Genomic DNA, 370,128 nt, shown 5'->3' on the forward strand with positions numbered 1-370,128 from the left:
CGATCGTTTACAACATTTCTTCTCAATTAATTCTTGTGATATATTTCGAATAAATGAAAAGTCATCTCGAACGATATGAAGATCAGCTAATATTTCGCGTGACTTCTCAACAAGCCTTACGATATATACATTGTTTTTCTTCAATCGCATTTTTTTACGAACAAGTAATTCTACCGTCACGTCATATCCTTTTTTCAAAAGCGTATAAATCCTTCTTGCAATTGCCGCATTTTCCGTTTGAATATCGATTGATAGACGACGATTTGAAAAAGAAAGCGATCCGTTCATTCGAAGTAACGCTGATAATTCTGCTTTCTCACAGCATTCCTTCATCTCCAGATTCGTCAACTCTTTCTTTGTTTCTGATGCAAATGACACAGTCAACACCTCCTTATACGATTATTGTGGAACAAAAATCTTGTCCTATATGAAATGAGGAGCGTTACCTCAAACGAGGCAACGCACATCTACAACAGTGAATATAAAATAGAAGCTAGTTTTAATGTATCGTGTCTTACAACACGGTCATCATACTTCGCTAATTGATCTTGAATCACATTAATATTATTTTCAGTAAAACGCTCTTCATCTACTACAACTGGCGCCGACATTTCTTCCTCATATAACTGACGTAATTCACAAGGAATATCACGGTTATTTACAATTGCAGTATCGATAAATGGTTCACCTAAATGATCATGTAACGCCTGCACATGGTCAAACGCAGTATATCCCATCGTTTCACCAGCTTGCGTCATAACATTACACACATATACCTTCTTTGCTTTTGCAGCAAGAACAGCGTCCCCAATTTTGTTAACAACTAAATTCGGTAATATACTCGTATACAAACTTCCTGGACCGAAAACAAGTAAATCAGCTCGTTTAATTTCAGTCAACGTTTCATGTAACGGCTCTACATCTTCTGGAGTTAAAAAGACACGGTTAATTTTCTTTCCGAAATAAGGAATCTTTGATTCACCTGTTACAATTTCTCCGTCTTCTAGTTCCGCATGTAGTACTGCACTTTGATTCGCTGCTGGCAATACACGTCCTCTAACATTTAAAACTTTACTCGTTTCTGTAATAGCATGGAAGAAGTCTCCTGTAATCGAGGTCATACCTGCCAATAATAAATTTCCTAACGCATGACCTTTCAGCCCATCTCCCGTTGTGAAACGATGCTGAAATAAAGCTTCCACCAGTGGCTCTACATCTGATAACGCAACAAGTACGTTACGAATGTCACCTGGAGGTGGAATTTCTAGCTCATCACGTAATCTACCTGAACTGCCACCATCATCAGCGATTGTAACAACTGCTGTAATATCAACAGGATATTGCTTTAATCCTCTTAATAAAACAGAGAGTCCAGTTCCGCCTCCCATAATGACAATTTTAGGCTTTCTCTCTTTTTTCATCCCTTAATGGCCCTTTCTCTTCTCCACATCACGATGAGATACATGAACACTATACTCTGGTTTCAAATGTTTCCCAAGGTATTCTGTAAGCGTAACAGAACGATGCTGTCCACCTGTACATCCAATTGCAATTACAAGTTGACTTTTGCCTTCTCTTTTATAATGAGGCAGCATGAAAGTAATCAGATCCGTCAACTTTTCTAAAAACTTATGCGTCTCATTAAATTTCAGCACATACGATGAAACTTCTTCATCTAGTCCTGTTAATGGCTTCATATGTGGAATGTAATATGGATTTGGTAAAAAACGAACATCAAATACTAAATCTGCATCAATTGGAATACCGTACTTAAATCCAAATGACATAACATTTACACGAAATGCTTGCTCAGTTTCAGTTGAAAATAGGTGAACAATTTTTTCACGTAATTCTTTCGGTTTTAAATCAGATGTATCAAGCACAATATTCGCGCGTGCCTTCATATCTGTTAATAAATTACGCTCTGCTTCGATTCCCTTTAACGGCAGACCAGTTGGTGCAAGTGGATGCGAGCGTCTCGTTTCTTTATAACGAGTTACAAGTGTGCTATCTTTCGCATCTAAGAATAAAATATGAGGAATAATCCATGTACGTTCTGATAAATCATCAAGCGCTTCCCATAAATGTTCGAAAAACTCTCGGCCACGTAAATCAATACCAAGTGCTACTTTATTCATTTTTCCTTTTGAATCCGCCATAAGCTCAATAAACTTTGGCAATAACATCGGTGGTAAATTATCCACACAGAAATATCCTAAATCTTCAAAACTTTGTAAAGCTACTGTCTTTCCAGCTCCAGACATTCCTGTAATAATTACCATTTTTATATCATTATTCTCTGTCATCGTATCCTCTCCTTGACGGTTTAACTCGGATCTAATCGATATGAAAGCAACTCAAAATCTGGGGTATATACAAATGTACCGTAGATTATTCCATTTCCTTTAATTAAATAATCAATAATGTGATAATCTCCTGGTGCCATTGCTAAATCATCAATTTTATCAAATGTATGCCAACCAATGATGCCTTCTTCGCTCTCTAGTTTGTTTTCTCCTGCAAAATCTGTCGCTAAAAAGGAGAACATCATCCATTCAGAAACAACTTTATCACCTTCTTGGATGACAAAGGTGAAGACCCCCTTTAACGCTGGGTTCTTTAAATAAATACCTGTTTCTTCACGATACTCGCGAACAACGGAATCCCTTACAGTCTCACCACGCTCCATTTTCCCGCCTGGTGCAACCCACCAATTCCGGCGAGGTTTTTGGAGTAAGAGTACTTCATTATCTCTAATTAACACACAGTTTGTCACTCTTTGCATGTTTCTTCACCTCAGCTACTTGCAGCAAATTTCTCACTGCATACTCATTTCATTATACTATCAAAAACAGTTTGCTACAACGAAGGAGCCAGTCCCCCTTCCGCTAAGCACTGCTACTCAACAATTTTAAAAAAGCTTTTTATAACAAGCAATGTAAATGCCTGGACTTTCCGTGAATAGCATGAAAAATCCCCTTAACGACTTTTATCGCCAAGGGGACTCCAGCCCTTACTTCTTACCGAAATAAGTAACAATCGCAAATCCTAAAATAAAGGTAATAATTGAACTTATAATTGAAAATCCTCCAGTTGGAATACCAGGGAACACAATTACAATCGAACCGATAACTAGTCCAATAATTGCCGCAAATGTCATACTTTTATAACGATCTAATAAGAAACTAATTCCTTTACTACTTACAACAAACCCTACCATAACACCAGCACCAATAACTGCGATTAAAGGTAAGTTGAGTGTAGTTAAAGCATTAATTGCTGTTGGATACACACCAATAATTAATAAAATAAATGATCCGCTAATTCCAGGAAGTAACATAGCCATACTAGCCATCCATCCTGCGAAAAATAAACCAATTGCATTTAAAATTGTTAACGTCGTAATTGGATCTGCTGTCTTATCTGGTTTAAAGAAAGCTGTGATCGCAACAAGAATTGCTGCAACGATTAATAAAACAATGTGCTTACCTTTAAACGACGACTTTGCATCAGCTTCTCTCATTAACATCGGTAATATACTAATAATTAAACCGAGAAAGAAAAATTGAGTCGGTTCATAATGATTTGCAAGTAAATATTTAATAACATGACTTAACGTTAAAAACGCTGCTGCCACACCAGCTGCAAGTGGAATTAAAAATCCTAAATGTTTTTTCCATTCACGACTAAAGAATCCGCTAATTGCCGCAAGCAATTGTTCATAAATCCCTAACACAACAGCGATTGTACCGCCGCTCACACCAGGAATTAAATCACTAACGCCCATACAAAATCCACGATATATATTACGCCATTCCATACTGAATAAATTCCTCATTTCTTATAGTGATTTTTTCCGTAAAGTCCAGTATATCAATAAGAAAGCTTATAATCCCAATATTTTTTGACAAAACTTTGACATTTCCACACAAAAAAAGAAGAAAGCTCCTATCGGTAGCTTTCTTCTCAAAAGGTATGTTATCCCTTATTTTTCTGATACAGTTTTTAGTTCTTCTAATAATTCTTCTACGTAATGTTGTGCACTTTGTGCTGCAATACTACCGTCACCTGTTGCAGTTACAATTTGACGTAGCATTTTTTCACGAACATCACCTGCTGCGAAAATACCAGGAACTTTCGTTTCCATACGCTCGTTTGTTTCAAGGTAACCATTTTCATTTGTAATACCTAGTTCAACAAATGGTTTTGATAGTGGTAACATACCGATGTATACGAATACGCCGTCAGTTTTGACTTCTTTCTCTTCTCCACTGTTTACATCTACAAGTGTTACACTTCCTACTTTACCATTTGCTTCGTTAATTTCTTTTATCGTGTGGTTCCAAATAAAGTCTACTTTTTCGTTTTGGAAAGCACGATCTTGTAAAATTTTCTGTGCGCGAAGCGTGTCACGACGGTGAACGATCGTTACTTTTGATGCGAAGCGTGTTAAGAACACACCCTCTTCAACAGCAGAATCTCCGCCGCCAATAACTACAAGTTCTTTACCTTTAAAGAATGCGCCATCACATACCGCACAATATGATACACCGCGGCCGCCAAGTTCTGTTTCACCTGGTACACCGATTTTTTTATACTCTGCACCACTGGCAACGATAATTGCACGTGCTTTATATTCTTTTTTACCAGCAATAATTGTTTTGTATTCTTTACCATCGATGACTTCTTTCACATCACCGTATGCATATTCAGCACCAAATTTCTTCGCATGCTCGAACATTTTATTTGATAAGTCTGGTCCTAAAATAGACTCATAACCTGGGTAGTTTTCTACATCTTCTGTATTTGCCATTTGCCCGCCTGGAATACCACGCTCAAGCATTAATGTGCTTAAATTCGCACGAGATGTATATACTGCAGCTGTCATACCAGCTGGTCCTGCACCAATAATAATGACATCATAAATTTTTTCTTCTGACACACTATTCACTCCTATCCATTCCTACACAATTAAGTTACCCTCATTATACTGTTCGCATCATTTTTTTCCCAATGATTTGCTTATCTATGTGTGCGTACGCTTAACAGCTTGCACATACTTTCGAACAGTCGCTACAGATACATTATACACATCTCCGAGCTCCGACTGTGTCATCTTATTTCCTTGTTCACTGCGTACGATATATTCAACCGCAGCTGACCAGCCGTATACATTTGTAAAAACTGCCCCAGATGTATATAAACGTATGAACGTACAAAACCAAAATTGTAAACACTCTTCGATTAATTCATCATCTTTTTTCGTATAATTGTATAAAGCATCCGCGATTCGCGCGCACTGTTCAAATTGCTGTAAATCAGCTGGAATACTCTTATGGCTATTCAGTAAAAAGAAATACTTTGCAAGTTGCGATACGATTGGAACACCATTCTTCGCCTGCGTTACATCAAAGAAGAATCCAACCTTCTCCGGCGTTGATAATTCATTCATTAAATATAAAGCTAGCATTTGTTCCTCTAGCGTCGCACTTTGCTGGAATGATTTTCGTAATTCTTCAAATAACACATTTTGTCCTTCATCCGCTAAATTCAATGCATTCCACGGTTCTTTTCCCTTTTTATCAGGGTGCAATTCTACAACATGTTGCCACATTTTTTCAGCTACTTGCTGATCTTTCACCATATACGCAGAATATGCAAACCAATAATAGAAACTAACGTCTCCTTCGTATCCTTGACGCTTTAATAATTTGAACCATTTATATGCAGGCTCGAAATGACCAATTGTTGCAAGTGTCGTTCCAAGTTTCAAACGATGTTCAAACGAAATCGGATATACCGAAACTAACTGAGCAGCTAACACCTCTACTTGTTTATGCTCTCCAATTGAATATAGAAAAATAAGCGTATTACAAAGCGCATGTATATTACCAGGATTTTTATCTAAAATCATTTCAGTTAATTTCAGCGCCTTATCTACATTACCAGATTGAAAATGCGCAATGGCTAAATTATTATGCCCCGACCAAAATTCCGGATAGTCTTTCGTAACAATTTCTAATGTAGCAATTGCTTCTTCCAATTGTCCGTTACGAATATAACGATTGGCTTCTTCCTGCATAACAATTAAATCATCTTCATCCTCAATCTCTTCCGCACCCATCGCTTCTTCTTCCATAATTTCAAGTAATTCTAATGTATCTTCAACAAATTCCTTCTCTTCTGCAACTTCTAAATAGCGATCCGCATACTTCTTCGCCTGCTGAAATAGCCCCATATACGCATAATTATTTGCAATAAAATAATAACATTGTTCAAGTTCTGGATTAGATCTAACAAGCTTAAAGAAGGTTTGATTCGACTCTTGATATTCACCAGCCTCAGATAATACTGTTGCTAATTGACATAAAATAAACGGCTCCTTCTCGCTTTGTGCCGCTCTTCGAAAATATTTAATTGCATCTTGCAATTTTTGTCCTTTGTAAGCCCTCATCCCTTTTTTATAAAAGAAGTCCGCTAATTGATTAAAAGAGATAACTTGTCCGTTCTCCTTATATATTCTTTGATTTTTCCCCATATATCCTCCAGTTTTTTGTTTTCTTCGTTCACACATTCTTCTATTTATAAGTATAAACGATTCCGTAAAAAACAAAACAGTATATTATACTCAATTATTTCCTTTTTATTCATTAAAAAAGAAGAGAAATGTTACATTTTTAGCATCAACCTTCTCTAGCATCTATTTCTTCTTTTGTATAAATAACACGCATTGGATTTCCACCTACGAAAGCACCGCTCGGTACATCTTTATGAACGAGTGTGCCAGCTGAAACAATCGCACCATCTCCAATTTTCACACCTGGTAATATAGTCGTATTTGCTCCAATCATCACTTCATTTCCTATAACGATCTCTCCAAGTCGATATTCTCGAATTAAATATTCATGTGCTAAAAGCGTTGTATTATAGCCTATAATCGAATTTTCTCCCACAGTTATCTTTTCCGGGAACATAATGTCTGGCATTACCATAAGCGCAAACGATGTTTTCTTTCCTACTTTCATCCGCAAAAATGTGCGGTATAACCAATTCTTGACCGATAAAAAAGGTGTATAACGTGCAATTTGGATAATAATAAAATTCTTCATTACCTTCCAAAAAGACACTGTTTTATACACGTTCCATAATGAATTTTCTCCTGAAACAGGATAGCGCGTTGTCCGTCGCACTTCACTCGCTCCTCTACTTATCTTTACGAACGATTCATGTCGGACAAAATCGGCAATAAATCACTCATTTTATCTAGCATAAAGTCTGGCTTGTAAGCCTCTAAATACGCTCTACCTTTCAATGTCCATGAAACCGCAGCTGTTTTCGTACCCGCATTTTGTCCGCCAACAATATCATGATGATTATCCCCAACCATCAATGCTTCTTCTGGTTTCGCATTTAATAACTGAAGCGCTTTTTGAAGTGGCTCTGGATGTGGTTTCACATGCTCGACATCATCAATTGTCACAACAACATCAAAAAACTCATCAAGCTTCGATAACTTTAATCCCATCTCAACAGTTTGTCGTGCTTTCGTTGTAACAATACCAACTTTATAACCTTGCTTCTTCAACTCTTGAACTGTTTCATATACAGTTTCATATTCTTCTACTAATTCATCATGATGATCATGGTTAAATTGACGATAGCTCGTAATTAACTCTTCAACCTTACTTTCATCAATCTTGCTGAAAGTATCATGTAAAGATGGACCGATAAATGGCAATACATCCTCACGCTTATATTGATTTGGATAATATGTATGTAAAGTATGTAAAAAAGAAGAAATAATAAGTTCATTTGTATTAATTAATGTTCCATCTAAATCAAATAACACTGTATTTATTTTCATTGCCTTAGTCCTTTCTCTTTCCTGAATATGAAAGAAGCAGCATCTTATAATAAGATGCTACTTTTCTCTAATTTTCTAAATATCTTTTATCAGCTTGCCCCATTTTTCGTCTCACAATAATGAAAATAATAGAAATAACAACAAGTCCAATTGACATTACTTGTGCAATACGAAGTGGCCCTAGCATTAAACTATCTGTACGTAACCCTTCTACGAAGAAGCGTCCTACTGAATACCAAATTAAATATGTGAAGAATAATTCCCCGCGGCGTAAATTTACTTTTCTTAATGCAAGTAATAGAATTACTCCCGCAAAATTCCATAACGATTCATATAAAAACGTCGGGTGGTAGTACACACCATCAATGTACATTTGATTAATAATGAAATCCGGTAAATGAAGGCCTTCTAAAAACTGTCTCGTTACTTCATCACCATGCGCCTCTTGGTTCATAAAGTTTCCCCATCGGCCAATTGCTTGTCCTAGTAAAATACTTGGTGCAGCAATATCCGCCAACTTCCAGAATGAAACCCCGCGACGTTTCGCAAAAAGAATCCCTGTAATAACAGCTCCGATTAAACCACCATGAATCGCCAAACCACCTTGACGAATATTAATAATTTGACTCGGGTTTTGCGCGTAATATTCCCATTCAAAAATAACATAGTACATTCTCGCAAATAGAATAGCGATCGGTACTGCAATTAATACAAGGTCAACAAATGTATCTTTTGGAATACCTAGCCTTTCTCCTTCGCGAGTTGCTAGCCAAAGACCTAATAGCACACCTGTACCGATAATAATCCCGTACCAATAAACAGGAAACGGTCCAAGTTGGATAGCTACGCGGTCAAGCTGTGGTACAGAACCTAACAGCATATGTATGACCTCCCTCTCCAATGTTTACTCCTGATTTCCTAACTCAATCGCACTCATTAATCGTTCTGAGAACTGCTGTGCCGCATTGACTCCCATACGTTTTAAACGGAAGTTCATCGCTGCCACTTCAATAATAACAGCTAAGTTTCGACCAGGACGAACTGGAAGTGTAATCTTCGTAAGTTCTGTATCAATAATCTTCATCTTCTCTTCATCAAGACCTAAGCGATCATAATTTTTCTTTTGATCCCAAATTTCAAGATTAATAACAAGTGTAATACGCTTATAATTTCGCACTGCCCCTGCACCGAATAACGTCATAACGTTAATAATGCCTAGACCACGAATTTCTAATAAATGCTCAATTAAATCTGGTGAGCTTCCGACTAACATGTCTTCATCTTCTTGGCGAATTTCTACACTATCATCCGCAACAAGGCGATGACCACGTTTTACAAGCTCAAGAGCTGTCTCACTTTTACCGACACCACTTTGTCCTGTAATTAAAACACCAACGCCGTAAATATCTACTAACACACCATGAACAGCTGTTGTTGGTGCTAACTTACCTTCTAAATAATTTGTTAAACGACTTGATAATCTCGTTGTCGTTTGAGAAGAGCGTAATAAAGGCATGCCTGATTCACGTGATGCTTGCAGCAACTCATCTGGTACATCTTGATTACGAGTTACAATAATACATGGCGTCTCCTCAGTACAAAGCGCTTTCATTCTCTCTTGTTTTTGCTCTGACGTTAACGTGTCAAAGAACGTTAGCTCCGTCTTCCCAAGAAGCTGCACGCGATCAGCTGGATAATATGTAAAAAATCCTGCCATTTCAATTCCAGGTCGTGATAAATCACTTGTATCAATCGGACGATGAATTCCTTCTTCACCACTTATTAACTCCAATTGAAATTGTTCAATTAAATCTTTTGTCCTTACTTTCGGCATATGTATAAACCTCCACTCCGCTGCGGGTTCAGTCTCATTTGATGTAAAATTCCATTCTACCGGATATTGTACCATTTTTTTCTGGAAACAAGAAATACGGTTTCTAATAAATAGAAAAAAACATTTCATACATATCATGAAATGTTTTTCTTTTTGTCATTTTCTCTTTTTTTCATATAAAGGTTCCACAATTGCCTTTTCAATAATCATATTAAAAATTGAAATACAAATTGCCGCAACGATTGCTACACCGAAACCTGATATATTAAATGCGTCTCCTAATAATGAATCTGCTATTTTTAACGTAATCGCATTAATAACAATTAAGAAGAAACCGAAAGTTACAACAGTAATTGGTAGCGTAATTAAAATTAAAAACGGTTTTACAAACACATTTAAAACAGCCAAAATAATACTCGCAATAATTGCAGTTTGTATATTTGCTACGTAAAACGCGTCTGGTGCAATCCCTTTTAAAAGTCCCGATACAGCGATTAACACAACGCTATTTACAAGAAGTGATACAATCCATCTCATTTTCTTACACATCCTTTTAAACATATATATTTCATCATACGCTAATAGACAATAAACGCAAGTATCATACGGACACTTATATCAACTTATTCTACTCTTCATGCTTGTATACCTACTAACAATTCTTTGCGAAATAAGGCCCACACCATCTATGCTCATGCGTTTTCAAAAAGGTCCAAGTGAAATCTTTATCTACAATATAGATATCCCCTTTATACATATTATCCGTCTCACACAATATATCATCCATATGTAATAAACTCGCATCCTTTATTAACAGTACCTCATCACAGTGTTGATAGAAGATGTAGCACTCCTTTTTCACTTCATTATGAAACGCGTTTTCCGCTTCTTCTCCCTCTAAACACTTCTTTTTCTTCATCATTTAAATGATTTGCCAAATAATCCTCACAGCGCTTCTGAAAATATACACCCCAATTTTGAAACTCTCTTACCTTCATATTTTTCTTTCTTAAAACATCTATAAACTCCATGTTCTCCCCCTATGCACAAAAAACCGAGTGTCATTGCCACTCGGTTTTTCGTAATCCCCTTATTGTGATAACTCTACTTCTTTTATTCTCTCTTTCATTCTTGCTTTATCACGATTTAAAATCTCTTTTAAATACTTACCTGTATATGAGCGCTCTTCTTTCACTACTTGCTCTGGCGTTCCAGAAGCAACAATTTGTCCACCTTTGTCTCCGCCCTCTGGTCCAAGGTCAACGATATAATCCGCTGTTTTAATTACATCTAAATTATGTTCAATTACAAGTACTGTCTCACCGCTCTCAACAAGACGTTGCAGCACTTCTAGAAGACGTGCGATATCATGCGCATGTAAACCAGTCGTTGGCTCATCTAAAATATATAGTGTACGTCCTGTAGAACGACGGTGTAATTCAGAAGCTAGCTTCACGCGCTGTGCTTCACCACCAGATAACGTCGTTGCTGGCTGGCCTAATTTCATATAACCAAGTCCAACGTCTACAAGTGTTTGAAGTTTACGCTTAATTTTTGGGATATTAGCGAAGAACTCTACTCCGTCTTCAATCGTCATCCCCAACACTTCAGAAATATTTTTATCTTTATATTTCACTTCTAACGTTTCACGGTTGTAACGTTTACCGTGACAAACTTCACACGGAACGTATACGTCTGGTAAGAAGTGCATTTCGATTTTTATAATTCCATCACCACGGCACGCTTCACAACGTCCACCTTTTACGTTAAAGCTGAAACGCCCTTTTTGATATCCGCGCACTTTCGCTTCATTCGTTTGGGCAAACACATCACGAATATCATCGAATACACCTGTATATGTTGCTGGATTAGAACGTGGTGTACGCCCGATTGGCGATTGATCAATATCGATTACTTTATCTAAATGCTCAAGACCTTTAATTTCTTTATGAGTACCTGGCTTCGCTTTCGCTTTATATAACTTTTGCGCTAACGATTTATATAGTACTTCATTAATCATCGTACTTTTACCTGATCCAGATACACCCGTTACCGCTACAAACGTACCAAGCGGGAATGACATTTTCGCGTTCTTTAAATTATTCTCTTTTGCACCAACAATCTCCACTTTACGTCCATCACCTTTACGTCTTTCAAGTGGAACTGGAATAAACTCTTTACCGCTTAAATACTTCCCTGTTAGTGAATTCTCATCTTGCATCACTTCAGCTGGTGTACCCGCTGATACGACTTGTCCACCGTGAATACCTGCGCCAGGCCCGATATCAAGTAAATAATCAGCAGCCATCATCGTATCTTCATCATGTTCAACAACGATTAACGTATTACCTAAATCACGCATTTCTTGCAATGTACGAATAAGACGATCGTTATCGCGCTGATGCAAACCGATAGAAGGCTCATCAAGAATGTAAAGCACCCCAGTAAGACGAGAACCAATTTGCGTTGCTAAACGAATACGTTGCGCCTCACCACCTGATAAAGTTCCTGCGGCACGACTTAACGTTAAATAATCTAAACCAACGTTCACTAAGAACCCAACGCGCTCCTGAATTTCTCTTAAAATTAAATGAGCAATTTTTTGTTGTTTCTCTGTTAGCTCCACACTTGAGAAGAATTCCTGTACTTCTTGAACAGAATATTTCGTTACATCAGCAATCGTTTTTCCGCCGACGAAAACAGCTAAACTCTCAGGCTTTAAACGTCCACCTTTACACTTCGGACAAGCTTGCTCTGCCATATACTTTTCCATTTGCTCACGAACATAATCAGAACTCGTTTCACGATAACGACGTTCAATATTTGGAATAACACCTTCAAATAAAATCTCATTTTCCTTTACTTGACCAAATTCATTTACATAGCGGAAATAAACTTTCTCTTCACCGCTCCCGTACAATACTTTATCAAATAAATCTTTCGGTATATCTTTCACAGGCACATCCATATCAACGCCGTAATGATTACATACAGATTGTAAAAGCTGTGGGTAATATTGTGAGCTTGTCGGTTCCCAAGGCGCAATCGCATGTTCCTTTAACGATAAATCCCAGTTCGGGATAACAAGCTCTAAATCTACCTCTAGCTTTGAACCAAGTCCATCACAAGAAGGACATGCTCCGAACGGACTATTGAATGAGAACATACGCGGCTCTAATTCTCCAATTGAAAAACCACAATGCGGGCAAGCATGATGTTCACTAAATAGAAGTTCCTCTTCTCCCATTACATCGATTAACACACGGCCTCCGCCAAGCTTCAATGCACTTTCAAGTGAATCCGCAAGGCGGCTTGCCATCCCTTCTTTTACAACAATACGGTCAATGACAACTTCAATGGAATGCTTCTTATTTTTATCTAACGCAATATCTTCAGATACATCAAGCATTTCACCATCAACACGTACACGAACATATCCTTGCTTCTTAATATCTTCAAGTACTTTCACATGTGCACCTTTACGCCCAGAAACGATAGGAGCTAACACTTGTAATTTCGTACGTTCAGGATATTCAAGAACACGGTCTACCATCTGCTCTACTGTTTGTGATGTAATTTCAATTCCATGATTCGGACAAATTGGCGTACCAATTCGCGCAAATAATAAACGTAAATAATCATAAATCTCCGTTACCGTTCCAACAGTTGAACGTGGATTACGACTCGTCGTTTTTTGATCGATTGAAATCGCTGGTGACAATCCTTCAATCGTGTCCACATCCGGTTTATCCATTTGTCCTAAAAACTGGCGCGCATACGCAGATAACGATTCTACGTATCTGCGCTGCCCTTCTGCATAAATCGTATCAAATGCTAATGATGATTTCCCCGAACCAGACAATCCCGTTACAACGACAAGCTGATTTCTCGGAATGGTTACATCAATATTTTTTAAGTTATGTGCTCTAGCACCTTTTACAACGATAAAATCCTTGCTCTTACTCACTTTTTTCACCCTTCCGCTTTTAATTCTAATAGTAAATCTCTTAGTTCAGCTGCACGCTCGAAGTCTAACGCTTTTGCTGCTTCTTTCATCTCTGCTTCCATCTTCGCAATTGTCTTTTCACGCTCTTTTTTCGTCATCTTCTTAGCTGGCGTTGCTTCATACGTTTCCGTTTCTTCAGCAGCTGTCGTTGCACGAATTACATCACGCACACCTTTTTGAATCGTTTTCGGCGTAATACCATGCTCTTCATTGTAAGCTTCTTGTATACTACGACGACGCTTCGTTTCTTCAATCGCAATTCCCATCGATCTCGTTATACGATCTGCGTACATAATAACGCGGCCGTTTTCATTACGTGCTGCACGGCCAATTGTTTGAATTAATGAACGTTCTGAACGTAAGAACCCTTCCTTATCCGCATCTAATATCGCTACAAGCGATACTTCTGGAATATCTAATCCTTCTCGCAATAAGTTAATACCAACAAGAACATCAAACTTACCAAGGCGAAGATCTCGTATAATTTCAATACGTTCTAACGTTTTCACTTCAGAATGCAGGTAATTCACCTTAATTCCTACATCTTTTAAGTAGTCTGTTAAATCCTCTGACATCTTCTTCGTTAAAGTTGTAATTAATACACGTTCATTTTTTGCAATGCGATCTTGAATCTCTCCTAATAGATCGTCAATCTGCCCTTCAATTGGTCGTATATCAATTGGCGGATCTAAAAGCCCTGTTGGGCGAATAATTTGTTCTATTACTTCTGGCGACTGCTCTAATTCATACGGCCCTGGTGTTGCTGAAACGTAAATAACTTGATTCGTTTTCTCTTCAAACTCATCAAATGTGAGCGGTCTATTATCTAAAGCTGATGGCAGACGGAATCCATGATCCACAAGCACTTGCTTACGCGCTTGGTCCCCGTTATACATCGCTCTTACTTGCGGCACTGATACGTGCGACTCATCCATAACGATTAAGAAATCTTCCGGGAAATAGTCTAATAGCGTATACGGCGTTGCACCCGCCGGACGAAGTGTTAAATGGCGGGAATAGTTTTCAATTCCTGAACAAAAGCCCATCTCGCGCATCATTTCTAAATCATAACGTGTACGCTGTTCTATACGCTGCGCTTCTAACAACTTACCGTTATCATTTAATTCCTTTAAACGCTCTTCTAATTCTTTTTCGATATTTTCAATAGCGACCTTCATCTTTTCTTCACGTGTAACGAAGTGAGATGCTGGGAAAATTGCTACATGATCACGTTCTGCTAATACTTCTCCCGTTAACGCATTTACTTCGCGAATACGATCAATTTCATCGCCGAAAAACTCAATTCGAATACAATGCTCGTCAAGTGATGCCGGGAAGATTTCAACTACATCTCCGCGCACACGGAATGTACCACGCTTGAAATCAATATCATTACGTCCATACTGCACATCAACAAGTTCACGAAGCAATTGATTGCGGTCCTTTTCCATACCAACTCGAAGTGAAACAACTAACTCGCGGTATTCTTCTGGAGAACCTAAACCATATATACACGAAACACTCGCAACGATAATTACATCATCCCGTTCAAATAATGCAGACGTTGCCGAGTGACGCAATTTATCAATTTCATCATTAATCTGCGCATCTTTTTCAATAAACGTATCTGTTTGTGGTACATACGCTTCTGGCTGATAATAATCGTAGTAACTAACAAAATATTCAACTGCATTATTCGGGAAAAAGTCTTTCAACTCACTATATAACTGCCCTGCTAACGTTTTATTATGAGCCATGACAAGTGTTGGCTTTTGCACTTCTTTAATGACATTTGAAATCGTAAATGTCTTACCCGTTCCTGTTGCTCCAAGCAACACTTGCTTTTTCTTTCCACTATTAATTCCCTCTACAAGCTTCTCTATAGCTACCGGCTGATCACCTTGCGGGGAATACGCTGAGACAATTTCAAATTGACGTTCCAAGAAAATCCGACCTCCTCATAAAAATCTGTATTATTATTTTACCACGAATGCCTATAAAAAACCTAAAAAAACGAACAGATATTCGGTAAAGTTTTCGACAATATATACATAGAAAAAGGAAGGAGTCAAAACTTCCTTCCTCTACTAACTCTACTTTTTAGGTACATATAATAAATCATATCCATTGCGCCCATCTTCATTCGTACAATCTATTAGCCTATAAGTGGTTCCTGATTCGTGCTGGTCTTTAACAATACTTTTACAACGATCTTTATATAACCCTTTATTATCACCGGCAAATTGGTCTTTTCTATTGTCTGATACATAAAGTATATCGTTCTTATTACGCTCTAACGTTTGAAAAATCAGGTCACCTTCATGGGTATACTGTACAATTCTTATTTTATCAACTTTCCCTTGATCAATATTCAAAACGAACCTTTCAAATTTATCTAGATTGAACGTTCCTGTTCTCTTTACAATGACATCATTCTGCTTATCAATTTCAATGTTAGGTTGTGAGCATGCTACTAAACTAAAGAGAAATAGACATATAAAACCAGTTCTTTTTCCTATTGCCATCCTCTCCTATAAAAATTATTTGTATACCCAAAAGCTACTTTCAACTATGAAAGTAGCTTCTCTTTCCCTTTCTCCTTCTTCGGAAAAAGAACATATGAAAATGAAATAACTGTATCCACTAAAAGTATAATCGCCCAAACTTGGCTAACCCGACTCGCTGCTTTATTTAAAACAATTCCCGTTTCTAACCAATTACGCCATTGTTCAACCGGGGCAAGACCGTACAGAAAGAAAAAGAAAATATGCACAACAACAAACAAACTAAGGTGCAATACCCAATTTTTTATTTCCTGCTTCGCATAAGCCATACCTGTTAATTCTACCTGTTCTTCTATAATAGGCGCCGGCTCATCCCTCCATTTCGCAACTAGCTTTTGCGCAAATATATCAAGCTTCTTCAAATCCTTTTTCCCGTAAAAGACTGCATACAATAAAATGATTACAGTAATGATTTGAAAGTTAGAGAACTTTCCTGTTTGATAGTAATCCACTACTCCTAAAGTTAAAATAAACACTTCATTTATGAGTAGTACAATCCCCATAATAAAACTCGCCTTTTTCAAACGAAATCCGTAACGGAGTAAAAAGAAACCGATAGCCGCTAACCAAAATACAATCTCTGCCCCAATTAAAAAATACCAACGATATTCTGCAAGTATACTCATTTATCCTTCTCCTTTTCATCATATATACGAAAAGCTTCATCCATATATAATAAAAGTTCTTCTTCAATTGGATACATGCTCATTTTCTGTGAATCTTCCTTCGATTTTCTAACTTCCCATAACTTATCTAAAAATGCTTCATCACCATTGGCCATTTCTAAACACTTCTGCATTAATCTCTTCGTTGCCCCTTGTACCTCATCATTTGCAGCTTCTTTACCATCTTTCATAAAAGTACGAAATTGCTTTAATAAATCTACCCACTCTAAAACATTCGGATCTTCTTCACTCATATTTGGCAAATTATGAAGCAATTTTTGTTCTTCCTTTGAAAACACTTCATTTTGAAATATTTCACGTATACGAGAAGACTGTTTCGAAAGCTGAATCAGTTCAAACATAACTTTCCAATCAAGTTCACCCTCCACATCTACCGAATAAACAACTGCTTGTAAAACACGCTCCATTCGATTAAATTTCTCTTGTTCTTCCTGTACAAACCGAAGTTGTTTTTCAAGCGAATTTTTTAAATCGAGCTCACCTTTTACTAACATATTCGCAGTTTCTTTTAATGAAAATCCCATTTCCTTTAAAAACAAAATTTGTTGCAAACGAATAACGTCCGCTTCACTATATAACCGATGTCCACCCTCTGTTTTACCACTCGGCTTTAATAAATCTATTTGATCATAATAACGTAATGTGCGTACTGTTATCCCTGTTTCTCTCGTCAATTGTTGAATTGAAATCACTACCATCACCTCTTCTCCTTCATTATAAAAGATGACGTTACGTAACTTTCAAGTGTTTTGTAAAAAAAATACAAAAGGCTGTTTATACACTTCGTATAAACAGCCTTTACGGAAATAACCCCTTTTGCACAGCACGACCACAAAATAAAATAAGTGCCCCAACAACAACACTCGTTGCTGTTTTATGATAATGAGCTGAAACTAATAAATAATACGATAAACCTACAGTACCAAGCATAATACAAATACTCGGCACTGGATTATGAGAGAAGTTCTGCACTCCCCAAAACAAAGCAAAAATAGCCGTAGCGACACATAATACCGGTAATCCCATCCCAGTTCCCCTTTTTCTATCTATTCCTTGTTGCTAACACGCTCGTCGATGCCATACTTATTAATAGACCAAAAATAGCAATATATAATAACTCATTTACATGTACTACTGGCCTGTCTAAATACTTATTTACACAAAGATACATAATGAACAAGAAAACGAAGCTTGTCATACTAATCGTAAAATATGACTTCATCTTGTTCACAACTCGCTCATCAATCGACGGTATTCCCTCTTCTTTCAAACGCTTCTGTTCTCTATATTCCGCAATGCCATATAAAATGACTAGTGCTACATTCGATATGAAAATAGTTCTCCACGAAATACTTAACATCATTAAGCTCACGTTTAAAACAAGCCCCGCTAAAAACAAACTTCCTATGAATCGTATAACCTCTTGCTTACTCATACACGATCAACCTCTTTACCATTTCTATATCTCCATTTCGGCCAATAGTTCACAAAGAAATAAACAAACTGCCCTAGTACAAATAACACAAACGGCATACCAGCACTTCCATAAACGATTAAATTGTACAAACTCCATATGGCTAAACTAATCGCTAAAAACAATCCTAAATATTTAAACGCTTTATCTGACTGAAATCTCTCAAACTCCTCCTGCATTTTTCATTCCTCCTATCGCTATGCTCGTTTTCCTATCATCACTCCTATGATGAGACTACCTGCAAATAAGGAACTACATATTATAAATATCTCTTGCACAGGTATAACAGCCCTGCCTATTGCTTTACTCGCAGCAATATAAACAATAAGCAAAAGAAATGCGAATACAAATGAGACGTTTACATGCTTCTTTATATTTTCATTTACTCGCTCATCTATATCGGGAAGTTCCTCTTCTTTGTACTTACGCTTTTTGTAATTTGTATAAAACACTAAAAATACAATCGCTAAAATGTTACTAACTACGAGCGGTAAAATTGGTATAGCCGGATTCATAATATGAACTATAATGTCTCCCAAAAACAATCCAAAAGTCGCACCGATCAATAACTTTTTCGTATCGTTCATTTTTCCTCCCCTTACTCTAGCGTAAATATTTCTTCCACCTTCACTCCAAAATATTTGGCGATTTTTAAGGATAACTCTAGACTCGGATTGTAATGATGGTTTTCAATCGCCACAATTGTCTGCCGCGTCACCTGCATCGCTTTTGCCATTTCAACTTGCGTTATATGATGCTGCTTTCTTAATTCTTTAATTTTATTTTTTACACCCATAGGCTCCACCTTCAAAAGTAAAGATATCTTTACTTGAATTATAAATATTTTCCAGTTGCAAGTAAAGATATCTTTACAAATTTTAGAAAAACATTTCACTGAACATCTTTTCTAACAAAGTACAGGGGGAATTAAATTTATATTAGCGATTTCCTAAATATATCAGCGCAACTGAAATTATATCAGCGATTTTCCAAATATATCGACTTACCGACAAATACCAAAATCCGTAGCAAAATAAGCATAAGAAAAAGCTGTCCCCAAATACCTTCGGGAACAGCTTTCTCCTTTACTACATAAGCCCTAACACATATACAAGAACGTATCCAAGAACCGATAAGCAAACCGAACCGATCAGCCCTGCGACGAATGCTTTGCTTCCTAACTTCCGGAACGTTTTAAACTCTACATTTAAACCAAGCCCCGCCATCGCCATTGCGATAAGCATGTAAGCGATGACTACAATATATCCCGCAACAACTTCTGGAATCACGCCAAGAGAATGCACCGCACTCATCGCTAAAAATCCGAAAATGAACCACGGAATTGGAAGGTCGCGCCATGATCTTTTTTCCTTGCTTCCCCCACTCTTACCAAACCATAATCCAATTAAAATCGCTACTGGTACAAGCATTGCAACGCGCGTTAACTTCACGATAACTGCGATGTCTACAGCCGCGCTTCCTCCTGGCGCCGCAGCTGCGATGACATGAGCAATTTCATGCAGCGTGGCCCCTGAGAATACACCGTAACCGTATGGAGATAGGCCAAGTACTGGATATAATAACGTATAAATAAGTGTAAATATCGTACCTAAAATTGCAATGATTGCAGCCCCAACTGCCGTTTCATCATCTTTTGCTTTCACTTGCGGCGCAATTGCCACGACCGCTGCCGCGCCGCAAATTGCTGTCCCGCATGCTGTTAAAATCCCAAGTTTCTTTTCTACCTTAAATACTTTCGTTAGTCCATATACAACGAAAATCGTAAATGCAATAACAACCGCAGCGATAACCAATACTTTCGGTCCCGCCTTCGCAATATCAACAAGATTTAATCGCATTCCAAGTAGGATGATCCCAAAGCGCAGCAACTTCTTACTCGCAAAATTCGTCCCTGCAATCGCATCATGAGGGACTCCAATTGCCGCACGCCAAACCATCCCAATTAGAATAGCAATTACTAATTGTCCCATAATATTTAAAAATGGAAGCTCCGCTAAATATTTCGCCACGATTGCGATTAATAATGTAATCCCAATCCCTTGCGAAAATCCAAAACGCTTCTTCTTTTGTATAACAAGTGTTTGTTCCACTTTGAACCACTCCAATAATCATATTGGAACATGCATGTTCTTTCTACTTACATTATAAGAGAGTTTCTATAATAAGTTTAATACCAATACCAAATCTCTATCATCAGAAATACTTATGATAAGATGATAGAAAAAGAAAGGAGCAGATGATATGAACGTAGACATTTTAAAAATTTTTGTTACGGTTGTTGAACAGAAACACTTCTCTCGTGCAGCAGAATTATTAAACCTTTCACAGCCTGGCGTAAGTATGCACATTCGCAACTTAGAAAACGAATTTGGAACTACACTCATTCAGCGATCCCCGAAGCACGTTCAAGTGACCGAGGCCGGAAACATATTATATATACACGCAAAGCAAATGCTCTCTCTTTACGAAGATGCCAAACAAGAAATTAACGAACTACATAACGTTGTAACAGGAACGCTTCGCATCGGTGCTAGTTTTACAATTGGCGAATACTTACTTCCAAAAATACTCGCTAACTATGCGAATGAAAATCCGCACGTCGAAGTCCATACTTTTATTTCAAATACAGAAGACGTCTTGCAAAGTCTTCGATCTAATCAAATTGATATCGGCTTAGTGGAGGGGCAAGTCGTATACGCCGACGTTGACGTTGAAACATTTATGCAAGATGAAATGAAACTCGTCGTCCCGCCAAATCATCCACTGCTCGACACAAAGGAAGTGAATGAAAGGACACTCCAAGATCAAGTGTGGGTATTAAGAGAAAGTGGTTCTGGAACACGTGCTTATAGCGATCGCTTTATTCATCAACACCATTTAAAAATGAAACGATTCTTTACCTTTAGTAGTATCCAAAGCGTAAAGGAAGCTGTCGCTGCCGGGCTTGGCATCGCTATCCTTTCTGATTGGACTGTACGGAAAGAGCTACTGGCAAAAGAACTATTCCACGTCGAAGTTCCAAATGAACAACTCATCCGTCCATTCTCCATCGTGCGCGGCAAATATTTTATTCCGTCTAAAGCTATTCAAGTGTTTTTAAATCATGTAGATTACTTTGCGAAAAAACAGAGTTGACCTTCACATTAGTGTGAAGGTTTACAATACATGTAAAAGGAGTGAAACGCATTGCGAATTGGGGAGTTATCAAAAGAAACTGGCGTAAGCGAAAGGTCACTAAGACATTACGAAGAAAAGGGATTGCTCCCTTCGAAGCGCCTCGCAAATGGCTATCGTGATTTTGACGAAAGTGCCATCGAAAAAGTGGAGCTTATTCAAATGTACTTACAAATTGGCTTAAATTTAGAAGAGACGGCAAGGATGCTGCGCTGCCTTGAAATTGAACCGCACTTATACGACAATCCGTGCAGCAGCATCCTTACGCTTTATGAAGATAAACTTAATGAAGTAACAAAGCAAATCTCATTGCTTTCCAATATTCAAACGAATTTGCAAAAACACGTTTCACTCCTAAAACAAGCAAAAGAAAAGGGATGATGACATGTTTGTTATACACGGCAGTTCAAGACAAAATGGAAATACGGAAGCTTTAACACATATGATGATAGAGGGCATTGAAACAGAACAAATTTACTTGCGAGACCATACAATCCATCCTATTACAGACCAACGTCATGATGCAGAAGGATTCCAACCTGTAGATGATGACTACGAGCAGTTAACGAAACGCATGTTAGAGCACGACACAATTATCTTTGCTACACCGCTATACTGGTACGGAATGAGCGGACATATGAAAAACTTCATCGATCGCTGGTCACAAAGTTTACGCGATACATCACTTCATTTCAAAGAGAAAATGAAAGATAAAAAAATGTATGTTGTCATCGTTGGCGGAGATAACCCGAAACTGAAAGCATTACCGCTTATCTCCCAGTTTCAATATATCTTTAATTTTGTTGGTTCATCATTTGAGGGATATGTTATTGGGGATGCGAATGGATTAGATGAAATCCAAAATGATGCTGAGGCGCTGGCGAAGGCACAAATTTATAATAAAGAATTCAAAAATCACAAGCTGAAATAAGTTTGACAAACTATTTTGTATACGCATACAATAAAGGTAATATTATGAAAGGAAGGTACTTTGACCAATGAAGTTCTAATTCTCTTATTTATTTCATCCATCACAAATAGTGAACAAAAAATGATGAAAACTAGCAGGGGATTAGTCTGTCCATTTGTCGATACTTTCTTTCGAAACGATCATGTAAAAAAAATCGTTTATTTATGTACGATTTTTACATGCAAGGGCGACGTTTATCCTCTCTAGTGAAACTAGGGAGGTTTTTTTATGACTATTTTATTCGCACGTAATATTGAAAAGAGCTTTGGTGATCGCACACTATTTACGTTACCGTCACTGGAAATACAAGCACAGGATCGCATAGGAATTGTCGGAGTCAACGGTGCTGGTAAATCTACGTTATTACAAATATTAAGTAAAGAAATAGAAGCTGACACTGGCATAGTAACTCATCATAGTTCTATCAGCATCATTCCTCAACTTAGCGAGGAACTACCGGAAACCGCTTCTTCTCTCGCAAAAGGAAAATGGAGTATTTCAAACGTTACAGATGCAATGAGCGGTGGTGAACGAATGCGGCTAAAGATTGCCCATGCTCTCGAACAAGATGCAGGCATTTTATTCGCTGATGAACCGACAAGCCACTTAGATATGTTCGGTACAGAACAATTAGAAAAGGCACTTTTATCTTATAAAGGGGCACTTGTTTTAATATCGCACGATCGTGATTTTTTAGATAATATATGTACCAAAATTATTGAAATTGAAGACGGCATGATTCAAGAATATAAAGGAAACTATTCCAACTATCGAAAGCAAAAAGAACGTGAACGAATACAAAAACAAGCAGAATATGAGCAATATATACAAGAAAAAAATCGTTTAGAGCAATCAATTTCACAAAAAAAGCAACGTGCTTCTAGCATGACAAAAATCCCAACACGGTTCAGTTCATCGGAATCTAAACTGTATAAATTAAGTGGGGCTCATGGCCAAGAACAGGTTAGCAAAGCAGCAAAAGCATTAGAGACACGTCTTGAAAAACTAGAAAAGAAAGAAAAGCCAAAGGAGCTTTCTCAAGCCCAGTTTGACGTACAATACCATACACCCATTCATAGTAAAGTGGCAGTACAGTTCAATAAAGCAACAAAGAAAATAGGCGACCGCACACTATTTAAAAATATGAATGGAACTATTGCTCCTGGTGCAAAACTAGCTATTTTAGGTGCAAACGGAAGCGGGAAAACAACTTTGTTCAACATGCTTCTCGCAAACGAGCGTGGCATGCAGCTTTCGAAAAGTTGTAAGATTGGATACTTTGAACAAACATTATCTATTTTAAAAACAGATAAAACCATTTTAGAAAACGTTCTAGAGGAAACAAATTATACTGAATCGTTCGTTCGCACAATACTTGCACGGCTCCTATTTCGCCGTGAAGACGTTCATAAGCCTGTACACGTTCTAAGCGGTGGCGAGCGAATGAAGGTTGCACTCGCAAAAGTATTTTTAGGAAACTATAATATGCTTCTGCTCGATGAACCGACAAACTATTTAGACTTAGCGACGCAAGAAGAATTAGAAAGCATGCTACAAGAATATCCTGGCACTATACTTTTCATTAGCCACGACCGTGCCTTCATTCGTTCTGTTGCAGACCATATTCTACAAGTAGATGAAAGTGAACCAAGGGTATTCCACGGTAATTACGAGCAATACACAAACAGAACAGCCGATGCTTCTGTAAACGTTACTGCACAAGAATTGTTACGATTACAAACAAAATTAACAGAAATCATCGGCCGAATTTCCATACCAAATCATCACGATGACATCACATCTCTCGAACAAGAATACGAAACATTATTAGTTCAAATCCGAAAATGTAAAGAAGCGCTCTAATGTCTTCCCTATATATCGACAAGGCCTTCCACATTTCCCAAGAAATATAGAAGCTTCGACATGATAACAAAACAGCCGTGCATCAGCACGGCTTTTCATTTTAGATACGGACAGCAGTCCCGCTCACTGCAACCATTAGCATCCCTTCGCGAACTACTTCGTAATCCACGTCGATACCAACAATTGCATTCGCATTTTTTTGTCTTGCGAAAGTTTTCATTTCTTCCATTGCGATGTCGCGTGCTTCTTTTAATTTACTTTCATAAGCGCCAGCACGACCGCCGACAACGTCACGAACAGAGGCAAAAAGGTCACGAACGATATTCGCGCCCATAATCGCTTCTCCATTGACGATATCGATGTACTCAATAATTTCTTTTCCTTGAATTGTAGACGTTGTAGTTACAATCATACTTTATTACCTCCCATATGAGATTTTTCACCTACTTATGGTGCACTAATTCCATACAAATTATATTTACGAACTAAACTGAGCTTCGTATAACCTACTGTATCCTCCGCCTTGTTCAATTAATTCATCATGTGAACCTTGTTCTGCAATACCATCTTTATTTACAACGACGATGCGATCTGCATTTTTAATCGTTGCCAGTCTATGAGCGATAACTAACGTCGTACGGCCGACAGATAGTTCAGCAAGTGATTTTTGAATCGCAAGTTCCGTCTCTGTATCTAATGCGGAAGTCGCTTCATCTAATATTAAAATTGGCGGGTTTTTCAAGAACATACGAGCAATTGCTAGACGTTGTTTCTGTCCGCCTGAAAGTTTCACGCCGCGCTCACCGATAACGGTATCTAAACCGTCTGGTTGTGAGTAAATTAAGTCTTCTAATTGCGCACGTTTTACTGCCTGCCAAATATCAGCCTCTGATGCTTTTAAATTTCCGTAAGCAATGTTTTCACGAATTGTTCCTGAGAATAAGAACACATCTTGCTGCACAATTCCAATTTGCTTACGAAGTGAAGATAACGTCATGTCTTTCGTATCAATACCATCAATTTGAATTGATCCAGATGATTGTTCATAAAAGCGTGGCAATAAGCTACATAACGTCGTTTTTCCAGCTCCAGATGGCCCAACGAACGCAACTGTTTCACCTGCATGTATTTTCAAACTAATATCATTTAAAATCGGTTCTTTGTTTTCATATCCGAATGTAATGTTGTTATATTGAATATCACCATGTACATGCTTCACTTCCATCGCATCTTTAGAGTCCACAATATCTGGCTCTGTTTCAAGAAGCTCTACATACCTTTTAAAACCAGCAATCCCTTTCGGATAGCTTTCAATTACCGCATTAATTTTTTCAATTGGGCGGAAGAAAATATTCGTTAATAGAACGAATCCGATAAATCCACCGTACGTTAATTCTCCTTGCAGAACAAACCACGTACCGCATATTAAGACGAAGAGCGTTACGAGACGCATAAGCATATAACTAATTGACGAATTTAGCGCCATAATTTTATACGCCATTAATTTCGTTGTACGGAAACGAGCGTTGTTAACAGCAAATTGCTCTTTCTCAAACTTTTCATTTCCGAATGCTTGTACAACGCGAATACCACCAACGTTGTTCTCAATACATGCATTGAAATCAGCAACATCTGAGAATAAACGTCTAAATGTACCTGTCATTTTTTTATTGAAGTAAAGTGCCAACCATAATAAAAATGGAATAACGAAGAACGTTAATAGCGCTAACTTCCAGTTGATCATCATCATAAATGAAAATGCCCCAACTAAAGTCATAACGGCAATAAATAAATCTTCTGGCCCGTGGTGAGCAATTTCCCCAATTTCCATTAAATCGTTTGTAAGGCGTGAAATTAAATGACCTGTTTTATTATTATCAAAAAATCTGAATGATAGCTTTTGAATATGATCAAATAATTTCTGTCTCATATCTGTTTCAATGTTAACACCAAGCATATGTCCCCAATATGTAACGACATATTGTAAGCCTGCATTTAACATATAAACTGCGAGTAAACCGAAACAAGCCCATAAAATAAGCGTCCAGTTTTGCCCTGGCAATAACTTATCAATAAATTGATTTACGATAAGCGGAAAGCCGAGTTCTAATAATCCTGCGACGACCGCACAAGAAAAGTCGAGTATAAATAAACCTTTATACGGTTTATAGTAAGAAAAAAATTTACGTAGCATATCTTCCCTCCATTTTCCAAAATTAAAAAGACTCTCTAAATGATAACCATTATCAAATAATTATTCAAGTGATTCGACTATGAAACTAAAATGAGGTTTGCGATAGTTGTCGTTTTTTGCTAGAAAGTCGATATATTTGAATAATCGCTGATATATTTCGAGTTGCGCTGATATATTTGCAAAATCGCCGATATATTTCGAGTTGCGCTGATATATTCGGAAAATCGCCGATATAAATTTCATTTACTAACTACCTTCCCCCGCCCCAAAAAACAAAAAAGGCATCACCACAAGATGATACCTTTTCTTCTATTACATCGCTTCCGAATCCCACTCATGCTCCTGCTGAACAAACACAATACCTAATTCGTGATGTCCACCAGCGTATAATGCCGTTTGAGCAAGGCGAAGTTCTCCATTTGTATCTAATACTTCTAATTTACAAAATGCTCCTGTCGTCTTCGTTTGAAGCGCATCATAAAATTCCTCAGCACTTCTTGGAATGACTCCATTTACTTTCGTAATCATTTCTCCAGGCAGTAAATTCAGCTCTGCTCCAATTGTATTTGGAATTGTATCTAGTACAACGAGTCCATCATTACGTGCAGCGAAGTACGCTGGTCTTGTTTCATCCGCAATTTTCTCTTGCATGGAAATTGTAAAACGTCCAAGCATTGCAACGCCCATTGCAATAATGGCAAGTACGTGCCACCAATAACTCGCGATTCCTAAAACAAGCACAAGTCCTGCTAATCCGTACACACGTCTTCCTGTAAATAATAAAGCTTCCGTCGGCTCATAACTTCTAATCCTTCTCATAAATCCAATTAAAAATGGAACGAGGAATAGAGAATATGTATGTGAACCGATTGAAACGACAGGCCACCATGAAATAAACTGCGTTACTGCGTCACCTGGTACAAGAATAAAAATAGGAACGATCCATAAACGCTTTGATTCGTGTAAACCAATCTTTAATCCGCGCTTCCCCTTCCTAATCTTCGGCGTCGAATATCCTACTGCATTTTTAGAAATCAACAACCCCTCTACAACGAGCATGATGCCTAGCAAAATAGCAAGGGATACGATTGTATTCTCTTCACCTTCTCCAAGCTGTAAGAAAGAAACTGGTAGCTTAGAAGATAATAGAACACATACAATCGCGATACTAAACGTATAAGCCGCTGATAAATATCGATACATAGCAGTTAATCCAAATAGTAACGTCCAAAGTAAAATGGCCCATAAGCTCGCCTTAGAAACAACAAGTCCGAGCCCAATCGTAATGATAGATACGATTAATCCGTATTTAACTCCCGCCAATAAAGATGTTCGCAGTTCAAACCAAATATCATAAACTTTAAAAGAAAAATCTTTTCGTTCTCGTAACATACGTAAGTATCCAACGAAGATACTACTTATTAAAAATACATAGACAGCAGGGTGTAAGAAAAAACGTCCAACTGCCCGCATTATTTCAAAAATCCATGCCTCCACGAACCCATTCACCACCATTTATATCATTCTTTCTTTTTATATTATCATAACTGGACAAACGTTTGTTTAACACAAAAAAATACAGGCAGCAAACCGCCTGTATTTCTTTTTACTTCGCCATTAATTTTAATGCTGACTGTAATTGTAGATCATTTTCTCCAGAACGGATTTTTTCAATAATTTTCGTTTGAATCGCCTCAGCTGTCTTTTTATCGAGCTGTCCTGTCGCTTCCATCTTATTCGCATTTTGGAATGCTTTCAGTGCTGATTCTGTCTCTTTACTAAAGTAGCCATCTTCACGTCCTGGTACATATCCTAAACTCTTAAGCATTTCTTGGGCATGTTTTACTTGTACATCATTTGCATTGTATGAGAGTGTCTTTTCAATTTGAATTGGTGTCGCATGATAATAATCTGGTTGTTTCACTTCTACAGTTGGCTTGATTCCTTTTTTATGAATCCAGTTTCCATCCGGTGTTAACCATTTGAACATCGTTAATTTGATATTGCTGCCATCTTTAAATGGAACAGCTTGCTGAACAGTACCTTTGCCAAACGTTTTTTCACCAATTAAATCGTATCCTTCTCCCTCTTTTAGCGCACCCGCTAAAATCTCTGAAGCAGAAGCACTTCCATTATCAATTAATACTGAAATTGGATATGGCTTTCTCTCTTTTAGTTCCGTAGAGAATTTCTTCTTCTCACCATTTCTTTGCTCTACTTGTAGCATCGGCTTTTTATCCGTCATAATTTCTCCTAGTATCTCTTCTACACTATTTAAGTAGCCACCTGGATTACCACGTACGTCAATAACTAAGCCTTTTATGTTTTTCTTCTCTAACTCTTTTAACTGATCCTTAAATTCTTTCGCTGTATTTTCAGCAAAAGAAGTGATTTGCATATAACCAATATCTTTTCCACTCTCTTGTTTCACAGAACTAAACACTGTGAAGATTGGAATTTTTTCACGCTTAATTTTAAATACAATCGGATCAGCTACTCCTGCACGCTTAATTTCAATCGCAACAGTCGTTCCTTTTTTACCACGAATCTTTAATACTGCTTCTTCACGTGATAAATCTTTCACACTATTTCCATCTACAGATAAAATTTGGTCATTCGGTTTAATTCCAATCTTTTCTGCTGGTGAGCCTTTAATTGGAGATACGATAATAAGCTTACCGTCCGTTTTGTTCACCTCAGCCCCAATCCCTTCTAACTCGGGATCAAGCGATTCACTAAACTGTTTAGCCGTTTCTTTATCCATATACGTGGAATAAGGGTCCTTCAGCGTAGACAACATGCCTTGTATTGCACCTTCGACTAATTTTTCATCTTTCACGTCTTCCACATAACGTGAATCAATTAGTGCATACGCCTCATTAATTTTTGCCAAATTCCCTTGCGCAGTGCTAGCGTTTCCATTCGAAATTGTTTGCGTTACTTCTGCTGGGTTAACCCCAAATAAAGACATACCCGCAAACATTCCGCCAGCACCAATTAAAAATGCAACAACCATTCCAATAATTGCAACTCTACGTTTCAATGCGGAATTCCCCTTTCCAAAACACACAGGTGGTGTAGCAAAAGGCATCACACAGTGTGTGATGCCTTTACCTATTTCTACTATATGATAAGCTTGTACGAATTATGTTTGCAACTTTTTATACTTTTAAGAAGCGACGAATTGACATTACACTTCCCCACATACCGATTAAAGCCCCGATTAACACTAGTAAACCAGCTAATTGGAATACGAATGGGCTGTATGGTAGAAGTTCGAAAATTGTTCCGCCAAGTTTTTCGTTAAACACACCTTGCAACGAATTATACGTAACTAGAATTAAGCCAATTGGAATAATTGATCCTAATACTCCTAGGAATAATCCCTCTAATAAGAACGGCCAACGAATAAACCAGTTTGTTGCACCTACAAGTTTCATAATTTCGATTTCTGTACTACGAGCATAAATTGTAATTTTAATTGTATTAGAGATTAAGAACATCGCTGTGAATAAAAGACCAGCAATTAACACAATCCCGATGTTACGACCAGTTTTTACAGTATCAAATAATCGTTCAACTTGCCCTTTTCCGTACTGAACATTACTTACAAACTGCATTTTTTCAATCTTTTTCGCAATTGTTGCTGTATCTGTTGGTTCTTTTGCTTTTACAACGAATACGTTTTTAAGTGGGTTATCTTGTTCAAATAACTCAAATGTCTTTCCGCTATCGCCTAAGCTTTTAATTAAACGTTTTAACTCTTCTTCTTTAGAAGAATATTTAATAGAGTCTACTTTTGCAATCTTACTCATATCATCTTCTAATTTCTTTTGATCAGCTTCTTTTGCTGCTGGATCAATGTGTACACGAATTTCTACATCTTGCTCTACTTTCGTCGCAAAATGGTTCATATTCATAATCGCTGTTAAAAAGACACCTACAAGTAATAATGTAACTGTTACTGCACTAACAGAAGCAAACGTCATCCATCCGTTACGTGATAGATTCTTTACACCTTCTCGCAAATGTCGACTAAGGGTCTTAGCCTTCATATCCGTATCCTCCCTCCATCTCATCTCGAACAATTTTTCCGCCTTCAATCGCGATTACACGATGACGGATTGTATTTACGATATCTGCGTTATGTGTCGCCATAACGATCGTTGTACCACGCTCATTAATGCGCGTGAAAATCTTCATAATATCAAGAGCTGTTTCAATATCTAAGTTACCTGTTGGCTCATCGGCAATTACAACCTTTGGTCTATTAACAATTGCTCTCGCAATCGCAACACGTTGCTGCTCCCCGCCTGAAAGTTCGCTTGGAAGTGCGTCTGCACGATCTTCAAGACCTACAAGACCTAACACTTCTGTTACACGCTCACGAATTGCATCTGGCTCTTCTTCAATTACTTCTAAGGCAAACGCAACATTCTCATATACCGTTAATTTAGGTAGTAATTTAAAGTCTTGGAAAATCACGCCTAATTGACGACGGAAATATGGAACGTCTCTTTCTGCTAATGACTCGATAGTAAGACCATTTACATTAATTGATCCTGTAGACGGCTTCTCTTCACGATACATCATTTTAATAAATGTAGATTTTCCGGCTCCACTCGGTCCAACTACGTATACAAACTCGCCTTGTTTAATGTTAACTGTGAGACCAGCAATGGCTTTCATACCATTCGGGTACTCCTTATAAACATTCGTCATTTTTATCATTATTTATCACCCAATACTTAATGATTTTTTTCGAAATACTTTTCTGTACATTTGAAAATAAAAGCTAAACCTTTATTTTCTTTTAAACCACTCTTGTTGAAGGTAGTCTACTTATACTCTTTTTCTAAGCAATACTACTCTATGTAATATATTTCAGCAAAATTCTACAAACCTCATTGTAACATCAAACGGTTTCCAGTTTGGATACATTTTTGTTACAGTTATGTTACATTCCAAAAAAAGGGAAACGAGTTGATTATATGAATCAACTCGTCCATTTTACCCCTTTTTATTTATGTTCAGCTAACCACTCAGCTACTTTTTTCGCATCTTCACCTTGAATAAGTCCTGGCGACATTGAACCGCGACCTTTTTTAATAATTTCTTCGATATCTGCAGCGTCGTACTTCCCGCCTACTTTTCTTAAATCAGGTCCAGTTGCTCCTGATAAATCTGTTGCGTGACACCCAGCACAACTTCTTTGGAAAATTTGTTCTGCACTGTCTGTACTTGCAGACTGGTTCGAAGGCTTACTCTCTTCTTTATTTCCACACGCTCCTAAAGCAAAAACGACTGATGTTCCTAGCGCAATAGCCAATAATTTCTTTTTCACTTCTATCGCTCCCCATTGTTGATATTCTTTTCATTCCTAACACACTCATTTTCATTATAAGCATTATCTTTATATAGAAAAACTAAGGTATATTTCATATTCTTCAAAAATAAAGTGAGAACCCTAATGATATAAAGCTTTTATAAGTTGTTTCAATTCTGTGAACAACTTATAAACTTCTATAAAGGATTCTTTTTGAACGGGAATTTAGAAAAATTCTGTAGAAAGCCTTACTCTATTGCCAATCTGTTTTACTATTTTCTACTTTTTACAAAACAATATACAACATTGTATGCTACATATAATCCCATCAAAAAGAGAAGTTGTCGTTTCCAACTTCTCTTCCTCTGTACTTCATCCATATAAATAAAATAGCACTCTTTATGTCCTCTATAGCCTCAACGTGCGCCAACAATTTTGTTGGCTTTTTTTCACTTAGCTTATTAGATGCGAGAACGTAAGTAAGCATCAATAAATGGATCAATTTCTCCATCCATAACTGCTTGCACATTACCAACCTCTGTATTTGTACGGTGGTCTTTCACAAGAGAATATGGGTGGAATACGTAAGAACGGATTTGGCTACCCCATCCGATTTCTTTTTGTTCTCCGCGAATTTCATCTAACTCCGCTTGTTGCTCTTCTAATTTCTTTTGATATAATTTCGCTTTTAACATCTTCATCGCATGCTCACGGTTTTTAATTTGAGAACGCTCTGACTGACACGTTACAACCGTATTTGTCGGTGTATGCGTAATACGAACTGCTGAATCTGTCGTATTAACGTGCTGTCCACCCGCTCCACTTGCACGATACGTATCAATTTTCAAGTCTTCTGTACGCACTTCAATTTCAACTTCATCATTGAACTCAGGTACAACTTCACAAGATACGAACGATGTATGACGACGGCCTGAAGAATCGAATGGTGAAATACGTACAAGACGATGTACACCTTTCTCAGCTTTTAAGTAACCGTAAGCGTTATGACCTTTAATTAATAAAGTAACGCTCTTAATACCAGCTTCATCACCTGGTAAGTAGTCAACAGTTTCTACTTTAAACCCACGTTTTTCAGCCCAACGTGTGTACATACGTAGTAACATAGAGCCCCAGTCTTGTGACTCTGTTCCACCAGCACCTGGGTGTAATTCTAAAATGGCGTTATTTTTATCATAAGGATCGCTAAGTAGTAACTGCAGCTCATACTCATTCATTTCTTGAATTAAGCCTTTTACTTCTGATTCAAGTTCCTCATGTAAATCTTCATCATACTCTTCTTTTAAAAGCTCATGCGTAATTTCTAGGTTTTCGAACGTCTCATCTAGCTGACGGAACTTTCCAACCATATCTTTCAGTGCATTTGCTTCGTTAATTACAGCTTGTGCGCCTTGTTGGTCATCCCAAAATCCTGCGCCCATCATTTTCTCTTCTAATTCTGCAATTTGTTTCTCCTTAGTAGGGAGGTCAAAGAGACCCCCTAAAAGCCGCTAATCTCTTAGCCATTTTCTCTAATTCCTGTCTAATTTCTACTAATTCCATTTCCTTCACCTCTATGTAATTGCTGTTACTTTCGTATGAAAACAAGGGAAACTCTCTCCACTTATGACGGAGAGAGTTTAATCCTTCTTAATTATACATTTTTGATGTAAAAGTTTGCAAAGCAGCCTGGGCTACCGCCCTATATTACTTCCCAATGCCACAGCAGTTTTTATATTTTTTACCGCTACCACATTTACATAAATCGTTGCGGCCCACTTGGTCACCTTTTACAACTGGTTTTTTCTTCGCCTCTTCGCCATCGCTAGATGGGTGAACAGCTTCACCTTGAACAACTTCTTGACGCTCTAAGTTTTGTTCAATTTCAGCTTTCATAATGTAACGAGAAATTTCCTCTTCAATAGAAGCAATCATTGATTCGAACATTGCGAACCCTTCCATTTGATACTCACGAAGTGGATCAATTTGACCGTAAGCACGTAAATGAATACCTTCACGAAGGTGATCCATCGCATCGATATGCTCTGTCCATTTCGTATCTACAACACGGAATACAACAACTTTTTCGAACTCACGCATTTGCTCTTCTGGCATAAGCTTTTCTTTTTCGTTGTAACGCTCTATTAATTTCGCGATAATTGGCTCGCTCATTTCCTCTGGAGCAAGGCGACGTAATTCTTCTTCTTTCACATCTCCTTCTTGCAGAAGGTTCGTATTTAAGTAGTCAACAAGACCTTTAATGTTCCAATCTTCTTCAATTTCCTCTTGTGTATGAAGTGCAACCGCACGCTCTACTGTAGATTTCATCATACCTTCAATAATACCGCGTAAGTTCTCAGACTCCATTACCTCTTGACGCTGTTTGTAAATAACTTCACGTTGCTGACGAAGTACATCATCATATTGTAGTAACTGCTTACGTGCATCATAGTTATTTCCTTCTACACGTTTTTGCGCAGATTCTACTGCACGAGAAACCATTTTACTTTCGATTGGCTGAGAATCATCCATACCAAGGCGATCCATCATCGCTTTCATATTATCAGAACCGAAGCGACGCATTAGTTCATCTTCCATTGATAAGTAGAACTGCGTAACACCTGGGTCCCCTTGACGACCAGCACGACCACGTAACTGGTTATCAATACGACGACTTTCGTGACGCTCTGTACCGATAACGGCTAAACCAACGTTTTTCACATCGTCTCCAAGCTTAATATCTGTACCACGACCTGCCATGTTCGTCGCAATCGTTACAGCGCCTTTTATACCTGCTTCTGCAATGATATCCGCTTCACGCGCATGGTTTTTCGCATTTAAGATGTTATGACGTACACCTTTACGTGTTAACATTTTTGAAATAAGTTCTGACGTTTCGATCGCAACTGTACCGACAAGAACTGGTTGCCCTTGTTTATGACGATTTACAATATCCTCAACAACAGCATTAAATTTACCTTCCATTGATTTGAAGATTAAATCTGCACGGTCATCACGAATAATCGGTTTGTTCGTTGGAATTACGATAACGTTCATATTATAAATGTTACGGAATTCCTCTTCCTCTGTTTTCGCTGTACCAGTCATACCAGATAACTTTTCGTACATACGGAAGTAGTTCTGGAATGTAATTGTCGCAAGCGTCATACTTTCATTTTGAATTTCTACGCCTTCTTTTGCCTCGATAGCTTGGTGTAACCCTTCGCTATAACGACGACCTTTCATAAGACGACCAGTAAATTGGTCTACAATTACGATTTCGCCTTCTTGTACAACATAATCTGTATCACGATGCATAACAACGTGCGCACGAAGTGCCTGATTAATATGGTGAAGAAGCGCTACATGTTTTAAATCAAATAAGTTTTCAATATGGAAAGCTTTCTCCGCTTTCGTAATACCATCTTCTGTTAACATTACATTTTTCGTCTTCACATCAAATGAATAATCTTTTTCATTTTCTAACGTACGAACGAATGCATTTGCAAACATGTACAGCTCTGTTGATTTTTGAGCTTGTCCAGAAATAATAAGTGGCGTACGCGCTTCATCGACTAAGATAGAATCGACTTCATCGATAATAGCAAAGTGCAGTGGGCGTTGAACGCACTGCTCTTTATATAAAACCATGTTGTCACGTAAGTAATCGAATCCAAGCTCATTATTTGTGCTATACGTAATATCAGCAGCATAAGCCTCTTGTTTCTCTTCGCGTGACATACTGTTTAAATTAATTCCTACTGTTAATCCTAGGAACTCATGAAGTTGTCCCATTTCGCTCGCATCACGTTGCGCTAAGTATTCATTGACTGTAACAACGTGAACACCTTTTCCTGTTAAAGCATTTAAATATACAGGTAATGTAGATGTTAACGTTTTACCTTCACCCGTTTTCATCTCAGAGATATTCCCTTCATGTAAGGCAATACCACCCATTAACTGTACACCATACGGACGCATTCCAAGAACACGAGTCGCAGCTTCACGAACAACCGCAAAAGCTTCAGGTAGTAGATCATCTACTGTTTCACCTTTTGTTAGACGTTCTTTAAATTCAAGCGTCTTCCCTTTTAATTGTTCATCAGTTAATGGCTTAATAGATGGCTCTAATGCATCAATTTGCTCAACTGTCTTCTGCATACGTTTAATTTGGCGTTGATTTACATCAAATACCTTTTTTAAAATACCGATCATAGGAAATACGCTCCTCTTTTTTATTAAAATAAAACTTCCGATTGTTTTTCTTTTTCTCTATTACAATCAGTCGTTATAAAAATCAAATGTATGTTATGCCAATTTTTCTCCTAATTAAAAAAACTAAAATGTATATACCTAATGATAATTGTAACACTTGTCTTATAACTATGACAACAATCGTCAAAATGTCGGGCCTTATATTCAAAAAAAGTTTTTATTTTATTTGTTACGTTCCTTTTCTCTGTCTCGCTATTTCAATTTCACGTTACAAATTTCGTATTAAATCTAAGTCCTATTCTTTCAAGTTTCCTTTTAAAGAACATGACTACCAGAAATTCCTTAATAAAATCTAAATCGACAATTACAAAAAGCCGGAAATTTCGCAGGTGCAGCATCCATGGATACTTACACCTGCAAAAAAACTCCGACTTTAAAAAATATTGTTATGTTGCAAGATCTACAAACACCATTAAAATATAGCTGTACCAATCATAAATTTTATTAATTTATCGGTATTTCTAATTCATGATACTTCCCTTTCTGATCCTTCATAAAAGAAATGAATTTCACTTTAGTTGATTCATTTGAAAAGTTTTTATAATTTTTATAAGGATCATCTCCTATAAAATAATTTGTCCCTATATATCCTCGCACTGTTTTACCAGCAGGTATTACAGGCTCAAACTGATATTTTTCAGGTAATTCCATTGAATATGGAATTACATTATAAAACTCTCCTATTTTAGAATAAAACATTGTATTAGAAATAGATTTATTACTAAGCAAATTAATATCCCGATTCGTTGTATTTGTAATATCTAAAGGTAATACATACGTCACTACTTCACGGTCTTCATAAGGATCATAAACTTTTGTAGGATCAAGAGGATTAAGTGCATGAAAAGTAACTCCTTGCCCATCTTCAAAAGTTCTATTAGATAAAAACTCATCTTTTACCACTTTATAAGATTCATTATTAAGATTTAATGTTTTAAATCTTAATAAACTAGCAAATATACATAGCAACAGACACAATCCAACGCTTATTAAGACATATTTTCTTGTCACTCTTAATCTACCAACTTTCCATTATTAACATGTACAATACGATCTACCATTTCATTATCTAGAACATGCACATCATGACTGGCTACAACAATAGTCGTTCCTTTAGACTTTTCTACTTTCAAAATATCCAAAACATCTTTTATCCCATCACTATCTAAAGCATTCGTTGGCTCGTCTAATAACAATAGTGTTGGTTGCTCCATTAAAGCTTGCGCTATCCCTAAACGTTGTTTCATACCTAAAGAGTATCTTTTATACTTTCTCTTATCTGTTTTATCAAGTCCAACCCTTTGAATAATATTATAAATTTCCTCATCAGATATTTTATTGTTAATCGATGATAAAAACTTCAAGTTCTGAAAACCAGTATACCCTGGAATAAAACTTGGATATTCAATCAATATCCCCATAGAATCAGGGAATTGCTTTTGTTTTCCAATCATTTCATTATCTATATAAACAACTCCAGAATTTAAACGCATTAATCCTGATATAGCACGTAAAATCATTGTTTTACCAGAACCATTATGCCCCTTCAAAACTAAAAACTCTCCTTTTTTTACTGACAAACTAATATTATCTAACACAATATTTCCCTTTAATCTTTTCGTCATACATTCACATTTAATATAATTGTCCATAAATTATTCACCTATCACATCTAGTTTTTTAAAACAAAAACTACCTAATAAAATCATTACAACAACAATTACTACTCCTATTAGAAGTAAATCATTCCATTGAATAGATTGATTATTACCTAAAGTCAATTGAATTGAACTGTGATCAACAAAATACCAACGATTTGGCATAACAAAAGATCCTAAAAAATAAATACTATGAAAGAAAATAGACAAAAATAGGTACAACAACATTAGTACAAAAACAATAGTTATTGGTATATAGAACGTTAAAAGCTCAAAAATTAAAGCTAATAAAAAGCTGATAATGATTTGAATTAGCATAGTACCTAATATCTTATAAGGAAATTGACTATATAAAGAACTCTCGCCATAAGGAAGCAAATAGTACACCGTAAACCAAATAAAATACATAACAACCCAAATACAAACTATGTAAAAAAACAAAGATAGCATTTTCGTTAACCACAGAAAATGCTTCTTCTTAACACGAGGAAATAAATAAACACCATTCTGTTGAATATCTGAAAGGGCAAACTTCCCTACTAGCAACAAAGGAACGATTTGAAAGAATATCCAATAAAAAGGGATAGAAAATCGCCCCTCCTTATAAAAATAAGATAAATCCACAAAGTCGACTCCATGAAAAAATCGATAAAAGGTAACATCTACTAATACAGTTTCTTTACCATTACTAAGAGGCTGATTGTATAAAAAAGTAACTACAATCATAGCGTAAATTAAGAATAAAAAAGCCATTATCTTGATGGAATCTCGAAACCTTACATGTAAATCTCTTTTTAACAAATAATATAAAATCATAATGTAAACTAGATCACCTCTGTCTCATCATTCATAGAAATATAACTTTTTTTAGATAAAATCCATACACTTATAAAAAAGATAGAAAAACATCCAAATAAGCGTATAAGTAAACCAGTAGCATCTTCAAACACATTTATATAAAAAGCATTTGTAAATAAAAATCCATGTAATATAAATCTATCTAATAAAACAGCAGTAATCATACATATTATTACAAGTAAACTAGGTAAAAATAATTGCAAGAAAGCACTTATCATGCATATAAAAATATTCGCAAATAGTTGAATGCAAAATAATAATGGATAATTTACATCAACACTAGTTACAGCCATCATATTCGACATCAAAAACAACTGTAAAATCATACTCCCAGCAAAAAAGCAAACAAAAACAATTAGTTTCAAATAATAGATAGAAACTAATTTCAATGCATTATTCACTCGATACACTACATAAATACTAAAAAAATTTGACATAGAATATACAGAAAAAACGATAGTTAAAGGAATAAATATGGTCGACAAATTATAAAACGATATAACCTTATACAAGGTTTCCAATTCGTTCATTTTCTCTTTTACAATTCCAGGTTCAAAATAATTGAACAAACAACCTATGATAATGACATTAAGTAAAAAAAGAATACTTAACCAAATATATTTCATCCTTATAGTTTCTTTCATTACATTATAAAAGAACATGCTTCCTACTCCCCCGTAAATAAAGAACTACAGAACAAAACCAAATACATAACAATACACTAAGAAAAATTTTTAATTCAAAAAAGCCGAGATCTTTAATTAAATAATCTTTAGGATTGAGAATTCCCTTTCCAATACCAAGCCAAAAAATATGTAAAATAAATGGCACTAAATAAATAAAATAAACTCGTTTTATAAAAAACGAAACTGATAAAGCCAAACTTGACAAAACCGCACCGTATAAACCATTTAAAAATACATACATAAGAAAATATAAAGTAGGATACTCATAATAAACCGTATGAAATTGAGCTGTTGGTGAAACAGTAGCAGCCATATAATTTAATACCGGATGCGGAGCAACTGTTGGATAAGTCATTGCATATAAATAAAAGTTAAATAGTAAAGGGACACTTATAATAAAGAAAGATACAATAAAATTAATAAAATAAAGTAGCTTAAAATAATAACCCGTTCCCATTTTAGAAATAACAGGATAAATAAATCCATAATTTTTATCGATTCTATAAATCCCTGCTACAGCCATTGCAGAGATTATAGGAAATATAAGTAGATAAAACTCACTATAAAATGGTAATCTAGTAAAATATAAAATATTAGATAAATATGGTGATACCTTTATAATCCCAGTATCATTAAATCCTTTAGTTGTTACTAGCATAGAAATATATTGAGCAGTAATAATTACTAACATAATAAATAAAGACAACCAAAACATTTTACCTTTTAAAATCCTTCTTAAAAAGTAACTCATCTACAGCTCCTCCATAAACCATTAATGAAATTCAAATCTTTTTTAATATGAACAGTTGATCCGCAACACCATAACATTTATTTTCTTTATTTAACCAGATGTAACGAAAAGAAACATTTGCTCTCTCTCCTTCAAATTTAGGAAACTCAACTTCATACTGATAAACATCATTTGTACCTTTTCTTTTTACACTCTTAACTTCTTGTTTCCACCGAATTATTTTTCCATCAATTTGTTCAATCCGTCCCAAAAGATACGTTGGTTTTTTCTTATTCGTAACACCTGTCAAAAAAACATAATAATTTTCTGGTATAACTCCTGACTTTATTTTTTTATTTGAAAGATTATCTTTTATTGCAATATCATTTCTATCTATTTGCCCTTGAAAGAAATCATCACCAGTTTCATTTTCCAAAAATACTTGTTCAAAAACAGTATTTTTATTAATTTCTTTCAACTGAATACTTTTCAAATTATCTTTTTCCGTTAAAGTATCTTCAATATTTACAATAGGTTCATCTACTTTCTTATGGCAAGAGGCTAATAAACAAATAATCAATATAAAACAACAGAATAAAATATATTTTGAAATAATCTTCATTGCAGCCCCTCCTATTCAAAAAATGAAATAGTAGAAAAAGTCGTATAATCCAGATGATGAACTAGACGACTTTTTCTAACGTTACACAATAAATAATTTTAATTTATAATTTCTAAATCAATATTCAGTATAAGGTCCAATAGGTCTTACACTATCAGGGCTCCAAGCAGTAGGATAAGCATTATTTTCTCTAGAATAACCACCGAATCTCACAGGTACATTTTTTCCATAGTTTTCATATGCGTAATTTTGGAAAAGATACGTTTTACCTGGTCGCACCGTTCCTTCATGCTTACCTGACTCACCTGAAACATTTACCCAATCTCTATCACCTTTACCTTTATTTTTATCTGCTTCTGTCCAAACGTTGAAAGAACCACCGCCCTTTTCACTACTCTTCACACGCATATACATAGAAGTAGGTGTCTCTTTAGGACGTGCATTAGTATAATCATATGCATTCCAAAGTCTAAAGGTAAATTCTACATGATCATCCCTTGTATCAGCATTAGCTGGTTCGGTTAAAACGAAAGTACTAGCTAAAATACCTAAAGATAAAACAGATCCAAGCATAAAACGACTTTTTTTCTTAATGCTCACTAAAAGCACCTCCGATAATTTGTAGCATTATATTGATTTTATTTTTTCACTGGAGTAATAGAATCCATATAATACGATATTATAGTAACAACACCTCAACATACCTTCAATTGATTTCAGAATATTTAATATTACTTTTACACTTGCGAACATTTTGTTAAATTTTCAAAAACAATAATATACTCCTAGCAAAGAATTACTTGTAAAGATAGCTACATTCCTATGCTTGTTCCAAATAATAACGAGTAACTCACTTCTCTAAGTTTTGAATTTTCTCATGCGATTTTAACGAAATAATGCCTAAAATCACTTCTTAATGAAATCGGCTACTTACAAAGTTTTTTAACCTTGCTGCGAAAAATAAAAATACAAAAAAAGCGCAGCCATTTCGGCTGCGCTTTTGAATTATTATTTAGTTTCAATTAAACCATATTTCCCATCTTTACGGCCATATACAACGTTAGTTTCATTTGTATCAGCATTTGTGAAGACGAAGAAATTATGTCCTAGCATATCCATTTGTAGGATTGCCTCTTCAACGTCCATCGGTTTTAAATCGAATCGTTTTGTACGTACAAGTTCTAGTTCATCCTCTTCTACCTCATCCAGAACAGCTACTGCTTCTGGAAGGATAAAGTTCGTTTTCATAGAACCTTTCTCACGTAACTTACGATTTACTTTTGTTTTATGTTTACGAATTTGTCGCTCAAGTTTATCAACTACTAAATCGATAGCAGCGTACATATCGCTATTAGTTTCTTCTGCACGAAGTAATAAATCAGTAAATGGAATTGTTACCTCGACACGTTGCTTGTCAGAGTATACTTTTAAATTAACTTTAATCTCTGGGAATGTATCAAAATAACGCTCTAACTTACTTAGTTTTTTCTCTACATATTCCTTTAATGCTGGAGTTACTTCAATATTTTCACCACGAATGTTGAATTTCATAGATGAATTCCTCCTTTCAAGCCTATGTACTATAATTTCGACACCGGCTAAAAAACTCCTTCTAACTTTTTTAAAAAATTAGTGGAATTGCGATTTTTTTATCGTTTTTTGTTGAAATGAAAAGATGCATCGTTTCTATCTTTATTTTATCCTATTAACATCGTGAATAACGAATATAACTGTGGACAATTCGTTACAGAAAAGAAACAACTTTTTGACAACTCCATTCATAACAAAAACCCCTTGCAAAAAAACAAGAGGTTCTACCATATATATAACGTTGCCACAAGCGCAGCTTTCTCTTCCCAAAAACAATATACCTACAGTTTTACAACATTAGCTGCTTGCGGTCCACGTGCTCCCTCTACAATATCAAACTCAACTTGTTGCCCTTCTTCTAATGACTTATATCCATCTTGTTGAATAGCAGAAAAATGAACAAACACATCATCACCGTCTTCACGCTCAATAAACCCAAATCCCTTTTCTGCATTGAACCATTTTACTCTTCCTTGCATGTTCATTCCATTCCCTTCACTCTAAAAATCAGGGCATTTGCCCCATAATTTCACTATAACGAATGACAACATACGAAGTCAAAGAAGACTTATCGTCTTTTTATTATCTCTTTCGACAGTTACAGATTAACTTCTACAGAGCGTCAAACTAGAAACTTCGCTTGCTCCTTTATCATAGAAAAGACTTCCAATTTGTCTCACTGTAATTCCTGTCGTATATACATCATCAACAAGTAAAATGTGTTGACCATGAAACATCTCTTCTCTCTGAAAATAAAAAGGATTACTTCCCGAAAGCCTTTCTTTACGCGATTTCTTACTTTGCTTTTTTGTGTCCTTCCTTCTTAATGATGAATAAAAATTTTTGACAGGCAAACATGCTGCTAATAACTCTGCTTGATTAAAACCTCGTTCATATTCCCGTTCCCTACTAAGCGGAACAGCAATAACGGTTGAAACGTCCGTAAAATACTTTTGAAATAACTCCCGAAAAGATTGATAAAAAATACGAACTAACTCCGCATCACCTCGAAACTTAAACTGCGCTAGTATACCTTTCATATCATCATTGTACACGTACAACGAACGATTTTTAAAAGGACGATATCCTTCCTCATTCCTCCATCTTACACAGTCCATGCAAATATCATTTTCTTTATATCGGGTAGGTAAGTCATCTAAAGGACGACCACAATCCATGCAAATTCCTCCTATAATATAGGAAAGTTTTTGCTCACATCTATCACATACATATTTTTGGGGGGACTTTACAAAGAAGGTGTACCAACTAACTGTTTCCACCATATACTCATCACAAAGTAAACAATGCATTAATCGATCAATCCTTGTTCTTTCGCATTTTTGTTCATACTTTGAATATGTTTTTTCGCACGTACCATTGCCTCTGTCTTACCGTAATGAAAATACATAACCTCACCATATGGCTCTTCAAAACTACGCCCCGCTCGGCCTGCAATTTGTACGAGCGCACTCTCTGAAAAAATTTCTTCTTCAGCTCCTAACACAGCCACTTGTAAGTTCTTCACAGTTACTCCTCTTTCTAAAATTGTCGTTGTAACTAATAACGGAATGTCTCCCTTTCTGAAAGATGCTACTTTTTCTTTTCTCATCGAATCTTCTGCATGCACGCCATCGATTCTATTATCCAACTCTTTCAACAACTGACTTATTTCTTCTATATATCGCACATGAGGAACAAATAAAAAAATAGGATACTTTTTGTTTAAGTTCATTTTTAACCATTGTAGTAACACGCGAGGAATTTTTCTATGATGGAGGCTTTTCTTCCAATTTCCGCACCAACTAAATAGAGGAACTGGTAACGGGTGACGATGGTATCGTCCTGACACAATAACACCTTTTTGTTTCCCCTTTCTGAAATTACGCTTCCACTTTTCATCAGGGGTTGCAGTTAAATAAATACGCGCTGCTTTCTCTTTCATTGCTTGCCTAACTGCATACTGTAACATTTGATCTGCATGATACGGGAAGGCATCAATCTCATCTACAATCATCACATGAAACGCTCTATAGTAACGTAACAGTTGGTGAGTCGTTGCAACGACTAACGCTGCATCTTTTTTATGATCTACACTCCCTCCGTATAAAGCAGCTACAGTTATACTTGGAAACACTTCTTGTAATCTCGGCGCTAATTCCAGTACAACGTCAGTCCTTGGCGTTGCGATACAAACCCTTTCTCCTTTTTGGAGCGCCTCTTCTATACCGTAAAATAACATTTCTGTTTTTCCAGCCCCGCACACAGCCCAAATAAAAAAAGATTCTTTCTGCTTAATCGCTTCTATAACTCCTTGCGCCGCCAACTCCTGACCAATCGATAAAGCCCCATTCCACTGTAATGGATTTAGCTCCCTGTCTCCGTTTCTTTCATGAATCCCGCGAACAAGTACAGTACATTCGCTAACTCTCCCCATCGTGATACACTTCCGGCAATACGCGCATGCTTTACCGCACCTTTTACATAAAAATGATGCAAATAGCCGCTTCTCTATATTTCCGCAGCGCTGACATATATATTTAGAAGTATTCTTTGTTATACCTTGTACACATACAACCTCTCCCTTCTTTTTCAAATCACTTAATTCTCTCCGTAAATCTGAAGAGAGTTCTTCTAATAGCAACTGTTTTCCAGCAAGCATTAGCACTCACCTCCAGCACTACTATAAGCCTTTCTTATAATCTCGTAAAAACGCAAAAAAGCCGATAACCTACTTATAAAATAGTAAGCTATCGACTTTATACACATGTTTTATTCGATTATAAATCCTAGAATCTACCGTATCCTAAGAAATGTTTTTGGTTGTAGCTACTGCTTAAGCTAGAGTAAGCAATCCCTTTGTCACCAGCATGAATCATTTGGCCATTGCCAACGTAAATACCAATGTGAGATGGACCTGGTTTATAAGTACCTTGGAAGAATACTAAATCTCCAGGTTGTGGGCTACTTACTTTAGAAACTGAATTCCAGTAACCTGCAACGTCTTGACGACCTACACCGAATACGTAAGAAATGAATCCACTACAGTCAAAACCACCGTTTGATGGAGATGCACTTCCCCAAACATATGGTAAGCCTAAGTATTGTTGCGCTTTACCAATTACGCCAGGAGCTGGAGCTGGGCCTGGTGTCGGTTCTGGTTTTTTATCTTCTTTTTTAGGTGCTTCTTTTTTAGGCTCTTCCTTTTTAGGTTCTTCTTTTTGAGCTTGTCCACCGTTGTTTGCTGGTGCCGCTGGCTGAGCAGGTGCCACTTGTGCTGGTTGAACTTGCGCATCTTTAGCAGCTTGCTCTGCTTGTTTTTGAGCAGCAGCTTCTTGTGCAGCTTTTTCTTGCGCTTCTTGTTCAGCAATACGTTGTAATTGTAATGCTTGTTTTTCAAGATCTTTCAATTGACTTTCCGTACTTGTCATTGAAGTTACAACTGTATCCATTTTACCGCTTAAATCGTTTACTGCCGCTGCTTTTTTCTCTTTTTCAGCGTCAAGTTCTTTCTTAGCAGTTTCAATTTGAGCTTGTGCTTCTTTTAATTCTTTTTGCTTTGTTTTTACCGTTTCAACATCTTTTTTCACGTTCGCTTGATCTTCTTGTTGTGTTTTCATGATATCTTCGTCAGACTCAAGAATTTTAGAAACAGAAGTTAAACGATCAACTAAATCTGCAACGTTTTTAGAGTTTACAAGAACTTCTGTTACAACGTTCGTGTTTGGTTGCTCTTGAAGTGCAACTAAACGTTTTCTTAATAACTCTTCACGTTTTGCAATTTTCGTTTGTAATTCTGCAATATCTTTATTTTTCTTTTCGATTAATTGCTCAGTGTCCGCAACTTTTTTCGTTGTTTCATCAAGCTTTGCAGCATTCTCTTGAACAGACTTATCTAAACCTTGAATTGTTTTGTTTAAGTCATTCATTTGTTTTTGTAATTCATCACGTTCTTGTTGTTGTTTATGTAAAGTGTCATTTTGTGTATTAATTTGTGATTTCACGTCAGAAATTTTATCTTCAGCAAATACATTTGGTGTTAGTCCTGAAAACATTAACCCTGCCACTAATGCGCAAGATGCCATTTTTAGCTTTTTCATTTTATTTTTTACACCGCTTTCTTTTTTCTTTTTCCGTATATAACCTATAAAATTTATACCATAATTCGGGATTTTTTTTGCTAATGTTACGCTTTTGTAAAACAAATGTAATATTATATGTAACACTATCGCAAAATATGCATATTTTTGTACGTATGTGTAGAATTTTAAATACTTTTTTGTAAGCAAAGAAAAAAACGCAAGGTTTCCCTTACGTTTTATTAAATATACTAATACGGATGAAATCAAAACGTTATTTCATCCATTTCTCAGCCCAATTTTGGACTTCATCCATAACACTTTCTAACGCTTTTCCCTTGTCCGTTAAGCCGTACTCGATTCGAACTGGTACTTCTGGATAAACATTACGAACTACAATGCCTTCGCTTTCCAATTCCTTTAAACGCTCTGATAACATACGATCGCTCATATTCGGTATAATATCTGCGATTTCTCTAAAACGTTTTGACTCTTCCAGCAAAGATTTAATAATTAAGCCAGTCCATTTCTTACTAAGCAAAGTAAAAGCTGACTCAAACTTTGGACATAAACAAGAATTATGCTCCATATGTTTCACCTCTCTTCTATTATAATATAGTTTCTTGTAAAAAGTAAGTTATAAAACTTTCTTCATTATTTTATTTTACGTACATTTTACCATTTCCAAATATTAACTTGTCAACTTCACGTAAAATATCCGTAAAAAAACCCTCTTCCGAAAGAGAGCTTTTTATATCTTTATTACTTCGTATACCATCCAAGACCTAGTGCACCTTCACCTAAATGCGTTCCAATTACAGCACCGAAATAACCTGTACGGATTGTAACATGAGGATATTTTGCTTCTAATTCTGCCTTCCATTCATTCGCTTCCTCTTCACGTTGTGCATGAATGATAACTGCTTCCATAGGTACACCTTTACTTGCTTGCTCATCAAAAATCTCAATGATACGTTTTAACGCTTTTTTACGCGTACGAATCTTTTCAAACGGGATAATGATTTTGTCCCTAAAATATAAAACCGGCTTTACTTGTAACAGACTACCGATGAAAGCTTGCGCACTATTTAATCGGCCTCCACGTTGTAAATGGTGTAAATCATCTACTACAAAATAAGCGTCCATCGTTTTCTTCATTTCATCAAAACGGGCGATAATCTCTTTTGGATCCTTCCCTTCGCTTGCTAGCTTTGCACCTTCACGCACGTAGAATCCTTGTACTTCACAACTAATTTCAGAGTCGTACGTATATACATCAATACCCTCTACCATTTGACCAGCTGTCGTTGAAGTTTGATATGTACCACTAATCCCACTTGAAAGATGAATGCTAATAACTGCATCATAATCCTTAGATAATTCTTCATATAGCTCAACAAACTTTCCGATTGCTGGTTGAGAAGTTTTTGGAAGTTCTTCTTGCTCACGTACTTTTACATAAAAATCATCTGCTGAAATTTCAGCTTCTTCTTGATAAGATTCCGTTCCAAACACAACGTTTAATGGAATCATATATATATTGAGTTCATCACGAATATGCTTCGGTATATATGCTGTACTATCAGTAACAATAGCTGTTTTCATTTTCGTACCTGCCTTATAAAAAAGTTTTTATTTCCTAATTTTACACGAAAACTAAAAATGGTGCATCCATACATGAAAATGCGGGTTTGAAATTATACTCATCATCTCGACAAATTACAACAAAAAGGTAAAACACTCACCAAAAATTTCAGCTTATTTATAAAAAATGTTTGAATATAAAAACGCCCGCTTTTAAAATGTAAAGTACTAGTCATTTTGATGGATAGGAGCGTATACAAGTGTTATTACAATATTTAACAATAAAAGACTACGGTGAACACGAAATTGTTATTCAAAAATCAAGATTCATCTGTTATGTTAGTCGTGCTACAACCGAAGAAGAGGCTCAAGAATTCATACAAAAAATCAAAAAACAAAACTGGAATGCAACACATAATTGTTCTGCTTATTTAATCGGCGAACAAGATCAAATTCAAAAAGCAAATGATGATGGTGAACCTAGCGGTACAGCTGGCGTACCTATGTTAGAGGTACTAAAAAAACGCGGTTTAAAAGATACCGTCGTTGTCGTTACCCGCTATTTTGGTGGCATCAAACTGGGCGCTGGTGGATTAATTCGCGCATATGGAAAATGTACAAGCGAAGGCATTAATCATGTCGGTGTTGTCGAGCGAAAATTAATGCGTGTTATGCAGACCGAAATTGATTACACATTACTTGGCAAAATTGAAAATGAATTACGCAATTCAAAATATGCCATTAAAGATATACATTACCTCGAAAATGTCACATTTGATACGTATGTAGAAGAGGATGGAAAACAAGCATTCACGGATTGGATGATTGAATTAACAAATGGGAAATGTACAATTACAGAAGGAGATATGTTGTACTTAGAACAAGATGTTATCTAAGAATAACTACTGTATCGCCTTTAAAGATTAATGTAGTGAATTACTTTCCTACAAATGAACTAAGGAGATTATATATGGAAGAACGTTATTATCATCTCCAAAATAGCAGAATAAAAAAGAAACGAAGAAGAAAGTTTTTCTACTTCCTTATTTTCTTATTTTTATTTGGCAGTGTAGGACTTTATATATTAAATTCCTACTCTTCTCTCATGGGGATGTATAGTGGTTTTACTCGTGAAAAATCGGATTTGAGAACCGAAGATGTAGAAATTACAAAGGAGCCTTTTACACTCCTTATTATGGGTATAGAAGATTATGCAACAGACGGCCAAAACGGTCGTACAGATTCATTAATGTTTGCGACAGTCAATCCGAAAACGCAAAAGATTTCGCTTATGAGTATTCCTCGGGATAGTCGCGTTCCAATTGTCGGAAAGAATAAAGAGGACAAAATTAACGCTGCGCATGCTTACGGCGGAGAAGAAATGGCAATCAAAACTGTCGAAGGTTTTCTAAAAGTGCCTGTCGACCATTATCTTAAAATTGATTTCCAAGGCTTTAAAGGTATTGTTGATGCTGTTGGCGGTGTGACTGTTGATGTCCCCTTCGACTTTTGGGAGCGTTCAGACGTGGATTACTACAAAAAAATCGAATTTAAGCAAGGACAACAAGAATTAAATGGTGAAGAAGCACTCGCTTACGTTCGTATGCGAAAGCAAGATCCGAATGGTGACTATGGTCGTGCCGCTAGACAAAGACAATTACTAGCTGCTGTTGTTCAAAAACTAAATTCCACCTCTACCGTATTTAAAATTAAAGATTTGACAGCAGTCGTTGGAAAATATATAAAAACTGACATTCCTATTTCTGATGGCCTTGCTCTTTACAAGAAACTTTCTGGGTTTGATCCTTCCACAATACAAACACTCAAACTTGAAGGAGAAGACAAAAAAATAGGTGGTATTTATTACTTCCTTCCAGATCCAAACGGTGTTGAGGCAGTACGTAACGAAATTAAAAAAGAACTAGGAGAAAAGGTAACCACGCAAGAAAATTCAACAACAAAAACGGAATCCACTCCTTCTTCAAATTCGAACTCTAACGAGAAAGCGAAGAAAGAAACGAATCAGAACAAAACACCAACTGATCCCCCTCCTTCTACGAATGCTCATGCAGAGTGGATTATGAGAAATCAGCAATAAAACAGCCAAATCGCATACGATTTGGCTGTTTTTTTATTTATTAAAATGTTTTAAGATTGCTTCTACAATACGCTCTGATGCACGGCCATCACCGTACGGATTAGATGCTTTTGACATCTTATCATGAGCTTCTTTGTCTGATAACAACTCATCAGCAAGACTAAAGATTGTCTCTTCGTCTGTTCCCGCTAATTTCAACGTACCTGCTTCAATACCTTCTGGACGCTCTGTTGTATCACGAAGAACAAGAACCGGTACACCTAATGACGGAGCTTCCTCTTGTACACCACCAGAATCAGTTAGCATTAAGTATGAACGAGCTGCAACATTGTGGAAATCAATTACATCTAGCGGCTCAATTAAATGAATGCGACCATGATCGCCTAAAATATCATTTGCAGTTTCACGAACAACAGGGTTCATATGAACAGGATACACAACTTGTACGTCTTCATGCTTATCAACAAGACGCTTAATTGCACGGAACATATTACGCATTGGCTCTCCTAGGTTTTCACGACGGTGAGCTGTCATAAGTACAAGACGATCACTTCCAAGTTTCTCTAGTACAGGATGACTATATGTTTCTTTTACAGTCGTTTTTAGTGCGTCAATCGCTGTATTTCCTGTTATGAAAATACGTGATTCATCTTTATTTTCTTTCTGTAAGTTCGTTGCTGATTTTGCTGTAGGTGAGAAATGAAGATCTGCCATTACGCCTGTTAATTGACGATTCATCTCTTCTGGGTATGGAGAATATTTATCCCATGTACGAAGTCCTGCCTCGACATGACCTACTGGAATTTGATTATAGAAAGCAGCTAAGCTTGCAATAAACGTTGTCGTCGTATCACCATGTACAAGTACGATATCCGGCTTCGCTTCTTTCATTACTTTATCCAAACCTTCTAAACCACGCGTTGTAATATCGATTAAAGTTTGGCGATCCTTCATAATATTCAAATCGAAATCTGGTGTAATTCCAAAGATACTTAATACTTGGTCTAACATTTGACGATGTTGTGCTGTTACAGTCACAATTGATTCAATTTTCTCTGGATGCTTTTGCAACTCTAATACAAGAGGTGCCATTTTAATTGCTTCTGGACGTGTCCCGAAAATTGTCATTACTTTTAAACGTTCAGTCATTTCATTGCCTCTTTTCTTTCACTAGTTACAAATCCTATTATGACATATAAGAATATACATGAATACATACCTTTTTAACGAATAACGGAAAAATCCCTCTTATGAATACTTTCTCTTCCAACAGAATAATAATCTATTCCTTGTTTCTTAACATCCTCATTAGTATAACAATTTCTTCCATCAAATAAAATAGGTTCTCTCATAAGTTGTACGTACTTTCCTAACGGATACGTTCGGATAGCCTCCCATTCTGTCACGATAAAAGCCGCACTCGCTCCTCTAATCGATTCATCTATACATTCGCTATATTGTATAGTCTCCCCAAAGATATTTTTCATATTTTGAATCGCCTTCGGGTCATATAGTACTATGTCTGCACCTATATTCATTAATTCTTGTATCATAATAAGGGACGGTGCATCTCTTATATCATCTGTATTCGGTTTAAATGCTGCTCCCAGCACTGCAATTCGCTTCTTGTTCATATTTATTACTTTCTTCGCTTTCTCAATCAATAATAGCTGTTGTTTATTATTTACTTCAATGACGGCTTTTAACAAACGAAAATCATGTGCCACATTCCCTGCAATTTGCACAAGCGCTTTCGTATCTTTCGGAAAACACGATCCCCCGTAACCAATGCCCGCATTTAAAAAAGACGACCCAATTCTCTTATCCATTCCCATTCCTTTTGCAACATCTAATACATTAGCTCCTACCTTCTCACATATATTTGAAATTTCATTGATAAAACTAATTTTTGTCGCTAAAAAGGCATTCGATGCGTATTTAATCATCTCTGCACTTTTTATATCTGTAACATACGTTTGCAAATGTAATTTACTATATAAATTCTCAACTTTTCGCGCCGCTTCCTCATTATCAGCTCCAATTACAATACGATCTCCCTGAAAAAAATCGTAAATCCCTGAACCCTCCCGTAAAAATTCGGGATTCGATACAATATGTAATTCATGCCTATTTTGTAATGTCTCCTCAATCCATCCTCTCATAGCACCATTCGTCCCTACAGGAACAGTACTTTTTGTAACAACAATAATGTCTTTAGTCGCATATGCTCCAATATCAAAACATGCATTTTGAATATATGTTAAATCTGCTGTCCCATCTAATAACGATGGCGTTCCAACTGTAATAAATATAAATTCTGCATCATGAAATGCTTCTTCTTTACTTGTTGTAAAAGTTAAACGATTATTCTCACACGCATCATGTATTAATTCATATAAGCCAGCTTCATAAATAGGCAGATCCCCTTGTTTTATCCGTTCCATTTTCTCATCATTTATATCAAAACATGTAACCGAATGTCCCAATACTGCCAATCCTACTCCTGTAATCAATCCAACGTATCCGGTACCTATTATCGTAATTTTCATTTCCTTTTCGCACAGGAATATACAATAGAAAATATACGAATACATAGAATTTCCCCTGTGCTTCCCCCTCTCACATTAAAAATGAGAAAACTCTTTTACTTCTTTATTATATGAATTGCTTTCTTCATTCTTTTTTAAGTTTTTGTAAAATTAAATATTGTCCATAAAACCAATAGAAATTTTACCGAGATTAAAGCTGCACATTCAGGCTTGAAAAATTCCCACATTTTAACACGGAACTTACTCATTTCTACGTGTAACACTTATAATATTGAAATAAAATTATTCGCTATTAAAGAGAAAGAGAAAATGTCATATTCCAAAGCCCAATACGATTAACCTTCTCAAACGATTCAACATTCTGTATACCATTGTCATATATTCTATCTGCTTCCATTTACCATAAAACGAAAAAAAGATTGAATTCTAATCTTTTTGTGATACCATATGTTATGAGCCTGTAAATAAACATCATAATTTTCAGATAAATATATTAAAAAAAATTACGTTAGACTATAAAAGGGTGGGGTATTAATGGACTCACAAGTGATTTATGCCATTTTGGCATCTTTCATCACTGTACTCGTCGTTACTCCTTTAGTTATTAAGTTAGCTTTTAAAATAGGAGCAACAGATAAGCCAAACGCGCGTAAAGTGCACCAAAAGATTATGCCTCGTCTTGGCGGGTTAGCAATATTTATTGGTGTGGCTGTTGGATTTGTTGTCGGTGGCTTATACGAACAAAGAATGTTATCGATAACGCTAGGTGCGATTATCATTGTAATCATCGGTATTTTAGATGATATGTACGAGTTATCTGCGAAGGTAAAATTCGGTGGACAACTATTAGTTGCCATTATGATTGTAAAAAGTGGATTATTAGTGCAAGTATTATATATTCCAATCCTCGGGGATACTGAACTTGGATGGCTTGCTTACCCAATTACAGTATTTTGGATTGTAGGTATTACAAATGCAATCAACTTAATTGACGGCTTAGATGGATTATCCGCTGGTATTTCATCTATCGTACTGGCAACGCTAGCATACATGGCCTTCACTAGCCCATGGGGTACTGGAACGGCTATCATTTTACCTCTAGCACTAATTGCACTTGCAAGTACAATTGGATTTTTATTCTACAACTTCCATCCAGCAAAAATTTTCATGGGAGATACAGGCGCACTATTTTTAGGATACTGTATTTCTGTTATATCGTTACTTGGATTATACAAAAGTGTAACGTTATTCAGCTTTATCGTTCCAGTTATTATTTTAGGCGTACCTGTATTTGATACGACATTTGCAATTATCCGCCGTATCGTAAATAAAAAACCTATTTCAGCACCAGATAAATCGCATTTACATCACCGTCTACTTGCAATGGGCTTCTCTCATCGTAAAACGGTACTAATTATATACGCATTCGGTATTTTCTTTAGTGTAAATGCAATCATTTTCTCTAGTGCGACATTATGGTTATCCATTATTCTTCTTTTCGTTTTAATCTTCTTTACAGAGATTATTGCTGAAGTAATCGGGCTTGTACACGAACGTTACAAACCAATTATTTCCTTTTATAAAAAAGTGAAAAAACGCGAAGACTAATTGTAGTATAGCCTTTACTATTATGAAATATTCAAATAGCATCCTCTTTCTTATAAGAGGATGCTATTTTTTTACTCCCCATTTCATATTTCCAAAATATAGCTTGTTTGAGAGTTCCACTATTGGAGAAAGATATACATAATAAGAAAAGGATTATATTTTCTTTTTTACATCTTGATTGTCAAACTGAGGGTGAATGTTATGATCAAGCGAGTATTTCAATACATTATTTTATTTTTAACGATTACTATGTACGCGTCATCTCATGCAGGAGCAACTACCATTCCCCCTGCTGAACATCATCCAAATACCGAAACTACCTCTTCTACCCAAAAAATCGCGTACTTAACATTTGATGACGGACCAAACAAATATACTACGCAAATTTTAAACATCTTAAAAGAAAAGAACGGAAAAGCAACTTTCTTTGTTATTGGTGGAAAAGTACCACATTATAAAAAGACAATGCAACGATTAATTAAAGATGGACATTATATCGGACTTCACAGTATGTCCCATGATGTAAAACGCCTTTACACTGGTGACCCATCTACTTTAATTACAGAAATGGAACAAGCACAAAGCATCGTTCAGCAAGTTACAAAATTAAATTCACATCTCGTTCGTGTCCCGTATGGTAGCATGCCTTACTTAAAAAAGAATTACCGTGATGCACTTGTATCAGCCCAGTATAAAATGTGGGATTGGACAATCGATACATACGACTGGAAAAGCTATGATAATCCTTCTGCCATACTAGAAAGGGTACGTAATCAGAGCGATGAACAAGTCGAAGTAATTTTAATGCATGATTCGAGTGTAACCGTACAAATACTGCCACAAGTAATTGATTACTTACAGTCACAAGGATACAAACTTCTTCCCTATAATCCATCTTCTCATCTCGAAGTAAACTTTTGGAAAGACACAAGATTGTAACAGCTTTAGTGCCTATGTGCTAAAGCTGTTTTATTTTTCTCTTCCCACCCTTCCCATTTTTGTGTAAAATTTTAAATAGTGATGAAGTTTCGAGGTGAATAGAAATGAAACGAATAGATCTCATTTTTAACGCAATACAAAAAGGCAATTATACAGAAGGTGTAACTGCATCAGAACTCGCTACCCTGTTGCAGCTAGATCGAGCCAATGTAAGTAGCGACTTAAACAAACTCGTAAAAGATAAACGTTTATTAAAAACAAATACGCGTCCTGTTCGTTTTTATATAGAAACGAACACTTCGTTGGAAACGCATTCAAAAGGAGTAACTTCATTAGATACATTTGCAGTTGAAAATACGAGCCTTAAAATCGCAATCGAAAAAGCGAAAGCTTCTATTCTCTATCCTCCAAACGGTATGCATACTTTACTGCTCGGAGAAACCGGCGTCGGAAAATCCATGTTTGCTTCTTTAATGCACGAATATGCAATTGAAGTTGAACAGCTTCCTAAAAATGCACCATTTATCGTCTTTAACTGTGCTGATTATGCAAATAACCCACAGCTACTACTCGGGCAATTATTTGGGATTAAAAAAGGAGCGTATACAGGGGCAAGTGATCAAAAAGGGTTAATTGAAAAAGCACATGAAGGGATCCTTTTCTTAGATGAGGTACATCGCCTTCCTCCAGAGGGACAAGAAATGCTTTTCACCTTTATTGACCGCGGAGTATATCGCCGCCTTGGAGAAACAGAAAACGAACGTAAAGCACAAGTATTGATCATTACTGCAACAACAGAAGAACCAAATTCATTTTTATTAAAAACATTTACAAGACGTATACCGATGACTGTCACGCTGCCACCACTTCGTGAGCGTACACATAAAGAACGTTTTGCTTTACTGCAACTATTTTTCACAAATGAAGCAATTCGCTTGCGAAAAGAAATTCACGTTAGTCCGAATGCAATGCGTGCTTTCGTCTTTTACAATTGTCCCAATAACATCGGCCAATTAAAAACGGATGTACAAATTGCCTGTGCGAAAGCCTATTCTGACTTCGTGACAAAGAAACGTGATTCTGTCTATGTTTCAAGCACAGACTTACCTTGGTATATGAAAGAAGGACTATTCATTGAAAGAAAGAGCCGTCATCTATACCAAATACCGAATGAAACATTTATATTTACAGGTGATGAAGGTTGGAGTAATCATAAAATAGAAAATGAAAAACAGTCTTCTATTTACGATTATATTGACTATAAATATGAAGAACTTCAAGCTCGTGGTATTGAAGAGGAAGAATTAGAATTACTAATAGAAAATGATATTCAAAGCTTTTTCGTACAATATTTTAACCAAATGTCAAAAAAGACAAGTCATGAAAATGTTTTTAAAATTGTAGATCGTAATATCGTTTCCGTTTGTGAAAAAATTGCTGAACTTGCTGAAAAACATTTATCCAAGACGTTCGATGAAAAAGTATTTCTCGCTTTAAGTTTACATGTACAGACAACTCTACAACGTTTACAGGCTGGAAAACAAATTCATCACCCGCAATTAAATCAAATTCGTACGAAATATAAAGAAGCTTTTTCCGTAGCTATGCAATGCATTCAACTACTGGAAGACGAATTACAAATAACAATGCCTATCGATGAAGCAGGCTTTTTAACAATGTTCTTCGTTGTTGATCCAATTCCTGCCTCACAAACAGAAGTAAAAGTATTAATATTAGCGCACGGCAACGGCATAGCAACAGAAATGGCAAACGTCGCAAATGAACTGCTCGGCATTGACGACGTAACCGGTATCGATATGCCGTTACATGAATCGCCGAAAGATTTCTTAGAGCGTGTGAAAGTGTATATGAAAACACTCCAAAATGTAAACGGGCTTCTCTTACTCGTTGATATGGGATCTCTCGCTTATATTGGTGATATATTAGAAACTGAGTTCAAAATTCCAGTGCGTGTTCTTTCCATGACAAGCACTCCACATGCACTAGAAGCAGCTCGAAAAGCTCAGCTTGGCTACTCGTTAGATGCATTATATGAAACAGTGAAGAACTTAACACCGTTTTACTTAAACGTACAAGAAGAAAAGAAAAAGCCACTATCTCCAATGAAATCTGTTATTTTGACAGCTTGTTTAACTGGGGAAGGCAGTGCTTTAGCTATTCAAAAAATGTTGGAGAACTATTTGCGATTTGACAAAGACTTAATTGAAATCATTCCGATTAGTATCGTCCATGAAAAAGATTTAACGAAAATGATTGAGAACATAAAAAAAGAGCGGAACATTATTTGTATCGTCACGAATTTCGATGTACAAGTGCCATGCTTAACATATCATTTCCAAGACATTGTAAACTACACAGCGATTCAGCCAATTCAAGAATTAATTACGTACGAAGAAACATATGCAAAAATGGCTGATATTCTTGAACAACAAATGCAGCGTAACGACGGAGCATTACTTATTAAAACGATCCGTTACGCATTGAATACAATTCAAGAATTAATTTCCTTACAGCTAACTCCTGACAGTTTAATGGGTGTTATTCTGCATATGAGCTGTATGGTTGACCGTCTTCAAAAGGGAGAAAGCCTCCTCCCTCATCCAGATAAAGAGAAACGAAGACAAGATGAATACTGGATGTATATGAAAGTAAAAAAAGCATTGCAGCCAATTGAAAATACATTTGAAATACAAATACCTGATGACGAAGTGTTTTATGTTATGGACTTCTTCATTAAAAATCAGCCTGTAAAAAATTAATCGTGGCAATTTTTTAGTATATCGACTGTAACTCGGATTATATCAGCGATTTTTCAAATATATCGGCGCAACTCGGATTATATCAGCGATTTTTCAAATATATCGGCGCAACTCAGATTATATCAGCGATTTTCAATATATATCGATTTACCAACAATAATCGACAATATTAGCAACTTATAGAAAAAGGCTGTTCCAAAATATGGACAGCCTTTTTTCTACTTCTTTACCTTCCTGATTCTCCCCCTGATTTCACCCTTCTTATTGGGCTTCGTATACACATTTACATATGCATTCGCCTGAATGATTTCTTGCAGTAAGCTATCAAACGCTCGCCCCTGTAAAGGCCCTTCAAAATCCCCCACATTAACTACACCAGTGACGACTCCTTCATTAACACTAATACCTTGCTTTAATGGACCAAATAAACTTAAAACAATTGGACCAATTTGATTTGCTTTCCCTAAATGAATTTGGCATGATGTAACTTTTTCGATGTTTTTCAATATGATCCGGTACTGCAACTTCTTTAAATCCTCACTAAATATAAACTCTGCTACGCCATAAGCTTCTGTATTTACAGGAGGTATTTCCCTCTTACCTGTTAACCTCGCAAAGAAATGTGTTGTCATACGGGCATTCTCCTTATATAAATTTCCCAGCACTACTTCTACTACTTTATGGTTTATACATAATCATTTATGACTTTTTCAAGTGTTAATTACGAAGAAAAGATTCACATAATCTTTACATTAGAATCATTCCTTTTGCTTTACTACCTCTTGTATAATGCACTTAGAAAAACATTCTAGGAGGTCATTTTGAAAAAAAACAAATACATTTTTCATACATTATTAGAGATTTTTCTCGTTTCATTTAAATTAGGAATTACTTCATTTGGTGGCCCTGTAGCCCATCTTGGGTATTTCCACCACGAATATGTGCAAAAAAGAAAATGGATGGATGAACGGAGCTATGGAGATTTAGTAGCACTATGTCAATTCCTCCCTGGTCCTGCTAGCAGCCAAGTCGGTATGGGCGTTGGATTATTAAGAGGCGGGGTATTCGGAGCTATTATTTCATGGATTGGATTCACTTTACCGTCTGTGCTTGTTTTAGTTTTCTTCGCCTCATTCCTTAATCAGTTCGACCTTGGAAGTACTGGCTGGATTCATGGACTAAAACTTGTAGCAGTCGCTATTGTCGCTCATGCAATATGGGGAATGGCACAAAAATTAACGCCAGACCGAAATCGTGCGACGATTGCAATTGCAACTGCCGCAATCGCCTTATTATGGCCAAGTAGCTGGACCCAAGTCATTCTCATTATCATATCTGGCTTTATCGGCTGGTTTTTATATCGCAACCAACCAATTAGTCAATCTCAACATATAAAAGTACCTATTTCAAAAAAGATAGCAGTTTCTTGTCTCGTCTTATTCTTCGGACTATTACTACTGCTACCAATATTAAGACCGTTCTCTTATTACATCGCTTTATTTGATAGTTTCTATCGCTCTGGCGCACTTGTATTTGGAGGCGGACACGTCGTCCTCCCCCTTCTTGAAGGTGAGTTCGTACAAAACGGAATGATGACAAAAGAACAGTTTCTAGCTGGATACGGATTAACACAAGCAATGCCAGGACCACTGTTTACATTCGCTTCTTATATAGGAGCAGTGTTAAACGGAACGCTTGGAGTAATACTCGCAACAATTGCGATCTTTCTTCCTGCTTTCTTACTCGTTATTGGTGTTTTACCCTTTTGGGACAATGTGAGAAAAATATCTTTCATACAAGGCGCACTACTTGGAGTCAATGCGGCCGTTGTCGGTATTTTAATTGCCGCTTTTTATGATCCGATTTGGACAAGCACAATTATGAATGCTGTAGATTTTGTTTTTGCATCTCTTCTATTTTGCTTGCTCGCTTTTTGGAAAACACCACCTTGGGTTATCGTTATACTTGGAGCCTTTGGCGGATATATTCTATCCATTTTGTAAATAAAAAAAGACGGCATAATGTAGCCGTCTTTTTTCTATTAAAACTTTACAAGCTCTATTCCTTCAGGCAACTCACTCTCTGTTAAAATACGCAATTCTTTCACGCGATCCATTACGTAAGAAGAACGCTTCACAAGCTCTGGGTCAATATAAGCTGGATGAACCATAATTTCTACCGTTTGTTCACCTTGTACTCTTTCTTTTAACTTCACGAAGTAATCTTCCGTCACACCATCTGCGTAAAAATCACTATAAAACACGTCAGAAAATGGACGCACCGCTCGCTCTTCTTCACAACGACGAATTGGAACATTATATGTAGCAGCTAACCTTTCCAGAACATCGTGCAAAATCGGTAATCCGTGCACATGGTGATGACTATCTAAATGAGTTGGCGTTAATCCGTAAGATAAGAATTTCTCAATTTGGGCAGTCCATTCTCGCTCGACTTCCTCTGGATTTACGTTCCCTTCCCATACGATGCTTTGTTTATGAAACAATCCATCGCTACTTACAAGTGATGGTACGTCTCCAAGAAGCGGCTTACCTGCTGTTAATACGAGATGTACGCCTACTCCTAATGTTTTATACTCTTTTGCTAAGCGTACCGCATGCTCTGTTCCTGGCATATTCATCATCATCGTCGTTGAATTTACAAGTCCATTTATATGTCCATCAATAATGCCGTAATTTGTACCTTCTGTAAGACCGAAATCATCTGCATTTACAATTAATTTAATCATCGTAATACCTCCTAATAAAGTGAAACTTTAATCAGTGGGGGGTCTTCACCCCCCACTGATTATTAGTTGAACCAATCGGACTTTTATGGGCAGCCCGACCCCCACCTAATTTCTTTGCTTTCGCTGAATTTTGAGGTAGGGGTCTTACTGCCCATTAAAGTGGGATAGAATAAAAAAAGCGGGCTAAATAGCGCCGCTTTTATTTCTCTACCTTTTTGAAGAACTGCGGAAGATATTCTTTATGCGCTTCCAACATTTCATCTAAAATTTGTTTTGCCACTTTATCTGATGGTACAAGTGGATTAATTGTCATAGCAAGCAGCGCTTTATGATAATCCCCTGTAACAGCAGCTTCAATTGTTGTGCGCTCAAATGATTTAATTTGTTGTACTAAACCGCGAACTGGTACTGGAAGATCTCCAACTGCAATTGGTTTTGGACCTTCTTTCGTAATAATACAGTTCACTTCAACAGCCGAATCATGTGGCAAGCTTGCAATTGTTCCGTTGTTTCGTGTATTAACAGGCTGGATATCACCTTTATTATTATAAATAGACGTAATTAAGCTACATGCTGCGTCACTATAATAAGCGCCTCCACGTTTTTCTAATTGTGGTGGTTTAATATCTAAATTCGGGTCTTTATATAACTCGAATAAATCATCTTCTAATTGTTTTACTACTTCTGCACGTGTACCTTTTTCAACCGAAGCTTCTTTCTCTTCTTCTAGCATTTCACGTGTTTTGTAGTAGTAACGATGGTATGGACATGGAATTGCACGAAGGCCGCGAATAAAGTCTGGCTCCCAGTTAAGCGCAGCGATATTTTCCATCGTAATTTGCTTTTCTGGATCTGTTACAAGTTCTAACACACGATCCATTACACTTACGCCATCTAAGTATACGTCTAATCCATATACCATGTGATTTAAACCTGCAAAATCAACGTGAACACGACTTGCATCTACTTCAAGCAATTTTGCAAGACCCATGCGGATTCCGATTGGAACGTTACATAGACCAACTACTCTTTCAATATTTGTATAACGAAGAACAGCTTCTGTTACCATACCAGCTGGATTTGCAAAGTTAATTAACCATGCATTCGGACAAAGCTCCTCCATGTCCTTACAAATATCTAAAATAACAGGAATCGTTCTCAATGCTTTGAATAAACCACCAGGACCATTCGTTTCCTGACCGATTACATCATATTTTAACGGGATTGCTTCATCTTTTGCGCGAGCTTCTAATAAACCTACGCGAAGCTGCGTCGTTACGAAGTCAGCATCTTTTAATGCTTCGCGACGATCAAGCGTTAAATGTACCTCAATTGGTAAACCAGATTTTTTTACCATACGTTTCGCTAAGTTACCAACGATTTCTAGCTTTTCTTTTCCTGCCTCAATATCTACTAACCAAATTTCACGAACAGGAAGCTCATCATAACGTTTAATAAATCCTTCAATTAACTCTGGTGTATAACTAGATCCACCGCCGATTGTAGCAATTTTAATTCCAGTCATGCTTTATTCCCCTTTCGCTTCTAACTTTTTATAAAGGTCAATAAACTCTGCTGCTAATTCTTTTACTGTAATCGCATTCATTAAATGATCTTGTGCGTGAATTAAAAGAACGCTAATCTCTGTTTTTTCTCCTCTTGCTTCTGATTGTATGAGCTCTGTCTGGAAATGATGCGCCTCATTAATCGCTTCTTTCGCCTTTGCCATCGCTTCATCAGCTTCTGCCATTTTCCCCTGTTTGGCAAATTGAAGTGCCTCCATCGCAAAGCTTCGTGCATTACCACTATTTAAAATTAATTGGAATGGAATTTGTTCTGCTGTAGTCATCATAATTACCGCCCTCTCTATTATCGTTCAACCGACTTACATACCCCTTCAGTTTGAACATTTCTATTAAAGTATTAATTTATGAATGATAGTTTGGTGTTCTTGTAGATGGGTTTCATCTTTTTGAACATGATATAAAGGTGATTGTTCTCACAGATAGTGTTATCTGTGAGAACAATTACTGTGTTACATAGGTACAGAGTTGTTATTTCCTTGTGCTGCTGCTTTTTCAGTACGAACAACAGAACGATCGCATAATACAACGAATGGATAATAGATTACCATCGCAATTACAAAGTTGAATAACTGTAGAATTGCGCCTGAAAGATGCCCACCTGTTACAAGATAACCACTAATAATTGGTGGTGTTGCCCATGGAATCATCGCAACTGTTTTTGGTACCCAACCAATAGATATAGCTGTATAAGAAGTAATTACTAATACAATTGGTGTTATGATAAACGGTAAGAATAAAACTGGATTTAAAATAATTGGCGTACCAAAGATTACTGGTTCGTTAATATTAAATGCACCTGGTCCAATTGATAAGCGAGATACACCGCGTAATTGTGCACTTTTTGCTACAAGTAATACAACTACTAAGAACGCTAATGTTGCACCAGAACCACCCAGATATACGAAAGTATCAAAGAATGGTTTTGTAACAATGTTTGGAACATCAAATGCAGATGTACCACCTTGGAATAACTTCATATTTTTCTCTAATGCCGGTAAGTATAATGGCTCAATAATACCACCAACGATATTCGGACCATGTAAACCGAAGAACCAAAGAAGATGAACAAGGAGTACAATGACAATTGCACTTGGTAATGTCCCTGCTAAACTTTGCAGTGGTGATTGAATCGTATTAAAGATAAATTCATGAACACTTGTACCAGCTAATTTCACTGCTAATTGAATACCTGCAACTACTGTTAAAATAACAAATGCTGGAACTATAGCTGCAAAAGATCTTAAAACTGCTGGTGGTACTCCATCAGGCATTTTAAAAGTAATGTTTCTTTGTACGAAGAAACGGAATACTTCAGTAACAAGGAGTGCCACAATAATTGCTACGAATAACCCTTGTGCACCCGTCCAAACTAAGTTCAATCCGCCTTCTTTCGGTGTTGTTGGCGTAAGAATAATTAACGCACCAAATGAAATAATACCTGCTGACAAACCATCAACGCCGTAAGATTTTGCTAAGTTATAACTTGTTGTAAATGCTATGATCAGTGCTAGAATCGCAAAAGAACCAGTCCACATTCCACCGCCAACTTGTTTCCACGTTTCACCAAACAAACCTTTCATGAAATCTTGGAAAGCTTCAGATGGAAAACCATTAATTAGTGATGCCAGTGCACCAACTAAAATAAGTGGCATAACTGCAATAAATCCGTCACGGATCGCAGCTAAGTGACGTTGCGATCCGATTTTACCAGCGACAGGAACAATATATTTCTCCATAAATGCAATAAACTTTTGCATTTTGCTTCCCCCCTAATTATTTTTTTAGTGTTAATGCGTGATCTAAAACTGCCTCTCCATTCATCATGCCGTAGTGCATTGGATTGATAACGTCGATTCCAACGTTCTTCTCATCAGCAAGCGTTTTCATTGAAGAAAGCATGTAACGAACTTGTGGTCCTAATAATAATACATCCGCTTGATCGATATTTGTTTTTACTGCATCCCCAGATACAGCCCAAATCTTTCCTTCTAAACCGCGAGCTTTTGCAGCCGCTTCCATTTTTGTAACTAGTAAACTTGTAGACATCCCTGCTGAGCAACATAATAAAATATTCATTTGAAAATCCCCCTTGTGTAGTATAAAAAATTTATATTTTATTTATTTTTCTTTACGCTATTTATTAATGCAATTAGCGTGCCAACTTTTTAAAACCACTAAATTCAGCACTTTTTCGACCATTTTCTTTGTGTGTTAACGCTTTCAATTAGTGTGTCGACCAAAAAACACACAGTGTGTTATAAAACAACACGCTTTTAACACATAACTGTATGAAAATAGATTAGTGTTTAGTTGTCTAGTTGTGTTTAAAACAAAAAAACACTAAAAAAATTTTTTTAGCGTGAAAATCTATTAAAAAAACTCCTCTATCTATTGTCCAAGCAAACTCTACTAAATCACATAGAATAGAGTAAAGTAACACAATTCGAAAGGGGATTCCTATGCCAAAACATAGAAAACAAAGCAAAATAAAGATTTATAGAATAACAAGCTATAAAAAAGACAAACGTTCTGAATTAGACTCTAACAAATTTGAACTAGAACAGCAGGAAATAGAAAATAAGCAGGACAAGCACGGTAAACAAGGCAAACAGGATAAACAGGACAAGCAAGCACAAACGGAAAATGTAGTCATAGTACCCACGGATTCACACAACCTAGATATATGGGATGAAATTTCTTTAAAAGAAATACAAGCTGGTGAACATACAAGTTTATTGAATGAAAAAAGCAATTATCAAAATATTCATTTGCTACAAGTAAGCGATATCCGTTTATATTTGGACAAGCAACTACAATTCAGTTCCGTCGATGAGCAAATTTATCATGAAGCACTTGTACATCCAATTATGTCAAAAGTAATTGATCCAAAACGTGTTCTCATATTAGGTGGTGGCGATGGTCTTGCCCTGCGAGAAGTTTTGAAATATGAAACTGTGCTACATGTAGACCTTGTTGATTTAGATGAGGCAATGATTAATATGGCACGTAATGTTCCAGAAATAGTATCTTTAAACAACAATGCATTTTTGGATAGTCGCGTGAATGTGCACGTATGTGATGCGAAAGAATTTCTAAATTCTCCTTCATCCTTATACGATGTAATTATTATTGATTTTCCTGATCCAGCAACAGAAATTTTAAGTACTTTATATACAAGCGAACTTTTTGCTCGGATAGCTACATTCTTAACAGAAGATGGTGCATTCGTCTGCCAATCTAATTCACCTGCTGATGCACCTCTTGTATATTGGAGTATCGGTAATACAATTGAACATGCGGGATTAACTGTGAAAAGTTATCATACAATCGTTCCTTCTTTCGGAACTGACTGGGGATTTCATATTGCCGCTAATTCTGCCTATGTACTCGATCAAATTGAGCAATTATATGTAGTGCCAACACCTCGAACATTACCTTCTCTTCTTTCTCCTTTATTTCAATTTAGAGAAGAACATTTAGAACAACGTAATCTCGCTCTTTTAAACTCAGAATCGAATCTTGTCCTACATCAATGTTACAAACAGGAAATGGAATTTTAACAACATTATAGTAAGGAGCGTTACCTTATGGAATATTCTACTTTCGGTAAGCATATAATAGTAGATTTATGGGGAGTGGATTTTTCCCTATTAGATGATATTTACTTTTTAGAACATCATTTAGTTCACGCTGCTGATCAATCTGGTGCCCACGTTTTAAACGTAAGTACAAAAGAATTTGATCCACATGGTGTTACTGTTTTAGTTTTACTATCAGAAAGCCACCTCTCTATTCACACTTATCCAGAAAAAAACTTTGCCGCCATTGATTGTTATACGTGCGGTACAACCGTTGAACCGCAAATAGCGATTGATTATATCGTAAGTATATTGAAACCAAATGAGATGCATATAAAAAAACTGATTCGTGGTATAGGAGAAATTGTTACTGTCGATTAAATATCACTCTTACTCATTTGTAAAAAGGAGGATTGTAAATACCATCAGTGGAACACATATTCCACTGATGGTTCAGACACATACATAATTTTTTCACCTTAATTGATGATTTATTTTTTTTATTTTTCGCTTCCAATATAGGGTCATTATGAACCAAATTATGAAGTAAATAAAAATAAAGATTCCTATACAAACAAGAATCGGACCGAAACGATTCGGAACCCACCCAATCAAAATTGCTGTAGGCAAAAATGTTCCTAGCAAAACGATAAAGTGAATACTTGTCTGTTTTAATATACTCCATTCTTCCTTTTCAAAAACAAATGAAGCAAAAGAGAAGATAAGTCCTATTATATTTGCTGTTACTAAATATGCGATTAATGTTTTTGTTTCCACTGTCTCCATTCCATTTACATAACCAATCCATAAAAATAATAGACTATATACCATCGCTATCCCTAAACCAAAAGCGATTTTATTTATAACCCTATCAAACATCTTTTAACCCCCTCCTATATTTAAAGCTTCTTTAATGAGCGGTACATATTTTCTCGAAACGTATTCTTTCATTCCGTTAGAAAAATGGGCACACATACTGCCACTAAAAGACATTTCAAAACTTTTGACATGCCCTAAATTTGCAAGTATCGACTTAGAAAATCTAGCAAATCGTTTTCCAGCTAACTGTTCTTCTAATTCATATAGGCGAGCCTTGACCTCAAGACTCCCTTTCTTTGTTTGCGCCATAACTTTTCTCTCTTCTGTATAGAACCAATAAATATCATTTAAATTCAATAAATAATACTGCTGATTTAACACACCAACAATTTGATTTACAGTTCCCCCTTCTATTATTTTTAAAAGTTGCTGAATTTCATCTGTCACTTCTTTTGTTTTTATAATAATTTCTACTTCGTCTTGTGATGGGTCCAATTCGATGCGAACTTTCATCTACTTCCCACCCCCTTTACAACTTTATTTTTACATAAACTTGGAAATAATAAATAAAATTATGTGTAAGTGGTTCTCTCTTCGCCATAACAGTATCTTTACGAAACATAAAAAAACCTTGCATACGCAAGGTTCATTCAGCCGCTGACATCTTCCTATATAATTCTACAAATTCACTCGCTAATTCCTTCACTGTAATAGCATTCATTAAATGATCTTGTGCGTGCACCATGAGAAGGGTAACTTCGGTCTTTTCACCACCAGCTTCTTTCTGTATGAGGTCCGTTTGTACACGGTGCGCCTCTTTTAATTCTTCTAACGCTTCTTGTAATTTCGCTTCTGCTTCTGTAAATTCTCCACGCTTTGCGCAATCAATTGCTTCCATTGAACAACTTCTCGCATTTCCCCCATGCAAGATTAAGTGAAAGGCCTTCGTTTCTATCGTATCCATTTTAGTTCTTTACTCCCCCTTTTCTTCCGCCACTTTTTGTTTATCCCATATTTTTAAGAACGGTAAATAAATGAAGAATGCAAGCGCAAAGTTAACAAGTTGTAAAACAACACCTGAAATTTTCCCGCCCGATCCTAAATATCCACTAAATAGAATTGGTGTCGTCCAAGGAACAGCAGCACCGCTCGGACGAGCAACTAATCCCCATTCCATTGCAAAGTAAGAAACAATTGTTAACACAACTGGAACTAATATAAATGGAATTAATAAAATTGGATTCATGACAATCGGCATCCCAAAAGTTACCATCTCATTAATATTAAATATACCAGGCGCAATTGACAATCTACCTATACTTTTTAATTGCTGACTTCGGGCAAATAATAACATTCCTACAACTAAAGCAAGCGTTGCACCAGATCCACCCATATAAATCCATAAATCAAAAAACTGTGCAGTAATCGTATTTGGTATATCTTGCCCTGCTTGGTAAGCAATTCGGTTTTGATCCATTAACGACAACCAAACGGGACTCATTACACCACCAACAATAGTAGCTCCATGAATTCCACATGACCAAAGAACATGAACGAGAATAACAGCTATTATTGCGCCCCAAAGACTAGCACCAAGTACACTAAGTGGTTCCTGTAAAATTTGCCCCACAATATTATGGATACTGCCAAAAGAAGTATTTTCTATAATTAAGCGTACAATCCAAATAACCGTTACAACAATAAATCCTGGAACAAGCGCGGCAAATGAACGTGTCACAGCTGGCGGAACTGTCTCTGGCATCTTTATAATTATCTTTTTTTGTACAATAAACCGATAAAGTTCAGTAGATATAAGTGCAATAATCATTGCTACAAATAACCCTTGGCTTCCCATTAATACAGCTGGGATAGCACCTTCTACAAGTACACTCTCTTTTGTACTTGGTATAATATATGCAACTTGAAATGGCGTCGCAAGTAAAAACGTCACAAGGGACAATGCTCCGGATGCTAAAGCATCCACTTTATAATATTCCCCCAGTCTGTAAGCGATTCCAAAAACAGCTATTAAAGCCATTATATTAAAAGTCGCACTAACTGGATACCCTAAAGCCCTCTGCCAATTCTCCCCAAACAAACCTGCCATAAAATCATTATAGCCTGGTATTGGTAATGCACTAATAATAAGGAAAAATGATCCAATGATTAAAAAAGGCATCGTCAACACAAGTCCATCACGAATCGCTAGCAAGTGCCTCTGCTCTGCAACCTTCCCTGCTACCGGCATTACATATTTCTCTAAAAACCGTATCATCTATCCCACTCTCCTCATGGTTTCATTGACAAAGCTGCTTGCAGGATTGCTTCCCCATTACAAAGCCCGTAATGGACGGACTGAATGACATCAACAGGTATCCCTTTCCCTTTACATAACTCTTTCATTTTCGGTAATAAATAGCGTACTTGTGGTCCAAGTAAAAGTACATCAGCTTCATCTATGTGACTATTTACTTCAGAACCTGATACTGCCCAAATCTTTACCTCTACCCCTCTTGCCTCTGCTGCTTTCTCCATTTTCGTAACAATTAAACTGGAAGACATTCCCGCTGCACAGCAAAGTAAAATATTCATCCCTTTTCCCTCCCCCTTTTTCCAAACCTAAGTCACGGTGCATCCTTTGCCACCACTAGGTTACAAATATATATGTCTAGATTTCCTACTGTATGCCGAGCTTAAAAACAAAAATTTCTCGGTTTTCACGCTATTCCATCTATCATTATTCTCCTAGTAAAGAAGACGCTAACTCGCTATAATAATTCAGTATGATTTTTTAATTGATAGGAGGATATATTTATGAAGGCATATCGCTTTCCACTTATTTTATTATCTTCTATCCTAATTGGTGGTTTCATTGGTTATTTCATGGGTGCCGATGCAGTTGCTTTAAAGCCGCTTGGTGACATTTTCTTAAACTTAATGTTTACGATTGTTGTACCGTTAGTGTTTTTTAGCATCGCGTCATCTATTGCTAATATGGATGGATTAAAACGTTTCGGTAAAATTATGTCTAGTATGGCTGGGACTTTCTTATTTACAAGTATTTTAGCTGCTATTTTTATGATTATTGTCGTGAAAGTATTCCCGCCAGCACAAGGTGTTGTATTAGAATTAACCCAACCTGACAAAGCTGAGAAAGCAGTTAGTGTTGCAGATCAAATTGTCGGTATTCTAACAGTATCTGACTTTTCGAAGTTACTATCTCGTGAAAATATGTTAGCTCTTATTTTCTTCTCTATTTTAATGGGGATTGCAACTTCAGCAGTTGGTGAAAAAGGAAAACCATTCGCTACATTCTTACAAGCTGGTGCAGAAATTTCAATGAAAGTCGTATCTTTCATTATGTACTACGCTCCAATCGGACTTGCTGCTTACTTCGCAGCATTAGTTGGTGAATTCGGACCACAGCTTCTTGGAACTTACTTCCGAGCAGCAATGGTATACTATCCAGCGTCTCTTATTTACTTCTTTGTATTCTTTACGTTCTATGCATACCTTGCAGGTCGCAAGCAAGGTGTACAAGTATTTTGGAAGAACATGGTCTCTCCTACAGTTACATCTCTTGCAACTTGTAGTAGTGCCGCAAGTATTCCAGCGAACTTAGAAGCAACGAAGAAAATGGGTATCTCTTCTGACGTTCGTGAAACAGTTGTCCTTCTTGGATCTACACTTCATAAAGACGGCTCTGTTTTAGGCGGCGTATTAAAAATTGCTTTCTTATTCGGTATTTTCAACATGGAATTCGAAGGACCGAAAACATTAGCAATCGCACTTGTTGTTTCTCTATTAGTAGGAACAGTAATGGGTGCTATTCCAGGCGGCGGTATGATTGGTGAAATGTTAATCGTTTCTTTATATGGCTTCCCGCCAGAAGCATTGCCAATTATCGCAGCAATCAGTACAATCATCGATCCTCCTGCAACGATGTTAAACGTAACAGCAGATAACGCTTGTGCCGTAATGACAGCTCGCCTTGTAGAAGGTAAGAACTGGATCAAAAACAAATTTGCTTAATAGATAGAAAGAGGATGCTCGGTGTGAGCATCCTCTTTTTGTCCTTATTTGTTGATAAGTCGATATTCCTTGTCGAAACGTCGATATATTGAAAAAATCGTTGATATATTTGAAGTTATGAACGATATATCCGAAAAATCGTTGATATAATCTATTCCGCCACAAATTTGTTAAAATCTTCACAAATATTCCACATCCATTATTCATTCTCCGTACTATAATCATGTATGGAAAAGGAGATGGACCTAATGACACAAAGCGCACCTGAATTTAAAGTTCTGCAAAGCATTGCATTCCTTGCTGTCGTTTTGCAAAGTTCCTTATTATATACAATGAATCAAGGAAATGTCTTACTTGAGCAATCCCTCATTATGGGCATGCTATTTAACCTTGCAAAATTTTCAGCACCTGCATTCATATTTATCGTCGGCTTCCACTTAATTCGTCACTATACAAAGCAATTAGTATACAAAGAATATATTTCTGAAAAAGCCGCACATTTACTCATTCCTTATCTCTTCTGGTCTATTCTTTACTTATTAACAACAAACGATATGATCACATTACAAGGCGGAATAAAAAGTTTATTACTCGGAACAGCCGCACCCCATCTTTGGTATGTGATTATGATGTTTCAAATTCACCTACTGTTCCCTTTGCTGTGCACACTATTTTATTGGTTTCAAAAACGAACAGAAAATAAAAAAGACATATATAAATATATGACCGTCTTTGCTTGCCTATATTTCCTCTTAATGTGGTATTCTTCGCACTACATTTTTAATGGAGAGAAATTGACTAGCTCAACCATTTTACATTATACAGACCGTTCCTTCTTCTTCTACTCATTCTATTTCGTCATGGGAGGAATCGCTGCTGTAGCACTAAAAGCGTGGCGTACATTTGTCATAAAACATATTCCGCTTATTACAATCTTATTTTTTATCTTATTTTTATTCATCAATTATGAGTTATTTAGTTTTTACGGAGCAAACTCTATTCATTTAACCGTTTCGACTTATTTAAAGCCATCTATGTTTTTATATATCGTATGCGAAATTATCATACTTTACGTGCTATCTATTACAATCGTACAACGACGCGGTTTCTTATATAAAGCTTTACGATTTATCGGGAATTACACGTATGGTGCTTATTTAGCTCACTTTTTCTTTTTGCAACTATGTACAAAGTTTCTTTCTTTATTCATACTGCAAGAAAACACAATATTGTATAGCTTATTATTATTTACAATAACAGCCATAATCTCGATTTCAACAATGGTCATATGCAGTACACTACCATTTCATACATGGATTACAGGACCTTCTCCTAGGGCAAATATGAAATGGGCTAAGATTGCACTTCGGAAAAATCACGAAAAGGTATTCAAACCATATCTTTGATATAATAAAGTGAAACTTTAATCAGTGGAGGGGTTCTTCATCCCCCACTGATTATTAGCCTTCACCAATCAGGCATTTACGGGCAGTTGATTCTTCACCTAACTTCTTTTCTTTTGCTGAATGTTGAGGTAGGGGTCTTACTGCCCGTTAATGCGGGATAGAATTCCATACAAGAAAAGAAAGTAGGATACACCTATGATTAATCAAATTGGACAAATTATGTTATATGTAAATAATCAAGATGAAGCCATGCAATTTTGGACTGAGACAGTAGGATTCCAAATTATTGCGGAAGAAAATAACGGACAAGGTTTTCGCTGGATTGAAATTGCACCGTCAAAAGAAGCAGGAACAAGCATCGTCCTTCACGATAAAGAGTTAATTGCAAAGATGCAACCTGAATTAAACTTAGGTACTCCTTCACTTATGTTCTTCTCTAACAACTTAGATCAACTATATAAAGATCTTTCTGAGAAAAACGTTACTGTTGGACAAGTTGTAGATTTACCTACTGGCAGAGCTTTTAACTTTGCTGATAATGAAAACAATTACTTTGCGGTAATGGAACGCAAATAAAAAAGAAGCTATCCGAAAAAACCGGATAGCTTCTTGTATTTTAGGAAACTTGTTCTGCATTCGTTTCCCTATGTTGTATATGGCTCGTAATCCAAGCAATTCCCCCCGCAACAACGAGATAGCATAACAATATTAAAATTTGCATTTGTAATTGCGACCAATCTCCTAAAGAAATCACATCTTGCAATCCTCTAAGAGAATGGGACATTGGGAGAAATTGTCCAATCTTGCTAAGAACAGCTATATTTAATTCTCCTGGGAAAGTCCCACCGCTCGTCGCTAATTGCAAGACGAGAAGCGTTACCGCTAAAAACTTTCCAACAAGACCAAATACCGTTACTAACATAAGAATAAACGTCATGAACGTAAAGGAAATAACGATACTTGATAAAACAAAGAGTGGTACACTTGCAACTTCTAATTTCATAACTCCTAGCACAACCACATCCACAAGTAGTGCTTGAATAAGTCCAATTACATATACTAACCCTAATTTATTAATAAAATGTACCGTTCCGCTTACTTTCATATTTTGTCTACGGCCAAGCGGTAAAATATTTGATGCCATAATTCCGCCAACATAAAATGCAAGCGATAAGAAATATGGTGCAATACCTGAACCGTAATTAGGCACGTCAGAAACTGTTGACTTCACTAATTGAACTGGCTCTGAGAACATCGTATTGCGTGCATCATCATTGCGAACATCCGCTATCTTCTCTGCGCCCTCTCCCAATTTCGTAGAAAGTTCTTTCGCACCATCGTCAAGTTTAACAAGTCCGTTCGTTAACTGATCAGCACCATGATTCAGCTCTGTTCCCCCGCTCGCAAGTTGATTTACACCTTCTTGTAATGATGTAAATCCAGTTCCCCATTTCGTAAATCCATCAGCTAAATTCGCCGCACCATCTGCTATCTTTTTCGTTCCAACAGTAGCCTCATTTAACTTAACTCCGAATGTATTCATACCTTCTTCCATCATATGCTGACCATCCGCAAGCTTCTTTGCACCTTGCGTCAATTGTTGCTGGCTATTATTTAAGCTGTTTGTTGCTTTAGCTAATCCATTAGAAGTAGCAACGATTTTTTGAAAAGCAGGGTCTTGCTGCACTTCTGGATGACTTTTCACGTACTCTTCTAATTGCTGTTTTACACTATTTGCTGCATTGTCCGCTTTCACTTGCCCTTCAGCAAGTTTCTCACTTCCGTTCACCCATTCATTTGTACCAGCACTTAATTCACTAACCCCTGATTGTAAAGTTTTTTCACCTTGTGCTAGTAACTCCATACCGGTATGAAGTGAGGTTGCTCCTTGACTGAGCTCATTGGCTCCGCCAGTTAGAGCTGATTGGCTAGAAGCAAGTTTTTCACTTCCCTCTTTCACTTTTGATGTCCCGTCACTTAAACGATGAATACCATCTGCAAGCTGATTTGCCCCATTTCTTGCATCTGTCGTTCCTTCATGTAACTTTCCAGCACCATCACTTGCATCACGCAACCCTTGTGCTAATTCTTGAAACTTTGAAAAGACACCTTCTGTATAAGATTTCGTAATACTATTTGAAATTTTTGTTTTCATATTTTCAACAGCTGTCGTTCCAATTTGCGCTGCTACAAAGTTTTTACCCGGATTTACTTTGTACTGCAATTGTGCTGGTTCTGGTTTCTCATTCATAAGTGTACTTACCTTTTTAGAGAAATCGGCTGGAATCGTAACAACCATATAGTACTTATCTTCTTTTAGCCCTTCCTCAGCATTTTTTTCTGATACAAAATGAAAAGCTAGTTCCTTATTCTCTTTTAAATTTTTTACAAAATCGTCTCCTGCATGAATTGTTTTCTCATCCATTGCAGCACCTTTATCTAAATTTACAATCGCAACAGGTAATTTATCTAATTTTCCGTATGGATCCCAATATCCAGCTAAAAAGAACCCTGAATAAATTAAAGGAACGATTAACAAAAAAATTAAAGCGATACGCCCATGTTTATGGTGCCACATCGCTTTCCAATCTTTAAATACAAGTTGAATTCCTTTCATGAAACATACTCCTTCTCCGAATTTCACACCATTAGAATGGTTTAACAGATTTACTATACACGTCCATTTCCATACTGTATAATACATCTTTAATTATCAATCCATTCCTTTTGGTCTATAGAAAGGAGAATCAAAATGGAACTTCTTCAACTAAAATACTTTCAAACAGTTGCACGATTAGAGCATATGACAAAAGCCGCTGAAGAATTGCATATCGCACAGCCTTCGCTCAGCAAAACAATCGCTAGACTAGAAAAAGACTTAGGCGTCCCGTTATTTGATCGCCAAGGTCGACAAATTACATTAAACTCTTTCGGGAAAGTATTTTTAAAACGAGTAGAGCGCATTTTTCATGAAGTAAGTGAAGGCGAACGAGAAATTAAAGATTTAGCTGACTTACAACAAAGCTCTATTACGTTGGCTGTTTCTATTCCAAGAATATTACCCGAACTAATTGGTTCTTTTTTACTAGAACATCCTAACGTTCGATTCCAACAATTTCTCGCATCTACTCCTTCTATGAAACGACAACTAGATAATATAGAAATTGACTTTTGCATTTCTTCTGTGCCAATTGAAGGCGAAGAGATTATTTGGGAACCACTTATTACAGAAGAAATTTTCTTAGTCGTCCCTTCAGGGCACCGTTTATCAGAACGTGAAAGTGTATATTTGCATGAAGTAAAAGACGAACCGTTCATTAGTATGAACACTGGTTACGGATTTCGGCACTTAACAGATGAATTTTGTAAAGAAGCTGGCTTCACTCCACATATTGCTTTTGAAGTAGATGAACCAACCGTGATTAGCGACCTCATTAAGCAAGGCCTCGGCATCGCCTTTGTCCCAAGTTTAACTTTATTAAAAAACTCTACTTTAGCATTAAATAAGTTACGTATTATTGAACCAAATTGTGAGCGAACGATTGGGTTAAGCTGGTCAAAAAAACGTTACTTATCGAAAACTGCTCAGAAATTCCGTGAATTCGTAATTGATTACTTCTCCAATATTAGGACTTAAAATGATATCAAACAATAAAAGATGCCATCCCCATAGGGTGGCACCTTTTATTGTTCACTCTTCTCTAATTCTATTTCAGCTAAAAGCGGCAAAACATTATCAAAAATATGCGTATTGTTATTTTCACCTGTTACATATCCACCGTAATATCTACTAAATACGTTGTCATTTCGGAATGTGGCCATATGATCATATAATTCCTTTGCGAACTTTGTATCACCTGTTTGTAGTACGTACAAAATCGTGAGTCCGTAAGCGGCTGGCGATTCATAATTCACAGTTTGTTTTCCCGTTTCTAAATTGTAACGACCGTATAGCTTTCCATCCTCCTGGAATTTCTTCTTTATAAATTCCAAATAAGCATCTGATGAAAGACCACCTAAACTACGATGATATGCAACGTATGATTGGTCAATAAGATTCACTTCTTTGTCGTACGTAAATGTACCATCTGCTTTATACTCTTTCGGGAATGCCCATCCATGCCTTGGATAATCCGCTAAAAATTGAACGACTTCCTCATATTGCTGAGCAGAAACTTTTCCATACTTTTTCATATAGGAAAATGCGCGCGGATTTATATATGACGTTGTTGCAAAATCATTTTGTTTCCTTGCATCTGCATCATAATAATCAACATAATAATTACCTTTCTTATTATAACGAATTACAGCATCACTCAATTGATCTGCCAAGTTTTTATAGCGCTCTTCCTTGTACATTTCATAAGCGCGATATAACTGTTCTATAATACGAAGATCATCGATAAGTGCATTTGTAGCTGACTGCATTTCTCCCTTTTCAGAGATTTTCCATAAAACAATTTGGTTCTTATGTACAAAGTTATTTTGAATAACTTTAACTTGTTCATCGAATAACGCTTGATCGTCTTTATCGAGTGTATATTGCAGCCATAGTCCTGCTGATTCCGATAAAGCTTCACGGCCTTTCGCTTCACCAGTACCTGCTTTTGTATCCTCTAAACGATATGTAGCAAGCGTCCCATTTTCATTCACCATATGTCTTAAAATAAAATGTTCCGTACGGTTTCCTTGCAAAGCTGACCAAAATACAATTCCACCTAAAGCGATTAAGAGAACAACTCCAACCCCTATATATAAACGTTTCCTCAATCTATTCACCTCCCTAATAAGGCTAGCCTTAATTTTACCAGAACATACGTAAGATTAAAAAAGACAATCTATTAGATTGTCTCCCGTTCCTCTATCCCTCACAAGCCTCTTTAGAAGGTCTATATAGCGATTCCACAAGTCGATCATATTCACGACGCGTAATCTCTTTATTATACAGCTTCAATAATAAATCTCTATGCTCTTTTGAAAATGCCATCTTTTTAATGACTTCAGGATACATAAAACATCCTCTCCATTTCACATAAACTTCTTCACTCCGAAAACAGAACTTATGTTCGCATAAAAGATTATAAAATATTCCTTACTAAAAAACAAACAAAATATTAACTTCTTTCTATTTAGAATATTCAAACATAATATTATCATATCCACTTTTTAAATACATATATATTTTTGGAAGTTTTTTCGAATAAATCTTCCAATTCAATCAGAAAATAATGGCAAAAAAGAAGAGGAGTTTACATATGGATACGGTAACATTAGCAAGAGCATTTTTCGGTTCTTCACTAGCATTCCACATTATCTTCGCAACACTTGGTGTCGGACTTTCATTAATGATTTTTATAAGTGAAATACTCTATCACTGGAAGAAAGATTCCGACTATGCCATTATGGCGAAAAGATGGACAAAGGCTTTTGCCATCCTTCTCGGTGTAGCAATTCCAACTGGAACAATCGTTGGTGTGCAAATCTCACTGCTTTGGCCTGGTTTTGCCAAAATTGTTGGGCAGGTTATTTCTGTTCCCTTTCAAATTGAGATTTTCGCCTTCTTTTTAGAGGCTTTGTTCATGTCCATTTATGTATATGCAGCTGACAAACTACCTCCATTCATGAGATTAATCTCGCTATTCTTCGTCATGATTGGTGCCACGGCATCCGCCGTGCTTATTACATCGGCAAATACATGGATGAATACACCCGCGGGCTTTTCAATGGGACCAGATGGATCAGTTTTTAACGTTGATCCGTGGAAAGCTTTCTTTAATCCGAGTTTTGGCACGAGCGCATTCCACGTTGTGATTACAGCCTACGCAACTGGAGCTGCCGTCATTGCCTCTATCGCCGGATTTAAATTATTAAAGAAGAATGTAAGTGAACGTGAAGTGGCATATCATAAAAAAGGACTACTGTTAGGACTCGTCGTGACATTTATTACAGGCGCTACGATGTGGCTTTCGGGACACGAATCGGCAATTGCTTTACATAAGCATTCCCCTGAAAAACTGGCATCTGCTGAAGCTTTATTTGAAACGACATCACATGCACCGTTATCAATTGGCGGCGTTGTAGATCCTAACACACTTGAACTAAACTATGCACTAGAAATTCCGAACATGCTTAGCCTACTAGTAGGACTAGACCCTAACACTGTCGTAAAAGGACTAAAGGAATTTCCACAAGAAACATGGCCACCATTTTACACGCATACACTGTTCAATTTAATGGTTGGCACTGCTGCCTTTACCTTTGCAGTTGCAGCAATTGCCCTCTTATATTGGTACTTTGTTTACCGAAAAAAAGAAACAGAGCTACCGAAGTGGCTTCTTTGGGGAGCTGCCGCATGTGGACCAGTTATGATGCTCGGCATTGAATTTGGGTGGATTTTCAGCTGTAGCGGTCGTCAGCCATGGACCATTTATGGTATGCAACGTACAGTCGACGCTTCTACACGCGCTGATTTTGTCGGTCCTTTATTTATTCTATTCATCATTTTATATATTGGACTCGGTATTTTAACAGTTTTTGTACTACGGACATTCTTTAAGAAACATCCGCTTACAAATGATTTACATCACGAAGGAGGCGATTCTCGTGCATGAGGAAAGTATTGCAATCATCATCTTATGGGCTCTTATTTTCGTATACAGTATATTAGGGTCCATCGATTTTGGAGCAGGTTTTTGGGGCATGGTATACGCAAAACATCCAACGCTAGCTGCCAAGCTTGCCAACCGATACTTATCACCGACTTGGGAAGTAACAAATACATTTCTCGTCTTTGTCGTTGTCGCTTTTCTTGGCTTCTTTCCGAAAGCCGCTTTTACCCTAGCAACGGTAATGTTCGTACCCGTTATGTTAATTCTAGTACTCGTGGCAATTCGCAGTACATTTATGGTATTTGCTTATTCTCTGCCGAAGTACCAACACCTTCTTCGTATTATTTCAGGTATTACAGGACTCTTAATTCCAGCCCTATTAATTACCGTTTTACCTGTTACAGAAGGTGCCTATATTACAATGTCTGAAGGAAAAGAAGTACTCCTATATGGAAAACTTCTTTCTAGTCCTGTTATTTATTGTTATATGCTCTTCGGACTAACTTCGGAACTATTTCTTTCCTCTCTCTTTCTTGCTGATTTTGCGAGAGAACAAGGTTCAGAAGATGCATATAGAATTTATAGAAGAAACGCGATTATCCTTGGTCCTGCAACGCTCGTTACGGCGATTATTGCCCTCGTTGTAATGGATCCGGAAACACACTGGCTTATGCAAGGGCTAATAAAGCAATTCACATGGTTTACAGTTTCTATCGTTTTATTCATTATCGGATACTCTTCTCTTTGGTGGACAAACAAGAAGTATGACACACTAGGATACCCTCGCATTGCCGTTTTAGCAGTCGTCGCTCAATATGCATTTGCAAGTTATGCTTACGGCGTTGCGCATTTACCGTATATTATTTATCCTGATGTAACTGTATTTACAAGCTTTACAACGGTCGAAACATTCTATGCATTGCTTATTCTATATGCAATTGGGATTGCAATTTTATTACCAGGATTTATTTTCTTCTGGAATTTATTCTTGAAGGATCGAACTTTTTTGAAGGAAAAATAATATTGTAGGGCCTGTTCCAAAAGGTATTTTGGGATGGGCTCCTTTTGTCATGTTTTGTCGATAAGTCGATATAATTTAAAAATCGCTGATATATTTTGAGTTGCGCCGATATATTTCAATAATCGCTGATATATCTCCATAATCACCTATATAAATTTTATTTACTATCTTACTGCCCCATTAATTTCTAGACTCCTCTCACAATAGTTATTTCACTAAGAGAGATACTTGTCCCATAACTTGAAAAACACATATTCATTGCACTCCGTTATACGTCTAGTTCTTCTTATTTTTTGCTGAATATACTACCAATACAAACCTTAAGACAAGCTACATTACTTTAAGGAAAAGTAGAAAGGTAGGTAAAATATGAGCATTGAAATATGGATTACTATTATTGTATTCTTCTTAACAATGATTGTTATCTTTTGGCGACCTCGTGGTTTAAATGAGGCGTGGCCGGCAGCAATTGGCGCTGGCATTATCCTGATTACTGGACTTGTATCAAAACCAGACGTCATGGACATTATTAGTAAAATTGGCGGTGCCTCTATAACGATATTAGCGACCATCGTTATGGCGGTTATATTAGAAAGCTTCGGCTTCTTCCACTGGTCTGCGGCGAAACTTGCAAACTTAGCAAAAGGTTCCGGTCGCCGTTTATACTGGTATATTCAATTATTATGTTTTCTTATGACTCTTTTATTTAATAACGACGGTAGTATTTTAATTACAACGCCAATTTTAATTCTTCTCCTAAAAAATCTTCAATTAAAACCGCATCAACAAATCCCTTATTTATTAAGCGGTGCTTTAATCGCTACTGCATCTAGTGCACCAATTGGTGTAAGTAATATCGTAAACTTAATCGCATTAAATATCGTGAATATGACTCTTTATATGCATACTGCTATGATGTTTGTACCTGCAACATTAGGACTATTGTTTATGTCATGGCTTATGTATACGGTTTTGAAGAAAAAACTTCCGAAAAAATTGCCTGTTTCTTCATATGATATTGAAGAAATATTCTTCACGAAAAACTTTCATCCGTTAAAAGGAAAAAATTCAGTTGATACGAAACAAAAACGGACAAGGTTCATGCTAAAAGTATTAGGCTTCGTCTTCCTTATGCGCTGTCTTCTATTCGTTGCATCCTTCTTATCCATCCCAATCGAGATTGTTGCCGTACTCGGTTCACTCGTTCTTCTCATTTGGAGATGGTACTACTTACGAACGAACCCTGTCGACATTTTGAAAAAGACACCTTGGCACATTTTGATTTTTGCTTTCTCTATGTATGTCATTATTTACGGGCTCCACAACGCAGGATTAACAGCAGCGCTTGTCCAATGGCTTGAACCAGTTGTAAGTCAACATCTGCTTTATGCTAGCTTTGCAATGGGTGGACTCGTTTCTCTCCTCTCCAATGTCTTCAATAATCACCCTGCACTTATGATTGGTACCATTACGTTAACAGAAATGGGATTAGATCCAGTCACATTAAAAACTATCTATCTCGCAAATATCATTGGTAGTGACATCGGTTCACTATTATTACCAATCGGTACGCTAGCTTCTCTCATTTGGATGTATATCCTGAAACAAAACAAAATTAAAGTAAAATGGAAAGACTATTTAAGTGTATCCCTTATCGTTATTCCACTCACAACAGTCGTTACATTATTCCTCTTATTCTACTGGGTACATCTCTTCTTCGCCTTATAAAGTGAAACTTTAATCAGTGGGGGTTTTGTTCATCCCCCACTGATTATTAGCCCTAACCAATCGGGCTTTTACGGGCAGTTGCCCCCCCACCTAACTTCTTTGCTTCCGCTGAATTTTGAGGTGGGGGTCTTACTGCCCGGCAAATAGCGGGATAAACAACAGAAGCCCGCTTTGCTACCGTCTTAGCAAAGCGGGCTTCTTCTATATTTAAATTAGGTACTACAGTGTGATCAATCAAGTAAAGAGGTGTAACGTGTTATTGGTATAAATGACTACCTGTTTCTTTAAATTCTTTCGCTTTTTCTTTCATTCCTTTTTCAATTGCTTCTGTCGTTTCTAAATCATTTTCTTTTGCATATTCCCGAATATCATGTGAAATTTTCATACTACAAAACTTCGGTCCACACATGGAACAGAAATGAGCCGTTTTCGCACCTTCTGCTGGCAACGTTTCATCGTGATACTCCATCGCGCGTTCAGGATCTAAAGATAAATTAAATTGATCGCGCCAACGGAATTCAAAGCGAGCTTTTGAAAGTGCATCATCACGCTGATGAGCCGTTTTATGCCCTTTCGCCAGATCAGCTGCATGTGCAGCGATTTTGTACGTAATAACACCTTCGCGTACATCATCTTTATTCGGTAAACCTAAATGTTCTTTCGGCGTTACATAACAAAGCATCGCTGTTCCAAACCAGCCAATCATCGCAGCTCCAATTGCGGATGTAATATGGTCATAACCTGGTGCAATATCTGTCGTTAAAGGCCCAAGTGTATAGAATGGTGCGCCCTGGCAAATATCAAGCTCTTTCTCCATATTTTCTTTAATTAAATGCATCGGTACATGCCCAGGTCCTTCAATCATCACTTGCACATCGTGTTTCCAAGCAATCTTCGTTAATTCACCAAGTGTTTCAAGCTCAGAGAACTGTGCTTCGTCATTTGCATCTGCAATCGAACCTGGACGTAATCCATCTCCAAGAGAGAACGAAACATCGTACTGCTTCATAATTTCACAAATCTCTTCAAAATGAGTGTATAGGAAATTTTCTTTATGATGGAATAAACACCACTGTGCCATAATCGAACCACCGCGTGAAACGATACCTGTCGTACGTTTCGCCGTAATTGGAATATAACGAAGTAATACACCAGCGTGAATTGTAAAGTAATCTACGCCTTGCTCCGCTTGCTCAATTAACGTATCACGATACACTTCCCACGTTAAATCTTCTGCAATTCCGTTTACTTTTTCCAATGCTTGATAGATTGGTACAGTTCCAACTGGTACAGGTGCGTTACGAATAATCCACTCGCGCGTCGTATGAATGTTTTTACCTGTAGATAAATCCATAATCGTATCTGCACCCCAGCGAGTAGCCCACGTCATCTTCTCTACTTCTTCTGCAATAGAAGAAGATACAGCAGAGTTTCCGATATTCGCATTAACCTTCACATGGAAATTACGTCCAATAATCATCGGTTCTGCTTCAGGATGGTTAATATTCGCTGGTAAAATAGCGCGCCCTTCCGCGATTTCCTTACGAACAAACTCTGGCTCTACTCCTTCACGAATCGCAACATATTCCATCTCAGACGTAATGATGCCATTACGTGCATAATGCATTTGCGTAACATTTGCACCTTGCTTCGCTCTAAGTGGTTTACGATCCATTTGCGGGAAAACAGGTGTATGTTTCGAAGCCACTTTCACACCGTCATCCTCTGGTTTCACTTCGCGCCCTTCGTATGCTTCTACATCTCCGCGCTCTAGAATCCAAGAGTGGCGCGGCGCCTGCAACCCCTTTTCCAGCTCCACTTTATACGCAGGATCTGTATAAGGTCCGCTCGTATCATATACACGAATTGGCGGATTCGGAACGCCGTTTGTATCGCTTTGTTCAATCTCACGCATCGGCACTTTCATACCTTCTCGTGGTCCATCCACATACACTTTCTTGCTTCCTGGTAAACTCGATTTCAATTCAATTTGCTCAGCTGAAACAGACTGTTTCATAACCTTTGTTGCCCCCCTGTACGTGACAAGGACGAGATATGGCCAGCGTATGCCAAAATAAAAAGAGCCAGGTCCATAAAAAAATAAGGACCTGGCTCATAAAGACATCATTATGTAAAGCCGTTAACTTCCCTACGCTGGTACGAGCCAGATCAGGTCCAAAGGGTTAAGAAGTTCACGCACTTCTCTCTCAGCCTACGCATACGTTAGGCACCCCTAGTTTATCACTGATTTAATTTTCAATACTTTCTCATCATACACGATAATCTGAAAAATGCAAAGTTTATTTCTTTCGCTCTTTACGGAATCATCCAAGTTAAATAATAGGCCTGAACATAAGTCATAATCCCCACAATTATTACGAAGAACAAACTATGCTTCACTGTAAAGCGGAATAAATCTGATTCTTTTCCAGCAAGTCCAACTGCTGCACAAGCAATTGCAATCGATTGTGGAGAAATCATTTTACCTGTTACACCGCCCGTTGTATTTGCTGCAACGAGGAGTACTTCAGATACACCGACTTGCTGTGCTGTAATTGCTTGTAAATTTGAGAACAGTGCATTCGCTGACGTATCAGACCCTGTTAAGAACACACCAATCCATCCTAAGAATGGTGAGAAGAACGGGAATAGTCCGCCAGTTCCTGCTAACGCTAATGCTAGTGTAGAAGATAATCCAGAATAGTTTGCGATAAATGCAAATCCTAATACAAATCCAATAGATAGAATTGGCATTTTCAATTCACTTAAAGTTTCTTTAAATGTTACTGCTGCATCTTTTACACTCATTTTCAAAATCAGCATGGAAATGAGACAAGCAATTAAAATTGCTGTTCCAGTTGCTGATAATACATCGAGCTTCAAAATTGCCTCGTACGGCGTCGGTTTATTTACAATAGGCTCTGCTTTCATTACTAAATTGTGCAAACCTGGAATTTCAAACTTAAACACAAGACTTTCTAACGCGCCTCCTGGAGCAAATAATGCTTTAAAGAAACTTTGACTCCAAATGACTACCATAACCGTTAATACGATAAATGGAGACCATGCCTTTACTACTTTTCCTAACGTTAATTTCGGCATCGATGCCGCTGTTGTCGCAGCTGCTTCTCTATTTGCTTGCCCCGACTGATAAATTTCTTTCGGTTGCCATACTTTTAAGAAAAGCGCTAAACTAACTAAACTTACAAGTGCTGACGTAATATCCGGAAGTTCTGGCCCTAAGAATGTCGCTGTAATGAACTGCGTAATGGCAAATGAGCTACCCGCTACAAATAAAGCAGGCCATGTTTGTCTTACCCCTTTTAACCCGTCCATTAAAAATACGATAAAGAACGGAACAAATAATGATAAGAACGGTAATTGATGTCCAGCCATTTGTCCAATTTTATGTGGATCAATACCAGTTACTTGTCCAGCAACTGTAATCGGAATACCCATCGCTCCGAACGCTACTGGCGCGGTATTTGCGATTAAACAAAGACCAGCCGCATATAAAGGATTTAACCCAAGACCTGCAAGAAGCGCTGCTGTAATCGCTACTGGTGCACCAAATCCTGCTGCTCCTTCTAAAAATGCTCCGAATGAAAAACCGATTAAAATAACGAGTAAACGATGGTCATTCGTAATGGACAATACAGATGCACGAATGACATCAAATTGACCTGTTTTCACAGAGATTTTATATAAAAATACCGACATAATGATAATCCAAGCAATTGGCCATAGTCCGTATAAGAAACCATATCCGGTCGCTGCCATCGCCATTGTGAACGGCATCTTATAAGCGAATAACGCCACTAAAATTGTCAGTACAACTGTAATAAATCCTGCCACATACCCCTTCATGCGGAAAACTGCTAAAGCTAAGAAAAAAAAGATAATCGGAATAAGTGCGACCGCTGCCGAAATCCAAATGTTTCCGAACGGATCATAAACTTGTGTCCATGTGTTCATTATTCTCTCCCCCTAAAAAATCCCCTTTTAAATAGAATAACCTCATCAATAGACTATCAGGTCATCATACCTTTCAGCCTAAAAATAAAAAACGTTTAAGAAAACGTTTTCAAAAGATTTCTTTTATACTGTACCATAACAATTTCCTTTTAAAAAGATTTTTTTGAAAATTTTATTATTTAACGAAAAAATCTTACAAAATCGTCATGTTCTTGTAATGTTCATCGATAGAAAGCTTGCCAAAACTATTGCATAATAATAGTATAACAACGGACATTATTTATGAGGTGATATATATGAACGGAAACAAAATATTAGCAGCTTTATCATACTTTAGTGTATTATTTGCCCCTATCTTATTCCCTATTATTGTGTGGATTGTGGGCGATGCGGAAACGAAACCACATGCAAAACGTGCTCTATGGACACACATTATCCCAACGATTGCTTCATTTATTGGGGCCATTGTTTTAGGAATTATGGGTATCGGATCTGAACAGCCAGATGTAACATTCGGAATTGGATCAATCATCGTTTTATGCATCTGTGGAATCATTAGCTTATACTACTTTATTTGGAACATTGTAAAAGGGATTAAAGTATTAAAAGCTTAATTTTAAACAAACGTTTGATTAAAAAAAGACACTTGCAATTGCAAGTGTCTTTTATCTTCTGCGCTTCTTCTTTTTTCTCATCATTTTCTTACGACGCGTATTCACTTTATCCGCTATAATGTGAAGCGTGCTTGCCACAACAATTCCCATTACGAACGTTACAATTTCAACCTCATGTTCCTTCGCCATTTCTATTAAATTCCCGTCAAGCGCGATTACATTTAATAGGAATAAAAACGGAGAAAACACAATTAACATGTATGCAATACGAATCACATCACCAAGTATAATTGTGTGTGTAAAGAAGGAGCGATGCGGCATCACCTTCTTATACGGATACCAAAATATACGCAGGAATCCCCATTTATTATACGCATTACTATACGTATCTAAATCCGGTGTTAAAAATGTAGTACCTACTAAAAAGCCAATTGCAAAAGTTAATAAAAAATCAAAATTTGTTAGTCCATACGAAAAGAGCATAAACAAAACAACCGGAAGGGATATTAAGTTTATTTTCGTATGCGTTCTTCCTGATGGCATAATGCACTTCCTCGCTTACGTTCGCCCTGTCACCATGTGACAGTTCTTACCTATTGATCTAATTTCTGATCGATAAAGGATGTGTCTATATCCGAACCAAACCATTCTGCCAACTTCACTCGCGCCTTATCTTTTACAGCATCATCGACGTATAGCGACGCTTGTAATAATGCAGCCATTAACGCCCCTAAATCATCCGTATAACCAATTCCAGCAACGAAATCTGGAATCGCATCAATCGGTGCAATAAAATAAGCAAGTGCTCCAATTACAATAATTTTCACTCGTTTTGGAACATCTGGTTTCTGCAAAACGTAAAACAACAGTAAACTTGCATAAATAACTGACTGCCCTGCCTGCTTTGCGACATGTTTTACTTTCTTCCAAAATGCTTCAACTGAAAATTTTTGCTCCATGTAAAGGCCTCCCTATTTTTTAAAAGAAATAAGCTACAATATGTTTTCAGTAAAAGTTCATCAAAATTACACATAATCTATCAATGAACTTTCATTGTAACAAACAAACTCAAAAAGAACAAGTGTTCGTTAATTTTTACATATTTCCCTTCATATAATAGGTTTCTAGATAACCACTTACCCATTGTCATTTCTTATTTCTCAACAAGAGATTTTTCACTTTCACTTAACATTCTGCTCTACCTTTGTTATATTTTCTAGTTGACGGACATATAAACGAATGTTAAAGTTTTCTCTGGTAGTGACAAATCTCATACAAAAAATGTAAAATGTTATAGTGTTTCTCAGAAATGAATTTTGTTGTATAATACAGAAATGACGTTATGCTTATGAGTAACACAAGAAACTAAAAGGGTATGCATAGTTATAGTCGTATATGGGTGAATATAGAACCTCTAATTATGGCCAAGAAAACTATGTATTTTTTATTTTAGCATTTTTCGCTCCAAAATCGACCAAGCCTGATAGAGAAAGGGTGGAAATGAATGAAAGAAACCTTGAAATCACAATTTCAAAATGTGCGTTTCACTGCATTCGTAGCTTTAGCCTTATGGTTGAAGACATATCTTATTACACGCACAAGCTTTGATTTAAAACTTGAATCTTTCATGCAAGAATTCATTTTATTCCTGAGCCCATTAGCAGCATCATTACTGCTTGTTGGTCTTGCATTATTTGCAAAAGGGAAAAAACGTAACTATATAGCACTTGGAATTAATTTTGTCTTAACAATCGTTCTTGTTGGTAACGTAATGTTCTACGGATTCTACAATGACTTTGTTACTTTACCAGTACTAGGACAAACATCTAACTTCGGAAGTTTAGGTTCTAGTGTAAAAGAATTGTTTAACTACAAAATTATCCTCGCATTTGCTGATATTATCGTATTCTTCATTTTATTGAAGAAGATGAAGAATTTTGCACCGACAGAACGTGTAGCACGCCCAATGCGTTCCCTATACTTCGTGTCAACAATTGCTATTTTCTTCGCAAACTTAGGATTGGCAGAAGCTGAGCGTCCAGAACTATTAACACGTTCATTCGACCGCGTTATGCTTGTTAAAAACTTAGGTTTATATGTACACCAAGTGTATGATCTTGGCTTACAAGCAAAATCAAGTTCACAAAAGGCATTTGCTGACGGTAGTAAGTTACAGGAAACAGAGAACTACGTAAAAACAACGCAAAGCAAACCAGATCCAAATATGTTTGGTACTGCAAAAGGGAAGAACGTAATCGTTGTCTCTCTTGAGTCATTACAAACATTCTTAATTGGTGCAACAGTTAACGGACAAGAAGTTACACCATTCTTAAACCAATTTACGAAAGAAAGTTATTACTTTGATAACTTCTTCCATCAAACTGGGCAAGGAAAAACATCTGATGCTGAATTCTTAGTAGATACTTCCATGTATCCACTAGACCGTGGTGCTGTATTCTTCACACACGGTAACAACGAATACACAGCAACTCCAGAAATTTTACGTCAGCAAGGATACTACACTGCAGTATTCCACGCAAACAACGCAACATTCTGGAACCGTAACATTATGTATCCGGCACTTGGTTATGATCGTTACTACAACGAGCTTGACTATAAGATTACGCCAGAAACGAAATTAAACTGGGGATTAAAAGATATCGAGTACTTTGATCAATCTATCGATATGTTAAAACAAGTGAAGCAACCGTTCTATACTCGCTTCCTTACTTTAACAAACCATTACCCATTCACTTATGATGACAATACAAAATTAATTGATGAATACAATTCTGGCGATGGCGTATTTGACCGTTACATGGTAACAGCTCGCTACTTAGACGAAGCAATGAAACACTTTATTGAACGTCTAAAAGCAGAAGGTATTTACGACAACTCAGTTATCGTATTCTACGGTGACCACTACGGTATTTCTGAAAACCATAACCGTGCAATGGCACAGTTCTTAGGAAAAGAAGAAATTACTGCGTTTGACCATATGAACTTACAAAAAACACCGATGTTTATTCACGTTCCAGGTCAAAAGGAAGGTAAAACAATTTCAAAACCAACTGGTGAAATTGACATTAAACCAACTATTCTAAACTTACTTGGTGTAGATTCTACGAATGACGTTCGATTCGGTCATGACGTATTCTCACCTGATAATAAAGGATTCGTTGTTCTTCGTGATGGTAGCTTCGTTACAGATAAGTACATGTACACGAACAGTACATTCTACGACCGTGCTACTGGCGAAGTTGTACAACTACCAAAAGAAGAATCTCAACCACTTATTGATCGCGCCCAAAATGAATTGAGCATGTCTGACAAAATCATTGAGGGTGACTTACTTCGCTTCTCTGAAAGCAACAAGATCAAAACTGGTGAAGTAAAGACAGCTATTAAAGAAGAAAAGAAGAGCGCTGAGTAATCTCAGCCTCTTTTTTTATATTCCTCCATACAATTACTTATATTCATTAACTTTAACATTACATAACCTTTACCAAATATTCACATAGAATTAATGAAGTATCTCTATAATAAAATATGTAAACGAGGTTCTATATATTTCTTATCTCTCATCTGTAATAAGATCCCTTAAAGAAATATGTGAATCGTTTATTTCTACTTTCTTATAATTGTCTTTCAATATGTTTTGTTTCCATACACAAAACATTCAATAAGACGATGTCCCTATGAAAGATAGCTACCCTCCTTGTGCAGCATTCCATAAGAATGTTGCTTTTTTTTATTTAAAAGCAGGATTCTTATTTCTTATTTTCGAATTTGTATATACGAAATGCTGTAAATCACTACCACTTCTCTACCATTTACAAATACATATACGTCATATGTAAAGAATTACTCACATAAAAATTACTGTAGTGATTTTTATTCCAAATGAATGAAAACTTCACTTTACTTATGCACTTACGAAAGGATGGGACGAAAATTGGCATATGAAAGATTTGTACTTTGGAATGATGCAGTTATTGATACAACGAAACAAAAAACGTACATAGACCTTGAGGAAAGAGGCTTGCAGTTTGGGGATGGTGTCTACGAGGTTATTCGTCTATATAAAGGGAACTTTCACTTATTAGATCCGCATATCACAAGATTATATCGCTCCATGGAAGAAATAGAATTAACACTCCCTTTCTCAAAAGCGGAACTGATTACCCTACTTTATAAACTAATCGAAAATAATAATTTCCACGAAGATGGAACGATTTATTTGCAAGTATCTCGTGGTGTACAAGCTCGTACCCATACGTTCTCATATGACGTCCCTCCAACAATCTATGCCTATATTACAAAGAAAGAAAGACCAGCGTTATGGATTGAATATGGTGTACGTGCCATATCAGAACCGGATACGCGCTGGCTACGCTGTGATATTAAATCATTAAACTTATTACCGAATATATTAGCTACTACGAAAGCGGAACGAAAAGGTTGTAAAGAGGCCCTTTTCGTACGAAATGGTACTGTAACTGAGGGCAGCCACTCTAACTTCTTTCTCATTAAAAACGGAACTCTTTACACACATCCAGCTAATCACCTTATTTTAAATGGCATTATTCGTCAATATGTTCTTTCTTTAGCGAAAACCCTTCGTATTCCAGTACAAGAAGAGCTTTTCAGCGTTCGTGATGTTTATCAAGCGGATGAATGCTTTTTTACAGGAACGACGATTGAAATTTTGCCGATGACTCATCTTGATGGAACCGCAATCCGAGATGGTCAAGTTGGCCCTATCACGAAAATGCTGCAACGATCATTTTCTCAGAGTTTGTTACAATCCAATATGTCATCTTCTTAAACACGAATAATTTCTATCCTTTCTACATTCAATATATGTATTTAAATGGAAATCAAGGTATAGATTTATGCCTTGATTTTTTCTTGTAATCTTTTTGTCATATTCAGATTCCCGCATAAGTCTTGACAGTAATCGACATGCTCTTTAGAATTTTTAACAGTTGGTAAATATTTCTTCACTACATTACAGACAGAAAGGAATCGACAAATTATGAAAAAATACCTTGCCGGTCTTGCGGCAGTGTCTGTAGCAGGAGGAGCAGCACCTACACTTGATAGTGTTCAAGCTGCCCCTGAACAAAATACACAAAAAGCTGCTACAACTGTCCAAGCTTCTGCATCAAACAGCTCATCTTATACGGTAAACGCTAGCGTATTACATGTTCGTGCAGGATCAAGTACTTCTCACGACATCATCTCGCGCGTTTATAACGGTCAATCACTAAACGTGATTGGCGAAGAAAATGGTTGGTACAAAATTAACATGAATGGCCAAACAGGCTTTGTTAGTGGCGAATTTGTATCAAAAAATGGTGCGAGCAATTCAAATGTAAGTACAACAGGTGGAAAAAATAAAGTTACTGCTGATGTATTACGTGTACGTACCGCTCCTAACACTTCTAGTTCTGTTTCAGGACGTGTATATGAAGGACAAACATTAAACGTAATTGGTCAAGAAAATGGTTGGGTAAAAATCAATCATAATGGACAAGTTGGCTATGTAAGTGGCGAATTCGTATCTGGTGTTTCTTCTAATGCAGGTTCTTCAAACAACAATACGAATAATAACAACCAAGAATCTGTAAAACCAACAAGCGGAAACTATACAGTAAATGTATCTTCCCTTCGTGTTCGTACAGGTCCTAGCACTTCTCACACAACTGTAGGTTCTGTTACAAAAGGACAAGTCGTACAAGTTGTTGGTGAAGTTCAAGATTGGTTCAAAATCAATTATGCAGGCCAAACAGCTTACGTAAGTAAAGACTACGTAACAAAAGGCGGTTCTAGTGATAACGTTACACAAGGAAACAACCAAGATAACAAACAAGAACAAAATAATAATGTAACTGTCCAAACTGGCGGTACTTACGTTGTTAACGCAACATCTCTACGCGTACGTACAGGCCCTGCTACTTACCATAGCGTAATTGGTGGCGTATTAAATGGTACGACATTAAACGTAATTGGCTCTGAAGGTAGCTGGTTTAAAGTTAACTATCAAGGAAAAACAGGCTACGTTAGTAGCGAATTCATGAAATTCGTTAAAGGTGGCACTACTACTCCTGAGCAACCAAAACAACCTGAACAACCTAATCAAGGTGCAATTGGTGACTACTACATTAATGCTTCTGCCTTAAATGTACGTAGTGGTGAAGGTACAAATTATAGAATCATAGGCGCACTTCCACAAGGACAGAAGGTTCAAGTAATCTCTGAAAACTCTGGATGGAGCAAAATTAACTACAACGGCCAAACTGGTTATATCGGCACACGTTACCTTTCTAAAACACCAGTTGGTGGCGCAGTAGATAATAAGCCTAACAACAACCAAAATAACAATCAAAACAACAACAATAATAATAACAATACAAGCAATAATAACGGTGACAGTTCTTCCGTACTTGCATATGCAAAATCAATGCAAGGTGTACCTTACGTTTGGGGCGGAACTTCTGCTACTGGTGTTGACTGCAGTGGTTACATCTACCACGTATTTAAGAAATTTGGTCATAACATTAGCCGTCAAAGTGTTGCAGGATATTGGGGTAGCCTACCACAAACTTCAAATCCACAACCAGGTGACTTAATTTATTTCCAAAACACTTATAAATCAGGTCCTTCTCATATGGGTATTTACCTTGGGGGCGGATCATTTATCCAAGCTGGAGATAAAGGTGTAGCAATCGCTTCATTAAGCAATTCTTATTGGAGTAAGCACTTCTTAGGTTATACGAAAGCACCTTAAGTTATATTTTTAGAGCCTTCTAGATTACTAGAAGGCTCTTTTTAATGTGTATAACCTATTTCCTTAAAAAAATAATGTATCTATTTTCCTATTTCATACACTATATTCTACAATAATGATCCATAACGTTATCATAATGTATATTTTTACATAAAAAACATAACCTATTTCATGTCTAATCATTTCATATGTGTTTTTTTGAAGAATTTTCTTTTTATTTAAACTTTTCGTTAGACGTTTGACCTCTGATGTCCATTATGATAAGTTACTTAAGATGTTATATTTGCAGAAGTATAGACAACTGTTTTATACATTTTTTTACTATGAGGAAGGAGCATACACTGCATGAATCTTTTATGGGGAATTGGCGGCGTGATTGGAGTATTAGCAATCGCTTTCTTACTATCTTCCAACCACAAAGCTATTAATTGGCGCACAATTTTAATCGCGCTAGCATTACAAATGTCATTTTCATTTATCGTATTACGATGGGATGCTGGAAAAGCAGGTTTAAAACACGCTGCAGATGGCGTTCAAGGATTAATTAATTTTTCTTACGAGGGAATTAAGTTCGTTGCTGGGGATTTAGTCAACGCAAAAGGCCCTTGGGGATTTGTTTTCTTCATTCAAGCACTACTTCCAATCGTATTTATTAGTTCATTAGTTGCAATCTTATATCATTTCGGTATTATGCAGAAATTTGTCAGTGTCGTTGGTGGCGCATTAAGCAAACTTCTTGGAACTTCTAAAGCAGAAAGTTTAAACTCTGTAACGACTGTATTTTTAGGACAAACTGAAGCTCCAATCTTAATCAAGCCTTACTTAGCACGTTTAACAAATAGTGAATTCTTCGCTATTATGGTAAGCGGTATGACAGCTGTTGCCGGATCAGTTCTTGTCGGCTATGCAGCAATGGGTATTCCGTTAGAACACTTATTAGCAGCAGCAATTATGGCAGCTCCATCAAGTCTATTAATTGCGAAACTAATTATGCCAGAAACAGAACAAGTAGATAATAACGTTGAACTTTCTACAGAGCGTGAAGATGCAAACGTTATTGACGCAGCAGCACGTGGTGCATCAGAAGGTATGCAACTTGTTATTAACGTAGCAGCAATGTTAATGGCTTTCATCGCATTAATTGCTTTATTAAACGGTTTATTAGGATTAATTGGCTCTCTGTTCCATATTAAACTTAGCCTTGATTTAATCTTCGGTTACTTACTATCACCATTTGCAATCTTAATCGGGGTTTCTCCTGGTGAAGCTGTACAAGCAGCAAGCTTTATCGGTCAAAAACTTGCAATCAACGAATTCGTTGCATACGCAAACTTAGGACCACATATGGCAGAGTTCTCTGCAAAAACAAATCTAATTTTAACATTCGCAATCTGTGGATTCGCAAACTTCTCTTCTATCGCAATTCAATTAGGTGTAACAGGAACATTAGCTCCTACTCGCCGTAAACAAATTGCACAATTAGGGATTAAAGCAGTTATCGCTGGTACATTAGCTAACTTCTTAAACGCAGCAGTTGCAGGTATGATGTTCCTATAAAATAAAGCAAGTCCCCTCTTTCTAAAGAGGGGACTTTTTATTTTCTTAGTATATATTAAATACTTTATGCCGAAATATAAAAACATTATGATACAATAATTATCAAGTCTGTTTATTTTTTCTTACAAAAGAGGGATACTACTTATTGTTGCTCTCTCAAAAAGAATATAGTCATCCGGTCTATTTCTTAATAATTGCGCATACTACAAGTATCCTTGTATGAATTATCTTTAAGGAGGAAAGTTTTGTGAAAGATAACTTCTATAAAGTCCTCTCTATGTGGATTTTACAAATTTTATTTTATTTTACAACTGTACATGTAACGCAATATGAGCATGCTCTCATTTTTACAATTATATATGTAATTGTTAATGTACTATTTCTATTTTTGCCTGATAAAACTGCATTTGTTTTCTTCATATTAGGAACCATTATTTCGGTATTCTACCTATTCTACCAAGCATGGCTTTACTTATGGAGTACATCAGAACAATGGGAATACATTATTACTCACTTCCTAATGGCAGCAAATTTCTTCATTGTATATATCTCCACTCATCTATTAAAGAAGGTTATTCATGAAAATAAAGAATTAACCGAACGTGTGAGAACGTTAGAACAATACATCGGAGAATCGAAATTATTAACAAGACAAGAATTTGAGAGACGACAAGCATTATTAATCAATGCAATGAATCGTCGTAATGAAACAGGCGTTATGATTTATTTTGATTTCACTTCCTTTAGTAAATATACAAAGGAAAGTGTTATGGACCGTGTAGCTTCCTTATTAGTTGAAACCGTAAGAGCTGACTTTGACCTTGTTGCTGAGTATGATAACAACACATTAGTCATTTTATTACAAAATACAAATGAAGCGGGTGCCGATATTGTAATGAACCGTCTACAGCCTAAAATGGAAAAATGGCTTGCAGATGAGGCTATTCAAGACATCAAGATTAAACGAGAACAAATCGCTACAAAAGGACCGAAGTTATTATGATGACACTCGTTATACTTCTTTTATTCCTTCTATTTTGCGTACTCGTTTTTTGGATCAGCATCACATTTTCAATTAAGTATGTACTTATTTTTACAGCCTTTCTATTCTCTGGCTTACTCGTTTACTATTCTTTCTTAACACTCGCAGGTTTAGTTCACCGAAGTAGGAAACAAAAAGATCGTACGCTAGAACATTACCCAAGCGTCGATATTTTAATACCAGCTCACAATGAAGGCGTCGTGATTAAGGATACTTTAGAGGCGATGGCAAAGATTGAATATCCAGGCAAACTAACTGTTTATTTATTAAACGATAACTCGCAAGATGAGACACCTGAAATTGGTGACGATTTTGACAAAGCTTATGCTCATATTCGTCACATTCGTGTTCCACCTGGTGAACCAAAAGGAAAATCACGTGTATTAAACTATGGCCTTAGTATTTCAGATGGTGAATACTTCTGTGTTTATGATGCAGATAACCAGCCTGAACCACATGCACTGCGAATGCTTGTAGAACACGCTGAAACAACCGAGGATGCTGTTGGAGCTGTTGGGCATGTTCGTACTGTAAATGAAAAAAGAAACTGGCTAACACGAATGATTTCGTTAGAATTTCAAATCTTCCAGCTCCTTATGCAATCCGGACGCTGGTTACTATTCCAAACAGGTTCACTAACAGGAACAAACATGCTTCTTCGTCGCGCTGCATTAGAAGAGCTTGGCGGCTATGACCCTTATGCAATTGCTGAAGATGCTGAATTAACATTACGAATTACACAAAAAGGTTATCTCCTGCCAATCGTTCCAGAGTCAATTACATGGGAACAAGAACCTGAGCATTTAAAAATCCTTATTAAGCAGCGTACACGTTGGCTTCAAGGGAACTTGTACATTTTAGAAAAAATGTTTTCTTCATTAAGTTTCTTTAAAGGAAAACTACTCGTCCATTCTTTACAACAAGTTTTAGTGTATGTTGTATTTTGGTTATTCTTAATCATTTCGAACGTTTGGTTTGTAATTGGGTTACTCGGGATATTCCAAATTCAATATAGCATTCCACTACTATTTATGTGGTATGTCGCATATGTTACATATGTTTCTCAATTATTTAGTGCCCAGAGTGTGGAACGAACCTTTACACCAACTAATATTTTTATTAGTGTTATCATGTACTTTACGTACGCACAGCTCTTTACGTACTTATTCATTCGTAGCTTAATTTTATACTTACGTGCAAAAAGCAAGAAACAAGTCATTGGCTGGGATAAAACTGTTCGATTCAAAAAAGATAAATAATAAAAATAAGCACAGAGCGCCGTATGCTCTGTGCTTATTTATTGCCGTATAAATTATATATCAGACAATACCCCTTAGCTGAAAGTAATTTCACGTCCATCCCCCAACGAACGATCGACCTTCATTTATATACGAAAAAGTGATTGCTATTTTTGTAGAACCAATTGCTTCTCTTGCTGCTCTTTGCGCGTTTCAGTCTTAGGTTCCGTGCTTTCTTGGACACTACGATGTGCCACACGTTTCAAACAAATATGCTTCCACTTTCTTTCGTAACGTTTCATTATTCTAGATGTCCCCCTTGAATGCGCTTTAAAACTATTTGAAATCGCTTACAGGAAATAATATAGCACATATATATAAACGTGACAACACATTTCCGACAATTTTTTGTCAAAAATACGAATAGAATTTGCAAAACATCGAACATTGTCGAAATATATCGATTTTCATTCATATAAAAGGCATACTACTAATATAGTAAAGTATTTTATTTCCCTTACTTGCAGTTTAAGTTCCTTCTATATAAAAAAAGAGCTGATACATAATCAACTCTTTTTCCTTCTATTATTTATGACGCTTCATACGCCCTTCTTTTTGTAACTCTTTAAATAATGCTGCCATCATAAAGAAAATAACGAAGACGAATGGGAATGCTGCAATGATAGCTGCCGTTTGTAAGGCTTCTAATCCACCTACATATAATAAGATAGAAGCTAGAGCAGCTAAAACGATACCCCAGATCATTTTAATACGATTTGGTGGATTTAAACTACCATGTGTCGTTAACATCCCTAAAACGAATGTCGCTGAATCTGCAGATGTAATAAAGAATGTAGAAATAAGAAGAATAGCTAGAACAGATAACGCTGATCCAAAGCTTCCCATCTGATCAAACATGGCGAATAATCCTACTTCTGTTCCCATCTCTTTAATTTTTTCAAAGATATGTGCATCACCAAACAGTTCCATATGAATACCAGTCCCGCCGAAGACTGAGAACCAAAGAGCACCAATTATTGTCGGTACGAGTAACACACCGATAACAAATTCACGAATGGTACGCCCTCGTGAAACACGAGCAATAAATGTACCTACGAATGGTGACCATGCAATCCACCATGCCCAATAGAAAATTGTCCATGATTGAATCCATTGATTTCCGCCTTCATCTAATGGACTTAATCGGAAACTCATACTTGGCAATTCCTGAATATAAGAACCGATTGTCGAAGTGAAGTAATTCATAATAAAGTTTGTTGGACCTGCAAACAATACAATAATCATAAGTGCAAACGCAAAAATAATGTTTGTATTACTTAAATATTTAATTCCTTTATCAAGACCTGTTTGCGCAGATAACATAAATAACACTGTTACGATTGCAATAATGACTAACTGCGTCGTTAATGAGTTCGGGATAGATGTTAAATAACTAACACCACCGGCAATTTGTTTTGCGCCAAGACCTAATGATGTTGCCACACCAAACACAGTCGCGAAAACAGCTAACACATCAAATAAATGAGCAATACGTCCATGGTCCCCGCCTTTAAATAACGGCCCTACTGTCGCACTAATTGTACTTGCTTTTCCTTTTCTAAAAGTAAAGTAAGCAATACAAAGCGCTACAAATGCATATAGTCCCCACGGATGTAATCCCCAATGGAAAAATGAAAAACGCAGCGCAAGACGCGCACTTTCCTCAGTTGCACCTTCTCCAAACGGAGGCGCGTATAAATGGTTTAATGGTTCGGCAACGCCCCAGAAGACTAAGCCGATACCCATACCAGCACTAAATAACATAGCAAACCATGTCATATAACTATAATCAGGCTCGTCATCATCTTTCCCTAAACGAATAGAACCGTATTTCGAAACAATTAAAAAGATAGACACACCTAAAATAATAGAAACAGAAATAATATAAAACCATCCAAACTTACTAACTAATGCAGTTTGAATTGCGGTTGTTACATTTCCTAAGCTACCTTTTCCGATAATAGATTCGGGAATAATCCCCCAAATTGTAAATGCAATACATAATGTTAATGAAACGATGAATGTTTTTGTCAGTTTCCTCATCAAATCCCCCTTCGTAGGTTTTACCTTTATAAATAACATTAATTCCGATATGTAAAATCGGATAGAAAACTATAATTTTGCGGTGATTTTTTTACTTTCACCTTCACCAACTAGAATTCTGATGGACAGCCTTACCTTCCGTATAATCTTTTCACTCTGCAAGAGCTATAAGATCGAAATACTGCTGTCAAATTGTGCGAGAAAAATGCGGATGGGAATGTATTTTCCCAAAAAAGGATGTGTTACAGATGTAAAAAAGGGCATTTTTCTTCCTTGCAACCCTTTCTCTTTGTAACAATTATGCGGTTTTTTTGCTAGTATATAGCACGTGTTTATAGTTTCACAAACGAAATGTTTATGTTTATATAACTATATTACCCATAAAACGGTAAAATACTCAAGGAATGTAATCGTTTAGTAAACATCATGTAACACTCCTGTAATATTTTTATTTACGTCGAAAACAATACGTTGTATTAAATATTTTGAATATAAGTAGAAACCTACTAATTATATAGAATGAAAAACGCTTTCCTATATTTTTTGTTATATTACAGCATGTTAACGACTTATTACGAATGGTTTGTAATTGTGTGTTTTCCCGAAATCCGAAAAAATCTGTTGCTATAATGAGGACACGAAAACAAACGCAATGGAGGCTATCATGAAAAAATTAATTGGTATAGCAACAGCAGCAGTTTTTGGTCTTGGGATTTTCACATCATCTGCTAATGCAGAAACTGTTGTAACAACAGACGTACTAAATGTACGCGAAAACCCTACTACTGAATCAAAAGTTGTCGGTAAATTACTAAACGGTAATAAAATAGATGTTCAAAATACAGAGAACGGATGGTCAAAAATCACTTTAGATGGTAAAGACGCATTCGTAAGTGCAGAGTTCACTAAAAGCATCTACTACGTAACAGCTAACGTATTAAACGTACGTGCTGAAGCGAACACAAACTCAGAAATTCTTGGGACGCTTAAGAAAGATGATATGATTGAAACAACGAACCAAGTACAAAATGAGTGGTTACAATTCGAATATAACGGAAAAACAGCTTATGTTCACGTTCCTTTCTTAACAGGTACAGCACCTGTTATTGAGAAACAAGAACAACCTGCTCCTGCTAAAGCGCAAGCACCAGCTCAAGCACCTGCAAAACAAGCTGCTAAGCCTGCTGTAAAGGCTGCTGAAACTAGCACACCTTCTGGTGGTCGTGAGTTAACAGTTGTAGCTACAGCATATACAGCTCATCCGAGCGAAAACGGTGGCACATATGGCGGCCGTGTATTAACTGCAATGGGTCATGACTTAACAGCGAACCCAAACATGAAAATGATCGCTGTTGACCCGAAAGTAATCCCATTAGGATCTAAAGTATGGGTAGAAGGTTACGGAGAAGCTATCGCTGGAGATACTGGCGGTGCAATTAAAGGTAACCGTATCGACATCCTACTTGGATCAGATAGTGCTGCTCAAAAATGGGGCCGCAAAACTGTTAAAGTGAAAATTTTAAAATAACCAATGACTGCTAAGGCCACTTCTCTTTGTTGAGAGCTGGCTTTTATTTTTTTATAATAGTTATAAGGAGGCTATACTCATGAATGTACAAGCAAAAGTAGACTGGATCGGTACACCAAAACCGTATATATATAAAGATGAAGTAACATATGACGCTACTTCTATTGATTTTTCACTCGCTGGCGACGACAATCGCTATAAATTAATTGTGCTCAAGTCTGAAGAAAATACACATTACAAATTTGTCCAATATGGAATCAAACCCGGCTCACAAAAACCGTTCCCTATCGATATTCCATTTGAACAAAATATGTTACCAATGATTGAACAAATATTACGTGATCCATATGTACAAGCGATATTAAAAGAGACGCGCTCATAATTGTAAAAAAAATATCCACGGTTTGACACGAAATATTGAGTTAGCTACAAAATAAAAGAGGCTGTTCAAATATTGAACAACCTCTCTCATATTAACGAGTTGGACCAGATACTTCCTCTGACTTAAGCGTATTATTCGCTCCAAGAGAATGGTACAATATCTTTCCATTTCCATTCACAGTAACGATATGATCATTATTAAAGCTTTTGAACTTCACAGAGCCATCACCGTAACGAATATGATACTCTTCATATGTCGTTACTTTATATTTCGTAGCACTTTGACGCTCTACATTACGAATTTCCATTGTTAATAAATCTTCTGTAATTCCTTTTTTGTGTAAATACTGTATATAATCACGGTCTTCCTTGTACGATTTCCCGCTCTTATCATAATTATTTTCAATTAGGCTAAAATCATTTAATGAAATCGCACGCACATTATCATAAAGATGATTTCGTACAAAGTCGCCGACAGCCGAACTTGATGTTTCTTTCGGGAATTTTAAGTAATACGTGCTCTGGTCTCCGATTTTAACACTTTCAGATTTCATCACACCAAAATCAGTAGTTTTCTCTAAATGTACTTCTACTGTTTCATCTGTGGATACAGGACCAAGCTTATAACTTCCATAGCTTAATTTTCCACGTTTTTTTCCATTCACAAATACAGTTGCATCATTATCATCAGAAGAAATGGTTACATACTTTCCTTCTAATGATAATGTCACATCCACTTTCGCCTCTTTTTCATCTGCCAAGTCCACTTCTTTTTCTGTTTCTAACTCAGTTAGTTCCGTCTTCGCTTTTGCCTTTACAACGTAAGAACCAGGGAAATATGGACCAACTTCTTTTGAAGTTTTATCACTCGATAACTCTGTCTCTTTCTTATCATTCACATATATTTCAGCGCTTTTCGCAGTTGTGCTTACATTCATATAATAAGATTTCATATTAAATTTATATTTCGGATATAAGAACCATTCTTTCCCGTCTTCTATAATTTGACCATCTTTAAATGATGCTTTATCACTTGCTAGTTTTTGATCTACTGTCTCTCTTTGTAAATAAGATAGCAGTTCTTTATTATAAGAAGGATTTTCTTTTAAATAACGGATATATCCTTTAATATCGTCAACTTTCACTTTCAAACTCGGATCATCTACTTTTACAAACTCATCAATTGCATTCGCATCTTTCTTTTGGAATGCTTCAATCATAGCATTGACCTGCTTTTCTTTTGAAAACTTACTTGCCCCAAATTTATACGCACCAAACAATATAGCAAAGATAACAACAAAGCCTATAAGTAACAGTATATTTTTCTTACTTTTCACTGGCTTTATTTCTCGTTGTACTTCTGAACGAGAAGAAGCTGCCTGATCAGCAATTACATCTACCTTACTTCCACACTCGGAACAAAAGTTCAAATGATCCGCAACTTGTTTATTACATTTCCCACAAAACTTCAAATGGCTCTCCCCCTTATTTTTTTCCTAACTTCATACCTGCGAATGTTAATGCGTACGAAAGAAGAAAACTCCCTACCATTAAATACAGCGTGCTACTTTGAATAGAGAACAATGGTCCGGAAATCCCAGCAAATTCTTTCATAACTTCTTTACTCCCTGAGGACTCAATATGAATTTTGGCCAACCCATTTACACAAAGCATCATCACAGTATACACCGCACTAAACACAGCAATAGTTACGTACATATTTTTCATTGGATATTGAGCCAATTTCACCCCCGCTCTAAATAGTAAAATGCATGGTAGTACAATTAATAACCCCCACCAGTGCATGTAGGAATTGAAATCATCAATTTCTTTTACTCGTTTAAGATTCGCTCCATTAGCGATTTCCAGATCTTTTAATGACGTACCATTTATTGATATTCCTGACGTATAAGATAGATGCAATGGACCTTTTTCCATTGAGTATCTTCTCATTTCTCTATCCATATCTCCCCATTCAATTGCTGTTGGAGCAAAGTGAGCCATATTCCACATGTATGGTGTTGCTTCTAATGAAATGAATGTTTTATATGTTTTCTCTGGAAAATCAATTGGTCCCACTGACTTTGAACTGCTAAATAAAATTGTAATAAGTATAATACCAAATGTAATAAGCAATCCTTTTAATACAGTTACCACACTATAATAAATAGATGTTGCATATGGAATACTTCGACTTATAGAAGATAATAGACGGTGTGGCCCGGCTTGAATACACATACCAATAAAGGTAAATAATAAACCAAATATAATGCCATACAATAAACTACTAACATGTGAATAACCAATACTGATTGTCATCGTTTTATAGAATTGAGAAATTGTCGTAGAAGAACCTGCAATAAAGCTAACAATACACAAGAAAATTCCATATACGATACCGATAACACTCGATGTTAGTAACTTCTCACGCCAAATAGCAGAAGGGTTACTTTTCTCTACAAAGAATCCAATTCCACCTAATATAAGTGCCGGAATTGCTAACAAGATGAACAATGGGAAATGAAGGATAAATGACATCGTATATGCCCCGCTCCCACTAACTTCAAGGCCTATTAAATGATACATTAAAATTAATGGTGCTATGCCAATGAAAGATTGATTAACAGTAGTCTCATTTAGCATACCGTCCATCTTTGTGAGCATCGTTCTCACTAGATCGTTAATCGCCGCATCGACAACTAAGCTACCAATCCAACCGGCTATAAACATACATATGATTGCAAGCCCACCACCAAGTAAACCTTTTTTCAAAGTGCTTCCAGAGGGACTTACATGCAATTGTAAACTTTCGTCTGGTAATCTCGTTTTCATTTCTTTTTTTATAATACCTAATAAGGAATCCCCACATTTCTCACAATATGTAGCGGTCCCTTTACTTTCCACTCCACAAGTTCGGCAATACTTTGAGTCTTTCGGTGCTAACGTAACTTCACTTTCTACACTACCTGTACTTGATCCATCATGTGTACAATAATTCGCTACATCCGATTGTTCTAAACCACAAGTTTTACAATACATGTTCCTCACTCCTTACTTTGCTTCATACCACAAACTGGACAGAATGTAGCCTCTGTTGCAATTTGTTCACCACATGAAGTACATGATTCATTTTCATCATTTTTTGATTGAAGGAGTAACTCATTTTCTTTCCCACACTGTCCACAAAACTTATCATTTACTGATAATGGGCCGCCACAGCTACATTGCCCTTTCTGTCCTTGATTCTGTAAATTAGCTATTTGCTTACGCGTATTATAAATAGCTACATCCAGCTCTTGTACTGGTTCTATAATATTTTTTAACACATCTACTCGAACTTCATCATTGCGGAGTTGCATATAGGCCGTTTGACCAAGTTCCAGCAAAATTTCCGTTTTCGCCTGTAGTTTCTCTTGCGTAATTTTCTTTAATTGCGCAACCTCTTGGGCTACTTGTAATTTCATCTTCCCTTGCTCTATTCCCTCTTGCAATTTGTTCATACCACTACCAAACTTCGATTGTAAATCTGACAAAACTTAATCCCTCCATAAATATATAGTAATATACGAAATTAACATTTTATATATTACCATGATTTTCAAGTAATGTAATCTAAATTTCATTTTTTCTGTTTTGAGCATTTTTTGTTTATAATGGTAAAGGAAAGAAATATGTGTACGGAGGAATATTATGCTGCAACACTCAATTACGAAAGATGAAATTATGATGATTGCGAATGAGTTCGTTCAAGGACTAGATCCACAGCAAACAGCTGATCAGGAACATGTCGCTACAGCTCGGCACCTATATCGTAGTGGTGTTGTCTACAACGTTGACTTTGATGGCTATACGCTATCAGGAACTGTAGATGCTGAAGGCAGCGTATATAGCGTCCATATCCCGATTCGTAACGTAGCTGAAAGCTATTGCGATTGCTTCGCACCAACGCAATGTGAGCATATGCTCGCTGTGTTACTATCGGCAGCGTCTAGTTTCGGGCAAGTAGGAGATGTATTAAATTTATTTAAAAATAATACGAAACCTTCTCTTCCTCCTATTCGAACTGCAAGACAAGTATTGCAATCATCAGCTTTTGAAGAAACGGATTATAAAAGTTGGCAATCCTATTTTGATAACGAATATGAATCATTTAAAAAAGAACAAGCTCGGCTTACTTATAAACAAATGTATTTTCTTATGAGTATTTTTACGGACTTCTATACGAAACTTGAGCGGAAGGCTCCGCGTATCGTTGTGATACATGAATTGTTCAGGTTACATGCAGCGCTTTATTGCTTTCAAAAATTATTAGAAGAAATTCAGGACTTTGAAGCAAATAAAACGTATTCTTATCATCAGCCTGTTAACGTCGTTCGCCTATTTGTAGATAAGGTGGAATCCATCGTTCGGGACTTACAATCAGAATCGATTCCTTCAGAGTCTAAATCAATTCTGCAAGAAACAGCTCGTCTCGTTCACGAAGTATTCTTCTCCACCGACGCCTATACGCAAGAGAGGTTCTTTATTTATCGTCACATATGGAGTGAACTGTTACACAATAACGAGCAACTACAAGAAGAAGAAAAACGAATTGGTACGAAAATGAATCCACTTTCCAAAGCATTAGCATCTTCTCATCTACTCTTTTTAAATGACGAAGATCGATTAGCGATGGACTTACTAAAAAAACAGCCTGCTTCTGTTGTAAGTCTTTACTTCTATTGGTTAGAAGAGTTATTAAATGCAATGAAATGGAATCGTGCGAAAAACTGGCTTTCCTTTACGTATAAACAAGTGAAGAAAACGATACATGAGCACGAAAATACAATTTTCATAAAAGATATCGTTCGCTTATTCGTCATCATGTATGAAACGTATGCAACTCATACAAATGAACAAGCTGGATTCGAAATGATTTTGCAAGAGCTATTACCATATAGTTTCGCAAACTATGAACAATACGTACTGGCGAAAAAGCAGTATCGCACATGGGCAGAACTTCAGCTCTTACACGGTTTTGAAGCAATTGAACTTTTGAAAGAACCGCTGAAAGATATTGAGAAGGAAGCACCAGAAGCAGCCCTTCCTCTTTATCACCTTGCTGCTACCGAAGCTATTGAAGAGCGAAATCGCAAATCATATAGACGTGCAGTTCGTTACTTAAAGAAATTACGTACATTATATAAACGATTAAAGCGTACCGATGAATGGGATGCTTTCATTATTCACATCGCAAACTTACATTCACGTCTGCGTGCACTACAAGAGGAATTACGGAAAGGAAAATTAATCGATGATCAATCAAACTGAAGTAACAATTAGGCTCCAGCACGTTAGTCAAGGTTGGTTCCTTTGGGGAGAAGATGATAGCGGTACTCCATTATCCGTAACAAGTTGGAAACGAAATGCATTTACATGGCACTCCACTTCCTTCTACGGCACGTTTCTAAAAGATGCAAGCTTTGAAGGAAGACAAGGGGTTATGCTAACAAACGCACAAGCATTTGAATACATCGCGAATAAACCGATGAACTCCTTTGCCCGTATTCAAATGAACGGCCCTATTACAGCACTTACGGAAGATGCGAACGAATTGTGGGATGCCTTCACAAGCGGTAGCTTCGTACCTGATATGGAGCGCTGGCCTAAACAACCATCTTGGAAAGTTCAAAATACTCCAATCGAAGATGAAACATTGGCATCTCTTTTCTCGTCTGCAGTAAATGAAAGCATATTACAAGATAACCGTTCAAATGACGGATGGGAAGATGCAAAGAGACTTTATGAACATTACGACTTTACGAAAAGACAATTAGACGCAGCACTACATGAAGAAGATTGGCTTCGAAAAATTGGTTACATTGAAGATGACCTTCCCTTTACAATCGGACTACGACTACAAGAGCCGCAAGAAGAATTTGAAATGTGGAAGCTTGAAACAATTGTTACACCAAAGCGCGGGGCACATCGCATATATGTATATGAAAGTATCGATTCTTTACCAAAACGATGGCACGATTATGAAGAACGTATTCTTGAAACACAAGAAGGATTCAGTAAGCTCGTACCGTGGTTAAAAGAAGGGGATACATTCCGAAGTGAACTCTTTGAAACAGAAGCGTGGAACTTCTTAACAGAAGCAAGTAACGAATTACTCGCCGCAGGTATTACAATCTTATTACCATCGTGGTGGCAAAATTTAAAAGCGACAAAACCAAAGTTACGTGTGCAACTGAAGCAAAATGCGACGCAAACGCAATCTTTCTTCGGTATGAATACACTCGTTAATTTTGACTGGCGCATTTCAACGAACGGCATTGATTTATCAGAAAGCGAATTTTTCGAACTCGTTGAACAAAACAAGCGGTTATTCAATATAAATGGTCAATGGATGAGACTGGACCCAGCCTTTATTGAAGAAGTACGAAAGCTCATGAATCGTGCTGATAAGTATGGACTTGAAATGAAAGATGTCCTTCAGCAACATTTATCCAACACGGCTGAAACAGAAATTGTAGAAGAAGATAGTCCATTTAACGATATTGAAATTGAACTGGATGGATATTATGAAGAGCTATTCCAAAAACTATTGCACATTGGAGATATTCCGAAAGTAGATGTCCCTTCTTCACTAAACGCTACACTCCGCCCGTATCAACAACATGGCATTGAGTGGTTATTATATTTAAGAAAGCTTGGATTCGGCGCATTGTTAGCTGACGACATGGGGCTTGGAAAGAGTATTCAAACGATCACTTACTTACTATATATAAAAGAAAACAATCTCCAAACAGGTCCTGCTTTAATCGTGGCTCCGACATCTGTTCTTGGAAATTGGCAAAAAGAATTTGAGCGTTTCGCACCGAATTTACGTGTTCAGTTACATTATGGAAGTAACCGAGCTAAAGGGGAATCCTTTAAAGATTTCCTTCAATCAGCAGATGTTGTATTAACGTCTTATGCATTAGCTCAGCTTGATGAGGCAGAACTTAGTACGTTATGCTGGGATGCTGTTATTTTGGATGAAGCACAAAATATTAAAAACCCACATACGAAACAGTCTAAAGCAGTGCGAAACTTACAAGCAAATCACAAAATCGCATTAACTGGAACACCGATGGAAAACCGCCTTGCCGAGCTTTGGTCTATTTTCGACTTCATTAATCATGGATATCTTGGCAGCTTAGGACAATTCCAGCGCCGCTTCGTCTCACCAATTGAAAAGGACCGTGACGAAGGAAAAATCCAACAAGTTCAACGTTTTATCTCGCCGTTTTTACTGCGTCGTACGAAGAAAGATCAAACAGTCGCATTAAACTTACCAGATAAACAAGAACAGAAAGTTTACTGTCCACTAACTGGTGAACAAGCTTCCTTATATGAACAACTTGTTCAAGATACGTTGCAAAATGTAGAAGGATTAAGCGGAATTGAACGACGCGGATTTATATTACTCATGCTGAACAAACTTAAACAAATTTGTAATCATCCCGCTCTTTATTTAAAAGAAACGGAACCGAAAAACATTATCGAACGTTCCATGAAAACGAGCACGCTCATGGAACTCATTGAAAATATAAAAGATCAAAATGAAAGTTGTTTAATCTTCACGCAATACATCGGTATGGGGAACATGCTAAAAGATGTGTTAGAAAAACATTTCGGTCAGCGCGTCCTCTTCTTAAACGGTAGTGTACCGAAGAAAGAACGTGACAAAATGATCGAACAGTTCCAAAACGGAACCTATGACATCTTCATCTTATCGTTAAAAGCAGGTGGTACAGGGTTAAACTTAACAGCTGCCAACCATGTCATTCACTACGATCGTTGGTGGAATCCAGCGGTAGAAAATCAAGCAACAGATCGTGCATATCGCATTGGTCAAAAGCGTTTCGTTCACGTTCATAAACTGATTACAACGGGGACACTTGAAGAGAAAATCGATGAAATGTTAGAAAGAAAACAGTCATTAAACAACGCCGTCATTACAAGCGATAGTTGGATGACCGAACTATCTACAGATGAGCTAAAAGAATTACTTGGTGTATAAAGTGAAACTTTAATCAGTGGGGGTCTTACTGCCCATTAAAGCGGGATAAACAAAAGGAGCTAATCTTTTCGAGATTAGCTCCTTTTTCTATTCCAAAACCAATTACTTATTATAATCCCTGTTAATCCGCCGCACGTATCTAGCAATGAATCTTGCCACATCGGTGTACGATCTCCCGTAAACCATTGATGAATTTCATCAAACGTTGCATATCCCGCAACGAAAAGGAGAGCGTATAGGAAACATCGTTTTCTCGAACAACCCGATCGATGAAATGCATAATACGTCAATGAACCGAGCATAAAGAACACCATAAAATGAGCACCTTTACGAAGGAAAAACTCAATAAATCCGCCTACACCTTTATTTGCAATGCTAACAGGTGTACCACCACCGTAATCGATAGATACCCATGAAAAATGCTCTTTCACAAACTCCACATTTACATATTGTTCAATATCCGAACGCATATCCTGCTTTTTATATGGTTGTGCCGAGGAATAGAAAATCAGCCCCATCCATAGTAAAACAGGAATCCAAAATAACCATTTACGATTCATTCTTCCGAAACCCCTCTCTTAGTCTTTTAAGCGTACCAAAAAAAAGAATAAATTTCACGCCAAAACATGACATTTGCATCCTATTTATATAGTGAAAGGGGGTGATAAACATGGCAGTCGAAACAATCGTAATGGATTTAACTTTACGTCTCGTCTTAAACAATGGATTAGATAAGAATGGAAAAACAGTTTTTAAGAACAAACAATTTAAGCGCGTAAAAACAAACGCAAACTTAGAGAAAGTACAAAACGTAGCACGTGCTCTTGCTTCTTTACAAGCATCACCACTTCACGCTGTACAACTTGTTAGCACATCAGATCTTTCTAACCTTTAAGGTGGCAATGTAATCAGTGGGGATGTCCCCACTGATTACAAGATAAATAAAAAGGAGGAAACAACGTATGCAAGTACTAGAATTAATTTTCGCGAAAGAAGATGGAAAAACAGTTGTCTTTTCTATCGAGAAGCCGATCACACCTATTGATGCACAAGTCGTAAATCAAGTAATGGATACGATCCTTGCCTCATCTGTATTTTCATCAATTAATGAAAATACCCGAAAAAAAGGAGCTCGTCTCGTAGAAAGGACTGTATCTGAAGTTCCCATTACCTTATAGACAAAAAGACGAATCTGCATCATTTTGCAGATTCGTCTTTTTTCTTCGGCATTTCAATTGGAATAAAGATTTTTGAAAAACCGACGCATACATATTTATAGTGTTCTCCGCCGATATCAAATTCCGTCTTATATGTTGAGAAGAATATATAATCATCTCGCTTCGTATAATGATCGATTAACAATCCAACTTGCGGCTCAACATATTTTTTCGCCAACTTCTTACCAGCCGATGCTAAATCACCAAGGAGCCCCTCTTCATTTTCCTTTTGAACTTCGTCTAGCTTCTTACTTACATCATTACGTTTCATAAACTGCTTCGCTGCCCAATCCGTATATTCACCTTTACTCGGATTACTATTTGCTAAATATACTAGAAGAACAACAACTAGAGCCATAATAATATACCTTTTCTTCATACTATCTCACCGCCTACTCTTTTCTATTTTCATATATATGTACAAGCGATGCAAATTAGAAAGACTATCATCTATTGATTGTAAACGAATAGCTAAAATTTACAATATGAAATAAAAGATTAACAATCAATTTACTTAATTCGTATATAATTATATTGAGATTATTATCATTTATAAAGGGGGAATTAAATTTATGAATGACGAAAATGCTATTATTATTTCTAATTCAACAATGATGTTAGAACCTTGCAAGCACCCTTCTTATTACACAAAAGTGATCGACAGTAGTGGGAACCATCTTTACTCCTGTCAAACCGCTCTCCAGCTCATAAAAAAATCTTGTTTAACCAATGTTCACTCTACTTATCAAGGCAGACGGAAAGCAGTTCAAACAAACTTTCATTTCAAACAAAATGTCCCGATTCCAATTAATCATCGAGAATATATTTGTGCTTTCCCAACAGAGTCTCCTTCTTCTCCAAACTGTATATGGCTGTTTTATAACCATATAGATGACATAGAGTTTTTCAAAAAAAGTAAAAAAGCTACCATTCATTTTTCAAATGGCACAACTACAACTATACATATCAGTCCCCATAAGTTAAAACAACAATTATTAAAAGCTGGATATGTATTATCACGTATGAACATGCAAGATTCACTACAATTTAAAAACCTCTTATTACATTTACTACCTTAACAAAATAAGTAGAATGGAAAGCAATATCCCTTGCCTTCCATTCTTATAATACTATTTATCCTCTTAAGCTATTTCGCATTTTCTCAAGTGCTCGCCGGTACACCCACCTCACTTGATAATAGGTCATCTCTGTCTCTAAAGCGATTTCCCCCATCGTCTTTCCTACAAAAAAACGTTCAAAAATAATATACTTCTCCTTCTCATCTAATACACTCATAAAATCCTTCACTTTCATTTCAATATCTTCAAAACGAAAGATATCCTCATACTCTCCTACACATACACACTTTTCTTGCACTGTGAATTCTTTTTTCAACCTCTCTAATATATAACCACGTACCGTTACAACTGCATATGCAGGAAAACTCCCTTTCTCCGCATCATACCTTTCATACGCATGCCAAAGGCCAATTAAACCACATTGATAATACTCTTCATAATCTTGATAAATCCCTAACTTCTTTATTTGATTTACAATCATTCCTTCATACAACACAACTGCCTCTTTAAAATTCGCTGGCTTCACACAGTACCCACTTCTAAAAGGTATACCTCTTTGTTATTCCGCCGGTACCTCCACAATATAAAAATAAAGAGGGGAATTCACTGTGAGTAATTTTAAATAGTATCGCTGAAATTTAAAATTACACTAGGTTGTATTTGAAATTTCAACGGCGATATTTGAAGTATGGTTAAAAATAAAAAAGGTGACTCTTGGAAGAGCCACCTTTTCAAAATAATATGTTATGCGCCAAAACCAGAAAACATACCGCCTAACATACTAAACCCAACTGTAAAGATAAAGAATATGCAAATTAAAATTGTTGCCTGCTTTTTACTTAAACCAGCAACGATATGCAAGCCTAGGCCAGTTAAAATTAAGCTCCAAATGTTGAAAACTTCAAATGCAGAACCAATGCCATATGCAATTGTTCCTTGCTCAAATAAAGGTCCTAAACTTGTATATTTATCAATGCCGTTTCCACCAAGTATATAACCTAAAACTACATTAATAAGACTACCAAGATAAAAAACAACATTAGCATAAATATAAATAGATAATATCTTCATATATGGAGTATCATTGCTCATAAACATCATAATCACTTTATAAAATCCTGCTACTACGAAAAGACCAATAGCTGTTCCAATTAGCCCCCCAAAAGCTCCAATACCAAGTGTAGTTCCTTTCATTATCCCTGTCGTATCTTCTTTAAGTAGCTTTGCCATATCCGGATTATTAATTAACCCTAAGTAAGCTGCCACTGTTGAAAAGATAGTCCCCATTACAAGAAATAAGAAAAAACCTCCCCAAACCGGACTTTTCGTCTTCATTCTCTCAAACTGTTCACCTGGAGAAGTAATCATTCCAAATAATGATGGCTTTTTTGAACCTACATCTTGCGTATTAATATTTGCTTCCATTATAACGCCTCCTTCTATGTATATAACCCGTTCTAACGGGCGGTTCACTTCCTCACATAGAGGCTACGAACCGCCCACTAGAACGGTAATGTTTAGTTCTACTACACTAGTAATTACTCATAACGTAATGCTTCAATTGGATCTAATTTCGCAGCTTTATTTGCTGGAATTAATCCGAAAATAATGCCGAGTGTCATCGAGAATAATACGCCGCCAACGACAACTTCCCATGAAACAAGAGGTGGCCATTTTGCAAACGTGGAAACGATATATGCTCCGCCATATCCAAGACCAATTCCAATTAAACCACCTAGAAGTGTTAACATAACTGCTTCAATTAAAAACTGTAATAAAATTTTACTACGTGTTGCTCCAAGTGCTTTACGTATCCCAATTTCGCGCGTACGCTCCGTTACAGATACGAGCATAATGTTCATAACGCCAATACCACCAACGACTAATGAAATACCCGCGATACCACCGATAATCATCGTCATAATATTAGTTACTTTAGAAACATTTTCTTGGAATTCTTTTAAATTCACCAGTTCATATTTACCTGGAATTTCACTTGGCTTACGACTATTTAATACATCCACAGCCTGTTTCCCAGCTGCTTCTAAATCATCTACATTTTTAGCTTGAATTGCGATATTTTGAATATTATCTGTTCCGAATAAAACAGGCCATAACGTAAGAGGGATTAATGCTTCTTCCATTTCAAATCCCATAAACTCATTATCAGATGTATACACACCGACAATTTGCATTGGCTGCCCCTTCATCTCAATAATTTGTCCAACTGGGTTTACGTCCTTAAATAACGTTTCTTCTGTTTTTGTACTAATCATCATAACGTTATTTGCATGAGTAATATCTGATTCACTTAAAGTACGTCCCTTTACGACCTTTACTTTATTAACGGCAAAATATTCATTATCAAGACCAATAACATTCAGATTTGCCTTTTTATCATTTACATCAAGTATCTCCATTCCCTGATTTGTTGTAATAACGTGGGATACATCCTTCACTTGTTTTACTTCCATAATATCTTCTTCCGTTAACTTCGGTATTTCATGCCCGCCCATATTAAACTCATCATTAATATCTGCTTTAAATTGAATTGGCATAAGATTATTACCGCCAGAACCTGCGAATTTCGACTTCAGCATCGCTTCTCCGCCTTGCCCAATTGCAACGACAGTAATAATAGAACCAACGCCGATAATAATACCGAGCATCGTAAGAGCTGAACGCAGTTTATGAGCTAAAATAGAAGAGAGGGCAATTTTTATACTATCTAGTAAACTCATACCGCACACCTTCTATCTTCTGTAATTTTCCCGTCTCGCAGTACAATGCGTCGGGAAGAATACGCTGCTACTTCCTCTTCATGCGTAACCATAACAATTGTTGTACCTTCCGCATTAAGCTTCGTGAAAATATCCATAACTTGCTCACCAGACTTCGTATCAAGTGCACCAGTCGGCTCATCGGCCATAATGAACGTTGGATTATTCGCAATCGCTCTTGCAATTGCGACACGCTGCTTCTGTCCACCTGACAATTCGTTCGGTAAATGATGCACGCGGTCTGCTAATCCGACTTTACCAAGCGCCTCTAAGGCACGCTTGCGACGTTCTGCTTTCTTTATGCCACCATATACGAGCGGAAGCTCAACATTTTCGACTGCTGAAAGACGCGGAAGCAAATTAAAGTGCTGAAACACAAAACCGATATATTCATTACGAATTAAAGCAAGCTTTGACTCGTCTGCTGTTAAGATATTCACATCATTCAGCATATATTCGCCTTCTGTTGGACGATCTAAACAACCGATAATATTCATAAGCGTTGATTTACCAGAACCAGACGGTCCCATAATCGAAACGAACTCGCCGCTCTGAATCGTTAAACTAATACCGTGCAAAATCGGCACTGCCAATTTTCCTTGATAATACGTTTTAGCAATATGGTTTAACGTAATCATTTCTCTTTCACTTCCATTCCGTCATACACATCGTCGGAAGGATTTTTAACCACCTTTTGCCCCACTGTTACGCCTTCAGTAATCTCTGTCCAGTCTCCATCAGTAGAACCTTTTTTCACATTTTGTTTACGAAGCTTTCCTTTATCCTCAACATAAACAAATGCATCACCGTCTTTTTCTACAATGCTCTTAGTCGGAACAGCAACCATCTTCTTATTCTCTAAATTTACTTGCAGAGAAACGTGATAACCTGGGGATAAACCATCTTGACTATCAAGACTTGCTTTATATGTATATTGAGACATATTTTGAGTCGCTTCACCCATACCGCCAGCTTGCGCCATCTCTGCACTTGTTGGGAATTCACTTACTTCTGTAATCTTACCTGTCCACTTCTTCTTATTATTTGCTTTCGCAGTTACAGTAAATGTTTGATCCTTTTGAATTTGTGATTTTTGAAGCTCCGTTAACGTACCTTGAATTTGGAATGGATCTTTAGAAGCCACTTGTAAAAATGCTTTCCCTTGACCACCTAACGCTTGAGATGAACTTTGCGCCGCATCCTTATCTAACTTTTGAACAACGCCAGCAAAGTTACTATAAATCGTAAGCTCTTTTTGCTTTTTACTTAATTCTTCTTTCTGCAACTTCCCTTTTTCTTTCTCAAGATCCGTTGTTTTTTGCGCTATCTCCAACTCACTTACTTGCTCTTCCATCGGATCTGTTACTTCTTTCCCAGCTCCGCTATCTTTCGCTTTCTTAATTTCTTTCTTCAGCGAATCAATCTTCTTTTTCCCTTGATCATAACGCATATCTGCCATCTTCTGATCCAGCTCAGCTTGCTTCATTTGAAGATTAATCTCTTCATTATCATAAGAGAATAACTTCGCACCTTTCTCTACCTCTTGTCCTTCTTTTACCTCAATATCTTTCACTTTTCCTTTGGCCGGATCCGCATAAAAACTTTCAATATTCCCAGGCTTCACCTGACCAGAAATTAACTTCGTATTATTCAGCTTTCGCTCTGTTACCTTCTCGAAACTTACAGCATCAGCCGATGTTGATGCCCCCTTCTTCTTCCCTTGCATTACAAAAATATTAATTGCTGCTACAATAACAATTAGTGCAATAACCCCGATAATAATCCATTTCTTCTTCTTGTTTGGAGTACGAACCGTATTTGGTACCATATTCTCTCTCCTTTTTATAACTTAATAGTTTAATATAAAATTGTATAAAACTTTCTGAAAATGAATTACATATTATTACATTCTTTTTACAAAGTTTTACACATCCATTTATATTGTAACAAAAATTCCAATGATTAGAAATATGACATTATGTCTTTTAAGATAGATTTAAGGAAAGATTATAGTAATATAAGAAAAGCTATCGTTTATTAATAAACTTCTCACAAAGATAAATTATTAAAATTATTTTCCTAATTGCATCACTATCATTTTTGTCATATATATTTGACTTTTCATTTATTCAATTATAAAATGTCACATATACATGACATTCTGGTACACAAGGTACAACTATTAATAGGAGGTTTATATTTGAATAACGTTAAACAATATCGAAAATCTGAAGGTCTATCGCAGCTAGAATTAGCTAAAAGAGTTAAAGTGGCGAGACAGACAATAAACTTAATTGAAAACAATAAATATAATCCCTCTTTAGCCTTATGTATCGAATTAGCAAAAGCACTAAAAACAGATTTAAACAGTCTATTTTGGGAGGGAGATTAAATGATGAAAATTGAATGGAAAGAAAGAGTTTATAATAGTTTTGTTGGAACAATGAGTGAGCGAGATGAATATCAAAAACAAGAAATCAATAAAGAATTATCTGTGGCTGGAATTGGTTTATGGTGGCTAAATATGTTGGTCATGCTTATTATGTTACTTGTTGATACTATGAACCACACAATATCTACAGGGACTATATTAATTTTTCTATCTAATATGATTTACGCTAATTATTTAGCCTTTAAATTTAAGAAAAAAGGTTTAAGTGATACTGAATGCGCAACAAAAGAAGAATACTTACAACACAAGAAAAAATTAAGAAAAGCTGGCTTAAAAGCAGGTTTGCTTTGGGGCTTTCAAATGTTTGTTTTTATGAATTATATCCTTCCCTATGTAGGTTCGGAGGAAATCTCTATTTCTTTATTTAAAGTTGTAATTTTCATCTGTGGCGGCGGATTTTTTGGTCTAACTATGTACGTAATTGGTTTATTAAATCTAAAAAAATTATATTAATTAATAAAAATCATTTACATATTAAACTGCAATTTTACATACTGATTTTCCTCGTATAAAAATATAAAAGCTATCCAGTATATAAACTGGATAGCTTTTTAAAATGAAATATTATGCTACTTTAGAAGCTTTTCTCTCATGTCCTATTTGAACAATCAATAAGAATATTGTTGATAAAATACCACCTGCTAACAGTAACATGAAGCAACCATCCCAGCCAGAACGATCAACAATAATACCAATTGCGGCGTTTGCTATGAAACTTCCTCCAACATAACCGAACAGACCACACATACCAACTGTCGTACCTACTGCAAATTTCGGTACTAATTCCATTGCACTTAAACCGATTAAGAATTGTGGTACATAAATTAAACAACCAATAATAGAAACTGCAATACTCACAACTATAATATTAGTTGCTTGCCAATACACGATTGTTCCAACAACAACCCCAGCCATACTTATAACACATAACGGCATACGTTTCCCTTTGAATAATTTATCACTTAAAAAACCGACAATTAAAGAACTTGGAATCGCTGCTGTTTCAAATATTGAATACGCAAAATGCGCCTCTGTTTTTGTAAAACCTTTAACTGTTGTTAAATAAATTGGTACCCAGTTAATAACACCGAAACGAATTAAGTAAACAAATGCATTCGCAATACATAAGAACCATACAAATTTATTTTTCACTACATACTTCATTAAGATTTCTTTTGGTGACATCTTGTTAGCGTTATCTACTTTTTCAAGCTCTTCATAGTCATTACGATATTCATCAATTGGCGGAAGACCTTCTGATTCTGGTGTATCTTTCGCATTAATCCAAACAAGAACTGCAATTACCATTGCGATAATCGCTGGGAAAATAAATACGCCACCTTGCCAATGACTTTCCCCAAAAATACCTACACCAATTCCAATGAATGGCGGAACAAGTAGTGCTCCAACGTTATGTGAAATATTCCAAAGACCTGTTTTCGTACCGCGTTCTTTCTTTGAAAACCATTTCGTCATAACGATACTACAAGGTGGTGCACCCATACCTTGTACAATACCGTTTAGAACAAGTAGTGTTAAAATCATCCCAAAGGAAGATGCATAGCCGAAACAAATATTAACAAGTCCAGATAAAAATAAACCTACTGCAATAAATCGTTGAGCAAATGCCTTATCAGATAAATTACCCATAAAGAATTTACTAAGTCCGTAAACAACAGCCATTACTGCACCCAATAACCCAATTTGTGTAGTGCTAAATCCGAACTCATCAACTAAATATGTAGTAGATAAATTAAAATTACTACGAACTAAATAATAAGCAGCATATCCAACTGAAATTCCGATTAACACACGAATACGTAGTAATCGATATACACGGTCGATCATATCCGCAGGCAATCTTTCAATTGCAGGTGCTGGCTTGAGCCATTTAAACATATTCTTTCGTCTCCTTTTCTCACTTCTGAGAGAGACGTTGTCTATTCCATATCTCGATTATTCCACTATTTGATATATGTTGGTTCGTTCTTCTAACCGGCTGTCCTTCTATTTCTTTCTCGTTCTTCGCAAACATCGTTGGCACGCCAAACGAAACCTTTTCTAAAATGTGACCCGCTTCTTCTGATAAACAATAATCAATAAATAAATCCGCAATAATACCATTCGGTGCACGTTTTAGTTTCGAAATCGCATTAACAGATAGACCTGTTTGCTCAGGTACGATACTTACAACTGGAAAGCCTTGTTTTTGAAGCATTCTCTGATCTCCCATGAAATTGATGCCTATCATATACTCACCGCTCGCAACAAGCTCTACTGGCATGTAACCATTCACTGTTACTTCACCAACTTGCCCTGCAAAGTTCTTAACATATTCTTTCGCTTCCTCTTCACCTACAGTATCAATAAGTGATTGAAAAAACGTATAGGCTGTTCCTGAAACATTTGGATCTGGCATAACAATCTTTCCCTTATATACCGGATTTAATAAATCTTGCCACCTTGATGGATAAGGAAGTCCGAGCGGTGCTAATTCTTCGTTCCACCGCTCTTTATTGATCGCAATTGCCAGCTTCTCTACTTCATAACCGTACCAATAACCATCTTTATCTTTCACAGTTTTTGAGATACGGTTCGCATGCTGACTCGTAACAGGAATAGATAGATTTTTTTGCTTCATCATTTGATGCGCGTCTACCGTACCGCCAATAATAATATCCGCTTTCGGATTTCCAGCTTCCTCTTCTACCCTCCGAAGAAGCTCTTCTGTCGAAAGACGAATAAATTCATACGTACAGCCGCGTGGTTTACAAAATGATGAAAGCAACGCTTCTCCAACTTCCTCGCGAGCCGCTACATACGCAACAAGATGACGATCATTCAAAATAGGGAGACCACTTTTATTATATTTAATAGAGGTCGTATCTCGAGAGCAACTAGACATCGCTCCTCCAATTACTAGCAAAAAGAAGAAAAAGGCTATCTTTCTCATGACACATTCTCCTTTACAAATACATTTGCGAGGGAGCTTTTCATATACATGACATTCCCATTATTATCACCGAGATATTGCACAACAAAATACGATGGATACACAGAAATAGTAAGAATGTCTTCACGCTCATTCTTTATACGCTTACCAGTTTTATAAGCGGTAACATAAGCGATCGGTTCATTCTGTGATTGTAATAACTTCTGGATTTCTCCGTAATCTGTAATTTGCTTTGCATACCGAATCGAATCAAGTATGTGCGTAACATTCACCGCACGTTCTACATCACCTTGGCGTACTATGACATCCTGTGCTGACGCAAAAAAATCATGAATACGTTCTGGTGTGTAATACAGGCTTAACAAATACGTTTGCAATGCTGAAATCATTGGATCCGTACCATTCTTTCCGTACATATCAGCCCCGTACTGGAACAAGTCACCTACTGCAAAAGTACGTTTCTGTCCATTCAAGTACGTTACTTCTCCAGTAAATACTTGTTCTTGATTCTTAGCTTCACTCGGATTGATTTGAATTCGGTCAAAGAATGAAACAATCGTATGCAAACGAACTTCATCCGTTATAACAATTTCTCCCCACTTTTCATGCCTAACCTTCATTTCAGTAGGCAGGGATTCATTCACTCTTTGTAAAACAGCTTGTTTGTCATTCACAATTGTGATCCGATTATATATTTGCTTCTCCATCACATAAAACAAAATAAGAGAAACAATGATACAAAAGACAAATATAAGAATTTGAAATGATAGCCTTTTCATTTCTGCCTACCTCCAAGATAAAAAAACGTTGTTTCGAAAATACCGCATAATTGTTTCATAAATGTATCATTTAACCGCTTTCAAGTTTTTTATGTCTTCCATCCGTCTCGGAAGTAAGAATGTAATAAATATGGTAGTACCAATCTCTTCACTACTCTCAATCCGCATGCTTCCGCCCTGCTTATTCATAATCTCCTGACAAATATACAAACCGTAACCATTCCCGTAACTAGAAGAAAGTACCTTCCCTTCTGGCGATTCATTCCACTCTGCCAGCACACCTTCATCTATACCAATGCCATCATCATGAACAAAAACTTTTGCCTCACGTTCATTTACAATGACATTCATACGAATTTGCGTAGCGTCGCTATATTTTATCGCATTATCAAGCACATTTAAGAAGATCTGTTTCGTCTTATCGAAATCGGCAACAACATGTACATCTGTTAACTCATTGATAACTTCAATCTCAAATTTCTGCAGACGAGGTTTCACAATTGAAACTGCTTCTTCGGCTAATTCCTTTATATTCACAACTGTAGGTGATATTTCAAACGTACTTGTCCCGTACTTTGAAGACTTAAGTAATTCCTCTACAAGTGATAATAAACGCTCACTTTCTACAGCTACATAGCGCAAGCTCTCCTGTACATCTTCCTTCGCCTTTAACTTCGGAATTAAATCCACATAGCCAATAATCGCCGTTAGCGGTGTTTTGAGCTCATGCGTAATACGGTCTAAGAAATCTTTCTTCTTCTCTTTCTCTTCCTTCAATTGCTTAATATGTAGTTCAATCCCATCAGCCATCGCATTAAAAGACGCTGAAAGCTGCGCAATTTCTACATATTCATTTAACTCAATCTTACTTTTATAATCACCATTCGCAAGCCGGTGCGCCATTTGTCTTAACTGATCAATCGGCTTATGAAGAGACTTTGCCAAACGAATTGCAAAGAAAATACCTGCAGCTACAAGACAAAGAGACGTCATTAAAAACGTCCAGCCGACATTTGTTAAAACTTCCTTCTCACCAGTTAACTCATTTATAAAACGAACACTTCCAATGACATCGTTTCCATAATAAACCGGGCTTGAAAACAAAAGAATTGGAGCTGGGTCTCCCTCTTCAAACACATAAGATTTCTTCCCCTTCAAGGAACTCTCAATATCAATATTCCGATGAAGAAGTGCTCCCTTTTGCGTATCCGCAACAACATCTCCATTCTTCCCAATCATCTGTACACGGACATCCATGCGCTTCGCTAAATAAGAAGCGATTAAAAGTGAATTCGGACCGAGCGTCTCTACCTCTGCTTCCTTCTCTAAATAATTCATCGTATAAATTTGTGCTTCTACACTTAACTTTTCTAAAGAATTTGCTGCGTTATGATACATATTCTTTTCTAACGTAATATAAACAACTGCGTACAAAAGAACAAAAATCGGGATTAGCAGTCCCACTATTCCAAACACCATATTTCTTTTTAAAGACATACCATCACCACTTAACAATCTAGTTTATAGCCAACGCCATAAATCGTCTTAATATATTCCCCGCTATTCCCGAGCTTCTTCCGCAATCTTTGTACCATAATATCAACCGCTCTCGTATTTCCGATATACTCAAACCCCCATACTTTCTCAAGTAGCTCATCTCTCATAAATACACGCTGCGGATTGGAAACAAACAACTGACATAAATTAAACTCTCTGTACGTTAACTGAACCTCTTGTCCACTCACATGCACTTTTCTTTCCTTAGGACAGATCGTTATCTCTCCCGCCTCGATTACTTCATGGCTTACCGTTACCTCTTTCTTCTTCACGCGCCGCGTCATATTCTTGACCCGAAGAATAAGCTCCGCATAATTAAATGGCTTCGTCACATAATCATCTGCACCAAGCTGCAAGCCAAGCAATTTATCATTCATCTGACTCTTCGCAGTTAACATGAGCACTGGAATATCCCGATCCTTCTCCCGGAACAAACGAAGCAATTCATACCCATCTGTATCTGGAAGCATAACATCCAAAATCAAAACATCTGGCCCTTCATTCCATCTCTCTAAAGCTTCTCTCCCGTCAGCCGCCGTAAGCACTTCATATCCTTCCATCTCAAGCTGCATCCGAATCAAATTACGAATACTCGACTCATCATCCACTACAAGTATTTTCATTGTTCTCCTCCTTCCATCCTGTATTATAGTACAGTTTAGTATAGCAAAAATCTTATAAAAAAAGAGAGGGTATTGTCGAACATATGTTGAACGACAATACCCTCTCCTTCACTTATTAGTTTTACTTATCATACCCATTAGGTTTCTTCTGATGCCAATTCCAAGCATGCTCAATGATTGTCTTCACATTTGCATACTGAGGATCCCAACCTAACTTCTCTTTCGCTTTCTGAGAAGAAGCAACTAAACGTGCGGGATCTCCCGCACGACGCGGCGCTACTTCAGCAGGAATTTCATGATTTGTAACTTCACGAACTGCATCAACGATTTCTTTTACACTGAAACCATTACCATTTCCTAAGTTATAGAAATCACTCTCTCCGCCGTTCTGCAAGTCTTTAAGACCTAAGAAGTGAGCTGCCACTAAATCTTCAACATGGATATAATCACGGATACAAGTACCATCTGGTGTATGATAGTCATCACCAAACATCATAATCTTCTCACGTTGCCCTAACGCCACTTGCAGCACAAGAGGAATTAAATGCGTCTCTGGACGGTGATCTTCCCCAATAATACCATTTGGAGTTGCACCAGCCACATTAAAGTATCTGAAAATCTTATAACGTAAATTAGAAGCTTGGCTATACCAATGAAGCATCTTCTCGATTGCTAACTTCGTCTCTCCATACGTATTCGTTGGATTTGTCATCGTTTCCTCAGTAATAAGGTCTACATCTACCTCACCATACGTCGCCGCAGTAGAAGAGAAAATAAACTTATCTACCTTAAACTCATCCATTACCTCTAATAAGCAAAGTGCACCATACACGTTATTATTATAATATTGCAGAGGCTTCTCCATACTAACTCCAACTAAAGAATCAGCTGCGAAATGCATAACCGCCTCAATATTTTCTTGTGTAAACACATCTCTTAAAAATGCTTTATCACGAAGGTCGCCATTATAAAACTTCGCACCTTCCGTAATTGCATCCTCATGACCCGTTTGTAAGTTATCTACTACTACTACAGATAAACCTTCGTCTACTAACCTTTTCACAGCGTGAGAACCGATATAACCAGCTCCGCCGCAGATTAGGATTGAATTCATTGTCTTCCTCCTACTATATATTAGGATTTCTTATTCACTCTCTTATTATAAAAGGTATACGATCGCTCGTATACCTTTTGTGTACCTTTATTACTTAGCAACGAAATAATCCGTTACATATTGTGCCCAAACTTCGTGGCCTTTAGCATTTTGTCTAAAGAAGTTGGATTATTACTTCGTCACTTCAAGATGCGCTCTTAATTTATTCGTTAAATCTTGTTTTGCTGCATCTGGAACATAGTAGTACCAAATGCCATCAGCAGCCTTGTGACCGTCACCTGGGATTTGGATATCCTCACTATTTTTCAAGCAATCTTTATAATTCTTTTGCATATCAAACATTTGATCTTGCGTTAAGTTAGTTTTCACATTCTTTTGAATTGCTGCTAATACATCTCCATAACCTGTTAAAGAAGAGAAGCTTGCACCTTTTTTGATAACACCTTGCATCACTTGACGCTGGCGCATCTGACGACCAAAGTCACCACGTGGATCTTGTTTACGCATACGTGTGAATGCTAGAGCTTGGTCACCTGTTAAATGAATATTTCCTTTCGCAAAATGATGTCCATCCTGCGTAAATTCTAAATCATTATTTACATCTACCCCACCAACAGCATCAACGATATCTTTAAAGCCTTCCATGTTCACTTCAATATAATAATTAATAGGAACATTCAAGAAGTTTTCTACTGTCGCTACAGACATATCTACTCCACCGAATGCATAAGCATGATTGATTTTATCGCTTTTGCCTTTTCCAACAATTTCTGTATAAGTATCACGAGGAATACTTACTGTTTTCATAGAGTTATTTTTAGGATTTAATGTAATCACCATTAAAGAATCCGAACGCCCCTTATCATCACCGCGCTCATCTGCCCCTAATAATAAAATTGACACTGGTTCACTCTTGCTAACTTTTTCTCCAACTTTATTGTTGTTTTGATCACGTTTTAAAGGTTGATGAACTTCCTTTAATGTATTAGATACAGAAGAATATACATTATAGGCATAAATTCCTCCACCTATGATTAGTACTCCGAGAATACCGAGTACCCAAAATAAAATTTTCTTTTTCATACCTTTACCCTCTTTATTAAAATTTAAAATAATATATCTATTTTTATACTCCTCACTATATTACATTATTCTTGATTAAAAATAAAAGATAAATTAAACAAAGCAATTAGTATTTGCCAACAAAACAAGGAAAACTCCATCAATTAAATGATGAAGTTTTTTATTAGCTTCTACATTCATATGAATGTAACTTCTTTATAAAATAATAAGATTCAATCTTTTTATTTCTAATTCTTTTAAAGTTCGGCCATCCTCTCGCATTAATATGGATTTCTTCTATAATTATAAAATCCCTTGTTTCATGCATACCAAACACGAGTGATTTAATATTCGGATAATTAACCCTATACATCGTACCTTTTTCACTACTTTTCTTTGATGTACCAAATATCTTTTGAAATATCTTTGCAACTAACAGCTACATAGTCATCGCTCCAAACAAAATTACCGGATTTAAAAATTGCAATCATCCTTGGATTATTTTGATATAAAAACATATCGCCATCTTTAAACTTTCCATTCTCATAATCATGTAAAACCTCGTATAGCTTCACATTCATCATCTCTTTTTCTCTATTTTAATAAAATCATTTTATATTCCTTTTACTAAAAAGTTGTGATTTTCTTATGAAATCGCTGCGAAATTTTGTAATTTTTTTAAAATCTTTTCCTTATATGCTTAACAATTTAATTTATAAATTCTTACCTTTGCTTTATTCTTTCATCAAACTATAAATACCTGCAAATTTATATAAATTCCCTTCTTATTATTCCAATTTCTCCATAACTTATTTAATAAAAACTCTTACTCATATTCTAAAGTTTTCCTACTACTAAACTTATTTGTTAAACAAATCATATATTACTACTTGCAAATAAAATAGGTGGACACAAGGCTAAAAATTCAACCCGGTATCCACCCATCTGTATCAAAAACATTTTACGTTTACTATTCTTTTTTATCTCCAAGGGCGAACGTTATTTCTGTCTCACAAGCAATTTCACCATCTACAGTAGCAACTGCTTTTCCTTTTCCAATTGCTCCACGTACACGCGTCATTTCAACTTCTAAACGAAGTTGGTCACCTGGACGGACTTGTCGTTTAAAGCGGCAATTATCAATGCCTGCGAAGAATGCTAAGCGACCACGATTCTCTTCTTTCTTCAACATAGCAACAGCGCCAACTTGTGCTAACGCCTCTACAATTAAAACACCTGGCATTACAGGATAATCTGGAAAATGCCCATTAAAAAATTCTTCATTAGCTGTAACATTCTTTATCCCAATAGCACGCTTTCCTTCTTCTACTTCTAAAACTTTATCCACTAGTAGAAATGGATAGCGATGAGGAATTATTTCTTTAATTTGTTGAATATCTAGCATACACTTCTCTCCTTACACAAGATTGGTCATACCACCAGAAGTTATACTATCATTATCCCATTTTAAATCTCATTTGTCATTATAAAAAAGGATTTCAAAATTTCTCTTCTAAATAAAAAAATGTATACACTCTTTTCAATATGTATTATCACTGACACGGAGGTTGAAAAGAGTGTATACCCAAGTTAGGGAAAGGCAAATTATATCAAATATATTAAGCCTTAATGTCGTATTCAAGATTCATTATATATGACAAAAATAAGAAATTAAAACCTAATTTTCGACCTTTTTCGTATTAATTTCCTAATATTACTCATGATTTCTCTATTTTCCTTACATTCTCTTAAATGTGATATTTAGAAATATCAATTTTAATAAAAAATTATTAAAATAAAAGCAAAAACGCTTGTAATAGAATTTACATAACTATATCATAATAAAATGAATATGAGATTTTAACCTGATTATTCAAATACCTTTATTTTTAGAAAGGGATCAAAAAATGGCAAAAGGTATACATACTATAGAGTTAAATACTTCACCAGATCAAATTTGGAAATTTATTAGTGATATAAACAATTGGGCTCCACTAGTAACAGGCTATGTTAAACATAAAATTATTGATGACAAACATTCGACTTGGCGTTTGCACGGTGATTTAGGGTTTATTAAACGAGACGTTAGTCTAAATGTTGAAATTATTGAGTGGAAAATGCCTCATAAAATTAGCTTTACGATGGCTTCTCCAACAAAAAAATTAATTGGTAGCGGCTCTTTTCATGCTGAATCACTCTCTCCTTCTACTACGAAAATAACAAGTCAGTTAGAATTGCGAACAACTGGTAAAGGAGCCTTTGTTTTTAACGGTGCCATAAAACCATTTGTTCCTAAAGTGACAAAGCAACTTTCTAAAAAAGTGGCAGATAAATTAATGAAACAGTTATAAAAAAACATCTCAGAAATTTATTGTACAATAAATTTCCAAGATGTTTTTTATGAAAGTTAATTATTAACCATATCTTTTTTTAATAATTTCTCCATATAGCTTAATAATTCATTCTTTAACCCATCATGCTGTAATGCCATTTCAATTGTTGTTTGAATGAATCCAAGCTTCTCTCCAACGTCGTATCGCTTTCCTTCAAAATCATAAGCAAATACTCTTTGTATCTCATTTAAGCGCTGAATAGCATCCGTCAACTGAATCTCGCCACCTGCTCCTGTTTGTTGATTCTCTAAGAACGTAAAAATCTCAGGTGTTAATACATAGCGCCCCATAATTGCTAAGTTAGATGGTGCTGTTCCTTGATCTGGTTTCTCTACAAACCTGCTAACCTGATAACTACGACCTTTTTGTACTAGTGGATCAATAATACCATAGCGATGTGTCTCCGTTTCCGGAACAGTTTGAACACCGATTACCGATGATTGTGTTGCCGCATATTGATCCATTAATTGGCGTAAGCATGGCGTTTCAGCTTGTACAATATCATCACCAAGTAAAACAGCAAATGGCTCATTACCAATAAACTTACGAGCACACCATACAGCATGACCTAAACCTTTCGGTTCTTTTTGACGAATATAGTGGATATTAATTTTAGAAGACTCTTGCACCTTCTTAAGGATTTCATGTTTACCCTTTTCTAGTAAGTTCTGTTCCAACTCAAAAGAATGATCAAAGTGATCTTCGATAGCACGCTTTCCTTTTCCAGTTACAATAATAATATCTTCAATTCCGGATTCAATCGCTTCTTCTACAATGTATTGAATTGTTGGTTTATCAACAATTGGTAACATTTCCTTTGGCATTGCTTTAGTTGCTGGTAGAAAACGAGTTCCTAACCCAGCTGCTGGGATAATAGCCTTTTTTACTGTTTTCATCAATAAACCACCTTAACTTATATAATTCAAAGAAATTTTATTTTATCCTCATGACCTATTTAAACGGTCTGAAATAACTAAACTATTTAAGCGATTTAAAAATTCCTTATAATATCCCGATTCGTAGTGCGAAAATGATTTACCAAACGGGTATGTTGCATCTCCAATATAACTCGTATCTGTTAAGTCAATAACCTTGGCTTTTGGTATAAGATGCATAATATAATTATCCAATTTATCCCAAAAATTATTATTTCTAGAAATCAATTGTGGATCTGAGAATGATTTAACCTCTCTATTTTCATCAAAATAAGTAGGCGTAAATCTACCTTTATTTAAAATAATCTTATTCTCTGGTAATATGCTTTTTAGTTTTTGGATAAAATCCCCAACAGCAACTTTCCAAATCTCAAAATACTCATCATTATTTGTATGATCTATTATTTTACTATTCTTTAAATTTTTTATATATTTGCTATCCTCTAATATATAACTACAACTAATATATCTGTCACCATCAATTTTTAATATAGATTTAGATGCATCAGAATAAAGATCTAAAATTAAATATTCGGCCCCTGATTCTTTTAACTTATTAAAGAAACTTTTATCAAAGTCAACTTCAACAAATTTTCTATCACTTTCTTTAATGTTCTCTAATTCTTTAATATCTAATGAAACTGGTTTTGAGACAAGACTAATTAATGACGAATGAAATTGTGTATAAACGCATTCATATATTTTTTTATAATCTGGATTAAAATATTGACTTGAATTAAATGCATTTCGACTAAAGCAGGTTCCCAACACAGCTACTCTGATGGCACATCTATTCTTCCCATCTATAGCATATAAAGAGAGCTGGGAAGATCCATTTATAAATAATTTCCCTTTCATATTTTTATCTTTATAGCATATATCAAAATATGAAAACTTCTTCTTATATTGTTTGGAAATATTCAGTTGCAAATCACTTTTATTATTACCTGACTTTAATCTTATAAAAAAGTCCCATACTTCTTTATCTCTTAAAATATGTTTATTAGATAAACTTTTTTTATTAATTCGAGCTATATATCTATCTCCACTTCCCTCTACATCATATATAAATTCCTCATAATATTCATATCCATTTCCCATTTTCTCTCTTCTTTTAATAACCAAATTTAAATCATCTATTTTTTGATCATTAAAAATTTCTAGTCCTATATCAATTTTTATAGATTCATTATCTTCTATAATATCTATAGCTCGAACTTTATGAAGCATATTTGATTGATAAATAGCTAATCGATTATCCCCTGTAACATAAGGTTTAATATAGAAAAGATCATTTGTCTTAAGTTGCATATATCTAAATGCTTGTTTTTTTACTACACTATCAATTTCTAGAGGTAAATTATAGCATTCATTTCCGTCCTTACTACATATATTCACAAAAACATCCCAACATGTTTCTTTATCTTGGTTAATACATGGAATCTCCCCTGCTATATCCATTGTTATATCTATTGATTCCTTTATTATCGGTATGTATGTAGTACTTATACTCGTACCATGAAAAGCCATGTCAACTTGATTTCTTCTTTTAAAAATAAGCTTTATTTTTTTTCCCTTTAGATATTTATTATCCTTTCCAGTTAACAAAATATTTAATAAAATCTTACCATTCAAATACTCTATTTTTTTAACAAATGGTGCTAATTCTAGCCCTCTTGTATAAAATGCTAAAACTCCATCTTTCGCTATATATGGAATTAACTTAAAAATACTATTTTCACCATAAAAGTATTCAAACTGTTCCTCAATGTTTTCTCTAACCTTAACCAAATATTCATTTTCCCCAGAAATCATATATATTAACCATACAGCATCATTGTTTAATCCTTGCTTTTCTAAAATAGATTTCAAATTAATATCAATTTGAAATTTCCCCCCTTGTAGTACTTCCCCTAGTTTCACTTCCAAAGGGAACTCAAAATCACGATGATTATTTTTCTTACGTAAAATTAGCCTCCCGCTCCCGGCAGTAGAAGTTCCTATAATCTTCATATCCCCTTTTTTAAGGTTATATCCCAACTTCTCTATCCTAACATCCATTTATAAACCTCACTCTTTCTCATTAATTATTAGTACACATTTTATAAATAATAAAAATTGCCACTATTTATTTTCAAGCTATATGCAAGAGCCTTTAAAGGTCTATTGATTTCTAAAATGAGATTTACCTAAACACTCTAGGTAAATCTCAAAATTATTTTACTTATTCTTTTGACATAATTGTTAACGTTTGAATCTCTTGATGGGTTTTATCGGAGCGTGCTATAACATAAAAACGTTTTGTTTCAAATAAATAATTTTTTTCAAAATCATTATTTATACTTTCCTTGCCCAGAATTTCTTGTAACTTACTGATAGACATTGAGATATCCTGAAAGCTCATTTCTACTACCTTAGACCCTGAAATAACAAACTTGACTTTTCCATCCCTATACTCTGTTTTACCTACTATCGTTTTTGATGAAGTTAAGTTATTAGGATATACGGCTTCAAGCTCACTTAAACTTTTCCCAACATATGTATTCACTGATTTTACAGATAATCCATACACTCGATTTAATAATGTTATTATATTATCTAATTTAGTATCTTCTATCATCTTATCATTGGATAAAAATGGTTTAACATATTCTCCATTTATCCAACCCTTTTCCCCATTTGGCAAAACTATTTGTATCCATCCATTATTAGTTTCATGATTATTCGGTACTTTATATATTTCCCCAAATTGAGTCAATGCTAAACGTTCGCTACTCATACTTGGCTCTTTTCGGATACTAATATCATTACTATTCACCATATATTTTTTATCAATTGGAAGCTCTGCTTTAACCTTTTTCTCTTTAGTAGCATTTTCACTTTGAACGAAACCTTCCTTATTTTTAGTTCCATTCATTATTGAAAGAGTTCCTTTGTAATTTAAACCCGTTACTATTGCAGATGCTAAAATGATAAATATGGTCCCAAATAATATAATACCTTTCTTTTTTGATTTTGACTTCCGTATTTCTCCTCTAGGGGGCACCACTGGGTGTTCCTGCAATAAACCATGTTGACATTGTACTGCTTGTTCTTCGCGTAACTTGTTTTTTTCTTCAACACTCATTTGGTTATAATTTTTCAAAAAATTATTATAGCAATCTATTACCTCATTTACATTACCATAGTCTTTTATTTTCCCATAATGTAACCAAATTGCTTTAGTACAAAAATTCTTTACTTGTGTAAGAGAATGACTAATGAAAAATATCGTCTTTCCCTGATCCTTAAATTCATTCATTTTATCTAAACATTTTTTAGTAAAAGTTTGATCTCCAACAGATAAAGCCTCATCTATTACCAAAATATCGGGATTAATATGAACTGAAATCGCAAATCCAATTCTTGACTTCATCCCACTTGAGTAAGTCTTCACTGGTTGATACATAAATTTTCCTATATCAGCAAACTCAATAACTTTTGGTGTAATCTCTTTAATTTGTTCTTTCGTAAGCCCCATCATTAAGGCTTTTAACTCAATATTTTCAATTCCGGTTAATTGGTTATTTAAACCAGAAGAAATTGCAATCAAGGATGCAGAACCATTAATTGTAACTTTCCCCTTATTTGGAATAGTAACACCCGCAATTAAATTTGATAATGTACTCTTACCTGAACCATTTAAGCCAACAATTCCAACTATTTCTCCTTCTGGCACTTCAAAACTAACATTATTTAAAGCATAATGATAATCACCATTATCATTTCTAAAAAATAAATCCTTTAGTTTATCTGAAGATTTATTATACATTTTATACTTTTTTGTAACATGTTCAAACTTCACTTTATAACTCATTGGATTATTCACCTTTTATAAGTAATCAACAAATTGCTTGCGGAATCTAATGTGGAACATTGCCCCAATCACAAACAAAATAATTGTTACTCCCCAAAAATATAATGTATACAATGAACCTATAAAATTAATACTTCCGTGTAATAATGAAGATCTGTACCCCTCAACTACATAGTAAAACGGATTTATCTTCATTAAAAATGCAAATATACTATTCATATGCTCACTCGGTTTCCACAAAACTGGTGTCAAATAAAATAACATTCTTGTAATCGATTGAATAAATAAATGTACATCTCTTGAGATTGTAGAGATAGTAGAGGTAATAAAAGCTAAAGCAATTAAAAAACTGAATGTAGAAAGTATACAATAAACCAATCCAACAATACTAAGAATACTTATACCTTTAATACATATAACAATAAGTATTAAAACCGCTAGTAACACTAAATGCGTATATAATTGCGATAAAATAATATAAGTAGGTATTACACTCAACGGAAAATTCATTTTAGAAACTGTATTTAGTTTGGCATAAATAGAATTCGATCCTTGAATAATTGAGCCATTTATAAAAAACCATGGAATAATACCACAGATCATCCAAACGAAGAACGGAACTCCTTCTACAGGAGCCCCACCTCGAATTCCTAGACCAAATACCAGCCAATATACAAAAATTTGAATTAAAGGGTTTAAAAACACCCATATAACCCCTAATGTACTAGCAGCGTATTGTTGCTTAATTTCATATATAGAAAGCCTTCCCATTAAATATAAGTTATCTAATTGTTCCTTAATAACACTTTTTATAGCTTTCATACAAAAACCTCATCTGATTTTAACATTTCATGAATATTCCCGAAATTAATAATTTTCATTTCACCTTTTTTATTTAAAGGTATACAATTTCGTGCATCGAATAAAATTGGTTGGCGCATTTTCGAAACAAATTGACTGTAATCTATATTTTTAAACTCGTTATGGTCAGCCAATACTAATATTAAATCTGCACCTTCTACAGCTTCTTCTGCAGTCTTCAAATTAAATAACTCACTCTTAACGTAAGGATCATGAATCGTCACATTATATCCTTTTTGATATAACTGATCAATGATCTCTAAAGCTGGACTTTCTCTCATATCATCTGTATTTCCTTTATAAGTAATCCCAAATACAGCAATCTTAGGAGAATCAATTCCTTGCAGCAATTGTTCAATATTTTCGCAAACGTACAATGGCATAGAGATGTTCACATCACGAGACATCTGAATAATATTCGCTATTTCTGGCGTTTTAGCTACAATAAAATGCGGATCGACTGCTAAGCAATGTCCTCCTACCCCGGGACCTGGTTGATGTAAGTTTACACGCGGATGCTTATTAGCCATTTCAATAACATCTAAGACATTTATTTTTAATTCTTTACATATTTTTGCTAATTCATTTGATAATGCAATATTTACATCCCGGAATGTATTCTCCATCAACTTGGACATTTCTGCTGTTTTAGCATCAGTTTGAATGATTTCACCCTTAACAAATAAACTATACACTTGTGCTGCCATTTCAGAACATGTTGGGGTTACCCCCCCTACAATCCTATTATTAAAAATAATTTCATCCATAATCTTTCCTGGTAAAACTCGCTCTGGGCAATGTACTAAAAAAACATCTTTTCCTACTACAAAACCAGCAGCTTCTATTAAAGGTTTAACAAAGTCTTCTACACTCCGAGGCGCAATTGTTGATTCTATAATTATTATATTCCCTTCCTTAACATTAGGAATAACCTCTTTAATAGCTGTTAAAACACCTGTTAAATCACATGATTTATATTCATCATCTTTATTTGGTGTAGGAACGGCAATAATAAAAACATCTGCTTCGACCACTTCAAGGGAAGCAGTTAATTTTCCTTCCCTTACTGTCTCCTGGACAACTTCTCTAAGCCCCGGTTCTTCAATATGGATTTCTCCCTCATTTAACTTCTCTACAACATGTTGATTGATATCTACCCCTACTACTTCAGCCCCATGTTTCGCAAACATGGCAGCTGTTGGGAGACCAATGTATCCTAAACCTACTACACAAATTTTCACTAAATTTCTCATCTCCACACAGTTTATTAATAAAGAAATCTATTTCTCCAAAACAAATTCATATAAAAACAATTTAATACCTCAATCCACAATGAAGATTATCTAATAATTATTTCATTTATATACATTAGATAAATTTGCTATTCTAGATTTCTTTCACACCAATAAATAAAAATACTCCAAAACACATTAAATTATTTCTCTACAAATTTATTGTTTTTAAGAAGTCTTTTCTTTAATTACTTTATATATTCTCTCAGCATTCTTAGTATCTTTATATTTAAAAATCCTTTTAGAATTCGCTAAATATCTCTTACTGATTTTTAAATTATCCTCCATAACTTTATTTATTTGCTTAATTAACGCTTGCTCTTTAGACACAATATAACCTAAGTCACTATATCTAATTTCTTCGCAAGGAGCATGATGATTATTATGCGGATCAAACTGATACATTATAACTGGTTTTTCCATATATAAGAAGTCTGATGACACTGATGAATAATCAGTGATTAATAGTGCACTTTCTTTTAATAATTCCGATACAGTCGCATTACTTTTTACAAGAAATTCTATTTTAGGATGATTCACTACAAATTCATCCATAAATTTTTGCATTTGACTATGTATATAAAATTTAACTTCTATGTTTTTCTTTTCTACTAAATTTAGAAAGTCTTTGTTCTCGATTAAACTTTTATACACTTTATAATAATCGGACTGTAAAAACTGTGCTTTATTTACATTTAATAAGTGTCTACGCCATGTGGGCATAATGAGAATTTGTTTTTTCGTTTTTCTCTCGTGAAGATTATCAAACCTAGCTAATCCAGTTACAGCCACATCCTTGTCAGGATACCCTAATGTCTTCATAATAATCCGCTTTTCATACTCTGAACTTGAGATAATTAAATCTTGCTTATATCTCTCCTTACTTAGATACGGAGCAATATTATGAATGATTACACCATGTTGCAAACAAATATGATTTTTTTTAGAAACTATATTTCCAAACCATTTAATAAATTGTTGTTTCGGCCTAGGATATGAACATTCTTCAAATACCCAAGCACTTATATATGTACTTGCTGCTAGCATATAAACCTTATGCTTAAAAGAAGAATGATATATAACATTACCATATTGCTCAACTTTATCTAAATGAGGTGAATCTTCATTAATTACATAATATATTCTTTCTGATGGATATTTTTCGCGACAATACTTGAAGAAGAAGAACCCATTATCTTCAGCCTGATCCTCACGCTCCCCAACTAACCAAATTTCTTTTCCTGCAAAGCGCATCTTTACAAATAAACTCAATAAAAGAATAAGTACTTTATACAATGAATTTTTAATATATCCAAATATCCTCTGAATCCCTCGAATTGGTTTTGTAATTTTCCAAGATAAAGATTCTTCTAAGAGATATGGATTTTTTTCAAAATATGTTTCATACTTTTGTGATTGATTATACCAGTACCTCTTACTCCTAAATATCACCATGTATTTCATTGCTTCATCATATAAACCTAAAGTTATAAGATTTAAAAATTCCTTATATCCTTCATTCCCCTTATAAATACGTTCATCCGAGATAGATAAGAGATCCTTCAACACATTCAATAATGTCTCTTGATGACCTTTTTCTACTTCATTTAAAAAGGTGTTTTTATCCATTAAATTTAATATTTGTTTAAAAAGTATAATTTTTAAATCTTGATTAAACCCTTCTCCATAATCACTTATCAAAGAATCAAAAATATACTGAATGTCTTTTATTGAATTTTTTATATACTCTTCATTAAATGGTGTTTTATTTTTATATTTTATATCAGTTGCAAAATCATAATTTAGGCCTGACAAATATAACTTGATATCCAAATATTTAATGTTCGATTCATTTAATTGAGAGATAAAATTAAATTCCTTCGTTAACAGAACTTCTTTCTTTATTATCTTTAATGCTGTAATTGTAGCAAAATTACTCTGCATTATATTTTTTTTATTTATAATTTTTTTCTCGTTTTTTTCTTCTAAACAAGCAGATATAAAATCTAAATCTCTCTTTTTTGCACCATTATATAAACGTTCGTATACATTTGGTCTAAACTTTGTATAAAAATCAAAGAAAGTAATATACTCCCCTCTTAATCCTTCTACATCAATCTTTCCTTCTTTTAATACTATATTCAGCTTACAGCTTTCTTTTAATTTTTCTACAAATCTAACCATTTCTAAAGAAACATTTTCATAATTATAAAAAATAAGCAATTCAAACTCATTAGCATCGATAGTCTGTTTTTGTAACAATTCAAAGGCCTGTTTAATTACGCCTTCATCATGAGCCCGTAATTGTGTTACTACGCTTAGTTTCATTCAAAAATCTCCCTTTGATAATATCTTTTAATTTAAAATTCCTATTTCTAAGAAATTTAGTAATCCTCCAAGAAAAGCTATTACGGATAGCTGTTTGTTTCCTATATCTTTGTTGTAATTCAGTTCCTTGTTTTAACCACCATCTTCTTGAAATTAACATGCTATTATATGCCAATGCTTCATTTATATAATTTTTTTCAATTAGACTTAAGAAGGGTTCTTCCCAAACTAAATATTTCTTTACTATTTCAATATCATAACCATCTACTACTCTTTTCACTAAATTAATTAATCTCTTCTTCTCTTCAATTGATAGTTTATTAAAATCCGGATCACAAATTTTCCAAAGAATTGACCTTAACGCATTTACCTGAAAATAACTATATTCCTTATCATTTAATTTTGGTTTAATTGCATCTACAGACTGTACATCATTCTCAACAGAAGAAAGAATATCTTGCTGCGTCAACGATAGATTACGATCATCATCACGTGCCCTATAGCTATAAACATTTTTGGGAATATAACTAAACTTTTTAGCTTTTGTAAATAACTGAACATCATAAAATTTATCTTCCCCATTTCTCATTCCCTCGATGAAAGAAATTTTATGTTGTCTAACAAATGCTGTCCTTACTAACTTTAAAGTAATAGCTGTTTTCACCTGTAAAAAGAATGGTGATACCTCTATGTTAGTATTCATATATGGTTTTTGTAAAAGATAGTGTTTAAAAGTTGAATGTTGAAATATTGATCCATCACTATCATTAAAACTTTCCATTTTTCCCATAACAAAGTCTGATTTATACTCCTCGGCAATATTAAATAAAGTTTCATATGCATCCGCTGGTATATAATCATCTGGATCCATAAATATTAGATATTTTCCTTTCGCAATATCAATACCAATGTTTCTTGGTTTACCAGGTGCACCACAATTTTTTTCCAAGTGTATAGCTTTAAAATTATTATAGTTCTCAGCATATTGATCTAAAATTTTTCCCGTATTATCTGTAGAACAATCATTCACCATAATAACTTCCAAATTCTCTACACCAATTGTTTGATTCACTAAAGAATTTAAACACTCCTCTATATACATCTCTACATTGTATATAGGCAAAATCACCGAAATTAGTGGCTTTTTCAACTCTCTACACTCCCTTTATACTTTCGAATAACATTTGACAATGTAACTCTTTTGGCTTAATAACGTACTTATTTATTTGCTCCAAATTAAGACTTTGCAATGAACTTTCAAAATCATTTAGTAAAAGATATATATCTTTTTCAGTTTCTACTCTTTTTCCAAACAATTCTGTCCTATGATTAATCGGGCCTTCATTATAGTGTTTAGAATAAAATTCATCATAATCAAACTGAAAAAAAATAACAGGCTTATTCATATAAGCAAAATCAAATGAAACTGTAGAATAATCTGTAATTAGTAAACGATGTCGTTTTAATAGACTTTGCACTGTTTCTTCACCTTGTTTCATGACCTTGATTCGTTCATGAAATACAGGTGTTTCTGCACCAAATTTTTGAGTCTGATAATGCGGAAAGAAAGTCAATTTCATGTCTTTCTCTTCTAACATCTGATGAAGCTCTTTACTTTTTAAAAATGACATATATGTCTGCCAGTACTTAGATTCCATTAATTGGTCTTTCGTTTTAATCCAACTTCTCCAAGTTGGCATAAGTAAAATTTCATTCCCTTTACTTTCATCCTTTAAGGCATCCCAACGTGCAAGCCCTGTTACGATTACCTCATCTTCCTCATATCCAAATTCTTTGATGATATGCTCCTTTTCAAACTGTGAGGACACAACAAATAGAGAATAGCCCATTCGATTTTTATTTAACACATGATTTACGCGACTTACACCTATAACCCCATGTTGAATAAAAATCTTCTTATTTTGCTGCCATTCGGGATAGTACTTTAAAATGTGTTTATAGTCATCTGTATACATATTGGCTGTTTCTGAATAACTGTTAATTGTTTTATTACAAATCAACAAATAGAATGTATGTTTAAAACTTCCGTATTGAATTACATTACCTAATCCTTCAATATTTTTATAATCATTACTTTTCTTATTAATAATATAAAAAACTGGAACATCCGGGTGTTTCTTTCGAATATACGTAAATAAGTGATAGGAATTATCTTGTGCTGTATCTTCTCTTTCACCAATTAACCATATATTCTTTCTACGAAAATATGATCCAAATAATTTATAGAATATAATTGCAAGTAATGCTTTATAATTTTTTCTTTTAAATAACCCTAAATCATAACGAATTGCTCGCTTAACTTCACTATATGTATTCATCATTCTCTTCACATAGTTAGACTTACAAATTTGAATTGTAGCTTCACTATTTTTATATAGTACCTTAATATCCAATGAATTTTCATTTTGATACTTTGTATTATTGCGTAACTGTGCTAACAGAACCCTTAGCGGTTCTTCAATAACAGTTTTCCCTATGCTGAGGCGTATTGATATTTTCCATTCTCCCTCTTCTAACAAATCTCTTACATTGACTTCTATTGTTTCAAATCCCGCATCATTATAGTCAATGGTATTGTTAGAAAATAAGTATGATATATCCGTACGTAAGGAGTTTTTTAGTTGAATTGTTTTAGTGGTTCCATCTTTATAAAATACTAATTCTTTTTTTATTTTTTTAGTTGATACATTTTCAACGAATGCATATCCACTAATTGTAAGAATCTCTTTACGAAGTTTTATTCCTTCTATTTTATGAACTACAGTTAAATTATTAACTTGTAATAATTCTTTATATCGAGGGAAAAATTGATAATAAAAATAATAATATTTTCCATTCTCATATACATGTTCTTTTGAAATTAATTCATTCTGAAAGATATTTAATAATTTCTCTAAACCTTTATAATCATTTTCTTTTATCATTTCAGTTATTAATTTGTCCCGTACATTAAAATCTTCTACATGCTTAAAACTAATTAGGCTTGATAGAAACTTATTTCCAAGTCGAATGACTTCTAAAAGCTTTTCATTTGAAAAATCTTTTCCCTTTAAAACAATAGAATCCACAAAGAATTTCCACTGTCTTGCCTCTATAGTATGGATTAATGCAAGCCTTTTTCTCTCTATATACATGGCTGTTAATTTCATTTGTAATATAACTAACTGATTAAAAAACATAATCGTTGCATTTTTAGATAGGTTATTATTATCGTTATCTACTATCCTATAATAAAGCAAGGGTATCTCGCGTACGATTACCCTTTCTGCAACCAACAAACATTGTTGGGTAAATAGCAAGTCTTCCCCTACCCAAAGATCTTCATCAAAATGAATATTATTAAGGACACACATTTCTCTTTTAAATATCTTATTACTCGTGGATGGAGTGAGATGTAATTCTAAGTTCTCCGCAATATTTCTAATCAATGGGAATTCCTTATTAAATAATTTTTTCATATATGAAAGTGGCCAATTTTTATATTCATTAAAACAAATAATATTGGCAATAACCATATCTGCATTATTTTCGCTCGCAACCTCATACATTTTCTCGTATCCAGCTAAATGCACATAATCATCTGCATCTAAAAATGTAACGTATTCCCCGTTTGCTTTTTGTAATCCGGCATTACGAGCGGCACTCACACCAGCATTCTGTTGTCTATAAACTTTCAAATTATTATGTTGCTTTTCATACTGCTCCAATACTTTCATACTATTATCGGTTGAGCCATCATCAACAACAATAATTTCAATCCCCTTTAATGTTTGTTCAACAACAGATTGTAAACACTGAGCTAAATATTGCTCTTTGTTATAATTTGTAATTACTACACTTAGCTTTACTTTCTTCAAGAAACCCTCATTCCCATCTTTTAGTTCATATGGTAACGTAGAAATCAAAAATATTTTCCCCTATATTATTCCAAATCCTTATATATTTTTATAAAGAGTTCTTTTTCATTTTCCCAATTATAATTATTACGGGCAATGAAGCTATTTTCTCTCATTTTCTCTCTCTCTTCTGGATGTTCTAGTATGTAGTTTACTCCTTCAGCAATGGAAGCCGGATTATGAGAATCTATACAAATCCCAACATATTCATTTTCCACCACACGTTGTATCTCTGGAAAACTACAAGCAACAACTGGAACCCCGCTCATCATATATTCAAATAGTTTATTAGATGAAGCTGAATAATGGTTAAAACAAACGTTATTTAAAACTTGAAAACCTAAATAAGCGTTCTTCGTATAGTGTAATAATTCATTCACAGGTACTTTCGGAATGAATTTTACTTTATTTTCTAAACCTAAATCCAATACCATCTTCTGTAACTCAGGTTTAATACGTCCATCACCAATAAATACAAGTGTGCCCTTTTTAAACATTGGAACTGCTTGTACTAGCTTTTCTAAACCTCTACCCACTTGAATTCCGCCTTGATATAATAAGATAGGCTCTTCCTGTGAAATCTCTAACACTTCATGCAAATTAATCGAATTACTGTCCTCTGGTTGTGTTACAAAAGGATAATTATGAATGACCTTAGGGTAGAAGCCATATAAATCTTCCGCATATTTTGCACGAGTATGATTTTCCATAATCATCACATCTGTATATTTCAGGAAGAATTTCTCCATAATCCCATAAATTTTACTATTGTATCCAGTGCGGCTAGTCTGTACCTCATGTGAATCATAGATTAATTTCTTCTTTCTAAATACTTTCGCACAAAGCCATCCTTGTGGTAGTGTATTTAAATCATTGGAATGATAGAAATCATATTCTTTTTTCAGACCAACCTTAACCATTTGAATCAATATATAAGAGCGTACAATTAATGTCCGTAGCTTTCTCATAGAAAATAATGCACCAAATAACAATATCAAACATGTTATCATTGGGAATTTCCACAAACAAAGTGCTGCAATTACTCCAAATAAAAACATTGTAACTATATTTTTCGTTATTAATTGCTTTACTCGTTTTGCTGCACCCAAGACTTTTTGTAAAAGAGATAGTCGATTATTTACACGTGTTACTGTAAATCCTTCTTTTCGTATCTCCCATTTAGGTAAATCATTTTGTTTCCAATCATGAATACAAATCAAGTCTACTTCATAATCCTCTTCAGCTAAAGCCGTGCATTCTCTTAATACACGAGCGTCATTTGTGAAGTGGTTCCATACGAACATACATACTTTCTTCTGTGGCATCATTTTCCTCCATTAAACTTGTTAATACTTTAATATTATTTTTCCACCTCAAATATTGGAAAGCAAATTCATGCCCATTGTTTCCCATTTTTCTACGCAATATCTCATTTTCAGCTAGTTTGATAATGTGCTCTCCTAATTCTTTAACTGTTCGATCATTTGAAATCAAACCACATTGAGCTTCATTAATAACTTTCTCAGCATATCCAGACACATCTCCAATAATAGGCTTTTTCATACACATATAATCAATAACCTTCCCTGGCAAAACGGTTTGAAATACTTTTTCATCTACTAAACTAACATATGCAATATGTGCCTTTGCAACTTCTTTTAGGGTTTTATTACGACTTTTCGCTTTAATAATTTCTATATTAGAAAGTTTTTTTTCTTTAATAACCTCAGCCACCTGATAACTTTTAAACCCATAACCAATTATTTTAAATTTAATATTTTCCTTTTCTCGTAGATATTCAGCCACCTCGATCAACTTTAATACATCTTGAGCTAACCCTATATTTCCTGTATAAATTACTTCAACTATTTTAGTACTTGAATCAGTTATAGCTTGTTTAGTTTCTATCATATGTAATTCTTCTTCTGTTAAAGAGTTTGGCATAAATGATACTTTTTCACGTCTAACCCCTTTTAACTCCAGGTATGGAATAAACCCTGCACTATTTACAATAATTTGATCAGCTACACGATATAACATCTTTTCTAAAGCATATGCTATCGATAATACAAATCGATTTGCAAAAACTCCAACTCCTAACAATGATTCCGGCCATAAATCACGTACATCTAATAATAATTCAGCTTTCAACTTTTTTTTAGCAAAAAAGCCTGCTATACCAATAAAAATAGGTGGAGTTGAAACGAATACATAATCATATTTTTTATCCATACGGAATATAGCCATAATAAAAAGCATTGTGATTTCTAAATACAAAAATAATCTTCTTAGCATATTATTTGTGTATTTTTTCACTCTTGGTTTTACTCTTATAACATCTTCACTATTTATCGATTCTTCATCCCAAAATTCCTTCTTTTTATATAAATTCTCATTTGGATATCTTGGATCAGTAGTCAAGATTGTAACATCGTATCCTCTTTCACTTAATTCCAAATAAATATTCTTTATTCTATTTGCCGCACTTCCAATTTCCGGATAAAAATTTTGTGCTATTACTAACACCTTCTTCATTTATCTATGTCCCTTCTTCCTCCCATATCAAATAATACCCCATTCTATTTCACCTAATCACTGTCTATTTTTACTATTTTTTAACAAAATTCGCTTTAAATTTACAAAGTTCGCTTTAAATTTACAAATACAAGGATATCACTAAATCTGACAAAATTGAACCTTTCTAATTGATAATTTAACTTTTCACCCCTAATATAAATACAATGGAATATATAAATATAAGCAAAACGTAAATTTATCAATATTTACTACTAATTGATCCAATACAAATAAACCTTAAACAGTAGATAATAAAGCCAACTGTTTAAGGTTTACAGTATTTCACAACATATTAGTTTAATATTTATCGCAAAGCACGACGTGGTAATTTATCAATATTCTCTAACATGATACCTGTACCAACCGCAACGCAGTGCATTGGGTTTTCAGCAATTAATACTGGTACCTTTAGTTCTTCTGCTAGAAGCATGTCGATACCGTGTAGTAAAGCTCCACCGCCTGTTAGAATAACACCACGATCGATAATGTCCGCAGATAATTCTGGTGGCGTGCGCTCTAGTACGCCTTTTGCAGCTTGTACAATAACAGCTGCATTTTCTTTTAATGCTTCTGTAATTTCTTCAGAGCATACTGTAATTGTGCGTGGTAAACCTGTTACCATGTCACGCCCGCGAATTTCAAGTTCTTCGCTACGTGCACCTGGGAATACTGTACCAACTTTAATTTTAATATCTTCTGAAGTACGTTCTCCGATTAATAGCTTATACTTACGTTTAATGTAGTTTAAGATCTCCATATCAAACTTATCGCCAGCCATTTTGATAGAGGAAGAGGTAACAATATCACCCATAGATAGTACAGCGATATCCGTTGTACCTCCACCAATATCAACAACCATGTTACCACTTGGTTGGAAGATTTCCATACCAGCACCAACTGCGGCTACTTTTGGTTCTTCTTCTAAAAATACTGTTTTACCACCTGAACGTTCAGCAGCCTCACGAATTGCTTTTTGTTCTACTGATGTGATATTTGTTGGACAACAAATTAAAATGCGAGGTTTTGAAAAGAAGCTCTTTACGTCCAATTTGTTAATGAAATACTTTAACATTGCTTCTGTAATTTCGAAATCTGCGATTACACCATCTTTTAGTGGACGAATGGCTACAATATTACCAGGCGTACGTCCCACCATACTTCTTGCTTCTTCACCTACTGCTAATACTTTACCTGTGTTACGATCAATAGCAACAACAGATGGCTCATTTAATACAATACCTTTACCTTTAACATGGATTAATACGTTAGCCGTACCTAGGTCAATTCCGATATCTCGCGCAAACATTCCCGTTTTTTCCTCCTCGATATTCAAAATCAGGTTACACCCGAATTCTTTTACACCTAATTTCTGATTTTATCATAAATTTAACAGAAACGTAATATTCGCAAAAAGAATTCTTCTGAAAAATATTACCGAATTGAAATGGAATGTTCACGATTGTACCTTTATTGACGTACCGGCTTTTCTACATCTTCTTTTCTATACTTTTGTTTCGTTGCTTCTCCGCCTCTTAAATGACGAATAGACTTATGATAATCAAGAATTTCTTTCACTTCATTTGCGAGCTCTGGATTAATTTCTGGTAGACGTTCTGTTAAATCTTTATGGACTGTACTCTTTGATACCCCAAATTCCTTTGCAATGACACGCACTGTCTTTCTTGTCTCCACGATATACTTACCAATCTTGATAGTTCTCTCTTTGATGTAATCGTGCACACCACTCGCCTCCCTAAATTGGATGTGAGAAGTGTGAAATGAGCTTCGCTGCATACGACTTAGAAGTAAGTGTGAGTGCTGTTTGTAAGCGTTAAACATTTTTGGATTTATAATGAAATGATTCACGATTTCTCACCTCAAACACTCTCTTTGCTTTGGTTTATACCATTGTATTGCCCGTGCTACTGATATATGCTACATGTTCAATATTTTTACAGAGAAGATGCTACAAATTTAGTATTTTATCTATACGTAACCCAATATCAGCACAAAACACCTTAAGATAAAAAAATAAGAGCATGTGGTATTTAATTGAAATCAAATACCACATACTCTTTATCTCGATTATTTATCTTGTTTACCATAGTTCCCTTTTACTATTTCAGTGAATGCTTTTATATCTAAATCTGCCTTAATAACAAAACGATTAACTTTTAATATATCACTTTCTTTAGTAGCATAATCAGATGTGTTTACAAATGCCATCTGGAATTTAGAATCCTTTAATTCTTTAACCATCTTATCATTGTATTTTCCAAACGGATAAGAAAGGTAATCTGTCTTTAAAGCGTCTTTACTCTTTAAAATGTCACTTTTAATTTCCGCACTATTCTTATTAAGTACCACAGCTTCTCCTTTTTCTAATTTATGCAGAGAATCAGTATGGCTACCAAATTCAAAAACATCTCGCATTTTATCCATTTCAGATTTACTTAGAGCTTGAATTTTCTTAGGATCAAATTTCTCTTCTTGCTTGTTAATTCTTGATGTAACAACAAAGGAAATCGCATGCATTTTATATTTTTTTAAGATAGGATATGCATAAATATAATTTGACTTTGATGCATCATCAAAAGTAATTAAAACACTTTTTTCTGGAAGATTCTTTTTATTTTTTATAAATCCCTCTAATTCTTTTGCAGTAATTGCTCTATAATTATTATCCGCTAAATATTTTATTTGTTTCTCAAATTGCTCCACCGCTAAAACTGTTCCTTTATTTTTAAAAGCTTCACTATTTTCTTTTTCAGTTCCCTTTAGTAAATGATGATATAATAAAACGGGCACTTTCTCTTGCTTACCTGTAGCATTCATTTTATTAAAAATAAAAAATCCAATCCCAGCAATTAGCGCTACTACAACCGCTATTAAAATAAATAATTTTTTCGAACTTTTGCTTTCTCTTGCTTTCAATTTAAAACTTCCCCCTCAACCACAACAAAAAAACACAGTATTTTAGAGCCCTACTGTATTCAAATATCGTTTTCTTATGTAAAAAAATCACAATTAGTATTATACGACCTAGCTTTAAAAATTCCAATAGGTGTACCAAAAGAAAAAGACACTCTTTCTTAGAGTGTCATTCTTCTCGTTCTAACTCTTCTTCTAACAATTGATGGTGGGGAACCTCTTTCTTACCGGCAATGTAATAATATAAAGTAAATAAAACAAACAATAAAATAATAGCAGTCGACAGAACAAACAAAAATGACACAGTATCCCCTCCCTTTTGTAATATATATTCGAGAATCTCGTCATTTTTCCTTGTTATTGCAACTTTTTTCTCGAAATTGAGTATTTTTATATGGAAATAAAAAAATCAGCTCTCCTAGTGAGAACTGATTTTTTCACTTTCTTATTCTTGCGAAGAAGAATCGTTAGATGATTCTGTAGAACCATTTGTTGATTTTTCTTCTTTCTTCGGTTCTTCTTTTTTGTCACTAGTTGAACCGCTAGTTGACTTCTCTTCTTTTTGAGACTTGTCTTCTGTTTTACTTTCTGGTTTCGTGCTCGTTGACTTTTCTTCTTTTTGAGATTTGTCATCAGCTTTTTTACCAGAAGCGTTCGTTGCCTTTGTAGCACCTGCATCAGCTTTAATTTCTGCTACTGACTTATTTAAGTAGCGCTCAGGGTTCACAGCCACATTGTCTTTACGTACTTCAAAGTGAACGTGAGAACCTGCTTCTTTATTCATTGCACTTAGACCGGATTTTCCTAATACTTCACCTTGTACAACTCGTGCACCTTTTTCTACTTTTACACTGCCTAAGCTTTGATAAGAAGCTGCTACACCATTTCCGCTATCAACTGTTACAACATAACCAAGAAGTGAATCTTTTTCAGCTTTCGTTACTGTACCACTTAAAGCAGCTGTAACATTGAATTCTTTTCCATTCTTCGCAGCAATGTCAATTCCTTTGTTCGGGGAATATGTGTTGTTATAAAAGACAAGTGCTTTTTCTTGTTCCGCCTCAGTTGCTGCATCTTCATAGAACTTCTTCTGTACAACTACTTCCGCATTAGCAGGAGCTGGCATTTTCACTACTTCTGAAGACTTCGTTACTGGTACTGCTGGATCTTCCGTTTGTGTATACGGCGTTGCTTGATCTTGGTTCGGAGTCTTCTTCGGATTAGCTCCTTGGAACCATAGTGCAACCATTAAAATTACCGCTGCACAAGCAATGTATAGTGCCGGAAATACCCATCTTTTTTGAAATAAATGTACTACCTTTTGCGACTTTTTATTATTTCTTCCTCGCATTCCATCATCACCTCAGCAATCATTTTGAACAATATTCACGCATCCTATACAACCTATAACTAATTACTTTTCGACAAAATCTGTAAAAATATGTATAGGAATTGTAAAATTTCCGAGGAAATGATTGAAAAAAGAAAAAACTGAGCGTTTTGGCTCAGTTTTTAGTCCATTTGTTTCTTTTTGTAAACCACCATACAAAGAATAATGGAAAGGACACACCAAATTATAATATTTATTAAATCACCACTAACAGTTGAAAAACCTTTTCCAGCCAGCATCTTTGGCATTGCATCTGCAAGATGTTTCGTTGGAATAAAATTGATTGCCTTTTTCAAAAAATCACTTTTAATAAATTCTCCTAACATCGGAGCTAGAAGAAAAATAATTAGAACTGGCATACCTATTACCGATGTTGATGCCATTGTTTTAGATATTAATCCAATTGCCGTACCTAGCATAAGGAAGAAAAGTATACTAACAAGTAAAAATAGAACGATTAAAACCATATTTCCCTTTAACACACCTAAAATAGCAAAGTTACTAATACAAATTACAAATGTAATAAGAGCCGTTAATGCACTTTTTCCTAGTAATACTTCTAAAGATGATGCTGGTGATAACATCATCACACGTAGCGTATGCTTTTCTTTTTCTTCCGCAATTAAAGACGCTTGAACAAAACTTCCTACCATCGTTAAAGCCATTAAAGTTAACATACTAGCTATTTGATCTTTCGGCCCATCCATCTGTTGATAAACAAAGGAAAATATAATTGGCATTGCTGCCATTAAGAGCATAGATGAATTTGCTTTAATATCTTGTACCTCTTTGCGAAAAATAGCTGAAAATCTTCTCATTGAAAATGTCATTATAATCCCCTCCCAGTAACTTCAATAAAGATATCGCCTAGCGTTGGTTCGTGTGAATGAATGGATAGTAATTCGCCCTTTTTCATCCATTCTGAAATGCGTTTTGCACCTAATTCATCTTTTTGCACCACTTCTTTTTGCTTATCTTTTAATACGACTTGGATTTGGTCTTTTGCATATTGTAAGCGTAGGTTTTCTGGTGTATCAAGTGCTACAATTTCTCCACCGCATAGAAAGGCGATGCGATTACAGAGCGTCTCTGCTTCTTCCATATTGTGCGTCGTTAAGAAAATTGTCGTTCCTTCTTTATTTAAGTCTTTTAAGATTTTATGAATGTTTTGTACGTTAACTGGATCGAGTGCAGATGTTGGTTCGTCTAAGAAGAGGATATCTGGTTTATGAAGGATTGCTCTTGCTAATGTGACGCGCTGCTTCATTCCTTTTGATAGTTTCTTTACTAATGTTTTTTTATCATCTAATAGATTCACTTGCGCTAGTACTTCTTCGATTCGTTCTTTTTTGCAATCGTATAAGTCACAAAATAATAGTAAGTTATCATAAATGCTAAGTCTTTCATATAAGCCACTATTATCTGTTAAAATACCAATTCGTTTGTAATCGATGCTGCTTGGGTCTGTAATATCTTTTCCTAATACTCTTACCGTTCCGACACTATGAAGTAATTGAGAAGTTAATATTTTTACTGTTGTCGTTTTTCCAGATCCACTCGGTCCAAGGAATCCAAAAATTTCTCCTTGCTTCACCTCAATATTTACATTTCGAAGTGCCGTTTTTTCATTGAAACTTTTCATTACATCTTTCATTTCAATTGCTAATGTCATCTCGTCATCCCCTTTATTTTTTCTTTTATAGATGAAAGTCGCTTTAGCGCTTTTCGTTTATTTGTTTCGCTTTTCTTGACTCAATCATATGAAAAACAAAGAGGTTACGCAGTAAAATACCGGTAAAAGGAGTATTTTTACCGGTGAATGAATCGTATTTTGAGCTTATTGGAGCACTTTTTATAGCCCAATCACGCTTTTTAATTCATCCATTCGTCCTTTTGAAAGCGGGATTGAACTTTTTCTTTCATCGTCTAAAATTAAGCTGAAACTGTTACGAGTCCAAGTAATCACTTCTCGCACCCTTTGTAAATTCACAAGGTAAGAGCGATGACATCTAAAGAAACCAAAACCTGTTAATCTCGCTTCTAGTTCACTTAATGTTAATGCGCATACGAAATCACCTTCACGAACGTGAATATGTGTTACTCCGTTTTGTGTTTCAATGAAATGGATTTCCATTGGATCTAATAAAATGATTTTATCGTTTACTTTCGCTGGTATTCTTTCTAACTTCATTTGCGGAATCATTTGAACGACTTTTTCTTCATCGACTTCTTCTGCTTCCTCTTGTTCAATTTCTACTTTTTTCACACCATCATTGTTTAATATGTATACATCTTCTGTTAACGAAAGGGCGTCCGATAGGAAAGATGATGTAATAAAAATCGCCTTTCCTTGCTCTTTCATTTTCATAATTGCTTTTCGAATCATAATCGTACTCTCTGTATCTACATTTTGCTCTGGTTCTTCCAAAATGACTAAATCCGGATTATGAATCATCACTCGCCCAATATGAAGACGACGTTTCTCTGAAAATGATAGTTTTTCTATTTTAACGTTTAATTTATCTAAAAGGCCGACATATTGTACAACTTCTTCTATACTCATATTCGATTCATACAGCCCTATTAAAAAATTAAAGTATTCCTTCACCTTCAAACGATCATATGCTTCATCTTTCAAAAAACAAAAGCCGATGCGAGAATAATTTCTCTTTCCAATCGCTTCACCTTCAAATAGCACATTGCCAGTTGAAGCTTCTTCCTCACCAATAATAATGCGGTGTAACACTTTAGCTGTATGGTTATTACATTGCAAAACAACACATTGCCCCTTCTCAACCTCTAGCTCAATTACCGGTAACTGGTTCGTCTTCCCTAACTGTTTCAACCCCAATAACACCATTTCGTCTCCCCCGAATGCTTTTTATCATATTATACCAAACAATTAATGGAAATTTTTGATATTTTATGAAGTGTCATAAAAAAGAAGGACCGTCCCAACATACCTCTTAGGACGGTCCCTTTTACTCTACTTCTTCACCATCAACTTACCTTCATAATCGTTCATCGTCTTTATTTCAACACCTTTATAGTAATGAGCGACGATATCTGTATATTTCTTGCCTTCTGCTGCCATGCCGTTCGCTCCGTATTGGCTCATACCAACGCCGTGGCCGAAGCCTTTCGTCGTAACGATGATTTTATCCCCTTGTTGTTTCCACGTGAAGTCGGAAGAACGTAAGTCTAACTTTTCACGAACTTCCTTTCCTGTTAATGTTTTCCCTTGAAATGCTACATCCTTTACGCGCTTTCCTTCCGTAAGATCTTTAATATTTCCAACTTTTCCGTCTGCTAGCACTTTCACGCCGAGACGTTTTTGAAAGTCAGCTACGGTAAAGGTTTGCTCGCTCGTAAATTTCGGAGAGGCTTGATCCCACGGGCTATCTACACTCTTTAAGTACGGATAATCATTTCCCCAGTAATCGGCTGCATTTTCTGTCCGGCCATTACTCGTTGAGAAGAATGATGCTGAGATTGGCTTTCCGTCATACGTTAAAACTTGTCCTGCGGTTTTCGAAACAGCTTCTTCGATTTTCTTCAAATTATTTTCGTAGTTATTGCCCCATTGTTTTTTCAATTCTTCTTTGCTTTTGTACACTTGATCTTTCACCGTATCTGTCACGTCCGCATTGTTTTTCTTACCTCCGCTTAGCATACGCTGCACGACAAATGTTCTCGCTGCTAATGCCTGCGCCTTTAGCGCCTCTATTTCAAAACTGGCATTCATCTCAGAAGCTACTACACCGGTCACATACTCCTCCATAGGTAATGACTCTACCTTTTTCTGTTTCTCGCGATATACAGCAACTTGAACCGCTGTATCCACTTTCCCTGGAGCTGGTATACTTTCTATCGCTGGAGGAGTTTTAGAAGCTGCTTTTTCCTCTACTTTTGCTTTCGCAAACGGAATCACAAGAACAGCAGGTACAATGATAACGAGCGCTATGAGAAGCGCTACTGTAATAAAAAGTGGCTTTGAAAATTTCATCTTATTTCCCCCAATATGAAAAAGCTTTACTCCATTCATTCTTATGGAACAACTCTTTCTTTTAGAACATACTTAAGGGGAACCATATAAAACAAAAATTTTCTAAATATTTTTACTGGTACGTGCATAAGTATAGAATTTCTTGACTATAACAGTAATAAGCCCAAAAAAATAGCCTCTATGTCAAAAGACATAGAGACTATTTCAATTAAGCGTGAAGATCAGAAACTTCTTGTTCTTTCACTTCTTCTACTTTTTCGTTTACACGTTCAATAGTTGCACCTAATGCAGCTAATTTCTTATGGAAGTTTACATAGCCACGGTCAAGATGTTTTAACTCAGTTACACGAGTGTAACCTTCTGATACTAAGCCAGCTAAGATTAATGCAGCTGCAGCACGTAAATCAGTTGCTGCTACTTCAGCACCTTGTAAGCTGTTTGGACCGTTCATAATAACAGAACGACCTTCGATTTTAATATCAGCATTCATACGACGGAATTCTTCAACGTGCATAAAGCGGTTTTCAAATACCGTTTCTGTAATCATACTTGTTCCATCAGCTTGTAGTAATAATGCCATCATTTGTGATTGCATGTCTGTTGGGAAACCTGGGTGAGGCATAGTTTTAATATCAACCGCTTTTAACTTATCTGGGCCGATAACACGTACACCTTCATTTTCCTCAATAATTTTAACACCCATTTCTTCCATCTTCGCTGTAATTGAGCGTAAATGTTCAGGCACAGCATTTTCAATTAAGATGTCTCCACCAGTAATTGCCGCTGCAACCATGAATGTTCCCGCTTCAATACGGTCAGGAATAATAGAGTGGTTTGCACCATATAATTTATCAACGCCTTCGATACGAATCGTTCCAGTTCCAGCTCCGCGTACTTTCGCTCCCATCGCATTTAAGAAGTTAGCTAAGTCAACGATTTCTGGTTCTTTCGCTGCGTTTTCAAGGATTGTTGTCCCTTTTGCTAATGTAGCTGCAGACATAATGTTTTCTGTCGCGCCCACGCTTGGGAAGTCTAAATAAATTTTAGCTCCTTTTAGTTCTCCCTCAACGTATGCCTCAACAAAACCGTTACCAACCTGTACTTTTGCTCCCATTGCTTCGAAGCCTTTTAAATGTTGGTCAATTGGACGTGAACCAATTGCACATCCACCAGGAAGTGCAATACGAGCACGACCGTTACGTGCTAATAAAGGTCCCATTACTTGAACAGATGCACGCATTTTACGTACATATTCAAATGGTGCTTCAATGTTTAGCTCTTTAGAAGCATCGATTGTTACTTGGTTATTTTCAAATACGACTTCAGCATTTAAATGACGTAATACCTCATTAATTGTGTATACATCAGACAAAACTGGTACTTCAGATAGTACATTCTTTCCATCACTCGCTAATAGGGCTGCAGCGATTATAGGTAATACAGCATTTTTTGCGCCCTCAACACGCACTGTGCCGTTTAACCGCTTTCCGCCACGGACGATGATCTTTTCCAAATTATTCCCCTCCGTGTCCTTTTTTCAGTATCTATTCACTCAATACTCAGAAGTTATGATCGGTGTGCCAACCACAATTGTATCTTTGTTGTCTGTAGAACGTATTGCTATTTGCACATTTATTTTCTCTCTATTTGTTGAAAGAGCGTCATCCCACTTTTTATTGTATGCGGAGACTGACACAAATGCTCTTTCTTCTATCTGTTCGATCGCTCTTGCTGAAAGATCTTTCAAAACCTGATTGGTTTTATTTTGCAAAACACCTTCAATCTTATCATTCAGTACACCTTGAACACAAGTGTAAATTATAGGTTTTTCACTAAAAATTTTATTCGTTTTCTGAATATACTTCGGGTCCCATTTTGCCCCGCTTACTTCAAAGATAATGAAAGTGTTTTCTTTAGTATTTTCCTTACTCCAAGTTACTACTACTCGTTCTTCATAGGAAGAAAATTTTTTATAGGATGTAGCTTTATATCCATCTGGAGATTGCTCTAATTCCCACTTTTGAATATTCGCCTTATCCTTCACATCGTTTAACAACTTTTGAAACGTATGTATATTAGAAATTGTTTTTGTTTCTCGTGCTAACCATGACCATTTCTCTACTTTAGCATCATTTTTCTCTACAGCTGCGATCATGTTCTCCATCTTCTGTTCATCGCTTATCGGTTTCATCTCTCTATATCCAACCAAAAATAAAACAACACTAAGTGCAACAATAAGAATGGCTTTAAGCTTCAATTTCATCCCCTCCTATCCCCATTGTTAACGGAGATTTGAGGTTCTATACACTTACTTTACTAAATACGTTAAACTCTTTGAATAGCCTAAATAATCAAGGAAAAAGTTACTTACAGATGTCCCAATTGCAATTGTAATTAAGATGAGTAATACTCTCGTCTGCATCACCTTTCCAGGCTTCATTAAACGCTCAATGTGAATACCTTGTAAGGCCCACCACGTAATGGTAATAAACAATAAATGCGAAACGATGGCAATCAGTGCTTGTTGCCCTAAAAGATGTGCCAAAAAACCGACTCCTTTTTACCCAGCTACTACTTACGAAATACTATAAAAACGATACCATAATAAGTAGGAGCCACACTTTTTCAAATACAAATAAGCATCTTACATTTTACATCGTAATTTTCTCTTTAAAAGCGTATACTTATATGCATTTTCAATCGTAGTTCACACAAAATAAAAAGCGCAGAGTAACGACTCCACACCTTTTATTTTCACTATTGTACCACGTTCCCTAAGAAGAAGAAATCTTTCATTAATGGAAAATATTCATAAAAGAAATTGTACCCAACCATCGGCATAATCCCTAGTATTACAATTGAAATTGCGCAAAGGCTCATCACAACCTTTATATTGAGTGGCAAACGAATTTTCTCTTCTACTTCTCCTGTACGGAAAAACATTTGCTGTAAAATACGGAAATAATATACGAATGAAATGACTGTCGTCCCCATCATAATAGAAGCTAGTACGTAATGAGCTGGCTCTACATGAAGGGCCCCTAAAAAGATGTTAATTTTCCCAATGAAACCAGCTGTTCCTGGTATCCCCGCTAGCGATAAAATAAAAATCGTCATCACGATCGCTGTAAATGGCGACCTTTTATATAATCCAGTGAAAATGGTCATATTTTCTTTGTCGCTTTGTAAGATTAAGCCGTGGATAATTGCAAACGCGCCTATATTCATAAGCATATATGCAAGCATGTAAAACCACATGCTATCCATCGTAAATGGCGATAATGCTACAAGCGGTACGAGTAAATATCCTGCATGCGCGATGCCTGAATAAGCAAATAAGCGTTTTACGTTATATTGCTTTAATGCGACTACATTTCCAATAATCATCGTAATACTAGCTAGCACAGCGATGTATATGCTCATACGTCCGTATAAAGATTGCATGTCTCCTTGCACCGATACACTTGCAAAAACCATGAGGAACAGACGGATAATGAGTAAGAACCCAGCAATTTTAGAAATCGTTCCAAGAAAAGCAGTAACAGGTGTAGCCGCTCCCTCATACACATCAGGCGCCCACATATGAAACGGCACTGTAGCAATTTTGAATGAGAGCCCAACGAGTAATAGTAGAAATGCAAGAGCTAGCAATAATTGAATGCCACCAGCCAGTTCCCCAGCAAATACCTTTTGTATATCCACAATATTAGTTGATCCTGTAATGCCGTATAAATAACTCATTCCAAAGAGCGTAATTGCCGTTCCAATTCCTCCATTAATGACATATTTCATTGCTGCCTCATTTGATGCACGGTTCTTTTTTCGTATTCCTACTAAAATGTAGGAAGAAAGTGAAAGCAATTCTAAACCGACGAAAAGTGTAATGAAATCAACGCTAGAAGCCATAAACATCGCCCCAAGGAGCGCCATTAAAAATAAGTAATAATATTCTCCCTTATCTTCAATTGGATTTTTCTTATCATCGCTCATTGCGATGCATAAAATGAGGGCAGCACCGCCTAACAACAACGTTTTAAATCCTTTTGAAAATCCATCTAACACAAACGATCCATTTAAAATATCTCCTGCTGATTCGCTATATAGCGTAATTAGTGACACGATTGCTAATACGACCGCCGCGATGGCACCAAGCGCTACGTATCTATGGTTCAGCTTAAAAAACAAATCACATATGGAAAGAAGGATGGCAGCTCCGAGAATAATGAATTCTGGCACCATGAGATGCCATGATAAGCTAAGTAACGTATTCATATCCATCCTACTTCACCCCCAGTGTTTTCAATGTATTTTGAAGCGGATCCCCTAGTATTTCTGGCATTACTCCAATTGCAATAATGCAGAAGATAAGTAGCAAAATCGGGACATACTCCCATCCGTGTATATCAGCTTTCGCTTCCCACTCTTTCTCACCGAATGTTACTTGCAGTGTTGCTCTTAATACATATACAGCGGTTAAAATGATGCCAAGTACTCCGGCCGCAGCAATAACTGGCTCTCCTTGGAATAAACCGAGAAAGGCAAGAAATTCGCTAACAAATCCGGACATCCCCGGCAATCCAAGCGATGCCATTCCTCCCGCTAAGAAGAATCCGCTAAGTACCGGTACACTTTTTGCAAGTCCGCCAAGTGCTGTAATATCCGACGTTCCAAAGCGCTGTTCTATAACACCAAGTAAAAAAAAGAGTAAAGCTGCAATTAAACCGTGCGAAACAACTTGGAATAGAGCGCCTTGTGTACCTGGTGCATTTAACGCCCCAAGGCCCATTAATACAATACCCATATGTGAAATACTAGAGTAAGCAAGCACCTTCCGGAAGTCCGTTTGAATGAGCGCCAAGAAGGCTCCGTACAATAAATTGATGACTCCTAAAATCGCAATGAGCGTTGCAACCTCGCGAAAGTATTCCGGGAATAGTCCCTGTCCGAAGCGGATTATACCGTATGCTCCAATCTTCAGTAAAACACCTGCATGAAGCATAACAACAGCCGGATGTGATTCAATATGTACATTGACCATCCAGCGATGTAACGGGAAAACGGGTAGTTTAATTGCAAAAGCGATCATTATGCTAAGAAACAAGCCGAACTGTAAGCTACTTGAGACAGCCATTCCTCCCCCAGTACCTACACTCGTTAATATTTCTTTAAGCTCTGTAATATTGGTTGTACCTGTTTTCGCAAATAAAACCGAGAAAACGATAAGCAAAATAGCGGAGCCAATACCGTTATATATTAAATAACTATAAGCAGCCTTTTCACTCGACAATTTCCCCCACTTCCCAATTAATAAAAACATCGGTGGCAATGTAATTTCAAAGAAGATAAAGAACAACATTAAATTTTGAGCAGCGAAGACACCGAGCATCCCTATTTCTAACATGAGTAACAGCATATAAAATGCTTTCAAATTCCTTTTAATCGTAAATGCTGCAATTGCTGCAAGCATCGCTAGAAGGGCCGTCAGTACCATCATAACGAGCGATAAACCATCAATACCAAGCTCGTAATAAATGGAAAACCAACTTTTATCCACCGCTGCAAAATCCCCAAATTTAATCCATTTCACTTTTTCATCAAATAGAGACAAACTCTTTCCGGAAGCATATGTACAAGCGAGGACGATAGCCATTCCGAATGGAAGCACCGTTCCAAATAAACCGAGCGCTCGCACTGTACGTGATTCTTTTTTCGGTGTTAATGTAAGTAAGAGAATTCCTAAAAGCGGGGAAAAAATGAAGAACGTTAATAACAAATCATTCATCGTAAATCCCCTCCCGTATAGAGCAAAATAATGAAGAGTACTGCAAGTGAAACAGCTGTTACAGTCCCGTACACTTGTACATTTCCGCTTTGGAGTCTAGAGCCAATTGCACTTATCCCTTTCACTAAACTCCCTATTAAAACAGCAATTCCTTCGACTACATACAATTCAAATAGGCGAAGCACATGAGCGAGTCCTTTCGTAATAGGAAGCACCGTCATATTATATAGTTCATCCACATAATATTTTTCTTTCAAAAGTTTATAAAGAGGCGAGTCCTCGCCACCAGCCCAATCTCTAGCAATAGATTTCTTGCCATATATGCCATATGCAAGAGCAATCCCTGTCAAAGAAACGAGCGTCGCAACAATCATAATCCAAACTGGCCCGTGCGCCTCTCGCACTTTAAACGCTACATCTTTCGTAAGCCAATCTCCGAGAAACGTTCCAAACCACGGTGTATTTATATAGCCTGCCACGACTGCAAGAACGCCAAGGACAATCATCGGATACGTCATGATGCGGGGCGATTCATGCACATCTTCCTTCGTCTTCGCTTTCCCCATAAAGACAAGAAAGTATAGGCGGAACATGTAGAATGCTGTTAGGAATGCTGCAAGTATCGCTAAGACGAATAAAACGTAATTGCCGTTCATCCAAGCTGCCGCTAAAATTTCATCTTTACTAAAGAAACCGGAAAGGAGTGGCACACCACTAATTGCAAGTGTACCGATTAAAAATAGTGCACCTGTTACTTTCATCTTCTTCTGTAAACCGCCCATTTTATTAATATTTTGCGTATGCACTGCATGAATGACACTTCCTGCTGCCAAAAATAGTAGCGCTTTAAAAAAGGCATGTGTCGTTAAATGGAACACACCTGCTACATAACCAGCAGATCCTAGTGCAAGCATCATATACCCGAGCTGGCTAACTGTAGAATAAGCAAGTACTCTCTTTATATCCGTTTGTACAAGACCGATGGAAGCTGCAAAGATTGCAGTGAAGGCTCCAACAATTGCTACCGTCTGCATCGCCACCGCACTTGCTGAAAATAACGGAAACATCGTTGCCACTAAATATACGCCAGCTGCGACCATCGTCGCCGCATGAATAAGTGCCGAAACAGGCGTCGGTCCTTCCATCGCATCCGGTAACCACGTATGAAGCGGGAACTGACCTGATTTCCCCATTGCACCAATAAAAATTAATATCGCTGTTATTGTAATCATCGTAGAGGTAAGATCCCCAGTATGAATCGCTCTAAAAATTGCGTCATATTCAAAACTACCTGCATGCCAGAAAATTAAGATCATCCCAATAAATAAACCGACATCGCCAATACGTGTCATAATAAAAGCTTTTTTCGCAGCAGCCTTCGCTTCTTCTTTAAAGAAATAAAAACCGATGAGTAAGAACGAACCAAGGCCGACTAACTCCCAAAATATATAAAGCTGTAATAAATTCGGTGATATAACAAGCCCGAGCATCGCAAATGTAAAGAGCCCTAAATAAGCATAAAAGGTTGGTAATCTTTCCTCACCTTTCATATAACCTTTCGAATACACATGTACAAGTAAACTCACAAGGGTAACGATAAACAGCATTAAAGCCCCTAATGCTGTCACTTCAAAGCCAAATGATATATCAATATCTCCAGCTCTAAGCCATACCCACTTATGCTTCACTGGTACTGTCGTAAATCTTTCTATTAATACAAGTACCGCAAATATAAAGGAGAGAAAGACGAAGAAAATACTAAGTACACTGCTTCCTTCTCTAATTTTCTTCCCGAATATAATTAATAACAAAAACGAAACAAGCGGGAAAAGCGGTATGAGCCATGCATAATCGATCATTGTTTCCTTCCCCCTTTTCGGTCACAATGTTACCCTTTAAGCGTATCCATTTCATCTACATGAACTGTCGTACGATTACGATATAAAGCAATTAAAATGGCGAGTCCTACCGCCGCCTCCGCTGCTGCTACGGCCATCGTAAACAGAGAGAAAATTTGCCCTGTTAAATTTGGGAACAAACCTAATTTACTAAACGCTACTAAATTTAAATTGGCTGCGTTCAGCATTAATTCAATACAAACTAATACAATTACTGTATTGCGCTTCGTTAAAGCTCCAAACAAACCGATGCAAAATAAAATAATCGCAAGCGTTAAATACGCAGAAGCAGGAACGCTACTCATTGGAATCCTCCTCTTTCTCATCCTTCTTCGCAAGAATAATTGCGCCAACAAGTGCTACAAGTAAAATAACTGAGGTTAGCTCAAATGGAATAATATATTTTGAATAGAGAAGTGTACCGATTTGAAGTGTGTTTTTTTCATGGAGAGGTAAACTTCCTTGTGTGCTTTCATTTGCAAAATCAATATTGTTAACAGCGAAATACATAACTGCCCCAAATGCTACAACCGCAAAGAAGATAATCCATTTTCGAAGAGTAAGACGTGATTCATTTTCTGCGTTATGTTTCGTTAACATAATGCCAAAAATCATAATAATTGTGATCGCACCCGAGTAAAGTAAAATTTGTGCAACCCCGATAAATTCAGCTGATAAAAGAAAGTACAAACCTGCAATGCTGAGAAATGTTAGAACGAGAGCTAGCATCATATGCATGACCTTCGTTACATTCAACATAAGAACACCGCCGATAATTGCAGACAAGGATAGTATAAAGAATGCTATAAACTCGCCATTCATGCTTTATTCTCCTTCCTGACGTTTTCGTCGTTTTCATCAAGCCACTGCAAATTTTTGAATAAGTCATCCCGTGAATATTCCGCGAGTTCAAAGTTATTTGTCATAACGATCGCTTCTGTCGGACAAACTTCTGTACATAAATCACAAAGAATACAAATTTCAAAATTAATATCGTACGTGTCGATAATTTTTCCTTTTTTCGTAGGATCCGGATGTTTTTTCCCCGTTAACTGAATACAGTCTGTCGGACAAATATTGGAGCACTGGTTACAAACAATACACTTTTCTGGATAAAATTTTTGAATCCCTCGAAACCGGTCTGGCAATGGCAACGGTTGATTCGGATAATCATACGTCACTTTCTTTTTACTCAAATTGCTTAATGTATATTTTAGTCCTTTAAATAGTCCTTTCATCTCTTACTGGCACCCCCCTCATAGATTAGAAGAATAACTCCTTAATCAATGCCGTTAAGAAAATATTTGCAAGTGCAATTGGCAATAATACTTTCCAGCCAAACTCCATTAACTGGTCACCTCTTATACGTGGAAACGTAACGCGGAACCAAATTAATAGAAAGACTACACTGCTAAACTTTAAAGCAAACCATACGGCACCTGGGATGAATCCAAGGAACATAACTGGATTCCATCCGCCTAAAAAGAGCACAGTAATTAAGGATGCCATCCCGAAGAAATATACGTACTCTGAAAGCATGAAAAACGCCCAGCGAAACCCTGAGTATTCCGTATGATATCCAGAAACAAGTTCCGATTCTGCTTCTGGTAAATCAAACGGCGTCCTATTTAACTCTGCTACCGCCGCGATTAAAAATACGACGAAACCGATTGGTTGCACGAAAATGTACCAAACATTTTCCTGCGCTGCTACGATTTCATTTAAATTTAGGCTACCAGCTAACAAAACGATCCCAATTACACTCATTACGAGCGGAATTTCATAAGAAATCATTTGCGCCGCCGCACGCATCCCCCCTAAAAGGGAATATTTATTATTCGATGCCCATCCTCCGGTTACGACGCCAATCGTCGTAATGCCAGAAACAGCAATGTAATACAGTAAGCCTACGCCAATATCTGCGAACTGAAATTTATCAGTAAACGGGATGACTGCAAGCACCATAAATGCTGGTGCGAACGCAATGACAGGTGCTAATATAAACAACGGTTTATCTGCCGCCTTCGGAATACTATCTTCTTTCAATAATAGTTTTAAAACATCGGCTACCGTTTGCAACAGACCAAACCGGCCCCCGACTTGGTTTGGCCCAATCCGCCCTTGCATAAAACCCATCACTTTCCGTTCTGCCAAAATACCATATGTAACGAAGCCAAGGACTGCAAATAATAGCAGCACCGCTAATCCGAAAAAAATGAAGAAATTCGTCCAGCTAGAAGGTGATTGTAAGAGCGTTTCAATCATCAGCCATCAACCTCCCCAAGTACAATATCCACTCCGCCTAAAATCGTAATTAAATTGGCGATGTTTTCACCTTTCAATAACTTCGGTAAAATTTGCAAATTGTAAAAAGACGGTCTGCGAAACTTCAAGCGGTATGGCTCTTTCTTTCCGTCACTAGCAATATAGCAACCAATCTCTCCTCGCGGCGACTCTATACGGACGAATGCTTCCCCTTTAGGAGCCTTAATAATCTTCGGTACTTTCGCAAGTACTGCTCCTTCTTTCGGGAATTGCTGGACAGCTTGCTCGACAATTTTTAACGACTCCTCAATTTCCTTCATGCGGCAAACGTAGCGATCCCAAGCATCCCCCACACTCCCAACAGGAATATCGAAATCAAAACGGTCGTAAATGGAGTACGGTTCATCCTTGCGAAGATCCCAATTTACTCCGGTGCACCTCAAATTCGCTCCGCTTAAAGAATACGAAATTGCATCTTCTTCGCTATATATGCCAACGCCTTTTACACGATTTAAGAAAATCTCATTGCCACTAACGAGATCATGATAACCCGCCAATTGCTCTCTCATATACGGAACAAATTCTTCCACTTTTTCAATCCAACCGTCCGGCGCATCCCACTTTACACCGCCGACTCTCATATAGTTAAAAGTAAGCCGGGCACCGCATAATTCGTTTAATAAATTAATAATCATCTCTCGCTCACGGAACGCGTATAAAAACGGGCTGACCGCTCCTATATCGAGAAGATTTGTCCCCCACCAAACGAGATGACTCGCAATCCTTCCAAGTTCCATTGCAAGTACTCGCAAGTATTCAGCTCGCTCTGGGATTTCAAGCCCCATCATCGTCTCTACAGCGTGGCAAATGACGTAATTATTCGTCATAGCCGATAAATAGTCCATCCGATCTGTATAAGGGATAATTTGCGTATACTGTAAGCTCTCTGCGATCTTTTCGGTCCCGCGATGCAAATATCCAATAACCGGTGTAGCTTCTTTAATAATTTCCCCGTCAATTTTAATAACAAGCCTGAACACACCGTGTGTACTCGGATGCTGAGGACCTACATTCAAAAGCATTTCTTCCGTACGGATCATTTAGCTACACCTCCACATCATACGGTTCATAATCTTTTCTAAGCGGATGTCCTATCCAATCATCGGGCATTAAAATACGCGATAAATTCGGATGTCCCTTAAATACAATGCCGAGCAAATCATACGCTTCCCGCTCTGGCCAGTCTGCCCCTTTCCAAAGCGCTGTCACCGATTCTACTTGCGGCGCTTCCCTATCCAGCTTCACCTTTACCGCTACTGACTGTTTCTTTCCATATGAAAATAAATGAACATACACTTCCATATGTGTCACAAAATCCGTCGCATGTAACTCTGACATATAATCAAATGCAAGTACCTCATGGGATCGCAGTAACTTCATTACTTCATAATATTTTGATGGCTCCACTACAAGAGTTGGTACATCTTTGGAAAGTTTATTAATGTAGCAATCTACTAAAGCATCCTCTCCTACTTTTCCCTTAATAACTTCAACATACTGATTTAAATACGGTTGATTCACGGATGGCTCTTCCTGCTTCGCTTCCTCTTCCTTCTTATCTTCAGCACCCTTCGTCTTCGCCCTTGCAGCCGCTACCGCTTTTGCCTTCGCTGCTGCAATTGCCTTCGCCTTTTCATCTCCCGAATCCCCATCACCTTGCGAAGCTTTCTGCTTTGCTAGCGCCGCTGCTTTTGCCTTTGCGGCCGCAACAGCCTTCGCTTTCGCCTTGGCCTTTTCCTCTTCCGTCACTTCTTCTGTTCCTTCTCTTTTTTGCTTCGCTAACGCCGCCGCTTTCACTTTTGCGGCCGCTGCTGCCTTCGCTTTCGCCTTGGCCTTTTCCTCTTCCGTCACTTCTTCTGTTCCTTCTCTTTTTTGCTTCGCTAACGCCGCTGCTTTCGCTTTTGCGGCTGCTGCTGCCTTCGCCTTTGCTTTGGCCTTTTCTTCTTCTGTTACCTCTTCTGTTTCTTCCCTTTTTTGCTTCGCTAACGCCGCTGCTTTTGCGGCCGCTGCTGCACGACGTTTCGCTTCTTCCAAATTCATTCCATCATTTTTTGGTAGCGCTTTCTCTTTTTCTTGATTTTCTTCTTCAAGTTTACTTATTTCTACATCATGTTTCGCAACGAGACGCTTTCTCGCCTCTTCTTTCGCACGCCTAGCCGCTTCTCTTTTCAAATCCTCTAAATCTTTGTTTGGATCACTCATTTATTCGTCACCTGCTTCCCAGTCTTTGCCTCGTAACGAATTTTTTCTTTTAATTTATTAATGCCATAAATTAAAGCAGCGGGATTTGGTGGGCAACCAGGGATATACACGTCAACTGGTACAATTTGATCTACACCTTTTACAACAGCATATGAATTTACATACGGGCCCCCTGCTGTCGCACAAGATCCCATTGCAATAACCCATTTTGGTTCCGGCATTTGATCATATAAGCGCCGAACAATAGGAGCCATCTTCTTCGTTACCGTTCCCGATACAATCATAACGTCCGATTGCCTTGGTGAAGTCCGAAAAAATGACCCAAATCGATCTAAATCATAATGTGATGAACCTACTCCCATCATTTCAATTGCGCAACATGCCAGTCCGAATGTCATTGGCCATAAAGAATTACTTCGCGCCCATCCCTTCAACTGTTCCAATGTAGAAAAAAAGATATTTCGTTCTAATTCCGCTCGCTCATTTGGATGTAATTCCTCAAAATTTATAACCATTGTAACACCTTCTTTTTCCAAGCATACGCTAACCCAACTAGCAACATTACAACAAAGATGAACATTTCAATCAATGCAAATAAACCGAGCTTGTCATATGCAACAGCCCATGGATATAAAAATAAAGTTTCTACATCAAAGATGACAAACAATAAAGCAAAAATATAGTAACGAGCATGAAACCGAATATTTGCATCATGAAAAGGCTCAATCCCACTCTCATACGTCGTCGCTTTCGCTGCACTTGGTTTATTTGGGCGCAGCATCCTTCCTAATGTAAGAGCCACTACCGGAAGCAATATGCCTAATAGCAAGAAAATCAAAACGATCATATAACTATTTTCATATACACTTGCCATTGTGAAACCCTCCCCCCTAAATTAAGAACAAGTTCACTTAGTAAACAATATGTCCTAGTTGCAGTAATTATTATTTTTAAATTTTTCTAAATAATGCAACTATTTTAATCATTATAGCAAACTTCAAATTCCTATGTCGATATGTTGGGGACAGAAACGAGAATTATTAAAATCTATTTTTATAACTGGCTATACCTGTGCAAAATAAGTATAGAAACTATAAAAAATAAAAAGAGGAATTTATATGTATATACCGTGGGTGAGATAAATGAAAAAACAAACACATGTAAGCATTCTTATAAGCATTATATTGTTATCTATAATGATTCATTACGTGACAATGCCTTTTCTATATGAATACTCATTTCCTTTTCAAATATTAATTGGTATGAGTACATTATTCATTGATATTATCGCTTGTAGTTATATACTTTATTTTTCAAACTTGAAAGAAGGGTTACCTCGTTTATTTTGGACCATTTTATGTGTTGGAACCCTCTCTTATTTCATTGGTGATATCGTAGTTGCCTATCAACGTTTAATTTTAAAGGACTACTATACATTCGTTGATCCGTCTGATTTTTTTTATCTACTTTTTTTAATTAGCTTTGCATTTGCCTTTCTATATGAAATCATTTATAACCGAGATTTATTAGAAAAGCTTTTTATGATATGTGATATTTGCATTATTGTTACAGCACAGTTCACTTTAAGTTACTACTTACTTATTGAACGAACCATTCACGTTTCTTCAACATCCTATATCGACATATTTGTTCAACTTACCTATCCAATGACCGATTTACTCTTTTTTCTCATAGGAATTAACCTTTTATTCAAACCACTTTCCTTATTACCGAAAAAAGTTGGTGCGCTCCTTGGTAGTGCTTTAATTTTGTATGCGACTACAGATGCGATTTATGCTTATATCAAATACTTCACACCCGAATATTCTATGTTTACAATTACTCCTCTCTATCAAGTAACTTTAGTGCTAGTAGCAATCGCCTGTATTCTTCATACAAAAGAACCTGAAAGACAAGAACAAGTGCTATTAACACCTAAACTTGGGGAATCGATCAGATTATCATTACCTTATATTTCTGTCGTAATGCTTATTGTTTTCATATTAGTCGAATATGTTTTCGCGCCTATTGTAGTAATTGGGCTTATGATAACTTTCTCCTTCGTTCTCATACGCCATAGTTTAGTTCGAAAACAAAATAAAATATTATTATTAGCCCAAATGCAATTCAACTCAGAACTCGAAAAACAAATTGAACTGCGTACAGAAGATTTAGTAGAACAAAAAAATGAACTATATCATAACCAACAAATGTTTAAATCTTTATACGAGCATCATCCAGATCCAATCTTCACATTAGATTTATACGGTAATTTTCTTAAAGTGAATAACGCTGGTACGACTTTACTCGGTTATCAAACGAATGAATTATTAAATCAGCCTTACTATTCACTTACGTATGAAGAAGATTTGGAAGAAATCATTAATGCCTTTCATCGCGTAAAAAAGGGGAAATCTATTTCTTTAGAAATACGGGCATATCATAAAAATAGAGATATTTACTACTTGCATGTGACAGCTGTTCCTATCTTTTTAAAGGATCATATTTCTGGAGTGTATTTAATGATTAAAGATATTACGGAAAGCAAACAACAACAAGAACAAATTAACTTTCTAGCATATCATGATACACTAACAGAGCTTGCAAATCGACGTGCATTTCATCAATATGTAGAACAAGCAATTGCGCGATCCAAAATATCAAAAATGCCTTTTGCTGTTATGTTTCTTGACCTAGATCGCTTTAAAGTTATTAACGATACCCTCGGTCATAGGGTAGGAGACCTTCTATTAATTGCAGTAGCAAAAAGACTCGAAAGTATAGCGACAACAAATATGAAGCTTGCCCGATTAGCTGGAGATGAGTTCACAATCCTTATCGAAAATTATAAAAAGAGGCCAGATGTAAAAAAAATAGCTGATACAATTGTAGCAGCCATGAACGAACCATTCGAAATTGAAAATCAACATTTACAAATCTCACCGAGCATCGGGATAGCCATATACCCTGAAGCAGGTGAAGATCCATTATCGATTTTACAGCATGCTGATATGGCCATGTACGAAGCAAAAAATAAAGGGAAAAATGGTAGCTCTCTGTACACGAAAGAATTGTATAAAAAAATGGAACGAAAAGCTCGAATTGAAAAAGATTTACCACTCGCTTTAGTAAACGAAGAATTTTATCTTGTCTATCAACCACAAATTGATATTACTACGAAAAAGATCATTGGTGCTGAAGCATTACTACGCTGGAAACACCCACTCCTTGGTGACATTCCGCCATGTGAGTTCATTCCAATTGTAGAGGAGACTCCTCAAGTCATTCCACTTGGTCATTGGGTATTAAATGAATCTTGTCGTCAGCTAAAAATATGGCATACTTTTGGCTACAAAGATTTAAAAATAAGTGTTAACTTATCAGCTAAAGAGTTCCAGCAAAATAATTTAATCGAGAACATTTTACAAATAATAACAGACGTTAAAGTCGATCCAAAAGATGTAACACTTGAATTAACAGAACGAATTGCAATGATCGATGAAAAGGAAACGTTATCCAAGCTAAAACAATTAAAGGAATATGGTATTCAAACGTCCATCGATGACTTCGGAACCGGCTATTCTTCTCTTGCTTATTTATCCATTTTCCCTATTGATACATTAAAAGTACCGAGAGAATTTACACAACTCGCCGATCATCGCCCTGAAGAAAGGGCCATCGTTTCCACTATCCTTTCTCTTGCAAATACGTTAAACCTATCTGTCGTTGCTGAAGGAATTGAAACAGAAAAACAACTTAAATTTCTACAAAAGAATAACTGTAAATATATGCAAGGTTACTATTTCAGTAAACCACTTACTAGTCATCAATTTATAAAATTTCTACAAAAAACCCCCAGTATGAATCAATAACTCATACTGGGGGGGTTATAAAACGAATCATCAATGTGGGATGCCCCACTTTATAGTGTCGGAATTGTTTTCTCGTAATATTCCTCTGCAATCTCTTCATAAAAGGCTGCTGACGTCGTATAAAAATATGGAATTAGCCATAAGAATCCAATCCCGAGTGTAATACAACTTAATATAAACCAACCAATAAAGCTCAAACATAAAATGAAATACTCCATCTTATGCCCATCCATCATACGACGGCTTTCTGTAATCGCTTGATTTATAGAATACTCAGGGTGATCATTTATTATAAAGTACGTCATCGCATAAGAAAATGATTTAATAATGCCTGGAATAATGAACAGTAACGTCCATAAGAAAAGATAAAGATTTACTAATAAATATAATAAAAATGACTTTAAAAATCTCTTTCCCTCTGAAAACCAAATGAACACATTACCGATACTAGCTTGCTTTTCACGAAGGATATTTAAAGCAAGATAATATCCACCTAAAGTTAAAGGCCCAGTAACAAAAAATGTAATGATATTTATTGAAATTGAATTTTTCGTTTCTTTCCAATCAAAAATTGAAGAAAATACCCACTCAATACTAAAACTAAAGGTCGTAAGAAGAATCGAAATCAGTAATGTTGCCCCGACAGCTAAGCCCCATTTCCCTTCTAATGAATCCAGTGCTTCTCCTTTTAAATCACTAATCATGTTTAGCCTCGCCTCCTATACACAATAATTCTATTAGTATAGCATACTCCTACTGCAATTCACCCTTTGAAATGTAGCGATAAAAATGCGCTGTCGTTGTACTCACATACGGACTAAGCCATAGAAAACCTATTCCAAGTGTAAAAATCGCTAAAATAGCCCACCCTATAAAGCTTAACCATAAAAGAAATAGATCTAATTTATGCCCCTTCATCAGATTCTTACTTTCTTTCATTGCTTGCGAAACACTATACTCTGGATTTTCAACCATAACATAGTACGTCATTGCATAAGAAAAGTACATCACAATCATCCCAACGATTGAAATAGCTAATAGTACAAAGAAAGCAATAGCAAACGACGTATTTCCTTCTTCACCCAAAAATGCAAATAAGGCTACTAGCAACATCGGAATCCATGTACCTGTATATAATAAAATCGCAAGCATTGCCCACATTGTTTTCATCATTCTTTTAAAGCCACGAAATCCTTCGAATAAGTGATCTACTTTAGCACCTTCTCGTTTACTAATCTGTAAAAATACATTTGTATAACCGTATGATGTAATCCCATACGATGCGTTACTCAAAATTATCATAATGCAATAAAAAATCCCGAATGTAACACCTGCTCCGATTGACATTGTTTCCTCTTCAAGTGAACCTGTTAAACCAGCAAATGAGAAAAATATAATAATTCCTGGAATTAAAAGTATAAGCATTGCAGCCATTGAAACAACATAACTTAAAATAAAATATAAAATCGTTGATCCAACACCTAGTCCCCATTTTCCTTTTAAAGAGTGCAATGCTTCTCGTTTCATTTCACCGATCATTTCTTCATCCCCTTTATAAATTGTTGTACATTCTCTACTTATACGAGCACTGATGTAATTATACCATTTTTGTAAAATTATCCATAAAATCTATAAAAAAATTCGTAAAGGCAAAGCCTTTACGAATTTTTTATTTCATATCGGAAACGTTTAAACGGTTCACAGCACGTTGTAATGCCATTTCTGCACGTTTAAAGTCAACATGTGCTTGTTTATCTTGCAAACGTTGCTCCGCACGACGCTTCGCTTCATTTGCACGATGGATATCGATATGGTTTGCTTCTTCAGCAGATGATGATAATACAGTTACTTTATCTGGACGAACTTCGATAAAGCCACCACTTACTGCTACATAATCAGTGTGTCCACCATTTTTCAGACGAACTGCACTAATTTTTAATGGTGCAACAGTTGGAATGTGACCTGGTAAAATCCCCATTTCCCCACTCTCTGCTTTTACACTTACCATTTCTACTTCTTTTTCGTAAACCGGTCCATCAGGAGTTACAATACTGACTGGAAATGTCTTCATACTTCGTCCCTCCTAAGGCCTTACGCCATCATTTTCTTCGCGTTTTCAATAACTTCTTCAATGCCACCAACTAAGCGGAATGCATCTTCTGGAAGGTCATCATATTTTCCTTCTAGAATTTCTTTGAAACCACGAACTGTGTCTTTTACAGGTACGTAAGAACCTTTTTGACCTGTAAACTGCTCCGCTACGTGGAAGTTTTGAGATAAGAAGAATTGAATACGACGAGCACGATGTACAACTAACTTATCTTCTTCAGATAACTCATCCATACCTAAGATAGCAATGATATCTTGAAGCTCTTTGTAACGTTGTAAAGTTTGCTGTACTTGACGAGCCACTTCATAATGCTCTTCTCCTACGATTTCTGGAGAAAGTGCACGAGATGTAGATGCTAATGGATCTACGGCTGGGTAAATACCCATTTGTGTTAAACGACGCTCTAAGTTTGTTGTTGCATCTAAGTGAGCGAACGTTGTAGCTGGTGCTGGGTCAGTATAGTCATCGGCTGGTACATATACCGCTTGGATAGACGTGATAGACCCTTTATTTGTAGATGTAATACGCTCTTGTAATTGACCCATTTCTGTTGCAAGTGTTGGTTGGTAACCTACCGCAGATGGCATACGGCCAAGAAGGGCAGATACTTCAGAACCTGCTTGCGTGAAACGGAAGATATTATCGATGAACAGAAGTACGTCTTGTCCTTGCTCATCACGGAAATATTCAGCCATTGTTAAGCCTGTTAATGCAACACGTTGACGTGCTCCAGGTGGCTCGTTCATTTGTCCGAATACCATCGCAGTTTTCTTAATTACGCCAGAATCGCTCATTTCGTGGTATAAGTCATTACCCTCACGAGTACGCTCACCTACACCAGCGAATACAGAGATACCACCGTGCTCTTGTGCGATGTTGTTGATTAACTCCTGAATTAATACTGTTTTACCTACACCGGCACCACCGAATAGACCGATCTTACCACCCTTAATGTAAGGAGCAAGTAAGTCTACTACTTTAATACCAGTTTCAAGAATTTCTACTTTAGTAGATAATTCTTCGAATGCAGGTGCTTGACGGTGAATTGGATCACGGCGTACATCCGAAGGAACCTCACCATCTAAGTCAATAGCATCACCTAATACGTTAAATACGCGACCAAGTGTTGCATCACCAACTGGTACAGAGATTGCTTTACCAGTATCTTCTACTTCTGTGCCACGAACAAGTCCATCTGTGGAAGACATCGCAACTGTACGAACTGTATCATCACCTAAATGAAGTGCAACTTCAAATGTTAAGTTAAGTTCACCGTTTTCGTTGCTCTGTTTTACCGTAAGGGCGTTGTAGATTTCTGGTAGCTTTCCGCCATCAAACTTAACGTCTACAACCGGACCCATGATTTGCGTAACGCGCCCTTTATTCATCGGGTTCCCTCCTAGCTTTCTTTTAATTAGCCAACTTTCTACGAGCAGCTATCTTTTCATTTTTTATTAGTTTATAGCTTACGCGACTCTGTTGAATGAGCCGCTTCCGCTTTTTATTGAATCTAGTTCCAGCGGCTAGAACAGTCGGTCATTTCGCGCCTTCCTACGAGGCAAAAAACGCCTCTTTGTCAGGAGCTCCAATGCCCTCCTGTTCTGGACGAGCCGCTTCCGCTTTTTATTGAATCTAGCTCCGGCGGTTAGAATGTTTGGTGGCTTCGCTTTTTCCTGCGAGGCACAAATCGCCTCTACGTCAAAAGCTTCATCCCCCTCTCATTCTGAACGAACCGCCTACGCTTTTTATTACTACTCTAACGCTGCTGCTCCACCAACGATTTCCGTAATTTCTTGCGTAATCGCTGCCTGACGCGCACGGTTGAATGAAAGTGTAAGTGAATCGATAACTTCCATTGCGTTGTCTGTAGCACTCTTCATTGCTGTCATACGCGCTGCGTGCTCACTTGCTTTACCGTCTAGTAATGCACCGTACACTAAGCTTTCTGCGTATTGTGGCAATAGTACTTTTAAAATTTCTTCTTCAGAAGGTTCGAATTCATAAGCTGTCGTCGGTTTATCAGACGCCACATCAGTAAGCGGTAAAATTTTATTTTCCGTTACTTCTTGTGAAATTTTACTTACGTAATGGTTGTAGTAAATATACAGCTCATCATAAGCACCATCTGCGAACATCGCAATTGCTCGAGAAGCAAGATCTTTAATATCAGTAAATGATGGGTGGTCAGATAATCCAACTACTTCATCAATGATGTTAAAACCGCGACGTTTTAAATAATCACGTCCTAGTCGTCCAAGCACAATAATTGAATATTGGTTTGAATCCATATTATGACGTTCACGAATTACGTTACTTACTGTACGTAATACGTTACTGTTATAACCACCTGCTAGTCCGCGATCAGATGTAATAACGATGTATCCTGTACGCTTTACAGGACGCGCATTTAGCATTGGATGATTAATTCCTTTACTTCCTTGCGCAATGCTCGCTACTACTTCTTGAATCTTTTCCATATACGGAACGAAAGATTTAGCATTTTGCTCTGCACGGTTTAACTTAGATGCAGATACCATCTCCATCGCTTTCGTAATTTGACTCGTTTTCTTTGTCGAGTTAATCTTCGCTTTTATATCGCGTAAAGATGCCACAGGTTTTCACCACCTTTTTTCCGGAAGTTGGCACGATTAGTAAGAATTCTCTTCCTAATCTACGTTGCAAGATATTCTTGCTCATGATTGAAGGAAAAGAATAGGTGCACCTACTCTTTTCCTTTACATAACCGTCAGCAATCTCAGAAATTGAGATGCCTTATATATACTATCTAGCTCCAGCGGCTTGAATGCTCGGTGGCTTCACTTCTTCCTACGAGGCAAACACCGCCTCTTCGTCAGAAGTTCCATCCCCCTCACATTCAGAACGAGCCGCTTCCGCTTTTATTAATCTAGTTCCGCCTCCTAGCCCCTTTCGTCTAAGAACCTTCCCCACCAGAAGGTAAAAAGCACCTTCTGTGGGAAAGAACCTTAGCCGATGGGGCTGAACAGTCGGCTTCACTTTTTATTATTATTCAGAAGCTACGAATACTTTTTTAAATCCGTTAATTGCTGCTGCAAATTTGTCGTCATCCGCAAGTTTCTTAGTTGTGCGGATTTCTTCTAATAAGTCAGTCGCATTAGAATCTAACCAAGCATGGAATTCTTCTTCGAAACGAGTGATATCTACTACTGGGATATCATCTAGGAATCCACGTGTTAAAGCGTAAAGAATGATAACTTGTTTCTCTACACGTAACGGTTTGTGTAATCCTTGTTTTAATACCTCAACAGTACGAGCACCACGGTTTAGTTTCGCTTGAGTTGCTTTATCTAGGTCAGAACCGAACTGAGCGAACGCTTCTAACTCACGGTAAGATGCAAGGTCAAGACGAAGTGTACCTGATACTTTACTCATTGCTTTAATCTGAGCAGATCCACCTACACGAGATACAGAAGTACCCGCATCGATCGCTGGACGTACGCCAGAGAAGAATAGGTCAGATTGTAAGAAGATTTGTCCATCCGTAATTGAGATTACGTTTGTTGGGATGTAAGCTGATACGTCCCCTGCTTGTGTTTCGATGAAAGGTAGTGCAGTTAAAGAACCGCCGCCTTTTGCATCACTTAATTTTGCTGCACGCTCTAATAAGCGAGAATGTAAGTAGAATACATCCCCTGGGTAAGCTTCACGACCTGGAGGACGACGTAATAGTAATGACAGCTCACGGTAAGCTGCTGCTTGTTTTGATAAGTCATCATATACTACTAATACGTGTTTACCATTGTACATGAACTCTTCACCCATTGTTACACCAGCGTAAGGAGCTAGGTATAATAATGGAGCTGGTTGAGAAGCAGATGCAGTTACAACGATTGTGTACTCTAATGCACCATGCTTACGTAGTGTTTCTACTACGTTACGTACAGTTGATTCTTTTTGTCCGATAGCTACGTAAATACAAATCATATCTTCATCTTTTTGGTTAATGATTGTATCTAGTGCAACTGCTGTTTTACCTGTTTGACGGTCACCGATGATTAACTCACGTTGACCACGGCCAATTGGTACAAGAGCGTCAATCGCTTTAATACCTGTTTGAAGTGGCTCATGAACAGATTTACGATCCATTACACCTGGTGCTGGACTTTCGATTGGACGAGTGTTTGTTGTATTGATTGGGCCTAAACCATCAACTGGTTGACCTAATGGGTTTACAACACGACCAATTAGTTCTTTTCCTACTGGTACTTGCATGATGCGACCAGTACGACGAACTTCGTCACCTTCACGGATTTCTGTGTAAGGTCCTAAAATGATAATACCTACGTTGTTTTCCTCTAAATTTTGTGCTAGTCCCATAACGCCGTTAGAGAACTCTACAAGTTCACCAGCCATAACGTTATCAAGACCATGAGCACGCGCGATACCGTCACCAACTTGGATAACTGTACCAACATCACTAACTTCGATTTCAGACTGATAGTTCTCGATTTGTTGCTTTATCAGTGCGCTAATTTCTTCAGCTCTGATGCTCATGTGCTTCACCCCTATCTATTCTTCATTAATTCACGCTGAATACGTGCTAATTTTCCTTGTAAACTTCCGTCATAAATGCGATTTCCAATACGTACTTTAATGCCGCCTAGTAAATCTTCATCTACAACATTTTTTACGCGAATTGCATCTTTTCCTGTTCTCTTTGCAAATGCTTCTGCAATGTTAAGCTTCTCTTCTTCTGATAGAAGACGAGTAGAATATACAGTTGCGTCCGCTACGTTACGTTCTTCATTAGCAAGAACAACGTATTCATCTGCAATTTCAGGTAAGATATCAATGCGTTTGTTATCAATTAAAATATATAACGTATTTAAAATAGATTCAGAAACAGATCCGAATACGTTTGCAAGAAACGTTTTCTTTTGTTCCTTTGAAATGTTCGGTTGCGTTAAAAAGCTATGTAGTTCTCCGTTCTTTACATAAACGTTTTGTACAAGGCGTAATTCCTCTTCAAACATTTCTAATACGTGTTTTTCTTTAGCAATTTTAAAAAGAGCGACAGCATAACGTTTTGCTACAATCCCATTGCTCATCGCGCTTCTCCTACTTCTTTAATATAATCGCGAATTAACTTCACTTGATCTTCTTCTTTTAATTCTTTTTCAATTACTTTAGAAGCAATTTGAACAGATAAAGAAGCAACTTGTTCTTGTAAAGCAGCAATCGCTTGCTCTTTTTCGCGTTGAATTTCTTGTACAGCAGATGCTTTAATTGATTCTGCTTCTTCTTTCGCAGCAGCAACAATTGCATCCTTTTGATCATCGGCTTGCTTTTTCGCTCTTTCGATTAACTCTTGTGCTTCAACACGTGATTGTTTTAACATCTCACGTTGTTCTTCTACTAATTTCTTCGCTTCAGCATTATTCTTTTCTGCAGCGTCGATTTCATTATTAACGTGCTCTTCACGTTCTTTCATAATTCCCATCAAAGGACCCCACGCGAATTTGCGTAGCATTACTAATAAAACTAAGAACACAAATAGTGTATAAGCAATCGTTCCAAATGGAATGGCAGCTCCTAATAATAAAGTTGGCACAAGGATTCACTCCCTTCGAGATTTCTAAATTGACTATATGAAAAAAAAAGACATATATTTTGTTCATAAAGCAATGGCGAAGAAAGTTCGGAAAAACACTCTTCGCCATCTATGTAAGGGGAGTCTCCCTTATTTGTTCATTACGATGAATGCAATAACTACACCGATAATTGGAAGTGCCTCAACTAATGCAACCCCGATGAACATAATTGTTTGAAGTGCGCCTTTTAGTTCTGGTTGACGAGCAACACCTTCGATTGTACGTGATACGATAAGACCGTTACCAATACCTGCACCTAATGCTGATAAACCAATTGCAATTGCAGCTGCGATTACACCTAAACTCATTTAATTTGTCCTCCTTTTTATTATAAAAAAATAAATTTTTTCTTACTTAAATTATATTAATGGTCATGACTTACTTTATGAGCCATATAAACCATCGTTAACATTACGAAAATAAATGCCTGGATTGAACCAACGAATACACTGAATCCCATCCATGCTAACATCGGTACAAGTGCACCTAATGCTCCAAGGAATGATGCTCCGCCTAATTTAGCAAGTAATCCTAATAGAATCTCACCTGCATAAATGTTACCGAATAAACGAAGACCTAACGTTAATGTGTTAGCAAATTCCTCAATAACCTTTAATGGGAATAAGAATTTCATAGGTTGGAAATAACCTTTAATGTATTCTTTCGTACCCTTCATCTTAATTCCATAGTAATGGGTGAGGGTAACTACCATCACGGCTAATGTTAATGTAACTGCTGGATCAGACGTTGGTGATCTCCACCATGCAATATGTTCACCAGCCTCAGTTGCTGAGTACATGAATGGTAAACCGAGCATATTTGATACGAAGATAAACATAATAAGCGTAACGCCAAGCGTTAAGAAGCGCCCACCTGTTTTCCAATCCATTGTGCTATTAATAATTCCTCTCACGAAGTCCAGAACCCACTCAAAGAAATTTTGCATTCCTGTTGGGCGAAGAGCTAAGCTTCGAGTTCCAATAACAGCGATTAAGAAAACAATAACTGCTGCTACAGTAACCATCATAACTGATGACAAATCGAACGTTAAACCTAGAAATTCAACTAATTTACCGTGTTCCACTAGTAATTCACCTCTCTTCCCTGCTCTTATACTCTAAATAAAGAAAATCTATGATCATGACAAGGTATCCTGTCAGCAATCCTACACCTAAGCCCCACATCGCAATTAACTCTTGATATTTGGCTGCAAATAAAATTAATAACCCAATCGTGGCGAATCTTGAATATGTACTTACCGCTGTCGCCTTAAACTTCACGTTTTCTCCATTTGTCACGCGATCCAACAGCTTGTCTGTCCTACGTGCAATGATGCGCAAACTAAGAAAACTGAAAATCGTCCCGATAATCAGTCCAAGAAATACATCCTTGTAAGAGGTGAATCCCCATCCTAGCACTAGAAGCGCAAGCAAGTAGTACATATATTTCTTTTGTCTTTGGACAAGTCCATGTACGTCTATCATCATTGCTCTCCCGAATAGTAATGTCGAATGAGTCGAATCATTGCGTATACCCCTGTTCCTAATCCGAGTAATAACCCTATAATAAGAAACAATGGAAACGTTCCAACCTTATTATCAATCCACTGCCCACCAAAGATCCCAACAAGAATAGAACCGACTAACTGAGCAAGAATACCTGACATTAAAGCATAAGCTTTTATATGGCTGCGATCGTTTTTTTGCAAGGATTCATCCCTCCAATATGTAACCCTCATTCACGATGTGTTAATAATAACTCATTTTTTTGCATAAATCCTATACAAAATAAAAAGTTTACATTTTCGTCACGGAATAGATGTATTTTTGTCACTGAAAGCCCTACCATCTATCCCCGTTGTTAGCATACAATAGGGTATTAACAGTGTCAACGAGAAATCGTAAAAAATCAAAAAATTTGAGTATTAGTCATTTCCTCCCAAAAATGAAAACGTTCCCCTTCTAAATACTGGTTAGAGATATGCAATTTCTAACAGTTTTCTCTTTATAATAGAAGGAAATGTTCACAAGTTTGTCACTATTATATTTTTACGATATAACGCTTTCCTTCCATAATATAGTGCTCTTTAGACGTAAGACTTCTATATTATATGTGATGTGTATGCAACTTATGTTGTATATACTATGTATATTTATCCTCTCCCCTCCCCTACTTGCTTACATCAAAAAAAGACGAGCTGAGGAATCCTCCTGCTCGTCAGTTGTCTTACTTCGTTCCGAATAAACGGTCACCAGCATCACCAAGACCTGGTACTACATATCCGTGGTCATTTAATTTCTCATCTAATGCTGCTACATAAATATCAACATCAGGATGTTCTTCTTGTACTACTTTTACTCCTTCTGGAGCTGCAACGATACACATTAATTTAATTTGTTTTGCACCGCGCTTTTTCAGAGAGTTAATTGCTTCAGCTGCAGAACCACCTGTTGCTAGCATCGGATCTAGTACGATAAAGTCACGCTCTTCTACATCCGTTGGAAGTTTCACATAGTATTCTACCGGTTGCAATGTTTTAGGGTCGCGGTATAAGCCAACGTGTCCTACTTTTGCTGCTGGAATTAATTTCAGAATTCCATCAACCATTCCTAAACCTGCACGTAAAATCGGAATTAAACCAAGTTTTTTACCAGCGATCACTTTTGTTGTCGCTTTGCTTACAGGAGTCTCAATTTCAATGTCTTTAAGTGGAAGGTCGCGAGTAATTTCAAAAGCCATTAAGCTTGCTACTTCGTCCACTAATTCACGAAAATCTTTCGTACCTGTATTCTTGTCGCGAATATATGTAATCTTATGTTGAATTAACGGGTGATCAAATACATACAGTTTTCCCATGTGAATCTCTCCTTTAGATGATATTCATGCGTTTGCACGCTTTTTTACACTATTTACGATTGTAAAGAAAACGCTACTAATATTCAAGGGCAAATTTGGAAAAGTCATGATTTCCGATGAATCTATCTAGTATCTTTACCAATTATGGGAGCTGTATCCTTCATTATATCGCCAAAATTTATTCATCATTTGTATACATACTTAAAGAACAATCTATGTCCACAAAAAAGACTGCTAAAACAATTATGTCTCAGCAGCCTTCTTCAATCTATTATAGATCTGTGTACATTGGGAATTTGCTCGTTAACGCTTCTACACGCTTACGCGCTTCTTCTAATGCAGCTTCATTTTCATGATTTTTTAATGTGTAAGCAATAAGTGACGCAATTTCATCCATTTCTTCTAAACCGAAACCACGGGATGTTACAGCTGCTGTACCGATACGTACACCACTCGTTACAAATGGGCTTGCTGTTTCAAATGGAATTGTATTTTTGTTCACTGTAATACCAACTTCGTCTAATACGTGCTCTGCTACTTTACCTGTGATTTCTAGGTTACGAACATCAATTAGGATTAAGTGATTGTCTGTTCCACCCGAAACAAGTGTAAGTCCTTCTTTTTGAAGGCCTTCAGCTAAGCGGTTCGCATTGTTAATGATATTTTGTGCATATGTTTTGAAATCATCTTGAAGTGCCTCACCAAACGCAACAGCTTTTGCAGCGATTACGTGCATAAGTGGACCACCTTGAATACCAGGGAAGATTGATTTATCAATTTGTTTTGCAAATTGCTCTTCACATAAAATCATACCACCACGTGGACCACGTAATGTTTTATGTGTTGTTGTTGTAACGAAATGTGCATGTGGCACTGGATTTGGATGTAAACCAGCCGCTACTAAACCTGCGATATGTGCCATATCAACCATTAAGTATGCGCCCACTTCATCTGCAATCTCACGGAATCGTTTGAAATCGATAACACGAGGGTACGCACTTGCACCTGCAACGATTAATTTTGGTTTATGTTCTTTCGCTTTTGCTAATACATCATCGTAATTAATACGGTGAGATTCAGCATCCACGCCATATTCTACGAAATTATATTGTACTCCACTGAAGTTAACAGGGCTTCCGTGTGTTAAGTGACCACCATGAGATAAATTCATACCAAGTACTGTATCGCCTTGCTCTAAAATCGTGAAGTATACTGCCATGTTCGCTTGTGCACCAGAATGCGGTTGAACATTTACGTGCTCTGCACCGAAAATTTCTTTTACGCGATCACGTGCGATATCTTCTACTACGTCTACATGTTCACAACCACCATAGTAACGTTTCCCAGGATATCCTTCAGCATACTTATTCGTTAAAACAGAACCTTGCGCCTCCATTACTGCTTCACTTACGAAGTTTTCCGAAGCAATTAACTCAATCTTCGAACGCTGTCTTCCTAGTTCTGCCTCAATTGCAGCAAATACCTTTTCATCTTGACGTTTTAAATGATCCACCAAAATCCCCCTTTTCTGAACGAATTACATCGATTCCCAACAGTTTTTTCTTATTTATTCAGAAAAAACGAAAATTCAGGTTGTAATTCTTTCGAACCTTCATGTTTTCAACTACATTCTAACATGACTTTCTATATCATAAAAGAAAAAAAAGACCGAAAATCGGTCTTTTCTTTCTTCTATAATAAAGTCAGACAACATACCTTATTCATAACTTTAACGGCAAGTGATAGTCTCTTCCTTCGCCGCATAAACAGCACGTGCTCCACCAATTAGCTTTCCACGTGTTGTTGCCATCGTTACATGTGCACTTCCAATTTCCTTCACACTAGTACGAACCGGAACAGCTACGTGCTTTAAATGCATACCGATAAATGTATCACCAATATCCATTCCCGCATCTGCTTTAATAAACTCAATTACTACCGGATGTTTCAAATTGTGATAAGCATATGTTGCTAATGCACCACCTGCTGATCTAACAGGCGTAACTGTTACAATTTCAAATTGATATTTCATCGCCAACTCTTTCTCAACTACTAAAGCACGGTTTAAATGCTCACAACATTGAAACGCCAACTCAATACCTGTTTGTTCTTGAAATTGTTTTAACTCAGAAAAAATCGCCTCTGCTACTTCCATCGTTCCTGATGTCCCAATTCTTTCTCCTAGCACTTCGCTCGTACTACACCCCACTACAAAAATTTGACCACTTTGTAATGAAGCTTGTTCTTGGAAATCAGAAAGCGAAATTTGTAGCTGTTCTCTTACCTTTACGATTTCTGTCATTACGCCTCTTCCTTTCACAGGTTGGTTCACCAAATTATATTTCCTACTGCTTCTAGTTAGAATCTATTACTTTGCTTCGTATGTTTTAATTTTTCCTACGCGGTTTTCGTGACGGCCGCCTTCAAATTCAGTTGTTAACCAAATTTTTGCGATGTCGCGTGCTAGACCAGCACCAATTACACGCTCGCCCATTGCTAACATGTTTGTATCGTTATGCTCTCTCGTTGCTCTCGCACTGAAAGTATCATGAACTAACGCACAACGAATACCATTTACTTTGTTTGCAGCAATTGACATACCGATGCCTGTCCCACAAACTAAAATACCACGATCTACTTCGCCATTTGCTACCATTTCCGCTGCTGGAAACGCAAAATCAGGGTAATCAACAGAACCAGCTTCACATTCACAACCTAAATCAATATATTCAATATTTAACTCTTCTAATAAACTTACAAGTTCTTTACGGATATTCATACCGCCGTGATCAGATGCTACTACTACTTTCATTTTTACCCCTCCAAAGTTTCAATCCATTATCTTCATTCTCACTTAATCCTTTAATGGGACGAAGTGATCTCCAATATCGTATTATACACGAAACATCAACCTTCTGAATGTTTTTTCAGTAAAGTTTGTACAAGTTTTTCCATCTCTTCTAATGTTTCTTTATAAATAGAGAGAGATCCGCCGAACGGATCTGAAATATCCTTACTCATCCCCTCAGTTACTCCATATAATGTATCTACTTTCCCTTCAACACTTGGATAATGCCCAAGGATAATTTCCTTATGTTTTTCCGTCATTGTTACTACAATATCTGCCCAATCAATTAAGGCTTCGTTTACCTGCTGCGAAGCATGATCGATTGCAATTCCCTTTTCAGCTAAAGCTTCCTTTGCATGTACCGACGCATCACTTCCAGGATAGGCGAAAACACCAGCAGATTGCACTTCAAACTTACCTTCTCCATAATGGCGCAGTAACGCCTCAGCCATCGGACTACGGCATGTATTTCCAGTGCAAACAAATAATACTCGTTTCATCTAAACCCACCCCTTTTCTCTATTTCCTTCCTTTTATCATAGCGTACATTACAATAGAACAAAAGAAATGTGAATATACGAAAGGCGCATTTCTCTTATATTTTTTCTAAGAAAAATGCGCCTTATCCACATATATGTGAAACCCTATTTCCAAGTGCCCAAAGTATTTTACCATATATAAGGAACAGACTACAAAACAAAATAAGGAATCCATTTCATACGAAACGGATTCCTTTCATGTGATAATTATTTCATTGTAACTTTCATTACTTCTGTTGAACCTTTTGTAGCAGTTACACCTACAGTTGTCTTAATAGACTCAGCTGCATCTGTGTTTGTAATAACGATTGGAGTAATTGTGCTTTTCGCTTTTTCACGAATTAATTCTAAGTCGAATGAGATTAATTTATCTCCAGCTTTTACAGCTTGTCCTTCAGAAACGTGAGCTTCAAAACCTTCGCCTTCCATTTTTACAGTTTCTAATCCAACGTGGATTAAAATTTCTGTACCGTTTTTCGCTTTAATTCCAATTGCATGTTTCGTGTGGAATAATTGTACGATTTCGCCATCAACTGGAGATACAACTACACCTTCAGTAGGATCGATTGCAACACCGTCACCCATCATACGACCAGCGAATACTGGATCTGGTACTTCTTCAATATTTTTCACCGCTCCAGTTAATGGAGCTACGATTGTTTCTTCATTTGTTTTTGAACCAAGACCGAATAATTTTTTAAACATAGGATAGTCCTCCTTATAATTTACCTAAAAGTTTATAGGGCAATCTCTATTAAAGATCAGAATAAACGTAAGACTTCATACTTCGAATATTATACTGTAAAAACGCTTTCGAAATAAATTACGTCATTACTACTAGACTCTTATTGTAGCGTCTCACAAAATTCCAGTCAATTCTGATTGTCTGAATAACAATAAGAAGTTAACTTCTACTTATATTTTCTCTTTTTTTACCTAACTTGTCTAGAGGTCTTTACTACATTTTATTTTTTGTTGTTAATTTGTAAAATTTTTTTCAAACTTTTTTCGAAATCCGCTTGACTAAAGTAAGTAACTATTTTATTATTACTTACGTAAGGTAAGTTAATAACTTTTAGGAGGTTTTCAAAAATGATGGATTTCGGTCTTCTTATTATTCGTCTTATTATAGGTATTACATTCATGGGTCATGGTGCTCAAAAATTATTTGGTTGGTTCGGCGGTTACGGTTTAAAAGGAACAGGCGGCTGGATGGAATCAATCGGTTTACGCCCTGGTGTATTTATGGCATTTATGGCTGGCGCAACTGAACTATTAGGTGGTTTCTTATTCGCATCAGGTATTTTCACTGCAATCGGTTCATTATTTATCGTTGGAACAATGTTAATGGCGATCTTCACTGTTCATGGAAAAAATGGTTACTGGGTAACTCAAAATGGATATGAATATAACTTAATGTTAATCGCTGTTGCTATTGGTGTAGCTTTAATCGGACCTGGCGCATACGTTTTACTATAATTTTTATCTTGAATTCAAGATTATTTAGATGGAACTTACTTCATTGTGGTTGAAGTAAGTTCTTTTTATGTAATAAAAATATTATTTTCAGCAGGAGTTTTCCACTAACATCTTGTAAACAAACAATAAGTCGTCATATTTAGAAAGGGGATTTCAATCATGTTATCCATTAATCCAAATGAACAATCGGAAAAAGAGAATTACAAATTACTTACAGGAAGTATTATTCCACGCCCTGTCGCATTCGTTACTTCTGTAACAAAAGACGGCGTATTAAACGGAGCACCATATAGTTATTTCAATATTGTTGCTGCTAATCCGCCACTTATCTCAGTTTCTGTACAACGAAAAGCTGGAGAAAGAAAAGACACTTCTCGAAACGCAATTGAAAAAGGAGAATTTGTCGTACATATCTCTGATGAATCATATGTAGCGGCAATTAACGAAACAGCAGCAAATCTCCCTCCAAATGAAAGTGAAATTGAATTAGCAAAATTAACACCAATTGAAAGTGATGTCATCTCCGTTCCAGGTGTAAAAGAAGCAAATATTCGAATGGAATGCGTGCTAGAACGCGCAATCCCCCTTGGCGGAACAGAAGACTCACCAGCTTGCGATCTACTAATTGGACGCGTCGTTCGTTTCCACGTCGCAGAACACCTATACGAAAATGGACGCATTCATGCAGAAGGACTAAAACCAGTAAGCCGCCTAGCAGGACACAACTACGCAAAACTAGGAGAACAATTTGAATTAGTGAGGCCAATCTAAAAGCGGAAGCGGCTCACTCAGAATCGCAGGGCATTGGAGCTCTCGACCTTGAAGCGTTCTTTGCTTCGAGCGAGAGAGCGAAGCCACCGACCATTCTAGCCGCTGGAGCTGGATATGTTTAAAAGTGGAAGGGGCCCATTTAGCTCTGACCAGCTAAGGTTCTCTCGCACAAAAGGTGCTTTTTACCTTTCGTGCGGGAGGTTCTTAGATGCGAAGAGCTGGCCACTGGAGCTGGATAACACTTAAAAGCGGAAGCGTCCCCTCAGAATAGAAGTAACAATAATATAAAAGGGTGTACCAAATTAATTTGGTACACCCTTTTCATAGAAGAAGAAAAATAATTTTTCATTATTGGTCATCGACCTCTTTTCCCATTATTGGTCATCGGTAAAAAGTAACAGTGTGATTGGTTATTGGATGATTGGTTGTCCTTTGGCCATCACAAATCTCATTTTTACAAAAGTGGTCTTCTTCTATGCCTTGAAGCGGAGTCTCACCACTTCAAGGTTTAAAAGTATTTTTCACCATCAAAGTCTAGTTCAATGGCGTAGTTTTTCGCATTAATTAAGTTAGATAACCTATTAGCTTGTCTCTCTAACTCTAAACCTTTTACACGATATACTTCAGGATCAAACATGGCTACTTTTACAAGCGATGATGTTTCACCGTAAGAATATACATGTTCTTCTTTCTTACTCACCCCAAACTCTTTACACTTTCGAGCTTTTGCACGTAACTGCGTTGCAAGTTCTATCGCTTCAACAATCGTTACATTCTCTCCGTTGAAATTCACTTCATTTCGGATATTTGCTTCATACATTAATTTATCTAAAAGACGAAAATCAGCGCGAACTTCATCTAGTTCCTGTTCAACTTGTACCAATGTACGCGTCTGTTTTGGAAGTGTATCACCTTTTTCAATTTCAACAAATCCAATTTGGTTCATCTCTTCTTCTAATTCATGTATTCTTTTCGATAATACACTTTTTAATTTTACAGCTTCTGCCAAAGAAATGTTAGACATAGTATCCCCCTTATATCTCTTCTTTCTGCTCCTCTAAAGTAGGTACTTTCTCTTTTTTCGGTTTCCCAAGCTTAATTACGAAGAAGTAAAGGGAAAGCAATGTAATAAGAAAAACAATTAAAAACGGGTATGGAGAATAAAAAGCACGCGCCGCCTCCGTTTTTCCCGCAACAAACTTCAATGACTCAATATCTAAAAACTCAGCAAACATTTGTACACCGAGCATACTAAACCAAAAAACAAAAAAACTAATAATAATACCAAAAACTTGCTTCAATCTCGTCATCCATCTCATCCTTTCTATATGTGGAATTTTTTAGCGTAATCAGTATAGTACAAACAAAACTATGCACAGAAAGGAACTATCTTACCATTCACGAATTAATTTAATCCAACCTAAAATTGAAATTTGTAAAATAACGCCCTCCCCCTAAAATTATATAGGAAAAAGGAGATATAATCCAAATCCAACCAAAATGATACCACCTACTATCTCGCCATATGTACCGAGCATATCTTTCGCATGTCTCCCAATGAATAAACCAATCCACGCTAATAACATACTAACAAATCCAAAAAGTAATATCGTAATGATCGTCTGTGCCCCGTAAATACCAAGACTAAGACCTACTGAAAAACTGTCTATACTAACCCCAAATGCAAATACAAATAAACTAATTCCAATAGGGGCCGTTCGAGTCTCTTCATTTTCCAAGATAGATGAATATACAATATAAAATCCTAATCCGATTAATAAAATAGCACCTGCAAAATGTGCAATGTCTCCATACTGCTCTGATAAAAAACGACCTAATACCATCCCTATAAATGGCATGATAATATGAAATATCCCTATCGTCACACCGATATACAGGATTTGTCTTATCTTTAAGGTCATCATTCCCATACCAAGACTTACCGAGAACGCATCCATCCCTAAGGCGAACGCCATAATTATTAAAGGTATTATCTGTTCAAACGTCATTCATGTCCCTCCTCGGACGTGCTACTTCAAAATATGCTTATCCGAGGAGAAATATTCTGTTTGCTAATCGTACCTTATCATTCAGTAATAATTTGATGTCCTGCCGCTTTTGTTAAACGATTCATAATGGCATTCCCTATTCCTTCATTCGGGAATGATTCACTAAAAATAACATCCACTTCACTTGCATCAAATGTTCTAAGTACATCATATAATTTAGTCGCAACGCTAGCTAAATCACTTCGAACACCACAAGATAATACAACATCCGCGCTATATACATGCTGATACTCTTCTGTCGTTAATACACCGACTTTGAATCCTTCTTCCTTTTTCTTATCCACAATAAGCTGAATAAATTCACGTGAACCTTCAACAATACTAAGTGGAGCTTTCGGTGCATAATGTGTATATTTCATTCCAGGTGATTTAGGTTTTTCCTTCTCATCCTTTAGAGCCGGATCTAAAGAAACCGTGCCAATCACCGCTTCCAATTGTTCTTTCGTAATTCCACCTGGGCGTAATATCGTTGGAACAGCGCTCGTACAATCAATTACAGTCGATTCAACACCGACTCCTGTTGCACCACCATCTACAATACCTGCGATCTTCTCATTTAAATCTTCATATACATGAGACGCTAACGTCGGACTTGGACGACCTGAACGATTTGCACTAGGTGCTGCAACAGGTACATTTGCCTCTTCAATAAGAGCAAGAGCTACCGGATGATCAGGCATTCTTACTCCAACCGTATTAAGTCCTGCCGTTACCTTCTCTGAAATCCCTTCTTTTCTAGGTAAAATAATTGTTAAAGGGCCCGGCCAAAAATGCTCCATTAACTGTTCTGCAACTGGCGGAATTTCCTTCACAATACCATCTAACTGCGATTTTGTACCGATGTGGACAATAAGTGGATTATCACTCGGTCTTCCTTTCGCCTCAAAAATTTTCGCAATCGCTTCATCATTCATCGCGTTTGCACCTAGTCCATATACCGTTTCTGTAGGGAAGGCAATCGCCTCATTTTCCCTTAATAATTTTGCTGCTTCTTGTAACTGTGGATAATATTTTTTTCTTTCCACAACATTATCCACAACCCACATATTTGTATGCATTTTTTCCCACGTCCTTTTCTACCCTGAAATACTTGTCTATTTTTAGTTTACTATGAGATTTATCCAAAAGACAAACAAGGTTTATCCACAAAATGTGGATAAACCTAATTAATCCGTGGATAACTTTGTGAATAGCTGACAATTTAGTATTATTGCATTTGGCTCTTTTATATTTTTACAAAAGTGTTCTAACTGTCGAATTCCCTCTGGTACGTTCTCTTTCTCTATCGTAACAAAGTCAAAAAACTGAAAGATCGTTATAGATTGTGGATGATTTGTTAGTAAGTACAATTGTCGAATATTTTTTTCTTTCATATACTGCAAAAACATTTCAAAAAAATATAAGAAAGTCTGTTTATCCACATTAGGTGTGAATAAACAAGAACGAATAAGTGCGTTTTCTTCACTTTGTTCATATCCAATGACCGCCCGTATTTCTTCCGCCTCTTCCAAAATCATAAACTGTGCGTACAACTCATTTATTTTATCATCTTTTTTATTAGCTTGTCCGAAAAAAGAATGCAATCTTTCCACATCTGCCTTCGTCGCAAAATATACCTTCTTCATAATAAATCCCTCCTCTTTTTTATATATGAGAAGGGATTTACGAATAGTACTATTTAGAGAATAAAGATGTAAAAGCTTCTACAATAAATAACTTAACTTCCGGCTTTTCTTCTTCCTCCTCTACTTTTACATACTCATTTCGCTTTTCTTGTTTTTGTTCCACAGGTTTCTCCACTTTTTCCACAGTTTTTGTTTCCTCTTTACTTACAGGTTGTTCTTCTACTTTCGTTTCATTTTTTACTACTTTCTTTTCAGAAGCTGTTACTTTTTTTGCGACTTCCTGCTTTACAACTTTCTTTTCCTTCACCTCATCCCCTTTTTTCTCTTCTGCATTTACTACTTCTTCATCATCTATTTGTTTCACTTGCTCCTCTTCAGGAGATTCAGCCTTCACAACATGTTCTTCTTTCCTTACAGCTGTACCACTTGAAAAATCTAAGAAACACATCGGTGGAAATAGTACACACCACCAGTTTGCCCCTTCACCTTCCCCAATTGTAATTAAGACTGCTTCATATTCTCCTGCCGGATAAATAAAATTCCCATATACCTTTGTAGGAAACTTTACATTTTTACTGAAATTCACTTGAAATGAATCTTTACTTCCTTCTTTTTTCAACGTATTTGCTACTGTTTTTTCGATTTCTGGAATATGACTTTGAATGACTTTGCGTGCCTCTTCAAATGAAGTTAAATCAGCTACCCATCCATCAATTTGTGCTTTTACTTCATCACGCACTTTGCGCTTTAACGCTTGGTCTTTATCTGAATCACTATTTGCTAAAATCCGTAATCGAACGGCCTCTTTCGGAATAACTGAAGGCCCTTTCGCATCAGCTTTCATATATCCAAACTGCACAAGTAACTGTGCACCAATTAATAATAGAAGAAGATAAGCAATAACTTGTTTTTTCATTTCCTCCACCGTCCCTTCTACAAACAGTGTGGACAGACTTTCATCTTTCTAAACTATTAAATTCAAAATCTATATGAATTTTTCCACAAAAAAATAGAGTAAGGTGTAAACCTTACTCTATCTCCGCAAATACCATACGATCTTTTCCATTAATATCAAAAACAACCTCAACATGAGCATGTGGAAATGCTTGTTGTAACAGCCCTTTCACGTCCTCACCTTGCCCTACTCCAATTTCAAATGCGACAATTGCTTTCTTCTGCAACACATTCGGCAACTCTTCCATAAAGCGGCGATAGAAATCTAATCCGTCTTCACCACCAACAAGCGCTCTCTTTGGCTCATGCTCTTTCACCACGGGAGAAAGACCACGCCAATCTTCTTCCGGTATATATGGAGGATTTGAAACAACAACATCTAACTTTTGACCCGTTTCATAAAATGGTGATAATAAATCACCATGATAGAACGTTACTTCTGCGCCCAAAGTTTTCGCATTTTCTTTTGCAACTTCAATCGACTCCTGCGCAATATCTACCGTATACACATGAAGATTTTTATTTTCTAAAGCAAGTGTAATCGAAATTGCTCCGCTACCTGTACCAATATCTGCTACATGTATTTTCTCATCACCAAAATGACGCTCAATTCTTTCTAACACTCCTACTATAAGCTCTTCTGTTTCTGGTCTTGGTATTAATACTTCTTCATTCACAAAGAACGATCTTCCATAAAACATTTCATGACCAATCATATATTGAATAGGAATACCTTCTACATGCTTGTGGATAAACTCTGTAAAACTTTTTTCTTGTTCCGCAGTTATTTCTTCACGCATGTTCATCAATAATCCTGTTCTATTCGTCTTTAATACATGACAAAGGACAATTTCTCCCGCATTTTCATCTCGTCCATTCTCCTGTAAAAAAGAAGAAGCCCATTTCAGGGCTTCATAGACACGCATTACTCAGCTGCCTCCATCCTTTGAGCCTGATCTTCCATTACTAAGGCATTGATGAAATCATCTAACTTACCTTGTAAGATTTGATCTAACTTTTGAATCGTTAAACCGATTCGATGGTCTGTAACACGGTTTTGCGGGAAGTTATACGTACGAATACGCTCTGAACGATCACCCGTACCAACAGCTTGTTTACGGTTTTGATCATACTCAGCTTGCGCTTCTTGTCTAAACTTATCATAAACACGTGCGCGTAATACTTTCATCGCTTTTTCTTTATTCTTAATTTGTGATTTCTCATCCTGACATGATACAACTACACCAGTCGGTAAATGCGTTAAACGTACCGCTGACATCGTTGTATTAACGCTCTGTCCACCAGGTCCACTAGAAGCGAATGTATCAACACGAACATCTTTCTCATGAATATCAATTTCTACTTCTTCTGCCTCTGGTAATACAGCTACAGTTGCTGTAGATGTATGAATACGTCCACCAGATTCCGTTTCAGGAACACGTTGTACACGGTGAGCGCCATTCTCGAATTTCAGCTTCGCGAAAGCACCTTTACCGTTAATCATAAAGATAATCTCTTTATATCCACCTAACTCTGTATAGCTAGCCTCGATAATCTCCGTTTTCCAACCTTGCACCTCAGCGTAACGGCTATACATACGGTATAAGTCACCAGCAAATAAAGCAGCCTCGTCACCACCAGCAGCTCCACGAACCTCAACGATAACGTTCTTATCATCGTTAGGGTCTTTTGGTACAAGTAAAATTTTCAGACGCTCTGATAATGTTTTTTCTTGTGATTCTAGCTCAGAAACCTCTTCTTTTACCATTTCACGCATTTCTGCGTCTAACTTATCTTCTAACATTGCTTTCGCATCTTTTAATTGCTCACGAACATCCTTATACTCACGATACACCTCTACCGTTTCCTGTATATCAGACTGTTCCTTTGAATATTCACGAAGCTTATTTGAATCACTAATAATTGCTGGGTCGCTTAGCAATTCATTTAACTTCTCATAACGATTTTCTACAGCTTGCAAACGATCTAACACATCATTCACCTCTACATCCTAGTATCTAATACAAATAGTATATGGTACTTACTCAAAAAAACGCAAATTATATTTAAAAGCACAAGCGGCTCGTTCAGAATCGCAGGCTATTTGGAACTCTCGATCTTGAAGCGCTCTTTGCTTCGAGCGAGAGAGTGAAATGGCCGGAGATTCTAGCCGCTGGAGCTAGATAATATATTTAAAAGTGGCGGTGGCTCGTTCAGCTCTGACCAGCTAAGGTTCTTTCGACCTAAAGGTGCTTTTTACCTTTCGGGCGGAAGGTTCTTAGATGCGAAGAGCTAGCCACCAGAACTAGATATCATAACTTAAGGCGTAGGCAGCTCACACCACTCACACCCTCTATTCTGAAAAAAACCCGCCTTGCACAGCGAGTTTACTTATCTTTGTTTGTAGGAACTGCATGACAATGACGACAGCGTGGTTCATACGATTCTGAAGCACCAACTAAAATAATCGGATCATCAAATGCCGCTGGTTCTCCATCAATTAATCGTTGTGTACGACTTGCCGGAGATCCACATGCAGAACATACTGCTTGTAGTTTTGTTACATGTTCAGCAATCGCCATCAGCTGAGGAACTTGTCCAAATGGTAGACCACGGAAATCTTGGTCTAAACCAGCTACAATGACACGATAGCCACGATTTGCCAATACTTGCACCACTTCCACAATGTCCCCATCAAAGAATTGCACCTCATCGATTGCAATTACATCCATTTCTTCAGTGATATGTTCAAATATATCTTTTGAAGCTGAAACAGGAACTGCTTTTACCTTTAATCCGTTATGTGATACAACGTCTTCTTCACTATAGCGATTATCAATACATGGTTTAAATACAATTGCATGTTGTTTCGCAAATTGCGTACGACGCACACGGCGGATAAGCTCTTCTGATTTACCAGAAAACATACTACCGCAAATCACTTCAATCCAACCGTTCTGATTTATTAAGTACATGAAGCTCTCCTTTCATCTACTTTTTAATTAAAAGTAGGGTAAAGGTATAATATTTTCGCAAAAAAAACAGACAAGCGAATAGATACACTTGCCTGTTTTATGTTTTTATTACTTAAGACCGTATTTCTTATTGAAGCGGTCAACGCGTCCGTCTGCAGTAGCAAACTTCTGACGTCCAGTGTAGAATGGGTGAGAATCAGAACTGATCTCAACTTTTAGTAATGGATAAGTGTTACCATCTTCCCACTCAACAGTTTCGTTAGATCCTCTAGTAGATCCGCTTAAGAATTTGAAGCCTGTGTTTGTGTCCATGAATACAACTTTCTTGTAATCTGGGTGAATTCCTGCTTTCATTCTTTTCATCTCCTTCCGCCCTGAATCATTTTCGAAACAGAGTTTTTCATCTTCAGCTGCATACACAACTATATTGATGAAACACATATGATGAAATTATAACAAGGCTAACTTCATTTTGCAACTACCTGTTTTTGTCTTTTTAAATTAAAAGTGGAGACGGCTCGTTCAGCTCTGACTGGCTAAGGTTCTCTCGCACAAAAGGTGCTTTTTACCTTTAGTGCGGGAGGTTCTTAGACACGAAGAGCTAGCCGTCGGAACTAGATACAATTTAAAAGCAGAAGCGGCTCGCTCAGAATCGCAGGCTATTTAGAACTCTCGACCTTGAAGCGCTTTTTGCTTCGAGCGAGAGAGTGAAATGACCGGAGATTCTAGCCGCTGGAGCTGGATAACACCTTAAAGTGGAGGGGGCTCGCTCAGCTCTGACCAGCTAAGGTTCTTCCGCTCTAAAGGTGCTTTTTACCTTTCGGGCGGAAGGTTCTTAGATGCGAAGAGCTAGCTACCGGAACTGGATATCATTTAAAAGCGCAAGCGGCTCGTTCAGAATGGTAGGGGGATGAAGCTGGATATTATTTTAAAATGGAGGCCGCTCATCCAACTAGAACCAACTAATGCCCTTCCACTCATCTCTCTTTAAGATCACCTAAAAAACATAAAAAACTCGCTTACCATAAAATAAGCGAGTCCCAATCTTTTCCCTTTACTTCGTTGTTACATATCTTTTCGAATCTGCAACAATGTTTTGTAAAAATTCTTCATTTGTCTTTGTTTGACGAAGTTTACGTAAGAAACCTTCAACAAAGTCTGGTGTATCACGCATTGTTTTACGAATACCCCATAGCTTGTCTAAATGTTCTTTCGGAATTAATAGATCCTCTTTACGTGTACCAGAACGGCGAATATCAATTGCCGGGAAGATACGACGCTCAGCTAATGAACGATCTAAATGAAGTTCCATATTTCCAGTTCCTTTAAATTCTTCGTAAATTACATCGTCCATACGAGATCCTGTATCAACAAGAGCTGTTGCTAAAATTGTTAAGCTACCGCCTTCTTCGATATTACGTGCAGCTCCAAAGAAACGCTTCGGTCTATGGAAGGCAGCTGGGTCGATACCACCCGATAATGTTCTACCACTTGGCGGAATAACAAGGTTGTAAGCTCGCGCTAAACGGGTAATACTATCCATTAAAATGATAACATCTTTTTTGTGCTCTACAAGACGCATTGCACGTTCTAACACAAGTTCTGCTACTTTAATATGATTTTCTGGTACTTCATCAAAAGTAGAGCTTACAACATCTCCTTTAACAGAACGTTCAATATCTGTTACTTCCTCTGGACGCTCATCAATTAAAAGGACAATTAATTCAGCTTCCGGATGATTTGTTGTAACACTGTGTGCGATTTCTTTTAATAGACTAGTTTTACCAGCCTTTGGAGGCGCGACAATTAAACCACGTTGTCCAAATCCAACTGGTGCAATTAAATCCATGATGCGTGTCGGTAACTTTTTCGGTTCCGTTTCCAATTTCATTTGGCGATCTGGGTATAATGGTGTTAATGCAGGGAAATGCACACGCTCTTTTGCTGACTCTGGATCATCTCCGTTTACAGCTTCAACTTGTAATAACCCAAAGTAGCGTTCATTTTCTTTCGGAGGTCGTACTTTACCAGAAACCTTATCTCCATTACGTAAATCGAAACGACGAATTTGCGAAGCTGAGATATAAATATCTTCTGAGCTTGGAGAGTAGTTGATAGGACGTAGGAATCCAAATCCTTCTGATTGAATAATTTCTAATACGCCTTCCATGAAGAAGAAACCTTCTTTTTCTGCTCGAGCTTTTAAAATGGCGAAGATTAACTCTTTTTTCGTTAATTTGCTATAATACGAAATTTTAAATTCTTTCGCAAGCTCGTATAACTCTTTTAATTTCATGTTTTCTAATGCTGCAATTGACAAATTCATTCAGACACCACACTTTAACGTTATTCTCTTTTCACATGGGTAAAGGGAAAAAATACGGAAGGCAAATAATTAATAATGAAAGGCAATAAGTTCAAGTAGGGTAATATTCACTATTGTAACCCTTTTATCTAGTTTTAATCAATACGTTGAAACACAAATACAAGAAGCGAAGACAAGAAAATTTGTCTTCGCTTTTTATTTAATCCAGCTCCAACAGCTAGAATGGTCGGTGGCTTCACTTCTTCCTACGAGGCAAAAAGCGCCTCTTCGTCAGAAGCTCCATCCCCCTCCCATTCTGAACGAGCTGCTTACGCTTTTTATTTAATAACCAAGTTCGGTTTTTTATTTAAGCTGTGACGTCCGTCTACGAAGCGTACTGTGCCTGATTTTGCGCGCATAACAAGGGATTGTGTTGTTCCTACGCTACCTTTAAATTGAACGCCGCGTAATAGTTCTCCGTCTGTTACACCTGTTGCTGCGAAGATTGCATCGTCACCTTTTACTAAGTCCTCCATGCGAAGGATGCGGTTGATGTCGTCTATGCCCATCTTTTTGCAACGCGCCAATTCAGCGTCGTTTTGTGGTAATAATTTCCCGTGAATTTCTCCACCTAAACATTTTAATGCAACTGCTGCTAACACACCCTCAGGCGCGCCACCAGAGCCGAATAAAATATCTACACCTGTACGATCAAATGCGGTGTTGATTGCGCCAGCTACGTCTCCATCATTAATCAATTTAATGCGAGCACCAGCTTTACGAATTTCTTCAATAATTGCTTGATGACGTGGACGGTTTAAAACTGTCGCTACAACATCTTCAATATCTTTGTTTTTCGCTTTCGCAACTGCACGTAAGTTATCGATAATAGGCGCATCAATATCGACCGCCCCAACTGCTTCTGGGCCAACCGCGATTTTATCCATGTACATGTCAGGAGCATGTAACAAATTACCATGATCTGCAATTGCAATAACAGCAAGAGCATTCCATCCACCAGCTGCTACAATGTTTGTCCCTTCTAAAGGATCAACTGCAACGTCTACACGCGGACCATATCCTGTACCTAATTTTTCTCCGATATATAGCATTGGTGCTTCATCCATTTCACCTTCACCAATTACAACTGTACCTTTCATCGGAATTGTATCAAATACATCACGCATAGCTGATGTTGCTGCACCGTCTGCCTCATCCTTTTTCCCGCGTCCCATCCAACGCGCTGATGATAAAGCTGCAGCCTCTGTTACACGTACTAACTCCATAGATAAACTTCTTTCCACGATAATCCCTCTCCTTTAAGTCTTTATATTTCTGCCGTATTTTGTGAACCGTGTTTTTCTATAAAGTGTACTTCCGCAAGTAGTGATGCTTCGCTTCCCCCTTGCGGAAGTATCACTTATGCGTTCTTCATTTCTTCAATTTCTTGCTTTGTCATTTGTTCTCGCCAAATGTTTGCACCAAGCCCTTTAAGCTTGTCTACTATATTTTCATAGCCACGATCAATATGCTCAAGTCCGGTTACTTCTGTAATTCCATCCGCCATCAATCCTGCAATAACAAGGGCTGCTCCAGCTCGCAAATCACTCGCTTTCACTTTTGCACCTTGTAATAAAACAGGACCAGTTACGATAGCTGACCGACCTTCTACTTTAATTTGCGCATTCATGCGACGTAATTCATCAATATGTTTAAAACGTGCGCCATAAATCGTATCCGTTACAACACCCGTTCCATGCGCCTTTGTTAAAAGTGTTGTAAATGGCTGTTGTAAATCTGTTGGGAAACCTGGATATACAAGCGTTTTTATATCAACTACTTTTAATCTTCTATCACCGTTCACTGTAATCTGGTCATCATTCGTTTCAACTTGGACACCAGCTTCTCTTAATTTTGCAGTAACTGACTCCAAATGCTGAGGAATAACATTATCAACTGTTACTTCTCCTCCTGACGCAGCACCTAAGATCATATACGTACCCGCTTCAATACGATCTGGAATGATCGTATGATGACAACCGTGCAATGAATCCACACCATCAATTCGGATTACATCTGTACCAGCACCTTTAATGCGTGCTCCCATGCTAGTTAACAGTGTAGCTACATCAATAATCTCTGGTTCTTTCGCTGCGTTTTCAATAACAGTTCTACCTTTAGCTCGTACAGCTGCTAGCATAATATTAATCGTAGCTCCTACACTAACAACATCTAAATAAATACGTGCCCCTCGTAGTTCATCTGCTCTTAAATAGATAGCACCTTGTTCATTCGTAACATGTGCACCTAACGCTTCAAATCCTTTAATGTGCTGATCAATCGGCCTCGGTCCTAAGTGACATCCACCTGGAAGCCCAATAACAGCTTTTTTAAAACGGCCAAGCATCGCACCCATTAAATAATAAGAAGCACGCAATTTTTTCACTTTTCCATTTGGTAAAGGCATTGCAACCATGTTAGAAGGATCGACTACCATCTCTTCCTCCTGTCCATAAGTCACTCTCCCTCCAATTTCCTCTAGTAAGTCTCCTAACATTTTCACGTCCGAAATATTAGGGACACCACCAATAGTTACTGGAGTATCTGCTAAAATTGTCGCTGGAATTAGTGCAACGGCGCTGTTCTTTGCACCACTCACGCGAATTGTTCCATTTAAAGCTCTTCCGCCTTCAATTAGCAATTTTTCCATATTGAGCTCCCTTCTTGTGAATGTATTTACTTTCTATATTTTTATAGAAAGCTCCCCCTTAAGAATCTCAATTACTTTTCCATCCCAAAACTCAATAAATAGGAAACCATTATCTTCATTTCTCCTGTCATACAAAAAGATAAAGATTAACTATTTATCGAATTTACTTTATCAATTTAGATACGTTATCACATTTATTAATAGGACTATGCACATTATTTTCTATTTCAAAAACAAAATGATAAAATCTTTAGACTTGTTCACGCTTTCATTATACAACGAAAGGAAACCGTCTAAAAGAGTAGACGGTTTCCAAAACGGAATTTTATTCTTACGCTTTACCGTTAGAACCGAATTCGCGAATTTTACCAATAACAGTTGCTTTGATAGCGTCGCGGCCAGGTCCGATAAATTTACGAGGATCGTAAACTTCTTGGTCTTTGTTTAATACTTCACGAACAGCTTTTGTAAACTCAATTTGGTTCTCAGTGTTTACGTTGATTTTTGAAGTACCTAAAGAGATAGCTTTTTCGATATCAGCAGTTGGGATACCAGTACCACCGTGTAATACTAAAGGTACGCCAGTGAAGTCACGAACTTGTTCCATTTCAGCGAATCCTAAGTTAGGCTCACCTTTGTAAGGACCGTGTACAGAACCTAAAGCTGGAGCTAGGCAATCGATACCTGTTGCTTCAACAAGGTGCTTACACTCAGCTGGGTCAGCGTAAATTACGCCTTCAGCGATTACGTCGTCTTCTTGTCCGCCAACTGTTCCAAGCTCAGCTTCAACAGATACGTTACGAGCGTGTGCGTATTCTACTACTTTTTTAGTAGTTTCTACGTTTTCTTCGAATGGGTGGTGAGAAGCGTCGATCATTACAGATGTGAAACCTGCATCGATTGCTTCTTTACATTTTTCGAAGCTTGAACCATGGTCAAGGTGAATCGCTACAGGAACAGTGATGTTCATTTCTTCGATTAAAGCTTTAACCATAGCTACAACTGTTTTGAAACCAGTCATATGACGAGCTGCACCCTCAGATACACCTAGGATTACAGGAGATTTTTCTTCTTCCGCAGCAGCTAAGATAGCTTGAGTCCACTCTAAGTTGTTCATGTTGAATTGACCAACTGCGTATTTTCCTTCTAGTGCTTTGTTTAGCATTTCTTTCATAGAAACTAAAGGCATGGTGAATCCTCCTAAAAAACGTTTTTTGTATCCGATAAGTTCTTATCGCTGGTAGTATGACCAGAATAAGGTAAAATATGTATATCTACATACCGGACTTTTTTCTACACTCAATAGGATAACAACTTGTACTCAAAAACTCAACCGTATTCACCTGCACAATAGTCCATGTAAACGCTTTTTTCCGTATTTTTTATAAAAAATTCATTTTTAAGCCTCTACAGCGAGCTCATTTCTCACCGCTTGACGAATTTCATCAATATCAAATGGTTTAGCAAAATGCATTAAAGCACCTAAATCTTTTGCTTCTTGGATCATATCAAGCTCTCCGTAAGCAGTCATTAAAATCACTTTAATACTCTCGTCAATTTCTTTTACATGCTTTAAAATCTCTATACCATCCATACCTGGAATTTTCATATCTAACACAACTAAATCTGGATTATCTTTTTTCACGATATCTAAAGCTTGAAATCCATTCGCTGCTTGGAATGTCTGATAACCTTCTTTTTGGAACACTTCATGTAATAACACACGAATGCCATATTGATCATCAACGATTAAAATTTTCCCTTCCATAACTCCCAACCTTTCTGTGTAAGTACAAGATTTAAAGCTTCTTATATCTTAACGATTAATTTTCGCTATTCTTTACCAAATTCCTTCCTATTTCTTTCTTATTTTACCGTTTCCTATTTTGTTATGCCACCTTCGATTTCACCTTTCTAAAAAAATAAACTATAATGAAAGCCGGTAAACACGTACGAAGGGAGTAACATTATGTTAAAAATTTTTTCAACCCAATTAAGCGGTTATTTCTCCAGAGTTTCTCAAAAAGAGGAAATGAATATAGAAGATAGCGCCCGTCTACTTGCTCAAGCATTAGTTGGCGAAGGTTTCATTTATTTACATGGTACAAATGAAATGGAGGGCGTTGTTGCTGAAGCGCTATTCGGTACTGAACCAATGAAACAAGCAAAACGATTATTTGAAAATGGTAAGGAAGTAGAAGTAACTTCTGCAGATCGTGTACTTCTTATTAGCCGTTTTTCAACAGATGAAGAAGTTGTAGCAATAGCAAAAAAACTTCAAGCAGATGGACACTCTATTGTCGGCATTTCTGCTATTCAAGAAGGCAATGAATCACTAGAACAATATACAGATGTACATATTGATACAAAACTGTTAAAAGGGCTTATTCCAGACGATGAAGGTAATCGCTACGGATTCCCAAGCTTAATGATAGCTTTATTTGCATATCACGGAATCAAATTTACAATCGATGAAATGTTAAATGAATATTAAAAAAAGCGCCCTATTTCAAGGCGCTTTTTTATTACTTGCTCTCTTTATTCGTAATAGACGCTCTTACGAAGTCATGGAACAATGGTTGTGGACGGTTTGGACGAGAAACAAGTTCTGGGTGGAACTGTGCCGCTACGAACCAAGGGTGATCTTTTAATTCAACGATTTCAACTAAACGGCCGTCTGGGCTTGTACCAGAGAATACAAATCCTGCTTTTTCCATATCCGGACGGAATTGATTGTTGAACTCATAACGATGACGATGACGCTCATATACAACCGGCTCATTGTAAGCGTTGTAAGCATTTGTTTCTTCAGCAAGCTTACATGGGTATAGACCAAGACGAAGTGTACCACCTAAGTCTTCTACATCTTTTTGTTCTGGTAATAAGTCGATGATTGCATAAGGTGTGTCAGGATTGATTTCAGAAGAGTTAGCTCCTTCTAATCCTAATACGTTACGTGCGAATTCGATTGATGCAAGTTGCATACCTAAGCAAATTCCTAGGAATGGAACTTTGTTTTCACGAGCATATTGAATTGCAACGATTTTACCTTCTACACCACGATCACCGAAGCCACCTGGTACAAGGATACCATCTGTGTCTCCTACTAATTCTTGTACGTTCTCTGCTGTTACGTGCTCAGCATTTACCCATTTCACTTCTACATCTGTGTCGAAAGAGTAACCCGCATGACGAAGTGCTTCTACAACAGAAATGTATGCATCTTGAAGCTCTACGTATTTACCAACAAGAGCGATTTTTGTTTTCTTAGAAAGGTTACGCACTTTTTCAACTAGCGCAGTCCACTCTGTCATATCTGCAGCTGGATTGTCTAATTTTAAGTGATCGCAAACGATTTGGTCCATATTTTGCTCTTGAAGAGATAATGGAACTGCATATAAAGTATCTGCATCGCGTGCTTCAATAACTGCTTTTGTATCAATGTCACAGAATAATGCAAGCTTGTCTTTCATATCTTGAGAAACAGGCATTTCTGTACGAACAACGATAATATTTGGTTGAATACCTAAACTGCGAAGCTCTTTAACACTATGTTGCGTTGGTTTTGTTTTCATTTCACCCGCTGCTTTTAAGTACGGGATTAACGTACAGTGAATGTACATTACATTGTCACGACCGATGTCGCTCTTAATTTGACGGATTGCTTCTAAGAATGGTAGAGACTCGATGTCACCAACAGTTCCACCGATTTCTGTAATAACAACGTCCGCGTTTGTTTCGCGACCAGAACGGTATACGCGCTCTTTAATTTCGTTAGTAATGTGAGGAATAACTTGAACTGTTCCTCCTAGGTATTCACCACGACGCTCTTTTTGAAGAACTGAAGAGTAAATTTTACCTGTTGTTACGTTGCTGTATTTGTTTAAGTTGATGTCGATGAAACGCTCATAGTGACCAAGGTCTAAGTCAGTTTCTGCACCATCATCTGTTACGAATACCTCACCGTGTTGGTATGGGCTCATAGTCCCTGGGTCTACGTTAATGTATGGATCAAACTTTTGAATTGTTACGTTTAAACCACGATTTTTTAAAAGTCTTCCAAGAGATGCTGCTGTAATACCTTTTCCTAGAGACGATACTACACCGCCTGTTACAAAAATATACTTAGTCATGAAAAAGCTCCCTTCTATTTTGCTGTTATATAATCACCGTTGCAAAGCGCAACGTATGTAGATAACACTGTATCCATCTTATTGTTAGACTCTTTTTATTTTCTAAACAAAAAACAAAAAAGAAAATTGCTCCCCTCATCACATAAAGTAATAAGTAGGGAGCAATTTTCTTTTATATTTACACTTTAAAAGTATTATCGTCCTTTTTTAAAGAGCCCAAAAATGATTCTACATGGACGATAATGAAAAGTCAAGAACTACAGTTCTTCCTCTTCTTCTTCTTCAGTTTCATCATACTCAAGTTCTTCTTCAGCGAAGTCATCTTCATCGTCATCTAAATCATCAAGATCATCGTCGTCTCCGTCTTCGTCTTCAAGAACCTTGTCCAAATCTTCTACATCATCATCTTCGTCTTCATTTCCGTCTACATCATCAAAGTCATCTTCATCTTCTTCAATGTAGTCATCAAAACCGTCTTCTTCAACTTTACGTTTCTTCTTCGGTTTTGGTTGAGGCAAGATTTCTTCATCAATTTGCTCATATGGGTACCAGCTACGTAATCCCCAACGATTTTCTCCTAAATTAATGAAACGTCCATCGATGTTTAAGTCTGTATAAAATTGTGCGATTTTCGCATTAACTTGCTCTTGAGATAGTCCCAGCACTTGAGCGATTTCTTGAACCAACTCGTTGAATGTCGTTGCTTGTTTTTTATCCCCTAAAACGCTATGTACAACTTCAATCATTGAACATTCTTTTAGCTCTTCTGGTGAATATTGCTTAAAATCCACTTATGCGGCACTTCCTTTCATCAAATATAACCTTATATATAACGGCCTGCTTAAAAAAATCCATACTATTCATTATAAACAAAAGTCGCACAAATATGCTACAAAAAAAACGGGAAACTTTTATAGGGTAGTAAAATTATAATTTGTGCATTCCTTATTTCGGAAGCATATGGGCCCCTTGTAATACATACCTAATTTGCATGTCTGTATATTCTTCGAGCGTATATAGCTTTTGCAGCGCCCAACGTCGAAATCCCCACATCTGTCCTTGTATAAAAATATTATGCGCAAGAAGCTGTATTTCTTTTTTATTTAATGTAAATGTTCCGTTTTCCGTACACTGTTCCAAAATATTCTCAAACATTCCTACCATTTGAAACTCCTTTTCTAATACGTACGGGAGTGATTCTTTCGGTAAAAAGCGTACCTCTTGATACATTATTAATACTTCTTCCTGCAATTCGTCCATCACTTTAAAATAATTCGTTATTGCTATCTTTAAACTTTCTACACTTCCTTTTTCCGTACAAACTACTTCCTCTAATCTTTCTTTTACATGTTCATAAATACTATCACAAACTAAATACAAAACATCATCTTTTGTACGAATGTATTCATAAAGCGTTCCAATACTAAATCCAGCTGCCTTTGCAATCTCTCTCGTTGTTGTACGCGGAAATCCTTTTTGTTTAAACAGTTGCACTGCACCTTTAATCATTTGTTCACGCCTTAACGCGACTAATTTTTCATCTTTCACTGATGCATGCACATTATGTTTAACCATCCCCTTCACCTCTCTATTATTTTTTGGAAGGAAAAAGCGTAGGAAAATACCTACGCCTTTGATCCTACTTCGTTAACATACGAGAAATTACGAGCCTTTGAATCTCTTGTGTTCCTTCATATATCTGTGTAATCTTTGCATCTCGCATGTATCGCTCTACTGGATAATCTTTCGTATAACCGTAACCACCAAATACTTGTACCGCTTCCGTCGTCACCTTCATCGCTGCATCACCTGCAAATACTTTTGACATCGCTGACTCTTTCCCATACGGAAGCCCTTCCGATTCCAGCCAAGCTGCTTGATATGTTAGAAGACGCGCCGCCTCCACATCCGTTGCCATATCTGCAAGTTTAAAGCCAATCCCTTGCTGCGCCGCAATCGGCTTCCCAAACTGATGACGCTCTCTTGCATATTCTACGGAAGCATCTAAAGCCCCTTGTGCAATACCAACCGCTTGCGCCGCAATACCGTTACGGCCACCATCTAATGTTTGCATCGCTATCTTAAACCCTTGTCCTTCTTCCCCTAGTAAATTCTCTACAGGAATACGGCAATCTTCGAACATAATTTCAGTTGTTGGTGAAGAGCGAATCCCTAATTTACTCTCCTTCTTCCCAACTGAAAATCCTGGTGTATCACTTTCCACTATAAATGCACTCGTGCCACGCTGCTTCGATTCAGGATCAGTTAATGCGAAAACAACATAAATATCAGCAATGCCACCATTAGTGATAAATATTTTTGATCCATTTAATACATAATGGTCTCCATCTCTTTTGGCGATCGTCTTCATTCCACCAGCATCCGATCCAGACCCTGGCTCCGTTAAGCCGTACGCACCAATCTTCTTTCCTTCAGCCATCGGTCGTAAAAATGTTTGCTTTTGCTCTTCTGTTCCAAATTTAAAAATTGGCCAACCAGCAAGTGAAGTATGTGCAGACAATGTTACACCTGTAGAAGCACATACGCGTGATAATTCTTCAATAGCAATTACATACGCCAAGTAATCGCTTCCAATTCCGCCGTATTCTTCAGGCCACGGAATTCCGGTTAAACCAAGCTCTGCCATTTGATCAAATAGCGCTCGATCAAACCTCTCTTCTTCATCACGTTCAGCTGCTGTCGGTGCTACTTCATTCTTAGCAAAGTCCCGAACCATTTTTCTTATCATTTCATGTTCTTCTGATAGTTTAAAATGCATGCCCGTCTCCCCCTTGTGCTTTTATAAAGCCCGGCTAATAACAAGTTTCTGTATTTCACTCGTCCCTTCATATATTTGCGTGATTTTCGCATCACGGAAAAATCTTTCTACTGGATAATCTTTCGTATAACCGTAGCCACCAAATACTTGCACTGCTTCAATCGCAACTTCAACAGCCGTTTTAGAAGCGAATAATTTCGCAATAGATGCTTCTTTACCACATGGTAATCCTTGCGCTCTTAGCGATGCCGCCCTATATACGAGTAATCGCGCCGCTTCTACGCTAGTTGCCATATCTGCAAGTTTGAAGCCAATCCCTTGCTGCGCCGCAATTGGCTTTCCGAATTGCTCACGTTCTTTCGCATAATCAATCGCACATGCAAGCGCCGCTTCAGCAATACCTAATGCTTGCGCCCCAATTCCAATTCGTCCAACATCTAAATTCGCCATCGCTACCTTAAATCCTTGTCCTTCTTCACCAAGTAAATTCTCAGCCGGTACCCTCATATCCTCGAACGTAAGTTGTACAGTGCGAGAACCGAGCAGTCCCATTTTATGCTCATCTTTACCGATAATTAAGCCTGGTGTATCTTTCTCTACTATGAATGCAGAAATCCCACTCTTTCCTGCCTCTGGATTTGTAGAAGCGAATACAATATATGTACTTGCTTCACCACCATTTGTAATGAACACCTTCGATCCATTAATAATGTAATGATCGCCTTTCTTCACAGCCCTTGATTTCAAACTTCCTGCATCCGATCCTGCATTTGGTTCTGTTAATGCAAATGCACCTAAATATTCACCAGTCGCAAGTTTAGAAACATATTTCTGCTTCTGTTCTTCTGTTCCGAAATATAAAATCGGGTTCATTCCAACTGACGTATGTACAGCTAAAATTACACCAACTGTTGCGCTTACCTTTGAAATTTCTTCAATTGCTAAAATGTAAGAAATAAAATCCATTTCTGCACCACCGTATTTTGCAGGCGCTGGAATTCCCATTAATCCAAGCTCCCCCATCTTCTGCAAAATCTCTTTTGGGAACACCCCTTGTTCCATACTAGGAACAAAGGGAGCAATTTCCTTCTGTGCAAAATCTCGAACCATTTTCCTCATCATTTGCTGCTCTTCATTAAAACGAAAGTTCATATACTCCGCCTCCATTTGCTATATAACCTTTTAACAATTTGGTAAGACCACTATTTTGTAACAAAGGGGGATTTATTCGTAAACGTAGAAACCACGACCTGTTTTACGTCCTAACCATCCTGCATTTACGTACTTACGTAGCAATGGACATGGGCGATATTTACTATCGCCTAAACCTTCATGCAACACTTCCATAATGTATAAACACGTGTCTAAACCGATAAAATCAGCGAGCGTTAGAGGACCCATCGGGTGATTCATACCAAGTTTCATTACTTCATCAATTGCTTCTTTCGTCGCTACACCTTCATATAACGTATAGATTGCTTCGTTAATCATCGGTAATAAAATACGGTTCGATACAAATCCTGGGAAATCATTTACTTCAACTGGTACTTTGCCAATTTTCTTCGTAATATCCTCAATTGTTTCGTATACCGCATCATCTGTAGCCAAACCACGAATAATTTCAACAAGTTTCATAACCGGAACCGGATTCATAAAGTGCATACCGATTACTTTTTCCGGACGTTTCGTTACCGCGGCAATTTCTGTAATTGGCAAAGATGACGTATTTGTCGCTAAAATTGCGTGTTCTGGAGCAATTTCATCTAAATTTGCAAAGATTTTCTTTTTAATATCCATTTTCTCGACAGCTGCTTCGATAATAAGATCCGCTTCCTTCACACAATCTAAATCAAGCGTTACTGCAAGACGGTTTAATGTCGCTTCCTTTTCTTCTTCCTTCATGCGCCCCTTTTCTACTTGGCGTGCTAAGTTTTTCGTAATGATCGCCAATCCTCTATCTAATTGCTCTTGTTTTAAATCTTGTACCTTCACGTCATATCCTGCCATTGCACATACTTGTGCGATTCCTGATCCCATTTGTCCTGCACCAATTACAACAATTTTTTGTACACTCATTTCTTCTTCCCCCTTAATTTTCAATAAACTATATACCGTCTAATCTTAATTAGTGAACTTCAATCATCACTGCATCACCTTGACCACCACCGCTACAAATCGAAGCAATTCCAATTCCGCCGCCGCGTTGCTTCAGTGCATGGATTAGTGTAACGATAATGCGCGCTCCGCTTGCTCCAATCGGATGCCCCATCGCCACTGCGCCGCCATTTACATTCAATTTTTCTGGGTCAATTCCCGCAATCTCTGTACTTGCAATTGCTACTGCTGCAAATGCTTCATTAATCTCGAATAAATCGATGTCTTCAATTGTCTTGCCTGTTTTTTCAAGCAATGCGTTAATTGCATAACCTGGCGTTCTCGGGAAATCTTTAGACTCCACTGCAATTGCTGTATGTGCCAAAATTGTCGCTAACGGCTTTCTTCCTTCTTGCTTCGCTCTGTCTTCGCTCATTAATACAAGTGCAGCACCACCATCGTTTAAGCCTGGTGCATTACCAGCTGTCACTGTCGCTGTTTTATCAAATACAGGTTTTAATTTTGCTAACTTTTCAATTGTTGTATCCGCGCGTGGCGCCTCATCCTTTGCAACGACAATAGGATCGCCTTTTCTTTGCGGAATCGTTACTGGCACGATTTCCTCTTCAAAACGTCCTTCATTATGTGCTGAAACCGCACGCTGGTGGCTACGATATGCCCATTCATCTTGCGCTTCGCGAGAAATTCCATCTTCCTTCGCAACTTCTCCGCCATAAACACCCATGTGTATACCTGAAAATGCGCATGTTAAACCGTCAGCAATGTTTAAATCAACGACTTCGTTGTTGCCCATTCTGTATCCCCATCTTGCTCCTCGTAAAATATAAGGACTGTTACTCATCGACTCCATACCACCAGCTACAATCAATGATTGATCGCCAGTACGAATAATTTGATCCGCTAACGTAACCGCACGAAGCCCCGATGCACAAACTTTATTCACTGTTTCCGTCTGCACTTCCCAAGGGATTCCAGCAGCCCTCGCCGCTTGGCGCGATGGAATTTGCCCCTGCCCACCTTGAATAACCGTTCCGAATATAACTTCCTCAACATCACTAGCAGAAACATTTGCTCTTTCAAGCGCCGCTTTAATTGCAATCCCTCCAAGTTCTGTTGCTTTTACATCTTTTAAAGATCCTCCAAATTTCCCAACCGGTGTTCTTGCTGCACTTAAAATAACTGTTTTACTCATTCCTCTTTCCCCCATTTCCTTTTATCACTGAGCGGGCGCTCGGTGTTCCTACGTTGAGAAGAGGTGCAATCATTGCACCTCTTTCTAAAGTTGTATGCATTCCTACAAACTAGATTGCTTCTTTCTTCTGTCCAATCACTGAGCGTTCTAAAATCTCTGTTACATCGAGAGTTTGAACTTTCTCTTCAACTTCTTTCGCTTTCGTCCCATCACTAATCATCGTTAAGCAATACGGACATCCTGTACCGATAATGGATGGCTGTACAGCTAATGCTTGTTCTGTACGAGCAACGTTAATGCGTGAACCTGTTGTTTCCTCCATCCACATTAAGCCACCACCTGCTCCACAGCACATTCCCGTTTCACGGTTACGTGCCATTTCTACAAGATTCACACCAGGAATCGCTTTCAAAATGTCACGCGGGGCTTCGTATACTTCGTTGTATCTTCCTAAGTAGCAGGAATCATGGTACGTAACTGTTTCCTCAATAGCGTGAACCGGTTTTAAGCGTCCTTCTTTCACCCACTGAGCTAACAGTTCTGTATGATGATAGACTTCTGCTTGCAAGCCAAAGTCCGGATACTCATTTTTAAATGTGTTATAAGCATGAGGGTCAATCGTAACGATTTTCTTCACTCCTGCTTTTTCAAATTCCTCGATATTTTTTGTCGCCATCTCTTGGAAGACAAATTCATTTCCAAGGCGGCGCGGTGTATCTCCAGAGTTCTTTTCCTTATTACCAAGTATCGCAAATGAAATGCCTGCTTCGTTCATCAACTTCGCAAACGATATCGCAATCTTCTGACTACGATTATCATATGATCCCATTGAACCAACCCAGAATAAATATTCGAACTCCTCGCCAGCTTTCGATTTTTCTTTTACAGTTGGAACCGTTACTTCATCATCACCTTGGCGCCAAGTTTCACGCTCTTTACGGTTTAGACCCCACGGATTCCCTTGACGCTCGATGTTTGTCATCGCACGTTGCGCTTCCGCATCCATCTTTCCTTCTGTTAAAACGAGATAGCGGCGTAAATCAATAATTTTATCAACGTGCTCATTCATAACCGGACACTGATCCTCACAGTTACGACACGTTGTACAAGCCCAAATCTCTTCTTCTGTAATAATATCTCCGATTAAACTCGGATCGTAAGCGAGTGTTGTAGCTGCAGATTCTTGTTGTCCTTTCCCAGCTGCCATCATCGCTAACTGATTTCCTTGTGTATTATTAAAAGCAACTACTGGAACCCACGGTGCTTTTGATGTCACTGCAGCTCCTTTATCAGTTAAATGATCACGAAGTTTTAAAATTAAATCCATCGGCGATAACATTTTACCTGTTCCTGTTGCCGGACACATATTTGTACAACGACCACACTCTACGCAAGCGTATAAGTCAATAAGCTGATTTTGTCTAAAATCTTCGATTTTACCAACACCAAATGTTTCTTGTGTTTCATCTTCAAAGTCAATCTTTTCAAGTTTCCCTGGATTTGAAAGACGGCCGAAGAAAACGTTAGCTGGTCCCGCAATTAAATGCGCGTGTTTCGATTGTGGAACATAAACTAAAAATGTTAACAAAATTAGTAAATGCACCCACCAAGAGAAATAGAACACAGAAATGGCTACGGTTTCATTTATCCCTGAGAAAACGTAAGCGATTGCAGAAGCGATTGGCTCACTCCATGAAAGCTCCTCGCCATGCCATATAATTCCCATCCCATTACCGAGTAGCACAGAAATCATTAAGCCACCGATAAAGATAAGAACAAGTCCTGATTTGAAATTACGTTTTAAACGAACTAGCTTCTCAACATAACGTCGATGAAAAGCCCAAAAGACTGCAATTAAAATAACAAGTGTGACAATTTCCTGGAAGAATGTAAATGCAGGGTATAGTGGTCCAAGTGGAAGATGTGATCCTGGTGCGAGTCCTTTCCAAACGAAGTCAATTGCTCCAAATTGGACAAGAATAAATCCGTAAAAGAACATAACGTGAATAATGCCGCTCTTTTTATCTTTCAGCAGCTTTTTCTGACCGAAAACATTGACCTTAAGGAGATCCCAACGCTCTTTAAAACGACGGTCAAATTCAATCTTTTTTCCTAACTGTATGTAGGCCATCCTCGTTCGTATAAGATACACAAACAAATATCCCGCATAAGCAATAACAGCAATGGCAGCCAGCCAATTCATGATCAGTAAGCTATTCATTTTTATGCTACCCCTCTCTTTGTAAGCCCTCTTTCTTTTTTAGAATCTTCAAAAACATATAATTTTCTGAATTTTATCCCCTACCTTCATTATATAATGAGTGAGCATTCAGTCAACAGTTTTTTGTTATACAACAACATATTTTTTAATAAAGCTGTTTATTTCGGTGAAACTATAAAGTGAAACTTTAATCATTAGAAGTTACTTACTCCCTACTAATTATTAGCCCACAAATAACCGGATAAAATGAATGTTTGATTTATAAAAAACAAATGGTGAAAAGACCGTGAAGGAGGGAATTTACTCATGTTCTTCTTACCTCTCTTATTAATAGGTATTGCTCTCTGGATTGTAATCGATCTTTCTTATGGGAGAATTGTTCATTTAAGGCGTGTCCGTTCTCGTTCTTTCCCTTTACGTCAAAGTGATTTTCACCTTTATACATACGGAAAAGATTTGTATGACACTCTATTTACTGATATAAAACAGGCGAAACACCATGTGCATGTTTTGTTTTTCATTGTAAAAAACGATAAAATCAGCCGAGAATTTTTAAAGTTACTTATTGATAAGGCAAAGGAAGGAATTGAAGTAAGACTTTTACTCGATAGATTGGGAAGCCATCATTTATCAAACGAGGCCGTTCGCTCCCTGCAAAAACATGGTGTCTCTTTTTCATTTTGTCACAAAGTAAAGTTTCCTTTTCCTTTCTTTTCTGCAAATCAAAGAAACCATAGAAAAATTACAGTTATCGACGGGAAAATTGGTTACATTGGGGGATTTAATATTGGTGAAGAGTATTTGGGACATAATGAGCGGTTAGGATTATGGAGGGACTATCATTTACGTCTTACAGGCGAAGGAGTACAAGATTTACAAAAGCAATTTTTACATGACTGGTTTGATGATACAAACCAAAATTTATTGGACGCTTCTCTTTATTTTCCGAAACAGCAACCCGGTACTATCGAACATCAATTTATTCCAACTGATGGTGCCTATTTACAACATACTTTTTTACATTTAATTGAAGGTGCAAAAAAGGAACTCTTTATCGGTACACCCTATTTCATTCCTGGAAGAAAAATTATGAACGCATTATTAGAAGCTCGAAAACGCGGGGTTCAAATCACGATTCTCGTTCCAGAAAAAGCGGATCACCCCCTTGTTCGAGAAGCAAAATTCCCATATTGCCGAAAGTTAATACAAGCTGGCTGTAATATTTACGCATTTCAACAAGGTTTTTTTCACGCTAAAGTTATTATAGTTGATGACTATATCTGTGATATCGGAACTGCAAACTTTGATATGAGAAGTTTATATATTAACCATGAAATCAACTGCCTTTTATATGATGAACATTTTATACAAACAGTAAAAAATAAATTCCACGAAGATCTAGAAAATGCGTCATTACTTTCCTTGAAAGATGTTAGTCCGAATTCTCTCATTAATAGAGGCAAAGAATGGATAGGAACAATACTTGCTTTCTTCCTATAGGAAAGATAATGCATAAAGGAGATGTATTCATTATGATTATGCGTTTCGGATATGTCTCACATGCAATGGCACTCTGGGACTGTTCTCCGGCTAAAACGATGACATTTACAAGCTTTCAAAAGCTTAGTAAACAAGAACGAGAAGATAAATTATACGATGTTACGCGGCAGAATCTTGAGCATACAATACGTATTCTTCATTACAATATAGCGCATGAAATTCCATTATATCGCTTATCTTCTTCCATCGTCCCACTTGCAACACATCCCGAAGTCGAGTTTGATTACATCGGATTGTTCACACCGCTTTGGCGTACAATTGGGGCATTAATTAAAGAACATAATTTACGAGTAAGTTTTCACCCAAATCAATTTACGCTATTTACAAGTGATAAGCCACACATTACAACTAACGCTATTACAGATATGACCTATCATTATAAAGTATTAGATGCAATAGGCATTGCAGATTCTTCTTATATTAACATCCATGTAGGTGGGGCCTACGGAAATAAAGAAAAGGCGGTTGAGCGTTTCCATGAAAACATAAAAAAACTTCCTGCACATATAAAGAGGCAAATGACACTTGAAAATGATGATAAAACATATACAACTGCTGAAACTTTATCTATTTGCCAAAAAGAAAAGATCCCATTCGTATTTGATTATCACCATCACATGGCAAATCTTTGCGAGGAACCGTTAGAAGAGTTACTTCCTGCAATTTTTGAAACTTGGTCACATACAAATATTGTTCCTAAAGTTCACATTTCCTCTCCTAAATCAAAAAAAGAATTTAGGGCTCACGCGGAATATATTGATTTAGAGTTTATTAAACCTTTCTTACACGTTGCAAAAAAAATCAATCATAATTTCGATATTATGATTGAAAGTAAGCAGAAAGATTTAGCGATGCTGCAATTCATACATGAATTATCCTCTATAAGAGGGGTAAAAAGAATAAGTAGCTCAACATTACAATGGTAAATTGTAATGTTGAGCTATTTTTTTCAAAAAAAGTAATTTTTTTAGTAAAAAACACCCTGTTTTATATGCTATGATTGGAATTAGCATTTTCCACCTGTGATTCAACTTTATTGAAACGGAGTCATAATATGATTAATCAAAAAAAATACGTACACTTTGTCATAATGTACATAATTATATTTTCTCTTTGGATATTTCTTATCCCTAAGGACTTAAATATAAAAGAAATTGGAATTCTCTTCTTATTTTGTTTCGCTACACTCTTTTCTTGCTATTGCCTATATAAAGCAATTAAGAAAATGAAGCGCGGTGACAAATTATTTTGGGTTTTGGTACTATGCACTTGCCTATGTGGATTGACAATGGAGATAACTCTATTTCTTCATTCACTTTCTATATATGACCAAGTCATATTCTCATATAAGGCATTGCCCTTTTTTATCGTACAATATATTTTGCTCTTTTCTGGCTTTGCTATAAAGTTCATAAAACATTACTCTATTAGAGGACTAGCTCAATTTTCATTCGATAGCATCTTTATCGTTATTATGAATATTTATTTTACCTTAACTTTTATTTTGGACATTTCAAGCTTTCGTATGTTAACAACAGATACCTGGGTTTTAATTGGATATTTTATTGCACAATCATTAGTCATTTACGCCGTAATTAGTCTATATAGAAGAGAAGAATATTCTTCTAGTAGAATTTCATTAATTATCGGCTTTACTATTATACTCGTGTACGGATATATACACCTGTTTCAATTAAACGCAGGGATAAAACCTTCTTCTGAAGTCTCTTACTTAATACATACTGCTTCGATTTTATTAATTGGTTTGTCATCCATACTATATATTTTAGATAAACCAATACAGCATGAAACGAAAACAAAATATTATCGCTTTGATTATGTGCGCTTTATATTACCTTATTTTAGTATAATCATTACTTTTTCTTTTATTATCTTTCAACCTTGGGATGATAAGTTCATGTTGATCGGTCTAGTATTATCTCTTATCTTATTATTCTTACGACAACTTTATATGTGGAAAGATAATCAGGCACTAATCGATACATACGAGCAGTTGACTACACAACTAGAAGATAAAGTAGAAGAAGGTGCATCTGCTTTATCAAAAAGTGAACAACGTTATAAATCTTTATTTGAAGATCACCCGGATGCTGTTTTCTCTTTAAATATGTATGGTATTTTCCAACAGTCTAATACAGCTTGCGAAAGCTTATTTACTGCCTACTATTGTGAAGTAGAAAGCTATTCCCTTTTACACTTTATTGACTCAAAAGACCATGATTTACTAAAGAAAGCTTTACAACTAACGAAAGAAGGTAGACCACAAACTTTAGAAGTTCGCACAAAGGAAAAAGAAGGTTACTACTATTACCTTCACATTACACTCATCCCTACTTTCATAAACAAGGAAGTTGTCGGGATGTTCGGTATAGCACGTGATATTACAACTTTATATGAAAAACAAAAACAAGTAGAACATTTAGCCTTTCATGATGCACTTACCGGATTACCAAATCGCCGTAAGTTTGAAAAGGATTTAAAAAACATTTTAAATACTGCTCAGGCTAGCGCAAATGATGTTGCCGTCATGTTTCTTGATTTAGATCGATTCAAAAAAATTAACGATAGACTCGGTCATGGTGTCGGAGACTTATTATTAATTGAAGTCGCAAAGAGATTACGCGGTTGCTTACGTTCAAAGGATGTCGTTGCTCGCCAAGGCGGAGATGAGTTTACAATTCTATTACCAGATATGTACTCAGAAAAAAGTGCGGCCTTTATAGCTGAACAAATTTTAAATATTTTAAACAAACCATTCTTCATTAAAGCTGAAGAACTGTCTATTACGCCAAGTATCGGAATTGCAATGTACCCTGATTGTGGAACTGACGCAACAGAATTAATGAAAAATGCTGATATGGCTATGTATCGCGCAAAAGCAAATGGAAAAAATCGATTTGTTTTCTTCTCAAAAGAAATGAGTATCGCTCAAAATGAGAGTAACTTCTTAGAAGGAGAACTTTCAAAAGCATTACAACAAAATGAATTTTTCCTTGAATACCAGCCACAAGTAAGCACAAAAACAAAACAAGTTATTGGTTTTGAAGCATTAATTCGTTGGAAACATCCAAAGCTCGGTATCGTATCCCCAGCCCAATTTATCCCTCTAGCAGAGGAAACTGGATTCATTATTGAACTTGGAAATTGGATTTTACGTACTGCTTGCTTAGAAGCGAAAAGATGGCATAATCAAGGTTTCTCTCACTTAAAAGTCGGTGTAAATTTATCTGTAGTTCAATTTAATCATGCAGATTTAATCCCAACTATTTCAAAAGTTTTAGAAGAAACAGAGTTAAAACCAGAAGCACTAGATATCGAAATTACAGAAAGTATCGCCATTAACCAAAATCAATCTGTAGTTGCAAAACTAGAACAACTTCAAAATCTCGGTATTCAAATTTCAATTGATGACTTTGGAACTGGTTATAGTTCTTTAGCTTATTTAACAAAATATCCAATTAATACATTAAAAATTGCTCGAGAATTTATTTGCGGAATTACAACTAGTCCTTTAGAGGAAGCGATTATTTCTTCCATTATTACACTATCAAAAGAACTAAATTTAGAAGTTATCGCAGAAGGTGTAGAAACCGAAGAACAATGGAAATTTTTATATGAGCAAAACTGTGACCACATTCAAGGATTCTTTATTAGCAAGCCCGTTTCTAGTAAAGACGTTTGGAGGTTACTCCACAAAAAAACAACCGTCTAAGTAAGACGGTTGTTTTTTTAATATTCAAAAGGTAGGTCCGAAGCTAATTGTACCTCTTGATCATTATGAGAAATTACTTGGCTTTTCTCTAAAGCTGTATCTGTTAATGAAATACCCCATGCCATTGCTAACGTTAATAAACTACCAATAAGTAATTTTTTCATATTCCATCACCCACATTTTTTCTTTTAATATATCATGAAAATTTATCCATGCCGTATGCAATTATGCATATCCATTTTTTAGGGTTATTCATTGATTGATTTTATTTACGATTGCCTCTTTATATGCATGCATTTCTAATATATCAAAAAAGAAACTTGCTTTCTTATATGTGTCTTCAATCTCTGCCTCATCATACTCCAACCTTTCTAGACATTCACCTCTTTGATAGTACAGCTGCCCAATTAATGCCATACTATTAATTCGGCAAGATATTTCAATCGCCTTATTCACTTGATATAAGGCTTGTTCATATTGATTATCTAAGTATAATGCTTTTGCATGATTATATCTTACCTTCACGTCGAATTCTTCATTATCATGCAATGACTCTAATTGTTTCAATATACCTTCAAATAACTCAATACTCTTCTTAAAATAGCCATTTTCAGCATAAATATTTGCGATTGCATTTTCTATATAGAGGTTTTGGTATACATCTATTCCAGCTAATTGTTGGTTTAACAATTTTTTCAATTCTAAAATACAATATTCGTAATCAATTTTCTTCAACATGTAAGCTGCTACATGATATTGCCATTGAAGAAACTGCTGGAATTCGGGATGATATTCTTCCTTTTTCAGCTCATTCCATACCCTATTATAAATCTCTTTATATTTTTTTTGCTTACATAGCGTAATGACTTGATCTTTAAACTGCTTTTTTCTCTCAATATCTGAATAAATGAGTACCTCATAAAAATGAATAATGGGAACTTGTAACTTTGCTGCAATACCTTGCAATATATCCATACTTGGGTATACTGCGCCTGATTCAATTCGGCTCACTTCCGATTGATGACATATGTTCTCGGATAACTGTTTTTGTGTTAATCCCCGCATTACCCTAATTTTCTTAATTTCACTTCCTAATTTTTCTGCGTGCATACTTACTCACCATCCCATTATAACAATATAATTTGTTAAGTTGTCATACCACTACAATAATGTGAGTTCGACAATTTTTGACATGAAATAATGCATAATATATATAAAATTCGGCAAATTCTTCATACAATTCGTCTCACATATAATAGATTAGTGGTTTTATAAATAAATTATAGAAGATTCGTCCGTGCCTTCGTTACATTCGGTCTTCTTTTTCCTTTATTAGCAGTAGCAGAAGTTATTCACACCCAAGAATTAGACAGAAATGAAGTAAAATTTGAAATTACTTAGCCTAATTTAACGCTTAAAAAATTACACAACCTCAAAATGATACGAAAAAAACATACTGAAAAAGTATTTAAAAGGTGAGATAAATGAGGCAGAAGCTCAACAAAAGTGAATGACAACTGAAATGAATATAGATTCCCAACCTACAAATAAAGCAACAAAAGAAAATCAAACCGAAGCTCGCCTTGCACAAACATATAAAAACTATAAAGTATATGGCCAAGATCTCATTGTAAAAGTAGATAAAAATGGAGTAATCACAACTATTAGTGGTAAAGTTGTCCAAAACTTAGATCAACAACCTAATCTTACTATAACAAATTTTTTGTCGAAAAATGAAGTAAAATCTAAATTACGCGATATACTTCAAATCCTGAGCGATGCGACTGTGACGAAACTCTCTATTGAAATACTTGTTTATAAGAAAAAAGAAGTTTACCATTCATAGGTAAACTTCTTTTCATATCCATCCCTTTTCTTCCGCAATTGTAATTGCCTCAATTCTATTTTTCGCATCAAGCTTCGTTAATACTTCAGAAATATAATTACGTACTGTACCTGGCGAAAGATAAAGTGCCTTGGCGATTTCATTTGCCGTCTTTCCCTCTTTCGCAAGTAGCAATACTTCTTTTTCGCGATCTGATAACGGATTTTGCTCCTGCCATAAGCCGAACATTAAATCTTGAGAAATCTCTCGTTTACCTTTCATTACGTTGCGAATCGATGCAGCTAAATCCTCGCTTGGGCTATCTTTTAATAAATATCCGTGCACACCAGCTTTCATTGCTCGTTCAAAATATCCAGGGCGCGCAAATGTTGTTAAAATCATTACTTTACATGCCGATTTTTCTTTCTTCAACGTTTCTGCAACATCTAATCCGCTTTGAATTGGCATTTCAATATCCATAATGCTTATGTCGGGTTTTAATGATTCAATTAGTTTTAATGCCTCTTCTCCGTTCGCTGCTTGCCCAATTACTTCAATATCATCTTCTAGATCGAGTAGGGCTCCTAACGCACCACGAAGCATTCGCTGATCTTCTGCAATAATAATTCGAATCATGCCTTCACCTCATCTTTTCCTGTTCTAATAACGACTGGAACTTTTACTGTTAATAGTGTTCCTGGATTAATCGTACCCAGTTCAACAAATCCATCAATAAGAGCGATTCGCTCCTTCATACCACGAATACCATTCCCATCGTGATTTTGATCCGCTAAACCAATTCCGTTATCTTCTACTGTCAAAATCAATTCACCTTGTAATTCTCGTACAGAAACTATGCACCGCGTCGCCTTACTATGCTTTACAACATTCGTAACAGCTTCACGTAAACACATTCCTAAAATATTTTGTTCAATGGGTGATAGCGAACTTGCACTCGTTTCTTGTTTGATCTCTAATTCAATATTAGCAGCTTGTAAGATCGCTTTTATTTGCTCAAACTCTTCTTCTACCGTAATCATGCGCATATCAGAAATTAATTCCCTTAGCTGTTTTAAAGCAGTTCGAGATGTTTGTGTAATCTCCTTCGCTTCCGCACTTGCGCGCTCTGGATTTTTTACAATTAACTTCTCTACGAGCTGACTTTTTAACGTAATAAGAGATAGCGTATGCCCGAGCGTGTCATGAAGGTCCCTTGCAATACGCTGCCTCTCTTCACGTTTTACTAAGTCCTTAATTTGCTCGTTCGCTTCGTTTAATTGATTTCTTAACATCTTTTTCTGGTTAAAATTGCGCATACCAAATGGTGTAAGAAGCATTAAAATAAACATCGGAACGATATTTACTAAACTTGTCGGTGTTAGTTGATTCATATTTATAAATACAAATACTCCAAGCATTACAACTAACAAACATAGTAATATCCGAAATACTTTCTTACTTGGTGCAAATCCCATTGCACTTGCTGTGAAAAAGCCAAAGAATATCATGAAGGGATTATAAAATAAAGCAAATAAAAGCGTAAGTATCATTTGAATACAAGCCCACAAAATGAACGTCTTCTGAACAAAATAAAGTTGACGGTATGTGATCATGAAAACTATCAACATACCGCTTCCTATTACAAGCTTCCATCCCGATACTTGTGTTAAATTATAAATTGGAAATAACAAATAAACGAGCCACATATACGGAAAGAATCCCATATGTTTCGGAAAAATCTCAATCCTCTTCTTCTCTGTCATTTATACCGCTTCCTGTCTTTTTCTTATATATATTGATACTACAACAAATATAAGGAAATAGCCTCCTAATACCGCGATATTTTCCCAACCAATTGATTTTCCAGCTACAATATCCCATGCACCACTTCCGAAGTGATATGTTGGTGTCCATTCACCGATAGATCTTAATATTTTCGGGAATACTTCGATTGGCATCCATAGACCGCCAATTACAGCTAAACTCATATTTAAAATATTCGCTAAACCCGCTGCTGCATCCGCCTTCTTAATAGAACCTATTACTGTTCCTAATGCTAAAAATGGTGTTACACCTAACAATAACCATAATCCAGCACCAATCCATTGCCCTACCGTTAACTCAACATGATTAATTAATATTCCTGCAATAAAAATAACTAAGATTGAAAAAGCATTTACTACTGTTTGAGCGATGATCTTTGCTGTTATATACGCTCCCTCTGGAAGTGGTGTAATTTTCAACAAATGTGTCCACCCTTGCCCTTTTTCCTGAGAAATCCTTACACCGAAACTAAAAAGTGCTGTCCCTACAATACTAAACGTCGCCATTGAGATTAAATAATGCGCTTTCCACGCATCTCCGTTTTGTGGCACTTGAATAACATTAGTGAAAATGTAGTAAAACATAACTGGCATTAATAATGAGAAAAAGATAAATAATTTATTGCGGAACGTACGTAAAATTTCTATTTTGCATTGTATCCATAAAGCTTTCATGCGATTTCCCCCTTCTGATTTGCGACAAACTGTTCAAATGCTTCATCAAGACTTCCACGTTCAACTGAAATATTTGTTACAGGTAAGTTCTTTTCATAAATTGCTTTTAAGGTTGCATCCGTATCTTCAGTTATTAAAGTGAAGTGACCTTCGTTTGATTGTACTTCTGTTACGCTTGGTAACTCTTTTAATAATTTTGCAGGAATACGTTCCTTCGAATAAAATGTAATTGTTTTTCGTGAAATCGTCGCTTTCATCTCATCTGGTGTACCATCTGCGATAATCTTTCCATTTGCAAACAATAAAATACGATTCGCCAATGCATCCGCTTCTTCTAAATAGTGCGTCGTTAAAATAATTGTTTTCCCTTCACTTGCTAACTTTCGAATCGTTTCCCAAAACGTTCTTCGAGACGTAATATCCATTCCAACCGTCGGTTCATCTAAAAATAGCAAATCTGGATTTCCTGCAAGTGCGAGTGCAAAATTTAACCTTCTCTTTTGACCTCCTGATAATTTCTCACATCTTTGCTTTCGCTCCGATTCTAAATTTGATAACTGTAGTAACGTTTCTTTCGCTACCGGATTCGTATAATAACTACGGAATAACTCAATTGCCTCTTCCACTGTAATGCTATCAATGACACTTACTTCTTGTAACATCGCGCCGAGTCTATTACGAACATCTCTATGCTTTGGACTCTTTCCAAATATAGAAACCGTTCCTTCCGTCGGATCTTTTAATCCAAGCATCATCGACATCGTCGTCGTTTTCCCTGCACCATTCGGTCCAAGCAATGCTACGATTTCTCCTTTATTCACATGAAATGAAACGTTATTTACTGCTTTTTTATGTTTAAATGTTTTAGAAACACTATTTACTTCAATAATCTTTTCCATCTCTCCACCCCCGCTGTTTCTTATATTTACATTGTATTCCTTGGAAAACTTAGGAAACAGTATGATGCGTCATGACATCGATATGACAATTGTCATGTATTCTTTATGAGAGGAATCAATCCGCCATACTGCAAGCGAGTAGCAGGACGAAAATAAACATGATACAATCGGGTAAGATATATATTCGAGGAAGGACAGTGGTTTTCATGATTATTCGTAATGAACAAGATTTAGAAGGCTTACGAAAAATCGGCCGCATCGTTGCGCTTGCACGTGAAGAAATGAAAAAAGAAGCGAAGCCAGGCATGACAACGAAAGAGCTTGATTTGATCGGTAAAAAAGTATTAGATGAGCATGGTGCTATTTCTGCACCTGAAAAAGAATATGATTTCCCTGGCGTAACTTGCATCAGTGTAAACGAAGAAGTTGCTCACGGTATTCCAGGTGATCGTGTATTAAAAGAAGGCGACCTTGTAAATGTCGACGTATCTGCAGCACTTGATGGTTATTATGCAGATACAGGTATTTCATTTGTACTTGGAGAAGATGAAGCAAAAGAAAAGCTTTGCCAAGCAGCTGTTGATGCCTTTTGGGCAGCAATGAAAAAGGTGAAAGCTGGTTCAAAACAAAACCAAATTGGTCGTGCCGTTTCAAACTTTGCACATAAAAATGGATACAATGTTATTCAAAACTTAACTGGTCACGGTATTGGTCTTAGCTTACATGAAGCACCAAACCACATTTTAAGCTATTTTGATCCAATGGATAATGCGCTTCTAAAAGACGGTCTTGTTATCGCTGTAGAGCCATTCATTTCTATGAAAGCTGATCATATTATCGAACGCGGCGATGATGGTTGGACATTCGTTACACCTGATAAAAGCCTTGTTGCACAATGTGAACATACAGTTGTCGTAACACGCGGCGAACCGATAATTTTAACAGAAATATAAAATTAAAAATGACCGTTTTTTAGAATTTTTCTACTAAAACGGTCATTTTTAATTTTTGGAAAATATTTGTTAAACCGCTGTTGAACTCTTTATCATTTAAGTATATAATCTTTAGCGAAGGTTATTCATAATCATCTTTAAGAGAAGATAACACTATTATCAAAAGGGATACCTTCTTTTTTCTTATGTAAAACAGCTTCAAAAATGACCGCAGTAATGATTTAGCCGAATATTATAAATAACTTATATTCCACTAAATCCGAAAAGGAACTGTACCATCTTAACTTCGGTCCACAAATTGTACAACTCTCTCTAGGCAGAAAGTTAATTTTCATAAATGTAATAAGTGACATTCTTAAGATACAATTATCTCAATTTCAGGTTACATAAATGAATATTTTCAAAGTGCATATTGTCTTCACCCTAACCAAAATCAACCCTATTCAGATTTTTTCCACATAATTTTAAAGCAAAAAACAAACTTTTAACTTGGGATACATTACTTTGGTTAGCATGTATCGTAAAACCTACCTTTATGACTATCCAGTTCATAACACATTCACAAGAAAATGCTCTTGTATATAAAGGTCTGATATCGTTCCTTTTATCAGCATAATTTCGACATTTTTTGTCGAATTATGTATATTCCAGATTTTTACGTTACTTTATATATGCCTTTAATTAAACATCTATTCTGTCAGAGAACGTACATAGAAACGGAGGGATAGTAGCAACAAAGACTTTATAACAATTAACTTTTTTTATATTCCATTTGTTCATGTGGAATATATTCCTCAGTGAACAAATGAATGTTCAAAGGAGGCAAAATGAAAAAACTTTTCAATATATGTTTAATTGTATTTGTACTATTTTCACAGTTTATTAGTTTCCCGTACAATCAGGCAAAAGCTGAGACTTTAAAGGAAACTTCATTATTTGACACTGTTGAGATGAAAGATGCAACGGATCATATTATTGACGAAGCAAAAAATCCTAACAACTTAATAAAGATAGGATCAACCATTCAAGTAGAATATGCTTGGTCAATAAAAGATCAACAAGTTGTACATGCAAACGATACAACAGTAATTCAAATACCACTTGCATTAAAAGTATCTAAAGATTTACAAGGAGATTTAGTAACAGATCAAAAAAATATTGGTCAATATTTTATAACAGCTAAAGATAATAAATTAAAACTAATATTTAATGATCAAGTAGAAAATTCGAAAGATACTAAGGGAAAAATTAAAATTGATACTGTGTTTAACCCAACTTTAAAAACTGAAGAGAAATCAGTTCAAATCGCTTTTCCTTTAGGCACACTGGTTCAGCCTATAACAGTTCCTATTCAAGTAGAAGATTCTAAAGAAGATGGCACCAAACAGGATACTAATAAACAAGTGCCAGATCAAGTAGCTAAATCTGCTACTGATAATCCGGAGCAAGATTCAGCAACTAAACCTGTTACTGATAATCCGGAACAACATTCAGCAACTAAACCTGCTGCTGACAATCCGGAACAAAACCCAGCAGCTAAACCTGCTACTGACAATCCGGAACAAAACCCAGCAGCTAAACCTGCTACTGACAATCCGGAACAAAACCCAGCAGCTAAACCTGCTACTAACAATCCGGAACAAAATCCAGCAACTAAACCTGCTGCTGATAACCAAGAACAAAATCTAGCAAGCGATCCTGCTGAGAGTACAAATTCAGGTCCAAAGCAAATAACAACAAACATTTTAACGGGTGTAAAGTTGACGGATAAAGACGGAAAACCATTTACAGAGGATAACCGTCCAAGTACAGATTCCCCTGCCAATATTGAGTTTACATGGGAACTTTTAAAATCGATGAATGTTAAAAGTGGAGATTACTATATTTTTGATCTTCCTAAACACTTTAAGATTTACAATACAATTAACAGTCCTTTATACGATAGTGAAAACAATCCAATTGGTAACTTTACTGTTACAAAAGATGGAAAAGTCACGATGACATTTAACGATTATGTTGAAGAACATCCAGATGTTGTTGGTAACCTACAATTAAAGACAGAATTTAATAAAGCTGAAATTAAAGGTACAACAACACAAGAAATTCCTTTCCCAATTAAAGATAACGATGTTTCTATTACAGTTGACTTTAAGCCTAATGTAAAAACAGCCACGAACAAAAAGGGGTTACCTGATAGACCAATTAATACAAATGAAATTAATTGGACAGTAGAGATGAATAAAACGAAAGACACCCTTAAAAACGCCGTTTTTAAAGATAACATCCCACAAGGTACAAGCTTAAATAAAGATTCTATTAAAGTTTATTATTTAGAAGTCGATGTTAACGGGAACGCAACACGTGGTAAAGAAGCCGATCCAGAAGATTACAAAATTATTTCATCAGATGGTTCAAAATTGGAGATTGCTTTTAAGGAGAATATCAGTAAAGCATACCAAATCGAATATGCCACAAAAATTACTGATGAAAATGTAAAAGACTTCCGAAATAACGTTACGATAACGAGTGATAATCAAAAACAACAAAACGCAAGCTCTACTGTAACGGTTTCTCGTGGTACACATTTAAACAAAACAAGTAAATATGATCCAAAGACGCAAACGATTGAATGGACAATTACTTACAACGGTGATCAAAAAAATATCAAAAAAACTGATGCACTTTTAAAAGATATTTTTGACGATACACATGAACTAGATACAAATTCTATCGTTGTGAAAAACGCTTCCTACGATGATAATGGAAGGCTTGTAACAGGAGATACTGTTAATAATTACACTGTAAGTAACAAGAAGAATGGATTCGATTTACAGTTTAATGAGGATATTAATAGTGCTTATGTAATTACCTATAAAACAAAGCCAACTGATAATGTCATAAAAGATGGAAAAGTAAAAAATACAGTTACAGCTGATAATGGTTCAAGTAAAGAAAATGAGGTTGGCTTCAAGCAGCAAAATATTATTAAATCTAATAATAAAGCTGAAACAAACTATAAAGACAAAACAACAACCTGGACAATTACGGTAAATAATAACAACTATCCATTAAACAACGCGATCATTACGGATACCTTTGACCATGGTGGATTACAATTAAAAGATAAAAAACTAGAAATTAAAGACGGAGATTATACCCTTCAAGCTGGGACTGATTATGTTTTAGATGTAACAGATAAAGGTTTCAAAATTACCCTTATAGGTACATATCAGTCTAATATGACAAAGACATTAGTCGTAAAATATACGACAGACTTTGACTATACAAAATTAGAAAGTGGTAAAACTTCGTTTAAAAATACAGGTAACCTATCTTGGATAGATGCAGGGTCCAATCCACAATCAAATAAAGTTGAAGCGGACTTTGATCCTGATACTTTCACAAAGGCGAATGGATATAAATACGGTTCTTATAACGCCCAAACGAAAGAAATCACTTGGATAATAGGTTTTAATTATAATAATGTTGAGATTAAAGATCCATATGTTATAGACGTAATACAAGATAAACAAAAGTTAGTACCAGGATCCATTGAAGTGCGCGATATGATTTTAAATGGAAGTCCTGACAATGCACAACCTGGTAATGCTGTACCAACTGAGAAATATGAACTTGAAGAACCTACAGAGAAAAATAAAAACACCCTAAAGGTTCATTTCAAACAATCAATTAATTCACCTTACTATATTATCTTTAAAACAAGCCTCGATGGTGAACTTATCCAAGGCATCTACAAAAACGAGGCAGAGTTAAAAGATGGCTCTAAAATTGTAAACACGCTTAAAGGTGATGCTCAAGTAAATAAAGGTGGCAGCTTCGTTACTAAAAAAGCTGTGCAAGATGACAACTATATTAATTGGAGTATTGCAATTAATGAAAGCCAATCGACCATTGCAGACGCAGTTGTAACAGACGATCCAACAGACAATCAAGTACTTGTGGAAGATTCATTCCACTTATATCCTACAACTGTCGATTACTATGGAAATGTAACAAAAGATACAGCAAATGAATTAAAACAAGGAACAGACTATAAACTCAAAATAACAACAGACAATAATACCGGAAAGCAACATTTTGAAATTGCTTTCTTGAAGAAAATTGATCGAGCTTATATTTTAGAATATCGTTCATTTATTAATGCAGACGATAAAGAAAAAGTAAGTAATAAAGCAAAAATCACAGGCAATAAGTTAACAGTAACAAATACAGAAACTACCGAAACGATTGAAGTACGAATGTCTTCCGGTTCCGGCGGAGGATCTGCTACTACAGGTCGTGGAAACCTTGAAATTATAAAGGTAGATAACGACAATAAGAACACTCCATTAGCTGGAGCAGAATTCACTTTATACGATCGTACAGGTAAAACTGTTATCCGTAAAATTACAACAGACAAAGATGGTATCGCTAAATTTAATAACTTAAAACGCGATAAATATTTATTAAAAGAAACAAAGGCTCCTGAAGGCTATGTAATTAGCTGGGAGTTAAAACAAGGGAAAATTGTTGAACTTGGTACACAAGAGACTACAACATATAAACTTGTAAATAAGAAGTTTGTCGGGAAAGTAGTTTTAACAAAGTCTGATGACCTGAACAAAAACGTAACACTACAAGGTGCCGTTTTCACACTACTTGATAAAGACAAAAAAATAATTTCAGAACATGAAAAATTAACAACAAATGATAAAGGACAAATTACTGTAGATAATTTAAAACCAGGAACTTACTACTTAAAAGAAACAAAGGCTCCTGAGCATTATAAATTAGATGATCGACTGATTGAGGTTAAAATCGCGGAAGATCAAACAACAGTAATAAACCGCACTGCAACAAACAGCTTGATTCCAGGCGCGGCCATTTTAACAAAAGTCGATAAAGATGGAAAAACTTTAGCTGGTGCGGAGTTCAGTGTAAGAGACCGGAATAACATAAAAATTCCTGGTTATGAAAAGTTAACGACAAATGATCAAGGACAAATCGAAGCAAAAGATTTACGCCCTGGAGACTATCAATTTGTCGAAGAAAAAGCACCGAAAGATTACGACATAGATAAAAAACCGATTGAGTTTACAATTGTAAAAAGTCAAAAGAAAGCAGTTACTGTTACTGCGACAAATCACCTCATTAAAGGTGGCGTCACTTTAACAAAAACTGATGATATCGATGGTACAGCTCTTGCAGGTGCGGTATTTAAAATTGTCGATGCTAATGATGAAAAGAAAGTCATTCGCGAAAATGTAACAACTGGTGCGGATGGTAAAGTAACTGTTAAAGACTTAGAGCCTGGTACGTATAAATTTATTGAAACAGAAGCTCCTAAGGATTATGTGTTAAATACAAATCCTATCGAGTTTACAATCGATAAAAGCCAACAGTCATTTGCTACTGTTACGGCAACTAACAGTTTAAAAACAGGAGAAGTTGAATTATTAAAAGTTGATGAATTCGGTGATAAAAAACCTCTAAAAGGTGCCGTATTTAAAATTGTTGATGTAAATAATAATGATGTTCGTACTGACCTAACTACAGATGCTGATGGAAAAACAAAAGCTGATAAGCTACGTCCTGGTACGTATAAATTTATTGAAACAGCTGCTCCTGAACATTACGTTTTACGAGCAGAACCTATTGAATTTACAATCGATAGAAGTCAGAAAGAAACTCTACTTGTGAAAGCTGAAAATGCTTTAAAACCAGGAGATGTTGAATTAACGAAAGTTGATGATATTGATGGTACAGCTCTTGAAGGTGCGGTATTTAAAATTGTCGATGCTAATGATGAAAAGAAAGTCATTCGCGAAAATATAAAAACTGGTGCGGATGGTAAAGCTATCGCTACTGGCTTACGCCCTGGCGATTATAAATTTATCGAAGTAACAGCACCGAAGTATTACGATAAAAATACAAATCCAATCAAGTTCACAATTACAGAAAGTCAAACAACGTCGGCTACTGTTACTGCTAAAAACAGCTTAACAAAAGGCGGTATTGAATTAACAAAAGTGAATGCTGCAGATGAAAAGGAAACACTTGAAGGTGCGGTATTTAAAATCGTTAATAGAGATACAAATGAAGATGTTCGTACGGAACTTGTTACGAATAGTAAAGGAATGCTAATTGTTGACGACTTACGTCCTGGTAACTATAAACTTATCGAAACAAAGGCTCCAACTTATTACGATGTAAATGTAGAACCTATTGAATTTACAATCGAAAAAGGACAACAAAAACTTCTTCCACTTACATTTAAAAATAGTTTAACGAAAGGAAAAGTTAAACTTATTAAAGAAGATGATGTGGAGAGTAGTATCGCTCTTGCCGGCGCAGTGTTCACATTACAAGACGCAACAGGCAAAGAAATTGCGAAAGATTTAAAAACAGATGATTACGGAGTAATAGTTATTCCTGATTTAGCACCAGGAGATTATCAATTTATTGAAACCTCAGCTCCTGAACATTATAAATTAGATCAAACGCCTATTAAGTTCACGATTAAAAAAGGTAGCAAGGATGACCTTCCAGTCCCTGTCACTGTAACAAATAGTTTACTTACAGGTGGCGTTACTTTAACAAAAGTTGATGACATTGATGGCGTTACTCTTGAAGGCGCAGAATTTATAATTGTTGATGCTCATGATACGACAAAGGTAGTTCGTAAAGGATTAACTACCGATGAACATGGTAAAGTTTCTGCTTCTGACTTACGCCCAGGTGACTATCAATTTATTGAAGTAAAAGCTCCAAAAGACTATGACTTAAGGAAAGATCCTATTCCGTTCACTATCGGAAAAAGTCAAAAAGAAAATATTAACGTTACCGCTACTAACAGCTTAAAGAAAGGTGCAGTCACATTAACGAAAATTGATGACATCGATCGTACAATGTTGAAAGGTGCAATCTTTAAAATTGTTGATATGAATGGTAACGAAGTTCGCACAAACCTTGGTACAGATAAAAATGGAAAAATTTCCGTTTCTGATTTACGTCCTGGAGACTATCAGTTCATTGAAACAAAGGCTCCTGAGCACTATGTATTAGACGAAACACCGATTCCATTTACAATTGAAAGAAGTCAAACGAAAGAGATCAATGTTACAGGGAAAAATACCTTGAAAAAAGGTAGCGTTGAATTAATAAAAATTGACGATATTGATACTGATACGAAGCTCGCTAATGCTGTATTTAATTTATTAGATGCAGACGGAGAAGTAGTTGAAGAAGGCTTAAAAACAAATGATGAGGGAAAAATCATTGTTGAAAACCTACGTCCTGGCACGTATCAATTCGTTGAGACAATAGCTCCTGAACATTACGATTTAAATAAAAAACCGATCAAATTTACAATTAAGAAAAGCCAAACTGAAACGCTTCATGTTACGGCTAAAAACGCTCTAACAAAAGGTAGCGTTGAACTTTCTAAAGTAGATGACATCGATGATACTAAACTTGAAGGTGCTGTATTTAACATTGTTGATATGAACGGTACTGTAATTCATAAAGATCTTGTTACAAATAATAAAGGAAAAATCGAAATCGATGACCTACGTCCAGGTAATTATCAATTCATCGAAACGAAAGCTCCTAAGCATTACGTTTTAGATGAAACACCGATCCCTTTCACTATTGAAAAAGGACAAAAGAAAGCTATTTCTTTAACTGCTAAAAATAGCTTACAACAAGGTAGTATTGAACTACTTAAAGTAGATGATCTAAACGATCAAATGAAACTTTCTGATGCGGTATTTAATTTACTAGACCAAAACGGGAAAGTGCTTAGAACAGATTTAAAAACAAATAATGAAGGAAAAATCGTTGTTGAAAATTTACGTCCTGGTACGTATAAATTTGTCGAAACAACAGCTCCGAAACATTATGATTTAGACAAAAAACCAATTGTAGTTACAGTTGAAAAAAGCCAAAAAGATATTGCTACTGTTACTATGAAAAATAGTTTAACAAAAGGCGGCGTTGAACTTTCTAAAGTGGATGACGTCGACGGTGCTACTCTTGAAGGCGCAGTATTTAACATTGTTGATATGAAGGGTACTGTAATTCGCGAGAATCTTACTACAAATTCACAAGGTAAAATTAGCGTTCCTGACCTACGTCCAGGTGATTATCAATTCATCGAGACAAAGGCTCCGAAACATTACGATTTAAATAAAGAACCGATTCCTTTCACTATTGAAAAAGGACAAACCGAACCGATTTCTGTTACTGCTAAAAATAGTTTAACAAAAGGTGCGGTAGAACTTTCTAAAATGGATGATATCGACGGTACGGCTCTTGAAGGTGCAGTATTTAAAATTGTTGATATGAACGGCAATGACGTTCGCACTGGCATTACGACAGATGCGAAAGGTAAAGTTTCTATTCCCGATTTACATCCTGGAGACTATCAATTTATTGAAACAACGGCTCCTAAGCACTATAAACTAGATGCTACACCAATTAAATTTACAATTGAGAAAAGCCAAGCAGAGAAATTACAAGTCACTGCTAAGAACAGCTTAATTGAAGGTGCGGTAGAGTTAATTAAAGTGGATGATATAAATCCAGATACAAAACTTTCTGATGCAGTATTTAACATCATTGATGCGAAAGGGAAAATTGTTCGCACAAATTTAACTACTAATAAAGACGGGAAAGTTTCTGCTTCTAATTTAAGACCAGGAGATTATCAATTCGTAGAAACGAAAGCTCCGAAAGATTATGATTTAAATAATACACCGATTCCTTTCACTATCGAAAAAAGCCAAACAACTCACGTTTCTGTTACTGCTAAAAACGGCTTGACTAAGGGTGGCGTTGAATTAACGAAAGTTGACTCTTTAGATGCGAAAGAAACGCTAGAAGGTGCGGTATTTAAAATTACTGATATGAACGGTAATGATATTCGTACGAATTTAGTTACCAATAAAGACGGAAAAATCATCGCTAAAGACTTACAACCTGGAGACTATCAATTTATTGAAACGAAAGCTCCAAAACATTATGACTTAAATGAAGATCCTATTAAGTTCACAATTGAAAGAAGTCAAACAAAGCATGTCTTCGTTACAGCTACTAACAGCTTAACGAAAGGTAGTGTGGAGTTAATTAAAGTCGATGATGTTGAAAAAAACACAACACTCGAGGGTGCGGTATTTAAAATTGTTAATAAGGATGGACACGACGTCCGTACTGATTTAACTACTGATAAAAACGGCCGTTTAGTTGTGGATGAATTACCACCAGGAGACTATGAGTTTATCGAAACAAAAGCTCCTACTCATTATGACTTAAACGAAACACCTATTAAGTTCACAGTTAAAAAAGGACAAGAAAAAATTGCTTCTGTTACCGCTAAGAATAGCTTAACGAAAGGCGCTGTGGAATTAACGAAAGTTGATGACGTCGACGGCGCTACTCTTGAAGGCGCAGTATTTAAAATCATTGATATGAATGGCAATGACGTTCGTTCTGATTTAACTACTAATAAAGATGGAAAAATTTCTGTTTCTGATTTACGTCCGGGAGACTATCAGTTTATTGAAACGAAGGCTCCTACTCATTACGACTTAAATCAAAACCCTATCAACTTTACTGTTGAAAAGAGTCAAACCACTACTGCTTCTGTTACCGCTAAGAATAGCTTAACGAAGGGCGCTGTGGAATTAACGAAAGTCGATGACATCGACGGCTCTACTCTTGAAGGAGCTATCTTTAAAATCGTTGATATGAACGGCAATGACGTTCGCACTGATTTAACTACTGATAAAGATGGCAAAATCTCTGTTTCTGATTTACGTCCAGGAGACTATCAGTTTATTGAAACGAAAGCTCCTACTGGATACGATTTAAACGCTAAGCCAATTCCTTTCACTATTACGAAAGGACAATCTCAAGTTACTTCTGTGACTGCTTTAAATAGTTTAACAACAGGTTCAATAGAATTAACTAAAGTTGATATGGATCACAATGGAACACTTGAGGGTGCCATTTTCAATATTTTAGATCAAGATGGAAAAGTAGTACGAGAAGGCTTAAAAACAGATGGTCATGGTAAATTAATCATAAATGATTTGAAACCTGGCAATTATCAACTAGTGGAAACAAAAGCTCCTGAAGGCTATCAATTAGATGCATCACCAATAAGCTTTACAATTGAAAAAGCCCAAGCTGCACCACTACAAATTACAGTTTCAAATAAAAAGATTGAATCTTCATCAGGTGGAGATAATGAATCAATTACTCCTCCGAATAAAGAAGAGAAACCAGGTAAGGAAACTTCCGAAGAACTAGAAAAAGAAAATCCTGAAACACCTGGTACAGAAACTTCTGAAGAACTAGAAAAAGGAAATCCTGAAGCACACGGTAAAGGAACTTCCGAAGAACTAGAAAAAGGTAACCCTGAAACACAAATAAACAAACAGCAAGATGACCGAAATACGGGTAAAGAACTTCCAAATACAGGTCACAAAAAAGATTCTACTCAAACAGTAGGTATCTTACTTCTACTAGCTGGTTTGTTAAGTATTTTAGTTACAAAACGAAAAAAATATTATTAATAGTTTTTCACACCCAATCAAGTGAACATTTGATTGGGTGTTTTTTTATACAAAAAAGGACGATACATAGAGTATCGTCCTTTTAACGGGGTGAGGCTGTCCAAAAGTACGGAAAACCTTTGAACAGCCTCGTATTTTCATATGGATGCCTTACATATATCACTGATGATAATTATGAAATGCGGAAACATATTTATCATCACATGATTCAAACACGAGAAAAGAAACCCTACAGTGGATTCTTTTCTCTACATAATCTAAAGTTTGGGTACACTAGATTCATGCAATGTAGGAGCTTTCCAAATAGAAAGCGAACCTTCGTTTAAAATGATAGCATACATATCTCCGTCAAAAATATGCAAATGTGCATATAGCGTTTTTTATTTCTCAATGTCAGAATATTGAAAAACAATAAAGATAAGGGTAAAATGAAGTCGTTATCCGTCTTCTTTTGTCAGTCAGAGAGAATAGGAGAATAGGAGAGGAAAAAATGAAAAAATCTTTGAAACAAAAAATAGTAAGCTCTTTGCTTGCTGTATCACTCGCTGTTAGCATAGCTCCAGTCGGACAAGCCAAAGCTGATTCCACGTCAGAAATCACACAAACTTCACCTATCACAAAACAAGTTGATGCAAGCCGCGCTATCGAACACATCCGTTTCTTATCCGAAACAATTGGTCCTCGCCCTGGTGGAACAAAATCAGAAGAATGGGCTTCTCGCTACGTTGGTATGCAGCTTAAATCAATGGGCTATGAAGTAGAATATCAACCATTCCAAGTGCCGGATCAATACGTTGGATTTATTGAATCACCATTATCCACAAAGCGTAATTGGCAAGCTGGTGCTGCTCCTAACGCACTAATTTCTACAGAGGCTGTTACGGCTCCTCTTATCTTTGTTCAAGGTGGGACAAAATTAGAGGATATCCCAAATGAAGTAAATGGAAAAATTGTTCTATTCGAAAGAGGAACAACAGTAGCTGACTATAATAAACAAGTTGAAAATGCCGTTAGCAAAGGAGCAAAAGGTGTTCTTTTATACAGTTTAATTGGTGGACGTGGAAACTACGGACAAACTTTCAATCCCCGCCTAACGAAAAAGCAATCTATCCCTGTCTTTGGTCTTGCTTATGCGCAAGGAAATGCATTTAAAGAAGAAATCGCTAAAAAAGGGACAACAATTCTTTCCCTAAAAGCGAGACATGAATCTAATTTAACGTCATTAAACGTCATTGCTAAAAAGAAGCCAAAAAATAGTACAGGTAATGAAAAAGCTGTCGTTGTAAGTTCACACTACGATAGTGTCGTTGGAGCACCTGGAGCAAATGACAATGCTTCTGGTACAGGGTTAGTATTAGAGTTAGCACGCGCTTTTCAAAATGTAGAAACTGATAAAGAAATTCGTTTTATTGCTTTCGGTTCTGAAGAGACTGGCCTACTTGGTTCCGATCATTACGTTAATAGTCTATCCCAAAAAGAACGTGACCGGATTTTAGGTGTCTTTAACGCAGACATGGTTGCAACAAATTACGATAAGGCGAAGAATTTATATGCTATGACGCCTAACGGTTCTCCAAATCTTGTAACAGACGCAGCCTTACAAGCAGGTAAACAATTAAATAATGACCTCGTTCTGCAAGGGAAATTTGGCTCTAGTGATCACGTACCGTTTGCTGAAGTTGGTATTCCTGCGGCTCTATTTATCTGGATGGGTGTCGATAGTTGGAATCCATTAATCTACCATATCGAAAAGGTATATCACACACCTCAAGATAACGTATTTGAGAATATTTCACCTGAACGTATGAAAATGGCATTAGAGGTTATTGGAACAGGAGTTTATAATACACTTCAAAAACCTGTCGCTCAAACTGAACAAAAAGCTGCTTAGTCATTTAAAAGACCACCGATTTTTATCAGTGGTCTTTTATTGAGAAAAAATATATATGCATAAAAGCATATTTTCTCCTACTCATTATCGTATACAATATTAACTGTAACAAAAATGATTACAACAATTAAGGAGGCTTTTCTACTATGAAAAAAATGATTTTAGCCGGTGCATTAACTTTAGCAGGAATTACTGGTGCTACCGCGTTTATTCCTGAAACAAAGGCCGCTGCCGCTACTCAAGAACAAAGCTTTACAAAATTTTATTCTTTGCAAACTGGAAGTAGTTCTGAACAAGAACCTGTTTTCCTTCAAAAGGGACAAGAGTTAACAATTCAACCTAACAGCAAAACCCCTAGTTACAGTGTTTATGACTCAAATCATAACCTTATTGGACGTTATTCTGATGGCTATGGCCGAATTTTCACTGCAAAAGCAGATGGGAATATGTACGTTCAATTTCATGCACCTTATGTTTACTATAGTCCTGTTAGCTTTTCGGTTACGTATACAATCCGATAAAATAAAGGGCCCTTCCCAAGGGCCTTTATTTTGTTTCCCAATTCACTTTTACAAAACCATCTTTCACCATTAAACCACTTATACTAAATACATACTTTTCATTCGCTTTCAATGTAGCTTTAAAAGTACCTTTTTTCGATTCACAGATCTCTTTTAACTCTCTTATACCTTCTCCTTGCCTTTCATACAAGCTAAAGCATAAATTCCCACGTTTTGCATCCGTCTCATAAGAAAATGTTACTTCTGTATCTTTTGCATACTCAAGTTCAATATCTTTCTCAGCAATATCCCATGATGAGAATTTTGCCTCGTAACTTGTCTCTCCTTGCTTCTCATTTTCTAAATATACATCTCCTGCTCTCCAGGTATCATCTAACGTCTGTGCAAAAGTAAAGCCACTAAGTAATACAAACATTGTACTTGCCAATATCGCAACTAATGTTACCTTCTGCTTTTTAACAAAATTCATCCTATATTCTCCTTCAACTTTCTTTTTACTTCTTCTCACCATATATAATAAAAATCCAATAAAGAATGGTAATATAACTGCTAAAACACTCCACCCTTTACTCATTTGATGTGCTTTCGCATCTGTATATACCCATGATGCAACACATATTAACAGTGCTATAAAAGCTAAAAGCATTGTCACTCCAGCTACTTCAAATATTACAAACGGGTTAGCGAACTCTATCATGTAATTTATACTCCTTCTTTAAAAACGACTGTATGACAACATATATAGGAATGTATAGGTGCATCATAATAACTATCGTTATAATGACAGATATTTTATGCTCCAAATGACTAACAAACTGCTCTAGGGTGACTGTTAATACAATCATCCAAATAGCATGAATGAAAACAACCCATCTCTTCTCTAATTTCCGAGCATTTCGCATGCCCTGCTTCGTATTATTTATTAGCTCTTCGCTAGGAAGCATCTCTTCCGCTAAACTACTTTTTATCTTTTGATCAAATTTGTCTTCCTTCATAAACGAACCCCTCCAAATGTTCTCGCATTTGCTTCTTCGCATAATTAAGGCGGTATTTCACCGTACCAATTGGTATATTTAATATTTCACTCATTTCCTTGTAAGAATATTGTTCATAGTAGTAGAGTACGAGCACTGTTTTATATTTTTCATTTAATAACTGTATAACTTCTCGTATCATTTCTGCTTCGACTTTTTGAATAAATTCTTCTGATATATTCACATCGTCTGCATGCTCAATTTCTCCGCCATCTTCTTTATGAAATAAATCCAATACACGATCTTTCCATCTTTTCTTTTTGCGATAAAAATCATAAAATGTACGAACACAAATTGTAGTAATCCACTTTTTATAATTCTCCACGTAAGAAAGTTGGTGCCGCGATGAAAAAACTTTTATCCACGTCTCTTGAAAAATATCTTCCGCGTCTTCTTTCGTCTTCGCTAACTTATAGCATAAGGAATATATTTGCTGCTTATATATATCAATTAATTCTTCTACCTTTTCTTCCATCGGAAACCTCCAGTCATTTATATAAGACGACGCAAATTCTCCTTTTGTTTGATAAAATTTTATTTTTTTATTATTTCCATACAAAAAGGCAATCACAACATCGTGTGATTGCCTTTTACTGAAAGCGAAAAATCGGCTCCGCTTTTCTTTATGTCTAGCTCTGCCTCCTAGCCCCTTCCGTCTAAGAACCTTCCCCACGAGAAGATAAAATGCATCTTCTGTGGGAAAGAACCTTAGCCTTCGGGACTAAACAGTCGACTCCGCTTTTCTTAATTGTCCAGCTCCAGCGGCTAGAATACTCGGTGGCTTCGCGCCTTCCTCCGAGGCAAAGTACGCCTCTCTGTCAGGAGCTCCATCCCCCTCCTATTCTGAACGAGCCGCTTCCGCTTTTCTTAATTACATTTTTTCTGGTGCAGATACTCCTACAATTGCTAATGCGTTTTGAAGTGTAGTGCGTACTGCTTTCATTAACTCGTAGCGAGCTTTACTTAATTCTAAGTTATCTTGGTTTAATACTTTTTCTGCATTGTAGAAGCTGTGTAATGTTGCTGCTAATTCAAATGCATAGTTTGTAATGCGGTGTGGTAGACGTTTTTGTGCTGCATCCGCAACTACTGCTGGGAATTCACCAAGTTTTTTCAGTAACTCCACTTCTTTCTCAGAAGTAACAAGTTTGTAGTTCACGTCTCCGCCTGTAGCTAATCCTAATTCTTCACCTTGACGAAGGATACTGCATACACGAGCATGTGCATATTGTGCATAGTATACTGGGTTTTCGTTAGATTTTGATACAGCTAAGTCCATATCGAAATCTAAATGAGAATCACCGCTACGCATTGCAAAGAAGTAACGCATTGCGTCCACGCCTACTTCTTCCATAAGCTCACGAAGTGTAACTGCTTTACCTGTACGCTTACTCATTTTCATTTTCTCACCATTTTGATACAGTTGTACCATTTGGATGATTTCTACTTCTAATGTTTCTTTATCGTAACCTAGCGCTTGAATAGCAGCTTTCATACGTGGAATGTAACCGTGGTGGTCAGCACCCCAAATGTTGATTAACTTATCGAAACCACGCTCTAATTTATCACGGTGATACGCGATATCTGGCGTTAAGTATGTGTAAGAACCGTCGTTTTTAATTAATACACGGTTTTTATCATCACCGTAAGTCATTGAGCGGAACCAAGTTGCACCGTCTTCTTCAAAAATCTCGTCGCGCTCTTTTAATACAGCAAGAGCTTGATCGATTTTTCCGTTTTTGTATAATGATGTTTCTGAGAACCATACATCAAATTTAACACGGAAACTTTCTAAGTCTTTTTGAAGTTTTGCTAACTCATATTTTAAACCGTACTCACGGTAGAATTCATAACTTTCTTTTTCATCAGCTTTCGCATAACGATCCCCAAACTCTTCAGCTAAACGCTTACCAATTGCAATGATGTCCGCACCATGGTATCCGTCTTCTGGCATTTCTTTCTCTAAGCCTAAAGCTTGCATGTAACGAGCTTCAACAGAAAGAGCTAAGTTATGGATTTGGTTACCAGCATCATTAATGTAGTACTCACGAGATACATCATATCCTGCTTTTGCTAATAGGTTACATAACGTGTCACCTACTGCTGCACCACGTGCATGTCCTAAGTGAAGGTCACCTGTTGGATTCGCAGATACGAACTCAACTTGTACTTTTTCACCTTTACCAGTATTCGTTTCACCGTAAGCTTCACCAGCATTAACGATCGTTGGGATTAAGTCTGTTAAGTAGCTATTATCCATGTAGAAGTTAATGAAACCAGGACCTGCGATTTCAATCTTTTCAATAGAAGCTTTTGCTTTATCGAAGTTTGCAACTAATTCTTCTGCAATCATACGAGGTGCTTTTTTCGCAACACGTGCAAGTTGCATTGCCATATTTGTAGAGAAGTCACCATTTGTTTTATCTTTTGGAGATTCTAATACTACATTTGGAATCTGTTCTTCTGTCGCTAATTCTGCCTTTAATACAGCAGCTTGAATTTCTTCTTTAATTAATCCTTTTACTTGTTCTAAAGAATTCATTATTTTGCCTCCTTCAAATTAATCGTAATTGTATATCTGCCAGCTTCTTGTTCACTTAGAAGCAATGCGTACGTTAAGAAGAGTTGTCCTTTTTTCTTTTCATCCGACCATTTAAAAAGAACGTTATCAGTCTTTGTTTGCAATGCAAACGTACCAAGTTCACTCGTGTACGTACCAGTTGTCCATTCACCTTTCACATGCGTTTGACGCATCGAAACAGCACCTGAACGCATAATGAGAACTTGTTCATCTTGGATTTTAATAATTGTTTTCACTTCGCCTTGTTCGTTCGGCTCTTGGAATGTTACGTATGTACCTTGACCTTTTACATAGTATTGACCATTTGCTTCAAAAGCAACGGTTTCCTTCCTCGCCCCTTCACGGATTTCTGTTACGAAATGAACGTGTACCGGCAAGCCTGCAAGTTGTTTCTCCACGTCTTGCACACCTTTCAAATGTTATAGATATTAAATACTACTTATAATAAATCACTTTTCCTATCATATCAAAAAAAACCTCTGTCTGTCTGCTGAAAAATCAGGAAAACTCCATTTCAAAACATAATTCACTCTCACTTTATTTCATATGATAAAATGTTTTTTAAATCTAAATATTCTTTCATTTAAAGGGGTGAATGAAGTGCTACCAACAAAATTGAAAAAAGGTGATGAAATTAGAGTTATTTCACCATCTTGTAGTTTAAGTATTGTCTCAACTGAAAACAGGAAGCTTGCTGTAAAAAGGTTAACCGAAATGGGCTTTCACGTTACATTTTCAACATATGCTGATGAGATAGACAGATTTGCTTCCTCTTCTATTTCTTCACGCGTTCAAGACCTTCACGAAGCATTTAAAGATCCGAATGTAAAAGCCATTTTGACGACACTTGGAGGATACAATTCTAATGGCTTATTAAAACATCTCGATTACGATTTAATTCGAGAAAACCCGAAATTTTTCTGTGGCTATTCGGATATCACTGCACTAAATAATGCAATTTACGCTAAAACAGGACTTGTTACATATTCAGGTCCCCATTTCTCTTCATTTGGAATGGAGAAAGGGCTCGAGTATACAACAGATTACTTTTTAAAATGCGTAACTTCTAATGAGCCGATTGAAGTCCTACCATCTGAAACATGGAGTGATGATTCTTGGTACATTGATCAGGAAAATCGAGAGTTTATTAAGAATGAAGGATACGTTTCGATTCACGAAGGAGAAGCTTCGGGAGATATTATCGGTGGTAATATGAGCACATTGAACTTACTGCAAGGTACACCATATATGCCAAACTTAAAGGATAAAATTTTATTTCTTGAAGAGGATAGTTTAACTGGGAGAGCTACTCTTAAAACTTTTGATCGATATTTACATTCTCTTATGCAGCAGCAAGATTTTGAACATGTAAAAGGCATCGTTATAGGAAAGATGCAAAAAGGCGCAGAATGTACGATAGAAGACGTGCAAGAAATGATTGCTTCAAAGCCTGAGCTTGCACATATCCCTATCATTGCAAACGCAAGTTTCGGTCATACAACCCCGATTTTCACTTTCCCAATTGGCGGACGTGCAACAATCATTTCTAACAAAGAAAAAACATCTATCACTATTTTAACGCACTAAAAAAGGAGCGAATGAGTCGCTCCTTTTATCGTTTTTCTATTTTTTCCAACGCTTTTTGCGGAATTGATTCTTTCGGGATTTCAGCCCATCCTTTTCCTTGCATACCTTTTGCATAAATTTTTATAAAAGCACCCGTATGCAATTCACGGTTCATCATTCTTTTAATAACCTGTAACTTTCCGTCTTCTGTATACCCTTTAAAAGTATACAAGTATTCTCCGTCTTTTTTCTCACCTTTATCTATAACCGCATAATAATCTTGTATTTCTTTATTTGAAAAGAAGTTGTCTACAAAAGCATGTACACCTTCTGTTTTTGTGTTCAAATAATACGCTGTTCCACCTAGAATAATGGCGAATACAGCTAAAACTTTAATTACCAATTTCATACATGAACCTCCTGTTTGCACTTCTTTTTCCCTAGTCATATATCTATACTTGTATTATACGAAAAATGGCATACTATACTCTATCTAAAAGTCTTACACTTTCCTTACATTATTGTAAGGGATTTTTTCTTGCAGCAAGTTCCCAAGAAAAATTTTTTCCGTTTCATACACTTTTATATTATTATTGAATGATACGAATTTTTATTACAAAAATCAAAGGAGACAGTTTTCAAATGGCTATCTTGCAAGGTTTAGCACTATTACTTGTTGTACTTTGTCTATTTACACTTTTTAGTTACCGTGCTCCTTACGGCATGAAAGCAATGGGTGCTTTAGCTAATGCAGCAATCGCAAGTTTTCTTATTGAAGCATTTCATCGTTATATAGGTGGAGAAATGTTTCATAATGACTTTTTACAATCAGTAGGAGAAGCTTCCGGTAGTATGAGCGGTGTCGCAGCAGCGATTTTAGTCGCATTAGCAATCGGTGTTTCCCCCGTATATGCTGTTTTAATCGGTATCGCTACTAGTGGATTTGGTATTTTACCAGGATTTTTCGCTGGATACGTTTGTGCCTTCGTCGTGAAATTTCTCGAAAAGAAATTACCGGCTGGTGTAGAGTTTTTAGCAATTTTATTTATCGCTGCACCAATCTCACGCGGAATGGCAATGCTTATGGATCCGCTCGTTAACGCAACGCTCGGTAAAATCGGTTCTATGATTTCAGTTGCAACTACAGAAAGCCCTATTATCATGGGTATTATGCTTGGTGGATTAATAACAGTTATTTCTACCTCTCCACTGAGTTCTATGGCACTAACTGCAATGCTCGGATTAACAGGTTTACCAATGGCAATTGGTAGTCTTGCCGTAGCAGCTTCAGCCCCGATGAACTTTATTTTCTTTAAGCGACTAAAAATTTGCTCGAAGAAAGACACAATCGCTGTAGCAATCGAGCCTTTAACACAAGCCGATGTTGTTTCAGCAAATCCAATTCCTATTTATGCGACAAACTTCGTTGGCGGTGCACTTGCTGGTATTATTACATCACTATTCCAGCTCGTTAATAACGCACCAGGAACAGCATCACCAATCCCAGGACTTCTTGTTTTATTCGGATTTAATGACGTTGTAAAAGTAACGATTGCTGCTGTATTATGTGGAATCGTTACCACGATTGTTGGATACATCGGATCAATCGTGTTCCGTAAATATCCAATTCGTTCTGCTGATGAAATTCGCGGCATTACTTCGGAAGAGAAGGTTGCATAAGAAAAAGAGCTATTCCCGTTGTTTGGGAATAGCTCCTTTTTGTGTTGCGTGATGGTAAATGAAATTATATCGGCGATTTTTCAAATATATCGACCGTAACTCGAATTATATCAGCGATTTTTCAAATATATCGACTTACCGACACATATCGACAAAATAAGGGCCCCCTATTCATATAGGGGCCCTTGTTTTATCCAGCTACAGCAGCTAGAATCTCCGGCCATTTCACACTCTCGGTCGAGCGTTCCAATGACCTGCGATTCTGAACGAGCCGATTCCGCTTTTACTTCACCCAACCGAGCAGCATTTCCCGCACGAATTTGCTTGCTGCGACTGGTGTTTGATCACTATGGTCGTAGACAGGAGCTACTTCTACTAAGTCTGCTCCAACTACATTTATATTTGAATTTGCAATTGCTACGATGGAATCTAATAATTCTTTAGATGTGATACCACCAGCTTCTAACGTTCCTGTTCCTGGAGCGTGAGCTGGGTCTAATACATCAATGTCGATTGTGACATAGACTGGGCGTCCTGCAAGTTTCGGTAATACTTCTTTTAACGGTTCTAATACGTCAAATTTATATAAGTTCATACCTACTTCTTTCGCCCATTCAAATTCTTCCTTCATTCCAGAACGAATCCCGAAAGAATATACGTTTTCCGGACCAATTAAATCACACACTTTACGAATTGGTGTAGAGTGGGATAAAGGCTCCCCTTCATACGATTCACGTAAATCAGTATGAGCATCCATATGGATGATTGCTAAATCCGGATATTTTTTTGCCATTGCCTTAAAAATTGGCCAAGACACTAAGTGCTCACCGCCGAGACCTAGTGGAAACTTATCGGCATCTAAAAGTTTTGATACATACTCTTCAATCATGTCTAAGCTGCGTTGTGCGTTTCCGAATGGTAATGGAATATCACCCGCATCAAAATATTTTACCTCTTCTAGTTCACGATCTAAATACGGACTATATTCTTCAAGACCGATTGATACTTCACGAATACGTGCAGGGCCAAAACGAGATCCCGGACGGTAACTTACTGTCCAATCCATAGGCATCCCATAAATAACTACCTTTGACTCTTCAAAACTTGGATGACTTTTAATAAATACTTTACCTGAATAAGCTTCATCAAAACGCATATTCTTTTCCTCCTTATGTGGAACTTAAGGTATCCCAACCTTTCATTATTTCTCAAATTTGGAGCGAGTTGCTCCTCTTTCTCGATTTACCAGGTCTTCTATTTCATAAAAAGAAGACAATTTTCTTTACAGAAGTGTAAATAGCTAGCATGTTCAAGTCTTCTGGACAAACACCTTAAATGAGCTACTTACACTTTATTTGTTCCGTGCGATTCTCTTACTTAATTAAATCGCCAACAAATTTCGGTAATGCGAATGCTGCATTGTGTAATTCTTTTGTGTAGTATTTCGTTTCGATTTCGTGGAAACGCTCTTCACTTACCTCTAATGGATCATGTTTTTTAGATCCGATTGTGAATGTCCAAAGACCACTTGGGTAAGTTGGAATGTTCGCTGTGTATAAACGAGTAATTGGGAAAATCTCTTTTACGTCTTTAAACACAGTTGTAATTAGCTCTGGTGTGAACCAAGGGTTGTCCGTTTGTGCAACGAAAATACCATCTTCTTTTAACGCTTTTGAAATTCCAGCGTAGAAGCCTTTTGTAAATAGGTTTACTGCTGGTCCTACTGGCTCAGTAGAATCTACCATAATTACGTCATATTCATTTTCGCTTTCTGCGATATGTAGGAAACCGTCTCCTACTTTTACTTCTACACGCTCATTATCTAATGCACCTGCAATTGATGGTAAGTACTGTTTAGAGTACTCAATTACTTTTCCATCGATTTCAACAAGAGTTGCTTTCTTTACGCTTGGGTGTTTTAACACTTCACGAATAACACCGCCATCGCCGCCACCAACAACTAATACGTTTTCAGGGTTTGGATGTGTAAATAAAGGTACGTGCGCTACCATTTCATGATAAACGAACTCATCTTTTTCTGTTGTCATAACCATGCCATCTAAAATAAGCATGTTTCCGAACTCTTCCGTTTCGACCATATCAAGTTTTTGGAATTCTGTTTGCTCCGTATGTAATGTGCGGTTAATACGCGCCGTAATCCCAAAATGTTTTGTTTGTTTTTCAGTGAACCATAGTTCCATCGTACAATCACGCCTTTCAATGCAAATTTATAATAGGGACATCATTAATGTCCCCTAACAAAAATAAAACAAAACATCCAAAATGTATAGTTAAAAGTACAAAAATACCGAAAATATATTTTAGTCAGAGGGTTCTAACATATGTGCAGGAAGGGTTTGCACCGTAAAAGGAAAGAAAACCCTTTCTTAAGAAAGGGCTTTTGTCTCTATTTCTACTGGTTTACGAATTGGAATTAGGATCATAATACAACCAACTAACACCACGATTCCACCTACTAAAAACGGACTTTGTGGTGAAACAGTATGACCGATAATTCCTGATAAAATTGGAGCAATTGCGCCACCTAACCAACGAACGAAGTTATAAACACCAGATGTAACAGATCTTTCATAAGGTGAAATATCCATTACATAACTTGTAAATAATGCATTATTTAATCCTGATGCTAATCCTGATAGAACAATTAATACAATTTGTAACCACATAATTTTCACGAAGAATAGTGCAATTAAGAACAGCGCAAATACGAGTAAACTGCCTTTCAACAATGTTTTCGGCTCATATTTCCCTTCTAGCTTATGTGCTAAAATTGCAGAACCGTAAGCTAACGCGAGTCCCCATCCACAAAATACAAAACCTAATTGAATAGCAGATAAATGCATAATAAGTGGTGAATATGCTAACACAACGAAAAATCCGTAGTAGTATAACATTCCTGAAATGGCGCCTTGCATAAACGGCTTATACTTCACCAGATTAAGTAATTCCCCTACGCCTGCCGCTTTACGCTTCACTTTTCGCTCTGGTTCTTTCACAAAGAAGAAAACTAAAATAAATGCTAAGAAAATTAAAATACTCGTCGCAAAAAATGGGTAACGCCAAGAATGTCCACCTAATATCCCGCCTAATAATGGTCCACCTGCCATTCCTAAACCGATAGCTGCTTCATATAACCCTACTGCTTCATGAACTTCTTTACTTAATGCAATCAATAAAGTCATCGCCGTTGCGAAGAACATCGCATTCCCTAATCCCCATCCAGCGCGGAAAAGAGATAACTGAGCAATCGTTTGCGATATACCGCATATAAACGCAAATACAGTCACGATCGCAAGACCGATTGTCATCATTCGTTTATCACCAAATCTCGATGCAAATATTCCGGCTGGTAACATCATAATTGCCATCGTCAAAATATACGCTGTAAATAACATCTCTACTTGCCAATGCGATGCACCAATCTTTTCAGCAATAATTGGCAAAATTGGATCGACTACCCCTATACCTGAAAAGGCAAGGAAAGTAGCCAACACTGTAATCAATCTCCCTAGTTTTTGTTTGCTCTCCATTTTGATTACTCTCCTTTTGTATTCTCTAAAAATGTCACTGCACGATGTAAGCTGTCTTCAAGTTCTCCCTTTACACGCTGCATTTGCTCCATTTTCTCGTCTAGCGTTTGCACTTGTTTTTCAAGCATCTCTTTAATTTCTTGAATCACTTCACGATCACGGGGATTCTCACTATTTCTTCTTTGCTCCATTCTTTCTTTTAACGATAAAAAATGTTGCATTTCTTGAAGCGTAATCCCTAACACTTCTTTCGCTTCCACAATTCTTTTAATTCTAGCGATATCTTCATCTGTATACAGGCGAATGTTCCCCTCACTACGTTCTGGGGGATGAATTAAACCAATTTCCTCATAATAACGAAGTGTACGTTTTGTTAAACCAACTTGCTTTGTAACTTCATCAATCTTATACATGTTTATTCCTCCCTTCACTCGATTATTACATTTTACGTTAACGTTAACTTTTGTGCAACTGTTAGACTTTTGTAAATGTTTGTCATATTAAATTGTATTTTTTCAAAAGCAGTTTCATAATGAAAGAAAAGAAATGATAAGGAGAATTTCACATGAGTAAACCACTTATTTTCGCTCATCGCGGCGTAAAAGGAACACATCCAGAAAATACGATGATTGCCTTCCAAGAAGCTGAACGCATCGGCGCCCATGGCATTGAACTTGATGTCCACCTATCAAAAGATGGTGAACTTGTCGTAATTCACGATGAAACAGTCGATCGTACAACGAATGATGTAGGTCTTGTCTCTGAAAAAACGGTAGAAGAGTTACAAGCTTTAGATGCCGGCAGCCATAAAGATCCTTCTTTCCATGAAGCAAAAATCCCAACGTTACGCGAAGTATTCATTTGGTTATCTACAACAAAGTTACAGCTCAACATTGAGTTAAAGACAGATGTCATTCACTATCCAAACATTGAAGAAAAAGTTGTTGCTCTCGTTCGAGAATATCATCTTTCTAATCAAATTGTATTCTCTTCATTTAATCACGACTCTGTTTCATTATTAGCAGAAATTGCTCCTGAAATCCCAAGAGCAATTTTATATGATACACCACTTGCTGATCCTATCGCCGAAGCAAAAAATAGAGATGCGACTGGTTTACATCCAAACTTTCAACTACTAACAAAGGAATTTGTTCAACTCGCGCAAAAACAAGGGTATGTTTTCCGCCCTTATACAATTAACGAATACAAAGATTTACAAACTATGATTGATTATGGCGTAGATGTCATTATTACCGATTGGCCAGCACGTGCATTTGAGCTTCTTTCTTAATTGAAGGAGCTCTTTATTTTCGAAATTTCATTGTTTAAAATAATCGAAAACCCTCAATACTAATACAATAATGTTTGTATGAATGAGGGGCTGAAAAAGATGGATCAAACTATGAATCCAAAACTTAAAAAATATAAACGTCTTTTCTTCACCGTAATGTTTTCTTCTGTTCTTTTTTTCGTTTTTTCCTTTTTTGTTATTATTATAGTTGCAAAAATTATGGGACCTCCTCCTGTCGCTGTCCCGCAAACAAGTGTCTTTTATGCTAATGATGACACTGTTATAGGACAAAGTAATGAGATGCAAAAACGATACAATGTATCTCTCAATGAAATTTCTCCTTATGTAAAAGAGGCAACACTTTCTATCGAAGATCAAAGATTCTACAAACATCATGGCTTTGATATGAAGCGTATCGCTGGTGCCATTGTTGCTGATTTAAAAGCGATGGCAAAAGTCCAAGGCGCTAGTACGATTACACAACAGTATGCCCGTAACCTATACTTAGATCATGATAAAACGTGGAAACGTAAACTATTAGAAGCAATGTACACAATCCGTCTTGAAGTGAATTATAATAAAAATCATATTTTAGAAGGATATTTAAATACAATTTATTACGGGCATGGTGCTTATGGAATCGAAGCTGCATCCCGTCTATATTTTGATAAAACAGCAAAAGAATTAACATTAGCGGAAGCTAGTATGCTCGCGGGTATACCAAAAGGACCTAGTGTCTACTCTCCCTTTTTAAAAAAAGATCGTGCGAAAGAACGACAATCTCTTATATTAGATGAAATGGTAGAACAAGGCTATATTACGAAGAAACAAGCAGCTTCAGCAAAGAAAGAGTCACTAACTTTCGCTTCATTAGATACGAAAAAAGTCGCAGAGGTTGCGCCTTATTTCCAAGATGCTGTACAAGCTTCTCTTCTTCGTGATATCGGATTAGATGAGCAAGCCTTACAAAAAGGCGGCTTGCGTATTTATACAACGCTAGACCCGAAATTACAATCGGTTGCAGAACAAGCTGTAAAAGACCACATACCTGACACGACAAACATACAAACTGCGCTCGTCTCTATGAATCCAAAAACAGGTGAAGTAGCTGCCCTTGTTGGTGGAACTGATTATAATACAAGTCAATTTAACAGGGCTACACAGGCCGCTCGCCAGCCTGGATCTACATTTAAGCCATTTCTATATTATGCGGCATTAGAACGAGGATTCACCCCTGCTACGCGCTTAAAAAGTGAATACACTGTGTTCACTTTAGGTGACGGTGTTTCAAAGTATAAACCGAAAAACTATAAAGACTATTATGCAGACGATTTTGTAACAATGGCGCAAGCTCTTGCGGTCTCTGATAACGTATATGCCGTGAAGACCAATTTATTTTTAGGCGAAGACATTCTTACAAAAACGGCGAAGCAATTCGGCATTAAAAGTGCATTAAAAGATGTCCCTTCCCTCGCGCTCGGTACATCTCCTGTAAAACCAATTGAAATGGTTAACGCTTATAGCATGTTCGCAAACGGGGGAAAAGAAGTAAAACCTATTTTCATTCGCCGCATTATGGATCATGAAGGAAATATTTTATACGATGCTCATTTGGAGAGTAAACAAGTTCTTGATAAGAGCAAAGCATTTGTGATGGAAGAAATGATGACAGGCATGTTTAATAAAAAACTAAGCAGTTATGCTGCTGTAACTGGTCAATCAATGTTATCTAAACTATCAAGAACCTATGCCGGAAAATCTGGTTCTACTGAAACAGATAGTTGGATGATTGGGTTTACCCCGCAACTCGTAACTGGCGTATGGGTTGGATATGATCAACCTAAATCAATTTCAAACGTAGCAGAACAAGGCTATGCGAAAAGAATATGGACTGATACGATGGAGAAAGGCTTAGATGGACAACCTAAAAAAGAGTTTAAACAACCAAGTGACGTCGTTGCAGTCGATATTAACCCTGAAAACGGGAAAATCGCTACAAAAAATTGTCCAATTTCAGTGAAAATGTATTTTGCAAAAGGTACAGAACCAACTGAATATTGTATGGATCACGTTGATGATAAAGAGGAATTTGAAAAGACAACTGAAGAAAAGAAAAAAACAAGTTGGTGGAAGAAATATCTTCCTTGGTGACACACGAGGCTATTCCAATAAAATGTGGAATAGCTTTTATTGTCATTCTTTGTTGGTAAATCGATATTCCTTGTCGAATCGTCGATATATTTTAAGTTATGATAGATATATTCGAAAAATCGTCGATATATCTTCATACAACAAGCCAAAATAAAAAGTATGTCTCACTAGTCAACAATCAACTAGTGAGACATACTTTTCTTTTATTCACTTAATAATGCACGGCGCAATTCTTCGCTAGACTCGTTCCAAATCGCTTCATTATGTTCTTTTAAGAATGTACCAAGTACTTTTTTAGATGATTCGTCCATATGTTCAACCATAATGTGACGCTTCAATGATTTATCCATTTTGTTTACGTGCTCTGGAAGTGACTTATATCCGCGGCGAATTTCACGGTCAACTGTCATTTCACAAGCTGTTACACCTGCGTAATACGCACCTGTTGCTGTTCTTTCAATCGTTACCCATACAAGCCAGTATGGTTTTCCGTTTGGAACTTCATCTTTATTTGTTAAAAACTTAATACCTTTTTCAACTGTACTACGTGCATGCATCGCACCGATATCAACAAATGCTGTTTTCTCTAGTACATCGACAAATACAGGTGAAATGTTTTCTAGACTTAATGCCCCAACGCCAAAACCACCATGTCCATCTGTTGAATCATTTTTCACGATATTAAAACCGATTTTTTTCTTTTTCTCTGTCATATGTAAATTCCTCCTCACTTAATGATTATAAAAGGCCAAAGATAGGCGCAATAATACTGTTTAAAAATGCAAATACGTATGGAATGACAACATTAAAAATAGGTTGGATTGTGTAATTGCTAAGCGGTGTAATAACTAGAATTAATAAAGCAATTGCCCCATATTTTTCATACTGTGTCATTTTCGCACGAATATTTGTTGGTGCTAAATCCTCCACTACGCGATATCCATCAAGTGGCGGGATTGGTAATAAGTTAAAGACAAGTAAAACGATATTCAACATAATAAAAATCCGGAAAAATTGAGCTAGCGTATCTGCTACTGCAAATGGAATTGAGTCTAATACACCAAATGTTAATAAGCTATACCAAATAATTAAACCGATTGCGCTTAAAATCAAGTTACTAATCGGTCCTGCAATTGAAACTAATATACCTGCAAGACGAGGTCTTTTAAAGTTATATGGGTTAACAGGAACTGGTCTCGCCCAACCAAAACCAAGAATTAATACAGCAATCATCCCGATAGGATCTAAATGTGCCATCGGCGATAAAGTTAAGCGCCCTTGTCTCTTTGCTGTATCGTCTCCAAATTTATATGCTACATATGCATGCGCAAATTCATGCACTGATAATGCGATAATAATGGCCATTGCTACCAAAGGAATTTGGTGCAACGGGTATCTAAATAACTGATCCATATTTCATCTCCTCTTCCATATGTCAAAAAAGAAAATATTTGTTTTTTCGATTGTTCTTCCCCATAATCCGCTATAATAAGATTGTAACTTACATAAAAGGAGCGATTATATATGCCATACGTAACAGTGAAAATGCTAGAAGGACGCACAGAGGAACAAAAGAAAGCTCTTGCTGAGAAAGTAACAGCAGCAGTAAGCGAAACAACTGGTGCTCCTGAAGAAAACATCGTTGTTTTCATCGAAGAAATGTCTAAAAACCATTATGCAGTTGGCGGAAAACGCTTAAGCGACAAATAATTTCAAGTTTTTTCATAAGAAGCAGCCATTAGCTGCTTCTTATTTTTTTCCTTCTAGTAACTCGATGATTCTCTCTTTATATTTTCCTTTTCTTCCATCTTCATAGATTAAATCATGCGGGTAGAATAGCTTTTGATCCCTTCTCTTCTTACCAGTAATCGCCTCAACAATATCCGATTCACGTGAAAGCTCTCTAAGCTCCCCATTTGGCATAAGAAGTAAGATTGGCAAACGTTCTTCTTCTTCACCAGCACGGTAAAAGTCGTACGGTAAGTCTGATGTTGAATCAACTACTAAATAATATTCGGGATCAAGTCCAATCTTTTTGAATAAGCTACTTAATTCCATCCAATTATCTAAACCGTGCTTATCTGTAAACTCTACATATTTAAATAGGTTTCGATTCATAAAACGACGGCATAGATCGCTTAAAATTGGATCTTCTTCGTCTTGCCATACTTGGAAGTAATAATACATAACGTTCTCGTCTAACTTTAAATAATCCTCTACTGTTACTTCTTCTTCAAATAAAGAATAGAAATGAACAGGGTGATTTTTAAATGTATAGTACTTCTCGTGCAATGATTTTGCACGGTGTAAAATCTTCGTTAAAATAACTTCAGCACTGCGTGTTACTGGATGGAAATATACTTGCCAGTACATTTGATAACGACTCATAATATAATGTTCAACAGCATGCATACCACTATTTTTAATAACTACTTGATTTCCGTACGGACGCATAACGCGCAGTATACGTTCCATATCAAAGTTTCCATACTTTACGCCAGTGAAATACGCATCTCTTAATAAATAGTCCATGCGATCTGCATCAATTTGACTGGAAATCATGCTAATCGCTAATTTATTAGTAGATGTTTTTGCGATTACATCCGCTACCTTTTGCGGAAAGTCTTTATCCACACGACTTAATACGCGATTAATTTCTGTATCTCCAACGATAATCTTTTGCGTAAATTTCTCATGATCTAATGAAAATACTTTCTCAAACGAATGAGAAAATGGGCCGTGACCGACATCATGAAGTAATGCCGCACATAAGCATAACAATCTATCTTCAGCATTCCAGTTCGGTCTGCCATCAAACACATCATCAATCATACGACGAATAATTTCATATACACCTAACGAATGAGTAAAGCGACTATGCTCTGCACCGTGAAATGTAAAAAATGTCGTTCCAAGCTGCTTAATACGGCGCAAGCGTTGAAATTCTTTCGTTCCGATTAAATCCCAAATAACACGATCGCGCACGTGCACATATTTATGTACCGGGTCTTTAAACACTTTTGTTTCGCTGAGTTTGTCGTTTAAATATACCACCTTCCGACATCCCCCTTTCTTTACTGCATTCTTACTATATATTATAAACGAAATAGGAAACAGAAAGAAATGAAAGACTATATTAATTGCCCTTATATAAAGAAAAAACCACTTTTACCGGAGTAAAAGTGATTTTTTTACACATTATTTCCCTAAAACGAACTCAGCAACTTCATCTAAGATCATTTCTTTACCTAGCGGGAAGTAACCTTTGTTTAAGTCTTCGTTTTTAATTGTAAATACGTGGTTATTTTTAACAGCGTTCATATTTTTCCAAATTGATTCTTCTTGGAATTCTTTTAGACGCTGAGAACCGTCACCAGTCGTAAATACGAATAAGTAATCTGGGTTGTAATCGATTAAAGCTTCTTTTTGTACTTGTACTAAAGGTTTATCAGTTGGTGTACCTTTAACTGCTGGTAATTTTAAATCATTAAAGATTACGCTACCGTAACCGTAGTCACCGTATACGCGGAAAGCGTTTGGATATGCAGCCATTTTCATGAATTTAGCATCGCCAGTTTTCGCAACGATTTTATCATGTAATTTGCTTGCTTTTTCATCATACTGTTTGAACCATTCTTTTGTTTCTTTCTCTTTACCGAAGATTTGACCTACTTCTTCGAATTTTGGACGCCATTGGTCTAATGGAGTTTTTAACATAACTGTAGGTGCGATTTTAGATAATTGATCATAAATCTTTTCTTGACGATTATTTACAAGAATTAAGTCTGGTTTTGCAGCAGCTACTGCTTCGATATTAATTTTATCTCCCCAAGCAGAACCAACTGGTTTTACGTCTTTTAATTTCTTTTCAATATGTGCATCAATTTTTTCTTGAGATGTATTAGCAGTAATAATTGGTTTCATACCAAAGATTAATAATTCTTCTGTTGAACCACTAAGGTCAGCAATTTTCTTTGGATTTGCAGGGATTTTAATTTCCCCTTTTGCATGTTGTACAGTGCGCTCTTCAGTCTTCGCATCTTTCGCATCTGCTTTTTTCTCTTCTTTGTTAGAACAAGCTGCAAATAGTACAGAAGTAACGACTAGTACCATTGCTAATAACGCCATTTTAAAATTCTTCATGTTCCCACTCCTTCTAGCTGTATTTCTCTTATAAGTTACAGTGAACTATAAGAAACAAGGTTAACAATTAATAAATATATATTGATTAATTGTTGCTTATGCCCCGTTCTAACGGGTGTTCAACTTCCCATTTACGAATAAGAAATAAGAAGCTCAACGTCCATTAGAAGCCCCCCTCTTTACGAGGGGGATTCTACTTATGCTTTTTTACGCAATTGATTACTAATCATCGCTAAATCATACGTTAAACAAATTGGTTTACAGTTTACTGGACATGGAACAATTTGAGCTTCAATCTCAAATACACTGCGAAGCGTTTCACTTGTCATCACTTCGTCTGGCGTTCCTTGTTTCATTAACTTACCAGCCTTTAATGCAATCATATGATCTGAGAAACGAGAAGCATGGTTTAAGTCATGGATAACCATAACAATCGTTCTACCTTCTTCTTCATTTAACTTTTTCAATAAGTTTAATACTTCTAATTGATGAGCCATATCTAAGTACGTTGTCGGTTCATCTAATACGAGTAATTCTGTCCCTTGTGCAAGAGCCATCGCAATCCATACGCGTTGACGTTGCCCACCTGATAATGCCTCTGCTGGACGATTTGCGAATTCTGTCATTCCCGTCACTTCAAGTGCCCAATGAATGTAGCGATAATCCTCTTCTTTCAACGTTCCAAATCCTTTTTGATGAGGAAAGCGTCCATATGAAACGAGTTCAAATACAGTAAGGCCAGTTGGTACTTCTGCAGTCTGTGGTAAAATTGCCATTTTCTTTGCGATTTCTTTCGTTGGCTGTTTCTCGATTGCTTTTCCGTCAAGATAAACCGTACCCTTTTTCGCCTTCAAAATACGAGAAGCCGTTTTTAATAATGTGGACTTCCCACAACCATTTGGTCCAATAATTGTTGTAATTTTCCCTTCCGGAATTTCAACTGTTAATCCATCAATAATTAACCCTTCATTATAGCCAACAGATATCGCATCAACTGCTAAAGTTGCCATACAAAAAGCCTCCCTTTATTTTGTCCTCATAAGTAAGTATATGAAATACGGTGCACCAATTACAGAGATAACAAGACCGACCGGTATTTCTGAAGTTGTTAACACACTTCTTGCAATTACGTCTGCGAATAAAAGTAAAAACGTTCCTATTAGTGCAGCCGTAGGCAGCATAATTTGATGTTTACCACCAACAAGGCGCCTCGCTAAATGCGGAGCCATTAAACCGATAAAACCAATTCCTCCAGCAACAGCGACAGATGCACCAGCTAAACAAACTGCAATAAATAATAATTTACGTCTTTCTTTTTCTACATTTACACCAAGGCCAACTGCTGTGGAGTCGCCTAGGTTCATTACGTTTAATATGTGAGCTTTACTAATGGCAAGTGGCATGAAAATAACCATCCATGGAAGTACACTTAGTACAAACTTCCAATCTGTGCCCCATAGACTTCCTGCTAACCAAATCGTAGCAAAACGGAAATCGTTAGATGTCATCTTCATAGAAAAAATTAAACTAACAGCACCAAACCCGGCTGCAACAGCGATACCAACCAGTATCAATCGAGTCGATGAAACACCATCTTTCCATGCTAGTAAATAAATAATAACAGCTGCTAATATCGCTCCAACTAGTGCGAAGAACGGAAGAATGAATACAGATAAAAATGTACCAGTTCCTACTTTCCCGAAGAAAAAGTAGACAAAGATAACAACTGTTAATCCCGCTCCAGCGTTAATACCGATAATACCTGGATCAGCAAGTGGATTTCGTGATAACCCTTGCAAAATCGCACCTGACATCGCTAAAGCAGATCCAACTAATATAGCAATGACCATACGCGGCATACGGAATTCAAATAAAATAACAGACTGATCTTCAGCCCCGAGTCCAACCAATGACTTTAATACGTCCATTGGCGGTATTTTAAATGTCCCTGTATTTAAACTCACTAAAAATACAGTAACGATTAATCCTACTAAAATTGTTAAAACCGAAATGTTCTTTTTTGTTAAGGCACTTGTCCTCACATTTTTCCTCTCCCTTCGTTACGTGCTAAGTAGAGGAAGAATGGAACCCCAATTAGCGCTGTAATTGCTCCAATTGGCGTTTCAAACGGCGGATTAATAACGCGAGATAACATATCTGCACATTCAATTAACAGCCCGCCTAAGACCGCAGAACATGGAATAACCCATCTATAGTCTGAGCCTACAAGGAAACGAGTCATATGTGGGATGACAAGGCCAACAAATCCAACCGATCCTGCCATAGAAACTGCCGAACCTGTTAACACAAGAACAAGTACTGTCCCGATAAATTTAATTAATGTCGTATTTTGACCAAGTCCAATCGCAATTTCTTCACCGAAGCTTAAAATTGTAATATACCTCGACATCATAATTGCAATGAAGAGACAAACTAGACCAATCGGTACTAACATATTAATACTTTCCCATTTCACTCCAGCAACTCCGCCTGCATTCCACATACTTACCTCTTGGGCAAGATTGAAATATAGCGCAATTCCAGATGAAATGGCCCCTAATAAAGCACTAATCGCGGCACCCGCTAAAGCTAATTTCACAGGCGTTAATCCACCTGGTGAAGAAGATCCAATTCCATATACAATGCTCGCTCCAAACGCAGCACCAATAAAAGATGCGATAACGAACATTAAATAAGGTGAATTAGGGAAGAATGCATACATAATTGCAATTCCAAATACAGCCCCATCTGTAATCCCCATTAACGATGGTGATGCAAGTGGATTTCGCGTCATACCTTGCATAATTGCTCCTGATACCGCTAAAAAGGCACCTGCTACTACGCCCCCTATTGCTCTAGGCATGCGAAGTTCTTGAATTACATTATGATGCGTAATAGAACCGTCAAACTGAAATACAGCTTGCCATACAGTCTTTAAACTAATATCTGCAGCACCAAACGAAATAGACAGTGCCATGCTTAAAGCTAACAAAATTGTACCTGCTACTAAAATAATAGAAGCAATGAGCGGCCTGCTCTTAATCTCTTTAACATTCACATCTTGCTGTTCTATACTCCTTGCGCTCGCTTCCATCCCTCAACCATCCTAACCAACAACATATGTTTAATTTAATGAAATGAAATTTATTCTCAAATAGCAATAAAAAAATTAAATGAATCGGCCCTTTTCTGATAATGATTCTCAGAATCAGACACCTTCTATTCTACCTATCGCTTCAAAAGACTGTCAACCATTATTTTGAAATACAAATTCATATAGGTTGAGACCTTAATAAATAGATAATGCCTATCTGTCATGAACTATTATCATCACCAGTTAAGCTTTCTCAGAATAGATTCTTCCTCTTATGGGCATAAAAAAAGAAGAGTAATCTGTTCACTCTTCTTTTCCTTACTTATTTAACTTTGCCTCAATTTTTACAATTAATTCATCTTCTGTTGGCGCTGCAACTGGACGATTATTTACAAATGCGAATGATTTTTTACGGCCAGGGCCACAGTAAGACTGACATCCAACTTCAATCGTTGCACATGAATCTACTTTTTTTAGCTTTGGAATCAGCGTTTTAACGTTCGTTGCCTGACAATCATCACACACACGAAATTCGTTTCCCATTATATAACACTTCCTCTATTTTAAACTTTTCTCAAGTACATTTAAAAATAAACACTAAATGGTATTTTACCGCTCTTTGAAGCTCGTTGCAAGTTTCCTTTCGACGCTCTTTCCTCATATAATGCTACATATTTATATGTTTTCCTACAGCACCTTCCATCATTCTTGGCAAAATTTATCCCGCTTTAATGGGCAGTAAGATCCCCACCTTAAAATTCAGCGAAAGCAAAGAAGTTAGGTGGGGGATGAAGAACCTCCCCACTGATTAAAGTTTCACTTTATACCTCTCATCGAAATCTACCATATTTTTAAAAGCTTTGTATAAAAGCTCACTTTTTTGCCCATTATAAAAATAGGAAGTTCATAAAAAGAAAGGGAGTTGAATCTATGAAAGTAAGACAAGATGCTTGGACGGATGAGGATGATTTATTACTTGCTGAAACTGTACTTCGTCACGTTCGAGAAGGAAGTACCCAATTAAATGCATTTGAAGAAGTAGGAGACAGATTAAATCGTACATCGGCTGCCTGTGGTTTCCGTTGGAATGCTGTTGTTCGCTATAGCTATGAACAAGCTCTTCAACTAGCAAAAAAACATCGTAAAGATAAAATGCGTGCTGCAAGTGGTGAACAAGCGAAAAAACGTTTACTTTATACACCACCAGCTTCAGATTCGATAACTAATTATGAAGAGTTCGTACAAGAGGAATCAATTGTACAATATAAAGAAGCTACTCCATATCAAGAAACTACCGTTCCTACTGCAAAAGGCTCTATGACAATGCAAGATGTTATTTATTTTTTACAAACAGTCGGATCTTCAAATATAAAAGTGACAGCTCTTGAAAACGAGAATACGAGATTGAAACAAGAAATTAAATCACAAATCCTTCGAAATGAAGAACTAGAAAAGAAACTGGAAAAATTAGAAAAACAATCTCATACTGTACAAGAAGATTACGAAACACTTATGAACATTATGAACCGCGCTCGTAAGTTGGCAGTCATGGATGAAGAAGAACGTTCTCAAACATCTTTCCGAATGGATCGAAATGGTAATTTAGAAAAAATTGCAGAGTAAAAAGGATGCGTTACATGCATCCTTTTTGTTATTTCACTTCAACCATATGTGCTTCTTCTACTTTAGAATCCCTCTTTATATCTGGGAAAATCTTTTCCTTTGGATTCTCTTTAAAGGATGCTAAACCAATTGTTTTTACCGGTTCACTTATTTTTGCATATTCTGCATCACTAACAACTGCATACATATCTGTATATTTACGCGCATCATCAATTACTACATCTTTTTGTTCCTCTTTAGCAAATACAATTCCAGCTTCATCAGAAATAGCCGGCAATGCTTTAATAGGTTCTACATCTTCTTTCACTACTTTTTTCAGCATGTTTTCCTTTACCATCTTCTCAGCCGTTGTTTTATTCATGATTAAAACCTTTTTCTCATTAACAGTACCTAGTTTAGCTTCAAATTTATTTTGAGATTCAATTTTATCTTTATATTGATCCATTGTTTGTTGAACGCCTGTTTCATCTCCGTACATAACAACACCCGTTGCTTGTGGTGCAATCATATCCATAATAGAACAGCCACTAAATACAGCAGCTGACATAATCGCTACGATTCCTAATTTAACATTTTTCATTTGTATGCCTCCTAAAATCAATAATTACATCTCTTAGTTTAGCCATCTTAGATCATTTAACCAATTCACTTTCCTTACAATTCAGTAAGGTTTTCTCTTAAAAACTACTTTCATTATTTTTTGCTATAATAGAGATTGTCATTTTAAAGATAAGGGGTTAGTTATATGAGCAATTCCCGTTCCATTTTATCTCAGCCAGAGTGGCGTATTGTAGATCAGTCTAGTTTGGGACCAACATTCCATGCATTGCAGTCATTCGCAATGGACGACACATTATGCACAAGTATCGGAAATGGTCAATCAGCTGCAACAATGCGTTCTTGGGTTCATCACAATACAATTGTTCTTGGCATTCAAGATTCACGCCTACCGCACTTGGAAGAAGGAATTTCCTTTTTAAAAGAAAACAACTTCAATGTTATCGTTCGTAATTCTGGCGGACTTGCAGTCGTACTTGATGAAGGTGTGTTAAACGTATCTCTTTTATTCCAAGAGACGGAAAAAGGTATCGATATTGATCTTGGATACGATACAATGTGGCATTTAATTCAGGAAATGTTAAAGGATTACGATGTTACAATTGAGGCAAAAGAAATCGTTGGTTCTTACTGCCCTGGTAGCTACGATTTAAGTATTCGCGATCAAAAATTTGCTGGTATTTCACAGCGCCGTATTCGCGGTGGTGTCGCTGTCCAAATTTATCTCTGTGCTACAGGAAGTGGCTCTGAACGTGCCGCACTCGTTCGTGATTTCTACAACCTAGCCATTCAAGGAGAAGAAACACGCTTTACTTATCCTGAAATTGTACCGAGTACGATGGCTTCACTTTCAGAATTACTTGGCGAAACCATTACAGTACAAGATTTAATGATGCGCCTTTTAAAAACATTGCAGCAATTCGCTCCAAAGTTAACACCATCTCAATTAACAATAGATGAAATACCTTTATATGAGACGAATTTACAACGTATTATTGATCGTAATAATAAAGCACTTGGCTTAGAAAAATAAAGACCGTCGCTATTTTAGCGACGGTCTTTATTTCAATTCGTTATAGAATTAAAGCGCTTGAGCTGCTGTAATTAAAGCTAACTTGTACACTTCTTCTTCGTTACATCCACGAGATAGGTCGTTTACAGGCATGTTTAAACCTTGTAAGATTGGTCCTACTGCTTCGAAGTTACCTAAACGTTGAGCGATTTTGTAGCCGATATTACCAGCTTCTAAGCTTGGGAATACGAATACGTTAGCATCACCTTTAATTGTAGAACCTGGAGCTTTTTTCTCAGCTACAGATGGTACGAATGCAGCATCGAATTGGAATTCTCCATCTAGAGCTAATTCTGGAGCCATTTCTTTTGCAATGCGAGTTGCTTCTACAACTTTTTCTGTTTCTGGAGATTTCGCAGAACCTTTTGTAGAGAAGCTTAACATAGCAACGCGTGGATCAATGCCGAATAGTTCAGCAGTTTTCGCACTTTCGATACCAATTTCAGCTAAATCTTGGCTATTTGGTGCAATGTTAATTGCACAATCAGCGAATACATATTTCTCTTCTTCACGTACCATGATGAATACGCCAGAAGTTTTTGTAACGCCTGGTTTTGTTTTAATGATTTGAAGTGCTGGACGAACTGTATCAGCTGTAGAGTGAGCTGCACCACTTACTAAACCGTGTGCTTTGCCCATGTATACAAGCATTGTACCGAAGTAGTTTTCGTCTTTAAGGATTTTGCGAGCGTCTTCTTCAGTTGCTTTACCTTTACGGCGTTCAACGAAAGATGCTACCATTGCATCCATTTCTTCGTATGTAGCTGGATCGTAAATATCAACGCCTGCTAATGTTAAATTCATGCTAGCAGCTTTTGCGCTAATTTCTTCTTTATTACCAACTAAGATTGGTTTTACTAACTCTTCTTTTGCTAAACGCTCTGCAGCGCCTAAAATTCTTTCATCAGTTCCTTCAGGAAGTACGATAGAAATGCCTTTTCCTTGAACTTTTTCTTTTACTGTTGTAAATAAGTTGCTCACGAATAAACCCTCCTACATATGTTAAAAAACTCTATCTTTAAGAATACTTCTTTTCCTCTATATTTTAAACTTATAGCTCCCAAAAAATAGATAAAATAAAAATGATTATATTTTCATAAAATTCAGCCGTTAAATTCACCTTGCTTAAACACTTAAATGTGACAATTTTATGCGCCAAGGTTTTATATAGATGATTTTAAAACTATATATGCTATAGTTAACGTGTAAAACTATCATTAACTGAGGTGAATAGAATGAGTGAAGCAACAACAACGTTAGATGGCTGGTATTGTTTACATGATTTACGTTCTATTGATTGGGCTGCATGGAAAACATTATCTAGCGACGAACGCGGACAAGCTGTGTCTGAATTTTTAAATGTCGTTGAAAAATGGAACGACGTAGCTGCTGCAAAAAAGGGCAGTCACGCAATGTATACAGTTGTTGGCCAAAAAGCTGATATTATGCTTATGATTTTACGTCCAACAATGGAAGAGTTAAATGAAATTGAGACAGAATTGAATAAAACAACTTTAGCTGAATATATGGTTCCTGCATACTCTTACGTATCTGTTGTTGAACTAAGCAACTACCTTCCAGCTGATGAAGATCCATACCAAAATCCACAAATCTTAGCTCGCTTATATCCTGAGTTACCGAAAGCAAATCATATTTGCTTCTATCCAATGGACAAGCGTCGCCAAGGTGATGACAACTGGTACATGCTTCCGATGGAGGAACGTAAGAAAATGATGTACAGTCATAGTAAAATTGGTCGCCAGTATGCAGGTAAAGTACGCCAAGTTATTTCAGGATCTGTTGGATTCGACGATTTTGAGTGGGGCGTAACATTATTCGCTGACGATGTTCTTCAATTTAAAAAGCTTATATATGAAATGCGCTTCGATGAAGTAAGTGCTCGTTATGGTGAATTCGGAACATTTTTCGTCGGAAACATTTTACCAGACGAAAAGGTAGAGAAATTTTTACACATATAAAGTGAAACTTTAATCAGTGGGGATTTTGTTCATTCCCACTGATTATTAGTTGAACCAATCGGGCTTTTACGGGCAGTTGATCGCCTACCTAACTTCCTTGCTTTTGCTTAATTTTGAGGTGGGGATCTTACTGCCCGTTAATGCGGGGTAAATCGTGAAAAAGGAACGAAATTCGTTCCTTTTTTTATTCCCCTCTATATTTCTCCTCAAAAAACTTCTTTTTTCCGCAAATTTGAACAAAAATCGACAAACCTCTTTTAAATACCTTACAAAATTGTAACCTTTCTATATCCAAATTTATGCTAAAATGGTACGAGCTATATGCTAATAACGATGCGAAGGTGATAATGTATATGAAGAAAATCTTGTCTATTTTACTAGCGTTTCTATTGTCAATTTATTCCTTAGGAGTAACAACATCCCATGCGGAAGAAAAAATACACATTGAGGCAGCTGCTGCACTTCTATTTGATGCAGATACAGGAAAAATACTGCATGAACAAAATCCAGATGAATTACTAGCTATCGCTAGTATGTCAAAATTAATTGTTGTTTATGCCGTGTTAGAAGCAATTAAAGAAGGAAAAATCACTTGGGATACAAGGGTAAATATTTCCGATTACGCTTATGAAGTTTCACGTAATAATGAATTCTCTAACGTGCCGTTCGAGAAAGGACGTCAATATACTGTAAGAGAACTATATCATTCTATCGTTATCTTCTCTGCAAACGGATCTAGTATTGCCTTAGCAGAACTTCTTGCAGGAAGTGAGAAAAACTTCTTAAATCTTGCAAATGAACATGCAAAAAAACTAGGGTTAAAGAAATATAAATTTGTAAACGCTACTGGTTTAAATAACGCTGACTTAAAAGGAAAACATCCTGAGGGTACTGATCCAAATGCAGAAAACTCTATGTCAGCTCGCGATATGGGTATACTTTCAAAAGCAATGATTACAAAGTATCCAGAAATGCTAGAGGATACAAAACAAAGATTTAGAAACTTCCCAGATAATCATCCGAAACCAATTCGTATGGAAAACTGGAACTGGATGTTACCAGGAGCTGCTTTCGCTTATGAAGGTACTGATGGTTTAAAAACCGGAAGTTCTGATACAGCTGGGTACGGATTTACTATTACTGCTAAACGTGGTGATGTACGTCTTATTTCGGTTATTATTAAAACAAAATCAATGGACGAGCGCTTCACGGAATCTCGTGAGTTAATCGAATACGGGTTTAATAACTTCGAAAAACAAAAACTAAAGGTCGATAAAAACAATACACTCTCTGTAGTACAAGGGAAAGAAGACCAAGTCACTGTTGCACCGGAAAAAGAAATAACCGTAATTGCGAAAAAAGGTAGCAAAGATCCTTATAAAATTGGAACTGAAGTTGATAAATCTCTTGCTGAAGATGGTCATTTAGTTGCTCCTATTAAGAAAGGTGCCAAAGTAGGATCGATTACTTTAGAATCAACTGATAAATATGGTTTCTTAGACGGTAGTAAAAGTATGAAAGTTACCGCAAAAACGACAGAAGAAGTTGAAAAAGCAAACTGGTTTGTGTTATCAATGCGCTCTATTGGAGATTTCTTCTCAAACTTATGGTCTAAAGTATTTTAATGATGAAAAGCTAGCTCACGCTAGCTTTTTTTATATTCCCCTCTCAATGTAAAACTTCGTTTGGTTGTCATATCTGAGTCCTTTTTCTCATACGTATGAACTAGTAATTGTTACACACTTCATCTAGAGATAAACCTCTTTCCAAAAGGTATTCCAAAAACAGAGGTGACACATAATGGGCGTTATCGCGTATAACGAAGAAGATGTAAAGTTATTAGCTAGACTGATGCGTGCTGAAGCTGAAGGAGAAGGTCAACAGGGAATGTTGATGGTCGGAAACGTTGGAGTAAATCGTGTCCGCGGAAATTGTTTAGATTTTAAAAGTATTCGTAATTTACGTCAAATGGTCTATCAAAACCCTGGCGGTTTTGAAGCAACACAAAAAGGTTATTTTTATCAGCGTGCGAGAGAACAAGATATCGCCTTAGCAAGGCGAACGATTCAAGGTCAACGTTTCTGGCCTGCCAACTTTGCCTTATGGTTTTTTAGGCCTGAAGGTGCATGTCCACCAACTTGGTATAACCAGCAAAACTCTGGTCGCTTCAAGAAGCACTGCTTCTTCCAGCCAAATGCTGGGGATTGCCCTAGCATATATTAAGGAATGAAAACAAGGAGGGATTTTTAAATGGCACAGCAACAAAATCCGTATTACGGAACAGGTTTCTATCAACCATCTGGAACTTATGTACAACCGCAACAAATGACCCCACAGCAACAGCAACAACAGCAAGCAATGCAACAACAAGCTGCGCAAGCTCAATATGCTGTTTCTCAAGGTATGTTACCTCTAGAACAGTCATATATTGAAAATATTCTCCGCTTGAACAAAGGCAAGCAAGCCACAGTTGTAATGACTTATGAACGTGGTAGCTCACTTGGTACACAATCGTACACGGGTATTATCGAAGCTGCTGGTCGTGATCATATTGTAATTAGTGAGCCACAATCAGGGAAACGTTATTTACTACTAATGATTTACTTAGATTATGTGGAATTCCCAGAAGAAATTACGTATTTACCTAGTCAACAAGCTACTTATGCTCCAAGACCATAAAAAAAGCTGGCATATGCCAGCTTTTGTTTTTATAACCCTTTTACAACTGCAGTTCCGACTAAGATCCATGCCACAATAAACGCCACACCACCAAGAGGTGTAATTGGGCCAAAGAACTTAATACCCGTCGTACTTAATGCATACAAACTACCTGAAAACATAATAATCCCGGCTACCATAAGCCAGCCAGCAGTAGTTAAAAGTGATGATTGAATTTTATCCATCAATAAAGCAACTACAAATAGTCCACCTGCATGAAACATTTGATATGTAACACCTGTTTTCCAAACCTCTAACATTTTTGCAGAAACTTTATTTTCTAAACCGTGTGCTCCGAAAGCCCCTAACGCAACAGATAGCCCCGCTGCAATACAACCTAGTAAAAAGAAAATTTTCATCTTAATTCCCCTTTTTTACTTTTATCATAAGCAATTTTTTCATATAAGCCAAACGATTTATCCTCTAAAAATCAAATAAAGAATTACCGTTTGCATCACTTTCTTTTATATATACTGGCTCATTAGAAACCGGTGCAATTGGTTGCATCGTGATTGGTTTTGATCCAATTATTTGTGATTGAATTTGCGGCTCTCTATACGTAGAAGATTCAACTTGCTCATCTAATAATAAATCACATAAAGCACGCACAACTAATACATGTTCTTTTGATTTTTGTCCTTCACTACTTTTTGCCTTTGCAATTTCATTCGCCATTTTATTTAAAATCTTATCGCTTGATATTTGCATCCCTTATCACCTCGTACTTTGTAGTTCTTTCTCAAATTGTCCCAGCTTCTCTACTGAACCAAATACTATTATCATATCATGTTCTTGCAACTTTTCCTGCCCCGTTGGATTATGTATAACATTCCCATTTCTCAAAATCGCTAAAATTGTTACATCAAATTGATTTCTAACATCGCTCTCTAATAATGATTTATTAGCTAAAATAGAGCCCTCACCGACTGCAATTTCTTCAATTACAAATGACTGCTCCACGCCATACAGTACTGTATCAATATAATGAACTGTTAGCGGATTCGCAATACCTTTTGCAATATGAATCCCTGCCATACTAGATGGATTAATCACCTTATTTGCACCAGCCCTCTTTAATTTGTCTTCGGTTTCTGGTTTTTCTGCTCTTGCCACAATTTTAATTGCATCGTTTAATCCTCTTGCAGTTAACGTAATAAATACATTTTCAGCGTCATTTGCTACGATAGCAACTAAACCAGCTGCCTTTGAAATCCCAGCATGATGTAACACTTGGTCTTCTGTTGCATCTCCATGTACATATAAAAGCTTTTCCTTCTCTAATATGCTTTCATCCTTATCCACGACGACAAATGGAATTTTCTTTTCTTGCAATTCATGTACAACTTGAAGCCCTACTCTACCGCAACCACATACGATAATATGATTTTGTAACTGTGCTATTTGTTTATCCATCTTCTTCCTCCGTACTGCATGAAATAGGTTCCCTTCAATAATCATAGCTGCCACTACACCGATTGCATACGTAACGATACCGACTCCAATCGGTATGATAAGGAGCGCAAAAACTTTTCCTGCCTGTGTTACAGGAATGGCATCTCCGTATCCAACAGTTAATACAGTAATCATCGTCATCCAAAATGCTTGAAACAAACTAATCTCTTCAATCGTCATAAATCCTAGCGTTCCTAAAATTACAACAAAAGTCATACATATAACTGCTATCCATAATTGCTTACGTGCATTCATATCATGTTTCAACTCTTTTCTCTATCTACAATCTTTGCCAGTGGAAATGAAATACATATATACTAGATACGGAATCTATGAAAGAGGTTGATATAATGAAAACATTTCTTTCCGCCTTACAATGGGCACTATTTATTTTAGCTGGGAGTCTTATTGTACCAATTAGCGTCGCAACTAGTTATGGTCTTGATGGCGCTGAAGCTATCGCATTCGTACAAAGAACATTATTTGTTCTAGGCTTTGCTGGTCTACTGCAAGCTATATTTGGGCATAAACTTCCTATTCAAGAAGGTCCTGCTGGCCTTTGGTGGGGAATTTTCTCCCTATATGCAAGTTTGGGTGTCGTATTATTTGGATCAAACAATGAGACACTTAAAGTTCTTCAATATGCTTTCTTATTAAGCGGTATCATTTGTATTATTCTTAGCGTTTTTGGACTTATTGATAAACTCGTTCGCTATTTTACACCGACAGTCATTGGAACGTACTTATTTCTTCTTGTTGCACAACTTAGTGGTTCCTTCTTAAAAGGAATGTTCGGCCTGGATGGAAAACATACAGAAGTACAACCTAACGTATTTATTCTTTCACTCATTGTTATTTTACTATCCTTTTTCATCATGAAGCTACCTATTATCGGACAATATTCTGTTCTTTTCAGTATCGTCTGTGGCTGGATATTATTCGCATGCTTCGGATTATCTAATCCAATAACACCAGTGACAGATATAATCCGTTTTCCATCCCTATTTGTTTTCGGAATGCCTCGTGTTGAATGGAACATGGTAATTACGGTCATTTTCGTTACACTCTTACTTCTAACAAATATGTTAGCAAGTATTCGCGTTGTACAAAAGGTTGTCTCTAAATATGAAGAAAATGCTGCATCAGATCGTTTTAAACAGGCCGGTATTATAACAGGAATCAATCAATTACTAGGCGGCCTGTTTTCGGCTATCGGACCTGTCGCTATTTCTGGATCAGCAGGTTTTATTGCAACGACTAATATTTATAAACGCCTCCCATTTATATTAGGGTCAAGCTTTATTATTGTCGTTAGTATATTCCCAAAGATCACTTCATTCTTTGCGGCAATCCCAGTTGCAGTTGGTTATGCTGCCATTTATCCTGTATTTGCAAGCATGATCGGTCTCGCCTTTCGAGAATACGAAACGGTACAGGATAAAGAACGATTATTTAAAGTAGCAGGTCTGTCAATCTTCACAGGAATTGGGGTTATGTTCGTTCCAGCAGAAGCATATTCCACGCTTCCACCATTTCTAGCTTCATTCCTAAGTAATGGTCTCGTTCTTGGGGCTGTAATGGCAATCTTACTAGAAATACTATTTTCTCGTTCGACAACAAAACAAGTATCGTAAATTGGAAAACTTCCATTATTGTACTCTATCTTTAGAGTTGTTACGATAATGGTAAAGTGAAAACTAATTAGGCATTAGCGGTATAAATTATCATGGGCAGCACGCTCATGGTAATTTATACTATCAATATAGAACTTCTCCTAATTTCACATAAAGAAGTTCGATGTCTTACTATATATTCCCCAATATCTTCATAAAACTTTATTTCTATTTCAACAAAGAGAGGAATTTTCAATATGACTTATAAAATGATTGTTTTAGATTTAGATGATACTTTATTACGCGATGACCATACTATTTCACCTCGTACGAAAGAGGCTCTAATGACTGCACAAGAGCAAGGTGTAAAAGTTGTACTTGCTTCTGGGCGCCCAACATTCGCAATGCGTGCAATCGCAAAAGAATTACATTTAGAAGAATACGGTAGCTTCATCCTTTCCTTTAATGGCGCAAAAATTATTAACTGTAAAACAGATGAAGAGTTATTCAGTAGTACGTTATCCCCTGAAATCGTTCACAGTCTATACGATATTAGTAAAGAAGAAAATGTATGGATTCACACATACATTGGCGACGATATTATCACTGAAAAAAACAACTCTTATACTGAAATTGAAGGTCAAATTACGGGTATGCCAATCGTAGAAGTAAATAACCTGAAAGAATCTGTACAACAACCAGTTGTAAAAGTATTGATGGTAGAAAATCCAGAACATTTACAAACGGTAGAATCAAAACTACAACACCAACTAGAAGGACAATTAAGCGTTATGCGTTCTAAACCATTCTTCTTAGAATTTACTGAAGCCGGTGTTACAAAAGGAACGAGCTTAAACCAATTAATCCAAAAACTTGGCATTAAGCGCGAAGAAGTTATCGCAATGGGCGATAGCTATAACGATCAGGCGATGATTGAATTCGCCGGTCTTGGTGTTGCAATGGGCAATGCACCTGATGATATTAAGGAAATTGCAAACTATGTAACAGATACAAATATGAACGATGGTGTAGCAAAGGTTGTAGAGAAGTTCGTACTAAAAAAAGAAGCACTTGTTTAATATTTCCACTCATAAAACCTATTTGAAGTCAAACACTTCAAATAGGTTTTTATTTAAATTACCATGCTTTTGTGACTATATTTTGAACTTTACACTATTCTCGTAGTGTAAAGTTTCTTTTTGTATATAATGAAACAAAATAGACTATTTTATTTTAAAAAAGAATACAAATTTACTATAAACAAGCATACGTTAAGGGAGGCTATTTTACATGTTATCTACACCAATCGGACGATTAAGAGCAATTGGACTTATTGAGGGGATTTCTTTTCTACTACTATTATTTGTAGCAATGCCATTAAAATATTTCGCAGGATTTGCAACAGCTGTTAAAATTACAGGCATGGCTCACGGTGTTTTATTTATTTTATTTATCTTCGCAGTAATTCAAGTAACAATCGTACACCGTAAATCAATTTTATGGGCACTTGGGGCATTCGTTTCATCAGTTATCCCATTTGGCACGTTTGTACTAGATGCAAAATTAAAGAACGAGCAACAATAATGAAAAGGTAGTTAACGACTGTTAACTACCTTTTTTATTTACAAATTTGGAATTTCCCAATCAATTTCCCTCTCGCCCATATTAGCTAAAATCGTATTTACTTTAGAGTATGGCTTACTTCCGAAGAAACCACGTCTTGCTGATAGTGGGCTTGGATGTACAGATTCGATAATGTGGTGCTTCGTATTTGTAATTAATTTTTTCTTCGCCTGTGCATGGCGTCCCCACAATATGAAAATAACTGGCTTTTCACGTTCATTTAATAGCTCAATTACGCGATCTGTGAAATGCTCCCATCCTTTTCCCTTATGAGAATTTGCTTCACCTTGTCGAACTGTTAATACAGTATTTAATAATAAAACGCCTTGCTCTGCCCACTTTACTAAATAACCGTTATTTGGAATATCATACCCATATTCATCTCGAAGTTCTTTATACATATTTAACAACGACGGTGGCGTTTTAATACCGGGTTGCACAGAAAAGCTTAAACCATGCGCTTGATTCGGTCCATGATATGGATCTTGTCCTAAAATAACGACCTTTGTATTTTCATAACTTGTATACTCTAGAGCGTTAAAAATATCTTCTTTCTTTGGGTAAACAACATGTGTACTGTACTCTTCTTTCAAAAAACCAGCTAGCTTACGATAATATTCTTTCTCAAATTCTGGTGCCAATAATGGCCCCCAATCATTTTTTAAAACATTTTCCATGCTTTCACTTCCCGTCTAATTAATTCACCATATCCTGTTTTGTAAATACTACAAATGAAATGATAAGGGAAACAACTGCCCAAACCGTTAAATTCATTAAAGAAAACTCCATCGATAAACCTTGTAATGCAGGTAGTTTTCCTGATAGATAATCTGTTAATGATAAATTCACACTAAAAATATATTTCGCACCTTCCCAAGATGTTGCGAACGAGCTTAAAATACCGCCTGCAATTAATGCAGCTAGCATAACGCCCATACCAGCTGGTGTATTACGAATTAAAACAGAGACCATAAATGATATAGTTCCGACAACGATAGCAACAAACCAGGCTAGTCCATACGCCATTAGGATGTATTGCCACTGCGGAATAAGATGTACAAAATTCGTATTTAACGTTTCCTTATCAATAACAAATCCAGTTAAAACAGGTAAATTCCATCCCGAGTATCCAAATACAAGCCCTGATAATACGTAAGCAAACACACCTACAAGGAGCAGTATGAGCGAAATGAAAAATAACATCGTTACGTATTTACTAAGGAGTATTTTCCAGCGCCGAATCGGCCGCGTAAGTAACATCTTCATCGTTCCATCACTTCGTTCTCCTGAAACAATATCAATGGCGACAATCATTACGAGAAGTGGAATAAATAATGTAATTCCTTGCTCAATAAACGCCCTTACAAAAGTTGGTGCGCCCGGTGCCATCGGGTTAATATCATGATCTAAATAATATTGTTGCTGCTCAACTCTTACCTTTAACCAATCACGCCATTCTTCTGGCAACCTAGAATTGTTCAAACGGTTTTGAGAATCAACGATTTGTTGCTGCAGCGAAACTTTCCAATCCGTTGTACCTAGCCTTTTTTGTGTTGTTTCTATTTCACGATACTGCGCATACACGAAGAGCGGGATTAAGATTGCTAAAATAAGCATAACAACAAAAATACGCTTCTTACGATAAATCTTCTCCGATTCGTTTAAAACTAGATTCGCAAATTCACGCATGCTGCTCACCCCTTGTGAGTTCAATAAATAAATCTTCTAGCGTAAATACAAGTTCCTTAACACTATGTACATCTATCCCGTTTTCTACAAAATGTTTATTCCAATTACTTATAGATGCGATATTCATGCGGCATAGTAATCGATCACCTTCTATACTCACTTCTCTTACTTCCTCAGCATCTTCTAGCATATCTTTTGCCTTCCCAATCGGCGTAACAATCCATTCTACGCGGTCACTTGCTGTTTTAATTAATTCTTCAACCTTGGCAACTGTTATCATCTTTCCTTTATGAATAATAGCAACGCGATCGCATATCATTTGCACTTCACTTAGCAAATGACTTGAAATAAACACGCTCATATTTTCTTCTTTCACAAGCTTATGTATAAATTCCCTAAGTTCCCTAATCCCTGCTGGATCTAAACCATTCGTTGGCTCATCTAATATGAGCAATTTTGGATTCCCAAGGAGCGCCTGCGCAATTCCAAGTCGTTGTTTCATACCAAGTGAGTACGTTTTTACCTTGTCATGAATTCTTTCATCCAAATGAACCATTTCAGCAATTTCAATAATACGTTCATCTGATATATCACCTAACATACGAGCAAATTGCTTTAAATTTTCCCATCCCGTTAAATATGTATACAACTCTGGGTTTTCAACGATACTCCCAATTTGACGCATCGCTTCTCTAAAATTTTCCTTAATCGAATAACCACCGATAGAAATCGTACCTTCTGTCGCCTTAATCAATCCGACTAACATTCGAATGGTAGTCGTCTTTCCAGCACCATTTGGTCCTAAGAACCCGAACACTTCTCCTTGCTTTACATCAAAGGAAATATTCTCTACAAGAGTCTTCTTTCCAATTACCTTCTTCAAGTCTCGTACGGAAAGTATCGTCGTCATTTTACCCCTCCTTGTTCTAGTTTTAATTTACTTGCTACATTTTGAACTAATCGGTCCGCCATATATGTATACCCTACTTCATTCGGATGAAAATGATCGGAGTATAATAAATCTTTCCCACGGTTTTGGAATAAATCAAATGTCGGTGTAATATACACATTTTTATTATTTATCGCCAATTTTTCTAAAGATGCATTCCAGTCTACAACAATGTTTGAAGACCCTTTTAAATCTTCTACATCTTCAAAAGGATTATATAAACCTAGCCAAAAAATTGGGCTATCTGTATTTAACTTACGAACTTCTTCTATAATTTTCTTCGCTTCATTTTGGAATGTTTCTGTATCAGGACGGTATGTTTCTAAATCTATCTTTCCAAGCGAGTCCCAACCTGGAAATAAATCATTTCCTCCAATCGTTAAAACGATTACATCTGCTTGCTTAATTGAATATTGAGCGCCACTACTCTCAATTTGTTTTAATAAGTCAGGCATTTTCGCACCACTAACCGCTAAGTTAGTTAAAGCAACCTTTTGCTTATAATCTTTTTGTAAATCTTCTTTCATCCGTCCAACATAACCAATTCCTTCTTTATCACCAACACCGCGTGTTAATGAATCACCTAAACTAACGATTTGTAATGTTCCCGTTTTCTTTTTCTCTTTTGCCACTACATCGGTCTTTTTAATTAAATTTGAAGCTTTCGGATTTAATACATCATTTACACCTGAAACAAAGCCATATGCAAATAAACAGAAAGATGCAATTGTAATGAGTAGAATTACTTTTACTACTTTTGATCTCATATCAAAACCCCTTTTAGTCCCCATAGATTGTCCATAATTATACCAAACGCAATTTTGAAAAGCGATTTTCATACCTTATCTATTATGTTGTTTCCCTTTGTACGAATTCTGGCAATAACTCTACGTGCTTTACATCTATTTGCTCATCATTAATCTTTTCATATAATAATTCAAATGCCTTCACGCCAACATTTTTACTAGAATATGAAATCGTCGTAATACCTAAAATGTCTGCTACATCTTGATCATCACAACCGATAATCGTAACATCTTCTGGAATACGAATTCTTTGTTTTTTCGCCTCCGTTACCATTCCCGCTGCAATATGGTTACAAGATACAAGAAACGCAGTTGGCTTTACTGACATACAGGCCCATTCCCTAATTACATTACGCCCGTCTTCCACTGTAAAACAGCCTTTAAACTTCCAGGTCTCTAACGGTGTTACAGCAATCTGTTGAAGTGAATCCGCATATGCTTGTTTTCTTCTCTGGCTATTAATGCTATTACTTCTTCCAATGCAATAACCAATACGTGTATGACCGGCATCTATTAAGCTTTTCATCCCTTGTGAAAACACTTTATAGTAATCAACATGTACACTTGAAATGTAGTTTGAATCTATTTCCTCACACATAATAATTGGACCAAATTTCGTATATTCTTCAAGCTTTTCCTTACTATTTGTTCGGGAACATATAATAACCCCATCAAGCTTTTTCATTTTTAACATATTCAAAATTTCTAATTCTCTTTCCTCGCTATAATTCGTCTGACAAAGCATCATATTATAATTATTCTTTGCTGTTTCCTTTGATATTCCTTCAATAATAGCGCTATAATATTGATCATTTACGTGTGGTAATAAAACGCCAATTACATTCGTTTTTCCTTTCACTAAATGAATTGCATTCACATTTTGCGTATAATTTAACTCTTCTATAATCGCTAAAATTTCTTTTCGCTTCTGTTCATTCACATATGGATGATGATTTAGTACACGTGAAACAGTTGAAACAGATACCCCAGCAAGCTCAGCAATCTTTCTTATATTCGTCATCTCATTTTCCCCTTCCCTGCAAAAAATTCTCCCTTGACCTGGTAAGCTTTCCACAATATATCCTTTCCTAGCAAATACATTTTGAAAGGATATACAACTATGCTTCGATTCAAATTAGAACATATATTTTTCATTAGCGGTCTACTCATTCTCGCCATCGGCATTAATATGATGACGACAATTACTTCCTTTGGACTTAGCCCTTATGATTCCTTCTTTATTGCACTATATCAAAATTTCGGGATAAGTATCGGTTTTTGGATTTTCATGATTAACTTTGCTTTTACCCTTATCGTACTCTTTTGGAATAAAAAACAAATTACGATCGGTACAATTGTAACAATGGTTCTTATTTCTCTTTTTGTTGATTGGATCGGTTCCATTACAACTATTATGGACGCTATCCGTTCTCTTCCAAAATATATAACACTTATTTGCGGAAATCTATTCGTTGGAGCTGGAATTGGTCTTTACGTCTCTACAAATCTTTGCGCAGCACCTCAAGAAGCCTTCGTTTTAACAGTTGCTGAGAAAAAGAAATGGACATTTAGAAGAACGGAAATTTCGTTAGCATTCTTATTTTTAACATTAAGCTTCTTATTAGATGGACCTATCTATTTTGGGACAATCATTTTATCCTTTACAACAGGCTGGATTATACAAGCATTTATTCAAGTTGGTACGCACATTTTAAATAGAAAAAAACCTATTAAGCAAGCCGCTTAATAGGTTTTTTATTAGTGGAGATACTACTTTGCATCCCCTTCAATTCGATAGTTTGCTTTCAAACAATCTATTTCTTCATAACCTTGCAACGTATGTAGAATATAATCATAATCAGCAAGAGAAGCACGATGCGTTACAATTACAATTTCAGCTTTTCCTTTCTCTTCAAGTGGCATTTGAATAATTTTTTCAAAGCTAACACCACGCTCAGAGAATAACGAAGTAATTTTTGCAAATACACCAATTTCATCTTTCACATGAAGTCTTAAAAATTTCTTCACAACAATTTCGTCTGGCTCTTTTAATACTTTTTGATATTGCGGGACTACAGCACTATTTCCTGTTACCCCTAATCTAATATTTTGCATTACAGCTACTAAATCAGAAACAACAGCGGTTGCTGTCGGTAAACTTCCTGCACCTGGTCCATAAAACATCGTTTCTCCAACTGCTTCACCATACACATATACAGCGTTATATTCATTTTGCACGGCCGCAAGAGGATGTGTATTTGGAAGTAAAGTCGGTTCAACTGTAACCTCTAATTTTTCACCATCTCGCTTCGCAAGACCGATTAGTTTAATCGTGTAACCTAAACTCTTACTGTATTCGATATCTTCCTCTGTAATAGAAGTAATCCCTTTTACCTTGACATCTCCAAGCTCTACATTTGTAGAGAAACCAAGGGTAGCCAAAATTGTCATTTTTCTTGCTGCATCTAAACCTTCTACATCTGATGTTGGATCCGCTTCTGCAAATCCAAGTTGCTGGGCTTCTTTTAACACGTCGTTATATGCTCTCCCTTCATCTGACATTTTCGTCAAAATAAAATTTGTCGTTCCATTTACAATTCCCATTACTTTCGTAATAAGATCTGAAGAAAGTCCCTCTACAATACTTCGTAAAATCGGAATCCCTCCGGCTACACTTGCTTCATAAAACAAATCTGCTTTATTATCTTTTGCTACCGCTAATAGTTCCGCTCCATGTAACGCCATTAAATCTTTATTAGCAGTCACAACATGCTTCCCGCTTTGTAAAGCTTGCAAAATATATGCTTTTGCATCATCAATGCCACCCATTACTTCGATGACAACGTCGATGTTTGGATTGTCTAAAATTTCATTTGCATTTTGCGTTAATAGAGTAGAAGGTACCTCTACTTCTCTCTCTTTTTCAATATTTTGTACTAGCACTTTCGTTACTTTTACAGGACAACCTACTTGGTGTATAAGTCGCTCTTGGTGATCTGTAATGATACGAACTACACCGCTACCAACTGTCCCAAGACCTAATAAGCCAACTTGAATTTCTTTCATAATACTGTCCACCCCTCAAAAATTGTGTTTAGATGAAATTATATGAGCAAAAAATCTGAAAAACAATGTTTTTAGAACATTCGGAAAAATAAAAGTTAATCTTTACAAAGAAAACGTTGCCACGTGCGACACAATCTTTTTTTATAATACATAAGGGGTTTCTTGATACACGTAATAATTTAGCCAATTAGAGAATAATAGATTTCCATGGCTTCTCCACCTTACAAGCGGCTTCTCATTTGGATTATCATGCTTAAAATAGTTTTTCGGCACATCAATATTTAACCCTTTGTCACGATCTCGTTCGTATTCTTGCTTTAACGTATCACAACTATATTCACTATGACCGAGCGCAAACACTTGTCTTCCTTCCTGCCCAATAACAAGATGAACGCCCGCTTCCTCAGAGTTGGCTAATAACGTTAACTCCTTCACTTCTCTAATGTCACTCTCTCGTACTTCCGTATGACGAGAATGCGGGGCAAAAAATAACTCATCAAACCCTTGTAACAATTTCACATGTTGCTCACGAACTTCATGTTCAAATACACCAAACATTTTTTCCTTAAGAGGATACTTTTGAACGCCATAATGATGATACAAACCAGCCTGTGCCCCCCAGCAAATATGAAGCGTAGATGTTACATTCGTTTTTGAATACTCCATAATACGTTTAAGCTCTTCCCAATAATCTACCTCTTCAAAAGAAAGGGTTTCAACTGGTGCTCCTGTAATAATGAGTCCATCAAATTTCTCATTCTCAATATCACGGAATGTTTTATAGAAACTCGTTAAATGTTCCTGTGCAACATTACGAGACAAATGCGATTCCATATGAAGTAAATGAACATCTAATTGCAACGGTGTATTTCCAATTAAACGAAGTAATTGCGCTTCTGTTTCTTGCTTTGTAGGCATTAAATTTAATATAGCAATTTTCAATGCCCGGATATCTTGTGTTTCTGCTCGCTCTTTTGTCATTACAAAAATATTTTCCTCCTGCAACACTTTGCGAGCTGGCAAATCTTTATCAATTATGATCGGCATGTTGTTTGCCTCCGACTAACGCTGCTTCTAAATCGGCAATAATATCCGAAACATCTTCTATACCAACCGATAAACGAATTAAATCTGATGTGACGCCAGCTAAGCGCTGATCTTCAGCACTTAATTGTCTATGCGTTGTACTAGCGGGATGTATAACGCAAGTTCGCGCATCAGCTACATGTGTTACGAGAGTTGCTAGTTTTACATTTGCGATAAATTCTTTCGCTGCTTCTAATCCTCCCTTAATGCCGAATGTTAAAACACCACTAGCACCTTTCTTCAAATACTTTTGTGCTAACGAATAATTTTCATTACTATCTAATCCCGGATAATTCACCCATTCAATACGATCGTGGTTAGCAAGCCACTTAGCAACTGCAAGAGCATTTTCACTATGACGCTCCATTCGTAAATGCAATGTTTCTAAGCCGATATTGCTAATATACGCATTAAATGGGCTCATACAGTTTCCGTAGTCCCTTAATAATTGAACACGTGCCTTCACAATATAAGCTGCTGCACCAAAATTTTGAACGTAACTTACGCCGTGATAACTTGGATCCGGTTCAACTAGTTCAGGATATTTCCCGTTTGTCCAATCGAAGTTCCCTCCGTCAATTACAATGCCACCTAACGAACTTGCATGACCATCAATATATTTCGTCGTAGAATGAACGATAATATTTGCTCCATGTTCAAATGCTTGGCATAAATAAGGAGTTGCTAATGTATTATCCACGATAAAAGGTACTTCCAACTCTTTCGCTGCATCTGAAAGTTCTTTGAAATTTAAAACGTTCATCGCCGGATTTCCTAGCGATTCTGCATAAACGAGTTTCGTCTTATCATTAGCAAGGGCCACAATTTCATCAGCAGTTAAATTCGGATTAAAGAATGTAACATCGATACCAAGTTTACGCAAACTCACTCCAAATAAATTAAACGTCCCGCCATAAACTGTGGAAGAACAAAGCAAGTGGTCTCCGCTACTACAAATATTTAAAACAGCAAGCATAATAGCAGCCTGCCCAGAGGCCGTTGCAACAGCTCCTACACCGCCTTCTAAATCCGCCAGCTTTTGCTCAAATGCAGCTAAAGTAGGATTACCAATACGCGTATATATATATCCTTCTGCCTCTAAATTAAATAACGCTGCTAAATCATCCGAAGTATCGTATTTATACGTTGTACTTTGATAAAGCGGTAAAACACGCGGTTCTCCATTCTTTGGCGTATAGCCACCTTGCACACAAATCGTTCCTTTCCCCCATGATTCTCCCATTTCTCATTCTCCTTTCTTTTATACAAAATAAAAAACTGCCCCTTTCCTGAAAACAAGAAAGGAGCAGTTTGAAAACACGCTCTAAAGGCTCTTTCTTATCTTTCAGGATTATTACCTGCAGGATTTGGCACAATTCCGTTATACGGCTGTTGCCAAGGTTTCATCGGGCCTGTCCCTCCACCTTTTCTTGATAAGACTATGCAATTACCGTTGATTTTATAGCAATAATTTCCTAATGTCAATTAGTTTTTCTGAATGTTCTAAATTAAATACAAAGAATTTGACATGCATAACAAAAGAAATATATTCCATATCCATTTGAAAAAGACCTTTTAAAACCTACGATTACTATATAGAATTAAGTAAGTGGTTTAACTGTATACATTTCAAATTCTCACGAGACCCCAATATATTGAATAAGCCAACCTCTCAAAAAGATACTATACATATTCATTTCACAGTAGCATATTTAATCCTTTCGACATTACAACTTACATTAACGGAGGTATAACATGACAAACATAAAGGACATGCACTATATACTCGTCCTATACGGCATTCTTTTAGGCTCTATAGTAGGAGCAACAGTCTGGTTATTTTTAGTTACAATAAATATCGGCATTCACTTTATTTGGGAATACTTACCTACTATTTTCGCTTCTCCCCCTTACTACACTATTTGCGTCACAACTATCGGTGGTATTCTCGTTGGTTTAACTCAAAAGTATTTCGGTACATATCCACGTCTTATGCCAGAAGTGATGGGTGAATATAAAAAAACAGGTAGAATTGAATACCGCTTTGTACATAAAGCTACTTTAACTGCGATTATCGTTTTAATCTTTGGAGCCAGTTTAGGTCCCGAGGCAGCACTTGTTGGCATTATCGGTGGACTTTGTACATGGGTAGGGGATCGTTTTACATTCGCATTAAAGGGGATGAATGAACTAACAGAGGTTGGAATTGGTGCTACTTTAAGCGTAATTTTTAACGCGCCATTATTCGGTTATTTAGCTCCAAATGAAAATGAGGGTGACCAAATTAACGAATTTTCTAAAGGAAAAAAAGCAATTGTATATTTAGCTACTACTTTCGCTGGTTTTTCCATTTATTTATTACTTAGTAAATTCGATAATCGCGGATCCTTTATCGTTGATTTCGGAGAAGGTTCTCTTTCTCTTAACGAATGGATTGCCTTTCTCCCACTTGCTAGTATTGGCGCTATAGTTGGATTCTTTTATTTCAAATTAGAATTCACATTAGAGAAATTACTCCATCCCTTAAAAGAATACAAACTATCACTTGGTATTATCGGTGGTATTTTATTAGGAATTACAGGAACTTTTCTCCCGTACACGTTATTTTCAGGAGAACACCAATTAAAAGATTTAGTTGTTGAATGGAACCACTTATCCTTCTGGGTATTACTTCTTTCAGGAGTTTTAAAATTATGCATTACTGCCGTTTGTTTAAATACAGGTTGGCGCGGCGGACATATTTTCCCAATCATATTTGCTGGATCTAGTATCGGATATGCTATAGCTTCCATTATCCCGATAGATCCAATCGCTTCGGTAGCCATCGTAACGACAGCAATTTCAAGCTATGCATTAAGAAAACCAATTGCTATAACATTACTATTACTCATGTTTTTCCCGCTCAATTTACTCTTACCGATGCTTGGAGCGGCAGCGATTGGCAATGCATTTCCACTTCCTAAAAACAACGAAGCTACAAACGAATAAAAATAGGCAGTAGGGACAAAAGTTCCACTGCCTATTTTTATTACACATGTTGCTTCAATAGTGCGTGTAATTCCTCAAAATTTTGCACTTCATACGTTGGCACAATCTCGCTATGATTGGATTTTTTTTCTGGATTAAACCAACAAGTATCAATTCCCGCTACATATCCACCTTTCATATCAGCGCTTAACGAATCCCCAATAATGAGCCCTTCTTCAGGAGCAAAATTAGGAATCCTTTCAAAAACATAATCAAAATACTCTTTCATCGGCTTTTGATAACCTGTATCTTCAGAAACGAAAATATCTTGAAACAAGGCATGTAACCCTGCATTACGTAATCGTTTATCTTGCGTCTTAGAAATACCGTTTGTCACTATATATAAATCGTACTCACTTTGAATTTGATTTATAAATTGTAAAGCACCTTCCATGAGCTGATTTCCTTCTTCTAAGTAACTGCGATAATTATTTTCGAATAATATCCCATCTACTTCTTCCCCGTATTCTTTAAACAAAATTGAAAATCGTGTATTTACAACTTCATCACGATTTATTTCACCTTCTTCAAAAGCAGTCCAAAGACTTTTATTAATTTTTTTATATTGCGCTTCAATCTCGCTAGTTAGAGACATCCCTTTCTCTTCAAAAAGCATACGTAATGCCGATTTTTCTGCCTTTTGAAAATCCAACAATGTATCATCTACATCGAATAATAATGTTTTATATTTTTTCATAAGCCCTTCACACTCTCTTTTCTACAAAAACAAATTTACGTAAATCGTATCATTCTTTCTTGTAAAAATAATAGGAGATATCTCATACTAAATATGAGGTGAAAACATGAAAGTCAGCAGAAATAGCGAAGAAATCTCTCATTACATACAAACTTACAAATTCCATACTCTTTTTTCTTTTGATATCTTACCGTATGCTGAACTACATTCCTTTCAGAAGAGAGAAAAGATATGTAATGAAGGGGTCGATGTTCCTTATCTTTATTACTTAATTTCTGGGAAAGCAAAAATATATATGAGTCACAAAAACGGAAAGGTCTCCTTGATTAACTTTATTCAGGCACCTTCGTTCATTGGGGAATTAGGATTAATTGGCGTAGAATCCATTACGAAAACGGTGGAAGTAATTGAAGAGTGTATATGCTTAGCGCTTCCTCTTAAAGATTGTCAGCATCTTTTGTTACAAGATGCTACCTTTCTACAGAAACTATGCAAATTTATCGGTGAGAAAACCATTACCCGAACAGAAAGTTATGCTAAAAATAATAGTTATCCGTTCGAAAATCGATTAGCGGCGTTTATTCTATTAACAGAACAAAATAACAGTTATATAGAAAAACATACTGAGGTTTCGGAATACTTAAATGTTAGCTACCGTCACCTTTTATATGTATTAAACCAATTTTGCCAACAAAATTACTTAAAGAAAGATGGAAGAACCTATTACATACAAGATCGAATTCAGTTAGAAAAACTAGCTGACGAACTTAAAATATAAAAAAGTAGCATTAACGTTTATCTGTTAATGCTACTTTTTTGAGTGACGATTCTATTTTCAATTAAAATTTACTTGCTACTTTAGCTGCTTCTTCAAGACCAGCTGTAATGATTTCTTCTGCTTTATCTGGGAATTGGTTATGTCCTTCAATAACTACTGTTTCCATGTTTGTTGCGCCGAAGAAGCCCATCATGCTTGCTACATATTTAACAGCCATTTCTACTTCTGCTGCTGGACCTTCAGAATATACACCGCCGCGCGCGTTTAATAATGCAATCTTCTTATCTCCAATTAGACCAACTGGACCTTCTGGCGTATATTTAAACGTTTTACCAGCACGGTTTAAATAATCAATATATGTGTGTAGTACAGCTGGAATCGTTAAGTTCCATAATGGGAAACCGAAAACGACTTTATCAGCTTCTAGGAATTGATTTAAATACTTATCAGCAACTGCTACTGCTTTTGCTTCCTCTTCAGTTAAATCAAACCCTTTACCAGCTTTGAATGTACCATTAATCATATCTACGCCTACATATGGTAATTCTTCTTTATATAAATCAAGTTCTACTACTGTATCGTTTGGATGCGCTTCTTTGTAACTTGCTAAAAACGCTTCATATAATTTTACACTAACTGCTTGTTCCGCTGGACGGTTGTTTGCTTTTACGAATAAAACTTTTGTCATTATGTTTTCCTCCTAGTACTAACTCTTCTGTTGTTATATGCTTTCAAAAAAGGTATCCCTTGTAATTGTTGTTTTGTTGCTTACAAACATATTTTATCTTTATATCAAGACAATTTCGTCCTCACATAGACGTATTTTTCCATAAAAAAAGTCCACCTTCTAAAGGCGAACTAGGTCTTACGACTTTCGTCTTATACAATTCCATTTTTTACTGCATATAATGCCGCTTGCGTGCGATCAGATAAATGCAACTTACTCAAAATACTACTTACATGAGCTTTTACTGTTTTTTCTGTAATAACTAAAACAGAAGCGATTTCTTTATTACTCATCCCTTTCGCTAATAGCTGCAATACTTCATTTTCTCTCGCTGTTAACACATCCACTTGAATAGAAGGCTCTTCTTCCTTTTCTTCTACAGGTAATGTTTGAGAGAGAAGAGCATTTGCTATATCAGGATGTAATTGAATATTACCTTTATATGCACTTCGAATAGCCTCAACAAGCTGATCCGGTTCTACATCTTTTAAAATATACCCGCTTGCTCCAGCCCTTAATGCTGGTAACACATGCGCCTGATCAGAAAAGCTAGTTAATACAATTACTTTCACATCCGGATATTCTTTTTTAATACACGCTGTCGCCTCAACACCATCCATTTCGGGCATATATAAATCCATTAGTACAACATCAGGATTCGTCTCCCCTACTTTCATTAGTGCCTCTTTCCCATTACTTGCTTCTCCAACTAACTCTATATCTTCCTGTGTACTTAAGAAAAATGCTAATCCTTTTAAAACGACTGTATGATCATCAACTAACAATACTTTTATTTTCACAAACTTCCCTCATTTTCACATCATAATGGTACGTTTACTTTTACACTTGTCCTTTTCTTATCACTTACAATTTTAATTGTTCCACCGACTAATTCTACTCTTTCTCGCATCGTAGTCATGCCAAGTGATTTCTTCTCTTTTATATCCTTTTCTACGAAGCCGGTTCCTTGATCGACTATTTCTAATGATACATTCTTCTCCGTCACTTTGAAATAAATCGTCGCTTCTCTAACATTTGCATGCTTACTTACATTATTTAAAGCTTCTTGTCCAATTCTCCATAGCGCTTCCTCTACTACGCGTGGCAAATCACGGACACCTGTAACTTGTTCTCGAATTTTCAATCCCAAACTTTCACCATATTGCTTTAAAGCTGGTAATAATCCTTTCTCCAAACCCGCTGGACGTAATTGCCAAATTAACGTCCTCATTTCTTTTAAAGCTCCTTGTGCTAGTTCACGCATGTCATGCAAAGATCGATCCACTTTTTCGTTTTGACCTTTTAAAACCGCCTCAGCGCCTTTGGTCATAAAGGTTAACGAAAATAACTTTTGTGAAACAGAGTCATGTAAGTCCCTTGCTAATCGATTTCTTTCTTCCATTCGTACGAGTTCACGTCGTTGCTCATTTAACCTTAAATTTTCTATCACGAAAGAAATATGATTTGTTATTGCTTGAAGTACATCTAACGTATTTACATCAAATTCACCATTATTTGAACTAACACATAAAACACCAAATATGTGAGTTTGAATCTGTATTGGGGTGGCGATAACCGTCCTATTAGAGGCAATCTTATGACTGATTTGATCGTTTAATAAAATAGGTTCACCTTTTTCTAACGCTTCTTTCGCTGCTTCTTTTATATCCTCCTGCCATTCTTCCTGGCAATAAGATGCCCGCAAGGATAATTCTTTCTCTTCCCTAATAAAGAACGCGACTTGATTCCACTGAAACACTTCACCTAATTGATCTACAACTTTTTCAGGTAATATATTAAATTGATGAATCGTTCTTAAAACTTGAATGAACCGTTCTAATTTCACATAATAATGCGCTCTTCGCTTTTCATTTTCATATAACTTTGCTCGTTTTAAAGCCGTTCCAATTTGGAAGGCAACTGATTGAAGCAATACTAATTCTTCTTCTGAAAAATGTGTTTTACCTGGGCTTGCCACATTTAACAAACCAAATTTCTCTCCCCCAGCCTTTAAAGGAACAGTAGCATGATGAAGAATTCCTTCTGTATCTCCCCAATTATATTCAATTGAATTATTAATTCTTTTACATTCAATAATATTAACAGCTCGCTCTAGTTTTCCTTCCACAAAGCCACGTAAACACCAACATTCCCCTTCACACATCGGGCGTTTGTTTTCATATGTAAGTGCCTCTGGTAATTGATAATCAATTAATTTTGTATATCTACCATTTTCATCAGCAAGAAATATCCATCCTGTCGTTAAACCTGTTACACTAAGTAATTTTTCTAGCACTGCTTGCAATACATGGTATGTATCATTTGATGTATTTAGCGTTTCTGCAATTTCTTTTAATATAACTAATTCATTTGTACGATTCTCTTGAAACATAATTCGTCTCCTACATACAAGATTTTACATAGTTCCTAACATAAATCATCTACTTTTCACTTTGTACTTATTCATAACATTGATATAATGGTGAAAACATAGTTTTCATTATATCACCTGAGGGGGCTTTTCATAATGACATTAAATAAAGCACTTACTATAGCTGGTTCTGACACAAGTGGCGGTGCTGGTATACAAGCAGATTTAAAAACATTCCAAGAACTTGGTGTATACGGAATGACATCACTTACGACAATCGTAACGATGGATCCACATAACGGTTGGGCCCATAACGTATTCCCAATCCCAGCTTCTACATTAAAACCACAATTAGAAACGACAATTGAGGGCGTTGGCGTAGATGCTTTAAAAACAGGTATGCTTGGATCGGTAGAAATTATTGAAATGGTTGCAGAAACAATCGAAAAACATAATTTCAAAAATGTAGTAGTTGACCCTGTTATGGTATGTAAAGGTGCTGATGAAGCATTACACCCTGAAACGAATGATTGCTTACGTGACGTTCTTGTTCCAAAGGCATTAGTTGTAACACCAAATTTATTTGAAGCTTACCAATTAAGTGGCGTAAAGATTAATTCTCTTGAAGACATGAAAGAAGCAGCGAAAAAGATCCACGCTTTAGGTGCGAAATACGTCCTAATTAAAGGCGGTAGCAAGCTTGGTACCGAAACTGCAATCGACGTCCTATATGATGGAGAGACATTCGACATTCTAGAATCAGAAAAAATTGATACGACAAATACACACGGCGCAGGTTGCACATATTCTGCTGCAATTACAGCAGAACTTGCAAAAGGAAAACCTGTGAAAGAAGCAGTAAAAACTGCTAAAGAATTTATCACAGCTGCTATCCGTTATTCATTCAAGATCAACGAATACGTAGGCCCAACACATCACGGTGCATATCGTAAATTCGTTGTATCAAAAGAGCTTGTCTAACCTATAAATAAAAACACCCACAGAGTGTGTATTTTCCCTCCCTGTGGGTGTTTTTATTTATAAGCTCTTCTGGTCATCTTATCTTTAAGATGCAGAACTAACCTGATTTCTACCATTTCTTTTGGAGTAATATAATGCATCATCAGCAGCTTGAATAAATTGCTCTGGTGATTGTTCATATACTGAAATCCCTACTGAAACTGTAATTTTTATTTTTGTTCCATCTAACAATTGGAATGAATGTTTTTCAACAGCTGCGCGAACTTTTTCCCCCATACGCATTCCGTAAGCTAATCCCTTCTGCGGTATAAGAAGCGCGAACTCCTCTCCACCCTTTCGAAAAGCCAAATCTGGAAACGTTGAAACTTCTCGTAAAATACGCCCTATTTGTTTTAATACTTCATCTCCTGCAGGATGCCCGTACGTATCGTTTACAGACTTAAAATGATCAATATCTATAAGTAGTAAACAAAGTGAATCATTTTTCATGCGCTTATTACCAATATGATGATTCATTTCTAAATCAAACTGCCTTACGTTTCCTAACCCTGTCAATGCATCTATCGTTGCATATTGCTTCATCTTTTGAAATAACTCATTGGATTGCAATACATAATTCGCGCTTATAAATGTGATATATGCTGCAACACTACTACAAACTAAATATAATGCTACTATAAACATATCCTTAAACAGCATAGAAAGTGGCACCGCTAAAATAAATAAACTATATACATTAAACCAGGTCCATCTTGTAAACATAGAAACTTTCATCCGCCAAATGAAAGTAACCCCAATACCTATCAATACAATAGTATAACAAGCCAATTCAGAGGCTAAAGAGTACTCGGTTAAAAATAATCGGGTAATTAAAATAATCGTAACTGTTATACTACTAGCTATCGGCCCTCCGATTATAATTGCCAAAATAACTGCTAAATAACGTAGATCCAACATAATATTTTCAATATGTACACCAAAATACATCAACAGTACACTTAATATTCCAGTAAGAATACCTACTACACATTTCTGCCAAAAAGAGAACCCTTCTTCTAACGGTTTATCTCTTAAAAGCTGACCTCCAATAAAAATAAAGGAAAGAATAATGGTTGTGTTTACAAATAAGTCCCTTAACATAAAATAATCTCCCTACTTTTCTATCTATCCCTTTCCTTATTTTATTGTATACGAAATACCTATAATTCCCAAAGCTTTTTATTTATTTTTTGCTGTTCCACGTGAAACAGCAAAAAAATAAAAAGGACGAAAATTCGTCCTTTTCACTAACAACAGCGCGAGATTTTTCCGCCCTTTGCATTAAATCTTGCTTCTTGCGCTTCTGCAAAAAATTGTTTTTGACATACAACTTCTTCTTCTGGATGATGCTTTTTCATATGCTCTACATATGTTTCATAGCTTGGTACCCCAACAAGTAAGCTAATAAAGTGTTTCCTTTGTCCCCATACTTGCCGTAGTCTTTTAAGCATAGTTCCTCGACTCACTTTCATCTTTAGGGATATATGGTGCCTCTTTTAGCGGCATCGGCTTATTTCTTAATACTTGAATCCAAATTCGAATTGCAGAAATTAATACAGCGATTACAACGATCATAAAAATTCCGCAAAGTGCTGCATCGATATAATCGTTGAAGATGATTTGCTTCATTTGAGCGACATTTTTAGCTGGTGCTAACACTTTCCCTTCATCTAATGCTCCCTGAAACACCTTTGCATGAGATAGAAATCCTATTTTAGGGTTTTCATGAAATAGCTTTTGATAACCCGCCGTCATTGTTACAATAAGCAATCCGACAGTTGGAATAAGCGTCACCCAAACATATGCCTTTTTCCCCATTTTGAACAAAATTGTCGTTCCAAGTAATAATGCAATACCTGCTAACATTTGGTTTGCAATGCCGAAAAGTGGCCATAATGTATTAATCCCACCAAGCGGATCAACTACCCCTTGATATAAGAAATAACCCCATCCTAACACACATAACGTTGTAGCTATTACATTCGCTAATGTAGAATCCGTTTTCCCAAATGGCTTATATACATGCCCTAAAATATCTTGAATCATAAATCGGCCGACACGCGTTCCAGCATCAATTGTTGTTAAAATGAATAGTGCTTCAAAGAGAATCGCAAAATGATACCAAAATGCCATCATGGCCGTTCCACCTATTACTTGTGAGAAAATATATGCCATACCTATCGCTAACGTTGGCGCACCACCTGTACGTGATAAAATCGTTTGCTCTCCAACGTTTACAGCGAGATCTTTTAGTTCATTTGGTGTAATAGCAAATCCCCATGAGGAAATAACTTGAGCTGCCTGCGAGACATCTGTACCGATAAGTGCTGCAGGACTATTAATTGCAAAGTACGTTCCCGGTGTTAATACACAAGCTGCAATCATCGCCATGGCTGCTACAAACGACTCCATTAACATTGCCCCATAACCGATTGGCTGTGCGTGTCCCTCTTGCTCAATCATCTTCGGCGTCGTACCTGATGAAACAAGAGCATGGAATCCAGACACTGCACCACAAGCAATAGTAATAAATAAGAACGGGAATAAGTTTCCAGAGAACACAGGACCAGTTCCATCAATAAATTTTGAAACTGCTGGCATTTGTAAATCTGGTGCTACAATTAAAATACCGATTGCTAATCCTACAATTGTTCCGACTTTTAAAAATGTACTTAAATAATCACGTGGTGCTAAAAGCATCCAAACTGGTAATGCCGATGCGATAAATCCATATACAATAAGCATTATAGCAATTGTTTCTCCGCTAAACGTGAACATGCTTGCAAGCGCTGGATTTTCCGCTACATACTGCCCTCCAATAAGAGACAGTATAAGTAGGATAATTCCAATTACTGACCCTTCACCAACCCGTCCAGGCCTAATGTAGCGCATATATACTCCCATTAAAATAGCAATAGGAATCGTTGCTGCTATCGTAAACATTCCCCAAGGGCTTCCGACAAGCGCCTTTACTACTACTAATGCTAATACTGCTAATAAAATAATCATAATGCCTAAAATACCAATCATTGCAATAAGTCCTGTAACAGGACCAATCTCATCTTTAATCATTTCACCGAGAGATTTACCATTACGTCTCATCGAAGCAAATAAAATGACAAAATCTTGCACAGCTCCAGCGACAACTACCCCTACAATAATCCATATTGTCCCTGGCAAATATCCCATTTGTGCCGCCAAAATCGGTCCTACTAAAGGACCAGCCCCAGCGATTGCTGCAAAATGATGCCCAAATAATACCCATTTATTTGTCGGAACATAATCTTTTCCATCATTTAATGTATGAGCTGGCGTTTGTCGATTATTATCTAAACCGAATACCTTTCTCGCTATAAATCTACTATAAAAGCGATAAGCAACTGCATACACACATACCGCAGCAACTAAGATCCATACAGCATTAATAGTTTCACCTTGTGATAAAGCTATTACACCAAAAGCCCCGGCTCCTACTGCTGCAATAACTCCCCAAAGTAAAATCGACTTCAATGTTCTCACATACAATCCCCCCAATACTATTTCTTAGTGGGATTGTACTAAATTTTCTGAATATTTAACTTGAATCCTCCCTATCATGAAGGATTTTTAGTTTATCATGTTAAAAAATTCGCATTATCTGCTATAATTCAATTTTATTTCGAAGTCGTTTCACATAATTACGACTTACTGGAATCGGTTGCTCATCATATTTATCTAAATACAGATTATATGTGCCATTATAGTAAGGCTTTAACTCTTGTACATATGACATATTAATTAAATAACTTTTATGCACACGTAAAAAATCATATGCATTTAGCTTATTTTCTAGCTCCTGGAGTGTATATGTTGAAATATACTGATTATTTGTTGTATAAATTGAAACTGTTTTGTTTTCCTTATTTTTGCTTACATATACAATATCTTCAGGGAAAATATACCGAATCCCCTCTTGACCTTCTATCGGTAGTTTACGCAAATAGCTCTTTGCTTTCTCACCTTGCTCTTTAGCCATTCTATATAAAAGGAATTGCAAATCTTCCTCGCGAAATGGGCGTAGTAAATAATAAACCGCTTGAAAACGAAATGCTGTAATGGACTCTTCTATATCTTCACCCATAAAAATAAATTTCGTATAACAATTTACTTCCCGTAATAAACTCGCATATTCAAAACCCGTTCCATCTAGTAATTTTGAATTTAAAAAAACAAAATCTGGTGTATGCTTCTTCATCATAAATAATGATTCTGTTCCTGTATTTGCTTCAAAACATTCTACATTCCTTATATTTTCAGTAAATTTTTCAACTAAACTTCTTCGCTCTTCTGCATCTTCCATGATCAGTAAAATTTTCATTTCTTCAACCACCTAATTCTTTTGTCCGTATGTCCTGTTGTATACATTCGCTTTTATAAGGAACATTCCCTTTTTCTTACTATACCATTATTTATCTAAAAAAACAGAAAAAAGGGAACCATCATGGTTCCCCCTGCCCTTTTTTCCGTTATTTGTAGGCAGTAAAACCCACTGAATGAGAAAACATGGGCTCTTAGTTTTACTACTCTAAAACATAATTGGTACGGACCAATAATTGAGATCACTTACCGATTAAAGTTTTACCTTATACTAATTCTCGTTGTTTCGTTTCTTGCCCAAGTATAATTACAGCAAATACGCCTATTAAAATTGATCCACAGAAAATCGTAAATATTAGTGATAGTGAAGCCTGTAAAGCAACTAAATATCCTACTAATAGCGGTCCAAGAATACCACCAATACGACCGAATGCTGCCGCCATCCCTGCACCTGTACCACGAATAACTGTTGGGTATTGTTCAGGTGTATAAGCATATAATGCACCCCAAGCACCTAAATTAAAGAATGATAGTAACATGCCTGCTACGATTAATACCGTTAATGACTCTGCCACTCCAAATAAGTAAGCACTGCAAGCTGTACCAATTAAATACGTAACTAAAACAAACTTACGACCAAGACGTTCAATAAACCAAGCAGCTGTGAAATAACCTGGTAATTGAGCTAACGTCATAATAAGTACGTATTGGAAACTTTTTATTAAACTAAATCCTTTTAATACCATTACACTAGGTAACCAAAGGAACATGCCATAATAGGAGAAGACAACAGAAAACCATAAAATCCATAACATAATTGTTGCCTTACGATATTCCCCAGACCAAACTGACTTTATATTTTCGATAACGGATGGCCTTTTTTCAACCTTTTGGAATCTTGGAGAATCCGGTAAATTCCATCTTAAATATAAAGCATATAGCGCCGGAACCGCACTCAATATCATCGCAACTTCCCAACCATATTTCGGTATAACAAAATACGAGATAAGAGCTGCGATTAGCCATCCACCTGCCCAAAAACTTTCTAATAGCACAACTATTTTGCCACGTTCATGTGCTTCAACACTCTCCGATACTAATGTAGAAGCAACTGGAAGTTCTCCACCAAGCCCCATACCAATTAAAAATCGTAAAACAAGGAACATAGCAAGTGTCGTCGTTAAAGCCGTTAAACCACTACCGATAGAAAATAATAATAATGTAATAATAAAGACTGATTTCCGCCCTATTTTATCTGATAGTATTCCAAAAACGAGCGCCCCGACCGCCATACCAATTGAATTAATGCTGCCTATCCAGCCCATTTCTTGGGTACTTAATCCCCAATCTTTTTGCAGCGCTACCATTACAAATGAAAGCATTCCAACATCCATTGCATCAAATAACCATCCAAGCCCCGCTATACCAAGTAGCTTTCGCTTCGAAATTTCTTTCACCTTGCCCACAAGAAGTCCTCCTTACACAGCTGTCTTTACACATCATTTTACATGTGTGAATTGTATAAGTAAAATACTTTCGTGTAAAAAATTCTCCTTCATCATTCCCAAAAAGTAAAATACTTATCCGACTATTTGAGGGCAGTAAGACCCCTCACCTCAAAATTCAGCTGAAGCAAAAAGAGATAGATAAAAAAACATGGCCATTAAACACCCGATTAGTGAGTGTCCGCAATCGGTAGTAGATGAATAAAAACGCACTTTATTAAAAATGGACAAATAAAAAAGTAGCGATAGAACGCTACTTTTTTGAACGCATGACTTCTTTTAAAAATTCCGCTAATACTAACTGACGACGCCAACGCGTTGGATTGCTACACAATCTATAAAACCACTCTAAATGGATCGCTTGAATCCATTTTGGTGCACGTTTTACCTCTCCAGCCCATACATCTAAACTTCCGCCTACTCCAACGGCCATTTTCGTTTCTAAACGATGCTTATTCGTTTGGATAAAGTTCTCTTGTCTCGGGAAACCAAGTGCAACAAGCAATAAGTCTGGTTTTGCCTTTTGAATACGAGAAACAATATTCTCTTCTTCTTCTTGTTTAAAATATCCATCTTGTATACCCACAATAGATACAGCTGAATACGTCTTCGTTAAATGATCTGCTGCAGCTTGTACAACATGCGGTTTTGCACCTAATAAGAAAACTGATACTGGTTTATTGTCTTCTGATAACGCCGCAAGTAAATTACACATTAAATCAAAACCTGCTACACGTTCCTTTACAGGTGTACCTAACATACCACTTGCTTTTACGACTCCAATACCATCAGGTGTAATTAAATCTGCATTTAATAATGTTTGATGGAATGCTTCATCCTTTTTTGCACACATAACAATTTCAGGATTTGCTGTTACTACCTGAAAAGTATGTGTTCGCTCCACTTCTAGTTGTTCTTTTAAATATTGGACCGTTTCATCCATTGTCATTGTAGAAAAAGGAACGCCTAGAATATCAACTGTTTGTACTGCCATAGTTAACTATCCTCTCTATCATTACAAGTTTTTCGCTATTAATTGCTTATATGTTTCCTTTGTATCTTCATATAGTTTTTGAAGTGAGAAGTTCATAATAGCATGCTCATAAATATGTTTCCCCATTGCTGCTAATTCTCCAGTTTTCCACTTATCATACGCTTCTTCTAAAGCTAATGCTAATGCCCTTCCATCATCTGTTGGCACAATCCATCCATACGTTTCATCTACAATTAATGGTTCAATCTCTCCAGCCCTAGTCACAATTGATGGTACGCGTTGATTTGCCGCTTCTAATAAAACTAGTGGGAACCCTTCACTATGGGAGGTTAATAAATTCACATGTGACGACGCAAATAATTGTTTTACATCTTGACGATGCCCTAAAAACTCAACTTTATTATTAATCCCTTTTTCAGTAGCCAATGACTTTAGATTTTCTTCTAACGGGCCATCGCCAACTAACAATACTTTAATTTTCTCTAATTTTGTTCGTTGTAACGCATCAAATAGAACTTCATGTCCTTTCACAGGATGCAATCGTGCTACTTGGATTGCCGTAAATACATCTTCATCAATATTGAACATTTCTTTTTTATTATAGCCTTCTGCTTTTTCCTTATCGTATTCAATTCCATTATAAATAACATGCATCTTTTCATTAGAAATACCTAAAGCAGCTAAACTTTTCTTTAATCTATTTGTTACAACAAAAAATAAATCTATATTTTTTAAGGCTTTCAAATTCAATTTCGTAAAAATCCAACCTTTTAAGCCTTGTTTAGTAAAGTCTTCAAATGGATCACTATGAATAGTCGTTACCCATTTTGCCGTTATTCTCTTTTTCATTAAAGAAACATAGAAATTAGCCCTAGGACCATGCGTATGAACTATATCAAATTTTTCATTATTAATGAATTCGCTTATATTCTTTAAAATAGATAAATCATAGCGGGATTTTTGTGAAAACACATGGACTTTTATCCCTAACTCTCTTGCTTCTTTCGCAACAATTCCATCTTCAAATACCGCTAATTCTACTTCACCAGTTGGAAACTGATCGAGAAGTGAAATAATATGTGTTTTCCCTCCCCCATCTTCTGCTCCTGCATTCATATGCAATATCCTCATATTTTTTCCTCCTTTAAATCCTCGCCACATTTCCATCTATCTTTATTTTACTGTACTAAAAAATAAAAGCTAACAAAAGTTAGCTTTTATTTTAATCATTCAATTTCTAAGTCTACAATTAGATAAGCTAACACCACTACAAAGTAGATCCCAACTCCTGGTGCTGTTAAAATATGTCCTGCAATATAAGCAATACCTAATGCTAACAATAAGCTTGCTGCAATCATTCCATATTTTATATTAAATATCTCTTTAAACCTTGTAATAAATACTAGTAGGATTCTTAAGCCGTAATAAACAAATGGAATCATTAGTAATGCAAAACCAATAATCCCAAAGTCATAAAACCAATCATGGAAGTCCATTTCAATTAGCTTTGGATCTGGCTGCTTTTGTTCATTATATTTAAAATTACCTGCATAACCCATTCCTAATAACTTTTGTGACGTTGGCGCTTCTTTAAAGAACTGCTTATGTCTTTCTTCATATACTTGACGTCCGCTGAAAATAAGATTTTCTTGATTTTCTTTCTTTTGCTCTTTCTCAAGCTCTTTCTTAACTTCCTCTTCTATCTTTGCCTTTTCTTCTGGCTTTTCAACTTTATGATGTTTTTCTTCTTTTGCTTTAAGTTCTTGCTCTTTTTTCAGCTTCTCTTTAATTTCTTTTTCTTTTTGACCTTGCTGTGCCACATTTTGCTCTGATAAATAGTTATTGTGAATGCCCATATTTTGTGCTAATGGCGTTTGTTTAAACGTTCCAACTACACCAGCTAATAGGACAATAGCAATTACTGCATTAAGCGCAAGGGATTTTTTGTTCGGATTTTTTCTATCAAATAATAATTGTAGTACAATGATCCCGATTGCTGCCGCTAACGTAGCACCAATTGAGCCCATTCCTACTTTCGTACCGACCTGAATTAATGAGTAAATCATTAAAAGCGATGGAATCCAATATAAAACGTGTTTCCAGCTCTTTGTTTTTTGAATAGAATATAGTACCACAATAGGGAAAATAATAGCTAAGATTGAACCTAGTTCATTCCCTGCATAGAACCAACCTCGAGAACCTACCTTCATCCATTCATAACTACCAAAGTCAGTAGATGTTGAAATAGAAATAACCATAATTGCGTTAATGATTAATGTAGAATATACAATACTATTTCGAACCTTATCACTAATATTAACTTTCTTTTTCAATGATTTTAAAGCTAAAATGTATGACCCCAGCATGATATATATATATAATGCTTTCGCAACGAATTTAACTTCTTCACCAAGTACAATAGGATCCTTAACTAGTTTGTTATTAATAAATCCTACCCCTAAAACTCCGGCTAATAATATAAGATAAATTAAAAACTTTCTATTTCCCTTCTCTTTTGCCTGAATTAAAATATAAATGCCACCAACAGCCATAATAAGGAATCTTACTAAAATTCCAACGGTAGCACTTGACTTTAATAAAGTGATGCTAAGAGACGTTAATAAATCTAAAACAGGCTGTAAAATAATAAAAAAGAGCAAAAAACGCTCAAATCTAACCCTAGCTTGATTTGCTAACATTCCAAGACCTCCATACAAAATCTTAACATTATCTTTTAATCATAATTTTTTATCATTCAAACACACCTAGCAATTATAACATAACTCATATTCAAATCGAGAACTATTTTTCCAGCTAAAACTAGCCAGGACAAGTATTAATCAGTAATAGAAATTACTGTTCTTTCGCTATACTCCTTATTTTTACAAAAGCTATCTAACAACCATCCCCTTATTTTTGTCAGTATATACATATTTTTTTATCATTTTATACAGATGCAAACAACATACCTACCATTGTAACATTTTACCAACTAGGTAACACCAAAAAAATGTAAAATTAATCTTTTCATATCTTTTTCAAATTACTTTATAGCTATTTTCCAAACATTTTCAAACGCTTTCTTTATGAATTTTATCCGTTTTTCTACATGTAGCGAAAAGTAATTGTTATTTCCAATACTTTAGTGTATATTTTTTCTCTGGAACATCTTTAAGAGGAAGGGATTAAGGCCATGTTATTAATCGATATATTTACGTTTCTTGGCATTATCGCCGCTGCCATTTCTGGTACATTAGTTGGTTTAAAAAAAGATTTAGATTTATTCGGTGTCCTTTGTTTAGCTGTAGCTACTGCGCTCGGCGGCGGTATTATTCGTGATATTATGATCGGTAACCTGCCTCCCGTCGCATTTGTTAAACCCATTTACTTTTTCGTAAGCGTATTATCAGCATTATTTACTTGTATGTTTTTTGAGCGTATCAATAAACTTCAAGTTGTTATTATGCTTTCTGACGCTGTTGGCTTAGGCGTTTTTACAGCTATTGGTGCAAATGCGGCAATGTCACATCATGTTGACGCCTCATTTTTAGTTGTTTCAATGGGAGTCATTACAGGTATTGGAGGCGGTATTTTGCGTGACATTTGCGCTCAAGATATCCCCTACGTCTTCCGAAAAGAAATTTACGCCATCGCTTCTATTTTAGGGGCAATTAGTTTCCTAATCACATATGCAATGGGGGCACACGTATTGGCTTTCTATGTTTGTTTATTAGTAACATTCATTATTCGTGTTGTCACTGTCATATATAATGTACATTTCCCAGTTTTCTTTAAAACACATGCTAAAATTAATAAAGGTCATTAAGAGAATTCTATATGGAATTCTCTTAATTTATATACTATTCTACACACTAACATAGAGTAATTGCATATAAAAATATATAATTATATTAGAACCAAAAAATGAAAACGCTTTACAAACAGGGGGAAGAACGATGCTTGGGGTTTTTAAAAAACATAACAATAAAACAAACGTAAGTATACTTGAATTAAGTAAGAATCAACAAATCACTTTTAACGTTCCTACTAATTCTGAACTGAAAATTCAAATGGATATGCTACATATTTCAAAAGAAGATTTACAAATCGTAAAGGTACTACAGCCTTTTATTTATGAAGAAATTGATTGGATTACTGAAAAATTCTATTCCAATATTACAAAACAGCCTAATTTAATTACGATTATCGAACGTTATAGCTCTATTCCAAAACTAAAGCAAACTTTAAAAACACATATAAAAGAATTATTTAGTGGAGATATGCATGAAGACTTTATTGAACAACGTGTTAGAATTGCAAAAAGACATGTACAAATTGGGTTACATAGAAAATGGTATACTGCCGCTTATCAAGAATTATTCCGCTCTATCATGAAGATTTTAAAAACGAAAATTACAACAATTGACGATTTTTCTTATTCTATAAACGTAATAAACAAATTACTTACTCTTGAACAAGAACTCGTTATTGCGTCTTATGAATCTGAATATGAAAGAATGCAAAAAGAACTTGAAAAAGAAAAAGAAATAACAGCTATGACCATTACACACATTGCAACAGAACTAGCATCTGTATCTGAAAAAACAAGCGCTTCTATTCAGCAGTTAACCGCTAAATCTGAAACGATTGTAGAAATTGCTAAAACAGGTACGTCATTAGCTACAACATCAGAAGAAAAAGCAAATAAAGGTAAAGAACAATTAAATGAGCAAAATAAACGAATGGAATACATTCAAACGAACATGGAAACGATTATTACAGATACACATGAACTTCTAGATATTTCCAACAAAATTAACGAAATTATAGATATTGTAAAATCAATTGCCGAGCAAACAAATTTACTTGCACTAAACGCTGCAATTGAATCTGCGCGTGCTGGGGAATTTGGCAAAGGCTTTTCTGTTGTAGCTGGAGAAATTAGAAAGTTATCAGAGCAAACGAAAGAATCTATATTTAACGTTACAAAGCTCGTTGAAAAAACAAATGAACAGATTGTTCGTGTCTCTTCTTCCGTGAAACAAATTAGCTCTCTCGTATCTGAAGGAACTGATAGTATGTCTGCAACGGATCAATACTTCCAAGAAATCGTAAAAGACATGTCTAACTCAAAAGAACAGAATAAAAAAATTGAAAATGAGTTAGAAACCATTTCACAAGTAATGAAAGGAATTCAAGATGATTCCTCAAAAATGGCTCTAACAGCTGATAGTTTACAACTAGAACTGAACCGATAGAGCGATTATGTCAGTAGAGATTCTTTATCTCTACTAGCTCTTAGTATTCATCTTCCATCAAAAAAAGAATCCAAATTGGATTCTTTTTATTTTCTAAAGAATATTTTTTGACAATACACATAACTCATATAAACACCAAAGCTTTGCAAAATAAACAATGCTGGCACAATAAGATTGTAATAGGTCATATCTACTTGGAAAAGTCTTAACAATACGTATCCGCTAATTAACAATAAGAACAACATATATCCCTCATTTTGTTGTTTCTTAATAAGAAAGTGTAATAGAGCTATAGTCATAAACAATGTTACCGCTATATATATCAGTTTTTCACATTTGAAAAGAGTAGAATTTATCCCCTCATCTGAAAACTGATTTATCACCGGTTCTAAAAGTTTAAATCTTTCTCCCTCAATCTCTTTTAACTTCTGATCAATATGCTCTGTTACACTTTGATTTTTCGATACTTTTTCCTCACGTTGCGCTTTTCCAATTAAGACAGATTGAACATACGTCTCATTCGAAATCGTATATTGGGACAGTCCCATTGTCTGAATTCCATAATTCACACTAAAATGAGCACTATAAAATAGAATAAGTATCCCTATCATCTTTAGTAACACTTTTTGTTTCGTTGCTGATTGAAACACTTCAATTAATAATACATATATCGTGATAAAAATAGGAAGAAATAGTCCCATTGGGAAAATCATATTACTACATGCAAATAAAACCGCTGAAAACACCCACATATAAGGATGATCTAATCCTTTATATAAAAGTATGTAGCAAGCAAAATAAAATAAAAATATTGCAAGTGACTCAGGAGTTAATACGGAACTCATGAATATATTTGGAATATACAGAGCATAAAATGTGGAAGCAATACGACCGCATTCTTCTCCCAAAACCATTGCCGCAATACGATAAATAAAAAATGCAGTTCCTGCGCAAAATAACACATTAAATAGTTGTAAAGCGAATAATGAATCACCAAATATACGAATAATTACCGACTCATATATAAGAAAAGGCAAATGAGTTACAGTCCCTATATTATTACCAATTGCAATCTCCTTTGCAGACTCATACATCACTTTCATATCACCAATTATTGGAGCATCTACAAATAACAGCATACTAAGTCTCACAACTATAGATATACTTATAAGAAAAATAAGAAATTGTTTGTCTGTAAAACGATATTGTAGAATTGATGCCACTAACAAAATGAGTATGACGAAAATTGCCAATATGATTGTTACACTTGTTGTACTTCCTCCAAAAAATTGCTTACTTGTCTCAAATGCTGTCCAACAACTATAAACAAAAAATGCAAGCATCGCACCAATCGTAATTTTATTGAAGAAAGATGAAAAATTTGTTTGTATATGATTCATATGTCCATTGCACCTCTATTTCCATTCATAACAAAACGATTCTATCATGAATGGGTACACGGCTGATAGGGAATTTCTATGACAAATACATAGTCATTACTTTTTGCTTGCAATGTAAGCGAATCCTCTTTTACACTACATTTTAGATAAAATAAATTTTCTTTCAGTTACATGAATACAAATACAAAAGTTTAAATAATCCTCTTTTGGAATACGCTTTACTTTATTAAATATCTAATATGAGTAATCCACTTACACATATTATTCTGATTGAAAACAGACTATAGGGGCTGAATATATGGAAAAGAAATTCATGCGAGAATCAAAAGCAATTAAAACAACACGTGTTTTTCCTAACGATTTAAATAATCACCAAACACTTTTTGGAGGGAAATTATTAGCAGAAATTGATAGTATTGCTTCAATTGCGGCTGCAAGACATAGTCGTAAACATTGCGTAACAGCATCTATTGATTCAGTTGATTTTTTAACTCCAATTCACCAAGCTGATTCTGTTTGTTATGAAGCATTTGTATGTTATACAGGGAAATCTTCAATGGAAGTTTTCGTAAAAGTAATCGCAGAAAATTTATTAGCAGGCGAGCGTAGAATTGCCGCCACTTGCTTCATTACATTTGTGGCAATAAAAGATGGAAAACCTTCGTCCGTACCACAAGTACTTCCTGAAACTGAAGAAGAACATTGGTTACACACAACCGGTTCAGAACGCGCGGAAAATAGAAAAAAAGGACGTTTAAAAAGTAAAGAAATGGCTGAGGTTTTAACTTTAAATAAACCTTGGAATATTTAATACGATACTCTTCCATATACATGCATAGGTTCTTTCTTCCTTGCATGTATTTTTTATGCAAAATATTCCCTCTTATCCTTTTATTCTCAATCTGTCCTCTTAAATCATGCACCAGCTTTTCCTTTATTTTGTTATACTGTTAATGGTATATTAAAGAAAGTTCGTTTAAAAATAACCATAATATGATTAAGTATATAAGGGATGGTGCGGTAATGACTATTGAAGTACCAATTTCAATACCAAAAACGTTAATTATTATTCCAGCGTATAACGAGGAAGAGGCAATTGCAGATACATTAACAAGATTATTAAAACTAAAACAGCATTTTACTGGATTAAGCATTTGCGTTATTAATGATGGATCACACGATAAAACAGCTCAAATCGTAAAAGAATTTCCTGTTCACCTTGTGAATTTACCGTATAATCTAGGTATTGGCTCAGCTGTACAAACTGGATATAAATACGCATATGAGAATGGATATGATATTGCGATTCAGTTCGATGCTGATGGACAACATAACCCAGATGATTTATATAAAATTATAAAGCCTATCGCTGAAGATGAATGCGATATGGTACTAGGGTCACGTTTTACAGAAAAAACAGCATATAAAGGTAGTATTTCCAGAAGAATCGGTATTTTTTATTTTACTGCCCTATTGAAAGTACTAACAAAACAAACATTTATGGATCCAACTTCTGGATATCGTGCTATCAATCGAGAAGTAATTAAAATTTTTGCACACAATTATCCAAAAGATTATCCAGAACCAGAAGTTCTTATTCATTTAAAAAAGAAAAAACTTCGCATTAATGAAATATCTGTAAATATGCAAGAGCGACAAGGTGGACAATCTTCTATCACACCTTTTAAATCTGCATATTACATGATTAAGGTAAGTCTTGCTATATTGATGCAAAAAATCGTGAAAGGTTGATAATAAATGCCTATAATTACCTTTTCATTCATCTTTATTTTATTATTATTATTATTAATTATTAATTCTATTCGTCGCGGAACTTTAGAAACGAAATATGCTGTTTTGTGGATTTTTGTTTGTATTGCAATGGCTATTTTAAGTTCTACCGATAAAATTATAAACTGGATTGGAAAACTATTAAAAGTAGAATATCCCCCTTCCATTTTATTTTTATTTGGATTATTATTCTGTTTCATCTTAATTTTTGATCTAACAAGAAAAATTTCTAAACAACATCATCAACTTGTAACATTAACGCAAGATTATGCGTTACTAAAGCAAAAATTACATGCAACTGAGCCAGACAAAGATTAACCTAATAGTTCAAAACCAATATAAAAAACCTCTTAATTTATTTCAAAAATTAAGAGGTTTTTTATTCTCAATAATAATTTATTCCCCTTCACAATCGTTACGATAAATATATCCTACTTACTAACTAAGTAAAAATAGTATAAATAAGAATTTATATGCAATAAACATATTAAAGCCGTTTGAAATACGAGAATTAACCATAAGCCACCACCTTTTTAATAGAAAGTTGATTTACAAAGTTTATATGCGTTAAAATTATACAGATGTTCTTGTAATCTTCTTCCTTTCAAAAGGCTTGTATATATGGTGCAAGACATAAAAAACTTGAGGAGATAAAAATTCTATGATGGAACAAAAACAACTTGTTTCTGTTGTCATACCTCTGTATAACACGGAAAAATATATTGAAGAAACGATGCAGTCAATATTAGATCAAACATATAAAAATATCGAAATTGTAATTGTAGATGATGGGAGTAAAGATCAGTCACCTTCTATCGTAAAAAATCTTGCTGAAAAATACCCAGGGCAAGTAAAATACGTTCATCAAAAAAACCAAGGCGTTTCAGTAGCCCGTAATACAGGTATGGAAAATGCTAGCGGAGAATATGTCGCTTTCCTTGATAGCGATGACTTATGGCATCCAACTAAAATTGAGAAGCAAGTCGAAAGTATGCATAAAAACGAAATGGACGCGTGCTATTGTGGTTATATGAATTTCTACGAAGAAACAGGCGAGAAGGTTGAACATACAACAAACTTTATTAAAGGTGATATGACAAAAGCATTCCTAACACATCAAGTTGTTGCTCAAACAAGTACTTGGATTTTCAAAAGATCTATCGTAATAGATCATAACATTCGTTTTACACCAGGATGTAGTTGGGGCGAAGACTTGGAGTTTTTATTTAAACTTATGAGTGTGACAAATGTATGTTATGTCGATGAATACTTAACATATTACAGAATCTTATCAGAAGGAAATCTTTCTTCTAAATATAAAGATTATGAATTAAAAACGGCAAAAGAGCTGGAAGTATTCAATCGTATGAAAGACTGGATACATAGTAAATCTCAAGATTTCATTACAAAAGATCCTCAGTCACTTATTGAGATTCTTGAGACTTATTTATTTCCTTATACAGTCATCAATAACTCTTGTATATATATTAAAGAAAACTCTCAATTAGATAAATCACAAGTTCAATTAATCAAAAAAGATATAAAGAAATATTGCCGTAAAATCTATTCAAAGAATGGAAAGCGTAGTAAAAAACTATATGCAATGCTTTGGTTTGTACGAATTAAATTTCTGTTTTCTTAAACTGAAAATATAACGATACTCTCTTTCTGTGAACAAATCAAAATTACAAATAGGACAAGCTAACCGGGTCCTAAAGAATAGAAAGGTCTTTTCTCATGAAAACAAATAAAATTCTAAAAAATGCATCCTACCTCTTTGTAGGAAACATTACTGTTCGTTTTGTACTGGCTATTGCAACAATTCTCTTTGCAAGATATGTTTCACCAGATGAGTACGGGATGTTTACAGTTGCATTAGCAGTTTCCGCTGTCATTTGCTATTTTACGGATGCAGGTTTGACACATACGTTTATGCGTGAAGGAACAAGAAGCAACGCTAACATTAGCGTATTAATAAGCAGTTATTTACGAATTCGTTTAGTATTAGCTATCGTAATTTCTGTGCTCTTCGCCATTTTCGCTCAGTTCTTCTACACTGATGCTTACTTACGTGCCATGGTATATTGGGTCGTACTACCAACCATGTTTGGAGCTACTTTACAAGGGGTCGGGATGGCCTATTTCCAAGTAACAGAGCGTATGCAATTCACGGCGATTATTTCTGTACTACAAGGTGTGACGGCCGCAGCCGCTCTTCTGCTAGGGATGTCATTTAAATGGTCACTTATGATGGTTGCTGCTATGTATGGAATATCTAGCCTTGTAACAGGAGTCATTGCCTTTATAATGACAATCCGCTATACAACAATTCATAAGGGTTGGAATAAAGGCATTTTAGATCAATTACTTATTTTCACAGTCAATGGCGTTATCATTATGCTTTTACCGCAGTTAGGTCCTATTATCTTAGAAAAAGTTTCAACGAAAGCACAAGTTGGATTCTTTGGGGCCGCCTATAAAATACCTGCTGTACTTTACCAAATACCTGGTGTAATTGCAGCAGCCTTTTATCCAAAATTGTTTGCTTTTGGAAACGAAAATAATATTGATGAACATAGAAAGCTATCTCAATTCGAATTAAAGCTTATGTCTTTCTTAGGGATGGGAATTTCTATCCCGTTTATTGCCGATCCAAGTTTTTGGATTGTAACTCTATTAGGTGAAAAATATGCACCAGCTGGTGATGCCCTTGCAATTTTAGCCTTTATGGTCATTTTACAATCTATCAACTATCCGCTTGCTGATAATTTAACAACAGCTGGTCAACAATGGAAACGTGCAACAACTATGGCAATTGGATTGGCTGTCGCTATCATAAGTTACATCATATTAGGTAGCCAATTTGGAATGATGGGAGCTGCTGTAGCTGCTATCCTTACTGAGATTACATTATTAATCGGATTTTCATTATTCGTTCGTAAAGGATTTTCATTGCTATTCAAAGGAATAATATTCAATACACTAGCATTTATAATTAGTTATGCAATATACCGCACAGTATTAATTAGCTTACCACCACTAGTAGCTTTAGTACTTACTGGTATATTGTATGGCATTATTGGCCTTGCAATTGATCCACAAATACGCGGATTAATTTTAGGATTTGTAAATAAAAAGCTAGGTAGATAAACAATAACAAGGCAAGCTTCTAGATTGTAAATAGAAGCTTGTTTTTTTACTTATATACAATTCCCCTTCATAATAAAAGGTTCTAGGTACAACCCCAATATATTTCTCGTACTTCTCTCCACTTAATACAACTGGCTTTTCCGTCAAATATAGTATTTCCACAAATTCTTTCATCTACTTATCAAACAGACCAATGAACTGGATCATTCTTTTTTTACAGTTATTATTCGTTTGGTATATCCCGTTAATTCTCGTATGTGTTAAATCAATTCCTCACCTGTAATGGCACCATAACCTGATATGTTCCAATTTTGTCCATAGGCCTCGTCATGTGAAGCTAATTCAACTATTGCTTTTGCACCATCTGGTGTAAAAATATATTCACGGGCGATCTTTTTATCTCCAATAAAGCTAGACATTTTATTTGCAAGTATTCCTTTTAATGTATGATGGACAAGTGTGTTTTCTGCATTTGGACCATAAAAGTTTGGGAAATGAGCAATAAACATTCGTACATTAGCTTATTTTGAAAATATATACATTTTGAAATGATGGCATTATATGAAAGAATTTAGTATCATGATTCAAGGTACTATTTCAAGTTGGACGGAGGATACTATGAGCTTATTAACAGTTGAAAAATTAGGACATACATTTGGCGATCGTACATTATTTAAAGATGTATCTATGCGATTACTAGCAGGTGAACACGTTGGATTAGTTGGTGCAAACGGTGTTGGTAAATCAACATTTATGAATATCATTACTGGTCAACTTATTCATGACCAAGGTCGTGTAGAATGGACACCGGGCACACATTACGGCTACTTAGATCAGCATACTGTTTTAACGCCTGGACGTACAATTCGTGACGTACTAGCGGATGCATTTTTACCGTTATTCGAAAAGGAAAAAGCTTTAAATGAAGTTACAGAAAAAATGGGAACTGCTACACCAGAAGAGCTAGAAGAACTTCTTGAGCAAATGGCAGAAATACAAGATGCACTTGAAGCAGGTGGTTTCTATTTACTAGATATGAAAATTGAAGAGGCTGCACGTGGTCTTGGAATTGATGCAATTGGTTTAGATCGTGATGTTTCAGCACTAAGCGGTGGACAACGTACAAAAGTATTGCTTGCAAAGCTATTACTTGAACAACCAGAAGTGTTATTACTTGATGAGCCTACTAACTATTTAGACGTTGAACATATTCATTGGTTAACAAATTATTTAAAAGAATACCCACATGCATTCTTATTAATTTCTCATGATACGGAATTTATGAACAAATGTGTTGATGTTATTTTCCATCTGGAATTCACAAAAATGACACGCTATACAGCGACATATGAAAAATTCCTAGAACTAGCAGAAATCAATAAAAATCAACATATAAACGCTTATGAAAAGCAGCGCGAGTTTATCAAAAAGCAAGAAGATTTCATTGCAAAGAACAAAGCCCGTTATTCAACAACAGGTCGTGCAAAGAGTCGTCAAAAACAACTTGATCGCATGGAACTTATTGATCGCCCGGAAACAGCAATTAAACCTGAATTCTCATTTAAAGAAAGTCGTGCAAGTAGTCGCTTCGTCTTTGAAGGTGAAAATGTAGAAATTGGATATACACATCCGCTACTACCAAAGCTATCAATGACAATTGAACGCGGTGAAAAAATTGCTATCGTTGGATGTAATGGTGTTGGTAAATCAACGTTACTAAAAACAATTTTAGGTAAAATTAAACCTTTAAGTGGTAAAACAAGTCTTGGTGACTTCTTAGAGCCAGCATACTTTGAGCAAGAAGTTAAAGCTGATAATATAACACCAATTGATGATGTATGGAATACATTCCCTGGCCTAGACCAGCATCAAATTCGTGCGATGTTAGCAAAATGCGGATTAAAAAATGAACATATTTCTCGCCCATTAAGTCAATTAAGTGGTGGAGAACAAGCAAAGGTTCGTTTATGTAAGCTAATGGGTGAAGAAAGTAACTGGCTACTATTTGATGAGCCGACAAACCATCTTGATGTTACAGCAAAAGCGGAACTTAAGAAGGCTATGAAAGCATACAAAGGAACAATTCTTCTTGTATGTCACGAACCGGACTTTTATGAAGATTGGATTACAAAGGTTTGGAACATAGAAGAATGGGCACAACAAAACTCTTAATTATCTAACCTGCCCTTTATACTGTAACTTAACGTACAAAGGGCAGTTAAGTTGAATCAGTAATATATTTTGATAAGGAGTTTTCAAATATAATGGAAAGTACATTCTCTCTCAAACTTAATACGTTTTTTGTGAAAATTTTATTAGTACTATGTCTAATCATTTCTGGTGCTATCACATGGCATTCGGTAGCAGTGATTAAAGAACATGATGAGACTAGCCTCTTAGTTTTAATACCAGTCCTTATTCTAATAGGTCTTGTATTTTTATTTTTTGGCTACATTTCTAATAAATATATGTCAAAATTGACATTTTCTATCTCACTAATCATTTTGGCTTTTTCTATTCGATTAATTTGGATGCTCAATATTCAAACTCCTGTAGAAACAGACTTTTCAATGATGTACCATAGCGCTATACAAGCTGCTAAAGGAGACTTTAGTTTCGCACAAAATACTTATTATACTTCATGGGTTTACCAACTTGGCTTTACAATGTACCAAGCCTTTATTATTAAGTTATTTGGTGAAGGGACGTTTCTCTTAAAATTTTTAAATATAATCTATTGTACAGGAACAACATTACTAATTTATAAAATAACTTCTTATATATTTAATGAATGGTCTGGACGAATAGCTGGATTACTATATGCATTTTATATCCCAAGTATTGTATTGAGTTCTGTACTAACAAATCAACACCTTGCTGTATTTTTATTTTATCTAGGCTTCTATTTATTAATTACAAAAGGCCTAAGCAATAAATATACGTGGATTTTTATAGGGGCTATCCTAGCTTTAGGAGACATCATGCGTCCACTTGGTGCTATAATCTTAATTGCAATAACTATATATGTCTTTTTGCAAGGTATATTAGGAAAATCAAGAAAAGAGATTTTTACTTCTGTAAAAAAACTTAGTGGCATTTTGATTGTATTTTTCCTTTTACATCAAATTGTAAGTTACTCATTTATATATTCCGGAATTACACAATACCCTCTCTCTAATCGTGATCCACTTTGGAAATTCACGTTAGGATTTAATCATGAAACAAAAGGTAGCTATTCTGGTGCAGATGCGGAATATATTATGTCCCTTAAACTTGGCGAAGAACGAACTGCGGCCCAAAAAAAGCTAATTCAAGAGCGACTATCTGATCCACAGAAAGTTTTATCTTTATTTGGGGATAAATTTGTACTCATGTGGGCAGATTATGACTCCGCACCATTATGGAGCCTAGTAACATTGGAAAAGACAGATAAGGATATGGTGTCATTAAAAGAGGATCTTACAAAATATGAAAAGTATATGTATACTGCAGCTATGATATTTGGCACATTATCACTCCTTTATCTCATCCTAACTAAACAAAATAAAACACATTACACTCTATTTTTATTACTAATAATTGGTTACGTAGCTATTCATTTCTTAATCGAATACCAAACAAGGTACCGATACTTCATTATCCCTAGCTTTACAATAATTCAAGGCTACGGAATATATATTTTTTATAGTCTAATATCGAAAAAGAAATTGTCATAAAAAGAAAATAAGAAACTACCTTTCAAAATATTTATAATTGCCCTCAATTTTACTTATAATTTACATTTTGAGGGCAATTTTTTATGATTAATTTCATTTGAGACTTGAAAATATGGTATAATTTTTATTTGTTGTATATGAATAACACTTCTATATTTTTTGTTTTACTTATATATTATTATAAACATGAGGATATTATTATGGAAAAACTCTTAAAGTTTGGCTTAGTAGGGATCTTTAATACACTCATTACAATTATTAGCTTTTGGATATTATTAAAATTCGGTATGAACTACCTTATTGCGAATACCATTGCCTATTCAATTGGTGTCGCCAATAGCTACTATTGGAATAAAAATTGGGTATTTAAACCTAATAATAAAGGCTCGTCAATGTTCTTTAAATTTCTAACTGTAAATTTAATTGTATATGCTTTTAATACATTATGTTTATTTATATTAGTAAATAAACTTACCTTTAATGCATTAATTGCACAGATCTTCGCAATTGGTTTCGGAATGGTTATAAATTTTGTCCTTAATAAAATTTGGACATTCAACCAAACTAAAAAGGTGACTAATTAAATTTGAACAACTTATTAAAAATACGGAGGATGCAACATGCAAAAATTAATTTCGGTTGTAGTTCCTATGTACTTCGAGGAAGAAGTAGCACAAGAATGTTATAACCGTTTAAAGTCCGTTATGCTTCAAAATAACATTAATTACGAGTTTGTCTTTGTAAACGACGGTAGTACAGATCGCACAATGGAAATCTTATCTGAAATTGCAGCAAATGATTACCGTACAAAAATTGTTAATTTCGCACGTAACTTTGGTCACCAAGTAGCTGTTACAGCTGGTATTGCTGCCGCAAAAGGTGACGCTATTGTAATTATAGATGCAGACTTACAAGATCCACCTGAAGTTATTCCTGAACTTATTGCAAAATGGGAAGAAGGATATGAAGTTGTTTATGCAAAACGTAAGCAACGTAAAGGTGAAACTTGGTTCAAACTTTTAACAGCTAAGTATTTCTATAAATTCTTAAACTATATGTCTGATATCGATATCCCAAAAGATACTGGTGATTTCCGAATCATCGACCGTAAAATAGCTGATGTTTTCAATCAAATGACTGAGCGAAATCGCTTCATCCGCGGTATGATGTCTTGGGTTGGCTTCCGCCAAACGTATGTTGAATATGAACGTGATGAGCGCTTTGCTGGCGAAACAAAATATCCATTAAAGAAAATGATTAAATTTGCATCTGACGGCATTATTGCATTTTCAACAAAGCCATTACGCATCGTTATGTCTTTAGGTTTATTATCAGTTCTTATTTCTATAATTGTCTTACTATATACAATTACTGTGAAAGTCTTTGGACATGGCACGCAAACAGGTTGGGCGTCCATTATGGTTGCTATTACATTCTTTAGTGGTATTCAATTACTTGGTCTTGGAATCGTTGGCCAGTATATTGCTCGTATTTATGACGAAAGTAAAAACCGTCCGATTTATATCGTAAAAGAAACAATTAACATTGATGAAGAAGAGACAGCACTGCAAAAAGAAAAAGTGAATGCATAATAAAAAGGTAACAATGAAAACTATCATTGTTACCTTTTTATATTGTAATAGCCCATAAGCCTCAAACGAAATTCTTTTAAAGTTGGATATGCCTCTAAATTAAACAACATCCCTTGGATAACCGGAATTCTTGGATTTTGCATCCTCATTTCTGCCTCCAAAACATCTAATGTAACAAGCAATTCCTCATCTTCTAATTGATCCGCTAAAGTACGTTTAAACACAATAATTTCTTTTAAAAAATGTTCCTTAACCTGCTCCTTAATAAGCTCTGATTTACAAAGAAATTCTCCAAGCTTTTCTTCATGTAATACAGGTTCTTCTGAAGATTCTACCAATCCATCTACTAAATGATCCACTCTTTTCAAAATAAAAGCAGAGACGTAAGATAAGTCTATTTCTGGCGCTTGTAAAATAATTAGTTCTAAATATCCACGGCATATGCCTTCTACCATAATGACTAAATCTAATAAATATGGCATAACCTTATCACCATAAATAGACAGTAAACTATTCCGATAAAATGCGTGAGACTCTAACTTCATCCGCATCATAAATTCTTCTACTTCTTTATTAAAAGGAATCGCATTTTCCCTTGCATGCATAATAATAAATTCTTTATGCTTTTGTATATCATTAAACTGGCAATGCAATTGTTTTGCAAATTTTTCACGTGGCAATAACGATTCTTTTTCAATATCCATCATTTTGTTTTGAATCTTGTCATAGTAATATCGAAGTGTCGCTAATAAAAGTTCCTCTTTTGATTTAAAGTATAAATAAAAGGCTCCCTTAGATATGCCACAAGCTGTCACAATTTCCTGCACCGATGTCGCATTTACACCCTTAGTCGCAAATAACTTCATAGCCATCTCTATAATTAAGCGCTCTTTTTCTTTCATATCATGTCTCTCCTAAATTTAATCTCGCATCTTATTATGAATGTATTATACCATCCCTTTTCATTGACGGCTGACCAATCAGTCAGTTATATTATGTATTAGACTGACCAGTTGGTCAATATAATACAAAGGGAGCGCAAACATGAACAAAATTATTAATTTTTCGTTAAAAAATAAGTTCGCAGTTTGGCTACTAACCATTATCGTTACCATTGCAGGTATTTATTCTGGGCTGAATATGAAGCTGGAAACAATTCCTGATATTACAACACCTGTTGTAACAGTAACCACGGTTTATCCTGGTGCTACACCAGAAGAAGTAGCTGATAAAGTTTCAAAACCGATGGAAGAGCAACTGCAAAATTTAAGTGGTGTAAACGTTGTTAGTTCATCATCTTTTCAAAATGCATCTTCTATTCAGGTAGAATATGATTTTGATAAAAATATGGAAAAGGCTGAAACAGAAATAAAAGAAGCTCTCGCAAATGTGAAACTGCCAGAAGGCGTAAAGGACCCGAAAGTTTCACGTGTAAACTTCAATGCCTTTCCTGTTATTTCATTAAGCGTAGCAAGTAAAAATGAATCTTTAGCTACCTTAACTGAAAATGTAGAAAAAAATGTTGTGCCAGGATTAAAAGGACTTGATGGAGTCGCATCTGTTCAAATTTCAGGTCAACAAGTAGATGAAGTACAACTTGTCTTTAAAAAAGATAAGATGAAAGAATTAGGTTTAAGTGAAGATACTGTAAAAAATGTAATTAAAGGATCGGACGTATCTTTACCACTTGGCCTATATACATTTAAAGACACAGAAAAATCAGTTGTTGTAGATGGAAATATTACAACAATGAAAGCATTAAAAGAATTAAAAATCCCTGCTGTTCCTTCATCAGCAAGCGGTCAAGGTAGTCAAACTGCTGGAACTGGTGCACAAATGCCACAAATGAATCCAGCTGCTATGAACGGGATTCCGACAGTTACATTAGACGAAATTGCTGACATTAAGGAAGTCGGAAAAGCAGAATCTATTTCTCGAACAAATGGAAAAGAAGCAATTGGAATTCAAATTGTCAAAGCTGCTGACGCCAACACAGTTGATGTTGTAAATGCAGTGAAAGATAAAGTAAAAGAACTTGAGAAAAAATATAAAGACTTAGAGATTATTTCAACATTCGACCAAGGTGCACCTATTGAGAAATCAGTAGAAACAATGCTGAGCAAAGCCATTTTTGGTGCTATTTTTGCGATTGTTATTATTATGCTGTTCCTACGAAATATCCGAACAACATTAATCTCTGTCGTTTCCATACCACTTTCTTTATTAATTGCTGTATTAGTCATAAAGCAAATGGATATTACACTTAACATTATGACACTCGGAGCAATGACAGTCGCTATCGGGCGCGTTGTGGATGACTCCATTGTTGTTATTGAAAATATTTACCGACGTATGTCGTTATCAGGAGAGAAACTACGCGGGAAAGATTTAATTCGTGAAGCTACGAAAGAAATGTTTATTCCGATTATGTCTTCTACCATTGTAACAATTGCTGTATTTTTACCGCTTGGACTAGTAAAAGGTATGATTGGTGAAATGTTCTTACCATTCGCCTTAACTATCGTCTTCGCTTTATTAGCGTCGTTACTAGTAGCAGTTACAATCGTACCGATGCTAGCTCATTCTTTATTTAAAAAAGAGAGCATGAGAGAAAAAGAAGTACATCATGAAGAAAAACCAAGTAAATTAGCAAACGGTTATAAACGTATACTTGCATGGGCTTTAAATCATAAAATCATCACATCAAGTATTGCTGTCCTTCTATTAGTTGGTAGTCTTGCACTTGTTCCAATTATCGGTGTAAGTTTCTTACCATCTGAAGAAGAAAAAATGATTATTGCAACGTACAACCCTGAACCAGGTCAAACGTTAGAAGACGTTGAAAAAATTGCAACGAAAGCTGAGAAGCACTTCCAAGATAATAAAGACGTCAAAACAATTCAATTCTCATTAGGTGGCGAAAACCCAATGAGTCCTGGTCAATCAAATCAGGCAATGTTCTTCGTACAATATGATAACGACACGAAAAACTTCGAAAAAGAGAAAGAACAAGTCGTTAAAGATTTACAGAAAATGTCTGGAAAAGGCGAATGGAAAAACCAAGACTTCGGAGCAAGTAGCGGTAGTAACGAAATCAAGTTATACGTTTACGGAGATAGCTCAGAAGACATTAAGCCTGTCGTAAAAGATATTCAAAACATAATGAAGAAAAACAAAGACTTAAAAGATATAGACTCTAGTATTGCAAAAACATACGCAGAATACACTTTAGTCGCAGATCAGGAAAAGCTAAGTAAAATGGGTCTAACGGCTGCACAAATTGGAATGGGACTTTCTAATCAACATGATCGCCCTGTTCTGACAACAATTAAAAAAGACGGTAAAGATATCAATGTATATGTAGAAGCTGAAAAACAAAATTATGAAACAATCGATGACTTAACAAATCGTAAAATTACAACGCCGCTTGGTAATGAAGTGGCTGTAAAAGATGTGATGACTGTAAAAGAAGGAGAAACTTCGAATACAGTGAAACACCGCGATGGCCGTGTTTATGCGGAAGTAAGTGCAAAACTAACATCTGATGACGTTTCAAAAGCATCCGCCGCGGTTCAAAAAGAAGTAGATAAAATGGATCTTCCTTCTGGCGTAGATGTTTCTATGGGAGGCGTTACAAAAGATATTGAAGAATCATTCAAGCAACTTGGCTTAGCGATGTTAGCTGCGATTGCTATTGTATACTTCGTTCTTGTCGTTACATTTGGCGGTGCTCTTGCACCATTCGCAATTTTATTCTCGCTACCATTTACAATCATTGGAGCCCTTGTTGCCTTATTAATCTCTGGTGAAACGTTAAGTGTCTCTGCAATGATCGGTGCCCTTATGTTAATCGGTATCGTTGTAACAAACGCAATCGTGCTTATCGACCGCGTTATTCATAAAGAAAATGAAGGTCTATCAACACGTGAAGCTTTATTAGAAGCTGGTGCAACACGCCTTCGTCCGATTTTAATGACTGCAATTGCAACAATCGGTGCTCTTATCCCGCTCGCATTAGGATTTGAAGGTAGCGGCTTAATTTCTAAAGGACTTGGTGTAACAGTAATTGGTGGATTAACAAGTTCAACATTATTAACACTTCTTATTGTTCCAATCGTTTATGAAGTATTAAGCAAGTTTAAAAAGAAAAAAGTAAAGTAACAAAAAAATAACCTCGCTAACTGCGAGGTTATTTTTTATTTCCAAACAAGATTAGGAAATCACCATAGCCTTCTTTTTCTAATTCCTCTGTTGGAATAAATCGAAGAGCTGCTGAATTTATACAATAGCGAAGTCCATTTGGTCCTGGACCATCTGGAAATACGTGGCCGAGATGTGAATCTCCTTCCTTACTTCTCACTTCTGTACGCGTCATATTATGACTCACATCCATTTTTTCCTTCACACTAGCTGACATAACTGGCTTCGTAAAACTAGGCCATCCACATCCACTATCAAATTTATCTAGAGAAGTAAACAAAGGTTCACCTGAAACGATATCTACATAAAGACCTTCTTCTTTATGATTCCAATACTCATTTCGAAATGGTGGTTCTGTACCATTTTCCTGTGTTACATAAAATTGCATCTCATTCAGTTTTTCCTTTAAATGAGCATTATCCTTTGGCCAATGTTGCTTAATAAACGCATCTCGCCCTGAGCCCTTACGGTATAACTCGTAGCGGAATTCATTTTTCTTATGATATCCTTGGTGATATTCCTCTGCGGGATAAAACGTAGCAGCTGGCAATATTTTTGTCGCAATCGGCTTTGAAAAGCGCCCACTCCTTGCAAGCTCTGCTTTTGAAGCTTCTGCTTTTTTATGTTGTTCTTCATTATGATAAAAAATCACTGTTTCGTAAGACTGTCCCCGGTCGTGGAATTGCCCACCTACATCAGTCGGATCAATTTGTCTCCAATATATATTTAATAACTCCTCATACGGCATTTTATTTGCATCAAATGTAATTTGTACTGCCTCATAATGTCCCGTCGTTTCTGAACATACTTCTTTATATGTTGGATTCTCTTTATGACCACCTGTATAGCCAGAAACAACCTTTATAATTCCTTCCATCTCTTCAAATGGCGAAACCATACACCAGAAGCACCCTCCAGCAAATGTAGCTAATTCTACCTTTTCATTTACAGCCATTCTTTCACCCCTATTCTATCTTCTCCTTACAGTATGGCATAAGAAACATCATGTTATAAAAGAAAAAGCATCAAACATCGATGCTTTTTTCTCTTCACTTTATTTTTTTCCAGCGTCCTTCTCCATTTCATCACTTGTCACATCTAAGACATCTAATAAGAAAATGAAGATTGGAATACCGATAATTAATCCCCATACACCTAAGAAGTGTTCCGAGAAGATTAATACCATAAACGTATAGAAAATTGGTAAGTTTGTTTTTTGCGACATAAACTTCGGATTTAACACGTAACTTTCAAGCGCATGAATGACTGTTACGATAACTAAAATATAAACAACGTACATAATACCGCCGATATTGTAAGCAATCATACAAAGCGGGAATAACGAAATGATAACCCCAGCTACTGGAATTAAACCAAGTAAGAAGATCATTAACGCTAAACCTAATAATTGTGGGAATCCTAATATCCATAATGCAATAACGGATAAAACGCAGTTAACAACTGCAATTAAAAATTGTGCCTCAATTACTTTTCCGAATGAACGTGCAAATTTCTTACCGAAGTACTCAATTTCAGTATAGAAAATTGCCAGTCTGCTCTCTTTAAATTTTGCAGTAAAAGCAACGATACGAGCTTTCTCCAATAAGAAAAATAAACTTAAAATTAAAGAAAGTAACACTTGAAGGCCAAATTTCCCAACATTCGTAATCGATTTATACAAAATGTCAACGCCTTGTCCTACATACTTCGAAAGTTCCATATGATTAACAGCATTAACTGCATACTTAATTAATTCACTGTCCGGTGGGTTTCTTAAAAATACGTTAAATTGATAAATCAATTGTGAAATTTGTATCGTTAATACTGGTAAATATTTAAATAGCGTAATAGCAATTCCACCAATTAACATGACATATAGAAATGCTATAATGAGTTTTCGATTAATGGGCATGAAATGATCTAATTTGCGGGAAATAAACTTTTGGAATCGATCCATTAAATACGTAAGAATAAACGTAATTAAAATTAAATTCAACATACTTTGCAGCCCGTATAACACGAGGGCAAGTATTACTAATACGAGTAACCTCTGAAATCCTTTGCTTTGAAACAGGTTTTTTATTTGCATAATCGACGAGTACTCTCTCCTGTCCTATAAAGTAAAACGTTAATAAGTAGATTTTTCTCTCTTTTCTACTTTTAATTATTCATTCATATTAAGATTTTTATAAGCTCATTATACGCCTGCCTTAGCAGATCTATAGTAGCTTACTTCTTATTTTACAATACAATGACCTAATTCAAAACGTATTCTACAAAGTATTAATGAAGATTTAAGGAAACTTACATTTTTTCAAAATAGGTCTTACCACTACTGTAACATAAAAAGCAAGCTATCAGTAGAAATCTGTCCTACAAATAGCTTGCTTTTCTCATTTTTCAAGTAAGTTTTACTATCCAATGAATGGCATGAACATCGGTATGACAACTACCGTTACAACTCCAACTACTGTTACAGCAATACTTGCCATAGCTGCCTCTACTTCACCCATTTCAATTCCTACTGCCACTCCTAATGCATGACCTGCTGTTCCAAGTGCTAAACCTTTTGCAATTGGATGTTTCACTCTAAATGTTTTTAAGAATAACGCTCCTAATGCGTATACGATAACTGCGTTAAAGATTACTGCAAACGATGTAATTGCTGGTATACCACCAATACTTTCAGAGATTGGTAACGCAATTGCTGTTGTTGCCGCTTGTGGTAACATTGAATTCATTACTGCTGTATCTAGGCCAATTGCTTTTGCAACAATGAACACGACAATTACTGAACAAATAGATCCAACCACGATAGCTGATAAAATTTGCCACCAATATTTTTTCAACTTATCCACTTGTTTATATAATGGAATTGCAAACGCGATTGTTGCTGGCTCTAAGAAAAAGCTAATCATTTTTCCACCAGTATTATATTCTTCGAAAGTAAAGTTACCTACTTTTAAAAAGACAATCCCTAATACCATCGCTACGAATAATGGTGTGAATAAGAAGAACCCTTTTGAATGCTTGAATAATAATGTTCCGATTCCGTATGCGATTAATGAAACGACGATTCCGAAATATGGAGTCATTGTGCTTGCCATGTTCATTCCCTCCTAACAATATATACTAAAATGGTTACGCAACTTTTCCGTGCTTGCGTCCTTTATTTACTACTTTCAATTCTTTTGTATCTTCTGTTTCTTTTTTATCTTTTCCTAAAATAAATTGTGCAAATAATCCTGTTACAGCGAGTAAAATAACTGTTGCGACAACAATTACAGTTAAAATTTGTACAAAATATTGTCCCATTACACCAAGAGAATTAATAACCGAAATACCTGATGGGACGAAAAGGAATCCGATAATACCTGTTAAAGCTGTTCCAAGTGATTCAACTTGTTCCAATTTAATAACCTTTAAACATAATAGACTAAATAAAATGACTAACCCGATTACCGATGAAGGCATCGGAATTGGTAAATGTGTTGCAATAATATTAGAAATTAACATAATAGCTGAGAATATGAATGCTTGTGATAAGAAACTATATACTTTTTTCGTACTCATTTTGGCCACCTCTTTCGATTTGGTACCTTTATTGTATAGGATATAATCGCCTTAGTAAGCGTTTACATAACAGAACGTCAAATATACAGAATCAGTTACAAATATAAAAGGATGAAATACAAAAGCTGCTCCTTAAATACGAAGCAGCTTCTTGAGTTCTTTTGCATATGTACGACTAACAGGTACTTTTGATCCTTCTTTCATAATTAAATTATAAGTAGAATTGAACCACGGCTGGATTTCTGTAATATGATTAATATTTGCAATGAAGCTACGATGTACACGCATAAAACTTACTTGCGGCAACTTCTTTTCCAAAATCACAAGTGTATCGTGTGTTATATATGTGTCCCTCATTGTTTTTACTGTTACTTTTCCATCCACAAGTCCTACATATATAATATCTTCAATATTCACAAGTACGATTGATTCTTCAATTGGTAATGCTAATTTATGCATATCTGCCGTTACATCTGCCCCTTTTATTTCTTGCTTCGTTTCTATTTGCGACTGCTTTTGTTTTTTATACTTCTTTAATGTTTGTACAATACGTTCTTCATCAAATGGCTTTAAAATATAGTCTAACGCATCTACTTCAAATGCTTGCAACGCGTATTGATCATAGGCAGTCGCAAATACAATGGCAGGTGGATTTTTTATCTTCTTTAATATATTCGCGATTTCAAATCCGTTATCATCAGATAACTGAATATCTAGGAAAACAATATCTGGTTTGTTTTTCATTAGCTCTTCTAATGCGTCCTCTACACAATCAGCCTCACCAATTATCTCAACTTCCTTCGTTCTTTCTAATAAATACTTTAGTTCATCGCGTGCTAACATTTCATCATCAACTACTAGTACTTTTAACAATCTGCTCTTCCTCCCCTACTTTTTTTGGAATAACAAAAGTAATCTCTGTCCCCTCGTTTAATTTACTTTCGATATGAAGCATCGTTTCTTTTCCAAATAGCCCAATAAGACGTTCATTAATATTATATAAAGCTGTTCCAGTCCCTTTCTTGGACGAAACTACCATCTTTCCTAATTGTTCTAAACGTTCTTCCTCAATTCCTTGCCCATTATCTTTTACTTCAAAATGAACCATACCCTCTTTTTCAAAAACATGCACTTCCACTTGGCACACTGGTTGCTTCTTCGGGAAAGCGTGTCGCAACGCATTTTCAACCAATAGTTGAAGAACAAATGGTGGTACTAAAGTTGTCTTTAGCTCATCCTCAATATACACCTTTACTTCATACTTATTTGGAAACCTTGCTTGTTCTAGCGATAAGTATGCCTGTACATGGTTTAATTCTTGTTCTAGTGGAATCAATAACTGACGTGCCCCTTGTAAATTACAACGGAAATACACACTAAGCTGTAATAATAACTTCCTTGCTTTTTCTACATCTGTTCGGCATAAAGCTGATACTGTATTAATCGCATTAAATAAAAAGTGTGGGTTAATTTGTGCTTGTAATGCCTTTATTTCCGCATCTTGCAATAATTTACTTTGCAACTCAGCTTCCCCTAATTCAAGTTGTGTAGAGAATATTTTTGCTAACCCTTCTGCTAATTCCTCTTCCACACGACTTAACTGGTTAGGATTTTTGAAATACAGTTTTAATGTTCCTATCGTATTTCCATGTGAAGTTAGTGGAATAACAATCGCCGCTTGCAAAGGGCATCCTTCATGTTGACAATTAATGACCTCACGTGATTTTGCTTTCATTATTTTTCCTGTGTGTAACACTTCTTTCGACAAACCAGTTATTAAACTATGTGAAGGAATATGGTGATCTGATGCTAATCCAACATGAGCTAATATTTTCTCTGTATCTGTTAAGGATACCGCATCAGTTCCTGTAAAGCGGTGAATAATTTGTGCCACATGCTTACACGATTCTTCTGTTAAGCCTTGGCGAAAATACGGTAACGTTTTATCTGCAATACGTAATACCTTATGAGTCTGAAGTGCCTTTGCATTCTCTTCCTGGCGCAAAATAGCTTGTATCATAGAAAGTAAAATAAAACTTCCAAAGCTATTTACAAGGATCATTGGTATCGCAATTGTTTTCACAATACTCATTCCATCCTCTACAATTAATAAGATCATAATCATTTCTAAAGAAACGATAAACACACTTAAAACCGCTGAAAATTTAGGCGTAATTGTACGATTATACTTTTTGAAAATGTATCCAATATAACCTGTTATAACCCCCGCTAAAATTGAAGAGATTGCACAACTTAGTGCAGTCGTCCCGCCAAGCATATAACGGTGAATACCAGCAATCGATCCTACTCCAATTCCAACGATAGGTCCGCCAAGCAATCCACTAATTCCAACACCCATAATACGTGTATTCGCGATTGTGCTCGATGAAGAAACACCCTGTAGCCAATTTTCATTCATAATCGTATTACCTGCTATTTCAATCCCAGTGTAATTGCTTACAATTGTAAACACCGAAAAAATACAAATAAGCTTAAGCTTATCTACATAACCATCTTGCTTATGAAGAAGACGCCTGAACGTTTTAATATGCGAAAGTAAAAACCCTAAAATAACAATAAGTCCGACACGTTCAATCATCATAAGTACTAAATTTAGCATCTGTGATTCATTCCTTTTTATATGAGTTAGTTTTATTATGGGAAAATAATGAAGTGGACGTCAAGAAGAATGAAATATCTTTTGAAATATTTTACACATAACAATTTCCTCATTATTTGACAATGTAATAGAAGAGTGCTAAAAATAAAGTAATATAATACAGTCCTTTAACCCAACCCCGTGAGGTTGAGAAGGAAGTCGGAATACAATATACGTATGTTCTTTTCTAGGAATACGTATGCTTTTTTGGCCTTCTCATCATATCAGGTGAGAAGGCCTTTTGTTATTCTTCCATAGCGACTGTAGAAGAAAATAAGGAGGAATAATGATGAACGTCACTACTGATGTACAATCAACAACAGAGGAGACGAAAGAGAAAAGATATAAAACATTATTTGGGTCTGCGCTAGGATATGCAGCAGAAGGCTTAGATATGTTGCTCTTATCTTTCGTACTCGTCTACATTTTAAAAGAATTTCATTTAAGCCCTGTTGAAGGTGGAAACTTAACATTAGCCACCACAATAGGAATGCTAATCGGATCTTATTTATTTGGATTTATTGCTGATTTATTTGGTCGTATCCGTACGATGGCCTTCACAATCTTACTATTTTCACTCGCAACAGCACTCATTTATTTCGCAACAGATTATTGGCAATTATTAATTCTTCGCTTTTTAGTTGGAATGGGAGTTGGTGGTGAATTCGGAATTGGGATGGCCATCGTAACTGAAACATGGTCGAAAGAAATGCGCGCAAAGGCAACATCCGTTGTGGCACTTGGATGGCAATTCGGCGTACTAGTCGCTTCACTCCTACCAGCATTTATCGTTCCACACTTTGGATGGAGAGCCGTTTTCTTATTTGGACTCATTCCCGCACTACTAGCTGTCTATGTCCGAAAAAGTTTAAGTGAACCGAAAATATGGGAACAAAAACAACGATACAAAAAAGAATTGTTACAAAAAGAAGCTGAAGGTAATTTAACAACTACTGAGGCAGAGCAACTAAAGCAAATGAAAAAATTCCCACTCCGAAAATTATTTGCAAATAAAAAAGTAACGATAACAACAATTGGTCTTATTATTATGTCATTCATCCAAAACTTCGGATATTATGGAATTTTCACATGGATGCCAACTATTTTAGCGAATAAATATAACTACACATTAGCAAAGGCGAGCGGCTGGATGTTCATCTCTACGATTGGTATGCTAATTGGTATTGCAACTTTTGGTATTCTAGCTGATAAAATTGGTCGCCGTAAAACTTTTACAATCTATTATGTCGGTGGTACTATATACTGTATCATTTACTTCTTCTTATTCACAGACTCAACATTATTGTTATGGGGAAGTGCATTGCTTGGATTCTTTGCCAATGGCATGATGGGAGGATTCGGGGCAGTTTTAGCCGAAAACTATCCTGCTGAAGCTCGCTCTACAGCAGAAAACTTTATTTTCGGTACAGGACGTGGTTTAGCTGGATTTGGGCCTGTTATTATCGGCTTACTTGCTGCAGGTGGTAATTTAATGGGAGCATTATCCCTCATCTTCATTATCTATCCAATCGGTTTAGTTACGATGTTATTATGTGTTCCAGAGACGAAAGATAAAGTATTAGAATAGATTGAAACTGTATCCTTCAAAAAAATAGGTGGATAAATAGGAAAGAGGAAGTATCTCAAATGAGATGCTTCCTCTTTTTATATAAATACAATTATTTACTTTGATTTACTAGCTTTTTGGAACAAGAAGGAGGTTTTCTCTTCTTCTTTTACAATACCTTGCTTTAAAGCTAATTCCCCCGCAACTTTTGGCGCTAGCCATAGCATTGGGAACAACAGAATGGATACCGGGACAGCTGTTACTACGATAAATGATTGCAGTGCATTAATACTTCCCTCACCCATGTATAAAAGAATCGCTGCAACTGTTCCCATAATAAGCGACCAAAACACTCGTAAGCTAATTCTAGGGTCTCCATCTCCAGTCACTGCCATGGAAATCGAATAAGCCATTGAATCTCCTGTTGTCACTACAAATAAAATTGTTAATAAAAGAAATGCAGGTCCAATAATATTAGATAGTGGCAGTTGCTCTGTAATTGCAATCATAGCCGCTGGCATACCAGATTCACTTAATGCTGCCGATATAGAACCAGGATTCATTAACTCATAAAACACACCTGATCCTCCCAAAATAGTAAACCAAAACGTTGTAATAATAGGTGCAATAATTCCAATTGCAACGATGATTTCTCGGATTGTTCTTCCTCTTGAAATGCGGCTCACTAAAATTGCCATCATCGGTCCATACCCAATAAACCATCCCCAGAAAAAGATTGTCCACGATCCTAACCAAGTTGTATCACCACGATATGTGCTCATTGGAATAAATTCATTTATATAAAATCCAAACGAAGAAACAAATGAATCAATAATAAATCCACCTGGTCCAAATAGTAATACGAATAGCATTAATAAAACTGCTAACCTAACATTTAAATTACTTATAATTTGAATCCCTTTATCAATTCCTGTTACCGCAGATATAGTAGAAACAGCTACTACACAAACAATAATGGCTAATTGAGTCGTAAACACATCCGGGATGTTAAACAATGCTTGTAGGCCATAACTTGCTTGTAGGCCTAAAAATCCAATTGGACCAATCGTGCCTGCCGCTACCGCAATAATGGCAAATACATCGATCATTGTTCCAAGCCAACTCTTTCGCAATTTCTCTCCAAAAATAGGATATAAAAGCGTTCGAGGTTTTAATGGCATACCTTTATGATAATGCCCATACATCATAACTACCGCACTAATTGTACCTAAAATTGTCCAAGCCAGGAAACCCCAGTGCATATAACTTTGTGCTAAAGCAGGCATTACTGCTTCTTTCGTTCCAGCAGTTATACCTTCATGTATTGGTGGCACCGTCATTAAATGGTACATCGGCTCTGCCGCTGCCCAGAAAACACCACCTCCGGCCAATAATGTAGACATTATAATAGCAAGCCATTTTGTCGTACTAATCTCAGGTTTTTCTAATCCCCCAAGTTTAACTCTCCCATACTTCGAGAACGCCATACACATTGCAACAATAAATGTACCAATTAATAAAACTTGCCAGAAGGCACCAAAATATTTAATTGAAGCTGCAAAACTGCTATTAATGACTCCCTCTACGTAACTTTTATTTAAAATAACTGCAATTACAAATAATACAAGTGAGCCACCACTAATAAGAAATACAGGCCAATCCGTTTTCCGACTCTTCATCCTCATTCACACTTCCTCCTTCCTCAGCAATCTAAAAAAACAACTTTATTATGTTTTATCGTTTACACCCAAAACATAATGATTATATAAGCATAATAATTCATCCATTTTTCCACACACTTATGTTGTCCCTAAAAATATGCTAAATCCCTTATTTAAAAGAAAATTTCTATTCCTGTTACATAAAAAAGCAAAATAAAAGACCTTATATTTCTATAAGGTCTTCGAAACAGAAATTTGATTATAACATAAGGAACTCCTTGGTTCAAAAAGCTCCTTCCAAAAATAACCGAGAGTAAAGGCTTCCATTTGCTACGTAACAGTAATTTAAAAAAATTATATTTTTATAGAAAATGCCCTATACTACAAACTATTTATGAAAAAAATTCGGCTTCAAAATTTCATTCGGATACGGTTTATGATAAATGTGAGTAGTAGCTGGAGATAACGGCGGAATGAGCCAAACCCAATTGCCCGTTACAACACGACCACAAGCAGCTTCTTGCTTCTCAAATTGCTGAAATTGTTGTGCCGCAGTATGATGGTCAACAATACTAACTCCTTGTTTTTTAAAGGAATGTAAAACAGCCACGTTTAATTCAACTAACGCCTTATCTTTCCATAACGTACCGTTTCTCGATGTATCTAAATCCATCATTTCCGCAACTGCTGGAAGTAAATTATAACGATCATGATCTGCTAAGTTACGTGCCCCGATCTCTGTTCCCATATACCATCCATTAAACGGAGCTGCTGTATAGGAAATACCGCCAATTTCTAAGCGCATATCTGAAATCATTGGAACTCCATACCATTTTACTCCTAAAGATGAGATTGGGTATTCTGGATGTTCAATTGGCACTTCTTTTACTTCTTCTTTCGGAATTTCTTTATATATAGGCGCTTTTCCATCTATAGAAAACACAAGTGGCAATACATCAAAATTCGTACCTTCTCCTTGCCAGCCAAGTTCCTGACAAAAATCTGTAAATGCAGTGGAATGAGAGTCACCAGTCACTCCCATTTCCGTTTTATATCCTGCATATCGAATTAATTGATGATTATAAATTCGTATATTATTTTCTTCACCTTGATATTGCTTAAAAATTGTAATGGTCGGTTTTACTTTTCCGTCGTTCGTTGCATATTGAATATGATGAATTAATGCATGATATACACCTTCCTCATCGTTTACTTCACGTGCATCTAATATGTGCATCTTACTCCAAAATAGTCTCCCGATACATCGGTTACTATTGCGCCATGCCATTCGCGATCCATGAACAAGTTCTTCAAATGTATGCTCATATGTCCCTGTCTTCTCTATCTCAGCTTGAACTTCTTTCATGCGTTCTTCTATGAAATGTTCTTTACTAAGCTCTTTATAGCAAATCGTAATAAAATGACTCGCTTCCTCTATTAATTGTTTCGTTTTACTCATAAACGATCTCCTTCTATTTCAACAAAACGTTACTACTTTACAGTATAAGCAAAAAGAATCAGAGTCACAAATGAAAGTCGCAGTGTTACTTTTATTGTACTATCTTTCAGAAAATTAAGAGATTACTATTGACTTTCATGAAAAATAGGTGTATTTTTTACTCAGGTAAATTATTTTTACCTAGACCAACTTTTAGAGAGAAAGGAGGAAATGTCATGTCTTCATTTCAATTGCCAAAGCTTTCATATGACTATGATGAACTAGAGCCATATATCGATAGCAATACACTTTCTATTCATCATGGAAAGCACCATGCGACATACGTAAATAATTTGAATGCCGCATTAGAAAACTATTCGGAATTACATAATAAATCTTTAGAAGAGTTACTATGTAATTTAGAAGCTTTACCAAAGGACATTGTTACAGCTGTCAGAAATAACGGTGGTGGACATTATTGTCATAGTCTTTTTTGGGAAGTAATGAGCCCACGGGGTGGCGGCGAGCCTAATGGAGACGTTGCAAAAGTAATTGATTATTATTTCAATACCTTTGACAACTTAAAAGATCAACTGTCTAAAGCAGCAATTAGCCGTTTTGGAAGTGGTTATGGATGGCTTGTCCTTGATGGTGAAGAACTTACTGTAATGAGTACACCTAATCAAGATACACCTTTGCAAGAAGGCAAAATTCCATTACTTGTCATTGATGTATGGGAACATGCCTATTATTTAAAGTACCAAAATCGTCGCCCAGAATTTGTTACCAACTGGTGGCATACAGTGAACTGGGACCGGGTAAATGAAAAATATTTACAAGCAATTCAATCACAAAAACATTAGTCGTGCGTATAAGGTAAGTTTGGTAATGTAAAATTAGTATTGTCGAAATCCTCCAGAATCCCCCGGATTGCCACCGGGGGATTTATGATTATTTCATTGCATGTATGTAATAACGTAATACTTTTTCCATTTCTATTTTCAACCCTCGGAACGGGAATCCTAATTCATTAGCTTTTCCATTATGTAATGTACAATTAGTCACTTCATTATAAGGTGCTACATGATCTCCTACTTCTTGAATGAGTGATTTTATTCCCGTATTTTCTTCTATAAAATGAATAATTTCCCGAGTAGAAACTACCCCGTTGCTACAAGCATTAATTGGCCCTTCTATTTCTTTCATCCCACACCAAGCTAAAAATTCCCCGGCTTCTTCTTCATGTATAAACGACAATTTTCCATCTAGATCATTCACTGCGACAGGCTCTTCTCTCACAATATGTTCAACATAAAATTGTAACCTTTTCGTATAATCGTTTTTTCCAATAACAACTGGAAAACGAACTGCAACAACTGGAAATGTTGCTTGTTGAAATACAACTGCTTCGGCTAATCTCTTCCCTTCACCATAATTGAAGTCATTCCTATCTCCATACGCAATTGCATACTCGTACGGATTGAAGTCCTCTTCTAATAAACTTAGTGTTGGTTCATAGACAGCCATTGAAGATGTCATAACGTATTTCTTCGTTTTCCCTCGTAACACTTCACATATTATCTTCGCTGCGTTCGAGCTATAGCATAAATTATCGAATACAATATCATAACTTTTATCTGCTAGACGCTCTGCTAGTTGTTTTTCATCTTCTCTATCTACAATAAGTCTTTTTACTCTACTCCCAAAAGAATCTTCCGTAATTCCTCTCGTCGCAATCGTTACATCGTGCCCATCTTGCAAAAGTGCTTCTACTAAATGTTTACCAAAAAATCTAGTTCCCCCTAGCACCAATACCTTCTTCAACTTTATCATCCCCATTTCGATAAATTGTAAAATACTACCTCTCTATTATAAATGCTAACATATAAAAAGCATGGAACTCGTTTAACGATTCCATGCTTTTCTACAAAAAATATATTAACGTACTCGATATTTATAAATACAATAACAGAAGTATAAAATAGAAATTACAGATACATAAACCCATAATTCATATACGAATCCCTCTCCCCATACTCCCATAAAATAAAAGAGTGAAGGTAACGTCAATGTTACCCATGATTGTACGAAGGCAATCCTTCCAAGATATTGATTGATGTTCTTTTTTTGTGTATTTAATACAAAGAATAAATACCAAAGTAATGCCCACATAAACCACGTTAACGCATTCACAACATCGTGGAATTGAACAAATGAAACAACCATATAGAATAAAGCAATAATTGCTACCCAAATGCAGAACCAACCTAAACCGCTACTATCCATTCCTTTTATAAAAGTAACACCTACATATAAATAGGTTAATCCGAATAAGAAAGTAGCTGCATATGAATATACCGTCCAATTACTTTGATCAGAAATCATGATTAAATAGAACGGGATAATAATTTGTAGTGCACCCACAAATAAATTAAAAACACCTGCACTTTTCATCTCTGCTTTTCCTAATATAACAAGACTATTTAAAAATAAAGCTGCACCCGAAAGTAATAATCCTACGTAACCCATATGTATTCGTGTGAAAGTCTTTCCCTTTCACACTTTTAACCTCCCCACAATATAAAGTGATTCTTTATTATTTTTCTTCCTATTTAAAACTACATACATAATTTTTAATCCAAATAGGTCAGACTTCCTACCTTGAAGAACACCAAATTTAAAACGCTTTCAATCATAAATAACCCTATCAGAACATTAATAGGATTCCTTGATTATAAACGTACTCTAACCATGACACAAGTATTGATGTTATTTTAAATATTACGTTTTTTATTTCTATAAAAATTAATAGGATAATGCACTTTTTCTATCTTATTCTACTAATTTCTAACATGGAATATTATAAAATGAGCTAGTCAGTAATACATTCATCTTTATAAGATAATCGTATACTGACCTAAACTTTCATAGTCAATATTGATAGTTTCTCATCCCTAATAATTGCTATTTATCATAAATATCATTCGGATTAATTGTAGGAATAAATCCATTTATAGAACTATATTTTTTAGATACGGTATTTGGAGTAACGGTAAACGTTACAATCTTATTACTTTGTTGTTTAAAATAGCGCATCCAATTTTGACTCCATTCATCTTTCGTAATAACTTGTTTATTGAAGTCCTCCCACAATACACCATGTATAAAATTCAAGGATGTATTTTTGATTGTGTCAAATCCCCAATTCTGTATAAGAAGCAAATCAGAATCAACACCTTTTATTTCTTTTAATAAATTTACATATGCTTCGCGAAATTTCCCTTGTGTAACTGGCTGATCATAAAAATAGTCGTCAATATCACCAGCGGTATCTAAAAACACACCGTCTATTCCTTTTCCAATAACTTGCTGTTTCACTTTATTTACAACAATCCGCCGGTAATGTTCATCAGCTAAATTCATAATATATGTATCCCACTGCTCAATCTTCATTTTCTTACCGTCTCGATAATAATAGTCTGATTCAACTACTTGCGATTTATGCCACGATTCTAATTCTAAAACACTAACATACCCAAGGACTACTGTTCCTGATTTTTTTAATTGCTGAACTTGCTCTTTCGAAAATGCATATGGCTCTATAATGACCATGTCATACTTTGAAAGTCCCTCAATTACTTGCTCATTTGCTTCACCATAATAAATTTTATAACTTCGTACATTTTTTAAAACTGGTTCCACGACATTTGCTTGGGCGGATGTACTTGAGGAAAAAATAAAAGAAAATATAGCTAAAAAGCATATGGAACGTTTCCACTCCATAATAATATTCCCCCCCCTATAAAACTGTAATTTTTTATCATTTTAAATATTAATACAAGTATAGTAATACAATAACATTTTACATTTTTTCAAGCTCGATATTTAATGAAAATTCCAATAAATACAATACATTAACAAAAATTAGAATTTATTTCACTTGAATTTACTACATCTCTGTTGATAAAATGATTTGGGCTTTATATATTTTAAAATAATTCTTTTAAATTATGTATTTTATTTCAGTGTACTATTCCTCAAAATTAAATTCGCAAACGAAAGAAGGGATTTTTTATGCACTATAGACAATCTAATTTATTACAAAAAATGATTGAACCTACGATTCTCTTTATTGCTCTATTTTTTCTCTCAATACTAACTGATTTTCTAACACCAACGTATGAATACTTCTTACTCTTATTTATTACATTAATTATTTCTAGCCGGTATGGCATATCTATCGCCCTTTTCACCTTTCTAGAAGCAATGATTTATATTTTTGTAAGCGGTATATATAAGGAAGATGATATATTACTGTACTTTTATTCATTAGATTACTGGATTAATTGGATTTTCTTACTTGTTATTAGTTTATGTTGTGGACTAATGAGTACTGCACAAAAGGAACGGTATGAAGATGTACATATGATAAATAATGAGCTAAAAGCCGAAAATAAAGAATTAAAATATGTTGTGAAACAATTGGATGAAACACGTATTACACTACGTTCTCGTGTACTTGAATCAAATAATCACTTATCTAAAATGTATCATATGTTTAAAGCTTTAAATCATACACATCCTGAAATTGTACTCGATGAGGGGATAAATGTATTAAAAATGTATTTCGGAGCAAAAAAAATTGGTATCTATCACGTCGATAACAATAAACAATCACTTCGTATTAAATTAAGAGCAGAAACTGGTAAAAATACATTACCTCAATCCATTTTTGTTAAAAATGCTTCGCTAGTCATCAAAAATGCCCTAGCACATAATCGACCTTTTTTCCGTACAGAAGAGGATTTTCAAGACGCTCCACTTTTAGTTGGTCCCGTCCTATTCCAAGATGATGTACAATACGTCATTATATTAGACGAAATTGAATTTTCAAAAGTAACTTCTGAGCAATTCGAACTTTTCACATGGTATTTACGCTGGATGGGTGATCGTTTACAAAACGCTTCTAATCTTTGGCTATCAAGTCAAGAGGATCGTACATTCCCTAAAACGAGCATTTATTATGAAGATGAATTTGAACATTTACTAAAAATAGAAAAGAAACGTTACGAAACATTATCTTATCCATATTCCTATTTTGAATTTACTGTTCCACAAGATTCCTTAGAAATGATAAATTCTATTTTAAAAGATCATTTGCGTGATATTGATATATTCGGTTATAGCACGCTCGAGCAAAAAGTTATGATTCTATTACCTGGCACTGAAGAAAAATTTTTATTACCAGTCAAAACTCGTATACAAAACGCTCTTTCTTCTAAAGGAGTGGTATTCTAATGATTTTACTCCTTCTTTACTTTATTTATGCTATTTTGGTTTTTCTTTTATTTCGATTTACGAAAAGTTTGATTACTGAAGATAAGAAAGGAATTATTGAGTTTTGCTTAATTATCTCTCTCCTTTTCCCGCTTGTCGGACTTATTGTATCAGCAATCATGTTATTACTGAATATAAGACGCTCCAAGACCGAGTGGTTACAGCAATACTCTGAGTATGTTTCCTTTCAAGTTGATCATTATGAAGATATTTTGGCATCAGCAAAACAAGATATGGACCTAATTTCATTTTCTTCTGGATTAGAACTAGATAAGCCTGAATTACATAAACAACTCATTGTACAGTTAAGCTCCTCCCCTATTTCCAATGAAGGAGGCTTATTGAAAGAAGCCATTCACCATAAAGATCCTGAAACTGTACATTACGCAGCAACTACTATTAATTTACTAAATGAACGGTACGAAAAACAGATCGAATACTTAAATAAGCAATTTCTACAAAATCCACAAAATGAAATTGCAAAAGAATTGGTTTCTAACTATTTAAGATATATAGACAGTGGTCTTCTTTCTAATCAGCAAAAAGAAAAAATAATCGCCGAATTTATGAATTTTATTACACAAAGTGTAGAACTATTCCCTACCGAACCTCTTTATCCTTTCCACCTTGGAAATCTGTTTCTACATACAAAACAATATGCAAAGTCTGAAGAACAATTTTTAAATCTTATTCATTTCTATCCTGAATCATATTACGGTTATGTTGGGTTACTTGAAATATATTATGAGCAAAAGTTATGGGACGAGCTCTATAACTTAATCAATAATCTAGCAGCTGCAAAAAGAGTTCATATACTACCGCGTAAATATCAATTATTTGTAAGGCAGTTTGGAGGCGCACACATTGAAAAAGGGGATTAATATATATATCGGAATTGTTAGTATCATTTTATTTCTCTTAATTATATCTATCCTTATATATCGAACAGAAAATTTCTATCAAAAGTTTTCTGTTCCTAAAACTAAAAAAACAGATATTGTTAAAACACTCAAAGCAAAAGATGTAGCCCAAAATGGACAAAAAATGCAATTATACGTTTTAAAAACGGATAATACATTAGGGCAACAAGTCGAATTTAATACGAAAAAGGCAATGGATTACGCACACCTACACTATAAAAATATTACAGCTAATGAAATTAAGGGACTTACTCCCTCTCCCTATACAGGAATTATTATTACAGGTGAAATAATGGCGCAACTTCCACAAGCTGATATTCAAAATTTTGTACAAATGGGCGGAAGGATTATTATCGCAAACCGACTTGATTCAGATTCTTCCTGGAACACATTATTTGGTATTACAAAAAAAGAAGGCTTCAAAGATGTGAAAGGATTAACCTTTGAAGAAGTTTTATTCCCTGGTTATCCTGATCTCTCAAGTTCTTCTCCATTGTTCACTCATAGCTCAATGAATATTACGCTAGATGAGAATACAACTAATACTTGGATTACTGCAGAAGACACTCCCATCCTTTGGACCAATGACTACGGTGAAGGAAAAGTCTTATATTGGAATACAACAGCATTGAACGATAAATTAGGTAGAGGTATGTTCGTTCAATCACTGGGTACTATTTTCCCGACTTTCGCTACAGTACAACTTGGAGCGGAGATTATGTATATCGATGACTTCCCATCTCCAATTCCAAGTGGAGAACTAAAAAACTTAACAACAGAAAAAATTTCTGTTGAAGAATTTTATAAAAAACATTGGTGGAAAAATATGAAGGATATCTCTGAAGAACTTGATATTAAATATACAGGGGTTGCAATTGGGACATATCAAAATAAAGTAACGCCACCCTTTGAAAATTTTACAGGTAAAAATAGAAATACCTATTTATTATTTGGGAGAGAATTATTAAGTCACGGTGGAGAAATCGGTATTCATGGCTATAACCATCAACCTTTATTATTACCACCAGACCCAGTAGATAAAGCACTTGAATATGTTCCATGGAATTCAAAAGAGGACATGGAGAGATCCTTAGATGCTTTACAAAAACTCGTGTATAACTTCTTTCCAAACGAAAAACTAAAAACCTATGTACCACCATCCAATATTATAAATACAACTGGATTAAGTGCATTAAATGACGCGGTTCCAACTATGGAAACAGTTGCTTCTCTATATGTGGGAAGTAAAAGTAACGGCAGTTTAATTCAAGAATTTGGACCAGACGAGCACAACAAAAATATTTATCACTTCCCACGTATTACGAGTGGCTATGCTATTTCAGATGAAGAACAATTTATTTTAGCTGATGTTACTGCAAATTTAGGGGTTATATCACATTTCGTCCATCCAGATGATATCCTTGATGAAAAACGTTCGGGTAATTTAACGTGGGAAGAATTATTTAAAGCTTATAAAATGACAATTAAAGAAATACGAGAAAGATATCCTTATATAAAAAGTATGACACAAAGTGAAGCAACTGCTTCCATGAAAATTTATCAAACCGGTGATTTAGCTGTTTCTTATGAAGATGATGCTGTTCACATTGCATATAAAGGATTACCAAACCACACTGCAACGATTATACGTGTGGAAGAAGGGAAAAAATTGAAAACCGGTTCATTCCCATACGGCACAGTTACAAAGCTAGATTCACAAATTTATAGCGTTATATTAAAACAAGCTAACGCTACAATTCCAATTAAAGGGGTATAGCAGATGAGAATAGGTTTAGTCGTTGAAGGAAGTTATCCTTTTGTCAGTGGCGGAGTAGCAAGTTGGGTACAAATGATTATCCAACAATTTAAAGAACATGAATTCACCATTTTTGCGATCGTACCGCAAATAAAAACAGAAGAGGAATATCAATATGAAATTCCTAACAATGTAAAAGATATCATTATGATTCCCTTACAATCAGAAAGTGACTCAAACCATATAAAAACCAATTTAACGACTGATGAAGTACAAACACTTCAAAAATGGTTTACATTCCAAGCTAACGACACAGAAGCATTACAAATATTAGGGAACAAGCAAAAGCTAGGAACACTACATTCCTTCTTCGAAAGTCGTGAATTTTATGAAATAGTGAAAGAAAGCTATTTGTATGAAGAAAGTAGTGGTTCTTTCTTAAATTACTTTTGGATGTGGAGATCTATGTTCACACCAATCATTCAAATTTTACAAATTGATTTTCCTGAATTAGATCTTATCCATTCTGTATCTACAGGCTATGGTGGGCTTCTTGGAGCTGCAATTAGTGCCAAATCTGATATACCATTTATTCTAACGGAGCATGGTATTTATTCCCGGGAACGTGAAGAGGAAATACTCCAATCAACTTGGATACCAATTGAATATAAAAAAAGGTGGGTTTCTTTCTTCCATCATTTATCTCACCAAGCATATGAACAAGCTGCTGATGTGATTACGTTATTCGGACGGAATAGTGCATATCAAAAAGAACTAGGAGCTCCGGCCCATAAACTAAAAATTATTCCAAATGGTGTTACTTTATCTGACTATAAAGGGCTACGTAAGCCAAAACATAATTCAGATAAACTCATTATTTCTGCTATTATACGAGTTGTGCCAATTAAAGACGTAAAAACAATGATTTATGCAGCTAAATTATTATTAGAAAAAGATATTCCATTTATCTTCTACTTATTAGGTCCTGATACAGAAGAACCAGAGTATGCCCAAGAATGTCGTGATTTAATTCAGCAACTTGGATTAAAAGAACATGTAATAATGACTGGCAGAGTAAACATTAAAGATTACTTAAAACAAACGGATATTCTCGTATTAACTAGCATATCTGAAGGGCAACCACTAGCTATGTTAGAAGGAATGGCATCGGGATTACCATGGGTTGTTACAGACGTTGGTTCTTGTAAGGAGTTAATTTATGGACAAGATGAAGATCCTTACGGCCAATGTGGCTTTGTTGTACCACCTGTATCTCCTGAACAAGTTGCCACCCACTTAGAATGGTATTATCGCCACCCTGAATCCATTCAACAATTCGGAAACAATGGGCGTAATCGTATTGAAGCATATTATCAATTATCAGGTGTTGTTGATAGTTATCGTAAGCTTTATTTAGAAAGGGGTGCGAAAACATGGCAGGTATAGGATTTCGATTACAAAAATTATTTCAGGAAGACTACTATTCTTCAAGGGTAAAAGCTTATGGATTTTCGTTATTTGTTACAGCTGGTCCTTGGTTAGTCGTTATTTTAGCAGTAACAACTATTCGATTCATTTTGAGTTTATTTCATTCTATTTCAATTGAAGAACAGCGTCTTTTCACTATTTCAATTTCATATTGCTTTATTTTTTCTCAAATTATTTACGGAGCATTGCAGCTCATTGTAACTAGATATGTAGCTGACCTTTTATACGAACAAAAAGCTGATAAAGTATTTTCTTCATTTTTAGGAATGACGAAGATTACACTTTTTTTAGCTATTATGTTATGGCTTTTGTTTGCATTTTTCACACCGTTAGCTTTATATTATAAAATCGTGATGCTATTTTTATTTTTAGCTTTAAATATCATCTGGATTCAGTCCATTTATTTAACAGCAGCTAAAGATTATCAATCAATTGCACTGGCATTTTTAATTGGATCCATTTTTTCCCTATTAGGAATTATCCTAGTAGCTTACTGGCACCCTACACTTGGGTTAGAACATGGATCTGCCCTATTGCTTTTAATTTCTTTTACACTCGGTACTTTCATTACACTAGTATGGTTAAGTATCGTTATTGTACGAATGTTTCCAAATAGTGATGCTACTGAACAATTTACCTTTCTGTCTTATTTAGATAAATATCCAGAATTATTTTGGTCAAGCCTCTTTTACAATGTGGGTATTTGGGTATGTAATTTTGTTATTTGGTTTGGAGACGGTCGTGGAAATATTGAAAACACATTTATTTATCATCAAATTTATGATACTTCTGTTTTCTGGGCGTATTTAAGTATTATCCCAACCTATATTTTCTTTGTAGTATCCATTGAAACCAGGTTTTATGAAAGATATAAAAAGTTCTTCGGTTCGGTAAATAATGGCGGAACATTACATACGCTTTTACAATTGAAAGATTCCATGAACTTTGTCTTAAAGCAGGAAATGGAACGTATACTTCGTAATCAAGGTATTTTTTCCTTACTTATTATTTTTATAATATGGATGTTTAGTTCGCAATCTGGAAAGACAACACTTAATTACTCTATTCTGCAACTAACTATAGTTGGTGCTTATGCAAATGGAATGGTGCTCGTTATTACATTGCTACTCCTATACTTTGAGGATCGTAAAGGGGCATTTCGAACATCAGCTATTTTCTTTTTTGCAAACTTGTTATTAAGCCTTATCCTGCTTCCATTTGGATTCAATGGTTACGGCATTAGTTTCGCAGTTGGATCTTCTATTACATTCCTATATGCTATTTCTAGGCTCTTTACTTACATTAAAGATATTGATTATTATACATTTTGCCAGTCAAATATTCCTATAAAACAGCGGACCTTTTTTACCAAATTAGCTAATAAACTTAACGGGAAATAAATACAAAAATGACCTTTGCTCATGCAAAGGTCATTTTTTGTATCTACATATTAAACTTCCAAATAGCCATTTTTATTATTTGATTGCCATCTCCAAGAATCTGCACACATTTCTTCTAATCCACGTTTTGCTTCCCATCCTAGTTCACGTTTTGCCTTTGATGCATCTGCAAAACATATTGCCACATCGCCAGGACGACGCTCTGTAATTTTATAAGGAACTTTTTTTCCTGAAACCCTTTCAAATGCTTCAACCATCTCAAGTACACTATACCCTGTACCTGTGCCCAAATTATAAGCATCTACTCCTGTTGTATTCAGTACTTTCTCTAGCGCTTTTACGTGACCTTTTGCTAAGTCTACAACATGTATGTAGTCACGGATGCCTGTTCCATCTTTCGTTGGGTAGTCATTTCCAAATACACTTAATTCTTTTAGCTTACCTACTGCCACTTGTGTGACATATGGCATTAAGTTATTTGGAATTCCATTTGGATCCTCTCCAATACGTCCACTTTCATGTGCACCAAATGGGTTGAAATAGCGAAGTAACGCGATACTCCATTCTCTATCTGCAAACGCTACATCACGCATAATTTGCTCAATCATTAATTTCGTTTGACCATATGGATTTGTTGCACTTAATGGAAACTCCTCTGTAATCGGTGACGTTTCCGGGATACCATATACAGTTGCGGATGAACTAAAAATCATCTTCTTTACATTATGTTTCTGCATTACTTCACATAGCACTAAAGTGCTCGTAATGTTGTTATGATAATATGTTAATGGAATTGCTACTGATTCCCCTACAGCTTTAAATCCTGCAAAGTGAATAACTGCTTCGATTGCATTTTCTTCAAAAATTGCGTCAAGTGCTTCTTGATTTAAAACATCTTCTTTATAAAACTTAAATTGTTTTCCTGTTATTTCTTTCACTCGATTTATAGATTCTACCGAGCTATTCGAAAGATTATCAACTACTATAATTTCGTAACCGCTATTTAGTAATTCTACACATGTATGACTACCAATATACCCTGCTCCACCTGTTACAAGTATTGCCATAATTATAGTCCTCCATATTTCATTCATTATAAACTTCTCAAAGTATATCACATATTTCTTATCCTATGTTTAATATGCGAACACAGAAACTTACATTTTATCCCATAATAATTTTATAACATATACGATTCCAATCAAATAATAAGAAAAACGCCACATAATTTTTGTTATGTGGCATTTTTCTTATTAAATTACGTAACAATATACACTTAGAAAATGTGCAAGACTACCTAATAATACAAAAACGTGAAAAATTTCATGATGTCCCATATATTTAAACTCTAGCCACTTTGGCTTTGTTCCATAAATAAATCCACCAATTGTATAAAAAATGCCCCCAAGTACTAAGAAAACAATGCCCCCTGTACTTAAATTCTCTGCTAACGGTGCAAAGAATAAAACAATTAACCAACCCATCGTAATATAAATTGCTGTCGATAACCATCTTGGACAATTAAACCAAAACATTTTAAACACAATGCCACAAATCGCAGTTGCATAGACTAAACAAAATAATAGCAAACCACTTGCTGAATTTAATGTAATTAAGCAAAAGGGTGCATATGTACCTGCAATTAATATAAAAATCATAGAATGATCTAGCTTCCTAAAGAAGTAAATAACACGTTCATTGGCCACAACACTATGATATACAGCTGATGCCGTATAAAGGACCATCATTCCAATCCCAAACAAAATAACAGCTGTAATTGCAGCAAATGATGGCATCTTGATAGAAACTTTCACAAGCATAGCTAATAAGGCAATAAATGATAATATCGCTCCACCTAAGTGAGTAAATGCATTAACTGGTTCTCTTACGTAAGTATTCATAATAACACCCCTCATATAATTACATGTAGTTTTAATAACTACGTGTAATTATATACACATTTCTTTTTAAGGTCAACATTTACAATTTATTTGTTTCGTAATACCATATTTAAGGATGTATTAGACATTAAGTTCCACTAAGTTATAAAAGTGAGGGATTCTACGTGGAAAATATAAATGAATTACTTGAGACATTGCATTTAGAAAAAAATATTAAACTTGAGGATATTCCAAATGTGGACTTATATGTAGATCAAGTTGTCCAATTATTTGAGAATACTTATGCAGATACAACGAGAACTGATGATGAAAAAGTATTAACAAAAACGATGATTAATAATTATGCAAAAGGGAAACTATTCATCCCTATCAAAAATAAAAAGTATTCAAAAGAGCATATGATTTTAATTAGCCTAATTTATCAATTAAAAGGTGCTCTTTCCATTAACGACATAAAAAGTTCATTAGAAACTATAAATGACTCCTTATTAAATGATGATTCATTCGAATTAAATACGTTATACAAAAATTATCTTGCTCTTACTGAAAGCAATGTCGAAAGCTTTAAACAAGACGTAAATAACCGTGTTACAGAAGTAAATGAGATTTCTTCCTTAGAAGACACAAAGTTAGAAAAATTTCTACTACTAACATCCTTCGTGACTATGAGTAATATGTATAGACGTTTAGCGGAGCAACTAGTGGATGATTTAAAAGAATCATAAATAAAAAAACTATCCACCTATTAAAGTGGATAGTTTTTATTTACTTAATTGCTTCATGAACTTTTAATTGTTTCCCTTTAATCGTTGTAGTCTTCATGACTTTCAAGACAAGTGGTCCTTTTCCATTTAATATTTCGACGTAAGAAACATTATCTTGTATCGTAATAATGCCTATATCTTCTGCTGTAACACCTTTAATTTTAGCAATTGTACCGACGAAATCTACCGCCCTAATTTTCTTTTTCTTCCCGCCATTAAAGTAAAGCTTCATAATGCCTTTGTTGATGTCTGCATTTTTATCTTTCTTTATAATTGGTTTAGCATGTATCTTTTCTTCAAATGCAGCTTTCCCTTTCATAACTTCTTCTTTTGAAGGTCCAATTACCTTTGGAATTTCAAAGCCAATATACTCCTCAATCTCTTCTAAAAATCTATTTTCATATGGTGTTATAAATGTAATAGCTTTTCCACTATTTCCAGCTCGTCCCGTTCTTCCAGTACGATGTACATAGCTTTCTTTTTCAAGTGGAATATCATAATTAATAACATGTGTAATATTATCAATATCAATTCCCCTCGCAGCCACGTCTGTTGCTACTAAATAACGGAATTTTCCTTTTCTAAAATCATCCATGACTTCAAAACGATCTTCTTGTACCATACCACCATGTATTTTGTCACAAGGATAGTTAGCTCGTTTTAATTGTCTATATACATGATCTACATTTTCTTGTGTACGGCAGAAAATAATACAGCTATCAGGATTCTCAATCGTTGTTACATCTTTAAGTAGTGAAAGCTTCTCGTCTTCTATCGCCTCAAAAAGAGTATGTTCAATTTTATCCGTCGTAATCCCAGCCGCTTTAATTTCAATATGAGTTGGTGCATTCTTCATATATGTACGTGATAACCTTTCAACATCTTCCGGTAAAGTTGCTGAAAATAACATTGTCATTCTATTTGTAGGTAATTCATCAATAATTGCCTCTACTTGATCGATAAAGCCCATGTTTAGCATTTCATCCGCTTCATCAATCACTAAATATTTTAATCGCTCTAAAGAAAGGGTCCCTTTTTCAATATGATCCAATACACGCCCTGGAGTCCCTACTACAATATGCGTCTTTTGCTTTAACTCTAATTTTTGACGTGCAAATGGGGATTTACCATAAATTGCGGCGGCTTTAATTCTTTTGAATCGCCCTATATTTGTAATATCTTCTTTCACCTGTACCGCAAGCTCTCTCGTTGGTGTTAAAACTAATGCTTGCGGTTTATTCTCTTCCCACTCCACCATTTCACAAAGTGGAATACCAAATGAAGCTGTTTTTCCACTTCCCGTCTGGGACTTCACAACAAGATCCTTCTTTTGTAATGCGACTGGAATAACCTCACCTTGTACTTCTGTTGGATGATCATACCCTAACCCAGTAAGTGCCCTTACAATTTCTTTACTTAATTTATACTCAAAAAAACCTTTTTTACTCATATATTAACCTCATTTTATTCTGTATTATTTTCTTTTTTATCTTTTGTATACGTTACTATCGCTCTACTTATTATACTTGAAACCTCACATAAAAAGATGGATTATGCCAGATTCATCTTTTTACATAGAAATAAACCTTATCATTTCATATATTGTTCAACTACTTGATAACATCTTTTGCTCGTATTGTTAGCATTAACCTTTTCATAGAATCCTACATCCACTCAAAAAAATAAAAAGAATACATACATCCTTGTATAATTACCTTAATTTCCTAACCTTTCTATAGACGAACAATATAAACTAAAAAACATTTTAAATTCGTTTTTAACGTTGTTTTTTAGATATAAAATCTACTTTTTAAAAAAACGTTAAGAAATCCTTTGACTTTTTAATGAAAACAATGTAAATTATCATATGGACGAACATTTTTTATTAATAAAAATAAAATATTCGTATTTTAGGGGTGTAAATGATGGAAAACGTATTCGACTATGAAGATATTCAATTAATTCCTGCAAAATGTATTGTGAACAGCCGCTCTGAATGTGATACAACTGTCACTTTAGGTAAACATAAATTTAAATTACCTGTCGTACCTGCAAATATGCAAACGATTATTGATGAAAGAATTGCAACGTATTTAGCTGAAAATAATTACTTCTATATCATGCATCGTTTCCAACCAGAGAAACGAATCTCATTCATTAGAGATATGCAATCACGTGGATTAATCGCTTCTATTAGCGTTGGTGTAAAAGCGGACGAGTATGAATTCGTACAACAGTTAGCTGCTGAACACCTTACACCTGAATACATCACGATTGATATCGCGCATGGACATTCTAATGCTGTAATCAACATGATTCAACATATTAAAAAGCATTTACCAGAAAGCTTCGTTATCGCTGGAAACGTTGGAACTCCAGAAGCGGTAAGAGAATTAGAAAACGCTGGTGCTGACGCAACAAAAGTTGGTATTGGACCTGGTAAAGTTTGTATTACTAAAATTAAAACAGGCTTTGGAACTGGTGGTTGGCAGCTAGCTGCACTTCGCTGGTGTGCAAAAGCTGCAAGTAAACCAATTATCGCTGACGGTGGTATTCGTACACATGGCGACGTAGCTAAATCTATTCGATTTGGGGCGACTATGGTTATGATCGGTTCTCTATTCGCTGGTCATGAAGAGTCTCCAGGGGAAACAATCGAAAAAGACGGCAAACTTTATAAAGAGTACTTCGGTTCAGCTTCTGAATTCCAAAAAGGTGAGAAGAAAAACGTTGAAGGTAAGAAAATGTTCGTTGAGCATAAAGGTTCTTTAGAAGACACTTTAATCGAAATGGAACAAGATCTTCAATCTTCTATCTCTTACGCTGGTGGAACAAAATTAGACTCTATTCGTACTGTAGATTATGTAGTCGTGAAAAACTCTATTTTCAACGGTGATAAAGTATATTAATTTTTAAATTTAACTCGAAGGACAAGCAGTTTTATGCTTGTCCTTCTTTTTCATATATATAGAAATGTAAAATATTTTTATTTTACTGAATTTTCTAGTATCATGTTTTTAGATACTTATAATAAGGGGGATATAATATATGAAAGATGTAATTGAGAAACGCCATATTCGTGCAGAAGTTCCTACTGAATTAACATGGGACCTCTCTGATTTATACGAATCTGATAAAGAGTGGGAAACTGCATTACGTGTATTAACAGATGATATAAAAAAACTTGATGCGTTTAAATGTCAATTACACACTAGCCCCACTATCTTATTACATTGCCTACTTTTAGAAGAAGAGCTTTTAATGAAGTTAACAAAACTATACTCCTACGCAAATTTAAAAGAATCTACCGACCGTACAAATCCAGTTATTCAAGCGAACTCTTCCAAAGTTGCTGCTTTATGGACGAAAGTACATACGGCGCTATCCTTTATTCATAATGAAATTCTCTCATTAGAAGAAGGCACAATTGAAAAATATTTAACTGAAGAAACAAAACTCGAACCTTTCCGTAAATCATTACTAGACATACTACAAAAAAGGCCGCACACGCTCTCTCCTGAAACTGAAGAAGCACTTGCTGCACTTGGCGAGGTACATAGTTCTCCATACAAAATTTACGGTATGACTAAATTAGCCGATATGGATTTTAACTCCATACAAGACGAACAAGGAAATGAACTTCCTGTCTCATTTGCATTATTTGAAAGTAAATATGAGTTTTCTCCAAGCGTAGACATACGTAGGAAAGCATACTCATCATTTGTTTCCACCTTGAAACGATATAAGAATACAGTGGCAACAACATATGCGACTGAAGTAAAAAAACAAGTAACACTCTCTCGTTTACGCAAATTTGAATCTGTTACTCATATGCTTTTAGAACCTCAAAAAGTTCCACTTGAAATGTATAACAATCAACTCGATATTATTTATAAAGAATTGGCGCCTCATATGCGCCGTTTTGCAGATTTAAAAAAGAAAGTATTAGGACTCGATCAAATGCTGTTCTGCGACTTACATGCACCTTTAGATCCCGAATTTAATCCAGCAATTACTTACGAAGAAGCAGGAAAACTCATTCAAGAATCTTTACAAGTACTTGGCGATGAATATAGTACCATTATCGAAAAAGGATTCAAAGAAAGATGGGTCGACCTTGCAGATAACGTAGGCAAATCAACTGGAGCATTTTGTTCAAGTCCATACGGTTCTCATCCATACATTTTAATTACATGGCAAAATACGATGCGTGGCTGCTTCACATTAGCTCATGAATTTGGGCATGCTGGTCATTTTTATTTAGCAAATAAAAACCAGCGTATTATGAATGTACGTCCATCTATGTACTTTGTTGAAGCACCATCTACAATGAATGAATTACTATTAGCCCAGCATTTATTAGCGACCACTGACGATAAGAGAATGCGTAGATGGGTCATTCTGCAACTACTCGGCACATATTATCATAACTTTGTTACTCACTTACTTGAGGGAGAATATCAAAGAAGAGTATACAGCCTAGCAGAAGAAGGTGGAGCACTTACAGCTACAACTTTAACTGAAATAAAAGCAAATGTACTTTCAACATTCTGGGGAGATTCCGTAGAAATTGATGAAGGTGCTGGCTTAACCTGGATGCGTCAACCTCATTATTATATGGGCTTATATTCTTACACATATTCCGCAGGCCTCACTGCATCTACTGCGGTGGCTCAAATGATTAAAGAAGAAGGACAACCTGCCGTTGATCGCTGGTTAGATGTACTTCGCGCTGGTGGTACGATGAAACCACTTGAATTAATGAAACATGCCGGAGTCGATATGTCAAAACCAGACGCAATCCGCAGGGCTGTTTCTTACGTTGGTTCCTTAATTGATGAATTAGAGCGCTCTTATCAAGAATAAAGTGAAACTTTAATCAGTGGGGGGTGTCCATCCCCCACTGATTATTAGCCCTCACCAATCGGGCTTTTACGGGCAGCCCGCTCCCTACCTAACTTCTTTGCTTCCGCTGAATTTTGAGGTGGGGATCTTACTGCCCGGCAAATAGCGGGATAAAAAATAAGCCCTCACTTTATGAGGGTTTATTTTTTATTTACTTTCCAAACCTTTTACGGTATCCACATTTTCTACATAGCTCTTCAACTGCAACTCTTCTCGAAAATCCATCAACAATGTTTGTTGCTCTTTCGCCTTCTATAATGTTAGAGAATGAATCATTATTAATATTTCCAAGGTTAATAATCCCTTCACCATCTAAACAACAAGGAATAACCGTTCCGTTCGCTAAAATACCAGCTTGATTTCGAAGACCATGACAGAATCCTTTTCCATCATCCTCTTCTTCATGCAACGCTGGCCACTGGAATTCATAGTCTTGATTAATAAAGACGCGTTCGGCAATTTTTATACCTTTTCCTGGTGTAAGCTTCTCTTCAATTTGATAAGATAGATCAAACTCATTTTCGATGATGGATAATAACTCTCTATTTTTCTGGATTTCAGCATTCGTTTTATTATCCTGCGTTAAATTCCATAATCTTAGTGAAACAATTAAATCTGATTGGCTTGTTGCCTCTCTAATGAAGGAAAGTATACTTCTTACATACCCCTCTTTGTCTTGTGAACCTGGGTGCCCATCAAAACTATGCAGTGAAAAATTCATTTGTCTTAAAGCAGGCTTATTTAACAATCTATGCCTTCTCTTATTAATTAACGTTCCGTTCGTTGTAATATTAACTTTAAACCCTTTTTCGTGGCTTAAATCTAACAATTGATCTATTTTTGGATGCAGCAACGGCTCACCCTTCACGTGCAAATAAATGTAGTCTGTGTGTGGTTTAATTTGGTCTAACCTTTTTGCAAAATCCTCCACAGAAATGAATTGCTTCTGTCTTTCCGTCGGCGGACAAAAGCTGCACGCAAGATTACATACACTCGTAATCTCCAAGTAAAATTTCTTAAACTTCTTCACCTTTAACTCCTCACTTCTATGACTACTTATACTTTTTCCTCTTCATATTACAGCATACTTTTTTAGAAATAGAAACATACTTATTTTAGGAAATATAGAAAACGGCCACATCTGTAGCCGTTTGAATGTACTATTACTATTTATGATACGGTTCCCCGCGATTAATACGAAACGCTCTATACACTTGCTCAAGCAATACTAATCGCATTAATTGGTGTGGTAACGTCATCTTTGAAAAAGAAAGTGATTCATTTGAACGCTTCATTACTTCTGAACTTAGTCCAAGTGATCCACCAATTACGAATGCAACTTTACTCTTCCCATATGTAGCAAGACGATCTAAGCTTACTGCAAATTCTTCTGATGATTTTTGCTTTCCTTCTATCGCTAACGCAATGACATGCGTATCATCAGAAATTTTATCTAGTATACGTATACCTTCTTTTTCTTTTACAATTAACATTTCTGCTTCACTTAAATTTTCTGGTGCCTTTTCATCTGGCAATTCAATTACTTCTACTTTTGCGTATGCAGATAATCGTTTTAAGTATTCTGCTATACCTTGTTTTAAATATTTTTCTTTTAATTTCCCAATTGAAATAATCGAGATATTCACACGTATTCCCCACCTTACAAACATGTTATCCACATAACTTATCCACATATCCACAATTGTTACCCACATATTGTGTGAGAATCTGTGTTCGATACAACATATGTCGCCTCATTTTGACAAAATTCACATGTTTTTTTCTCTTTTTCTAAGTTATCCACATTGTTAATAACCGGCGCGACTTCACACTCATCCACAATAATATCTAACGCTAATTCAACATGTTCTAAACAACAAGGTAAATTCATATTCTTCACCTCACTTTTCTACAATAGAAAACAGGAGGTAGGCCCTCCTGTTTTTAATACTTTTGAATGCCTAGTTTAACCGTTGTTGTTGCTCGTTTTGTACCACGATAAAACGTAAGAGTCATTTTATCATTAATTTTTTTATCATATAAGGCCGTACGGAATCCGATAATATCACGAACCGGTTTTCCATCTACTGCTACAATTACATCATGTTCTCGTAAACCAGCATCTGTACCTGGCGAAGGGCTTTTCACATCTAAAATGCAAACTCCCTCTGTTACATTGCCTGGTAAATGCAATGTTTTTGACCAATAGTAGTTTGGAATCTCATTTAATGATCTCAGTTCAATTCCAACATACGGTCTTCTTACTTTTCCGTACTTCTCTAATTCATTCATAATTGGAACAGCTCTAGTAACAGGAATAGCTAGCCCAATTCCTTCTACTTCTTTTGCAGCAATTTTCATTGAGTTAATACCAATTAATTGACCCGCTGCGTTTACAAGCGCACCACCACTATTACCCGGATTAATTGCTGCGTCTGTTTGCAATACTTCTACTTGCCAATCATAATGTCCATCTTGATCTAAATCTACAGGAACAATACGCTCATTAGCCGAAATAATACCTTGTGTGACGGTTCCAGAAAATTGGAGCCCGAGCGGGTTCCCAATCGCAATGACTGGTTCTCCTCTACGAACAGCATTAGAATCGCCAATCTCAATTACCTTTTTCACATACTTTGCATCTATTTCTAGTACAGCCAAATCTGTGACTACATCAGTTCCTAATACTTTTCCTGGAACTTTCTTACCGTCACTTAAACTTACTTCAATACGATTTGCCCCAGCAACAACATGATTATTTGTTACAATGTAAGCTTGGCCATCTGTCTTTTTATAAATTACACCCGATCCTGTACCAGCTTCTGAATCTGCCTCTGAAAAATTATCTCGCTGAATATTAATAACGCCAACAACAGCTTCAGATGCACGATCAACAGCATCGACAAAGCTAATCTGTTTAATTCCTTGCGCTTGGGCCATATTACTTCCACTTGCTTCTGCTTGTGGAAACGCGCCTGCATCATTTGAAAACAAAGGAGCTCCAAATGCAAATAACGAAGCTCCTACAATTGTTCCAGCTATACTAGAAATAACAATACCTTTATGCTTCTTTTTTCTTGCACGTTTCATACGATAATTTTCTTCATCAATAAAGGACATATTTGTTCACCTATCTTCCTGAAAACAACTATATTCACCTTTATTGTTTACTAAAATGAAGAATTATACGTATTGAATTTTTGTCGGCATTTTTGGATCTGTATCGTGAATTTCAAAGGCTTCTCCCACTCCAAATCCCTTTTCCTCTAATACTTGTGATACTGACATACGTGCCAGTTCTTTCATGTTATTATCTAAACTTAAATGGGCTAAATAAATATGTTTTGTCTCATCTGTAATTACATCCGCCATCGCTAATGCAGCATCTTCATTACAAACGTGCCCCACATCACTTAAAATACGTCGTTTAATACTCCATGGATAACGTCCCATACGAAGCATTTCTACGTCATGATTACTTTCAAATACGAAAGCATTAGCTCCCTTAATAATACCTTTCATACGGTCACTCACGTACCCTGTATCTGTAATAAGGGCTAACTTTCTATTATTGTTATGAAAAGCATAGAACATCGGCTCTGCCGCATCATGAGACACCCCAAATGACTCGACCTCAATATCACCAAATGTTTTCACATCCCCAACTGAGAAAATAAACTTTTGCTCAGTTGGGATATTTCCTATTAAGTGTTCCATTGCATTCCATGTTTTCTCATTTGCATAAACAGGTAAATCATATTTACGTGCCAATACACCTAAGCCTTTAATATGGTCACTATGTTCATGTGTTACAAGAATACCCGATACATCATTTATATTTAATTCTGCCTGTTTAAATAAAGCCTCTGTTGCTTTACCACTTAAACCTGCATCGACAAGTAACTTCTTTTCATCTGTTCCTACATATAGCATATTCCCTGTACTTCCACTTGCAAGTACGCTAAAATGCAAACCCATTCTTTCTCACTCCAGTATGTTCATCAACCACTTGATTTTCCTTTTCCCCTAATTCCATAACTTGTCCTTCAATTGCATTTACAAAGAAGTCCTGCTTCTGCTCCGTCTTTAAGTTCCACGTTGGAGCAAGTACTTGGTTATTAGAAGTAGATGCGGTAAGGTTGGCATAACCAATTTGCGCTTCTTTTACATGTGTATTCCCATGAATTTTATTTTTTAAATACAGATTTTCTAAAGCGGTTTGGGCAGTAATAATTTCTTGCTGTTTCGTTTTTTCACTTTCGCCCATTTCTTTTAAATCTGTTAACATCGTCTGCGTGTACGACACAAGTTCATTTTTTTCATTTAATTCCACAACAATCATTGCCTGATCGTTATAGAAAATAGGCTTATCTTTATATTTTTGGAAGAAGTAAATTTTAGAGTCTTTCATCGCTCCAAACTCATACTTTTGTCCATCTAATACATAGTTCTTCAAAAAATCATTATACTTATCTTTTGATAAAGATTTTGTATTTAAAAAGGGCTCTTTTAGCTTACTTTCTATTTTGTACATATTTTGTATATGCGCCGTTTGATTTTTTAAAGACTGTATGTCTTCTTCTTTAAATGCCTTGTTTTCAGCCCTAATAAATGACTCTTTTTTCGGTTCTTTAGGGAAATTACCCATAGTAATTTTGTTTGCTTTTAATTCTTGATCTATCTTCGTTTCTGCAATAAGCTCCAATTGATTACTATCTTGCTTTTGAATGAATTGAAAAATGAGAAAGAGGTCCAAAACAAAAAAGGTCACAATAAATATGGTTTTAATCCGATCCCAATCCATTTAGTCCCCCCTCATTCCACTCATATATTTTTTGTTTGCCAGCTTCATCTTCAACAAACTTTACATACCAAATTGGCTGTAGTCGCGCTACTTGCCCATCTAGTGATAATTTGTATCCAATCCCAATGTCTTTAATGGATCTTTTATCTACCGCGGCATTATTTTCTAAGGATGCTATTACAACATGACCTGACGGAAGAGTAACCTTCTGCTCTATACCTTTCGTATTTAAAGAAAGCAACGGTCTTTCATATTCCATTACTTCTTCTGATCCCCATACTTGTCTCAATTCAGCTAATCCATCAGTATTGAATACGGGATATCCATCTTCCTGTAAGCGGAATACCGTCTGTCCTTTATTCATATAGTCCAAACGATATGAATCCAAACTCCCACTATGACCATTTACAAAATCAAAACTTTTTTGTAAAAGCATTAAATTATTTGGCTTTTTCTCACTTAAAACAGAAGAATTTTTATACTTTAGCATATGCTGATCATTTTCAATCTCCATAGACCTAATACCATCTGTAAATATTTCTTTCGATTGCTCGGTAATCGGGCTTAAATAACGTGGGTCACTAAAAAGAGCATTCTTAAATGTATCAACCGCCAAATTAGATGAAATATATGTTATATTACTTAATTCTGTCGTTCCATCTGGTAAAAATAGCTTTTTCATATCATTAATTTGATAGTCAAAATAAGGTTTCGCTGATACTATAAATTGATTTTGTGCATTTACAATATCTTTTAAATACACACCACTTAATTTTGCTTCATATATTCTAGAGTTATCACCATCGGAAACAAAATTAATTTTAATTTCTTGATCCCTACTTCTAGAAGGGTCAAGAATAATTCGATTAAAGTGTTTAGGCTTATCTATACTTTTTTCTTTCATACTAAACATAGATTTAACTGCATCAAATGGGATGTTGGTAGGGAAAATAAGTTCAATTTTCCCTTCACCATGCACATAAGAAAGAAAGTCAGCCTTAGCAATCGATATCTCTTTGAACTCATGTAATTCCCCTGCTTCCAAAGTTCTATAGATTGATTCTATATCTCCCTCTCTTTTGCTCCCGTAATGATTTTTATCTTTATGCACAATGATAGAAGTAGGGCGGACAACATCAGCGATTTTCGTTTGAGTATTTCCCTCATTCCCCTGTACAAATTTTGCGTTTTGCATAGATGTGGAATCTGGCACATACGTCCATAAGTTAAAAGTAAGAAATAGACTAATTACAACTAAATTAATTAAAACTATCGTTTTAACATTCTCCATACTCATTCCCATTCGTCCTCTTCATCTGCTGCCATAGGCAATGTGAAATAAATCGTTGTCCCTTTTCCTTCCTCACTCTTTGCCCAAATCGAGCCACCATGTGCCTCAATCATTTCTTTCGCAATTGCTAATCCAAGTCCTGTACCGCCCATTTGTCTTGAACGTGCTTTATCTACGCGATAAAAACGTTCAAAGATTTTATCGACGTTTTCTTTCGGAATACCCATTCCTTGATCACTTACACTAATCTCCAATAATTCTCCGCGATCACGTAAACGATATGTTACTGTTCCACCTTCTGGTGAATACTTTAATGCATTCGAAATAATGTTATACAATACTTGCGTAATTTTATCCGTATCCATATCAATAAATCGAGATTTTTTAGAGAAAGATCGTTTGAAGCTTACGTTTTGCTCTTTAGACATTTCAAAACGATCAATAATGTTATTAAAGAAGTCAGTAAAGTCGACCCATTCTTTCATTAAACGATGTTCTGTACTATCGAGTTTAGATAGTTGCAATAACGCATTTACAAGTCTAATCATTCTTTCTGTTTCTTCTTGTGTAACTGTTAAAAATTGTGGTGCAATATTTGGATCTTGCCACGCACCGTCTGTAAGTGCCTCTAAGTAACTGCGCATTGTCGTTAATGGCGTTCTTAATTCATGAGAGACATTTGCTACAAACTCGCGGCGTTCTCTTTCTATACGCTCCTGCTCAGTCACATCATATAATACGGCAATTAAACCATTTGCTTTCCCTGTCTCTTTTTGAATAACAGAGAAACTAGCGCGTAAAATATATGGCTCATTTCTCGTACTAAAATCTAATAAAACAGAATCCGGCTCTTCGTATAAATGATCGAGCGTAAATTCTTCTTGTATTCCCAACACTTCTAAAACAGATTGATCGAGCGCCGTTTCACGCGAAACATTTAGCATCTTTTCCGCAGGATCATTTAATAAAATAATGTCCCCTTTTCGGTCAGTAGCAATTACTCCATCTGTCATATGTGATAACACGGATGACAATTTACGTCTTTCACTTTCTGTTGAAGAACGAGCTTGTTGTAATTTTTTTGATAAATTATTGAAAGATAATGCTAATTGTCCAATTTCATCATGGCTATGCACTTTTACTTTTCTTGAATAGTTTCCTTTTGCCATTTCAATTGCTTGTCTTCGCATATCAGAGATTGGTCTCGTAATCGTTTGAGCTAACAAAATTCCAAGTACAGCTGTTACGAGTAATGCAATAACGGTTCCGGTCGCAAAGATTTGATTAATATCCTTCATCTGCTTATAAACATCTTCCATGGATGCAACAACGTAAATAGCACCAAGTGCATCTTTGTTATTATCATCCATAATAGGAGTAATCATAACTTGTACACGGTGACCTGTACGACCATCCTTCTCAATTTTCACTTCTGGTTTTTTTTGTACCAATACCCGCTGAACAGCTATATCAGTTGACGTTCTATTTACCTTGTTTTGCTTTGACTCATCTGAAATAGCGAGCAGCTTTCTATTAGCATCAAATACACTTACCTCTTGAATATCCTTCTTTCGATCAGAGGCAAATTTTCGAATGGAAGTTTTAATCGTTTCACCTGTTGATTCTGTCTCTGCTTTTGTATAACTTTTTTTAAACTCTTGTTTCAAGTTATACGATAATAAGTTCGTTTGTTGCGTTAAAGAATCTCTAAAACCTTGTACAAGACTCTTTTCTAACTCTCTTACGAAATATACCCCAATAACTTGCATAGCTATCAATATTAATAGCATATATATGAGTACAAATTTTAAATGAATAGATTGAAAAAAACCGACTTTCTTCATATACTATTCCTGCTCTGGGTCACGCAAGTAATACCCTACTCCACGTCTAGTGACAATTAATGTAGGATGACTTGGATTATCTTCAATTTTTTCACGTAGACGACGTACTGTTACATCCACTGTACGTACATCTCCAAAATAGTCATAACCCCAAACTGTTTGCAATAAATGTTCACGTGTCATAACTTGTCCTAAATGTTTTGCTAAATAATGTAATAGCTCAAATTCACGGTGTGTAAGCTCAATATTTTCCTCACGTTTCGTTACACTATACGCATTTGGATTGATAACAATTGGTCCAATAACCATTTCCGTATTTTCTTCTTTTTCTGCCGCACCACCTTGCTGATGGCGACGTAAATTCGCCTTCACGCGAGCAAGTAATTCCCTCGTACTAAATGGCTTCGTTACATAATCATCTGCTCCAAGCTCAAGTCCTAATACTTTATCGATTTCAGAGTCCTTCGCTGTAAGCATAATAATCGGCATTTCTGAGCTTTTACGTATTTCCCGGCAAACCTCTAAGCCATCCTTACCTGGTAGCATAATATCTAATAAAACCATATCTGGTTGTTCTTCAGTTGCTTTTTCAATTGCTTCATCACCATCATGCGCCATTACAATTTCGAAACCTTCTTTTTCTAGGTTGAACTTCAAAATATCTGCAATCGGCTTTTCATCATCAACTACTAAAATTTTCTTTCCCATCATCGTTTATTTCCTCCTTATAAAGTGAAGCTTTAATTAGCCCTCACCAATTGGGCTTTCACGGGCAGCCCTCCCTCCACCTAACTTCTTTGCTTTCGCTGAATTTTAAAGTGGAGGCCTTACTGCCCATTAAATAGCGGGGTAAAAATATGGTCAATATCCCTAAACACATTGATGTCTACATAGTATGTCCCTATATGACCGCATCTTTTGCTTAAGTACTTTCTCCTCTATTCTCACAGACTCATGTATGATCCACTTTTACACGGAATCCTATACGATCTATAGAAAAACCTCTAGCTTCAACTGCTAGAGGCTCCTCATTCTATTTTAAAATAACTACTCAATTTTGTAAAATTACACAAATAAAAAGGATATTAAGTGGGCCCACTTAATATCCTGAGAGTGGCTCGGGACGGAATCGAACCGCCGACACGAGGATTTTCAGTCCTCTGCTCTACCGACTGAGCTACCGAGCCAAAACTATATATAAAACCACTAATGGTGGTATAAACAAAAGTGGCGGTCCCGACCGGGGTCGAACCGGCGATCTCCTGCGTGACAGGCAGGCATGTTAACCACTACACCACGGGACCAAAAATGAACATAAAAAAAACATGACCCGTACGGGATTCGAACCCGTGTTACCGCCGTGAAAGGGCGGTGTCTTAACCACTTGACCAACGGGCCACGAAAAATAAAATGGTGAGCCATGAAGGACTCGAACCTTCGACCCTCTGATTAAAAGTCAGATGCTCTACCAACTGAGCTAATGGCTCATACTCACCAACGTCATATTTTCGTGACGACAAGATGTATCATAACATGTTTTATTTATTTTTTGCAATACCTTTTTTTATTTTTTATAAAAAACAAGAAAAAACTCATGCGGACATGAGTTTTTTCTTAAAAATATCAATTAAGCTTCGTATACGTTACGAACGATATTCGTTTGATTACGATCTGGTCCAACTGAGAACATAGATAATTGAATTCCTGTTAACTCAGAAACACGTTCTACGTATTTTCTTGCATTCTCAGGAAGTTCGTCTAATGATCTTACACCAGTAATATCTTCTGTCCAACCTGGAAGCTCTTCGTATACAGGCTCACATTTCGCTAAAATGTTTAAGTTTGCTGGAACTTCATCGATAACTTCGCCATTGTATTTGTAAGCAACACAAATTTTAAGTGTTGGAATACCAGTTAGAACGTCGATAGAGTTTAATGATAAATCTGTTAAACCACTAACACGACGTGCATGTCTTACAACAACGCTATCGAACCAACCTACGCGGCGTGGACGACCAGTTGTTGTTCCATACTCACGACCAACTTCACGAATTTGATGACCAATTTCATCATGAAGCTCCGTAGGGAATGGACCATCACCTACGCGGCTTGTATATGCTTTACATACACCTACAACGCGAGTAACTTTTGCAGGGCCAACTCCCGTTCCAACTGTTACACCACCAGCAATCGGGTTAGAAGATGTAACGAATGGGTACGTACCGTGGTCGATATCAAGCATAACACCTTGTGCACCTTCAAATAATACACGGTGATTGTTATCTAATGCATCATTTAATACAACAGACGTATCACACACATATTGTGCGATTTGTTGTCCGTACTCGAAGTACTCTTCGAAAATTTCTTCTACACTGAAACCTTCTGTATCGTACATTTTTTCAAACAAACGATTTTTTTGTGCTAAATTGCGCTCAAGCTTCTCTTTAAATGCTTCACGGTCTAGAAGATCAGCCATACGGATACCGATACGAGCAGCTTTGTCCATATATGCAGGACCGATACCTTTTTTCGTTGTACCGATTTTGTCATCACCTTTACTTGCTTCTTCTAACTCATCTTGTTTTAAGTGATAAGGTAAAATAACGTGCGCACGGTTACTTACGCGTAAATTATCAGTACTTACACCACGATCGTGTAAGTATTTTAACTCTTCAAGTAACGCTTTCGGATCTACTACTAAGCCGTTTCCGATTACACAAATTTTTTCTTTATAGAAAATACCAGATGGAATTAAGTGTAATTTATATTTAACCCCGCCGAATACAATTGTATGTCCTGCGTTATTTCCACCTTGATATCTTGCAACTACTTCCGCATGCTCAGAAAGAAAATCAGTGATTTTACCTTTTCCTTCGTCGCCCCATTGTGTTCCTACAACTACTACTGAAGACATTATTAAAGCACCTCCGCAATTTTCAAACGATCTATTCAAACAATATAATTGTACCAAAACCGAAAAAGAAGTCAACCAAAAAGCGAACATTTTTTTATAAAAAAACTTTTTCGTTCGTAAGAATTATATTTTCACACTATGAAAGCCTTATCTTTTCTATAAAAAAAAAGAAACACATCTTATTATAAGAAATGCGTTTCTTTTTTATACTATCGTTATGCCGGCGGCGCATGTCCATCTTCGAAACGACGTTCTAAGTTAACGAACTTATTGAACTCTTTAACGAATGCAAGCTCTACTGAGCCTACTGGACCATTACGCTGCTTTGCAATAATAATTTCAATCGTATTTTTATTTTCCGTTTCTCGGTCATAGTAATCTTCACGATATAGGAAGGCTACGATATCGGCATCCTGCTCGATACTTCCCGATTCACGAATATCAGACATCATCGGACGTTTATCTTGACGAGATTCTACACCACGAGATAACTGTGACAAGGCAATAACAGGAACTTGTAATTCACGCGCAATCCCTTTTAGTGTACGAGAAATCTCAGATACTTCCTGCTGACGGTTCTCTCCTGATTTCCCACTTCCTTGAATAAGCTGTAAGTAGTCAATCAAGATCATACCAAGACCCTGTTCTTGTTTTAATCTACGACATTTTGCTCGAATCTCATTTACTTTAATCCCCGGCGTATCATCAATATAAATACCAGCATTAGAAAGGCTACCCATTGCCATCGTTAATTTCGCCCAATCATCAGAAGTTAACGATCCGGTACGAAGTCTTTGTGCATCAATATTCCCTTCTGCACAAAGCATACGCATAACAAGCTGATCAGCACCCATCTCTAGACTAAAAATCGCTACATTTTCATCCGTTTTCGTCGCTACGTTTTGTGCGATATTTAATGAAAATGCCGTTTTACCTACCGACGGACGTGCCGCCACGATGATTAAATCATTTCGCTGAAACCCTGCCGTCATCTTATCTAATTCAGTAAATCCAGTTGGTATCCCGGTCACTTCACCTTTTTGATTATGCAAAAGTTCGATTTTATCGTAAGCATCTACAAGAACGTCTTTAATATTTTGGAATGCTTTCGCATTCGTCTGATGAGATACTTCTAATATTTTTTTCTCAGCCTCATTTAAAAGACCATCCACATCATCTTCTCTCTCATATCCATCAGACACAATATGAGTCGCCGTTCGAATTAAACGACGTAACAGTGCTTTTTCAGCGATGATTCTTGCATAATACTCTACGTTAGCGGCAGTCGGAACAACTTCTGCTAATTCTGCTAAGTAAGAAACCCCACCAACTTCTTCTAGTAACCCTTGATCAGCCATTGCTGACGTCATCATTACTAAGTCAATTGGCTCCCCCTTATCAGATAAACCAAGCATGACTTCAAAAATCTTTTGATGTTTCGTTCGATAAAATGAGTCAGGTACTAATAGTTCCGATGCCGATGTTAACGCATCCTGATCAATCAATATAGCACCTAAGACTGCCTGCTCAGCTTCTATATTATGCGGAGGGGTACGATCAGCCATTACATCACTCATACGCAATCCTCCTTGCTTAACTTAGTTTTATTGTTCACTAACATGAACTTTTACTGTTGCTGTTACTTGCGGATGCAATTTCACAGTAACGTTTGTATAGCCTAATGCACGAATTGCATCATCCATTTCAAATTTACGCTTATCAAGTTTAATATTGTGAGATTTTTGCATTGCATCTACGATTTGTTTACTTGTGATTGAACCGAATAGACGGCCGCCTTCTCCAGATTTAGCCTTTAATTCTACAGTTAATTTCTCTAACGTTTCTTTTAATTGTTTTGCATTTTCAAGCTCTGCTGCTGCATCTTTTTCTTCTTTGCGCTTTTGAGCTTCTAAAGTTTTCATACTGCTATTCGTCGCTTCAGCAGCTAATCCTTGTTTTAGTAAGAAGTTATTTGCATAACCATCTGGTACGTTTTTTACTTCCCCTTTTTTTCCTTTACCTTTTACGTCTTTTAGAAAAATTACTTTCATGATTGTGTGCCTCCCTGTAAATAGTCATCAATAACAAATCGAAGCTTCTCCTCAGCTTCATCTACTGTAACATTTTTCATTTGTGTGGCTGCATTCGTTAAATGCCCGCCACCACCTAAGTTTTCCATAATTAGCTGCACATTCACTTCACCTAAAGACCTGCCGCTAATTCCAATGAAATTCTCGCCACGTTTTGCAATAACAAATGATGCAATAATTCCTGTCATTGTTAATAATGTGTCCGCTGATTGCGCAATAAGCACTTGATCGTAGTAATCATCGCTATCAACTTTTGCAATCGCAATTCCATTTTTATAAATGTACGCATTTTTAATAGCTTTTGCAACCCGTAAATACTGATCCATATCTTCTTTTAAAAGCTCTTGTACAAGTACAGTATCTGCACCGTGTGAGCGTAAATAAGAAGCAGCATCAAACGTACGAGCACCTGTCCGGAATGTAAAGCTTTTCGTATCAACAATAATACCTGCTAATAATGCTGTTGCTTCTAACATTGTCATTTTTAAATTTTTCGGTTGGTATTCAAGTAATTCCGTAACAAGTTCCGCCGTGGAAGAAGCGTATGGCTCCATGTAAACAAGCAATGGATCTTCAATAAAATCTTCTCCTCGGCGATGATGGTCAATAACAACTACATTTTCAATTTTGCGTAACAGCTTTTCTTCCATCACCATTGAAGGCTTATGCGTATCAACAACAACAAGTAATGAATCATCATTTGCAAATTCCATCGCTTGTTCTGGTGTAATAAAGTGAGACCATAACTCTTCATTTTGTTTCACTTTATCCATTAAACGCTTAATTCCCTTATCAGAATCATTTTCATCGAGCACAATATATCCTTTGCGCTCATTTAATTGCGCTACCTTTAAAATACCAATCGCAGCACCAATTGCATCCATATCAGGAGCCCTATGCCCCATTATAATGACATTGCTACTTTCTAATACTAAATCCTTTAATGCATGTGAAATCACTCTAGCACGTACACGAGTACGTTTTTCCACCGGATTTGTCTTACCACCATAAAACTTAACTTTACCTGTCGCTTGTTTAATAGCTACTTGATCTCCACCACGCCCAAGCGCAAGGTCTAGACCTGATTGAGCCATCGCCCCAAGCTCGGATAAAGGTAAATCACCTGATCCAACACCTACACTTAATGTAAGTGGTATATTTCTTTTGGATGTTTCTTCACGTACTTGGTCTAAAATACTAAATTTCCCTTTCTCCATCTGCGCTAAAATACTTTCATTTAGTACAACGAAGAATCTTTCCGAAGATGCACGTTTTAAATATGCCCCATACTTAACGGCCCATTCATTTAGACGGGATGTCACAAGACTTGTTATATTCGTACGTAATTGATCATCTAATCCTTGTGTAACTTCATCATAATTATCTAAATAAATGACAGCTAAAACAGTACGTTGATCCTCGTACATCTTTTCAATCTCTGTTTGTTCTGTTACATCAAAGAAATAAATTAACTTTTCTTCTTTCCTTACAAAGACACGAAACTTTCGATTATTTAAAGAGACTATATCATCGGATGTTTCTCCCTTAATAAAAAGAAGTAACGTTTCTGATACATCATAAAGGTGCCATCCAGCTAATGCATGCTGCCCCAGACATGAAGATAAATAAGGATTTGCCCAATCAATCCCATAATCCTTATTGTATAACAAAATACCAATCGGCATCTGGTTAAATGCCTCATTACTCACTTTCTTTACCCTTGTAATCATATCTGTCGTATGTTTTTCAAAATTCTTTTGGAAAGTAAGTTCAAATCGTACAACAACAAAAAGGACGATACAAAAAATAAAGAAGGAGACTATCCCCATTAGTAAATGAAAATAACAGAGGATTGAAATGAGCACAAACACAAAAAATGCCAATACGTAAACAGGATATAAAAACCACTGTTTCTTATAAAATTCAGGCATGTATACAACTCCTATAAAGTAAAACTAACTTATCTTCCAGTTAGTAATACAGATTAAAATAGTATAAGGAATATTATTTTATCCTCCTATTTTAGAACGCAATGAAATCCCTAAATCAATTATACCTAAGATTGTCACAAGAGGAAACAGCATCGGGATAAACATGCAGGCGATAAAACTAATAATAGGAACCCCTTTCGTAAAACCTTTGCTATGCGCTAAAAAAGTGATAAACGTCAGGCCTTGCAGCACTAGTAATAAAGCAAATATGACATATAGGTTAGAAAATACCATATGTAAATATGATGTCGGTTCTACTTTTATAAAAGTTGATAGCAAAATAAATATAACGTAATACCAAACAATACTCTTTGGTAATTGTATATCTTTGAACTTAGGCCAAGGTATAACATCATGCTTTAGCTTTCTTAAAGCACTACCTGATATTATTATGGTAATCCAAGAAAGACATACAGAAACCATCACAAGTATACTCGGGAATACCGCTTGTAATATATCATTCATTTGTACAAATAACTCTTTTTGCTCTTTACTAATCGGCATACCGGCAACACTTGCTATCTTTTCACTTTGCACTATGCTTTTATTAAACATATTTTGTATTTGCTTTATAAAATCTATGTTAAAAAACTTTATACTGGCAACATAAATTAGCATAATACTGATTAAGTATGCAAGTGAACCGGTTATTAAAATCTCCAATGGCTTTCTTTGTTTTTTATACATGCACCCTAAAACAATACCCATCAACCCAAATACGACCGTCTTTACTAGACCTATCGGCTGACTTACAAAAACAGCAATTAAAAATGCAGCCGTAAAAATTACAAATACATTCGATAATTTATATCTTATCGTTAACAATATAAATGGCAACGGCAACGCAAACGTTACAACTGTACCTAAAATCGGAACATACATAGATATAAACAATAACATTACATATATAGCCAACAACGCGGCTCCTTCAGTAATAAATCTCGCTTGCTTCACATTTTAACCTCTCTTTCAAAAAAGAAAAGCATAGCAAAATGCACAGTAGAGTCCGACTCTACTGTGCATTTCATACGCTATTATTCACCAACATATGGTAAAAGTGCCATTTGACGAGCACGTTTAATTGCAACTGTAAGTTTGCGTTGGTATTTTGCGCTTGTTCCTGTTACACGACGAGGTAAAATTTTACCACGCTCAGAAACGAAACGTTTTAATAAATCAACATCTTTATAATCGATGCGAGTGATGCCGTTAGCTGTGAAGAAACACACCTTACGACGTTTCGCACGTCCACCTTTGCGTCCTGCCATGTCTATTTCCCTCCATTCTTTGTTAAAACTAACAAATTTACTGTATTAGAACGGTAAATCGTCGTCGGAAATGTCGATCGGTTGACCTACATTTGAAAATGGATCGTCATTCTTCGTAAATCCAGAGTTACCTTGGTTACCTGAATTACTAGATTGACCAAATGGGTTAGAGCCTTGGTTACCGAAACCAGCTCCTGATGGTTGCTGATTAAATGAACCGCGTTGCTCCCCACCGCCATTACGCGGCTCTAAAAATTGTACGCTTTCCGCAAGAACTTCTGTTACGTATACACGTTTACCATCTTGTCCCTCGTAATTACGAGTTTGAAGACGCCCATCTACGCCTGCTAAGCTACCTTTTTTCAAATAATTTGCTACGTTTTCTGCTTGTTTACGCCATATAACACAATTAATAAAGTCAGCTTCACGCTCACCTTGTTGATTGGCAAATGCGCGATTCACAGCTAACGTAAAAGTAGCTACTGCAACACCATTGGGCGTGTAACGTAAGTCAGGGTCCTTAGTTAAACGACCAACGAGGATAACACGATTCATCAATCGAACCACTCTCCCTTATATATCAATTATTTTTCTTCTTCTTTAACAACGATATGACGAAGGATGTCTTCGTTGATCTTAGCTAAACGGTCGAATTCGTTAATCGCTTCTGCGTTAGATTTCACGTTTAAGATCATGTAGAAACCTTCACGTAAGTCGTTGATTTCGTAAGCTAAACGACGCTTACCCCACTCTTTCGTGTTAATGATTTCTGCACCATTGTTTGTTAAAACACCTGCAAAACGTTCAACTAAAGCTTTTTGAGCTTCTTCTTCAACGCCAGGACGAATGATGTACATAATTTCGTACTTTCTCATTACACTTTCACCTCCTTTTGGTCTAAACGGCCCATAATGGGCAAGGAGCAATTAATTTTTAGTAATTACTCACGAGTTTAGATTATATCATAGTAAGTTAGATGAATCAACTCACCCATACATAAAAAACTTGGCAAACATATAATATATTTGCCAAGCTCATATCTTTATTTTTCCTAGGAAATATTAAATTAAACGTTGAAACGGAAGTGCATAACATCTCCGTCTTTTACGATATACTCTTTTCCTTCTAAACGAACTTTACCAGCTTCTTTTGCAGCTGTCATAGAACCGTTTGTCATTAAGTCTTCGTAAGAAACTGTTTCTGCACGAATAAATCCACGCTCAAAGTCTGTATGAATTACACCAGCACATTGTGGTGCTTTCATACCTTGTTTGAATGTCCATGCACGTACTTCTTGTACACCAGCTGTGAAATAAGTAGCAAGTCCTAATAAATCATATGCAGCACGAATTAATTGATCTAAACCAGATTCTTCAATGCCTAGTTCTTCAAGGAATACCTTTTTCTCTTCTTCGTCTAACTCAGCGATTTCTGATTCGATTTTTGCACATACAACAATTACTTGAGAATTTTCATTTGCAGCAAATTCTTTTACCATTTGTACGTATTTGTTTTCAGAAGGATCGATTACATCGTCCTCGCTTACGTTTGCTACGTATAACATTTCTTTCGTTGTCAATAAATGAAGACCTTTCACAATCTTCATTTGCTCTTCTGTAAATTCAACGGTACGAGCTGGTTTTCCCTCTTCGAAAGCTTCTTTTAAACGTACTAAAATTTCATGTTCATATACTGCTTCTTTATCTTTTTGTCTTGCTAATTTCGCAACACGTTCGATACGTTTATCAACTGATTCTAAATCGGCTAAGATTAGTTCTAGGTTGATTGTTTCAATATCATCAATTGGATCTACTTTCCCTGAAACGTGCGTAATATTTTCGTCTTCAAAACAACGAACAACTTGGCAAATTGCATCTACTTGGCGAATGTGAGATAAGAATTTATTTCCTAAACCTTCGCCTTTACTAGCACCTTTTACGATACCTGCAATATCAGTAAACTCAAATACAGTCGGAACAGTTTTTTTCGGTTCTACTAATTCCGTTAATTTATTTAAACGCTCATCTGGTACTTCTACAATTCCTACGTTTGGATCAATTGTACAGAATGGATAGTTTGCAGATTCTGCTCCTGCTTGTGTAATTGCATTAAATAAAGTGGACTTCCCTACGTTAGGTAATCCAACAATCCCAGCCGTTAATCCCATATTTTTCACTCCTATGTCTCAATCTTTCATCATTATAGATAGTAACGAAAAAAATGACAAGTTTCCTCCAAACGAAAAAAAGTAACAGCTACCCACTGCAACTGTTACTTTCTCTCTATTCTTCGTGCTTCACAAGTATTTTTTTTACCTTACGATCGAACTCTCTTCGAGGAATCATTACTGAATGGTCACATCCCTCGCACTTAATGCGGATATCCATTCCCATACGAATAATCTTCCAACGATTCTCCCCACATGGGTGGGCTTTCTTCATTTCCACAACATCATACAAGTTATACTGCTTTTGCTCCATTCTCCAAACCCCTCTCCATACTAAATTGCTTTTTCACTCACTAATTCTTCACGATTATATAAAACCATACGTGGATATGGAATTTCAATACCATGTAAATCTAGACGATTTTTAATTTCTTTACGAAGTGCCCTTGCAATAACTGCATGTTGCATTGGCTCTACTTCAGCAATAACACGTAGTATAACTTCTGAAGCAGCTAATGTTTGTACACCTAACAACTGAGGTGTTGTTACCATTTGTTCATACTTTGCAGGTAATTCCTCTAATAACTCTTCAATGACTTGCTCTGCTTTTGCAATATCCGCCTCATATGAAATAGATACATCCACAAATGCTACACTATTACTTACCGAGAAGTTCGTAACTTGAACAATACTTCCATTTGGTAAAGTATGAATTTCACCTGTCCAACTTTTTACTTTTGTTGTACGAAGTCCAATTTCTAAAACGACACCTTCAAACTGCCCAATTCTTACATAGTCACCTACTGAAAATTGATCTTCTAGCAAGATAAATAATCCTGTAATAACATCTTTCACTAAACTTTGAGCACCAAATCCGACTGCTAAACCAATTACCCCAGCACCGGCTAATAAACCTGATGCATTAATATCGAACACACCTAAAATCGCAATTAACATAATAAACATAACAACGTATGCCACAATATTCTCAAGTAATTTTGCTACTGTAACTGTACGACGTTCTGAAATTTGAATTGGAGAACGACTTCCCATGCGAAACGCATTTCGTACAACCGCTCTTGCAATTCGTACTACAATTGCACCAATTGTTAAAATGATACATATTTTTAATGTCGCAATTCCAATATGAGCCCAACGATCAGCATCTAATAAATACTGTCTCGTAGCATTAAACCACTTCGTTAATAAATCCATGTACCTCTACCTCTCCAGCCAAAATTTCTTTTTAGTTATCCTTCTTATTGTATCAGAAGTCTCCTAATTGCTGAAAAAATTTTATGTCTTTAATTACATTTATTAACTTCCGTGCAGGTATAAAATGGAACGAATATATATATACTAGTACTATTATTTCCGTTCTCACTTAAGTTTTACAGCAAGTACGCACTTATAGTTTTCCATTTTACTCACCATATAACATATTTTGAAAATTTATTAAAAGGATGGGTGCTTCATGAATATTGGAAGTTTTCGCTTACCTTTTTTCGAAAAAGAAACTCAAAACGTTATGCACCAAGATTTAGAAGCCTCTGAGACAATTAGTAACTTCTTACTTTCCCACATCCCTATTAAGACTCATATACCAATTATTCTCGTTTGTATCGGAACAGATCGTTCTACAGGCGATGCACTCGGGCCATTAGTCGGTACGAAACTAGAACAAGTAGGAATTACAAACTTCCAAGTGTTCGGCACACTAGATGAACCAGTACATGCGCTAAATTTAGAAGAAAAAATTCAGAATATACAGAAAGATAATCCTACTTCATTTATAATTGCGGTTGATGCTTGTTTAGGAAAATCTCAAAATATCGGTTCCATCACTACCGGAATGGGACCTAGTAAACCTGGAGCTGCGATGAATAAGAAATTACCAGCAGTTGGTGATTTACATATTCATGGCATCGTAAATCTAAATGGTTTTATGGAGTTTTTCGTCCTGCAAAATACAAGATTAAGTTTAGTTATGAAAATGGCTGACGTAATTGCACAAAGCATAATAGAAACAGACCAAAAATTATCTGTATTAAAAAAAGCAAACCATCTATAAATAATAAGATGGTTTGCTTTTTAGTTTTGCTGCGCTAATAATTCTAAAATACGATTTAAATCTTCTTTATTGAAAAATTCAATTTCGATTTTACCTTTTTCCTTTTTTGTTTCTTTAATTTTTACCTCTGTGCCAAACTTTTCTCTTAAGAACGTTTCGCGTTCTACGAAAAATATGTTTCTCTCTTTTTTTACTTGTTTTGTTTCACGTGAAACGCGTTGATTAATCTCCTGAACAATTTTCTCTAATTGACGAACATTTAATCCTTCTTTTTCAATTCGTTTCAGTAAAGATTTCAACTGCTCTTCATCTTTTATCGTAAGTAAAGTTCTCCCATGAGCCATTGAAAGTTGACCGTTTGCAATCATATCTTGCACAAAAGAAGGGAGGCTTAATAATCGCGTATAGTTTGCAATGTAAGGTCTACTCTTACCAAGACGTTTTGCTAATTGTTCTTGCGTCACATTTAGCTCATTCATTAACATTTGATATGCCATTGCTTCTTCCATTGGATTTAAATCTTCTCGTTGTAAGTTTTCAAGCAATGCAAACTCCATCATTTGCTGTTCATTTAATTGTCTTACAACGGCAGGTACTTTTTCGAGTCCCGCCTCTTTAGCAGCACGATATCTTCTTTCACCTGCAACAATTTCATATCCTTTAATACTCTTTCTAGCAATCAATGGTTGTAATATGCCGTGCTCTTTAATAGAGGCCGATAATTCCTGAATCGCCTCTTTATTAAAGTGTTTACGTGGTTGATATGGATTCGGTCTTAATTCAGTTATCGTAATCTCCTGAATTGTCTCTTCTTCTTTCACATCTAAATCAGGAAAAAACACATTGATTCCTCTTCCTAATCCTTTAGCCACCTGCAATCACTTCCTCTGCTAAATCTATATATACTTCTGCCCCTCTTGATTTAGCGTCATACTGCATAATTGGTTTCCCATGACTTGGTGCTTCACTCAAGCGAACATTACGAGGGATAATCGAACGGTATACTTTATCTCTAAAGTATTTTTTCACTTCATCTATAACCTGAATCCCTAAATTTGTACGGGCATCTAACATTGTTAGCAATACGCCTTGAATTGCTAGATTTTTATTTAAGTGCTTTTGCACAAGTCGAACTGTATTTAATAGCTGACTTAACCCTTCTAGTGCGTAATATTCGCATTGAACAGGAATAATAACAGAATCTGCTGCAGTTAATGCATTAATCGTTAATAACCCTAAGGACGGGGGACAGTCGATAATAATATAATCATATTCATCACGAACTGGCTGTAATGCCCTTTGCAAACGTACTTCCCGGGAAATAGTCGGTACCAATTCAATTTCAGCACCTGCTAATTGAATTGTAGCGGGTAGAACATCTAAGTTTTCAGTTGCGGTTTTCTGTATAACCCCTTGAACATCTGCATCTTCCACAAGAACATTGTAAATACATTGATCTAATTCGGATTTTTCAATTCCCACACCCGTCGTTGCATTTCCTTGAGCATCAATATCTACAAGAAGGACCTTTTTACCTACTTGTGCCAATCCAGCCCCTAAATTAACAGATGTTGTTGTTTTTCCAACGCCACCCTTTTGATTGGCTATAGCAATGATTTTTCCCATGATGTCACCTACTTTCAACCTTTCTATCTTATTCTAGTAACAATTACGTTTATTGTAACATGAAATAAAAGTTTTTCTTTTACGTCCTTATTAAACTTCAAAATTTATTTGTAAACTCCTTCTTCATCTAACAAGAAAATATAGTAAAAGAGACCTATCCAATAGGATCAGGTCTCTAACACGCCATTATTATTTTTTCTTCGGAATTTGAATTGTAATTTGATAGTACTCGTCAAACTCTTCTTCCTCAGAATTAACATTTAAACCACTGTCAGCAACCATTTGTAATGACTGCCTAATTGTATTCATGGCAATTCTCGTATCTCGACTTACTGCTTTTTGCTTTGCCTTACGCTTCGGTTTTGCTTCCTCTAGTAATTTCGCAATTCGTTCCTCTGTTTGCTTTACATTCAATTGTTTCTCCACAATTTCCTGTAAAACCTTCAGTTGTAATTCCTCATTCTTTAAAGGGATGAGCGCACGGGCATGGCGTTCTGTAATACTTTTTTCTAATAACGCATTTTTTATTTCTTCAGGCAACTTTAACAATCGCAACTTATTTGCGATTGTGGATTGTCCTTTTCCGAGTCTTTGTGCCAATGCTTCTTGCGTTAAATTATGTAACTCAATTAGCTTTTGATATGCCACAGCTTCCTCGATTGCTGTTAGTTCCTCACGTTGCAAGTTTTCAATTAAAGCCACAGAAGCTGTTTCTGTATCATTTAAGTTTTTTATAATTGCAGGAACCTTTTCCCACCCTAACTTTGTTGCTGCACGGAAACGCCTTTCTCCAGCAATAATCTCGTACTTATCATCCTCATATTGCCTCACAACAATTGGCTGAATAAGTCCATGTGTACGAATCGTTAATGCTAGTTCCTCAATACGCGCGTCATCAAAAACTGTTCGTGGTTGATAACGGTTAGGGGTAATATTTACTATCGGAATTTCTTGTATTTCTTCATATACCTTTTTATCTATTTCTTCATGGCTTTCGTCTTGTAATTCGAATTCGCTCTCTTTATCTCCAAAGCCAAATAAACGAGAAAACGTATTTTTCATACATATTCCACCACCTTTAGGCCTATTGACTATTCTCCATAAAATGTTTCCTATGAAACATTTACGTTTTCATTTATATAATTTAATCTTACGTCTAATAAGATTTATTTTTCAATAGGTAATTTATTGGGTGTTCCCGGTTTGCGTGGATATTTCTTTGGTGTCTTGCGCTTTTTCTCGATTAATAAAATATTACGTTCACTTTCTTCAAACGGTAATTGGAACGTAGACATTTCTTTTAAATCTCCGCCTAGCACCTCTAAAGCATACTTGCCATTTTCAATTTCTTCGTTTGCTGCAGCACCTTTCATTGCAATGAATGTTCCCCCAACTTTTACAAGTGGTAAACACAGCTCACTTAATACTGAAAGACGTGCGACTGCACGTGCCATTACAATGTCGTACGCTTCACGTACACCTTCTTTTTTTCCAAATGTTTCAGCACGATCATGACAAAACGCGACGTCACTCAATTCCAACTTTTGTGCTAAATGATTTAAGAAATTAATACGTTTTTGCAATGAGTCTACAATCGTCACTTTTAAATGCGGGAAACAGATTTTTAAAGGAATACTTGGGAATCCAGCTCCTGCGCCAACATCACAAATTGAGAATGGTTTTGAAAAATCGTAATAAAAAGCAGCTGTAATGGAATCAAAAAAGTGTTTTAAATATACTTCCTCTTTTTCCGTAATAGCCGTTAAATTCATTTTTTCATTCCATTCTACTAATGTTTCGAAGTAGATTTCGAACTGCTCTAACTGTCTAGAAGAGAGGGTGATACCCTTCTCTTCTAGCATAGATTGAAATTGTTCTATGTTCATCTAACAATATCTCCTTACTATTTATTGGTTCGATACTCGCGCAATTTTTCCTTGTTCAATATACACAAGTAAAATGGAAATGTCCGCTGGATTTACGCCCGATATACGTGAAGCCTGCCCCACTGAAAGTGGACGAACATCTTTCAATTTCTGTCTAGCTTCTGATGCAAGGCTAGAAATCGCATCATAATCAATATCGACAGGAATTTTTTTACTTTCCATCTTTTTCATACGCTCTACTTGCTGTAAAGATTTTTCGATATATCCTTCGTACTTAATCTGAATTTCAACTTGTTCTGTAACTTCATCACTTAATTCTACTTCACTTGGTACTAAAAGATGAATATGCTCATATGTCATCTCTGGACGACGTAATAAGTCACTTGCACGTATTCCATCTTTCAATTCACTTCCACCAATATTGCGAATTAATTCTTGAACTTCAGGACGTGGTTTAATAATAATGCTACTTAAACGTTCCTTTTCCTGTTCAATTTGTAATTTTTTATTTGTAAATCGCTCATAGCGTTCTTCTTTAATTAATCCAATTTCATGACCAATTTCAGTTAAACGAAGATCCGCATTATCATGGCGTAATAATAGACGATACTCTGCACGAGACGTTAATAAACGATATGGTTCATTCGTACCTTTCGTTACAAGATCATCAATTAAGACACCAATATAAGCATCCTCACGACCTAAAATCACTTCTTTTTTACCTAAAGAACGACATGCTGCATTAATTCCGGCCATAAGCCCTTGTCCTGCCGCCTCTTCGTAACCAGAAGTTCCGTTAATTTGTCCTGCTGTATATAAATTTTTAATTTTTTTCGTTTCAAGTGTTGGCCATAGTTGCGTTGGCACAATTGCATCATATTCAATTGCATAACCTGTACGCATCATTTCAACATTTTCTAGACCAGGGATTGTTCTAAGCATATCACGCTGTACGTCTTCTGGTAAGCTTGTGGATAAACCTTGTACGTACACTTCTTGTGTGTTACGTCCTTCTGGCTCTAAGAAAATTTGATGACGTGGTTTATCATTAAACCTTACTACCTTGTCTTCAATTGAAGGACAATATCTAGGACCTGTTCCCTTAATCATACCAGAATACATAGCTGAGCGATGTAGGTTTTCATCTATTAAACGATGTGTTTCCGTACTCGTATACGTTAACCAACATGGAATTTGATCCATAATAAACTTTGTCGTTTCAAAAGAGAAAGCTCGTGGCTTATCATCACCTGGCTGAATTTCTGTTTTACTGTAATCAATCGTATTACTATTTACGCGCGGAGGTGTACCTGTTTTAAATCTAACAAGATCAAATCCAAGCTCCTCTAAATGTTCCGATAAAGTAATAGATGGTTGTTGATTATTTGGACCACTCGAATATTTTAAATCTCCCATAATAATCTCACCACGTAAAAACGTTCCAGTCGTAATTACGACTGTCTTTGCTGTATATTCAGCACCAGCTTGCGTAATTACCCCTTTACATTCGCCGTCTTCAACGATTAAACGCTCTACCATTCCTTGGAACAACGTTAAGTTTGGTGTTTCTTCAATTGTTTTCTTTAATTCATGCTGGTAAGAGAACTTATCTGCTTGTGCTCGAAGTGCACGTACAGCTGGCCCTTTACCTGTATTTAACATACGCATTTGAATATGCGTTTTATCAATGTTGCGTCCCATTTCTCCGCCTAATGCATCAATTTCACGAACAACAATCCCTTTTGCTGGTCCACCAACAGAAGGGTTACATGGCATAAACGCTACCATATCTAAGTTAATTGTTAACATTAATGTTTTGGAGCCCATTCGTGCTGCCGCAAGACCAGCTTCACATCCTGCATGACCTGCACCGATTACTATGACATCGTATGAACCGGCATTGTATCCCATTGTTTATTCCTCCTAATAATCTCTATCTTTCTGAAACATCACTATATTATTTTCCTAAACAAAATTGAGAGAACAACTGGTCAATTAAGCTTTCATGAACGGTGTCACCAGTAATTTCACCAAGTATTTCCCACGTTCTTGTTAAATCAATCTGCACCATATCAATTGGAACACCATTTTCTATCGCCTCAATTGCATCTCCAATTGTTTTTCCTGCTTGTGTTAATAATCCAATATGTCTCGCGTTAGAAACATATGTTACATCTGCAGAATCAATTGTTCCTTCAAAGAATAAATCAGCGATTGCCGTTTCAAGCTCATCTATCCCCTGTTCCTCAATTAACGACGTTGTAATAATACGATTACCCGCTGCCAATTCTATAACACGTTCCATATCAATTGCTTGCGGTAAATCTGTCTTATTTACAATAACAATGAAATCTTTTCCTTGTACGGCACGGAATAGATCTTCATCCTCATTCGTTAAAGCTTCGCTATAATTAACGACAACTAACACTAAATCAGCTTGACTCATCATTTCTTTTGAACGCTCTACACCAATTCGTTCAACAACATCTTCTGTTTCACGAATTCCGGCCGTATCTATAAGTTTAAGTGGTACACCACGCACATTAACGTACTCTTCAATAACATCACGAGTTGTTCCTGCAATATCAGTTACAATTGCCTTTTTCTCCTGAACGAGACTATTTAATAGCGATGATTTCCCAACATTAGGTCTACCGATGATTGCAGTAGCAATACCTTCACGTAAAATCTTTCCTTGCTTTGATGTTTCTAATATTTTTGCAATTTCAGCACGAACATGTGTAGCTTTCTCAATTAAAATATTATGTGTCATTTCTTCCACATCATCATATTCCGGGTAATCTATGTTTACCTCAACATGAGCTAACGTTTCTAATATGTCCTGACGCAGACGGCCGATTAATTTAGATAATCGTCCCTCCATTTGATTAATCGCTACGTTCATTGCACGATCTGTTTTTGCACGGATTAAGTCCATAACAGCTTCTGCTTGTGATAAATCAATACGGCCATTTAAAAAAGCACGTTTTGTAAATTCACCAGGTTCCGCTAATCTTACCCCTTGCGCTAAAATAAGCTGCAATACTTTATTTACCGAAACAAGTCCACCATGACAGTTAATTTCTACTATATTTTCACGTGTAAAAGTCCTTGGTGCACGCATAATGGACACCATTACTTCTTCAATAACCTGATTTGTATCTAAATCAACAATATGACCATAATGAATTGTATGAGAAGGAACCTCTGTTAAATCCTTCCCTTTAAAAATACGATTAACTTTTTCAACCGCATCATCCCCACTTACTCGAACAATGGCAATTGCACCCTCTCCAAGCGCTGTGGAAATCGCGGCAATTGTATCAAATTCCATGTCCTTTCACCTCACTTGCTTATTTATCTCTATTTCAACATGATTATTTTCTTCACTAAATTATTAGAATACCATAACGAACCTATCTACAAAAGAATAATAACTCATTTTATTATGTCCTCATGTAAAAAACACTAAACTTATTCACAGTGGATAAGTTTAGTGTTTTTAGTTATCCACACCTATTTTCCCCTCAAAAAAACCGGCACTCAATTGAGTAACCGGTCACTTGGAAGATATTACAACATGTCGATGTGGTTCTTTTCCTTCAGAAGTTGTAATGATATTTTGATGATTAGATAATGCTTGGTGGATAATCTTTCGTTCAAAAGATGGCATAGGCTCCAATACAACTCTTTTTTTCGTACTTACCACTTGTTTTGCTAATCGATAAGAAAGTGCTTCTAACGTAGCTTTTCTTTTACTACGATAATTTTCAGCATCTAATGTGATACCAATGTACTGCTTCGTATTACGATTCGCCACAAGTTTTGTTAAATACTGTAAAGAATTCAAGGTGTTTCCTCTTTTCCCAATTAAAACACCTACATTTTCGCCGTAAATTGTAAATTCAACTTCTCGTCCTTTTACAATTTTACTAATCTCAGCTTCCACACCCATATCGTGAATAACATTTTTTAAATATTCTTCACATTCTTGAATTGGATCTTTCTTCAATACAACTTCTACTACTGCAGGTCGGTTCCCAAATAAGCCTAAGAACCCTCTCTTACCCTCATCGATAATATTTATATATACTCGGTCTTTTGAAACATTTAATTGCCTTAAAGCATCCTGTACTGCCAGCTCGACTGTTTGTCCTTTAGCAGTAATTATACTCACTTGCTTGATCCTCCTGCCTTACTAGCCTTAATTTCCGGCCCTTTGATCAAGTACATTTGAGCGATACCAAAGATATTACCAACAACCCAGTAAAGTGATAATGCAGCTGGGAAGTTAATTGCAAAGATTAAAATCATGATTGGCATTAACCAAATCATCATTGCCATTTGCGGATTTTGACCAGCAGTTCCTGCCATAGCAAGTTTTTGCTGAATAAATGTCGTAATTGCTGCAACAACCGGTAAAATATATAACGGATCTGCTTGTCCTAAGTCGAACCATAAGAATGTATGCTTACTAATTTCTGATGTTCTCATAATCGCATGGTAAAACGCGAATAAAATAGGCATCTGAACAAAGATTGGTAAACATCCTGCTAATGGATTTACACCATTTTTTTGATACAACTGCATCATTTCTTGTTGTAGTTTTTGCTGCGTTGCTTGATCTTTAGAACTATATTTCTCTTTTAACTTCACCATTTCTGGTTGTAACGCTTGCATTGCTTTCGTACTCTTCGTTTGTTTAATCATTAATGGTAATAATGCAAAACGAATAATAAGAGTTGTAACAACAATCGCTAAACCGTAATTACTACCAAATAAGTTGGCAAAATACGTAATTAACTGAGAAAGCGGGTATACGAAGTATTCATTCCAAATTCCAGTGCTTTTTGGTGTAATTGGCTGATTTACTTCACTACAGCCAGCAGTAATCGCCATTAATGCAACAACCATGGCTAGTAAACCTAATTTCTTTTTCAAAGCCTACTCCTCCTTGTATCGGTATGTATATAGTGTAATTCATTTCCTTACGCTACTTTTTTATTCTTTTCATACCAGAGCGTTTAAAGACATGAATTAAGCTTTTCTTCAATTCTTCATATGTCATCTCTGCACAAGGCTTCCTTGCTATTATAACAAAATCTTTTCCAGAATCTATCTCATCTTTTAATTCTGTGATCGACTGGCGAATCATACGTTTAATTCGGTTACGCACTACTGCATTTCCTATTTTCTTGCTGACAGAAAGGCCAATACGAAAGTTTGGCTGCTCTTCTTTATCTAGTTGATACACAACAAATTGACGATTCGCAGTCGATTTTCCTTTTTGAAAAACCGTCTGGAATTCATCATTCTTTTTTATACGATGTTTTTTCTTCATATCAATTGACACTCCTGTAGTTCATCAGCGGAAATTCACTATTATTAGAAAAAAAGACCACTGAACGATCAGTGGTCTACGCAGATAATACTTTTCTTCCTTTACGACGACGAGCTGCTAGCACTTTACGTCCGTTCGCTGTGCTCATACGGCTGCGGAAACCATGTACTTTGCTGCGCTTACGTTTATTTGGTTGGTAAGTTCTTTTCATTATATGACACCTCCCTGAGGAATATCTGTTAAAGACAGTCTTATAAATTATAGTTAATCAACTAGGAAAATGTCAATGGTTCTAGAAATTTTCATCAAATATTCATTTTGAACCTATTCACATACTTTTTCACAGACGCTATATTTCCTTGTGGATAAATATTTTTTCTTGTTTTTTATATCCACAAACTCTTTTCGTACTTTTACACAGTATATCGTGTTGTGGACAAGTTTATTCCACAAGGTATTGATTTTGTGGATAACTTTCTTAATTTCATTGCTATAGCTACTTTTTTTTGATATTATAGTTGTGTTTTCACTTTGAATAAGTTTTCCACATCTTTATCTTATCCACAATTTGTGTATAACATGTGGACAGTTTTAATCACATGTGGGTAAATGATTATCCACATTTGCTTTTTTTGTCGAAAACCCTATCTCATATACAAACGACGTTTTTAGGTTTTAAAATACGTTTCGTATAAATATACATTTTATATTTATTTAGGTTGTACATTTGTTGCGCAACCTTATTCTTTTACCATCTTAGTAAAGGAGGGACACCT

Annotated in this window: 344 protein-coding genes, 4 tRNA genes, 4 pseudogenes and 2 riboswitches (1 of these 354 only partly in view); of the genes and pseudogenes, 90 read left to right on the plus strand and 262 right to left on the minus strand. The window is 36.1% G+C overall.

The features are described from left to right. From whiA to BGI23_RS25135, 24 genes and pseudogenes are all read right to left on the minus strand, one after another. A protein-coding gene (gene whiA / locus BGI23_RS25020) for a DNA-binding protein WhiA (protein ID WP_000006561.1) crosses the window boundary here: on the minus strand, positions 1 to 378 show its 5' portion. Its footprint begins 573 nt before the window's first position; 378 of the gene's 951 nt are visible here — the first part of the coding sequence; its start codon is at positions 376 to 378; its stop codon lies beyond the left edge, outside the window. 89 nt (positions 379 to 467) lie between these two features. Beyond that, positions 468 to 1,421 carry a gluconeogenesis factor YvcK family protein gene (locus BGI23_RS25025; protein WP_000712175.1) on the minus strand — a complete coding sequence of 318 codons (954 nt, stop codon included), beginning with the start codon at positions 1,419 to 1,421 and terminating at the stop codon, positions 468 to 470. Between the two features lie 3 nt (positions 1,422 to 1,424). Further along, on the minus strand, positions 1,425 to 2,306 hold the full coding sequence (rapZ, locus tag BGI23_RS25030; RefSeq protein WP_000138457.1) for an RNase adapter RapZ: 882 nt from the start codon (positions 2,304 to 2,306) through the stop codon (positions 1,425 to 1,427). 20 nt (positions 2,307 to 2,326) lie between these two features. Continuing rightward, complete coding sequence (locus tag BGI23_RS25035) at positions 2,327 to 2,785, minus strand: NUDIX hydrolase (protein ID WP_001190080.1); 459 nt, start codon at positions 2,783 to 2,785, stop codon at positions 2,327 to 2,329. Between the two features lie 228 nt (positions 2,786 to 3,013). Then, on the minus strand, positions 3,014 to 3,820 hold the full coding sequence (locus BGI23_RS25040; RefSeq protein ID WP_000455203.1) for a DUF368 domain-containing protein: 807 nt from the start codon (positions 3,818 to 3,820) through the stop codon (positions 3,014 to 3,016). Positions 3,821 to 3,985: 165 nt separating this feature from the next. Continuing rightward, positions 3,986 to 4,942 carry a thioredoxin-disulfide reductase gene (gene trxB / locus BGI23_RS25045; RefSeq protein WP_001288072.1) on the minus strand — a complete coding sequence of 319 codons (957 nt, stop codon included), beginning with the start codon at positions 4,940 to 4,942 and terminating at the stop codon, positions 3,986 to 3,988. Positions 4,943 to 5,026: 84 nt separating this feature from the next. Next, positions 5,027 to 6,538 carry a tetratricopeptide repeat protein gene (locus tag BGI23_RS25050; protein ID WP_070807160.1) on the minus strand — a complete coding sequence of 504 codons (1,512 nt, stop codon included), beginning with the start codon at positions 6,536 to 6,538 and terminating at the stop codon, positions 5,027 to 5,029. A 145-nt stretch (positions 6,539 to 6,683) separates the two neighbouring features. Further along, entirely contained in the window at positions 6,684 to 7,190 is a 507-nt protein-coding gene (locus BGI23_RS25055) for an acyltransferase (RefSeq protein ID WP_070807161.1), read from the minus strand. A 23-nt stretch (positions 7,191 to 7,213) separates the two neighbouring features. Then, positions 7,214 to 7,864 (minus strand): pyrophosphatase PpaX, encoded by a 651-nt coding sequence (gene ppaX, locus BGI23_RS25060; RefSeq protein WP_070807162.1) that lies wholly within the window; start codon positions 7,862 to 7,864, stop codon positions 7,214 to 7,216. A 67-nt stretch (positions 7,865 to 7,931) separates the two neighbouring features. Next, entirely contained in the window at positions 7,932 to 8,744 is an 813-nt protein-coding gene (gene lgt, locus BGI23_RS25065; RefSeq protein WP_000924232.1) for a prolipoprotein diacylglyceryl transferase, read from the minus strand. Positions 8,745 to 8,768: 24 nt separating this feature from the next. Further along, entirely contained in the window at positions 8,769 to 9,698 is a 930-nt protein-coding gene (hprK, locus tag BGI23_RS25070; RefSeq protein WP_001127250.1) for an HPr(Ser) kinase/phosphatase, read from the minus strand. Positions 9,699 to 9,854: 156 nt separating this feature from the next. Then, positions 9,855 to 10,235, minus strand: a complete 381-nt coding sequence (locus tag BGI23_RS25075; protein ID WP_001267308.1) for a phage holin family protein — start codon at positions 10,233 to 10,235, stop codon at positions 9,855 to 9,857. A gap of 115 nt (positions 10,236 to 10,350) precedes the next feature. Further along, positions 10,351 to 10,729, minus strand: a pseudogene (locus BGI23_RS25080) (DUF4275 family protein). A gap of 59 nt (positions 10,730 to 10,788) precedes the next feature. Next, complete coding sequence (uvrA, locus tag BGI23_RS25085) at positions 10,789 to 13,665, minus strand: excinuclease ABC subunit UvrA (RefSeq protein WP_070807163.1); 2,877 nt, start codon at positions 13,663 to 13,665, stop codon at positions 10,789 to 10,791. 5 nt (positions 13,666 to 13,670) lie between these two features. Continuing rightward, positions 13,671 to 15,647: an excinuclease ABC subunit B gene (gene uvrB / locus BGI23_RS25090; RefSeq protein ID WP_000441048.1), complete on the minus strand. Its 1,977-nt coding sequence runs from the start codon at positions 15,645 to 15,647 to the stop codon at positions 13,671 to 13,673. 150 nt (positions 15,648 to 15,797) lie between these two features. Then, positions 15,798 to 16,229, minus strand: coding sequence for a DUF4362 domain-containing protein (locus BGI23_RS25095; RefSeq protein WP_070807164.1), 432 nt, complete (start codon positions 16,227 to 16,229; stop codon positions 15,798 to 15,800). Between the two features lie 44 nt (positions 16,230 to 16,273). Next, positions 16,274 to 16,894, minus strand: coding sequence for a hypothetical protein (locus tag BGI23_RS25100; RefSeq protein WP_070807165.1), 621 nt, complete (start codon positions 16,892 to 16,894; stop codon positions 16,274 to 16,276). After that, positions 16,891 to 17,652, minus strand: a complete 762-nt coding sequence (locus BGI23_RS25105; RefSeq protein ID WP_070807166.1) for a MerR family transcriptional regulator — start codon at positions 17,650 to 17,652, stop codon at positions 16,891 to 16,893. Before BGI23_RS25105 ends, BGI23_RS25100 begins: the two co-directional genes overlap by 4 nt. A 100-nt stretch (positions 17,653 to 17,752) precedes the next feature. Continuing rightward, positions 17,753 to 17,980 (minus strand): hypothetical protein, encoded by a 228-nt coding sequence (locus tag BGI23_RS25110; protein WP_070807167.1) that lies wholly within the window; start codon positions 17,978 to 17,980, stop codon positions 17,753 to 17,755. Between the two features lie 16 nt (positions 17,981 to 17,996). Next, positions 17,997 to 18,389 (minus strand): ATPase, encoded by a 393-nt coding sequence (locus tag BGI23_RS25115; protein ID WP_070807168.1) that lies wholly within the window; start codon positions 18,387 to 18,389, stop codon positions 17,997 to 17,999. Further along, positions 18,386 to 18,607, minus strand: coding sequence for a hypothetical protein (locus BGI23_RS25120; RefSeq protein WP_070807169.1), 222 nt, complete (start codon positions 18,605 to 18,607; stop codon positions 18,386 to 18,388). Before BGI23_RS25120 ends, BGI23_RS25115 begins: the two co-directional genes overlap by 4 nt. 18 nt (positions 18,608 to 18,625) lie before the next feature. Further along, the gene (locus BGI23_RS25125; RefSeq protein WP_044790924.1) at positions 18,626 to 19,015 is read right to left on the minus strand and encodes a hypothetical protein; all 390 of its coding nucleotides are present in this window, start codon (positions 19,013 to 19,015) and stop codon (positions 18,626 to 18,628) included. 11 nt (positions 19,016 to 19,026) lie between these two features. Beyond that, on the minus strand, positions 19,027 to 19,224 hold the full coding sequence (locus tag BGI23_RS25130) for a helix-turn-helix transcriptional regulator (protein ID WP_000538359.1): 198 nt from the start codon (positions 19,222 to 19,224) through the stop codon (positions 19,027 to 19,029). 292 nt (positions 19,225 to 19,516) lie between these two features. After that, a complete protein-coding gene (locus BGI23_RS25135) occupies positions 19,517 to 20,539 on the minus strand; it encodes a YeiH family protein (RefSeq protein ID WP_070807170.1) in 1,023 nt (340 codons plus the stop codon). Between the two features lie 151 nt (positions 20,540 to 20,690). Between BGI23_RS25135 and BGI23_RS25140 the strand changes: the two genes are divergently transcribed. From BGI23_RS25140 to abc-f, 4 genes are all read left to right on the plus strand, one after another. Next, complete coding sequence (locus tag BGI23_RS25140; protein WP_070807171.1) at positions 20,691 to 21,584, plus strand: LysR family transcriptional regulator; 894 nt, start codon at positions 20,691 to 20,693, stop codon at positions 21,582 to 21,584. A gap of 51 nt (positions 21,585 to 21,635) precedes the next feature. After that, positions 21,636 to 22,004 carry a MerR family transcriptional regulator gene (locus BGI23_RS25145; protein ID WP_001219202.1) on the plus strand — a complete coding sequence of 123 codons (369 nt, stop codon included), beginning with the start codon at positions 21,636 to 21,638 and terminating at the stop codon, positions 22,002 to 22,004. A 4-nt stretch (positions 22,005 to 22,008) separates the two neighbouring features. After that, positions 22,009 to 22,554: a flavodoxin family protein gene (locus BGI23_RS25150; protein WP_000497618.1), complete on the plus strand. Its 546-nt coding sequence runs from the start codon at positions 22,009 to 22,011 to the stop codon at positions 22,552 to 22,554. A gap of 267 nt (positions 22,555 to 22,821) precedes the next feature. After that, a complete protein-coding gene (gene abc-f, locus BGI23_RS25155) occupies positions 22,822 to 24,456 on the plus strand; it encodes a ribosomal protection-like ABC-F family protein (RefSeq protein WP_070807172.1) in 1,635 nt (544 codons plus the stop codon). Between the two features lie 100 nt (positions 24,457 to 24,556). On the opposite strand, the gene BGI23_RS25160 is transcribed toward abc-f, so the two are convergent. The 23 genes from BGI23_RS25160 to BGI23_RS25275 form a co-directional block, all read right to left on the minus strand. Then, positions 24,557 to 24,868: a heavy metal-binding domain-containing protein gene (locus BGI23_RS25160; RefSeq protein ID WP_000637523.1), complete on the minus strand. Its 312-nt coding sequence runs from the start codon at positions 24,866 to 24,868 to the stop codon at positions 24,557 to 24,559. Between the two features lie 66 nt (positions 24,869 to 24,934). Further along, a complete protein-coding gene (locus tag BGI23_RS25165) occupies positions 24,935 to 26,650 on the minus strand; it encodes an ABC transporter ATP-binding protein (RefSeq protein ID WP_000944618.1) in 1,716 nt (571 codons plus the stop codon). A gap of 312 nt (positions 26,651 to 26,962) precedes the next feature. After that, on the minus strand, positions 26,963 to 28,165 hold the full coding sequence (locus tag BGI23_RS25170) for a PDZ domain-containing protein (RefSeq protein WP_070807173.1): 1,203 nt from the start codon (positions 28,163 to 28,165) through the stop codon (positions 26,963 to 26,965). Positions 28,166 to 28,256: 91 nt separating this feature from the next. Then, positions 28,257 to 29,693 carry a S41 family peptidase gene (locus tag BGI23_RS25175; protein WP_000830290.1) on the minus strand — a complete coding sequence of 479 codons (1,437 nt, stop codon included), beginning with the start codon at positions 29,691 to 29,693 and terminating at the stop codon, positions 28,257 to 28,259. A 118-nt stretch (positions 29,694 to 29,811) separates the two neighbouring features. Then, the gene (gene ftsX / locus BGI23_RS25180; protein WP_000645019.1) at positions 29,812 to 30,705 is read right to left on the minus strand and encodes a permease-like cell division protein FtsX; all 894 of its coding nucleotides are present in this window, start codon (positions 30,703 to 30,705) and stop codon (positions 29,812 to 29,814) included. Then, positions 30,695 to 31,381: a cell division ATP-binding protein FtsE gene (ftsE, locus tag BGI23_RS25185; protein ID WP_000594318.1), complete on the minus strand. Its 687-nt coding sequence runs from the start codon at positions 31,379 to 31,381 to the stop codon at positions 30,695 to 30,697. The genes ftsX and ftsE overlap by 11 nt, the downstream gene beginning before the upstream one ends. A 289-nt stretch (positions 31,382 to 31,670) precedes the next feature. Beyond that, positions 31,671 to 31,994 (minus strand): cytochrome c551, encoded by a 324-nt coding sequence (cccB, locus tag BGI23_RS25190; RefSeq protein ID WP_000727968.1) that lies wholly within the window; start codon positions 31,992 to 31,994, stop codon positions 31,671 to 31,673. 443 nt (positions 31,995 to 32,437) lie between these two features. Next, a protein-coding gene (gene prfB, locus BGI23_RS25195; protein ID WP_096001716.1) for a peptide chain release factor 2 occupies positions 32,438 to 33,536 on the minus strand; the annotation gives its coding sequence in 2 pieces (ribosomal slippage) (positions 32,438 to 33,463 and positions 33,465 to 33,536; 1,098 coding nt in all). A gap of 144 nt (positions 33,537 to 33,680) precedes the next feature. After that, complete coding sequence (gene secA, locus BGI23_RS25200) at positions 33,681 to 36,188, minus strand: preprotein translocase subunit SecA (protein WP_000579366.1); 2,508 nt, start codon at positions 36,186 to 36,188, stop codon at positions 33,681 to 33,683. Positions 36,189 to 36,692: 504 nt separating this feature from the next. Continuing rightward, positions 36,693 to 37,220, minus strand: coding sequence for a hypothetical protein (locus BGI23_RS25205; RefSeq protein ID WP_041184268.1), 528 nt, complete (start codon positions 37,218 to 37,220; stop codon positions 36,693 to 36,695). A 41-nt stretch (positions 37,221 to 37,261) separates the two neighbouring features. Then, on the minus strand, positions 37,262 to 37,900 hold the full coding sequence (locus BGI23_RS25210; protein ID WP_044792036.1) for an ATP-binding cassette domain-containing protein: 639 nt from the start codon (positions 37,898 to 37,900) through the stop codon (positions 37,262 to 37,264). Positions 37,901 to 37,903: 3 nt separating this feature from the next. After that, a complete protein-coding gene (locus BGI23_RS25215) occupies positions 37,904 to 38,659 on the minus strand; it encodes a hypothetical protein (protein WP_041184269.1) in 756 nt (251 codons plus the stop codon). Positions 38,660 to 38,730: 71 nt separating this feature from the next. After that, positions 38,731 to 39,426, minus strand: coding sequence for a hypothetical protein (locus tag BGI23_RS25220; protein ID WP_070807174.1), 696 nt, complete (start codon positions 39,424 to 39,426; stop codon positions 38,731 to 38,733). Continuing rightward, positions 39,413 to 40,201 carry a hypothetical protein gene (locus BGI23_RS25225; protein WP_000120066.1) on the minus strand — a complete coding sequence of 263 codons (789 nt, stop codon included), beginning with the start codon at positions 40,199 to 40,201 and terminating at the stop codon, positions 39,413 to 39,415. The genes BGI23_RS25220 and BGI23_RS25225 overlap by 14 nt, the downstream gene beginning before the upstream one ends. A gap of 31 nt (positions 40,202 to 40,232) precedes the next feature. Continuing rightward, positions 40,233 to 40,802, minus strand: a complete 570-nt coding sequence (locus BGI23_RS25230; protein WP_000691998.1) for a hypothetical protein — start codon at positions 40,800 to 40,802, stop codon at positions 40,233 to 40,235. 117 nt (positions 40,803 to 40,919) lie between these two features. Beyond that, positions 40,920 to 41,402 (minus strand): hypothetical protein, encoded by a 483-nt coding sequence (locus BGI23_RS25235; protein WP_070807175.1) that lies wholly within the window; start codon positions 41,400 to 41,402, stop codon positions 40,920 to 40,922. Positions 41,403 to 41,810: 408 nt separating this feature from the next. After that, complete coding sequence (gene hpf / locus BGI23_RS25240; protein WP_000671190.1) at positions 41,811 to 42,353, minus strand: ribosome hibernation-promoting factor, HPF/YfiA family; 543 nt, start codon at positions 42,351 to 42,353, stop codon at positions 41,811 to 41,813. 320 nt (positions 42,354 to 42,673) lie between these two features. Then, complete coding sequence (gene cspC / locus BGI23_RS25245) at positions 42,674 to 42,871, minus strand: cold shock protein CspC (protein WP_001162041.1); 198 nt, start codon at positions 42,869 to 42,871, stop codon at positions 42,674 to 42,676. Positions 42,872 to 42,997: 126 nt separating this feature from the next. Then, positions 42,998 to 43,702: a ComF family protein gene (locus tag BGI23_RS25250; protein ID WP_070807176.1), complete on the minus strand. Its 705-nt coding sequence runs from the start codon at positions 43,700 to 43,702 to the stop codon at positions 42,998 to 43,000. Next, on the minus strand, positions 43,702 to 45,051 hold the full coding sequence (gene comFA / locus BGI23_RS25255) for an ATP-dependent helicase ComFA (RefSeq protein WP_070807177.1): 1,350 nt from the start codon (positions 45,049 to 45,051) through the stop codon (positions 43,702 to 43,704). The genes BGI23_RS25250 and comFA overlap by 1 nt, the downstream gene beginning before the upstream one ends. 127 nt (positions 45,052 to 45,178) lie before the next feature. Beyond that, positions 45,179 to 46,594, minus strand: a complete 1,416-nt coding sequence (locus tag BGI23_RS25260; protein WP_070807333.1) for a C40 family peptidase — start codon at positions 46,592 to 46,594, stop codon at positions 45,179 to 45,181. A 148-nt stretch (positions 46,595 to 46,742) separates the two neighbouring features. After that, positions 46,743 to 47,057 (minus strand): winged helix-turn-helix transcriptional regulator, encoded by a 315-nt coding sequence (locus BGI23_RS25265; RefSeq protein WP_000400857.1) that lies wholly within the window; start codon positions 47,055 to 47,057, stop codon positions 46,743 to 46,745. Between the two features lie 173 nt (positions 47,058 to 47,230). Further along, positions 47,231 to 48,073 carry a DegV family protein gene (locus BGI23_RS25275; RefSeq protein ID WP_000844764.1) on the minus strand — a complete coding sequence of 281 codons (843 nt, stop codon included), beginning with the start codon at positions 48,071 to 48,073 and terminating at the stop codon, positions 47,231 to 47,233. A gap of 239 nt (positions 48,074 to 48,312) precedes the next feature. On the opposite strand from BGI23_RS25275, the gene BGI23_RS25280 reads away from it, so the two are divergent. Both BGI23_RS25280 and BGI23_RS25285 read left to right on the plus strand, forming a co-directional pair. Next, positions 48,313 to 48,948 carry a YigZ family protein gene (locus BGI23_RS25280; protein ID WP_000926682.1) on the plus strand — a complete coding sequence of 212 codons (636 nt, stop codon included), beginning with the start codon at positions 48,313 to 48,315 and terminating at the stop codon, positions 48,946 to 48,948. A gap of 74 nt (positions 48,949 to 49,022) precedes the next feature. Next, on the plus strand, positions 49,023 to 50,150 hold the full coding sequence (locus tag BGI23_RS25285; protein WP_000392773.1) for an LCP family protein: 1,128 nt from the start codon (positions 49,023 to 49,025) through the stop codon (positions 50,148 to 50,150). A 33-nt stretch (positions 50,151 to 50,183) separates the two neighbouring features. Here the strand turns inward: BGI23_RS25285 and wecB are convergent, their stop codons facing one another. Then, entirely contained in the window at positions 50,184 to 51,299 is a 1,116-nt protein-coding gene (wecB, locus tag BGI23_RS25290) for a non-hydrolyzing UDP-N-acetylglucosamine 2-epimerase (RefSeq protein ID WP_000140134.1), read from the minus strand. A 74-nt stretch (positions 51,300 to 51,373) separates the two neighbouring features. After that, on the minus strand, positions 51,374 to 52,744 hold the full coding sequence (locus tag BGI23_RS25295) for a UDP-glucose dehydrogenase family protein (protein WP_080776468.1): 1,371 nt from the start codon (positions 52,742 to 52,744) through the stop codon (positions 51,374 to 51,376). Positions 52,745 to 53,233: 489 nt separating this feature from the next. Here BGI23_RS25295 and BGI23_RS25300 point away from each other — a divergent pair, with 489 nt between their 5' ends. From BGI23_RS25300 to BGI23_RS25310, 3 genes are all read left to right on the plus strand, one after another. Beyond that, positions 53,234 to 54,307 carry a glycosyltransferase family 4 protein gene (locus BGI23_RS25300; RefSeq protein ID WP_070807178.1) on the plus strand — a complete coding sequence of 358 codons (1,074 nt, stop codon included), beginning with the start codon at positions 53,234 to 53,236 and terminating at the stop codon, positions 54,305 to 54,307. Between the two features lie 201 nt (positions 54,308 to 54,508). Next, the gene (locus BGI23_RS25305; protein ID WP_000597164.1) at positions 54,509 to 55,246 is read left to right on the plus strand and encodes a polysaccharide deacetylase family protein; all 738 of its coding nucleotides are present in this window, start codon (positions 54,509 to 54,511) and stop codon (positions 55,244 to 55,246) included. Positions 55,247 to 55,350: 104 nt separating this feature from the next. Then, positions 55,351 to 58,026, plus strand: coding sequence for a sigma-54-dependent transcriptional regulator (locus BGI23_RS25310; protein WP_070807179.1), 2,676 nt, complete (start codon positions 55,351 to 55,353; stop codon positions 58,024 to 58,026). Between the two features lie 218 nt (positions 58,027 to 58,244). Here the strand turns inward: BGI23_RS25310 and exsM are convergent, their stop codons facing one another. Next, entirely contained in the window at positions 58,245 to 58,658 is a 414-nt protein-coding gene (gene exsM, locus BGI23_RS25315; RefSeq protein ID WP_000207026.1) for an exosporium regulatory protein ExsM, read from the minus strand. A 189-nt stretch (positions 58,659 to 58,847) separates the two neighbouring features. Between exsM and BGI23_RS25320 the strand changes: the two genes are divergently transcribed. Beyond that, complete coding sequence (locus tag BGI23_RS25320) at positions 58,848 to 60,029, plus strand: chromate transporter (RefSeq protein WP_070807180.1); 1,182 nt, start codon at positions 58,848 to 58,850, stop codon at positions 60,027 to 60,029. Between the two features lie 38 nt (positions 60,030 to 60,067). Here the strand turns inward: BGI23_RS25320 and chbG are convergent, their stop codons facing one another. The 5 genes from chbG to BGI23_RS25345 form a co-directional block, all read right to left on the minus strand. After that, positions 60,068 to 60,772 (minus strand): chitin disaccharide deacetylase, encoded by a 705-nt coding sequence (gene chbG / locus BGI23_RS25325; RefSeq protein WP_044792030.1) that lies wholly within the window; start codon positions 60,770 to 60,772, stop codon positions 60,068 to 60,070. Positions 60,773 to 60,971: 199 nt separating this feature from the next. Further along, on the minus strand, positions 60,972 to 62,297 hold the full coding sequence (gene celF / locus BGI23_RS25330; RefSeq protein ID WP_070807181.1) for a 6-phospho-beta-glucosidase: 1,326 nt from the start codon (positions 62,295 to 62,297) through the stop codon (positions 60,972 to 60,974). A gap of 3 nt (positions 62,298 to 62,300) precedes the next feature. Then, on the minus strand, positions 62,301 to 62,624 hold the full coding sequence (locus BGI23_RS25335; RefSeq protein ID WP_000989047.1) for a PTS lactose/cellobiose transporter subunit IIA: 324 nt from the start codon (positions 62,622 to 62,624) through the stop codon (positions 62,301 to 62,303). 183 nt (positions 62,625 to 62,807) lie between these two features. Further along, positions 62,808 to 64,115, minus strand: coding sequence for a PTS cellobiose transporter subunit IIC (gene celB, locus BGI23_RS25340; protein WP_001168828.1), 1,308 nt, complete (start codon positions 64,113 to 64,115; stop codon positions 62,808 to 62,810). A 16-nt stretch (positions 64,116 to 64,131) separates the two neighbouring features. Then, a complete protein-coding gene (locus tag BGI23_RS25345) occupies positions 64,132 to 64,434 on the minus strand; it encodes a PTS sugar transporter subunit IIB (protein WP_001023567.1) in 303 nt (100 codons plus the stop codon). Between the two features lie 383 nt (positions 64,435 to 64,817). Here BGI23_RS25345 and BGI23_RS25350 point away from each other — a divergent pair, with 383 nt between their 5' ends. Both BGI23_RS25350 and speD read left to right on the plus strand, forming a co-directional pair. Then, complete coding sequence (locus BGI23_RS25350; RefSeq protein ID WP_070807182.1) at positions 64,818 to 65,918, plus strand: polyamine aminopropyltransferase; 1,101 nt, start codon at positions 64,818 to 64,820, stop codon at positions 65,916 to 65,918. Between the two features lie 27 nt (positions 65,919 to 65,945). Further along, a complete protein-coding gene (speD, locus tag BGI23_RS25355; RefSeq protein ID WP_044792025.1) occupies positions 65,946 to 66,317 on the plus strand; it encodes an adenosylmethionine decarboxylase in 372 nt (123 codons plus the stop codon). Positions 66,318 to 66,410: 93 nt separating this feature from the next. On the opposite strand, the gene BGI23_RS25360 is transcribed toward speD, so the two are convergent. The 5 genes from BGI23_RS25360 to BGI23_RS25380 form a co-directional block, all read right to left on the minus strand. Further along, entirely contained in the window at positions 66,411 to 66,815 is a 405-nt protein-coding gene (locus tag BGI23_RS25360; RefSeq protein WP_044792024.1) for a DUF3021 domain-containing protein, read from the minus strand. A gap of 3 nt (positions 66,816 to 66,818) precedes the next feature. Then, entirely contained in the window at positions 66,819 to 67,268 is a 450-nt protein-coding gene (locus tag BGI23_RS25365) for a LytTR family DNA-binding domain-containing protein (RefSeq protein WP_070807183.1), read from the minus strand. Between the two features lie 133 nt (positions 67,269 to 67,401). Then, positions 67,402 to 67,719 carry a PTS sugar transporter subunit IIA gene (locus BGI23_RS25370; RefSeq protein WP_070807184.1) on the minus strand — a complete coding sequence of 106 codons (318 nt, stop codon included), beginning with the start codon at positions 67,717 to 67,719 and terminating at the stop codon, positions 67,402 to 67,404. Between the two features lie 9 nt (positions 67,720 to 67,728). Further along, positions 67,729 to 69,030 carry a PTS cellobiose transporter subunit IIC gene (gene celB, locus BGI23_RS25375; RefSeq protein ID WP_044792018.1) on the minus strand — a complete coding sequence of 434 codons (1,302 nt, stop codon included), beginning with the start codon at positions 69,028 to 69,030 and terminating at the stop codon, positions 67,729 to 67,731. Between the two features lie 14 nt (positions 69,031 to 69,044). Further along, positions 69,045 to 69,347, minus strand: coding sequence for a PTS sugar transporter subunit IIB (locus BGI23_RS25380; protein WP_070807185.1), 303 nt, complete (start codon positions 69,345 to 69,347; stop codon positions 69,045 to 69,047). A 222-nt stretch (positions 69,348 to 69,569) separates the two neighbouring features. Between BGI23_RS25380 and BGI23_RS25385 the strand changes: the two genes are divergently transcribed. From BGI23_RS25385 to BGI23_RS25395, 3 genes are all read left to right on the plus strand, one after another. Beyond that, on the plus strand, positions 69,570 to 70,787 hold the full coding sequence (locus BGI23_RS25385; protein WP_000649370.1) for a dicarboxylate/amino acid:cation symporter: 1,218 nt from the start codon (positions 69,570 to 69,572) through the stop codon (positions 70,785 to 70,787). Positions 70,788 to 71,035: 248 nt separating this feature from the next. Continuing rightward, positions 71,036 to 72,193, plus strand: coding sequence for an acyltransferase (locus BGI23_RS25390; protein ID WP_070807186.1), 1,158 nt, complete (start codon positions 71,036 to 71,038; stop codon positions 72,191 to 72,193). Between the two features lie 195 nt (positions 72,194 to 72,388). After that, positions 72,389 to 72,769, plus strand: a complete 381-nt coding sequence (locus tag BGI23_RS25395; RefSeq protein ID WP_000609839.1) for a VOC family protein — start codon at positions 72,389 to 72,391, stop codon at positions 72,767 to 72,769. A gap of 40 nt (positions 72,770 to 72,809) precedes the next feature. On the opposite strand, the gene BGI23_RS25400 is transcribed toward BGI23_RS25395, so the two are convergent. Beyond that, positions 72,810 to 74,810 (minus strand): YhgE/Pip domain-containing protein, encoded by a 2,001-nt coding sequence (locus BGI23_RS25400; protein ID WP_070807187.1) that lies wholly within the window; start codon positions 74,808 to 74,810, stop codon positions 72,810 to 72,812. Positions 74,811 to 74,945: 135 nt separating this feature from the next. Between BGI23_RS25400 and BGI23_RS25405 the strand changes: the two genes are divergently transcribed. Then, entirely contained in the window at positions 74,946 to 75,830 is an 885-nt protein-coding gene (locus BGI23_RS25405; protein WP_070807188.1) for a LysR family transcriptional regulator, read from the plus strand. Between the two features lie 47 nt (positions 75,831 to 75,877). On the opposite strand, the gene BGI23_RS25410 is transcribed toward BGI23_RS25405, so the two are convergent. Together BGI23_RS25410 and BGI23_RS28505 are read right to left on the minus strand one after the other, a co-directional pair. Beyond that, entirely contained in the window at positions 75,878 to 76,963 is a 1,086-nt protein-coding gene (locus tag BGI23_RS25410) for a transcriptional regulator (RefSeq protein WP_070807189.1), read from the minus strand. Between the two features lie 91 nt (positions 76,964 to 77,054). Next, positions 77,055 to 77,204, minus strand: a complete 150-nt coding sequence (locus BGI23_RS28505) for a hypothetical protein (protein ID WP_002174240.1) — start codon at positions 77,202 to 77,204, stop codon at positions 77,055 to 77,057. A 244-nt stretch (positions 77,205 to 77,448) separates the two neighbouring features. Here BGI23_RS28505 and cydA point away from each other — a divergent pair, with 244 nt between their 5' ends. The 3 genes from cydA to BGI23_RS25430 all read left to right on the plus strand — a co-directional run bounded on the left by cydA (position 77,449) and on the right by BGI23_RS25430 (position 81,550). Then, a complete protein-coding gene (cydA, locus tag BGI23_RS25420; RefSeq protein ID WP_000381959.1) occupies positions 77,449 to 78,804 on the plus strand; it encodes a cytochrome ubiquinol oxidase subunit I in 1,356 nt (451 codons plus the stop codon). After that, entirely contained in the window at positions 78,797 to 79,822 is a 1,026-nt protein-coding gene (locus tag BGI23_RS25425) for a cytochrome d ubiquinol oxidase subunit II (protein ID WP_000544181.1), read from the plus strand. The genes cydA and BGI23_RS25425 overlap by 8 nt, the downstream gene beginning before the upstream one ends. 369 nt (positions 79,823 to 80,191) lie before the next feature. After that, entirely contained in the window at positions 80,192 to 81,550 is a 1,359-nt protein-coding gene (locus BGI23_RS25430) for an arsenic transporter (protein ID WP_000021134.1), read from the plus strand. Positions 81,551 to 81,806: 256 nt separating this feature from the next. Here BGI23_RS25430 and thiC read toward each other — a convergent pair whose 3' ends face one another. Beyond that, positions 81,807 to 83,567: a phosphomethylpyrimidine synthase ThiC gene (gene thiC, locus BGI23_RS25440; RefSeq protein ID WP_070807190.1), complete on the minus strand. Its 1,761-nt coding sequence runs from the start codon at positions 83,565 to 83,567 to the stop codon at positions 81,807 to 81,809. A 112-nt stretch (positions 83,568 to 83,679) separates the two neighbouring features. After that, a riboswitch (TPP riboswitch) is annotated at positions 83,680 to 83,795 on the minus strand. Between the two features lie 71 nt (positions 83,796 to 83,866). Beyond that, on the minus strand, positions 83,867 to 85,525 hold the full coding sequence (gene lldP, locus BGI23_RS25445; protein WP_070807191.1) for an L-lactate permease: 1,659 nt from the start codon (positions 85,523 to 85,525) through the stop codon (positions 83,867 to 83,869). Between the two features lie 296 nt (positions 85,526 to 85,821). Here lldP and BGI23_RS25450 point away from each other — a divergent pair, with 296 nt between their 5' ends. Beyond that, a complete protein-coding gene (locus tag BGI23_RS25450) occupies positions 85,822 to 86,139 on the plus strand; it encodes a magnetosome magnetite crystal formation protein family (protein WP_001014102.1) in 318 nt (105 codons plus the stop codon). 51 nt (positions 86,140 to 86,190) lie between these two features. Here BGI23_RS25450 and BGI23_RS25455 read toward each other — a convergent pair whose 3' ends face one another. Then, positions 86,191 to 86,682, minus strand: coding sequence for a metal-binding protein (locus BGI23_RS25455; RefSeq protein WP_001139083.1), 492 nt, complete (start codon positions 86,680 to 86,682; stop codon positions 86,191 to 86,193). Positions 86,683 to 86,732: 50 nt separating this feature from the next. Continuing rightward, positions 86,733 to 87,098: a YkvA family protein gene (locus tag BGI23_RS25460; protein WP_000435501.1), complete on the minus strand. Its 366-nt coding sequence runs from the start codon at positions 87,096 to 87,098 to the stop codon at positions 86,733 to 86,735. A 545-nt stretch (positions 87,099 to 87,643) separates the two neighbouring features. Here BGI23_RS25460 and BGI23_RS25465 point away from each other — a divergent pair. The 6 genes from BGI23_RS25465 to BGI23_RS25490 all read left to right on the plus strand — a co-directional run bounded on the left by BGI23_RS25465 (position 87,644) and on the right by BGI23_RS25490 (position 96,790). After that, the gene (locus BGI23_RS25465; RefSeq protein ID WP_000665331.1) at positions 87,644 to 89,572 is read left to right on the plus strand and encodes an LTA synthase family protein; all 1,929 of its coding nucleotides are present in this window, start codon (positions 87,644 to 87,646) and stop codon (positions 89,570 to 89,572) included. A 510-nt stretch (positions 89,573 to 90,082) separates the two neighbouring features. Then, positions 90,083 to 90,967, plus strand: coding sequence for a D-amino-acid transaminase (locus BGI23_RS25470; protein WP_001998631.1), 885 nt, complete (start codon positions 90,083 to 90,085; stop codon positions 90,965 to 90,967). A 210-nt stretch (positions 90,968 to 91,177) separates the two neighbouring features. Continuing rightward, the gene (locus tag BGI23_RS25475; RefSeq protein ID WP_070807192.1) at positions 91,178 to 92,932 is read left to right on the plus strand and encodes a C40 family peptidase; all 1,755 of its coding nucleotides are present in this window, start codon (positions 91,178 to 91,180) and stop codon (positions 92,930 to 92,932) included. A 345-nt stretch (positions 92,933 to 93,277) separates the two neighbouring features. Beyond that, positions 93,278 to 94,489 carry a NupC/NupG family nucleoside CNT transporter gene (locus tag BGI23_RS25480; protein WP_070807193.1) on the plus strand — a complete coding sequence of 404 codons (1,212 nt, stop codon included), beginning with the start codon at positions 93,278 to 93,280 and terminating at the stop codon, positions 94,487 to 94,489. 247 nt (positions 94,490 to 94,736) lie between these two features. Beyond that, a complete protein-coding gene (locus tag BGI23_RS25485; RefSeq protein ID WP_044791998.1) occupies positions 94,737 to 95,492 on the plus strand; it encodes a GGDEF domain-containing protein in 756 nt (251 codons plus the stop codon). Beyond that, a complete protein-coding gene (locus tag BGI23_RS25490; RefSeq protein ID WP_000988770.1) occupies positions 95,489 to 96,790 on the plus strand; it encodes a glycosyltransferase family 2 protein in 1,302 nt (433 codons plus the stop codon). Before BGI23_RS25485 ends, BGI23_RS25490 begins: the two co-directional genes overlap by 4 nt. 564 nt (positions 96,791 to 97,354) lie before the next feature. On the opposite strand, the gene opuD is transcribed toward BGI23_RS25490, so the two are convergent. Beyond that, complete coding sequence (opuD, locus tag BGI23_RS25500) at positions 97,355 to 98,872, minus strand: glycine betaine transporter OpuD (protein WP_001229108.1); 1,518 nt, start codon at positions 98,870 to 98,872, stop codon at positions 97,355 to 97,357. Positions 98,873 to 99,536: 664 nt separating this feature from the next. Between opuD and BGI23_RS25505 the strand changes: the two genes are divergently transcribed. Continuing rightward, a complete protein-coding gene (locus BGI23_RS25505; protein WP_000733322.1) occupies positions 99,537 to 100,400 on the plus strand; it encodes a cell wall-binding protein EntA in 864 nt (287 codons plus the stop codon). Positions 100,401 to 100,479: 79 nt separating this feature from the next. Further along, positions 100,480 to 100,782, plus strand: coding sequence for a DUF3910 family protein (locus tag BGI23_RS25510; protein WP_001102522.1), 303 nt, complete (start codon positions 100,480 to 100,482; stop codon positions 100,780 to 100,782). Positions 100,783 to 100,873: 91 nt separating this feature from the next. Here BGI23_RS25510 and BGI23_RS25515 read toward each other — a convergent pair whose 3' ends face one another. From BGI23_RS25515 to BGI23_RS25525, 3 genes are read right to left on the minus strand one after another with little or no spacing between them, the layout of a single operon-like run. Continuing rightward, entirely contained in the window at positions 100,874 to 102,253 is a 1,380-nt protein-coding gene (locus tag BGI23_RS25515) for a zinc ribbon domain-containing protein (RefSeq protein WP_070807194.1), read from the minus strand. Positions 102,254 to 102,266: 13 nt separating this feature from the next. Continuing rightward, positions 102,267 to 103,820 (minus strand): hypothetical protein, encoded by a 1,554-nt coding sequence (locus BGI23_RS25520; protein ID WP_070807195.1) that lies wholly within the window; start codon positions 103,818 to 103,820, stop codon positions 102,267 to 102,269. Between the two features lie 5 nt (positions 103,821 to 103,825). Next, positions 103,826 to 104,314: a zinc ribbon domain-containing protein gene (locus BGI23_RS25525; RefSeq protein ID WP_070807196.1), complete on the minus strand. Its 489-nt coding sequence runs from the start codon at positions 104,312 to 104,314 to the stop codon at positions 103,826 to 103,828. A gap of 157 nt (positions 104,315 to 104,471) precedes the next feature. Here BGI23_RS25525 and BGI23_RS25530 point away from each other — a divergent pair, with 157 nt between their 5' ends. Next, positions 104,472 to 106,091 carry an SWIM zinc finger family protein gene (locus tag BGI23_RS25530; protein WP_070807197.1) on the plus strand — a complete coding sequence of 540 codons (1,620 nt, stop codon included), beginning with the start codon at positions 104,472 to 104,474 and terminating at the stop codon, positions 106,089 to 106,091. Next, positions 106,075 to 108,831, plus strand: coding sequence for a DEAD/DEAH box helicase (locus BGI23_RS25535; protein WP_070807198.1), 2,757 nt, complete (start codon positions 106,075 to 106,077; stop codon positions 108,829 to 108,831). The genes BGI23_RS25530 and BGI23_RS25535 overlap by 17 nt, the downstream gene beginning before the upstream one ends. Positions 108,832 to 108,905: 74 nt before the next feature. Here the strand turns inward: BGI23_RS25535 and BGI23_RS25540 are convergent, their stop codons facing one another. After that, positions 108,906 to 109,391: a VanZ family protein gene (locus BGI23_RS25540; protein WP_001080716.1), complete on the minus strand. Its 486-nt coding sequence runs from the start codon at positions 109,389 to 109,391 to the stop codon at positions 108,906 to 108,908. 110 nt (positions 109,392 to 109,501) lie between these two features. Here BGI23_RS25540 and BGI23_RS25545 point away from each other — a divergent pair, with 110 nt between their 5' ends. Then, the gene (locus tag BGI23_RS25545; protein WP_061529311.1) at positions 109,502 to 109,726 is read left to right on the plus strand and encodes a DUF1659 domain-containing protein; all 225 of its coding nucleotides are present in this window, start codon (positions 109,502 to 109,504) and stop codon (positions 109,724 to 109,726) included. Between the two features lie 67 nt (positions 109,727 to 109,793). Continuing rightward, entirely contained in the window at positions 109,794 to 110,009 is a 216-nt protein-coding gene (locus tag BGI23_RS25550; RefSeq protein ID WP_001197597.1) for a DUF2922 domain-containing protein, read from the plus strand. Positions 110,010 to 110,028: 19 nt separating this feature from the next. Here the strand turns inward: BGI23_RS25550 and BGI23_RS25555 are convergent, their stop codons facing one another. After that, positions 110,029 to 110,427, minus strand: a complete 399-nt coding sequence (locus tag BGI23_RS25555) for a DUF4359 domain-containing protein (RefSeq protein WP_000747726.1) — start codon at positions 110,425 to 110,427, stop codon at positions 110,029 to 110,031. Positions 110,428 to 110,620: 193 nt separating this feature from the next. Here BGI23_RS25555 and BGI23_RS25560 point away from each other — a divergent pair, with 193 nt between their 5' ends. Beyond that, positions 110,621 to 111,127, plus strand: coding sequence for a competence protein ComK (locus BGI23_RS25560; protein ID WP_000997432.1), 507 nt, complete (start codon positions 110,621 to 110,623; stop codon positions 111,125 to 111,127). A 55-nt stretch (positions 111,128 to 111,182) separates the two neighbouring features. Here the strand turns inward: BGI23_RS25560 and BGI23_RS25565 are convergent, their stop codons facing one another. The 5 genes from BGI23_RS25565 to BGI23_RS25585 all read right to left on the minus strand — a co-directional run bounded on the left by BGI23_RS25565 (position 111,183) and on the right by BGI23_RS25585 (position 115,735). Beyond that, positions 111,183 to 111,653 carry a sigma-70 family RNA polymerase sigma factor gene (locus BGI23_RS25565; protein ID WP_070807199.1) on the minus strand — a complete coding sequence of 157 codons (471 nt, stop codon included), beginning with the start codon at positions 111,651 to 111,653 and terminating at the stop codon, positions 111,183 to 111,185. Between the two features lie 218 nt (positions 111,654 to 111,871). After that, entirely contained in the window at positions 111,872 to 112,552 is a 681-nt protein-coding gene (yknW, locus tag BGI23_RS25570; protein WP_061529313.1) for a YknW family membrane protein, read from the minus strand. A gap of 113 nt (positions 112,553 to 112,665) precedes the next feature. Next, a complete protein-coding gene (locus tag BGI23_RS25575) occupies positions 112,666 to 113,868 on the minus strand; it encodes an ABC transporter permease (protein WP_000054360.1) in 1,203 nt (400 codons plus the stop codon). Further along, positions 113,865 to 114,545 carry an ABC transporter ATP-binding protein gene (locus BGI23_RS25580; RefSeq protein ID WP_000631600.1) on the minus strand — a complete coding sequence of 227 codons (681 nt, stop codon included), beginning with the start codon at positions 114,543 to 114,545 and terminating at the stop codon, positions 113,865 to 113,867. Before BGI23_RS25580 ends, BGI23_RS25575 begins: the two co-directional genes overlap by 4 nt. Next, on the minus strand, positions 114,542 to 115,735 hold the full coding sequence (locus BGI23_RS25585) for an efflux RND transporter periplasmic adaptor subunit (RefSeq protein WP_070807200.1): 1,194 nt from the start codon (positions 115,733 to 115,735) through the stop codon (positions 114,542 to 114,544). Before BGI23_RS25585 ends, BGI23_RS25580 begins: the two co-directional genes overlap by 4 nt. A gap of 372 nt (positions 115,736 to 116,107) precedes the next feature. Between BGI23_RS25585 and BGI23_RS25590 the strand changes: the two genes are divergently transcribed. Next, complete coding sequence (locus BGI23_RS25590; RefSeq protein ID WP_001067018.1) at positions 116,108 to 116,299, plus strand: helix-turn-helix transcriptional regulator; 192 nt, start codon at positions 116,108 to 116,110, stop codon at positions 116,297 to 116,299. Beyond that, the gene (locus BGI23_RS25595; RefSeq protein ID WP_070807201.1) at positions 116,300 to 116,812 is read left to right on the plus strand and encodes a DUF3278 domain-containing protein; all 513 of its coding nucleotides are present in this window, start codon (positions 116,300 to 116,302) and stop codon (positions 116,810 to 116,812) included. Between the two features lie 111 nt (positions 116,813 to 116,923). Here the strand turns inward: BGI23_RS25595 and pgtP are convergent, their stop codons facing one another. From pgtP to fabZ, 9 genes are all read right to left on the minus strand, one after another. Next, positions 116,924 to 118,258, minus strand: a complete 1,335-nt coding sequence (gene pgtP, locus BGI23_RS25600) for an MFS transporter (RefSeq protein WP_000477581.1) — start codon at positions 118,256 to 118,258, stop codon at positions 116,924 to 116,926. A 19-nt stretch (positions 118,259 to 118,277) separates the two neighbouring features. Continuing rightward, on the minus strand, positions 118,278 to 119,312 hold the full coding sequence (locus BGI23_RS25605) for an ABC transporter substrate-binding protein (RefSeq protein ID WP_001225632.1): 1,035 nt from the start codon (positions 119,310 to 119,312) through the stop codon (positions 118,278 to 118,280). After that, positions 119,309 to 120,091: a DUF3919 family protein gene (locus BGI23_RS25610; protein WP_044791978.1), complete on the minus strand. Its 783-nt coding sequence runs from the start codon at positions 120,089 to 120,091 to the stop codon at positions 119,309 to 119,311. Before BGI23_RS25610 ends, BGI23_RS25605 begins: the two co-directional genes overlap by 4 nt. A gap of 66 nt (positions 120,092 to 120,157) precedes the next feature. Further along, the gene (locus tag BGI23_RS25615) at positions 120,158 to 121,588 is read right to left on the minus strand and encodes a sensor histidine kinase (RefSeq protein WP_070807202.1); all 1,431 of its coding nucleotides are present in this window, start codon (positions 121,586 to 121,588) and stop codon (positions 120,158 to 120,160) included. 11 nt (positions 121,589 to 121,599) lie between these two features. Continuing rightward, a complete protein-coding gene (locus tag BGI23_RS25620; RefSeq protein WP_000699576.1) occupies positions 121,600 to 122,271 on the minus strand; it encodes a response regulator transcription factor in 672 nt (223 codons plus the stop codon). Positions 122,272 to 122,392: 121 nt separating this feature from the next. After that, positions 122,393 to 123,385 (minus strand): UDP-glucose 4-epimerase GalE, encoded by a 993-nt coding sequence (gene galE / locus BGI23_RS25625; protein ID WP_070807203.1) that lies wholly within the window; start codon positions 123,383 to 123,385, stop codon positions 122,393 to 122,395. 171 nt (positions 123,386 to 123,556) lie between these two features. Further along, positions 123,557 to 124,468, minus strand: coding sequence for a polyisoprenyl-teichoic acid--peptidoglycan teichoic acid transferase TagU (gene tagU, locus BGI23_RS25630; RefSeq protein ID WP_070807204.1), 912 nt, complete (start codon positions 124,466 to 124,468; stop codon positions 123,557 to 123,559). A gap of 365 nt (positions 124,469 to 124,833) precedes the next feature. After that, positions 124,834 to 125,031, minus strand: a complete 198-nt coding sequence (locus tag BGI23_RS25635) for a hypothetical protein (protein ID WP_070807205.1) — start codon at positions 125,029 to 125,031, stop codon at positions 124,834 to 124,836. A gap of 386 nt (positions 125,032 to 125,417) precedes the next feature. After that, positions 125,418 to 125,852 (minus strand): 3-hydroxyacyl-ACP dehydratase FabZ, encoded by a 435-nt coding sequence (fabZ, locus tag BGI23_RS25640; RefSeq protein ID WP_070807206.1) that lies wholly within the window; start codon positions 125,850 to 125,852, stop codon positions 125,418 to 125,420. A gap of 502 nt (positions 125,853 to 126,354) precedes the next feature. On the opposite strand from fabZ, the gene BGI23_RS25645 reads away from it, so the two are divergent. After that, complete coding sequence (locus tag BGI23_RS25645; protein WP_070807207.1) at positions 126,355 to 126,798, plus strand: SRPBCC family protein; 444 nt, start codon at positions 126,355 to 126,357, stop codon at positions 126,796 to 126,798. A 56-nt stretch (positions 126,799 to 126,854) separates the two neighbouring features. On the opposite strand, the gene galU is transcribed toward BGI23_RS25645, so the two are convergent. The 33 genes from galU to nuoA all read right to left on the minus strand — a co-directional run bounded on the left by galU (position 126,855) and on the right by nuoA (position 164,014). Next, entirely contained in the window at positions 126,855 to 127,736 is an 882-nt protein-coding gene (gene galU / locus BGI23_RS25650; RefSeq protein WP_070807208.1) for a UTP--glucose-1-phosphate uridylyltransferase GalU, read from the minus strand. Between the two features lie 48 nt (positions 127,737 to 127,784). Continuing rightward, entirely contained in the window at positions 127,785 to 129,836 is a 2,052-nt protein-coding gene (locus tag BGI23_RS25655) for a DUF6270 domain-containing protein (protein WP_070807209.1), read from the minus strand. 163 nt (positions 129,837 to 129,999) lie between these two features. Next, complete coding sequence (tagH, locus tag BGI23_RS25660; RefSeq protein ID WP_070807210.1) at positions 130,000 to 131,631, minus strand: teichoic acids export ABC transporter ATP-binding subunit TagH; 1,632 nt, start codon at positions 131,629 to 131,631, stop codon at positions 130,000 to 130,002. Positions 131,632 to 131,646: 15 nt separating this feature from the next. Then, entirely contained in the window at positions 131,647 to 132,453 is an 807-nt protein-coding gene (locus BGI23_RS25665; RefSeq protein ID WP_070807211.1) for an ABC transporter permease, read from the minus strand. After that, the gene (locus BGI23_RS25670) at positions 132,450 to 133,733 is read right to left on the minus strand and encodes a nucleotide sugar dehydrogenase (protein ID WP_070807212.1); all 1,284 of its coding nucleotides are present in this window, start codon (positions 133,731 to 133,733) and stop codon (positions 132,450 to 132,452) included. Before BGI23_RS25670 ends, BGI23_RS25665 begins: the two co-directional genes overlap by 4 nt. Positions 133,734 to 133,952: 219 nt before the next feature. Beyond that, positions 133,953 to 136,112: a CDP-glycerol glycerophosphotransferase family protein gene (locus tag BGI23_RS25675; RefSeq protein ID WP_255369068.1), complete on the minus strand. Its 2,160-nt coding sequence runs from the start codon at positions 136,110 to 136,112 to the stop codon at positions 133,953 to 133,955. Then, positions 136,075 to 137,262 (minus strand): glycosyltransferase family 2 protein, encoded by a 1,188-nt coding sequence (locus BGI23_RS25680; protein ID WP_172801698.1) that lies wholly within the window; start codon positions 137,260 to 137,262, stop codon positions 136,075 to 136,077. Before BGI23_RS25680 ends, BGI23_RS25675 begins: the two co-directional genes overlap by 38 nt. A gap of 4 nt (positions 137,263 to 137,266) precedes the next feature. Then, on the minus strand, positions 137,267 to 140,038 hold the full coding sequence (locus BGI23_RS25685) for a bifunctional glycosyltransferase/CDP-glycerol:glycerophosphate glycerophosphotransferase (RefSeq protein WP_255369069.1): 2,772 nt from the start codon (positions 140,036 to 140,038) through the stop codon (positions 137,267 to 137,269). A gap of 17 nt (positions 140,039 to 140,055) precedes the next feature. Beyond that, complete coding sequence (locus BGI23_RS25690) at positions 140,056 to 141,354, minus strand: glycosyltransferase (protein ID WP_070807213.1); 1,299 nt, start codon at positions 141,352 to 141,354, stop codon at positions 140,056 to 140,058. Then, the gene (locus BGI23_RS25695; protein WP_070807214.1) at positions 141,305 to 142,564 is read right to left on the minus strand and encodes a glycosyltransferase family 4 protein; all 1,260 of its coding nucleotides are present in this window, start codon (positions 142,562 to 142,564) and stop codon (positions 141,305 to 141,307) included. Before BGI23_RS25695 ends, BGI23_RS25690 begins: the two co-directional genes overlap by 50 nt. 346 nt (positions 142,565 to 142,910) lie before the next feature. Next, positions 142,911 to 143,912 carry a rod shape-determining protein gene (gene mreB / locus BGI23_RS25700; protein ID WP_000457986.1) on the minus strand — a complete coding sequence of 334 codons (1,002 nt, stop codon included), beginning with the start codon at positions 143,910 to 143,912 and terminating at the stop codon, positions 142,911 to 142,913. Positions 143,913 to 144,073: 161 nt separating this feature from the next. After that, positions 144,074 to 144,346, minus strand: a complete 273-nt coding sequence (gene spoIIID / locus BGI23_RS25705) for a sporulation transcriptional regulator SpoIIID (protein WP_000544012.1) — start codon at positions 144,344 to 144,346, stop codon at positions 144,074 to 144,076. A gap of 345 nt (positions 144,347 to 144,691) precedes the next feature. After that, positions 144,692 to 145,540: a polysaccharide deacetylase family protein gene (locus tag BGI23_RS25710; protein WP_070807215.1), complete on the minus strand. Its 849-nt coding sequence runs from the start codon at positions 145,538 to 145,540 to the stop codon at positions 144,692 to 144,694. A gap of 166 nt (positions 145,541 to 145,706) precedes the next feature. Continuing rightward, the gene (locus BGI23_RS25715) at positions 145,707 to 145,841 is read right to left on the minus strand and encodes a hypothetical protein (protein ID WP_000008903.1); all 135 of its coding nucleotides are present in this window, start codon (positions 145,839 to 145,841) and stop codon (positions 145,707 to 145,709) included. 141 nt (positions 145,842 to 145,982) lie between these two features. Next, positions 145,983 to 146,888: a stage II sporulation protein SpoIIQ gene (locus tag BGI23_RS25720; RefSeq protein WP_070807216.1), complete on the minus strand. Its 906-nt coding sequence runs from the start codon at positions 146,886 to 146,888 to the stop codon at positions 145,983 to 145,985. A 161-nt stretch (positions 146,889 to 147,049) separates the two neighbouring features. Then, positions 147,050 to 147,757: an ABC transporter permease gene (locus tag BGI23_RS25725; protein ID WP_070807217.1), complete on the minus strand. Its 708-nt coding sequence runs from the start codon at positions 147,755 to 147,757 to the stop codon at positions 147,050 to 147,052. Continuing rightward, the gene (locus BGI23_RS25730) at positions 147,757 to 148,599 is read right to left on the minus strand and encodes an ABC transporter ATP-binding protein (protein ID WP_070807218.1); all 843 of its coding nucleotides are present in this window, start codon (positions 148,597 to 148,599) and stop codon (positions 147,757 to 147,759) included. The genes BGI23_RS25725 and BGI23_RS25730 overlap by 1 nt, the downstream gene beginning before the upstream one ends. A 180-nt stretch (positions 148,600 to 148,779) precedes the next feature. After that, positions 148,780 to 149,787, minus strand: coding sequence for a LytTR family transcriptional regulator DNA-binding domain-containing protein (locus BGI23_RS25735; RefSeq protein WP_070807219.1), 1,008 nt, complete (start codon positions 149,785 to 149,787; stop codon positions 148,780 to 148,782). 126 nt (positions 149,788 to 149,913) lie between these two features. Then, positions 149,914 to 150,933 (minus strand): stage II sporulation protein D, encoded by a 1,020-nt coding sequence (spoIID, locus tag BGI23_RS25740; protein ID WP_070807220.1) that lies wholly within the window; start codon positions 150,931 to 150,933, stop codon positions 149,914 to 149,916. 208 nt (positions 150,934 to 151,141) lie between these two features. Then, the gene (gene murA / locus BGI23_RS25745) at positions 151,142 to 152,446 is read right to left on the minus strand and encodes a UDP-N-acetylglucosamine 1-carboxyvinyltransferase (protein WP_000411263.1); all 1,305 of its coding nucleotides are present in this window, start codon (positions 152,444 to 152,446) and stop codon (positions 151,142 to 151,144) included. Between the two features lie 39 nt (positions 152,447 to 152,485). Beyond that, positions 152,486 to 153,190 carry a YwmB family TATA-box binding protein gene (locus tag BGI23_RS25750; protein WP_000767902.1) on the minus strand — a complete coding sequence of 235 codons (705 nt, stop codon included), beginning with the start codon at positions 153,188 to 153,190 and terminating at the stop codon, positions 152,486 to 152,488. 51 nt (positions 153,191 to 153,241) lie between these two features. Next, a complete protein-coding gene (locus BGI23_RS25755) occupies positions 153,242 to 153,478 on the minus strand; it encodes a DUF1146 family protein (protein ID WP_000940742.1) in 237 nt (78 codons plus the stop codon). A gap of 212 nt (positions 153,479 to 153,690) precedes the next feature. Then, a complete protein-coding gene (gene nuoN, locus BGI23_RS25760) occupies positions 153,691 to 155,205 on the minus strand; it encodes an NADH-quinone oxidoreductase subunit NuoN (protein ID WP_070807337.1) in 1,515 nt (504 codons plus the stop codon). A 7-nt stretch (positions 155,206 to 155,212) separates the two neighbouring features. Next, a complete protein-coding gene (locus BGI23_RS25765) occupies positions 155,213 to 156,715 on the minus strand; it encodes an NADH-quinone oxidoreductase subunit M (protein WP_070807221.1) in 1,503 nt (500 codons plus the stop codon). Further along, the gene (gene nuoL / locus BGI23_RS25770) at positions 156,712 to 158,574 is read right to left on the minus strand and encodes an NADH-quinone oxidoreductase subunit L (protein WP_070807222.1); all 1,863 of its coding nucleotides are present in this window, start codon (positions 158,572 to 158,574) and stop codon (positions 156,712 to 156,714) included. Before nuoL ends, BGI23_RS25765 begins: the two co-directional genes overlap by 4 nt. Positions 158,575 to 158,603: 29 nt before the next feature. Then, positions 158,604 to 158,918: an NADH-quinone oxidoreductase subunit NuoK gene (nuoK, locus tag BGI23_RS25775; protein ID WP_000100078.1), complete on the minus strand. Its 315-nt coding sequence runs from the start codon at positions 158,916 to 158,918 to the stop codon at positions 158,604 to 158,606. Then, positions 158,911 to 159,435 carry an NADH-quinone oxidoreductase subunit J gene (locus BGI23_RS25780; RefSeq protein WP_001012806.1) on the minus strand — a complete coding sequence of 175 codons (525 nt, stop codon included), beginning with the start codon at positions 159,433 to 159,435 and terminating at the stop codon, positions 158,911 to 158,913. The genes nuoK and BGI23_RS25780 overlap by 8 nt, the downstream gene beginning before the upstream one ends. Then, positions 159,432 to 159,851, minus strand: coding sequence for an NADH-quinone oxidoreductase subunit NuoI (gene nuoI / locus BGI23_RS25785; protein ID WP_000677191.1), 420 nt, complete (start codon positions 159,849 to 159,851; stop codon positions 159,432 to 159,434). The genes BGI23_RS25780 and nuoI overlap by 4 nt, the downstream gene beginning before the upstream one ends. A gap of 25 nt (positions 159,852 to 159,876) precedes the next feature. Next, positions 159,877 to 160,878 (minus strand): NADH-quinone oxidoreductase subunit NuoH, encoded by a 1,002-nt coding sequence (nuoH, locus tag BGI23_RS25790; RefSeq protein ID WP_000573430.1) that lies wholly within the window; start codon positions 160,876 to 160,878, stop codon positions 159,877 to 159,879. Then, positions 160,878 to 161,978 (minus strand): NADH-quinone oxidoreductase subunit NuoD, encoded by a 1,101-nt coding sequence (gene nuoD, locus BGI23_RS25795; RefSeq protein ID WP_000621448.1) that lies wholly within the window; start codon positions 161,976 to 161,978, stop codon positions 160,878 to 160,880. The genes nuoH and nuoD overlap by 1 nt, the downstream gene beginning before the upstream one ends. Before the next feature lie 4 nt (positions 161,979 to 161,982). Beyond that, positions 161,983 to 163,140 (minus strand): NADH-quinone oxidoreductase subunit C, encoded by a 1,158-nt coding sequence (locus tag BGI23_RS25800; RefSeq protein WP_070807223.1) that lies wholly within the window; start codon positions 163,138 to 163,140, stop codon positions 161,983 to 161,985. Further along, a complete protein-coding gene (gene nuoB / locus BGI23_RS25805) occupies positions 163,137 to 163,655 on the minus strand; it encodes an NADH-quinone oxidoreductase subunit NuoB (RefSeq protein ID WP_000236331.1) in 519 nt (172 codons plus the stop codon). The genes BGI23_RS25800 and nuoB overlap by 4 nt, the downstream gene beginning before the upstream one ends. Next, positions 163,646 to 164,014: an NADH-quinone oxidoreductase subunit NuoA gene (gene nuoA / locus BGI23_RS25810; protein WP_016718997.1), complete on the minus strand. Its 369-nt coding sequence runs from the start codon at positions 164,012 to 164,014 to the stop codon at positions 163,646 to 163,648. Before nuoA ends, nuoB begins: the two co-directional genes overlap by 10 nt. A gap of 268 nt (positions 164,015 to 164,282) precedes the next feature. Here nuoA and BGI23_RS25815 point away from each other — a divergent pair, with 268 nt between their 5' ends. Next, positions 164,283 to 167,012 (plus strand): putative bifunctional diguanylate cyclase/phosphodiesterase, encoded by a 2,730-nt coding sequence (locus BGI23_RS25815; protein WP_070807224.1) that lies wholly within the window; start codon positions 164,283 to 164,285, stop codon positions 167,010 to 167,012. A 50-nt stretch (positions 167,013 to 167,062) separates the two neighbouring features. Here the strand turns inward: BGI23_RS25815 and BGI23_RS25820 are convergent, their stop codons facing one another. The 19 genes from BGI23_RS25820 to BGI23_RS25910 form a co-directional block, all read right to left on the minus strand. Continuing rightward, positions 167,063 to 167,716, minus strand: coding sequence for a DUF975 family protein (locus BGI23_RS25820; protein ID WP_000622476.1), 654 nt, complete (start codon positions 167,714 to 167,716; stop codon positions 167,063 to 167,065). A gap of 49 nt (positions 167,717 to 167,765) precedes the next feature. After that, positions 167,766 to 168,551 (minus strand): DUF975 family protein, encoded by a 786-nt coding sequence (locus tag BGI23_RS25825; RefSeq protein WP_070807225.1) that lies wholly within the window; start codon positions 168,549 to 168,551, stop codon positions 167,766 to 167,768. A 130-nt stretch (positions 168,552 to 168,681) separates the two neighbouring features. Continuing rightward, positions 168,682 to 169,083 (minus strand): F0F1 ATP synthase subunit epsilon, encoded by a 402-nt coding sequence (atpC, locus tag BGI23_RS25830; RefSeq protein WP_000847211.1) that lies wholly within the window; start codon positions 169,081 to 169,083, stop codon positions 168,682 to 168,684. A gap of 20 nt (positions 169,084 to 169,103) precedes the next feature. Beyond that, positions 169,104 to 170,510, minus strand: a complete 1,407-nt coding sequence (gene atpD, locus BGI23_RS25835) for a F0F1 ATP synthase subunit beta (protein WP_001032592.1) — start codon at positions 170,508 to 170,510, stop codon at positions 169,104 to 169,106. 363 nt (positions 170,511 to 170,873) lie between these two features. Then, a complete protein-coding gene (gene atpG / locus BGI23_RS25840; RefSeq protein ID WP_000157696.1) occupies positions 170,874 to 171,734 on the minus strand; it encodes a F0F1 ATP synthase subunit gamma in 861 nt (286 codons plus the stop codon). A gap of 412 nt (positions 171,735 to 172,146) precedes the next feature. Next, on the minus strand, positions 172,147 to 173,655 hold the full coding sequence (gene atpA / locus BGI23_RS25845; RefSeq protein WP_000027518.1) for a F0F1 ATP synthase subunit alpha: 1,509 nt from the start codon (positions 173,653 to 173,655) through the stop codon (positions 172,147 to 172,149). A gap of 11 nt (positions 173,656 to 173,666) precedes the next feature. After that, positions 173,667 to 174,209: a F0F1 ATP synthase subunit delta gene (gene atpH, locus BGI23_RS25850; protein ID WP_000064683.1), complete on the minus strand. Its 543-nt coding sequence runs from the start codon at positions 174,207 to 174,209 to the stop codon at positions 173,667 to 173,669. Beyond that, complete coding sequence (gene atpF, locus BGI23_RS25855; protein ID WP_001142620.1) at positions 174,206 to 174,712, minus strand: F0F1 ATP synthase subunit B; 507 nt, start codon at positions 174,710 to 174,712, stop codon at positions 174,206 to 174,208. Before atpF ends, atpH begins: the two co-directional genes overlap by 4 nt. A 129-nt stretch (positions 174,713 to 174,841) precedes the next feature. Beyond that, positions 174,842 to 175,060: a F0F1 ATP synthase subunit C gene (atpE, locus tag BGI23_RS25860; RefSeq protein ID WP_000052064.1), complete on the minus strand. Its 219-nt coding sequence runs from the start codon at positions 175,058 to 175,060 to the stop codon at positions 174,842 to 174,844. A 56-nt stretch (positions 175,061 to 175,116) separates the two neighbouring features. After that, complete coding sequence (gene atpB, locus BGI23_RS25865) at positions 175,117 to 175,836, minus strand: F0F1 ATP synthase subunit A (RefSeq protein ID WP_000399869.1); 720 nt, start codon at positions 175,834 to 175,836, stop codon at positions 175,117 to 175,119. Between the two features lie 7 nt (positions 175,837 to 175,843). Further along, positions 175,844 to 176,236, minus strand: a complete 393-nt coding sequence (locus BGI23_RS25870; protein ID WP_000567600.1) for an ATP synthase subunit I — start codon at positions 176,234 to 176,236, stop codon at positions 175,844 to 175,846. Beyond that, complete coding sequence (locus BGI23_RS25875) at positions 176,236 to 176,460, minus strand: AtpZ/AtpI family protein (protein WP_001171223.1); 225 nt, start codon at positions 176,458 to 176,460, stop codon at positions 176,236 to 176,238. The genes BGI23_RS25870 and BGI23_RS25875 overlap by 1 nt, the downstream gene beginning before the upstream one ends. A 26-nt stretch (positions 176,461 to 176,486) precedes the next feature. Further along, positions 176,487 to 176,600, minus strand: a complete 114-nt coding sequence (locus tag BGI23_RS25880; RefSeq protein WP_000232961.1) for a DUF4024 domain-containing protein — start codon at positions 176,598 to 176,600, stop codon at positions 176,487 to 176,489. 378 nt (positions 176,601 to 176,978) lie between these two features. Next, positions 176,979 to 177,608, minus strand: a complete 630-nt coding sequence (gene upp, locus BGI23_RS25885) for a uracil phosphoribosyltransferase (protein ID WP_000517539.1) — start codon at positions 177,606 to 177,608, stop codon at positions 176,979 to 176,981. Between the two features lie 271 nt (positions 177,609 to 177,879). Next, entirely contained in the window at positions 177,880 to 179,121 is a 1,242-nt protein-coding gene (gene glyA / locus BGI23_RS25890) for a serine hydroxymethyltransferase (RefSeq protein ID WP_000349818.1), read from the minus strand. A 216-nt stretch (positions 179,122 to 179,337) separates the two neighbouring features. Further along, on the minus strand, positions 179,338 to 179,910 hold the full coding sequence (locus BGI23_RS25895; protein WP_070807226.1) for a TIGR01440 family protein: 573 nt from the start codon (positions 179,908 to 179,910) through the stop codon (positions 179,338 to 179,340). 66 nt (positions 179,911 to 179,976) lie between these two features. Continuing rightward, positions 179,977 to 180,420 (minus strand): ribose 5-phosphate isomerase B, encoded by a 444-nt coding sequence (rpiB, locus tag BGI23_RS25900; RefSeq protein WP_000869919.1) that lies wholly within the window; start codon positions 180,418 to 180,420, stop codon positions 179,977 to 179,979. Between the two features lie 95 nt (positions 180,421 to 180,515). Beyond that, entirely contained in the window at positions 180,516 to 180,956 is a 441-nt protein-coding gene (locus tag BGI23_RS25905) for a low molecular weight protein arginine phosphatase (RefSeq protein WP_000832383.1), read from the minus strand. Between the two features lie 246 nt (positions 180,957 to 181,202). Beyond that, a complete protein-coding gene (locus BGI23_RS25910) occupies positions 181,203 to 181,700 on the minus strand; it encodes a PTS sugar transporter subunit IIA (RefSeq protein ID WP_000473666.1) in 498 nt (165 codons plus the stop codon). A gap of 387 nt (positions 181,701 to 182,087) precedes the next feature. On the opposite strand from BGI23_RS25910, the gene BGI23_RS25915 reads away from it, so the two are divergent. Then, positions 182,088 to 182,474: a DoxX family protein gene (locus BGI23_RS25915; protein ID WP_000968618.1), complete on the plus strand. Its 387-nt coding sequence runs from the start codon at positions 182,088 to 182,090 to the stop codon at positions 182,472 to 182,474. Between the two features lie 159 nt (positions 182,475 to 182,633). After that, positions 182,634 to 183,245: a flavin reductase family protein gene (locus BGI23_RS25920; protein WP_000949040.1), complete on the plus strand. Its 612-nt coding sequence runs from the start codon at positions 182,634 to 182,636 to the stop codon at positions 183,243 to 183,245. Between the two features lie 508 nt (positions 183,246 to 183,753). Here BGI23_RS25920 and BGI23_RS25925 read toward each other — a convergent pair. The 15 genes from BGI23_RS25925 to spo0F form a co-directional block, all read right to left on the minus strand. Further along, positions 183,754 to 184,269 carry a hypothetical protein gene (locus BGI23_RS25925; protein WP_070807227.1) on the minus strand — a complete coding sequence of 172 codons (516 nt, stop codon included), beginning with the start codon at positions 184,267 to 184,269 and terminating at the stop codon, positions 183,754 to 183,756. Between the two features lie 10 nt (positions 184,270 to 184,279). Then, entirely contained in the window at positions 184,280 to 184,555 is a 276-nt protein-coding gene (locus BGI23_RS25930; protein ID WP_000197474.1) for a DUF3935 domain-containing protein, read from the minus strand. A gap of 150 nt (positions 184,556 to 184,705) precedes the next feature. After that, on the minus strand, positions 184,706 to 185,254 hold the full coding sequence (locus tag BGI23_RS25935; RefSeq protein ID WP_000142416.1) for a manganese efflux pump MntP: 549 nt from the start codon (positions 185,252 to 185,254) through the stop codon (positions 184,706 to 184,708). 77 nt (positions 185,255 to 185,331) lie between these two features. Beyond that, positions 185,332 to 186,372 (minus strand): L-threonylcarbamoyladenylate synthase, encoded by a 1,041-nt coding sequence (locus tag BGI23_RS25940; protein WP_000557347.1) that lies wholly within the window; start codon positions 186,370 to 186,372, stop codon positions 185,332 to 185,334. A 108-nt stretch (positions 186,373 to 186,480) separates the two neighbouring features. Beyond that, entirely contained in the window at positions 186,481 to 186,939 is a 459-nt protein-coding gene (locus BGI23_RS25945; protein ID WP_000758435.1) for a GNAT family N-acetyltransferase, read from the minus strand. Positions 186,940 to 186,988: 49 nt separating this feature from the next. Then, entirely contained in the window at positions 186,989 to 187,855 is an 867-nt protein-coding gene (gene spoIIR, locus BGI23_RS25950; RefSeq protein ID WP_070807338.1) for a stage II sporulation protein R, read from the minus strand. Between the two features lie 112 nt (positions 187,856 to 187,967). Further along, positions 187,968 to 188,819, minus strand: a complete 852-nt coding sequence (prmC, locus tag BGI23_RS25955; RefSeq protein ID WP_070807228.1) for a peptide chain release factor N(5)-glutamine methyltransferase — start codon at positions 188,817 to 188,819, stop codon at positions 187,968 to 187,970. After that, complete coding sequence (gene prfA / locus BGI23_RS25960) at positions 188,819 to 189,886, minus strand: peptide chain release factor 1 (protein WP_000887065.1); 1,068 nt, start codon at positions 189,884 to 189,886, stop codon at positions 188,819 to 188,821. Before prfA ends, prmC begins: the two co-directional genes overlap by 1 nt. Positions 189,887 to 190,280: 394 nt before the next feature. Continuing rightward, positions 190,281 to 190,868 (minus strand): thymidine kinase, encoded by a 588-nt coding sequence (locus BGI23_RS25965; RefSeq protein WP_000280862.1) that lies wholly within the window; start codon positions 190,866 to 190,868, stop codon positions 190,281 to 190,283. Between the two features lie 108 nt (positions 190,869 to 190,976). Further along, on the minus strand, positions 190,977 to 191,222 hold the full coding sequence (locus tag BGI23_RS25970) for a type B 50S ribosomal protein L31 (protein WP_000643437.1): 246 nt from the start codon (positions 191,220 to 191,222) through the stop codon (positions 190,977 to 190,979). A gap of 700 nt (positions 191,223 to 191,922) precedes the next feature. Next, on the minus strand, positions 191,923 to 193,194 hold the full coding sequence (gene rho / locus BGI23_RS25975) for a transcription termination factor Rho (protein WP_001053898.1): 1,272 nt from the start codon (positions 193,192 to 193,194) through the stop codon (positions 191,923 to 191,925). Positions 193,195 to 193,511: 317 nt separating this feature from the next. Then, positions 193,512 to 194,477: a class II fructose-bisphosphatase gene (gene glpX, locus BGI23_RS25980; RefSeq protein WP_000442333.1), complete on the minus strand. Its 966-nt coding sequence runs from the start codon at positions 194,475 to 194,477 to the stop codon at positions 193,512 to 193,514. 116 nt (positions 194,478 to 194,593) lie between these two features. Further along, the gene (gene murA, locus BGI23_RS25985) at positions 194,594 to 195,883 is read right to left on the minus strand and encodes a UDP-N-acetylglucosamine 1-carboxyvinyltransferase (protein ID WP_000413260.1); all 1,290 of its coding nucleotides are present in this window, start codon (positions 195,881 to 195,883) and stop codon (positions 194,594 to 194,596) included. Positions 195,884 to 196,214: 331 nt separating this feature from the next. Then, positions 196,215 to 197,072, minus strand: coding sequence for a class II fructose-bisphosphate aldolase (locus BGI23_RS25990; RefSeq protein WP_001131850.1), 858 nt, complete (start codon positions 197,070 to 197,072; stop codon positions 196,215 to 196,217). 210 nt (positions 197,073 to 197,282) lie between these two features. Further along, complete coding sequence (spo0F, locus tag BGI23_RS25995; protein ID WP_000398594.1) at positions 197,283 to 197,651, minus strand: sporulation initiation phosphotransferase Spo0F; 369 nt, start codon at positions 197,649 to 197,651, stop codon at positions 197,283 to 197,285. Between the two features lie 201 nt (positions 197,652 to 197,852). Between spo0F and BGI23_RS26000 the strand changes: the two genes are divergently transcribed. Next, on the plus strand, positions 197,853 to 198,377 hold the full coding sequence (locus tag BGI23_RS26000; RefSeq protein WP_000912424.1) for a DUF2529 domain-containing protein: 525 nt from the start codon (positions 197,853 to 197,855) through the stop codon (positions 198,375 to 198,377). Between the two features lie 31 nt (positions 198,378 to 198,408). On the opposite strand, the gene pyrG is transcribed toward BGI23_RS26000, so the two are convergent. From pyrG to BGI23_RS26040, 8 genes and pseudogenes are all read right to left on the minus strand, one after another. Then, positions 198,409 to 200,016: a CTP synthase gene (gene pyrG, locus BGI23_RS26005; RefSeq protein ID WP_000170453.1), complete on the minus strand. Its 1,608-nt coding sequence runs from the start codon at positions 200,014 to 200,016 to the stop codon at positions 198,409 to 198,411. Between the two features lie 257 nt (positions 200,017 to 200,273). Beyond that, positions 200,274 to 200,807 (minus strand): DNA-directed RNA polymerase subunit delta, encoded by a 534-nt coding sequence (gene rpoE / locus BGI23_RS26010; RefSeq protein ID WP_000346281.1) that lies wholly within the window; start codon positions 200,805 to 200,807, stop codon positions 200,274 to 200,276. Between the two features lie 154 nt (positions 200,808 to 200,961). After that, on the minus strand, positions 200,962 to 201,591 hold the full coding sequence (locus tag BGI23_RS26015) for a TetR/AcrR family transcriptional regulator (RefSeq protein WP_000238604.1): 630 nt from the start codon (positions 201,589 to 201,591) through the stop codon (positions 200,962 to 200,964). 64 nt (positions 201,592 to 201,655) lie between these two features. Then, a complete protein-coding gene (gene acdA, locus BGI23_RS26020) occupies positions 201,656 to 202,795 on the minus strand; it encodes an acyl-CoA dehydrogenase AcdA (protein WP_000545533.1) in 1,140 nt (379 codons plus the stop codon). A gap of 21 nt (positions 202,796 to 202,816) precedes the next feature. Next, the gene (locus BGI23_RS26025) at positions 202,817 to 203,947 is read right to left on the minus strand and encodes an acyl-CoA dehydrogenase (RefSeq protein ID WP_070807229.1); all 1,131 of its coding nucleotides are present in this window, start codon (positions 203,945 to 203,947) and stop codon (positions 202,817 to 202,819) included. A gap of 72 nt (positions 203,948 to 204,019) precedes the next feature. Then, positions 204,020 to 204,871: a 3-hydroxybutyryl-CoA dehydrogenase gene (locus BGI23_RS26030; protein WP_000116031.1), complete on the minus strand. Its 852-nt coding sequence runs from the start codon at positions 204,869 to 204,871 to the stop codon at positions 204,020 to 204,022. A 49-nt stretch (positions 204,872 to 204,920) separates the two neighbouring features. Further along, a pseudogene (locus BGI23_RS26035) lies at positions 204,921 to 206,202 on the minus strand (acetyl-CoA C-acetyltransferase). Positions 206,203 to 206,211: 9 nt separating this feature from the next. Further along, a complete protein-coding gene (locus tag BGI23_RS26040) occupies positions 206,212 to 208,323 on the minus strand; it encodes a (Fe-S)-binding protein (RefSeq protein WP_001086792.1) in 2,112 nt (703 codons plus the stop codon). A 306-nt stretch (positions 208,324 to 208,629) separates the two neighbouring features. Here BGI23_RS26040 and cls point away from each other — a divergent pair, with 306 nt between their 5' ends. The 3 genes from cls (at position 208,630) to BGI23_RS26055 (ending at position 213,616) form a co-directional block, all read left to right on the plus strand. Then, on the plus strand, positions 208,630 to 209,823 hold the full coding sequence (gene cls / locus BGI23_RS26045) for a cardiolipin synthase (RefSeq protein WP_070807230.1): 1,194 nt from the start codon (positions 208,630 to 208,632) through the stop codon (positions 209,821 to 209,823). 32 nt (positions 209,824 to 209,855) lie between these two features. After that, positions 209,856 to 210,809 (plus strand): UV DNA damage repair endonuclease UvsE, encoded by a 954-nt coding sequence (gene uvsE / locus BGI23_RS26050; RefSeq protein ID WP_000605892.1) that lies wholly within the window; start codon positions 209,856 to 209,858, stop codon positions 210,807 to 210,809. A 128-nt stretch (positions 210,810 to 210,937) separates the two neighbouring features. After that, positions 210,938 to 213,616 carry a DUF4084 domain-containing protein gene (locus tag BGI23_RS26055; protein WP_070807231.1) on the plus strand — a complete coding sequence of 893 codons (2,679 nt, stop codon included), beginning with the start codon at positions 210,938 to 210,940 and terminating at the stop codon, positions 213,614 to 213,616. A gap of 17 nt (positions 213,617 to 213,633) precedes the next feature. Here the strand turns inward: BGI23_RS26055 and papR are convergent, their stop codons facing one another. Together papR and plcR are read right to left on the minus strand one after the other, a co-directional pair. Further along, positions 213,634 to 213,780: a quorum-sensing peptide PapR gene (gene papR / locus BGI23_RS26060; RefSeq protein WP_000734741.1), complete on the minus strand. Its 147-nt coding sequence runs from the start codon at positions 213,778 to 213,780 to the stop codon at positions 213,634 to 213,636. Between the two features lie 88 nt (positions 213,781 to 213,868). After that, positions 213,869 to 214,726, minus strand: coding sequence for a transcriptional regulator PlcR (gene plcR, locus BGI23_RS26065; protein ID WP_000542922.1), 858 nt, complete (start codon positions 214,724 to 214,726; stop codon positions 213,869 to 213,871). Between the two features lie 412 nt (positions 214,727 to 215,138). On the opposite strand from plcR, the gene BGI23_RS26070 reads away from it, so the two are divergent. Continuing rightward, a complete protein-coding gene (locus BGI23_RS26070; RefSeq protein WP_070807339.1) occupies positions 215,139 to 215,462 on the plus strand; it encodes a bacillolysin in 324 nt (107 codons plus the stop codon). A 12-nt stretch (positions 215,463 to 215,474) separates the two neighbouring features. Here BGI23_RS26070 and BGI23_RS26075 read toward each other — a convergent pair whose 3' ends face one another. From BGI23_RS26075 to BGI23_RS26090, 4 genes are read right to left on the minus strand one after another with little or no spacing between them, the layout of a single operon-like run. Then, a complete protein-coding gene (locus tag BGI23_RS26075) occupies positions 215,475 to 216,077 on the minus strand; it encodes a response regulator transcription factor (RefSeq protein WP_000619249.1) in 603 nt (200 codons plus the stop codon). Further along, positions 216,074 to 217,204, minus strand: coding sequence for a sensor histidine kinase (locus BGI23_RS26080; RefSeq protein WP_070807232.1), 1,131 nt, complete (start codon positions 217,202 to 217,204; stop codon positions 216,074 to 216,076). Before BGI23_RS26080 ends, BGI23_RS26075 begins: the two co-directional genes overlap by 4 nt. After that, on the minus strand, positions 217,205 to 217,939 hold the full coding sequence (locus BGI23_RS26085) for an ABC transporter permease (RefSeq protein WP_070807233.1): 735 nt from the start codon (positions 217,937 to 217,939) through the stop codon (positions 217,205 to 217,207). Next, the gene (locus tag BGI23_RS26090) at positions 217,936 to 218,838 is read right to left on the minus strand and encodes an ABC transporter ATP-binding protein (protein WP_070807234.1); all 903 of its coding nucleotides are present in this window, start codon (positions 218,836 to 218,838) and stop codon (positions 217,936 to 217,938) included. The genes BGI23_RS26085 and BGI23_RS26090 overlap by 4 nt, the downstream gene beginning before the upstream one ends. Before the next feature lie 158 nt (positions 218,839 to 218,996). On the opposite strand from BGI23_RS26090, the gene map reads away from it, so the two are divergent. From map to BGI23_RS26110, 4 genes are all read left to right on the plus strand, one after another. Continuing rightward, a complete protein-coding gene (map, locus tag BGI23_RS26095) occupies positions 218,997 to 219,791 on the plus strand; it encodes a type I methionyl aminopeptidase (RefSeq protein WP_002096176.1) in 795 nt (264 codons plus the stop codon). A gap of 827 nt (positions 219,792 to 220,618) precedes the next feature. Then, a complete protein-coding gene (locus BGI23_RS26100) occupies positions 220,619 to 230,368 on the plus strand; it encodes a SpaA isopeptide-forming pilin-related protein (protein WP_070807235.1) in 9,750 nt (3,249 codons plus the stop codon). 490 nt (positions 230,369 to 230,858) lie between these two features. Next, entirely contained in the window at positions 230,859 to 232,259 is a 1,401-nt protein-coding gene (locus tag BGI23_RS26105; RefSeq protein ID WP_070807236.1) for a M28 family metallopeptidase, read from the plus strand. A gap of 146 nt (positions 232,260 to 232,405) precedes the next feature. Beyond that, positions 232,406 to 232,780 (plus strand): hypothetical protein, encoded by a 375-nt coding sequence (locus BGI23_RS26110; RefSeq protein ID WP_042876132.1) that lies wholly within the window; start codon positions 232,406 to 232,408, stop codon positions 232,778 to 232,780. Positions 232,781 to 232,805: 25 nt separating this feature from the next. Here BGI23_RS26110 and BGI23_RS26115 read toward each other — a convergent pair whose 3' ends face one another. The 5 genes from BGI23_RS26115 to BGI23_RS26135 form a co-directional block, all read right to left on the minus strand. Further along, complete coding sequence (locus BGI23_RS26115) at positions 232,806 to 233,477, minus strand: hypothetical protein (RefSeq protein WP_000568889.1); 672 nt, start codon at positions 233,475 to 233,477, stop codon at positions 232,806 to 232,808. Continuing rightward, on the minus strand, positions 233,461 to 233,775 hold the full coding sequence (locus BGI23_RS26120; protein ID WP_070807237.1) for an anti-sigma factor: 315 nt from the start codon (positions 233,773 to 233,775) through the stop codon (positions 233,461 to 233,463). The genes BGI23_RS26115 and BGI23_RS26120 overlap by 17 nt, the downstream gene beginning before the upstream one ends. Then, positions 233,756 to 234,289 (minus strand): RNA polymerase sigma factor, encoded by a 534-nt coding sequence (locus tag BGI23_RS26125; protein WP_001980638.1) that lies wholly within the window; start codon positions 234,287 to 234,289, stop codon positions 233,756 to 233,758. The genes BGI23_RS26120 and BGI23_RS26125 overlap by 20 nt, the downstream gene beginning before the upstream one ends. Positions 234,290 to 234,685: 396 nt before the next feature. Continuing rightward, complete coding sequence (gene argS / locus BGI23_RS26130) at positions 234,686 to 236,356, minus strand: arginine--tRNA ligase (RefSeq protein ID WP_001086449.1); 1,671 nt, start codon at positions 236,354 to 236,356, stop codon at positions 234,686 to 234,688. Further along, positions 236,356 to 236,793 (minus strand): YwiB family protein, encoded by a 438-nt coding sequence (locus BGI23_RS26135; RefSeq protein WP_000414867.1) that lies wholly within the window; start codon positions 236,791 to 236,793, stop codon positions 236,356 to 236,358. The genes argS and BGI23_RS26135 overlap by 1 nt, the downstream gene beginning before the upstream one ends. Before the next feature lie 202 nt (positions 236,794 to 236,995). Between BGI23_RS26135 and BGI23_RS26140 the strand changes: the two genes are divergently transcribed. Then, entirely contained in the window at positions 236,996 to 237,982 is a 987-nt protein-coding gene (locus BGI23_RS26140; RefSeq protein ID WP_070807238.1) for a S66 family peptidase, read from the plus strand. Positions 237,983 to 238,007: 25 nt separating this feature from the next. Here BGI23_RS26140 and BGI23_RS26145 read toward each other — a convergent pair whose 3' ends face one another. Next, positions 238,008 to 238,370, minus strand: coding sequence for a YxeA family protein (locus tag BGI23_RS26145; RefSeq protein WP_016719024.1), 363 nt, complete (start codon positions 238,368 to 238,370; stop codon positions 238,008 to 238,010). A gap of 233 nt (positions 238,371 to 238,603) precedes the next feature. Here BGI23_RS26145 and BGI23_RS26150 point away from each other — a divergent pair, with 233 nt between their 5' ends. Next, positions 238,604 to 239,641 (plus strand): PTS sugar transporter subunit IIC, encoded by a 1,038-nt coding sequence (locus BGI23_RS26150; protein ID WP_000996323.1) that lies wholly within the window; start codon positions 238,604 to 238,606, stop codon positions 239,639 to 239,641. A gap of 283 nt (positions 239,642 to 239,924) precedes the next feature. Here the strand turns inward: BGI23_RS26150 and speB are convergent, their stop codons facing one another. From speB to BGI23_RS26170, 4 genes are all read right to left on the minus strand, one after another. After that, positions 239,925 to 240,797: an agmatinase gene (gene speB, locus BGI23_RS26155; RefSeq protein ID WP_001209831.1), complete on the minus strand. Its 873-nt coding sequence runs from the start codon at positions 240,795 to 240,797 to the stop codon at positions 239,925 to 239,927. Between the two features lie 217 nt (positions 240,798 to 241,014). Beyond that, positions 241,015 to 241,842, minus strand: a complete 828-nt coding sequence (gene speE, locus BGI23_RS26160; protein WP_000424696.1) for a polyamine aminopropyltransferase — start codon at positions 241,840 to 241,842, stop codon at positions 241,015 to 241,017. Positions 241,843 to 242,028: 186 nt separating this feature from the next. Beyond that, positions 242,029 to 243,192 carry an MFS transporter gene (locus BGI23_RS26165; protein WP_000444219.1) on the minus strand — a complete coding sequence of 388 codons (1,164 nt, stop codon included), beginning with the start codon at positions 243,190 to 243,192 and terminating at the stop codon, positions 242,029 to 242,031. A 5-nt stretch (positions 243,193 to 243,197) separates the two neighbouring features. Continuing rightward, positions 243,198 to 243,605: a MerR family transcriptional regulator gene (locus BGI23_RS26170; protein ID WP_000276568.1), complete on the minus strand. Its 408-nt coding sequence runs from the start codon at positions 243,603 to 243,605 to the stop codon at positions 243,198 to 243,200. A gap of 152 nt (positions 243,606 to 243,757) precedes the next feature. Here BGI23_RS26170 and BGI23_RS26175 point away from each other — a divergent pair, with 152 nt between their 5' ends. Beyond that, positions 243,758 to 244,483: a glycerophosphodiester phosphodiesterase gene (locus BGI23_RS26175; protein ID WP_000042760.1), complete on the plus strand. Its 726-nt coding sequence runs from the start codon at positions 243,758 to 243,760 to the stop codon at positions 244,481 to 244,483. Positions 244,484 to 244,582: 99 nt separating this feature from the next. Then, positions 244,583 to 246,634 (plus strand): transglycosylase domain-containing protein, encoded by a 2,052-nt coding sequence (locus BGI23_RS26180; RefSeq protein ID WP_000372977.1) that lies wholly within the window; start codon positions 244,583 to 244,585, stop codon positions 246,632 to 246,634. 203 nt (positions 246,635 to 246,837) lie between these two features. Here BGI23_RS26180 and BGI23_RS26185 read toward each other — a convergent pair whose 3' ends face one another. Both BGI23_RS26185 and BGI23_RS26190 read right to left on the minus strand, forming a co-directional pair. After that, entirely contained in the window at positions 246,838 to 247,347 is a 510-nt protein-coding gene (locus tag BGI23_RS26185) for a YwhD family protein (protein ID WP_000136688.1), read from the minus strand. Positions 247,348 to 247,372: 25 nt separating this feature from the next. Next, positions 247,373 to 248,047: a site-2 protease family protein gene (locus BGI23_RS26190; protein WP_044791900.1), complete on the minus strand. Its 675-nt coding sequence runs from the start codon at positions 248,045 to 248,047 to the stop codon at positions 247,373 to 247,375. A 111-nt stretch (positions 248,048 to 248,158) separates the two neighbouring features. On the opposite strand from BGI23_RS26190, the gene BGI23_RS26195 reads away from it, so the two are divergent. Continuing rightward, a complete protein-coding gene (locus BGI23_RS26195; RefSeq protein ID WP_001147171.1) occupies positions 248,159 to 248,344 on the plus strand; it encodes a 2-hydroxymuconate tautomerase in 186 nt (61 codons plus the stop codon). A 39-nt stretch (positions 248,345 to 248,383) separates the two neighbouring features. On the opposite strand, the gene BGI23_RS26200 is transcribed toward BGI23_RS26195, so the two are convergent. The 6 genes from BGI23_RS26200 to BGI23_RS26225 all read right to left on the minus strand — a co-directional run bounded on the left by BGI23_RS26200 (position 248,384) and on the right by BGI23_RS26225 (position 254,414). Then, entirely contained in the window at positions 248,384 to 249,688 is a 1,305-nt protein-coding gene (locus BGI23_RS26200; protein WP_000262739.1) for an HD domain-containing protein, read from the minus strand. 144 nt (positions 249,689 to 249,832) lie between these two features. Next, the gene (locus BGI23_RS26205) at positions 249,833 to 250,777 is read right to left on the minus strand and encodes an ABC transporter substrate-binding protein (protein WP_000787739.1); all 945 of its coding nucleotides are present in this window, start codon (positions 250,775 to 250,777) and stop codon (positions 249,833 to 249,835) included. Between the two features lie 197 nt (positions 250,778 to 250,974). Next, on the minus strand, positions 250,975 to 251,787 hold the full coding sequence (locus tag BGI23_RS26210; protein WP_070807239.1) for an ABC transporter ATP-binding protein: 813 nt from the start codon (positions 251,785 to 251,787) through the stop codon (positions 250,975 to 250,977). A 15-nt stretch (positions 251,788 to 251,802) separates the two neighbouring features. Beyond that, positions 251,803 to 252,819, minus strand: coding sequence for a FecCD family ABC transporter permease (locus BGI23_RS26215; RefSeq protein WP_070807240.1), 1,017 nt, complete (start codon positions 252,817 to 252,819; stop codon positions 251,803 to 251,805). After that, positions 252,816 to 253,871 (minus strand): FecCD family ABC transporter permease, encoded by a 1,056-nt coding sequence (locus tag BGI23_RS26220; protein WP_000388276.1) that lies wholly within the window; start codon positions 253,869 to 253,871, stop codon positions 252,816 to 252,818. Before BGI23_RS26220 ends, BGI23_RS26215 begins: the two co-directional genes overlap by 4 nt. Before the next feature lie 318 nt (positions 253,872 to 254,189). Then, positions 254,190 to 254,414, minus strand: coding sequence for a YuzB family protein (locus BGI23_RS26225; RefSeq protein ID WP_000526077.1), 225 nt, complete (start codon positions 254,412 to 254,414; stop codon positions 254,190 to 254,192). Between the two features lie 387 nt (positions 254,415 to 254,801). Here BGI23_RS26225 and BGI23_RS26230 point away from each other — a divergent pair, with 387 nt between their 5' ends. Then, positions 254,802 to 255,494, plus strand: a complete 693-nt coding sequence (locus tag BGI23_RS26230) for an RsfA family transcriptional regulator (RefSeq protein WP_000868375.1) — start codon at positions 254,802 to 254,804, stop codon at positions 255,492 to 255,494. Between the two features lie 28 nt (positions 255,495 to 255,522). Here the strand turns inward: BGI23_RS26230 and BGI23_RS26235 are convergent, their stop codons facing one another. Then, a complete protein-coding gene (locus BGI23_RS26235; protein WP_070807241.1) occupies positions 255,523 to 256,074 on the minus strand; it encodes a lipoprotein BA_5634 family protein in 552 nt (183 codons plus the stop codon). Positions 256,075 to 256,239: 165 nt separating this feature from the next. On the opposite strand from BGI23_RS26235, the gene lipL reads away from it, so the two are divergent. Then, entirely contained in the window at positions 256,240 to 257,085 is an 846-nt protein-coding gene (gene lipL / locus BGI23_RS26240) for an octanoyl-[GcvH]:protein N-octanoyltransferase (RefSeq protein ID WP_000071956.1), read from the plus strand. 48 nt (positions 257,086 to 257,133) lie between these two features. On the opposite strand, the gene pta is transcribed toward lipL, so the two are convergent. Beyond that, positions 257,134 to 258,105, minus strand: a complete 972-nt coding sequence (pta, locus tag BGI23_RS26245) for a phosphate acetyltransferase (RefSeq protein ID WP_000067214.1) — start codon at positions 258,103 to 258,105, stop codon at positions 257,134 to 257,136. Between the two features lie 254 nt (positions 258,106 to 258,359). Between pta and hemQ the strand changes: the two genes are divergently transcribed. The 4 genes from hemQ to gerQ all read left to right on the plus strand — a co-directional run bounded on the left by hemQ (position 258,360) and on the right by gerQ (position 261,782). Next, on the plus strand, positions 258,360 to 259,103 hold the full coding sequence (gene hemQ / locus BGI23_RS26250; protein WP_001287585.1) for a hydrogen peroxide-dependent heme synthase: 744 nt from the start codon (positions 258,360 to 258,362) through the stop codon (positions 259,101 to 259,103). Positions 259,104 to 259,450: 347 nt separating this feature from the next. Beyond that, a complete protein-coding gene (locus BGI23_RS26255; protein WP_172801699.1) occupies positions 259,451 to 260,728 on the plus strand; it encodes a serine hydrolase in 1,278 nt (425 codons plus the stop codon). 175 nt (positions 260,729 to 260,903) lie between these two features. Beyond that, positions 260,904 to 261,326, plus strand: coding sequence for a cell wall hydrolase CwlJ (gene cwlJ, locus BGI23_RS26260; protein WP_070807243.1), 423 nt, complete (start codon positions 260,904 to 260,906; stop codon positions 261,324 to 261,326). Positions 261,327 to 261,353: 27 nt separating this feature from the next. Further along, on the plus strand, positions 261,354 to 261,782 hold the full coding sequence (gerQ, locus tag BGI23_RS26265; protein WP_000068648.1) for a spore coat protein GerQ: 429 nt from the start codon (positions 261,354 to 261,356) through the stop codon (positions 261,780 to 261,782). A 29-nt stretch (positions 261,783 to 261,811) separates the two neighbouring features. On the opposite strand, the gene BGI23_RS26270 is transcribed toward gerQ, so the two are convergent. The 3 genes from BGI23_RS26270 to BGI23_RS26280 form a co-directional block, all read right to left on the minus strand. Further along, a complete protein-coding gene (locus tag BGI23_RS26270) occupies positions 261,812 to 262,180 on the minus strand; it encodes a DUF423 domain-containing protein (protein WP_000688322.1) in 369 nt (122 codons plus the stop codon). 64 nt (positions 262,181 to 262,244) lie between these two features. Further along, positions 262,245 to 262,529 (minus strand): YwdI family protein, encoded by a 285-nt coding sequence (locus BGI23_RS26275; protein ID WP_070807244.1) that lies wholly within the window; start codon positions 262,527 to 262,529, stop codon positions 262,245 to 262,247. Positions 262,530 to 262,535: 6 nt separating this feature from the next. After that, entirely contained in the window at positions 262,536 to 263,528 is a 993-nt protein-coding gene (locus BGI23_RS26280) for a potassium channel family protein (protein ID WP_000994000.1), read from the minus strand. 95 nt (positions 263,529 to 263,623) lie between these two features. On the opposite strand from BGI23_RS26280, the gene BGI23_RS26285 reads away from it, so the two are divergent. From BGI23_RS26285 to BGI23_RS26295, 3 genes are all read left to right on the plus strand, one after another. Beyond that, complete coding sequence (locus BGI23_RS26285; RefSeq protein WP_044791896.1) at positions 263,624 to 264,907, plus strand: purine/pyrimidine permease; 1,284 nt, start codon at positions 263,624 to 263,626, stop codon at positions 264,905 to 264,907. Positions 264,908 to 265,143: 236 nt separating this feature from the next. Beyond that, the gene (locus BGI23_RS26290; protein ID WP_070807245.1) at positions 265,144 to 265,965 is read left to right on the plus strand and encodes a Cof-type HAD-IIB family hydrolase; all 822 of its coding nucleotides are present in this window, start codon (positions 265,144 to 265,146) and stop codon (positions 265,963 to 265,965) included. Positions 265,966 to 266,176: 211 nt separating this feature from the next. Continuing rightward, a complete protein-coding gene (locus BGI23_RS26295; RefSeq protein WP_000953390.1) occupies positions 266,177 to 266,470 on the plus strand; it encodes a DUF3817 domain-containing protein in 294 nt (97 codons plus the stop codon). 38 nt (positions 266,471 to 266,508) lie between these two features. On the opposite strand, the gene BGI23_RS26300 is transcribed toward BGI23_RS26295, so the two are convergent. Genes BGI23_RS26300 through BGI23_RS26320 form a run of 5 tightly spaced genes read right to left on the minus strand, consistent with a single transcriptional unit; the run spans position 266,509 to position 270,974 of the window. After that, positions 266,509 to 267,186: a uracil-DNA glycosylase gene (locus tag BGI23_RS26300; protein ID WP_000432538.1), complete on the minus strand. Its 678-nt coding sequence runs from the start codon at positions 267,184 to 267,186 to the stop codon at positions 266,509 to 266,511. 19 nt (positions 267,187 to 267,205) lie between these two features. Continuing rightward, entirely contained in the window at positions 267,206 to 268,198 is a 993-nt protein-coding gene (locus BGI23_RS26305; protein WP_001206495.1) for an ABC transporter permease subunit, read from the minus strand. Next, positions 268,191 to 269,108 (minus strand): ABC transporter ATP-binding protein, encoded by a 918-nt coding sequence (locus BGI23_RS26310; protein ID WP_000207715.1) that lies wholly within the window; start codon positions 269,106 to 269,108, stop codon positions 268,191 to 268,193. The genes BGI23_RS26305 and BGI23_RS26310 overlap by 8 nt, the downstream gene beginning before the upstream one ends. Continuing rightward, positions 269,105 to 269,986 carry an SGNH/GDSL hydrolase family protein gene (locus tag BGI23_RS26315; protein ID WP_130983674.1) on the minus strand — a complete coding sequence of 294 codons (882 nt, stop codon included), beginning with the start codon at positions 269,984 to 269,986 and terminating at the stop codon, positions 269,105 to 269,107. Before BGI23_RS26315 ends, BGI23_RS26310 begins: the two co-directional genes overlap by 4 nt. Before the next feature lie 10 nt (positions 269,987 to 269,996). Next, positions 269,997 to 270,974 (minus strand): LacI family DNA-binding transcriptional regulator, encoded by a 978-nt coding sequence (locus BGI23_RS26320; protein WP_070807246.1) that lies wholly within the window; start codon positions 270,972 to 270,974, stop codon positions 269,997 to 269,999. Between the two features lie 99 nt (positions 270,975 to 271,073). On the opposite strand from BGI23_RS26320, the gene BGI23_RS26325 reads away from it, so the two are divergent. Continuing rightward, entirely contained in the window at positions 271,074 to 271,700 is a 627-nt protein-coding gene (locus BGI23_RS26325) for a YczE/YyaS/YitT family protein (RefSeq protein ID WP_070807247.1), read from the plus strand. Positions 271,701 to 271,723: 23 nt separating this feature from the next. Here BGI23_RS26325 and BGI23_RS26330 read toward each other — a convergent pair whose 3' ends face one another. The 3 genes from BGI23_RS26330 to BGI23_RS26340 form a co-directional block, all read right to left on the minus strand. Then, positions 271,724 to 273,019, minus strand: a complete 1,296-nt coding sequence (locus tag BGI23_RS26330) for a homoserine dehydrogenase (RefSeq protein ID WP_000659112.1) — start codon at positions 273,017 to 273,019, stop codon at positions 271,724 to 271,726. A gap of 141 nt (positions 273,020 to 273,160) precedes the next feature. Beyond that, positions 273,161 to 274,066: a homoserine O-acetyltransferase MetA gene (metA, locus tag BGI23_RS26335; RefSeq protein WP_001121522.1), complete on the minus strand. Its 906-nt coding sequence runs from the start codon at positions 274,064 to 274,066 to the stop codon at positions 273,161 to 273,163. Next, positions 274,050 to 275,348, minus strand: a complete 1,299-nt coding sequence (locus tag BGI23_RS26340; RefSeq protein WP_000504758.1) for a bifunctional O-acetylhomoserine aminocarboxypropyltransferase/cysteine synthase — start codon at positions 275,346 to 275,348, stop codon at positions 274,050 to 274,052. Before BGI23_RS26340 ends, metA begins: the two co-directional genes overlap by 17 nt. A 92-nt stretch (positions 275,349 to 275,440) precedes the next feature. Continuing rightward, positions 275,441 to 275,545: riboswitch (SAM riboswitch) on the minus strand. 315 nt (positions 275,546 to 275,860) lie between these two features. Between BGI23_RS26340 and BGI23_RS26345 the strand changes: the two genes are divergently transcribed. After that, a complete protein-coding gene (locus BGI23_RS26345; protein WP_070807248.1) occupies positions 275,861 to 277,093 on the plus strand; it encodes a chloride channel protein in 1,233 nt (410 codons plus the stop codon). Between the two features lie 40 nt (positions 277,094 to 277,133). Here BGI23_RS26345 and BGI23_RS26350 read toward each other — a convergent pair whose 3' ends face one another. Further along, complete coding sequence (locus BGI23_RS26350) at positions 277,134 to 277,829, minus strand: YjjG family noncanonical pyrimidine nucleotidase (RefSeq protein ID WP_070807249.1); 696 nt, start codon at positions 277,827 to 277,829, stop codon at positions 277,134 to 277,136. 106 nt (positions 277,830 to 277,935) lie between these two features. Between BGI23_RS26350 and BGI23_RS26355 the strand changes: the two genes are divergently transcribed. After that, complete coding sequence (locus tag BGI23_RS26355; RefSeq protein ID WP_070807250.1) at positions 277,936 to 278,607, plus strand: transcriptional regulator YeiL; 672 nt, start codon at positions 277,936 to 277,938, stop codon at positions 278,605 to 278,607. Between the two features lie 61 nt (positions 278,608 to 278,668). Here the strand turns inward: BGI23_RS26355 and BGI23_RS26360 are convergent, their stop codons facing one another. The 3 genes from BGI23_RS26360 to BGI23_RS26370 all read right to left on the minus strand — a co-directional run bounded on the left by BGI23_RS26360 (position 278,669) and on the right by BGI23_RS26370 (position 281,726). Next, entirely contained in the window at positions 278,669 to 279,295 is a 627-nt protein-coding gene (locus BGI23_RS26360) for an FMN-dependent NADH-azoreductase (RefSeq protein ID WP_000170050.1), read from the minus strand. Positions 279,296 to 279,486: 191 nt separating this feature from the next. Beyond that, on the minus strand, positions 279,487 to 280,134 hold the full coding sequence (locus BGI23_RS26365; RefSeq protein ID WP_000695783.1) for a response regulator: 648 nt from the start codon (positions 280,132 to 280,134) through the stop codon (positions 279,487 to 279,489). 20 nt (positions 280,135 to 280,154) lie between these two features. Then, a complete protein-coding gene (locus BGI23_RS26370; RefSeq protein ID WP_070807251.1) occupies positions 280,155 to 281,726 on the minus strand; it encodes a GAF domain-containing sensor histidine kinase in 1,572 nt (523 codons plus the stop codon). A 135-nt stretch (positions 281,727 to 281,861) separates the two neighbouring features. Between BGI23_RS26370 and pdxK the strand changes: the two genes are divergently transcribed. Then, positions 281,862 to 282,686 (plus strand): pyridoxine/pyridoxal/pyridoxamine kinase, encoded by an 825-nt coding sequence (gene pdxK, locus BGI23_RS26375; protein ID WP_000174249.1) that lies wholly within the window; start codon positions 281,862 to 281,864, stop codon positions 282,684 to 282,686. Positions 282,687 to 282,770: 84 nt separating this feature from the next. On the opposite strand, the gene BGI23_RS26380 is transcribed toward pdxK, so the two are convergent. The 8 genes from BGI23_RS26380 to BGI23_RS26415 all read right to left on the minus strand — a co-directional run bounded on the left by BGI23_RS26380 (position 282,771) and on the right by BGI23_RS26415 (position 292,279). Further along, positions 282,771 to 283,826, minus strand: a complete 1,056-nt coding sequence (locus BGI23_RS26380; RefSeq protein WP_070807252.1) for a GGDEF domain-containing protein — start codon at positions 283,824 to 283,826, stop codon at positions 282,771 to 282,773. 146 nt (positions 283,827 to 283,972) lie between these two features. After that, positions 283,973 to 284,176: a YbdD/YjiX family protein gene (locus tag BGI23_RS26385; RefSeq protein ID WP_000919824.1), complete on the minus strand. Its 204-nt coding sequence runs from the start codon at positions 284,174 to 284,176 to the stop codon at positions 283,973 to 283,975. Next, the gene (gene cstA / locus BGI23_RS26390; protein WP_070807253.1) at positions 284,169 to 286,244 is read right to left on the minus strand and encodes a carbon starvation protein CstA; all 2,076 of its coding nucleotides are present in this window, start codon (positions 286,242 to 286,244) and stop codon (positions 284,169 to 284,171) included. Before cstA ends, BGI23_RS26385 begins: the two co-directional genes overlap by 8 nt. 121 nt (positions 286,245 to 286,365) lie before the next feature. Next, entirely contained in the window at positions 286,366 to 287,082 is a 717-nt protein-coding gene (locus BGI23_RS26395; protein ID WP_000698252.1) for a LytR/AlgR family response regulator transcription factor, read from the minus strand. 265 nt (positions 287,083 to 287,347) lie between these two features. Beyond that, positions 287,348 to 288,547, minus strand: a complete 1,200-nt coding sequence (locus BGI23_RS26400; protein WP_000521096.1) for an MFS transporter — start codon at positions 288,545 to 288,547, stop codon at positions 287,348 to 287,350. 292 nt (positions 288,548 to 288,839) lie between these two features. Next, positions 288,840 to 289,580 carry a WecB/TagA/CpsF family glycosyltransferase gene (locus BGI23_RS26405; RefSeq protein ID WP_000290759.1) on the minus strand — a complete coding sequence of 247 codons (741 nt, stop codon included), beginning with the start codon at positions 289,578 to 289,580 and terminating at the stop codon, positions 288,840 to 288,842. A 21-nt stretch (positions 289,581 to 289,601) separates the two neighbouring features. Next, positions 289,602 to 290,711: a glycosyltransferase family 4 protein gene (locus BGI23_RS26410; RefSeq protein WP_001221233.1), complete on the minus strand. Its 1,110-nt coding sequence runs from the start codon at positions 290,709 to 290,711 to the stop codon at positions 289,602 to 289,604. Between the two features lie 95 nt (positions 290,712 to 290,806). After that, positions 290,807 to 292,279: an O-antigen ligase family protein gene (locus tag BGI23_RS26415; RefSeq protein ID WP_070807254.1), complete on the minus strand. Its 1,473-nt coding sequence runs from the start codon at positions 292,277 to 292,279 to the stop codon at positions 290,807 to 290,809. Between the two features lie 494 nt (positions 292,280 to 292,773). On the opposite strand from BGI23_RS26415, the gene BGI23_RS26420 reads away from it, so the two are divergent. The 3 genes and pseudogenes from BGI23_RS26420 (at position 292,774) to BGI23_RS29015 (ending at position 294,838) form a co-directional block, all read left to right on the plus strand. Next, a complete protein-coding gene (locus BGI23_RS26420; RefSeq protein WP_000924376.1) occupies positions 292,774 to 293,406 on the plus strand; it encodes a trimeric intracellular cation channel family protein in 633 nt (210 codons plus the stop codon). 250 nt (positions 293,407 to 293,656) lie between these two features. Further along, positions 293,657 to 294,034 (plus strand): annotated as a pseudogene (locus tag BGI23_RS29010) (protoglobin family protein); the annotation flags it as partial. Further along, a complete protein-coding gene (locus BGI23_RS29015; protein ID WP_369805093.1) occupies positions 294,032 to 294,838 on the plus strand; it encodes a methyl-accepting chemotaxis protein in 807 nt (268 codons plus the stop codon). The pseudogene BGI23_RS29010 and the gene BGI23_RS29015, both read left to right, overlap by 3 nt. 86 nt (positions 294,839 to 294,924) lie before the next feature. On the opposite strand, the gene BGI23_RS26430 is transcribed toward BGI23_RS29015, so the two are convergent. After that, positions 294,925 to 296,238, minus strand: a complete 1,314-nt coding sequence (locus BGI23_RS26430; protein ID WP_070807255.1) for an ArnT family glycosyltransferase — start codon at positions 296,236 to 296,238, stop codon at positions 294,925 to 294,927. A 298-nt stretch (positions 296,239 to 296,536) separates the two neighbouring features. Here BGI23_RS26430 and BGI23_RS26435 point away from each other — a divergent pair, with 298 nt between their 5' ends. The 5 genes from BGI23_RS26435 (at position 296,537) to BGI23_RS26455 (ending at position 301,179) form a co-directional block, all read left to right on the plus strand. After that, positions 296,537 to 297,049 (plus strand): acyl-CoA thioesterase, encoded by a 513-nt coding sequence (locus BGI23_RS26435; RefSeq protein WP_000412121.1) that lies wholly within the window; start codon positions 296,537 to 296,539, stop codon positions 297,047 to 297,049. 212 nt (positions 297,050 to 297,261) lie between these two features. Further along, complete coding sequence (locus BGI23_RS26440) at positions 297,262 to 297,990, plus strand: glycosyltransferase family 2 protein (RefSeq protein ID WP_000151537.1); 729 nt, start codon at positions 297,262 to 297,264, stop codon at positions 297,988 to 297,990. 6 nt (positions 297,991 to 297,996) lie between these two features. After that, on the plus strand, positions 297,997 to 298,347 hold the full coding sequence (locus BGI23_RS26445; protein ID WP_001121772.1) for a DUF2304 domain-containing protein: 351 nt from the start codon (positions 297,997 to 297,999) through the stop codon (positions 298,345 to 298,347). Positions 298,348 to 298,690: 343 nt separating this feature from the next. Then, positions 298,691 to 299,671 carry a glycosyltransferase family 2 protein gene (locus tag BGI23_RS26450; RefSeq protein ID WP_044791880.1) on the plus strand — a complete coding sequence of 327 codons (981 nt, stop codon included), beginning with the start codon at positions 298,691 to 298,693 and terminating at the stop codon, positions 299,669 to 299,671. A 95-nt stretch (positions 299,672 to 299,766) separates the two neighbouring features. After that, positions 299,767 to 301,179 (plus strand): oligosaccharide flippase family protein, encoded by a 1,413-nt coding sequence (locus BGI23_RS26455; protein ID WP_016719048.1) that lies wholly within the window; start codon positions 299,767 to 299,769, stop codon positions 301,177 to 301,179. On the opposite strand, the pseudogene BGI23_RS29020 reads toward BGI23_RS26455, so the two are convergent. Beyond that, a pseudogene (locus BGI23_RS29020) lies at positions 301,168 to 301,700 on the minus strand (Rossmann-fold NAD(P)-binding domain-containing protein); the annotation flags it as partial. The gene BGI23_RS26455 and the pseudogene BGI23_RS29020 overlap by 12 nt on opposite strands. Positions 301,701 to 301,797: 97 nt before the next feature. Here BGI23_RS29020 and BGI23_RS26465 point away from each other — a divergent pair. The 4 genes from BGI23_RS26465 to BGI23_RS26480 all read left to right on the plus strand — a co-directional run bounded on the left by BGI23_RS26465 (position 301,798) and on the right by BGI23_RS26480 (position 306,487). Further along, positions 301,798 to 303,351 (plus strand): ABC-F family ATP-binding cassette domain-containing protein, encoded by a 1,554-nt coding sequence (locus tag BGI23_RS26465; protein ID WP_014481802.1) that lies wholly within the window; start codon positions 301,798 to 301,800, stop codon positions 303,349 to 303,351. 92 nt (positions 303,352 to 303,443) lie between these two features. Next, entirely contained in the window at positions 303,444 to 304,895 is a 1,452-nt protein-coding gene (locus BGI23_RS26470; protein ID WP_070807256.1) for an ArnT family glycosyltransferase, read from the plus strand. A 200-nt stretch (positions 304,896 to 305,095) separates the two neighbouring features. Beyond that, complete coding sequence (locus BGI23_RS26475) at positions 305,096 to 305,479, plus strand: GtrA family protein (protein ID WP_000413286.1); 384 nt, start codon at positions 305,096 to 305,098, stop codon at positions 305,477 to 305,479. A gap of 36 nt (positions 305,480 to 305,515) precedes the next feature. Further along, positions 305,516 to 306,487 (plus strand): glycosyltransferase family 2 protein, encoded by a 972-nt coding sequence (locus BGI23_RS26480; protein ID WP_001170717.1) that lies wholly within the window; start codon positions 305,516 to 305,518, stop codon positions 306,485 to 306,487. Between the two features lie 29 nt (positions 306,488 to 306,516). On the opposite strand, the gene BGI23_RS26485 is transcribed toward BGI23_RS26480, so the two are convergent. Further along, a complete protein-coding gene (locus BGI23_RS26485; RefSeq protein ID WP_044791879.1) occupies positions 306,517 to 307,389 on the minus strand; it encodes a TetR/AcrR family transcriptional regulator in 873 nt (290 codons plus the stop codon). A 142-nt stretch (positions 307,390 to 307,531) separates the two neighbouring features. On the opposite strand from BGI23_RS26485, the gene BGI23_RS26490 reads away from it, so the two are divergent. After that, on the plus strand, positions 307,532 to 310,648 hold the full coding sequence (locus BGI23_RS26490) for an efflux RND transporter permease subunit (RefSeq protein WP_001033533.1): 3,117 nt from the start codon (positions 307,532 to 307,534) through the stop codon (positions 310,646 to 310,648). 28 nt (positions 310,649 to 310,676) lie between these two features. Here BGI23_RS26490 and msrB read toward each other — a convergent pair whose 3' ends face one another. From msrB to lytS, 6 genes are all read right to left on the minus strand, one after another. Next, positions 310,677 to 311,642, minus strand: a complete 966-nt coding sequence (gene msrB, locus BGI23_RS26495; protein ID WP_070807257.1) for a peptide-methionine (R)-S-oxide reductase MsrB — start codon at positions 311,640 to 311,642, stop codon at positions 310,677 to 310,679. 99 nt (positions 311,643 to 311,741) lie between these two features. Beyond that, positions 311,742 to 312,776 carry an AI-2E family transporter gene (locus tag BGI23_RS26500; protein ID WP_001166015.1) on the minus strand — a complete coding sequence of 345 codons (1,035 nt, stop codon included), beginning with the start codon at positions 312,774 to 312,776 and terminating at the stop codon, positions 311,742 to 311,744. A gap of 325 nt (positions 312,777 to 313,101) precedes the next feature. Beyond that, on the minus strand, positions 313,102 to 313,794 hold the full coding sequence (lrgB, locus tag BGI23_RS26505; protein WP_000168869.1) for an antiholin-like protein LrgB: 693 nt from the start codon (positions 313,792 to 313,794) through the stop codon (positions 313,102 to 313,104). A 34-nt stretch (positions 313,795 to 313,828) separates the two neighbouring features. Continuing rightward, positions 313,829 to 314,260, minus strand: coding sequence for an antiholin-like murein hydrolase modulator LrgA (gene lrgA / locus BGI23_RS26510; RefSeq protein WP_000104902.1), 432 nt, complete (start codon positions 314,258 to 314,260; stop codon positions 313,829 to 313,831). A gap of 132 nt (positions 314,261 to 314,392) precedes the next feature. Beyond that, entirely contained in the window at positions 314,393 to 315,133 is a 741-nt protein-coding gene (locus BGI23_RS26515; protein ID WP_070807258.1) for a LytR/AlgR family response regulator transcription factor, read from the minus strand. Continuing rightward, on the minus strand, positions 315,111 to 316,880 hold the full coding sequence (gene lytS, locus BGI23_RS26520; protein WP_000933578.1) for a two-component system sensor histidine kinase LytS: 1,770 nt from the start codon (positions 316,878 to 316,880) through the stop codon (positions 315,111 to 315,113). Before lytS ends, BGI23_RS26515 begins: the two co-directional genes overlap by 23 nt. A 328-nt stretch (positions 316,881 to 317,208) precedes the next feature. Between lytS and BGI23_RS26525 the strand changes: the two genes are divergently transcribed. Continuing rightward, positions 317,209 to 318,507, plus strand: coding sequence for an MFS transporter (locus BGI23_RS26525; RefSeq protein WP_070807259.1), 1,299 nt, complete (start codon positions 317,209 to 317,211; stop codon positions 318,505 to 318,507). 95 nt (positions 318,508 to 318,602) lie between these two features. Here the strand turns inward: BGI23_RS26525 and BGI23_RS26530 are convergent, their stop codons facing one another. Beyond that, positions 318,603 to 320,171: a BCCT family transporter gene (locus tag BGI23_RS26530; RefSeq protein ID WP_044791877.1), complete on the minus strand. Its 1,569-nt coding sequence runs from the start codon at positions 320,169 to 320,171 to the stop codon at positions 318,603 to 318,605. Positions 320,172 to 320,535: 364 nt separating this feature from the next. Beyond that, positions 320,536 to 321,606 (minus strand): nitric oxide synthase oxygenase, encoded by a 1,071-nt coding sequence (locus BGI23_RS26535; RefSeq protein WP_070807260.1) that lies wholly within the window; start codon positions 321,604 to 321,606, stop codon positions 320,536 to 320,538. Between the two features lie 215 nt (positions 321,607 to 321,821). Here BGI23_RS26535 and sodA point away from each other — a divergent pair, with 215 nt between their 5' ends. Then, positions 321,822 to 322,448: a superoxide dismutase [Mn] gene (gene sodA, locus BGI23_RS26540; protein ID WP_000094045.1), complete on the plus strand. Its 627-nt coding sequence runs from the start codon at positions 321,822 to 321,824 to the stop codon at positions 322,446 to 322,448. A gap of 88 nt (positions 322,449 to 322,536) precedes the next feature. On the opposite strand, the gene BGI23_RS26545 is transcribed toward sodA, so the two are convergent. The 3 genes from BGI23_RS26545 to BGI23_RS26555 all read right to left on the minus strand — a co-directional run bounded on the left by BGI23_RS26545 (position 322,537) and on the right by BGI23_RS26555 (position 325,368). Beyond that, complete coding sequence (locus tag BGI23_RS26545) at positions 322,537 to 323,418, minus strand: NAD-dependent epimerase/dehydratase family protein (RefSeq protein WP_070807340.1); 882 nt, start codon at positions 323,416 to 323,418, stop codon at positions 322,537 to 322,539. A gap of 105 nt (positions 323,419 to 323,523) precedes the next feature. Next, complete coding sequence (locus tag BGI23_RS26550; RefSeq protein ID WP_000542569.1) at positions 323,524 to 324,114, minus strand: AmiS/UreI family transporter; 591 nt, start codon at positions 324,112 to 324,114, stop codon at positions 323,524 to 323,526. Positions 324,115 to 324,549: 435 nt separating this feature from the next. Continuing rightward, positions 324,550 to 325,368, minus strand: a complete 819-nt coding sequence (locus BGI23_RS26555) for an endo alpha-1,4 polygalactosaminidase (protein WP_070807261.1) — start codon at positions 325,366 to 325,368, stop codon at positions 324,550 to 324,552. Positions 325,369 to 325,659: 291 nt separating this feature from the next. Between BGI23_RS26555 and BGI23_RS26560 the strand changes: the two genes are divergently transcribed. The 5 genes from BGI23_RS26560 to pelG are packed head-to-tail and all read left to right on the plus strand — an operon-like array spanning position 325,660 to position 332,486. Then, positions 325,660 to 326,883, plus strand: coding sequence for a GAF domain-containing protein (locus BGI23_RS26560; RefSeq protein WP_000559345.1), 1,224 nt, complete (start codon positions 325,660 to 325,662; stop codon positions 326,881 to 326,883). Further along, entirely contained in the window at positions 326,883 to 327,803 is a 921-nt protein-coding gene (locus BGI23_RS26565; protein ID WP_070807262.1) for a tetratricopeptide repeat protein, read from the plus strand. The genes BGI23_RS26560 and BGI23_RS26565 overlap by 1 nt, the downstream gene beginning before the upstream one ends. Further along, positions 327,787 to 329,619, plus strand: a complete 1,833-nt coding sequence (locus BGI23_RS26570) for a DUF2194 domain-containing protein (protein WP_070807263.1) — start codon at positions 327,787 to 327,789, stop codon at positions 329,617 to 329,619. The genes BGI23_RS26565 and BGI23_RS26570 overlap by 17 nt, the downstream gene beginning before the upstream one ends. Positions 329,620 to 329,622: 3 nt before the next feature. After that, complete coding sequence (gene pelF / locus BGI23_RS26575; protein ID WP_070807264.1) at positions 329,623 to 331,044, plus strand: GT4 family glycosyltransferase PelF; 1,422 nt, start codon at positions 329,623 to 329,625, stop codon at positions 331,042 to 331,044. Further along, positions 331,032 to 332,486 (plus strand): exopolysaccharide Pel transporter PelG, encoded by a 1,455-nt coding sequence (gene pelG / locus BGI23_RS26580; RefSeq protein ID WP_070807265.1) that lies wholly within the window; start codon positions 331,032 to 331,034, stop codon positions 332,484 to 332,486. Before pelF ends, pelG begins: the two co-directional genes overlap by 13 nt. Before the next feature lie 50 nt (positions 332,487 to 332,536). On the opposite strand, the gene galE (BGI23_RS26585) is transcribed toward pelG, so the two are convergent. Beyond that, positions 332,537 to 333,553 (minus strand): UDP-glucose 4-epimerase GalE, encoded by a 1,017-nt coding sequence (galE, locus tag BGI23_RS26585; protein WP_000996533.1) that lies wholly within the window; start codon positions 333,551 to 333,553, stop codon positions 332,537 to 332,539. A gap of 186 nt (positions 333,554 to 333,739) precedes the next feature. After that, complete coding sequence (gene trhA / locus BGI23_RS26590) at positions 333,740 to 334,387, minus strand: PAQR family membrane homeostasis protein TrhA (RefSeq protein WP_001099729.1); 648 nt, start codon at positions 334,385 to 334,387, stop codon at positions 333,740 to 333,742. Positions 334,388 to 334,551: 164 nt separating this feature from the next. Here trhA and BGI23_RS26595 point away from each other — a divergent pair, with 164 nt between their 5' ends. After that, complete coding sequence (locus BGI23_RS26595) at positions 334,552 to 335,112, plus strand: DUF1836 domain-containing protein (protein ID WP_000427879.1); 561 nt, start codon at positions 334,552 to 334,554, stop codon at positions 335,110 to 335,112. A gap of 40 nt (positions 335,113 to 335,152) precedes the next feature. On the opposite strand, the gene BGI23_RS26600 is transcribed toward BGI23_RS26595, so the two are convergent. Then, positions 335,153 to 336,601, minus strand: coding sequence for a DEAD/DEAH box helicase (locus tag BGI23_RS26600; protein ID WP_070807266.1), 1,449 nt, complete (start codon positions 336,599 to 336,601; stop codon positions 335,153 to 335,155). 475 nt (positions 336,602 to 337,076) lie between these two features. Between BGI23_RS26600 and guaC the strand changes: the two genes are divergently transcribed. Further along, a complete protein-coding gene (gene guaC / locus BGI23_RS26605; protein WP_000432432.1) occupies positions 337,077 to 338,060 on the plus strand; it encodes a GMP reductase in 984 nt (327 codons plus the stop codon). Positions 338,061 to 338,199: 139 nt separating this feature from the next. Further along, positions 338,200 to 340,017 (plus strand): oligoendopeptidase F, encoded by a 1,818-nt coding sequence (gene pepF, locus BGI23_RS26610; RefSeq protein ID WP_070807267.1) that lies wholly within the window; start codon positions 338,200 to 338,202, stop codon positions 340,015 to 340,017. A gap of 190 nt (positions 340,018 to 340,207) precedes the next feature. Here the strand turns inward: pepF and BGI23_RS26615 are convergent, their stop codons facing one another. From BGI23_RS26615 to BGI23_RS26730, 24 genes are all read right to left on the minus strand, one after another. Beyond that, the gene (locus tag BGI23_RS26615; RefSeq protein ID WP_000713634.1) at positions 340,208 to 341,086 is read right to left on the minus strand and encodes a radical SAM/SPASM domain-containing protein; all 879 of its coding nucleotides are present in this window, start codon (positions 341,084 to 341,086) and stop codon (positions 340,208 to 340,210) included. Positions 341,087 to 341,222: 136 nt separating this feature from the next. Then, the gene (rlmH, locus tag BGI23_RS26620; RefSeq protein WP_001027003.1) at positions 341,223 to 341,702 is read right to left on the minus strand and encodes a 23S rRNA (pseudouridine(1915)-N(3))-methyltransferase RlmH; all 480 of its coding nucleotides are present in this window, start codon (positions 341,700 to 341,702) and stop codon (positions 341,223 to 341,225) included. Between the two features lie 59 nt (positions 341,703 to 341,761). Beyond that, entirely contained in the window at positions 341,762 to 341,947 is a 186-nt protein-coding gene (locus BGI23_RS26625; RefSeq protein ID WP_001052824.1) for a CxxH/CxxC protein, read from the minus strand. A 53-nt stretch (positions 341,948 to 342,000) separates the two neighbouring features. After that, positions 342,001 to 343,176, minus strand: coding sequence for a S1C family serine protease (locus BGI23_RS26630; RefSeq protein ID WP_044791859.1), 1,176 nt, complete (start codon positions 343,174 to 343,176; stop codon positions 342,001 to 342,003). 63 nt (positions 343,177 to 343,239) lie between these two features. Continuing rightward, the gene (locus tag BGI23_RS26635; RefSeq protein ID WP_070807268.1) at positions 343,240 to 344,034 is read right to left on the minus strand and encodes an MBL fold metallo-hydrolase; all 795 of its coding nucleotides are present in this window, start codon (positions 344,032 to 344,034) and stop codon (positions 343,240 to 343,242) included. Beyond that, positions 344,018 to 344,860: a two-component system regulatory protein YycI gene (locus BGI23_RS26640; RefSeq protein ID WP_000383723.1), complete on the minus strand. Its 843-nt coding sequence runs from the start codon at positions 344,858 to 344,860 to the stop codon at positions 344,018 to 344,020. Before BGI23_RS26640 ends, BGI23_RS26635 begins: the two co-directional genes overlap by 17 nt. Continuing rightward, on the minus strand, positions 344,841 to 346,157 hold the full coding sequence (locus BGI23_RS26645) for a YycH family regulatory protein (protein ID WP_070807341.1): 1,317 nt from the start codon (positions 346,155 to 346,157) through the stop codon (positions 344,841 to 344,843). Before BGI23_RS26645 ends, BGI23_RS26640 begins: the two co-directional genes overlap by 20 nt. Beyond that, a complete protein-coding gene (walK, locus tag BGI23_RS26650; protein ID WP_000755380.1) occupies positions 346,154 to 347,995 on the minus strand; it encodes a cell wall metabolism sensor histidine kinase WalK in 1,842 nt (613 codons plus the stop codon). The genes BGI23_RS26645 and walK overlap by 4 nt, the downstream gene beginning before the upstream one ends. 3 nt (positions 347,996 to 347,998) lie before the next feature. After that, positions 347,999 to 348,706 (minus strand): cell wall metabolism DNA-binding response regulator WalR, encoded by a 708-nt coding sequence (walR, locus tag BGI23_RS26655; RefSeq protein ID WP_000971872.1) that lies wholly within the window; start codon positions 348,704 to 348,706, stop codon positions 347,999 to 348,001. Between the two features lie 403 nt (positions 348,707 to 349,109). After that, positions 349,110 to 349,182, minus strand: a tRNA-Phe gene (locus BGI23_RS26660). Between the two features lie 41 nt (positions 349,183 to 349,223). Further along, positions 349,224 to 349,299: transfer RNA gene (locus tag BGI23_RS26665), tRNA-Asp, on the minus strand. Between the two features lie 22 nt (positions 349,300 to 349,321). Next, a tRNA-Glu gene (locus tag BGI23_RS26670) sits at positions 349,322 to 349,393 on the minus strand. Positions 349,394 to 349,406: 13 nt separating this feature from the next. Beyond that, positions 349,407 to 349,482 (minus strand) — tRNA-Lys (locus BGI23_RS26675). Between the two features lie 140 nt (positions 349,483 to 349,622). Next, positions 349,623 to 350,912, minus strand: a complete 1,290-nt coding sequence (locus tag BGI23_RS26680; protein ID WP_000100221.1) for an adenylosuccinate synthase — start codon at positions 350,910 to 350,912, stop codon at positions 349,623 to 349,625. Positions 350,913 to 351,127: 215 nt separating this feature from the next. Continuing rightward, complete coding sequence (dnaB, locus tag BGI23_RS26685) at positions 351,128 to 352,489, minus strand: replicative DNA helicase (RefSeq protein ID WP_001286244.1); 1,362 nt, start codon at positions 352,487 to 352,489, stop codon at positions 351,128 to 351,130. 27 nt (positions 352,490 to 352,516) lie between these two features. Continuing rightward, positions 352,517 to 352,963, minus strand: a complete 447-nt coding sequence (gene rplI / locus BGI23_RS26690) for a 50S ribosomal protein L9 (protein WP_000864231.1) — start codon at positions 352,961 to 352,963, stop codon at positions 352,517 to 352,519. Further along, positions 352,960 to 354,933 carry a DHH family phosphoesterase gene (locus BGI23_RS26695; protein WP_001113897.1) on the minus strand — a complete coding sequence of 658 codons (1,974 nt, stop codon included), beginning with the start codon at positions 354,931 to 354,933 and terminating at the stop codon, positions 352,960 to 352,962. Before BGI23_RS26695 ends, rplI begins: the two co-directional genes overlap by 4 nt. A gap of 78 nt (positions 354,934 to 355,011) precedes the next feature. Continuing rightward, positions 355,012 to 355,947, minus strand: coding sequence for a YybS family protein (locus BGI23_RS26700; RefSeq protein ID WP_000806428.1), 936 nt, complete (start codon positions 355,945 to 355,947; stop codon positions 355,012 to 355,014). Between the two features lie 80 nt (positions 355,948 to 356,027). Next, positions 356,028 to 356,261, minus strand: coding sequence for a 30S ribosomal protein S18 (rpsR, locus tag BGI23_RS26705; protein WP_000918873.1), 234 nt, complete (start codon positions 356,259 to 356,261; stop codon positions 356,028 to 356,030). Positions 356,262 to 356,306: 45 nt separating this feature from the next. Next, positions 356,307 to 356,819 carry a single-stranded DNA-binding protein gene (gene ssb, locus BGI23_RS26710; RefSeq protein ID WP_000981966.1) on the minus strand — a complete coding sequence of 171 codons (513 nt, stop codon included), beginning with the start codon at positions 356,817 to 356,819 and terminating at the stop codon, positions 356,307 to 356,309. Between the two features lie 26 nt (positions 356,820 to 356,845). Beyond that, the gene (rpsF, locus tag BGI23_RS26715; protein ID WP_001233778.1) at positions 356,846 to 357,136 is read right to left on the minus strand and encodes a 30S ribosomal protein S6; all 291 of its coding nucleotides are present in this window, start codon (positions 357,134 to 357,136) and stop codon (positions 356,846 to 356,848) included. Positions 357,137 to 357,327: 191 nt separating this feature from the next. Next, the gene (gene ychF / locus BGI23_RS26720; RefSeq protein WP_000524669.1) at positions 357,328 to 358,428 is read right to left on the minus strand and encodes a redox-regulated ATPase YchF; all 1,101 of its coding nucleotides are present in this window, start codon (positions 358,426 to 358,428) and stop codon (positions 357,328 to 357,330) included. Between the two features lie 115 nt (positions 358,429 to 358,543). Further along, positions 358,544 to 358,741, minus strand: a complete 198-nt coding sequence (locus tag BGI23_RS26725) for a DUF951 domain-containing protein (protein ID WP_000436051.1) — start codon at positions 358,739 to 358,741, stop codon at positions 358,544 to 358,546. 20 nt (positions 358,742 to 358,761) lie between these two features. Continuing rightward, positions 358,762 to 359,643: a mechanosensitive ion channel family protein gene (locus tag BGI23_RS26730; RefSeq protein WP_000365107.1), complete on the minus strand. Its 882-nt coding sequence runs from the start codon at positions 359,641 to 359,643 to the stop codon at positions 358,762 to 358,764. Positions 359,644 to 359,902: 259 nt separating this feature from the next. On the opposite strand from BGI23_RS26730, the gene yyaC reads away from it, so the two are divergent. Next, complete coding sequence (yyaC, locus tag BGI23_RS26735) at positions 359,903 to 360,499, plus strand: spore protease YyaC (RefSeq protein WP_001020728.1); 597 nt, start codon at positions 359,903 to 359,905, stop codon at positions 360,497 to 360,499. Between the two features lie 20 nt (positions 360,500 to 360,519). Here yyaC and spo0J read toward each other — a convergent pair whose 3' ends face one another. The 10 genes from spo0J to rpmH all read right to left on the minus strand — a co-directional run bounded on the left by spo0J (position 360,520) and on the right by rpmH (position 369,563). Next, positions 360,520 to 361,371 carry a stage 0 sporulation protein Spo0J gene (gene spo0J / locus BGI23_RS26740; protein WP_001051838.1) on the minus strand — a complete coding sequence of 284 codons (852 nt, stop codon included), beginning with the start codon at positions 361,369 to 361,371 and terminating at the stop codon, positions 360,520 to 360,522. After that, positions 361,364 to 362,125: a sporulation initiation inhibitor protein Soj gene (gene soj / locus BGI23_RS26745; RefSeq protein ID WP_000516114.1), complete on the minus strand. Its 762-nt coding sequence runs from the start codon at positions 362,123 to 362,125 to the stop codon at positions 361,364 to 361,366. Before soj ends, spo0J begins: the two co-directional genes overlap by 8 nt. A gap of 189 nt (positions 362,126 to 362,314) precedes the next feature. Further along, positions 362,315 to 363,187, minus strand: coding sequence for a nucleoid occlusion protein (gene noc, locus BGI23_RS26750; RefSeq protein WP_000799023.1), 873 nt, complete (start codon positions 363,185 to 363,187; stop codon positions 362,315 to 362,317). Between the two features lie 104 nt (positions 363,188 to 363,291). Further along, entirely contained in the window at positions 363,292 to 364,011 is a 720-nt protein-coding gene (gene rsmG / locus BGI23_RS26755; RefSeq protein ID WP_001019621.1) for a 16S rRNA (guanine(527)-N(7))-methyltransferase RsmG, read from the minus strand. A 21-nt stretch (positions 364,012 to 364,032) separates the two neighbouring features. Beyond that, complete coding sequence (gene mnmG / locus BGI23_RS26760; RefSeq protein ID WP_000541033.1) at positions 364,033 to 365,922, minus strand: tRNA uridine-5-carboxymethylaminomethyl(34) synthesis enzyme MnmG; 1,890 nt, start codon at positions 365,920 to 365,922, stop codon at positions 364,033 to 364,035. Positions 365,923 to 365,968: 46 nt separating this feature from the next. Further along, positions 365,969 to 367,345 (minus strand): tRNA uridine-5-carboxymethylaminomethyl(34) synthesis GTPase MnmE, encoded by a 1,377-nt coding sequence (gene mnmE / locus BGI23_RS26765; protein WP_000393772.1) that lies wholly within the window; start codon positions 367,343 to 367,345, stop codon positions 365,969 to 365,971. 225 nt (positions 367,346 to 367,570) lie between these two features. Next, positions 367,571 to 368,188 (minus strand): RNA-binding cell elongation regulator Jag/EloR, encoded by a 618-nt coding sequence (jag, locus tag BGI23_RS26770; protein WP_000022810.1) that lies wholly within the window; start codon positions 368,186 to 368,188, stop codon positions 367,571 to 367,573. After that, positions 368,185 to 368,952 carry a YidC family membrane integrase SpoIIIJ gene (spoIIIJ, locus tag BGI23_RS26775; protein WP_000727745.1) on the minus strand — a complete coding sequence of 256 codons (768 nt, stop codon included), beginning with the start codon at positions 368,950 to 368,952 and terminating at the stop codon, positions 368,185 to 368,187. Before spoIIIJ ends, jag begins: the two co-directional genes overlap by 4 nt. A gap of 52 nt (positions 368,953 to 369,004) precedes the next feature. After that, the gene (gene rnpA, locus BGI23_RS26780) at positions 369,005 to 369,352 is read right to left on the minus strand and encodes a ribonuclease P protein component (protein ID WP_000726629.1); all 348 of its coding nucleotides are present in this window, start codon (positions 369,350 to 369,352) and stop codon (positions 369,005 to 369,007) included. A 76-nt stretch (positions 369,353 to 369,428) separates the two neighbouring features. Further along, positions 369,429 to 369,563, minus strand: coding sequence for a 50S ribosomal protein L34 (rpmH, locus tag BGI23_RS26785; protein WP_000831901.1), 135 nt, complete (start codon positions 369,561 to 369,563; stop codon positions 369,429 to 369,431). Between the last annotated feature and the right edge of the window lie 565 nt (positions 369,564 to 370,128).

This window comes from Bacillus sp. ABP14, from assembly GCF_001831375.1.
GTDB lineage: Bacteria > Bacillota > Bacilli > Bacillales > Bacillaceae_G > Bacillus_A > Bacillus_A paranthracis.

Bases quoted from the DNA above. Each gene is read 5' to 3' on its own strand.
- BGI23_RS25025 (WP_000712175.1), bottom strand. From the start codon at position 1,421: ATGAAAAAAGAGAGAAAGCCTAAAATTGTCATTATGGGAGGCGGAACT.
- rapZ (WP_000138457.1), bottom strand. From the start codon at position 2,306: ATGACAGAGAATAATGATATAAAAATGGTAATTATTACAGGAATGTCT.
- BGI23_RS25035 (WP_001190080.1), bottom strand. From the start codon at position 2,785: ATGCAAAGAGTGACAAACTGTGTGTTAATTAGAGATAATGAAGTACTC.
- BGI23_RS25040 (WP_000455203.1), bottom strand. From the start codon at position 3,820: ATGGAATGGCGTAATATATATCGTGGATTTTGTATGGGCGTTAGTGAT.
- BGI23_RS25050 (WP_070807160.1), bottom strand. From the start codon at position 6,538: ATGGGGAAAAATCAAAGAATATATAAGGAGAACGGACAAGTTATCTCT.
- ppaX (WP_070807162.1), bottom strand. From the start codon at position 7,864: ATGAAAATAAATACAGTGTTATTTGATTTAGATGGAACATTAATTAAT.
- lgt (WP_000924232.1), bottom strand. From the start codon at position 8,744: ATGCTGTTAGGTTCTGTACCACAGCTTGACCGCGTAGCTATCCAACTT.
- hprK (WP_001127250.1), bottom strand. From the start codon at position 9,698: ATGCCGAAAGTAAGGACAAAAGATTTAATTGAACAATTTCAATTGGAG.
- BGI23_RS25075 (WP_001267308.1), bottom strand. From the start codon at position 10,235: ATGAGATGGATTGTATCACTTCTTGTAAATAGCGTTGTGTTAATCGCT.
- BGI23_RS25095 (WP_070807164.1), bottom strand. From the start codon at position 16,229: ATGGCAATAGGAAAAAGAACTGGTTTTATATGTCTATTTCTCTTTAGT.
- BGI23_RS25100 (WP_070807165.1), bottom strand. From the start codon at position 16,894: ATGAGTATACTTGCAGAATATCGTTGGTATTTTTTAATTGGGGCAGAG.
- BGI23_RS25105 (WP_070807166.1), bottom strand. From the start codon at position 17,652: ATGGTAGTGATTTCAATTCAACAATTGACGAGAGAAACAGGGATAACA.
- BGI23_RS25110 (WP_070807167.1), bottom strand. From the start codon at position 17,980: ATGGGATTACCGGTATTATGTGTCGCTACGGCTATTTTTGCTTTGTTT.
- BGI23_RS25115 (WP_070807168.1), bottom strand. From the start codon at position 18,389: ATGAGTAAGCAAGAGGTTATACGATTCATAGGAAGTTTGTTTTTAGCG.
- BGI23_RS25120 (WP_070807169.1), bottom strand. From the start codon at position 18,607: ATGCAGGAGGAGTTTGAGAGATTTCAGTCAGATAAAGCGTTTAAATAT.
- BGI23_RS25125 (WP_044790924.1), bottom strand. From the start codon at position 19,015: ATGAACGATACGAAAAAGTTATTGATCGGTGCGACTTTTGGATTGTTT.
- BGI23_RS25130 (WP_000538359.1), bottom strand. From the start codon at position 19,224: ATGGGTGTAAAAAATAAAATTAAAGAATTAAGAAAGCAGCATCATATA.
- BGI23_RS25140 (WP_070807171.1), top strand. From the start codon at position 20,691: ATGAACGTAGACATTTTAAAAATTTTTGTTACGGTTGTTGAACAGAAA.
- BGI23_RS25150 (WP_000497618.1), top strand. From the start codon at position 22,009: ATGTTTGTTATACACGGCAGTTCAAGACAAAATGGAAATACGGAAGCT.
- abc-f (WP_070807172.1), top strand. From the start codon at position 22,822: ATGACTATTTTATTCGCACGTAATATTGAAAAGAGCTTTGGTGATCGC.
- BGI23_RS25160 (WP_000637523.1), bottom strand. From the start codon at position 24,868: ATGATTGTAACTACAACGTCTACAATTCAAGGAAAAGAAATTATTGAG.
- BGI23_RS25165 (WP_000944618.1), bottom strand. From the start codon at position 26,650: ATGCTACGTAAATTTTTTTCTTACTATAAACCGTATAAAGGTTTATTT.
- BGI23_RS25170 (WP_070807173.1), bottom strand. From the start codon at position 28,165: ATGGTGGTGAATGGGTTCGTGGAGGCATGGATTTTTGAAATAATGCGG.
- ftsX (WP_000645019.1), bottom strand. From the start codon at position 30,705: ATGAAGGCTAAGACCCTTAGTCGACATTTGCGAGAAGGTGTAAAGAAT.
- ftsE (WP_000594318.1), bottom strand. From the start codon at position 31,381: ATGATAAAAATGACGAATGTTTATAAGGAGTACCCGAATGGTATGAAA.
- secA (WP_000579366.1), bottom strand. From the start codon at position 36,188: ATGATCGGTATTTTAAAAAAGGTATTTGATGTAAATCAACGCCAAATT.
- BGI23_RS25210 (WP_044792036.1), bottom strand. From the start codon at position 37,900: ATGGACAATTATATTAAATGTGAATGTATGACGAAAAGATTAAAGGGA.
- BGI23_RS25215 (WP_041184269.1), bottom strand. From the start codon at position 38,659: ATGGCTTTTTTATTCTTAATTTACGCTATGATTGTAGTTACTTTTTTA.
- BGI23_RS25220 (WP_070807174.1), bottom strand. From the start codon at position 39,426: ATGTTCTTTTATAATGTAATGAAAGAAACTATAAGGATGAAATATATT.
- BGI23_RS25225 (WP_000120066.1), bottom strand. From the start codon at position 40,201: ATGAGTTACTTTTTAAGAAGGATTTTAAAAGGTAAAATGTTTTGGTTG.
- BGI23_RS25230 (WP_000691998.1), bottom strand. From the start codon at position 40,802: ATGAAGATTATTTCAAAATATATTTTATTCTGTTGTTTTATATTGATT.
- hpf (WP_000671190.1), bottom strand. From the start codon at position 42,353: ATGAAATTCAACATTCGTGGTGAAAATATTGAAGTAACTCCAGCATTA.
- cspC (WP_001162041.1), bottom strand. From the start codon at position 42,871: ATGCAAGGAAGAGTAAAATGGTTCAATGCAGAAAAGGGATTTGGGTTT.
- BGI23_RS25250 (WP_070807176.1), bottom strand. From the start codon at position 43,702: ATGCATTGTTTACTTTGTGATGAGTATATGGTGGAAACAGTTAGTTGG.
- comFA (WP_070807177.1), bottom strand. From the start codon at position 45,051: ATGCTTGCTGGAAAACAGTTGCTATTAGAAGAACTCTCTTCAGATTTA.
- BGI23_RS25265 (WP_000400857.1), bottom strand. From the start codon at position 47,057: ATGGAGCATAATTCTTGTTTATGTCCAAAGTTTGAGTCAGCTTTTACT.
- BGI23_RS25275 (WP_000844764.1), bottom strand. From the start codon at position 48,073: ATGAAAACAGCTATTGTTACTGATAGTACAGCATATATACCGAAGCAT.
- BGI23_RS25285 (WP_000392773.1), top strand. From the start codon at position 49,023: ATGGAAGAACGTTATTATCATCTCCAAAATAGCAGAATAAAAAAGAAA.
- wecB (WP_000140134.1), bottom strand. From the start codon at position 51,299: ATGACTGAACGTTTAAAAGTAATGACAATTTTCGGGACACGTCCAGAA.
- BGI23_RS25295 (WP_080776468.1), bottom strand. From the start codon at position 52,744: ATGTATTCGTATATTTTCTATTGTATATTCCTGTGCGAAAAGGAAATG.
- BGI23_RS25300 (WP_070807178.1), top strand. From the start codon at position 53,234: ATGGACTCACAAGTGATTTATGCCATTTTGGCATCTTTCATCACTGTA.
- BGI23_RS25305 (WP_000597164.1), top strand. From the start codon at position 54,509: ATGATCAAGCGAGTATTTCAATACATTATTTTATTTTTAACGATTACT.
- BGI23_RS25310 (WP_070807179.1), top strand. From the start codon at position 55,351: ATGAAACGAATAGATCTCATTTTTAACGCAATACAAAAAGGCAATTAT.
- exsM (WP_000207026.1), bottom strand. From the start codon at position 58,658: ATGACAACACATTTCTTTGCGAGGTTAACAGGTAAGAGGGAAATACCT.
- chbG (WP_044792030.1), bottom strand. From the start codon at position 60,772: ATGATTAAATTAATTGTAAATGCAGATGATTTCGGTCTTACAGAAGGT.
- celF (WP_070807181.1), bottom strand. From the start codon at position 62,297: ATGACTGGAATTAAAATTGCTACAATCGGCGGTGGATCTAGTTATACA.
- BGI23_RS25335 (WP_000989047.1), bottom strand. From the start codon at position 62,624: ATGATGACTACAGCAGAACAAATTCCATTCCAATTAATTTTAAATAGT.
- celB (WP_001168828.1), bottom strand. From the start codon at position 64,115: ATGCAAAAGTTTATTGCATTTATGGAGAAATATATTGTTCCTGTCGCT.
- BGI23_RS25345 (WP_001023567.1), bottom strand. From the start codon at position 64,434: ATGAATATTTTATTATGTTGCTCAGCAGGGATGTCTACAAGTTTACTA.
- BGI23_RS25350 (WP_070807182.1), top strand. From the start codon at position 64,818: ATGCCAAAACATAGAAAACAAAGCAAAATAAAGATTTATAGAATAACA.
- speD (WP_044792025.1), top strand. From the start codon at position 65,946: ATGGAATATTCTACTTTCGGTAAGCATATAATAGTAGATTTATGGGGA.
- BGI23_RS25360 (WP_044792024.1), bottom strand. From the start codon at position 66,815: ATGTTTGATAGGGTTATAAATAAAATCGCTTTTGGTTTAGGGATAGCG.
- BGI23_RS25365 (WP_070807183.1), bottom strand. From the start codon at position 67,268: ATGAAAGTTCGCATCGAATTGGACCCATCACAAGACGAAGTAGAAATT.
- BGI23_RS25370 (WP_070807184.1), bottom strand. From the start codon at position 67,719: ATGGATACGATAGAAACGAAGGCCTTTCACTTAATCTTGCATGGGGGA.
- celB (WP_044792018.1), bottom strand. From the start codon at position 69,030: ATGATACGGTTTTTAGAGAAATATGTAATGCCGGTAGCAGGGAAGGTT.
- BGI23_RS25380 (WP_070807185.1), bottom strand. From the start codon at position 69,347: ATGAATATTTTACTTTGCTGTGCAGCGGGAATGTCTTCCAGTTTAATT.
- BGI23_RS25385 (WP_000649370.1), top strand. From the start codon at position 69,570: ATGAAGGCATATCGCTTTCCACTTATTTTATTATCTTCTATCCTAATT.
- BGI23_RS25390 (WP_070807186.1), top strand. From the start codon at position 71,036: ATGACACAAAGCGCACCTGAATTTAAAGTTCTGCAAAGCATTGCATTC.
- BGI23_RS25395 (WP_000609839.1), top strand. From the start codon at position 72,389: ATGATTAATCAAATTGGACAAATTATGTTATATGTAAATAATCAAGAT.
- BGI23_RS25400 (WP_070807187.1), bottom strand. From the start codon at position 74,810: ATGAAAGGAATTCAACTTGTATTTAAAGATTGGAAAGCGATGTGGCAC.
- BGI23_RS25405 (WP_070807188.1), top strand. From the start codon at position 74,946: ATGGAACTTCTTCAACTAAAATACTTTCAAACAGTTGCACGATTAGAG.
- BGI23_RS28505 (WP_002174240.1), bottom strand. From the start codon at position 77,204: ATGTATCCTGAAGTCATTAAAAAGATGGCATTTTCAAAAGAGCATAGA.
- cydA (WP_000381959.1), top strand. From the start codon at position 77,449: ATGGATACGGTAACATTAGCAAGAGCATTTTTCGGTTCTTCACTAGCA.
- BGI23_RS25430 (WP_000021134.1), top strand. From the start codon at position 80,192: ATGAGCATTGAAATATGGATTACTATTATTGTATTCTTCTTAACAATG.
- thiC (WP_070807190.1), bottom strand. From the start codon at position 83,567: ATGAAACAGTCTGTTTCAGCTGAGCAAATTGAATTGAAATCGAGTTTA.
- lldP (WP_070807191.1), bottom strand. From the start codon at position 85,525: ATGAACACATGGACACAAGTTTATGATCCGTTCGGAAACATTTGGATT.
- BGI23_RS25450 (WP_001014102.1), top strand. From the start codon at position 85,822: ATGAACGGAAACAAAATATTAGCAGCTTTATCATACTTTAGTGTATTA.
- BGI23_RS25455 (WP_001139083.1), bottom strand. From the start codon at position 86,682: ATGCCATCAGGAAGAACGCATACGAAAATAAACTTAATATCCCTTCCG.
- BGI23_RS25460 (WP_000435501.1), bottom strand. From the start codon at position 87,098: ATGGAGCAAAAATTTTCAGTTGAAGCATTTTGGAAGAAAGTAAAACAT.
- BGI23_RS25465 (WP_000665331.1), top strand. From the start codon at position 87,644: ATGAAAGAAACCTTGAAATCACAATTTCAAAATGTGCGTTTCACTGCA.
- BGI23_RS25470 (WP_001998631.1), top strand. From the start codon at position 90,083: ATGGGACGAAAATTGGCATATGAAAGATTTGTACTTTGGAATGATGCA.
- BGI23_RS25475 (WP_070807192.1), top strand. From the start codon at position 91,178: ATGAAAAAATACCTTGCCGGTCTTGCGGCAGTGTCTGTAGCAGGAGGA.
- BGI23_RS25480 (WP_070807193.1), top strand. From the start codon at position 93,278: ATGAATCTTTTATGGGGAATTGGCGGCGTGATTGGAGTATTAGCAATC.
- BGI23_RS25490 (WP_000988770.1), top strand. From the start codon at position 95,489: ATGATGACACTCGTTATACTTCTTTTATTCCTTCTATTTTGCGTACTC.
- opuD (WP_001229108.1), bottom strand. From the start codon at position 98,872: ATGAGGAAACTGACAAAAACATTCATCGTTTCATTAACATTATGTATT.
- BGI23_RS25505 (WP_000733322.1), top strand. From the start codon at position 99,537: ATGAAAAAATTAATTGGTATAGCAACAGCAGCAGTTTTTGGTCTTGGG.
- BGI23_RS25510 (WP_001102522.1), top strand. From the start codon at position 100,480: ATGAATGTACAAGCAAAAGTAGACTGGATCGGTACACCAAAACCGTAT.
- BGI23_RS25520 (WP_070807195.1), bottom strand. From the start codon at position 103,820: ATGTATTGTAAAACTTGTGGTTTAGAACAATCGGATGTAGCGAATTAT.
- BGI23_RS25530 (WP_070807197.1), top strand. From the start codon at position 104,472: ATGCTGCAACACTCAATTACGAAAGATGAAATTATGATGATTGCGAAT.
- BGI23_RS25535 (WP_070807198.1), top strand. From the start codon at position 106,075: ATGATCAATCAAACTGAAGTAACAATTAGGCTCCAGCACGTTAGTCAA.
- BGI23_RS25540 (WP_001080716.1), bottom strand. From the start codon at position 109,391: ATGAATCGTAAATGGTTATTTTGGATTCCTGTTTTACTATGGATGGGG.
- BGI23_RS25545 (WP_061529311.1), top strand. From the start codon at position 109,502: ATGGCAGTCGAAACAATCGTAATGGATTTAACTTTACGTCTCGTCTTA.
- BGI23_RS25550 (WP_001197597.1), top strand. From the start codon at position 109,794: ATGCAAGTACTAGAATTAATTTTCGCGAAAGAAGATGGAAAAACAGTT.
- BGI23_RS25555 (WP_000747726.1), bottom strand. From the start codon at position 110,427: ATGAAGAAAAGGTATATTATTATGGCTCTAGTTGTTGTTCTTCTAGTA.
- BGI23_RS25560 (WP_000997432.1), top strand. From the start codon at position 110,621: ATGAATGACGAAAATGCTATTATTATTTCTAATTCAACAATGATGTTA.
- yknW (WP_061529313.1), bottom strand. From the start codon at position 112,552: ATGGAAGCAAATATTAATACGCAAGATGTAGGTTCAAAAAAGCCATCA.
- BGI23_RS25575 (WP_000054360.1), bottom strand. From the start codon at position 113,868: ATGAGTTTACTAGATAGTATAAAAATTGCCCTCTCTTCTATTTTAGCT.
- BGI23_RS25580 (WP_000631600.1), bottom strand. From the start codon at position 114,545: ATGATTACGTTAAACCATATTGCTAAAACGTATTATCAAGGAAAATTG.
- BGI23_RS25585 (WP_070807200.1), bottom strand. From the start codon at position 115,735: ATGGTACCAAATACGGTTCGTACTCCAAACAAGAAGAAGAAATGGATT.
- BGI23_RS25595 (WP_070807201.1), top strand. From the start codon at position 116,300: ATGATGAAAATTGAATGGAAAGAAAGAGTTTATAATAGTTTTGTTGGA.
- pgtP (WP_000477581.1), bottom strand. From the start codon at position 118,258: ATGTTTAAATGGCTCAAGCCAGCACCTGCAATTGAAAGATTGCCTGCG.
- BGI23_RS25605 (WP_001225632.1), bottom strand. From the start codon at position 119,312: ATGAGAAAGATAGCCTTTTTCTTCTTTTTGCTAGTAATTGGAGGAGCG.
- BGI23_RS25610 (WP_044791978.1), bottom strand. From the start codon at position 120,091: ATGAAAAGGCTATCATTTCAAATTCTTATATTTGTCTTTTGTATCATT.
- BGI23_RS25615 (WP_070807202.1), bottom strand. From the start codon at position 121,588: ATGTCTTTAAAAAGAAATATGGTGTTTGGAATAGTGGGACTGCTAATC.
- BGI23_RS25620 (WP_000699576.1), bottom strand. From the start codon at position 122,271: ATGAAAATACTTGTAGTGGATGATGAGTCGAGTATTCGTAATTTGATT.
- galE (WP_070807203.1), bottom strand. From the start codon at position 123,385: ATGAATTCAATCCTAATCTGCGGCGGAGCTGGTTATATCGGTTCTCAC.
- tagU (WP_070807204.1), bottom strand. From the start codon at position 124,468: ATGAAAAAGAAAATTTTATTTTGGGTACTCGGTATTCTCGGAGTACTA.
- BGI23_RS25635 (WP_070807205.1), bottom strand. From the start codon at position 125,031: ATGATGAATGTGAAGCTATACGAGGTTTTACATGATTATGAGAATGGA.
- fabZ (WP_070807206.1), bottom strand. From the start codon at position 125,852: ATGCTAGATATTCAACAAATTAAAGAAATAATTCCTCATCGCTATCCA.
- BGI23_RS25645 (WP_070807207.1), top strand. From the start codon at position 126,355: ATGGCAAAAGGTATACATACTATAGAGTTAAATACTTCACCAGATCAA.
- galU (WP_070807208.1), bottom strand. From the start codon at position 127,736: ATGAAAACAGTAAAAAAGGCTATTATCCCAGCAGCTGGGTTAGGAACT.
- BGI23_RS25655 (WP_070807209.1), bottom strand. From the start codon at position 129,836: ATGGATGTTAGGATAGAGAAGTTGGGATATAACCTTAAAAAAGGGGAT.
- tagH (WP_070807210.1), bottom strand. From the start codon at position 131,631: ATGAGTTATAAAGTGAAGTTTGAACATGTTACAAAAAAGTATAAAATG.
- BGI23_RS25665 (WP_070807211.1), bottom strand. From the start codon at position 132,453: ATGAAAGCTATAAAAAGTGTTATTAAGGAACAATTAGATAACTTATAT.
- BGI23_RS25675 (WP_255369068.1), bottom strand. From the start codon at position 136,112: ATGAAACTAAGCGTAGTAACACAATTACGGGCTCATGATGAAGGCGTA.
- BGI23_RS25690 (WP_070807213.1), bottom strand. From the start codon at position 141,354: ATGCCACAGAAGAAAGTATGTATGTTCGTATGGAACCACTTCACAAAT.
- BGI23_RS25695 (WP_070807214.1), bottom strand. From the start codon at position 142,564: ATGAAGAAGGTGTTAGTAATAGCACAAAATTTTTATCCGGAAATTGGA.
- mreB (WP_000457986.1), bottom strand. From the start codon at position 143,912: ATGTTTGCGCGAGATATCGGAATTGACCTAGGTACGGCTAACGTATTA.
- BGI23_RS25720 (WP_070807216.1), bottom strand. From the start codon at position 146,888: ATGCGAGGAAGAAATAATAAAAAGTCGCAAAAGGTAGTACATTTATTT.
- BGI23_RS25725 (WP_070807217.1), bottom strand. From the start codon at position 147,757: ATGACATTTTCAATGAGAAGATTTTCAGCTATTTTTCGCAAAGAGGTA.
- BGI23_RS25730 (WP_070807218.1), bottom strand. From the start codon at position 148,599: ATGACATTAGCAATTGAAATGAAAGATGTAATGAAAAGTTTCAATGAA.
- BGI23_RS25735 (WP_070807219.1), bottom strand. From the start codon at position 149,787: ATGGTGTTATTGGGGTTGAAACAGTTAGGGAAGACGAACCAGTTACCG.
- spoIID (WP_070807220.1), bottom strand. From the start codon at position 150,933: ATGAAATTTTCAAAGCCACTTTTTATTACAGTAGCGCTTCTCATAGCG.
- nuoN (WP_070807337.1), bottom strand. From the start codon at position 155,205: ATGAATACGTTACTTAGCTTATCATGGCATCTCATGGTGCCAGAATTC.
- BGI23_RS25765 (WP_070807221.1), bottom strand. From the start codon at position 156,715: ATGAATGATTTGTTATTAACGTTCTTCATTTTTTCCCCGCTTTTAGGA.
- nuoL (WP_070807222.1), bottom strand. From the start codon at position 158,574: ATGATCGATTATGCATGGCTCATACCGCTTTTCCCGCTTGTTTCGTTT.
- nuoK (WP_000100078.1), bottom strand. From the start codon at position 158,918: ATGAGTAGCGTTCCTGCTTCTGCGTATTTAACGCTTGCGATTATTTTA.
- BGI23_RS25780 (WP_001012806.1), bottom strand. From the start codon at position 159,435: ATGAATGGCGAGTTTATAGCATTCTTTATACTATCCTTGTCTGCAATT.
- nuoI (WP_000677191.1), bottom strand. From the start codon at position 159,851: ATGAAAGGACTATTTAAAGGACTAAAATATACATTAAGCAATTTGAGT.
- nuoH (WP_000573430.1), bottom strand. From the start codon at position 160,878: ATGATTGAAACGCTCTTACAATCACCTTCTAGCTGGACGAATTTCTTC.
- nuoD (WP_000621448.1), bottom strand. From the start codon at position 161,978: ATGATCCGTACGGAAGAAATGCTTTTGAATGTAGGTCCTCAGCATCCG.
- BGI23_RS25800 (WP_070807223.1), bottom strand. From the start codon at position 163,140: ATGAGTGATCCAAACAAAGATTTAGAGGATTTGAAAAGAGAAGCGGCT.
- nuoB (WP_000236331.1), bottom strand. From the start codon at position 163,655: ATGGTTATAAATTTTGAGGAATTACATCCAAATGAGCGAGCGGAATTA.
- nuoA (WP_016718997.1), bottom strand. From the start codon at position 164,014: ATGGCAAGTGTATATGAAAATAGTTATATGATCGTTTTGATTTTCTTG.
- BGI23_RS25815 (WP_070807224.1), top strand. From the start codon at position 164,283: ATGAAAAAACAAACACATGTAAGCATTCTTATAAGCATTATATTGTTA.
- BGI23_RS25820 (WP_000622476.1), bottom strand. From the start codon at position 167,716: ATGATTAGTGATTTAAAAGGAGAAGCACTGGATTCATTAGAAGGGAAA.
- BGI23_RS25825 (WP_070807225.1), bottom strand. From the start codon at position 168,551: ATGATCGGTGAAATGAAACGAGAAGCATTGCACTCTTTAAAAGGAAAA.
- atpC (WP_000847211.1), bottom strand. From the start codon at position 169,083: ATGAAGACATTTCCAGTCAGTATTGTAACTCCTGATGGACCGGTTTAC.
- atpD (WP_001032592.1), bottom strand. From the start codon at position 170,510: ATGAATAAAGGGCGCGTTACGCAAATCATGGGTCCGGTTGTAGACGTT.
- atpA (WP_000027518.1), bottom strand. From the start codon at position 173,655: ATGAGCATCAGAGCTGAAGAAATTAGCGCACTGATAAAGCAACAAATC.
- atpH (WP_000064683.1), bottom strand. From the start codon at position 174,209: ATGAGCAATGGGATTGTAGCAAAACGTTATGCTGTCGCTCTTTTTAAA.
- atpE (WP_000052064.1), bottom strand. From the start codon at position 175,060: ATGAGTTTAGGTGTAATCGCAGCTGCAATTGCAATTGGTTTATCAGCA.
- BGI23_RS25870 (WP_000567600.1), bottom strand. From the start codon at position 176,236: ATGATAGACGTACATGGACTTGTCCAAAGACAAAAGAAATATATGTAC.
- BGI23_RS25880 (WP_000232961.1), bottom strand. From the start codon at position 176,600: ATGGTAGGGCTTTCAGTGACAAAAATACATCTATTCCGTGACGAAAAT.
- upp (WP_000517539.1), bottom strand. From the start codon at position 177,608: ATGGGAAAACTGTATGTATTTGATCACCCGTTAATTCAACATAAGATT.
- BGI23_RS25895 (WP_070807226.1), bottom strand. From the start codon at position 179,910: ATGACAGAAATCGTAAAGGTAAGAGAACAGCTACAAATTTCGCTTTCT.
- rpiB (WP_000869919.1), bottom strand. From the start codon at position 180,420: ATGAAAGTAGTAGTAGCATCTGATCACGGCGGTATGAATATCCGTAAA.
- BGI23_RS25905 (WP_000832383.1), bottom strand. From the start codon at position 180,956: ATGAAACGAGTATTATTTGTTTGCACTGGAAATACATGCCGTAGTCCG.
- BGI23_RS25910 (WP_000473666.1), bottom strand. From the start codon at position 181,700: ATGTTTAAAAAATTATTCGGTCTTGGTTCAAAAACAAATGAAGAAACA.
- BGI23_RS25915 (WP_000968618.1), top strand. From the start codon at position 182,088: ATGATGGATTTCGGTCTTCTTATTATTCGTCTTATTATAGGTATTACA.
- BGI23_RS25920 (WP_000949040.1), top strand. From the start codon at position 182,634: ATGTTATCCATTAATCCAAATGAACAATCGGAAAAAGAGAATTACAAA.
- BGI23_RS25925 (WP_070807227.1), bottom strand. From the start codon at position 184,269: ATGTCTAACATTTCTTTGGCAGAAGCTGTAAAATTAAAAAGTGTATTA.
- BGI23_RS25930 (WP_000197474.1), bottom strand. From the start codon at position 184,555: ATGACGAGATTGAAGCAAGTTTTTGGTATTATTATTAGTTTTTTTGTT.
- BGI23_RS25935 (WP_000142416.1), bottom strand. From the start codon at position 185,254: ATGACGTTTGAACAGATAATACCTTTAATAATTATGGCGTTCGCCTTA.
- BGI23_RS25940 (WP_000557347.1), bottom strand. From the start codon at position 186,372: ATGCATACAAATATGTGGGTTGTGGATAATGTTGTGGAAAGAAAAAAA.
- BGI23_RS25945 (WP_000758435.1), bottom strand. From the start codon at position 186,939: ATGAAGAAGGTATATTTTGCGACGAAGGCAGATGTGGAAAGATTGCAT.
- spoIIR (WP_070807338.1), bottom strand. From the start codon at position 187,855: ATGAAAAAACAAGTTATTGCTTATCTTCTTCTATTATTAATTGGTGCA.
- prmC (WP_070807228.1), bottom strand. From the start codon at position 188,819: ATGCGTGTCTATGAAGCCCTGAAATGGGCTTCTTCTTTTTTACAGGAG.
- BGI23_RS25965 (WP_000280862.1), bottom strand. From the start codon at position 190,868: ATGTACTTAATAAATCAGAACGGTTGGATTGAAGTGATTTGCGGTAGT.
- BGI23_RS25970 (WP_000643437.1), bottom strand. From the start codon at position 191,222: ATGAAAGCAGGAATTCACCCAGATTACAAGAAAGTTGTATTCATGGAC.
- rho (WP_001053898.1), bottom strand. From the start codon at position 193,194: ATGAATTTGTCAATTGCAGCATTAGAAAACATGAAATTAAAAGAGTTA.
- murA (WP_000413260.1), bottom strand. From the start codon at position 195,883: ATGGAAAAATTGCTAATTGAAGGCGGAAGAGCTTTAAATGGAACAATT.
- BGI23_RS25990 (WP_001131850.1), bottom strand. From the start codon at position 197,072: ATGCCTTTAGTTTCTATGAAAGAAATGCTAAACAAAGCACTAGAAGGA.
- spo0F (WP_000398594.1), bottom strand. From the start codon at position 197,651: ATGGAAGGGAAAATTTTAATCGTTGATGATCAATATGGCATTCGTGTG.
- BGI23_RS26000 (WP_000912424.1), top strand. From the start codon at position 197,853: ATGTTAAAAATTTTTTCAACCCAATTAAGCGGTTATTTCTCCAGAGTT.
- pyrG (WP_000170453.1), bottom strand. From the start codon at position 200,016: ATGACTAAGTATATTTTTGTAACAGGCGGTGTAGTATCGTCTCTAGGA.
- BGI23_RS26015 (WP_000238604.1), bottom strand. From the start codon at position 201,591: ATGGTTAAACATAATGTGCATGCATCAGTGAAAGATGAAAAATTAGTC.
- acdA (WP_000545533.1), bottom strand. From the start codon at position 202,795: ATGCATTTTAAACTATCAGAAGAACATGAAATGATAAGAAAAATGGTT.
- BGI23_RS26025 (WP_070807229.1), bottom strand. From the start codon at position 203,947: ATGAACTTTCGTTTTAATGAAGAGCAGCAAATGATGAGGAAAATGGTT.
- BGI23_RS26030 (WP_000116031.1), bottom strand. From the start codon at position 204,871: ATGAGTGTACAAAAAATTGTTGTAATTGGTGCAGGACAAATGGGATCA.
- BGI23_RS26040 (WP_001086792.1), bottom strand. From the start codon at position 208,323: ATGAATAGCTTACTGATCATGAATTGGCTGGCTGCCATTGCTGTTATT.
- cls (WP_070807230.1), top strand. From the start codon at position 208,630: ATGTTCTTCTTACCTCTCTTATTAATAGGTATTGCTCTCTGGATTGTA.
- uvsE (WP_000605892.1), top strand. From the start codon at position 209,856: ATGATTATGCGTTTCGGATATGTCTCACATGCAATGGCACTCTGGGAC.
- BGI23_RS26055 (WP_070807231.1), top strand. From the start codon at position 210,938: ATGATTAATCAAAAAAAATACGTACACTTTGTCATAATGTACATAATT.
- papR (WP_000734741.1), bottom strand. From the start codon at position 213,780: ATGAAAAAATTACTTATTGGTAGTTTATTAACGTTAGCAATGGCATGG.
- plcR (WP_000542922.1), bottom strand. From the start codon at position 214,726: ATGCACGCAGAAAAATTAGGAAGTGAAATTAAGAAAATTAGGGTAATG.
- BGI23_RS26070 (WP_070807339.1), top strand. From the start codon at position 215,139: ATGAATATAGATTCCCAACCTACAAATAAAGCAACAAAAGAAAATCAA.
- BGI23_RS26075 (WP_000619249.1), bottom strand. From the start codon at position 216,077: ATGATTCGAATTATTATTGCAGAAGATCAGCGAATGCTTCGTGGTGCG.
- BGI23_RS26080 (WP_070807232.1), bottom strand. From the start codon at position 217,204: ATGACAGAGAAGAAGAGGATTGAGATTTTTCCGAAACATATGGGATTC.
- BGI23_RS26085 (WP_070807233.1), bottom strand. From the start codon at position 217,939: ATGAAAGCTTTATGGATACAATGCAAAATAGAAATTTTACGTACGTTC.
- BGI23_RS26090 (WP_070807234.1), bottom strand. From the start codon at position 218,838: ATGGAAAAGATTATTGAAGTAAATAGTGTTTCTAAAACATTTAAACAT.
- map (WP_002096176.1), top strand. From the start codon at position 218,997: ATGATACAATCGGGTAAGATATATATTCGAGGAAGGACAGTGGTTTTC.
- BGI23_RS26100 (WP_070807235.1), top strand. From the start codon at position 220,619: ATGAAAAAACTTTTCAATATATGTTTAATTGTATTTGTACTATTTTCA.
- BGI23_RS26105 (WP_070807236.1), top strand. From the start codon at position 230,859: ATGAAAAAATCTTTGAAACAAAAAATAGTAAGCTCTTTGCTTGCTGTA.
- BGI23_RS26110 (WP_042876132.1), top strand. From the start codon at position 232,406: ATGAAAAAAATGATTTTAGCCGGTGCATTAACTTTAGCAGGAATTACT.
- BGI23_RS26115 (WP_000568889.1), bottom strand. From the start codon at position 233,477: ATGATAGAGTTCGCTAACCCGTTTGTAATATTTGAAGTAGCTGGAGTG.
- BGI23_RS26120 (WP_070807237.1), bottom strand. From the start codon at position 233,775: ATGAAGGAAGACAAATTTGATCAAAAGATAAAAAGTAGTTTAGCGGAA.
- BGI23_RS26125 (WP_001980638.1), bottom strand. From the start codon at position 234,289: ATGGAAGAAAAGGTAGAAGAATTAATTGATATATATAAGCAGCAAATA.
- argS (WP_001086449.1), bottom strand. From the start codon at position 236,356: ATGAATTCTTTAGAACAAGTAAAAGGATTAATTAAAGAAGAAATTCAA.
- BGI23_RS26145 (WP_016719024.1), bottom strand. From the start codon at position 238,370: ATGAAATTGGTAATTAAAGTTTTAGCTGTATTCGCCATTATTCTAGGT.
- BGI23_RS26150 (WP_000996323.1), top strand. From the start codon at position 238,604: ATGGCTATCTTGCAAGGTTTAGCACTATTACTTGTTGTACTTTGTCTA.
- speB (WP_001209831.1), bottom strand. From the start codon at position 240,797: ATGCGTTTTGATGAAGCTTATTCAGGTAAAGTATTTATTAAAAGTCAT.
- speE (WP_000424696.1), bottom strand. From the start codon at position 241,842: ATGGAACTATGGTTCACTGAAAAACAAACAAAACATTTTGGGATTACG.
- BGI23_RS26165 (WP_000444219.1), bottom strand. From the start codon at position 243,192: ATGGAGAGCAAACAAAAACTAGGGAGATTGATTACAGTGTTGGCTACT.
- BGI23_RS26170 (WP_000276568.1), bottom strand. From the start codon at position 243,605: ATGTATAAGATTGATGAAGTTACAAAGCAAGTTGGTTTAACAAAACGT.
- BGI23_RS26175 (WP_000042760.1), top strand. From the start codon at position 243,758: ATGAGTAAACCACTTATTTTCGCTCATCGCGGCGTAAAAGGAACACAT.
- BGI23_RS26180 (WP_000372977.1), top strand. From the start codon at position 244,583: ATGGATCAAACTATGAATCCAAAACTTAAAAAATATAAACGTCTTTTC.
- BGI23_RS26185 (WP_000136688.1), bottom strand. From the start codon at position 247,347: ATGACAGAGAAAAAGAAAAAAATCGGTTTTAATATCGTGAAAAATGAT.
- BGI23_RS26190 (WP_044791900.1), bottom strand. From the start codon at position 248,047: ATGGATCAGTTATTTAGATACCCGTTGCACCAAATTCCTTTGGTAGCA.
- BGI23_RS26195 (WP_001147171.1), top strand. From the start codon at position 248,159: ATGCCATACGTAACAGTGAAAATGCTAGAAGGACGCACAGAGGAACAA.
- BGI23_RS26205 (WP_000787739.1), bottom strand. From the start codon at position 250,777: ATGAAGAATTTTAAAATGGCGTTATTAGCAATGGTACTAGTCGTTACT.
- BGI23_RS26210 (WP_070807239.1), bottom strand. From the start codon at position 251,787: ATGGCAACTTTAGCAGTTGATGCGATATCTGTTGGCTATAATGAAGGG.
- BGI23_RS26220 (WP_000388276.1), bottom strand. From the start codon at position 253,871: ATGGAAGCGAGCGCAAGGAGTATAGAACAGCAAGATGTGAATGTTAAA.
- BGI23_RS26225 (WP_000526077.1), bottom strand. From the start codon at position 254,414: ATGGGAAACGAATTTCGTGTGTGTGATGATTGTCAGGCAACGAACGTT.
- BGI23_RS26230 (WP_000868375.1), top strand. From the start codon at position 254,802: ATGAAAGTAAGACAAGATGCTTGGACGGATGAGGATGATTTATTACTT.
- BGI23_RS26235 (WP_070807241.1), bottom strand. From the start codon at position 256,074: ATGAAAAATGTTAAATTAGGAATCGTAGCGATTATGTCAGCTGCTGTA.
- lipL (WP_000071956.1), top strand. From the start codon at position 256,240: ATGAGCAATTCCCGTTCCATTTTATCTCAGCCAGAGTGGCGTATTGTA.
- hemQ (WP_001287585.1), top strand. From the start codon at position 258,360: ATGAGTGAAGCAACAACAACGTTAGATGGCTGGTATTGTTTACATGAT.
- BGI23_RS26255 (WP_172801699.1), top strand. From the start codon at position 259,451: ATGTATATGAAGAAAATCTTGTCTATTTTACTAGCGTTTCTATTGTCA.
- cwlJ (WP_070807243.1), top strand. From the start codon at position 260,904: ATGGGCGTTATCGCGTATAACGAAGAAGATGTAAAGTTATTAGCTAGA.
- gerQ (WP_000068648.1), top strand. From the start codon at position 261,354: ATGGCACAGCAACAAAATCCGTATTACGGAACAGGTTTCTATCAACCA.
- BGI23_RS26270 (WP_000688322.1), bottom strand. From the start codon at position 262,180: ATGAAAATTTTCTTTTTACTAGGTTGTATTGCAGCGGGGCTATCTGTT.
- BGI23_RS26275 (WP_070807244.1), bottom strand. From the start codon at position 262,529: ATGCAAATATCAAGCGATAAGATTTTAAATAAAATGGCGAATGAAATT.
- BGI23_RS26280 (WP_000994000.1), bottom strand. From the start codon at position 263,528: ATGAATGCACGTAAGCAATTATGGATAGCAGTTATATGTATGACTTTT.
- BGI23_RS26285 (WP_044791896.1), top strand. From the start codon at position 263,624: ATGAAAACATTTCTTTCCGCCTTACAATGGGCACTATTTATTTTAGCT.
- BGI23_RS26290 (WP_070807245.1), top strand. From the start codon at position 265,144: ATGACTTATAAAATGATTGTTTTAGATTTAGATGATACTTTATTACGC.
- BGI23_RS26295 (WP_000953390.1), top strand. From the start codon at position 266,177: ATGTTATCTACACCAATCGGACGATTAAGAGCAATTGGACTTATTGAG.
- BGI23_RS26300 (WP_000432538.1), bottom strand. From the start codon at position 267,186: ATGGAAAATGTTTTAAAAAATGATTGGGGGCCATTATTGGCACCAGAA.
- BGI23_RS26305 (WP_001206495.1), bottom strand. From the start codon at position 268,198: ATGCGTGAATTTGCGAATCTAGTTTTAAACGAATCGGAGAAGATTTAT.
- BGI23_RS26310 (WP_000207715.1), bottom strand. From the start codon at position 269,108: ATGACGACGATACTTTCCGTACGAGACTTGAAGAAGGTAATTGGAAAG.
- BGI23_RS26315 (WP_130983674.1), bottom strand. From the start codon at position 269,986: ATGAAAATCGCTTTTCAAAATTGCGTTTGGTATAATTATGGACAATCT.
- BGI23_RS26320 (WP_070807246.1), bottom strand. From the start codon at position 270,974: ATGACGAATATAAGAAAGATTGCTGAGCTTGCTGGGGTATCTGTTTCA.
- BGI23_RS26325 (WP_070807247.1), top strand. From the start codon at position 271,074: ATGCTTCGATTCAAATTAGAACATATATTTTTCATTAGCGGTCTACTC.
- BGI23_RS26330 (WP_000659112.1), bottom strand. From the start codon at position 273,019: ATGAAAGAAATTCAAGTTGGCTTATTAGGTCTTGGGACAGTTGGTAGC.
- metA (WP_001121522.1), bottom strand. From the start codon at position 274,066: ATGCCGATCATAATTGATAAAGATTTGCCAGCTCGCAAAGTGTTGCAG.
- BGI23_RS26340 (WP_000504758.1), bottom strand. From the start codon at position 275,348: ATGGGAGAATCATGGGGGAAAGGAACGATTTGTGTGCAAGGTGGCTAT.
- BGI23_RS26345 (WP_070807248.1), top strand. From the start codon at position 275,861: ATGACAAACATAAAGGACATGCACTATATACTCGTCCTATACGGCATT.
- BGI23_RS26350 (WP_070807249.1), bottom strand. From the start codon at position 277,829: ATGAAAAAATATAAAACATTATTATTCGATGTAGATGATACATTGTTG.
- BGI23_RS26355 (WP_070807250.1), top strand. From the start codon at position 277,936: ATGAAAGTCAGCAGAAATAGCGAAGAAATCTCTCATTACATACAAACT.
- BGI23_RS26360 (WP_000170050.1), bottom strand. From the start codon at position 279,295: ATGACAAAAGTTTTATTCGTAAAAGCAAACAACCGTCCAGCGGAACAA.
- BGI23_RS26370 (WP_070807251.1), bottom strand. From the start codon at position 281,726: ATGTTTCAAGAGAATCGTACAAATGAATTAGTTATATTAAAAGAAATT.
- pdxK (WP_000174249.1), top strand. From the start codon at position 281,862: ATGACATTAAATAAAGCACTTACTATAGCTGGTTCTGACACAAGTGGC.
- BGI23_RS26380 (WP_070807252.1), bottom strand. From the start codon at position 283,826: ATGTTAAGGGACTTATTTGTAAACACAACCATTATTCTTTCCTTTATT.
- BGI23_RS26385 (WP_000919824.1), bottom strand. From the start codon at position 284,176: ATGCTTAAAAGACTACGGCAAGTATGGGGACAAAGGAAACACTTTATT.
- BGI23_RS26395 (WP_000698252.1), bottom strand. From the start codon at position 287,082: ATGAAAATTTTACTGATCATGGAAGATGCAGAAGAGCGAAGAAGTTTA.
- BGI23_RS26405 (WP_000290759.1), bottom strand. From the start codon at position 289,580: ATGGCAGTACAAACAGTTGATATTCTAGGCGTTCCTTTTTCTACAATG.
- BGI23_RS26410 (WP_001221233.1), bottom strand. From the start codon at position 290,711: ATGAGGATATTGCATATGAATGCAGGAGCAGAAGATGGGGGAGGGAAA.
- BGI23_RS26415 (WP_070807254.1), bottom strand. From the start codon at position 292,279: ATGTTAGCAAATCAAGCTAGGGTTAGATTTGAGCGTTTTTTGCTCTTT.
- BGI23_RS26420 (WP_000924376.1), top strand. From the start codon at position 292,774: ATGTTATTAATCGATATATTTACGTTTCTTGGCATTATCGCCGCTGCC.
- BGI23_RS26430 (WP_070807255.1), bottom strand. From the start codon at position 296,238: ATGAATCATATACAAACAAATTTTTCATCTTTCTTCAATAAAATTACG.
- BGI23_RS26435 (WP_000412121.1), top strand. From the start codon at position 296,537: ATGGAAAAGAAATTCATGCGAGAATCAAAAGCAATTAAAACAACACGT.
- BGI23_RS26440 (WP_000151537.1), top strand. From the start codon at position 297,262: ATGACTATTGAAGTACCAATTTCAATACCAAAAACGTTAATTATTATT.
- BGI23_RS26445 (WP_001121772.1), top strand. From the start codon at position 297,997: ATGCCTATAATTACCTTTTCATTCATCTTTATTTTATTATTATTATTA.
- BGI23_RS26450 (WP_044791880.1), top strand. From the start codon at position 298,691: ATGATGGAACAAAAACAACTTGTTTCTGTTGTCATACCTCTGTATAAC.
- BGI23_RS26455 (WP_016719048.1), top strand. From the start codon at position 299,767: ATGAAAACAAATAAAATTCTAAAAAATGCATCCTACCTCTTTGTAGGA.
- BGI23_RS26465 (WP_014481802.1), top strand. From the start codon at position 301,798: ATGAGCTTATTAACAGTTGAAAAATTAGGACATACATTTGGCGATCGT.
- BGI23_RS26470 (WP_070807256.1), top strand. From the start codon at position 303,444: ATGGAAAGTACATTCTCTCTCAAACTTAATACGTTTTTTGTGAAAATT.
- BGI23_RS26475 (WP_000413286.1), top strand. From the start codon at position 305,096: ATGGAAAAACTCTTAAAGTTTGGCTTAGTAGGGATCTTTAATACACTC.
- BGI23_RS26480 (WP_001170717.1), top strand. From the start codon at position 305,516: ATGCAAAAATTAATTTCGGTTGTAGTTCCTATGTACTTCGAGGAAGAA.
- BGI23_RS26485 (WP_044791879.1), bottom strand. From the start codon at position 307,389: ATGAAAGAAAAAGAGCGCTTAATTATAGAGATGGCTATGAAGTTATTT.
- BGI23_RS26490 (WP_001033533.1), top strand. From the start codon at position 307,532: ATGAACAAAATTATTAATTTTTCGTTAAAAAATAAGTTCGCAGTTTGG.
- msrB (WP_070807257.1), bottom strand. From the start codon at position 311,642: ATGGCTGTAAATGAAAAGGTAGAATTAGCTACATTTGCTGGAGGGTGC.
- BGI23_RS26500 (WP_001166015.1), bottom strand. From the start codon at position 312,776: ATGCAAATAAAAAACCTGTTTCAAAGCAAAGGATTTCAGAGGTTACTC.
- lrgB (WP_000168869.1), bottom strand. From the start codon at position 313,794: ATGGCAAGCACAATGACTCCATATTTCGGAATCGTCGTTTCATTAATC.
- lrgA (WP_000104902.1), bottom strand. From the start codon at position 314,260: ATGAGTACGAAAAAAGTATATAGTTTCTTATCACAAGCATTCATATTC.
- lytS (WP_000933578.1), bottom strand. From the start codon at position 316,880: ATGCTAAATTTAGTACTTATGATGATTGAACGTGTCGGACTTATTGTT.
- BGI23_RS26525 (WP_070807259.1), top strand. From the start codon at position 317,209: ATGAACGTCACTACTGATGTACAATCAACAACAGAGGAGACGAAAGAG.
- BGI23_RS26530 (WP_044791877.1), bottom strand. From the start codon at position 320,171: ATGAGGATGAAGAGTCGGAAAACGGATTGGCCTGTATTTCTTATTAGT.
- BGI23_RS26535 (WP_070807260.1), bottom strand. From the start codon at position 321,606: ATGAGTAAAACGAAACAATTAATAGAGGAAGCGAGTCATTTTATTACG.
- sodA (WP_000094045.1), top strand. From the start codon at position 321,822: ATGTCTTCATTTCAATTGCCAAAGCTTTCATATGACTATGATGAACTA.
- BGI23_RS26545 (WP_070807340.1), bottom strand. From the start codon at position 323,418: ATGATAAAGTTGAAGAAGGTATTGGTGCTAGGGGGAACTAGATTTTTT.
- BGI23_RS26550 (WP_000542569.1), bottom strand. From the start codon at position 324,114: ATGGGTTACGTAGGATTATTACTTTCGGGTGCAGCTTTATTTTTAAAT.
- BGI23_RS26555 (WP_070807261.1), bottom strand. From the start codon at position 325,368: ATGGAGTGGAAACGTTCCATATGCTTTTTAGCTATATTTTCTTTTATT.
- BGI23_RS26560 (WP_000559345.1), top strand. From the start codon at position 325,660: ATGCACTATAGACAATCTAATTTATTACAAAAAATGATTGAACCTACG.
- BGI23_RS26565 (WP_070807262.1), top strand. From the start codon at position 326,883: ATGATTTTACTCCTTCTTTACTTTATTTATGCTATTTTGGTTTTTCTT.
- pelF (WP_070807264.1), top strand. From the start codon at position 329,623: ATGAGAATAGGTTTAGTCGTTGAAGGAAGTTATCCTTTTGTCAGTGGC.
- pelG (WP_070807265.1), top strand. From the start codon at position 331,032: ATGGCAGGTATAGGATTTCGATTACAAAAATTATTTCAGGAAGACTAC.
- galE (WP_000996533.1), bottom strand. From the start codon at position 333,553: ATGGCAATACTTGTAACAGGTGGAGCAGGGTATATTGGTAGTCATACA.
- trhA (WP_001099729.1), bottom strand. From the start codon at position 334,387: ATGAATACTTACGTAAGAGAACCAGTTAATGCATTTACTCACTTAGGT.
- BGI23_RS26600 (WP_070807266.1), bottom strand. From the start codon at position 336,601: ATGAGTAAAAAAGGTTTTTTTGAGTATAAATTAAGTAAAGAAATTGTA.
- guaC (WP_000432432.1), top strand. From the start codon at position 337,077: ATGGAAAACGTATTCGACTATGAAGATATTCAATTAATTCCTGCAAAA.
- pepF (WP_070807267.1), top strand. From the start codon at position 338,200: ATGAAAGATGTAATTGAGAAACGCCATATTCGTGCAGAAGTTCCTACT.
- BGI23_RS26625 (WP_001052824.1), bottom strand. From the start codon at position 341,947: ATGAATTTACCTTGTTGTTTAGAACATGTTGAATTAGCGTTAGATATT.
- BGI23_RS26630 (WP_044791859.1), bottom strand. From the start codon at position 343,176: ATGTCCTTTATTGATGAAGAAAATTATCGTATGAAACGTGCAAGAAAA.
- BGI23_RS26635 (WP_070807268.1), bottom strand. From the start codon at position 344,034: ATGGGTTTGCATTTTAGCGTACTTGCAAGTGGAAGTACAGGGAATATG.
- BGI23_RS26640 (WP_000383723.1), bottom strand. From the start codon at position 344,860: ATGGATTGGGATCGGATTAAAACCATATTTATTGTGACCTTTTTTGTT.
- BGI23_RS26645 (WP_070807341.1), bottom strand. From the start codon at position 346,157: ATGAGTATGGAGAATGTTAAAACGATAGTTTTAATTAATTTAGTTGTA.
- walK (WP_000755380.1), bottom strand. From the start codon at position 347,995: ATGAAGAAAGTCGGTTTTTTTCAATCTATTCATTTAAAATTTGTACTC.
- walR (WP_000971872.1), bottom strand. From the start codon at position 348,706: ATGATGGGAAAGAAAATTTTAGTAGTTGATGATGAAAAGCCGATTGCA.
- BGI23_RS26680 (WP_000100221.1), bottom strand. From the start codon at position 350,912: ATGTCTTCAGTAGTAGTTGTAGGAACACAATGGGGCGACGAAGGAAAA.
- dnaB (WP_001286244.1), bottom strand. From the start codon at position 352,489: ATGAGTGATGTAATGGCTGATCGTACCCCTCCGCATAATATAGAAGCT.
- rplI (WP_000864231.1), bottom strand. From the start codon at position 352,963: ATGAAAGTAATTTTTCTAAAAGACGTAAAAGGTAAAGGAAAAAAAGGG.
- BGI23_RS26695 (WP_001113897.1), bottom strand. From the start codon at position 354,933: ATGCCTGAATTTTATAAGAAACAGTGGTTTTTATATCCTGTTTACGTA.
- rpsR (WP_000918873.1), bottom strand. From the start codon at position 356,261: ATGGCAGGACGCAAAGGTGGACGTGCGAAACGTCGTAAGGTGTGTTTC.
- rpsF (WP_001233778.1), bottom strand. From the start codon at position 357,136: ATGAGAAAGTACGAAATTATGTACATCATTCGTCCTGGCGTTGAAGAA.
- ychF (WP_000524669.1), bottom strand. From the start codon at position 358,428: ATGGGATTAACGGCTGGGATTGTTGGATTACCTAACGTAGGGAAGTCC.
- BGI23_RS26725 (WP_000436051.1), bottom strand. From the start codon at position 358,741: ATGGAGCAAAAGCAGTATAACTTGTATGATGTTGTGGAAATGAAGAAA.
- BGI23_RS26730 (WP_000365107.1), bottom strand. From the start codon at position 359,643: ATGGATTTATTAACGAAGTGGTTTAATGCTACGAGACAGTATTTATTA.
- yyaC (WP_001020728.1), top strand. From the start codon at position 359,903: ATGAATATTGGAAGTTTTCGCTTACCTTTTTTCGAAAAAGAAACTCAA.
- soj (WP_000516114.1), bottom strand. From the start codon at position 362,125: ATGGGAAAAATCATTGCTATAGCCAATCAAAAGGGTGGCGTTGGAAAA.
- noc (WP_000799023.1), bottom strand. From the start codon at position 363,187: ATGAAAAATACGTTTTCTCGTTTATTTGGCTTTGGAGATAAAGAGAGC.
- rsmG (WP_001019621.1), bottom strand. From the start codon at position 364,011: ATGAACATAGAACAATTTCAATCTATGCTAGAAGAGAAGGGTATCACC.
- mnmG (WP_000541033.1), bottom strand. From the start codon at position 365,922: ATGGGATACAATGCCGGTTCATACGATGTCATAGTAATCGGTGCAGGT.
- mnmE (WP_000393772.1), bottom strand. From the start codon at position 367,345: ATGGAATTTGATACAATTGCCGCGATTTCCACAGCGCTTGGAGAGGGT.
- rnpA (WP_000726629.1), bottom strand. From the start codon at position 369,352: ATGAAGAAAAAACATCGTATAAAAAAGAATGATGAATTCCAGACGGTT.
- rpmH (WP_000831901.1), bottom strand. From the start codon at position 369,563: ATGAAAAGAACTTACCAACCAAATAAACGTAAGCGCAGCAAAGTACAT.